The organism is Priestia megaterium (assembly GCF_046599315.1).
In the GTDB taxonomy this organism is placed as follows: Bacteria; Bacillota; Bacilli; order Bacillales; family Bacillaceae_H; genus Priestia; species Priestia megaterium_F.
Genome location: NZ_JBKIKC010000001.1, coordinates 794,482 through 1,255,854, shown reverse-complemented (window position 1 = coordinate 1,255,854; position 461,373 = coordinate 794,482). Strand labels below are relative to the sequence as shown.

The following is a 461,373-nucleotide window of genomic DNA, read 5'->3' as shown; positions in this document are numbered from 1 at the left end:
TCCATTCTTAAAACCGAACGAACGATAAATCTCCAAATTACAGAAGCAATACGTGTTTTTCAACAGTTTTTTGAAAAAAAGCCCGCTGGTTTTTTTATACAGCAAGGAGAATACACTCATCAAGTAGATATGCTGCTGAAATCTCATGAAATTCGCTACACATTTGTGAAGTCAGCAACAGATGAACTAAAAAAGTCGCCTGCTGGCATTATCTTGTTTCCATATCCTAAGCAAGGCAAACAAGTTGAGGAAGGGACAATAAATAAGGCGAGTGCTTTTTTAGATTTGAAAGCAGAGAAATCGCTTGGCTTTCAGCGAATGCAAGCAGCAAGCGGTACATTTCAATATCCTCTAGATTACGTAAGGGATATACCGTTTCACCAAAATGAAACTCTTGCACTCTACGGTGCAACAAAAAGCGCTGAATTTGTCAGTGAAAACAACCAATTGTTTATTTCAAGCGTACAGAAGTCAGAGGCAATGCTAGACGTTATCGATTCTAAAAATCCCCGTATCGTGAATGCCATCTACCGACAGTGGCTCATTTTAAGTAGCAGCGATTGGCTTTATAGATTTGAAGAGTTGAGAGATGAATACAAAAGGCAAGTAAAGCTGTTTGATTTTCTTTGTCACGAAGAAGATTCAATTATGGATAGTGAAAACAGTTTCCTTCTAGAGAGTTCTTTTTTACACCCTATAAAAGAGATAGATCCGGCGGCTTTACCACTAAATCAGTATAAAGGTGGTCTCTCCATTTTAATGCTTGCATGGGAATTCCCTCCGCTAGTTATAGGAGGACTTGCACGCCATGTATTTGATTTATCCAGAGCCTTAGCAAAGGCGGGCCATCACGTTAGTGTATTAACAACGTATGTAGAGGGGCTGCCGGAATATGAGCGCTTATACGATGTTCACGTTTACCGAGTGAAAAGCCTGCAGCCCCATCATCCAGATTTTTTGACATGGGTGAACAGTTTGAATATGGCAATGGCTCTTAGAGGAATGCAGCTAGGCTACAAGCTGTCTTTTGATGTTATTCATGCTCATGACTGGCTTGTTGCATCCGCAGCAAAATGTTTAGCGGATAACACCGATAGACCGTTAATTACAACCATTCACGCGACAGAACACGGGCGAAATAATGGTATTCATAACGATATGCAGCAGAAAATTCACGCACAAGAAGAGGAGCTGATTCAACAGTCAAGCTCAATTATTGTCTGCAGTGATTATATGAAGAAAGAATTAATCAAGTTGTTTCATGTAGAAGAAGATAAAATTGCTGTATTTCCAAATGGAATTGACAAGCAGCTGGTAGTTGATGCAGTCAACGAGCGATTGAAAGAAAGTTTACAAAAGAAATATAATTTTAGAAAGGCCCCTATTATTTTTTCGATTGGACGAATTGTATATGAAAAAGGATTTCAGCTCTTTATTGAAGCAGCGGAAATATTTAAGCAGCAACAAGTAGATGTTCAATTTGTCGTGGCAGGAAAAGGGCCTTTACTTCATGAGTTTCGAAAACAGGTAAGTGAAAAGCAATTAGACCAATACGTGTATTTTATTGGGTACATTACGGATAACGAACGAAACCAGCTTCTTCAAGCTTGTAAAATGGTTGTTTTTCCAAGTCTATATGAACCTTTTGGTATTGTGGCTTTAGAGGGAATGGTAGCTAAGAAACCAACTATCGTTGCCGACACAGGAGGTCTAAGCGATATTATTTCAAATTTCGACACGGGTCTGACTTTTGCTCGAGGAGATACGAACGAATTAATCAACTGTATTGAATTTTTGTTAAAAAATGAAAAAATAGCTGCGAAAATCAGCGAAAGTGGGTATAGAAAAGCAACAACTATGTTTAGCTGGGAAAAAATCGCTATTGATACAAGTAAGCTGTTTCAACATCACATTTGCCAGGATAAAAAAAGAAGGGAGGCAAAAAAGTGAAAGCCATTATACTTGCTGGCGGTAAAGGAACAAGACTGCAGCCCTTGACCTATGCTATCCCAAAGCCTATGCTGCCGCTTTATGATAAGCCTGTGATGGAATATAGTATTGAACTGCTTAAGGAACATGGAATTACAGAGATTGGGATTACGCTGCAGTATAGGCATGAGCAAATCATCGAATATTTCGGAGATGGCTCTCAGTGGGGAGTAACGCTTACCTATTTTATCGAAAAAGAGCCTCTTGGAACAGCGGGTGGAATTAAGCGAGCAGAAGCCTTTATTGAGGAAGATTGTATTATTATTAGTGGAGACGCCTTAACGGAAATTAATCTTCAAGACGTTATTCATTTTCACTATGAACGAAAAAGTGAAATGACCATTGTTACAAAAGAAGTAAACGACGTGCGTGGCTATGGAGTGGTGACGGTAGATGAAGGGCATCGAGTCACAGGATTTGTAGAGAAACCGACCTACGAACAGGCCAATAGCCGATTGATTAATACGGGAGTGTATGTGATCAAAAAATCCGTTCTTGATTACGTGAATTCTTATGGTCCCACAGACTTTAGCTTTGACATTATTCCACTTCTTTTGGAATATAACCATATTGTATGTAGTTTTGTAACGGAGGATTATTGGATTGATATTGGGCAAATCCACCACTATCGTCAAGCACACTATGATTTATGGAGTAAGTGGTTTGGCAATAGGCAAAAAAGTATTGTCTCAGGTGACGCCCTTATAGAAGAAGGGGTGACTATTTACGATCCTGTTTACGTAGGAGAAAATGTTGTGGTTAAAAAAGGTGCTTCAATTGGTCCTTACACGATTATCGGAACCAATAGCCTCATAGAAGCACATGCTGCAATCGATAAAACAATTTTGCTTCAAAATGTAACGGTAGGGGAAGAATCGTTTTTATACAACGCTACGATAGGTCCCTATGTAAATGTTCAAGCAATGACTACGTATGTCCAAGATACAGTAGCTGAAAATCAAGTGCTGCCTCAACTTTCTGTAAAAACAGATGCTTCTATCTTCAAGAACGGTCGGCTGTATGTACATTCATCCATTGATCGAGAAAGGCTATACTATGCTTTATTACTTGTATGCAAACATCACGGTTCGTTCTGTCTAGCAAGCGATGATAAAGGAGCAGCTATTCAGCTTCGTAAAGAATGCTTTTCTTTTTTACGAAGTAAGCATTCAGCTGTGTATGATATAGAAAAAGAAGCTCTCCCAGTGTTTCGATATTATATGATGACTTCACAAACGAGCATTGGTATTTATATCGGTGTTGATACCAAAAACAGCGGATTATTTTTAGAAATATATGATAAGGAAGGGCAATTAGTTAATCAGCTCATTGAAAAAAAGATTGAGAGAACTTACCTTCAAACTAAAAAAACAGATATAAAGGCTTCTGTTCCATGTAAAGAAGCTAATATACGCAATATTCGTGAAGAATATTCTGAGGCTTTAGTAAAATCAATTAATCAGCATGTTTTATTAGCAGATAGTATGCGAATTGGTGTAATTTGTTCGCCGTTTATACAGGAAGTTGTCGAACTATTGTGTAAGCGTCTTCGGGTCCATGTTTTGTTTTTAAACAAAAGGGAGAAAACAGAGGAAATCAAACGAATAATTAAAAAAAATAAGCTGTCTTTTTGTATTCAAATTAAAGAAGATGGAGAAACATTTGCTCTATATGATGAAAAAGGCTGCAGTGTAAATGATTCAGAAATTATGTCGCTTTATATTTATAGCGTATACATGACAAAAAAAGTAGCATTCGTTCCTATTCCTATACACTATTCATCCACCCTAGAAACATTTGCTCAATCTCTCAATCAATCATTTATGAGGACAAAAGCAAAAAAACGTGATTTGCTGAGTCTTTTGGGTCCTATTCAATTTCAGTTAGATGCCATGTATGCTTTATGTCAGTTAATAGAATTAATTATGATGCAACAGCGTAGAATTTCTGAAATGATTCAATATGTCCCGCACGCCTATATGAACTGGCGCTATATTTCATGTCCGCTAGAAATCCAAGACCAAGTAATGAAGAAGTTATTAGAAGAGGCAATTGGTAAACAAGTGTATGTAATTGATGGCTTAAAAATTTACCATGATCCTCATGAATGGACGCTTATTTTGCCAGATGGTCACTTGCCCGTATTAAATATCTATTCAGAGGCGTTAAACACTCAGACTGCAAAGAAGCTGTCGGCATATTTTGTGGAAAAAATACAAGAGTATCAAAGAGTGTAAATAATGGTTTTTATATAAAAGAAAGGAAGTCCACCTCTCATAAAGAGAGCTATGTTTATTTCAAGAAACCTCATCTATATACAAGCGTAGTAGAGAAGGGGCTCAAGGTTCTAAGAAGAAAGAAAAAGTGACGAAATGAAATTAAATGACTTTCTTCAAAAAAACAGACTGGCATTTCTTTTGGAAAAATGATATTATATTAAAGTCTGATTTATGTTTATAATGTTTGGAGGGAAAATAGATGCGCGTAAACGTTACATTAGCTTGCACTGAAACTGGTGACCGTAATTACATTACAACTAAAAACAAGCGTAATAACCCAGATCGTCTTGAGTTAAAAAAATACAGCCCAAGACTTAAAAAAGTTACACTTCATCGTGAAACAAAGTAAGCAGTAGGAGTACAATCCTGCTGTTTTTTTTATAGGGGGAATTAAAATGAAATCTCATCTGCGCAAAGAGATGAAGCGTGTTCTTAATTTAATTTCTGAAGAGCAGCACGAAGCACATTCAACGAGCATAGCAAATGCACTGTATGAAACTTGGTTATGGAAAGAAGCTAGAGTCGTTGCAGTTACGGTTTCAAGAAATAAAGAAGTTAATACGAAAGCTATCATTGAACGTGCTTGGAAAGATGGAAAGAAAGTAGCTGTTCCAAAATGCAACCCCACAACATCTCAAATGATTTTCTACGAGATTACGAATTTTTCACAGCTTGAAACAGTGTACTACGGCTTAGCCGAGCCAATTGTTGAGGAAACTGTTCCTGTCTCAAAATCTTCGATTGATTTACTCTTGGTTCCTGGTGTGGTATATAGTAAAAATGGATATCGAATCGGATATGGAGGCGGCTATTACGATCGTTATTTAACAAACTATACCGGACATAAGCTAAGCCTTGCATTTGATTGTCAAGTCGTTTCAGAGGTTCCATATGAATCTCACGATATTCCCGTTGAGTATATTTTGACAGAGAAGGAGCTTATTTGCTGTGAATCTGTTTGATGTTGTCATGATCATCGTAATATTACTCATGGCAGGAGCAGGCTACATAGCAAAAGCACTGACTGTATCGGGAGCCTGCATGTCTTTTATCGTAGGAGCGAGCGTTTATATCGGTTTTTCGCTTCAAGGATTTTTACTCTTACTCTTATTTTTTAGTACTTCTACATTGTGCAGTAAGTACAAAAAAGAAAAAAAACGTGTATTAGAAGAAAAGTTAGAAAAGCACGACAGACGAGATTATATTCAGGTCCTTGCTAACGGAGGTGTAGCCGCTGCTTGCGGTTTGTTATATGCTGCAACAGCTTTGCCTGTTTGCATATGGATGTTTATGATTAGTATTTCCGCTGCTAACGCCGACACGTGGGCATCTGAAATAGGGTCTCTTAGTAAGAGGCCGCCGTTTTACATTTGGACGTTAAAGAGAGTGGAAGCGGGTACCTCAGGAGCCGTTTCGCTGTTAGGCACAGCAGCGGGAGCAGCGGGAGCTTTTCTTATTGCAATCGCTTGTTATTTTGCTTTTCCATCCATAACGCTCAGTGGTATATTGCTAGTCGGATGCTTTGGTTTTATTGGAAACGCTATAGACACCCTTCTTGGAGCAAGTGTGCAAGTTCGTTTTCGCTGTCAAAGCTGTGGTATTGAAACGGAACGGAAAGATCATTGCAGCAAACCGACGATAAAAGAGAAAGGCATAACTTTTTTTAACAATGATGTTGTGAACCTTGCTTCTATTTTACTTGCTGCATTTACAGGCGGAATCCTTATCATGCTTTTACCTATATAAGAGCATAAAATGTTCGTCATAGGAGCAAAGTAAACGTAAGGAGGCTTGAAAATGAGACATATTGTATTAGTACTTACGCTTTTAGTCGTTGGAACGCTGGGCTACCAAATGAGATACCGTGTTTTAAATTCGCTATTTGGAAATTCGTTTATCCGCAGTCTAGCTGTTCGTTCATTTTTTAATTTGCCGTTTGTTCGGGATCGTTTAATGAAGCAGGTCTTCCGCTGAGAGCGAAAGATACATAAAAAACACCTTACAAGCCTGTAAGGTGTTTTTTTGTAGAAAGAGAAAAAGGGAAAATCGTTGCTTTTTTCCTGGCTTTCTGCCATCTTTACATATAGAGAGTATGAGGAGGTGACTATTTGTCTAGGCAAGATTTTTATTATTTGCAGCTGGCACAGCAATTGCTTGGCCATTCTTCATATGAGTTGATTTCAATGAAAGCTGATGCTTCAGAGTTATGGTTTCAATCTCCGCATCGTAAAGGTAAGTCAATTGTCCGCATAGTCCGCCGAAATTTTAAATCAGCCGTTGAGCAGCAAAAAGATGTATTATATGCATTGCAAAGAGCCGAGAATGTGCGAAAGCAGAGCGGTAAATCAACGCTTACTCTTGACACGATTTACTTTGCTGATTTTGATCCTTTTTATACAGAGCAGTCCTTAGAAAGTGCACAAAGTCCGTCTAAAGTGAATAGCTACGTTGAACAACTAACAGCAGAGAACGCAAGTGCTTATGAACCTCTATTCGAACAGCTGGGTCTTACATTAGAAAGCGCAGACAATTTCTCTTCTGAAGAAGAAGCGCAGCGAATAGAACAGTGGAAAAATGAAATTGTGCTCTTTGTGCGGAAAAAACAAAGCAAAGAACAACAAATAGCCGGGTATGGGAAACCTATTTTTACATATATGTTTTTAGCGCTGCAAATCCTAATGTTTCTATTTCTGGAGTGGAAGAGCAGCACACACGATACGCTTACTCTGATTCAATACGGAGCTAAATACAATCCCTTAATTATGGAAGGTGAATGGTGGCGTTTTTTCACACCTATGATTTTACATATAGGACTTCTGCATTTGCTTATGAATAGTGTAGCCCTGTATTACCTAGGAACGCTTGTGGAGAGGATATATGGCAGTGGGCGTTTTATATTTATTTATATATTTGCGGGGTTTGCAGGATCTCTAGGAAGTTTTATATGGAATACGTCTATTTCGGCAGGGGCCTCAGGTGCCATTTTTGGTTGCTTTGGAGCTTTATTATTTTTAGCAAGAACAAATCCGCGCTTCTTTTTTCGAACAATGGGGTCCAGTTTCATTGTTATCATTGTAATTAACTTGATTTTTGGGTTTGTTGCGCCGAACGTCGATAATGCAGGGCATATTGGTGGTTTGGTTGGCGGATTTTTGGCTGCGAGCATTGTCAGTTTACCGAAACAAAAAAAGCTGTATATTCAAATTCCGGCTTTCATTTGTACGCTGTTATTAGTAGGAAGTCTGCTTTTTTATGGATATCATGAGCGTTCTATTTATCAAGATGAGCCCTACGCACTCCGCATAGCCGCTACGTATCTTCAGCAGAAGGAGTATGAAGAAGCAAAAGACGCCATTAAGCTTTTTATTGAAAAAGGGACAGGAAACAGTAAAATATATTTCGTCAGTGCTAACGCAGAATTTTATCTTGAAAATTATAAAGAAGCTAAACAGCAATTGAAGCAGGCTGTAAAGTATGATTCAACTTTTCATCAGGCGTATTACAATTTAGCTCTGGTGAATATGAAACTGAATGATATTCAAGCGGCCACACAAAACATAGATAAAGCGACTGCGCTTGAACCGCAAAATGAAAAATATGAAAAGCTGAAGCAACAGCTACAAAATAAAATTATGGAATGACGAATTTAATATTTTATACTTTACTATTGTGAGAACGTTTACTAGAATATTAATATGTAGACCTAGCAGTGGGCGTTAAATACGGCCGCTGTTTATGACTGAATGACTGTTGAGTTATCTCAAAATAAATGAATCATATCACCTAGAAAATAGGATAAAGGTGACAGAATGAATACATTATATGATGTACAACAATTATTAAAGTCCTTCGGCATTTTTATATACGTGGGCGATCGTATTGCTGATTTGGAGCTGATGGAAGCAGAAGTGAAGGAGCTATATCAGTCTAATTTGATTGATGTACGTGATTACCAAATGGCAATTCTTTTGCTTCGTCGAGAGTTAAAACAACAAAAAGAGAAAAAGGATGAATGAACATGGATGACAAATGGTTAGTTGGAGTTGATTTAGGCGGTACAACAATAAAAATGGCCTTTATTAATCATTATGGAGAAATCATTCACAAGTGGGAAATTAATACGGATGTGAGCGAGCAAGGCCGTAAAATTCCAACGGATATTGCAAAAGCAATTGATAAAAAGTTAAACGATCTTGGAGAAGTAAAATCAAGGTTAGTGGGAATTGGTATTGGTGCACCGGGCCCTGTCAACTTTGCAAACGGTTCGATTGAAGTAGCTGTCAATTTAGGATGGGAAAAATTCCCTATAAAAGATATCTTGGAAGTAGAAACTTCTCTTCCTGTTGTAGTAGACAATGATGCAAACATTGCAGCGATCGGAGAAATGTGGAAAGGTGCTGGAGACGGAGCGAAAGATTTGCTTTGCGTTACGCTTGGTACAGGTGTTGGCGGCGGTGTTATTGCAAACGGTGAAATTGTACAAGGCGTAAATGGAGCTGCTGGTGAAATTGGGCATATTACTTCTATTCCTGAAGGCGGAGCGCCGTGTAACTGCGGCAAAACCGGCTGTTTAGAAACAATTGCTTCAGCAACTGGAATTGTCCGTTTAACAATGGAAGAATTAACGGAAACGGACAAATCAAGTGAGCTTCGCACAGTGTTAGAGCAAAATGGACAAGTCACATCTAAAGATGTATTTGATGCAGCTCGTTCAAAAGACGAGTTAGCTATGCATGTAGTAGACAAAGTTGCCTTTCATTTAGGTCTAGCACTAGCAAACTCTGCTAATGCATTAAACCCTGAGAAAATCGTTCTAGGCGGTGGTGTGTCTCGTGCAGGCGAGGTATTACTTGCACCGGTAAGAGATTATTTCCAACGTTTTGCATTTCCTCGCGTAGCGCAAGGTGCTGAACTAGCAATTGCTACTTTAGGAAACGATGCGGGAATTATTGGAGGAGCTTGGTTAGTTAAATCTTATTTTGAATAATAAGCAAGAATCTAACTGAGATAAAAAAGCGCTTTGACTAAATGTCAAAGCGCTTTTTTATCATGCATCTTTTCAATCCTTACATATACATAGTGTAAAGGAGTGAAGATTATGCGAGTTGTAGATATCCAAAAGCCATACGATTACATTCGAACAATAAAAGATATACAAACGCTTTTGACTTACTACCCCTATGGTTCTCTTGAATGGATAGGGTGCAGCGTGCTTGGAAAGCCGATTCCTCATATTTTAATTGGAAACGGAGAGCGAAAGGTTCATGTTAACGCGTCTTTTCATGCCAATGAATGGATTACGACGAATGTTCTTCTGCAGTTTATGGAAGATTGCTTAGCTGCTCTTCACTATGATCAGGCGCTATCTGGCCAAGATGCAAGAGCCCTTTTTAATCAAATTACGCTTTCTGCGGTTCCAGTTGTTAACCCAGACGGAGTAGATCTGGTTTTAAAAGGTCCTTCTGTAAGCGAACCCTATGCATCTTTTCTTTCTAAAATAGGAAGAGATTTTCCAGATTTTCAAAGTTGGAAAGCAAATATCCGAGGGGTGGACTTAAACAATCAGTTTCCAGCTTATTGGGAAATTGAAAAAAAACGTAAAGAACCTAAAGCTCCGCATTATCGTGACTTTCCGGGCTATCAATCTCTCTCTGAACCTGAAGCGCAGGCAATGGTCAAACTTGTTGAGCGTCATGATTTTGATTGTGTGATTGCTTTACATACCCAAGGAGAAGAATTTTATTGGGGGTATATGAATGAAGAGCCGAAGGAAGCAGAGGAAATAGCCAGCTATTTCGAAAGGGTAAGCGGTTATAAAGCAGTCAAAACGATCGACAGTCACGCAGGATTTAAGGATTGGTTTATTTTGAAAAAGAAAAAGCTGGGGTTCACGTTAGAACTGGGTAAAGGAATTAATCCGCTGCCTTTATCTCAAATATCGCGCGTATATAATCCAACTAAGGCTATTTTACTTGCAGCTATGAATTATCTATCTACTTAAAAAGCCATGCAAAGCATCTGCTTTGCATGGCTTTTTTAATGATGTACCGCCGGATAGCCGTGATGTATAATTGTCATTACGGTAAACCATCCGAATACACCGAATGTTAATACCGAAAAACCAACGCCTAATATGTTTTTATTTCTAAAAGATGAAATAGCTGCAAATACGCCTAGCAATGTTGTTAGTGCAAAAATAATCATAAGACCCACTCGAAGAAACCTCCTTTAGGTAACTTAAAATTAAAGCGCTATCATTAGCTTATCCCTCTAATTGTAAAACTTTTCTAACCATTTGTCGAGATGAAAACAAATCTTTCTTCCGCTTGTTTTGCTTAAAAAGGTCCTTACTTTCATTTATAAGATGATGTGTGTATGATAATGCATATAACGGAAATAAATTTTACAAGGAGGACACATTATGAACTATCATCGTATACCGCTAGGACCTATTCAAACGAATTGTTACGTGGTTGCTAACGAAAAAAAAGAATGTTTAATTTTTGATCCGGGAGCTCAGGGAAAACAGCTTGTTGAATTTCTAGAAAAACAAACGTATAAACCATTAGCTATTTTGCTGACACACGCTCATTTTGATCACATTGGAGGAGTAAACGAGATGATGAATCACTACTCTATCCCGCTTTATGTACATAAAAACGAAAAAGAATGGCTTCATAATAGCGATTTAAACGGTTCGAAATTTTTTGATTTAGGAGAAATTACAGCTCCAGATGCAACCGATATTATTTCATCGGAAGGAAAATTAACAATCGGTTCATTCCAATTTGAGGTTTATGAAACGCCTGGTCATTCTCCTGGGAGCGTTTCATATTATTTCAAACCGGGTAACTTTGTAGTATCTGGCGACGCGCTTTTTGCAGGCGGCATCGGACGCACGGATTTACCTGGAGGTGACCAAGCTCAGCTGTTAGAAAGCATCGAATCGAAATTGCTGTCTCTTCCAGAAGATACACTTGTACTAAGCGGTCACGGACCTGAAACAACTGTGGGACACGAAATGGATCAAAATCCTTTTCTAAATGGTTTTTAAGAATAAAAAAAGCGATGGAAGCCCATCGCTTTTCTCTTTACTGTCCTGGTGTCATCATAAAAGTTGACCAGTACGTGAACCCCACAAAAAAGATGGTCAAATATGCTCCGAAAACGTAAATGTACATTCTTTCAGACAGCTTTAAATAACTAAGAATTACAAAAAAGCCTGTTTGAGCTAAAAAGAGTAAAGAAGTCTTATGCATGTGACCGAGGTAAAACATTACAGTAAAAATTGCTGTCCAGAACCCCATTACACGGTACATTCGTTCCACGTCCATTTCCTCCTTTATCAAACTTAGTTAGTGTCATGATGAATGTCATTGTTGTATAAGCACTAGGAAGCACTTATGAAACTATATCGATACTTTTCCATTATAATACATCCTTTCTTTCCTGAAAACGCTATCTTTTCCTTGAAATACGACAGAAGAAAAAAAGTTATACAAAACGTGTGCAAAGTTCTATACAATAGTTATACAAAACGTGTACAATGTATATAAACAAACTATAACTAAAAAACGGGAGGGCTTCATATGGAAGAAATTAAATTTTATACGTACCCGAGCTGTACATCTTGTCGTAAAACGAAAAAGTGGTTAGTGAAGGAGGATGTAAATTTTAAAGAGCGTCATTTATTTAGAGAAACACCTACTCATAAAGAAATGCTTGAACTTCTTTCCATGACAACAGAAGGTATAGATGAACTTCTTGCTAAAAGAAGCCAAGAATATAAAAAGTTAAATGTTGATGTAGACAGCATGACCTTATCAGAAGTGGTCAATCTATTAATTGAGCATCCTCGTTTGCTTCGCCGACCAATTTTAACAGATGGTAAAAAGCTTGTAGTAGGTTATAACGAATCCGCTCTTAAAAATTTGGTCAAGAAGAAAACAAGTCTTGCGTCTCTAGTTGTGTAAGCGTACATGAGGAAGAAGCTTAATTTAGTAAATACCGAATAACACGACAGCGTAGTAGTTATATCACGTTGTCTTTTTTTATGCCATCGTTTAGATGTGTACAGAAGTTATACACTATGTACAAGGATTGAAGCGAAGAAAAGAAACGTATGCTAAAAAATTTATAAAAAATGAAAAAAGAAGGAGGGAAATCTCGAAAAAGGTCGAAATTACTGTTTCAAGATGTTTTAACAATCATCTTTATTACAAATAAAGGAGCGATGATCGTTTGACCGAAATTGAACAGTTTGCTACTTACGTTATACGAGATGCATGTGAGTGCCGAAGTTCTGATGTGCATATTGTTCCACGAAAGAAAGACGCTGTGATTCAGCTGCGAATTGACCAGGAGCTTATTTTAAAAAGAGTTATTTCAAAGGAAATGTCTGAACGGCTCATTTCGCATTTTAAATTTTTAGGAGGAATGGATATTGGCGAGCGAAGAAAACCTCAAAACGGTGCCTTGACCACTTCCGTTGATCACTATCAAGTAAATCTGCGTTTATCAACTCTTCCTACTTCTCATGATGAAAGTCTTGTTATTAGGCTTTTACCTCATCAACAATCTACATCTCTCAAACATTTATCTCTTTTTCCTGAACATACTAAAAAACTTATTTCTCTTTTGAAATTCTCTCATGGATTGATTATTTTTACCGGTCCTACAGGTTCGGGTAAAACCACTACTTTATATACTCTTTTACACGAAGTAAAACACCTTTTTAATCGAAATATCATTACACTAGAAGATCCTATTGAAAAACCAAGTGAAACCGTGCTTCAAGTTCAGGTAAATGAACGTGCAGGGATTACGTATACAACTGGTTTAAAAGCCATACTGCGCCATGACCCAGACATTATCATGGTGGGAGAAATAAGGGATAGTGAGACTGCCAAAATTGCTGTGAGAGCAGCGCTTACCGGGCACTTGGTTTTGACAACGATGCATACTAAAGATACAAAAGGCTCTTTGCAAAGGCTGCTTGAGTTTGGCGTTAGCTTTCAAGAAATGGAACAGACTCTTGTAGCAGTAGCCGCGCAGCGCCTTGTAGAAATTCGCTGTCCGCTGTGTCCCGGAAAATGCCACCCTGTGTGTAAAAAAATGAGGCAGTATCGTCAGTCCAGCATATATGAATTGCTTTACGGCAAGGAGCTTAGCGCAGTGATGAGAGAAGTGAAAGGAGAAAATGCGGATTATGATTATAAAACGCTCCGAGATGTTATTTTGAAAGGAATTGCGCTGGGCTATTTATATCCGCATTCGTTAGACGGATGGGGATAAAGACAAACAGACAAAAAAAGTGGTCTCTTGCTCAGCAAGCAAAAATTCTTAAGCAGGTCTCTAAGCTTTTAGAAAAAGGCTACACGCTTTCTCAAGCTCTTTCGTTTTTGACGTTTCAAGTATCTAAAAACGCAAAAACGGATATTGAAAAATGTCTTGAACAGTTAAAGCGAGGAGAATCTTTACACGATGCTTTTGTTAAACTTCAGTTTCACCGTGATATTTTAAGCTATTTATATTTTGCGGAACAGCATGGAAATCTTCAATTTGCTTTAAAAGAAAGCAGCTCAATGATTGAAGAAAAAGTAAGACATCGTAAGAAATTTCAAAAGCTTGTTCAATATCCCGTATTGCTACTCCTGTTTATTATGTCGATTTTATTTGTGTTAAGTACGGTTCTGCTTCCACAGTTTGAAGCTCTATATTTATCTTTTGGCAACAAGCAGTCTTCGTTTATCCTCCTATTTATGCAGACGATGTCGCTCTTTCCCTTTGTGTTACCTGTAGTCATCAGTATGCCCATCCTCCTTTATTTGTTTTATGTGCTTTATATCAAAAATTTGCCTCCAGTAGTCCAAATGCAGCTTTTTATGAGAGTTCCCGTTATCCGAACATTTACAAGACTATTTAACTCGTATTTTTTTTCTGTTCATATGAGCAATTTATTAAACGGTGGTTTATCTATTTATGAATGTTTTGCTCTTTTTCAAAAGCAAGAGCATCATCCATTTTTTCAAGTAGAAGCTTTTGCTTTTACAGATCAACTTTCCTCAGGAATGCGATTAGATCATATCATCTCAGCTAAATCTCATTATGAAAAAGACTTGGCTCAAGTTATTGTGCACGGACAGCAGAACGGTGAGCTTTCTCAAGAGCTGTATGATTACAGTCTATTTATGATGGAAAGAATGGAACAATTTATTTTTCGTATTTTAAAATACGTACAGCCGCTTACATTTTTATTTATCGGAATTGTCATTCTGCTTATGTATATGTCTGTTATGCTTCCGATGTTAGAAGTGATGTCGAGCTTGTAGAAAGGTGAAAGAATATGATTTTAAAAGGTGATAAAGGATTTACCCTTATTGAAATGCTAATTGTTATGCTTGTTGTTACCGTGCTTTTGCTCATCATGATTCCAAATGTATTAAAGCATAATACTGTTATTAACAACAAAGGCTGCTCGGCTCTTGTTAAAACTGTAGAGGCTGAGGTACAAGTATATGAACTTGAAAACGGTGAAACACCAAGCCTCGAAGAGCTTGAGGCAGGAGGTTACTTAAAAGAAGGCACCGTGTGTCCAAATGGTCAAGCTATTCAAATTGACGGTAGCGGAAAGGTTACAGCCAGTGGTTCTTCCTAAGCAAAAAGGATTTACCCTCATTGAAATGCTGATGGTTTTATTTATTGTGCAAGTGATGATGTTTTCCGTTATCGTAACCATTCGTCCTCTTGTGGAATATTACAAGATCACGTTATTTTTGCGACAGCTGCAAAGCGACACGTTTTATGCGCAGCAGACAGCCATGAACCGAGAATCTCCCATTAAAATTAGCTTCGCACCGAAGGGAACAGAATATATTATTTCTGATTCTCGCGCCGTTCTTTATAAGCGTACGTATGACTCTACCATTCATATCACGTTTGGAAGCGGAAATTCCACGATACAATACAACAAAAACGGCAATATTTCTCAAGCAAAGACCATTTTTATTAATAATCAAAAATTTAAATACAAAGTCACTTTTCAGATAGGTAGAGGGCGTTTTTATGTGGACAAGATGTAAGCGTCAAGGGGGCTATACGCTGTTAGAAATGCTTGTTTCATTTAGCATGCTTTTACTTCTAACCGTCACAATTATTCCTTTGTATGTTCAGATGAAAGAAGCAGAAAAAAAGCAATATGTTTCGTATCAAGCTGATGCCATCTTACACGAAGAGCTATTGAAATATAAATATGAAGAAGGATATAAACAGCGGGGAAAAATCGTAAAAGAAAACGTTGCGTTTTATTTGAAATGGAACGGAGAGAGTACTCAAAAGCTTTGTGTAGAATGGATAGATTCCGCTGAGAAAATGAAAAAGAAGTGTGATGTGATGTTAAAGTGAAAAGTGAAAAAGGCTTTACGCTTGTGGAAATGTTAGTCAGTTTTACTCTTTTTTTAATCATTGTTTCGTTTTTGCCCATTATCATTCCTCTAGCTAAGCAAACATATAATCCAGACTTTAGTATGAATGAAATGGAGTGGGAAATTTTTATAAATCAACTTGCTATGGAATATCGAGAAGCAAAAGAAGTGAAAATTCATGCGAGTACTCTTACTTTGAAAATGGAAAATAATCAGATCATCACCTATGAACGATACGAAGACAAGGTAAGAAGAAGGGTGGATGAAAGCGGCCATGAAGTTGTGCTACAGCATATTAAGAGTATTATGTATGAACAGCAAAAGGAAAGGCTGCTGATTCGTTCAACAGACGGTGTTAACAAAGTCAGAGAAGAAACCATTACGACGTTTTTGATGCTTGCTTATGAAACATAACGAGCAAGGATTTATTCTACCGGTTATTTTGGCATTTTGTGCGCTTTTTCTTTTGTTAGTAGCTCAGCAAACCACATATTTTGTGACGAAAAGTTCATTTTATCAAGAAGTAGAACAGAAAAATCATCTGCAGCATCTTTTAGAAAATGCGGTCGTACATGTGAAAAAAGAAATAAAAGAACATAATAAACCTCCATCTGCACCTTTAATATTAGAAACGGGTACCGTTTCGTACGAAGTAGTAAGCGAAGATGAACAAATGATTATCCTTACAATAAGATGCCAAACATTGCAAGGAAGAGCATTGACGGAAATGGCATATATTCAAAAAAAGGATCAAAACATTGTGAAGTGGACGGATTAAGTCTCTTTCTCTCCGGATATAATAGTGCTGAGGAGATGATTATATGAAAACGAATGATTATGTAAAATATATGACTCAGCAATTTGTTCAATATATGGATCAGCCGAAAGAAGAGAGGAAAACGAAAAAGATTCAAAAGAAAGAAGAGCGAGCACCTTTTGCAAACAGATGGTTTGGAATGATTCCGCTGTCGTTTATGCTGTGGTATCGAAAGAAAAAAGAAAGATGAGCATATGATATGCTCATCTTTTTTTCTTAACCCGCTTGTGTTTTGTTAAATTGACGAGACATTGTTTCGGGCGATATGTAGAATAAGCCGCCGTTTATAAATTTAAATAATATAGTTGGTTCGTACAGTTCTTGAAGGGCTGTTTTTTCGGTCATATATATTTCTGGCAGCTCTTCTGCCGTTTCGTAAAAGTGATCGAGAAGTGCTAGGTCTTCATACCATCTCTCCTGCGCTTTTTCCGCCCATTCAGTTGGCTGAGCTTTAACATAGTCAGTTACATATGATGTGAGTCGTGCAATTGCACTTTTCGGTTTAATAAAAGGTGAGAGGGTAAAGCAATAGTCTGAGATTTTAGACGACAAATTTTGATTAATGATTAATTCATGAAATGATTCTACAATTTGTCCGTTGATTAAATTAATACCAAGCGACAAAAGCTCGTCTTTTTTACGATCGCATTTGTACGAGACTTTAATATTTAACGCAAGCCACGGGTGTAAAGGCTGGTTGGTTGGTTGAGCTGATGCAACTTGTTCATACAAGTGAATAAAACCGCCTAACTTTTGAGTAGACGCGAAAATTTGGTGCAGTCTAGGTGAACCAAAATGAATTCGTTCTCCTTGAACAGAATCGTCTTCAAACGTTGGGTCTGTAATGAAAGTGAGCGAAGCGGGATTTGCTTCTCCGCCCGTCTTTTCAATATAATGCCAATAAAATGGACGATTCATCAATTCTTTGTCGAGTTCGATCGTTAATTGAACCGTCAGATAAGACGGCGTTTCCGTGACAATAGAACAATTATTAGCTAGAAAATAACGTTTTAAAAATTGATGAATATCAGTTTGCTGCATGCTGATCCTCCTCGCTGTCTTCATATTGAATAATAGATGTTAAATTCTCCATTTTAATTTTCATTTCTCCTTCACTCCGAGAATGAAATAAAATATCTTGAATATGCTCTTCAATATTTTTTAAATCAAGCTTTGTTAAAATATCGTCCAATTCTCCAACGACTCGTTCAAAAAGATTTATTTTTTCGTACAACAATTTTAAAATATGTTCTTCGACCGTATGTTGAATCGCTAAATTGTAAATATGAACATCATGTTTTTGGCCTAAACGATGTACCCTTCCAATTCGCTGTTCTAGACGCATTGGATTCCATGGTAAATCATAGTTAATGATATGATGACAAAACTGAAGGTTGATTCCTTCTCCGCCCGCTTCAGTCGCAATAAATACCTGCGCGTGACTTTCAAAAAGCTGCTTCATCCAGTCTTTTTTACCTCGCTTAAATCCTCCTCTAAACGGTACAGACGTAATTCCGTGTTGTTTTAAATACCACTGTAAATACAGCTGAGTTGCTCTATACTCAGTGAAAATAATAACTTTGTCATCAATTTTTTGAACGAGTTCCAGTACTTTTTCTGCTTTTGCATTTTGCGGCACTTGCTGAAGTAATTCCATTAATGGAGTAATCATATGTTCCGTTAATGGGCTGTTTTGATCTTCTTGACGTTCCAGCATGTTTTTTAATGTCATATACACAGCTTCACGGCTGCTGCAGGCCTCTCGCTGCAGGGTTAAAATTGAAAAAGCGCTTGAAGAGTGTATCCCGTTTCCTTTGAAAGACGTAATCGCATCGTATAGTTCGCGTTCTTTTGGTGAGAATTCGACAGGAATGGTTTGAACAATTCGCTTCGTCCATTCAATCCCTGTATCATGGCGGCGATTTCGAATCATAACTTTGTTAACAAGTTCTTTTAAGTGTTCATCGTTTTGTAAAGAGCGTTTTTTAGCAGAAAATAGCTCTTCAAAATAGTCTTTATTGCCGAGATGTCCAGGCTTTAAAAGAGAGACTAAGTTAAAAATCTCTTCAATTCGATTTTGAATGGGTGTTGCGGTTAGCAACAGACAAAATTTCTTCTTCAGGCTTTGAACAAATTCATAGTTTTTTGTTTTGTTGTTTTTGAGTTTATGAGCTTCATCAATGATGATGAGGTCGTAATCTTGTTCCAGTACAATTTCTCGGTGAGGGGAACGTTTAGCCGTATCAATAGAAGACACAACAATGTCACACTGATCCCACACGTATGATTTTCTTTGAGGGACTGCAGGAATATAAAATTTTTGATTCAATTCCATCGCCCATTGTGAAACAAGCGAAGCTGGAACTAAAATGAGAACTTTTTTAACAAGTCCACGAATCATATATTCCTTCAAAATTAACCCTGCTTCAATCGTTTTTCCAAGTCCTACTTCATCTGCTAAAATAGCTTTCCCATTCATTGTTTCCACTACTTGTTTGGCCACTTCGAGCTGATGAGGAAGCGGCGTTAAATCAGCTAGGTGTTTTGGACTTTGTAATCCTTCAAATTCTGAGATAAGCGTTTGATCTTCTATTTCGTAGGCAAGTTTATACAAATCCCATGCAGACCAAGGTCCATCTTGCTCCAATTTAGTTGAGAAGGCTGCTTCCCATGTTTCATCAATGTTTAATTTCACTTTCATAATAAAAATGCTCCTTTGTAAAAAATTTTTATTGAACAAATGATAAGAATCAGGTAGGATAAAAATATATTTAGAAAATTTTAAAAAGAAAATAGATTAGCACTTTACAAATGATTGTGTGAATAAAGGTAGATACATCTTTCAGTAGTATGCCCAACTTTACCAACTTTATAGAAGCGAATGACGACACGGGGAGAGACTACTTGAATGTAGCGCCGAAGGAGCAAGCAATAAAATTGTGAATCTCTCAGGCAAAAAGACTCTTGTTTGACGCAGCTCTGGAGAGTGTCTATGCGTTTATAGACCACCCACGAGGCAAACCTATTTGTTTATAGGTAAACTTTCAGGTGAAAAGGACAGAGACTTCCTACTAAATATAGTAGGGAGTTTTCTGTCCTTTTTTGTTTGGCTACATAGTGATCCCCACACTATTTGAAAACTCCCCGTTATGAAAAGTTTCACGTGAAAAAGAGGAGGACATGAATATGACAACAGAATTACACAAAACGCCGCTTTATGATACCTATCAAAAATATGGTGCCAAAACAATTGATTTTGGCGGCTGGGCTCTTCCAGTTCAATTTTCTTCTATTAAAGAAGAGCATGAAGCTGTACGTACAAAGGCAGGTCTTTTTGATGTCTCTCATATGGGAGAAATTCTTGTAACAGGAGCTGATAGCTTAGCTTTTCTTCAGCATACGATGACAAATGACGTTTCTACCCTTGTAGATGGAAAAGCGCAGTATACGGCTATGTGTTATGAAGACGGAGGCACGGTAGATGATTTGCTGATTTACAAAAAAGCAGATCAAGAGTATTTGCTAGTCGTAAATGCTGCTAATATTCAAAAAGACTATGAGTGGTTAGCATCTCACAAACAAGGAGATGTAACGCTCATTAATCAATCTGATGAAATTGCGCAGCTAGCTTTACAAGGTCCTTTAGCAGAAAAAGTTCTACAAACTTTAACGAACGAAAACGTATCTTTGCTAAAGCCATTTACATTTGCTGATGATGTAGAAGTAGCGAATGTAAAAGCCCTTGTTTCACGCACAGGATATACAGGAGAAGATGGGTTTGAAATTTACTGTTCTTCAGCTGACGCCTCTCACTTGTGGACGGCTATTTTAGAAGCAGGCAGTGCTGACGGTGTGTTGCCTTGCGGATTAGGAGCACGCGATACGCTTCGTTTTGAAGCTACTTTGGCTTTATATGGTCAAGAGCTCTCAAAAGATATTACACCAATTGAAGCTCGGATTGGATTTGCGGTAAAAACGAACAAAGAAAGCTTTATTGGAAAAGAAGTGCTAAAAGAACAGCGTGAAAGCGGGGCACCTCGTAAGTTAGTAGGAATCGAAATGATTGATAAAGGTATACCAAGACACGGTTATGAAGTATTTGCAGGTGAAGAGCAAATTGGGTTTGTGACAACAGGTACACAGTCACCTACACTAAAGAAAAACATCGGTTTAGCGTTATTAGCAGCAGAGTATTCAGAGCTTGGTCAAGAAGTGGAAGTGCAGGTTCGAAAAAAACGCTTAAAAGCAAAAGTGGTTTCAACACCTTTTTATAAACGTTCAAAGTAAGCTTTGGGGAGGAATTTAACATGTTACATCGCTATTTACCAATGACAGAACAAGATCAGCAGCAAATGTTAGCAGCAATTGGTGTTTCATCTGTTGATGATTTATTTTCAGATATTCCGCAGCGAGTTCGTTTTCAAGGAGAATACAATATTAAAAAAGCTGCTTCAGAGCCTCAGCTATTAAAAGAATTAAATAATATGGCTGCTAAAAATGCTCATTTAAAAGACTACGCTTCTTTTTTAGGAGCAGGGGTTTATGATCATTACATGCCGGTTATTGTTGATCATGTTATTTCTCGTTCGGAATTTTATACGGCCTATACTCCGTATCAACCAGAAATTTCTCAAGGAGAACTTCAGGCCATCTTTGAATTTCAAACGATGATTTGTGAGTTAACGGGAATGGACGTGGCCAATTCTTCCATGTATGACGGAGGAACTGCTTTAGCAGAAGCCGCTATGCTTAGTGCGGGCCAAACAAAAAAGAAAAAAGTACTTGTCTCGGCGGCTGTTCACCCTGAGTCCAAAGACGTTTTAAAAACGTATGCAAAGGGTCAATACATTGAAGTGGTAGAAATCCCTGCAGCAGACGGAATAACAGATATGATTGCATTAGAAAAAGAGATGGGAAATGACGTAGCAGCTGTTATTGTCCAATATCCCAATTTTTACGGACAAATCGAGCCGCTAAAAGAAATTGAAGAAATTACTCATCAAGAAAAATGTATGTTTGTAGTTTCAAGTAATCCTTTATCGTTAGGCTTGTTGACGCCTCCTGGAGACTTCGGAGCGGATATTGTCATCGGAGATGCACAGCCATTTGGTATTCCAAGTCAATTTGGAGGCCCGCACTGCGGATACTTTGCAACTACGTCTAAGCTTATGCGGAAAATTCCAGGACGATTAGTAGGGCAAACGGTGGATGAAAACGGTAAGCGAGGGTTTGTTTTAACGCTTCAAGCCCGTGAACAGCATATACGCCGTGACAAAGCGACGTCTAACATTTGTTCAAATCAAGCATTAAATGCTTTAGCAGCCTCAGTTGCTATGACAGCTTTAGGTAAGCAAGGTGTTAAAGAAATGGCGCTGCAAAACTTATCAAAAACGCATTATGCATATGAAGCGTTAAAGGCAAAAGGGGTACATGTAGCATTTGAAGGACCATTTTTTAACGAATTAGTTGTCAAGCTTCCTGTTTCGGTGACAGAAGCAAACAATCATTTATTAGCATCAAAAATAATTGGCGGTTATGATCTTAGCCGTGATAACCAAGCGCTTGAAAATCACATGCTGCTTGCTTTTACAGAGCTCCGTACAAAAGAGGAAATTGACCAACTTGTAAATGAATTGGGGGATCTTCATGCTTAATCAAAATCAATCACTTATTTTTGAAAGCAGTAAAGAAGGACGAATCGGCTATTCATTGCTTGAATTAGATGTGCCGCAAGTTAATGCTGAAGAACTGCTTGGAAAAGCGTATGTGCGTGCAGAAGCCCCTGAGCTTCCTGAAGTGTCAGAACTTGATATTATGCGTCATTACACGGCGCTTTCAAAACGAAATCACGGAGTGGATTCAGGGTTTTATCCGCTTGGTTCATGTACGATGAAATATAATCCAAAAGTAAATGAACAAGCAGCACGCATTGCTGGGTTTGCCCACATCCATCCGCTTCAAGATGAGCAAACGGTTCAAGGTGCTCTCGAACTTCTGTATGATTTACAAGAGCATTTAACGGAAATTACAGGAATGGATGAAGTAACACTTCAGCCAGCAGCAGGTGCTCATGGCGAATGGACCGGGCTTATGATGATTCGTGCCTATCACGAAGCAAATGGTGAGACGCAGCGAACGAAAGTAATTGTGCCGGACTCAGCTCACGGAACGAACCCAGCTTCAGCAACGGTTGCGGGATTTGAAACCGTAACGGTAAAATCAAACGAACATGGTTTAGTGGACTTAGAAGATTTACGTCGCGTAGTCGGAGCTAATACAGCCGCTTTAATGTTAACAAACCCAAATACGCTTGGCTTATTTGAAGAAGATATTTTAGAAATGGCTGAAATCGTTCACGCAGCAGGTGGAAAGCTTTATTATGACGGTGCGAATTTAAACGCAGTATTAAGTAAAGCTCGTCCTGGAGATATGGGGTTTGACGTTGTTCACTTAAACCTTCATAAAACGTTTACAGGTCCTCATGGAGGCGGCGGCCCTGGTTCTGGTCCTGTAGGTGTAAAAGCAGATTTAATTCCGTATCTGCCTAAACCAGTGCTTGTAAAAACAGAGCAAGGCTATCACTTTGATTATAACCGTCCTCAGTCAATTGGACGCGTAAAGCCATTTTACGGAAACTTCGGCATCAACGTTCGCGCTTATACGTATATTCGTTCAATGGGTCCAGATGGCTTAAAAGCTGTAACGGAAAATGCCGTGTTAAATGCTAACTATATGATGCGTCGTTTAGCAGAACACTATGACCTGCCATTTGACCGTCACTGTAAGCACGAATTTGTTTTATCAGGAAAACGCCAAAAAAAGCTTGGCGTGCGAACATTGGATATTGCGAAACGATTGCTTGATTTTGGCTATCACCCGCCGACTATCTATTTCCCGCTTATCGTAGAAGAGTGTATGATGATTGAACCAACGGAAACAGAGTCAAAAGAAACGCTAGACGCGTTTATCGATGCGATGATTCAAATTGCCAAAGAAGCAGAAGAGACACCTGAAATCGTACAGGAAGCTCCTCATACAACAGTTGTGAAGCGCCTTGACGAAACGCTCGCAGCGAGAAAGCCAGTCCTTCGTTATCAGAAAGAACAGACTGTTCAAAACGTCTAACAAAAAACCTCGCCTTTTGGGCGAGGTTTTTCTATATACATATCATTATTTTTTCTTTTTCACTTTACCGTTCCACATTTTGAAGCCGCCTTTTAGATCATAGATTTCTTGGACACCATGGCGACGAAGCATTTGTGCTGCACGTCCTGTACGCATCCCGCTTTGACAATAGATGTAGACAGGTTGATCTGGACGAAATTCTTTAATGCGCATACGGAACTGTGAAAGAGGAATATTTCGTGCGCCTAAAATATGTCCGTTCTCAAATTCGTTCGGCTCGCGAATATCAACTAGCTGTGCTTTGCGGTAGCCGCTGCGGAATTCTTCTTCAGTTAACGTTTTCATAATGCGACGTTGGTAAAAGAACATAACGACAGAGTATATGATGATTACTCCAAGTAAAATGAGTACTGCTGTAATTGCTGACATGCTGATTCTTCCTTTCTTCGACAAAATCCATACTCTTATTATATAAGTGAATGAAATTAGAAGTAAAGTGATTTTGCCTTGAATCTAGCGGATCTCTTCCCGAAAATGAAAAAACTACCACATTTGAATTCATAGTTTTATGTTGCTCTTTGCTTTTCCTTAGCCCAAACTTTTGGTAGACTAAAAAACGGATTTATTTTTTATATTACATATAGCTGAGGATGAGGTAGATGAAAGCAAAGTGGAGATTTATTGATTCCAACAACCGTTCGCCTTATTACAATATGGCGTTAGATGAGGCGTTATTAGAATGGCATAGTAAAGGGGAAATTCCACCTACAATTCGTTTTTACGGATGGAATCCTCCAACGCTGTCGATCGGTTATTTTCAAAAAGCTGAAAAAGAAATTAACTTTGATAAAGTAAAAGAATTAGGATTAGGCTTTGTAAGACGTCCAACGGGCGGCAGAGGCGTGCTTCATGATGAAGAGCTTACTTATAGTGTAATTGTATCTGAAGAGTATCCTAACATGCCTAAGACAGTTACAGAAGCATATCGCGTGATTTCTGAAGGTTTACTAGAAGGATTTCGTTCGTTAGGGCTGGAGGCTTATTTTGCTATTCCTCGTTCAGAAGAAGAAAAAAATAGCTTAAAAAATCCTCGTTCATCCGTGTGTTTTGACGCTCCTTCTTGGTATGAACTAGTTGTAGAGGGACGCAAAATTGCGGGAAGTGCCCAAACAAGACAAAAAGGAGTTATTCTACAGCACGGCTCTATCCTGTTAGAGATTGATGAAGATAAATTATTCAGCGTGTTTAATTATCCAAATGATCGCGTTAAAGAAAGAATGCAGCGCGCATTTCGTTCTAAAGCGGTAGCGATCAATGCAATTGCTGGCCGCAAAATCTCTATTGAAGAAGCGAAAGAAGCGTTTTATAAAGGATTTGCTTCAGCTCTTGATATCGATTTAGAACCGTATACACTGTCTGAAGAAGAGGAAGCATATGTAGAAGAGCTAGCGCGCACAAAGTACGGATCGGATGAATGGAACTTTAAGCGCTAAACGGATGTCGATGGAAAATAGATAAAAGTGCAACTTCTTATAAGTTGCACTTTTTATTGGGATTTTTAGAAATGACCCTCGGCTAATAGAATACATAGAGAAGAAAAGTCAAACACTTTTTTTGCAGAAAAAAAAATATTTCACTTGACACCCTTCTATATGTAGATGTTTGGATAAGTGTCAAATACTATATATTGAATTCGTCCAAGCCGTGTGGTAAGTTATTGATAGTTGATTGAAAAACTCTTTTTCCTTTAAAAGGAAAAAGAGTTAATAAATTTATAGATGTTCGATAGGTAAGGAGTTGTGAGAATGACTGTTTTGTTAAATCAAAAAGTGAATATGAATGTTGAAAAGCTCAATTCAGATATTGAACGCTTTCCGCAAGTACATCCGATTACACCAGATATGAAGTTGACTCATAAAGGTGTTTCAAGATTGGTAATGTTAGATCGCTATGCATTTAAAGATACGGAAAAATTAACATTATCAGAAGGAGATTTTGTTGTTCTAACAGTAAAAGAAGATCCAAAATTTCCAGCACGAGGACTTGGCTATGTGGAAAGCATTAATTTTGAGCAAAAGACCGCTGTTGTCAAGGTAGAAGATGAGTTTAGAGGTGCTTTATCGCCTGATGAAGCAGAAAACGGTTTAATTACGCGTTCGCTAGATGTCATTGAAAAACCTCTAGAGATCTTCTACGAGCAAATTGCGAAACGTAATGCAACAGGCTTAGCTTCTGTTGAGAAAACAGAAGAAAAACGCAAAGAGTGGTTTGAAAAGTTTTATCAAGAGCTTGTTCAACTAAACTTTGTACCAGCTGGCCGCGTTCTTTACGGTGCAGGTGCTGATACAGACGTAACGTACTTCAACTGTTACGTAATGCCTTATGTAAAAGATTCACGTGAAGGTATTTCAGAACACCGCAAACAAGTAATGGAAATCATGAGTCGCGGAGGCGGTGTTGGAACGAATGGTTCAACTCTTCGCCCGCGCAACACGTTGGCTCGCGGTGTAAACGGCAAGTCATCTGGTTCGGTTTCATGGTTGGATGATATTGCTAAACTGACGCATCTTGTTGAGCAAGGTGGGTCGCGTCGGGGGGCCCAAATGATCATGCTTGCCGACTGGCATCCTGACATTGTAGAGTTTATTATTTCTAAAATGCAAAACCCTCGCATTTTACGTTTCTTAATTGAAAACACAAATGACGAAATGATTAAAAAACATGCGCAAGATAAATTGAAGTTCACGCCGCTAACAGAGTCTGAAGAAGCGATGTACCAAGGAATCATTAACTATAAACAAATTCCTGGTCTTGGTGGATTCAGTGAAAAAATCATTAAAGATGCAGAAGAAAAGCTGCAAACAGGCGGAACGTACAGCGTTCACAACTCAGAGTTTTTAACAGGAGCAAATATTTCTGTATGCTTAACAAAAGACTTTATGGATGCTGTTGAAAACGACGGTGAATATGAACTTCGCTTCCCAGATGTAGAAAGCTATTCAAAAGAAGAAATGGCTAACTACAACGAAAACTGGCACGAAGTAGGAGATGTGCGCGAATGGGCAAAACAAGGAAACAAAGTTCGTACGTATCGTACTATCCGTGCAAAAGAGCTATGGAACTTAATTAATATTTGTGCAACGTACTCAGCTGAACCAGGCATTTTCTTCTTTGACAATGCTAATGATATGACAAATGCTCAAGCATATGGTCAGCACGTTGTTGCAACCAATCCATGTGGTGAATAGTTTGCCTCATGTAAAACATTGCGGAATAAAGCAGGAACCCTGAGATGGGAATCTGAACCGAAGGCTAAACGTAAAGGTTTAGTCAGGGGCAACGCATAGAAGCTGATCCTGTATAACAGACTATAATGCTTCCACGAGGCCGCAACGTTACATTTTTAAAACTGCAAAAGAGTATTTGAAAGAAATGGCTGAATAATTGTAACGAAAACGTATGCTGAACTTACGTAAATATGAAGCGTAAGAGGTAGAGGATAAAAAGCCTTTACGATAACAAATTTGGAACAACCACTTGCACCATTTTCTGTTTGTAACTTAGCTGCTGTTAACTTAGCGCAAATGGCAGATAAAGAAACGAAGACTGTTAACTTTGAAAAGTTACGTCAAACAGTTGAAACTGGCGTTAGAATGCAAGATAACGTTATTGATGCAACTCCTTATTTCTTAGAAGAAAACCAAAAGCAAGCACTTGGCGAACGTCGCGTTGGTCTTGGTGTAATGGGCCTTCACGATCTTCTTATTTATTGTGAAACAGAGTACGGCTCTGACAAAGGCAATGAGTTAGTAGATAAAGTGTTTGAAACAATCGCAACGACAGCTTACCGCGCGTCTGTAGAGCTTGGAAAAGAAAAAGGAAGCTTCCCGTTCTTAGTGGGCGAAACAGATGCTGAAACAACTTCTTTACGTGAAGCATTCACAAATACAGGCTTCATGAAAAAAATGCCTGAAGATATTCGTGAAAACATTAAAGAACACGGTATCCGAAACTCTCATTTATTAACGGTAGCGCCAACAGGTAGTACTGGAACAATGGTTGGGGTTTCAACTGGTCTTGAACCTTATTTCTCATTCTCATACTTCCGAAGCGGCCGTTTAGGTAAATTCATTGAAGTAAAAGCTGATATCGTTCAAGAGTATTTAGATCAGCATCCAGAAGCAGATCCAAACAACCTTCCTGAATGGTTCATTTCAGCTATGGAACTTGCACCACAAGCTCACGCGGACGTGCAATGTGTGATTCAGCGCTGGATTGACAGCTCAATTAGTAAAACAGTAAATGCTCCTCGCGGATATACAGTAGAGCAAGTTCAAAAAGTGTACGAGCGTCTGTATAAAGGCGGAGCAAAAGGCGGTACGGTGTACGTAGACGGAAGCCGTGATGCACAGGTCTTAACGCTAAAAGCAGAAGAAAATACATTTGATGAAGAAATTGAAGCGCCAAAAGAAGAAACGAAACCGCACGTCGTGTTAGTTGATACAATTAATGAAATTCGCTCGACTGACGTAACAATCGGTTCTGAAGTAGGTAATACTTGTCCGGTTTGCCGTCAAGGAACGGTAGAAGAAATGGGCGGATGCAACACATGCACAAACTGTGGTGCACAGCTGAAATGCGGCCTTTAATGTTGATCATGATTAACTAGTAAAAGCTGGCTCAAACGAGTCAGCTTTTATTATGTATAAAAATGGGGCATAAATAAGAAGTGGAAGCGAACGGTTCTTGTATTTAAATAAGCATTGTAGTATGATTTTAATTGAATGTCTTTTATCAAGTTTTATCTTATGACATCGCTTTATTTACACGTTTTTTTCACATAGATCATCAAACATGAACACGATATCACTATAAGAAACAGACATTTATGACTTATTATTAGCAATACATAATATTAATTGGGGGAGATTTCATGCCTACACCGAGTATGGAAGATTATATTGAACAAATATATATGCTAATTGAAGATAAAGGATACGCTCGAGTGTCTGATATTGCTGATGCATTGGCGGTTCATCCCTCATCTGTAACGAAGATGGTTCAAAAACTAGACAAAGATGAGTACTTAATTTATGAAAAATACCGAGGCCTTGTTTTAACAGCTAAGGGACAGAAGATCGGTAAACGTCTTGTTTATCGCCATGAGCTTTTAGAACAGCTACTGCGCATCATTGGCGTAGATGAGAAAAATATTTATGATGACGTAGAAGGAATTGAACATCACTTAAGCTGGAACTCCATCGACCGAATTGGAGATTTAGTTCAATACTTTGAAGAAAATCATAATCGTATTCAAGATCTTCGCAATGTACAAAAACGAAATGAAGAAGAACAAACATTATAAGAAAGAAGCAGTGCCGCTATTGGTCACTGCTTTTTCTTTTTATCATAACTTGTTGCTGAGTCGACTACAAATGTAGAGTGGGTAGTTTGGAGGAGAGGCTGTGTACGTCGACGGAGTGTTTTCAGGTGGCGGTATTAAAGGGCTTGCACTGATTGGCGCGTTACAAGCTCTAGAAGAAAAAGGCTTTATTTTTCGGCGGTTAGCCGGAACGAGTGCGGGTTCTATTATTTGTGCATTTGTAGCAGCCGGTTATACGAGTGAAGAGATTATTGAAATGATGAATGAAATTGAATTATCTTCTTTTTTGGATCAACGAATGTCCTTTTTACCATCAAGCTTGACGAAATGGCTGTTTTTATATTGGAAAATGGGATTGTATAAAGGAGAAAGGCTTGAAAAGTGGATTGCTGAGAAATTGCGGAGCAGAGGAATTCGTACATTTGCTGATTTGCCTGATCAATCGCTGCGTATTATTGCTTCAGATTTGACCAACAGTACGATGCTTGTTCTTCCAGATGATTTGCCTAAATATCAAATCGACCCTAATCGTTTTTCAGTAGCAAGAGCCGTTCGAATGAGTTGCAGCATTCCATACTTTTTTGAGCCGGTTAAATTAAAGTCTACCCCAAGCAGTTTAATAGTTGACGGGGGCGTGTTAAGCAACTTTCCCATCTTCCTATTTGATGACGATAAAAGTCTTAAAAAACGACCGGTAATCGGTGTGAAGCTGAGCCCGAAAGATGAAGAAAGGGAGCGCAATAAAATCAAAAATGCCGTTGGTTTATTCAGCGCGCTTTTTGAGACGATGAAAGATGCGCACGATGCGAGACATATCTCAAAACGTCACGAAAAAAATATTATCTTTTTACCCGTTAATCAAGTTTTTGCGACAGAATTTATCCTCACAGAAGAACGAAGGGAAGAGCTGATTGCGTTTGGTAAAAAGCGTACAAGGGCATTTTTGAAAAAATGGTGCTATTAAAAAAACAAGGAGGGTTTTCTCCTTGTTTTTTAAAAGAATGCTCTATTTTTCTTTTTTCCTTTTTTACCTTCGATGACGGTCAAGTGTGAGTTGTTTTTCTTTTTCTTTAGCGGTTTCGTTGATTTGGATACCGGGCGCTTATTTGAGCTTCGGTACGTATGCATATCAACTTTGTTGCTTCCTCGCTCTTTTTCTTTTTGACGCAGTTTTGATTGCTTTACTGCGCGCACATAGCCTCTATCTTGACCTTTTGTCTGAGAAGGGCGGAGAATAAACCGATAAACTAAGTAAAACAAAATGATAAACAGAAAAATATAACCTGCTTGACGTAATAAAACAGCTGGATCTGTAATCAACGTAAATGCAAAGCCAATGACTCCTAACCCGATTAGACCATATACAAGTGGTTTCACGAATGGACGTCTCATTTTGTTCACCTCCTAAAATAGTAGAAAAAGAAAGCAAAACGGTGTGGATTAGACAACTTGTTCGTCAGTGGTAGAAGAAAGTTCATTTTCAACGCGTAAAAGTTCTTTGAATGAAGCGATCGCAACTTCAACTTGATCATCTTTTGGTTCTTTGGTTGTTAAAAGCTGAAGCCATAAACCGGGATAACCTAAAAAGCGAAGAAGAGGGACATGACGAACTTTATTGGTTAACTGTAAAACTTCAAATGATAAACCAAGGACAACTGGAATTAATGCAAGGCGATCCACAATTCGTAACCAAAGAGGATCCGTTGGAACTAGTAGGTAGACAAACATTCCTACAACTACGGTAAAGAGGATAAAGCTACTTCCGCAGCGGTAATGAAGTCGAGATTGTGCTTGAACGGCTTCTACCGTAAGTTCAGCATTGTTTTCATATGCATTAATGACCTTGTGTTCTGCTCCATGATATTGAAACACCCGTTTAATAAGTGGCGTTTGTGAAATCACATAAATATAGCCAAGGAGCAATAATAGTTTAAATACTCCTTCAATAAAAACTTGCGCTACACTTGAAGTGAAAACAGGACGTGTCAATTGTGCTAAAAACACAGGAATCAATGTAAATAGTACTTTCCCGAAAAGAAAGGATATTACACCAATAGTTGCAACGCCAAATATTAAAGATAGTTTTGATTCTTTTTTCTCTTTTTGTTGTTCTGCTGCTACTTGAGCATCATCTTCTGGGTTCACATCATAGCGTTCAGAGGAAAAGTTCAAGTGCTGCGTACCGTTTGCACTGGCTTCAACAATAGCAGCAATTCCTCGTAAAAAAGGAATTTTTTTTAAAGCAGTGAGTACGGAATTTGATTTTCTTTTTGAATGAAAATAATCAATAGATTGATCTTTGCGGCGAATGGCCGTCACCATAATGCGTTTGCCACCGAACATGACGCCTTCTATAACGGCTTGACCACCATACGCAGGTTTTTGTAATTTAGACATTTCAGGCACCAACCTAACTTAAACTAGACTTCTTAGTATTTTATATTCTACAGCAAAATCAAATAAACCTCTAGGCGGATGCATGTTATCTAGTTTAGCCAATATTTTTCATCTCCACACCCTTGTTATGAATTTTTTTCCTTTCACTTATAAAATCTGTTTATGAAATCTTGTTCGAAGTAGTTTTAAAATGCCTCTGTAATATGAGGATGCCTTCTTGCGTATAGGAAGAGTAATAAACGTAAAAACTTAGAAATGAGTCGGTAGCAAATGAGAAAAAAGTTCATACTACATCAAGAGGTGATTAATGTGTCAGAACTTAAAGAACAGCATGAAAAAAAGCAGGACAACCACCCTACACATAAACAGGAAATATCTTTTTTATTTAAAGTCATCTTTATTTCCTTTTTTGGAGGGGTTTTCTGGAGCTTTATTGGCTATTTAAATTATCTGTTTAGCTTTAGTGTTATTAATCCAAATATGCTTTTAGATCCGTGGGCGTTAGGTAATTGGAAAGATAAAGGAATAGGTGTTATTGTCAGTATATTTCTTATAGCAGTACTATCTATTGTTGTCGGGTTGTTATACTATGTCCTGCTAAAGAAGTTTAAAACAATTTGGATAGGTTTAGCTTACGGCTTACTATGGTGGGCAATTGTATTCGTTGTTTTGAATCCGCTCTTTCCCAATTTAAAAACAGTTGGAGAGCTTCCAGCTAACACGATTATTTCATCCCTCTGTATTTATATTTTATATGGTGTGTTCATCGGATATTCCATTTCTTTTGAAGCTGCAGAGCTTCAAACAAAAGATGAGTCTACAGATTTTCAAACGGCGAATAAGTAGTGTGAATGTTCCAACGTATGCTAATATATTCTATATAATGATTTAAAAAGAAAAATAAAGTGCAAATAGCTTACACAGCTAAGCTACATAAAGGGTTCGTAGTAGGGGAGAGTGTTGAGTTAAGATGAATAAGATTTTAGTAATAAACGGTCCTAATTTAAATCGGTTAGGCGTACGTGAACCAGCGGTATATGGGACAGATAATCTTCAAAATCTTGAAGAAAAGATTCAGCGAGCAGGAAGAGACCACGGGGTAGAAGTTGAGTGCGTGCAGTCAAATCATGAAGGTGTAATCATCGACTGGATTCATGAAGCAGACGAAAAATTTGATGGAATTATGATTAATCCTGGCGCTTTTACTCACTACAGCTATGCGATTCGAGATGCGATTGCTAGTATATCTGTTCCTGTTATTGAAGTGCATATTTCGAAGGTACATAAGCGCGAAGAGTTTCGCCACCACTCTGTGACGGCACCTGTTACACATGGTCAAATTGTGGGGCTAGGTTTATACGGATACGAACTTGCCCTGCAGGCACTTTTACAATTAAGGGGGAAATAAGATGAAAATAGAAAAACTACGCGAACAGTTTTCAAAGTTGAATGTAGACGGTGTCGTGATTACAAGTGAATACAACAGACGCTACATGACTAATTTTACAGGCTCTGCTGGTGTCGTTATCATTTCTGAAGACAAAGCGGCATTTGTAACAGATTTTCGTTATGTTAAGCAAGCAACTAGTCAAACGGAAGGTTTTGATATTGTTCAGCACAAGGGTCCTATTGTAGAAGAAGTAGCGAATGTAGTGAAAAAATTTGGAATTAAAAAGCTTGGCTTTGAACAGAATTATGTTACATATGGACAGCACCAATTATTTGATAAGCATATCGGTGCGGAACTTGTTCCAATCTCGCACGCAATCGAAAACTTACGCTTGATAAAGAGTGACTCAGAGATTAAGATATTAAAGGAAGCTGCAAAAATAGCAGATGCAGCATATGAACATATTTTAACCTTTGTTCGTCCTGGTTTAACAGAACTTCAAGTATCTAATGAACTGGAGTTCTTTATGAGAAAACAAGGCGCAACATCTTCATCCTTTGATACAATTGTTGCTTCAGGGCATCGTGGAGCTTTACCGCATGGTGTTGCTTCTGACAAAGTAATTGAAAAAGGCGAACTTGTGACGCTTGATTTTGGCGCATACTATAATGGTTACTGTTCAGATATCACACGAACATTTGCTGTCGGTGAAGTAAGTGATAAACTGAAAGAAATTTATAACGTCGTACTGCAAGCACAGCTTAACGGAATGAAAGGCATCAAAGCAGGCATGACGGGTAAGGAAGCAGATGCGCTAACGCGTGATTATATTACAGAACACGGATACGGCCAGTATTTTGGACATTCGACCGGTCACGGCGTAGGGTTAGAAGTACATGAAGGCCCATCACTTTCTGTGAAATCTACAGATGTACTGCAGCCGGGTATGATTGTAACCGTTGAACCAGGTATTTACATACCAGACTTAGGGGGCGTTCGTATTGAAGATGATACGATCGTCACAGCAGAAGGTAATGAGGCATTATCGCACTCATCAAAAGAGTTCATTATTTTATAAAATGTAGGAGGATTTCTTCATGATTTCAGTAAATGATTTTCGTACAGGTTTGACAGTAGAAGTAGACGGAGGTATTTGGCGTGTAATGGATTTCCAACACGTAAAGCCTGGTAAAGGCGCTGCATTCGTCCGCTCAAAACTACGTAACCTTCGTACAGGAGCTGTTCAAGAAAAAACGTTCCGTGCAGGTGAAAAAGTAGCAAAAGCTCAAATTGATAATCGTAAAATGCAATATCTATATGCAAGCGGCGATCAGCACGTATTCATGGACAACCAGTCTTATGAGCAATTAGAGCTTCCGGCTAGTGCAATTGAATATGAACTAAAATTCTTAAAAGAAAATATGGAAGTTGCAATTATGATGTATCAAGGTGAGACGTTAGGTGTTGAACTTCCAAACACAGTTGAGCTTAAAGTAACAGAAACAGAACCTGGTATCAAAGGTGACACAGCTTCTGGTGGTACAAAACCGGCAACTGTTGAAACTGGTTTAACAGTAAACGTTCCGTTCTTCGTAAATGAAGGCGACGTATTAATTATTAATACAACAGACAGCAGCTACGTATCACGCGCGTAATTTGGTAGTGTAAGCAAGCTGTAAACACACAAAAAAGGCCGAGAATCATTCTCGGCCTTTTTTGTGTGTTTTTTTGTGCTAACTCTTCCTTATTTTGCATAGGTTGTACTAAACAATGCAGAGATATAGGAGGGGCTTATGAAGCAGTGGTTAGATCATTTAAACGGTACGGTATTAACGATGGCGTGCCTTCGATTTATTTCTTCATTTATTGAGTTTATTGCCGCTATTTTGATTGTGACAAACAATGATGTGAAAAAAGCGTTAATGATTAATGGGATGTTAGCGCTTGTTGGTCCCATTGTAATGGTGAGCTCTTTCACCATAGGTTTAGTGTCCGTAGCAGATCAATTATCTTTTGGGAAATTAATCATGATTATAGTAGGAGTACTCTTCATTTTAATCGGCGTTTTTAAATAAAAGGTAGGCATAAAATGGTCAAGCTCATAATACATTGAAGTGAGTTCAAATATGAGGGGATGAATATGTTAAACGAAATACTTGCAATTTTTCCGCCTAATTTAAAAAAGACTGTTGAATTTTATGTAACACACCATTCTCATGTACTAGAAGAAATTCGAGTACGTATAGGAAGGCCTGTCGAATTTACAATCAACAATCAGCCTCATTTCGAATCGTATCTTCCAACCGCAGAAGATGCTTTATTCATCTTAAATAAATTAAGTCAGTTTTCAATTTATATGATTGAAGAAGAATTGAAAAAAGGATATGTAACTATTGAAGGCGGACATAGGGTTGGACTAGCTGGAAAAGTTGTAACGGAAAATGGACAGGTTCGTGTGATTCGAGATGTAACATCCTTTAATATACGGATTGCTAAACAAAAGATTGGCATTTCGAATCAGCTTATTCCTTTTTTATACAATCGCTATTGGCAAAGTACGGTCATTATAGGACCTCCGCAAACAGGAAAAACAACCATGATCCGTGATCTAGCCAGAGTAATAAGCACTGGTATAGAGCGCTCTAACATTCCTCCATTCAAAGTAGGGATTGTAGATGAACGCTCAGAAATTGCTGGGGCTGTTAAAGGGGTTCCTCAGCATACGTTCGGATCCAGACTGGATTTATTAGACAGCTGTCCAAAAGCCGAAGGCATGATGATGATGATTCGCTCCATGAGCCCTGATGTGCTGATCGTAGATGAGGTCGGAAGTGAAGAAGATTGTAAAGCCGTACTTGAAGCCGTTAATGCTGGTGTTCGTGTCATTATGACTGTTCATGGCTATGATATTGGTGATTTAATGAAGCGTCCCACTTTGCAAACTTTAATAAAGCTTCACGTATTCAAACGGTATGTTGTGCTATCGAACAGCCGAGGTCCTGGAACACTTCAGGCTATCTACGATGAGCATTATAATTCCATGAAAACGTCCGCTGAAAAATCGCTTATTGAAAATAGTAAAGGGTGATGGTGTATGAAACTGTTTGGTGCCATCTTTATCTTATTTGCTTCAACTTACACAGGATTTGAATTTGCAAAGCAGCTTAGTGCAAGACCTAGGCAGCTCAGGCAATTAAAAACGGCTCTTCGGTCGTTAGAAGCGGAAATTATGTACAGCAATCGGCCTCTTCAAGAAGTTGCACATTTGTTATCTCTACAGCTTCCCAATCCTTTGGCGTCTTTATTTAGTGAGTTTTCAATCAAATTAAAAGAAGGTACCGAAAGTGTCAAGGAAGCTTGGGAAAAGACGTTGGACCAATTTTGGAAACAAACCGCACTTAAAACGGGAGAACTAGAAATTTTAAAGCAATTTGGTGAAACGCTTGGCCAGCATGATCGTTATTCGCAGCAAAAACACATCTTACTGACGCTCAACCATCTCGAACGTGAAGAACAAGATGCAGTTGATAAGCAGAATCGCTATGAAAAAATGGTTAAAAGTTTAGGCTTTCTATCTGGATTGCTACTGGTCATCCTATTGATGTAGCGATGGAGGAGGATTGAATGTGGGAATTGATATGAACACCATTTTTCAGATTGCTGGGATTGGTATCGTCGTAGCTTTTTTAGTCACCGTACTCGAACAGATGGGAAAAAAAGATTACGCGAATTGGGTTACCCTTATCGGCTTTATTTATATTTTATTTATGGTTGCTTCGATTGTAGAGGACTTATTTCAAAAAATTAAATCGGTTTTTTTATTTCAAGGGTAGAGGGGTGATTTGCCATTGAAATGCTTCAGATTGTGGGCTTAGGATTAGTAGCTACATTTTTGGCTCTTATTTTAAAAGAACATAAATCACCTATTGCCTTTTTACTTGTCTTATTCGTGGGATCCGTGATCTTTCTTTTTTTAATTGATCAAATCTACGAGATTATTAAGATGGTCGAGCGGCTGTCGATTAATGCTCACGTTAACATGATTTATGTGGAAACCATTTTGAAAATTATTGGTATTGCTTATATCGCTGAATTTGGTGCTCAAATTACGAAAGATGCAGGGCAAGGTGCCATTGCTTCTAAAATTGAGTTAGGTGGAAAAGTGCTGATTCTCTCCATGGCAATTCCTATTTTAACGGTCATTATTGAAACGATTATTTCAATGCTGCCCAATTAATTTTACTTAATATGAGGTGACGAAATGAAGCGGTGGACGTTTAAAGTGAATATACTCGCTCTTCTTTTGTTCCTCTTTTTTTTCTTTCCAGAAAATGTACAAGCTTCCGAACCCCCGAAGCAGCAAGAACTTGTCAATGAACAAATTGATAAGCTCGGTATCGACGAAGTCAAACAGTTTTGGGACGATATTATTACCCAATACGGCGGCTTTTTACCCGAGAGTCAGAAGGGAAGTTTAGTCGATTTTTTAAAAGGAGAAAAAGAGTTTTCTCTTAAAGAATGGCTAGGAGGTCTTGTGAAGTTTTTATTTCATGAAGTGTTAGCTAACGGAAAGCTCCTTGGTACGCTCATTATGCTAACGGTTTTTAGCGTATTTTTGCAAACGCTCCAAAGTGCGTTTAATCAGCAAACTGTAAGTAAAGTAGCTTATGCGCTTGTATATATGGTTTTGATTATCATTGCTCTTAATAGCTTTCAAATTGCCATCTCTTATGCAACGGGAGCGATTGAGACCATGACCAAATTCATTTTAGCTTTGGTGCCTTTACTGCTTGCCCTAATGGCATCGTCAGGAGGAGTTGTATCGGCCGCTTTTTTTCATCCGATGATTTTGTTTTTAATGAATACAAGCGGTTTGCTAATTCAATACGTAGTGATGCCATTACTTTTCCTTTCAGCACTGCTTAGCATTGTAAGCACAATTTCAGATGAGCATAAAGTTACACAGCTTGCTCAGCTATTGAGAAATATAAGTATTGGGGTGCTTGGGATATTCCTAACCGTTTTTTTAGGGGTACTATCCGTTCAAGGCGCCACGTCAGCTGTTGCTGACGGTATTACGATTCGAACAGCAAAATTTGTCACAGGGAACTTTATACCTGTTGTAGGGCGCGTGTTCACGGATGCGGCGGATACAGTTATCAGTGCCTCGCTTCTATTGAAAAATTCAGTAGGTATTGCCGGAGTAGCAGTCTTGCTGTTAATCGTCGCGTTTCCGGCTATAAAAGTGTTAACGCTCGCTTTTATCTATAAGCTAGCAGCAGCTCTTCTTCAACCCATTGGAGGAGGACCGGTTATTTCCTGCTTGAGCATTATCAGCAAAAGCGTCATCTATATTTTTGCGGCGCTTGCGGTTGTCTCACTTATGTTTTTCTTATGTTTAACGGTCATCATTACAGCGAGCAACGTCACAATGATGGTGAGGTGAAGAAAATGCAGGCATTAACAGCGTGGATTACCAATATTGTTCTTTTTATCTTATTAGCTACCATTATTAATTTACTGTTGCCCAATTCTAGTTTTCAGAAGTATACGAAGCTGGTAGTTGGACTTCTTTTAATGCTGATTATTATTACACCTGTTTTTCAAATTTTTAAAGTGGATGTTAATCAAATGCTGAAATCACTTAGTTTATCATCTATTCGATCCGATCAGCAGGTAGAAAATTCAATCGAAAATCAGAAAAAAGAAATACAAGCTTCACAACGTGCATATATTTTAGAACAAATGGCTGTCCAAATGGAGGCAGATGTAAAAGAGGAGTTGATGGATCAGTATGGTGTAGCAATTGATCGAATTCACATTGAGACAAAAAAGCCGAACGACGAACCTACCGCTGATAATATTAAATCCATTTCAGTTGCCGTAAGTGAAAAAGCATCAAATGATTCCGAGGTTGTTTCAGCTGTGAAAGTTATTTCTATTGATACCTCCACACCGATCGAAACAAACAAACCAACAGAATCCAAGAAAGTATCCAACTATTTAGCAGCAAAATGGGACGTAAAACAAGGCCAAGTTGTTGTGAATATGGAGGAGGGAGACACGAAATGAGTCAAAAGCCAGAAAAAGGTGACCCATCATTTTTTCAGCGGTTCTTTTCATTTAAACAGTCATCAACTACGAAGAAACCTTCAAAGTTAATGTATATAGGTATTTTACTAGCTGCAGGCGTTATCTTTATGGTATTTAGCAACTCACTCACAACATCTATGAATTCAGGCGGGTTACTAAAGAGTGCAAGTAAAGAAACCAGCGCACCACCGGTATCACAGGATGTCCCGGCTTTTAGTTCCAAAAAAACAACAACGATGACAGGGTATGAAGATCAGTATGAGGAAGAATTGAAAGATATTTTAGATCAAGTTCGAGGCGTGAGTAAGGTAAAAGTAATTGTGAACCTAGATGCAACAGAATCCAAAATATATGAAAAAAATAGCGTGACGAAATCGCAAACGACCAATGAAACGGATCGTGAAGGAGGGACTCGTAAAGTTGAAGATTCCTCAACAGATGAACAGCTGGTCATTGTAAGAAGCGGAGAACAAGAAAAGCCGGTTGTAGTCAAAACCGAAAAGCCAAAAGTACGAGGTGTGTTAGTTGTCGCTAAAGGAGCTGATAATATCGAGGTAAAAAAATCTATCATTGAAGCTGTAACAAGAGCGCTCGATATACCGAGTCATAGAGTAGCAGTATTAGCGAAAAAAGGATGAGGGGGAAATGAATATGTTATTAAAAAAGCAAACAGTTTGGTTATTAACAATGTTAAGTTTAGTTGTTGTGTTATCGGTGTACTATATGACAACGCCTGAAAATCCTCAGAGTAATGTTGCGCTAGTAGACAACGAAAAACAAAACGAAAAGCAGGCCGATGACAAGGCACCTGCAGAAGATACAAAACAACAAACAGATGAGAAGTCAGGAACAAAAGAAGATTCAAAAACTGAAGGTTCAGGAGAAGGTGTAAAGAAAGAAACGGCTAAAAATGCAAAAGAATCAGCGGTTGTCTCAAGTACAGATAGCGACGAGCTATTTACGGCGCTTCGCTTGGAATTAAATGATGAAAGAAGTCAACTAAAAGAAGAGTATCAAGAAGTAGCAGCATCAAAAAATGTGACGCCTGCAGAAGTAAGCAAGGCGATGGATAAAATTGATGAGCTATCGAAGCTTGGGGAAAAAGAAGCAACGCTCGAAACATTAATTAAAGCAAAAGGATACAGTGACGCGTTAGTAAGAGCAGACGGAAAGCAAGTGCAAATTACGGTTAAGACAGAAAAACACTCAAAAACAAAAGCAAACCAAATCATTCAGTTAGTGAAAAAAGAAATGGGTCCAAAAGAAGTAGCGGTAGAGTTTCAGCCAACTAAATAAAGGGAATAAAAGAAGTGTAAACAGCCGCAAAATAGGGTTTTTTACACTTCTTTTTTTATGAAATGACTAAAACCTAAGCGAGACGGTAAAAATTTTAACATGGCTTTCTTTTTTTACTTCGGTTATAATAGGTTTCATAATCTTATATTAGTACTAGGTGACAAATGTTTTTATAAGTGTTGTCATCTGTAAAGCTATGTTTCCATTTATAAAACGATAACGCTAAAAAGGTTATTATAGAGTAAGTGGAACTTCTTTTTAATGTTTGCCAAACGAATTGAATGGCTGTAGCCATCTATCGTATTATTAACATTGTAGAGAATTCTATTTTCATGAGGTAGGAGTGTTCAATATGTTAAAAATTCAAGAGATCCGTGAGATCATTAAACTAGTTGATCAATCATCAATCGAGGAGTTCACCTATGAGCACGAAGGCTCCAAAATCAAGATGAAGAAAAAAGACGCAATTGTTTCAAAGCAAGCGCAGCAAGTAGTCGTTTCGGCTCCTGAACAAGCAGCACCTGCACCGCAGGCAGCAGCGGCTCCAGCGCCAGCTCCAGCAGCACAGTCTGCTCAACCAAAAGAAGAACAAGCGGCCCCAGCGGTTGATGAAAGCTTACATAAAATTACATCTCCGATGGTAGGGACGTTCTATGCATCATCATCACCAGAATCGGATGTATACGTAACTCCTGGAGATAAAGTACAAAAAGATTCGGTTGTATGTATTGTAGAAGCAATGAAATTATTTAATGAAATCGAAGCAGAAGTTAAAGGTGAAATCGTTGACGTATTAGTTGAAAATGGACAACTTGTAGAATACGGTCAACCTCTTTTCTTAGTAAAGCCTGAATAAGGAGCGGTAAATATGATTAAAAAGCTATTAATTGCGAATCGAGGAGAAATTGCGGTTCGAATTATTCGAGCATGTAAAGAGTTAGGTGTAGAATCAGTAGCTGTTCATTCTCAAGCTGATCGCGAATCTTTGCATGTACAATTAGCAGACGAAGCGTATTGTATTGGACCAACAGCATCGAAAGACAGCTATTTAAACTTTACAAACATTATGAGCGTTGCCATGCTAACGGGCTGTGACGCCATTCACCCCGGATACGGCTTTTTAGCTGAAAACGCTGATTTTGCAGAGCTATGCAGAGAGTGTAACGTTACATTTGTAGGGCCAAGTCCTGAAGCCATTAACAAAATGGGAACAAAAGACGTAGCGAGAGAAACGATGCGTGAAGCGGGTGTGCCGATTGTTCCTGGTTCAACTGGAATTGTAGAATCAGTGGAAGACGGTATGTCAATTGCCAATGATATTGGTTATCCTGTTATTATTAAAGCAACGGCAGGAGGCGGAGGAAAAGGAATCCGCGTTGCGAAAAATGAACAAGAGCTTATCAAAGGTATTACAATTACGCAGCAAGAAGCTGCTACAGCTTTCGGTAACCCTGGTGTTTACATTGAAAAATTCATTGAGGATTTCCGTCACGTTGAGATTCAAGTGTTGGCTGATTCTCATGGAAATACCGTACATTTAGGAGAGCGTGATTGCTCGATTCAACGCCGTCTTCAAAAATTAATTGAAGAAACACCTTCTCCAGCATTAGATGAAAAAACGCGGGAATTAATGGGTGACGCTGCTGTTAAAGCTGCTCAAGCCGTTGATTACACAGGAGCAGGAACCGTGGAATTCATTTATGATTATCGTGAAAATAAATTTTACTTCATGGAAATGAATACGCGTATCCAAGTAGAACACCCTGTTACAGAGATGGTGACAGGAGTTGACTTAATTAAAGAACAAATCAAAGTTGCAAATGGTGAAACTTTACCGTTTACACAAGAAGAAGTGACATTTAACGGATGGGCAATTGAGTGCAGAATCAATGCAGAAAACCCAGAGAAAAACTTTATGCCATCACCAGGTACGATTCAAATGTACTTGCCGCCAGGTGGCTACGGAGTGCGAGTAGACTCTGCTGCATATCCGGGCTATGCTATCCCTCCTTACTATGATTCAATGGTGGCTAAATTAATTGTTCATGCGCCAACTCGTGAGGAAGCTATTGAACGAATGAAGCGCGCATTAGATGAATTTGTTATCGACGGCGTTGCGACAACTATTCCTTTTCACCAAAAACTATTAAATCATGAAAAATTTGTTGGCGGTGAATTCAACACGAAGTTTCTTGAGCTATATGACGTAATGAATTCTTAGTATAATATAAACTATAGGAGGTGCTGTACATGAATGAAAATCATGTATTAGAAATGGAAGAACACCCAAATTCTCTTGGCAAAGTAGAAATTGCTCCTGAGGTTATTGAAGTCATTGCGGGTATTGCTGCTTCTGAAGTAGAAGGCGTTTCTGCAATGAGAGGAAATTTTGCAGCTGGCGTTGTGGAGAAACTAGGAAAGAAAAACCACGGTAAAGGCGTAAAAGTGGACTTAACAGAAAACGGGATAAAAGTAGACGTATTTTGTATGATGAAGTTTGGTGTGTCTATTCCAAATGTAGCGCAACAAGTACAAGATAACATTCGTCAAGCTCTTAAAAATATGACAGCTATTGATCTCGATGAAGTAAACATTCACATCGTAGGGATTCAGTTTGATACGCAAAAAACTGATATTGAAGAAATTGAATAAAACAAACGTTTACCTAACAGCTGTTGCTAAAATGGAATAACGTATGATTACTTGTTCCTTTTCAACACAAGCTATGGTAAAGTGAAAAAGACTGTCTCGTCATAAAGACGGTCTTTTTCGTGTTCTATAAACTTCGTATAAGAAGAATGAAGTATCGTTTCATAAACTATGCTATTATCTAGGTATACTAGTTGAAGAAGATAAATAAAGGAGCAAAAACAATGAAAAGACATACAGCACGCCAAAAAGCACTACAAGCACTATTTCAGCATGATTTAGGGCAGACCGAGCCAATGGAGGCAATCGGAAATGTTGTACAAAATGAAAAGTCTGATCAATTTTTAGAAAGTCTTGTGCTAGGTGTGGTTGAACATCAGCAAGAAATTGATGAACTTTTACGCAGTCACTTAGAAAAATGGACGTTAGATCGCGTAGCTACAGTGGATCGTGTTATCCTACGTATTGCCGTATACGAAATGAAATATGAAGAAGAAATTCCTACGAGCGTTACGTTAAATGAAGCGATCGAGTTAGCGAAAACGTTTGGCGATGATCAATCAAGCAAGTTTATCAACGGGGTATTGTCTAAAGTGTTAACAACTTTATCTAAATAAAGATTCATCTTGCCAAATCAAGTGACTAAAATGCTTCTCTCCTTTATGTAAAGGGGAGAGGGTGACTGCAAAGGAGGCAAAATGATGAGTGAAGTGCGTTATCTAACCGTTACAGCTCTTACACGATACATTAAGCGCAAGTTTGATGTAGACCCTCACATGCAAGATGTATGGATTAAAGGAGAAATTTCTAACTTTAAACGTCATAGTCGAGGACATATGTATTTCACCTTGAAAGACCAAAATGCTCGCATCGCAGCCGTTATGTTTGCGGGACATAACCGTCAGCTCAATTTTCAGCCTGAAGAAGGGATGAATGTACTCATTCGAGCTGAAATCTCCGTTTATGAGCCAAGTGGGAATTATCAAATGTACGTAAAAGAAATGCAGCCTGACGGCGTTGGAAACTTATACTTGGCCTACGAGCAGCTGAAAAAAAAGCTGGAAAAAGAAGGCTTATTTAATCCTGCTAGGAAACGAAAACTGCCGAAGTATCCAACAACAATAGGTATTATTACATCTCCTACTGGGGCCGCCGTACGTGATATTATTACGACATTAAAGCGTAGGTATAACGCGAATATTATTGTCATGCCTGCTCTTGTTCAAGGAGTGAACGCGGCCCCGTCTATTATTAAAGCAATTGAAGAAGCAAACCGTCGTAAAGAAGCAGACGTATTAATTGTTGGTCGCGGCGGCGGGTCAATTGAAGAGCTTTGGGCTTTTAACGAAGAAAGCGTTGCTCGTGCAATTTTCACTTCTAATATTCCTGTTATCTCTGCGGTTGGACATGAAACTGATTTTACAATTGCAGACTTTGTAGCAGACCTGCGCGCCCCTACTCCAACGGGTGCTGCGGAATTGGCAGTGCCTCATATCAGTGAAATTACAGAAAGATTAACTCAGCGAAATATCCGTCTTCTCCGTTCGATGAAAGAGATGCTGCAGTCTAATAGCCGTAGGCTTGAGCGGTCTCAGAAATCATATGCTTTCCGTTATCCTCAAAAGTTAGTCGAGCAAAAAGAGCAGCAGTTAGATCAATTGATGGAGCGTTTTTATCGTGAAGGTAGAAGGTATATGGAGCAAAAACAAACGAGCTACGAGCAGTTAACAGCCGCTTTGTTGCGCAATCATCCCGAGCATCAGTTAACGAAAGCGGCAGAGCGTCAACAGCAGCTGACAAAAATGCTGACAAAAGAGATGCAGCAGCTACTAAAGCAAAGGCAGCTTTTGTTTGCAACGGCAACGTCAAAATTACATACGCTTAGTCCATTAAAAACAATGGAAAGAGGCTACAGCTTAGTATACGATGAAGAAAAAGAGTTAATTAAATCAACTAAACAAGTATCCAAAGGCGATGTGGTAAACGTTCGTTTGACGGATGGACAATTGAAGTGTGAAGTTTCGAAAATAGAGGAGCGATGAAAAATGGCGACAAATAAAGAGTATACGTTTGAAGAGGCGATGGAGCAGTTAGAAACCATCGTAAACAAGCTAGAAGAAGGCGACGTGCCTTTAGAAGAAGCAATTCAACAATTCCAAGAAGGAATGACTCTTTCAAAATTCTGTCACGATCGTCTTCAGCATATTGAAAAGCAAATGGAAACTATTTTACGCGAAGACGGAACGCTTGAGCCATTCTCCGTACAGGAGGAAGAGTAATGGTGAGTGAAATGAATTTAAAAGAGTATATTTCTTTTACAAAAGATCAAGTAGAAACACGCTTGCCTGGAGTGGTAAAAGCATTACAAGCTCCGGTTAACCTAAAAGAATCCATGCTTTACTCTCTTACAGCAGGAGGAAAGCGACTTCGCCCGGTGCTATTGTTCGCAACGCTACATGCGTTTGGAAAAGAGGAGAGCATGGGATTAGAAACAGCCTGTGCAGTGGAAATGATTCATACATATTCTCTCATTCACGATGATTTACCTAGTATGGATGACGACGACTTGAGAAGAGGAAAACCGACGAATCACAAAGTGTACGGCGAAGCAACGGCTATATTAGCCGGAGATGCTCTTTTAACAAATAGCTTCCAGTTAATTTCTGAAGCGGCACATCCTGAAATTACATCACAGATGAAACTTCAGCTCATTACAGAACTGGTAAAAGCAAGCGGAACAGAAGGTATGATCAGCGGACAGATTGCGGATATGGAAGGTGAAAAAAAGCAGCTCACGATAGATGAGCTTGAATATATTCATCTTCACAAAACTGGGAAGCTGCTAGGCTTTTGTGTAAAAGCAGGAGCTATTCTTGCAAAAGCTACTCCTCTACAGCAAGAATTACTAGAAGAATTCAGTAAACATGTAGGATTAGCGTTTCAAATTCAAGATGATATCTTAGATGTGGAAGGTTCCGAAGAAAAACTAGGAAAGCCAATTGGCAGTGATACAGAAAATGAAAAAACGACATATCCTTCTTTATTAGGTATGGAAGCGGCCAAAGAAAAGTTACAGTATCATGTTGAACAAGCACTTCTCTCTTTACGTCAAGCTCAAATTAAGCACGGATTACTAGAAGAAATTTGTTTATTTATAGCAAAACGTGATAGTTAATGACGATTTCTGTCAGGTTTTTTGAGTGATACAGTAAAATAAGATTGAGTCCCAATAGGGGCTATGCTATAATGATTTTACTACTGTATAAAAGCGTAGTGCATAGGTTTGAAAGACATATACAATACCTTGGTGGCCGTTATCACATTTGTGTTAGCGGCTATTTTTTCACTGTTTTCCTTTGAATATCACTGGTTTACTGATAAAATATCAAAGGTATTGTAAGGAATAAGGAAATACTAAAAATTGACTATATGTATAAAACAATAGACAATGTATTAAGGTAACTTTATAACAAGTACGAAAGTGAGTGATCCACCTTGGATCTTACAACAATAAAAAATCCTGAGTTTTTAAAGAAAATGTCAGTAACACAATTAGAAGAACTAAGTGAAGAGATTCGTCGGTTTTTAATTACAAAACTTTCTGCAACTGGTGGTCATATAGGGCCGAATTTGGGGGTCGTTGAGTTAACGCTTGCACTCCATAAAGTATTTGATAGCCCGAGAGATAAATTTTTATGGGACGTCGGTCATCAGTCGTATGTCCATAAGATTTTAACAGGACGAGCGGGAGAATTTGATACAATCCGCCAATATAAAGGGTTATGCGGTTTTCCAAAGCGTGATGAAAGTGAGCATGATGTATGGGAAACTGGACATAGTTCCACATCGCTTTCAGCCGCAATGGGAATGGCTGCTGCAAGAGATTTGCAAAAAACAAAAGCTCACATCGTTCCTATCATTGGTGACGGGGCTTTGACAGGCGGAATGGCTCTTGAAGCGCTTAACCACATCGGGCACGAACAAACGGATATGACCGTTATTTTAAATGATAATGAAATGTCTATCGCTCCTAACGTCGGAGCTGTACACAGCATTCTAGGCCGTTTGCGCACAGCGGGCAAATACAACTGGGTAAAAGATGAGCTTGAAGTCTTGCTGAAAAAAGTGCCTGCAGTAGGCGGTAAGCTTGCGGCAACGGCAGAGCGTGTAAAAGATGGCTTAAAATACATGGTTGTGTCAGGCATGTTCTTTGAAGATCTTGGCTTTACGTATTTAGGCCCGGTTGACGGCCATAGCTATGATGATTTATTGGAAACGTTACAATATGCAAAGAAAACAAAAGGACCGGTACTGATCCACGTTATTACGAAAAAAGGGAAAGGGTACTTGCCAGCTGAAAGCGATAAAAGCGGAGCATGGCATGGTACGGGCCCTTATAAAATTGAGTCCGGTGATTTTATTAAAGACAAAAATGTTCCAATTGCTTGGAGTAAACTAGTCAGCGATACGGTATTAAAGATGGCTAGGGAAGATGATCGTATCGTAGCAGTAACGCCAGCAATGCCTGTAGGTTCAAAACTTGAAGCGTTTCAAAAAGAGTTTCCGCATCGCATGTTTGATGTTGGGATTGCAGAGCAGCATGCAACAACAATGGCGGCTGGTCTTGCCACTCAAAATATGAAGCCTTTCTTAGCTATTTATTCTACATTTTTACAGCGTGCATACGATCAAGTGGTTCATGATATTTGCCGTCAGAAGCTAAATGTATTTATTGGAATTGATCGCGCTGGACTAGTAGGTGCTGATGGTGAAACACATCAAGGCGTGTTTGATATTGCGTTCTTACGCCATTTGCCTAACCTTGTTATTATGATGCCAAAAGACGAGAATGAAGGTCAGCACATGGTTCACACTGCTTTGACTTATGAAGAAGGTCCTATTGCCATGCGCTATGCTAGAGGAAACGGATTAGGTGTTGAACTAGATTCAGAACTGAAAAACATTCCGATTGGTACATGGGAAGTATTAAAAGAAGGTTCAGATACAACCATTTTAACGTTTGGTACAACGATTTCAATGGCTATGGATGCAGCAGAAGAACTTGGGAAGCAAGGAATCAGCGTAAAAGTGGTGAATGCTCGTTTTATTAAACCGATGGATGAAAAAATGCTTCATGAGATTTTCCAAACAAATAAGCCTGTGATTACGGTGGAAGAAGCGGTACTTCAAGGCGGTTTTGGAAGCGCAGTGTTAGAGTTTGCATCAGAGCACGGCTATTATGATACGCGCGTTGAACGTATGGGGATTCCAGATCGCTTTATCGAGCACGGCAGCGTAACAAAACTTTTAGAAGAAATTGGCTTAACCAAAGAAGAGATTATAAATCGAGTCAAAAAACTCGTAACACCAACACAAAAGAGGCTTGAAGTTAAGTGACAAAAAAAGAACGAGTAGATGTATTATTAGTAGAACGAGGTTTGATTGAAACAAGAGAAAAAGCAAAGCGTACAGTAATGGCTGGGCTTGTTTATGCAAATGAAGTCCGTTTGGATAAGCCGGGAGAGAAAATTGAACGCGATACGCCGCTGACAATTAAAGGTGCAGTAATGCCTTACGTCAGCAGAGGCGGCTTTAAGCTTGAAAAAGCGATTAAAGAATTTAATGTCCATGTAGCTGATAAAATCATGATTGATATTGGTTCTTCTACTGGAGGCTTTACCGATTGTGCGCTACAAAATGGAGCGAAGATGTCCTATGCGCTGGACGTCGGTTATAATCAGCTAGCTTGGAAGCTTCGTCAAGATGAACGAGTAGAAGTAATGGAACGAACAAATTTCCGTTATGTGACGCCGGCTGATTTATCAAGAGGCTTGCCTGAATTCGCATCTATTGACGTATCGTTTATTTCCTTAAGACTTATTCTCCCTGTGTTAAAAACACTTCTTGTTCCACACAGCGATGTTGTTGCGCTCGTCAAGCCGCAATTTGAGGCTGGAAGAGAACAAGTTGGGAAAAAAGGCATTGTACGTGATCCAAAAGTGCATGAAGAAGTCCTTCAAGGCATGGTGGATTTCTCCCTTCGTCAAGGATACGATGTATATAACATGTCGTATTCACCGATAACAGGAGGAGATGGGAATATCGAATTTCTTCTTCATCTGCGCTGGAAAGGCGAGCGTGAACTTGGTGAAAATCAAGCTCCGCTTACTGTAGGTGAAGTGGTCCAAGAAGCACATAAGACGTTAAAAGAGAAAAAATAATAATGGCCAATGTTAAGCACAAAGACTTAGCATTGGCGATTTGATTATGACTCTTTATAGAAAAGGTGCATAATCAAGTTGAACACATTATGATATTTAATTAGTGAAAGACTTAGAAACAACAAAACCAAAAGAAGATTACATATTAATGTGAGGTGCCAACATGAATAAAGGGCAAAGACATATTAAAATTCGTGATATTATCACGAATAACGATATTGAAACACAAGATGAACTGGTAGATATTTTAAAAAACCAAGGTTTTAATGTAACACAGGCAACAATCTCTCGTGATATTAAAGAATTACACTTAGTCAAAGTGCCTTTGATGGACGGTCGATATAAATACAGCTTGCCTGCAGATCAGCGTTTTAATCCTTTGCAAAAGTTAAAGCGCTCTCTTATGGACGCGTTTGTGAAAATTGATTCAGCTGGGCATATGTTAGTGATGAAAACATTACCGGGAAATGCAAATGCGATTGGAGCATTAATTGATCATTTGGACTGGGATGAAATATTAGGAACAATTTGTGGAGACGATACATGTTTGATTATTTGCCGTACTCCTGAAGATACGCAAATTATATCAGACCGATTCTTAGAAATGTTATAAAGGTGAGTGAAGCAGGTTGTTAGCTGAATTATCCATTAAAAACTTTGCGATTATTGATGAACTTTCTGTTTCATTTGAAAAAGGCTTAACGGTATTAACAGGCGAAACAGGAGCGGGAAAATCAATTATTATTGATGCCATTTCATTGTTAGTAGGTGGAAGAGGCTCTTCGGAGTTTGTCCGCCACGGAACAGACAGAGCCGAAATTGAAGGGCTTTTCTTATTCGATGAAGAACAGCATCCAAGTCATGAAAAAGCCAAACAAGTCGGTTTGGAAGTGGAAGATGGAATGATTGTGCTTCGGCGAGATATTACCACCAATGGGAAAAGTATTTGCCGGATCAATGGGAAGCTCGTAACGTTAGCTATCCTACGTGAAGTTGGCCAGACGTTAATTGATATACATGGACAGCATGAACACCAAGATTTGATGAATCAAGATCGTCACTTAACTCTTCTTGATCAATACGGAGGAGAAAAAGTAGAAGAGGCGTTGATGGAGTATCGAGAGGTATTTTCCAGGTATACATCGTTAAAAAAACAGTTAGATCAATTAACTGAAAATGAACAGCAAATGGCACATCGCTTAGATCTCATTCAATTTCAATTAGATGAAATCAAAGCGGCAAACTTGCAGTTGAACGAAGACGAAGAACTAAATGAAGAGCGTTTGAAGATTTCCAACTTTGAAAAGATCTATACGTCACTAAACGATGCGTACAATGCGCTGCACGGTGAACATCAAGGTTTAGACTGGGTAGGCGTAGCAATGAATCATACGGAAGATATTTCTTCACTAGAAAAAAATTATGCTGACATTTCTGAGATAATTTCATCGAGCTTCTATCAGCTAGAAGACGCGTCGTATAAAATTCGTCAGCAGCTTGATTTATTAGAATTTGATCCTAAACGTCTAGACTTTATTGAAGCGCGTTTAAATGAAATTAATCATTTAAAGCGGAAGTATGGTCAAAGCGTAGATGAAATCTTGGAATATGCAGCGCAAATTGAAGATGAAATTGATCGTATTGAAAATCGAGATACGCATGTCAGCAAGATCAAAGAGCAGTTAAACAGCGTAGCGCAGGATTTATTAGTAGAAGCTAACAATGTTTCAGCTATTCGAAAAAAACTTGCTCAAGATTTAACAGACAGCATCCATCATGAGCTTCAAGAACTGTATATGGCTAAAACTGTATTTCAAATTAAATTTTCTGTAGTAAATGCAGGCAAAAATGATGTTGAAGTAAATGGAGAAAGAATAAAATTCACCAAAGATGGTATTGATAACGTAGAGTTTTATATTTCCACTAATCCTGGTGAACCGTTAAAGCCTCTTGCAAAAGTAGCTTCCGGCGGAGAACTTTCAAGAATCATGCTGGCGTTAAAGAGCATTTTTTCTAAGCATCAAGGTGTGACGTCCATTATCTTTGATGAAGTAGATACAGGGGTAAGCGGAAGAGTAGCTCAATCAATAGGTGAAAAAATCCATGCCATTTCCGTTGATTCACAAGTGCTGTGCATATCTCATCTGCCGCAAGTAGCAGCCATGGCAGATACCCATCTATTCATTGCCAAGGAGACAAAAGGTGATCGTACAACGACGTCTGTTCTTCCATTAACTCTTGATGAAAAAGTAAAAGAAATTGGTCGAATGATTGCAGGAGCAGAAATTACAAGCTTAACGAAGGAACATGCCAAAGAGCTTTTAGCTTTAGCGGATAAGATGAAGCACACCATTTAAAAAAACACCTTTTAACACGTAACAGTATGTGTTAAAGGTGTTTTTTATTCAAATTTGAGGAACTGAAAATGTTTCCTTGCACTTCTTTTCATTTTTCTCTGAACTTCTGTTATAAATGCGCTCTAAGAAGGCTAAATTAAATGTGTAGCCATTTAGGCGAGGAAGCGAGGAGAGTGAAAACATGCAAAATCGATACAGACATATAATTGGTGCGATTCTCCTTGTTTCGTTCATTTTTGTAGGGTTTATTCCAGTTGTGCAACAATATATACACATTCCAAAACAAATCGTCTTATTTGAACAGCAAAAAGAAAAAATTAATACGACCTTACCGCTTAGCGTAGAAGCTTCATCTTCTGTTTACGATGTAACAAGTAACAAGGCGAAGCTGACCGTAGCAGGCAAGCAGGTAGGCAAAGAAGAATTGATGCTTCATTTGGCCGGCATTCCTGTAAAGCGGGTAGACGTGCAGGTATTATCAGATTTTAAAGTCATTCCAGGTGGACAATCAATCGGTGTGAAATTAAATTCAAAAGGTGTTCTTGTTGTAGGCTATCATCAAGTAGATACAACAAAAGGTAAAAAATCTCCTGGCGAAATTGCGGGTATTCAAGTTGGAGATATGATAACGAAGATTAATGGTAAAACGATTGAAAAAATGAGTGATATTACACCGTTTATTCAGCAGGCAGGGAAAACGGGTGAACCATTAAATCTGCATATTTTACGAGAAAAAAAGCAGTTTGACACTAAGCTATATCCATTAAAAGATAAACAAGACTATGCTTACAGAATCGGTTTATACATCCGTGATTCAGCTGCAGGAATTGGCACAATGACTTTTTATGATCCAAAATCTAAAAAATACGGGGCTTTAGGCCATGTTATTTCAGATATGGATACAAAAAAGCCAATCGTAGTAGAAGATGGCCAAATTGTCCGTTCAACCGTTACATCTATTGAGAAAGGTTCTAACGGCGTTCCCGGAGAAAAGCTAGCAAGGTTTTCTGAAGATAGACAAATCATTGGAAATATTACACGAAATAGTCCTTTTGGTATTTTTGGAAAATTGTCTTCAACAATGGAAAACGGAATAATAGATAAAGCAATGCCAATTGCCCTATCCCATCAAGTAAAAGAAGGACCAGCTAAAATTCTAACAGTGGTAGATAATGATCAAGTAGAAGAATTTGATATTGAAATCATGAGTACTATACCTCAAAAGTTTCCAGCCACTAAAGGAATGGTTATTAAAATTACAGATCCTAAATTGCTAAAGAAAACAGGTGGAATTGTTCAAGGAATGAGCGGGAGTCCGATTATTCAAAAGGGGAAAGTTGTTGGAGCGGTTACACATGTTTTTGTAAATGATCCTACCTCCGGTTATGGTGTCCACATTGAATGGATGCTTAACGAAGCAGGAATTGATATTTATAAAAATAATCGAAAAAAAGCGAGCTAATGTTGTCATTAGTTCGCTTTTTTTGATAAAAACTATTGTCGTAAATGTAAGAGAAAAACGTCGAAAAACAAAGAAAATAAGAGAAAATCGAATAAATTCCATTTAAAAGACTTTTTTCTAAAAAAATAAAGGAAATAATGTTGCATTGTCGAATTTGTCCTTTAGAATAAAGAATAGAGACACGTAGGAAACGACGTATAACATAAAGGACTGAGGAGGAAGCTGCATTGAAAAAAATTAAAGTATGCTTGGTTGATGATAATCGGGAACTAATTGGTTTGCTTGAAGATTATATTTCAGAGCAAGAAGACATGGAAGTAATCGGAGTAGCTTACAATGGACAAGAGTGTTTATCCATTTTAAAAGATAAAGATCCGGACGTTCTTGTATTAGACATTATTATGCCGCATCTAGATGGATTAGCAGTTTTAGGTCAGTTGAAAGAAATGAAAAAAGAAAATTATCCAAATGTTATTATGCTAACAGCATTTGGACAAGAAGACGTGACGAAAAAAGCGGTGGATTTAGGAGCTGCTTATTTTATTCTAAAGCCGTTTGATATGGAAAACTTAGTAAATCACATTCGTCAAGTTAGCGGACAAACGTCTTCGTTTATGCAACGTTCATCTTCTTCCATGCGTTCGCATCGCGACAGTAAACCAGCAAATTTAGATGCCAGCATTACGAGTATTATTCATGAAATTGGTGTACCTGCTCATATCAAAGGCTATTTATATTTGAGAGAAGCCATTTCAATGGTATATAAGGATATTGAACTGCTTGGATCGATTACAAAAGTGCTGTATCCTGACATTGCAAAAAAATATAATACAACGGCAAGCCGCGTTGAGCGCGCCATTCGTCATGCAATTGAAGTTGCGTGGAGCCGAGGAAATATTGATTCCATTTCTTCATTATTCGGATATACTGTCAGTATGTCAAAAGCGAAGCCGACAAATAGTGAATTTATCGCCATGGTTGCGGATAAATTACGCCTTGAACATAAAGCGAGTTGAAAGGGATAGGACTGCTGGAATTACGGGGTTTTGAGTGAGTTTATACCTTTTGTAATACAGAGTACATGCCGATAAACTTTTGAAAATTACACTAGATATCAAACTGAAAACCAATAAACTTTTTACTGCAGGGCCGATGAATTTTAAGGATTCATTGGTCTTTTTACTTTTCATGAACGTTAAAAAATTTAAAGTGTATGTTATATCAAACAAAAAGCAGCCTTCAGAAAAGGCTGCTTTCTTTAATCCATTAATTTAGCAATCGGTTTTGAAAGGAACAGAACAACAATTCCAAGTACAATTGTCACAGCTCCGATTAAGCTGAAAATATCAAAATAACCTAGTGACTGTGTATAAGATGCAAGAACACCAGCTAGCTTATTAGCAACAGCAGAGCTTGCCATCCATACGCCCATTAAAAGAGAAGCAAGCTTTAATGGAGCCAGTCTACTTACCATGGACAATCCTACTGGCGAAATCATAAGCTCAGCTAGCGTGTGTAGGAAGTAAGTAAAAATCATAAACAGGATATTTACTTTTAAAGCTGGGTCATTACCAGTATACATAACAGCTGGAATTAAAAGTAAGAATCCTAATCCAACCGTTACAAGTCCCATGCCCATTTTTGTTGGTGTTTTAAAATCACCGCGTTTTGAATTTCCTAGCTTGTACCAAACTAGTGACATAATTGGTGCTAAAATCATAATGAATAGTGGATTCAATGATTGGAACCACTCTGTTGGAACCGTGAAACTACCTATTTGACGATCAATTTGATCTTGAGCATATAGTGTTAAAGAACTTCCAGCCTGTTCAAAAGCTGTCCAGAAGGCAATAACAATAAAGGCCAAAATAACGATAGCAACCGTTCTTTTCTTTTCTCGTGCCGTCAGCGTAGCAGTTGATGTTTGAGATGCTGCTGCGTGAACTTTTCCTGTAGGCTCTTTCCCAATATCACCTAAATAGCGATTAGCTAGTAAGTTAAATAAAATTTGTCCAACAACCATTCCAATAGCTGCTGTTAAAAATCCGTATTTGTAACTCATTAACCCAACAACTAATGGTGCAAAAAATGCGCCAAAGTTAATACCCATATAAAAAATGGTAAAAGCACCGTCACGACGAGGATCATTTTCTTCATACAGATCTCCGACTAATGTGGAGATATTCGGTTTGAAAAATCCGTTTCCGATAATTAATAAAGCAAGTCCTATATACAAAGCGGCTACGCTTTGATGAATGAAGATTGAAAAATTCCCAAGTGCCATAATTATACCACCGATAGTGATGGCTAGCCTTCTTCCGAGGAAGCGGTCTGTTAAATATCCGCCAATCATCGGTGTAATATAGACAGCACTAGTGAATGTTCCATATAAGCTCAGTGCAGTTGCTTTATCTACACCGAGTCCACCTTGAGCAGCGGTAGCAGTTAAATAAAGAACCAAAATGGCTCTCATTCCATAATAACTAAATCTTTCCCATGCCTCAGTAGCGAATAATAAGTACAGTCCAGGAGGATGTTTTTTCCTAGACTCATTTGGCTGCTGATTTTCGTGTTGTACAGCTGCTTGCATAATGAAGTCCCCCTAAAAATTTTCTCATACTATCTAATTCTTTTATTTGAATTGATCAAAAAATCAGAATATAAGTACTGGAATAATATAATGTATTTTTATTTTAGTAGAAAAACAATAATTTCGTCAATGAAATTATATGGAAAAATCAAAAAATAATTAAATATACACAAAAAAGTATTAAATTCCTTATTTAAAAGCGTTTTTAAAAATACATTTATATTATTAAATATTCTAATATATGTTGAGGGAGTAGAAAAAATAATGTAATACTATTTTTTTAAAAAGAAAACGAAAAAAAAAGATCTGTTATTCAGATCTTTTTTTATCTTCGCTCGCATTTAATTCAGCAAGTTTCTGCAGCAAAATATGCTGAGGCATATGCATTAATTGCTCGAGGGGGATATTTAATTGTTCTGCTAATTTTACGGCTGTATCCGGTGAAATTTGCAGCGGTCTCATACACAACGACCTCCTTTTGCATATAAAGTAATGAAAGTGAAAAAGTATAAACAGTAAATTCGTGCTTTCACTATTAAGTAATGCTAAAGTTAATAATAAGTGATAATAGAGGAGTTGAGCAAGTATGTTTGTAATTGGTCATCGCGGCGCAGCTGGAACGTTTCCTGAAAATACGATGATTTCCTTCAAAGAAGCAGCGAGAGTTGGAGCACACGGAATTGAAATTGATGTGCATATGACAAAAGATGGAGAACTTGCTGTAATTCATGACGAAAAAGTAGATCGAACGACAAATGGAAAAGGGTATGTAAAAGATTTTACGTATCAAGATTTACAAAAATTAGATGCGAGTTATAAGTTCAAAAAAAAGTACGGAGTATGCAAAATTCCCACGTTAAATGAAGTAATGGAGTGGGCTTCAAGCAAAGGGATTAGTGTAAATATTGAGTTGAAAAACAACATATTTGACTATCCATACTTGGAAATGAAAGTCTTAGATTTAATTTATTTATACAAGATGAAGGATCGAACGATGATTTCATCTTTTAATCATAACAGCCTAGCTCGAATAGGCTCTTTGGATTCTACAATTGAAACAGCCATTTTATATTCTTATCCGATGTATGAGCCATGGGTATATGCGCAGCATCTTGGTGCAAAAGCTCTTCACCCTAATCATCGTACCGTGAATGAAGTAAATGTAGCCGCTTCAAAAGATTATCAAATCCCAGTGCGACCTTACACAGTAAATGATGTGAAATTAGCTGAGCAGCTTCGGAAATATGGATGTGAATCCGTTATTACCGATTATCCGGAAAAAATGGTAAAGCAATTTGGGGGGCGCTTTTCGTAAAAAAACATCGCATTAATGCGATGTTTTTTTATCTTTTTGAAATCTGTTTTGAACTTTGTTTCGCTTGCGGTCTCTATGCAGAATAAAGCCAGCAACAAATCCAAGACCAATTACAAAAAACAAAAGACCGACTGAAAATTGCAAAAATAAAGAAGGGAACGGGGATTGCAGGATGCCAAAAATCATATCTCTCATAAGTTTAATGCCATATCCAGCGAGTATACCAGGAATAAGTAAGATTAGCAGGGCAATAATTCGAACCATAACTTCTCCTTTCGCTTATCTTTTTTTAAAAATGAATGCGTTTACATTATGAAACCGTTATACTTGAATCATAAAAGAACTAAATAAATTGTCAAGAGTGTTTCTTTTTTTATATGATAGGTATATGCAATATTTTGCACGGAATATGTACATATTAAGTAGAAAAGGTGAAAAAAAATGCAAAGTGTATTGATTGTTGGAGGAGGAAAAGGCGGATTAGCTATTCTGAAAATCTTGTTGGAAACCGAATTTATGAAAGTAATTGGTGTGGTAGACATACGAGCTGATGCGCCGGCCGTTTTGCATGCGCAAGAACAAGATATTTCGACGGGAACGAATTGGGAGCCTTATATGACAAAGCAGCTTGATGTCATTATTGAAACAACAGGTAAACAAGGCGTCTTTCAACAATTGCAGACAAGCAAACCAGCTGAGGTACTGGTAGTACCGGGATTGGTTGCTGAAATTATGGCAAATTTGATGGAGGAAAAAGAAGAGTTAATTCAGCGGTTAAAGCAAGAATCGTATAAATATGATCTTATTTTCAACGCCGCTCATGATGCGATGGTCGTAATTGATAGGAATGGATATATTACGCTATTTAATCAAAGTGCTGAGCGTTTGACGAACCTTTCAAACAGAGATGTAAGGGGCAAGCATCTTCATCAAGTTATTCCCAACAGTAAACTTATTGATGTTCTTCACACAAAAACAATTGATCAAAATAGTGAATTTGTGTTAGATAGCGGACGCAAAGTCATTACAACTAGAATACCAATACTCGACGAGAATGGAGAGTTGTTTGGAGCTTTTTCGATTTTTAAAGATATTACAGACGTTGTCGGGTTGGCAGAAGAAGTTACGAACTTAAAAGAAGTACAAACTATGCTTCAAGCCATTATTCACTCTTCCGAAGAAGCTATTTCTGTTGTTGATGAAGAGGGAAGAGGGATTTTAATTAATCCTGCTTATACAAGGATTACAGGTTTGAAAAAGGCGGATATTATTGGTCAGCCTGCGACTGCTGATATTTCTGAAGGAGACAGTATGCACATGAAGGTGCTGCAAACAAGGCGTCCTGTTCGAGGAGTAAGAATGAGGCTTGGTCCGAGTAAAAGAGACGTAGTTGTGAATGTTGCTCCCGTTATTGTTAATGGAAAATTAAAAGGCAGCGTTGGCGTTATTCATGATATGTCTGAAATTCAAGAGCTTACAAATGAACTCAAAAGAGCGCGTCAAATTATCCGAACGCTTGAAGCAAAATATTCATTTGCTGATATCATTGGTCAGTCGGAAGAGTTTCAGTTAGCAATTGAACAAGCAAGGCTTGCTGCTAAAACACCAGCTACTGTTTTACTCAGAGGTGAATCTGGGACAGGTAAAGAGTTGTTTGCACATGCGATTCATAATGCGAGCAGCCGAAAGTTTAATAAATTTGTTCGAATTAACTGCGCTGCGCTTTCTGAGTCTTTGCTTGAAAGTGAACTTTTTGGGTATGAAGAAGGAGCTTTTTCTGGGGCAAAACGAGGCGGGAAACGAGGCGTTTTTGAAGAAGCTAATAACGGTAGCATCTTTTTGGATGAAATCGGAGAGCTCTCAGCTCATATGCAGGCTAAGCTGCTTCGAGTGCTTCAAGAAAAAGAGCTTATTCGGGTTGGGGGAACGACTCCTATTCCAGTGAATGTTCGTGTTATTGCAGCTACGAATGTAAATTTAGAAAAAGGAATGGCGGATGGAAGCATCAGACAGGACTTGTATTATCGGCTAAACAAAATTCCAATTCACATACCTCCTCTTCGGAAGAGAAAAGAAGATATTGAAGCGCTTGTTACACACTTAATTACAAAAATTAATCAGGATTACGGCCGGCATGTTGAAGGAGTAACAGAGCGTGCTTTACAATCATTAAGATCATACGACTGGCCAGGGAACGTCCGGGAGCTTGAAAATATATTAGGCAGAGCTATTATCTATATGCACTATACGGAGACAATGATTGATTCTGTTCATCTACCTTCACTTGAAGGCAAGAGCAAAAAAGAAAAAAATCAGGTGAATGAAGAGATGGTGTTCGAAGGAAAGACCTTAGCACACATGATGGAAAACTATGAAGCGAAACTTATTCAAAAAGTACTGCTTGCAAACGAGTATAACCGAACTAAAACAGCAAAGCACCTTAATATTTCGCTACGCTCTTTATATTATAAGTTGGAAAAGTACAATCTTGCAAATAATAGCATGCAATAAAATGCATGGTGTGCAATTTATTGCGTATAAATAGAGAGAGATTTTTTCTTTTTACTTGCTAATAGAATTAATAAAAAATTTTTTTATGCGTAGAAACGGATATAAGCAGCTATATTATGTAATATATGCAGAGTGTGGCACAAAACTTGCATGTATTCTAGATGACTGCATAAACAGGCAGGTATGCTCTTTGAAATGGGGCAAAAGACAGAATGAAAAAGGAGAGGTCGAACATTCCATGACTCTTGCTACCATCTTATCTCGGGTTGCTAAGCAATCTTCGTTGACTGTTGCTGTTGCTGCGGCCGAAGACTTGGAAACAATTGAGGCAGTGCATGAAGCTGTGTCAAAGGAAGTTTCAAGATTTATTTTGTTTGGCAACGAAACGACAATTAATGAATTATTCAGGCAGTACCGCCCATCCTTACTAACTCACAAGGCTGTGACGGTTGTACATACGGACTCTGTTTTAGAAGCGGCTCAATTAGCTGTGCGTTCAGTTCAGCAAGGTCAAGCGCATATCGTCATGAAAGGAAATTTATCCACATCACTTATTTTAAAAGCTGTGTTAAATAAAGAGCACGGTTTGCGTACAGGAAACGTTTTATCACACGTAGCTGTGTTTGATGTTCCTTACTATGACCGCCCTATTCTTGTAACAGATGCGGCTATGAATATTACGCCGTCTCTTGAAGAGAAAGTTCAAATCATTGAAAATGCGGTGAACGTTGCTCACGCAATTGGGATAGAGGTACCAAAGGTAGCTCCTATTGCAGCGGTTGAAGTTGTGAACCCTTTAATGTCTGCAACAGTAGAGGCTGCACTTCTTACGCAGATGAACCGCAGAGGACAAATCAAGGGCTGCGTTATTGATGGACCATTAGCACTCGATAATGCCATTAATGTAGAGGCAGCCAAGCAAAAAGGTATTCAAAGTGAAGTTGCCGGCCAAGCAGATATATTACTCGTTCCTGCTATTGAAACAGGGAACGTCCTATATAAATCTCTTGTTTATTTTGCTAAAGCAAAAGTTGGAGCTGTTCTAGCGGGGGCTAAAGCTCCAGTCGTCTTAACATCAAGAGCAGATTCAGCAGAAAGTAAATTATACTCACTGGCGCTCGCTATCAGCGTCGCTCAACAGAATTCTTAGGAGGCACTAACAATGAAAATTTTTGACTATATGGAAACATACGATTATGAGCAATTATTATTTTGCCAAGATAAAGATTCAGGCTTAAAAGCCATTATTGCGATTCACGATACAACGATTGGGCCAGCTCTAGGTGGTACGAGAATGTGGACATATGAATCAGAAGAGGCTGCAATTGAAGATGCGCTTCGTCTATCACGCGGAATGACGTATAAAAATGCAGCAGCAGGCTTGAATTTGGGAGGAGGAAAAACGGTTATTATCGGAGATCCTCGCAAAGATAAAAATGAAGCGATGTTCCGTGCATTTGGTCGCTTTATTCAAGGGTTAAATGGTCGATATATTACAGCAGAAGATGTGGGCACAACTGTAGAGGATATGGATATTGTATATGAGGAAACGGATTATGTAACAGGCGTATCTCCTGCTTTTGGTTCATCAGGCAATCCATCACCAGTTACGGCATACGGTGTATACCGAGGAATTAAAGCAGCAGCAAAAGAAGCGTTTGGAACAGATATGCTGGAAGGAAAAGTAGTAGCTGTCCAAGGTGTAGGAAACGTAGCGTATAATTTATGTCGCCACCTTCACGAAGAAGGAGCGAAACTTATTGTAACAGATATTAATAAAGAAGCTGTTCAGCGTGCGGTAGAAGAATTTGGTGCGCAAGCAGTAGACCCGAACGATATTTATGGTGTAGAATGTGATATCTATGCTCCTTGTGCACTCGGAGCAACGATTAACGATGAAACGATCCCTCAAATAAAAGCAAAAGTTATTGCAGGGGCAGCTAATAATCAATTGAAAGAAACGCGTCACGGTGATTTAATTCATGAATTAGGCATCGTATATGCCCCGGACTATGTTATTAACGCAGGAGGCGTTATTAACGTAGCTGATGAGCTAGTTGGGTATAACCGTGAGCGTGCGCTGAAAAAAGTTGAAGGTATTTATGATAATATTGAAAAGGTAGTTGAAATCTCAAAACGAGATGGCATTCCAACCTATCTAGCAGCAGATCGCTTAGCTGAAGAAAGAATTGAAAAGCTGCGTCGTTCACGCAGTCAATTTTTACAAAATGGACAGCATATTTTAAGTAGACGTCATACGCGCTAATGTTTGAGCTGAAGGCTAGGCAAAAGGAATAAATGAGATCCTTTCGACCTAGCCTTCGTTTATGAGAATGAGAAGGTAGGAGGACATGTGTTGGATATGCAGGAATATCGAATGCTGATAATAAATCCGGGTTCAACGTCCACAAAAATTGGTGTATTTCACAACGATAAACCAATTTTTGATCGAACAATCCGCTACGATGCACAGAAAATGAATCAGTTTGACACGATATATGCACAGTATGAGTTCCGTAAAAACTCGATTTTAGAGGCACTTGATGAAGAAGGGATTAATTTATCTAAATTAAGTGCAGTATGTGGAAGAGGGGGCCTTTTACGCCCGATTGAAGGCGGAACATACGAAGTAAATCAAGCGATGCTCAAAGATTTGAAAGACGGTTACGCCGGCCATCATGCTTCAAATTTAGGAGGGATTTTAGCGTTTGAGATTGCGTCTGGATTAAATATTCCGGCGTACATTGTTGATCCGGTTGTGGTAGATGAGCTCAGCGACATCGCCCGAATCTCAGGAACTCCTTTTATGGAAAGAAAAAGTATCTTTCACGCGCTGAATCAAAAATCGGTTGCTCGAAAAGTCGCTAAAGAAATGAATAGCACATATGAACAAATGAACGTTATCGTTACCCATATGGGGGGAGGTATTACCGTTGGAGTTCACAGATGCGGAAAAGTGATTGATGTGAACAATGGTCTGCACGGCGACGGTCCTTTTAGTCCAGAGCGTGCTGGAGGTGTACCGGTTGGTGAATTAGTTCGTCTTTGCTTTTCAGGTCAGTATTACCGTGAGGAAATTATGAAAATGCTTGTGGGAAAAGGTGGGCTTGTTGGGTATTTGGGCACATCTGACGTGCAGAAGGTCGAAGCGTTAGTGAAAAAAGGAAACGAAAAAGCTAAGCTTATCTACGAAGCAATGGCTTATCAAATTTCAAAGGAAATTGGAGCCGCCGGTACGGTTTTACATGGAAAGGTAGATGCCATTATTTTAACGGGAGGCATTGCTTATTCAAAAGAATTTGTTGAGCTGATTATTGATCATGTAAAGTGGATTGCAGATGTCATTGTTTATCCTGGAGAAAATGAGCTTCAAGCGCTAGCTGAAGGGGCTCTCCGAGTGCTTACAGGTGAAGAAGAAGTGAAGGAATATAAAGGCGCTTAATAGCGTTTGAAGAAAGGTGTGAAGCGGTGTGGCAAAAGAATACGATTTGGTCATTCTTGGCGGTGGAACCGGAGGGTACGTAGCAGCTATTCGTGCCTCGCAGTTAGGTCTATCAGTAGCGGTTGTGGAAAAAAATAAGTTAGGAGGCACATGCCTGCACGCGGGATGTATCCCAAGCAAAGCTTTACTAAGAAGTGCAGAAGTCTATCAAACCACTAAAAAAAGCAGTGGGTTTGGCGTAGAAACATCCAATGTGATATTGAATTATGCACGTGTACAAGAACGAAAGTCAGAAATTGTTTCACAGTTACATAATGGTGTCAAACAGTTAATGAAAAAAGGTAAAATTGACGTATATGAAGGAATTGGACGTATTTTAGGGCCTTCTATTTTTTCTCCTATGCCAGGAACTATCTCCGTCGAATTAAAGAGCGGCGAAGAAAACGAAATGCTTATTCCAAAGAATGTAATTGTGGCAACAGGTTCTCGTCCTAGAACATTGCCCGGCTTAACGATTGACGGAGAGAAAGTAATTACTTCAGATGAAGCATTAAAGATGGAAACACTTCCTGCTTCTATTATTATTGTGGGAGGCGGCGTCATTGGAATTGAATGGGCGTCAATGCTTACAGATTTTGATGTGGATGTAACGGTTGTTGAATACAGCGATCGTATCTTACCAACGGAAGATCAAGATATCTCCCGCGAAATGACCAAGCTTTTAAAAGCAAAAGGAGTTACTATTATTACTTCTGCTAAAGTAATGGCTGATACATTATCTATTGATGGGCAGGTGAAAATTTCGGCTCAAGTAGGAGACGGTATACAAGAATATGAAGCGGAAAAGCTGCTTGTATCTGTAGGGCGTCAAGCAAATGTGGAAGGAATCGGTCTTGAGAATACCGATATTGTAGTAGAAAACGGTGTGATTGCCACGAATGATTTTTATCAAACGAAAGAATCTCATATCTACGCAATCGGAGATGTGATTGGTGGACTGCAGCTTGCACATGTAGCTTCTCATGAAGGAATTGTAGCTGTTGAGCATTTACATGGTGAAAAGCCTTTGAAGATTGATTATACAACAATCTCTAAATGCGTATACAGCAGTCCGGAAGCAGCAAGTGTAGGATTAACAGAACAGGAAGCAAAACAGCAAGGATTTCAGCTGAAAGTTGGAAAGTTTCCATTTAAAGCCGTTGGAAAAGCTCTTGTATATGGAGAGGCAGAGGGATTTGTTAAAATTATTGCCAACGCCGCTACAAATGATGTGCTTGGTGTGCATATGATTGGCCCTCACGTGACAGATATGATTTCTGAAGCGGGTCTTGCCAAGGTATTGGATGCTACACCATGGGAAATTGCTCATACCATTCATCCTCACCCTAGCCTTTCAGAAGCGATGGGAGAAGCTTCATTAGCGGTGGATGGAAAAGCGATTCATTTTTGATGATTAAAGGAGGTTTAAACATGACAAAAAACCGTCATGAGTCATTAGGATTAACTGATGAACAAGTACTTGAAATGTATCGCACTATGCTGCTTGCACGAAAAATTGATGAGCGTATGTGGCTATTAAATCGTGCTGGGAAGGTGCCGTTTGTTATTTCATGCCAAGGTCAAGAAGCCGCTCAAGTTGGCGCAGCTTTTGCCTTAAACAGAGAAAATGATTACATATTACCTTATTACCGTGATCTAGGTGTTGTGCTAGCATTTGGAATGACTGCGCGCGATTTAATGCTTTCTGGGTTTGCTAAAGCGGAAGATCCAAACTCAGGAGGTCGTCAAATGCCAGGTCACTTTGGTTATAAAGAAAAGCGAATTGTAACAGGATCTTCCCCAGTTACAACACAGGTGCCTCACGCAGTAGGAATCGCTTTAGCAGGCCGATTAGAGAAAAAAGACTTAGTAACGTTTGTCACGTTTGGAGAAGGATCTTCCAACCAAGGAGATTTCCATGAAGGCGCGAACTTTGCAGGTGTTCATAAGCTTCCTGTTATCTTTATGTGTGAAAATAACAAGTATGCGATCTCTGTTCCGGTTGAAAAGCAGCTAGGCTGCGCAAAGGTATCTGATCGTGCGATTGGGTATGGCATGCCAGGCTACACAATTGATGGAAACGACGTACTCGAAGTATACAGAGTGGTAAAAGAAGCAAGAGATCGTGCATCCAGAGGAGAGGGACCTACTCTTATTGAAACTGTTTCAGAACGTTTGACGGCCCACTCAAGTGACGACGATGATCGTGCATATCGCGGAGCAGAAGAATTGTCTGAAGCTAAAAAGAGTGATCCGCTTGTGTACTTTGCCACTTATTTAAAAGAGGTTAACGTGTTAACCGATGAACGAGAAAAACAAATGCTTGATGATATTATGAGCATCGTTAATGATGCAACAGATTATGCTGAAAACGCTCCTTATGCAGAAGCGGAATCGGCTTTAAAATACGTGTACGGTGAGTAAGGAGGAGAACATATGCCGGTTATTTCATATATTGATGCAGTAACAATGGCCATTCGTGAAGAAATGGAAAGAGATTCCCGCGTGTTTGTACTAGGAGAAGACGTAGGGAAAAAAGGCGGCGTATTTAAAGCAACCAACGGACTGTACGAACAGTTCGGAGAAGAAAGAGTCATTGACACACCTCTTGCAGAGTCTGCCATTGCAGGTGTAGGAATCGGAGCGGCAATGTACGGAATGCGTCCGATTGCTGAAATGCAGTTTGCTGATTTTATTATGCCTGCAGTCAATCAAATTGTGTCAGAAGCAGCAAAAATTCGCTACCGTTCTAATAATGATTGGAATTGTCCAATTACGATTCGTGCTCCTTACGGCGGCGGGGTTCACGGTGCTCTTTATCATTCTCAATCTGTTGAAGCACTATTTGCCAATACGCCAGGATTAAAAATTGTGATGCCTTCTACGCCTTATGACGTAAAAGGATTATTAAAAGCAGCTATTCGTGATGATGATCCAGTCCTTTTCTTTGAGCATAAGCGTGCTTATCGTTTGATTAAAGGAGAAGTGCCTGAAGATGATTATGTACTTCCGATTGGAAAAGCAGATGTAAAGAGAGAAGGAGACGACATCACGGTTATTACATATGGTCTTTGTGTACACTTTGCTCTTCAAGCTGCTGAAAAACTGGAAGCAGACGGTATTTCAGCACACATCTTAGATTTAAGAACGGTCTATCCGCTTGATAAGGAGGCTATTATTGAAGCAGCCTCTAAAACAGGTAAAGTACTGCTTGTAACGGAAGACAACAAAGAAGGCAGTATTATGAGCGAAGTAGCAGCTATTATTGCTGAACATTGCTTATTTGATTTAGATGCGCCGATTCAGCGTCTTGCTGGACCTGATGTTCCAGCTATGCCTTATGCACCAACAATGGAAAAACATTTTATGGTGAATCCAGATAAAGTAGAAAAAGCAATGAGAGAATTAGCTCAATTTTAAAAGGAGTTGTATCAATTGGCTATTGAAAAAATTACGATGCCGCAGCTCGGTGAAAGTGTAACAGAAGGTACGATTAGCAAATGGCTCGTTTCTGTTGGAGATCACGTAAATAAGTATGACCCGTTAGCTGAAGTCATGACGGATAAAGTAAATGCTGAAGTGCCTTCTTCTTTTAGTGGAACAATTAAAGAGTTAATTGCAGGTGAAGACGATACCTTACCCGTGGGAGAAGTGATTTGCTTAATTGAAGTAGAAGGAACTGTACCTCAAAAAGAACAGGAAGCTTCTGATAAGACTGTAGAAGAATCAGCGCCAAAGACAGCGGACAGTCAATCAAATAAAAGCCGATACTCTCCAGCTGTTATGCGCCTGTCACAAGAACATAATATTAATTTAGATACCGTGACAGGAACAGGTGCGGGCGGCCGCATTACGAGAAAAGATATTTTAGCGGTTATCGAAAAAGGTGGAGCTGTTGAAGTAAAAGAAACACCTGCATCAACAGTTCAAACAGAAGCACCTATAGCAGCAGCTGCTCCAAAAACGCAGCAGCCTACGCCGGTTGTTTCTGCAGCAGGAGATCAAGAAATCCCTGTTACAGGCGTGCGCAAAGCTATTGCAGCAAATATGCTCCGCAGCAAGCATGAAATTCCGCATGCATGGACAATGGTTGAAGTCGATGTAACGAACTTAGTTTCTTATCGTGATTCATTAAAGAAAGAGTTCAAACAAAAAGAAGGTTTTAACTTAACGTATTTTGCTTTCTTCGTAAAAGCGGTGGCTCAGGCTTTAAAAGAATTCCCTCAAATGAATTCAATGTGGGCAGGAGACCGTATTGTACAGAAAAAAGATATTAATGTATCCATTGCTGTTGCAACAGACGATGCTTTGTTTGTTCCAGTTATTAAACAAGCTGATGAAAAGACAATCAAAGGCATTGCACGTGAAATTACAGAGCTCGCGCAAAAAGTTCGTACGGGTTCATTGAAGTCTGAAGACATGCAAGGCGGAACGTTTACCGTTAATAACACAGGTTCATTTGGTTCCGTACAATCAATGGGAATCATTAATTACCCGCAAGCGGCTATTTTACAAGTAGAATCTATTGTAAAACGTCCGGTTATTATTGATAACATGATTGCTGTTAGAGATATGGTTAACTTATGTTTATCGCTTGATCACCGCGTGTTAGACGGTTTAGTGTGCGGCAGATTTTTGGCAAGAGTGAAAGATATCTTAGAATCCACGTCTAAAGAGAATACGTCCATATATTAAAAAAAGAGGCTGGGACAAAAGCAGTTTAGCTGAAGGAAGATCCGAACGAGTTAGATTCTTGATAAAGAATCTAACTCGTTCGGATTTTTTCATAGTGATTGTAAACGTAGGTTTCATGCATGTAGTTGTTTCTAGCTGTTGATTGGAGGGCAAGACGAAGACTCCTGCGGGGCAAGCGGAATGGGATACCCCGCAGGAGCGTAAGCGACGATGAGGCTCACCAGCCGCCTGCGGAAAGCGAAGTCTTGCATGGAAATCAACAGCCGTGTAACAAGCGCTCCATACTAGCTCCTTTATCCCATTTGTCCTTCCTTAGATTAGAATGATTTAATTATGTCCCGGCCTCTTTTTATTTTGAAGCAATGATTGAACAATTTGTAAAAGATGTATTAAAATAAAAGAAGAATCATTAAACTTCAAAGTGTAATCATCTAGGTTTAGCAGGCAGCTATTAACTGTAAAGGGGCATGGGAATGAAAACAAATACATTATCATTTCATGAATTTACACGTACACCTAAAGAAGATTGGGCACAGGAAGTTAGCAAAAACGCCGCGCTCCGCCCAAAAGAAACGTTAGAAAACATCTTTTTGAAACCGCTTTATTTTGAAAGTGATACGGCGCATTTAGACTATTTGCAGCAGAATCTGGCGGAAATAGATTGTTTAAGGGGAGCCGGTAAAGAATCATACATATTAGGAGAATGGGAAATCACCCAAAAAATCGACTTACCTTCTATTAAAGAAAGCAATAAACTTCTTTTAAACAGTTTGAGAAATGGACAAAATACGGCTGCTTTTACGTGCAGTGAAGCAATGAGGCAAGGAAAAGATATTCATGAAGCCACTGAAGCTGAAGTAGACTCAGGCGTTTCCATTTCTACTTTAGAGGATGTTGCTCATTTGTTTCAACATGTAGCTCTTGAAGCCGTTCCTTTATTTTTAAATACAGGATGCACATCTGTTCCACTTCTGTCTTTTCTAAAAGCATACTGTGTTGATCATGACTTTGATATGAGACAGTTAACAGGCACGGTTGGAATGGATCCGCTCGGCACACTTGCTGAATACGGAAGAGTTCCACTCTTTACTCGAGATTTATACGATCATTTAGCTTATGCAACGCGTTTGGCTCACAGTAATGCTCCAGAGCTCAAAACGATCATTGTATCAAGCATTCCTTACCATAACAGCGGTGCAAATACCGTTCAAGAACTAGCTTATATGCTTGCCACAGGAGTACAGTATATTGACGAATGCATGAAACGCGGTTTGTCCTTACATCAAGTTTTACCTCACATGACCTTTTCTTTTTCAATTAGCTCACATTTATTTATGGAAATATCAAAACTTCGTGCTTTTCGCATGCTTTGGGCAAATGTGGTTCGTGCTTTTGATGAAACGGTCGTTTCAGTACCGTTTATCCACACGGAAACGTCCCATCTTACACAGTCTAAAGAAGACATGTATACAAATGCATTAAGGAGCACGGTTCAAGCTTTTGCTTCTATTGTAGGAGGAGCGGATAGTCTGCATATTGAACCATATGATTCTGTTACATCCTCATCTTCTCAGTTTGCTCATCGCCTTGCCCGTAATACTCACTTAATTTTGCAGCATGAAACACATATATCAAAAGTAATGGATCCTGCCGGAGGCTCTTGGTACGTTGAAGCTTACACACATGAACTAATGATAAAAGCTTGGGAGTTATTTGGTGATATTGAAGACCGCGGCGGAATGGAAGAAGCTTTAAAACAAGGGCGAGTTCAAGATGAAGTTGAACAAATGAGAGTAAAAAGACAAGAGAATATAGAGTGTCGAATTGAGCGCTTGATCGGAGTCACACACTATGCTCCTAAGCAACAAGCTTCATCGCAAGAGATAAAAAGCACCCCGTTTAAAAAAGAAGAAAGAAAAATGGATAAATACAGTGACCAGCATGCTTCGGAGTCCCCATCAACTCTTTCACTAGACGACTATACAAAGCTGGCTTCTAAAGGGGTGGTAACAGCAGGATGGATGCTAAAGCAAATGTCGAAGCAGTCACGGCCTGAAAAAGTAGTGCCGCTTACTAAGTGGAGAGCAGCAGAGAAGTTTGAACAAATACGGGTGTATACAAAGGGAATGAGCATTGGGATTATGGAGCTCGCCGATTCTAGCAGCCGTAAAAAAGCTGAGATTGCCCGGTCTTTATTTGAAAGCGCAGGGTTTGCGTGTGAAACGATTAAAAACATAGATTCTTATGTCGAGATAGCAGATTGGATGAATGAACAAAAACATGAAGCATATGTAATTTGTGGAAGTGATGAGCTTGTCGAGAAGCTCTTAACAAAGGCGATGACTTATTTTGAGGAAGATTCGGTTTATGTGTATGTAGTGGGTGAAGAACATGTATCACGTAAAACGCAGTGGCAGCAAAAAGGTGTAATGAGCGTCATACACCCTAAGACGAATGTTATTCAATGCGTTAAGAAGTTATTATGTGCTTTGGAGGTAGAGGTTCATGTATAAAAAGCCTTCTTTTTCTAATATTCCATTATCATTTTCAAAGCAGCAAAGAGAAGATGGCGTGGCTCAAAGTTCATTCACTGCTTTTCAAACAAATGAACAAATTGAATTAAAATCAGTGTATTCAAAAGAAGACAGAGATAACCTCGACTTTATTCACTTTGCACCTGGTATCCCTCCGTTTGTAAGAGGGCCGTATGCAACGATGTACGTGAATCGGCCTTGGACAATTAGGCAGTATGCAGGATACTCAACGGCGGAGGAAAGCAATGCCTTTTACCGCCGCAATTTAGCTGCTGGACAGAAAGGGCTGTCCGTTGCATTTGACCTCGCTACCCACCGAGGCTATGACTCTGATCATCCAAGAGTTGTTGGAGACGTAGGGAAAGCAGGCGTGGCGATTGATTCAATGATTGATATGAAGCAGTTGTTTGAAGGGATTCCGCTTGATCAAATGTCTGTGTCGATGACGATGAACGGGGCGGTGCTTCCTGTTTTGGCTTTCTACATCGTAACAGCTGAAGAACAAGGGGTGAAAAAAGAAAAGCTGGCTGGAACAATTCAAAACGATATTTTAAAAGAATATATGGTGCGCAATACGTACATTTATCCTCCTGAGATGTCAATGCGAATCATAGCGGATATCTTTAAATATACAGCAGAATACATGCCGAAATTTAACAGTATCAGCATATCAGGCTATCATATGCAAGAAGCAGGTGCTCCGGCAGACTTAGAGCTTGCTTATACGCTTGCAGACGGACTTGAATATGTGCGAACCGGCTTGAAAGCAGGAATTTCAATTGATGCGTTTGCCCCGAGGGTATCATTTTTCTGGGCAATTGGCATGAACTATTTTATGGAAGTAGCAAAAATGAGAGCAGGGCGGCTGCTGTGGGCAAAACTAATGAAACAGTTTGAGCCGGATAATCCTAAATCTCTAGCTCTTAGAACGCATTCTCAAACGTCCGGATGGAGCCTAACGGAGCAGGACCCATTTAATAATGTCATTAGAACATGTGTCGAAGCTCTGGCTGCAGTATCAGGCCATACGCAGTCGCTTCATACAAACGCGCTCGATGAAGCGATCGCTCTTCCGACTGATTTTTCAGCTAGAATTGCCCGAAATACGCAGCTTTATTTGCAAAACGAAACCGAGATTTGTTCAGTGATTGATCCTTGGGGAGGCTCTTATTATGTGGAATCATTAACCAATGAATTAATGATAAAAGCGTGGAAGCACCTTGAAGAAATAGAGCAGCTGGGCGGAATGACAAAAGCAATAGAAGCAGGTGTACCGAAAATGAAGATAGAAGAAGCCGCTGCGCGCAGACAAGCAAGAATAGACTCGCAAGTAGAAATTATTGTAGGTGTTAATCAGTTCCAGCCGGAACAAGAAGAACCTCTTGATATTCTTGATATTGATAACACAGCAGTTCGAATGAAACAGCTGGAAAAGTTAAAACAAATACGTAGTGAACGTAACGAACAAGCGGTAGTCGAAGCGTTGAAACAGCTGACGAACTGTGCCAAAACAGGCGAAGGAAATCTCCTTGCTTTTGCGGTTGAAGCTGCGAGAGCGAGAGCTACACTAGGCGAAATTTCAGAAGCTATTGAGAAAGTGGCCGGAAGACATCAGGCTACTTCGAAGTCAGTCAGCGGTGTATACAGCGCGGAGTTTGCGCATCGAGATCAAATAGAAGGAGTTCGAAAGCTTACGGCTGAATTTTTAGAGGAAGAAGGAAGACGGCCGAGGATTTTAGTGGCGAAAATGGGGCAAGACGGTCATGACAGAGGGTCGAAAGTAATTGCAACAGCCTTTGCTGACCTGGGATTTGATGTTGATATCGGTCCTTTATTTCAAACGCCTGAAGAAACAGCAAGGCAAGCTGTAGAAAATGACGTACATGTAATTGGCATAAGCTCTTTAGCAGCTGGGCATAAAACGTTGCTGCCCCAGCTTGTTGATGAGTTAAAAAAATTAGAACGCGACGATATTGTTGTCATTGTCGGAGGCGTTATTCCTAAACAAGACTACTCATTTCTTTTAGAGCACGGTGCTTCTGCTATCTTTGGACCTGGAACAGTAATCCCAAAAGCGGCCGTTTCCGTCTTACATGAAATAAAGAAACGGTTAGAAGAATAGTTGGTGAAGGCAATTGGTGAAATTAAAAACGGTAAAAGATTATAAACAAGGGCTGCTTGAAGGAAAAAGAACAGCATTAGCTCAAGCCATTACCTTAATTGAAAGTAAAGCTCCAAAGCATAAAGTAATAGCACAACAGCTGATTAAAGAAATCTATCCTCATACAGGGCGTTCAGTGCGCATTGGTTTTACGGGGGTCCCCGGAGCAGGAAAAAGTACGTTGATTGACAAATTCGGGTCGTATTTATGCAAAAATGGCCATTCTGTTGCGGTTTTGGCAGTCGATCCAAGCAGTACCCTTTCCGGAGGAAGTATTTTAGGAGATAAAACTAGAATGGAGTTGCTTACCAAACAAGAGAACGCTTTTGTCCGACCTTCGCCTTCTCAAGGAACGCTTGGAGGCGTCCACCTTAAAACGAGAGAAGCAATTTTTCTTTGTGAAGCGGCTGGGTATAATATCATATTTGTCGAAACGATGGGTGTTGGCCAAGGTGAAATGATTGTAAAAGAGATGGTAGACTTCTTTGTTCTACTTGCTTTAACTGGAGCGGGAGATGATTTGCAAGGAATTAAAAAAGGGCTGCTTGAATGGGTTAATCTAATTTGTGTAAATAAAGCAGATGGAGAGAACCGTTTGAAAGCAGAAGTTACGGCAAAAGAATACAAAAGCGTAATCGGTTTTCTTCACGGTCATTCAGGAGGATGGAAACCACAGGTAATCACAACTTCTGCTTATGAAGAAGCATCATTTCAACACTTGTGGAAGGTAATTTGTGACTATAGAGAATGGATGAATAAAAATGATCTGTTTTATGCAGTCAGGAAAAAACAAATGAAGGCATGGCTGCAAGCAAGTGTTAATGAATATTTACAAGAATCATTTTATGAACATTCTCTCGTTAAGCAAGCGCTAGTGGATGTTGAAAAACAAATGATGACGGGAGACGTCACAATGGCTGAAGCTCTCGAGCACTTAATTAAAATCTATCAGCAGTCGATGAAGGGAATATAAAAAAGGACCCTGCATTTCATATGGATCCTTCTACACTAGGGAGTTAAGAGTATGGTTTTCTAGGTGTAAAAATAGTATCACCATTTCTTTTCTTGTTTAATCTTGATTACCAAGAAAAAATGAGTCAAAGCAATCGCCTTTTTAGTTTTCGTTTGCTATGATAAAGAATAGATACCAAAAGGGAGGTATGAAAATGAATATCGATTTTAATTTGTTTATGAACGACGTTGTTCGTCAAGCCCGTAAAGAAATTACAGCAGCTGGTTATACAGAATTAACAACGGCTGAAGAGGTAGATGAAACGTTTAAAAAGTCTGGCACAACGCTTGTAATGGTGAATTCAGTTTGCGGTTGTGCAGGGGGGATTGCAAGACCTGCTGCAGCGCACGCTGTACATTATGATAAACGTCCAACAAACTTGGTTACAGTATTTGCAGGGCAAGATAAAGAAGCAACTGCACGTGCACGCGAATACTTTGAAGGTTATCCGCCTTCATCTCCATCTTTCGCATTATTAAAAGATGGAAAAATTATCACAATGGTAGAGCGTCACGAAATTGAAGGCCATGAGCCGATGTCAGTTGTCATGAAGCTGCAGGAAGCATTCGAACAGCATTGTGAAGAAGTGTAATAGAGAAGCCGTTTTGTGCGGCTTCTTTTTTTTGCATTTTTTTACCTATCTATATGCAGGCTTTATGGAGAGTGGAAAATGTTGAGAAAAGGTATTTTCAAATAGTGAAACTTATATTTAAAAAAGATATTGCATATTTATAACGTTGTGTTAAAATACATTTATATGAATATATATTTAAATTTCGACATTTACTTGCAATAGCAAAAAACTTATTTCATAATATTATTAATTTTTAAAAAATAATGTAAGGAATAAACTAGGGGGAACGAAAATGAAATTGAAGAAGTGGTTATCGGTAACGGCAATTGGTCTCTTAACGGCAGGCGTTTTAGCTGCATGTGGAGCGGGAGAAGGAACGTCTAATGGCGGAGCAAGCAGCGACGACAAGGATAAAAAAATATTAGTAATGGGAACATCAGCAGATTACCCACCATTTGAATATATTGATACAGCAAAAGGTGATAGTGAAGCGATTGGATTTGACGTAGATTTAGCAAAAGCAATCGGTAAAAAATTAGGTTATGACGTACAGGTAAAAGATATGGAATTTGGCGGATTAATTCCAGCTTTACAATCTAATAAAGTCGATTTAGTTTTAGCTGGTATGACGCCAACTGAAAAGCGTAAAAAGAACGTGGACTTCTCAGACGTATATTATGAAGCAAAAAATATGATTGTATCGAAGAAAGATGCACCAATTAAAAATGCAGAAGAACTAAAAGGAAAAACAGTCGGTGTACAAACTTCTTCTATTCAAGCAGATGAAGCAAAAGAAATTGAAAAAGAAGTAGACGGAGTAAAAGTAACAACGCGTGACCGTATTCCAGAACTAATTCAAGAAATGAAATCAAATCGTATCGATGCAGCAATCATTGAAGATACAGTAGCTAAAGGGTATGTAGAAAAAGACAAGAACTTGCAAATGTCTGAGACAGGACGCTCAAATTCAAACAAAGGATCAGCAATTGCATTTCCTAAAGACAGCAAGCTAACGGATGACTTTAACCATGAATTAAAGAAAATGAAAGAAAACGGTGAATTAGATAAATTAATCGTTAAGTGGTTTGACGATCAAAAATAAGAATGATAGTTAGAGAGGAATGGAACTAGGCATGAATTTGGATTTTTCGCAAATCGTGCCTTCTATGCCTTATATTTTAAAAGGGATAGGGGTAACGATACAGATAGTCCTAGCTTCAGCAATTTTAGGGTTTGTGCTGGGAGTTATTTTATCTTTATGTAAAATCAGCCGCAATAAACCTCTTCAATGGTTTGCGGATGCATATACTTCCGTATTTCGCGGAACACCGCTTGTACTGCAATTATTATTAATATACTTTGGATTACCTCAGCTGCTCGGGTTTGATATTGCCCCGTTTCCAGCGGCCGTTGCTGCGTTCGGGCTAAACTCCGCAGCATATATATCTGAAATTATTCGTGCTGGTATTTTAGCTGTCGATAAAGGACAGCGTGAAGCAGCATTAGCGTTAGGAATTCCTTATCGCCGCATGATGGGACAAATTATTTTGCCACAGGCACTAAAAAATATTTTACCTGCTTTAATGAATGAGTTCATTACATTAACAAAAGAATCAGCTATTGTCACAGTTATTGGAGCACTAGACATTATGCGCCGTGCTTACATTGTAGGTGGAGAAAAATTTGCCTACCTTGAACCGTTGATTTTTGCAGGATTGATTTATTATGTAATGGTAATGGGCTTAACGCTCCTTGGTAAAGCAGTCGAGAGGAGAATGAGAAAAGGTGATTAACGTTGAAAATTTACACAAATCATTCGGTAAAAATGAAGTTTTAAAAGGTATTTCAACTAAAATTAAGGAAAAAGAAGTCGTTGCTGTTATTGGTCCTTCTGGTTCTGGTAAATCTACTTTTTTACGCTGTATGAACCTGCTTGAAGAACCAACGAGCGGATTAGTTTCCATTAACGGTCAAGTGATTACAGATAAAAAAACAAACATTATGCGCGTGCGCGAGAACGTAGGAATGGTATTTCAGCATTTTCACTTGTTTCCACATATGACCGTGCTTGAAAATTTAACGTATGCTCCGATGACGGTAAAAGGCGTGTCGAGAGAAAAAGCTGTTGCTAAAGGAAAAGAATTACTTCAAAAAGTGGGACTTGCTCAAAAAGCAAACGAGTTTCCAAGCCGCTTATCAGGTGGTCAAAAGCAGCGTGTAGCTATTGCGAGAGCATTGGCAATGGAGCCGGAAGTGATGCTGTTTGATGAGCCAACATCAGCTTTGGATCCAGAGATGGTAAAAGAAGTACTAGACGTAATGAAGTCGTTGACAGAAACAGGAATGACGATGGTCATTGTAACGCATGAAATGGGATTTGCACGAGAAGTAGCGGATCGTGTGCTATTCTTAGACGGCGGTGTACTTGTTGAAGATGCGCCTCCGGCTGAATTTTTCTCAGCGCCTAAAAGCAAGCGTGCTAAAGATTTCTTAGAAAAGATTTTATAATGAAAAAGTGCAGGGAGAGTATGATCTTTTCTGCACTTTTTTTATTGACGTTTATAAGATATAGTCAGATTTAAGGTTGTGTTATTTTTTTATTCGTGTTAATAAGGAATAGAGTATTTTATCACACTAAAAAGAAACTAACATGTAGGAGTCTAGAAAATGAAATTTAAAATTGGGTACCGGACAATTAAAACAGCTGTCGGTACATCACTAGCTATTATTATAGCTCAGTTCTTTCACCTCGAATTTTTTGTGTCAGCTGGAATTATCACTATTTTATGCATTCAAAATTCAAAGAAAAAATCATTGCGAAGTGCAAGCGATCGTTTTATTGCTTGTTCTTTATCCATTTTGTTTTCATTTATATTCTTTGAAGGGATTACTTATCATCCACTTGTGATAGGACTGATGCTGCTTTTATTTATTCCGGTGACGGTTATATTTAAAGTCAACGCAGGGATTGTTACAAGTTCCGTTATTTTGCTTCATATTTACTCCAAAGGCAATATGACATGGGGAATCGTCTTTAATGAACTTGGCTTGATTGTAATTGGAATAGGTGTTGCGCTGCTTGTGAATTTATACATGCCAAGTTTAGATCAAGAGCTTCGTACGTATCAGCGAGAAATTGAAGAAAATTTCCGTTCGATGTTAAAAGAAATTGCCCTGTACCTCAGAACGAATGACAGCAGTTGGGACGGTAAGGAAATTGCGAATACGGTCAAAATTTTAGAGAAAGCAAAAAGCCTTGCGTTTCGCGATGTAGAAAATCATTTTGTGCGTGGGGAAAATTATTATTACCGCTATTTTAAAATTCGTGAAAAACAGCTTGAAATTATTGAACGTACGCTTCCTCTCATTACCGCTATTGATTTGGTGGTGGAACAGCGCTACATGATTGCGGATTTCATTGAAGAGTTAAGTCTATCTATCCACCCGGGTAATACGGCTAAGTTATTTTTAGCCAAACTTCAGCATTTACGAGAAGCATTTGCAGAGATGCCGCTTCCGAATACGCGGGAAGAGTTTGAAGCGCGTGCCGATTTATTACACGTAGTCAAAGAAATTGAACAGTATTTAGTTATTAAACAAACCTTAAAAATAAGTTAAACAGCATGCATGTTGTTCATCTTGCTTACGAACACTAAAAGAGCAAAGAGAAACATCTTTTTTCTTTTACTTAGGACTAACGTAAGGTGGTGGATTACGTGCACGTGTTTGCTTTTATCCTTTTATTACTATCTCCGGTTTGGCCATTAGGAGAAAATCCGTTGCCAAATGATCCTTATATTATTATCAACAAACAAAGCAATGAGCTTGCTTATATTCAAAATAAAGAAATTAAACAAATTATCAAAGTAGCAACAGGAAAAACAGTTAATCTGACGCCAGAAGGAGAGTTTACGGTAACAGTAAAAGCTGTTAATCCTTATTATCGAAAAAGTAACATTGAAGGAGGCGCTCCTCAAAATCCCCTAGGTGTAAGGTGGATTGGGTTTGATGCAAGAGAGACTGACGGACGTATTTATGGCATTCACGGCACAAATCAGCCGGATTCTATCGGTAAATATGTATCGAATGGCTGTATTCGTGTAGAAAATCGTGAAGTAAGCCATTTATATGATCAAGTGCCATTAGGAACAAAAGTATGGATTGTATCTACAGATCAATCTTTCGAAGAGTTAGCTGCTCAAAAAGGCATTCTGAATATACAGCAAAAGACTGGTGACTAGTCACCAGTCTTTTTTTATTATCACACCGTACAATGAAACAGCAATGCATCTATGTTTTTTAGTCATCAGTCCCGATTAAAACCACATGGCAAGTCCCGCTAAAAGCGTAGATATTAACATGACAAGAAGCATTAAAAACACAATGGTCTTTTGGATTTTCTTATTCGACATACAACCAATATCCTCCTACACGTTTTTTTCTTATTTTACATGTCATTTGCTGCTTAGACAAGCAACTTTCTGCAGGTAAGCGAGCAGGAGATTTCTTTTGCTTTCAAGAATATGTGTAAATGAAAACGCTTTTTTAAGAGGTGAGAAAATGATAAAAGGAATTGATCACATAGGAATAGCCGTAAAATCAATTGAAGACATCCTGCCTTTTTATGAAAAGGTATTAGGGCTGTCTCTATTAAAGGTGGAAGAGGTAGAAGAACAAGGAGTAAAGGTTGCTTTTATTCAGTGCGGCAACATAAAAATTGAATTATTAGAGCCGCTTTTTGAGGATAGTGCAGTCGGTACGTTTATCCAAAAGAGGGGTGAGGGTCTTCACCATGTTGCTTTAGGCGTGCGAACGATTGAAGAGAGAATTACAGAGTTAAAGGAAAAGGGTGTACAAATGATCGACGATGTTCCGCGAAAAGGCGCAGGAGGAGCTTCTATTGCGTTTTTGCATCCAAAGTCAGCAAACGGTGTTCTTTATGAGCTCTGTGAAAAAACACTAGAGGAGGAGAAGAAACATGGTTGACATTTATGATAAATTAAATGAACTGTACGATAAACGACGGGAAATCGAGTTAGGCGGAGGAGACGAAAAAATTGAAAAACAGCACCATAAAGGGAAACTAACGGCACGTGAACGAATTGAAATTCTTTTAGACGAACATACATTTGTCGAGTTAAATCCATTCATTGAACATCGGTGTGCTGATTTTAGTATGAATAGTCAAGTAGGTCCAGGGGACGGGGTAGTAACAGGTTACGGCAAGGTAAACGGTCGCTCAGTCTACTTGTTTTCACAAGATTTTACAGTATTCGGAGGCGCTTTAGGTGAAATGCATGCTAAAAAAATAGCGCACGTAATGGATTTAGCGGCTAAAACAGGCGTGCCGTTTATTGGGTTAAATGATTCAGGCGGAGCTCGTATTCAAGAAGGCGTCATGTCTCTTGATGGATACGGTCATATTTTTTATCGAAATGCCATTTATTCTGGTGTTATGCCTCAAATATCTGTTATCATGGGTCCTTGTGCAGGCGGAGCCGTGTACTCACCAGCGATTACGGACTTTGTTTTTATGGTAGAGGAAACAAGTCAAATGTTCATTACTGGACCAAAAGTAATTGAAACCGTAACGGGAGAAAGCATTTCCTCTGAAAATCTTGGAGGAGCAGCTGTTCATAACGAAATTAGCGGCAATGCCCATTTTAGGGGTTCAACAGAACAAGAGGTGCTAGAACAAGTACGAACGCTCTTAAGCTATCTTCCGCAGTCTAGCCAAGAGCAGCCTCCTATAGCCTCAAAGGCAGAGTGCGATCATTATCGTCCGGACTTATTAGATGTTGTCCCGTTTGACGCCGTGCGTCCTTACGATGTGCGTCAAGTCATTCACCAAGTAGTGGACGAGCACTCGTTTTTTGAAGTGCAAAAAGACTTCGCTAGAAATATTGTCATTGGTTTTGCCCGCATAGATGGAAAAGTTGTCGGACTTGTGTGTAACCAGCCTAAAGTAATGGCAGGCAGTTTAGATATTAACTCCTCAGATAAAGCAGCAAGGTTTATTCGATTTTGCGATTCATTTAATATCCCACTTATTACATTTGAAGATGTTACAGGTTTTTTCCCAGGTATCAAGCAGGAACATGGCGGAATTATACGTCATGGTGCTAAAATTTTATATGCATACTCCGAAGCTACCGTTCCGAAAATCACGGTAATCTTGCGAAAGGCTTACGGAGGTGCATACGTAGCTTTAAATAGTAAATCAATTGGAGCCGACCTTGTGTATTCATGGCCGAATGCAGAAATTGCTGTTATGGGTCCTCAAGGTGCTGCAAATATTATCTTTGCAAACGACATTCGAGGTAGCGAAAACCCAGATGAAACAAGACACGAAAAAATTGAACAGTATCGCGAAAAATTTGCTAATCCTTACGTAGCGGCAAGTGCTGGAATGGTGGATGATGTTATTGATCCTCGGGAAACACGAATAAAATTAATACAAGCGCTTGAAATGTTGCACAATAAAAAGGAAGAGCGTCCAGCAAAGAAACATGGTAACATACCATTGTAGGTTATTTTTGGAGGGATTACATATTATGATTAATGAACAACGAATAGTTGATTTATTTATTGAATTAGTACAAGTAGATTCAGAAACAAAACATGAAGAAAAGATTGCTGTTGTACTAAAAGAAAAATTTACTGCATTAGGTGTCGAAGTAGTAGAAGATGATGCTAAAGAAAAAACAGGCCACGGAGCCAACAACTTAATCTGCACACTGCCAGCTACAAAAGAAGGAGTAGATACAATTTACTTTACTTCTCATATGGATACAGTCGTACCCGGAAACGGTATTAAACCATCTATCGAAGATGGCTATATTAAAAGTGACGGCACAACGATTCTTGGTGCGGATGATAAAGCAGGATTAGCAGCAATGCTAGAAGCAATCACGGTACTAAAAGAAGAAAAAATTGCGCACGGAAAAATTGAATTTATTATTACAGTAGGAGAAGAATCCGGCTTAGTGGGTGCTAAAGCCCTTGATTCTAATCTTGTAACGGCAAAATTCGGCTATGCTTTAGATAGTGATGGTAAAGTTGGAGACATTATTGTTGCTGCTCCGACACAGGCAAAAGTAAATGCAACGATTTATGGAAAAACAGCTCATGCAGGTGTAGCTCCTGAACGAGGCGTTTCTGCTATTACGATTGCCTCAAGAGCCATTTCTAAAATGCCGCTTGGACGTATTGATGAAGAGACTACAGCGAATATCGGTCGTTTTGAAGGCGGAACGCAAACGAATATCGTGTGTGACCGCGTTGATATTTTAGCAGAAGCTCGTTCATTAATTCCAGAAAAAATGGAAGCACAAGTAGCGAAAATGAAAGAAGCATTTGAAACAGCGGCACAAGAAATGGGCGGACGTGCAGAAGTTGATATTAAAGTAATGTATCCAGGCTTTAAATTTGGCGATGGAGATCATGTTGTCGAAGTTGCTAAAAAAGCGGTAGCTAATATTAATCGTCCTTCACGCTTGCTTCAAAGCGGAGGCGGAAGCGATGCAAACGTAATTGCAGGCTTTGATATCCCAACAGTCAATTTAGCAGTTGGTTATGAAGACATTCATACAACAAATGAAAAGATTCCCGTAGAAGAACTAGTAAAGACATCTGAACTAGTAGTGTCGATTATTAAAGAAGTAGCAAAATAATAGTTGAAGCCTTGCTTTTATATAAAAGCAAGGCTTTTTACATAGTGAATAGTAAATAGTCTAAATCTTTTAACACAATGTATAATGAAGAAAAGATGGTCGTTTTGTACAATAAAGGTAGTAATACATTTTACCAAAGTAGAAGTTGAAAATAACGTATATAAAAAATATGTAAGCGCTTTCAGTTTGGGTTTTGTCAACAAGTATCCTTGGGAGGTTGATGCAATGCGATCACCGGAAAGTTTGCAGTCTATCATTCAAAACTTTAATGAAGTAGAAAAAGGGTTGTCCAATAGAGAAGCAATCGAAGAATCTAATCGATGTTTGTACTGTTATGATGCACCCTGTATTCAGGCATGCCCTACAGGAATTGACATCCCGACGTTTATTAAAAAAATTGCATCGGGCAATTTAAAAGGGTCTGCCGAAACGATTATGTCTTCTAATCCCGTAGGAGCAAGCTGTTCGAGAGTCTGTCCAACCGATGAACTGTGTGAGGGAGCGTGCGTGCTTAACCATTCAACAAAACCAATTATGATTGGAGATTTGCAGCGCTATGCAACGGATTGGGCTATTCAAAATGAACAGGTGCTATTTGAGAAAGGAAAAGAAAACGGCAAAAAAGTAGCGGTTGTGGGCGGAGGTCCGGCTGGTCTTTCTGCAGCAAGAGAACTGGCGCGATTTGGATACGATGTAACCATTTTTGAAGCAGAAAAACAAGCAGGAGGGTTAAATACATATGGAATCGTGTCGTTTCGTCTTCCTCAAGCGATTTCATTCTGGGAAGTTGAACAAGTAAAAAGCTTAGATGTGAAAATTAAAACGAATGTAAGAATCGGAGAAGATATTCTTCCAAGCGAATTACTGCAGTCATATGATGCGGTTGTATTAGCTATTGGTATGAGTAAGGTGCCTTCTCTACATGTTGAAGGTGAAGAGCTAGACGGTGTATATGATGCGATTGATTTCGTGAAAAAAACGAAGTCAGAAGCGTTATCAACAGAATTTGTGGGTAAACGTGTTGCGGTCATTGGTGCAGGAAATACTGCGATTGATGGTGCTACGTGTTCAGTGCGCTTGGGGGCTGAAAATGTTCAAATTTTATATCGTCGTACACGAGAAGAAATGACGGCTTATGATTTTGAATTTGAATTTGCGAAACAAGATGGTGTTGAATTTCGTTGGTTAACGGCTCCTATACGAATTATTGGAGATGAAAATGGTAAGGTGAGCGGGATTGAATGCGTAAAAATGACGTTAACAGATCCAGATGCAGATGGTCGCAGAAAGCCTGTTCCTGTTGAAGGTTCAACGTTTACGATCCCAGTTGATGCTGTCGTAAAAGCAATTGGTCAAGAACGATACCTATCCTTGATTCAACAATTCCAGCTGCACCATGAAGACGGAGTTGTCTTAATTAATCAAGAGACGTTCCAAACATCAAATCCAAAAGTATTTGCTTGCGGAGACGTCATTTTTGGTAAAGGGCAAGGAGAAGCAATGGTGGTGACAGCTGCTCAGCAAGGAAAACAAACAGCGTTAAATATTCATATGCAGCTAACAAAAGAAACAATGGAAACAGCTTAAATCAGGAGGAGGAGAAATCTATGGCAGATTTAACAACAAATTTAGCAGGTATTCAATCACCAAATCCGTTTTGGCTGGCATCCGCACCGCCAACCAATTCAGGTTATCAAGTGCAGCGTGCATTTGAAGCAGGATGGGGAGGCGCAGTTTGGAAAACGCTTGGTGATCCAATTTTAAATGTTTCCTCTCGATTTGCTGCCGTTGGCTTCAACGGTCAGCGCGTAGCCGGCTTTAATAATATTGAGTTAATCACCGATCGTCCGCTTGAAGTCAATTTGAAGGAAATCTATGAAACAAAAAAGAAGTTTCCTAATCACGCAATTATTGCCTCTCTTATGGTAGAACCTCAGCAAGAAAAATGGCATGAGATTGTCAAAAAAGTAGAAGACGTAGGAGTAGATGGATTAGAGCTGAACTTTGGCTGTCCGCATGGAATGGCAGAACGAGGAATGGGTGCTGCCTCTGGGCAAGTTCCTGATTTAGTTGAAAAACAAACGTATTGGGCTAAAGAAGTTGCCCAGACGCCGGTCATTGTTAAATTAACGCCAAATATCACAGATATCACCGTTACAGCAGAAGCAGCGGTTCGAGGCGGTGCTGACGCTGTTAGTATGATTAACACCATTAATAGTTTAGCAGGAGTAGACATTCATTCATGGAATACGATTCCACACGTAGCAGGAAAAGGCGCCCACGGAGGTTATTGCGGCCCTGCTGTTAAGCCGATTGCCTTAAACATGGTTGCTGAATGTGCAAGAAGCCCGTTCATTAATGTTCCAATATCAGGTATGGGAGGCGTTTCGAACTGGCAAGAAGCCGTTGAATTTATGCTCATGGGTGCTACAGGTGTGCAAGTATGTACAGCTGCTATGCATCACGGATTCCGCATTGTAGAGGATATGATTCAAGGTCTTAACTATTATTTGGATGAAAGAGGAATCGAAAAAGTAAGTGATATTGTAGGAAAAGCTGTTTCAAAGTATTCTGACTGGGGCAACTTGGATCTCAATTATAAAGTAGTGGCTCGCATTGACCCGGATACGTGTATTAACTGCAATAAGTGCCATATTTCTTGTGAAGATACTTCTCACCAATGTATTGATATGCTGAAAGATCCTTCAGGAAAACCTTATTTAAAAGTACGAGAAGAAGATTGTGTAGGCTGTAATCTATGTTCGATTGTATGTCCTGTGGACGGGGCGATATCTATGGTTGAATTACCAAATGAACAGCCTCCAATGACGTGGAATGAACGCCAAGCTGCTTTACAAGCGACGGCTGCGCAGCGATTAGACGTATAAATACAAAGGGGATGAAGAAATGAAGAAAATAGTTAAAAATGGTGTCGTAGTTACAGCAACAGATACGTATAAAGCTGATATTTTAATTGAAAATGGAGTTATTTCGGCAATTGGCTCGGCTTTTGAAGAACAGGGATGCGAAGTGATTGATGCAAAAGGAAACTATGTATTCCCAGGAGGTATCGATCCTCATACTCATTTAGATATGCCGTTTGGAGGCACTGTTACAAAAGATGACTTTGAAACAGGTACAAGAGCAGCAGCTTTTGGAGGTACGACAACTGTTATCGATTTTTGCTTAACCAATAAAGGCGAGCCGCTGCAAAAAGCAATCAGGACATGGCATGAAAAATCAAGAGGAAAAGCAGCTATCGATTATAGCTTTCATCTAATGATTGGAGAAATTACAGAAGATGTATTAAATGAACTTCCTACGATTATTGAAAAAGAAGGAATTACTTCTTTTAAAGTATTCATGGCCTATAAAAATGTTTTTCAAGCAGATGATGCTACCTTATATCAAACGCTAATGCAAGCTAAAAAACTAGGGGCGCTTGTGATGGTACATGCTGAAAATGGAGATGTTATTGAGTATTTAACGGCAAAAGCACTAGAGCAGGGGCAAACCGATCCTATCTATCATGCACTGACTCGTCCTCCAGAAATAGAAGGAGAAGCTACGGGAAGAGCCGCAGTGCTAACGGAGCTGGCCGACTCACAGCTCTATGTTGTTCACGTATCGTGCGCTGAAGCGGTTAAAAAGATTGCTGAAGCAAGGGAAAAAGGTGTAAATATCTGGGGGGAAACGTGTCCGCAGTATTTAACGCTAGACCAAACCTATTTAGAAAAACCGAATTTTGAAGGAGCGAAATATGTATGGTCGCCGCCTTTACGTGAAAAGTGGAACCAAGATGTTTTGTGGAATGCTTTACGTAACGGAGACTTGCAAACGATTGGATCAGATCAGTGCTCGTTCGATTTTAACGGCCAAAAAGATCTAGGAAAAGGCGATTTTACGAAGATTCCAAACGGAGGACCTATTATCGAAGATCGCATGAGCATTTTATTTTCAGAAGGAGTGGTGAAAAAAAGAATTAATATAAATCAGTTTGTGGATATAACATCAACGAAAATTGCTAAGCTGTTCGGACTGTATCCGAAAAAAGGAACGATAGCGGTTGGTGCAGATGCGGATCTGCTTATATTTGACCCTTCTATTGAACGTACGATTTCAGCCAAAACTCATCATATGGCAGTCGACTATAGCGCGTTTGAAGGAATGAAAGTCACAGGTGAGCCGGTTTCAGTACTTTGCCGCGGAGAATTTGTTGTAAAAGATAAGCAGTTTGTTGGTCAAAAAGGCTACGGACAGTATACAAAAAGAGCAAAGTTTAATGAGTTAAACACAGCTAACGAAGCTGAAAAATTAATGTTATAAAAACAGGTGAAGAAATAGATCGGGGGCAGGGAAATGTCAAGTTACCATGAATATATGGCAGAGCGAGAAAAGATTGATTTTTTGCTGCAAAAGGGATTTAAAATAACGGCCGTAACTGAGAATCTAAGCGGGGCATTCGTTACGTTCGAACGTAACGAAAATAACCAAACCGAACAAGAAACGCTTCATATATTAACGGCAGATGCTAGAAAATATTTTTCATCCGTGCTGATTCAGCAAGTATAGAAACGAACCATGTCTAAAAAGACATGGTTTTTCTTTGTTTGCTAGTACCTAGAACTCTTTTGCCGCATTCGTTGACAAAAGTGATCTGTTTCTCTGTTTTTTTGTTTTAGATGTGAAGCAAAATAACTAAATATTATCCATTCACTGTATTACAGTTGTTACATTTCGTTTACATCGAAAGAAAAAAGGTTTAGTTATCTAGTAAATTGTAGTAAATATTATAGTAGAACGTTTTCAAAATAAATCTACTAAATACAAAAAGGGTGTGACACGAATGGATCAAGCTACACAGTGTATGACACAGGAAGAAACAAAAATTATTGATAAATTAAAAATGGAAATGTTAAATGCAGTGTCACTACAAGATTTGCGTTTTTATAAAAAAGAAATTCACCGAATCAAAGAACAAGCGGTTAAACGCCACGGTTTTTTTAATAAATTACAGCAAACGGCTCAGGAGCTGTAACGATTCATCATCGTTACAGCTTTTTTCGTTTCTTTCATTAAATATTTTATTTCTTCTAAATATTTAATATAATGTAAGGAGATATAGCTTTTGTTCTACACATATGCGAAATCCGCGTTAATGATCCAGGAGACATGATGTGAAATTCGCTGGGGGCGGTGTTGACTTGAAATCATATTTAACAGTAACAGAGATTTTAACAAGGAAACATTTTGTAAACTGTGAAGTAATAGCTGGAGAGAAAGGGCTTACTAATTTTGTGAAATGGGTACACGTGATGGAAGTAACGCGCATCAACGAGCTGCTAAAAGGAAACGAGCTCATTTTATCAACAGGGGTAGGTTGGGGAGAAGATCCTCAATCTTGTTTATCATTTCTTCAGCAATTAATTTCTTGTAAGGCATCAGGACTGTGTATTGAACTTGGCACTTATACTTCTAAGATTCCGCAAATTGTGATTGATAAAGCGAACGAATGTGATTTTCCGATTATTTTATTTCATGAGGAAGTTCCGTTCGTTGAAATTACGCAAGATGTCCACTCGCTTTTAATTAATCAGCATTATCAAATGATTTCCGATTTAGAACAGTATTCTCATAGGCTAAATCAGCTGCTGTTAACAGTTAATGACCCTTCCGTCATTTTACAGTGTTTATATGAATCTACAGGGCTTCTTGTCGGCCTTAAAGTTTCAAATGAATTACTTACCTTTGCTCCCGAGATGGACTTGCTAAAACAGCAGCTTCTACTTCATTATATAAGCGGTGAAAATGAGAGCCCGCATTTTATTGAGCAGCCTATTCATTTATTAGGACAAGATTATGCTCAGCTGTATGTTGCTTCTATAAATGAAGCGTTAACAGAACTTGAAGTGCTCACCGTTGACAGAACGGCCACAGCACTTGCTCAGCATTTTTTGAAGGACCTGTATGTCGAAGAGAAAAAAAGAGTGGATGAAACCGAATGGATGACGAAATGGATGAACGGAGAGTTAACTCTTGAACAAATAAAAGATTCTATGCACGAAGTGTGTTCAGACTCTCCTATTCGCGGGGGTGTCGTTGTTTGCTGTAAGTGGCAAAGACGGGAAAAGTTTGATCGAACGTATTTTAAGCTTATCTTGCGAAGCATCTTTGAACAAGAAGGCTTTCACTTATTAGTCTCCGAGCGAAATCGCGAAGTATTATTTATTCTCTTAAACAAACGAATGGTTAGTACATGGAGAGAGAGATTAGAAAATAGCCTTCATCGCTGGATGAATCAATACGAATCAGATGAAAACTCAAAGCGGAACGCCATTAGCTTTATCGGAATTGGTCAATATTGTGAACAGCTTGACTGTATGCATAAAAGCTATGAAACAGCTAAAGAGACAATTTCCATTCAAGAAATGCTGCAAAAACAAACAATTATTCATTTTTATGATGATTTGCATATGTACCGAATTATTTCTCTTTTACACCAGCACGAAGACTTACAGGAAGTGGTATTTGAATATTTGCAGCCCGTTATTACATATGATGAGACATATAATGCAAAGCTCATGGAAACATTAAAAATTTATTTAGCATGCAATGGATCTAAACAAGAGACGGCTAAGCGTTTATATATTGTCCGACAAACGCTGTATCACCGCATTGAAAAATTAGAAAAGCTGTTGGGTGCAGATTTTATGGAGCCGGAAAAACGACTGGCGATTGAGTTTATGATTATGGCATATGAATATTTGTTTATGATGAAAAAGTCTCGCACGGAATTTATAAACGGATAAGTAAGCAGCTGGAAACAGCTGTTTTTTTACGTTGAAGCTGATTTTACTATATGTACATTTTAGTTCAAGCTTTCTACGAGTTCACTGCGCAAAATGTGAAACGAGAATCTAGAGTTGTTTCACATTTTGTCTAATGCAACTGCCATTTATTTATTCAATAATAAAGGTAGATTTGTCATTTCTTATTTTTCGAGGAGGCCAAGCGATATGTCAGTTGTGAATAATGATACGCAGGTGTTAAAAAATTACGTGGGCGGAAAATGGGTGGATACGGCAGGGAAAGAATTTGGAGAGGTGATTAATCCATCGACTGGAGAAGTCATTGCAAAAGTACCGCTTTCTACAAAAGAAGATGTAGCTAATGCGGTGGAAACAGCGCAAAAAACATTTGAAACGTGGCGTAACGTTCCTGCTCCAAAACGAGCAAGATTAATGTTTGCGTTTCAGCATTTACTAGTTAAGCATCATGAAGAGTTAGCTAAATTAGTTGTACAAGAAAACGGTAAGGCTTTTAAAGAAGCTTACGGTGAAGTACAGCGAGGTATTGAATGCGTGGAGTTTGCCGCAGGTGCTCCTACTTTATTAATGGGTGAATCATTAAATAACATAGCGGAAGAAATTGATTCTGAAATGTTCCGCTTTCCACTTGGTGTCGTCGGCGGCATCACACCTTTTAATTTTCCGATGATGGTACCGCTTTGGATGTTCCCTCTTGCAATTGTATGTGGAAATACCTTTGTGTTAAAACCGTCTGAGCGAACGCCGCTTTTAGCAACGCGACTTGCTGAACTTTTTACAGAAGCAGGAGCACCAGATGGATTGTTAAATATTGTGCACGGTGCGCATGACGTCGTTAACGGATTAATTGAACATGAAAAAGTTAAAGCGATTTCATTCGTCGGGTCGCAGCCGGTAGCAAAATATGTTTATGAACAAGCTGCTGCTCAAGGAAAACGAGTTCAAGCTTTATCCGGCGCTAAAAATCATCATGTTGTGATGCCAGACTGCGATATGGATAAAGCGGTATCACATATTATCAGCTCGGCTTATGGAAGTGCTGGTCAGCGATGCATGGCGTGCAGCGCCGTTGTCGTGGTAGGTGAAAAAGGCGATGAATTCGTTTCAAAACTAAAACAAAAAGCAGATGAATTAATTATGGGAAGCGGTTTTGATGATGAAGTGCTTCTAACACCTGTGATTCGAAAAGAGCACCGTGATAAAGTGCTGGATTATATTGAACTCGGCATGAAAGAAGGAGCGGAACTCATTCGTGACGGACGCAAAGAAATGGATGAACATGCAGAAGGTAATTTCTTAGGAGCAACGATTTTTGACCGCGTTACTCCTGATATGACCATTGCTAAAGAAGAGATTTTTGCACCTGTACTTAGCTTGCTTCGCGCTGACACGTTAGACGAAGCACTTCGGTATATGGAAAAATCTCGTTTCGGAAATGGAGCAACGATTTATACAAAAGATGCTAAAGCAGTGCGTCAATTTAGAGAAGAAGCCGATGCTGGTATGCTTGGCATTAACGTAGGAGTACCTGCCACAATGGCATTCTTCCCATTCTCAGGATGGAAAGACTCTTTTTACGGAGATTTGCATGTAAACGGCAAAGACGGTTTGAACTTTTTTACACGTAAAAAGATGGTTACATCACGCTTTGATTTTTAACATATAGATGAATATAGCAAGTGACTTCGGCATCTTGTCGAAGTCTTTTCATACAGAAAAAAATACGCGCTAGCGATTTGGGAGTGGATAAGATGGTACAGGTCAGTCAAAATGAAAAAGATTTGCGTGCAAAAGATGATCAGTATGTATGGCATGGAATGAAACCATATAGCCCGGATGCAACGGTGGTAGCGACAAAAGCAAAAGGTGCTTGGGTTACTGATGAACAAGGAAATCGCTACTTAGATGCAATGGCAGGGCTTTGGTGTGTAAATACCGGATATGGACGGGATGAATTAGCGGTTGCAGCTTATGAGCAGCTAAAAGAATTGGCTTATTTTCCGCTCACGCAATCTCACGTACCTGCTATCAAACTAGCAGAAAAGCTAAATGAAATGCTAGGTGATGACTATGTTATCTTCTTTTCAAATAGCGGATCTGAAGCAAATGAAACGGCTTTTAAAATTGTGCGTCAGTACCATCAGCAAAAAGGAGAGCATTCTCGCTACAAGTTTATTTCGCGTTACCGAGGGTATCACGGAAATTCAATGGGCGCGCTAGCAGCAACTGGCCAAGCTCAGCGTAAATATAAATATGAACCGCTTGCTCCTGGCTTTATTCACGTTGCGCCGCCTGATTCGTACCGAGGGCAAGATGACTACCATGCGCCAAAAGAAGAGCTTCAATCTGTAAAAGATATTGACAATGTTATGACGTGGGAGCTAAGCGAAACCATTGCCGCTGTGATTATGGAGCCAATTATTACAGGAGGAGGAATTCTTTTACCGCCTCAAAATTATATGAAAGGCGTAAAAGAAACGTGTGAAAAACACGGTGCACTTTTGATTGTAGATGAAGTTATTTGTGGCTTTGGACGTACAGGAGAAGCTTTTGGTTTTATGAATTACGATGTAAAACCAGATATCATTACCATGGCAAAAGGGATCACAAGCGCATACCTTCCGCTTTCTGCAACCGCTGTTAAAAAAGAAATTTATGAAGCGTTCAAAGATAGCGATCAGTACGATTATTTTCGCCATGTTAATACATTTGGCGGGAGTCCAGCAGCGTGTGCATTGGCGTTAAAGAATTTAGAAATTATGGAGAGAGAAAATCTTTTTGGTCGTTCTAAACAGCTCGGAGCTTACGTGTTAAGTGAATTGAAGCTGCTTATTGATAGTCACCCATACGTTGGAGACGTAAGAGGCAAAGGGCTTTTAATTGGAATTGAACTTGTAGCTGATAAGCAAACAAAGGAACCGTTAGACGTTAATCTTGTAAATGAAGTGATTGCTAAATGCAAAAGCAAAGGAGTCATTATTGGGAAAAATGGAGCCACGGTAGCGGGCTATAATAATGTTCTTACGCTTTCACCGCCGTTGAATATTGAGGAAAGTGATATTGAGCTGCTGTTAGCTACTATTACGTATGCGCTTGACAGCATCAAATAGGTAAGTTTGCAAAAAGCCTGTATAATATACTTACAGGCTTTTTGTGCGTGTGAAGGAGGAAGTAGAAAATGGAATTGTTATTTTTAGGAACGGGTGCAGGAGTACCGGCAAAACAGAGGAATGTTTCATCCCTTGCGCTTGAACTTTTGCAAGAAAGAGGGGCAGTATGGCTTTTTGATTGCGGAGAAGCAACACAGCATCAAATTTTACATACAACCGTTAAACCGAGGCGAATTGAGAAAATTTTTATTACACACCTTCACGGTGATCATATTTATGGATTACCTGGACTTCTTGGAAGCCGTTCGTTTCAAGGAGGAGAATCACTGCTTACTGTATACGGGCCAAAAGGAATTAAAGAATTTATTGAAGTCACGCTGGCTGTAAGTCAAACACACCTGCAATATCCTTTAGAGATTGTTGAAATAGAAGAGGAAAATGAAAGTGGAACGATTTTTGAAGATGAAACTTTTTCAGTGGAGTTTGGCAAACTTGAACATGGCATTTTATCTTATGGATACCGAATTGTCGAAAAGGATTTGCCAGGATCACTGGACGTTCAGCGTTTAAAAGAAATGAGTATTCCCCCAGGGCCTCATTATCAGGAGTTAAAAGAAGGAAAAGAAGTGGTATTAAAAGATGGGCGCCTTATTAACGGAAAAGAGTTTGTAGGAGAACCTAAAAAAGGTAAGGTCATCACGATTTTAGGAGATACAAGAAGGTGTACGCAAAGTGTCCAGCTTGCTATGCATGCGAATGTGTTAATTCACGAAGCTACTTTTGCAGCGGGAGATGAAGATTTGGCTTACAACTATTTCCATTCTACTGCAAAAGAAGCCGCTGAAATCGCTAAAACAGCATCCGCTCAGCGTCTTATTTTATCCCATATTAGCTCGCGTTACCAAGGAGATGCAGTCAGCCGGTTAGCAGAAGGAGCAAAAGAAATTTTCCCGAATACCGATATAGCAGAAGACTTGAAAAGGTTTACGATTTCATAAAAAAAGACGAGGAGATCCTCGTCTTTTTTTACCATCCGCGTTCGTATTGAACGGGTGCTGAAATTGTTTCATTTAGTTCTTTTGCCGCTGTGCGCGGGAAGTACGGATCGCGTAGAAGTTCGCGCGCAACAAAAATTAAATCAGCGCGTTCGCTTTGCAGAATCTCTTCTGCTTGTCGTCCGGATGTAATTAACCCAACTGCGCCTGTATCAATATTCGCTTGCTGTTTAATTTTATCTGCAAACGGCACTTGATAGCCAGGGTATACGTTGATTGGAGCGTGTACAAGAGCACCGGAACTAACATCAACTAAGTCGACGCCTTGTTCTTTCATCCATTTTGCAAATACAACGTAATCATCTACTGTTAATCCGCCTTCTGTGTAGTCAGAAGCAGAAACGCGGACAAATAAAGGGCCGTCCCAATCTGTTTTCACAGCTTCAATAATTTCCTTTAAGAAACGATAGCGATTTTCTGCGTTGCCGCCGTATTCGTCGCTGCGCTTATTGCTTAGCGGTGATAGGAATTGATGTATTAAATAACCGTGTGCTGCGTGAAGTTCGATAATATCAAACCCAGCTTCTTTTGAGCGTTGAGCGCTTTCTTTAAAGGCAGCAATGTTTCATGAATTTGTTCTGTGGCCATTTCGACCGGCGTTTTGCTTTTATCATCAAAAGCAATAGCAGAAGGAGCATAAATATCGCCTTCAACAGTTGCTTTACGTCCTGCGTGTGCAAGTTGAATAGCCGTTTTTGCACCGTTTTCTTTTAGCTGTGTTACAAGTTTCTTTAATCCATCTCTTTGCTCATCATTCCAAATTCCTAAGTCTTGAGCTGAGATACGCCCTTGTGGCACGACAGCTGAGGCTTCAACCATAATGAGACCTACTTGTCCAACTGCACGAGTTGTGTAATGAACCATATGAAAGTCGGTTACTACTCCGTCTTCTTTTTCGCATGAATACATGCACATTGGTGACATTACAATTCGGTTTTTTAATGTTACATCTTTCACTGTATAAGGTGAAAATAGTTTTGTTGTCATTCGGTTTAACCTCCAATTATTTCGATACTCTAAACAAAAGTTATTATATCACCGCACTGAATTTTCTTTCACATAACCTGCTTAACCATTTTTGGTCATAAAAAAACCTCTTTCTTTTCTTTGAAAGAGGTTAACCTTTACGAACGTTTACTCGCGATTTTTTCGTCAATCGTATCTCCTAAATATTTAGAGCGAATGGTAGCTTGTTCAATACACTGCATCATCGCTTCTTGGAAGTTATGAGAAATAAGCTGTTCGATTCCAGCTTCTGTTGTACCGCCAGGACTCATCACTTCTTTTCGAAGAACAGCTGGCGTTTTAGGTGATTGTTTTAACATTTCGGCAGCACCGATAAGAGTTTGAAGAATTAGTTCATTTGACACGGACGTATCCAATCCTTGTTTTTCAGCTGCTTTTTCCATTGCTTCTACTAGATAATAAACATAAGCTGGGCCGCTTCCGGACAGTCCTGTTACAGCATGAAGCTGCTCTTCTTCTACACTTGTAACCGTACCAATTGTTTCAAATAATGCAGTAGTAATATTCATATGCTCTGCGGTAGCAAACTTGCCGGGTGCAATGGCTGTAGCCGATAATCCAATAGAGGCGGATGTGTTTGGCATAGCTCTTACAACCGCGACTTCTTGGTCAAACAAGGTCACAATTGTGGCAGTCGATACACCTGCTAAAACAGAGAGAACAAGGTGGTACGGACGGATATAGGACTTAATCGTATCAATGCTTTCCGCTACGTCTTTTGGTTTAATAGCAAGGACGACAATATCGCTTTTTTCAATTAACAAGGCATGATTACGCGTAATGTTAATTCCATAGGCATTTCGAAGTTCGTGAAGTCTTTTATCGTTGCTGTGATTCGTTACGGTGATTTGATTAGGGCGAAGCTTGTTATCCGACAGCAGCCCTGAAATCATGGCTTCAGCCATTGATCCTGCTCCGATAAAGGCGATGTTTAGATCCGTTTTCATTAAAAGTTCCTCCAGTCATTTGCTATCCAATGAAAACAGATACTGAGATTTCAGTATCTGTTAAAGGTTTGTGTTTGTGTATCTCTTCTTTATAAAATGCATAGTTATCTAAAGATATGAATAAAACTTCACTACATTTCTGTCATTATGCAATGAAAAAGAGAGGGATGTCAATGTAATTTTCAGAAAACGAACGCAATTGTATAAATAACGGGAAAAATCGTGTAAACTTAAAAGAAAATGCGATGGTAAAGGAGCAAAAATACAGATGAATGAGCAATTATATAAAATTGTGCTGCCTACTCCTTTTGCGGTAGGAGATGTGAATGTTTTTGTTATAAAAGGTCAGACCGTTACGCTAGTCGATGCCGGTATTAAAACAGAGGCAGCGTGGTCTGTATTTAAAGAAAAGCTTAACGACATAGGATTAAAACCAGATGATATTAAGCAAGTTGTCCTAACCCATCACCATCCTGATCACGTAGGAATGCTTGATTTTTTTGATAAAGATATCGCTATAGTCGGACATGAGAAAAATCAGCCTTGGATTTCTAAAAATCCAGATTTTTTTGAGTGGTACGATGCTTTTTTTGAAGAGCACTTTATAAAAGCCGGCGTAGATGAAAGGTTTCGCCCGTATTTAAAACGTTTAAAAGCATCAATGAAGTATTCTTGTCACCGTTCTCTCACAACCTCTGTTCAGGAAGGAGATTACATTCCAGGTCTAGAGAGTTGGAAAGTGCTCGAAGTGCCGGGGCATGCTCAAAGCCATATTGCATTATACAATGAAAAAACATCGGTTATGATTGGAGGAGATTTGCTGTTAAAGCATATTTCATCCAATCCGCTTATTGAACCTCCTATGAAGCCAAGCAGTGAGCGGCCTAAAACGCTTCTTCAATATAACCATTCATTAAGGAGGCTGCTTGACTTAGAGATAAACTGTATCTATACAGGGCATGGAGATGAAGTATTACATGTTCGTGAACTTGTACAAGAGAGGCTACAAAAGCAGAGCGACCGAGCGGATAAAGTGCTTAGTATGATCCAAGAACGCCCTCAAACAGCGTTTGATATTTGCAAACAGCTATTTCCTACTATTTATGAAAAAGAACTAGGACTAACTCTTTCTGAAACAATTGGCCAGCTTGATTTTTTGGAAGATGCAAATAAAATCAGTACACATGAAAAAGGAAGTACCCTTATTTATTCTGTGTGCTCTTAACTTATAAAAAAGGTGTGTTATATTTGAAATCCTCGTTAAAGAACCAACATGTTGTAATTACAGGCGCTTCAGGAGGTCTTGGAGAACATTTAGCTTATGAAGTAGCCAAAAGAGGGGGTGTCCCCGTTTTACTTGCACGTACAGAAGAAAAGTTGCAGCGAGTAGCTGAGCAAATCAATCAAAAGTATGGTATTACCTCTCACATATATAAAGCTGACGTAGCGAATGTAGAGGAAGTCAAAAGAGTTGTTCAGAAAATGATGAGTGAAATTAAGCTTGTTGATGTGCTGATTAATAATGCGGGTTTTGGTGTGTTTGAAGAAGTGAAAGAAGCATCTATTTCGACAATTGCATCCATGTTTCAAGTCAATGTTATTGGATTAATTGCATGTACACAAGAAATTTTAGCTTATATGCTAAAAGAAAACAAAGGACATATTATTAATATCGCTTCTCAAGCAGGCAAGCTGGCAACGCCTAAGTCCAGTGGCTATTCAGCTTCTAAACATGCTGTGCTAGGGTTTACTAACAGCTTGCGAATGGAATTAGCGAAAACAGATATCTATGTAACGGCAGTGAATCCAGGTCCTATTCAAACCAATTTCTTTTCAATAGCAGATCAATCAGGAAACTATGAAAAAAGTGTAGAAAAGTTTATGTTAACACCTCAATATGTAGCTGAAAAAACGGTCAATATTATTGGAAAACCAAAGCGAGAAGTCAACTTGCCTAAGTGGATGAACATAGGTTCGAAGGTGTATCAGCTTGCTCCAGGGCTCGTAGAAAAGTTGGCAGGAGATGCGTTTAATAGAAAATAACCTGTGCTTTAACCACAGGTTACCAATGTTTTTCGGTAATGCTTTCTTTCAGTAAGGCTGAATTTCTATAAAATCTACTGCTCGTCTAAAATTTTTGCAGCGCGCACACAAGAGTCGAACTTTCCTTTATGATTTCCGTCGCAAAAGGGCATCTTTTGCGACATGCCACATCGGCATAGTGAAAATGTCGGCTTTGTTTCAAATTTGTTGCCGTCTGCATCAATTAATTCAACGTCTCCCGTTACACGAAAAGAGCCATTATCCATTACTTTAATTTGTACTTTTGCCATAGAATAACCTCCTTTTTATACACATCTATATGAAGCGCCGGAGTTTAACGAAAGCGAGATGTGTATTATACTCATTATATAAGCAATTTTCGTTTGTTTATACTATTAGTTTAAAAGGAGTTAAAGGAAAATGAATATTACCTTTACTGATAAAGCGATAGCAAAAGTACAAGAAAAGTACGGAAAAGATTCTTCGCCGTATTTAAAATTAAAATACGATACGGATGGATGCGGCTGTGTCGTGAGCGGTGTAACGACGCTATGGATTGTTGATGAAAAAGAGAGCGATGATATAACCATTGAGACAAATTTTGTTCCTGTTCTCGTCGAAAAAACAAAGCAAGTATTTTTAGATGATAATATGACGATTGATTACAATGAAAGTGCATATACGTTTATGCTAAAATGTCCTTCTCAAATTTTAAATCCGCGCATGTCATTTATCGATAAAACAAAAGAAGCGCTTTAAAGCGCTTCTTTTTGTATTTTTTCTAAAAATGCTTCAATAACTTGTTCATATTCCACTGGATTATCAGCATATGAGCGGGCATGAGTGCCTACAGGTGCCAAATACAGCCGCTTTGCTCCCATTTTTTTAGCATGCAGCTGCTCCGTCATTTTAGGAAGAATATAGTCATCTTCTTTACTATGAATAAACAGAACAGGATGTTTGATTTGGTCTACGACTGAAATGGGTGATACATCTTTAAATGAATAGCCTTCTCGCCATTTTAAAATAATATTAGCTGCCGGCATCACAAGCTGTTTGGGTAGGTGGAAATCTTGTTTTAAACGATAGGCAAGAAGTTCTTCCAAGTCAGAAAAAGGGCAATCGACAATATAAAAATCCGCTCCATCTTCCATTCCAGCATACAGAAGAGTGGTCGCAGCTCCCATAGACTCACCGTGAATACCAAGGGAAATAGTTGAACCAAATTGTTCTTTTACCCAGTGAACAATGGATTGAAGGTCCAGTTTTTCATAATAGCCGTAGCTCGTTGTTTTCCCTTCAGACTTGCCGTGACGGCGATGATCATAAAGAACGACGTTCCATCCAAGCTTCAGAAAAAGCCGAGCATATTTCATAGAGTTCAGTGAATGAACTGTAACTCCGTGTGAAAGAATCATAAATCGGTTGTTATCGTATTGTTTGATAACGGTTCCAGCGATGTTATAGCCTAGAGAAGAAGGGAGTACAAATGCTTCTTTAGGAAGAGCGTTATAGACTTTCTCATCATAAAAGCCATCTTCTGTATCGCGGTCAATAATGACTTTGTCGGTCTTTTTACGGATGTACATCATTTGATTTGTAAAAAAGACGCCAAGAGCGGCAAATGCTCCGAGAATACTTCCTATTAATAATAGCCATTTTTTCATGATTAGCGGCTCCTTTTGTTAATATAGCTATTATTCATTATAGCATCGCTCTCATAAAAACCTAATTTTTAACGCTGTGCAAACAAAGAATACTGCTTGCTTTCAATCTGTCTTGAAATGTAAGGAGCAATAAAATCAACCGCTTCGAGCAGCTTTTCTACATTAATAGAAGTCGGGATACCCATTTCATGAAGCATAAAGACAAGATCTTCCGTAGCTACGTTTCCTGTTGCTCCCTTAGCGAATGGACATCCACCTAATCCGCCAGCGGATGAATCGAACCTGTTGATACCAGCTTGCAGAGCGGCGTAGATATTTGCAATGGCTAATCCTCTCGTATCGTGAAAGTGTGCAGCAAGTAACGTGTGGGGAAATCTTTGTTTTAATTTCGAGAAAAGTGAAAAGACATCTTTAGGATTTGCCATGCCAATCGTATCGGCGACGCTTAGCTCATCCACTCCAGCTTCCACAAAGCTTTCGCAAAGAGTCAGCACGTCATGCTCATTTATCTTTCCTTCATATGGACAATAAAAGGAGGTCGAAATGCAAGTTCGAATAAAACATTCTTGTTGTTTGAGCTGTTGAATGAGAGGGAGCAGCGTTTGTACAGCTTCTTTGGTGTTTTTATTAATATTTTTTTGATTAAACGTATCGCTTACGCCAATAAACAGCGCAACGGAGCGACAATTAGCTTGCAGTGCTTTTTCCAAGCCTTTTTGATTCGGCACAAGCACGATGTTCCGGCATGTGTCAGGCTGAAATGTATTTGCAACAGTAGAAGCATCTTTCATTTGAGGAACCCATTTTGGAGAAACAAAGGAAGTAATTTCGATTTCAGATAGTCCAGCTTCTTTTAATTTTTTGATAAAATTAATTTTTTTATCAGTTGGAACAAAATTTTTTTCATTTTGAAGCCCGTCTCGTGGACCAACTTCTATAATTGTTACTTTTTCAGGAAATCCCATAAACCGCTCTCCTTCCGTAATGTAAACGCTTACTAATACTTATTCTAATTCTAAAAAATTAAAATTCAATAAAAATTATAAATTTTTACAAAAAAAGAGGAATTTCGCAAGCGGTGTCGAAAATAATACAGGTGACAGTTAATCACAGTAATCAAACAGTAAGGAGAGGTTTTCGACATGGGTCAAACAGAAGTAGTCATTGTAAGCGCTGTACGTACAGCAATCGGCAGCTTTGGGGGAAGCTTACAAAATGTATCCGCAACAACTTTAGGTGGTACTGTAATTAAAGAAGCTTTAAACAAAGTAGGGGTATCAGCAAACGAAGTAGATGAAGTTATTATGGGAAATGTCCTACAAGCAGGGTTAGGACAAAATCCAGCACGCCAAGCAACTTTAGCAGCAGGTTTACCTGAAACTGTTTCAGCATTAACCATCAATAAAGTATGCGGATCAGGACTAAAAGCAGTACATCTCGCTACACAAGCGATTCTTGCTGGGGATGCTGATGTGATTGTTGCTGGTGGAATGGAAAACATGAGCCAAGCACCATACTTATTAAAAAATGCACGTAATGGGTTTAAAATGGGCGACCAAAAAGTAGTCGACAGCATGATTCAAGATGGATTATGGTGTGCATTTAACGACTACCATATGGGCGTTACAGCTGAAAACCTGTGTGATAAATATGAAATTACTCGCGAAGAACAAGATGCGTTTGCGGCTTCAAGTCAGCAAAAAGCAGAAGCAGCTATTCAATCTGGTCGTTTCGCAGATGAAATTGTGCCAGTAGAAGTGCCTGGAAGAAAAGGTCAAGTAACTATTTTTGAACAAGATGAGTTCCCGCGTGCAGGTACAACGGCTGAAAGTTTAGGAAAGCTACGTCCGGCATTCAAAAAAGACGGTTCTGTAACAGCTGGTAACGCATCTGGTATTAATGACGGTGCAGCTGCGGTAGTAGTAATGAGCCGTAAAAAAGCAGACGAGTTAGGCCTAACACCATTAGTGTCTATTAAAGCTAACGCAACTGCTGGAGTAGACCCAAGCATTATGGGAATCGGTCCTGTAAGCGCAGTGAAAAAGGCGCTAGAAAAAGCTGCTGTTTCATTAGAAGATGTTCAATTAGTAGAAGCAAACGAAGCGTTCGCTGCACAGTCAATCGCTGTGGATCGTGAACTTCAATTTAACCATGATATTTTAAACGTAAATGGTGGAGCAATTGCTCTTGGACATCCTATTGGTGCGAGTGGTACACGTGTCCTTGTTTCACTCATTCATGAAATGCAAAAACGCGACGCAAAACTTGGGTTAGCAACGTTATGTATTGGCGGAGGCCAAGGCGTTGCAACAATTGTTGAACGTCCTTAATTTGATATAGTTTTAACTAACATTAAGGCTATATCACAACGCCACAGATTCCAAACATACTGCTTTGGAACCCGTGGCGTTTTTATTTTCCTCTGAACTTTGTCCACTAATATAACTTTTTTGACAAAAAAATGATTAAATTATAATTTTCAGTTATATATATATTTAAAAAGAAATAAAAATCTTTTATAATAGATTAGAAAGCGTTTTCAAAAATAACGAAGGGGTGGTTATGTATGAAACAAGTACATACGTCGTTTAAAGAAGCGGTGAAGGATATTCACGACGGTGCTACGATTATGGTCGGTGGCTTTGGGTTATGTGGAATTCCAGAAAATTTAATTTTAGCGTTAGTTGAAACAGGGGCAAAAGATTTAACGGTCATTTCAAACAACTGCGGCGTAGACGACTGGGGACTTGGGCTGCTTCTGAAAAACAAACAAATTAAAAAAATGATTGGTTCTTACGTGGGAGAAAATAAAGAGTTTGAAAGACAAGTATTGTCAGGGGAAATTGAAGTAGAATTGCTTCCTCAAGGCACGCTAGCTGAAAAAATCCGTGCCGGCGGAGCAGGCATACCGGCATTTTATACACCAGCCGGAGTGGGCACACCAATTGCTGAAGGGAAAGAAGTTCGTGTGTTTGGTGGAAAAGAATATTTATTAGAAGAAGCGTTAAAAGCTGATTTTAGTTTGGTCAGAGCTTGGAAAGCCGATCATATGGGGAACTTAGTGTATAACAAGACAGCGCGGAATTTTAGCCCAATGATTGCAGCAGCGGGAAAAGTGACGATAGCAGAAGTTGAGGAACTTCATCCAACAGGTTCACTTGATCCAAATATTATCCATACACCGAGTGTATATGTTCAATCGTTAATTATTGGTGAACAAGAAAAACGTATTGAGCGTTTAACCGTTCAAAAATAACAAAAGGGGAGAGATTTTTCATGATTGAAAACGGCGTGAATGTGAGAGAGCGAATTGCAAAACGTGCTGAAAAAGAAATTTTGGACGGATTTTATGTAAACCTTGGAATTGGTATTCCAACGCTTGTGGCTAATCATATCTCAGATAATAAAACGGTGGTACTTCAGTCTGAAAATGGCCTGCTAGGAATCGGGCCATATCCAAAAGAAGGAGAAGTAGACCCTGATTTAATTAATGCAGGCAAAGAAACCGTAACGGCGACAAAAGGGGCTGCTTACTTTGACAGTGCTGAATCATTTGGAATGATTCGCGGAGGGCATATTAATATTGCGATTCTAGGAGGAATGGAAGTCTCAAAAACTGGTGACTTGGCAAACTGGATGATCCCTGGAAAAATGATTAAAGGAATGGGCGGTGCAATGGATTTAGTTCACGGAGCGCAGCGTATTATTGTCATTATGGAACACGTGACAAGAAAAGGTGAGCCTAAAATCTTAAATGAGTGCAGCCTCCCTCTGACAGGTAAAGGGGTAGTAGATCGCATTATTACAGATCGCGCGATTATTGACATTACGGAAGAAGGTTTAAAGCTTGTTGAAGTAGCGAAAGGCTATACGATCGAAGATATTCAACAGTCTACAGAGCCAAATTTAATCATTGATGAACATGTAAAACTAGATGCGTTTTGATTTTTGGTAACAAAAGCAACAATATGATACAATATCTCTCAATTAAAGTAGCGGGGGAATTGTGATGGCTAAAAAAAAGCAAAAACAATCAGCACAAAAACAAAGTGAGCAGCTCAGCATTAAAGATCAGCTAAATGATAGCTTATTAAAACAGCTTCAAGCTAAAAAACAGGCGCTTTCTTTAAAAGAAGAAGAGCGGAAAGAATTAGAGCGTAAAGAAGCCGCTCGAATTCGAAAAGAAAAAGAAAAAAATAAGTCGTTTGAAGAACTGTTAAATGAGAGTGATATGAACTGGTCTGAATTTAAAAAATAAAAGCGCCGATAAAGGCGCTTTTATTTTTTAACGATGAGCCTCATATTGATTTGCTTTAAAGATCGACTGCAGCTTGTTAACTTCAGTAGGCTGAAGCGGGGAAGTCCCGACAGCTTCTACGTTTTCACGAAGCTGGGAAGAAGAGCTTGCTCCTGCTACAACTGAAGCTACTGTAGGATTAGCCAAACAGTATTGAAGTGCAGTTGAATTTAGAGAGTGATTTGGTCGTACGTGACGAAATGCTTCTATGGTTTTTGCTAATTCCATACTGCTATAATCTAAGTAGCCCTTACCTTTGAATGCAGCAAGCTTTTGTTCTCCTTTTTCCGTTAGCAGCCCTTTGGCTACTGGACCTCTAGCTACAACGCTAATGCTGTTATCATGTAAAAGAGGAAGTGCACTTTCTTCAGGACGTCTGTCTAACAAGCTGTATTGCATCATTACACTAACGATAGAAGAGTGTTGTACATATTCTCGAATCACATTCGGGCGTATAGATGAAATGCCATAGTAGCGAATGACGCCTTCTTGTTTTAATTCTTCAAATGCTTCAATCGTTTCTTCAATGTTATCTTCAACGGTTCCTCCATGCAGTTGATATAAATCGATGTAATCCGTTTGAAGCCGGCGCAGGCTTTCTTTTACTTCATTTTTTATGTAAACCTTAGACGGATCCCACGTCCAGCTGTCTTTTGCATCATTCCAGCGATTCCCCACTTTTGTGGCTAAAATAATATCATTTCTGCGTTTTTTTAGGGCTTGTCCCACAAATTCCTCGTTTAAGCCAAAATCATATAAGTCTGCTGTATCAAAATAGTTAATACCATATTCCAGAGCTTCATCAATCATATTGACAGCGTGTTTCTGTTCCGTTCCAAGAGACATGCATCCTAAACCTAATGTACTGACAAGCAAATCTGAAGTACCTAAGCGTCTTTTTTCCATATATGTCACTCCTTATTTTTTCATTGTTTCTATCTATTGTAGCGTTTTGATAGATAGAAACTCAAATAAGAAGATTAAAAAACTGCAGCACAATTAGTGTCTGCAGCTTGCTTGTTGTTTGTAAGAGTGGAAATTTTGAGAGATAGCTTTTGTCCACTCATCAACATACTGAAATTGTTCGCTGTATTCTTTTAACTTTTGTTTGATTTCCCATGCTTTGCCGACCAGAATGATTTGCTTCTCATGAACATAAACTTTCATTTTTTCTACCTCCCAAGATTCGTATGATAGAATATATGTAAGAGTCAAAAAAATAGAACGAGGTGTAAAAAATGGATCATTTAACAGAAAAAATGCTGTCTTCTGAAAAGCTGTTTGGAGGAAGAGTGATTGATTTATACTTAGAAGAAGTAGAGCTTCCAAACGGAAAAACAAGTACGAGAGAAGTAGTTAAGCACCCTGGAGCTGTAGCTGTCATTGCGTTAACAAGCGATCATAAAATGGTTATGGTCAAGCAGTATCGTAGACCGATGGATCGTATTTTAGTTGAAATTCCAGCGGGCAAGCTAGAAAAAGGAGAAGAGCCGATTGTGACGGCAAAACGTGAGTTAGAAGAAGAAACTGGTTATACAACGGATTCACTTAGTCATATTATTTCTTTTTATACATCACCAGGTTTTGCGGATGAGTTGGTTCACCTTTATTTAGCGGAAGATTTAAAAGTGATGACTACCAAAGCGGAATTAGACGAAGATGAATTTGTTGAAGTGATGGAAGTTACTGTAGATGAGGCTCTTACTCTTATTCAAAACAAGGAAATTTATGATGCAAAAACAGCATATGCTGTGCAATACTTACAGTTAAAAAGCGGGTTAGGAGAGTAAGAGAGTTATTTCTTTCACATACGAACGGTAATCTAGCAATTTTGAAGTTTATATTAAAATTTTGTTCACTTCTAACTCTTTTAAAAAATGTAGTGCCAATCGACTGTGAGTCCAAAGCAGATGGACTAGTAAGCTGAATAGAAAAGGAGGCTGGGACAAACGTATTTTAGTCAAAGGAAGATCTGAACGATGAATAGAGACTCTTAATTGAGAATTCAACTCGTTCGGATTTTTTCATGGTGATGGTGAACGTAGATTTCATGCATGTAGTTGCTTCTAGCTGTGGATTGGAGGGCAAGGCGAAGACTCCTATGGGAGAAGCGGAATCAGTGAGAACCCGCAGGAGCGTAAGCGACGAAGAGGCTCATCGGCCGCCCGCGGAAAGCGAAGTCTTGCACGGAAATCAACAGAGGTGTAACAAGCGACCATACTAGCTCATTTATCCTATTTGTTCGTCTTTAGATTGGATTGATTTCGTTATGTCTCAACCTCTTTTTTTATGTGATAGATTTAAAAGATTCTTGGCATAGTTTTTGTACTCTATCATACACTCTATTAAGCGATTAATAGGAGGAAGACGATGAGAAAAAAACAATTGCCATTATCGTATGCAAGACATTTTCAAGAAAACAGTTCCATTTATTTATTTGTGACTGTGCTGTTTTTAATGGGAATCATTTTTGGGGCTATTGTTGTAAATAGTTTGACGCTTGATCAAAAAGAAGACCTGTACTTTTATTTAAACCGGTTTTTCGGACAGGTGAAGAGTGGAGAAGTAGCAAGCAGCGTTGAAATGTTTCAGCAGAGTTTTTTTCACAATGTTAAATACTTGGGACTCATTTGGATATTAGGAATTGCAATTATTGGTTTGCCCGTAGTGTTGATTTTGTTGTTTTTAAAAGGAATGGTGATAGGCTTTACCGTAGGATTTTTAGTCAATCAAATGGGACTTTCCGGTTTTGTACTATCTTTTGTATCTGTTATGCCGCAAAATATCTTTCTCATACCGGCATTTTTGATTCTTTCTGCAGCTTCAGTTGCATTTTCTTTGAAGCTGGTGCGGCAGCAGTTTTTTAAAAAAGCAGCGGAGCCTATTTCCGCATCCTTTTTACGCTATAGCGGCACGATGATTGCAATGATTTGTTTGATTGCCTGTGCAGCTACGGTTGAAGCTTATGTATCACCTACTTTAATGAAAAGTGTAATGGCTCTATTAAATAAGTAAGAATAAGTATTAAATAAAAAGAATTCTTTTTTCTTATTAATAATAACTTTATTTTGACACCCTCGACACATCTGATATAATGGATTAGTGAATGGCGAGGGAGGGAATAATTATGGAAAGTCGAATTGAGCGAATTAAGCAGCAGTTGCACTCAGCTAGCTATAAATTGACACCTCAACGTGAGGCGACTGTAAGAGTACTTCTTGAACATGAAGAGGATCATTTAAGTGCCGAAGATGTATATCTCCTCGTCAAGGAAAAGTCTCCGGAAATTGGATTGGCAACTGTTTATCGTACGTTAGAATTGTTAACTGAACTTAAAATTGTTGATAAAATAAACTTTGGCGATGGCGTTTCTCGCTACGATTTAAGACAAGAAGGAGCCGCACATTTTCATCATCACCTTGTGTGTATGGAATGTGGATCTGTGGACGAAATTCAAGAAGATTTGCTTGAAGACGTTGAAGAAATTGTGGAAAAGCAATGGAATTTTAAAATTAAAGATCACCGCTTGACGTTTCATGGCATTTGCCATCGCTGTCAGGATAAAGAAGACAAGCAGTAAAAGCCTTTTCCATAATGGAGAAGGTTTTTTGTTGTACATAATCATAGAAGGTAATGAAATGACGAGGTTATAAGCTATATGGTTTTATAGAAAGGAAATGACCAGGAGAGAACTCAGCGTATAAAGGGAAGAAACATGTATAAAACCTGTCCCAGTTGGCATATCTTCTAATAGAATTAAAAATTGGAGGAATTGTTTCATGAAATCATGGGTTGAAATGGTATATAATACATGTAAAGTATTTATCTTATTTACCGGGTTTACTCTTTTATTTTATTTTGGAATGATATGGGTATCTCAAGAGTATCAAAATTATAAACGTTACGATGAGCCGTCGGGTTCAGCTGTTAAGGTCATGCAAGCAAGTGTGAACAAAGATCAGACGTGGCTAGAGCGTTTATTTATGTTTTATCAAAACGGGGAGTAGAGGCTATTGAATGATCAAATTCAAGATTTTATTCATTACTTAGTAGTAGAGCGGGGACTGGCGAAAAATACGATTGATTCATATGAACGAGATTTAAAAAAATATGCTCAATATTTGGAGCATGTAGAGCAGCTGAAATCATTTAATGAAGTAACAAGGCTCCACATAGTTAATTTTCTGAAATATTTAAGTGATCAGCAAAAGTCGTCTAAAACGATTGCGAGACATGTGGCTTCAACTAGATCTTTTCATCAATTTTTACTAAGGGAAAAAGCAGCGGATACAGATCCGTCCGTTCATATTGATACTCCGCAGCTTGAGCGTAAGCTGCCAAAAGTGTTAAACGCTGAGGAAGTAGAGGCGCTGTTAAATGTGTTTGATACTTCTACGCCTTTTGGCATACGGGATAAAGCGATGCTTGAATTGCTTTACGCTACTGGAATTCGTGTGTCTGAACTTGTCAACTTGAATATCGATGATGCACATTTGACGATGGGATTTATTCGCTGTATCGGAAAAGGGAACAAAGAAAGAATTGTCCCTATCGGAAGGCTAGCAACAGAGGCTATTGAAGAGTATTTACAGCATAGCCGAAGTATTTTAACAAAGCAAAAGGAGCAGGACAAAGCACTCTTTGTTAATCATCACGGAAGGCGCTTAACAAGACAGGGTTTTTGGAAAATATTAAAAAAGCTAGCTTCTGAAGCAAAAATTGAAAAAGAATTAACTCCTCATACTTTAAGGCATTCGTTTGCTACTCATTTGTTAGAGAACGGCGCAGACTTGAGAGCGGTTCAAGAAATGCTCGGGCACGCGGATATTTCGACCACTCAAATTTATACACATGTCACAAAAGCTCGTTTAAAAGATGTATACAATCAGTTTCATCCGCGAGCATAGGAAGATTCCAATGTCCAATGAGCTCATAGACATTGGTTTTTTTGATTGAAAACACTTTCATTCCTGTGTACAAAAAAATAAAAAGCGTCTATACTAATAGAGAGGTCAGACTTCTGACCAATAAGAGAAGATGGTTAAAATATTTCCAAACGGGAATTTTATAGAGAATAAATGATATTTGGAGGGAATAAAATGGCGCATACATATAAACGCGTATTTTTAATTGTCATGGATTCAGTAGGTATCGGTGAATCACCGGATGCTGAAAAATACAATGATAAAGGTGCTGATACGCTTGGTCATATTGCAGAGCACTGCAACGGTCTTCATATGCCTAATATGGCTAAGCTGGGTCTAAGCAATATCCGTGAAATTAAAGGAATTGACAAAGCCGAAAAACCGTTAGCTTACTATACAAAAATGCAGGAAGCTTCCGCAGGAAAAGATACGATGACAGGACACTGGGAAATCATGGGACTTAATATTGATACGCCTTTTAATGTGTTTCCAGACGGATTTCCAGAAGAACTAATTTCACAATTAGAAGAGAAAACAGGTCGAAAAATTATTGGGAACAAACCGGCGTCTGGTACAGAAATTTTGGATGAGCTAGGAAAACAGCATATGGAAACAGGTGACTTAATCGTGTATACATCAGCGGATTCTGTTTTGCAAATTGCTGCTCATGAAGAAATTGTTCTGATTGATGAATTGTACAAAATTTGTGAGATTGCCCGTGAATTAACGCTCGATGATCCATACATGATTGGACGTGTTATCGCTCGCCCGTTTTTAGGGGAACCAGGTAACTTCACGCGTACATCTAATCGTCATGACTATGCATTAAAGCCTTTTGGCCGCACCGTAATGAATGAATTAAAAGACAACGGCATCGATGTTATTGCTATTGGTAAAATTTCCGATATTTACGACGGGGAAGGGGTAACGAAATCTCTTCGTACCAAATCGAATATGGATGGCATGGATAAGCTGGTTGATACCTTAAACATGGACTTCACAGGCTTAAGCTTCTTAAATTTAGTTGATTTTGATGCTCTTTATGGTCATCGCCGCGATCCGCAAGGATATGGGCAAGCACTTGAAGAATATGATGCACGCTTAGAAGAAGTATTTGATTTATTAAAAGAAGATGATTTATTGATTGTTACAGCGGATCATGGAAATGACCCTGTTCATCATGGGACAGATCATACGCGTGAATACGTGCCGCTTCTTGTATACAGTAAAGGCATGCAAGAAGGAAAAGAACTTTCTATTCGTCAAACTTTTGCCGATATTGGTGCAACGGTAGCAGAAAATTTTGGCGTGGCAATGCCTAAGCATGGAAAAAGTTTTTTAAAAGAGCTGAATTAAGCAGGGGGAATGGAGTATGAAAAAAGAATATATTGAAAAAGCAGCAGCATATATTAAAAATCAATCAGCTGTTACACCAACAATTGGGCTTATTTTAGGTTCCGGTCTAGGTGTATTAGCCGACGAAATTGAAGACGCGGTAAAAATTCCGTACAACGAAATTCCTGAGTTTCCAGTTTCAACAGTTGAAGGTCACGCTGGTCAATTAGTAATCGGCACCATTCATGACGTACCGGTTGTAGCTATGCAAGGACGTTTTCACTTCTATGAAGGATATACGCTTGATAAAGTAACGTTTCCAGTGCGCGTAATGAAAGAAATCGGTGTAGAAACGCTGATTGTAACAAATGCAGCAGGCGGAGTGAACGAATCCTTTCATCCGGGAGACTTAATGATTATTTCTGATCATATTAATAATTTTGGAACAAACCCTTTAATTGGACCTAATGACTCTGACTTTGGAGTAAGGTTCCCGGATATGTCAACAGCTTACTGCAAGGATCTTCGTCAATTAGCGAAGAAAGTAGGAGCTGATTTAAATATCGCCTTGCAAGAAGGCGTATATGTAGGAAATACAGGTCCAACATATGAAACGCCTGCTGAAGTACGCATGCTTCGCATTATTGGGGGAGACGCGGTTGGTATGTCTACAGTACCAGAAGTTATTGTGGCACGCCATGCAGGTATGAAAGTACTGGGTATTTCTTGTATTTCTAATATGGCAGCTGGTATTTTAGATCAGCCGTTAAATCATGAAGAAGTAATTGAAACGACTGAAAAAGTAAAACAGCAGTTTTTATCGCTTGTAAAAGAAGTGGTAAAGCAACTTCCAGTTTATCAAAAATAATAAGAAAATATGACTTCAAGCATCGAGAATTTCTCGATGCTTTTTTTATTTCGTTTAGTATAAATCGATTATACCTTGGAAAAAATAGGTTGTATAAAGAATGGAGGTTTGTGGAGATGAAGCGAACTATTGTAAAGTTACTCGTTGTCATATTTTTATTTCCACTTATGACGCAACCTGCTTTAGCCGCAGAAAAAAAGAGTTCCGAGCTTGCTGATAGTGCTAGGTCAGCTATTTTAATTGAACGGGATACAGGAAAAATTCTATACGAAAAAAATAGTAATCAAGAACTTCCCCCTGCCAGTATGACCAAAATCATGACAATGATTTTAATTATGGAAGCTTTGGACAAAGGGAAAATTACCTTAAAGGATAAAGTGCGAGCAAGCGAATACGCCGCTTCAATGGGAGGCTCACAAATCTTTTTAGAGCCCGGAGAAGAAATGACGGTAAATGATCTGTTAAAAGGGATTGCGATAGGTTCTGGTAACGATGCTTCTATGGCAATGGCTGAACATTTAGCTGGATCAGAAGAAAAATTTGTAGCAAAGATGAACCAAAAAGCGAAAGAGCTTGGTTTGACTCATACAAAATTTCAGAATCCGACAGGTCTGCCAGTAGAAAATCACTATAGTACGGCTCATGATATGGCAATGATGGGCAGAGAGCTACTAAAGTATGAAAAAATTATTAACTATACAAGTAAATATGAAGCTTATTTACGCACGGATACAGACAAGAAGTTTTGGTTAGTGAATACAAACCGTTTAGTGAAGTTTTATCCCGGCGTTGACGGTCTCAAAACAGGATTTACAGGTCAGGCCAAGTATTGCCTAACAGCTACCGCTAAAAAAGGAAATATGCGTGTGTTAGCTGTTGTATTCGGTGCAAACACGCCAAAAGACCGCAATAATCAAGTAACTAAAATGTTAGACTACGCATTCAGTCAATATACAACGAAGCCTTTATACAAAAAAGGAGACGTTATTACCAAGATAGATGTAAATAAGGGAAGCAAAGATCAGGTAACAGCTGTTACGTCTGAGCCTATTTCTGTTTTGTTGAAAAAAGGAAATGCAGCTAAAGGTGTTAAAACAGAAGTAAAAATGAATGGGAAGCTAAGTGCTCCTATTCAAAAAGGCGACAAAGTTGGAACGTTGATCATTAAGAAGGGTAACAAAGTAGTTAGTTCTTCACCGCTTCTTGCCAAAGAAGATATCGATGCTGCTTCTTGGTGGAAGCTATTTAAACGTACATTCTCTATTTTCTCTCAAACATCTTAAACAGCTAAATGTGACGAAATAGAACTAGTTTTGTCGGTGAGAAGGATTCTATTCTGTCGGCAGCGAAAGACTGACTATAAGATTTCCGAGGAGGTTTGTATAGTGAGTCTTTCAATTGAATTGGAATTCAAACAAGATGTCTTGTTGGTTCGATTAACAGGAGAATTAGATCATCATACAGCAGAAGAACTAAGAAGCAAAATCACTGAAGCGATAGAGAAGGAATCCATCAGCCATTTAATTTTAAATCTACAGCATTTATCCTTTATGGACAGCTCTGGCTTAGGAGTTATTCTAGGAAGGTACAAACAGGTTCATAATAACGGCGGGGAAATGGTTGTGTGCGCGATTTCTCCTGCCGTCGAACGTTTATTTAATATGTCAGGGCTATTTAAAATTATTCGTTTTGAACCTAATGAAAAAAACGCGCTTCAAAAATTGGGGGTGGCATAATGAAAAACCAAATGAACCTCCAATTTTCCGCGCTTAGTCAAAATGAATCGTTTGCCCGCGTCACAGTAGCATCATTTATTACGCAGCTAGATCCAACGATGGATGAGTTAACAGAAATTAAAACAGTTGTATCTGAAGCAGTAACAAATGCTATTATTCACGGCTATGAAAGCAATCCTGATGGTGTGGTATATATTTCTGTAACGCTTCATGAAGACGGCGTAGTCGAGCTGATGATTCGTGATGAAGGAATCGGTATCGATAATGTAGATGAAGCAAAGCAGCCTTTATATACAACAAAACCAGACCTTGAACGTTCTGGAATGGGTTTTACCATAATGGAAAACTTTATGGACGAAATTCGAGTGGAATCTACTGTATTAGAAGGTACGACCCTATATTTAAAAAAGCAATTAACAAATAGTAAAGCGCTATGTAATTAAGGAGACTTGCCAATGGATGTGGAGGTCAAAAAAAATAAAAACGAACCGTATTTAAAGGATCATGAAGTTAAAGACCTCATCAAGCGCAGTCAGCAAGGTGATCAAATTGCACGAGATACAATCGTTCAAAAAAATATGCGGCTCGTTTGGTCGGTTGTCCAACGTTTTATTAATCGTGGTTACGAGCCCGATGATTTATTTCAAATTGGATGTATAGGTTTATTAAAGTCTGTTGATAAATTTGACTTATCGTATGATGTTAAATTTTCAACATATGCTGTTCCGATGATTATTGGTGAAATTCAGCGATTTATTCGTGATGATGGAACAGTAAAGGTCAGTCGTTCTCTGAAAGAAATGAGCAATAAAATACGTAAAGCAAAAGACGAGCTTTCCAAATTACTTGGACGCGTCCCTACAGTTGCTGAGGTTGCAGAACATTTGGATCTTACTCCTGAAGAAGTAGTGCTAGCTCAAGAAGCTAATCGTGCTCCTTCGTCTATTCACGAGACCGTCTATGAAAATGATGGAGATCCGATTACCCTTCTTGACCAAATTGCTGATCATACGGAAGCGAAGTGGTTTGATAAAATTGCCTTAAAAGAGGCAATTGAAGAACTTGATGAGCGTGAAAAGCTTATTGTCTACTTGAGGTATTACAAAGATCAAACTCAGTCTGAAGTTGCTGCAAGGCTGGGAATTTCCCAGGTTCAGGTATCGAGACTCGAGAAGAAAATTCTAAAACAAATGAAGCTGCACATGAATGATACGTAATCGTTAAGAAGCAATCCGTTTTACTATTCAAAGAAGAATAGCGAAACGGATTGCTTTTTTTATTTGGTAATTAATGGTCTGCTCAGAAACATGAATTAGAAAATTTAAGAAAATCCATACTACACGTACAGGGAGATAATGAATCGTAAGGTGTGATATGAATGGAAAACGTTCTTTATCTTAAAATGAGGCATCGTATTCAAGTGAAACCTGACGAGGCTGTAAATATTGGACAATTAGCAATGGTTATAGCAGGAGATTCTGTTCAAAAGCAAATTGAAAAGCTAGTTGTATATCAAGTAAGTTTGAGTGATCGAAATATTATCATTGTTGATTTAATGAAGGTGATTGAAAAAGTTGCTTCTCAGTATCCGCATTTAGACATTCAGACGATTGGACCCGCTCAAACGATTGTAGAAGTTGTGTATAACAAAAAGCAATATTCCTTTTTATTTTTTTTAGCTGTTTGGTTTCTTCTCTTCATTGGATCCGCTTTAGCGATTATGAACTTTCATGAAGATGTGAGTATGAGGCAAGTACATCAAAAATTGTTCTATATGCTAACCGGTCTAAGAGATAAGCAGCCTTTGCTGATTCAAGTACCCTACTCTGTTGGTTTAGGTTTGGGAATGATTCTGTTTTTTAACCACGTCTTCAGAAAACGAATTAATGAAGAGCCTAGTCCTCTCGAAGTCGAAATGTTTAATTACCAGCAAGACTTAGATCAATACGTCATTATGAACGAGAACAAAGAAAGTATGAAAAAAATTGATGATCATTAACATTGTGATGACCATTGTGATTGGACTCTCGGGAGGACTGGCAGCAGGTGCTGGATTTGTAGCATTTCTAACGGTACTTGGCATTATTCCGCGTTTGATGCAGTTGACCAAAACCATGAAATATATTCAAGCATATGAATGGGGAGTGGTTGGTGGTGCTGTTACAGGCGGGTGGTGCAGTCTTCATCAATACACGTGGCAGTTTCCGGCGGTGCTTATTATGATTATAGGTCTAACGAGCGGTATTTTTATTGGAATGCTGGCAGCAGCGTTAACAGAAGTGCTTAATGTATTGCCAACGTTAACGAAACGAATAGGAATGGAAGGCAAGCTCATTTTATTGTTGATGGCCATTGTACTGGGCAAAGTATGCGGATCATTATTTCATTGGATATATTTTGTTAATCAATAAGAAAAGGATGTATGTAACATGGCAAATAATCAAAAATTAAAAGATAACTATCAAGAAAGCATAAAACCATTTCAGCCTAAGCCTTCATATTTTGCAAATTGCATAAAAGCCTTTTTGGTAGGGGGAATCATTTGTACATTAGGACAGGCAATTCAGAATTTCTATATTACATTTTTCGACTTTAACGAAAAAAATGCAGGTAATCCTACCGTTGCAACACTTATTTTAATATCTGCGCTCTTAACTGGATTTGGGATATATGATCGTATTGGTCAATTCGCAGGTGCAGGTTCAGCCGTCCCTGTTACGGGTTTTGCCAATTCCATGACGAGTGCAGCGCTCGAACATCGAAGTGAAGGAATTGTTCTGGGAGTTGCGACGAATATGTTCAAGCTAGCTGGAAACGTAATCGTATTTGGAACGGTTTCGGCTTACATTGTAGGAATCATTCGCTACCTTTTTAACACTTATTTGCTATGAAAAGAGGGGGATTATGAGAAAAACTGGAAAGCAAACGTGGGTTTATGAAAATTCTATTTATATTAAGGCCACAGGAACAGCGGTAGGGCCAAAAGAAGCAGATGGACCTTTAGGAGATACATTTGATATTACACATAAAGATTTGCACTGTGAAGAAGACAACTGGGAGCTAGCTGAAAGAAGGCTGATGACGGAATCTATTGATTCCTGCTTGCAAAAAGTAAATTTATCATATGAAGACGTTGATTTATTTTTGGCTGGAGATTTATTAAATCAAAACGTAACGGCTAATTTTGTAGCTAGGCATAATCAAATTCCATTTCTATGTATGTTTGGAGCTTGCTCCACATCCATGGAAACGTTGGCAACAGGAGCAGCGCTTGTGGATGCAGGCTTTGCTAATCGTGTAATTGCCTCAGCGAGCAGTCATAACGCAACGGCTGAACGCCAATTTCGGAATCCTACCGAGTACGGAGGTCAAAAACCAGATACAGCAACGGCAACCATTACGGGAGCAGGAGCAGCGCTTGTTTCGAAAGAAAAAGGTATTGTGCGTCTGACGTCTGCCACGATTGGCCGGGTGATGGATTATGGGATTAAAAACGCAAACGACATGGGTTCTGCTATGGCACCAGCTGCTGCAGATACGATTCAAAGGCATTTGGAAGACTTAAACATCTCTCCAAACGAGTATGATCTTATTTTAACAGGAGATTTATCTGGTGTAGGAAGTCCGATTTTAAAACAGCTGCTAAAAGATGAAGGCTACGATATATCAACCAATCATAATGATTGCGGGTTAATGGTATACCGCCCTGATCAAAATGTATTTGCAGGAGGAAGCGGCTGCGGCTGCTCGGCTATTGTGACGTATGGTCATATTTTAAATGAATTAAAATCCGGAAACTTAAAGAAAGTGTTTATGGTGGCAACAGGAGCTCTTTTAAGTCCAACGATGATTCAGCAAAAAGAGTCAATTCCAACAATTGCTCATGGCGTCGTCTTAGAACATATTGGGGAGGGATGATCAATGGAGTATGTAATAGCTTTTGTTGTCGGAGGAATCATTTGTATTATTGGGCAGCTGCTGCTTGATCTTGCTAAGCTCACTCCGGCGCACGTCATGAGTTCGTTTGTAGTTGCAGGAGCGATTTTAGATGGGTTTGGTATTTATGATAAGTTAATTGAATTTGCTGGCGCCGGAGCGACGGTTCCGATTACAAGCTTTGGTCATTCTTTGTTGCACGGAGCGATGAAGCAAGCAGATGACCATGGATTTATTGGGATTGGAATTGGGATTTTTGAACTTACCTCGGCTGGTATTTCAGCAGCTATTTTATTTGCTTTTATTATCGCGTTAATCTTTAAACCGAAAGGATAAAAGATTATGAAAAAAAGAAGGGTCATTATTGTAACCGATGGCGATGAATATGCACGTAAAGCAATTGAGCATGTAGCTAATTCGGTTGGTGGCAGATGCATTTCGAGATCATCCGGAAACCCTACTGTGTTAACAGGTAGTCAAACGGTAGATTTAATCCTTGAAGCACCATATGATCCCGTCTTTGTGATGTTCGACGATAGCGGTTTCTTAGAGGAAGGACCAGGGGAAATTGCTTTGCTGTACGTAGCAAAGCACCCTCAAGTAGAAGTTCTTGGCGTGATCGCGGTTGCATCGCGTACTCATCAAAGCGAATGGACAAGAGTGGACGTGACCATCGATCGTTTTGGAGAAATATCGCATTACGGTGTGGATAAAAGCGGAATTCAAGAGTTAGAAGTAGGACGAATTAATGGAGATACAGTTTACTGCTTGGACCAGCTCGATATTCCCTTAGTTGTAGGAATAGGGGATATTGGCAAAATGGCCAGGATGGATGATGTTAAACGGGGATGTCCTGTTACAGAAAAAGCAGCAAAACTTATTTTAGAAAGGAGCGGTTCGTTTGGGTAAGCTAGCAGAGCAGAAAACAGCTATTTTTTCAAAAGTGCAAAAAAATGATCAGTGGTTCAAAGAAAATGCTAGTATGAACACAAGTTTTGATGTGGGCGTGCGCAAGCTACTTATTTTAGATCGAGAAGTTCATGTTTACTATGTAACAGGGCTGTGCGATAGTTCATTTATTATTGAGATTACAAAAGTGCTCGTTCAAATTAATGATAATGAAGTTGAACGAGCAAAGCTAAAAGATATTGTGGAAAACCGTCTTATTCATCAGCAAGTAAAGCCTTTAAAGACGCTAGATGATGGAATGGTTTCGGTTTTATCAGGACTACTATTCGTTTTAATTGACGGTGAAGAAGTTGGCTTTGAAGTCGATGTGCGTACATATCCTGGCAGATCGCCTGAAGAAGCGGATACAGAGAAAGTGATTCGCGGAGCAAGAGATGGATACACGGAAAACATCATTATTAATACAGCGTTAACGAGAAGACGAATTCGTGACGGAAGATTTCGCTTTGAAATTATGAAGGTAGGCGAACGATCGAAACTGGACGTAGCGATTGGGTATATAAAAGGGGTAGCTGATCCAGGACTGGTTAAACTTATAAAAGATGAACTGGAAGCTATTGATGTAGATGGTTTGCCTATGGCTGATAAATCGATTGAAGAGTTTTTAGTCAAACAAGGAATTAACCCTTTTCCGATGGTACGCTATACAGAACGCCCGGATACAGCAGCAGCTCATGTACTAGAAGGGCATGTGATTATTATTACCGATACGTCACCGAGCGTTATTATTACACCAACTACGCTGTTTCATCATGTTCAGCATGCAGAAGAATACAGGCAGTCTCCTTCCGTAGGTACGTTTATCCGATGGATACGGTTTTTAGGAATTCTTGCTTCTCTGTTCCTATTACCGCTATGGCTATTATTTGTACTTGAGCCAGACTTGCTGCCGGCAAAATTGCAATTTATTGGGCCAAACGAAGAAACAAATATTCCGACTGTTGTTCAAATTTTCTTAGCTGATTTTGGGGTTGAGTTTCTGAGGATGGCCGCCATTCATACGCCGACGCCCCTTGCCACGGCGATGGGTTTGATTGCCGCAGCGCTTATCGGGCAAATTGCGATTGATGTAGGTCTTTTTGTTCCGGAGGTTATTTTGTATGTAGCTATTGCAGCTATTGGTTCATTTTCAACGCCAAGCTATGAGTTAGCAGTGGCAAATAAAATGCTGCGATTGTTTCTATTAATTTGTGTTGCAGCCTTTCATACTCCAGGGTTTCTTATTGCAACAACGGTTATCATTCTCTACATGGCGCGACTAAAATCATTGAATACGCCTTATTTGTGGCCGTTTCTTCCATTTAATCCGCAGGCTTTATGGCAGATTATCATTCGTACGCCGGTTCCTGGAGCAAATCCGCGACCTAGTATTGTGCATCCGCAGGATAAAGATCGCCAGCCAGCGAAACCTTAAACAAAATATGTGGTTGAAACCTGTATGAAGATGTGATAGATTTGTTTTAAATATGGAAAATAATAAATATTTAGACAGTTAGCAGCGAATTGCCGTTAACTGTCTTTTTTACACTATACACAGGAACGGGGTCTAAACATGTTTTTACACGGAACAAGTCGCATAAATAAACAGGGCCATCTTGAAATTGGTGGCGTTGATACAGTTGAATTAGCATCGAATTTCGGGACACCCCTTTACGTATATGACGTAGCTTTAATTCGGCAGCGTGCTAGAGGATTTAAAGAAACATTTGAAAAGCATGGAGTAAAAGCACAGGTCGCTTACGCAAGCAAAGCTTTTTCGACAATTGCAATGGTTCAAGTCGTTCACGAAGAAGGTCTTTCGTTAGACGTCGTGTCAGGAGGAGAATTGTATACAGCTTTAGCAGCTGATTTTCCTAGAGAACGTATTCATTTTCATGGAAACAACAAAAGCCGGGCAGAACTAGAAATGGCCATCAAAGAAGATGTAGGATGCATTGTAGTTGATAATTTTTATGAAATTACGCTGCTTCAGGAATTAACGGAACAGTATCAGAAAAAGATGCCTATTCTTCTAAGGTTAACACCTGGAATTGAAGCTCATACACACGATTATATCTTGACAGGACAGGAAGACTCTAAGTTTGGATTTGACCTTCAAAACGGCCAAGCAGACGAAGCGGTGCGCCTTGTGCAAAATAGCAAGTGGCTAGAGCTTTTAGGTATTCACTGTCATATAGGATCGCAAATTTTTGAAACAACAGGATTTATTATGGCGACTCAAAAGCTTTTTGCAAAAATGAAAGAATGGAAACAAAGCATAGAGTTTGTTCCACAAGTATTAAATTTAGGCGGCGGCTTTGGTATTCGTTATACGGAAGAAGATCAGCCTATCCCTGTTTCTCAGTATGTGGAAGTTATTATAGAAGAGGTAAAAAAGCAGTCCAAACAGTTAGAAGTAGAAATTCCTGAAATTTGGATTGAGCCTGGCCGCTCTCTTGTAGGAGATGCTGGAACGACCCTATATTCAATCGGTTCTCGTAAACACGTGCCTAATGTACGTGAATATGTAGCGATTGACGGAGGAATGAACGACAATATACGTCCTGCGCTGTATCAAGCGAAATATGAAGCAGTCATTGCCAATCGAATGAACGATGAGAATGATGAGCTTGTATCCATCGCAGGTAAGTGCTGCGAATCAGGGGATATGCTGATGTGGGATGTACACCTTCCAAAAACAAACCCAGATGATTTATTAGCGATGTTTTGTACAGGCGCTTACGGCTATTCTATGGCAAGCCATTATAACCGTTTACCAAAACCAGCTGTAGTGTTTGTAGAAGATGGAGAGGCGCAGCTAGTCGTAAAACGCGAAACATATGAAGATATTGTGAAAAATGACGTAAAATACAAAGTGACGGTAAAAAAGTAACGAGTGATTAACGTAAAAAAGAAGAGCCTCTGAAACAGGAGGCTCTTCTTTTTTATGAGAATAAAGATTTAATAGCATCAATAATATCAACAAAGAATTGTTTTAGTTTATCAAGAAATGATTGGCCTTCTTCTGACTGAAGAAATGTTGTTACTTTTTCTTTTGTTGCAGAAAGTTGGTCTTTCACTTGATTCCAGTCGATGTTCATATCTTTTAAACGATTGAAAAAGTCAACCAATGTATTAAGCTCTGAATCTGTTAATTTAATACCTAGATCATCAGCTACTCGCTGAATTAACGTGCGTAAATCATCCTTTGTTTGAGGATTTTCTTTGGCAATTTCTTCTTTAATCGTTGCCATAAACTGCGCAGCTTTTTCTTTACCGATTTTTTCACCAAGTTCAGATGTTTGGACCATCTCTTCGTTGGCAGCTTTTTTTACTTCTTCTGGGATTTTTTGATCTGTTTGAACTTCATATGCTTTCATTATACCTGTTAACGCAGCTGTACCAGATACTTCAAATGGAGCAGTAATCTGGATTTTTGCATCTTTAACGCCTGCGGTCATCAAAGCATTAATATACATGTCATCCGTAATACCATTAATATTTTGAGTTGATACGCTTAAACCAGAATCTTTTGAGCCAAGGGTAATACTAGAAGACGAAATAGCACGAGATCCAATAGTAGCCTTTGGAATAAAGTCACCTAAATATTCATGCTCTTCTTGGTTTGTCACGGTTACTGTTTGAGCATTGCTTGGTGCATCAAGATCATTTAATACCTGCTGCTTCTGAGAGCTAGTTAAGTCCTGCCCTAATGTGATAATCACATCGCCTGGAGCAGCGTCAGCAAAACTTTTTAAGGGTGCGGTTAGGAATAGAAGAAGACCTAATGTCACCATCATTGCTTTTATCGTTAATTTCAAACCTTTTTCCTCCTTTAATCCCATACTTGCCCTATTATAATACGGGCAGGTCTGAAGTAACAGAGTCAATTCATCATTTTCCCATAAATCAGTCTAGAGACGTAGATGTAGATTTTTAAATGAAATGAAATCTATGTATCTCCATTACTTTATTAGACGGATGATACTATAAAAAGTTTCATCTCACAACTACTATTTTTTAGGTAGATCCCTACGAGAGGAAAGTGAAAAAGTGCATTCATTGAATTCATGAGCTTGTTTGTAGTAGAATAGAGTGAGTTTATAATTGTAAGTGTTCTATCCTAGGTGGCATTTACAACTTTTACGTTTTGCCGCTTTGACAGGGGAAATAGAGCCTATAGCGGTACTAATACATATATTGGAGGTCATTTATATGAAAAAAGCAAGTATTTTAATGGAAAATGGCGAAAAAATTCTAATCGATTTATTTCCGAACGAAGCACCAGGAACAGTAGAGAACTTTGAAAAGTTAGCTAATGAAGGATTCTACAATGGCGTAACGTTCCACCGTGTTATCCCTGGGTTTGTTTCTCAAGGAGGAGACCCAACAGGTACAGGTGCTGGCGGCCCTGGCTATTCAATTAAATGTGAAACAGAAGGAAACCCTCACAAACATGAAGCGGGTTCTCTATCAATGGCGCATGCTGGTAAAGACACAGGCGGCAGTCAATTCTTCCTTGTTCATGAGCCACAGCCTCATTTAAACGGTGTTCACACTGTATTTGGAAAAGTAACAGAAGGACTTGATACAGTACTAAAAATGAAAAATGGCGACGTAATGAAAGAAGTAAAAGTCTGGGAAGAATAAGAGCATACTGCCATAAATGGATATCAACTAATAAAACGTCATAACAACCTTTGACAGGGGGTTACGGCGTTTTTTCTTCGCGCAACAGCTCAAAAAGCGTAATAGATTAGTTTTCTCATACAAGTATGACACATGACAAGCTTTTGTGTAATATTGCTATTTACTTATAAATTTTGTATGATAAAAGCAGTAAAAAACGCAGCGCATTAATTTGTAGGAAAGTTTGAGGACGAGGGAGAATCGTATGCTTATTCGCTATAAACGAAACTATGAAAAAATTGCCATGGGTCTTCTGTCGTTTGTACCTACGGAAAAAGATTTAAAAAAACTTCAACAAACGATGAAAGAATATGAGCAAAACGAACATTGGCAGCTGTATCTTTGGAAGCAAGAAGAAGATATTATTGGGATTGTTGGCATTTCCATACTCGATAAAAGTTTAATTGAGGTTCAACACGTTAGTGTAAACCCTTCACATCGCCAACAGGGCATTGGCAAAAAAATGATTAAAGCTCTTAAAGAAATGTATACGACTGCACAAATTAAACCGAGTGAAATCATTGCTCCGTTTTATGAAAAGTGTCAGGCGGATGAATAAAGAAAAGCGTGATTAAGGGAGGGGTGAAAACTTCCTTTACATCTTAGTTGTCATAAAACAACAGGTAGCTGCTAGCTACCTGTTGTTTTGTTTTGCCAGTAAGTTCGCTTGTCTTTCCGCAATCACATCTGAGCGATCTCGAGTGCTGTGACGATGAACAATCGCATCGTTTTGAAGATTAGAAGCTGATAACCAGACAAGCTGTTTGGCAGTGCTTCTTTGTTTGCAAGCTCTTAGTAATGCCGGATCTTCAATAGGCAAGTTAATACTTTTATATGGCTGATAGGTATCGATTAAAGCTAATTGTTTGCGAAGAAGTTTAAGCAGTAAAGGATAATTAAGTCCAAGCTGTACAATCTCTTCTTTTTCCTTCGTCAAAATTGCCAGTGCCTTTTGCATCGTCTTTTTGGCTCCCACGAAATTTTGGCGTCGATGATGATAGAGTGAAACAGCAATTTGAATAAGGCCCACCCAAATAATACTGCGTTGTCCTCTTTCGTCTTTTTTCCAGTGTTCTTCTAGCAGCTCATGACATTCAAAATAATCCCGGTCGCCATGAAAATGAACTAAATAATCAATGTAGGCTTGTGAATACAATCTTGTTCCCTCCTGGTAAGACTCTATATGTAGTGTATCACAAAAATTAGCTATTCATCAGCGCAGTGCTTTAAAGAGACAAACGTGCTCAAAGTGTGGCGAACACGTTTGTTTTTATTTAATATGTGTGGTTAGAAGCGTAAGCAAGAACAACCAACAATAATTAATAAAATAAACAGTACAATAATTAAAGCGAAACCGCTACCGTATCCACAAGATTTTTCACCCATGCGAGTTCCTCCTTCAGTCATTTCAAAATGTTATTGCCTTGACATCATATGTGTGCTGAAACTTTTTGTATGGGCAAATGACCTATTTTTACGTTAATTTGTATTGGACATGTGTCTATAATCCTCTATACTAATGATAGTAACTTTATGTAAAGCAGCAGAAATGATAAGCAATTGAAAAGTGTTGGTGAGATAAAAGTGGAATACAGTGTAAAAGTAGATGCGTTTGAAGGGCCTTTAGATCTTCTTCTGCATTTAATTAACCGGTTTGAAATTGATATTTACGATATTCCAGTAGCGACAATTACTGAGCAATATATGATGTTTATACATACGATGAATGAGCTTCAGCTAGACGTTGCTAGTGAGTATCTAGTCATGGCAGCAACTTTGCTTCAAATTAAAAGTAAAATGCTTTTGCCTACGTACGAAGAAGATATGGACGAGATTGAAATGGTTGATGAAGAAGATCCGCGTGAGGAATTGATGCAGCGCTTAATTGAATATCGAAAGTTTAAAGAAGCGGCAGTGGAGCTTCAAAAGCTGGAAGAAGACCAAAGTCATGTGTATACAAAACCTCCAAGCCGTGTGCAAATAAATGTAGAAGAACGTACGCAGCCTCAGGACGAAGGGCTGGATATATCTCTGTATGATATGTTAAGTGCTTTTCAAAAGTTGATGAAACGAAAGCAAAACAAAAAGCCTATGCAGACGAAAATAGCAAGACAAGATATTCCGATTGACAAGCGCATGAGCGAAATTGTTAATGAATTAAAAGCCTTTAAAGGGAAAAAGAGTTTTTATCAGCTGTTTCCTTATCAAGAGCGTGACCATATCGTCGTAACGTTTTTAGCTGTGCTGGAACTGATGAAAGAAAATGAAATCATTGTAGAGCAGCAGCACAATTTAGACGAGCTTTATGTATCGTATCGAGAAAGGAAGGAAGAGGAATGACAACGAATAATCTACAGGCTATTATTGAGAGCTTACTTTTTATTTCTGGTGATGAAGGTTTATCAATTAGCCGTTTAGCTGAGATTATAGAAAAGTCTGTTGAAGAAATTCAAGGTGCTTTAAATCGGTTAGAGCAAGAGTGTGAGTTCAGAGGAGTTACACTTGTTGAAATAGGAGGAGCCTACCAGCTTGTCACAAAAAAAGAGTATGCACCATACATTGAGAAGCTAGTAGAAGCTCCCGCTAATCAATCATTATCACAAGCAGCGCTAGAAACATTAGCAATTGTAGCCTATAAGCAACCAATTACAAGAGCTGAAATTGAAGAGATTCGAGGAGTAAAAACAGAAAGACCTCTTCAAACTTTAATTGGAAAAGTACTATTAAAGGAAGTAGGACGAGCAGAAGGCGCAGGGCGGGCTATTCTATACGGAACGACAAAAGAATTTCTAGGCTATTTTGGCCTTAAAAGTATCGAGGAGCTGCCGCCGCTTCCAGAAGATCTATTACAGGAAGGAAACGATCAAGAAGCTGATTTGTTTTTTCAATCGTTTCAAGAAATGAAGTAAAAAAAGTAAAAGGACATAGAGTTTTTCTATGTTCTTTTTTGTATGGACAAATCTTTTCATTCATAACCAAAAAAGACGAGCATAAACTTGTACAAACAGGTAGAGGGACGGGGATGACATGAAAAGAAGCAAAAAAAGTATCATCTATCTATTTATTGTATTGCTATGTCTCAGCGGTTGGCCTTCCATATCATCTGCAGCAGGGAGTATAAGTGCTCATAGTGCTATTTTGATGGAACAGAAGTCAGGGAGAGTGTTATATGCTAAAAATGCAGATCAAGTTAGCCGGATTGCTAGCATCACAAAAATTATGACAGCAATACTGGCGATTGAATCTGGCAAAATAAATAAAACAGTTACCGTTAGCCACAACGCAGTTGGCGTTGAAGGTTCTTCTGTGTATTTAGTTGAAGGTGAAAAAATAAAATTAAAAGATTTAGTGTATGGCTTGATGCTTCGTTCAGGTAATGATGCTGCTGTAGCTATCGCAGAAGCTGTTGGAGGAAGCGAAGATGGGTTTGTTTATTTGATGAATAAAAAAGCAGAAGAAATTGGCATGACAAATACAACATTTCAAAACCCGCATGGATTAGACGATCATGAAAATCATCGCTCAACAGCGCATGATATGGCTCTGCTTATGCGTTATGCAATGAATAACAAAGTTTTTAAAGAGATTTCAGGGACAAAAGTTTATCGAATGAAGCACCCTGAAGAGAAATGGGATCGAGTGTGGAAAAACAAAAATAAACTGCTGACAACACTATATGCATACTGTACTGGTGGAAAAACAGGGTATACAAAATTAGCAAAACGAACGCTTGTGACAACTGCTACAAAAGATGAAATGGATTTAATTGCTGTAACGATTAATGCCCCAGATGATTGGAACGATCACATTTCTATGTATGAAAATGCATTTGATAAATATGATATGACCAGTTTAGCTGCAAAAGGAGAATTGGCCGATATAAAAAATTCTTTCTATAAAGATCAATTGTATATTAAACGAAATGTCGTCTATCCGCTTACAAAGAAAGAACAGAGCTCTGTAGAAGTGAAAACAACGTTAATTAAGCCTAAAAAACAGTGGAAAGAAACAGGGGAAGTTCCAAACGTTGTAGGAAAGCTCGATATTTATAGAAGTGGAGAGACGATTGACAGTGTTCCTATTTATTTCGAAAAGCATGCTGAGCAACAAGAAGGCTTCTTTGATAGAGTGAAGCGATTAATGTTTATTCAGTCTGGAGCAAAAACAGATGGTTAATATTATTTGGATGATGCTGACCATTATCGGAATTGTCTTTGCGATTATAAATGGAAAAATTGGTGATGTAAACAAAGCAATTTTTCAAGGAGCGGGGGAAGCGGTGACCATCAGCATTGGGTTAATCAGCGTGCTGGTCTTCTGGTTAGGCATGATGAATATTGCTCAAAGTGCAGGTCTTCTCGACAAGTTAGCGAAACTATTTCGGCCCATCATTACAAGGCTTTTTCCGGACGTTCCAAAAGACCATCCGGCCTTAGGATACATATTGTCCAATATGATGGCGAATATGTTTGGGCTCGGGAATGCAGCAACTCCTCTTGGCATTAAAGCGATGGAGCAGCTTAAAAAGCTAAACGGCGATAGGGACGAGGCAAGCCGCTCTATGATCACACTTTTAGCACTTAATACAACCAGTTTAACGCTTATACCGACAACCGTTATTGCGATTCGGATTACGTATAACTCGTCTAACCCTACTGAAATTGTGGGTACAACGCTTTTAGCGACTGTTGTAGCTACGATAGGAGCTATCATCATTGATCGCTTCTTTTATTATCGACGCACACGAAAAGGAGGAAAACGAAAATGACTATGCTTAATCAAGTATCATTGATGTTTATTCCCCTTATCGTAGGCTGTATTTTACTTTACGGAACCTATAAAAAAATTCCTACGTATGAAAAGTTTGTAGAGGGAGGAAAAGATGGTTTGCAAATTGCTTTCTCCATCATTCCTTACTTAGTCGGAATGTTGGTGAGCATCTCTATTTTTCGGGCCTCAGGAGCACTTGATTTTTTCTTATCTGTTTTAAAACCGATGCTTCAAGCAGTTGGCGTTCCGGCTGAAATCGTACCTTTAGCGCTTATCAAGCCGATATCTGGAACGGCCGCTCTTGGTATCACGACGGATCTAATTTCTACATACGGCCCTGATTCTTTTATCGGTCGTTTGGCATCGACCATGCAGGGAAGTACGGATACCACGTTTTATATTTTAACGGTTTATTTTGGAGCGGTTGGCATTAAAAAAATGGGAGATGCGTTAAAGGTCGGTTTACTGGCAGATTTGGTCGGGATTATTGCATCTGTGGTTATCGTGATTCTTGTATTTGGCCGGTAAGAAATCGAAAATTCTACCTCTGTGTGGCAAATAGACTTGTGTATTACTTCGTAAACAAGTAAGATGTTACAAGAGGTGAAGTGTTAATGGAACGATTACAAAAAGTGATTGCCCACGCAGGTGTAGCATCAAGACGTAAAGCTGAAGAATTAATTGGCCAAGGCCGAGTGAAAGTAAATGGAAAAGTTGTAAGAGAATTGGGTACAAAAGTAGGCCCTAACGATAAAATTGAAGTAGATGAAGTGCCGGTCGAAAGCGAAGCGCCTGTTTATTTTATGTTATATAAGCCAAGAGGTGTGATTTCAGCCGCTAACGACGACAAGGGCAGAAAAACAGTGGTTGACTTCTTTCCACACGTAGAAGAAAGAATTTATCCGATTGGACGTCTGGACTATGATACATCGGGTTTACTTCTTTTAACAAACGATGGTGAATTTGCCAATCAGCTGATGCACCCGAAATTTGAAGTGGACAAAGTGTACGTGGCTAAAATTAAAGGAATTCCAAGTCGTGAAAAAATCAGGGAGCTACAGCGAGGGGTTATGCTTGAAGATGGGAAAACAGCGCCGGCTCGTGCAAAAGTTCTTTCCATTGATAAAAGCAAGCAGACAGCGATTGTAGAATTGACTATTCACGAAGGGAAAAATCGTCAAGTACGTCGCATGTTTGATGCAATCGGCCATTCTGTATTAAAATTAAAACGTGAGCGCTACGGCTTTTTAGACTTACGCGGATTAAATGCGGGAGAAGCACGTGAGCTTACAGCACATGAAGTCAAACAATTATATTCAATGTCCCAAACAGGTAAGTAATTTTCACTTACCTGTTTTTTTTATGAAAAATGTCGCGAATTAGAAAATCAAGAAAGGTTTTTTGAAAAAATGTCGAACTTGTAGAATAAGAGGAAGACTTCACAGAAACGTCGAAATATTATCGGAAAGCCACTACCAAAAAAATGATATAATGGTAGAAAAAAAGCGTATTGAAAGCGGTTAAAAGGAGTTCGTGCCATGAAAAAAAAGCGCTTGATTATTCGTACAGTTATATTAGCAGTTTTACTGTGCGCGGTTGGATATACCCTTTATGCTCAATTTTTCGCAGATAAACAAAAGGTATCAGTAGGGGATCAGGCACCTGACTTTATATTAAGAGATGTTAATGGAGAAACTCATCAGCTATCAGATTACAAAGGCAAAGGAGTTTTTTTGAATTTTTGGGGAACATGGTGCAAGCCCTGTAAACAAGAGATGCCAGCTATGGAAAAGCAGTATGCAGCATATAAAAAGCAAGGCGTTGAAATTTTAGCTGTTAACGTTGCAGAAACGAATATAGCAGTAGAACAGTTTGCTAAACAGTATGGGCTATCTTTTCCCATTTTGATGGATAAAGATTCACAAGTTTTGGGTGCATACGGAATAGATCCTCTGCCTACTACATTTTTAATTGATAAAAATGGAAAGATTGTAGACAGCTTTATTGGGGGATTGGAGGAATCTAAAATAAAAGAATATATGGAACGAATTAAACCATAGGGAGTGTTGACAATGAAACACGTAAAATGTGAATGTGGACACGTTAACCCGCATGGTACGATTTTGTGTGAAGCCTGTGGTAAGCCGATTGCAGAAGAAACAACTGATAAATTAGTGGATATGCGTTATGAAGGAAGCGCAAGGCGATCGCAAACGTACAATAAAACAGTTATTGATAAAATGTGGAATTTTTTCTCTTCTGTAAAAGTAGGTATTTGGATCATTGTTGTGACGCTTGTTGCGTCTGCAGTCGGAACCATCTATCCTCAAGAAGCTTACATACCTCCCAACGTGACGGCAGATGAGTATTACCAAAAGGAATATGGATGGACAGGAGAGCTTTATTATAAATTAGGTTTTCATCATCTTTACGAATCGTGGTGGTACTTGCTTTTAATTGCTGCTTTAGGAATGTCGTTAGTCATTTGTAGTTTAGATCGAGTAGTGCCTTTGTATCGAGCTCTAAAAAAACAAAGTGTCACAAAACATACGAACTTCTTAAAAAGACAGCGTTTGTATAGCATAACGTCATCGTGGACGGAGCAAGATTATAAACATGTAAAAAGCATGCTTAAAAAAAGAAGGTACTCCATTCGTGAAGAAAACGGCAATCTGCTGGCTGAAAAAGGACGCTTCTCAAGATGGGGCCCATACGTTAATCATATCGGTCTTATTATCTTTTTACTAGGTGCTATGCTTAGATTTGTACCAGGCATGTATATAGATGAAGTTCTTTGGATTCGTGAAGGTGAAACGAAAGTTATTCCTGGAACGAACGGAGAATATTTTTTGAAAAACCATCGTTTTACTGTTGAAACGTATGATAAAAATAGTGAAAGCGCCGTGTTTCAAGAAGCCATTGATCGTGCAGGGAATAATAAAGTGGCCAAAAAATATGAAGCGGATGTTAGTCTGTATAAGCGCGAAGGAAAGCTTATACCAGGAGCAGATCCAACGTTAAAGAAAATAAAAGATTCAGAGATTCGTGTGAATCAGCCACTTAAGTTTGAGGGATATGCTATGTACCAAGTGGACTTCAAATTAAATGAGTTCAGCTCTATGTCTTTCCATTTAACAGATAAAAATGCAAGTAAAAACGTTGGTTCACTTACAGTAGATTTACATAATCCAAAGGAAACATATGATTTAAAAAACGGATATAAAGTTAAGCTTATGAGTTACTTTCCAGATTTTTTCTTTGATGATGAAGGAAATCCAAATACAAAGACAAGAGTGCCTAACAATCCGGCTTTTGTATTTAAAATGATTACGCCTCAGCATAAAAAAGGAGAAGTTGCTTTTGTTGGAATTAGAGAAAACTTGGAGCCGCTAGGAAACAACGATTATAAAATGACGTTTGCTGGTGTGGAAACGAAAAATGTAACGGGATTAACCGTTCGCAGAGACTATACGCTTTGGTTTTTAGGGATTGGCGGAGCCATCTTTATGATTGGTGTGATTCAAGGAATGTATTGGAATCACCGTCGTCTGTGGATTCAAAAAGTCAATAATGAGATATGGTTAGCCGCACATACAAATAAAAACTGGTATGGTCTTAAAAAAGAATTGAATGGTTTATTAGAATCAACCTCTCTTACACAGCTGAAGGATCAAAATGATAAAGAAACGAAATAGGAGGAAAAAGCATGGATTATGCGAGTATAAGTAGTAATTTACTGTATGTGGCGTTTATTGCTTATTTAGTCGCAACCTTTTTTTTCGGAGGAGCTATTCGAGATAAGCGAGCAGCTCAAAAGAAAACAAAGTGGGCAACGTTTGGAATTGCGGTTACCATCATCGGATTTATTGCACAGGTTGGCTACTTCATTGCAAGATGGATTGCATCAGGCCACGCTCCTGTTAGTAATTTATTTGAATTTACCACGTTTTTTGGCATGATGCTTGTTGGCGCATTTATTGTTATTTACTTTATTTATCGTATTAGCATGCTTGGACTTTTTGCATTGCCGGTGGCTCTTTTAATTATTGCTTATGCAAGCATGTTTCCAACTGAAATTACGCCGCTGATACCGGCTCTCCAAACGAATTGGCTGCATATTCACGTAACAACTGCAGCTACGGGTGAAGCCGTGCTTTCTATTAGCTTTGTCGCAGGATTAATTTATTTAATCAAAACCATTGATCAATCCAAGCGAAGCAAAAAAGCATTTTGGCTGGAATTCATCCTGTATACGCTTATTAGTACGCTTGGGTTTGTAGCGGTGACGCTTGCTTTTAACGCGGCTCACTACCAGTCATCATTTAATTGGGTTAATAAAAGTGGAGAACAAGAGCAAGTAGTATATCATATGGTTCCACTAGTGGGCCCTCATCAAAGTGAGTGGACAGAGGGGAACGATATACAGCCGCTTGTTGATATGCCGGCTATTATCAATGCTAAAAAACTGAATACGGTCATTTGGTCGTTAGCCGGTGGTTTTGTAGTATACTGGCTGATTCGTGTCATTTTACGGAAGCGAATTGGAGCCGCACTGCAGCCGCTTGTGAAGCAGGTAAACAGCGACTTGCTTGATGAAGTAAGCTACAGAGCAGTGGCAATTGGATTTCCTATTTTTACACTAGGAGCACTTATTTTCGCTATGATTTGGGCTCAGATGGCTTGGACGCGCTTTTGGGGATGGGATCCTAAAGAGGTGTGGGCCCTGATTACCTTTTTATTTTATGCTGCTTTTCTTCATCTTCGGCTGTCTAAAGGATGGCACGGTGAAAAATCAGCTTGGCTGGCAGTTATCGGGTTTGCCATCATTATGTTCAACTTAGTGGCTGTGAACCTAGTTATTGCAGGTTTACATTCATATGCGTAACCGTTAAAAATATAAAAGAGGCTGGGGAAAAGGTGTTTTAGTTGAAGGAAGATCCGAACGATGAATTGAGATTCTTGATGGAGAATCACATTCGTTCGGATTTTTTCATTGATATGGTGAACGTAGGCTTCATGCATGTAGGTGCTTCTAGCGGTTGATTTGAGGGCAAGGCTCACCTGTTCCGCTTTTCTCGCAGAAGTCTTGCACGGAAATCAACAGCGGTGTAACAAGCGATCCCTACTAGCTCCTTTATTCTATTTGTTCGTCTGTAGATTGGATAGATTTCGTTATGTTTCAACCTCTTTTTTGGGGGGAAAGGAGGTTTTTCGTAAAGGTGTTCACGAATTGTCACATTGTTTGGGTAACATAAGTAGAACTCGTCGGTTTTTTTTTGTACACTAAGACTAGGAGGTTGAAAATACATGCAAAACGAACAAAGATTACTGCTAGTAGACGATGAAGATCGCATTAGACGATTGTTAAAAATGTACTTAGAAAAAGAAGGATACATCATTGAAGAAGCAGCCGATGGGCATGAGGCAATCGAAAAAGCATTACACATAGATTATGATTTGATTGTATTAGATTTAATGATGCCTGGCATAGATGGTATTGAGGTTTGTAAACAAATTCGTGAGAAAAAAGCAACTCCTATTATCATGCTTACAGCTAAAGGAGAAGAAGTAAACCGAGTCCAAGGGTTTGAAGTAGGTACAGATGATTATATCGTCAAGCCGTTTAGCCCACGAGAAGTAGTTCTTCGCGTAAAAGCACTGCTTCGACGTTCTTCTCAGGCAACGTTTATCCAGCCGGAAACGAGCGTGAAAAATCTTATTGTCTTTGATCACTTAACGATTGATAATGATGCACATCGCGTTACAGCCGATGGAAAAGAAGTTAACTTAACTCCGAAAGAATACGAATTATTATGCTACCTTGCAAAAACGCCAGACAAAGTATATGACAGAGAGCAGCTGCTGCGTGAAGTATGGCATTATGATTTCTTTGGAGATCTTCGTACGGTAGATACACACGTCAAGCGTCTGCGCGAAAAGTTAAATCGCGTATCATCACAAGCGGCGAAAATGATTGTAACCGTTTGGGGCGTCGGGTATAAATTTGAGGTTGAAAATAACTGATGTTTTGGAGAAGTGTAGTTGGTAAACTATGGTTTACTATCCTATTGCTCGTTACGCTTGTTTTATTTATTTTGACCATTTTACTGCTTCAGTTTTTTGAAAATTATCATGTTGTAGATGCAGAAAACCGTTTAACCAAAACGGCCGCTAAAATCTCTACTATTGTGCAAGAAACGGACGATGAAAAACTAGGACTATCCATTGCTCGTGAACTTGCAGATCAAGCAAGTGTAGTCATTGTCCAAGACAAAGATTTTTACTGGCATTCCACACATCCTGATAAAGAAAACAAGAAAGCTATTTCTACCATTGTGAAACAAAACGATCAGCTAAATCAAGTGGTTGAAAAAGGTAAAGTAGTACGAGAAAAAATGTACATGACCACAAAGAAAGACACCAGTGATGAGCCTTTAATGTTTGTTGTAGGTGTACCTTTAATGAAGGATAATAAACCAACAGGCGGCGTTTATTTGTATCAATCTCTTTCTGAAATTGAAGAACCCGCTCAATATGCGACTAAGTTCATTTTATTGGCTGCAGGTATTGCTATTATTTTAACTACCATTTTTGCTTTCTTCTTATCTACTCGAATTACAGCGCCTCTTAGAAAAATGAGGCAGGCGGCATTTGAAGTAACGAAAGGGAACTTTGATACAAAAGTACCGATTTTAACTCACGATGAAATTGGAGAGTTAGCGATTGCTTTTAATCAAATGGGCAGGCAGTTAAAATTTAATCTCAATGCACTTAATCAGGAAAAAGAGCAACTTTCAAGTATTCTAAGCAGTATGGCAGACGGCGTTATTACGTTTAGTAGAGACGGATCGATTTTAATTACTAATCCTCCAGCGGAGCATTTTCTTCAGACTTGGTATTACGAGCAGGATGTTAACAATCAGCAGGTGCCTGAGCTTCCAGCAAACGTCGTGCATTTGTTTCAAACGGTGGTAGAAACTGAAACAGAGCGAAGCGCAGAGCTGAAAATCCAAGGGAAAACGTGGGTCATTTTGATGTCACCGCTTTACAATCAAACGAAAATTCGCGGTGCTGTAGCTGTACTACGAGACATGTCTGAAGAGCGTAAACTTGATAAATCTAGAAAAGATTTTATTGCAAACGTTTCGCATGAATTGCGTACACCTATTTCTATGCTTCAAGGTTATAGTGAAGCTATTATTGACGATATTGCAAGTACGGATGAAGAAAAGAAAGAAATTGCACAGGTAATTTATGATGAATCGCTCCGTATGGGCCGGCTTGTAAATGAACTTTTAGATTTGGCGCGAATGGAAGCGGGGCATGTGCAGCTTCACTTAGATTCTGTAGCAATGGTTGAATTTACAGAACGCGTTTTGCGTAAGTTTCAAGGGTTAGCTAAAGAAAAGCATATCACCCTGTCTCTTAATGGAGAAATAGAAGATGAATTTGAAGCGATGATTGATTCAGATCGAATGGAACAAGTGCTGACAAACTTAATTGACAATGCAATTCGCCATACGGATGACTACGGAGAAGTAAGGCTGCATCTTGATAAAAGTCAATCAGAAATCCATCTCTCTGTTCAAGATACAGGAGCAGGCATTCCAAAAGAAGATCTTCCATATGTATTTGAACGATTTTATAAAGCGGATAAAGCCAGAACGAGAGGAAAGTCAGGAACTGGTCTTGGGCTTGCAATTGCCAAAAATATCGTGGAGGCACATCAAGGGATCATTGCAGTTGAAAGTGAATTAAATGAAGGAACAACCTTCTTTATCAAGCTGCCAAAATAAACGTATGCTAAATAACAATTTTTCTTCGGTTAAAATAATAAGCACAGCAAAAAGATGTGATTCGATGAAGAATCATATCTTTTTATTTTTTCTATAAACAAGTCTAAAAGAGAAGGAATTGGCATATAGTATGTTTTGTGTGCAATGATCTACATAGGAGGTTCTTTCTTCATGATTGACGTGTTAAGAAGAATATTGGTTGTATTGGTAATGGGGTTGTGTATAGGTCTTTTATTTTTGGGCGGACAAATGGTAAAAGCGGAGGAGAAGCAGTGGGAGTGGCCTGTTGAAGGGGTCTTGACTGATGTATTTGGTTCTCGTCATGCTAAACACTTTGGAATTGATATAGCAGCACCTGTTGGTACACAGGTGTATGCTGTTGAAAAAGGAGTGGTGAGCCGCTCTTATTATTCAAATACATATGGACAAGTTGTTTTTATCAAACAAACGAATGGATACGAAACGGTTTATGCCCATCTAGAGGAACGTTTTGTTGCAGAAGGAAGTCGCGTAGCTGCAGGTCAAAGCATTGGACGAGTTGGCAATACAGGGCGATCTTCAGGTGCACATTTGCATTTTGAAGTTCATCAAGGAAATTGGAGTCCGGATAAAACCAATGCAGTGAACCCGCTTGCTAAATTAGACAAACACAAACTATCAGCGTACGTAAAAAGTGATTTAGCTGCGACAGTTTTTCAGCAGTTACATTCTTCTCCTAATAACTGTATTCTTATCCATCAAGGAGATACATTATCTGAACTCGCAGTCAAATATGAAGTGGATGTGGAGCAGCTAAAAAAGTGGAATCATTTAGAGAATACGATGTTAAATGCAGGGCAAGTGTTAAAAATAAGTCCATAAAAAAAGAGCCGCTAAGGCTCTTCTTTTGAATATCACAGTTCAATACGCTGTATAGTCACAATCTCGCTTGTTTGTTTTAATGAGGTGATGACAGAATCATCTAAAAGTTTATCAAACGTGAGTATCATAATGGCTTCTCCGCCTTTTTGTTTGCGGCCAACTTGCATGGTAGCAATGTTAATACGTAAATCTCCAAGTACCTTACCTACATTTCCGATGACTCCAGGCTGATCACTGTGACGGATATAGAGAAGATGTCCTTCTGGATAAAAATCAATATCAAACGAATCGATATTAACAATTCGTGGTCCATATCCTGCTATATAGGTACCCGTAATGGTAAACGTACGCTGTTCGCCTGTTACTGTAACTTCAATCATATTGGAATATCCTTGCGTATCTTCCGATGTTTTTTCACCAAACGTAATGCCTCGTTCTTTGGCAATCATAGAGGCATTGACTTCATTAACAGGTGAATCAATACGATGAGTTAAAAATCCTGATAATAAGCTTCGTGTAATATAAGTGGTTTCCAAATCAGTCACTGTACCTCCGTAGGAGATAGAGATATGCTGGACAGGTTCTCGCATGCATTGTGATAAAATAGCTCCCATTTGTTTAGTAAGGCTCGTAAACGGCTGAATTTTTTCAAAAACTTCTTTAGAAAGCGTCGGCAAATTAATGGATGAACTTACAGGATTACCTTCTAGAAACCGAAGGACATCATGTGCCACGTCTTCAGCGACGTTAAGTTGAGCTTCTTTTGTAGAAGCGCCCAAATGGGGAGTGGTAATGACTTGATCAAAATGTAACAAAGGGTTGTCAAGCGGAGGTTCAACTTCAAATACGTCAATAGCTGCACCTTGAACATGACCAATTTCTAAATAATGAACTAAGGCTTTTTCATCAATAATCCCGCCGCGTGCGCAGTTTAATAAAAACACACCCTTCTTGGTTTTTGCCAACGTGTCATGGTTGAGCAATCCTTTTGTTTCTTTTGTAAGTGGAGTGTGGACGGTAATTACATCCGCCACCGCTAGTAATTCATCCAGGGATAATAGTTCTACGCCTAGCTTTTCAGCACGAGAAGAGGTTAAAAAAGGATCGTAAACGTGAACGCTCATATTGAAGGCTTTTGCACGTTTGGCAAGCTCTGAGCCAATTCGCCCAAATCCGATAATGCCTAGGTGTTTGCGATTAAGCTCTGTTCCAACAAATGCTGAGCGGTTCCATTCGCGCCCTTTAACTGATGCATTTCCTTGAGGGATATGTCGAAACAAGCTGGCCATCATAGCAAATGTATGTTCCGCCGTTGAAATGGTATTTCCGTTCGGCGCGTTAATAACGACGACTCCTCGTTTGGTTGAAGCTTCAATATCAATATTATCGACACCTACTCCAGCGCGAGCAACAATTTTTAAATTTGGCATTTTTGCCAGCAAATCTTCTGTAACCGTCGTAGCACTTCGTACTAAAAGTGCATCATACGTATGCAAATCATTCTCAACTTCTTCAACTTTTTTTCGAGTAAGATTCACATGAGGAGCTTCAAGTAGTGGAGCAAGGCCTTCATTGCTAATTGAATCAGCTACTAACACATTATACATTATGTGAACATCTCCCTTGGATTTTACTAACATCAAATATTTGATAATTTATCATGTTAAAAAAATTCTGTCAATTATATTCTTTAAACTTTACAATTAGTTATCAAATGTACAATTATGAATGTAAAATTGAAACTATAAATATGACATAATGCTGTTAGTTATGCGCTTATTTCTTAATATAACATATAACAACAGAAGTGAAGTTTATAAAATACATCAATTTAATAGGAATTAAAAAACTTCTTTATTTACTTTTAATTCGAGATAACATATAATAAATTCATAATTAAATATTGGTCTATCTTCGGGGCAGGGTGAAATTCCCGACCGGCGGTAATAAACAAAATGTTTGGAGCCCGCGAGCTTATATGTAATGCATACGAGCAGATTTGGTGAGATTCCAAAGCCGACAGTACAGTCTGGATGGGAGAAGGTGGAGGTTCAGCGTTCAAAACCTAATGTAATGAACGTTTATTAAATATGCCTGCCATGTCTCCTCTCAACGAATCATTTGTTGGGAGGTTTTTGCGTGGGGATATAAAGTTGAACCTTTCTTCTTTGAAGAGTGGATCACAAAGAAGGAGAGAGGCAAGATGCAACAAAGTAAGAAAACCCAAAATCTGGTTGTATTAGGAATGTTAAGTAGTATTGCTTATATTTTAATGATGATTAACTTTCCGATTCCTGATTACCTCCGTTTTTAACAATTGATTTTAGCGAAATTCCTGCACTAGTAGCAGCACTTGTGTTTGGACCCATGGCTGCTGTTATAGTAGAAGGGATAAAAAATTTATTAAATTATTTAATTCAAGGAAGTGCTACAGGCGTTCCAGTTGGTCAAGTAGCGAACTTTGTGGCTGGTTTACTGTTCGTTCTTCCCGTATCATACATGTTCCGTCGATTTAAAACAGCTAAAGGTTTAACGATAGGTTTGGTTGCGGGTACGGTTGTAATGACGGTGCTCATGGCTGTCTTAAATTATTATGTCTTCTTACCGGCGTATACAATCTTCTTGCAATCGCCAGAGATGTCTAGTGAGCAAGCACGTCAATATATCGTTGCGGGTATTCTGCCGTTTAACTTAATAAAAGGAGCAGCGACAGGAGTTATTTTTGTCTTATTGTTTTCAAAAATGAAGCAATGGATTACGCGTCGCGTTGCTGTTTAATTCAATCGCTCTCCGAAGGAGAGCGATTGTTATATATAAAAAAACCTGCAGCATGTACGACTACAGGTTTACTCACTACTTATTCAAATTTATTAGCATCGCCTTCGAATTTTTCATCCGCTACGCGAATTGAATCCGTTGGGCAGCCTTCCATTGCATCCATCATATCATCTTCTAGATCTTCTGGAATTTCTACTACACCTTGGTTATCATCTAATGTTACAAAGGCAATACCTTCATCATCATAATCATAAATGTCCGGTGCTGCTGCGCCGCATGCGCCGCATGCGATGCAAGTATCTTTATCAACAATTGTATATTTTGGCATAACAAGACCTCCTGTAAAGTGTTCGAAAATTTCTCATTATATAATCTCTTCGCGAATCAAGAGTGAAATTTCTCCTTATTCATTGTAAAATGATTTATAAAACTTTTCAATAGAAAAGTCACTGAGAATGCTTATCAAATCAAGGTTTCTTCACTTATCCAAGCGTTTTAATACATAAAGGAAAGAGCTGAAAAGCCTTTATCTCACATGCTATTGGTCACTTTTGGTACAATGAATGAGAAAGGAAGTTGACACCTTTGAATTATATTCAAGTTAGCATTTTATTTTGTATAAAGCAGTTAAAAGGTGAGCGAACTGCCTATGGTATTTATCATTTATTAACAGGTAAAAAGTCAGCTCAAACGATTCAAGACGGGAAAATTTTTGGAATCTCTTTTCTTTTTCAGTCATTTCTATACTTAGATAAACGATCTTTTGAAAACTGCGTTGCTTATTTGAAAGAACAGCAGTATATTGAAGAAACTGAAAACCAAAAGTATGTGATGACAGATAAGGGACGAGCACGGCTTGAAGATGAACTGACGGCTCGGCCTTTTCATCCAGCTTTAGACGGATGGAAATTTGCAAGCAGTACGCAATTATTTTTAGCAAGAATCACTTTGTTCATTCAGACCTTATCAAACCTACAGTATTTTCAAAAAGGGTTTTTACCCATTTCTAAAAATCCTGAGGTTATTCAATGGGTCAAAACGTATATTATGTCTCAAAAACAAACGCGTCAAGAGTTAGCAACAGAGTTATTCAAAGAGCTCCGAACGTGCTTGAAAGGTTGTAGCGAACGGGATGCGTCACTTTTTGTTTTGCAACTGACTGGATACCAAAGAGTAGGATTTACAAAAAATCAGTTAGCATATCAATATGACCTCGAGGAGCATTATGTTCATATTCAACTCTTAGGGGTTATTCACCATATCATTGAAAAAGTGAGTAAAAATAATGAAAGCTTTCCTGTGCTGTCTTCTTTTTTACAAGATCTATATTTAGAGTTGCCTTTGACGAGTTCAACTTTAAAAACGTATAGCTGGCTTCAACAAGGCAAGACGCTTGAAGAAATTGCTTATATAAGGCGTTTAAAAGAAAGTACGATTGAAGATCATATTGCAGAGTTAGCTCTGTTTGTTCCATCTTTTTCAATCGATGCGTACGTATCGCCTAAGCAGCAGGAGAAAATTATCTCAGCTTTTGAAGGTTTGCGTACAAATAAATTAAAGGTGATAAAGGAAGAAGTAAAAGACGATGTCACCTATTTTCAAATTCGTCTTGTATTAGCAAAACATTTTACCTGATACTAAAAAAAGTGGTGTTTGATGTGAAGATAGAACAACTTTTACAGAAGCAATTTGGCTATAGCCAATTTCGGCTAGGACAAAAAGAGATTATTCAAGATATTCTAACAGGTCATAATGTGTTAGCGGTTCTTCCTACAGGAACAGGAAAATCACTGTGCTATCAGCTCCCAGCTTATTTGTTGAATCGACCGGTGCTTATTGTATCTCCTTTAATTTCACTGATGGAAGATCAAGTTCAACAACTAAAAGCAAACGGAGAAAAGAGAGTTATTGCCTTAAACAGTTTTCTACAACAAGAAGAAAAACGACGAGCGTTAAAAGATTTAGCTTTTTATCGTTTTATTTATGCATCTCCTGAAATTTTGCAAAATGCTGTTGTAGTAGATGCATTAAAGCAGGCAAAGGTAGGCCTTTTCGTTGTGGACGAGGCACACTGTATTTCCCAGTGGGGACATGATTTTCGTTTAGATTATCTCCATTTAGGAGATATATGGAAGGAACTTGGCAGTCCGCTATGTCTAGCATTAACGGGAACTGCGACCAAGGAAGTAGTGGAAGATATTAAGCGCTACTTATCGCTGCCTGCTGTCAAAGAGCACATCTATTCCATGAATCGAAGTAATATTGCGATGGAAGTTGATTTCGTGGCAAGTATTGAAGAGAAAAAAGAGAAGTTACTGATGTACGTTAGTGAACTGCAAAGTCCGGGAATTATCTATTGTTCCAGTCGATCTTGGACAGAAGCATTAACACAGCTTCTAAAGGAAAATGGGATACAGCGAGTGCAGTATTACCACGGCGGAATGGAACCGAATGAAAGAATGCTTGTTCAACAGCAATTTTTAGAAAATCAGCTTGATATCATTTGTTGTACAAGTGCATTCGGAATGGGAGTTAACAAATCGAATGTTCGCTTTGTTATTCATTTTCATACACCTACGCAGCTAGAGGCATACGTACAGGAAATTGGAAGAAGCGGACGCGACCAGCGAAAAAGTATGGCAATCTTGCTTTATGCTGAAGGAGACGATGATTTTGCTCATTCTTTACTTGAAATGGAACTTCCTTCTTCAGATATTATCTTATACTGCTTGTCCTATTTACGAAATCACGATCTGGCCATTCCTTTAAAACAAGTAGAGTCTCATTTTCTTTATACAGTGGGTATTCAAGAAACACATTGGCGATTTATTCGTTATTATTTGTACAGAGAAAATGTAGTGGAAAATGAGCATGTTGAACCTTGGAAAATTCCTGAATCGCTGTATGAAACGATTGTTGCAGCTGTAAATAAACGTCTCCGCAACAAACATGACAAGTACCGTGCGATGAAGGGGTTTATTGAGACAAAAGAATGCCGTCGTCAAGTGCTCCTTGGCTATTTCAATGAGCAGGGAAGATCAGAGCTTGAGAACTGTTGCGATTGCTGTGGCTTGAATTTAGAGACTTATAAAAAAACAAATGATGAGCAAGAGCAGTGGACATTTCAAAGCTGGGAATTAGAATTAGCTCGTTTGCTTCGTCAAGGAGAGATATAATGGCAAAATCACAGCAAGAGCTTATTTCATCCATGACAGATGCAGAGCTGGTTAAAAATTTATATGTAACACAGCTGCTCATCTGCTTCATTGCTTTAGTCATCGGTTTTTTTACATTCGATTCATGGCATTCCTTTTTGCAATTTTTTCAGCTGGATTGGCCTTCTATTTTATTGTACGGAGGAGGAACGGCTCTTTTTGTAGTAATAGGAGATACGCTTCTAATGAAATATGTGCCTGAGCATTTATACGATGACGGAGGGATTAATGAACGTTTATTTGCTAATCGTTCTATTCCTCATCTAGCCCTTATTTGTCTAATAGTTGCATGTTCAGAAGAAGTATTATTTCGAGGAGTTATACAAGTTCAGTTTGGCCTGTTTTGGGCGAGTATCATATTTGCACTCGTTCACATTCGATATTTAAAAAAGTGGTTTCTTTTTATTTCGGTTGTAGTTTTAAGCTTTTTAATAGGGCTACTTTTTTGCTGGACCGAAAATTTATATGTCACTATTTTTACTCATTTTCTCATTGATTTTCTACTGGGTCTGCAGATACGAAAGTCAAAAGGGAAATCAGTGCACCCAGAAGAAATAATGCAGTAAAGATTAAGGAAACAGCCATTATTTTCAGTGCTACTCACATAATCTTTTATGTTCCCTCATATGTTGTACTAGCATATAAGGGGGTGGAATGATGGAAAACAAGGTAATAGACTTTGAAAGCGATGAGCCACTTCAATATATATTAGCGAGCGTTATTAAAAGAAAAGAAGCGGTTAATAAGCTGAGAGCTAAAGAGAAAAAATGGAAGCTTTTATTTTTAGCCAGTGTAACGGCTGTCATTTGCTACTTTTTTTTTCTTTTTCAAAGCGGTTTTTTTCCTACGTTTAGTGAATTTTTTTCATTTTTATTAGGCAATATAGGTCATTTGATGTTTCTATTGCTTACCGTCTCACTTTATTTTTATACTGTACAGCTGCGGAAAAGAGGTGAGAAAGCAGAAAAGACTTTTCAAGATTTACGCTGTGAGATTATCAAAAGAAGCAAAGAGCTATGGGAGACGCCTGAAACATGGGAGCACCGAAAAGAAACGTTCCGCTGGATGCAGTCAACTTATGGAATTAACTTATATCATGAAAATAAATAGAATCGCATGAAAAAGCCTCTTTTTACATAGAAGTTTAGTGAAGGGGGTTTTTTTGTGAGGGATTGGTTTAACTTGTTGGCTGCATGGTTATGCAGTTATTATATCGGTAGTTTAACGGCTGTAGGTTCAAAAGCCTCGTTGACATATTTACTTATCCAAATGATTTTACATCCGTTAGATGTGTTTGGTATTATAATCTTATTTTTTACAGCTCTTTTTTGTCTGTCGGCAGCAGTTCGTAAAGTGTTTCTGCAAAGTCGGTTGTTTTTAAAAGGCTATGAGGTAAAATGGCATGAATATCTTGTTTCATGTCTATGTGTGATAGGGATTGTATCGTTAAGTACAATTGCGCTTTATCAAGTAGTAGGTTTGTTAACAATTGCAACAATTTATGCCCTTTCTTCTTTAACAGAAACACACCGTGTATAAAATGAAAAGAAGGAGAATATATGGTTATTCTTTTAATTATTTTAGTGTTAGGCATAGGCTTGCTGATTTTTATGTTTTCAGAAGCCCATCGTACATATGTAGAAGAACGAACGATTCCTTTGTCAACATTTCCTGAAAATCAACAGCCTTTGCGCCTGTTTTTTATATCAGATATACATAAACGAACAGTTTCGTCGAAGCTGTTGGAAAAAATACCTGATGAAGTAGATTTTGTGATTATAGGCGGTGATTTACTAGAAGGAGGAGTGCCTTTATCTCGTGCTCGTCAAAATATTCAAAAGCTTAAAACGCTGGGGCCCGTCTATTTTGTGTGGGGAAATAATGATTACGAAGTAAGTCAAATGCAATTGAAGCAGATGCTTAAAGACGAGGGAGTCATTGCCCTTAAAAACGAGCATGTTTCTGCAGTTTCTAAACATGGTACTACATGCCATTTTGCGGGAGTAGATGATTTATCAGAAGGTAAGATGAATCTAAAGAGAGCTGTTCCTTCAATTGAACGTGAGCAGCTTACCATTCTTCTAAGCCACAATCCTGATATTATCTATTATATAGACGAGAAATCAAAAATAGATTTAATTTTGAGTGGACATACACACGGAGGACAGATACGCTTATTTAATTTTGGTATGTATGAATTAGGAGGGCTGAAAGAAAAAAAACAGATTCCTCTTTTTGTCAGTAATGGGTATGGTACAACCTCTTTGCCACTCCGTTTACAAGCTCGAGCAGAGACGCATTATATCACTTTAAAAAGGAAAGAATAGCCTTGAACAAACTCTTTACATAGCATATACAAATTTTACACACAGGATAACTTATCCTATAATTCAATTAATAGGTACAGTTCACGAAGAGTAGTTGGAGGTTACGTATGGCTCACGAAGGGAAGTATAATATTAAAGCCATCTCAAATATGGTCGGAATCCAGCCGGGAACTTTGCGCGCATGGGAACGACGTTATCAAATTTTAAATCCTGTCCGCAATGATTCGGGACATCGGTTATATACAGAGGAAGATTTGCGAAAGTTAAAATGGCTCACGGAAAAAGTGAGCGGAGGTTTTACCATTAGTCAAGCGGTTTCGTTATTAGAAACGGAAAGTAGCACAGTGGGAACGTTTGAAGAAGAGGGAGAAGTGGACTCCCCTCAAAAAATTAGAAATGAGCTGTTAACTATGCTTTTATCTTTTGAAGAAGGAAAAGCACAGGATTTAATTAATCATGCTTTTAGCCTGTATTCGGTAGAAAAAGTGGTTATTGATATTTTGGGTTCTCTACTCGTGACAGTTGGCGATATGTGGGAAAAAGGGCAAATTACAAGTGCTCATGAGCATTATACAACTCAATTATTAAAAACGCGTATCAGTATGATCTTTTATTCGCTTCCTTCAAATGGCTTGTTGCCTAAAGCGATTGCTGTATGCGGTCCTAATGAGACACATGAAGGGGGACTTCTAGTTTTTACACTATTTTTACGTCGTAAAGGGTTTGAGGTTATCTATTTAGGAAGCAGCATTGAAGATAAAGATGTTGAATTAATTGTCAAAGAAGTGAACCCAACATTTTTATTTATGTCATGTACAATGATGGGAAATGCTGATAAAACACTAAATTTGACGAATCAAATGATAAAGAAATTCCCGCATCTTAAAGTAGGATTAGGCGGTTATGTATTTGATGGTTTAGATAGTAAAAGAAAAATTGAGGCTCAGCCGTTTATTTTAGGAAATACAAAAGAAGAGTGGAACAGCTGGCTAACAAAAAAATTAGCAGAAATTGATTGAGAATAGCTTGTCTTTCCTATCATAAACCTGTAAACTCGTAAGTAAACATCACGAACCGTTTTCCAAAAAATACATATACTGCATTATCGAACCATGTGGTTATGAGTGCAAGCGGGGAGGGACGCTAATGAGGCTTGAACGATTAAACTATAATAAGCTAAAAGTTTTTTTGACCTACGATGATTTAAAAGAAAGAGGGTTAACAAAAGAAGATCTATGGACAGATACTTTCAAAGTAAAGCAGCTTTTTCGCGAGATGATAGAGCAAGCTTCTCAGGAACTGAACTTTGAACCTACAAATTCTCTTTCGGTAGAAGTTTTTTCACTTCAAGCACAGGGAATGGTTGTATTTGTGACAAAGCAGTATGAGGAAGAAGCCAGCTATGGTGAGCTCGATGAAGACGAGTTTGAGGACTTCATTGAAATGCAGGTCATGCTAGATGAAAGCGAGGACATGTTTTTTGAGTTTGATTCATTTGAAGATGTCATTCAGCTGACCAAACGCATGTCAAACTTTTACGACACGGATAGTGTACTCTATTCATTCGAAAAACGTTTTTACGTGCTGTTGGATTATCACATGCTGTCACCAGCTGAAGTTGGGAATATGATTGCGGTTTTAGCGGAGTATGGAAATCCCTCTACAATTACAAAGCACCGCGTAAATGAATATGGAAAAATGTTAGTAGAAAAGAGAGCTTTGGAGTATATTAACTCTGTCTTTTCTTAACTGTTTAACTGAAATGATTACACCCGTGAAGGATAAAACACTTTTATTAAAATAAGAGTGGCTGCATTTTCAGCTCGTACAAAGTTGTTGAAAGTGCTCTTTATCACCGGGTGTTTTTTATTTTTTTAAGACGATTAAAGCATACTAGAAAAGAGGCAGACTTAAAATATTGTAGCATACCTTATAAAGTCAATGGAAGCGTTTTCTTAGAAGAGCACAAAAAATACTAAAAGTTCGATATTTTCCTTTGCAATGTAAAACTAAGGGTGTATACTATGTCATGAAAGAAGCACCATTCAATTAAAAACGAATAATTTTCGATACATTTTAGGAGGTTTACAGATGGTAGCCGACAAGATGCAAGACAGTAAAAATAGTCAAGAAGAGAAGCATGATGTTTTAAAATCTACACAAACAGTGATACATAAAGCGTTAGAAAAACTAGGCTATCCTGATGAAGTGTATGAACTATTAAAAGAGCCATTACGAATGATGACAGTAAAAATTCCTGTTCGTATGGATGACGGATCAGTTAAGATCTTTACAGGTCACCGAGCGCAGCATAACGATGCAGTTGGTCCTACGAAGGGTGGCATTCGTTTTCACCCAAACGTAACTGAAAAAGAAGTAAAAGCTCTATCTATATGGATGAGTTTAAAATGTGGAATCGTTGACCTTCCTTACGGTGGAGGAAAAGGTGGAATTGTTTGTGATCCTCGAAATATGTCTTTTGGAGAATTAGAACGTTTAAGCCGCGGATATGTTCGTGCGATTAGCCAAATTGTTGGACCAACGAAGGATATTCCAGCGCCGGATGTGTTTACAAATTCACAAATTATGGCTTGGATGATGGATGAATACAGCCGTATTGATGAATTTAACTCACCGGGCTTTATTACTGGAAAGCCTCTTGTCTTAGGTGGTTCGCATGGCCGTGAAACAGCGACTGCAAAAGGAGTAACTATTTGTATTCGTGAAGCAGCGAAAAAAAGAGGCATTGAATTACAAGGTGCACGAGTAGTAGTACAAGGATTTGGAAATGCAGGAAGCTTTTTAGCTAAGTTCATGCACGATGCTGGCGCTAAAATTGTAGGGATATCTGATGCATACGGAGCGCTGCATGATCCTAATGGTCTAGATATTGATTATTTATTAGATCGACGTGATAGCTTTGGCACAGTAACGAAATTATTCAATAATACAATTAGCAACAAAGAGCTGCTTGAACTTGACTGTGACATCCTAGTTCCAGCTGCAATTGAAAATCAAATTACAGAAGAAAATGCTCATAACATTCAAGCGAATATTGTTGTAGAAGCAGCAAATGGACCAACAACCCTTGAAGCAACGCGCATCTTGTCAGAAAGAGGAATTTTATTAGTTCCAGATGTTTTGGCCAGTGCTGGTGGTGTAACAGTATCTTATTTTGAATGGGTGCAGAACAATCAAGGTTATTATTGGACGGAAGAAGAAGTAGAAGAAAAGCTTGAAAAAGTAATGGTTAAATCATTTAATAACATTTATGAAACCTCTACAACTCGAAAAGTCGACATGCGTCTAGCTGCTTATATGGTAGGCGTAAGAAAAATGGCAGAAGGCTCTCGTTTCAGAGGCTGGATTTAAAAACAAAACAGCAGAACAATTGCGTAAATAGAAAAAATCTCCTATCATTAATGAGGAGATTTTTTTGTTTTACACTACGTTAAAATAGAAAAAAGGTGCGTTTACAACTGAAGGAGTGACAGGCATGAAGAAAGAAAAAGTAATTATTGTTGGCGGAGGACCATGTGGCCTTTCAGCAGCTATTGAGCTTCAACATACAGGTATTGATGCTCTTGTAATTGAAAAAGGGAATATTGTAAATGCAATTTATAACTATCCGACACACCAAACGTTTTTTAGTTCCAGTGAAAAGTTAGAAATTGGAGATGTCCCTTTCATTACAGAAAATCGTAAGCCTGTGCGCAACCAAGCTCTTGCTTATTACCGAGAAGTAGTGAAACGCAAGCAGGTTCGGATTCAGCCGTTTGAACGTGTCTTGCAAGTAGACAGACAAGCGGAAAATCAATTTATTATTACAACATCTAAAGAGACGTACGAAGCAGAGAATGTCATTATCGCTACGGGCTATTACGATCATCCTAATTATATGAATGTTCCTGGAGAAGATTTATCAAAGGTATTTCATTATTTTAAAGAAGCTCATCCGTACTTTGATAAAGATGTAGTCGTCATCGGTGGGAAAAACTCTAGCGTCGATGCAGCTCTAGAATTAGTGAAATGTGATGCAAGAGTGACGGTTATTTATCGTGGCTCAGATTATTCCCCTAGCGTAAAACCTTGGATATTGCCTGAATTCGAAGCGCTTGTTAGAAATGGAACGATTCAAATGCACTTTAATGCTCATGTAACAAAGATAACGGATGAAACGGTTACATATGAGCAGGAAGGAAAAGAATATACGATTAGTAACGACTTCGTTTTTGCCATGACTGGCTATCACCCTGATCACTCATTTTTAACAAAAATGGGGGTAGAATTAGATAAGGAAACGGGCCGCCCTTTTTTTAACGAAGAGACAATGGAAACAAACGTAAAAGGGATTTATATCGCTGGGGTGATTGCTGCAGGAAACAATGCTAATGAAATTTTTATTGAAAATGGACGTTTTCATGGAAAATCAATCGCTTCTCATATTATCAGCAAAAACAACGCATAGGCCTCTATGCGTTGTTTAACTAATGATTAAATAGCTGCTGCAGTTCATCATGATTCTTAGTTACTTGTAGAGCAACTAACAGTTTAATGCGTGCTTTAGGGCCATTTAAGCCATTTGAGAAAATAACGCCCATCTCTTTTAACTGCTTGCCACCGCCTTCATATCCATATACATCCTGAGCAATTCCATTAAAACAGCGGGAAACGAGCACGATGGGTATCTTTCGCTTTAAAAGCAATTGAATTCCAGGAAGTGTAAGGGGCGGGAGATTTCCTTGGCCGAGGGCTTCAATTACAATTCCATCAACATTCATTGAAGCTGCTGCATGAAATAACTGATCGTCCATTCCTGCATAAGCTTTTAATAAAATGATTTGTTTATCTATCTGATTGACAGGGTAAAATTCGTGTTCTGTAGGCATGTGGTGAAAAGATATACCGCGTTTTGTGATTAATCCTATTGGACCGTACTGAGGACTTTGAAATGTCGCCACGTTGCTTGTGTGGGTCTTAGTCACATTTTCAGCTGTATGAATTTCATCATTCATCACAACTAAAACGCCTTTTCCTTTTGCACCGTCACTAATAGCTACCCGAACCGCAGATATAAAATTATAAGGACCGTCTGAACCAATCTCATTGCTTGATCTCATAGCTCCAGTTAAGACAATTGGAATATCTGTATGCACTGTTAAATCTAAAAAATAAGCGGTTTCTTCCAGCGTGTCTGTACCGTGGGTTAACACGACTGCATCAATGTTACCCTCATTAATTTTATTACGTATTTTTTTTGAAAGCATAAGCATTTCCTTAGGAGTAATGTGAGGAGAAGGCAGATGAAATGCTTCTTCTACTATTACATTGGCCATGCCTGAAACAGATGATGTTGAGCGGTGAAGCGGATTTTGAATATCTGGTGTTACCGATCCAGTTGCCATGTCTTCTTTCATAGAGATTGTACCGCCTGTGTGAAGAATATAAACAGTTTTCATAGAGAGCTCCTTTCAATTTTTCATATAAGTATGATACATTTTTTGGTATACTTGTTTAAGGTCTTTGTTAGGCTTTGTAAATCGACAGCAAGTTATGTGAGCATTTACATATAAAAATAAGGACATTATAGACGGAGATTTTCATCCTAAAGATAACATGTTACTATTAAAAAAAATAGAGGAGATGAGGCGCTATTTATGTTGGCGATTGTATCTGCAGGCATTGCGCCAGGATTGGCATTGTTAAGTTTTTTTTATTTGAAAGATGAATACGAAACTGAGCCGATTTCAATGGTATTAAAAACATTTATTTTTGGAGCAATGCTTGTTTTGCCAATTATGTTTATTCAATATGTATTTGGTGAGGAACACGTTTTTCAATCACCCTTTCTTGAAGCATTTTTTACGACAAGCTTTTTAGAAGAATTTTTTAAATGGTTCATCTTATATTTCACAATTTACCAGCATGTTGAATTTGATGAGCATTATGATGGAATTGTTTACGGAGCAGCTGTTTCATTAGGTTTTGCTACCGTTGAAAATATTTTATATTTGTTTGCAAATGGTTTAGAATCAGCGCTAGGAAGAGCCTTTTTGCCCGTATCTAGTCATGCTTTATTCGGAGTCATTATGGGGTATTATCTAGGAAAAGCAAAGTTTTCCGAAGGAAAAGAAAAAACGAAGTGGACGCTGTACTCCGTATTCGCGCCGCTCATTTTACATGGAACATATGATTATATCTTAAAAACAATGGATCATTGGGTATTTATTATTATTCCATTTATGATTTATTTATGGTGGCTGGCGTTAAGAAAAGTAAAAAAGGCCAAACAGCCATCGATTGTCTAGGCTCAGCTTGTAAATCTTTTTTGAAAGGTTTGCAAGCTGAGTTTTTTCATTTCGGTAAATTTTGCGCATCTTGTATAAAAAAACAACCTTTACAAAAAATACTCCTATCATCTTATCAGTTACATACGATGTAGGAGGTTTTGTCATGTTATCATTTCGATGTTTTAAAAAGTATGCATGTCTCATATGCATATGTTCATTCATTGCAGCGTCCGTTGTGAGTCCAAAGGCCGCTCACGCGTTTTCAAATCAAGTCATTCAACACGGAGCAGTTGGAGATGACGTTATTGAGCTGCAGTCGAGACTTCAGTATTTAGGTTATTATAACGGGAAAATTGACGGTGTATTTGGATGGAGCACATACTGGGCACTGCGCAATTTTCAATATGAATTTGGGATTAAAAAAATTGACGGTTTAGCAGGTTGGCAAACAAAGATTAAGTTAGCCAATGCAACAAAATACCACGAAAACTATGTGAAAAATCAAATTAGAAAGGGGAATAAATTTACGCATTATGGAGGTCAACCTCTTGATCAGCAGTCTAAAGGAAGCGGTAGTAGCGGTGGAAAAAGCAATGGGAACATGGGACAGCAAAAAGCACCAAGCGGATCTTCTCAAGTAAGAAAGCCCGCCAATCAACCGCAGCGTAATGCTTCTAAAGGAAGTTCTGAACAAGCGAAGGAAAAAGCCCAAAAGCCAACAGCTGTGAACGTACCGAGCGGTTTTTCGCAAAATGATATTCAGCTCATGGCGAATGCTGTGCATGGTGAAGCACGGGGTGAACCATATAATGGCCAAGTAGCCGTAGCAGCTGTTATTTTAAACCGAGTTAACAGTCCGTCATTTCCAAATACAGTCGCTGGAGTTATTTTTGAACCGCGTGCATTTACTGCCGTAGCAGATGGACAAATTTGGCTTGAGCCTAATCCAACATCTAAAAAAGCGGTTATGGATGCTATTAACGGATGGGATCCTACTGGAAATGCTATTTATTACTTTAATCCGGATACAGCAACAAGCGCATGGATTTGGTCGCGTCCTCAAATTAAGCAAATCGGGAAACACATTTTCTGTCGATAAAGAGAGGTGAAGGAAACATGATTCGAACAATCTTAATTGTATTATTAGCTATTGGTGTTGTAGGTGTAGGGTATTGGGGGTACAGTGAACATCAAGAGAAAGACGCTGTGCTGCTTCAAGCGGAGAATACGTATCAACGAGCATTTCATGATTTGTCATATCAACTAGATTTATTAAATGATAAAATTGGCGGCACGCTCGCCATGAGTTCGAGAGATCAGCTCTCGCCTGCGCTTGCAGAAGTATGGCGTTTAACTTCTGAAGCTCATAACAATGTAGGACAACTGCCTTTATCACTTTTACCGTTCAATAAAACAGAAGAGTTTCTTTCAGATGTTGGTGACTTTACGTATAAAGTGGCGGTAAGGGATTTAAGTAAATCACCCTTGACAGATAAAGAGTATAAAACGTTAAACTCTCTTTATGACCAGTCAGGCGAAATTCAAAATGAAATGCGTCAAGTGCAGCATCTAGTTATTGATAATAACTTGCGCTGGATGGATGTTGAGCTAGCGCTGGCCACAAAAGAAAAGCAAGGGGACAATACGATTATTGACGGGTTGAAAACCGTTGAAAAAAGTATGGATTCTTTTGCCGAAACAGATTTAGGCGTTATGAATGCAACGAATGAGCAGGAAAAAAATGCTTTTCATCAATTAAAAGGTAGAGAAGTTAGTGAAGAGGTTGCAAAACAAGTGGCACGTTCGTTTTTGGATTTAAAAGGAAATGAAAAAATTCATGTTGTAAAGAGCGGAAAAGATGCCGATTATGAGGTGTACAGCTTAACCATAACAGATCCAAAGACTAAACAAGAAACGTATATGGACGTTACACAAAAAGGTGGATATCCGCTTTGGGTGCTCGAAGATCGAGATATTAAAAAACAAAATATTAGCTTAAACGACGCTATGAACAAAGCGAATAAGTTTTTAAAAGATCACCGTTTTGAAAGCCTAGTGATGGCTGAAAGCGCTCAATACGATAATATGGGAGTCTTTACATTCGTAGAACAAACGGAAAGTGGAGTCCGGATTTATCCGGATTCAGTCAAAATGAAAATGTCCTTAGAAGATGGATCTGTTATTGGTTTCTCGGCTAAAGACTTTTTATTAAAGCATCGTACAAGAGATATTCCAAAACCTAAAATATCGAAAGAACAAGCGAGAACTAAACTAAATTCTAATGTGAAAGTGATGGAAGACCGCTTAGCAATTATTACGAATGATTTAAACGAAGAAGTACTATGCTATGAGTTTTTAGGAACAATAAAGAATGATACGTATCGAATTTTCATCAATGCCGACACGGGTTTTGAAGAAAAAGTTGAAAAATTGCAAAACTCAGAACCTTTATATAATGAAGTGTAAAGTTAATAAAAACCGGTGTGTATACACACCGGTTTTTATGTGTGACATAAGAATTTTTGATTCTAAATAACTAATTTTTTTACCCAGGCGATAGAAAGTTAAAATCCATCCAAAGAAGAAATTTTTTCCGTATGCCTCTTACAGTGAAGGCCGTGATAAAAAGTGAACAAGAACAGCAGGAAGTAATGGGAATAATGACCAAAAACATCAGTGCCGGTGGAGTTGCGGGCTCATTCCATCATTCACTCCTTTTTAATGAGAAAGATTCGGTTGTTGTATGATTAAGTCTTCCTAATAGTGAGGGAGCTTTGCACCATCTTGAATTAAAAGGAGAAATTGTGCGAATTACCGCCTCGACTTCTTTTAAAGCAGGACAGCTATCTATTAAATTTATTGATATGGATAAACAAACGAAAGAAATGATGATTCGTTATACATTAAAGCGACAGCTCGACCTAAGGAGAAAAGGGCTTCTCTAGCGTATAAAAAAAACTTCTCTTTCCTAAACTGTAAGCAAAGGTATTACTTCTTACAAAAGGAGGAAAAAGATGAATCGGATAGAACGGATATTAATTAAACTAGTGGTTATTCAATTTGTATTTTTGATAATTGCCCAATGTATTTTACTATCTAGCAGTCACAGTACATATTTTTCAAAGGTTATTCAGTATGAGGGAGTTAGCAAAAATAATTTCAATAAAATTATTGAAACATTCGACCAGTAGTCGGACGTATGGTAGAATAACTAGGAAAGAAACATGCAGTGAACACCAGGCAGGAGAAGACCCCCTGCTCTTTTTTTCGTTTATAAGCGCTTCATATAAAATGGCTCATTGTATAAAAGATGAAAGTGGTTTGTTCCTGTTTTGAAATTAAGGGAGGCACTTATGGAAAAACAAATTTCAATCGCGATTGACGGTCCTGCAGCTGCTGGGAAAAGTACAGTGGCAAAGATTATAGCAGAAACCTTATCATATATTTATGTTGATACAGGAGCGATGTATCGTGCTCTAACGTATCAAGCGCAGAAAAAACAGGTAGATTTACAGAATGAAGAAGAGCTATTGCATTTGCTTAACGAAACAGTAATCGATTTAAAACCGTCTGATTCTGGACAGGTAGTAATCTTAAATGGACACAATGTTACAAGTGAAATTCGTTCCGCAGAAGTAACCAACTCTGTATCCATCGTGGCGAAACATCGTGCAGTTCGTGAAGAGATGGTAGCAAGACAGCAGGGGCTTGCTAAAGATGGAGGCGTGGTAATGGATGGACGTGATATCGGTACACACGTGCTTCCTCATGCAGAAGTCAAAATCTTTTTATTAGCATCTGTGGATGAAAGAGCACAAAGACGCCATGACGAAAACATCAAAAAAGGTTTTGAATCAAATTTAGAGCGTTTAAAAGAAGAAATTGCCCGCAGAGACAAGCTGGATTCTGAGCGCGAAGTAGCACCTCTTAAAAAAGCCCAAGATGCAATTGAAATCGATACAACTTCCTTATCGATTGAAGGAGTTGTAGAAAAAATACTTTCTATTACAAAAGAAAGGATTGGATAATTTTGAGCTTTTATACATTTGCACGTGCTATTGTAAAAGGTATTTTAACACCAGTTTATCGTTATGAAGTAATTGGTGCAGAAAATATCCCTTCAGAAGGCGGAGTTTTGCTTTGTTCTAATCATATTGACAATTTAGATCCGCCTACTGTAGGTGTGACATGTCCAAGGCCTATTTCGTTTATGGCAAAAGCAGAGTTGTTTAAAGCACCTTTTCTAAAGACGGTTCTGCCAAAGTTAGAAACATTCCCTGTTAAGCGAGGGATGGCAGATCGTGAAGCCTTGCGCCAAGGGTTAAAGATTTTAAAAGAAGGAAAAGTGCTTGGGTTATTTCCAGAAGGAACAAGAAGCAAAGATGGAAAATTAGGAAAAGGAATGGCTGGAGTAGGCTTTTTTGCTTTGCGTTCAAAAGCAGCTGTTGTGCCTTGTGCCGTCATTGGTCCATATAAGCGTTTCGCAAGGTTAAAAGTAGTGTACGGACTGCCAATTCAGATGGATGAGCTTCGCGAACGAAAGGCATCAGCCGATGAAGTAACCGAAGTTATTATGAAAAGCATTGGTGAATTAATTGAAAAATATCAATAGTTTGTAACCTTATGACTTGACAAAAGATTCTATTTATTAGAAGTTAGTAACAAAGAGAGTTTTTTCTATACAGAGCTATATACAATAATGATGAGCTAAAAGAGTGAAGAACTCTTGCGAGGGAATACATATTGTAGATGGATATTGGAGGAGGAAAAGACGATGACAGAAGATATGAATCAAGTAGAGGTAACGTCATTAGAAGTTGGAGAAACAGTAAAAGGTACTATTACAAAAGTAGAAGAAAAGCAAGTGTATGTAGATGTACCTAACAGCAAACTAGACGGTATTATTCCAATCAGTGAATTAGCGAGCTTACATATTGAAAAAGCAGGCGATGTAATCCAAGAAGGTGCCGAAGTTGAAGCAAAAGTAATTAAAGTGGAAGACGATTTGCTTGTGTTATCTAAACGCGCTGTAGATGCTGAAAAAGCATGGGACGGTTTAGAAGCAAAACTTTCTTCAGGTGAAGTGTTTGAAGCGGTAGTCAAGGAAATTGTTAAAGGCGGATTAGTGGTAGATATCGGTGTAAGAGGGTTCATTCCAGCTTCTCTTGTTGAAACTCATTTCGTTGATGATTTTGCAGAGTATCAAGATCAAACTCTTACAGTAAAAGTAGTGGAACTAGATAAAGAAAAAAATCGCGTAATCCTTTCGCACCGTGCAGTTGTAGAAGAAGAGCTTGTACAACAAAAAGAAAATGTTCTTGAGTCATTAAAAGAGGGTCAGGTTTTAGAAGGAACTGTTCAGCGCTTAACAGACTTTGGTGCGTTTGTAGATGTAGGCGGAGTAGATGGGTTAGTGCATATTTCTCAGCTTTCACATACGCGTGTAGAAAAACCTTCGGACGTAGTAGCTGAGGGAGATAATGTGAAAGTTAAAGTATTGTCTGTTGACAAATCAACGGGTCGTGTTTCATTATCTATTAAAGATACGTTAGAAGGTCCATGGTCCAACATTTCTACGAAGCTTCGCCAAGGTGATGTAGTAGAAGGAACTGTTAAAAGACTTGTATCTTTTGGAGCTTTTGTGGAAGTTCTGCCTGGAGTAGAAGGACTTGTACACATCTCTCAGATTTCACATAAGCATATCGGGACACCGCATGAAGTACTTTCTGAAGGCGAAAAAGTGACGGTAAAAGTACTTGATGTGAATGAACAGGAACGACGTATTTCGTTAAGCATCCGTGATCTTGAGGAAGAAGAACAAGAAGATTACGGGGACTATGAATTACAAGAAGAGTCAAAAGGTTTCCAATTAGGTGATATGATTGGAGATCAATTAAAAAAATTAAGATAAGTAATGGTGATGTTTCGTGAGCAGAGCAAAACGTAAAATTGATCACATTCATCATGCGATTCAAACGGGACAGCATCGGCTGCACGGGCTAGATGATATTCGCTTCGTTCATAATAGCTTACCAAATACAGGTGTGCGCGATGTTCATATTGATACAAAAATTGGCGAACTTTTGTTAAGTTCGCCAATTTTTATAAATGCTATGACTGGTGGAGGGGGACAAGAGACGGAACGGATTAACCGTTCGTTTGCCCAAATTGCTCATCATAGTCAATTAGCAATGGCCGTTGGGTCGCAGATGGCTGCGATTAAAGATAAAAGTGAAGAACAATCATACAGAGTAGTGCGTCAAGAAAACCCTAATGGAATTATTTTTGCCAATCTAGGCAGTGAAGCTACAGTTGAACAAGCTAAAAAAGCGGTTGATATGCTTGAAGCGAATGGACTTCAAATTCATTTAAATGTAATACAAGAGCTGGTCATGCCGGAGGGAGATCGTGATTTTACCAATGCATTACATCGTATTGAACGAATCGTGCGAGAGATAACCGTTCCAGTCATTGTCAAAGAAGTAGGTTTTGGGATGAGCGCTCAAGCAGTTCAACAACTTAAAGATGTTGGCGTTGAAATCGTTGATATTGGTGGGTATGGTGGTACTAATTTTTCGAAAATAGAAAATGAAAGACGAGCAAAACATTTTCATTTCTTTAATGATTGGGGAATTTCTACAGCAGCGTCTTTAGCAGAAGTATCTCAGCAGGTAGAAGGTGTGTCCATTATTGGTTCAGGAGGTATTCAAACCTCTATGGATATTGCTAAGTCTATTGCGTTAGGAGCTTCTGCCACAGGAATGGCAGGATATTTTTTATCTATTTTAATGAAGTCTGGTTTAGAAGCAGTTGTAGAAGAGATAACCGAGCTGCATGAGGAGTTAACGTTCATCATGGTTGCGTTAGGAGCAACTTCTATCGCCGAGCTTCAGCAAATGCCTCTGGTTATTACAGGCGATACTCTTAGCTGGTTGACTCAACGAAATGTATCTATAGAAATATTTAATAACAGATAATAAAAAAGCATGCAGTTGACTGCATGCTTTTTTATTTCTTTAGAGAGTTAATGATCGCGTTTTCATTTGAAAAACAAAAAATGATGTCAAAAGAAATGACAAAAAGCATGAAATCCCAAACGTTTGCCTTTTATAATAGGATAAATAAACGGAAAAATCAGAAGAAGAGGTGGCGTAATGAAAAAGGGACATCCTGTATTTACAATTTTTCTATTCTTTTTAGGCTGGGTTTTCATGTATGCAGATCGTAATATTTTATCTCCGGTTATGGGAGATATCGGTGCACAGTGGGACCTTAATAAAGCAGAACTCGGGTTAATGTCTACCGTATTTTTTGCAGCGTATGTCGCTATGCAGGTTCCAACAGGTTTTTTGGCCGACAGATTTGGCCGCGTTAAGATTTTAGTAGCTGGATATATCTTGTTTGGAGTTGCCACGTTCTTTACGGGACTTACGACTACTTTCGGTATGTTCTTACTCATGCGAGCGCTGACAGGCTTTGGGGAAGGAACGTATTATGGCTCCCAATACGGAATTTCTTCGAGCATCACGTCCCAACGGTACCGAGGTTTAGTGTCTGCGCTCATCAATAGTGGAATGGCTTTTGGTATATCACTTGGTTTTATCGGTTCTACATACATTACATATACGTTAGAAAAAGACTGGCAGTTTACTTTTTACTTATTTGCTGTTTCGACAGTAGTAATTGCCATTTTAATAGCTTTCTTTGTAAAAGATAAGCAGAGGGATCAAGGGGGAAATTCGGCAAATAAAGAAACAAAGCAATCGCTAAAAGTATTATTTACAAAAAATCACATTTTTGTATATGTTTTAATTTTTTGCTCTCTTTACGGATTTTTTGGCATGCTGACGTGGCTTCCTTACTATTTACAGCACTCGCGAGGATTAGAAGGATCGCAAACGGGAATTATAGCCTCTTTAGTACCTTGGGCGTCTATTCCAGGAGCAATATTCTTTGGTTATGTATCTGATCGAATTGCAAATAAAAAAGCATTGATTGTCAGTTTGTCAGTCGCGGGTGCTTTATGTCAATTTTTTATCCCTTATACAGAGAGTTATTCTTGGCTATTAATCGGCTTAATTGTTTACGGTCTGATAGGGAAATTAGCATTAGATCCTATTTTGATTTCGTATATGGCGGATATCACTCCGTCTTCTATGTATTCTAAAGTGTACGGTTTTTTCAACTTTAGCGGCATGCTGTCATCTATCTTTGCACCTTACATTACCGGCTATTTTGCAGATAAACTCGGAAGTATGGAATTCGGATTTTATCTGTCAGGAGCCCTATTATTAGTCGGAGGAGTTCTCTTTTTGTTTACAGGAAAGAAAGAGCGTTCTTATCCTGTTTCACATCCAGTTTTAAAATGAAAAATGCGCTGACTAAGTCAGCGCATTTTTTTATTTATGATCATTCAACTCGCGCGCTTCTTCAGGGCTTTGCAAACTAGTTGCTCCCGGATAATGAAGTCCTTGATCACGGTCAGATTCAACTCGTTTTGATTCCTTTAATTTTTTCTCTTGACGATCTTTTCCCATTCTCGATTCCCTCCTTTTTTCTGATAGGTTGTCCAAAATAATCGGTTCTATTCTAAAACTTCGATTAAGTTTTACAAAATTGACACATACTGATGACAGATAGGGGAGGTGCCATATTCAGTGGACGGAATTTTCTTTTATTGGTTTTCGTGGATGGGATGGGTTATCACAACATTTTTTATGCCCAAAACATCTAGGCGTTGGAAGATAACAGCCATTATATTAATCAGTGTACTCTTAAGCGGAATGGACATGCATATGACTCAGTTTTCGTGTAGCTACACAGCTTTGTTTCTAGTAGGAGTAGCGTGTGTTTATGCTTCAGGCTACAGTAGATTTCAGCAGTTATATTATGTTATTGTATGCGGCATTATAATAATTGCCTATGCTAGTTTTTGTTTACTTGAGCTCTATGATCCTGTATGGATTTTTATTGATCGTAAGTGGATTTTGACTGGACTTATCTTATATATTTGCTTTATGGTGATTAAAGATGCTGAAAAAAGATTCGCAGCGATTATTTTAGGTGTAGTTGGAGGAGATTTTTTATACGCAGTTGTCATTCGAAATATCGCATCTTATGAAGTAGGTTCTCTTCGTACACTCGATGTTTTAGCAACAGCAGTAGGAGCTATGTTTATTTGGGAGATGCTGGTTTATTTCTCTGCTTATTTAGATTTGTACGTGCTAAAGTCCCACAGGCAAAAGCAAAGTACTTACAAATAGAAGAAGAGATTTCGTAAAATTATATTGTTGTTACCGGTGATTTTTGATAAAATTATTTGATTGAAAGAGCAATGCTTATTCAGCGGATAGGCAGTTAATCAGCTCAGTGTAAGATAGGGCTGATAAAAAGCTTGCTTTATCGCTTATGATCGATTAGTAGAGGTCATGCCACGCTGCATGGCCTCGATTTTTGAAAAAGAATGATCTTATTTATTTGTACATGTAGATAGATACCTTTAGTCAATTAAAGACTGGTTGCCGATACATAAAAAAGATCAAGGAAAGGGAAGAATCGTATGCCAAAACCAATTATTGCGATTGTTGGTCGCCCCAACGTAGGAAAATCAACAATTTTCAACCGAATTGTAGGAGAACGAGTATCTATTGTAGAAGATATTCCGGGTGTAACTCGTGATCGTATCTATAGTTCAGGTGAGTGGCTGAATATGGACTTTAACATTATTGATACTGGTGGTATTGATATTGGAGATGAGCCATTTTTAGAACAGATTAGACAGCAGGCAGAAATTGCAATTGATGAAGCGGACGTAATCATTTTTCTAGTGAATGGACGCGATGGAATTACTGCAGCTGATGAAGAAGTGGCGAAAATTTTATACAAATCTAAAAAGCCCGTCGTCTTAGCCGTTAATAAAGTAGATAATCCCGAAATGAGAGAATTAATTTATGATTTCTACGCACTAGGATATGGAGAGCCGTTCCCGATCTCAGGAACGCATGGTTTAGGTTTAGGTGACTTGCTAGACGAGGCAGCTAAGCATTTTCCAAAAGAAAAAGACGAAGATTACGGAGAAGACGTGATTAAATTTTCATTAATTGGTCGTCCTAACGTAGGGAAATCTTCATTAGTTAACGCTCTTCTAGGTGAAGACCGTGTTATTGTCAGTGATCTTGCCGGTACGACACGCGATGCTATTGATACGAAATTTACAAAAGAAGATCAAGAATATGTTGTGATTGATACGGCTGGAATGAGAAAGCGTGGAAAAGTATACGAGAGTACTGAAAAATACAGTGTACTTCGGGCATTAAAGGCAATTGAACGCTCAGATGTTGTCTTAATTGTATTAAATGCTGAAGAGGGTATTATTGAACAGGATAAAAAAATTGCAGGCTATGCGCAAGAAGCTGGAAAAGCTGTTGTAATCGTTGTGAACAAATGGGATACAGTAGAAAAAGATGAAAAAACAATGAAGAAATTTGAAGAAAATATACGTGAGCATTTTCAGTTCTTAACTTACGCTCCAATTGTATTCCTTTCGGCTAAAACGAAAAAACGTACGCATACGCTATTGCCAATGATTGATCTTGCAAGCGAAAGCCATGCTGTCCGTGTAGAAACAAGCATCTTAAATGATGTGATTATGGATGCAGTAGCAATGAATCCTACGCCTACTCACAACGGCAACCGCTTAAAAATCTACTATACAACTCAAGTAGCAATTAAGCCGCCAACTTTTGTTGTGTTTGTAAATGACCCAGAGTTAATGCATTTTTCGTACCAACGTTTCTTAGAAAATAAGCTTCGTGAAGCTTTTGGATTTGAAGGAACTCCAATTAAAATTATTGCAAGACCAAGAAAATAACAGAGGATGTGATCGGCGTGGAAAGAATAGCTGTACTAGGAGCAGGGAGCTGGGGAACTGCATTAGCTTTCGTATTGGCGGAAAATGGACACGATGTTCGCATTTGGGGACATAGACAACAAGTCATTGATCAAATCAACGAGATGCATCAGAATGAAAAATATCTGCCTGGTGTAGAGCTTCCTCATCAGATTAAAGGTTTTACATCATTAGAAAAAGCGATAGAGGATATTGAAACTCTCATTTTAGCTGTTCCAACAAAAGCCATTCGGGAAGTGTTGCAGCAGCTAAAAGCCCTTACCGATGAACTGTTAACAATTGTTCACGTAAGTAAAGGAATTGAACCGGACTCTCTTTTGCGTATATCTCAAATGATTCAACAAGAAATTGAAACAAAAGACATTGTTGTCTTATCAGGTCCAAGTCATGCTGAAGAAGTAAGTAGAAGGCAGCCGACAACCGTGACGTCAGCTTCAACAAATATTCAAGCAGCAGAAAAAGTACAGGATTTATTTAATAATCAACAGTACTTCCGTGTATATACTAATCCTGATGTTATTGGTGTAGAAATTGGAGGAGCATTAAAAAATATTATTGCTCTTGCTGCTGGTATCACGGATGGACTTGGATATGGAGACAATGCGAAGGCGGCTCTTATGACTCGTGGCTTAGCTGAAATCGCTCGTTTAGGTACTGTGCTTGGCGCAAACCCTCTGACTTTCTCAGGTTTAACAGGCATTGGAGACTTGATTGTAACGTGCACAAGCGTTCATTCTCGAAATTGGCGCGCTGGTAATCTTCTTGGAAAAGGCAAAAATCTAGACGAAGTATTAGAAAATATGGGAATGGTTGTAGAAGGTGTGCGTACGACGAAAGCAGCTTACCAGCTATCTCAAAAATATGACGTAAAAATGCCGATTGCTGATGCTTTATACAATGTACTGTTTAATGATGTGAAGGCAAAAGATGCAGTAGACGCGCTTATGTCTCGTACTAAAACACATGAAATGGAAGATTTAGCGAATGTTTTAGGAGAAAAATTAAATTAAGTGCAAAGAAATATGAAAAAATAGGCAATCGGTGATACCCAAAACCATTTACTTGCATAAAATAACATGTAAATAAAGATGAGTAGAACTGTTTGTATGGGAATATTTAGTTGTAGTCGAAGCGAAGAGCCCCCTTCGCTTCGATTTTTTTATGTGAAAAAGCAGGAATTTATCAATTTAATAGGAAAGTAATTACTATAGAACATGAACCGATGGAAGATAAATAAATAGTAAATTTAGAAAGTTCTATCAATATTTGTCTTAACTATAGGTCCCTATGGTATAATAACGGTGAAAAAAGGAGTGGATGCAATTTGTCACCAGGTTTGTTAAAAATGTGGATTTCATTAGGCTCCATTGTATTTATGTTTATTTCGGTATTTTCTATTTACTTTAGTCGTTATAAAATCACGAACCGCGTTGGTAAAGTTGTACTCGCTTTCATTGCCTATTCACTTATGATTGTAGCAGGTCTTATTATGGTAATTGTTGTGTTCAGCGGTCCGACAGATGCTTAATGTACATATGGTAGGGTGAGATAATAAATGAAAAAATTCATGCTGACGTCTATTGTTGGGGTAACTATTTTTATATTATCCGGTTGCTTGTACCCGGCGGAAAGAATGTCTCAAAATCAAGTTCCTTATAAAGACCAAGTTGCCTCCGTGCAAACGGCGGTTGATCAATTTAAACAAGAAAGCGGAGGATTATTGCCGATAAAAACGAAAGATATGGACACGCCTATTTATCAAAAATATCCCATTGATTTTACGAAAATTGTCCCGAGGTATATGCAAGACGCACCCGGAAATTCGTATGAAAGCGGAGGAGTGTTTGCGTACGTGCTTGTGGATGCAGAAACAAAGCCTACAGTTAAATTATTAGACTTGCGGATGGCTGATACGATTCAAGATGTTAATGTACATTTGAATATATACCGTCAAAATCATAAAGGTTACGTGCCGTTTAAAGATGTTATCGCTCCCGGCGTATTCTCTATTAATTATAAAAAACTGAATATGAAAGAACCCCCTGTAGTTACTAGTCCTTATACAGGGAATAGTCTTTCTTTAATTGTTAATGGACAAGGAGAGGTATTTGTGGATTATCGTCCTGATTTGTATGATGCCATTCAAAAGCATAAAAGCTCCTACAAGCCGGGTGAAGATATACGACAGCTTCTTGTGAAAAACAGTGATTTTGTACCAGCTTACTCTCTGCCTTATACGGTTAACGATAAGAATGAACCAATATTTTTAAAAAAATAAGTCATGAACCCCTTCTCCTTGAATAATATTCAGAGAGAAGGGGTTTTCTCTTTCTTGTACACCAATAATGATAATCAGAATGACTAAGTCAGCATGTGCATGAAAAAAATCATAAATTTTTCTATCAAAAGTCATATTTTAATAGGACAACGTCATAACTATATAGTGTCCTAATTTACTCTCGCAATGGATGTCATATTCCATGAACTCATAGATCGGAGGGGATCTTTTGGAAAAGGTGGATGTATTTAAAGATATCGCTGAACGTACAGGAGGCGATATATATTTAGGTGTGGTGGGAGCAGTTCGAACAGGGAAATCTACATTTATTAAAAAATTTATGGAGCTGGTGGTCCTGCCTCACATCGAGAACGAGGCAGAAAGAGCTCGCACACAAGATGAGCTACCACAAAGTGCAGCTGGAAAAACGATTATGACAACTGAGCCGAAATTCGTCCCGAATCAAGCAGTTAATGTTTTGGTAGATGAGGGGCTAGAAGTTAACATACGGTTAGTAGATTGTGTAGGATATACGGTGCCAGGAGCCAAAGGATACGAAGATGAAAACGGACCTCGAATGATCAATACACCTTGGTATGAGGAACCAATTCCATTTCACGAAGCAGCTGAAATTGGAACGAGAAAGGTAATTCAAGAGCACTCAACGATTGGTGTCGTCATTACAACAGATGGCTCAATTGGAGATATACCTCGTCAAGATTACGTGGAAGCAGAAGAGCGCGTCATTAATGAGCTAAAAGAAGTAGGCAAACCATTTATCATGGTTATTAATACCGTACAGCCATATCATCCTGATACAGAAAAGCTTCGTGCAAAGCTTAATGAAAAATACGATATTCCAGTATTAGCCATGAGTGTGGAAAGCATGCGCGATACTGATGTGATGAACGTATTAAGAGAAGCACTATATGAGTTCCCTGTATTAGAAGTCAATGTTAATCTACCAAGCTGGGTAATGGTTTTAAAAGATAAACATTGGCTGCGTGAAAGCTATCAAGAAGCCGTTAAAGAAACGGTAAAAGATATTAAGAGGCTGAGAGACGTTGAACGGGTAGTAGAGCAATTTAGCCAATTTGAGTTTATCGATCAGGCTCGGTTAGCCGGAATTGAGATGGGGCAGGGAATTGCTGAAATTGACTTATACGCTCCAGATGACTTATATGATCAGATTTTGAAAGAAATTGTGGGAGTGGAAATTCGCGGAAGAGATCATTTGCTGCAGTTAATGCAAGACTTTGTGCATGCAAAAACCGAATATGACCAGGTCTCTGATGCACTTCGTATGGTTAAACAAACGGGTTACGGTGTAGCTGCACCGTCGCTTTCAGATATGAGCCTTGATGAACCTGAGATTATTCGCCAAGGATCGCGCTTTGGAGTTCGTTTAAAAGCAGTGGCACCTTCTATTCACATGATTAAAGTAGATGTAGAATCAGAATTTGCGCCGATTATCGGGACAGAGAAGCAAAGCGAAGAATTAGTTCGTTATTTGATGCAAGACTTTGAAGATGATCCGCTTTCGATTTGGAATTCAGATATATTTGGCCGCTCTCTAAGCTCAATTGTAAGAGAAGGGATCCAAGGAAAGCTGTCACTGATGCCTGAAAATGCACGATATAAGTTAAAAGAAACGCTTGAACGCATTATCAACGAAGGATCTGGAGGTTTAATCGCGATTATTTTATAAAAATATAACGTTAGGCTCCTCATAAAGGAGTCTTTTCTTTTTGGATAGATCATACAAAACTTTACATATATTGTGATAAAACGCATGGTTATCCCATTCCTGCGTTATTTTCTGCTTGCTATGACCTGTTCAATATGTTAATCTTTTAACAGAAATCGATCGATCATACTGTTTTCACTACATATACACGGCAGATGAATGAAAAACATTGAATTATTTAGTTCAATCGTTTATGATTAGGCTTGTCGATACATAGGCTATGTATAATATCCATTTGTTTTGTTAAAGAATGAGATATAACGAATTACTAGATTCCTTTTCTAACAGGGTTTTTAGTTATTATATGATCCGATTTTTGGGAGGAGGTGAATGGCATGAACAAGACAGAATTAATTAATGCTGTTGCAGAAGCAAGTGAGCTTTCAAAAAAGGATGCTACAAAAGCAGTTGATGCTGTTTTCGATACAATTTTAGAAGCTTTAAAAGCTGAGGACAAAGTTCAACTTATCGGTTTTGGTAACTTCGAAGTACGTGAACGTGCTGCCCGTAAAGGACGCAACCCACAAACTGGCGAAGAAATCGAAATTCCTGCGAGCAAAGTTCCTGCATTCAAACCAGGTAAAGCTCTTAAAGATGCTGTAAAATAATATCTACATAAAATGGCTTTATTCATAGCCGTTGATGAAGAGCTTTGAAAGGTCGCACATTTGCGACCTTTCTTTTTTGCCTTTGGTATATACATATGCTAGAATTTTTTTCATAAAGTCGTAATGCAACGAATTGGAGGGCAACACCATGTCATCTGTAAATAAACCACAGATCGAACAAGCTGTGAGACTAATTTTAGAAGCGATTGGCGAAGATCCAAACCGAGAAGGATTATTAGATACACCAAAGCGAGTAGCTAAAATGTATGAAGAAGTCTTTTCAGGATTGAATGAAGATCCAAAAGAGCATTTTAAAACAGTTTTTGGAGAAGATCATGAAGAGCTCGTGCTTGTGAAAGATATTCCTTTTTACTCTATGTGTGAACACCATTTAGTGCCTTTTTACGGAAAAGCTCATGTTGCGTATATTCCGAAAGGCGGACGAGTAACTGGTTTAAGTAAGTTGGCAAGAGCGGTAGAAGCTGTTGCGAAGCGTCCTCAGCTGCAAGAGAGAATTACATCTACAGTGGCAGATTCTATTGTAGAAACATTAGAGCCGCACGGGGTAATGGTAGTAGTGGAAGCAGAGCACATGTGTATGACTATGCGAGGCGTTAAAAAGCCTGGTGCTATGACAATCACTTCTGCTGTGCGTGGAGTGTTAGAACACGATGCAAGTGCTAGAGCTGAAGTTTTATCGTTGATTAAATCATAATGTGGATGATGAAGGAGAAGAGAATATGACACAAAAAGGAACGCCAGAGTATATTGTCATTAAAGCGATCGAAGATGGAGTTAACGTAATTGGCTTAACGCGAGGAGCAGATACGCGATTTCATCATTCAGAAAAACTAGATAAAGGCGAAGTAATGATTGCGCAGTTTACTGAGCATACATCTGCAATTAAAATTCGTGGCAAAGCCGTCGTTCAGACTGTTCACGGAGAAATTGAATCCGATACGAAAAAATAAGCAGGGATTTTCCTGCTTTTATTTATATTTAAAATAAATGAATAAGAACAGGAAAAACATGGTGAAACTAAAAGCAATATCTTAAATTACTGTCTAAGAAATGAAGATGGTATGTAGATGAACGGTGTTCAAGCGGATGAGCTGCTAAAGGATTTAAACTATTAAAAAGCTTCAAAAGAATTTAAAGGATATTTTATAATGTAATTATGTTATAATTGACACTATCGATTTGGAGTTAAAAGAACTTTAAACAAATAGTGATGGAAAGGGAGACAAGGATGATGAGCGTAAAAACCATCTATGATATTGTGGCCAACATGAAAGAACAGCTTCATGTTGAATTAAGTCATCCATATGTAAAAAAATTCATTCATCATCCGCGTATTGATGAAAATAGATTACTGTACATGTGTTCGTTCTTAGACACTCTTTCAATGGAAGAAGAAAAAAAGAACAGCTCTGTGCTATCTGTGATGCTCGTTCAAACCGCACTTGATACCCACGATCTAGTCTCCACTCAAAATGTTAGCGGAAATGAAGGGAAGCTGCATGAGCGTCAGCTAGTAGTTTTGGCCGGAGATTATTACAGCGGCCTGTACTATTACTATTTAGCTCAAAGTAGCCAGCTGAATTTAATGAAAGTTATAGCATCTGCTATTAAAGAAATTAATATCGCTAAGATACACATTTATAACAATCGCTCTACTAATCCACACGACGTTATGAATAGTTTTTTAGCAGCAGAATCATCGTTTGTAAGATGCTTATGTGACTATTTTGAACGTGAAGAGTGGAAAGAACTTTTAAAACATGCAGCGTATTTGAACGGGATATTAAAGCAATTAAAGTCATTACAGCATAAAGAACCTACTCTCTTGCTAAACTATTGCAAACAAATTGGTATGAATCAAGAACAAATAAAAGAATACCTTTATTCGTATACTCAACAGTCTGTAGATATTGTTAGAGGATACTTACGAAGTGAATTTGCGATGAATGAGTTTTTAAGAGAGCACTTAGATGAACTTACATCTAGCTTAGAAGTGCTGAAAAATGTCGTAGGAGAAGGATAGAGATATGCAGCAATCAAAAGAACAGCGTGTCCATGGCGTATTTGAAAAAATATACAAAAATTATGATCAGATGAATTCTGTTATTAGTTTTCAGCGCCATAAGGCATGGCGCAAAGATACGATGAAGCGAATGAATGTTCAAAAGGGAACAAAAGCTTTAGATGTTTGTTGCGGAACTGCAGATTGGACGCTAGCCATGGCTGAAGCAGTTGGAGAAACAGGAAAAGCTGTTGGTCTGGATTTTAGTCAAAATATGCTAAAGATTGGTGAAGAGAAAGTAAAAAGCTCACCTTTTTCAAATATTACCTTATTGCACGGCAATGCAATGGAGCTTCCTTTTGAAGATAATTCATTTGACTATGTAACGATTGGATTCGGCCTGCGCAACGTGCCCGATTACCTTCAGGTGTTAAAGGAAATGCAGCGCGTCGTAAAGCCTGGCGGAAAAGTGGTTTGCCTTGAAACGTCTCAGCCCACGATGATTGGTTACCGACAAATGTATTTGCTTTATTTTAAATATATTATGCCCGCGCTTGGAAAGATGGTTGCTAAAAGCTATGAAGAATATTCATGGCTTCAAGAGTCGGCTAGAGACTTTCCAGGTCAAAAGCAGTTAGCAGATATGTTTCGTGAAGCCGGTTTGACAGATGTTGAAGTGAAATCTTACACAGGTGGAGTAGCAGCGATGCATCTAGGGTACAAAAGATAAAAGAGAAAAAGCTTGTCCTACAGTTGCAACAGCCTGTAGGATAAGGAGTAAAGAATGAATATATAATGCAAGGTGAGTCCAATGAAACTAAAAATGATGTACGCTTTTTTGAATACGGATATTACCCTTATTGAGAAAGAACTTGAACAAACTGTTCATACCGATGAACCACTTATTACAGATGCTTCTCTTCACCTTTTACAAGCAGGGGGGAAACGAATTCGCCCTGTATTTGTTTTGTTGGCAGCTAAATTTGGGCACTACAACATTGACCAAATCAAACATGTTGCAGTAGCGCTTGAGCTGATTCATATGGCGTCTCTTGTTCATGATGATGTTATTGATGATGCTGATAAGCGACGCGGAAAACCAACAATTAAGGCAAAATGGGACAATCGTATTGCTATGTATACAGGGGATTACATCTTTGCTCGTGCACTTGAAGTTATGAGTGAGGTTAAAGATGTAGAAGCACATAAAATTTTATCTAATACGATGGTGGAATTAACGCTCGGTGAAATTGAACAGATTAAGGACAAATACAACTTAAACCAGAACTTACGCGTGTATCTGCGTAGAATTAAACGTAAAACGGCACTGCTAATTGCTGCAAGCTGTCAGTTAGGTGCAATTGCAGCGGGAGCTCCTGAAGATATACATAAACGTTTATTTTGGTTTGGATATTACGTAGGAATGTCATTTCAAATTACCGATGACATTTTAGATTTTATCTCATCAGAAGAACAGCTTGGTAAACCAGTTGGCAGCGACTTACTACAAGGAAATATTACGCTGCCAGTTTTGTATGCCATTGAAAATGCGGAGTTTCGAGATAAAGTGGAACAGCTTTTCGAGAGGGAATATGAGCAAGAGCTGATCAATGAAATTATTTCTGATATTAAATCTTCTAACGCCATTGAACGTTCATTTGAGATGAGCGATCGTTATCTGCAAAAAGCGATGAGTATTTTAGAAGAACTGCCGCCAAACAAGGCGAAAAAAACGCTGCATCAAATTGCGAAGTACATTGGAAAACGGAAATTTTGATTTATTTACTTTCATAAGTTGTAAACTGCTCGAAACAGTGTTAATATTTTCATGAGGTGTGATTGCGCTTTCAAAACTTGTTTACATATCATGAACTTCAGGGGTGGAGAGTAAAATGATACAAAAAACGTTTTTAATGGTCAAACCAGATGGGGTACAAAGAAGCATTATTGGTGAGGTTATTTCTCGCTTTGAGAAAAAAGGTTTTCAATTAGTTGGAGCTAAGCTTATGCATATTTCGCAGGAATTAGCTGAAACACACTACGGTGAACATAAAGAGAAACCTTTCTTTGGTGAGTTAGTGAAATTTATCACATCAGGTCCGGTTTTTGCTATGGTATGGGAAGGTGAAAACGTGATTTCAGTATCACGTCAAATGATGGGGAAAACTAATCCTCAAGAAGCGCTTCCTGGAACTATCCGAGGTGATTATGGACTGATTGTCGATAAGAATGTTATTCACGGTTCAGATTCACCAGAGAGTGCGGAGCGTGAAATCAGCTTATTCTTTGAAAGTGAAGAGCTGACTTTCTATAAAAAAGATGCAGACGCTTGGATTTACTAATTTAGATAGCGCAAGGAGACGAATGAATTTTCATTCGTCTTTTTTATTGTGTTTATAAATAGGTTTCTAGGTTATTGATTTAGGATACCTCCCTGTATAAACATTTTCACAATGTATTCCGATATATTAATAAGAAGATAAGCGTATATAAAGATTTTATTTCTTTATACGTCTAACATAAACGTATAGGAATGAGAAAGGAGAGTCAAAAATGATAGATGAATACGATGCGTTTGTAGAGAAAATAAAAATAAAAACAGGCATTGATTTATCGCTATATAAGCAGTCTCAAATGCAACGCCGCCTCACCTCTCTGTATGAAAAAAAGGGCTTTTCTAGTTTTTTTGAATATTATCGAGCCATGAATAGTAACAACGAATTACTCGAGGAGTTTTTAGATCGGATGACAATTAACGTGTCAGAGTTTTATCGAAACTATCAGCGGTGGGGTATATTGGAGCAAAATATCTTACCGACTCTTGTAAAAGGAAAAACAGAGCTGAAAGTGTGGAGTGCTGCCTGTTCAACAGGGGAAGAGCCTTATACGCTAGCAATGGTTTTATCAACATTTTTTCCGCTTTCGCGTATTTCTATATTTGCGACCGATTTAGATGAAAAAGTGATAGAAAAAGCAAAAATAGGCTTTTATGATGAACGTTCACTTCAGGAAGTGCCTGTTTCAATGAAAAATAAGCACTTTCAACAAAGAGGAACCGGGTACTTATTAGATGAAAAAATTAAAAAAACCGTTACCTTTCAAAAGCACAACTTGCTGTCAGACTTGTTTCCGAAAAACGTTGACTTGATTGTTTGTCGAAATGTGCTTATTTATTTTACAGATGAAGCAAAGCATGCTTTATACGAAAAATTTAGCAGAGCTTTGTCACCTGGAGGCATTTTATTTGTAGGAAGCACAGAACAAGTTTTCACCCCGCAAAAGTATGGATTTGAAACGGCTGATACGTTCTTTTATAGAAAAGTCAAGGCCATTTAATCGAAATAAACTGAAGCGATTTCTTAAAAGCTGAGGCAAAACTTTTTGTACATTCTTATGTTATAGTATGGTATAGTCATATTTAAAAATGGAAAAATTCAGAGAAATAATACATATTAAACGGAGGTACAATTATGCGATATTTAACAGCAGGGGAATCACATGGTCCACAGTTGACTACTATTTTAGAGGGTATTCCGGCAGGACTTCCTTTAACAGCCGAAGATATTAATACAGATTTAGCCCGAAGACAAAAAGGGCATGGCCGCGGACGACGTATGCAAATTGAAAAAGATCAAGCGGAAATTTTAAGCGGTGTTCGTCACGGCTATACGCTTGGCTCTCCTATTACGTTAGCGGTGGAGAATAACGACTGGAAACACTGGACAAAAATTATGGGAATTGAGCCAATTTCTGAAGAAGAATCAGAAGAAGTAAAGCGTAAAATTTCGAGACCAAGACCAGGTCATGCTGATTTGAACGGTGCTATTAAGTATGGTCATCGCGATATGAGAAATGTATTAGAACGTTCTTCAGCTCGTGAAACAACCGTAAGGGTAGCGGCAGGTGCTGTAGCTCGTCAAATCCTCGCTCAGTTTGGGATTTCTGTAGCTGGACATGTATTAGAAATTGGAGGCGTACAGGCAAATCCGCCTCAATACAAAAACTTAGAGGAACTTCAAGAAACGACTGAAGCTTCTCCAGTAAGATGCTTTGACTCAGCTGTTGAGAAAGACATGATGCAAGCAATCGATGATGCTAAGAAAAATGGCGATTCTATCGGAGGCGTAGTAGAAGTTATTATTGAAGGCGTGCCAGCAGGCGTAGGCAGCTATGTTCATTACGATCGTAAATTAGATGCGAAGATTGCTGCAGCTGTTATGAGCATTAATGCATTTAAAGGTGTTGAGTTTGGAATTGGATTTGAAGCGGCTCGCAGACCAGGAAGCGAAGTTCATGACGAAATTCTATGGGATGAAGAGAATGGATATACCCGCAAAACAAATAACTTAGGCGGCTTTGAAGGCGGTATGACAACAGGTATGCCAATTATAGTACGCGGTGTAATGAAACCTATTCCAACCCTTTACAAGCCGTTAAAAAGTGTTGATATTGAAACAAAGGAAGCCTTTGAGGCAAGCATCGAACGTTCAGATAGCTGCGCTGTACCGGCAGCAAGCGTCGTAGCAGAAGCTGTTGTAGCCTGGGAATTGGCTGCTGCGCTAGTCGAACAGTTTGGACAAGACCGAATTGATTTAATTGCTGAAAATATTGAGAAAATGCGTGCACATGCGAGGGAGTTTTAATGTTGCAAATTGATATTCAAACTTTATCTAAAACATATCCTCTTTATTTAGGAAATGGATTAATTGAAAAGCTGCCTGCCATTATTGAGAGTGTAAAACCTAATCTGTCGTCCGTGTTAATAATCACTGATTCAGCTGTAGATTCATATTATGGAGAAGCGGTTGTAAAAGCGATTGAGACGAAGTTTAAAGTGGCTAAATATGTAGTGCCAAGCGGTGAACATGCAAAGTCATTTCAACATTACTACGATTGTCAGACATTTGCACTCCAACAGCAGCTCGATCGCAATGCGCTAGTCATTGCTTTTGGGGGTGGGGTAGTTGGTGATTTAGCTGGGTTTGTAGCAGCTACATACATGAGAGGCGTTTCTTTTATTCAAGTGCCAACGACGCTTCTTGCTCACGATAGTGCTGTAGGCGGTAAAGTAGCCATTAATCATGAGCTTGGAAAAAATATGATTGGCGCTTTTTATCAGCCTGAAGCGGTTGTTTATGACATTGATCTTCTTAAAACGCTTCCCAAAAGAGAGTGGCGTTCTGGTTTTGCAGAAGTGATTAAACACGCTTTTATTCATGATGAAGCATTTTATGAATGGCTTCAGCAAAATATACAGTCGTTGACTGATTTACAGGATGAAAAATTAATTTATGCTATTCAAAGCGGTATTTTAGTCAAAGCATCTATTGTGAAAGAAGATGAGACAGAAGCTGGCGTTCGTGCTCATCTGAACTTTGGACATACGCTAGGTCATGCAATCGAAGCAGAGTGCGGCTATGGACAAATCAGTCACGGAGAAGGCGTAGCGATCGGTATGCTGTTTGCCATGAAAGTTAGCAATATACTTGGGAAAAGCCAGTTCCCAGTGGGGGACATTGCGAAATGGTTTAAAAAATTTGGCTACGAGACGTCTGTTCCAAACCATCTTTCAGCTGAAAAGCTGCTCGTGAGAATGAAAGCAGACAAGAAGTCTAAATCAAGCAATGTTCATATGGTACTGCTTGAAAGCATAGGCAAACCTTTTGTTCAACAAGTAGAAGATGAAGTGATTCTTAAGCTGCTGAATGAAGAGCTTAAAGCTTAGTTTAGGCTAAACCCAAGTAGATAGTAGTTGACAAATGAATTTGAAACGTACTACAATTGGTAACAAGTTAGTTTAGAAATTTTAGTTATGAGAAATCATTAGACAGTTTAGTTGAGATTAGGGTAGACGAGAATGAGACAGTTGAGCAGAGTTTAGTTGAGTGAATTTTACCATTCGTATACCCAAAGGCCCATTTTTGATGTGTCTTTGGGTTTGTTTATTATATCCTCTTTTATATAACCTCATCTATTCTCATTCTCCATGAAATGGAGGATTGAAAGATATGACGAACACGTATACTTCTTTTTTAGAAGACTCTACAAAGTATTTAACCATTCCAATTATAAAAAAAATATTTATCGATAGCATGACACCTGTTGATCTTTTTCAACAAGTAAAAGATGAAGCGGTATATTTGCTTGAAAGTAATGATGAATCATCACCATGGTCCAATTATTCTTTTGTTGGCTTGAATCCATTTTTGTATGTAGAAGAAGAGAACGGAACGTATTTAGCAAAAAACAAGCAGCTTCTACCTGCGCTGCAAGGAGACAGCTTTAAAGAGGTATTTCGTAAAATTCAGCAAGAGCTGAAAGTGAAAGTACCGGATCTTGCACTTCCTTTTAAAGGAGGGGCAGTAGGATTTATCAGCTACGATGCAGTCTCGCAAATTGAAAAAGTAAACGTACATGCCAGAAACGATTTGAACATGCCTACTTTTCACTTTATCTATTGTCAAACAATGCTTGCTTATAATCACCAAACAAAAGAGCTTATGGTGATTCACTACATTCAGCTTAAGGAACAAGATAAAGAGCAGCAGAAAAAAGAAAAATATGAAGAGGCTCTAGCAGAGATCAATCGATATGTTGAAAGAATAGCGCAGACTGTGAAAGAAAAGCCAATGATGTTTGAAAGTGAACAGCGCGAAGTTAGCTTTGAAGGCGTTACATCGTCATACCAAAAAGATAAATTTGTGCAAGATGTTGAAAAAATTAAGGAATACATTAAAAGCGGAGATGTTTTTCAAGCCGTATTGTCGCAGAGATTTCAAATTGATACAACAGTAGCTGGATTTGATATTTACAGAGTATTGCGATTAGTTAATCCATCTCCTTATTTATTTTACGTGAAATTAAAAGGAGTGGAATTAATCGGAAGTTCTCCTGAACGGTTGATTCAAATTGAAAACGGCCATTTAGAGATTCACCCAATTGCAGGAACAAGAAGACGGGGCAGGGATGCAGAAGAAGATGCTCGCTTATATGAAGACTTAATTAATGATGAGAAAGAGCGGGCAGAACATTATATGCTCGTAGACTTAGCAAGAAATGACATCGGTCGAGTTGCACAGTATGGAACGGTTCAAACACCGGTATTGATGCAGCAGGTTAACTTTTCGCACGTCATGCACTTGATTTCTAAGGTGACAGGACGCCTTGACGAAAAAGTACATCCCATTGATGCGCTGCTATCTGCATTTCCAGCGGGTACCGTCTCTGGTGCTCCAAAAGTACGGGCGATGCAAATCTTAAATGAAATTGAACCAGTTGCGCGAAATGTATATGCAGGAACCGTAGCATATCTCGGATTTGATGGAAACATTGATTCATGCATTGCAATTCGTACCATTCTTTTGAAGGAGCAAACCGCTTATATCCAGGCTGGAGCAGGTGTGGTTGCTGACTCAAAACCAGAGCTTGAGTGGAAAGAAACTCGCAATAAAGCTAGCGCTTTAATCAAAACAATTCAATTAGCTCAAGACATCTACGATAAAAAGGAGGATGTATATGTTTAAAGAATTGTTAAAAAAGTGTTTGCGCGGTGAGTCACTTTCAGCGGAAGAAGCAGAAAAAATTATGAATGATATTATGAACGGTAAAGTCCCGGCAGCTCAAATTGCTAGCGTACTAACCATCTTAACGTACCGAGGAGAAACAGTAGATGAAATTGTTGGTTTTGTCCGAGGTATGAAAAACAATATGAATGCTATTTCTCTAGAAGAATTAAACGTAGTAGACACATGCGGTACGGGAGGAGACGGGGCCTCTACTTTTAATATCTCGACGGCTAGTGCGATTGTGGCATCTGCTGCTGGAGTAAAGGTTGCGAAACACGGAAATCGTGCCGTGTCCTCTAAAAGCGGGAGTGCAGATGTGTTAGAACATCTGGATATATGGATTCAAGGAAATGAAAAAGAAGTAAAAAATGCGGTTGCTGACCTTAACATGTCGTTTTTATTTGCACCGCTTTATCATCCGGCTATGAAGCACGTTGCTTCTACTCGAAAGGAATTAGGGTTTAGAACCGTTTTTAATGCATTAGGTCCGTTAGCAAACCCTACTAACTGCACAAAGCAAGTAATTGGCGTATATTCCATTGAGCTTGCCCGGAAATTAGCAGAAGCGCTCGTTGTACTGGGTGCTAACCACGTTCTTCTTGTTGCTGGCAGAGATGGTTTGGATGAAATTAGCGCTACAGATGTAACGGATATTGTAGAAGTACGAGGCAGTATCATTACAGAATACACGCTTGCGCCAGAGGATATGAACTTACAAAGAGGGAAACTTGAGGATTTAGTGGTAGAAGATGCGAAATCAAGTGCAGAGCTTATTGAATCCCTATTTCTAAATAAAAGTAATGTAACTGCTAAAAATGCAGTTGTGTTGAACTCTGCTGCAGCTATTTACGTTAGCGGAAACGTCTCTACTTTTGAAGAAGGAGTAGCTGTAGCTTTAAAAACAATTGAATCAGGTGCCGCGTATACACAGTTACAGCGATTAAAATCGAAAAAGGTGGTTGAACATGCTCAATAAAATTATTGAAACAAAAAAAGAAGAGATTCAAAACTTACAGTTACCCGAACAGCAAAATGTTACAAAAAGATCATTTTTAGATGCTTTATCAAACCCGAATCGAGAGCTGGCTCTTATTGCAGAAGTAAAAAAAGCCTCGCCTTCTAAAGGATTAATAAAAGAGAATTTTCAGCCCGTGGAAATTGCTAAAGCCTACGAAGAAGGAAAAGCAGATGCTTTGTCTGTGTTAACGGATCAGCATTATTTTCAAGGACATCGAACGTTTTTAAGCGATATTAAACAGCATGTTTCTATCCCTGTGCTTCGCAAGGATTTTATCATTGATTCCATTCAAGTGGAGGAAAGTGCACGAATCGGTGCCGATGCTATTTTACTCATTGGAGAAGCACTTGAACCATTAAAATTGCAAGAGCTTTATCTTCAAGCTGCTGAAAAAGAGTTAGATTGTTTAGTAGAAGTGCATTCTTTAGAAACGCTCGAACAGCTGTTAGCTGTATTTACGCCGAAGATTATTGGGATTAATAACCGAAACCTTCATACGTTTGAAACCAGCGTGCAGCAGACAAAAGAAATCGCCAAGCACGTTTCGAAGGATCAGCTGTTAGTAAGTGAAAGCGGCATTTACTTATACGATGATGTTTCCTTCGTAAAAGAAGCGGGTGCAAAAGCTATTTTAGTAGGAGAATCGCTTATGAGACAGGATAATCAAACCAAAGCGATTAAACAGCTGTTTGGAGAAAGTGAATATGCTTATTAAGTACTGCGGCATTCGATCAAAACAAGATATAGCTTTAATCGGAAAGTCGGCTGCTACTCACATTGGCTTTATTTTTTATCCTAAAAGTAAACGATATGTACAGCCTGAACGAGTAAATGAATTGGTAACGGATGAAATTAAAAAACAAGTCTCGCTGGTAGGGGTATTTGTGAACACACCTGTAAATCAAATACTTGAAATTGCCTCTGTGACAAATTTGGATGTTATTCAGTGCCACGGGCAAGAAACGGCTGAGGAAGTACGTCGGTTAAAGCAGCATGGATACGAAGTGTGGAAAGCACTTCCGCACAATAAAGAGACGCTGCAGCAAATGTATGTATATGAAGATACTGACGGCTATGTAATTGATAGTAAGGTTAAAGAACAATTTGGAGGAACGGGAGTCGCTTTTGATTGGAGCTTTGTTCCTCAGTATGAATCAGCCGCACAAAATTTAGGTAAAAAATGCTTTATTGCTGGAGGAATCAATGCTCTTAACATTGAGCACTTATTACCCTACAAGCCTGGGGCGATTGATATTTCTGGCGGTATTGAAACAAATGGAACGAAGGACTATATGAAAATTATAGAAATTGAAAGGAAGATCATATTATGACATACAATCATCCTGATGAATTTGGCCGCTTTGGTGAATTTGGCGGAAAATACGTACCTGAAACATTAATGAAACCACTTGAAGAAGTAGAAGCAGCTTTGGATGAAGCAATGAAAGATCCGGCATTTAAAGATGAGTATCTGTCTTTACTTGTAAACTATTCAGGTCGACCAACGGCTTTAACATATGCTAATAATATTACAGACACGCTCGGCGGGGCAAAAATTTATTTAAAACGTGAAGACTTAAACCATACAGGTGCTCACAAAATCAATAATGCCATTGGACAGATTTTACTTGCTAAACGTATGGGTAAAACAAAAATTATTGCTGAAACAGGAGCGGGTCAGCACGGGGTAGCCACAGCTACAGTAGCCGCAAAGTTTGGAATGGAATGTAAAGTATTCATGGGAGAAGAAGATATTGAACGTCAGGCTTTAAACGTTTTTCGCATGAAGCTTCTAGGAGCAGAAGTCATTCCTGCAACTTCTGGAACAAAAACGCTAAAAGATGCAACAAATGAAGCAATTCGCTACTGGGTTCAACATTGTGAAGATCATTTTTACTTAATTGGTTCGGCAATTGGGCCGCACCCTTATCCTAAAATGGTTCGGGATTTCCAAAAAATTATTGGAGAAGAAGCAAAAGAACAATTTATGGCGGTAGAAGGTAAGCTTCCGAATGCTGTCGTGGCATGCGTCGGAGGCGGCAGCAATGCAATCGGCATGTTTTACGATTTTATTAAAGAAGAAAATGTACGCTTGATCGGCGTAGAAGCGGGAGGAAAAGGACTAAATACCGCCCTTCATGCTGCTAAAATGGCTAAAGGCACAAAAGGTGTGATTCACGGAACGCTCACATATTTACTTCAAGATGAAAATGGCCAAATTACAGAGCCTTATTCTATTTCAGCCGGTTTGGATTATCCGGGTATTGGTCCGGAGCATTCGCATCTCTCATCTATTGGACGAGTAGAATATGAAAGTGTAACGGATGATGAGTCAATCGAAGCCCTTCAGCTGCTGGCGAAAACAGAGGGCATCATCCCGGCTATTGAATCCGCCCATGCGTTGGCAAAAGCATTTGAACTGGCTAAAAGCATGACGAAAGAAGAAACGATTTTAATTTGCTTGTCCGGTCGAGGAGATAAGGACGTTCATACATTAGTAAACTTGCTAGAAGGGAAGGAAGAAGAACATGAATACGTTTGAAGCGAGACTACCTAAACATGAAACATTATTTATTCCGTTTATTACGGCAGGAGATCCTCATGAGGATGCAACGGTGGATATTGCGCTGTCTTTGCAAAAGCAAGGCGCTTCTATTTTAGAATTGGGCGTACCATATTCTGATCCTTTAGCAGATGGTCCGATTATTCAAGAAGCGTCTAAAAGAGCTTTGTCTGGCGGTATGTCTATTTCAAAAGCAATTAAGCTTGTATCTGTGATGAGAAAAAAAGGTGTGAAAATACCGGTAATTCTCTTTACCTATTTTAATCCTGTGTTACAATTAGGTTTAGAATCCTTTTTCGCGTTAATGCGAGAAAATGAAATAGATGGAGTGCTAATTCCGGATTTACCGTACGAAGAAAGTGGCCGTATCCGGGAGCTTGCCGCTGAAAATGAAGTTGCGTACATTTCAATGGTTGCTCCTACATCTAAAGAGCGTATTCAAAAAATCGCTGCAGATGCAACAGGCTTTTTATACTGCGTGTCGTCTTTAGGCGTTACAGGGGTTCGTTCTACGTTGCCAGCTGATATCGGCACCTTTTTAGAAGATGTGAAAGTAGTAGCTTCTATACCGGTTGCCGTCGGCTTTGGGATTTCAACAAGCGAACAAGTAGAGGTGTTAAAAGAACATAGCGACGGCATTGTAATTGGAAGTGCAATTGTTAATAAAATTGGCCAGCTTGAAAAAGTTCTTTTAAATAAGGATACACGCCAAGACGGATTAAATCAAATTGAGGAGTATGTTGCATCCATCGTTTCGCCTATACAAAAATGCGAGGTGTAACACGGTGAAGGTAAAAGAACAATTACTAACTTTATCCCCATATAAACCAGGTAAGCCAATTGAAGAAGTGAAGCGTGAATTTAATTTAGATCGCGTTGTAAAACTAGCATCCAATGAAAATCCTTACGGCAGTTCAGCTTTAGTAAAAGAAGCCATTGCTGCAGAAATTGACAATATGGCACTTTATCCAGACGGCTATGCAGCTGAACTGCGTGCAGCAGTAGCAAAACACGTAGGTGTAGAGCAAGATCAGTTGATTTTTGGAAATGGATCTGATGAAGTTATTCAAATTATTTGCCGAGCTTTGCTATCAGCTGATACAAATACCGTCATGCCGACGCCATCATTTCCTCAATATAAGCATAATGCCGTAATTGAAGGCGCAGAAATTCGTGAAGTACCGCTGCGCAGTGGAGACCATGACTTAGATGCTATGCTTCGGGCAATTGATGAAAACACGACAATTGTGTGGGTATGCAGCCCAAATAACCCGACGGGAACATACGTAAAGGGCGATGAGTTAATTTCCTTTATGAAACAAGTTCCTAAGCATACGTTAATTGTTATGGATGAAGCGTATTTTGAGTATGCAGCAGATCAAGCCGACTACCCGAATACGGTAGAGTTTTTGAATGAATATGAAAACTTAATTGTACTTCGCACATTTTCAAAAGCATACGGCTTAGCTTCTTTGCGTATTGGTTACGGTATTGCAAACGAATCATTGCTACAAAAAATTGAACCGGCTCGTGAACCTTTTAATACAAGCCGCATGGCTCAAAAAGCAGCAATCGTTGCTCTTGAAGACCAAGCGTTCATTGAAGAGTGTAAAAAGAAAAATGAAGCAGGTTTGCAGCAATACTATGCTTTCTGTGATAAGAATGGCTTAAACTATTATCCTTCTTTCACTAATTTTGTTCTAATTGATTTTGGTCGCCAAGGCGATGAAGTGTTTCAATTTTTATTGCAGCGCGGATTTATCGTTCGTTCCGGGAATGCATTAGGCTTCCCAACCTCGGTTCGTATTACAGTGGGAACAAAAGAACAAAATGAACAAATCATTGAATTGCTTCAGCAGTTTGTTAACCAAACAACAGCTAAAGCTTAATACCTAATATAGTAAAAGATGAGAGTGTGGTTTCACACTCTCATCTTCATATGTACAATGAGGTGAAGGAAAGTGAAAGAAAATGTTTTTGTTATAGGCCTGGGATTAATTGGAGGATCGCTGGCGCTAAATATAAAAAAGACGCATCACCATCTTGATGTAATAGGTTTTGACATTAATCAAGAGCAGCTGGAGCTTGCCAAAACTCTAGGGGTAATTGACCAAGCGGCTTCTTCTTTGCAACAAGGCGCTGAGCAAGCCGACTATATTGTTATTGCTATTCCCGTTACTCAAGCAGCGGAAGTGCTAAAACAGCTAGAGCATTTTACGCTCAAACAATCTGTCATCGTAACAGACGTAGGAAGTACAAAAGAAGAGGTAGTGAAGACAGCGGAAACTCTGATTGCTAAAGGTATTGAGTTTATCGGTGGCCATCCAATGGCTGGGTCTCATAAAAGCGGAGTAGCTGCTTCTAAAGCCCATTTATTTGAAAATGCAATGTATGTATTAACACCTTCATCTTCTACTTCTTCGGAGGCTTTAGACAGCTTAAAGACATTGCTGAGCGGTACAAAAGCTAAAATTATTGTGATGACACCAAAAGAACATGATAAATTAGCAGGTGTCATTAGCCATTTTCCTCATATTATTGCGGCAAGCCTTGTTCATCAAGCAGAATATTATCAACAGGACAATCAGTTAGTTTCGCAGCTTGCAGCTGGAGGGTTTCGTGATATTACACGTATTGCTTCAAGCAGTCCAGCGATGTGGAGAGACATTTTGCTTCATAACCAAGATGCGCTTCTTTCGATGTTTGACCACTGGCTTGAAGAAATGAACGACGTGCGAAATATGATCGAACGAAAAGACGCGAATGATATCTATACATATTTTTCACAAGCGAAACAATTCAGAGATCAGCTTCCTGTACGAACCAAAGGAGCGATTCCATCCTTTTATGATCTCTATGTGGATGTTCCTGACTATCCGGGTATTATCTCAGAAGTAACGGGTTATTTAGCAGAAGATGAAATCAGTATTACAAACATTCGAATTTTAGAAACACGAGAAGACATATACGGAGTACTACGTTTGAGCTTTCAAACGGAGGAAGATAGAAAGCGGGCAAGAGCGTGTCTCCATCAGCATCAATATCAGACGTTTATTTCTTAATGTACGAAAGGTGTGAATGAAATGAGTGGAAAACAATTAAAAACTAATCTTTCATCTCTTCAAGGAGAAATTTCTATTCCTGGGGATAAGTCGATTTCTCACAGAGCCGTTATGTTCGGAGCGATGGCAAAAGGGAAAACAACGATTAATCATTTTTTAGCAGGTGAAGATTGCTTAAGTACTATTTCGTGTTTTGAAAAGATGGGCGTATCCATTAAAAGAGAAGGCGAATATGTCGAAGTGGAAGGAAAAGGTATCGAAGGATTAAATGAACCTGTCTCCATCCTAGATGTAGGAAATTCAGGAACGACTACTCGCTTAATGTTGGGAATTCTTTCAGGTGTGCCATTTCATACGTCTCTAATTGGAGATGATTCGATTGCCAAGCGTCCAATGAGCCGCGTTACGGTACCTCTGCGCTCGATGGGTGCAAAGATTGATGGGCGCGAACATGGCCAATATACGCCTTTATCCACTCGAGGAGGAGCCTTAAAAGCAATTCATTACCATTCACCTGTAGCAAGTGCACAGGTGAAATCAGCGATTTTACTAGCGGGACTTCATGCAGAAGGCACGACAAAAGTAACCGAGCCTTTTACATCACGTGACCATACGGAGCGTATGCTTCGTGCATTTGGAGTAGACGTAGAGGTAGATGGAACGACTGTAAGTATTGAAGGAGGACAGTCCCTTCGTGGAACGGATGTATACGTACCTGGCGACATTTCTTCAGCTGCGTTCTTTCTTGTTGCAGGAGCTATTGTCCCAAACAGCCGAATTGTTTTGCAAAACGTCGGACTGAATCCTACAAGAACAGGTATTATTGATGTGCTTCAACAAATGGGTGCAAGCCTTACCATTTCCAATGAGCGCATTCAAAATGGAGAGCCAATTGGCGATTTGACGATTGAAACATCTCAGTTGAAAGGGATTGAAATCGGGGGCGATTTAATTCCTCGTTTAATTGATGAAATTCCAGTAATCGCTCTTTTGGCGACTCAGGCGACTGGGAAAACGGTTATTAAAGATGCCGAAGAATTAAAAGTAAAAGAAACCAACCGTATCGATACGGTTGCAACGGAGCTAAGCAAGCTTGGCGCCTCCGTTACTCCAACATTTGATGGACTTATCATCGAAGGCAAGACGGCCTTACAAAGCGGTGAAGTAGACAGCTACGGAGATCATCGAATTGGAATGATGCTTGCGGTGGCAGCAGCTATTGCAACAGGAGATGTAACACTAAAGAGAAGCGAGGCCATTCACGTCTCTTATCCTACTTTCTTTGAAGATCTCGATAAACTGGGCGAATAAGAAAGAAGCTGGGACAAACGCATTTTGGTTGAAGGAAAATCCGAACGATGAATTGATATTCTTGATGAAGAATCAAACTCGTTCGGATTTTTTACTGGGTTGGTGAGCGTAGGTTTCATATACGTAATTGCTTCTAGCTGTGGATTGAAGGGCAAGGTGAAGACTCCTGCGGGAAAAGCGGAATAGGTGAGACCCCGCAGGAGCGTATGCGACGAGGAGGCTCACCGGCCGCCCGCGAAAAGCGAAGCCTTGCTCAGAAATCAACAGCGGTGTAACAGGCGATCCATATTAGCTTATTAATCCAATTTGTTCGTCTTTAGATTGTATTGATGTAGTCATGTCTCACTGTTGTTTTCATCCGAAAAAATGTAAGCGTATTCAAATTGATTTGTTGAACAAACGCTCAAACTATTTTATCATGGTGTATAGAAGCATGTGTTCTTGCTTCGGGTTTGGAAAAATAGAAAATTAATTCGTTTTATTTTTATATAAAAAGTGAATGTAATAATAAAGGAGAATTGTGTGTGAAAGAATTAGACCGCGCGATAGGTTACGTAGAATCCAATGAAATTGAAAAAGGTCTTGCCCTTATTAATGAATTAAAAGATAAAGCTACAGATGATGAAAAATTTTTAATGGCTGAACAGCTTCAGGAGTGGGGATTAGTAAATGATGCGCTGCCTTTAATAGATGAACTCATCATTAAATACCCAGAAGAGGGAGAGCTGTATCTATTAAAAGCTGAAATGCTGATTGATTTAGAAGAAGAGGAAGAAGCGATTCATATTTTAAATCAAATTAGCAGCAAAGATGATAACTACGTGCCAGCTCTGCTTCTTGTAGCTGACTTATATCAAATGCAAGGCCTTAGTGAAGTAAGTGAGCAAAAGTTAATGGAAGCGAAAAAAATGCTTCCAAATGAACCAGTTATTGATTTTGGGCTCGGTGAATTTTACAGCAGTCAAGGAATTTATCAAAAAGCAATTCCTTTTTATCAAACGCTGTTAAAAACAGAAAAAGAATTTAACGGCACGGATCTTCGTCAGCGATTAGCTGAAAGTTTAGCAGGGATTGGCCAGTTTGAAGAAGCGCTGCCTTACTTTGATCAAGCGCTAAAAGATAAGCTTGAGATTAACACACTATTTGAATATGCGATTTCAGCGTATCAAGCAGGTCATTATCAGACCGCTATTGAAAAGTTCACAGAACTAAAGGAGCTAGACCGTGAGTATCATTCTCTTTATTTATACCTAGCGAAATCATATGAACATGAAGAGATGTTAGAAGAGGCTGCGGTCGCTGTCAACGAAGGTATTGCACAGGATGAATTTCAAAAAGAACTATACTTTTTTAAAGGTAAGATTGCATTAAAGCGCGGTCTAGAAGAAGAGGCTGAATCGGCATTCCAACAAGCCATTGCACTAGATCCAGGGTATATTGAAGCCATTTTAACGCTTTCTAAACTTTATATGAGTCAAGAAAGATATGAAGATGTAGTAGAGAATATCGAGCATGCCAAAGAATATAATGAGCATGACCCTCATTTTGAATGGGATTTAGCAAAAGCTCACCAAGAATTAGAAAATTATGAAGAAGCGCTAAAATACTACGAATCTGCATACACTGTTTTTAAAGAAGAGTATGCGTTTTTAGAAGAGTATGGCTACTTCTTATTAGAAGAAGGACAGCGCTCGAAAGCGAAGAAGATTTTCCAAGCACTATTAGCAATAGATCCAACAACTGTTGAAATTCAAGACATATTATTTCAATTAGAAGAATAAATAATAGTTCAGAGGATTTTATTGCTGCCGTGTGGAATAAATAATTGTAAAAGGTGTTTTAACTGAGAGTTTAAACACAGAGGAGGGAAGTGAGAATATGACGACCCCTGTTACTGTCAACGAGAAAAAAGAATTTGTTCGCTGGTTTTTAACGAATTACCAGCTGAAGCGAAGAGAATGTGTATGGATTTTAAATTATTTGATGAGCCATGATCAACTGATGAAACGAGTTCACTTCGTTGAGCAAGCACAGTTTTGTCCTCGCGGGATGGTGATGTCTACGCACTGTGTAGAAGACCCTCCATTTCGTTTTTATAAAGAAAATATCATGACAACCGATGCAGAAAAATCATTTCATGATATTCGTTTGAATCGAGAAGAAGACATTTATATTCAATTGAACTTTCGATCGTTATATTCATCGCCTCAATATGTGGCTGTACTGGAAGAAAATCCGTATATGCCAAAAGCTAATCAAACAAATGAAAAAGACAGAGTATTAGCTGAGCAAATATTGGAAGAATCTATTCAAAAATTTCAACGATCAAAAATTATGGAACTAATTGATAAAGCATTAGATGAAAATGATAAAGAGGAATTTCAGCGCTTAAGTGAATATTTAAATAACCATTATGTACAGTAGATAACTGAGAGATTGGCTAGCTTCTAAGAAAAAAGTCAATCTCTTTTTTTATCTCCTTATTCATTTTGGAAAATAAATAAGACAAGCTTTAGCGAGCTTGCTGAGAGGAGAAGAAAGTTGAAGCTGCAGGCCAAGGAAATGGATGTGTATTTACAATCCAAAAGTTATGTTGATACCGTATTGGTTCCACTCATTCCAATTGATTTTGGAGAAGATTTAAAACTTACTGCATCTATGAGTGAATACACCACTGCCCTTACTGAAGAGTTAGAGAGGCAATTTAAAGGAAGAGTGATTTTAACACCTAGTTTTACATACTTAAAAAAAGATGGAGTAGCTGCTGTTTATGAAACATTACTTCGTTGGAATGAGCATATAAATGAAAATGAAGTAAAACATCTTTTTGTACTTACTAGCGACCGAGACTGGCTGCAGTACGAAAAAGAAATAAGGGCTCACTGCATTTGGATACCTGCTTTGCCGCTTGAGCATATAGATGAGTCGCATAAGTATACGCTCATACATGAACAAGTTCAACAGCTCTTGCCGATTTTTGTAGAGAAATGGAGTATCTAAAAAGACTATAAAATAAGCAATGAAAGCGCAAACAAAATAATGACAAAAAATTTAGAAAAATAAAGGTTATTTCCATGTTTTAGGTTTTTATTGTATTGACCTTCCAGAAATATTAATATATCATGATTATGTCCTAGTTTAATAGAATGGTCCATCATGTGTCCGAAATTCTCTGGACTGAACTTTTTTAAAGGGGGGAAAAGCATGGGTGATCGGGTATCAAGACGACAGTTTTTAAACTATACGCTCACTGGTGTAGGGGGATTCATGGCTGCTGGAATGTTAATGCCAATGGTGCGCTTTGCAGTAGATCCAATTCTGGAAAAAGGAGCAGACCAAGATTTAGTACCAGTCGCACAGGTGAAAGATCTTACGAAAGAGCCAAAACGTGTCGATTTTAAAATCAAGCAAGTTGATGCGTGGCATAAATCAGAAGAACCAAGATCGGCTTGGGTCTATAAAACTGATAAAGGTGATATCGTCGCGCTGTCACCAATTTGTAAGCATTTAGGCTGTACGGTTAACTGGGCTGGTGACAAAAACTATCCACATCGTTTCTACTGCCCTTGTCATGGGGGAATGTATGAAAAAAGCGGTAAAAATGTACCGGGGACACCGCCGATGGGACCGTTAGATGTATACGTTCAAAAAGTAAAAGGCGGTACGTTATATCTAGGAAAAGCCAAACCACAAGGAGGGGCATAGAAGATGTTGAATAAAATCTATGACTGGGTGGATGAACGGCTAGATATTACTCCTTTATGGCGAGATGTGGCCGATCATGAAGTGCCAGAGCACGTAAATCCTGCACATCATTTTTCAGCATTTGTGTATTGTTTTGGTGGATTGACGTTTTTTGTTACCGTTATCCAAATTTTATCAGGCATGTTTTTAACCATGTATTATGTACCAGATATAAAAAATGCATGGGAATCCGTTTATTATCTACAAAATGAAGTCGCTTTCGGACAAATTGTTCGAGGTATGCATCACTGGGGAGCAAGTTTGGTTATCGTCATGATGTTTTTACATACACTTCGTGTTTTCTTCCAAGGAGCATACAAAAAACCCCGCGAGTTAAACTGGATTGTGGGTGTGTTAATTTTCTTTGTTATGTTAGGTTTAGGTTTTACAGGTTATTTGTTGCCGTGGGATATGAAAGCGCTATTTGCAACGAAAGTAGGTTTGCAAATTGCTGAATCCACACCGATTATAGGCCAGCAAGTGAAGACATTACTCTCAGGACATCCAGACATCGTTGGTGCTCAAACACTAACTCGCTTTTTTGCCATTCACGTATTCTTTTTACCCGGAGCCCTACTTGGCTTAATGGGTGCCCACTTTTTAATGATTCGTAAACAAGGAATTTCAGGACCTTTATAAAATTTTATACGCTTTATTCAAGTAGTCAATCACACTAGTCATCATATGCATCAAGCACATACTCCGTTGTTCGTACTTTCACTAGAACAGTGAGAAAAAGGAGGGAGAACATGCATCGTGGTAAAGGGATGAAGTTTGTTGGAGATTCACGTGTTCCTGCAGAACGAAAACCCAATATTCCAAAAGATTATTCTGAATTTCCAGGGAAAACAGAAGCATTCTGGCCAAACTTTTTACTAAAAGAATGGATGGTAGGAGCAGTTTTTTTAATTGGTTATTTATGTTTAACTATCGCTCATCCATCTCCTCTTGAACGTATTGCCGACCCGACTGATACGGGCTACTTGCCTCTTCCTGACTGGTATTTTTTGTTCCTATATCAATTGCTTAAATATTCGTTTGCTTCAGGTCCGTATAATATTATAGGTGCATTTATTATTCCAGGGATTGCATTTGGCGCATTAATGCTTGCTCCGTTTATTGATAGAGGTCCAGAAAGAAGACCAGCTAAGAGGCCGTTTGCAACAGGATTCATGCTTTTGGCTATAGCCGCAGTCTTTTTTCTAACGTGGCAGTCAGCGACACAGGTTGATTGGAAAGCACGTGAAGAGCAGGGGAAAATTAGAGAGGAAGTAGCGATTGATAAAAATTCAGAAGGCTACAAAATCATGCAAGAGCAAACGTGCTTAACCTGTCATGGTGATAACTTACAGGGAGGCCCTGCAGCTCCGGCTTTAACAGGAATTGATTTATCTCCTGAAGAAATTGCTAATATTGCAAAAAATGGTAAAGGTAATATGCCAAAAGGCGTTTTCAAAGGGTCAGATAAAGAATTGAAAACGCTATCGGAATTTGTCGGCAACTTAGGAAAAGAATAAAGAAAACCAGCCAAATGGCTGGTTTTTTTGAATTTATTTAATATGGTATTTTACATCGATGAGATAGATGCTTGCTATTGTCCAAAAACTGTACATAATAAAGAAGAGAGCAAATGTAAAGGAGGCTTTCTAAATGGCTTGGTTGTGGTATACCTTAAAAGATAAACGGTTTTTAACGCTTTTGCTGATTGTGAATATACTAGGAACAGTTTATGGATATATTTGGTACGGAAGTCAATTAGCAGAAACACCTAAGAAGTTTTTATTATTTGTGCCTGATAGTCCAACGGCAAGCTTGTTTTTTGTTATTGTACTTATCGGTCTTTTACTTGGAAAACATTTTTCACTATTTGAAGCTTTAGCAATGATCACACTGTTCAAATATGGGATTTGGGCCGTTGTAATGAATATATTGGTCTATGTATTAACAGGGTACGTTGATTGGATGATGCTCATGTTAATGGCTTCTCATGCAGCAATGGCCTTTCAAGGGCTTTTATACGTACCGTTTTATCGGATTAAATTATGGCATTTAGCCGTTGCCGCCGTATGGACCGTACATAATGATATCATTGATTACGTTTTTTCTATGATGCCAAGGTACAGTATGCTCAATGCGTATATGTCTGAAATTGGGTATTTTACGTTTTGGCTGAGCATTTTATCTATTTTCATTACATACTGGTTCACAGTTCGTGCCTCTTCAAAAAAGCAGCTATAAAAATTTTTTGAAATAGGCGCACCAAACAAGCTCTCTTTTTCTAAGATATAGTAGGCTATATTTAAGTATGAGGTGAGTGACTGTGAAGGAAACCAAACGAGAGCTTCATCCGTCCGTTGTTGAATTTAAACAATTTGTAAAATCACATCCAAAATTAGTGGAACAGGTTCGAAAACAGCAAAAAACGTGGAAAGAGCTTTATGAAGATTGGTACTTATTCGGTGCAGAAGATCCAATGTGGGAGGCATATCGTTCAGAAGAAAGTGTGAAGGCTGAACCAGCTGCTGCAACAGAGGAGAAAAAAGATATTATGGGTACAATTGTATCCTCGCTGAAAAACATGGACTTGAATCAAATGCAAAATCATATCACGAATGTAAATTCAGCTATTTCGAATATCCAACAAGTACTGCAACAATTTCAACCATCTAAGCCATCAGGTGGAGGAGCAGCTTCCGGGCCAGGAAATCCATTCGGCTTTAGGAAAGATTAAACACAATGAGAAAAGACGTATATGAGTATATGCAGTCTCGTCCTAAACTCAATGATTTTGTTCGTGAACAGCCAATGTGGTACCGGCGCTTATCTAGAAATCCTGAAGAATTAGAGAAGTTTGAATTAGAATCCAAACATTACTACAAACAAACGATTCCTCATAAAGTCGAAAAGTTTTCGAATTCGATTCAAATGGCAAACATGATGTTTCATATGTTTCAATCGATGAAAAATCAATGATCTCTGCATACATAGCGATGCAGAGATTTTTGTATGTCATGAGTAAAAACAAAGAGTTTGTAAACACTATGGGGAAACGAATGATAAAGGAATGGTACTATGCGCTTACTATTAACGACGGCATTATGTGTAGTTTCTCTTCTAGGATGCAACCATGATAAACCAAAACCTGAAACTAACATTTCCTCTCAACCCCGTGCAGCTGAAACTCTTGGTGCAATGAAGACAAAACCTTTACTGATGGTACATCAGCATGTGAAAGGACAGAACGTATACGTCGAATGTATTCTAAGCGGTTTTTCATTTTCAACAGAGAGTGGATTCCTTCAAATCACAGTAGATGGAAAACCATTTAAAGAAATGAAGCAAGCAGCCTTTGTTTTAAGTGATCTTCCAAAAGGATCTCATACTGTTACGATTGAACTAATGAAATCTAAAGAAGAAAGTTATCAAGTGAGGAATACCTTTACGATTCAAATTATATAGTTAAAAAGTAGAACTTGTAATAAATCAGTGTAAGCTGTTTTAGCAAGTTCTTTTTCTTTAGATCCAAAACGTGATAAGATAAAAACGGAGGTGCACAGCCATGCTGACAACAATGAGAACTGTTGAATTACTCGATGAGTCTGATCACGTAGCTAACATGGTATTACAATCAGACGTAGCCGAGAACTATCGTCAATGTTTATATAGATTAAAAAAAGATTCACATGCACAGGCATTAATTGCTGAATTTGTGAAAATAAAGGAGCAGTATGAGGATGTTCAGCGATTTGGAAAATATCATCCTGATTATAAAACCATTACAAGACAAGTGCGTGATGTAAAGCGTCAAGTTGATTTGCACGCGACAATCGCTGCTTTCAAAAAAGCAGAAAATGAATTACAAAAGCTGCTTGATGAAATTAGCGTTATCATTGGTCAAGCTGTTTCTGAGCATATTAAAGTACCAACAGGAAATCCATTTTTTGATACGGGAAGCAGCTGCGGCGGTGGCTGCGGATCTGGTGGAAGCTGTGGGTGCAGCGCATAAGCCGTTCACTGTATAAATCGAATGCAATCAGCACAGGAATTTCCGCAGCAGGCCATTTTGCGCTGTGGAACGTAAAATCTATGCTGATAGACATAAGTAAGCTGCTGACTTCTAATAAAGGTCGAGCGCCACGTAGCATTTGTATTGGATGTAGCAAAAATAGATGAAGCTTCTAGAAGCTCATCTATTTTTCTACGCTCAATTGATGTGTTTATATACAAAAAGGGTATATTTGTGATTTTTTTGAAAATGACTTGTTCAATAGCTCTGTGCTCGTTAAAATGAGTAAGAAAGAGCATCCACATATCATCTAAATTCATACATAAAGCACCTACTTCATATAAAAGAATTTATGATAAAGAAAACCAATATAACGTATGCAAAAGGGGAACTAAATATGTTTGTTGAACGTCAAGGAATTGTGGCGTATGTGCATTCTGTTAAGCAAGCAAAAGCATTGCGAAAGTACGGAAATGTACATTACGTATCTAAAGAATTAAAGTATGTTGTCTTATACTGCAACCAAGATGGCATTGAAAAAACAATCCATAAACTTCAGTCTCTACCTTTTGTGAAGAAAGTAGATCCTTCTTATCGACCGTTTTTAAAAACGGAATTCGAAAATTCGAAGCCTGATAAAGCGAAGGAATATGACTATAAGATAGGAATTTAAACAAAAAAGGAATGTGATTTACATTCCTTTTTTTATTTTACTTGCCCTAGCCCACTGATGTGCAGGGAATGGAATGAGATTATTGCATCGGTGGAATAAAGCGGTTCATTCGTAAAATGCCAATAAGATGCTGATAGTATAGCGCTGTTTCTGGAAATGTAGTAGATGGTTTGACATCGAGTACTACAATTTCTTTTTCTGCTTCCTCAGCAGCTTGTTTAAATAACTCAACGCGCTTGCTGTCGTTTTGTTTTAAAATAATTCCTTCTCGGCAAACGTAAAGCGGTTGGAAATTCCCTTCATCTGTTGGATTCAAGACAGCGACGAAAGAAGCTACTTGTCGATCTTCTTTTATTGTTCGCAGCATAATAAGATGAGCAAGACGGTGTTTGTTATTTCTGACAATCTCTAACAGCTCATAAATATCTGAATACCCTTCTCCTAGCTCAATAAAACGCTGAATCATATGTATTTCCCCCTCTATGTATTAAAAAAGCAAACTCACGTAGTTTAATGTATCATTGAATATTTTGAGAGTAAATAAAAAAATCCCTACAACTACTCATTGTAGGGCCCTTCAATAAAGGGGTGTAATCACCTCTATGATTACAATCACCTTAATGAAGGCAAAGGGAGAGGAGAAACCGGAGGAAGAACTTATGGGGAAACGTAAGTCTTCTCCGCGGTTGGCAACAACATCGGTTAGATGATGTTGTTACTAGTCAGTATGTCCGTTTTAAACGTTCATATACCTGTCTTGTGAAATTCACTTTTTAAAACAAAAAAGTTGATAACATGACAGACGAAAAGGGTAAATTTACGTTTAATATCACATATTAAAGAAAGGAAATCTTCTAAAATCTAAAGATCAAAGGATCTTCGTAGGTGGAGAGTCCGCTTATCTAAGGATACAATTGTGAAAACTAATCGTAAAAGCAAGCTGTTGAGTTAGTATATAGAATGTATACAGCATTAAATAAATTAAGGATTTTTGCTAGTCTTTGTAATTCAAAATATGTTAGGATAATGAAGAATAAGGAAGTAAAAGTAAGGTAGTGATAAGGATGAGAATAGTAGCAGGTTCATATAAAGGCCATGCGTTAAAGGCGGTTCCAGGATACTCAACCCGCCCTACAACAGATAAGGTAAAAGAAGCTATTTTTAATATGATTGGACCGTTTTTTGAAGGTGGAATAGCTCTTGATTTATTCGGTGGAAGCGGTGGCTTGGGTATTGAAGCTCTAAGTCGAGGAGTAGATAAAGTCATTTTTGTGGATCGTGATGGCAAAGCTATTCAGACGATTAAAGCAAACTTAGCATCTTGCCGATTAGAAGACCGTGCTGAAGTGTATCGAAACGATGCAGAGCGTGCACTAAAAGCGATAAAGAAAAGGGAGCTGACGGTTGATTTACTTTTGCTTGATCCGCCGTATAAAGCACAAAAGTTGAAAGCGCTTATCGAAACGGTAAGTGAAGAAAACCTCCTAGCTAAAACAGGAATTATTGTAGCGGAGCATTCTCATGATGTACAGTTAGATAATGAGATTGGTTTATTTGAGAAAATAAAAAGTGAAACGTACGGTATCATTGGTGTTTCTATTTATACATACAAAAAAGAAGAATCAGTTGAATAAATCAATGAGCTGATAGGTGTAGAAAGGGGATACGTATGGGCAGTATAGCTGTTTGTCCAGGAAGCTTTGATCCAGTTACAAATGGACATTTTGATATTATTAAACGAGGCGCAAATGTATTTGATACGATTTATGTGGTGGTTTTAAATAACTCTTCAAAAAGTCCTTTATTTACAGGGGAAGAGCGAGTAGCTTTGCTGAAAGAAGTAACAAAATCACTTCCTAACGTTGTAGTGGAGTCGTACAGCGGATTATTAATGGAATATGCAAAAGAAAAGCAGGCAAAGACCATTTTAAGAGGCTTGCGTGCGGTATCAGATTTTGAGTACGAAATGCAAATCACATCTGTAAATCGCGTATTAGATAAAGAAATCGAAACGTTATTTATGATGACAAATAATCAATATTCATTTTTAAGTTCTAGTATTGTAAAAGAAGTAGCTAAATATGGAGGGAATATTTCGGAATTGGTTCCTCCCCCTGTTAGAGAAGCACTTGCGGAAAAATTTGAACAGCTGTCTCAAAAATAAGATAAAAAAGAACGTCACGCTTCCTTTACTGATAAGGAAAAGGTGCACGTTCTTTTTTACTAGGAACGATGAAGAAACGTTCGCTTTGAATATAGATAAATATAGCAGCAAAGCGTAAAAATTGTTAAGAGCGGTCCGTAAGCATTTAGCCACTGCGATAGAATCGTAACGGATTCTAAGTGAGAAAAAACCGGCAGTGTTCCTTCAGATGCTTGAAAAGTAGTAATGGATTCCCGAAGAGGGCCCCATAGGAAGATAGTGAATACCACTGCAAAACAGCCGTGAAAAATTCGCGCAATAAAAAACGGAAAAAATCGAATATCTGTTTCAGCGAGTATGCTGGCCACTTGAGCTTGAACGGAAAAACCGCTGAATCCTAATACAAAGCTAACAATAATAATTTGATGAAACAGCAGCGTATCTGGCGCTTCACTTGCTAGGCGGCTTCCTAGCGTAATTTCAAAAAGCCCTGAAATAAAGGGAAGGCTCAGTTCAGTCCCTATATGACAAAGAGAAAATAAATAAGCTAAACCGCTGCTTAAAATAGCCGTGATATGAGTAACATATAAAAGTTTGTTTAATACAGAAAATAAAATGATAAAGCCACCAATCATTAAGAGAGATTGAACAGCAGACGTAACCGCATCTCCTAGAAGTTTTCCGATAGGACGCTTATCTTTTAATCGTGTTTTATGCATTTCATGAAAAGCTAACGATAAAGAAGGCTTTTGAGTTAATTGTCCTTTAGGTTTTGCAGATCCATAAAACCGCATCACCAGTCCTACACAAATATTCCCTATATAATGAGAAAGAGCTAATATGATACCGACAGCTGGATTGTGAAAAAAACCAACTGCCACGGCTCCAAAAATAAAAATAGGGTTAGATGAGTTAGTAAATGATACTAGTCTTTCAGCTTCAATAGCTGTTAGCTGCTTTTCTTGGCGGAGCCGAGAAGTAATTTTTGCACCTGAAGGAAATCCAGAGGCCATGCCCATTGCTAAAGCAAATCCTCCTACTCCAGGGACTCGGAATAAAGGCCTCATAAACGGCTCTAATAAGATTCCAATGAACTTCACTACGCCAAACCCAATAAGCATTTCTGAAACGATAAAAAAGGGAAGCAAAGAAGGAAACACGACCTTCCACCATGTGTTGAGACCTCTTACTGAACCTTCTAGCGCTTCTTTTGGATATACAATAAGCGCAATAGCGAGAAGTGTTACGCTCGTCCCGAGCATAAGTGTTTTCACCATCGATTTATTCAACGAACGATTCATCTCCTTTTCTAAGCTCACGTCATTTTGATATGAATGAAATGAGGAGTTTTAGGCAAATGTACAAGTTCTTCTATATATCAATATACGAAGCTATGCATCGACTTTATGCCTATGAGTAAGGAGAAAATAAATTCATGCTGAATAAAAGGGCGTCTTGGCACATTTGAAAGTAGAATTCATATACATAAATCAACGCGCTGTTAGGACATTCAAGGAGTGAAAAACGTATAAGCAGTAAGAGAAGAGTAAGAATTTCTTAAAACAACCTTCAGTATAGTATAATGCTTAATAACCACGGTGGGGTGAGTAAAACATATCTTTAGCTTCATACTAAATGAACAAATAGAAAATAAAGAATAGTCCTGCTGAAGACCGGGCAACAATGATAGAGAAGCTCATCAAATGTTTTTACATTTTTAGAAGTCTATAAGGTAAAACGAGGGGGCAGATAAAGTGGAAAGCCCAAAAATAGGAGTTGCGTTAGGCTCAGGCGGAGCTAGAGGTTTTGCACATTTAGGAGTAATTAAAACGCTAACAGAAAATAACATTCCTATTCATTTTTTAGCTGGCAGCAGCATGGGAGCTTTAGTTGGTGCACTATATGCGTCAGGGATTGAATTAGCAACTCTTTATAAAATGGCGCTAACGTTTAAGCGAAAGTATTATTTGGATTTCACCGTACCTAAAATGGGGTTTATTACGGGCAACAGAGTAAAATCGTTGGTTCGCACCTTTACGCAAAATCGAAACATTGAACAGTTATCTATACCGTTTGCCATTGTAGCCACAGATTTGAAAACAGGAGAGAAAGTGGTGTTTAAAAAAGGACCTATCGCTGAAGCGGTGAGAGCGAGCATTTCAATTCCAGGGATCTTTGCTCCTGAAGTAATTGATGGACGATTACTTGTAGACGGCGGGGTGGTGGACCGTATTCCTGTATCGGTTGTAAAAGAAATGGGATCGGATATTGTCATTGGAGTCGATGTATCAAAAGCAAAAGTAAATGCAGAAATCAGCTCCATTTTTGATGTTATTATGCAAAGTTTAGATATTTTGCAAGATGAGCTAGTAGCTCATCGGACCATAGCTTCAGACATTATGATTCGCCCTAATCTCGATACCTTTAGTTCCAGGGCGTTTACAAACATTCAAGAAATGATTTCGATTGGTGAACAAGCAGCACATGAGCAGTTGCCTTCTATTCTACAAGCAATTGATCATTGGAAGGAGAACAAAAAAAGTGAAATCTAGAATTAGAATTTTAGTATATTTGGCTGTTATTGCAGTGGTGGCAATGCTTTGTTTCTATCCGTTGCCGTACTACATTACAAAGCCTGGAATGGCAGAAGAGCTAGCTCCTATTATTAAAGTAGAAGGTGGATACCACGAAAAAGGGACGTTTATGCTTACAACTGTCAGAATGGGCAGAGCAACTCCCCTTTCATATGGTCTTGCGAAAATACAGGACTTTCATGAAATTTTCCCTACAAAGCAAATTCTGCAGCAAGGTGAAAGCGATGAAGATTACTCGACAAGGCAATTACATATGATGGATACGTCAAAAAACGCCGCGATTTCAGTAGCGTATGAAGCAGCTGGAAAGAGCGTTTCCTATCATAATAAAGGCGTATATGTTACATATGTTGTAGAAAACATGTCTGCATATGGAAAACTTCATGTTGGAGATGTAGTGACAAAAGTAGATGAGAAAAAAATTCAAACTGCTGAGGAGTTAATCAACTACGTATCGACTAAAAAAGCAGGAGATTCAGTATCAATTTATGTAAAGAGAGATGGTAAAGAAAGCAAGCATACTCTAAAAGTTAAAGCTTTTCCTGACGAGCCTAAGCGAGTAGGTCTAGGAATTGCCTTAGAAACGAACCAAGAATTAAAAGTTAAGCCCGATATACATATTGATACTGAAAAAATAGGAGGGCCTTCAGCAGGACTGATGTTCTCGCTTGAAATTTATAATCAGCTTGTTAAAGAAGATATGACAAAAGGCCACCGCGTTGCAGGTACAGGGACTATCAATGATAAAGGGGAAGTCGGACCAATCGGAGGGATTTCGCAAAAAATTGTAGCCGCAGATAAAGAAGGAGCGGAGATTTTCTTTGCACCAAATGAAAAAGGGGCTGCGGGCTCTAACTACCGAGAAGCAGTGAAGACGGCTAAAAAAATAAACAGTGATATGAAAATTGTACCCGTAGATTCATTTTCGGATGCCGTAACATATTTAGAAAAGCTGAAACCATAAAAAAATCGTCTCCAAGAGACGATTTTTTTATGGCCAAATGATAGGCGGCTGCGTATATTCTTGTTTCATAAACTGAGAGCGCAGAGGTTCCTGGAATGGCATACTATAAACATTTGTCGCTTTAATATCGGTATTGATTTCTTTTAGTTTACATTGTGATACAGTGGATACAATAGGAAGGGACAGCTTTTTCTTAATTGTTTTTAAATAGGCTTGTCCCGTCTTTGACATCCCTAGTAAGCGTATATAAGGTTCTGCCTGGTGCATCTCACTTTTTGTTGTATTGGTTAAAAGGTGAACGCACATGCGCTGTAAACGAGTTCTCGTATATCGCTTCGTTTTAACATTTGTTAAAAAATCTTCAAATGAAGTAGATGAAGAAATGTAAGCTAGCAGCCGATGTTCAATGCCTTCTTCTATTTCATAAATACGCTGTAAGTCATCAAGTGGAGTAGTTAATAATTTGTATTTCAAAAACGGGAAATAATGCTCCCAATGGTGAAATTGCCCGTATGCTTGCTTGTAAGCTGCTAATTCATTTGCCGTACTAACTGGCATGTGCTTGCTCAGGTCCCCGTGGCTGCGGCTGTCAAAAATAGCTTTACGTATGCTTGTAGCGCTTGAAATAAAAGATGAAGACAGTGAATCATCGTGATAATGTGATTGAATTCGGGTAATTGTATATGGTTTAATAGATGCATGCTGTTTTTTTATGGCAGCTACATAGCTCATTCCAAGCACATTATTTGGCTGAGATAAATCAATAGGAGCCTCCGTGAAAAGCTGTAAAAAAGCATTGGAAGCTGCTTTTGGATAACTGTTTCCTTTTTTCATTTCTTGTTGAATTAAAACGGATAATTCTGTTTCATGAGTTTTGAGCAAATCAGCGGTCCGGGTAAATGAGTCAATATTGCCATTTTCGCTGCCAAAGCATAGGAAGTCAGCGTAAAGTGATTCTAAAATAGAAATAGCGCCACTTGCGAATGTTTCAGCTTTTTGAGTAGAAAAAGCATAAGGTAATTCAATGACTAAGTCTGCCCCAGCGGCTAGAGCCATTCGTGTGCGGGACCATTTTGATACAAGAGCAGGTTCTCCGCGCTGCAAAAAGTGGCCGCTCATCACAGCAATCACACAATCTACTTCAGCTTGTTGTTTCGCTTGCTGCAAATGATAGGCGTGTCCGTTATGAAAAGGATTATATTCGACAATTATTCCAACTGCTTGCATAATGTCTCCTTTTAATTTATTATTTTTAGTCTAGCTCTTTGTTTTAAAAACATTTTTTATGAAAGTAAGAAATTTTTACAAAAAAGCATATTTAAGTACATTATAGTGTAAAGAAAAAATATTGACAAATAATCTTGTGAAAGCTATAATAACCTTTGTTGCCTTGAGGTGATTAACAATGAAATGGACAATACATCAATTGTATCAGTTGCAAAATAAAGGTCTAACATTTGACGAAGTGATTGACGGCAAAGAGTTTAGGAATGCTGACCCTCAAATTCGTAAAATGTCAGATGTAAACGTGAAGGGAAGAGCCGATATTAGCTCTTCGAAAGTAACGTTTCACCTTAAAATTTCAGGAGAAATGACGTTGCCTTGTGCTCGTACATTAGTTGACGTGCCTTATCCGTTTGAAATTAACGCAACTGAAACGTTTTTATTGAATGTGAATGCTGATTATGAAGAAGACGCTGAAGTACGCGTTGTAGAGGGAGAAACGGTTGATTTACAACCTTTGATTCAAGAGTTAATTATTGTTGAAATTCCTCTGCAGGTATTTAGTGAAAATCAGCAAGCGGCAGGAGCAGCTCCACAGTCAGGAAAAGATTGGGAAGTTGTTACCGAAGAAGAACAGCAGGAAAAAGTAGATCCCCGCTTAGCCGTACTCGAAAATTTCTTTAAAGACAAAAAGAAATAAAAATGCGAAGATCCGGCTTTCGGGCCTTCATATGATTTTAAAACTCTTTTAAGGAGGTGGGAATAATGGCTGTACCTTTTAGAAGAACATCTAAAATGAAGAAAAGAACGCGTCGTACGCACTTTAAATTACAAGTTCCTGGTATGGTAGAGTGCCCAAATTGTGGTGAAATGAAACTATCACACCGCGTATGTAAAGCTTGTGGTACTTACAAAGGAAATGACGTAGTAAGCAAATAATTGCTTATTTAAATAAAAGATCCTCTTATAGGGTCTTTTATTTTTTTTGCCTTTTCTTCTTCTCTGACGTTTGGAAGAGAAGGATTTTTCTTATAGAACCAGAACTCTTTTTACATAAACAACTAACTGTTGTATAAGGGTTCATAACTTGTCTATAAGGAGGAAAAAGCATGAAAAAAAGCGAGCTGTTCACTACAAGCCAAGGCATTGCTACGTTTGTAATTAATCGTCCTGAGAAGCGTAATGCCATTGATTATGATGTTATGAATGAATTGCAGCAAGCTGTAGATTACGTGAAACATAATCAGTTAGTAAAAGCTTTTGTAATTACAGGTGCTGGTTCAGACGCATTTTGTAGCGGAGGAGATTTGAGCGTATTTCATGAGCTAAAGACTTCTAAAGAGGCGTCTCAAATGTTAATGAAAATGGGGAAAATTCTTTATGAGATCTTAACACTCCCAAAACCAACAGTTGCCCTTCTGAATGGAACATCGGTTGGGGGAGGGTGTGAGCTTGCGATTGCATGTGACTTCCGTATAAGTGCAACACATAGCCAAATGGGCTTTGTTCAAGGGAATTTAGGAATTACAACAGGTTGGGGAGGCGGAACAATTCTGCTTGAAAAGCTGCGTTATCAAGAAGCGATGGAAATGATCTACAGTGCTCAGCTGTATGGAGTAGAACGAGCCAAGCAAATTGGATTTCTTTCTTATGTTACGTCGTTTAAAGAGCTAACTATGAGGTGTGAGGAGTGGTTAGCGCCTATTACTCATAAATCGACCCAGGTATTGCAAGCTTACAAAGAAGTCGCTATTGAGAAATGGGAGCAAAGCCGGGTGTGGAATCGAATGGAACAAGAAATTCATAGCTGTTCGATTTTGTGGGAGTCCCCTGAGCATGAAGAAGCGGTTCAAAAGGTCATGGTTAAAAAAACATAGTTATGAACTTCATTTTCATAACAATATAGTTAATAAGTGAAAGATGGAAGAATCACTACTTTCCGGTCCAGCTTCAAACTATATGAAAGATTTTCTTGGTTGAGAAGAGGAACAATAGTCTATCTTATCTAGTAGGTGCATATTCATTTAATAAGTACGGATAAGGAGGGATAGAAAAATGACTTCTTCTCGTCAAGATGCATGGACTCATGATGAAGATTTATTACTCGCAGAAATTGTACTGCGTCATATACGTGAAGGTGGCACTCAGCTAGCTGCATTTGAAGAAGTGGGGAAGAAACTTACACGAACATCAGCAGCTTGTGGCTTCCGCTGGAATTCTTTTGTGCGCAAACAATACAAGACTGGTATTGATCTTGCGAAAAAACAGAGAAAAGAATTAAAAGCAAGAACTGTTTCAAAAGATGACGAGCAGCCTGCACGCTTATCATATATGGAAGCAGAGAAACATATTTCGCTTAACGAGGTAATTAAGTATTTAGAAAATGTAGACCAAGGGCAGAAACACTCGTCTGAGCTTCTCGAAGCTAATGAAGAACTGCAGCAAAAGATTGAACGTTTACAAGAGAAAGTAACGATTTTGGAAAAAGAAAAAAAAGCTTTGCAAAACAACTTGTTAATTGTGGAAGATGACTATAAAGCTCTTATCGAAATTATGGAGAGGGCTCGTAAAATGGTTGTATTAAAAGAGGATGAAAAAAGTAGAAAAGTGAAATTTCAAGTGGATAAAAATTTAAATTTAGAAAAAGTTCAAAAGTAAAGCGATAGTTTAAATACTCCCTATCTTCATGTTGATCATATATACCACATAGATATAAAATAAACAGCTGGAAATCAGCTGTTTATTTTTGTTCGCTTACACCGTTTGGTAGCCAAATGAGAGGGTTTTCTCCTAAATCACGATCAATATCATACGTCACAGGTACGAAACCCATTTTTGACCAAAAATCGCTCGATTTTACTCGTGGACTTGTTTTGATAGGTAATTGAAAAGATTTTGCATACTCAACGAGCGTTTGACCTAATCCTTTGCGCTGGAAATCGTTGAGTACTTCAAGTTTCCACACTTCAATATACGTTTGAGGAGGGTCGAAATATTGATCGTACTGTTTGTTTCGCTTATAGAGACTCATGCGAGCTACTAAGCTATTTCCAAAATAAATACCGTAAAACGGAGAATTGATTTCATTATCGGAAATCTTGGCATGTAATTCTTCTAGCATTGAAAGTTCCTGAATGCCATATTCTTTGAATTTCTTGAACTCTTCTAGCGTTTTAAAGTTAATTTTTAAATGTTTCACTTCGTAATTCATCCCATATCCCCCTTGTTATGTCTCCTTGCTAGATGAACGAAATGACTTGTCTCGTTCATCTAATATTATATAACAAAAATACAAAATATTCTGTTTTTGTGATTGGTGAACGAATATTCAATGCGCATAAAGAAAAATTAATTCTTTCGTTTAAATAGGAAGAATACATTACTATAAGCATCACTTTTTTAGAAAGAAAGCGAAAGAGCAGGAGAATTCAAATAGAAAGCGTTTTCAAAAAATGTAGAGGAGTTTTAAAATTATTGTAGAATTATATGGGTGAAAGTAGAAATTTGAGGAAAGGGGAGAGAAATGTGAAAAAAATACTGATTGCAAATCGAGGAGAAATTGCTCTTCGTATTATTCATACATGCAAACAAATGGGCATTGAAACGGTGGCTGTCTATTCCGATGCGGATGCAGAACTTCCTTATGTTCAAGCGGCTACAAAAGCACGTCGAATTGGAGAACCTCCTGTACAAAAATCATATTTAAATGTGGAAGAACTGCTGCGAATTAGTCATGAAGAAAAAGTAGACGCGATTCACCCTGGATATGGTTTTTTATCAGAAAATAGTGCATTTGCTAAAAGAGCGATTGATGAAGGTTTTTGTTTTATCGGTCCTTCTCCCAAAATCATTTCGATGATGGGCGACAAAATTGCTGCCCGTGCTGCGATGAAAGAAGCGGGTGTACCTGTTGTCCCCGGGAGCGAAGGAGATGTGACGTCAGTTGAAGAAGCTTGTAAAGTAGCGGGTGTAATTGGATATCCGGTTATGTTAAAAGCAAGTGGAGGAGGCGGAGGAATTGGGATGGTGCGCTGTGATAACGAAGACGCAGTAAAACAGGTTTATTCCTCCACAAAAGCAAGAGCAAAAGCATATTTTGGTCATGAGGGAATGTTTATTGAAAAGCTTATCACAAACGCAAGACATATCGAAGTACAGGTGTTTGGAGATCAGCACGGTAATGTTGTTCATCTTTTTGAACGAGATTGTTCTGTACAAAGAAGAAATCAAAAAGTGATTGAAGAAGCCCCTGCGCTTTCTTTAAAAGAAAGTACGCGACAAGCTATGCAAAACCAAGCCGTTCAAGCAGCTAAAGCAATCGGCTACTATAACGCGGGTACGGTAGAATTTATCGTGGATGAAGACGAAAATTTTTATTTTCTTGAAATGAACACGCGGCTGCAAGTTGAGCATCCGATCACCGAGCAAATTGCAGAGGTCGATTTAGTTAAGTGGCAAATCTTAGCTGCGCGTGGTGAAAAGCTTCCTCGTGTGCAGGAGGAAATAACAGCAAATAACTACGCTATTGAATTTCGAATTTATGCAGAAGATCCGTTTACTTTTTTACCGGCTCCGGGAAAAATTACAGCTTATCACTTACCGGAGCGAACTTATGCACGAGTAGATAGCGGCTACAGTAATATGAATGCGGTTACACCTTTTTATGATCCGATGATTGCAAAAGTTATCATTACTGGTCGTACGCGTTCAAATGCAATTGAATTAGCTAAATCATATTTTACAGAAGCTGCCGTAGAGGGAATCAAAACAAATATTCCGCTGTTTAAGCAGCTGTTAAATGAAGAGTTATATGAAAAAGGCACCTATAACACATCGTTATTATCAACAGTACTAAATAAAGGAGGAGCACCACAATGAGTGAAATCAAAGCGACAATGGCAGGCATGGTATTTAATGTGTTTGTTCAGCAAGGAGCAAGTGTAGCAAAAGGGGAAGTTGTTGTTGTGTTAGAATCTATGAAAATGGAAATTCCTATCGAAAGCGATCAAGCTGGTATTGCAGAGACTGTCCATATAGCCGTAGGAGATTTTGTTAACGAAGGCGACGTTTTGGTGACTATTTCATAACTCATAAAGGAGAGATATCATGATACATACAGGTGAATCTCAAAAAAAATATGATGAAAATCGTCAAAAAATAGAGCGTGGCAACGCGGAGAAGTACAAAGAGAAACTTGCAAAGCAAAAGAAGCTTTTTGTAAGAGAACGATTAGCCCTTTTATTTGATAACGGGAAATATGAAGAGGACGGCATGTTTGCGAATAATAAGGCCGAAGGGTTGCCAGCAGACGGCGTTATAACCGCAATTGGAAAAGTAAACGGTGAAACAGTTTGTGTAATGGCTAATGATTCTACTGTAAAAGCAGGGTCTTGGGGAGCAAGAACAGTAGAGAAAATTATTCGGATTCAAGAAGTAGCAGAAAAACTACATGTGCCTTTGCTGTATCTAGTGGATTCTGCTGGAGCTCGTATTACAGATCAATTAGATATGTTTCCAAACCGCAGAGGAGCTGGACGGATTTTTCACAACCAAGTAAAACTTTCCGGCGTCATTCCTCAAATTTGTTTGCTCTTCGGACCTTCAGCAGCTGGAGGGGCTTATATTCCCGCATTTTGCGATATTGTTGTAATGGTAGATGGAAATGCCTCTATGTATTTAGGATCACCGCGTATGGCTGAAGCTGTTATTGGTGAAAAGGTTACGCTAGAGGAAATGGGAGGAGCGCATATGCACTGCAGCGTTAGCGGGTGTGGAGATGTATTGGCTTATTCTGAAGAAGAAGCTATTTCATATGCCAAATCTTATTTAACGTATTTTCCGCAAAACTATCAAGAAAAGCCTAAAGTACAAGAATCTAAAGAGCCTAAGCAGACAAAGGAGTTAGTAGAACTAATTCCAGAGAATCAAAATGTTCCGTTTGATATCTATGAAGCAATTGATACCCTTATTGACGAGGGGAGCTTTTTTGAAGTGAAAAAACTGTTTGCCGCTGAATTAGTAACAGGACTTGCACGAATAGATGGAAAAGTAGTAGGGATTGTTGCCAATCAGCCGAAGGTCAAAGGAGGAGTGCTGTTTGTAGATTCAGCAGATAAAGGAGCAAAATTTATTCAACTGTGCGATGCATTCCATATTCCTCTCCTATTTTTAGCCGACGTACCTGGATTTATGATTGGGACTAAAGTAGAAAGAGCAGGTATTATTAGACATGGAGCAAAATTAATTGCAGCGATGAGTTCAGCCACAGTGCCAAAAATTTCTGTAGTCATGCGCAAAGCTTATGGCGCAGGACTTTACGCTATGGCTGGTCCAGCTTTTGAACCGGATTGCTGCATTGCATTGCCTACTGCTCAAATTGCCGTAATGGGTCCTGAAGCTGCGGTAAATGCTGTCTATTCTAATAAAATTAATGAAATTGAGGATCCGAAAGAGCGGTTTATGTTTGTGAAACAGAAGCAGCAGGAGTATAAAGAACATATCGATATCTATACGCTGGCTTCTGAACTTATTATTGACGACATCGTTCCTGCTAACGAACTGCGTCGAACTTTGATTGACCGCTTTCAATTATATGAAACAAAGAACGTAACCTTTAGCCGTCGTAAACATCCGGTGTATCCCGTATAATAGAAAAAAACGGGATCACTATAAATAATCTACAGTAAGCCCGGTGATGTTTAATCACACGGGCTATATGCATAGGTGAAATTTAAAGAATGCATTTAATTACAAGCATATTTTTGCTAAAATGAAATTCAATAATAGAAAGAGGAACAAAAAATACGATGAAAACTATAGGTATTATTGGAGGCGGATCATTAGGTCTGTTGTTTAGTGCGTATTTATCAGATTGTTATGATGTAACCTTGTACACGAAAACACGGACTCAAGCAGAGTGTATTAGCGGAAATGGAATTACCTTACATAGACAAGGAGAACGTCAAACTAAAAAAGTCAGTGCTATCCCTTTGGAAAAGAACGTAAAAGAAGCAGACTTAATCATTGTTACTGTAAAACAGTATCATTTAAAAGAGATTATTCCTTTTCTCAAAACCCTTACTATACATACTCCCCTTTTGTTTATCCAAAACGGTATGAGCCATATTGAAATTCTCAAAAATCTTCCGCAGCGCACTCTCTATTTGGGTACAGTTGAACACGGGGCAATGCGTACAAATATGTGCAGCGTCTATCACACAGGAATAGGAACAACCCGGATTGCTTCGTACAGAGGAGAAATGGAATCAATCTTACCGATTGTAAATTTTCCATGGGTGATGGAATCAGATTGGTATGCGATGTTGGTAAAGAAATTAGTTGTAAATGCACTCATCAATCCTTTGACCGCGTTGTATCACGTGGAAAATGGACAGTTGATTCAAAACAGCTACTTTTATAAAACGATGCGTCTATTGTTTGAAGAGATTGCGGACGTGTTGAAACTGGATTCAACTTTTAATTATTGGGAAAATGCGCTGAGGGTTTGTTCGCACACGAGCACAAATCAATCTTCTATGCTAAAAGATATACAGGAGGGGCGGCAAACAGAAATTGATGCGATTTTAGGTTATATTCAAACACAAGCTGCTGAAAAAAGAACATCGACGCCTATTGTTGACTTTTTATATCGGTCAATAAAAGGAATCGAAGAAGAAAAGGGTGATTAACATGGGAAGTTTTATTGCTGGAGTTTTTGCGACGTTTGTCACTCTGCCGCTCGTCGGTTTTTTTATTCTATACATGCTTTTACGCAAACTGACGAAAAATAAAAGGAAATCTGTCCACATAGCAACATACATTACTACGGTTTTTCTTATTTTGTCCGTGCATTATGCAGCTGTGGAAATTTTCGGGCACTCTTTTTTTTGGCTGATTGCGCTAGTCCTTTTAGTTGTAGCGATGATTATGATGTTTGTACATTGGAAAGTCAAACAAGATTTAGAAATGAAGCTCATTGCGAAAGGGTTCTTTCGGATGAATTTCGTTTTGTTTCTTATTGCACATATTGTGTTAAATATAGGTGGAATCGCTTTTCGTATTTCCTCTCTGTAAAGCATGTTACTAGACGTGAGCAGTTACATTATGGATAATGAAGCTATATGTAGAGAATATAAGTATTAGGAAAAGAAAGGAAGTTCTTTCATGGAGATTACAGACGTCTCTTTAAAGGCGGGAAACAAACTAACGAACGATTACATAAAAGGTGAAAAGCAAGCACTTTCCTTTTTTCATTATAATATACACGAAAAAGACGTATATGAAAAACGTTTAACAGATGTTCAAAAGCAGTCTTACCCAAGAGAAGAACTTGCTAAGTATTTGCTTGATTTTAATAAGCGCTACGGAGCATCTTCTAAGACAATTGAAAATATTGAAAAGTTAAAAGAGCCTAACAGCGTAGTGGTCGTTGGAGGTCAGCAAGCGGGGGTGCTTACGGGACCTTTGTACACAATTCATAAAGTGATTTCGATTGTACTGCTAGCTAAACAACAAGAAGAAGCTTTAAATGTGCCCGTGCTTCCGGTATTCTGGATTGCTGGAGAAGATCATGATTTTGCAGAAATCAATCATGTATACACAGAGAGTAAAAACCAGCTTTTAAAGAAAACGTTAAAGCATTCTTTAAAGAAAAAACAAATGGTTTCCCAAATTGAACTAGATCATGAAGCCTGTAGAAACTGGGTTCGTGATGTTTTTCAAACGTTTAACGAAACGGCACATACAAATCAGGTGTTAAAGTTTGTTTTAGAAGCGTTAGATAAATCACGTACTTATGTTGATTTCTTTGCTCATTTGGTTACCACAATGTTCGCGGAGTCAGGTCTTATTTTAATGGATGCCGCTTCTAAAGAAGTGCGTAGCATTGAATCTTCTTTCTTTGTGACGTTAATTGAACAAAATGAAAAATTATCGTCAGCCGTTATGGAGCAACAAAAAGAGATTCAAGAACACTACGGACGAATGATTGAAGTGGGAGAAGAAACGGCCCACCTTTTCTATTCACATAATGACAATAGAGTACTTTTAGAAAGAGATGCAGAGCAAGAGCAGTTTGTTGGAAAGCAAAACGAACTAGCGCTGACTAAAGAAGAATTGGTTCAAATTGCTAAACAAACGCCTGAGCTTCTTAGTAATAACGTTGTGACTAGACCCCTTATGCAGGAGTACTTACTCCCTACCCTTGCGTTTATTGCAGGTCCCGGAGAAGTAGCATATTGGGCAGAGCTTGAAAAAGCATTCTCTTTATTTAGCTTTAAAATGCCTCCCGTGGTTCCGAGGTTATCCTATGCAATCGTAGAAAGACATATCGGAAAATATATGGATGAACTTCAATTAGATATTTCGAACGTGATTAACGAAGGCGTAGATGAAGAGAGAGAGCACTGGCTTAAGACAGAAGTTCACAACCCATACGAAATGTATTTTGAAAAAGCGAAAGAAGATTTCGAAAAAATTCATAAAACTCTTCGTGAAAATATTCAAAAAGAAGACAAAACATTTGATGAAGTAATGCTTAAAAATCGAGCGATTATTCAAAAGCAGTTTGAAACCATTCAAAAGATTGTCGAATCCAAACAGCTACTTAAGCACGATGTGAAGCATTCAAAGTATGCTCAAATTGAACTTGCTCTTCGTCCCTACAATGCTCCGCAAGAACGCATGTGGAATATTATGTATTATTTAAACGGCTATGGTATGCAATTTGTGTCAGATTTACTAAGTGCTGAAGTCGAATTAAATCACCAGTTAAAAGTCTGTTATGTCTAATAAAATCCTGCTGAAAAGCAGGATTTTTATTTTGGAAAAGAGAACAAGTCTACATGGTGAATATCAACCAATTGAATCCTCATAAGGTATATATTTCTAATTCCATAAAAAAGCTTATATTCCTTACATTTTATTCTACGAATATGTCCTACTTTTAACAAAATGACACTATTTGTGACAAAAAGACAAAATTCTACTTAATTCTTATATAAATAGCTGAAATAATGTTGAACTTTGATATATAATATAAACGTGTATATATATTAAAGAAAAACACCGTTTTTTGCTTTTTGTATACATAACTAAGTAGTTTAGAAAGAAGTAGGTGTCATAATGTTTAATCACACAACTGTTTTGCTTAAAGAAGCAGCGGAAGGCTTAAATATTAAGCCGGATGGAGTATATGTCGACTGCACGCTTGGCGGAGCAGGTCATAGTGAATATATCGTAAAACAGCTATCAGAAAAAGGGAAATTAATTGCGTTTGATCAAGACGATGTCGCTCTTGAAAATGCAAAAGAGAAATTAGCCCCGTATCTAGACAGAGTTATTCTAATTAAAAGTAATTTTCGCTATTTAAAAGAGCAGCTAATGAAACACGGAATTGAAGAAGTAGACGGAGTACTGTTTGACCTCGGCGTCTCGTCTCCTCAGTTGGATACACCAGAGCGAGGGTTCAGCTTTCATCATGATGCTCCGCTTGATATGCGCATGGATCAAAACTCAATGTTTTCTGCGTACAACGTAGTAAATGAATGGCCTTATGAAAAGCTTGTGAAAATCTTTTTCCAATATGGAGAAGAAAAATTTTCAAAACAGATTGCCCGCAAAATTGAAGCATATAGAGAGTCTAAACCAATTGAAACGACGCTAGAGTTGGTCGACCTTATCAAAGATGGTATTCCAGCACCAGCTAGACGAACAGGTGGACATCCGGCAAAACGGATTTTCCAGGCTATTCGAATTGCTGTAAATGATGAGCTTCAAGTATTTGAAGATGCAATTGAACAGGCTATGGATGTGATCAAAAAAGGTGGACGTGTAAGTGTTATTACCTTCCATTCACTTGAAGACCGAATTTGTAAAGTAGCATTTAAAAATGCAAGTACGGTTCCGCAGCTTCCGCATGGACTGCCGGTTATTCCAGAAGAATTTAAACCTAAAATGAAAGTTATTACAAGAAAACCTATTTTACCTTCAGAAGAAGAGATAGAAGAAAATAAGCGAGCGCGTTCTGCAAAGCTTCGAATTGTTGAGAAATTAGTGTAATCAAAGGGTTTAATCAAAGAGGAGGGGACGAGAATGAACAATGTAGCATACAAAGTAAGAGAGCAAGATCAGCAGCAGAAGCAGCAAAAGACGGTACGTCAAGTTGTTCGAAAGACAAAAAGAAAAATCACGGTTGGTGAAAAAATTGTGTATTCTGGATTTGTCGCACTCATGCTATTTGGGTCTGTACAAATCATTTCAAATCAATCTTCGCTTTATGGCATCAGTGAAGAAGTGCAATCACTCGATGGAAAGATTGACAAGCAAGAAGCAAAAAACAATGAGTTAAAATTACAGGTAACAGAGTTAAGTGCATACGATCGTATTTGGACAAAAGCAAAAGAACTTGGACTAAAATTGAATGAAAATAACGTAAAAGTCGTTAACGATTAATTACGATGACTACGCCAAGAAAAAATAGCAATATTAGTACAGGAGCAGCAATATTAATTTTAATATTTGCATTGCTCTTTTTTGTATTAGCCATAAGGTTCTTTTACATCCAAGCGACAGGCAAAGCAGACGGAGAAGCTTTAGCCGAAATTGCACAAAAACAGCATACGCGAACGTCCAAAATTGAAGGACAGCGCGGTACGATTTACGATCGAAACGGAGAAGCAATCGCCCAAGACACGGGTGCTTATACGGTTGTAGCGATTTTAGATAAAAAACAAACAAAAGACAAAGATCATCCGCAGCACGTGGTAGATCCCGAAAAGACGGCTGAAAAGTTAGCTCCATTGTTGAAGATGGATGAGTCTCAACTTGAAAAAATGATGTCTAAAGACGCATTCCAAGTCGAACTTGGTCCCGGAGGTCGTGACATTGATAATGTGCTAAAACAAAAAATTGAGAAACTAAATCTCCCAGGCATCACGTTTTTACGTGATTCGAAGCGTTTCTATCCAAACGGTGTATTCGCCTCAAGTATCTTAGGATATGCTCAAAAAGATGATTCAGGTAAAATCGTAGGGAAAATGGGGATTGAAAAAGTATTTGATAAGCAGCTTTCTGAAGAAGATGGATATGTAAAATACGAAGCTGCTAAAAACGGAATTAAGCTTCCGGACCCAAAAGAGTCGATTGTAGCTCCTAAAAATGGAGACAGCGTCACGCTTACGATTGATGAAAAAATTCAAACGTTTTTAGAGGATGCGATGACAGCTGCTGCTAAAGAATATGAACCAGAAGAGCTAATGGCAACGGTAGTGAATCCGAAAACCGGTGAAATTTTGGCGATGTCAAACCGCCCTTCATTTGATCCAAATATTCGTGATATCACTTCTTATCGTAATCCGTTTGTTGAAAACAGCTATGAACTTGGTTCAACGATGAAAATCTTTACGCTAGCGGCGGCGATTGATGCAGGCGTCTATAACGGTGAAGATCGCTATCAGTCTGGATCATACAAAGTAACGAAAAACAGCGTTCCAATTAACGACCACAATGGCGGAGTCGGCTGGGGAGCTATTACATTTAATGAAGGAATTCAAAGGTCTTCAAATGTAGCGGTCGCAATTTTAGCCAACGAAAAATTAGGCACCGACCGTTTGTATAAATACTTGGACAAGTTTGGCTTTATGGATAAAACGGGAATTGATTTGCCAAACGAAGCCTCCAGCAAATTAGTAACGAAGTACCCGAGAGATCGAGTAACCACTGCGTTTGGACAGGCATCTGCCTTTACGCCTATTCAAGAAATTCAAGCGGCTACTGCGATTGCAAATGACGGGAAAATGATGAAGCCTTATGTGATTAAACAAGTAGTCGATGAAACAAATAAAAAGACAATTAAGAAAACAAAACCTACAGTAGTAGGACACCCTATTTCTAAAAAAGCAGCGAACGAAACGTTAGATATTTTAGAAACCGTTGTTTCTTCTGACGATGGAACAGGAAAACCTTATGCGATTGAAGGATACGATGTCGCTGGAAAGACGGGAACAGCTCAAATTCCTGGTCCTAACGGAGGCTACTTGCATGGACACGGGAAAAACTTTATTTCCTTTATGGGCTTTGCACCTGCTAAAGATCCAAAGCTGCTTGTCTATGTAGCCGTTAAAAATCCAACTCTCACGCCTCAAGAAACAGGTACTGCGCCACTTACAGCCGTATTTAATCCGGTTATGAAAAACAGCCTGCAGTATTTAGGAGTAGAGCCTCAAAAAACAGATGAAGACGGAAAGAAAACGGAAGAAAAGAAAGTGGATTCAGAAATCACGCTTAAATCTTACGTTAATGAATCAGTTGATAGTACTGTTAAAGACTTAAAACAAAAAGGACTTGTTCCTGTTGTAATAGGTAAAGGAGATACGGTAGAAAGCCAATCACCTACCTCTGATACCATTGTTACTGGTCAACGGGTGTTCATTAAGACAAGCGGAAAAGCCACAATGCCTGATTTAACAGGTTTTTCACATCGTGACGTTATTCGTTTTAGTGAGTTTGTCGACGTTCGACCTAGTGCACTTGAAAATGGTTATGTTGTAAGTCAAAGTATTAAAGCAGGGGATCCGCTAAGAGCAGGAACGTACCTGAAAGTAGAACTTGAAACACCTAAAGAATTTTCAAGCACGCTAAATAAGTTAAAAGAAACAGAAAAAAGTGAATCTGATAGTAAAAAAGACGATAAGCAACTTGACTAGAAAATAAGTTCTAGTGAATCCTGTACAAGCATATATTGGAACGAGCCGATTCAGAGGAGGTTCTAATATATGCGGGTATCAGGAGTCACAGTTCGTAAAAGGCTAGCCATTGTTTTGTTTGTCGGTTTTATTGTGTTTTTGATTATTGATACAAGGCTTGGGTATGTACAGTTGCTGACTGGGGATACGCTAACTGAAAAAGCCAAAGACTTATGGAGTAGGAATATTCCTTTTGAACCAGAAAGAGGAAAGATACTAGATCGCAACGATGTAGCACTTGCTACAAATAAAAGTGCGCCGACCGTTTTAGTTATGCCAAGACAAGTTGAAAATCCAGCCGTTACGGCTGAAAAGTTAGCAAAAGTGCTAGGCGCATCAAAGGAAAAAGTATATGAACAAATAACAAAAGCTTCTTCTAGCGTATATTTACGTCCTGAAGGAAGAAAGATTTCACATGCGAAAGCAAATGAAGTGCGAAATTTAAATTTAAAAGGCGTATATATAGCTGAGGATTCTAAGCGGTACTATCCGTTTGGAAGTTATTTGTCGCATGTATTGGGCTTTGCGGGAGTAGATAATCAAGGGTTAACAGGCCTTGAATTATATTATGATAAAGAGCTAAAAGGACAAAAAGGGTCAGTTAAATTGTATTCTGATGCTAAAGGTAAAAAGATGCCTAATATAGCCGATGACTACACGGCACCCGTGGACGGGCTGGATTTGAGGCTGACTATTGATTCACGTGTGCAAACAATCATGGAGCGTGAGTTAGATAATGCTCAGACAGCTTATAATCCAGATGGTATGATCGCCATTGCCATGAATCCTAAAAATGGTGAAATTTTAGGGATGTCCAGTCGTCCGGGCTTTGATCCTACGGATTTTAAAAATGTAAAGCCTGAAGTGTATAATCGCAACCTTCCAATCTGGAGCGTATATGAGCCCGGATCAACGTTTAAGATTATTACATTAGCAGCTGCTCTTGAAGAAAAGAAAGTGGATTTACTAAAAGATCAATTTTACGATGATGGGGCAGCGGAAGTTGGAGGAGCCAAACTTCGCTGCTGGAAAAAAGGCGGACATGGGCAGCAGTCTTTTTTAGAAGTTGTACAGAACTCATGTAACCCTGGCTTTGTGGAGCTTGGGGAGCGTTTGGGGAAAGATAAATTGTTCAAATACATTAAAGAATTTGGTTTTGGTCAAAAAACAGGTATTGATTTACAAGGGGAAGCAAAAGGGATTTTGTTCCCGCTTGATCGTGTAGGACCGGTTGAACAAGCTACAACAGCTTTTGGGCAAGGGGTTGCTGTTACGCCTATTCAACAAGTAGCTGCTGTTTCTGCTGCCGTAAACGGAGGAACGCTTTATGAACCGTATATCGCAAAAGAGTGGGTGGATCCAAATAATGGAAAAGTTGTAAGCAGTCATAAGCCGGTGGCAAAGCGAAAAGTTATTTCCGAGGAAACCTCTAAACAAGTGCGTTTTGCGCTTGAAAGCGTAGTAGCACAAGGAAGCGGGAAAGGAGCTTTTGTGGAAGGGTACCGCGTTGGCGGAAAGACGGGTACAGCGCAGAAAGCTCAAAATGGAAAGTATTTGAAAAATAACCACATCGTTTCTTTTATTGGTGTGGCACCAGCAGATGACCCTGAAATTGTTGTGTATGTTGCAGTTGATAATCCAAAAGGCACCATTCAATTTGGGGGAGTTGTAGCAGCTCCAATTGTAGGTAAAATGATTGAAGACAGTTTGCGTGTGATGGACGTTAAGCCGCGTAAAGGACAAATTGAAAAAGAATTAACGTGGTTAGACACACCAATGATAAAAGTACCAAATGTCGTGGGAATGTCAAAAAAAGAGTTACAAGAACAGCTACTTAATTTAAAATTAGATGTGAGTGGCGAAGGAGATAAAGTGGTCAAGCAGTCTCCTGCAGCCGGAACGAAAGTTAAAGAAGGCGAAACGGTTAGAATTTATATGGGAAAATAAAAATCTATATAAATCATTATTCTTCCTTGCATGATAATCAGCAGGTTTCTCTGCTCGTGAACATGAAATCAACAAATAAGCCTTGGGGGTGTTCCCTCCGGGCTTCTTTTTCTGTAAAATGTAATAGGTTAGGTGCTAGAAAAAGAGGAATGTTGCCATAGCGTCTTATAACAAACGTTTCACTTTACAAACAGAGAGGACATGGTAGGAATGGATTTACGAGAACTACTAACACATTTACATGATTTTGTTCAGCTGCCTGAACAGAATATTGATATTACATCAATTGAAATGGATTCAAGAGAAGTTAAGCCTGGAGCACTGTTTATTTGTATAGATGGCTATACGGTTGATGGTCATAGCTTTGCACAGATGGCTGTGGAAAAAGGTGCAGTAGCAATCTTAGCAGAAAAGCCTGTTGATGTAGAAGTTCCTGTTGTACGCGTGAAGAGTACAAAGCGAGCAATGGCAGTGCTAGCGGATGCTTTCTACAATCAGCCCACACAAAAAATGCATTTAATTGGTGTAACAGGAACAAATGGAAAAACAACGATTACGCATTTAATTGAGCATATCTTTAAATCACAACATAAAAAGACAGGTCTAATTGGAACGATTGAAATTCGTATCGGTGATACGTCGTACGATGTGAAAAACACAACTCCTGAATCGCTGACGCTTCAAAAAACATTTAATCAAATGGTGGAAGAGAATGTGGAAGTAGCGATGATGGAAGTATCATCTCACGCGCTTGACTTAGGGCGCGTACACGGGTGTGATTTTGACGTAGCGGTATTTAGTAACTTAACGCAAGATCACCTAGACTATCATCATACAATGGAAGATTATCGTCGCGCGAAAGGGTTGCTATTTGCACAACTAGGAAATGCTTATAATCATAATCGTCCTAAATTTGCTGTTCTTAATGCCGATGATGCGGCAACTGAGGAATACATTAAGAATACGGCCGCTACAGTGATTACCTATGGTATTGACCGTGAAAGTGATATCCGTGCAACAAATATTCAAATTACAAACAGCGGTACAACGTTCGACTTGACAACACCAATGGAAACGGTTCGCGTAGAAATGAAGCTTATTGGCAAATTCAGCGTCTATAATGTATTAGCCGCTACGGCTGCATGTTTAGTATCAGGTATCCCTCTGTCAGTTATTGTCGAGGAAATAAAAGTGCTAGAAGGCGTATCTGGTCGTTTTGAAGTGGTTGATGCGGAGCAAGATTTTACGGTTATCGTTGATTATGCCCACACGCCGGACAGCTTAGAGAATGTGTTAAAAACTGTAAAAGAATTCGCAAAACGCAATATATATGTTATTGTTGGTTGTGGCGGAGATCGAGATCGTACAAAACGACCAATCATGGCTCGGATTGCAGCTGAGTACAGTTCACAAGCTATTTTGACATCTGATAATCCACGAAGTGAAGATCCATTAGCTATTTTGAAAGATATGGAAGAAGGCTTGGAGACAGATAACTATGTGACAATTGCTGATCGTGCAGAAGCTATTCGCTATGCAGTCGAAGCAGCGCATCCTGATGATGTTATTGTCATTGCTGGAAAAGGGCACGAGACTTATCAAATTATTGGTAAAAAAGTATTTGATTTTGACGATCGAGAAGTAGCACGCAAAATGATTGAGGAGCGAAAGTAGTAATGAAATGGATAGAGAAAAAAATGAGTCGGAATGAGTTGGAAGTTAAGGAGGGAACATCGTGCTAGAACAATCAATTCTATTGACAATCGGCGTAGCCTTTTTGATTACGGTTGTCTTGTCGCCGATTTTTATTCCCTTCTTAAGAAGATTAAAGTTTGGTCAAAGTATTCGTGATGAAGGCCCGAAATCTCACCAGAAAAAATCAGGTACTCCTACAATGGGCGGTATCATGATTTTATTATCTGTTATTGTGGCAACTCTTATTATGGTCAATCAATATGCAGAACTTACATATAAGACGTTTCTATTATTATTTGTCACAATTGGATTTGGTTTATTAGGATTTTTAGATGATTTTATAAAAGTAGTGTTAAAGCGTAACCTCGGATTAACATCTAAACAAAAGTTTTTAGGGCAGGTTGTCATTTCAATTATTTTTTACTTTATTGCAAGACAGTTTGAGTTTTCAACTGAAGTGACGATTCCAGGAATTAAAGACCCAATCGATTTAGGTTGGTTTTATATTGTTTTCCTTATCATCTGGCTTGTTGGTTTTTCAAATGCAGTCAACTTAACGGATGGATTAGACGGACTTGTATCTGGTACAAGTGCGATTGCTTTTGGTGCATTTGCAGTTCTTGCTTGGAATGCAGAGCAGTTTGAACTATCTATTTTCTCAGTTGCTGTAGTGGGAGCTGTGTTAGGATTTTTAGTTTTTAATGCTCATCCTGCAAAAGTATTTATGGGAGATACGGGTTCATTAGCGCTAGGGGGAGCTATCGCTACGGTGGCTATCTTAATGAAAATGGAATTCTTGCTTGTGATTATCGGCGGTGTATTTGTTATTGAAACACTATCGGTTATCATTCAAGTCGCATCTTTCAAAACAACAGGAAAACGTGTGTTTAAAATGAGCCCGCTTCATCATCATTACGAGCTAAGCGGCTGGTCGGAATGGCGCGTAGTTATGACTTTTTGGGCTGTAGGACTATTATTTGCAATGCTTGGAATTTATATTGAGGTGTGGATTTAAATGAAATCAGTCAATACGTATCAAGGTAAACAAGTACTTATTCTAGGATTAGCCAAGAGCGGTTTAGCAGCCGCTCAGCTAGTTAAACAGCTTGGTGCTAAAGTAGTCGTTAATGATCAAAAACCGTATGAAGAAAACGTAGCAGCACAGGAATTAGAAAAAACGGGCATTGAAGTTGTCTGTGGACATCATCCGCTTGAGCTTTTAGATAGAGCGGATGTTATTGTAAAAAACCCTGGAATTCCGTATTCAAATGTTTTATTACAAGAAGCATTAAAACGCAATATTCCAATTTTAACAGAAGTAGAATTAGCTTATGAGATTAGTGAAGCGCCTTTTATCGGAATTACGGGAAGCAATGGGAAGACAACAACAACAACGCTAATTTATAAAATGCTAGAAGAAGATCAAAAGCAGCCGTTGATTGCTGGAAATATTGGAACAGTAGCTTGTGAAGTAGCGCAAAAAGCAACAAAGGACAATGTAATTGTAACGGAGCTTTCTTCTTTTCAACTGATGGGAATTGAAAAATTCCGTCCGAAAATCTCTCTATTATTGAACTTATTTGATGCTCATTTAGACTATCACGGCACAAAAGAGGAATATATCAAAGCAAAAGCAAATCTCTTTAACAATCAAACAAGTGAAGACTTTGCCGTTATTAATGCGGATGATGAGCTAGTGATGAAAGCTAGTGCAGATATTAAAGCCACAAAAGTACCTTTTTCTGTTACAGCTCAAACGACAGAAGGAGCGTATATTAAAAACGAAACGATTTTCTTTAAAGATGAAGAAGTGATGTCGTTAAAAGATGTGGTGCTACCAGGCAAACATAATCAGGAGAACATTTTAGCAGCTGTATCAGTTGTGAAGCTGTACGGCTGTTCAAATGAAGCTATTTACCGTGTGCTTACAACGTTTGCTGGTGTTAAACACCGCGTTCAGTATGTGACGACGATCAACAAACGAAAGTTTTATAATGACTCTAAAGCCACGAATATGCTTGCTACAAAAGTAGCTCTTTCTGCTTTTTCGCAGCCGACGATTCTACTTGCAGGTGGACTCGATCGCGGCAATGAGTTTGATGATTTAAAAGAAGAGTTTAAAAATGTGAAAGCTGTTATTACGTTTGGTGAAACGGCTCCTAAAATTGAACGTGTAGCAAAGGAAGCGGGAATACAAATTGTAAAACGTGTCGATAATGTTAAACAAGCAGTTTTAGAAGCATATGCTTGTTCAGATGAAGAAGATGTTATTTTATTATCTCCTGCTTGTGCAAGCTGGGATCAATTTAAAACTTTTGAAGAACGTGGTGACATCTTTATTGAATCTGTGCATAAACTGAAATAAGGGCTTGTCTAAACACCTAGAAAATACACTAGCCCTAATCTATTTCTTAGAGGTGTGTGACAGTGTCGACAAAAAGGTCTAACCCAGATTTTTTTCTCATAATCGTTACGCTTTCCTTACTAACCATCGGCCTTATCATGGTATACAGTGCAAGTGCGGTATGGGCTACATACAAGTTTGATGATTCTTTTTTCTTTGCTAAACGCCAGCTCTTGTTTGCAGGGCTTGGAGTATGCGCTATGTTTGTCATCATGAATATTGATTATTGGATGTGGCGTACGTGGGCGAAGCCAATTGTGATCGTTTGCTTTGTTATGCTGATACTTGTATTGATTCCGGGAGTAGGGCTAGTACGGAATGGGTCGCAAAGTTGGATAGGAGTTGGAGCGTTTTCGATTCAGCCTTCAGAATTTATGAAGTTTGCTATGATTATATTTTTAGCGAAATATTTATCGGAAAACCAGAAGAAAATTACTTCCTTTAGAAAAGGAATGTTACCGGCGTTACTGTTGGTTTTCTTACCGTTTGGCATTATTATGATGCAGCCCGATCTAGGAACGGGAACGGTGCTTGTTGGAACTTGTTTAGTTATGATTTTTGTATCAGGAGCAAAAGTAAGTCACTTTGCAGGCCTGGGGTTACTTGGTGTTGCCGGTTTTGTAGGGCTCGTTTTATCGGCTCCTTATCGGATTAAACGTATTACGTCATTTTTAAATCCTTGGGAAGATCCGCTTGGAAGCGGATTTCAAATCATTCAATCACTTTATGCAATTGGGCCTGGGGGATTGCTTGGATTAGGGTTAGGGCAAAGTAGACAAAAGTTCTTTTATCTTCCGGAGCCTCAAACTGATTTTATTTTTGCCATTCTAGCAGAAGAGCTCGGGTTTATCGGTGGAACACTTGTTCTTCTTTTGTTTAGCTTATTGCTTTGGAGAGGAATTAAAGTAGCGCTCGGAGCACCTGATCTTTACGGAACGTTTTTAGCCTTGGGAATTATTTCAATGGTGGCCATCCAAGTCATGATTAATATAGGAGTAGTAACAGGTCTTATGCCTGTTACGGGAATTACGCTCCCATTTTTAAGTTATGGAGGGTCATCGCTGACGCTCATGCTGGCAGCAGTTGGAGTTTTGTTAAATGTTAGTAGATATTCTCGCTATTAATTGAAAAAAAATGTATAATGTCAAGTAGGCAATGGTCTACTGAAGTAAACCGTCATCTTAAATCCAAGTGCACGCCGGATTTTGTTGGCGGTTTATTTTCGATTTTTTACAGGTATATGATATTTTTGTATGAAATGTTTTTAAAATGTAATGTTGTGATAACCAATTTTGAGTCCAACTATGGTATGATGTGTAAGGTTAAATATTTTATTTTAGCGATTAGGTGAACCTATGTGCACTTATGAGCGTAGCGTTTTTTTTATAACTGTCAGCATGTGTTTAACTTCTAAATGAAAAACGATAAAAAACAATCAAAAATTACTTTATATAGCAGATGAACGTACATTCTATGGGTGAATGTCATACGATAAATAAAAATGATGAAATTGACAACAGAATAGAGTGCCTTCGTAGAAAATAGGTATCTTACAAGGTGCTTCTGCTTAGTTATGAATCTGTTCTTATTATTCTTATGCATTTTAGAAGTAAGAGCGCATTGACATGAAAGTTTTATAACAGCAAAGAGGGTTTTAGGAGGTTCTTATGGAAGCGTTAGTAAAAGAGTTAGTCGAAGCGAATATTGGAAAGGTTCGTGAAAATGAACCGCTAGCAAAACATACAACAATGAAAATTGGTGGTCCAGCAGATGTGCTTGTAGAACCTGATTCTGTTGATCACTTAAAAGTTACAATGGATATTATCAAAAAACACGGCGTAAAATGGAGAGCGATTGGTAGAGGGTCTAATCTTCTTGTTTCTGATAAAGGAATCGAAGGTGTGGTCATTAAGCTCGGAGCCGGATTAGATGATTTAACAGTAGATGGAGAGACGGTTACTGTAGGCGGGGGATACCCTAGTATCAAACTTGCAACAGTTATTACAAAACAAGGTCTGTCTGGATTGGAGTTTTCAAGCGGAATTCCTGGATCTGTGGGAGGCGCTGTCTATATGAATGCAGGTGCTCATGGCTCTGATATGTCTCACGTAGTTGAAAAAGCGCTGATTTTATTTGAAGATGGCACTCTTGAGTGGCTGACAAATGAAGAGCTTCAATTTTCTTATCGTCATTCAATTTTACAAAAAGATCGTCCTGGAGTATGTGTAGAAGTTATCCTGCGTTTGAAAAAGGGAACGAAAGATGATATTGTGGCGGTCATGCAAAAAAATAAAGACTATCGCCGCGAAACACAGCCTTGGAATTTCCCTTGTGCAGGAAGTATTTTTAGAAATCCGCTTCCTAATTATGCAGGAGACTTAATTGAAAAATCTAACTTAAAAGGTTACTCAGTGGGCGGTGCGCAAATTAGTGAGCAGCATGCGAACTTCATTGTTAATACAGGAGATGCAACGGCTTCAGACGTGCTGAAGTTAATTGCTCACGTCAAGAAAACAATTAAAGAGAAATTCGATATTGATATTCATACAGAAGTTGAGATTATCGGTCGCTAATTACTCAGCCCGTCGCTGTATGGTTATGCGTGAAAAGGTAGCTTTTATGTGTTTATTCTATGCTATAATGGGGATATTCTCATGAAGCAAAGATTGGAAATAAATAGATGGTAATTCCTCGTTTATTTTCTCAAATGGATAAGGGTGAAAAAAATGGAAAAAGGTAAGTTAATTGTTTTAGAAGATCGGGTACCGAAGCTGCAAGAACAGCGAAAGCAAAAAGCAAATAGACGGCTTATTTTGTATTTATCACTCTTTTTCATCCTTATTTTATTTATTGTGTATTCTCAATCTTCTCTGAGCAATGTTTCTAACATTGAAGTACAAGGGAATAAACATGTAAGTGATAAGGATATTATTGAGGCGAGTGGTCTGTCCAAAAAAACCAGCTACTGGAAAGCTGATGCTGATCGAATTCAAGAAAAAGTCGAGAAAAACCCTGAGGTAAAGGAAGCTGTTGTTCACAAAACATTTCCTAATAAAGTCGTAATCGACGTAAAGGAGTATGCAAGAATTGCATATGTAACCTCGGGGAATAAATATTTCCCTGTGAATGAAAATGGAAAAGTTTTAAAAGAAGTAAGCGCTAAGAAAGTGTCATCTGACGCTCCGCTGCTAATTGACTGGAAAGACGGAGACGCTATACAAAGTATGGTTCAAGAATTAGCTAAAACGCCGAAAAGTATAAAAGGAGCTATTTCTGAGATTTACTATGCGCCGACCAAGTCAGAACCTCTTCACATTGAGGTATTTATGAACGATACGCGTGAAGTAAGCGGGAAAATTAGCAACTTCTCTGATAAAATTGTTCATTACCCAGCTATTGCTAGTAAATTGAGTGATGATCAAAAAGGTATTATTGATTTAGAAGAAGGATACGCATTTAAACCTTATAAAAAAAGCAAGCAGTAATTATTTTTTATAAGTGTTAATTAAAGGAAATGGATGAGTTGAGACTGGCAAACTAGCCCTTGTACATTGTATAATCACATGCAAGTATTCTGCATACATATGATTTTCTTCTCCGGTGCTGTGAAATGGAAATGTAATATTTGTTCTAGGTAAGTTTCGCTTTTCTCAGTGTACATCTTAGTGTAGACTTGTAGTTAAATAGCTTTTTTTCAGTGGATTTTAGGCTTAATTCTAAAAAAAAGCCAAAACCAGAACGTTTTGTTCTTTGAAAGAGATAAAGTCTGTGAAAAACTTGAAAAAAATTGATTTTACAAAAGGGAAACAGATGTATTTGTTGAATATTTTCATATAATAAAAAATTAATATTGTTGTTCTTCTTAATTTATTAAGATGACATGTGCAGAAAGAAAAAGGAGGTGCCAAAGAATGAACAGCAATGAAATATACGTTAGTTTAGACATCGGTACATCCAGTGTGAAAGTGATCATCGGAGAGATGAGTAGTGATTCATTGAATATCATTGGTGTAGGGAATGTTAAATCACACGGACTAAAAAAAGGTTCTATCGTTGATATAGATGCAACAGTTCAATCTATTAGAAAAGCAGTAGAACAGGCTGAACGGATGGTAGGCATTACAATTAAAAAGGTTGTAGTGGGCATAAGCGGAAATCATGTATTTTTACAGGATTGTCACGGAGTAGTAGCCGTATCGAGCGAAAATCGTGAAATTACAAATGAAGATATTCATCGAGTAATTGATGCTGCTCAAGTCATGTCTATCCCGCCAGATCGTGAAATCATTGATGTTATTCCAAAGCAATTTATTGTAGATGGCTTAGAAGGTATTAACGATCCTAGAGGTATGATTGGGGTACGTTTGGAAATGGAAGGCACAATTATAACAGGATCTAGAACGGTTTTACATAACTTATTACGCTGTGTAGAAAGAGCTGGTTTAGAAATCAGTGATATTTGTTTACAACCTCTAGCCGCTGGTTCAATTGCATTATCTCGGGATGAAAAAAACTTAGGTGTCGCACTGGTAGATATCGGTGGAGGTTCAACAACTGTTGCGATCTTTGACCAAGGACATTTGAAAGTAACAAATGTACTAGCTGTTGGTGGTGAGCACATTACCAAGGATTTATCGATTGGCCTTCGCACCTCGACTGAAGATGCGGAAAATATTAAGATAAAGCATGGACATGCTTTCTACGATCATGCTTCTGAAGAAGAAGTATTTAGTGTGCCAATCATTGGAAGCGACCAGCATCAGCAGTTTAATCAGCTCGAAATCTCAGATATTATTGAAGCTAGATTAGAAGAGATTTTAGATATGATTACGCAAGAGGTAAATCGCCTAGGGTACAAAGATATTCCAGGAGGATTTGTTTTAACAGGCGGAGTAGTAGCGATGCCTGGTATTCTTGAGCTAGCTCAAGTAATTTTAAAGAATAACGTGCGCATAGCAGTTCCTGATTATATCGGAGTACGTGAGCCGCATTATACAACAGGCGTAGGATTAATAAAATTTGCATACAAAAATGCTAAAATACAAGGCCGGGAAATTGGAGCGCCAGTTGTGGAAGAAGAGCCGATTGAGCAAGAAATGATCAAGCCTAGCCCGAAACCACAGCAGCCGCAACAATCAGCTGAGCAGCCGAAAAAGAAAAATGACCAAAATTTAATGAAGAAGTTTTTTGGATACTTCTTTGATTAACGTTACGGATTGGTAATTTCGAAGAATTAGGAGGAACTATCATGTTGGAGTTTGATACAAGTGTAGACCAATTAGCGACGATTAAAGTAATCGGTGTCGGAGGCGGCGGTAACAACGCGGTTAACCGAATGATTGAACATGGCGTCCAAGGTGTAGAGTTTATTGCAGTTAATACAGATGCGCAAGCATTAAATTTATCAAAAGCTGAAACAAAAATGCAAATCGGCGCTAAATTGACAAGAGGATTAGGTGCAGGTGCTAATCCAGAAGTTGGTAAAAAAGCGGCTGAAGAAAGTAAAGAACAAATCCAAGAAGCACTAAAAGGTGCAGATATGGTTTTCGTAACAGCTGGAATGGGCGGAGGAACTGGAACTGGTGCAGCTCCAGTCATTGCCCAAATTGCTCGTGAACTAGGAGCATTGACGGTGGGCGTTGTTACTCGTCCGTTTACGTTTGAAGGCCGTAAGCGTTCTACTCAAGCGGCAGGCGGTATTGCTTCAATGAAAGAAGCAGTGGATACGCTGATTGTTATTCCAAATGATCGCTTATTAGAAATCGTTGATAAAAACACGCCAATGCTAGAAGCGTTCCGTGAAGCGGATAACGTATTACGACAAGGTGTGCAAGGTATTTCAGATTTAATTGCTGTTCCTGGATTAATTAACTTAGACTTCGCTGACGTGAAAACAATTATGTCTAATAAAGGATCAGCACTTATGGGTATCGGTATTGCCACTGGTGAAAACCGCGCTGCTGAAGCGGCTAAAAAGGCTATTTCAAGTCCACTTCTTGAAACATCTATCGATGGAGCTCAAGGTGTACTAATGAACATTACAGGCGGTACAAACCTAAGCCTTTACGAAGTACAAGAAGCTGCAGATATCGTTGCTTCGGCTTCTGACCAAGAAGTGAACATGATCTTTGGATCTGTTATTAACGAAAACCTAAAAGACGAAATTGTTGTTACGGTTATTGCAACTGGCTTCAGTGATCAAGATTTATCACAGCCAAAACCAGGCCGTCCTTCCTTATCGGCGAATCGTATGCAGCAATCGACGCAGCAACCTGCTCCGCAGCCGAAGCGTGAAGTAAAGCGCGAAGAGCCTGTACAACAAGAATATACGCGTCCATCACAGCCACAGTCTGAAGATGCGCTAGATATTCCAACATTCTTACGAAATCGTAATCGCAGACGCTAATAGAATAAAAAGCTAAGACCTCTGTTTTATACAGAGGTCTTTTTTTTATACAGTGAATCTAGAAAACTCAAAAACAATACAAAAACATTCGACATGATCAATATGATGTCTTCAAAGGGTTTATGTTTTCTTTCTAAAAGTGGTGTGACAAATATCGAATGATTTCCTCAAAAATACTGCTTGTTTCTCGGCATGAACTGACAGACTTTCTAATAGGATGTACTATATACTAATTTTTAACAGAAAAATTCAGAAAGAATGGAGAGGTTATAAACATTGCCAATCTATTTAGATTTAATATGGATGCTGAATTTTGGGTTAGATACAATTTTGCTGATGTTATGTGCAGTTGTGCTTAAACGGAATTACAAGTGGTGGCGGCTTTTGCTTGGCGGCTTTATCGGTTCATTAATTGTCCTGCTTATGTTTACACCTTTTTCTCATCTTATGGTTCACCCTGCTATTAAAATTCTATTCTCTTTTTTTATGGTATTGGTGACGTTTGGTTATAAACGACTGCGCTTTTTCTTTGAGAATTTATTAACGTTTTATTTTGCCACCTTTGTTGTTGGTGGAGGGCTAATGGGCGTTCACTTTTTATTTCAAGATCAGTTTCTTGTTCTTAATCAAATGGTTGATACGAAGTCTCCACAGTTTGGTGATCCTATTAGTTGGATATTTGTTCTTATTGGATTTCCGCTATTATCTTATTTTTCAAAGGCACGAGTTGATGATTTGCGAATGAAAAATATTACATTTGATCAGCTGGTAGATGTAGAAGTTATTTTAAACGGCCAGACGCTGTCGATGAAGGGGCTTATTGATAGCGGAAACCAGCTTGTAGATCCGCTAACCAAAACCCCGGTTATGATTGTGACAGCGGATTCTTTAAAAGAAATATTGCCTGAAGGCTTAATGGAATTAAGTAAAAATATCCAATCCTTTTCACACAGCGAAGATATTGATCAAGACTGGTATTCAAAAGTCCGCTTTGTCCCTTATCGAAGCGTGGGCCAAGCTAATCAGCTGCTGCTTGCTCTAAAGCCAGACATGGTAAGGATGGTGCATCAGTCCAACACGATTGAAGTCACTAAAGTATTAGTAGGTATTAGTCATACAACGCTTTCGGTGGAGAAGCAATATGAATGTATTGTTCATCCGAAGCTTGTTGTTATTGGAGAAGTAAGTTCCGCATCGTAAAAGATGTGAACAAATAAAGGAGGATACAAGATGGCTACATATCGAATTCGGTTTCAATTATGGTGGTACAAATTATTAATTAAACTTAAACTAAAAACAGATGAAGTGTACTATATAGGAGGAAGTGAGGCTCTTCCACCACCTCTTACAAAAGATGAAGAGGAAGTGCTCCTGAAAAAACTTCCATCAGGGGATGAGGCAGCACGTTCACTGTTGATTGAGCGTAATTTACGTCTTGTTGTTTATATTGCACGTAAGTTTGAGAATACAGGAATCAATATTGAGGATTTAATTAGCATCGGAACCATCGGTTTAATTAAAGCAGTAAACACGTTTAACCCTGAAAAGAAAATTAAGCTAGCGACGTACGCCTCTCGCTGTATTGAAAATGAAATTTTAATGTATTTGCGCCGCAACAACAAAATTCGATCTGAAGTTTCATTTGATGAGCCGTTAAATATTGATTGGGATGGAAATGAACTGTTACTATCTGACGTGATGGGAACCGAAGAAGATATCATCACGAAAGATCTGGAAGCGAATGTAGATCGAAAACTTTTGTTGAAAGCATTGCATCAATTAAATGATCGTGAAAAGCAAATTATGGAGCTGCGCTTTGGGCTAGCCGGCGGAGAAGAAAAAACGCAAAAAGATGTCGCTGATATGTTAGGCATTTCTCAGTCCTATATTTCAAGGCTCGAAAAACGAATTATTAAACGGCTGCGAAAAGAATTTAATAAAATGGTTTAAGTAAAAAAGCTGATTGCATAAGGGCTGGGAAGTATCTTATGCAATCAGCTTTTTTAGCGTAGAATTGTCAGAATTGTAAAAGTGCATATTTTTTCCTTCGGAGGAGATACTGAATTCAGAACATCATCTCCTGTTAGGAGGGAAAGAGTTGACAAGAAATAAAGTAGAAATTTGTGGAGTAGATACTTCGAAACTTCCCGTATTAAAAAATGAAGAAATGCGCAAGTTGTTTAAACAAATGCAGGCTGGAGATGGAACAGCGAGAGAAAAGCTAGTAAGCGGAAATTTACGTCTCGTACTCAGCGTGATTCAACGTTTTAACAATCGTGGAGAATTTGTTGATGACTTATTTCAAGTTGGGTGTATTGGATTAATGAAATCCATTGACAATTTTGATTTAAGTCAAAACGTGAAGTTTTCTACATATGCTGTCCCAATGATTATAGGGGAAATTCGCCGCTATTTACGTGACAATAATCCAATCCGTGTTTCTCGTTCCCTTCGTGATATTGCTTATAAAGCTCTTCAAGTTCGTGAAAGGCTTATGAGTGAAACATCCAAGGAACCTACAGCTGAAGAAATTTCAAAAGTCCTAGAAGTGCCGCATGAAGAAATTGTGTTTGCTTTAGATGCCATCCAAGATCCGGTTTCTCTATTTGAACCTATTTACAATGACGGTGGAGACCCAATCTATGTCATGGATCAGCTAAGCGATGAACGCAACCGTGATTCAACTTGGATTGAAGAAATTGCTTTGCAAGAAGGTATGAGAAGATTGAACGAGCGAGAAAAACTAATTTTACGAAAGCGCTTCTTTCAAGGTAAAACACAGATGGAAGTTGCTGAAGAAATTGGTATTTCTCAAGCGCAGGTTTCTCGTTTAGAAAAAGCTGCTATTAAACAGATGAATAAAAATATTCAAAGTTAACAAAAGCTATCTAACAAAGGCAGCTGCTCGCGTTCATACAATTAATACCATTCACTTTATTTGATGTTCAACTTAATAAGCATCGTGTCTATAAAAAAAGACGCGGTGCTTATTTTGTGTGTATCACTGTATAGCCAATGACCCAAAAATGTTTCTATCAGATTTTCTATTGCTTTGAGGGCTTCTAGCTACGAGTTGAGAATGTCCCTTGAAGAAAAAATGTAATTGGTAACAAAATGCCTATAGAAGGAGAATGGCAGAGAAAAAATAAGCTTTTCCTTCATGAAATGAAAATTTGAAAATATATATAGGCTAAGGAGTGAAGTTGGCTATAGGAGGAGAGAGCATGTTAAAGATTTCAGAATTTCAGCTAAAAGATGTAGTGAATGTAGCTGATGGCAAAAAACTTGGAAATGTAGGGGATATTGATATTGACTTAACAACGGGAAAAATACAGGCCGTCATTATCGGAGGCTCTCGTGTATTAGGCTTCTTTGGAAAAGATGATGAAATTGTGATTCCATGGAAAAATATTGTGAAAATTGGTTCTGATGTCATTTTAGTACGTTATAAAGACGCATTTCAGCCTGAAGAGAATTAGTTTTTTTGTCAACAGTACCTAGTAATCTGTGGTACAATATGTGAGAACAAATGAAACAAGGGATGTGTCACATACATGAATCCTGAGCCATTAAAAAAAAGCCATCACGAGTCGTTTATGTGGCTGAGTCCTTGGGTAGAAAAGAATGATATGCTTGTTGCTGGTTTTACCACAAAAAATGGTGGCGTGAGTAAGCCTCCATTTGCTTCTTTTAACCTAGGGCTTCACGTAAACGATAACGTAGAAGATGTTATTACAAATAGAAAAATTTTAGCAGCCGAACTAGACATGTCTTTTGAAAGCTTTGTATGTGCGGAACAAGTACATGAAGCAACTGTTCAAAAAATAACGAAAGCCGACTGTGCAAAAGGACTCTACAAGTATGAAGAGGGCATAGAAGCAACGGATGGCATTTATACAAATGAATCTGATATTTTGTTAGCTTTATGCTATGCAGATTGTGTTCCGCTGTACTTCTATGCGCCTGATCACCATTTAGTTGGTCTTGCTCATGCTGGGTGGAAGGGCACAGTGAAAAATATCGCAGGGAATATGATTCGACGTTGGGTAGAGCAAGAAAATGTTCCGGTTGAAGATATTTATGTGGCGATTGGTCCTTCGATTGAAGATTGCTGTTATGTTGTCGATAACCGCGTCATTACACAAGTAAACGAAGTAGTTGGCCACAATGGATATCAGGAAGTAAGTCCCGGTCAATACGCGCTTAATTTAAAAAAAGTCAATAAGCTGCTGATTCAAAACGCAGGCGTATTGCCGGAACGGATTTTAACATCGTCGTATTGTACAAGCTGTGAAGATCACCTGTTCTTTTCACATCGCCGCGACCAAAGGAAAACAGGACGCATGTTTAACTTCATAGGCTTTAAGGAGGAGTAATTACATAGTGAAAGCTAGCGTAAGTGAAAATCTAGAAGCAGTTCAACAAACAATTGCTGAAGCGTGTAAAAAAGTTAATCGAAATCGAGAAGATGTAGAGCTGATTGCTGTAACAAAATACGTTTCTACAAAACGAGCAGAGGAAGCAGTGAATGCAGGCGTTTTACATCTAGGAGAAAACAGGGATGAAGGTCTTCTAAAAAAGTATGAATCAATCGGTGAGAAAGCGACCTGGCATTTTATCGGGAGTTTACAAACAAGAAAAGTGAAAAATGTGATTGATAAAGTTGACTATATTCATTCACTAGACCGATTATCTTTAGCAAAAGAAATTGATAAACGTGCAGGCCAGCGTATAAAATGTTTTGTACAAGTTAATGTTGCCGAAGAACAATCCAAGCATGGCCTTGCTGTAGAAGACGTAATTCCATTCATTCAATCCCTTGAAGAATTTACAAATATCCAAGTGGTTGGATTAATGACCATGGCTCCTCACACAGATGATGAGTCCACGCTTCGAAGCTGTTTTCAAGGTCTAAAGAAACTGCAGAATCGGATACAAGAACTAAACCTCCCATATGCACCGTGTGTAGAGCTATCAATGGGAATGTCAAACGATTATGCAATTGCAATTGAAGAAGGAGCAACATTCATTCGACTAGGAACCACGTTAGTTGGGAATGAACGTTAAGGAGGTGTAATTCAAGATGAGTATGAAAAATCGCTTTAGAAGTTTTTTTGCTCTTGATGACGATACTGAATATGTAGAAGAACAATACGAACAAGAAGAGTCGGTAGAAGAGCCTGTACAGCAGTCGAGACCAGTGAAAGCTAGTCAGCAGCCAAGTCAGCAGCAAAACGTGATTAGCTTACAAAGCGTTCAAAAGTCATCAAAAATGATGCTTTGTGAACCTCGCGTCTATGCCGAAGCACAAGAAATTACGGATCATTTAAAGAATCGTAAAGTCGTAGTTGTTAATTTACAGCGCATTCAACGAGATCAAGCAGTAAGAATTGTCGACTTTTTAAGTGGTACAGTTTATGCTTTAGGCGGGGACATTCAAAAAATTGGAACCGACATCTTTTTATGTACACCTGATAATGTAGACGTAAGCGGAAGCATTTCAGATATGATGGGAGAACATGATACAACAAACGTAAAGAGGTGGTAGTTTTTGGACATCGTTTTTGGTATTCTCGCACAATTAATTGGGCTTTACTCATGGGCATTAATTATTTACATTTTGATGTCTTGGGTACCCGATGTAAGAGCATCTAAGTTTGGTCAGCTGCTTGGCAGTATTTGTGAGCCTTACTTAGAGCCCTTTCGTAAAATCATTCCGCCTATCGGCATGATTGATATTTCACCTCTTGTCGCAATCTTTGTACTACGATTTGCAGAAAGAGGTGTACTGTCACTTAATAATGTGGTGGGGTTTATTTAAAAAAGGAATCGCTGGATTCCTTTTTTACATACCAATGGTAGGAGTAATAATATGTCTGTTTATGAACATTTTAGGCAAGAGGAACACGGGTTTATTGACCAAGTTCTTCAGTGGAAAGAAGATGTCCTACATCAATACAGCCCAAAGCTAACTGACTTTTTAGATCCAAGAGAGCAGCAAATTGTGACGGCTATTGTCGGGACTGAAGGAGAGGTTCAAGTTTCATTTGATGGTGGACAACCGTTTGCTGAACGCAAGCGTGCGCTGCTTTATCCGGATTACTATGTGCCTGAAAGCGGGGACTTTCAGTTACATATGTACGAGCTGAATTATCCTAAAAAGTTTGTGACGATTGAACATCCTCATGTTCTTGGTTCGGCGATGTCCTTAGGGCTGCGCCGCTCAAAATTTGGCGATATCTTGGTAGCGGGAGACAGTATTCAGCTTGTAGCTGCGGAGGAAATCTCTTCTTATATTGAGATGAATCTAACATCAATTGGAAAAGCAAAAGTTTCGCTTTCGTCCATTCAAAGAGAGCATCTGCATGAGGTAAAAGAAGAGCTGATTGAACACGTTTATACAGTTTCTTCAATGAGGCTTGATGTTTTGCTGTCCACCATTCACAATCTATCAAGACAAAAAATTCAGCCGTTTATTGTAAACGGAGCGGTAAAAGTAAATTTTAAAGTCATCGAACAGCCTTCTTTCGAATGTCATGAAGGTGATATTTTGTCGCTTCGTGGTCATGGCAGAAGTCGCATCGTTTCACTTGAAGGCAAAACCAAAAAAGAAAGATGGCGAATCGTTGTAGGAAAGCAGAAATAAAGAGATTTACTAGCAGGAAATTTTAAAAATATGTCGAATAAACCATTACTAATGATGTAATGAGACAACACGGAGGTGGCCTAGATGCCTTTAACCCCTTTGGATATTCATAACAAAGAGTTTAATCGCGGATTTCGCGGATATGATGAAGATGAAGTAAATGAGTTTCTTGACCAAGTAATTAAAGATTATGAGTTGGTAATGCGTGATAAAAAAGAGTTAGAAGGAAGAGTATCTGAATTAACAGAACGTCTCGGACATTTTACTAACATCGAAGAAACGTTAAATAAATCAATTTTAATTGCTCAAGAAGCAGCGGAAGATGTAAAGCGCAACGCTGAAAAAGAAGCGAAGCTCATTATAAAAGAAGCAGAAAAAAATGCGGACCGTATTATTAATGAAGCACTATCTAAGTCTCGTAAAATTGCGATGGACATTGAGGAGACAAAAAAGCAGTCTAAAGTATTTAGAACTCGTTTCAAAATGTTAATCGAAGCACAGCTTGAAATGTTAAACAGCGACGATTGGGATCAGTTGATGGATTACGAAATGCCAGCGCTAGAAGAAAAAATCGACTAGTCAAGACATCATCTTGACTTCTCACGTTTTGTTGTCATATAATTTGGTAACAGATGAAATTTCATATCAAACAGTACGGAGACAGGGACAGTAGCTTTTTTAGTTTGTCAAAGCGAATCGAGGATGGTGCGAGCTCGATATCAAACAAAAGAGTGAAAATCACCCTAGAGTACCATTGCTGAACTGATGATAGTAAGCAGTGGCGGTTTATTCACGTTACGAATGCAAAGAGGATTTGCATGCAGCAAATCTACTAGGGTGGTACCGCGGGAGACCTTCTCGTCCCTTTTTGGGATGAGAAGGTCTTTTTGTTATGGTGCAAAAAGATATGAAATTTACGTTTTTTTTGGAGGGTAAAACATGGAATATAAAGATACATTATTGATGCCAAAAACTGAATTTCCAATGCGTGGAAATTTACCGAACCGCGAGCCTAAAATGCAAGAACAGTGGGCTGAAATGAATATTTATGAAAAAGTACAAAAACGTACGGAAGGCCGTCCTCTATTTGTTCTGCATGACGGACCTCCATATGCTAATGGCGATATTCACATGGGACATGCACTAAATAAAATCTTAAAAGACTTTATCGTTCGCTACAAGTCGATGTCAGGCTTTTGCGCACCTTATGTACCAGGCTGGGATACACACGGCTTGCCAATTGAAACAGCTTTAACAAAAAATAAAAAAGTAAACCGCAAAGAAATGACGGTAGCTGAATTCCGTAAGCTTTGCGAACAGTATGCTTGGGAACAAGTAAACGGTCAGCGCGAGCAGTTTAAGCGTTTAGGCGTACGCGGAGATTGGGATAATCCATATGTAACGCTTCAGCCACAGTACGAAGCGCAACAAATCAAAGTGTTTGGTGACATGGCGAAAAAAGGCTATATCTACAAAGGGTTAAAACCTGTGTACTGGTCTCCTTCAAGTGAATCTGCTTTAGCAGAAGCGGAAATTGAATACTATGACAAGCGCTCAGCCTCTATTTACGTAGCGTTTAATGTAAAAGATGGCAAAGGCGTGCTTGAACAAGATGAAAAATTTATCATTTGGACGACAACACCATGGACAATGCCAGCTAACCAAGGGATTGCTGTCAATCCTGAGCTTCAGTATAGCGTAGTTGAAGCAGATGGAGCAAAATATGTAGTAGCAACTGAACTGCTTGAAACGGTTGCTAAAGAAATTGAATGGGCTGATTATAAGACACTTCGTACGGTAAAAGGTTCAGAACTTGAGCGCGTGGTAGCTGAACATCCAATCTATAAGCGTGATTCTTTAGTTGTTCTTGGTGATCACGTCACAACAGACGCTGGTACTGGCTGTGTTCATACAGCACCGGGACACGGGGAAGACGACTTTATCGTTGGTCAAAAATACGGATTGGAAGTTCTTTGCCCAGTTGATAGCAAAGGTCATATGACAAATGAAGCACCAGGATTTGAAGGATTATTCTATGATAAAGCAAACAAACCAATTACAGACAAACTAGAAGAAGAAGGCGCGCTGTTAAAATTAAGTTTCATTACCCACTCATACCCACATGACTGGCGTACAAAGAAGCCAACCATTTTCCGCGCAACAGCACAATGGTTTGCGTCTATTAAAGATTTCCGTGAAGATTTATTAAAAGCAGTGCAAAAAACAGAATGGGTGCCTACTTGGGGTGAAACGCGACTTTATAACATGGTGCGTGACCGCGGAGACTGGTGTATTTCTCGTCAACGTGCATGGGGCGTTCCTATTCCGGTATTTTATGCTGAAAATGATGAGCCAATCATTACGGATGAGACAATTGAACATGTATCAAATCTATTTAGAGAACATGGATCAAACGTATGGTTTGAGCGTGAAGCAAAAGACTTGCTTCCAGAAGGCTTTACTCATGAAGGAAGCCCAAATGGCCGCTTTACTAAAGAAACAGACATTATGGACGTATGGTTTGACTCGGGTTCTTCACATCAAGCTGTTCTTGAAGAACGTGAAGACTTACAGCGTCCGGCTGATTTGTATTTAGAAGGTTCTGACCAATATCGAGGCTGGTTCAATTCAAGTCTTTCTACAAGTGTAGCTGTAACAGGTGAAGCACCTTATAAAGCGGTACTTAGCCATGGATTTGCTTTAGATGGCGAAGGTCGCAAGATGAGTAAGTCATTAGGAAATGTTGTAATTCCAGAAAAAGTAATGAAACAACTAGGTGCAGATATTCTACGTCTATGGGTAGCTTCCGTAGATTACCAAGCGGATGTTCGTGTATCTGATAACATCTTAAAACAAGTAGCGGAAGTATATCGTAAGATCCGCAACACCTTCCGCTTCTTACTAGGAAACTTAGCGGACTTTAACCCAACAACTGACGCTGTAGCTGTTGAAAATCTTCGTGAAGTAGACCGCTACATGCTTGTGAAGCTGAACAAATTAATTGATAAAGTGAAAAAATCTTATGATTCATATGAATTCTCAAGCATTTATCACGCGGTGCATAATTTCTGTACAATTGATATGAGTTCATTCTACTTAGACTTTGCAAAAGATGTATTGTACATTGAAGCAGAAAATAATGAAGAGCGTCGCAGCATTCAAACGGTTCTTTATGAAACATTATTATCGTTAACAAAATTAGTGTCTCCAATTCTTTCTCATACGGCAGATGAAGTATGGGTTCACATTCCAAATGTAACGGAAGAAAGCGTGCAGCTAGTTGATATGCCAGAGGTTCAAGAAATTGAAGGAGCGGATCAACTAGTAGAGAAATGGGATGCATTCATGGAGCTTCGCGATGAAGTATTAAAAGCGCTAGAACAAGCTCGTAATGAAAAAGTAATCGGTAAATCTTTAGAGGCTAAATTAACGCTGTATCCAACAGCAGATACGAAAGAGCTGTTAGTGTCTATTTCTGAAAATATAGGTCAACTCTTTATCGTTTCAGATCTTGAAGTAGCAGAAGGTGAAGCACCTGCTGAAGCACAGAAATTCAGCTATGCTTCAATTGTCGTAAGTAAAGCTGAAGGTGAGAAGTGTGAACGCTGCTGGGTTGTATCACCAACAGTTGGTGAAGATCAAGATCACCCAACTTTATGTACACGCTGTGCGGATGTTGTGAAAAATCACTACGTTCAGCAATAATTAACAAAAACACGTCCTTTACGGGCGTGTTTTTTGTTGTACGAAATTCCCAAATACAATGGTATAGAGCATTTAAAGCCTTAGGAAAAACTTGTGTTGTAGATTCGATGGAAAACTCGGTAAACCTAACATCATAAATACTTCATCTTATCAGCACAGGAGGCGTTTGCATGTATGAAAATTATCTTTCCATTGGACAGGAATTAGCTCTTATCAAAGAAGAATTACAAGATCGCCTAGTGAGATATGCTACAGAACAATCTGGTTATATAGATGAAAAGGAACGTTACGTAATAGAAATGATTAAAGCGGATTTAAAAGATGTAGAACACGCGTTAGCGAAGCTTGACGTTGGTGCATTTGGAATTGATGAACTAACTGGTGAAGTGATGTCTATTCATAAATTAAAAGTAATGCCGACGGCCCGCACAAACGAAGATTTATTTGTTTTATGGTGAGAAGCGAGAAAAAAAATGAATTATGTGCTAAAATGCTTTAGTATGGATTCGTTTGATTTTATTGCGGGAGGAAAACATTTGTGTTTTATTATCTTATCGCTTTAGCTGTTATACTTATTGATCAGGTAACAAAATGGATTATTGTAAAAGAAATGTATTATGGGCAAAGCATTACCGTGATTGAAAACTTTCTTTACATTACCTCTCATCGTAACAGAGGAGCCGCGTGGGGGATTTTACAAGGACAGATGTGGTTCTTTTATCTCATTACGGTAGTTGTGGTAGTCGGTTTAATAATTTATATTCAAAAGCTCAAAAAACAAGATAAATGGTTCGGTATTGCGCTAGCATTAATGTTGGGCGGCGCTATTGGAAACTTTATTGATCGAGTGGTCCGTAAAGAAGTAGTTGATTTCGTAAATACATACATCTTTACGTATGATTTTCCGATTTTTAACGTAGCTGATTCGGCACTTGTCGTCGGAGTAATCATCATGTTTATTATGACGCTGTTTGAAGGGAAAATGAAGAAGGAGCACAAAGAATGAATGTAATAGAAACAGTTATAAATGAAGAACAAGCAGGAGAACGTATTGATAAAGTACTTTCAACTGTAAATGCAGAATGGTCACGTTCACAGGTTCAGCAGTGGATCAAAGAAGGTCACGCGAAAGTGAATGATAAAATTGTTAAAGGAAACTATAAATGTAAAACAGGAGACGCTATCGTTATTGAAGTGCCGGAACTAGAAGAGCTTGATGTAGTAGCGGAAGAAATGGATTTAGATATTTATTATGAAGATCAAGATGTGCTTGTTGTCAACAAACCTCGCGGTATGGTTGTACATCCGGCTCCAGGTCATCATAGCGGCACGCTCGTAAACGGCTTAATGGCTCATTGTAAAGACTTATCTGGTATTAACGGCGTTATGCGCCCTGGTATCGTTCATCGTATTGATAAAGATACGTCAGGTTTACTTATGGTCGCAAAAAATGATTTAGCTCATGAATCATTAGTTAGTCAGCTCGTAGCTAAAACAGTGACGCGTCGCTATAAAGCGATCGTTCACGGAGTAATTGCTCATGATCACGGTACGATTGATGCGCCGATTGGACGCGACAAGCAAGATCGTCAAAGCATGACGGTAACTGATGAAAACAGTCGTGATGCAGTGACTCATTTTACTGTATTACAGCGTTTTAAAGATTTTTCACTTGTCGAATGTAAGCTAGAAACGGGACGAACACATCAGATTCGCGTTCATATGAAGTATATTGGCTTTCCGCTTGCGGGGGATCCGAAATACGGACCGAAAAAAACGCTTCCGATTGACGGACAAGCGCTTCATGCAGGTGTATTGGGCTTTATTCACCCTCGTACAAATGAATATATGGAATTTGAAGCACCAGCTCCAAAAGAGTTTAATGATATGCTAGAGCTTATTGAAAAAAGAAGTTGACAACTGTCATAAGTGATGGCATACTTGTAGTAACTTAATAAGAACCTTTAAGAACAGTCCAGAGAGGCTGAGAAGGAAACGGTACAGAAAAGGCATACTTGTAGCCTTTCTGAAGAAATATGTCTAAAACCAAATCCTCTTGCCTCCAGGCAAGAGGATTTTTTATGTCAACAACTTGAGGTGAAAAACAGTGAACGTAAAAGCTACCGTACTTGACGAACAGGCTATTCGCCGTGCTCTAACTCGAATTGCACATGAGATCATTGAAAAGAATAAAGGAATTGAAAATTGTGTGCTAGTCGGTATTAAGACGCGAGGCATTTATATCGCAAAACGTTTAGCAGAGCGAATTGCACAAATTGAAGGAAACACATTGCCAGTCGGAGAACTAGACATCACGCTTTACCGAGATGATTTATCGAAAGTGACAAGCAATGACGAGCCTCTCGTAAAAGGATCAGATATTCCGACAGATATTGCAAATAAGAACGTCATCTTAGTAGACGATGTGTTATATACGGGCCGTACGGTTCGAGCAGCACTTGATGCACTGATTGATATCGGCCGACCTGAACTCATTCAGCTGGCTGTTTTAGTGGATAGAGGCCACCGCGAGCTGCCGATTCGAGCAGACTATGTTGGTAAAAACGTACCGACAGCTAAAAGTGAAAAAATTGCGGTGCATTTAATGGAAGTAGACGAAAAAGACCACGTGTCTATTTACGAAAAATAAATTATATACCCTTTTAAATGGTAGTCCCGTGAGGCTGCAAAAGGGGGATCACTATATAAGGAAAACTATGCTGCGGTATAGCGTCTTCCTTGTATGCTGAAAACCTCTTTGCCTCTGCGTAAAGAGGTTTTTTTAATAGTGATAGGAGGAAAAACATATGAGTCAACAACGAGATTTTGTACTTGATATACATGAAAAACCAAAAGCAGTAAATTGGTTAACATTGAGTCTGCAGCATTTGTTTGCAATGTTTGGATCAACGGTGTTAGTGCCGTTTCTAGTTGGGTTCAGCCCAGCAATTGCTTTGATTTCAAGCGGGGTAGGAACGCTTGCTTTCCTGCTCATTACAAGAGGTCAAATTCCTTCTTATCTTGGTTCATCGTTCGCGTTCATTACGCCAATCATTTTTGCAAAAGCTTCGTTTGGACCTGAAGAAACGATGGTTGGCTGCTTCTTAGCCGGACTTGTTTATGGAATCGTTGCTTTGATTATAAAAGGAACAGGAATTAATTGGATTATGAAGCTGCTTCCTCCGGTTGTAGTAGGACCAGTTATTATGGTTATAGGCTTAGGGCTAGCTAATACAGCAGTAGGTATGGCTATGAACGATGCAAAAGGACATTACAGCTTAACTTACCTGATGGTTGCGCTTGTGACGCTAGCTATAACAGTTGCTTGCTCAATCTTCTTTAAAAACATCATCAGTCTGATTCCGGTACTGATGGGAATTATTGGCGGATACATCTTCGCTTATACACAAGGGCTGGTAGACTTCTCAAAGGTAGTGAAAGCAGAATGGATTGAAGTGCCTCACTTCTACGTACCGTTTGTCACATACACGCCGTCCATTTCATTAGGGATTGTGCTTATCATGGTACCTGTAGCAGTCGTAACCCTTTCAGAACATATCGGACACATTCTCGTCTTAAATAAGATTGTGGATCGAAACTATATTGAAAAGCCAGGGCTGCACAGATCGATTTTAGGAGACGGAGTAGCAACTATGCTTGCCGCGCTGATCGGCGGGCCGCCAAATACAACATACGGTGAGAACATCGGAGTGTTAGCCATTACAAAGGTGCTTAGCGTATTTGTGATAGCAGGAGCAGCAGTCTTCGCGATTTTGTTCGGGTTTGTCGGCAAAATCAACGCTCTTATTTCGAGTATACCAACGCCTGTCATGGGAGGAATTTCGATTCTCTTATTCGGAATCATTGCTTCATCAGGCTTGCGCATGATGGTGGATTCAAAGGTAGACCTTGGATCAAAACGAAACTTAATGATTGCTTCGATTATCTTAGTATTAGGAATCGGAGGAGCACACTTAGATATCTCAGAACATGTAAAGATTGATAGCATGGCGCTGTCTGCGATCATGGGAGTTCTGCTGAATCTAGTTCTGCCGAAAGAGAAGGTAAAAGAAGCAGAAAATGTTCAACAAACGTCAGCACGAAAAATTTCATAGAACGCCTTTTAATTGAAATCCAGAGAGGTTTCTAAGGGTGTGTGAAAAGCGCGTTATAGACGATGCTTGTTTTCTTACACCCTTTCTAAGTTAGAAAGGGTGTTTTTTATAAAGAAATGCGAGGAAAGCAAAAATGGAGGGAATCGATATGAAACATTTAGTGACAGTCTCAACACTAGAAACAAATGAAATTCTAGAGATTTTAGACAGCGCTGAAAACTATCGAACGAATAAACAAGGATGGAAACCGGAAGAGAAAATGTTTGTTGCCAACTTATTTTTTGAAGCAAGCACGCGTACTCGATGCAGCTTTGAAATGGCAGAACAGCAGCTAGGATTAACAACGATTCCGTTTGAAGTAACAACTTCAAGCGTCCAAAAAGGGGAAACGCTTTATGACACGATTGAAACATTAGCTTCAATCGGCGTTCAGTCAGTTGTTATTCGCCACCCGCAAGATCGTTATTACGAAGAACTGCAGAAAAAAGTATCGATTCCCATCATTAATGCAGGGGACGGATGCGGTCAGCATCCAACTCAGTGTTTGCTTGATCTACTGACCATTCGTCAAGAGTTCGGCTCGTTTCAAGGATTAAAAGTCGCAATAGTCGGAGATTTGCGACATAGCCGCGTAGCGAGATCGAATGCTGAAATGCTGACAAAGCTAGGAGCGACCGTATATTTTGCGGGACCTGAAGAGTGGAAAGATGAAGAGAATAGACACGGTACATATCTTGATATCGATGAAGCAATCGAAACGGTCGATGTTGTGATGCTGCTGCGTATTCAATTTGAAAGGCATGAAGAGAACACTTCAGAGCTTGCACAGAACTACCACAGCCGCTTCGGGTTAACCGTTGAACGAGAGCAAAAAATGAAATCACACAGCATTATTCTTCATCCAGCTCCTGTGAACAGAGGAGTCGAAATCGCAGATGAGCTCGTTGAGTGTGAACGTTCAAGAATTTTTAAACAAATGCAAAATGGCGTGTACATTCGAATGGCAGTATTAGCAAGAGCGCTACAACCAATTGAAAGGGGACTTAATAATAATGACAACAATTATCAAAAATGCTACATGGTTAAATGAAGGAAAAATTGAAAAAGTCGAACTGAAAATTGAAAATGGTGCAATTGCTGAAATAGCTTCACACATCGACGTACAGAATGAAGAAGTTATTGATGCAGGCGGGAACTTCTTATCACCGGGTTTAATCGATGTCCACGTTCACTTACGCGAGCCGGGAGGAGAAAAGAAAGAAACGATTGAAACAGGCACTCTAGCAGCGGCAAAGGGCGGTTTTACAGCAATTGCTGCAATGCCAAATACGCGTCCAGTTCCTGATACGGTTGAACAAATGGAGTGGGTAAACAAGCGTATTGAAGAAACAGCACATGTGCGCGTATTGCCGTACGCATCGATTACCACTCGCCAATTAGGGAAAGAACTAACGGACTTTGAAGGCTTAAAAGAAGCGGGAGCATTTGCTTTTACAGATGATGGAGTAGGTGTTCAGTCAACAGGAATGATGCTAGAAGCGATGAAAAAAGCCGCTTCATTAGATAAGGCAATCGTTGCCCACTGTGAAGATAATGATTTAATTAACAAAGGCTGCGTACACGACGGGAAATTCGCAAAAGAACATGGACTAAACGGTATTCCTTCTATCTGCGAAGCCGTTCAAATTGCACGAGATGTCCTGCTTGCTGAAGCAGCAAACTGCCACTACCATGTGTGTCACGTAAGTACAAAAGAATCGATTCGCGCCATTCGTGATGCGAAAAAAGCAGGCATTCGCGTAACTGCAGAAGTAACGCCTCATCATCTACTGCTAAATGAGGAAGACATCCCTGGACTTGATTCGAACTTTAAAATGAATCCGCCGCTTCGAGGGAAAGATGATCAACAGGCATTAATTGAAGCTTTATTAGACGGAACGCTTGATTTTATCGCCACTGATCATGCACCGCACACAGCGGACGAAAAAGCAGAAGGCATGGAGCTTGCGCCATTTGGTATTGTGGGACTTGAAACAGCTTTCCCGCTTCTTTATACAAACTTAGTATTAAAAGAGGTAATAACGCTAGAGCAGCTAGTATCGTATTTAACAAACAAGCCTGCTGAAACGTTCAACCTTCCTTATGGCACGATTGAAGTAGGAAAAAAAGCAGATTTAACCATCATTGATCTTGAAACAGAAAAAGCAATTAATCCAGAAGAATTTGTATCAAAAGGTAAAAACACGCCGTTTGCTAACTGGGTATGCAAAGGTTGGCCGGTAATGACATTAGTAGAAGGTAAACGAGTATGGGAGGATGTTAAAGCATGCAACGTCAACTAATTTTAGAAGATGGAACAGTATTTATCGGAAAAGGATTCGGCAGCGACAAAGAAATGACAGGAGAAGTTGTTTTCAACACGGGAATGACAGGGTATCAAGAAATTCTATCTGATCCATCATACTGTGCACAAATTGTGACATTAACATATCCTTTAATCGGAAATTACGGTATTAACCGCGATGACTTTGAATCGATTGAACCAGCGGTCCACGGTTTGATTGTAAAAGAAATTTGTGATGTTCCTTCAAACTTTAGAAGCGAACTATCAGTAGATGAATTTTTAAAACAAAAAGACATTCCAGGATTAGCTGGAATTGACACGCGAAAATTAACACGAAAAATTCGTCAGCACGGTGCGCTTCGTGGACGCGTGTGTAAGATGGAAGTCAATGTAGAAGAAGTGGTAGCTCAGCTTCAAAATCATAAGCTTCCAACGGATTCCGTTAAAAAGGTATCAACTGTGAAGCCTTATCCAAGCCCAGGTAGAGGTAAAAAAGTGGTACTCGTTGACTTTGGAATGAAACACGGAATTTTACGTGAATTAACAGCTCGTCAATGCGACGTGATTGTGGTTCCTTATAACGTAACTGCGCAAGAAATTCTTCAATTAAATCCAGATGGCATCATGTTAAGCAACGGACCTGGAGATCCAAAAGACGTGCCTGAAGCAATCGAGATGATTCAAGGGGTTTTAGGAAAAGTTCCGCTGTTCGGAATTTGCTTAGGACATCAGCTGTTTGCACTAGCATGCGGAGCAGATACAGAAAAAATGAAATTTGGTCATCGTGGATCCAACCATCCTGTAAAGGATCTCAAAACCAATAAAGTAGCTCTTACATCTCAAAACCACGGTTATACAGTGTGTGAGCCATCTCTTGTCAATACGCCACTAGAAGTTACGCACGTTGCGCTTAACGATGGAACGGTTGAAGGGGTAAAACATAAAGAATATCCGGCATTTACGGTTCAATATCACCCTGAGGCATCACCGGGACCTGAAGATGCAAACGGATTGTTCAACGAATTTATGAATCTTATGAAAAACAATCAGAAAGTAGGTAATTGCTAATGCCAAAACGTCAAGATATTAACACAATTCTCGTAATCGGATCAGGACCAATCGTCATCGGACAGGCGGCAGAGTTTGACTATGCAGGAGCGCAAGCATGTATTGCGTTAAAAGAAGAAGGATACAAAGTTATTCTTGTGAACTCCAATCCCGCAACAATTATGACAGACTCAGAAATGGCAGATAAAGTATACATTGAACCTCTAACGGTTGAATTTGTAAGCTCAATTATTCGTAAAGAACGCCCGGATGCATTACTTCCAACGCTTGGCGGTCAAACGGGACTGAATTTAGCAGTAGAATTACACGAAACTGGTATTTTAGATGAATTTAACGTAGAAATTCTTGGTACAAAATTATCCGCTATTGAACAGGCTGAAGATCGTGAACAGTTCCGTTCATTAATGAATGAACTAAATCAGCCTGTCCCAGCAAGTGAAATTATTCATACGCTAGACGAAGCGTATGCGTTTGTTGAACAAGTAAACTATCCGGTAATCGTACGTCCTGCTTATACGCTTGGCGGTACGGGAGGCGGAATTTGTAACAATGAGCAAGAGTTGATTGAAATTGTAACAAGTGGATTAAAACACAGTCCTGTAACACAGTGCTTACTTGAAAAAAGTATTGCAGGCTTTAAAGAAATTGAATATGAAGTAATGCGCGATGCAAACGACAATGCCATCGTAGTATGTAATATGGAAAACTTTGATCCGGTCGGTATTCATACGGGGGATTCAATTGTTGTGGCGCCAAGCCAAACGCTAAGCGATCGTGAATACCAGCTGCTTAGAAACGCGTCGCTAACAATTATCCGAGCGCTTAAAATCGAAGGCGGATGTAACGTTCAGCTAGCGTTAGACCCAGAAAGCTTCCAGTATTACGTAATTGAAGTAAACCCTCGTGTAAGCCGCTCATCGGCCTTAGCATCAAAAGCAACAGGGTATCCAATTGCAAAATTAGCAGCAAAAATTGCGGTAGGGTTAACATTAGATGAAATGATGAACCCGGTAACTGGTAAGACATACGCATGTTTCGAACCAGCACTAGATTACATCGTATCTAAAATTCCACGCTGGCCGTTTGATAAATTTGAATCAGCTAACCGTAAATTAGGCACACAGATGAAAGCCACGGGTGAAGTAATGGCAATTGGCCGTACATTCGAAGAGTCAATTTTAAAAGCTGTGCGCTCACTAGAGTCAAACGTTCATCACCTAGAGTTAAAAGATGCGCATGAATTCGATGATGTCATTATTGAAAAGCGTATTCGCAAAGCTGGTGACGAGCGATTATTCTACGTCGCAGAGGCTATTCGCCGCGGCGTAACGATTCAGCAAATTCATGAGTGGAGCAAAATCGATCTTTTCTTCTTAGTAAAACTTGAAAAAGTGATTGCTTTTGAAAATGTGTTAAAAGAAGAGATTCATAACGTAGAAGTTTTACAGGAAGCAAAAGAAATGGGATTTGCAGACTGCACGATTGCTAAGCTGTGGAATCAAACAGAGCGGGAAGTATACGATTTCCGTAAACAAAATGGCGTGATGCCAGTATACAAAACAGTAGATACATGTGCAGCAGAATTTGAATCAACAACACCATATTTCTACGGTACGTTTGAAGATGAAAATGAATCGATTGTTACAGATCGTAAAAGCGTTGTGGTGCTAGGCTCAGGTCCAATCCGCATCGGTCAAGGAATTGAATTTGATTATGCAACGGTTCACTCCGTGTGGGCGATTAAAGAAGCTGGATATGAAGCGATTATTGTGAATAACAACCCAGAAACTGTATCGACTGACTTCAGTATTTCAGATAAATTATATTTCGAGCCGCTAACGATTGAAGATGTCATGCATATCATTGATTTAGAAAAACCAGAAGGTGTAGTTGTACAGTTCGGTGGGCAGACCGCAATTAACTTAGCAGACGAGCTAGAAGCAAGAGGCGTAAAGATTTTAGGAACGTCGCTTGAAAGCTTAGATGCAGCAGAAGACCGTAAAAAATTCGAAGCGACGCTAGCACGTTTAGAAGTACCTCAGCCGCTTGGAAAGACGGTTACTTCAGTTGAAGAAGCAGTGGTTGTTGCAGAAGAAATCGGCTATCCGGTGCTAGTACGTCCTTCATACGTACTAGGCGGACGCGCGATGGAAATCGTGTATAAAGAAGAGGAGCTGCTTCACTATATGAAACACGCGGTGAAAGTACACGCTGATCACCCGGTATTAATCGATCGCTACTTAACTGGAAAAGAAATTGAAGTAGATGCAATTTCAGACGGTGAAACAGTGGTCATTCCAGGGATCATGGAACATGTAGAGCGCGCGGGTGTACACTCAGGTGACTCCATCGCTGTATATCCACCACAAACTTTGTCACAAGACGTAAAAGATACAATTATTGATTACACAACGAGAATCGCAAAAGGCTTAAACATTATCGGGCTGCTTAACATTCAGTTCGTCTTATCAAAAGGAGAAGTGTTTGTTCTTGAAGTAAATCCTCGCTCAAGCCGTACGGTACCGTTCTTAAGTAAAATCACGCGTATTCCGATGGCGAATGTGGCAACAAAAGTTATTTTAGGAACAAGTTTGCGAGATCTTGGCTACGAATCAGGCATGCATCCTGAAGAAGAAGGTGTCTACGTAAAAGTGCCGGTCTTCTCATTTGCCAAACTGCGTCGCGTAGATATTACGCTTGGACCTGAAATGAAATCTACTGGAGAAGTAATGGGGCAAGATTCAACGTACGAAAAAGCATTATATAAAGGATTAATTGCTTCAGGAATGTCCATTAAGCCATACGGCTCAGTACTTATGACAGTGGCGGATAAAGATAAAGAAGAGGCAACAGCGTTAGCGAAGCGTTTTGCTAACATTGGGTATCAAGTGATTGCAACGGAAGGGACAGCTTCAACGTTTACAAAAGAAGATATTCGCGTGAAAGTAGTAAATAAAATTCATCATGAAGATCACAATCTTTTAGATGTGATACGAAAAGGAGAAGCGCAGCTTGTCATCAACACGCTAACAAAAGGAAAGCAGCCTGCGCGTGACGGATTTAAAATTCGCCGTGAAGCAGTTGAGAATGGCGTACCTTGCTTAACATCACTTGATACAGCAGAAGCGATTTTACGAGTGCTTGAAACAATCAGCTTCCACACAACGCCAATGAAAAAAGTTCGTCCAACTAAAGAGGTGACAACCGTATGATCAAACATGAAATGATGCAAGTCGTCAGTCAGCGACCGTTAACACACAATGTATATGAATTAACCCTTCAAGGCGAGCTTGTTCGTTTCATGAATGAGCCGGGCAGTTTGTGCATATCCGAGTCAACAATGACTATTTGCCACTGCTTCGCAGACCAATCAGTATTGCTGAAATCGATCAAACGCACGAACAGTTTACGATGATTTACCGTGCAGAAGGGGCGGGCACATCGCTGCTTGCCGAAAAGCAAGCCGGTCAGTCGATTGACGTATTAGGTCCGCTTGGTCATGGTTTTCCATTAGAGGCGATAGAGTCAGGTCAAACAGCTTTATTAGTAGGGGGAGGCATTGGAGTGCCTCCGCTCTATGAGCTTTCAAAAAGACTTCGTGAAAAAGGCGTACAGGTTATTCACGTGCTGGGATTTCAATCAAAAGCAGACGTATTTTATGAACGAGAGTTTTTAGCTTTAGGAGAAACATATATTGCAACGGTAGATGGTTCTTACGGAACAAAAGGTTTTGTTACAACGGTGATTGATGAGCAGCAGTTTTTATATGACGTTATGTTTTCATGCGGTCCAACTCCGATGTTAAAAGCACTAGAAAATAACTATACAAACAAGCCGCTTTACATTTCATTAGAAGAAAGAATGGGCTGTGGAATCGGTGCTTGTTTTGCATGTGTATGCAAGGAAAGTGAAGATTCCACGGCGTATAAAAAAATCTGCAGCGACGGTCCCGTCTTTCAAGCAGGGGAGGTGCTTTTATGAGTATGCTAAAAACGACATTACCAGGATTAGATTTGAAAAATCCAATTATGCCAGCGTCCGGCTGTTTTGGGTTTGGGCGTGAGTATGCTCAGTTTTATTCACTTGATGCACTTGGAGCCATTATGATTAAAGCGACTACTGCTGAAACTCGTTTTGGCAATCCCACTCCTCGCGTAGCGGAAACATCTGCAGGAATGTTAAATGCAATTGGATTACAAAATCCTGGGTTAGAGAAAGTAATGAATGAAGAGCTCGTTTGGCTTCAACAATACGATGTGCCGATCATTGCGAACGTAGCTGGTGCTTCGATTGAAGAATATGTGCACGTAGCAAAAGAAATTTCAACCGTATCAAATGTGAAAGCACTGGAATTAAATATTTCATGCCCCAATGTAAAAGAAGGCGGAATTGCGTTTGGCGTAGATCCTCTCATCGCTGCTCGTTTAACAAAAGCGGTAAAAGATGTTTCAAATGTTCCAGTTTATGTTAAACTATCACCAAACGTATCCAATATTGTAGACATGGCGATGGCTGTTGAAGACGCTGGTGCAGACGGCTTAACGATGATCAATACGCTTTTAGGGATGCGTCTGGATTTAAAAACAGCTCAGCCGGTTTTAGCAAACGGCACTGGTGGACTGTCAGGCCCATCAATTAAACCCGTAGCGATTCGAATGGTACATGAAGTGAGCCAAAAAGTGAACATTCCGATTATTGGTATGGGCGGAGTGACGACTGCTGAAGATGCACTCGAGTTTCTATATGCAGGTGCAAGTGCAGTAGCGGTTGGTACAGCAAACTTTGTCGATCCGTATGTGTGTCCAACTATTATTGACGAACTGCCAAGACTATTAACATCATTAGGATACGAGCATGTTTCAGAGTGTATCGGAAGGAGCTGGAAAAAGCGTGAAACAACCGTTAATCATTGCTCTTGATTTTTCATCAATTAACGATCTACACCAGTTTTTAATGCCTTTTCAACAAGAGTCATTATTTGTGAAAGTAGGCATGGAACTGTTTTATAAAGAAGGGCTATCCATAATTTCTGCATTAAAAGAGCAAAACCACCAAATCTTTTTAGACTTAAAGCTTCATGATATTCCAAATACGGTAAAGCAAGGAATGAAGTCTTTAGCTTCTCTTGAAGTGGACTTGGTTAACGTTCATGCCGCTGGCGGAACGAATATGATGCAAGCAGCCATTGAAGGACTTGACTTAGGAACCGCTGCTGGCAAAAAGCGCCCTGATTGTATTGCGGTTACTCAGCTAACAAGTACATCTGATGAAATGCTAAAAGAGCAGCAGCTCATTACACATTCGATGCAAGAAGTGGTTGTGCATTATGCAACGCTTGCCAAAAAAAGTGGACTAGACGGCGTTGTATGCTCTACTCATGAAGTGCCTTCGATTCGAAAAGCAGCAGGAGAGGACTTTTTGACCGTAACGCCGGGTATTCGTATGGGAACAGATTCGGTAGATGACCAAGTGCGCGTAGCAACTCCTCAGCTAGCGAGAGAATATGGATCGAGTGCCATTGTCGTTGGACGTTCTATTACTAAAGCAAAAGACCCGCTTAAAGCATATTATGAGATGTTACAGCAGTGGAAAGGGGAGCGTATTACGCCATGACAAAACTACGAAAAGAAATTGCAAAACAATTAATTGATATCGAGGCAGTAAGCCTTCAACCAAACGAGCCGTTTACGTGGGCTTCCGGAATTAAGTCACCTATTTATTGTGACAACCGCTTAACGCTTAGCTACCCAAAAGTGCGAAAAGAAATTGCAAAAGGTCTGCAGCATTTAATTAAAACGTATTTTGCCAATGTGGAAGTGATTGCTGGTACAGCTACAGCTGGTATTCCTCATGCAGCATGGGTAAGTGAAGCGTTAGAGCTTCCAATGTGCTATGTGCGAAGCAAAGCAAAAGAACATGGTCAAGGAAATCAAATCGAAGGAAAAGTAACAAAAGGCCAAAAAGTAGTTGTGATTGAAGATTTGATTTCAACTGGCGGAAGCGTGTTTACTGCAGTAGATGCATTAAAAGCGCAAGGGTGTGAAGTGTTAGGAGTTGTGTCTATCTTTACATATGAGCTGGAAAAAGCGCGTCAGCTGTTTAAAGAAAAAGAACTTCAAGTTTATTCGCTAACAGACTACTCTACGCTAGTAGAAGCGGCAAACGAAGCGGGATACATTGAAGAAGAGGCGATGGAAAAGCTATTTAAATGGCGTGAAAATCCTTCAGACCCTTCATGGATGAACTAAACTGAATCTCTAAAAACCCCCTTTCTATATAGAAAGGGGGTTTTATTATGACTGACGCAGCTTCAGTACAAGTTCTTCACTAGGCGTTACGTACACCGTTTGCTGGTTATCGTACGTTACAAAACCAGGTTTGGCACCGCTTGGTTTTTTTACGTGGCGAATTTTTGTATAGTCGACGGGCACGGAGCTTGAATTCTTGGCTTTACTAAAGTAAGCAGCAAGGTGAGCCGCTTCTAAAATCGTTTCCTCTGAAGGCTCTTGACTACGAATAACAACGTGAGAACCCGGTATATCTTTCGTATGAAACCAAACGTCATCACGAGCGGCAAGGCGATTTGTTAAATATTCATTTTGCTTATTGTTTTTTCCAACTAAAATCGTCGTGCCGTCGCTTGAAACGTATTGTTCGAGAGTAGGTGTAGTGTTTTTTTGTTTTTTTGCTTGTTTTTGCTGACGGTTGCGCAAATATCCTTCTTCCACAAGCTCTTCACGAATCTCGGCGATGTCTTTGTGAGTAGCAGTATCCATTTGCTGAATAAGCGATTCAAAATAATGTACTTCTTCGTTTGCTTTTTCAATTTGTTCGATTACAATCGAAACGGAGTTTTTCGCTTTTTGATACTTTGTAAAATAGCTTTGAGCATTTTGAGACGGTGATTTTTGTGGATCTAATGAAATGGTGAGCGTACCGCTATTTTCATCGTAATAATTAATCACATCCACTTTCGCATCTCCTTTTTTGACAAGGTGTAAGTTTGCCGTAAGGAGTTCACCGGCTAGCTGATAATCAGATGCTTTTTCTGCATTTTGCAGCGTTTGCTCAAGTTTTTTTATTTTTTTCTCATTTTTCTTTTTCTCAGTGGAAATAAACTGCACTAAATCATGCGCTTGCTGCTTTACGCGATCTCGCTCTGCTTTCCCGTAGTAGTAGCGATCAAGAAGCTCGCTGATGGTTGCATACGTTTTTTGTGTGCCCTCTAAATGCGTCAATTCTAGTAAATAAAAATAGTCTTTTTGATTAACGGTTGTCAGGGTCGGTGTAAACTGACCTTCTTTGATCAGCGTCATCGTTTCGACGAATGATTTTGGAAGGGTAGAACGATTCGCTAAGCCAGAGCGAAAAACCACTTCATTTGCAATTAAAGGAGAAAGCCCCGAGAAGGTTTGCACTAGCTGGGTGGCTAACTTTCCGCTATTAAAATCAATTTTTTTAATCACAGTTTCTTCGTCCGCTTCAAATGGATGAAGCTTATCTTGGCTAGGAGGCAGTACGTAAGGAGCTCCGGGTAGAAGCGTACGGTGCCTGTTCAAGGCCATTGGAACGTGCTTAATACTGTCGATAATCGTTTGTTTTTCTTTATCTACAAGTACAACATTACTATGTCTTCCCATGATTTCAATAATAAGCTGCTTGTACGTCACGTCGCCAATTTCATTTCGTCCTTTTGTTTCAATGACTAAAATGCGGTCTAATCCAAGCTGATACACTTGTTCAATAATGCTTCCTTCTAAATGTTTGCGAAGAAGCATACAAAACATAGGAGGTTCAGATGGGTTTTCATAGGGCTCGTTTGTAAAATGAACGCGTGAATAGTTAGGGTGAGCTGAAATTAAAAGTTTGCGGTTTTCACCTTTAGCGCGTACTTGTAAAATCAACTCGTTTGGAAACGGCTGATATATTTTTGAAATTCGTCCTGAAACCAAGGTCTCAGATAGTTCTTGTAAAATGCCATATGTAAAAATACCATCAAATGACATAGTGCTCACATCCTTAAGTAATTGAAAATTGTCCTATAGAAAAGTATAGCATTTTTTAGGACGAGTCTGAATAAGCATACGATATAAGATTGTAACAATCTAATAGGTGCATTTACAAATAAAAGGGTGTGAAAAGATGCAATGAAATGGTATGAATTAGGTGGAAAAGCAATAGTAGAAGTAACAAAAACAGACAGGCAGCATGGTCTTACACACAAAGAAGTAAAAGCACGTCAGCAGCAACAAGGGTTTAATGAATTGACTGAAGGAGAGAAAAAACCAGCCATTCTTGTGTTTCTAGAGCAGTTTAAAGATTTCATGGTGCTAGTTTTACTAGCTGCTACGCTTATTTCAGGGCTTTTAGGCGAATACATCGATGCGATTGCTATTATTGCCATCGTGATAATTAATGGATTTTTAGGCTTTTTTCAAGAAAGAAAAGCAGAGAAATCTCTTCATGCATTAAAAGAGCTTTCTGCTCCCCAAGTAGCAGCTATGCGTGAAGGGAAGTGGATTAAGCTACCCTCTAAAGAGCTGGTAGTTGGGGACGTTGTAAAGTTTTCGAGCGGAGACCGTATCGGAGCTGACCTTCGAATCATGGAAGCCAAAAGCCTAGAGATTGAAGAGTCAGCGCTTACGGGAGAGTCTTTGCCTGTTGCCAAGCAAATAAAAGCATTGTCAGGAGAGGAAGTACCGCTTGGAGATCAGGACAACATGGCGTTCATGGGTACGCTTGTGACGCGAGGAAGCGGAACAGGTATTGTTGTTGGAATTGGAATGAAAACAGCAATGGGACAAATTGCTGATTTGCTTCAAAATGCTGAAGCTATGATTACCCCTCTTCAACGGAAGTTAGAGCAATTAGGAAAAATTTTAATCGTTGTAGCTCTTGCACTTACTGTACTAGTTGTTGGAATTGGTGTACTGCAAGGCCATGATCTATACAGTATGTTCTTAGCGGGAGTTTCCTTAGCTGTTGCTGCCATACCCGAAGGTCTGCCTGCCATCGTAACCGTGGCGTTATCTCTTGGTGTACAGCGCATGATTAAGCAAAAATCCATTGTTCGCAAACTTCCTGCCGTTGAGACTCTCGGGTGTGCGTCAGTCATTTGCTCAGACAAAACGGGTACATTAACACAAAATAAAATGACGGTTACTCACCTTTGGTCTGGTGGAATGACGTGGAGGGTATCAGGGACAGGATATGAACCTACGGGCGTATTCTCGCGAGAGGAAAGAGAAGTTGATACACGGAGTGAAAAACCACTTCAGCAGCTTTTAGTGTTCGGTTTGCTTTGTAATCAAACGTCCATTTCAAGAAAAGATAAAGAATATGTCATCGACGGAGATCCTACTGAAGCAGCTTTGCTTGTTGCCGCGATGAAAGCTGGGCTGACAAAAGAAAATATTCAAAAGCAGTTTACGATTATTGAAGAGTTTCCATTTGATTCAACGCGTAAAATGATGAGTGTAGTTATTGAAGATGCATCTCATAAGCGTTATGTCATAACAAAAGGTGCTCCGGATGTGCTACTTATAAACAGCAAAAATATTTTATGGGAAAACAGACAACAAACGCTGTCGGTAACGGTTCATAATGAAGTGAAAGGAGCGATTGATCAATTAGCTAGCCAAGCGCTTCGAACCATTGCTATTGCTTATCGCCCGTTAGGAGATCATGAGAGCGTTCATACAGAGAAAGAAGCGGAAAAAGACCTGACCTTCCTAGGGCTTCAAGGAATGATTGATCCGCCAAGGCCAGAGGTCAAACAAGCGGTCAAAGAATGTCGAGATGCGGGCATCAAAACTGTTATGATTACAGGTGACCACGTCATTACAGCACAGGCGATTGCAAAACAACTTGGCATTTTACCCGAAAATGGTCAAGTCTTAGAAGGAACGGATTTGTCCAAAATGACGGAGGAAGAGCTAGAAGAAGTAGTAGATGATGTTTACGTATATGCGAGAGTATCACCTGAACATAAGCTTAAAATTGTTAAAGCTCTTCAAGCAAAAGATCACATTGTAGCCATGACGGGCGACGGCGTAAATGATGCACCAGCTATTAAAGCAGCAGACATAGGCATTGCGATGGGCATCACAGGAACAGACGTAGCAAAAGAAGCGTCTTCACTCGTTTTGCTTGATGATAACTTTGCTACAATCAAATCAGCGATCAAAGAAGGAAGAAACATCTATGAAAATATTCGCAAGTTTATCCGTTACTTGCTTGCATCAAACGTAGGAGAAATTTTAGTTATGCTCTTTGCGATGATTTTAGCACTTCCGCTTCCGCTAGTTCCAATTCAAATATTATGGGTAAACTTAGTAACGGATGGTTTGCCTGCGATGGCTCTTGGCTTAGACCAGCCAGAAGATAACGTCATGAAACGCCACCCAAGACATCCGCGCGAAGGTATTTTTGCAAGAGGGTTAGGGTGGAAAGTAGTTAGCCGAGGATTTTTAATTGGAGCTGCCACACTCGCTGCGTTTATGATTGTTTACGACAACGACCCAGATCGGTTGCAGTATGCTCAGACAATCGCATTTGCCACGCTTGTCATGGCACAGCTTATTCACGTATTTGACTGTCGAAGTGAAAAATCGATTTTTGATCGCAATCCATTTCAGAACTTATACCTTGTAGGAGCTGTTATTTCATCTATTATTCTTATGCTGGTGGCCATCTACTATCCGCCGCTGCAGCCTATTTTCCATACAATGGCCATTGCACCGCGGGAATGGCTCGTTATTTTAGGACTTGCAAGCCTTCCAACTTTTTTACTTGCCGGTTCACTTTTAGCAAGAAAACCTTCATAAATTGTGCTATACTTTAATGCAGGCTGTCCCAAATGAGAAAACTCATGAAGGCAGCCTTTACAGGTTGAATAGAGAAGAGAGATTTCTTTTTTTTGCTAACACTTTCTTTTATGATACTTTTTATGTAAGATGTACATAGTGGATGTGATGATAATGATAAAAAGTATGACAGGTTTTGGCCGCGGAAAAGCGGAAGTGGAAAATCGATCAGTAACAGTCGAAATGAAGTCTGTTAATCATCGTTTCTGTGAAATCGTTATTCGTATGCCAAGACAATTAATTGAAATTGAAGATAAAATAAAAAAAATCGTTCAAACATACATAAAACGTGGTAGAGTAGAAGTATTTGTTACTATTTCAGGTGAAGAAATGGCGAAAAAGAAACTGCAGACGGATTGGCAGTTGCTTGATGAATATATGGATGCGTTGCAGCAAGTCAAAGAAAAGCATGGGCTATCACAATCTGTTCAAATTCAAGATATTCTACACATGCCTGAAGTGATGACAACTTATGAAGAAGAAGCTGATCAGACGAGTATTCATGGTGCAATCTTTGAGGCGGTTGAAGCTGCCGTGCATCAGTTAGTGGATATGCGAAAACGAGAAGGATCAGAGCTGTATCACGATTTAATGGGATACTTACAGGACATTCAAGACATTCGCGGAAAAATTACACAGCTTGCTCCTGAAGTTGCTGAACAATATCGCGAGCGCATTAAAAGAAAGCTAAGCGACTACTTAGAAGGTACTTTCGATGAGCAGCGAGTGCTGACTGAAGTAGCTATTTTTGCTGAAAAAGCAGATATTAGCGAAGAACTTACGCGAATTCAAAGTCATGTTTCACAATTTATTCAAGCATTAAGTACACCTGATTCAGTAGGACGTAAGCTTGATTTCCTTGTTCAAGAGCTGAATCGTGAAATGAATACAATTGGTGCGAAGGCAAACAATGGTACTATTGCTCAATATGTTATTAGTATGAAAGCACAACTAGAACGTATAAAAGAGCAAGTTCAAAATATTGAATAGCCTTCGTGTAAGATAAAGATTATATTGATATAGCAGGAGGCTTCTTATGAGCGGTAAATTAGTGAACGTTGGATTTGGAAATTTTATTTCTTCTAATCGTATAATCTCTGTCGTTCATCCTGAATCAGCTCCAATCAAACGCATTATTCAAGATGCAAAAGATCGAGGCTCTTTAATAGATGCAACGCAAGGACGTAAAACACGATCTGTTATTGTTATGGATAGCGATCATGTGATTTTAGCTCCTGTACAGCCAGAAACTGTGTCACAGCGACTTATAAACAAAGAAGAATTATTAGAAGGGTAGGTCACTTGAACCGATGATTGAAAGAGGTTTATTAATTGTTCTTTCCGGACCATCAGGTGTTGGAAAAGGAACGGTACGAAAAGCATTATTTGAGCAAGAAGACATTAAATTGCAGTATTCTATTTCTGCAACAACAAGAAAGCCACGCGAAGGTGAAGTAGACGGTGTTGACTATTTCTTCAAGCCACGCGAAGAGTTTGAGCGCATGATTGAAAACAATAAATTATTAGAGTGGGCTGAATACGTAGGTAACTACTACGGTACCCCGGTTGATTATGTGGAACAAACGTTATCTGAAGGGAAAGACGTGTTTCTAGAAATTGAAGTGCAAGGAGCTCTTCAGGTGAAAGAAGCGTTTCCAGAAGGTTTGTTCATCTTCTTGGCTCCGCCGAGTTTATCAGAGCTTAAAAGCCGTATTGTAAACCGCGGTACTGAAACAGAAGACTTAATCAATAACCGTATGCGCGTAGCAAAAGAAGAAATCGAACTTATGGACGCCTACGATTATGTTGTAGAAAATGACAAAGTAGAAAATGCTTGTGCTCGCATCCGTGCTATCGTAACGGCTGAACATTGCCGTCGCGATCGTATTTCTGCGCGCTATAAAAGAATGCTGGAGGTCGAATAAATATGCTTTATCCATCAATTGATTCCCTAATGGAAAAATTAGATTCTAAGTACACGCTTGTAACAGTAGCTGCAAAACGTGCACGTCAATTACAGCTTCACAATGATACGCCGATTGAAAAGCCGGTTTCTTATAAGTTTGTAGGCTGTGCTTTAGAAGAAATTAATGCTGAGCAATTAAGCTATAAGCAAGGTGTAGCAGAAGAAGATTCTAAACATCAGTAAGTGAAAAAATAACAACCTACTTTATAGGTTGTTATTTTTTTGATACTTTTGTCTGTGTTCAAGCAGGATAGTGAATGTCTCACTACAAAAATGGTATAATAATTGAATTGAAAAGCTTTAGATAGTTACCCGAGTAAACAAGCGGATGCTGGTTGAGCGGGATAAATAGATGGGGGCATAATGATGAAGGGAAAACGAATTTTATTATGTGTTAGCGGCGGAATCGCCGTATATAAAGCCGCGGCTTTAACAAGTAAATTAGTACAAGCGGGAGCAGAAGTTAAAGTAATGATGACTGCTTCAGCATGCGAGTTCGTAACGCCACTTACGTTTCAAGCTCTGTCTCGAAACCCAGTTTATACAGATACGTTTGATGAAAAAGATCCATCTGTGATTGCACATATTGATTTAGCAGACTGGCCTGATTTAATTTTAGTGGCTCCTGCTACGGCTAATATGATAGGGAAAATAGCAAATGGTCTTGCGGATGATATGATTTCCACAATGCTGCTGGCTGCTACTGCACCTGTTTGGATTGCGCCTGCAATGAATGTTCATATGTACGATCACCCGGCTGTGAAAAAAAATATGAACACTCTTTCAGCATTTGGTTATTCCTTTGTAGAACCTGGAGAAGGGTATTTGGCATGCGGTTATGTAGGGAAAGGTCGCCTTGAAGAGCCAGAAACAATCGTTTCACTAATCAACTCTTATTTTTCACAAGTATCAGATACACAAAAGATCCTTGAAGGTGTCAATGTATTGATTACAGCAGGACCTACGGTAGAACGCATTGATCCCGTCCGTTTTTTCACCAATCGCTCTACCGGGAAAATGGGCTATGCCCTTGCAGAACAAGCTGCTAAGTTAGGCGCATCGGTAACACTTGTAACGGGACCGACGAATTTAGCATATCCAAAAGGAGTGCAGGTTGTTCAAATTGAAAGTGCGCAGCAGATGCTTGAAGCTGTTATGCAGCGCTATCATAAAGCAGATGTTGTCATTAAATCAGCTGCAGTTGCAGATTACCGACCAAAGCATGTGTTTGATCAAAAAATGAAAAAGCAGCCTGGTGAAGCCATATTAGAGCTAGAGAGAACAACAGATATTTTACGCACGCTTGGAGAGCGAAAAGAACATCAGCTTTTAGTCGGATTTGCTGCAGAAACAGAACAAGTGGATGAATATGCACAAAAGAAACTAGCATCTAAAAACTTGGATATGATTGTAGCTAATAATGTGACAACAGAAGGAGCTGGCTTTGGAACGGACACAAATATTGTAACGCTCTATAAGCGAAGCGGAGAGTCTAAGGAACTCCCGATTCTTTCAAAACACGATGTAGCTAATGAGGTGTTAAAAGAAGTGAAGGAAATGTTAGAAGGACTGAAAAAATGAGTGTAGCTAGTGTAATTGTGGACGTGGCTGCTAAACAAACGGATCGTACTTTTGACTACGCTATTCCTGCCAAATGGAAAGGAATTATTGTTCCAGGTATGCGAGTTGTCGTTCCATTTGGTCCTAGAAAAGTTCAGGGATTTGTGGTGGCTCTTAAAGAAGAGGCCGAAGTCAAGCGGGTTAAACCAATCGCTGACCTGCTTGATTTAACGCCGGTTCTGACTCCTGAATTGTTAGAGCTTGGGCAGTGGCTAACTGAAAAAACGCTTTGTTTTATGATATCAGCTTTTCAAGTCATGCTGCCTGCCGCAATGAAAGCAAAATATGATAAGGAACTTTCACTTCTTTCAAAAGAGGCATACGAACAGCTTCATGAGCAAGTAAAGCCGTTTTTTCAGTCAAGGTCCTCGCTGAAGTGGAGTGAAGTAGAAAAAACAGCCGCTGCTCCTGCTTTTCACCGTGATATTCAAAAAGGTCTAATTGAAGTCGTCTACGTCGTGAAAAATAAAGGAAACAAAAAAACGGCAAAAGGTGTAAAACTTAATCAAAGCCTTGAGCAAATTCAGCAATTTATAAGCGAGTCAAATAAGCAGGCAGAAAAACAAAAACAAGTGCTGTCTTTTATGCTGGATAGAAATGAAGAAGTGGCAATAAAAGAAATAGCGGAAGATTTGCAGATTACCTCTGCTCCTATAAAGACGCTGATTAACAAAGGGCTATTAGCGGAAACGGAAATTGAAATATACCGTGATCCTTATCAAGATCGCTACTTTACGCCATCAAAGCCATTTCAATTGACGGATGAACAAGCTGGGGCAATCGCGCCGATTCTGCAGGACATCGAAGAAAATCTTCACAATGTGTTTTTAATGTACGGAGTAACCGGAAGTGGAAAAACGGAAGTGTATCTCCAATCGATTGATCAAGTGCTAAAAAAAGGGAAAGAAGCGATTATGCTTGTTCCGGAGATTTCACTTACCCCTCAGATGGTCAAGCGATTTAAAGAGCGGTTCGGTTCGAAGGTCGCTGTGCTTCATAGCGGCTTGTCTACTGGAGAAAAATATGATGAATGGCGAAAAATCCAGCGAAAAGAAGTATCGGTTGTGGTAGGGGCCCGCTCTGCTGTATTTGCTCCATTTGAAAATCTAGGCCTTCTTATTATCGATGAAGAACATGAGACGAGTTATAAACAAGAAGAGAACCCCCGTTATCATGCGAGAGATGTCGCCATTTACCGAGGGGAGCATCATCAGTGTCCAGTCATTTTAGGAAGTGCAACGCCAACGCTTGAATCATTTGCAAGAGCGCAAAAAGGTGTGTATAAGCTACTGACGTTAAAGCAAAGAATGAATCAGTCATCAATGCCGTCGGTGGATATTGTCGATATGAGAGAAGAGCTTCGCAGCGGCAACCGTTCTATGTTTTCAACTATGCTATTTGAAAAGATGAAAGACCGTTTGGAAAAAGGAGAGCAAATCGTTTTATTTTTAAATAAAAGAGGCCATTCTTCTTTTGTCATGTGCAGGGACTGCGGTTACGTTCCGACATGTGAGCACTGTGAAATTTCACTGACGTATCACCGCTATCAAAATAAATTAAAATGCCATTACTGCGGGCACGAAGAGCATGTTCAAACTGAGTGCCCGGAATGCCACAGCGAGCATATCCGCTTTTTCGGGTCTGGTACACAAAAAGTGGAAGAAGAATTAACGAAAGTACTGCCTGAGGCTAGGGTAGTTCGAATGGATGTTGATACAACAAGCCGAAAAGGCGCGCATGAAAAACTCCTAAACAAGTTTGCAAGTGGAGAAGCGCAAGTTTTACTAGGGACGCAGATGATTGCTAAAGGGCTTGACTTTCCAAACGTCACGCTTGTAGGAGTGTTAACAGCAGATACGATGCTCAATTTACCTGACTTTCGTGCATCTGAAAAAACGTTTCAGCTTTTAACCCAGGTAAGCGGAAGAGCAGGTCGTCACAAGCTTCCAGGAGAAGTAGTGATCCAAACGTATACACCCGAGCACTACAGTATTCAACTTGCGAGTCAGCACGATTACGATACGTTTTATCAGCAGGAGATGGAAATTCGTAAAATGCATAAATACCCGCCTTTCTTTTACTTGGCGCTTGTAACGGTATCTCATGAAAATATTGCAAAAGTAGTGTCTGTTACAGATAAAATTTCACAGTATCTGCGTCAAAAACTTTCGCCGCAAACAACGATCTTAGGACCTGTCGCATCTCCGATTGCTAAGATAAAAGATAGATATCGCTATCAATGCATGTTAAAATACAAGCTGGAACCAAGCCTGATTCCGTTATTGAAATATATATTAGAACGTTATCAAGCAGAAATGCAGAAGGAGAATTTAACGATCACCATTGATTTGCATCCATATTCAATGATGTAATTAGTCGTTTTGATGACGTTAAAGAAGAAGCTTTTTGGATATAAATAGAAAGAATAAAGGAGGTGCCTATTTGGCTAAGCTTAAGCTTGTTTACCATCCTAATGAAGTACTTGAACAAGAGTGTGAAGTCGTTAAAAACTTTGATAATAAATTAGCGAAATTACTAAACGGCATGTATGATTTAATGCTCGAAGCAGACGGTGTGGGTCTAGCTGCTCCTCAAGTAGGAGTTCTGCAGCAAGTAGCAGTGGTGGACGTTGGCGACCGACACGGTAAAATTGAGTTAATTAATCCGGTAATTATTGAGCAACGAGGCGAACAAATCGGTCCAGAAGGCTGCCTAAGTTTTCCGGGCCTTTTTGGTGACGTGGCTAGAGCTGATTATGTGAAAGTACGCGCGCAAAATCGTAAAGGAAAACCTTATTTTATAGAAGCAAAAGGATTTTTAGCGCGAGCAATTCAACATGAAATTGATCATTTGCAAGGTGTATTGTTCACGGAAAAGGTAACAAAGTATTACGAAGAGGATGAACTAGAAGGGTAGGTTTTACACGATGAAAGTCGTATTTATGGGAACGCCGGATTTTTCAGTGCCGGTTTTACAAACATTACTTAAAGATGGATATGAAGTGGTCGCAGTGGTTACACAGCCGGATCGACCAAAAGGACGCAAGCGCGTATTAACACCTCCTCCAGTAAAAGTTGAGGCGTTAAAGCATGAAATACCTGTACTGCAGCCAGAAAAGATTCGCCTAGAAGAAGAATATCAGCAAGTGTTAGCGTATGAGCCTGACCTAATTGTAACAGCGGCTTTTGGTCAAATTTTACCGAGTCCTATTTTAGAAGCGCCTAAATACGGCTGTATTAACGTGCATGCTTCTCTGTTACCTGAACTGCGCGGAGGCGCGCCGATTCACTATTCAATTCTACAAGGTAAGCCGAAAACTGGTGTTACAATTATGTATATGGTAGAAAAATTAGACGCAGGTGACATCTTAACACAGGTAGAAGTGCCGATTGAAGAACGTGATCACGTTGGCACACTTCATGATAAACTCAGCGCTGCTGGTGCAAAATTGCTTTCAGAAACCATTCCTTCGCTTGTAAAAGGTGAAATTACGCCAGTGAAACAAAATGACGACGAGGCGACATTTGCTTCTAACATTAAACGGGAACAGGAGAAAATTGATTGGACCCGTACAGGAGAAGAAATTTATAACCATATCCGAGGACTTCATCCTTGGCCCGTTGCCTATACAACGGCAGAAGGTCAGGTCATGAAAATTTGGTGGGGAGAAAAAGTATCGGCATCAGGCAAACCAGGTACTGTTTTATCACTTGAAGCAGATGGATTTGTAGTGGCAACTGGAAATGAAATAGCTATTAAAGTGACAGAACTTCAGCCAGCTGGAAAAAAACGTATGGATGCAGCACAGTATTTACGAGGGACATCCGTTGAAGTCGGAGCGGTATTAGGGGATGTCAATGAGTAAGTACAACGTTCGAGACATAGCGTTAGATATTTTACTAGCTATTGAAAAAAATCAAGCATTCAGTAACCTATTGTTAAATAACAGTATGCAAAAACGTGGTATTCAAGGAAAAGATGCAGGCCTGTTAACGGAAATTGTGTATGGAACGATTCAAAGACGTGATACGTTAGATTACGGATTAGCCCCTTTCTTAAAAAATCCCAAAAAGCTTCAGCCTTGGGTGCGAGTGCTGCTTCGTTTATCTCTTTATCAAATGGTATATTTAGACCGAGTACCTGATCGAGCAATCCTTCATGAAGCAGTAGAAATTGCTAAAAAACGCGGCCACAAAGGAATTGCTTCAATGGTAAATGGCGTTTTGCGAAACATTCAGCGAAACGGCACGCCTTCTTTAGATGAAATACAAAATCCTGTAGAGCGTTTGGCGATTGAAACGAGTCATCCATTATGGCTTGTAAAACGCTGGGTGGAACAATATGGATTGGACAAAACACGCGGAATCTGTTTAGCTAATTTAATGGCCCCTAAACAAACAATCCGAGTAAACAGTGCACGCTTTACGCAAAATGAAGTAAAAGAAGCGCTTGAAAACGAAGGTATTATTGTAGAACCAGGCCATTTTGTAGAAGAAGCGTTAGAAGTTCAAAAAGGAAATGCAGCTCATACACAAGCATTTCGTGAAGGAATGTTCACCGTTCAAGATGAAAGCTCTATGTTAGTTGCTCACGCGCTAGGTGTAGAGGAAGAAGAGCTGATTTTAGATAGCTGTGCTGCACCAGGAGGAAAATCGACTCATATTGCAGAGCAGCTTAAAAACAGTGGTAAAGTTATTTCCTTGGACATTCATGATCATAAAGTAAAGCTGATTGCCCAGCAGGCAGAGCGTCTGCACCTGACAAACATTGAGCCGACGGTTCAAGACAGCCGCAAAGCGGGTGAACAATTTGAGAAAGAAATGTTTGACCGTATTTTAGTAGATGCCCCGTGCTCAGGTTTTGGTGTAATGAGACGTAAACCAGATTTGAAATATACAAAGACTGAGCAAGATGTAAAGCAGCTGGCGCGTATTCAACAAGATATTTTAAATGCGGTTGCGCCTTTATTAAAAAAAGGTGGGACCCTTGTATATAGTACATGTACAATTGACCGGGACGAAAATGGTGATGTTGTAGCGGCATTTTTAGCAGACCATGCTGATTTTCAAAAAGACGAAACGCTTGCTGCACGCATGCCGCAAAAACTTAAACGAAACGTAAAACATGGTGAAATTCAATTGCTGCCAGATGAACAAAGCGATGGATTTTATATTGCATGTTTACAGAAGAAGGTGTAAAAATGGAAGAAGTAACTAAAAGAAAAGCAAAAACACAAGAAAAGCCGCAAAAACCATCTATTTATTCATTAGAAATGCATGATCTAGAAAACTGGTTAGTAGAACACGGAGATAAGAAGTTCCGCGCTAAACAAATTTTTGACTGGTTATATGTTAAACGCGTAACGGGCTTTGACGATATGTCAAACTTATCTAAAGGGTTACGTGAGCAACTAAAAGAGAAATTTGTATTAACGACATTAAAAACAGTTGTTCAGCAAACGTCTGGAGATGGCACGATGAAGTTTTTATTCGAACTTCATGACGGTTATACGATCGAAACAGTGCTTATGCGACATGAATACGGAAATTCTGTCTGTGTAACAACTCAAGTTGGATGTCGCATCGGCTGTACGTTCTGTGCATCAACTCTCGGAGGTTTAAAGCGTAATTTAGAAGCTGGAGAAATCGTAGCTCAAGTAGTAAAAGTACAAAAAGCGTTAGATGAACAAGGAGAACGCGTGAGCTCTGTCGTAATTATGGGTATTGGGGAGCCGTTTGATAACTATGATGAGATGATGCGCTTCTTAAAAACAATTAACAGTGATCATGGATTAAATATTGGTGCACGTCATATCACGGTATCGACTAGTGGAATCATCCCAAAAATCTATAAGTTTGCTGATGAACAAATGCAAATCAATTTCGCGATTTCACTTCACGCTCCAAACAATGACATTCGCTCGCGCTTAATGCCGATTAACCGTGCGTATAAACTTCCTGATTTGATGGAAGCCATTAAATATTATACGGATAAAACGGGAAGACGTATTAGCTTTGAGTACGGCCTATTCGGAGGAGTAAACGATCAAGTAGAGCATGCGGAGGAACTAGCGGAATTGATTAAAGATGTTAAGTGTCATGTGAACTTGATTCCAGTAAACTATGTGCCTGAGCGTGATTATGTTCGTACACCACGTGAGCAGATTTTTGCATTTGAACGTACGCTTAAAAAGCGTGGCGTTAACGTGACTATTCGACGTGAGCAAGGTCATGATATCGATGCAGCTTGTGGCCAATTACGTGCGAAGGAGCGTAAAGAAGAGACGAGGTGATTGTATGGCAACTGTCTTCATGACAGACCGAGGGAGAGTTAGACAACACAATGAAGATAACGGAGGGGTATTTTTGAACCAACATAATCAGCTGCTTGCAATTGTGGCTGATGGTATGGGAGGTCATCGAGCTGGCGACGTCGCCAGTGAGATGGCGGTTCAAAAATTGCAAATAGCGTGGAAGGAAGCGGAAAAAGTAACGTCTCCTGATGAGGCGACGCAGTGGATTCGTACGCATGTTTCACAAATTAATCAAGATATTTATCAGTATGCTCAGGAACATGAAGAATGTAAAGGCATGGGCACGACGGTTGTACTTGCTTTATGCGCCGATACGTTTTGTGCGATTGGTAATATAGGAGACAGCAGGTGCTATATTTCGAATGAATATGGATTTCAACAAGTGACAGAAGATCATTCTCTTGTGAATGAACTCGTAAAAAACGGTCAAATCACAAAAGAAGATGCTGAACATCATCCACGAAAAAATATCTTATTAAGAGCACTAGGTACCGAAGAAAATGTTAGCTTAGATGTAAAAACAATTGAAGTGGAAAAAGAAGATCGATTATTATTATGTTCAGATGGACTGACAAATAAGGTAACGGAACAAAAGTTGAACGAAACGTTATCAACAAGTTCATCACTTCACGAAAAAGGTACGAGCCTGATTCAATTAGCAAATGAGCTTGGTGGAGAAGACAATATTACACTTGCAATTGTGGACTTTACATCTGAAAGTGGGTGAGAGTGTTGCTAATAGGTAGACGGCTAAACGACCGTTATAAGGTAATACAGGTAATTGGTGGAGGCGGAATGGCAAACGTCTATTTAGGTCGCGACATGATTTTAGATCGTGATGTGGCAATTAAAGTGCTGCGCTTAGACTTTGCAAGTGACGATGCGTTTATAAAGCGTTTCCATCGAGAAGCACAATCTGCTACGAGTATTGCTCATCCTAATATTGTCAGCATTTATGATGTTGGAGAAGAAGAAGATATTTACTATATCATCATGGAATACGTACCGGGTATGACATTAAAGCAATATATTCTGCAAGAATCACCATTATCTCTTGATAAAGCTATACATATTATGACGCAGATTACATCAGCTATTGCCCATGCTCATCAATACGGAATTATTCATCGGGATATTAAGCCTCAAAATATTTTAATTGATCATGATGATACCATTAAAGTTACTGACTTCGGCATTGCCGTAGCATTAAGTTCTACAACCATTACGCATACCAATTCTGTTTTGGGATCTGTTCATTATTTATCTCCTGAACAGGCAAGGGGAGGGCTTGCGAATAAGCGTTCCGATATTTATTCGCTTGGCATTGTCCTATTTGAATTGCTAACGGGTCGAGTCCCTTTTTCTGGGGAATCGGCTGTGTCAATTGCATTAAAACATTTACAGACAGAAACACCTTCTCCAAAAAGGTGGAATCCCTCTATCCCTCAAAGCGTGGAGAATGTTGTATTAAAAGCAACAACTAAAGATCCATTTTACAGATACAGTTCCGTCGAAGAACTCGAAGCGGATTTACAGTCTGCTGTTCATCCAAATCGTTATAATGAGCAAAGATTTACGGTACCTAATGATGAAGAAGTAACAAAAGCTATTCCAGTTATTAAGGAAGACTTTGTTGAATCTGAAGAAACGCACGTACCTGTGAGAAAACCACCTTACTTAGAGCGAGAAGAAGAAGAGGAAGAAGAATTAAAGCCGAAGAAAAAAAAGAAGAAAAAGAAAAAAGGTAAAAGCAAGCTGATTGTAACGCTTGTTTTAATTTTTTTGCTGCTGGCAGCTGCTAGCGTAGCCGCCGTTACATTTATTCCAGCTTTATTGCTCCCAAAAGACGTCAAGGTTCCTGATTTGCATAATCAAGATTATGAATCAGCAGTAACCGATTTGGTTTCTTTAGGATTTAAAGTGAAGAATCCTAAAGATATATCTGATAATGAGGTGGAAGAAGGCGACGTGGTTAAAACGGTGCCAGAAGCAGGAGACGTCATCAAAGAAGGATCTAATGTCATTATTTATCGAAGTACAGGAAAGAAAAAAGAAGCATTTAACCGATACATTGGAAGAAGCTTTACAGAAGTAAAAAGTCTGTTAGAAAAGCAGCATTATAAAGATATCCAATCAATCGAAGTTGAAAGTACAGAACCAAAAGGCAATATTACAGATCAGACGCCTAAAGAAACAGAACAAGTTGTGCCGGAAGACACAACGGTTACTCTGTGGGTAAGTAAGGGTCCGCCGAAGATTACATTAAAGGATTTCTCAGGCTGGACGGAAAAAAGCGTAAAAGACTATGCATCAGATGAAAATATTGAAGTTGACGTAAAAACAGCGTATTCCGACACTGTTGAAAAAGGTCTTGTGATGTCTCAAAAGCCTGCAGCGGATGAGAGTATCGAGCAAGGTGATAAGCTCACCATTACGGTCTCAATGGGCAAAGAGCCAAAAGCTCCTCAAACGGTGTCAGTGGATGTTACCATTCCGTATAAAGAAGAGACCGACGCGGAAGCAAGCACGGAACAAGGTGACACAACGGAAACAGGCGATGTAACCGAAACAGAAGATGGAAAACCAAAGCCGCAAAAAGTACAAATTTATATCGAAGATGCAGATAACGATATGTCTGTTCCTGCTAAAGAATTAACGATTACTGAAACAACAAAAGAATCGTTCGATGTCTTAGTCAAGGAAAATGAAAAAGCGTCTTATAAAATTGTCCGAGACGGGGAAGTTATTGAAGAAAAAGACGTTGAATATCCAGAGTGATAGGAGTGAGGTTATGCCAGAAGGAAGAATTATTAAATCCCTTAGCGGATTTTATTATGTTCTTCATGATGGACAAGTAACGCAATGTCGAGGACGAGGTGTTTTTCGTAAAAAGAAGGTAACGCCTTTAGTCGGTGACAATGTAGTATTTCAAGCGGAAAATAAGCTTGAAGGATATATACTTGAAATTAAAGAACGTAAAAATGAATTAGTTCGTCCCCCTATTTCAAATGTTGATCAGGCGCTGCTTGTTTTTTCAGCGATTGAACCTGATTTTAGCACAATGCTTCTTGACCGATTTTTAGTGCTAGTGGAATCTAATCATATTGAACCTATTATTTGTATTTCAAAAGTAGATCTTTTATCACAGCAGCAGAAGCAAGAAATCAAGCAATATGCCGAAGAATATCGTAAAATAGGATATGAGGTCATTTTAACGTCGACAGTAACGGAAAAAGGCATGGAACAAATTCAGCCGTTATTTGAAGATCGCGTAACGGTCATTGCCGGACAGTCAGGTGTCGGTAAATCTTCACTGTTAAACGCACTTAAACCAGAGCTTGAGTTAAAAACAAATGATATTTCCATGTCACTTGGAAGAGGGAAGCATACCACACGCCATGTGGAACTTATTTCATTTGGTGAAGGTTTAGTAGCTGACACGCCAGGTTTTAGCTCACTGGAGTTTTTAACATTAGAAGTAGAAGAATTAACCCATTGTTTTCCTGAAATGTCGCGTTTGAGTGAACAGTGTAAATTTCGAGGTTGTTTGCATGTGAAAGAACCAAAATGTGCGGTGAAAGAAGCGTACGAACAAAAAGAAATTCCGAGTTATCGCTACGAACATTACTTGCAATTTATTGAGGAAATTAAGCAAAGAAAGCCGAGGTATTAAAAATGACAAAAATCGCACCTTCCATTTTATCTGCCAATTTTTCAAAGCTTGCTGAAGAAATTCGTGAAGTTGAAGCAGGTGGAGCAGACTACATCCATATAGACGTTATGGATGGCCATTTTGTTCCTAATATTACAATTGGACCGCTTATCGTTGAGGCTGTACGCCCTGTCACAGCACTTCCATTAGATGTGCATTTGATGATTGAAAATCCAGATCAATACGTTCCAATGTTTGCAAAGGCAGGTGCCGATATTTTAACGGTACATGCTGAAGCGTGTACTCATTTGCACCGCACCATTCAATTAATTAAAGAGCATGGCATGAAAGCAGGAGTTGCTTTAAATCCCGCAACGCCGATTGATGTGGTAAAGCATATCTTAGAAGATATCGATCTTATTTTATTAATGACGGTGAACCCAGGCTTTGGAGGACAGACATTTATTCCAAGTGTACTGCCGAAAATTGAGCAAATTTCTCAGCTTATTGAAATTCGTCAGCTTTCTATTGAAGTAGAGGTTGATGGAGGAATTAATGAAGAAACAGCAAGAAAATGTGTGGAAGCAGGAGCAAACGTCTTAGTGGCTGGCTCAGCTATTTATAATCGAGAAGATCGAGCAGGCGCAATTAGTCAAATTCGCACAACTGTTCAAGCTTAAGCAATAAAAGCTGCTGTGTACAACGAGTAGAACTTGTACACGGCAGCTTTTTCTTTTAGGATAAAGAAAACATATTTATTTCGTTTATTTTTAATAGAAAAGGAGCACATACATAATGAAAATTCATATTCTAGCAGGGGGACCAGATGAACATATGCCACTCTTGCGCTCATCAAGTGATGTAAAGTGGGTAGGAGTAGACCGTGGCGTATTTCTTCTTCTTCAACAAGACATTTTGCCGGTGAAAGCATTTGGAGATTTTGATTCCATCACAAATGCTCAGCTGAAGCTGGTGAGAGAAGCATTACAAGATGTTGAATTGTATCCTGCGGAAAAAGATGCAACGGATTTGGAACTTGCTTTTGAGTGGGCGTTAGAGCAAAAACCGGATAGTATTTGTATCTTTGGAGCGACAGGTGGAAGGCTTGATCACATGTTTGGAAGCATTCAGCTTCTGTACAAAGGTTTAAAAAAGAAGGCGAATGTACAAATGGTTGACAATCAAAATAGCATTCAATTGTTTGCACCAGGTACTTATCATGTTGATCGTTTAAATGAGTTTCACTATATTTCGTTTGTTCCTTTTGCAGGTGGTGTAAAAGAGCTTACGCTAGAAGGTTTCAAATATCCGCTCACTAAGCATGAAGTAGAACTCGGCTCAACTTTATGTATTAGCAATGAACTTATTCAACAAAGAGGTACTTTTTCATTTACAAAAGGCATATTAATGATGGTAAGAAGCAATGATAAACGTTGCTTGTGATGAAGTATGGAAAATGAGAGCAGGGAATAGGGCTTTCTTTAAAAGGAGATAAAGTGTGGAGAAGGTTAGGAGGGACAGTATGAAATTCTATACAATCAAACTTCCAAAGTTTTTAGGTGGCATCGTAAAGGTCATGCTCAATTCATTTAAAAAAGATTAAAAAGCAGGAATAATAAAAGAAGCACCATAAAATATGGTGCTTTTTCATTATAAAGATTAAACGCGTTGAACTTTACCAGATTTAAGGGCTCTAGCTGAAACGTACACACGTTTTGGTTTACCGTTCACTAAGATACGTACTTTTTGAACGTTAGCACCCCATTTACGCTTAGTAGCGTTCATTGCGTGAGAACGTGCGTTACCTGAACGAGCTTTTCTACCAGTTACTACACATTTGCGTGCCATGATTTTCCCTCCTAACACCAAAAAAACTACTCAATTCTGTTTTGAGAAATACTATATTAATTTATCACAGCCTTAAAGAGAATGCAATAGTTCTGGAGAAAAGCTTTCAAGAAATTTTCCTTGACATATAAAATGAATCTATGTTCAATAATATAGAGAGTAGAAATAGGTGTAACTTGGGCTATTATTTATTTTAAGACAAGTTGATACCTTATGCTGTCGTGTTTAAAAGGGACAAGCTGGACGTCTCTTTTAAAACGAGATTGATTATAGTAGAATATTTATAACCTATGAAAGTAGAAAGGGGAACGAGTATGTCCATCGAAATGAAAACGAAGTATGGTCAAATTGATATTTCTACAGATGTAATTGCAACAATTGCTGGAGGAGCAGCTGTTGATTGTTACGGGATTGTTGGAATGGCTTCAAAAAATCAGCTTAAAGATGGTCTTACAGAAATTCTTCGCAAAGAAAACTTTACACGAGGTATTGTAGTAAGACAAGAAGAGGATGAGGTACATATTGATATGTACATTATCGTAAGCTATGGAACAAAAATTTCTGAAATTGCTCATAATGTGCAAACAAAAGTAAAATACACGCTGGAACAAACGGTTGGTTTAACGGTTGATTCAGTAAATATTTATGTGCAGGGTGTTCGTGTAACGAACGTTTAATTAAGGAGGAAGATTCGTGTCAATGACAACGTTGGACGGAAAGCGTTTTAGGGAAATGGTGCTTCAAGGAGCTCAGCATCTATCTAACAATGCAGGTTATGTAGATGCGCTGAACGTTTTTCCTGTACCAGATGGTGATACTGGAACAAATATGAACTTATCGATTACGTCTGGTGCTAAAGAAGTGAAAAATAAAGTATCTGATCACATCGGCCAAGTGAGTCAAGCTTTGTCTAAGGGGTTATTAATGGGGGCACGCGGTAATTCAGGAGTTATTTTATCTCAATTATTCCGCGGTTTTGCGAAATCGGTTGAGCAAAAGTCAGCGATTACAACAGTTGAGTTTGCTGAAGCTCTTGAACTTGGCGTAGCAACTGCTTATAAAGCTGTGATGAAACCAATTGAAGGAACCATTCTAACAGTAGCTAAGGATACTGCTAAAAAAGCAGCGGCCATTGCTAAAAAGCAATCTGACATGGTTCTGTTTATGGAAGAAGTACTTAAGGAAGCTAATGCTTCGTTAAATCGCACGCCGGATCTTTTACCTGTGTTAAAAGAAGTAGGCGTAGTGGATAGCGGAGGTCAAGGGCTTGTTTTAATTTATGAAGGATTCTTAGCAGAATTAAAAGGTGAAAAACTTCCGGGTGTACCCATGTCAGCTCCTTCAATGAATGAACTTGTAAATGCTGAACATCATAAGCATGCGCAGAGCCACATGAATACAGAAGATATTGAATTTGGCTATTGTACAGAATTTATGGTAAGACTGGAAGAGAATAAGCCTGCAGCTAAAACTTTTTCTGAAGAAACGTTTCGTCAAGATTTAAGCAAATGGGGCGACTCATTGCTTGTAGTATCTGATGATGAAATCGTGAAAGTTCATATTCACGCCGAGTACCCTGGAGAAGTGTTAAACTATGGGCAGCAATATGGAAGTTTAATTAAAATGAAGATTGAAAATATGAGAGAACAGCACAGCAGCATTGTTTCAGATGAAGAAAAGCCAGCAGTAAAAAAAGCTGAAAAACAGCCGTTTGGCATTGTTACTGTAACCATGGGAAAAGGAATTGCTGAATTGTTCAAAAGCCTTGGAGCAACGGTTGTCATTGAAGGCGGACAAACAATGAATCCGAGTACGGAGGATATTGTCAAAGCGATTGAAGAAACAAATGCTGAACAGGTACTGATTCTACCTAATAATGGGAATATCGTGATGGCTGCTAACCAAGCGGCTGCTGTTGTCGGCAGCCACGTTTCAGTTGTTCCATCTAAAACGGTTCCTCAAGGAATGACAGCGCTGCTATCATTTAATCCTCAGCAAAGCTTAAAAGAAAACGAGGAAGCAATGACGGAAGCTTTACAGCACGTAAAAACAGGACAAGTAACGTATGCAGTTCGCGATACAAATATTGATGGTCTTGAATTAGCTAAAGGCGATTTTATGGGTATTGCTGAAAAGAAAATCGTCGTAAAAGATTCAGAGAAATTAGAAGCGGCGAAAAAGCTATTAACTTATATGATTGATGAAGAAGCGGAAATCCTTACGATTCTTCAAGGAGAGGATGTTTCAGACGATGAAGCTGAAGCACTAACATCGTTTGTAGAAGAAACGTTTGAAGAGATTGAAGTAGAGCTTCATAAGGGAGATCAACCTTTATATTCTTATATTTTTGCAATTGAATAACAAAAAAGCGGTACCCCTACCAAGGGATGCCGCTTTTTTTTGTTATTTTAAGTTTAATACGAACTATTTTGATGTTGAATTTTGTTAATGTTCGCTTTATTAGATGTATTGGTTGAAAAGAACTTGTTTATATGGTAGTTTTGAAAGCTCAGTATGTTAAATGTGAAAGAAAACAGCATGAGAGGAGAGACAGCAATGGATATTTTAAAAGGAACAGGCTTATTGTTATTAGTGTTATTTTTGTTCTGGCTGTTTAGCAATAAGGCGCCTTACGGAATGAAAGCGATGGGGGCGTTGGCAAGCGGAGCGGTAGCAGCATTTCTCGTAGAAGCCTTTCAGTCTTACGTAGGAGGAGATGTACTAGGTATTTCATTTTTAGATGAAGTCGGAAAGGCTGCAGGAGGAATGGGAGGAGTTGCAGCAGCAGCACTAGTTGCTTTAGCGTTAGGAGTATCTCCTGTATATGCTCTTATGATGGGCGTAGTGTGTTCAGGGTTAGGCTTGCTCCCTGGATTTTTTGCCGGATACATCATGGCGTTCGTAGTAAAATTTATTGAGAAAAAGGCACCTGCTGGCCTTGACTTATTAGGAAACATTTTAATTGCAGCACCTTTAACAAGATTAATTGGCAATGCATTTTCACCTATTGTAGATGCAACGCTTTTAAATATTGGTGGGATTATTAAAGATACAGCAAGTATTAGCCCTATTTTAATGGGAATTATTTTGGGAGGGGTTATTACAGTGGTAGCAACGGCTCCGCTTAGTTCAATGGCATTAACGGCTATGCTAGGATTAACGGGATTGCCAATGGCAATTGGAGCCCTCGCTGTATTTGGCTCTTCTTTTATGAATTACGTGCTGTTTGATCGATTAAAATTTGGAGACCGCCGAACCACCATTTCAGTTGCGGTCGAACCTTTAACACAAACGAATATTATTTCAGCAAATCCGATTCCTATTTACATCACAAACTTTTTTGGAGGTGCACTAGCTGGTGTAATCGTAGCGCTTTTTGGATTGGTAAATGATGCTGCAGGCACGGCAACTCCCATCGCAGGACTTGCGGTAATGTTTGGTTTTAATGACCCTATGAAGGTCGCAATTTGTGCAGTACTTTGCGCATTAGCTGGAGCATTAGCCGGATTTATCGGTTCCGTTGTTTTTAAAAACTTTAAAATTAAAACTGGAGAAGATATAGCCTCTGAACAAGAAGCAGCCTAGCTACATAGGTTCTTACTATAAGAGGCACTAAAATGATGTATTTATCCCATTTTTATGGATAAATACATCATTTTCTTTATAGAAATCTCTAGTGAAAAATGAGAATTTTTAAATTTTTTCAGAGTGTGAAACAAAGCTTTCAAAAAGTCGAAAGCTCAAGTAACATATAAGTAATAACAATGTTTAAATAGCGGGGGGAAAATCCTTATGAAATATAAATCTGTCTTTGATATTATTGGTCCGGTAATGATTGGGCCATCTAGCTCACATACAGCTGGTGCAGCGCGTATTGGACGCGTTGCCCGAACACTTTTTGGCAAGCAGCCAACAAAAGTTGTGGTTTCATTATACGGTTCTTTTGCTCAAACGTACAAAGGACACGGAACAGATGTAGCATTGATTGGTGGTATTTTAGATTTTGATACATTCGACCAGCGTATTCCGGAGTCTTTGGACTTAGCTGAAAAAGAAGGAATCGACGTCACATTTGTGGAAGAAGCGGCAATCACAGACCATCCAAATACCGCTCGCATTAAAATGAGCGACGGATTAAAGGAAATTGAAGTTGTTGGAATTTCAATTGGCGGAGGAAAAATTCAAATTACGGAGCTGAATGGATTTGAATTAAATTTATCAGGTATGAATCCAGCTATTCTCGTTGTGCATAATGATCGATTTGGTGCCATTGCGACCGTTACGAATATTTTGATGAAACATTCAATTAATATCGGACATATGGAAGTATCTCGCAAAGAGCGCGGAGAAGTAGCGCTCATGGCAATTGAAATGGATACGAATATTGAAGATGATGTAATTGAAGAGTTAAAAACATTGCCTCACATTATTCAAGTAACAAGAATGGTTGAATAGGGTGGAGTGAATAGGAACGGCCTGCGAGAATAAAAGGGTCGAGTGATTATATATGATTCCAAAGTAAAAATAAGACAGAATGATAGCGGAGGTTACTATGTTTCGAAACGTAGCAGAACTAGTAGAATTAGCAGAAAGTCAAAATGTGAAAATTGCAGAGATTATGATTCAACAGGAAATGAATATTACGGGAGTTACTCGTGAAGAAATCATGGAAAAAATGGACCGGAACTTAACGGTTATGGAAGAAGCGGTTGAACGCGGTTTAAAAGGGGTACAGTCTGTTACAGGTTTAACAGGCGGTGATGCAGTGCTGCTTCAAAACTATATTCAAAGTGGAAAATCTTTATCTGGAAATTTAATTTTAGATGCAGTCAGCAAAGCAGTAGCGACAAATGAAGTAAATGCAGCAATGGGGACAATCTGTGCAACGCCTACTGCTGGATCTGCGGGGGTAGTGCCAGGAACGCTGTTTGCAGTGCAAAATAAGCTAAACCCAACTCGCAAAGAAATGATTGAATTTTTATTTACATCAGGTGCTTTTGGGTTTGTTGTAGCCAATAATGCATCTATTTCGGGAGCAGCAGGCGGATGTCAAGCAGAAGTGGGTTCAGCTTCAGGTATGGCAGCTGCAGCAATTGTTGAAATGGCAGGAGGTACACCTAGTCAGGCAGCTGAAGCAATGGCAATTACGCTCAAAAATATGCTAGGATTAGTATGTGACCCAGTAGCGGGGCTAGTAGAAGTTCCATGTGTGAAACGAAACGCAATGGGAGCGGCGAATGCAATGATTGCAGCAGATATGGCTTTAGCAGGCATTACAAGTCGTATTCCATGTGATGAAGTCATTGATGCTATGTATAAAATTGGTCAAACAATGCCGGTTGCATTACGAGAAACTGCACAAGGAGGCTTAGCGGCAACACCAACAGGTCGCGAGCTTGAAGCGAAGATCTTTGGTATTGCATTAAATAAAAGTGAATGAACTAACAACTATTTCAATTAAAACCATTAAAGGTATCGGAGATGAAACAGCACAAGCATTAGAGGATATGCATATTCACAGTGTGCATGACTTGTTAGAGCATTTTCCGTACCGCTATGAAGATTATGAATTAAAAGATTTGGCTGAAGCAAAGCACGATGAAAAGGTCACCGTAGAAGGTAAAGTTCACAGCGTTCCCTCGCTTACGTATTACGGCAAAAAACGTTCGCGCCTTACGTTTCGGCTGCTGGTAAACCGCTATTTGATTACGGTTACTTGCTTTAATCGCCCTTACTATAAATCAAAATTAGAAATTGATCAAACTGTTACGGTTACGGGAAAATGGGATCAGCACCGGCAAACGATTAATTTGCAAGAGCTTCAATTTTCTCCGTTTGTTAAAAATCAAACGATTGAACCTGTTTACTCAGTCAAAGGCAACTTAACGATCAAAGGGATGCGGAAGTTCGTCTCTCTTGCGTTGAAGGATTATGGCAGTAGCATTCAAGATATGCTCCCGGACTCTATTCGTTCTAGGTACAAATTAGTGACGCGTGAAGAAGCGGTCAGAAGTATTCATTTACCTCGTGATCATGAAGATTTAAAACAAGCAAGACGTCGATTTGTTTATGAAGAATTTCTACTTTTTCAATTAAAAATGCAGGCGCTTAGAAAGCGCGAAAGAGAAGAAACGCCTGGAATGAAGCAAACATTTGATTCAACCGAACTGGTGAACTTCACGAACTTGCTGCCCTTTCCGTTAACAAACGCTCAAAAACGTGTAGTAAACGAGATTACGCTCGATATGAAATCGCCTTATCGTATGAATCGCTTGCTGCAAGGTGATGTAGGTTCAGGCAAAACAGTCGTAGCAGCGGTTGCCTTGTACGCTACCGTTTTAGCAGGACATCAAGGTGCTTTAATGGTACCGACTGAAATTTTGGCTGAACAGCATGCTGAGTCATTAACTGCGATGCTTGAAAAGGTAGGAATCAGTGTAGGCTTGCTAACAGGGTCTGTTAAAGGAAAAGCGAGAAGAGAGCTGCTTCAGCGAGTGAAAGATGGAGATGTTCATGTATTAGTAGGTACACATGCCTTGATTCAAGACGAAGTTGTATATAATAGTCTAGGACTCGTCATCACCGATGAACAGCACCGTTTTGGGGTTGGGCAGCGCCGGGTTTTACGTGAAAAAGGAGAAAGTCCGGATGTACTCTTTATGACGGCGACGCCTATTCCAAGAACCCTTGCTATTACGGTTTTTGGAGAAATGGATGTGTCCATTATTGATGAAATGCCAGCAGGGCGTAAGGTAATCGAAACGTACTGGGTAAAGCATGACATGCTTGAACGCATTTTGCATTTTGTTGAAAAAGAAATACATGACGGCAGACAAGCTTACGTTATTTGTCCGTTGATTGAAGAATCGGAAAAGCTAGATGTTCAAAATGCCATTGATGTGCATGCAACACTCACTCACTATTTTAATGGAAAAGCAAGCGTTGGTCTCATGCACGGAAGATTGTCACCTGATGAAAAAGAAGAAGTGATGAAACAATTTAGCATAAATGATGTGCAAATTTTAGTATCCACAACGGTGGTAGAAGTTGGAGTGAACGTTCCGAATGCAACCGTGATGGTCATTTATGATGCAGAGCGCTTTGGGCTATCTCAGCTTCATCAGCTACGAGGACGCGTAGGGCGAGGAGATGCACAGTCGTACTGTATTCTGCTCGCGGATCCAAAATCAGAAGTTGGAAAAGAGCGAATGACCATTATGACTGAAACAAACGATGGGTTTGTATTATCAGAAAGAGACTTAGAGCTTCGTGGACCTGGCGATTTCTTTGGTAGAAAACAAAGCGGTATGCCTGAGTTTAAAGTAGCCGATATGGTGCACGATTACCGTGCGCTTGAAGTGGCTCGAGAAGACGCTGCTAAACTTGTAAATTCCGACAGCTTTTGGACAGAAGACCAATTTGCACTGCTGAGAATACAATTAGAAGCAACGGGCGTATTAACTGGAGAAAAGTTTGATTAGTAAAAAAGCAATAGGCCGTGGTCTATTGCTTTTTCATTCATAAAGATAAAAAAGCAGCTTGGAATGAAAAAGTTAGCGGCTGTTAGTCATGGATATACATATTATAATGCAAAGAATACATCATGTGAAAAATGTTGCAATTAGAAGGTAATGATTATATACTGCTATTAGTACCTAGTATTAAAAGTTCGGATGGTGGAGAATGAAGCGCAGTAAAAAAGAAAGACAGCAGCTATTAAAAACGACAATTGAAGAAAACCCATTTATTACGGATGAAGAACTAGCAGACCGTTTTTCAGTGAGCGTTCAAACAATTCGATTAGATCGCCTAGAGTTGTCGATTCCTGAACTGCGAGAACGTATTAAGCATGTAGCTTCAAGACAACTAGACGAGGAAGTGCGTTCGCTTCCGATTGAAGAAGTAATTGGAGAAGTTATCGACATTGAACTAGATCAATCAGCCATATCTATTTTTGATGTGAAAACAGAGCATGTGTTTCAGCGTAATCAAATTGCTCGTGGTCACCACCTTTTTGCGCAAGCTAATTCGTTAGCTGTCGCTGTTATTAACAACGAACTAGCGCTCACAGCAGATGCGTCGATCCGTTATCATCGTCCTGTTAAGCTTCATGAACGAGTGATAGCAAAAGCGAAAGTTCTGTCAACTAGTGAAGTGCGAACCACCGTTGAGGTAAACAGCTATGTAGGGCAAGAGCAAGTATTCTCTGGCACTTTTAAAATGTATCGTTCTACAAAGGAGAAATAATAAAAAGGATGAGACGCAACATGAAACTAGCTATTGATGCAATGGGCGGAGATCATGCACCGAAAGCCATTATTGAAGGTGTAGAAAAAGCGACTGCTCAATTTAAAGAATTACATATTACGTTAATTGGAAACGAATCAGAAATTAAAAAGTATTTAACAAATCCTGATCGTATTTCGATTATTCATACAGAAGAAACCATTGATGCCACTGATGAACCAGTACGAGCTGTACGCCGCAAAAAACAAGCATCTATGGTATTAATGGCAAATGAAGTAGCCGAAGGTCGTGCTGATGCTTGTATTTCAGCGGGAAATACAGGAGCGTTAATGACAGCGGGACTTTTTATTATAGGTCGTATTAAAGGCATTGAACGTCCAGCACTTGCTCCGACGCTTCCGACCTTAGATGGAAAAGGCTTTTTAATGCTAGATGTCGGTGCAAACGTTGATGCCAAGCCTGAACATTTGCTTCAGTATGCCGTGATGGGGGCGGTGTATGCGGAAAAAGTACGCGGCATTCAAGCTCCTAGAGTTGGACTGTTGAACATTGGAACCGAGGATAAAAAAGGAAATGACTTAACAAAGCAATCCTTTCAGTTACTAAAAAACGCTGACCTCAATTTTGTAGGCAACGTGGAGTCTCGTGATTTGCTAAACGGCGTAGCGGATGTGGTTGTAACCGATGGTTTTACAGGTAATATGACGCTTAAGAGTATTGAGGGAACGGCGCTTTCTTTGTTTTCTATGATTAAACAAGAATTAACGAGCACGTTAAAAAGCAAGTTAGCCGCAGCGGTGCTAAAGCCTCAGCTGCAGGGTTTAAAAGCGAAAATGGATTACAGTGAATATGGAGGAGCAGGGCTTTTTGGATTGCATGCGCCTGTTATCAAAGCGCACGGTTCGTCGGATGGGAATGCGGTATTTAGCGCGATTAAGCAAGCTGTAAATATGGTGGAAAACAATGTGTCTTCCACTATTCAAAAAGCAATCGAACAAACTGCTAATGAAGAAAAGGAGAGATAAGAAATGGGGAAAATTGCTTTTATTTTTCCAGGCCAAGGTTCACAAACTGTTGGTATGGGAAAAGATTTATATGATGAAGTAGAGGAAGCGAAAAAGCTGATTCATACAGCTGACGAAGCTTTAGAGTTCAGTCTTTCAAACATTATTTTTGAAGGTCCTCAAGAAGAATTGACTTTAACTTATCACGCTCAACCTGCTCTTTTAACAACGAGTACGATGTTGCTTGAGGCATTTAAAAAGAGCGGAATTACACCTGATTTTGTTGCGGGTCATAGTCTAGGAGAATACAGTGCGCTTGTGGCTGCTGAGGTTTTATCTTTTGAAGATGCCGTTGTTGCTGTTTACAAAAGAGGTCGCTATATGGACGAAGCTGTACCAGCAGGTCAAGGTACAATGGCAGCAGTGCTTGGTATGTCAGCGGAAGATCTAGAAGCCGTTACTGCTCAAATTACAAGTGAAGGCGACGCTGTTCAGCTTGCAAATATTAACTGCCCGGGTCAAATTGTTATTTCAGGTACGGTAGACGGCGTAGAAAAAGCAGGAGCTCTTGCTAAAGTAAAAGGTGCGAAACGCGTGATTCCTCTAGTGGTAAGCGGTCCGTTCCACTCTAGCTTAATGAAGCCAGCTGCTGAAAAGCTACGTGATACGCTAGAAACAGTAGACTTTAGCGATGCGAAAGTTCCCGTTATAGCAAACGTAACAGCAAAGCCGGTTACTGACAGTCAAGATATTCAAAACAAGCTAGTGGAACAACTATATTCTCCAGTGAGATGGGAAGAAACAGTTGAGACACTTCTTACAGAAGGTGTAGATACCTTTGTTGAAATTGGACCAGGAAAAGTATTATCAGGTCTTGTTAAAAAAGTAAATCGTCGTGCGGCTGTTTATGCTGTTAATGATCTTACATCATTAAAATCAACGATTGACGCACTAAAAGGGGGAGAATAAGATGTTACAAGGGAAAGTTGCGGTTGTAACAGGCGCCTCCCGCGGAATTGGTCGTGCCGTTGCAATTGAGCTTGGAAAGCTTGGTGCTAAAGTAGTTGTAAACTATTCCGGCAGTGAAGCGAAAGCTCTTGAAGTTGTGGAGGAAATTAAAGGATTAGGAACGGATGCGATTGCTGTACAAGCAAACGTCGCAGAAAGTGAATCTGTACAAGCGATGGTAAAAGAAGCAATCTCTACATTTGGTTCAGTAGACATTTTAGTGAACAACGCGGGCATCACACGTGATAATCTTCTTATGCGTATGAAAGAAGACGAATGGGATGATGTTATTAATACAAACTTAAAAGGTGTATTTTTGTGCACAAAAGCGGTTACTCGTCAAATGATGAAGCAGCGAGCAGGACGCATCATTAACATTTCATCAATCGTCGGCGTCAGCGGTAATGCTGGGCAAGCAAATTATGTAGCAGCAAAATCAGGCGTGATTGGTTTAACAAAAACCACAGCTAAAGAATTAGCAAGCCGCAATATTACAGTGAATGCAGTTGCACCTGGTTTCATTGCAACAGACATGACGGATAAATTGAATGAAGAGGTGCAGGCGGAAATGTTAAAACAAATTCCTCTTGCAAGCTTTGGCCAGCCTGAGGATGTTGCGAACGCAGTTGCGTTTTTAGCATCAGATGCAAGCCGTTATATCACGGGTCAAACGATTCACGTTGACGGCGGAATGGTGATGTAAAAAATGTACTTTGCGAAAAGTGCGATTTGGTGATAAAGTACAAAGGGACATTTACTAGTCGACCAATAAACTTTATTATTCAACCATAGTATTTTAGATGGAAATCATCTATAATGACTTGAGGGGAGGTGAAGAACAATGGCAGAGGTACTAGAACGCGTAACAACAATCATTGTTGATCGTCTTGGTGTAGACAAAAGTGAAGTGAAACTAGAATCTAGTTTCAAAGAAGACTTAGGTGCTGACTCTCTAGACGTAGTTGAATTTGTAATGGAGCTTGAAGAGGAATTCGATATCGAAATTTCTGACGAAGAAGCTGAAAAAATTTCAACTGTAGGAGATGCAGTTAATTACATACAGAGCCAAATTTAATCTGTAGTATATGTATGAAAAGCCCCGTTAAACAGCGGGGCTTTCTCTTCTTTTTAATAATTTCAAAAAAAGACATTTTTTTTGAAAAGGTAGTGTATCTTTTAGGATACCTCGTTTTATAATGAGGTATATTAGGAAAAAACTACGAAACAATTGAAGCAGGTAAGCGGAGGTATTTTATGCCTAAACAATATTCAAATCGAGACCGAAAGATAAACGTGAAATTCAAGCAAAATTTTGCGGAGTTTCAAAAAGAAATTGGTATTCAGTTTACAAATGAAGCGCTTCTCTTTCAAGCATTTACACATTCATCCTATGTGAATGAGCATCGCAGAAGACCGTATGAAGACAACGAACGTCTTGAGTTTTTAGGAGATGCCGTATTAGAGCTAACCGTATCACAGTTTTTATTTAAAAAGTATCCAACAATGAGTGAAGGTGAGTTAACGAAGCTTCGTGCAGCAGTTGTGTGCGAACCGTCGCTTGTTACTTTTGCAAATGAAATGGATTTTGGTAAACTAGTGTTACTTGGAAAAGGTGAAGAGATGACGGGCGGCCGATCTAGACCAGCTTTACTGGCTGATGTGTTTGAAGCATTTATCGGAGCTCTTTATTTAGACCAAGGACTTGATACGGTAGTGACAATTTTAAAAAAAGTTGTCTTTCCAAAAATTAATGAAGGTGCTTTTTCTCATGTGATGGATTTCAAAAGCCAGCTTCAAGAAGTGATTCAACGTGATGGAGTTGGACAATTAGAATACAAAGTTTTGCAAGAAAAAGGTCCAGCGCATAATCGCGAATTTTTATCTCGCGTATCGTTAAATGGTGAAGAGCTCGGTATTGGTGTAGGCCGTTCGAAAAAAGAAGCTGAGCAAAAAGCGGCTCAAGTAGCTATTACGAAAATTAGAGCAAGTCAAACGAAATAAAATGATCCCCCTCTTAACGCATTCGTTATAAAGGGGGATTTGCTATGAAAAGATTACATGTGTGAGGAGGGATTTCTATGTTCCTCAAACGATTAGATATTGCCGGGTTCAAATCGTTTGCAGAAAAAGTATCGATAGATTTTGTGCCAGGTGTAACGGCGGTAGTGGGACCGAATGGAAGCGGAAAAAGTAACATTACAGATGCTGTGCGCTGGGTACTTGGAGAACAGTCAGCCAAATCGCTTCGTGGAGGGAAAATGGAGGACATTATCTTTGCAGGAAGCGAATCGCGCCGTGCGGTAAACGTGGCTGACGTAACGCTTACTTTGGAAAATGATGACCAGTTTCTCCCGCTTGATTATCATGAAGTTAGCATTACGAGGCGTGTGTACCGCTCAGGAGACAGTGAATTTTTTATTAACAATCAGCCGTGCCGTTTGAAAGATATTGTCGATTTATTTATGGACTCAGGGCTTGGAAGAGAAGCTTTTTCGATTATCAGTCAAGGAAAAGTAGAAGAAGTACTAAGCAGTAAATCTGACGAGCGCCGTAAAATTTTTGAAGAAGCAGCGGGTGTATTAAAATACAAAACGCGTAAACGCAAAGCGGAGCTGCGACTTCTTGAAACGCAAGAAAATTTAAATCGAGTGGTAGATATTCTTCATGAAATTGAAGGTCAGTTAGAGCCTTTACAGATTCAATCGTCTATTGCAAAAGATTATTTGCAGAAAAAAGAAGAACTAGAGCAGATTGATGTAGCTGTTACGGTATTTGAAGTTGAAGATCTTCATCAGAAATGGGAAAAATTAAAAGCTGAAATGGCTCAACACGAGCAGCTTGAAGAATCTCTTGCAACGAATATTCGCACGCGTGAAGGAGAAATCCAGACTCTTCGTTTACACATTCAGCAAATAGACGAACAACTAGACTCTTTACATAAAAAACTACTATATGTAAGTGAAGAAGTAGAAAAGCTAGAAGGCAAAAAAGAAGTATTAAAAGAGCGTAAGAAAAATGCTTTTCAAAATAAAGAGCAGCTGGAACGTTTGGTAAAAGAGTATACTCATAAGCATCAAGAATTAAGTAAAGCAAAAGACACCGAAGGAAAAGATCTTGAGCAATCTCAAAAGGAAGTACAAGAGATAGGCCTGAAGCTTACTGAGCAGGAACAGTTGTTCAGACAGTACAGCGAGAATCTAGAAGAAAAACTTGAACAGATGAAAAGTGAGTATTTTGAATTAGCGAACGCTCAAACATCTGCTCGAAATGAAATTTCATTTTTAGAACAGCAAAAAATGCAAACGTTTGAAAAAGAGCAGCGCTTAACAAAATCTAACGAGCAATACGTAGAACAGCGCCTTGAATTAACACAGCGAAAAGAAGCGGCGATTAAAAGACTCGCTCAGTTTCGCCAAGAACTTCAGCAAGCTGTACAAGTGTATAAGCAACAAGTAGAGAAGCTTGAGTCGTTAAGACAAGCCTATCGTAAGCAAGAGTCTACGCTTTATCAAGCTTATCAGTATGTCCAACAGACAAAATCACGAAAAGAAATGCTTGAAGAGATGCAAGAAGACTATGAAGGTTATTTTCACGGCGTAAAAGAAGTGTTAAAAGCACGTGATGAGAAGCTTACAGGTATTAAAGGTGCGATTGCTGAGTTAATCAATGTTCCGAAAGAGTATGAAACAGCGCTTGAAATTGCGCTTGGAGGAGCAGCTCAGCATATCGTCGTTCAAGACGAACAGAGCGCGCGGCAGGCAATTGGCTTTTTGAAACAAAATGGTTACGGAAGAGCAACATTTTTACCACTGACGTCTGTAAAAGACCGCTATATTCCAACTCAAACTATTTCTATGCTAGAAAGTCACGAAGCATATGTAGGAATTGCTTCATCTCTTGTTAGATATGAAGCTACGTATGACCGAGTTATCAAAAATTTACTTGGAACTGTTATTGTTGTTAATGATTTAAAAGGTGCGAATGAACTTGCACGTCTTGTACAGCATCGCTATCGCTTTGTGACCGTTAAAGGAGATGTCGTTAACCCCGGCGGTTCGATGACAGGTGGTTCGATGAAGCAAAAGTCCAATTCTTTGTTAGGTCGTCAGCGAGAAGTGGAAGCTATTACGGTAAAAATAGAAGAGATGGAACAAAAGACGCTTTTGCTTGAGCAAGATGTGAAAGAGAAAAAGTCACAGATTGAAGTGCTTCAACAGGAAATTAATAAACAGCAGGCGTTTGTGGAACGCTTGAAGGACAAAGAGCAGGAATCTGACCGAGAAGTAAAGCAAATTGACATTGAAGAAAAAGCAGTAAATGACCGCTTAACGATGTACGACCATGATATTGCTAGTTTTAGACAAGATCAAACGAGCTTGTCTGCTCGAATTGATGAGCTACATACGAGTTTGCAAGGAAATCAGCAGCAAGCAAATGTATTAGAGAAAAGCATTGAAGAGTTAGCTGCACGCAAGCATACACAGCAAACGTCTAAAGAAACGGTTCAACATGAGCTTACAGAAGTGAAAGTACTTCTTGCAAAAAAAGAGCAGCTTTTGACAAATCAGCAAGAAAAATACGAAAGAGTGTGCTTTGAGCTTGATCAAACTATTCAACGTTTGTCTGAAGCTACAGATGACCTTTCTCTTCTAACAAGTGAAATCACGAGCAACGACTCGGGTGAACTTCAGCTTGAAGAAGCGGCGCATGAGCGAATAAAAGAAAAGACAGAAACGTTAAAATTAATGGATGACTGCAGATCAGAGCGGTTAAAAGCTCAGAATAAACTTGAAGACGAAGAGAGGATTGTAAAAGAGCTGCAGCGTCAGTACAAGCAAATTGCGGATGCTTTAAAAGATGAAGAAGTCAAAATCAATCGAATTGATGTAGAGCTAGACAGCCGTCTGCAGCAGCTGACAGAAGAGTACAAAATTAGCTTTGAAGCAGCAAAAGAAAAGTATCCTTTAACGTTAGATATTCAAGAAGCGAGGAAAAAAATCAAGCTGATTAAGTTGGCAATTGATGAATTAGGAACCGTAAACTTAGGTTCTATTGAACAATATGACCGCGTTTCAGAACGCTATGAATTTTTAAATACGCAGCGAGCGGACCTTGACGAAGCAAAAAATACGCTATATCAAGTTATTGAAGAAATGGATGAGGAGATGAAAAAACGTTTTTCTGATACCTTCTCGCGTATTCGCAATGAATTTGGTACAGTGTTCTCTTCACTATTCGGTGGAGGAAAAGCGGATTTGAAATTAACAGATCCAAAAGATTTATTAAATACAGGAGTGGAAATTGTTGCCCAGCCTCCTGGGAAAAAACTGCAGAATTTAGGGTTGTTGTCAGGTGGCGAGCGATCCTTAACAGCCATTGCTCTTCTATTTTCTATTTTGAAAGTACGTCCAGTTCCGTTTTGTGTGCTAGATGAAGTAGAAGCGGCGCTTGATGAAGCAAACGTTCATCGCTTTGCTACGTATTTACGCAAGTTTAGTAATCAAACACAGTTTATTGTCATTACTCACCGAAAAGGTACAATGGAAGAAGCTGACGTACTGTATGGTGTGACAATGCAAGAATCGGGCGTATCTAAATTAGTCTCTGTTCGTTTAGAAGAATCAAAGCAATATGTTTAACTCATAGAATGAAAGGGTGGTACGAATGAGCTTTTTTAAGAAACTAAAAGAAAAAATTACAATGCAAACGGATTCTGTTACACAAAAATTTAAAGATGGACTATCAAAAACGCGCAATTCTTTTTCAGAACGCGTTAATGATTTAGTATCTCGCTATCGTCAAGTAGACGAAGAGTTTTTCGAGGAATTAGAAGAAATTTTAATTAGTGCTGACGTCGGTGTGGCTACCGTGTTGGATTTAATTGATGACTTAAAGTCGGAAGTGAAACGCCGGAACATCAAGGACCCTCAAGATGTACAGGCTGTCATCTCCGAGAAATTAATTGATATTTATGAATCTGGTGAAGAGCAGCTTGGTGCACTGAATATGCAGCAAAATGATTTAACGGTTATTTTGTTTGTAGGGGTAAACGGCGTTGGAAAAACAACAACTATTGGGAAAATTGCGCATAAATTTAAGCAAGAGGGCAAGAAAGTAGTAATGGCAGCAGGTGATACATTCCGTGCCGGTGCGATTGAGCAGTTAGAAGTATGGGGAGAGCGCGTTGGTGTTGATGTTATTAAGCAATCCGCAGGTTCTGACCCTGCCGCTGTTATGTATGACGCTGTTCAATCAGCCAAGGCTCGAAAAGCAGATGTTTTACTATGTGATACAGCAGGGCGCCTTCAAAACAAAGTGAATTTAATGAAAGAATTAGAAAAAGTAAAGCGTGTTATTGAGCGAGAAATTCCCGGTGCTCCTCATGAAGTACTCCTTGTGCTTGATGCAACGACAGGCCAAAACGCTTTAAGTCAGGCTAAAACATTCTCAGAAGCTACAAACGTGACGGGAATTGTGTTAACGAAATTAGATGGTACAGCTAAAGGCGGAATTGTTCTTGCCATTCGAAACGAACTGAAGCTTCCCGTTAAATTCGTTGGTCTTGGAGAAAAAGTAGACGATCTTCAGCCGTTTGATACTGAGCAATATATCTATGGATTATTTGCCAATGCTGTAGAAGAAGAAGCAGAAAAAGAGGCATAATCTTTAAAGAGGCTGCGACAAAAGTAGTTTAGTTGGTGGAAGATCCGAACGATGAATCAAACTCGTTCGGATTTTTTTATGGTGATGGTGAACGGAGGTTTCATGTATGCAGTGGCTTCTAGCTGTTGATTGGAGAGCAAGGCGAAGACTCTTGAGGGAAAAGCGGAAGGGGGGAGAGCCCGCAGGAGCGTAAGCGACGAGGAGGCTCATCGGCCGCCCGCGAAAAGCGAAGTCTTGCACGAAAATCAACAGCGGTGTAACCAGTGATTCATACGAGTTCATTTACTTTATTTGCTTGTCTTTAGATTGAATTGATGTAGTTATGTCTCAATATATTTTAACGAAGAAAATGACAGGTGTTAAGGAAAAAACTTGACATTCAAACCTAGCCTAGTTAAACTATTAACATGTAAAGGCTTTTCACTTAACAAGGGGGCGGTCAGATGGTTGAAAAGAGCGTGCATATGCTCGAAAAAACAACAAGAATGAATTACTTATTTGACTTCTATCAGGCGCTGTTAACGCCCAAACAAAGAAGTTATATGTCACTTTATTACTTGGATGATTATTCCCTCGGTGAAATAGCGGAAGAATTTGATGTGAGTCGTCAAGCAGTTTATGATAATATAAAACGTACAGAGCAAATGCTTGAACAATATGAGGAAAAGCTATTGTTATTTCAACGGTTTCAAGAGCGTCAATCAATTGTTCAACAACTGAAAGACGAACTTGCAGCTGATTTACACAAGAACAGCAAGCTTTCTTCTCTTCTTGATTCGCTCGAGAAATTAGATTAGGGGGCGGCGTATATGGCATTTGAAGGATTAGCCGACCGTTTGCAAAGCACACTGCAAAAGTTAAAAGGAAAAGGAAAAGTTAACGAAGCTGATGTTAAAGAAATGATGCGTGAAGTTAGACTTGCCCTTTTAGAAGCCGATGTAAACTTTAAAGTAGTAAAAGACTTTGTTAAGCGCGTAAGCGAACGTGCTGTAGGTCAAGACGTTCTTAAGAGCTTAACGCCTGGACAACAAGTTATTAAGGTTGTACAAGAAGAATTAACTGCACTTATGGGCGGAGAGCAAAGTAAAATTGCGGTAGCTCCAAAAGCTCCAACTGTAATTATGATGGTTGGACTTCAAGGTGCAGGTAAAACAACAACAACTGGTAAACTTGCCAATTTATTACGTAAAAAATATAACCGTAATCCATTGCTTGTAGCAGCAGATATTTATCGTCCAGCAGCTATTAAACAGCTTGAAACACTAGGAAAACAGCTTAGCATGCCTGTTTTTTCATTAGGTGATCAAGTAAGTCCTGTGGAGATTGCGAAACAAGCGATTGCTCATGCAAAAGAAGAGCATCACGATTATGTATTAATTGATACAGCGGGACGTTTGCATGTTGATGAAAATCTAATGGAGGAGTTAGAACAGATTAAAGAGCTTTCTAACCCTAATGAAATTTTCCTTGTTGTCGATGCGATGACGGGTCAAGATGCAGTAAACGTTGCGGATAGCTTTAATAAGCAATTAGGATTAACTGGAGTTGTATTAACGAAACTAGACGGCGATACTCGCGGTGGTGCAGCGCTTTCTATTCGTGCAGTAACGGATACACCAATTAAGTTTGTCGGTCTTGGAGAAAAAATGGATGCTATTGAGGCATTCCATCCAGAGCGTATGGCTTCCCGTATCTTAGGTATGGGTGATATGCTGACGCTTATCGAAAAGGCTCAGGCAAATGTAGATGCTGAAAAAGCAAAAGAGCTTGAAGCTAAGCTGCGCACGCAGTCATTTACATTTGATGACTTTTTAGATCAACTTGCTCAAGTGCGTCAAATGGGACCGCTTGATGAGTTAATTGGTATGCTTCCTGGCGCCAATAAAGTAAAGGGGCTCAAAAATCTGCAGGTTGATGAAAAGCAAATTAATCATGTAGAAGCAATTATTCGTTCTATGACGAAAGCGGAAAAAACAAACCCTGAAATCATTAATGCAAGTCGAAGAAAGCGTATTGCAAAAGGAAGCGGACGTTCTGTGCAAGAAGTTAACCGTTTGCTTAAGCAATTTGAAGACATGAAAAAAATGATGAAACAAATGACAAATATGTCAAAAGGCAAGAAAAAGGGTATGAAACTTCCATTCTTTTCATGATAAAATGCTTGATTTGGACTGAAAAACCAAAAGAAATAAAATATTTTTCTAGTGTTAAGAAAAAAACCTTTACAAACATTTTACCTATTTGATATTATATTATCTTGTTGAAACATATTCGGAGGTGCTTTATAAAATGGCAGTAAAAATTCGTTTAAAACGTATGGGAGCTAAAAAATCTCCTTTCTATCGTATCGTAGCAGCAGACTCTCGTTCACCACGTGATGGACGTTACATCGAAGTAGTTGGAACTTACAATCCTGTAGTTCAACCAGCTGAAGTTAAAATCGATGAAGAGCTAGCTCTTAAATGGTTACAAAATGGTGCTAAACCATCTGATACAGTTCGTAACCTTTTCTCTAACGAAGGCATCATGGAAAAATTCCATAATGCTAAATTAGGAAAATAATTTCACTCAAGATGACATCACTAATCGAAACAATTGTAAAGCCGCTTGTTGATTACCCTGCTGATGTTAAAGTGGAAGAACAAGAAGATGAACGTCAAGTGACGTACATCCTTACTGTTCACCAAGAAGATGTCGGCAAAGTAATTGGCAAACAAGGCCGCGTTGCAAAAGCGATTCGAACTGTTGTGAATGCAGCAGCATCACAGCAAGGTAAAAAAGTGTATGTGAAAATTCAAGAGTAATCAAAAAGGGAGAGGGATAACCTCGCCCTTTTTTTATGTTATGATAAGATGAACCTTTTGATCACAGTAAGTCTTTTGCGACCAAGCAGCTATTCAATATGCATGCAAAAAGCACAGAGTCATTATTTTGAGGGCGGAGGGAACGTTTTGAACATTATTCAAAAAGTGGTTGTGAAACAAGTGTTAACTGAAGCAAGCAAGCAAGATCTTGAAAATCGTTTTGTAAACCGTAAGCAGGCGCTTGAAAAGGAAATAGAACAGCTGAAATTTCAGTTAAAGCACATGGAAAAAGCCAATAAAGGTTCATCCTTATTACATAGTCAATTTAAAAAAGAAAGATCCGCTCGCCTTGAAAAAATTGAAGTGTTGAACTTTCAGCTGACGCAATTAGAAAAGCTTCCTTTAGGGAGCGAACTTGTTGAAACTGAACTAGATGCCTTAGTAGAGGTAAAGATCGGTGATGATTGGGGAAAGATAAAAGAAAGTAAAACAATTATTATAAAAGATAGCAAAGTTGTTGAGATTAGATAGAGGTGAAGAAGCATGAAATGGTTTAAGGTTGGAAAAATTGTGAATACCCATGGTGTAAAAGGAGAAGTTCGTGTTGTATCAACTACGGATTTTGCTGATGAGCGCTATGAAAAAGGAAATAAGCTTTATATCTTCAAAGAAAAACAAAGCGAGCCGGTAGAAGTAACTGTAGCAAGCCACCGTAGGCATAAAAATTTTGATTTGCTTACATTCGAAGGCTATCACAATGTAAATGATGTTGAGCAGTACAAAAACTGCGAAGTGAAAATTCCTGAAGAGCAGCTAACAGATTTAGAAGATGGTGAATTCTATTTCCATGAAATTATTGGCTGCACGGTAAAGACAGAAGACGGTGTAGAGGTAGGAAAGGTCAAAGAAATTTTAACACCGGGAGCTAATGATGTGTGGGTCGTTAAAAAAGGTGGAAAAGAAGTTCTTATTCCTTATATCGACGATGTTGTACAATCTATTGACGTAGATGAAAAAGAGATTGTTATTACAGTAATGGAAGGGTTATTGGACTAATGAAAATTGATGTACTCTCGTTATTTCCTTCTATGTTTGATGGTGTTTTTGGTGAATCAATTTTGAAGAAAGCACAGGAAAAAGATGCGGTTGAACTGAATGTGGTTAATTTCCGAGAATATTCTACGAACAAACATCAAAACGTGGATGATTATCCGTACGGCGGAGGTGCTGGAATGGTATTGACTCCGCAGCCTATTTTTGACGCCGTAGAAAAGCTTACTGAAACAGCTAAAAAGCCCCGCATAATTTTGCTTTGTCCCCAAGGTGAACGCTATACGCAGGCAAAAGCAGAAGAACTAGCAGCAGAAGATCATCTAATTTTTATTTGCGGTCATTACGAAGGGTATGATGAAAGAATTCGTGAGCAGTTGGTAACGGATGAAATTTCAATTGGTGACTATGTATTAACCGGAGGAGAGCTTGGGGCAATGGTAGTGATCGATAGTGTTGTTCGCCTGCTTCCTGATGTGCTTGGCAATAATCATTCAGCTGTACAGGACTCACATAGCACGGGTTTACTAGAACACCCGCATTATACGCGTCCTGCTGATTTTAGAGGCTTAACAGTTCCTGAAGTACTTATGTCAGGAAATCATAAAAAAATTGAACAGTGGCGTCAAAAAGAGTCTTTAAAGCGAACATTGCTTCGAAGACCGGATATGCTTGAAAAAATGGAGTTAACCGAAGAGCAAAAGAAACTGTTGTCCCAATTAAAAGAAGAAAATCAGCTTTTATAAATCCGTAAAATTTATGCATAAACCCTGTTGCATACGGTATAAGAGTGTGCTAAGATAGATTTTGTGGCTTGGGCAGATGTCTGGTCACCTATAACGATGTTCCGCTGCAATGATTGAAAAGCATTGTTATGAGCGTCTGTTGGAAGGAGTTGAAACACGCGATGCAAAAATTAATCGAAGAGATTACAAAAGAACAATTAAAAACAGATCTTCCTACGTTCCGTCCTGGTGATACTGTACGTGTACACGTAAATATCGTTGAGGGTACTCGTGAACGTGTTCAGGTATTTGAAGGTGTTGTTATTAAGCGTCGTGGCGGTGGTATCAGCGAAACATTTACAGTACGTAAGATTTCTTACGGTGTAGGTGTAGAGCGTACATTCCCACTTCATACGCCAAAAATTGCAAAAATCGAAGTAATGCGCCGCGGTAAAGTACGCCGTGCGAAACTTTATTACCTACGTGAATTACGTGGTAAAGCTGCGCGTATTAAAGAAATTCGATAATAGTAAAGGGGAGCTTGTTCATACAAGCTCCTTTTTTCAAATGTTTTTTTAGAACGATTCGTTCTCTGACAGTAAAAATAGACGCACAAGTCATCATTTTTTATTCTATTAATTAGGCGTTTCAAACATTATCGTTTAAAATAAAGGTACGACATAAGAGTTGGAGGACTAAAGATGGCTCGAAAGAAAAATGAACTATGGGAATGGATAAAAGCAATCGCCATTGCCGTACTGTTAGCTGTTGTAATTCGCTATTTTTTGTTTGCACCGATTGTAGTAGATGGACTTTCTATGATGCCTACGTTGCATGATCAAAATCGAATGATTGTAAATAAGTTCTCCTATAAAATTGGTGACCCTGATCGCTTTGATATTATTGTTTTTCATGCTACAGAGGAAAAAGATTACATAAAACGTATTATCGGACTACCGGGTGATCATATTGAGTATCGAAACGATACGCTGTATGTGAATGGAAAAGCTTATAAAGAGCCCTATTTAGATCAGTATAAAAAAGAAGTGATTGACGGTAATTTAACCGAAGATTTTAAACTAGAAGACGTAACCGGTAAAAAAACCGTGCCAGAAGGTTATTTGTTCGTGATGGGGGACAATCGACGTTACAGTAAAGATAGCCGTCAGATTGGCTTTGTGAGCATGGACAAGGTGCTTGGGAAAACGAGTGCCGTATACTGGCCAATTAAAGAAGCACGTTTTGCAAAGTAAAAAATAAAAGGTGAGTAAAATATGACAATTCAATGGTTCCCTGGTCATATGGCCAAGGCCAGAAGACAAGTAACTGAAAAGCTAAAATTAATTGATATTGTATACGAACTGGTTGATGCACGCATTCCGCAATCATCGCGAAATCCAATGATTGATGAGATTATCGTGAACAAACCAAGAATCGTATTGCTGAATAAAGTGGACAAAGCTGATCCGCGCGTTACTCAGCAGTGGCTAGATTATTATAAAGAAAAAGGTATTTATGCCTTGGCTATTGATGCACAAGCAGGTAAAGGAATGAAACAAATTGTTTCGTCTTCCAAAGAACTTCTTCAAGAGAAGTTTGACCGTATGCGCGCAAAAGGAGTTAAAAAACCCCGCGCTATTCGAGCAATGATTGTAGGGATTCCTAACGTCGGTAAATCGACGCTGATTAATCGACTTGCCAGCAAAAAAATTGCGAAGACCGGGGATTGTCCAGGTGTGACGCAAGCACAGCAGTGGATTAAGGTAGGAAATGAGCTGGAGCTGCTTGATACACCTGGTATTTTGTGGCCGAAGTTTGAGGATGAAACAGTTGGATATAAGCTTGCGACAACGGGTGCTATTAAAGATACTATTTTAAATATGCAAGATGTCGCTGTTTATGCTCTACGCTTCTTATCTAGTCATTACCCGGAACAGTTAAAGCAGCGTTATGATTTAACTGAAATCCCTGAAGATATTGTAGAGCTGTTTGATGCAATCGGATCGCGCCGCGGCTGTTTAATGGGTGGCGGCATGGTGGATTACGATAAAACAGCTGAGCTTGTTCTTCGAGAAATTCGAACGGATAAAATTGGCACCTTTACTTTTGATGATCCAAATGAAGCTGACCAACAGCTGTAAGCAACACATTGCAAACTGAAACAAAAACGCCTCTGCCTTTTTAGCATGAGGCGTTTTTTATATAAAGGTGCCGTGCGAAAAAGTTGATATAAAGAAGGTGGAGCTAATGAAAAAGAGTATTAAGGAAATAAAAGAGAAACTAAAGCAAGTGAGCAGTCCAGAGGATGCTTTATTTAAGGCATATGCTCAAGATGAACGTAAAGGTGTGCAGCAGGTTATTATTCAAAAACAAAGGCAATTTGAAGCTGCTGAGCGCCTAAAGAAACAGTTTGATGAGATGATGACATATGAAAACGAATTATACAGTCAAGGAGCAACCTATATTGCCGGAGTAGATGAAGTAGGAAGAGGACCGCTAGCAGGACCGGTAGTAGCAGCTGCTGTTATTTTGCCCTCTGATTTTTTTCTCCCTGGTCTGACAGATTCAAAGAAGTTATCAGAGGCAAAGCGAGAAGAGTTTTATGAGAAAATTTGTGAAAAAGCTGTTGCTATTGGTATAGGCATTATAGGTGCAGAGGTAATTGATTCTATTAATATTTATGAAGCAACAAAAAAGGCAATGACTGAAGCAATTGAACTGCTAGCCGTTCAGCCTGATGAACTGCTTATTGATGCGATGAAGCTGCCCGTGCCTATTTCGCAGCAGTCAATCATTAAAGGCGATGCTACAAGTATTTCGATTGCTGCAAGCTCTGTTATTGCAAAAGTGACGCGAGATCGAATGATGAAAGAACTTGCTGAACGCTATCCTGCATACGGATTCGAAAAACATATGGGATATGGAACAAAACAACATTTAGAAGCCATCGAACAATATGGGATTTTGCCAGAACATCGCCGATCTTTTGCCCCGATAAAAAACCAAGTGAAATAGAACATGCTACCCGTGTATATCTCTGCTTTTTAGCGCATGTTTCACGCGCGGGATTTTAGGCTCAAAAAGAATGTAGCCTATTTAAGTGGAGATATTGCATTGGGTAAAGTTCGTGAATGTTTTCCCTCACAGTTTGCTTTAGCTATAAAGGTCAATTTACATGATTAACCACATGTTTAACGTCTGCAGAGTCTCATCAACTTCATAAGGTATGGTTAAGTACTATCTCCATAAAAATATCAATTTTCTTATTATTTCAATATTTTTCACTAGAATAGTAGACAATTAGACAATTATTTTTATACAATGAAAGCGCAGTCTATTTTGTGCAGTATAGTTTTGTGGTTGATTATGTTAGGAGGATGGGAAATGAATATCCATGAGTATCAAGGAAAAGAACTACTCAGAAAATATGGGGTTGCAGTACCAAACGGTCGAGTAGCTTTTACTGTTGAAGAGGCGGTTGAAGCAGCAAAGGAATTAGGTTCACAAGTATCAGTGGTGAAAGCACAAATCCATGCTGGTGGACGCGGTAAAGCGGGCGGTGTCAAAGTAGCAAAAAACTTAGATGAAGTTCGTACATATGCACAAGATATTTTAGGAAAGACCCTCGTAACGCATCAAACAGGCCCTGAAGGAAAAGAAGTTAAGCGCTTGTTAATTGAAGAGGGATGCGATATTAAGAAAGAATACTACATCGGTTTAGTTCTTGATCGTGCAACGTCTCAAGTTGTATTGATGGGTTCTGAAGAAGGTGGAACTGAAATTGAAGAAGTGGCGGAAAAAACGCCTGAAAAAATCTTTAAAGAATATGTAGATCCTGCGATTGGTTTACAAGCATTCCAAGCTCGCAGACTTGCATTTAATATCAATATTCCAAAAGAATTAGTTGGAAAAGCAGTTAAATTTATGACGGGTTTATATACAGTATTTGTTGAAAAAGACTGCTCAATTGCAGAGATTAATCCTCTTGTTGTAACAGGTGACGGAGACGTTATGGCATTGGATGCGAAGTTAAACTTTGATTCGAATGCGCTTTATCGTCAAAAGGATATTCTTGAATATCGTGACCTTGAAGAGGAAGATGCTAAAGAAATCGAAGCATCTAAATACGATTTAAGCTACATTTCACTAGATGGTAATATCGGTTGTATGGTAAACGGTGCAGGTTTAGCGATGGCAACGATGGATATTATTAAGCATTACGGAGGCGACCCTGCTAACTTCCTAGATGTTGGGGGCGGCGCAACTGCTGAAAAAGTAACAGAAGCATTCAAAATTATTTTATCTGACCAAAACGTAAAAGGCATTTTCGTTAATATTTTCGGCGGGATTATGAAATGTGATGTTATTGCAACAGGTGTTGTCGAAGCAACGAAACAAGTTGGATTAAGCCTTCCATTAGTTGTTCGCTTAGAAGGAACAAACGTTGAACTTGGAAAAGAAATTTTACAAAAATCAGGCTTAAATATCACAGCTGCTGAATCTATGGCAGACGGCGCACAAAAAATCGTTTCACTAGTGAAATAGAAAGGCTGGGGGATAGGAATGAGCGTATTTATTAATCAAGATACAAAAGTAATTGTACAAGGAATTACAGGCGGAGTTGGCCTTTTTCATACACAACAAATGTTAGAATATGGAACGAAAATTGTTGGTGGCGTAACGCCAGGTAAAGGCGGTTTAGAAGTGGAAGGTGTACCGGTATTTAATACGGTTGCCGAGGCAAAAGAAAAAACAGGCGCAACGGCTTCTGTTGTATATGTTCCGCCAGCATTCGCAGCTGACTCCATCATTGAAGCAGTTGACGCAGATCTAGATTTAGTTATTTGTATTACAGAAGGTATTCCAGTATTAGATATGGTAAAAGTAAAGCGTTATATGGAAGGAAAACGTACGCGCCTTGTAGGACCTAACTGCCCAGGTGTTATTACACCGGAAGAATGTAAAATTGGAATTATGCCAGGGTACATTCACAAAAAAGGTCATGTAGGTGTAGTTTCGCGTTCTGGTACATTAACATATGAAGCTGTTCATCAACTTTCTGAGGCTGGTATTGGTCAATCAACAGCTGTTGGTATCGGCGGTGACCCAGTGAATGGGACAAACTTTATCGATGTATTAAAAGCATTTAATGAAGATGAAGATACGTATGCCGTGATTATGATTGGAGAAATCGGCGGTACGGCAGAAGAAGAAGCGGCAGAATGGGTAAAAGCAAATATGACAAAACCTGTTGTCGGCTTCATTGGCGGTCAAACAGCACCTCCAGGAAAACGTATGGGCCATGCTGGTGCTATTATTTCAGGTGGTAAAGGGACAGCCTCTGAAAAAATCAAAACAATGAATGAGTGTGGTATCCAAGTAGCTGAAACACCATCTGTTATGGGAGAAACACTTATTAAAGTGTTAAAAGAACAAGGCATTTACGAGCAGTGTAAGACTCATTAATAGAAGACATATAGCCTCCTTTGATCGGGGGCTATTTTGTCCATTTAAAAAGGAGATTGTAGAATGTCTGGTTTACGGGAAAAATTAATTCATTTAGCACATTGTCCATCTGTTAATTGGAAACAAATTTTTACGCTACTTCAACAGAATTCTTCATTACAAAATCTCTACGAGTACTCTCCATCACAGCTTCAAAAACTATTGACTCTCTCGATTGAACGTGCTAATCAAATAAAAAAAGATTTGCAAACTATTCCAATACGAGATATTCTAGATAAATATGACGCTGAGAATATTGAATGTGTTACCATCTTAGATGATGAATATCCTGAGCTTTTGCGCCATATTTATGATCCGCCTTGGGTACTATTTGCAAGAGGAAACGTATCTCTTTTACATGCTCCGGCAAGCTTAAGCGTTGTAGGAACAAGGAAGCCTACTTCATATGGAACTGCAGCTCTGACTCATATTGTTAAGCCGATGCTGCATGAAGAATTTGTCGTTGTAAGTGGACTAGCTCTAGGAATCGACCAGGCTGCTCATGAACTCGCTATTGCTGAAAAAGCTAAAACGATTGCAGTTTTAGGCGGAGGGTTTTATAATATTTACCCAAGAGGAAACCAAAATTTAGCAAGAGAAATTGCGCAGCATCATTTGCTACTTTCTGAATATGCCCCGTTTATGAAGCCAACAAAATGGTTTTTTCCTCGCAGAAACAGAATCATTAGCGGATTAACAGGAGGCACTTTGGTGGTGCAAGCAAAAGAAAGAAGTGGATCTTTTATTACTGCCGACCAGGCGCTTCAACAAGGAAGAGAAGTATTTGCCATACCGGGTTCTATTTTTGAAGAAACATCATGTGGAACGAATAAGTTAATCCAATTAGGGGCAAAACTTGTGCAAAGCGCTGCTGATATTACAGATGAAATGATGTATATAAGATGAATGTTTCAAAGTAGTCATATTCTTGCATGGTATGAAATACTAGTGAGATACGTAGTAAAATCGTATGACTTCTCTTTTGGACATTTGACAAACAAGAACCAAATATTTAATAATAATGAAGATTTTATTCTACCTCTTGAGGAGGAACAAATAGATGTCTGACTACCTAGTAATTGTAGAATCGCCTGCAAAGGCTAAAACAATTGAACGTTATTTAGGAAAGAAATATAAAGTGAAAGCATCGATGGGACATGTTCGCGATTTACCTAAAAGTCAAATGGGAATTGATATTGAACAGGATTACAATCCGAAATATATTACAATTCGCGGGAAAGGCCCGGTTTTAAAAGAGCTAAAAACAGCGGCTAAAAAAGCAAAAAAGATTTACCTAGCAGCCGATCCAGACCGTGAAGGAGAAGCGATTGCATGGCACTTGGCACACAGTTTGGATGTAGATATTACATCGGATTGTCGCGTAGTATTTAACGAGATTACAAAAGAAGCGATTAAAGAATCTTTTAAACATCCACGAGCAATTAATATGGATTTAGTAGATGCTCAACAAGCACGTCGTATTCTCGACAGGCTGGTTGGCTACAACATCAGTCCATTGCTTTGGAAAAAAGTAAAAAAAGGATTAAGTGCTGGAAGAGTTCAATCGATTGCAGTGCGGTTAATTATTGATCGTGAAAAAGAAATTGCAAAGTTTATACCAGAAGAATACTGGACGGTAAAAGCTACTTTTCAAAAAGGGAACGACCAGTTCGAAGGCCAGTTGATCGAATATCAAGGAAAAAAAGTAGAGCTATCGAATGAAAATGATGTAACCAACATTGTTAAACAGTTAGATGGAAATGAATTTTCAATTTCTAAAGTAACAAAACGTGAGCGAAAGCGTAATGCAGCTCCTTCTTTTACCACGTCTTCATTGCAACAAGAGGCAGCGCGGAAACTGAACTTCCGAGCGAAAAAAACAATGATGATTGCACAGCAGTTATATGAAGGAATTGATTTAGGTAAAGAAGGTACAGTAGGTCTTATCACATACATGCGTACCGATTCTACTCGTATTTCAGAAACAGCTCAAACAGAAGCTAGAGATTACATTACTAACGCATATGGAAATCAGTTTGTGGCAACAGAAAAGCGTAAAGAAAAGAAAAATTCGAACGCGCAAGATGCCCACGAAGCGATTCGTCCAACCTCAGCTCTTCGTAAACCAGGAGAGGTAAAAGAGTTCCTATCACGTGATCAGTATCGATTGTATAAGTTAGTATGGGAGCGTTTCGTTGCTAGTCAAATGGCACCTGCTATTATGGATACGATGGCTGTAGATTTGAAAAATGGAGACGTAACATTTAGAGCGAACGGCTCAAAAGTTAAATTTCCAGGCTTTATGAAAGTGTATGTTGAAGGCAATGATGATCAAGTAGAGGAAAAAGAAAATCTTCTTCCAGACTTAGAAGAAGGAGAAGTAGCTTATTCTAAGGACATTGATGAAAAGCAGCACTTCACACAGCCGCCGCCAAGATACACAGAGGCTCGTTTAGTCAAGACATTAGAAGAGCTAGGCATTGGCCGACCATCTACATATGCTCCAACACTTGACACCATTCAAAAGCGCGGGTACGTAGCACTCGATAACAAGCGTTTTGTTCCAACGGAACTTGGAGAAATTGTACTAGAGCTTGTATTGGAGTTTTTTCCGGAAATTTTAGATGTAGAGTTTACAGCTAAAATGGAAAATGATTTGGATGAAGTGGAAGATGGTAATGTTCAATGGGTGCGTGTTATTGACGAATTTTACAGTGATTTTGAAAAACGCTTAGAACATGCTGAAAAAGAAATGCGCGAAGTGGAGATTAAAGATGAACCGGCCGGAGAAGACTGTGAAGAATGCGGTTCACCTATGGTATACAAAATGGGGCGCTACGGAAAATTTATGGCATGCTCTAATTTTCCTGATTGTCGCAACACGAAGCCAATTGTAAAAGAAATTGGTGTGAAGTGTCCGAAATGTGAAGAAGGAAATATCGTGGAGCGAAAATCGAAGAAAAAGCGTACATTTTATGGTTGTGATCGATTCCCGAGCTGTGATTTCGTATCTTGGGATAAGCCGATTGCAAGAAAATGTCCAAAATGTGAAAATCTGCTTGTAGAGAAGAAACAGAAAAAAGGAACTCAAGTCGTCTGTACAAGTTGTGATTATAAAGAGGAAGCTCAGCAGTAAAAGAGAATGGGATGAATTCCCACACTTTAAATTTAAAAATAGCAGTTATATAAGATGCGGCGACATTGCTTCATGTGCTAAAATGGAAACGTTATTAGCGACATTGAGTAATGTCGCATTTTCTTTGTCCCGTTAAAAAAGGAAAAGACAAGCGAATAAATAAGGAAAATGATAGAAAAGATAGAAACGAAGTTGGAGGATTTACAATGAATGAACAAGTAATTAATGTTATCGGAGCAGGACTTGCTGGAAGTGAAGCCGCTTGGCAAATCGCAAAGCGTGGTTTGAAAGTCCGCCTTTATGAGATGAGACCAGTGAAGCAAACACCTGCGCATCATACGGACAAATTTGCTGAATTAGTATGTAGTAATTCACTGCGTGCGAATACATTAACAAATGCAGTGGGTGTTTTAAAAGAAGAAATGCGATTATTAGACTCTGTTATTATTCGTTCAGCAGACGAGTGCGCAGTTCCAGCAGGTGGAGCACTAGCTGTTGACCGTCACGAATTTGCCGCACGTGTAACAGAAAGCGTTAAAAACCATCCGAATGTAACGGTTGTTAATGAAGAGATTACAGAAATTCCACAAGGGCCAACTGTTATTGCAACAGGTCCGTTAACCTCAAAAGATTTATCGGAAAAGCTGCGTGCGTTAACAAGTGAAGATTATTTATATTTTTACGATGCGGCTGCGCCTATTATTGAAAAAGACAGTATTGATATGGATAAAGTATATCTTAAATCTCGCTATGACAAAGGAGAAGCTGCCTATTTAAATTGTCCAATGACAAAAGAAGAATTCCAACGTTTTCATGAAGCATTAATCAATGCAGAGACGGTTCCTTTAAAAGAATTTGAGAAAGAAATTTATTTTGAAGGATGTATGCCAATTGAAGTTATGGCTTCACGTGGAGAAAAAACGATGCTCTTTGGACCAATGAAACCAGTTGGGTTAGAAGATCCAAAAACAGGAAAGCGACCTTATGCAGTAGTTCAGCTTCGTCAAGATGATGCGGCAGGTACACTTTATAATATAGTAGGTTTTCAAACACATTTAAAATGGGGAGCACAAAAAGAAGTATTAAGCTTAATCCCAGGTTTAGAAAATGCAGAGGTAGTACGCTACGGAGTTATGCATAGAAATACGTTTATTAATTCTCCTAAATTATTAAAACCTACGTATCAGTATCGTGAGCGTGATGACTTATTCTTTGCTGGACAAATGACGGGAGTAGAAGGATATGTAGAATCAGCAGCGAGCGGATTAATGGCAGGAATGAATGCAGCTCGACTTGTGCTTGGTGAAGAATTGGTTGTATTACCGCAGGAAACGGCAATTGGCAGTATGGCTCACTATATCACACATACAAACGCTAAAAACTTCCAGCCGATGAATGCCAACTTTGGCTTATTCAAAGAATTGGAAGTGCGAATCAAAAACAAACAAGAACGAAATGAAACGCTTGCTAAAAGAGCATTGGAAACTATTCAGAATTTTACAACAAAATAATCAAAATTGTTTGCAAGGGCTACTTAATTGTGATAATATTTAGTAGCCCTTGTGAGGTGATAACATTGGAATTTGTTAAAGATGTATTAAATTCCTTTCTAGAATATTTACAAATTGAGAAAAACTATTCAAAATATACAGTTGACTGCTATGAAAAAGACATAGGTATCTTCATGTCTTTTATGCAAGAAGAGCAAATACAAAACCTACAAAGTGTTACATATGCTGATGCAAGGCTGTTTTTAACACGCCTATATGAAAAGCAGTATTCAAAAAGATCGATGTCGCGCAAAATTTCTTGTTTGAGAACGTTTTATCGTTACTTAAATAGAGAAGAATTAGTAGAAGATAATCCATTTGCGCTCGTTACCCTTCCTAAAAAGGAAGAGAGAAACCCTCGCTTCCTGTATGAAGAGGAGATTGTGAAATTATTTCAAATGAATGACTTAACAACTCCATTAGGACAGCGTAATCAGTCTCTATTAGAATTGCTGTATGCTACCGGAATACGAGTGAGTGAATGTGCATCTATTAAGCTTAGCGATATAAATTTTTCACTTCAAACTTTGCTCGTATATGGAAAAGGGAAAAAACAACGGTACGTGCCATTTGGCTGTTATGCCAAGGACGCTCTTAGAGTATATATAGATAATGGAAGAAAACTTCTTTTAAGAAAGACTCCTTCCGATACTCATTCACTCTTTTTAAATTATAAGGGAACGCCGTTGACGGACCGAGGCATACGCTTAGTCATTGATCAGTTAGTAAAGAAGACCGCTGAGAATATACATATTAGTCCACACGTTTTGCGACATACTTTTGCGACTCATATGTTAAATGAAGGGGCAGATTTACGTACAGTTCAAGAAATGCTGGGTCATGAACATTTATCAACCACTCAAATATACACACATGTGACGAAGGATCGTTTAAAGGCAGTTTATATGAATCACCATCCTCGCGCATAAAAGGAGGAGTTAATTTGTCTACTTTCCATGCTACTACAATTTTTGCGGTTCAGCATAACGGTCAATGTGCCATGTCTGGGGACGGACAAGTAACGTTCGGGAATGCTGTTGTGATGAAACATACCGCTCGAAAAGTGAGACGTCTATTTCAAGGGCAAGTTCTTGCCGGCTTTGCAGGTTCAGTAGCTGATGCATTCACTCTTTTTGAATTATTTGAAGCGAAGCTTGAAGAGTATAACGGAAATCTTCAGCGTGCGGCCGTCGAGCTTGCTAAACAATGGAGAAGTGATAAAGTATTGCGAAAGTTAGAAGCAATGCTTATTGTTATGAACAAAGATAACTTACTGTTAGTATCCGGAACGGGTGAAGTTATTGAACCGGACGACGGCATTTTAGCAATTGGATCAGGCGGAAATTATGCTTTATCAGCAGGACGTGCATTAAAACAACACGCAGGCGAACATTTAACAGCTAAAGAAATTGCAAAAGCGGCTTTAGATGTAGCAAGTGAGATATGTGTTTATACAAATGATCATATTATTGTAGAAGAACTGTAGGAAAGGGGATTTTTTATGAATTCTCATTTAACACCTCGACAAATTGTAGAAAAGCTCGATCAGTATATTATTGGTCAAACGAAAGCAAAGAAAGCGGTCGCTGTTGCGCTGCGAAATCGCTATCGACGCGGTCTGCTAGACGAATCTTTACGTGATGAAGTTGTGCCAAAAAACATTTTAATGATTGGTCCTACAGGTGTGGGTAAAACCGAGATTGCACGCCGCTTAGCTAAGCTTGTCGGTGCACCTTTTATTAAGGTTGAGGCAACAAAATTTACGGAAGTTGGATATGTAGGACGCGATGTAGAGTCAATGGTTCGTGATTTAGTGGAAACGTCAGTTCGACTTGTGAAAGAAGAAAAGATGAACGGCGTGCGTGATCGTGCAGAAGAGAATGCAAACAAGCGCATAGTAGAGCTTCTTGTTCCAAGCAAAAAGAAGCAGCAATCGTTTAAAAATCCGTTTGAAATGATTTTTTCAAATGGTACACAGTCAAGCGATACGGATTCTGATCAAGATGAGGAAACGAATATTGCAACGAAGCGCAAACAGATTGCTCATCAGCTTGCTTTAGGAGAGCTTGAAAATCATTATGTCACAATTGAAGTAGAAGAGCAACAGCCTTCTATGTTTGATATGTTACAAGGTTCGGGTATGGAACAAATGGGCATGAACATGCAGGATGCCTTAAGTAATTTTATGCCTAAAAAACAAAAGAAGCGTAAACTCATTGTTAAAGAAGCACGAAAAGTATTAACAAATGAAGAAGCGCAAAAATTAATTGATATGGATGAAGTAACGCAGGAAGCTGTGAATCGTGCAGAACAGTATGGAATTATTTTTATTGACGAAATTGATAAAATTGCTCAGAAAAGTGGGAATTCATCTTCAGCTGATGTTTCACGCGAGGGTGTGCAGCGCGACATTTTACCAATTGTAGAAGGATCAACGATTGTTACAAAATATGGCGCAGTCAAAACGGATCATGTTTTATTTGTAGCAGCTGGTGCTTTTCATGTATCAAAACCTTCAGATTTAATTCCTGAATTACAAGGCCGATTCCCAATTCGTGTTGAGTTAACGAAGCTAACCGTTGAAGATTTTATAAACATTTTAGTAGAACCAGATAATGCGTTATTAAAGCAATATGCGGCATTATTGGAAACTGAAGGTATACAAATTGAATTTTCTGACGATGCTATACGTAAGATTGCAGAAATTGCATATCAGGTAAACCAAGATACAGATAATATTGGTGCAAGAAGGCTTCATACAATCTTAGAACGTTTGCTAGAGGATTTATCGTTTGAAGCACCAGAAGTAACATTAGAGAAAATCGTGATTACTCCGCAGTACGTGGAAGAAAAATTAGAAAAAATCGCTAAAAACAAAGATTTGAGTCAATTTATTTTATAGAACTGAAATCGCAGGAGGAAGAGTAATAATGGATTTATTAGGAAAAACTAGAAAAATTAATGCAATGCTACAAAAAGCAGCTGGTAAACCAGTAAACTTTAAAGAAATGGCTGAAACGCTTTGCGAAGTGATTGAATCAAACGTATTCGTAGTAAGCCGTCGTGGTAAATTACTAGGGATTGCTGTTAAACAGCAAATTGAGAATGCGCGCATGAAAGATATGTTAGAAGCACGTCAATTCCCAGAAGAATATACTCAAAGCCTATTTAACATTCAAGAAACATCTTCTAACTTGAACATTGAAAGTCAATATACAGCTTTCCCTGTTGAAAATAAAGACTTATTTGATGCAGGATTAACAACAATCGTTCCAATTATCGGAGGTGGAGAGCGTCTAGGTACACTTGTACTATCTCGTTTAGACCGTCAGTTCGAAGACGATGATTTAATCCTTGCAGAATACGGTGCAACGGTAGTAGGTATGGAAATCCTTCGTGAAAAAGCAGAAGAAATCGAAGAAGAAGCACGTAGCAAAGCTGTTGTACAAATGGCAATTAGCTCATTATCATACAGTGAGTTAGAAGCTATTGAGCACATCTTCGAAGAGTTAAACGGAAATGAAGGACTATTAGTAGCAAGTAAAATTGCTGACCGCGTCGGAATTACACGTTCAGTAATCGTAAATGCGCTACGTAAATTGGAAAGTGCTGGCGTTATCGAATCACGTTCTTTAGGAATGAAAGGAACTTACATTAAAGTTCTTAATAACAAATTCTTAGTAGAACTTGAGAAATTAAAATCTAACTAAGTTTAAGAACCAAAAAGCACATGGGCAAAGCCTATGTGCTTTTTTTGTATGGTCTTAGTATCCAGAGAGTTAAGGAGGTTCGTTCACTATTTTTGTAAAACTTTAACGAATCTCATATAAAAATCTAATAATTATAGTATATAATCTTTAAAATAGTAAAAAGATACTAGTCGATTACAAATCGTTACTTTTATTACATATTGTTCAGGTCTTATGACATGTATTTTGGTTTCGAATTAAAAAAATAGAGCTAAAGTATAGCATTGATGTTAAAATATGCTTGGAAAACGAATGAAAATTTTGGTTTATAGTCCAAAAGTTCTTAAAAAAGGATAGACATTGCATGCAGTTTTTTTTACAATAAGTTCTATGGTACTAAAGTCGAAATTTGTCTCATTTTTGAGGAAAATAGAATAGATAAGCAGGTGTAAGAATTGGGATTGTTTTCAACTACTTTTCAAACAATTGAAAATGGAATTAGCTATGCATCACAAAAACAGCAGACGATTGCACAAAATATCGCAAATGTTGATACTCCAAATTATAAATCGAAAACAGTTTCGCGCACGAGTGAGTTTCGAGATGTATTACATAACGAATTAGAAGCGTATCGGACTGATTCAAAACATATTCCATTTTCAGGTTCGTCTCAGCGAGTGATTACTCAGCAAGGAGACACTTCCTATCAAGCAAATGGAAACAATGTGGATATGGATAAAGAAATGGCGAATATGGCAGAAAATCAAATTTACTATGAAGCACTGGTAGATCGTTTAAATGGAAAATTTAATTCTCTTCAAACAGTCATTAGAGGAGGTAAATAAATTTGACTATTTTTCAAAATATGAATATTACATCTTCAGCTTTAACTGCCAATCGCTTAAGAATGGACGTTGTTTCATCTAATATGGCGAATGCTGAAACAACAAGAGGAACGTACGTTAATGGTGAGTGGCAGCCTTATAAAAGAAAAATGGTTGTCATGCAGTCTGATCGTTCGCCTTCTTTTTCGTCTCTCTTACATTCCGAAATAAATAAAAATCAAAACAATGGTGTAAAAGTCACAGACATCGTGGAAGATAATACTCCTTTTAATTTAGTATACAACCCGACGCATCCAGATGCGAATGACCAAGGATACGTGCAGATGCCGAACGTAGACCCTTTAAAGGAAATGACAGATTTGATTAGTGCTACTCGATCCTATGAAGCAAATGTGACGGTCTTTAATACAAACAAAAGTCTATTAACAAAGGCGTTAGAAATTGGGAAATAAAGGAGTGGTAAAATGATTAATGGTATCAGCAATCAAGTAGCAATAGCAAAAACAGCAGCTTCTACTAGCACTGGACAAACAACTCAACAGTTTTCAACTTTTTTAAAAGACTCGATCAATGAATTAAACAATACTCAACGTGCTTCGGATATAGCGACTGAAAAGCTTGCTAAAGGAGAAAACGTCGAACTCCAAGATGTAATGATTACTGCTCAGAAAGCAAGTATTACGATGCAAACGGCTCTTGAAATACGCAATAAAGCTGTTGAAGCCTATCAGGAAATGATGAGAATGCAAATGTAATTGAGCGGTTATTAAAGGAAATGAAAATAGTAATAACCGGAGGAATACCATGAATGAAAGAATAGCTCTTTATCGAGATAAGATGAAAGTCTTTTGGAATAACCGCAAAAAAGGACAGAAAATAGCCCTTATCACTGCCCCTCTTGTGGTTATTCTAGCCATTAGTTTAGCATCTATTTTCTTAAACAAGGATAAATTTGTCCCTCTTTATAGCAATCTATCAGCTCAAGAAACAGGACAAATCAAAGCAGAACTTGATGCTAGAAGTGTTCCTTCAGAAATCTCTGATAACGGAACAACCATTTCAGTACCTGAACAAAGCGTTGACTCGCTAAAAGTCGATTTAGCTGCACAAGGAATTCCTGACAGCGGGAGTATCGACTATTCGTTTTTTGGGAAAAATGCGAGCTTTGGTATGACAGACAATGAATTTGATGTGTTAAAACTTGATGCGATGCAAACTGAACTGGCTAACTTGATGAAAAATATTCAAGGAGTTAACGACGCAAAAGTGATGATTACTCTTCCAAATGAAAGCATATGGGCGAATGAAAAGCAGGGAGAAGCATCTGCATCGATTGTGCTTAATACAAAGGCTGGTTATAAATTTGACGATCAGCAAATTAAATCTCTTTATCATTTAGTATCAAAAAGTGTGCCCAACCTTCCTACAGATAATATCGTCATTATGAACCAATATTTTGAGTACTTTGATTTAAAAGGAAATGAAACGAATTCAGTTTCTAACTCATTTGCTTCGCAGAACGAAGCTAAAAAAGAAGTTGAGCGAGATATTCAGCGTCAAGTACAGCAAATGCTAGGAAGACTGGTCGGTCAAGACAAAGTGATGGTCTCCGTTACGGCAGATCTTGATTTTACGCAGGAAAATCGCGAAGAAAAACTAGTAGAGCCTGTCGATAAAGATAATATGCAAGGAATTGCCGTTAGTGCTGAAAAAATTAATGAAACATTTTCTGGAAAAAACACTCAAGATGGAGGCGTTGCTGGAACAGGGCAAGAAGATACAACAAATTACTCGTCTAGCACAACAAGTGGAGACGGAGACTATGAAAAAAATGAAGACCGAATTAATTATGAAGTAAATCGAATTCATAAAGAAATTGTCGAAAGTCCATACAAAATTCAAGATCTTGGGATTCAAGTAATGATAGATCCATCCAATGCAAAAGGGAAATCACAAGTTTCTGATACGCTGGAGTCAGACGTTCAAAAAATGTTAGGGACGATTGTCCGCACTTCTATTTCAAAAGATGCAAATACGAAAGCTCTTTCGGATAACGCGGTCAGTGATAAGATTACCGTTTCTGTTCAGCCGTTTAATGGACAAGGTACAACTGACAACACAGCAAGGTCTATTCCGGCGTGGATGTACATAATCGGGGGAGTGCTGCTGCTTATTATTGTAGTTCTTATTGTGCTGTTAGTTAGGAAAAGACGTCAAAACTTAGATGAAGACGGATATGATGAAGAGTACGATGAAACATTTGAAGCGTATGAAGTAGCACAAAAAGCCCCTGTTTTAAATGCCGAACAGGAAACGAAAAGCAATCTTGAAACGTTAGCGAAGCAAGACCCGGAAGAATTTACAAAACTGCTTCGAACATGGATTAGTGAAGAATAGGAGGGAAGCTAATGGTAAAGACTATGCAAAAAAATGAGTTAACAGGAAAGCAAAAAGCAGCCATTTTGTTGATTTCTCTCGGTCCGGATGTATCAGCTTCTATCTATAAACATCTCAGTGAAGATGAAATTGAGCAATTAACGCTTGAAATTTCTTCGGTGAGAAAAGTGGAACCTTCTCTAAAAGAGGCCGTGCTTCATGAGTTTGAACAAATAACGCTTGCTCAAAACTACCTTGAAAAAGGAGGGGTAAGCTACGCGAAACAGGTATTAGAAAAAGCACTTGGACCAGAGCAGGCTATGATGATTATCAATCGATTAACCTCTTCTCTGCAAGTTCGTCCATTTGACTTTGCCAGAAAAGCTGATCCTATGCAGCTGTTGAATTTTATTCAGCATGAGCACCCTCAGACGATTGCCCTTATTTTATCTTACTTAGAGTCTGCGCAGGCAGGACAAATCTTATCATCACTGCCTCAAGAAAGACAGGCGGATATTGCAAGGCGGATTGCAACCATGGGAAGTACGTCTCCGGAAGTCATTAATGAAGTGGAGCAGATTTTAGAGAGAAAGCTTTCTGCTACTGTTACTCAAGACTATACACAAACAGGTGGTTTAGAAGCGGTAGTTGAAGTGTTAAATGGAGTAGACCGAGCGACTGAAAAAATCATTATTGATACACTTGAAATTCAAGATCCAGCGCTAGCAGAGGAAATTAAACAGCGAATGTTTGTATTCGAGGATATCGTAACGCTCGATAACCGTTCTATTCAGCGTGTGATACGAGATGTAGAAAATGATGATTTATTGCTGAGTTTAAAAGTAGCAAGTGAAGAAGTGAAATCTATTATTTTTAAAAATATGTCTAGCCGTATGGTAGAAACGTTTAAAGAAGAAATGGAATTTATGGGTCCTGTGCGTTTAAAAGATGTAGAGGAAGCTCAGTCACGTATCGTTGCAGCAATTAGACGTTTAGAAGATGCTGGTGAAATCGTACTAGCTCGGGGTGGAGGAGACGATATTATTGTCTAATATCATTAAATCAACTTATACGAACAAACTTTCAGACGAAAATGCTAAGCACATTCAAGTCATTCCCTTTGGTCTTCCGATACAAGATGAGCCAACAGAAGAACATCTTCAGCAAGAAAATGCACAGCACGTTATTGAGCAAGCGCACAGCGAAGCTGAAACGATAAAGGCTGAGGCAGACGCTTACCGCAAACAAGCTCAAAATGAAGTTGAACGTTTGAAAAAGCAGTGGGAAGAAGAGAAGGTGCTGCTGTATCAACAAGAACAAAAGCGAGGCTATGAAGAAGGATACGAAGAAGGACTGCTTCGAGGAAAAAAAGAGTACGAACATGTATTAGCGATGTCGCGAAACATTGTGGATGAAACGAAGAACCAGTACTACGAATATATAAATCAATCTGAAGAAGTCATTTTTGAATTAGGTTTCACTCTAGCGGAAACGATTTTAAATGAACAGCTTCAGAGGGATGAATCATTTTTATCACTTGTTGCGAGGTCTTTAAAAGAAGTTAGAGAACATAAAGAAATCCAGCTTTTTGTTTCTCCGAAAAAATATGCATACGTATGTGAACATAAACGCGAACTGTTCGATTTATTAAACGGAGAAGCTGGGTTGTTTATTTACGCAGATGAAAATCTTCAGGAAATGGATTGTGTCATTGACTCCTCGTATGGGCGTCTTGTTGCTTCTTTTGATAGTCAGTTAACGGAGATAAAGAAAAAATTAAAAGAACGCTTGTTAGAGGAGAGTAAACATGAAAGTAGCACAACTCATTCATAAAATTCCGCGCACTTCTTCTTTTAAACGGTATGGGAAAGTCAGTCGAGTAGTAGGAATGATGATTGAATCTAAAGGACCCAGAACGTCAATAGGAGATGTTTGCTTCATTCATCTTAGTGAAAGAGGAGATAAAATTCGTGCAGAAGTTGTTGGTTTTAACGGCGAGCATGTTGTCTTAATGCCTTATACATCTGTTCGATATATCGGACCTGGCTGCCTAGTAGAAACAACAGAAAAACCTTTGCAGGTAAGCGTAGGGAAAGAGCTAATAGGGCAAGTGCTTGATTCGTTAGGTAACCCTTTAGATGGGTCTGCACTTTCCTATTATCTTCCTTCTGTTTTAACGGATCAAGACCCACCTAATCCCTTAGAGCGCCCTCCTATTGAACAGCCGATTGAAGTAGGGGTACGAGCGATTGACAGTTTGCTGACAGTAGGTCAAGGACAGCGTATAGGTATTTTTGCAGGAAGCGGTGTTGGGAAAAGTACGCTGCTTGGAATGATTGCTCGCAATACAAAAGCAGATATCAATATCATAGCTCTTGTAGGCGAGCGAGGAAGAGAAGTCAGAGAGTTCATTGAAAGAGACTTGGGAGAAGACGGATTAAAGCGCTCCGTTGTGATAGTTGCTACCTCGGATCAGCCGGCTCTGCTTCGAATGAAAGCAGCATATACAGCTACTTCTATTGCTGAATACTTTCGGAATGAGGGCCTGAGCGTCATGATGATGATGGATTCCGTTACCCGTGTAGCGATGGCTCAGCGAGAAATTGGATTAGCTATAGGTGAACCTCCAACTACTAAAGGTTATACGCCCTCTGTTTTTGCTAGCTTGCCAAGGCTGCTTGAACGTACAGGAACTAATCAACATGGATCTATTACTGCTTTTTACACGGTATTAGTAGACGGTGATGACATGAATGAACCTATTTCTGATACGGTACGGGGCATTATAGATGGACATATTGTACTAGATCGGGAACTGGCTAATAAAGGCCAATATCCGGCCATCAATGTCTTAAAAAGCGTTAGTCGGGTGATGAGTCATATCGTAAGTGAACGACACAAAGAAGCAGCTGAAAAACTGCGTTCATTAATGGCTACCTACGCTAATTCTGAAGACTTAATTAACATTGGTGCTTATAAAAGAGGATCTTCTGCTCACATTGATGAGGCGATTCACTATCATCCTGTCATTGATGCATTTTTAAAGCAAAAAACGAACGAACATCCATCATTTGAAGCAAGCGTAACAAAGCTTCGGGAACTGTTTGTGAGAGGTGAGTAAACATGGCATATGAATTTAGATTATCTAAAATAATGATAATCAAGTCAAATGAAAAAGATGAACTGCTATCTCAATATAATCAGTCCTTACAGCAGTTTGAAACAGTAGGTGAAAAGCTTTATAAAAAATTAAAAGAAAAAGAAAAGCTGATTGAACAGCATACGAGCAAAATGAAGCAAGGACTGTCCATTTTAGAAATTACATCATTTCAGCAGTTTTTAACAAGTGCCGAACGAGTGATTGAAAGGCTGCAACAAGAGGTTATGTTTGCAAGGCAGCAAATGAACTTAAAGAAACTGAAGTTAGAAGAAAAGAACATAGAAGTAAAGAAGTATGAAAGATTAAAAAAGAGAGACTATGATTCTTATATAACAGCGGAAAAGCAGTTAGAAGCGAAGCAAATGGATGAGCTGTCGCTACAGCAGTACATGCTGCATAGAAATTAGGTGAAAAAACATGGCTAATCAAAAAGAATTAATAGAAGAGTACGAGGAAGAAAAGTCCTATAGTAAAAGCCAAGTGTTTTTATTTTTAATCTTTATTCCAGCAGTGTTCCTCATCTTGGTGGCTTATATTGTCCTGACACTTTTAGGCGTTAATGTAAATGATAAAATTTCTGCTGTTACACATGCCATTCCTTTTGTATCAAGTGAGCAGGCGCAAAACAACGAAAATATTCAAGAAAGCAATGAAGAAACACAAAAGCAGGTTGAGAGTCTTCAAAAGAAGCTGAGCGCTAAAGAAAAGCAAATTGCAGCTTATGAAAAAAAGATTAGTACAAAAGATCGCCAAATGGATGAGCTAAAAATTGAAATACGCGATATGGAAGAAAAAGCCGATGATGAAGCGAAAAAACAAAAGAACAATCAGCTGGCGAAAAAAGATGTCATTGCTACCTATGAGAACATGTCTCCTAAAAATGCAGCGCTCATTTTTGCCGAATTAAAAGAAGACAAAGCAGTCGCAATGCTTAAGCAGTTCAAAGCAAGTACAAGAACGGCAATCTTAGAAAAGATGGACCCGAAAGTAGCTGCACGCTATACGACATTGTTAACAGATCAGATCGATGAATAAAAGCAGAGGTGAAAACTGTGGAAATTTCACTACGTCCAGCAGCTGCATTAAAGGGAAACTTCGATGAAAAAACAGCTGTTATTCAGACTCAAGGTTTCTTTGAAGAAATCGTTCAGCAGCTTCAGCAGTTAGATGCGCAGCCTTCAACAACCGAGGAGAAACTATCAGATGAAACAGCGGTAGCTCAAGACCTCTTGCAGGCGGTCGGGTTAATTGCGATTCAGTTAAGTGAAGCAGAAGATAAAGAAGTTGAACCGTCTGTCTTATACAAACATCTAGCCGAAATGATTAATAGGATTCCAAGTAGTCCAGATTTTGAACAGCCGCTTCGAAGGCTACGGCACGTTTTAACAGAAATGCAGCAGGAACCTATTTCATCTAAAACAGACAGTCAAGAACAATATTTGTCGTCTATTTCTACCTTGTTGACCATTTTTAAAAATACGTCGTCTGCGTTTCAAACAGAGTTTGCTCAGCTGATGGAAGAACTAAAAAAACCGCAGCTGCAGTCAGTGACGCTTTCGAATTTGCAGCTTGAAGGTTTACAGAAAGCTACTGCTGAAAAAATAGAGAAAATTCATAAACAACCAAGTGTATTAACCGATACCTTACATGAAAAGCGCTCAGCTGGTTTCTTTGCTGTTCTTCATTCATCTCCGAAAAGTTCTGTAAGAGATATGAACGCTGTTCAAAAAGAAGAAAGAGTGCCGCTTTTTAATCAGCTACCATGGAAAAAAGATGTGGTTTTACGCAGCGAAAGTATGGATACAGATAGCTCCCAAAAAAATAGCAAAGGTTCTTTGGGAAAAAGCATAACCACGGTGGTATCAGAAAATTATCCATCATCTTTGATATCTAGAGAAATATTGAAAGTGCCGCAACTTTTTATTGATTTAGGGCAAGTAAATTCAGACCATCAACAGTCTAGTAAGCTGGTAAACGAGTTGCAAAAAATATGGAGTCAAGCTTCGTTCAGTGCTGAAGAAGGACCATCTGAGCTTTCTATTAAGTTATTTCCAAAGCAGCTAGGGACGATTTCAATTGAAGTGCTTCAACAAGACAATGAAACAATTGCCCAAGTAGTTGTATCGTCAGCGAAAACAAAAGAGCTGTTAGCCGCCAACCTTTTCAGTTTACGGCAAGCCCTTGCGTCTCAGCATGTATCTGGTGATAAAGTGGATGTGGCTATTGTTCATGCAGCTCCAGAAAGTTCTATAAGAGATACGAACGCTTTTCATAAAGCGGAAAAAGTACCGCTTTTCAATCAACTTCCATGGAAAAAAGATGTGGTTCTACATAACGAAAGTATGGATATAAATAGCTCCCAAAAGAATAGTGAAAGTTCGTTTGGTACAAACATACGCGGGGCGACAGCAGAGAATAATTCATCAACCTTTGGAACCGGAGAAATGTCTAAGATCCAGCAGTTCTCTATTTATCTAGGACAAGCAAAATCAGACTATCAACAGTCTAGCAATCTGTTAAACGAGCTACAAAAAATATGGAGTAAAGCTTCTTTTAGTACTGAAGAGGGAACGTCAAAACTTCTTATCAAGTTATTTCCAAAACAGCTAGGGGCAATTTCAATTGAAATGCTTCAGCAAGACAATGAAATGGTTGCGCGGATTGTCGTATCAACAGCGAAAACAAAGGAACTGTTAGACTCTAACCTTTCGACTTTAAGGCACGGTCTCGCGTCTCAGCATGTATCGATTGATAAAATCGATGTGCTACTTTCAGAACAAGCGATGGCGTATAACAATGAAAATGAACAGCAAAAAGAAAGACAGGAAAAAGAGGCATTTAAAAAAGAAAAGCAAGATCAAGATTCACAACAGTTAGAAGAAGGAGCTTCGTTTCTATCTTCTTTTGAAGCAGCGCTCATTAACTACAACGTATAGGTGATAACAATGACAAATGAAATTACGTCTGACTTGTATCTAAGTAATAGGGAAACGCAGGTAAAGCAGACGGGGAACAGCTCGCTTGGCAAAGATGATTTTTTAAAGCTTTTGATTGCTCAGCTTCAAAATCAAGATCCAATGAATCCAATGCAAGACAAAGACTTTATTGCGCAAATGGCTCAGTTTTCATCTCTTGAACAAATGACGAATATGAGCACAGCGCTCAATACGTTTTTAACGCAGTCTCAGGCTTCTCCTATTTTAAAAGGAAGTGAATTAATTGGAAAAACCGCTGCATGGTTAGATGAAGAAGGAAATAAAAAGCAAGGAGTCATTTCAACAGCATCCGTCAAAAATAATGAGATATCGTTTACTATCAATGATGAAAATCATACGGTACTTTCCCTAAACGATATCTTAGAAGTAAGTAGTTAACCAACCAAATTTAAGGAGTGATTTTATGTTACGTTCGATGTATTCAGGAATCAGCGGCATGAAAAATTTTCAAACCAAATTAGATGTCCTAGGAAATAATATCGCCAACGTTAATACATACGGCTACAAAAAAGGACGTACAACGTTTCAAGATTTAGTGAGTCAGCAAGTAGCGGGGGCAACGGCACCGGCGGGAAACCGTGGAGGAGTCAATGCTAAACAAGTAGGATTAGGCTCACAAATTGGTACCATCGATACAGTTCAAACGTCAGGAAGCATTCAGTCAACGGGGCGCCCGCTAGATTTAGCTATTTCTGGAGACGGGTATTTTGTTGTAAATGATGGAACAACAGACTATTACACAAGAGCGGGGAATTTCTATTTAGATAAAGATGGTTATCTAGTGACAGGTGATGGACTATTTGTACAGGCCACTAATGGAAAAATTAGAATTGATCCAACTACAGCTAAAAGCTACAGCATTGGGGCAAATGGAACCGTTAATATTGTGGGTCTAAACGGAAATATGCTTCCAAATCCTCAGACTATCAAACTTGCAAAGTTCGCTAATAATGAAGGCCTTCAAAAAGCAGGAGGAAATTTGTTTGTTAATACTCCAAATGCTGGATTGGTTGGAACTCCTGCAAACATTACTCCTGGAAACAGCGGTACAGGAACTTTAATTTCAAGCGCCCTTGAAATGTCCAACGTTGATTTATCGGAAGAATTCACGGATATGATTGTTGCACAGCGCGGATTTCAAGCGAACACAAGAATTATTACAACATCCGATGAAATACTGCAAGAGTTAGTGAATCTAAAACGATAGGCGGGAGGAAGGAGTAAGTATTACTCCGGTTGATTATGATCACTTTAACAAGGCTAAACGGCAAAACATTTACATTAAATGCGCTCTATATCGAGCAGATTGAGGCATTTCCTGATACGACCATTACGCTAACAAATAACAAAAAGCTAGTGGTAAAGGATTCAGTTGAAGAAGTGAATGCGAAAGTGACGAGCTATTATCAGCAAATTAACGTATTAGGGCTGCAGCAAACGACGGAGGAATAAAGTGTGTTTAAAAATAAGCTAATTAGTAAGATGATTATTATTCTGCTTTCTTTTACGTTAATAGGAAGCGTTGCCGTTATCGTGACGTTAAAGTATACAGAGCAGGCAAGTACTGAAAAAGGTCCATCTATCGACGATGTGATTAAAGCTTCTGTAGATGTAACGGATATTAAAACAAATTTAAAAAGCAATAACTACATCAGCATCTCCTTTAAAATTCAAATGGATAGTAAAAAAGCGGCGGCAGAGCTTCAAAAAAGAGACTTTCAAGTAAGAGATATTATAATCAAAAGACTCTCAGATATGAGCGCGCAAGACTTTGAAGGAACACAAGGACTCAGTGCGTTAGAAACAGATATTGCAAAGCAAATTGATCAGTTAATGGAAAACGGACATGTTGTTAAAATTTATACAACGTCTAAAGTGTTGCAGTAAAGAAAAAGGGAGGGAAGCTAGTGGCTGGGGATGTATTGTCACAAAATGAAATTGATGCCCTATTATCCGCGTTATCGACCGGAGAGATGGATGCGGATGAGCTAAAAAAGGAAAATAAAAAACAGCGCATTCGTACATATGATTTTAAACGCGCGCTGCGTTTTTCAAAAGATCAGATTCGAAGTTTGACGCGAATTCATGAAAATTATGCTCGCATGCTAATCAATGTCTTTTCGGCGCAGCTTCGTAATGTTGTACAAGTGTCTGTTGTATCGGTGGACCAAATTCCGTATGAGGAGTTTATCCGCTCTGTTCCTAAAGTAACCATCTTAAATGTGATAGCCGTCCCTCCTTTAGAAGGGCATATCATTATGGAAGTCAATCCAAACATTGCCTATGCGATGATTGACCGTTTGCTTGGAGGGCAAGGCGAGAGCGGTGAAAAAATTAGTAACTTAACGGAAATTGAAACAAGCTTGGTTCGAAATTTGTTAGATAAAACGTTAGATAGTATGAGAGAAGCTTGGAGTTCCATTGCGGAAATTGAACCTGAAACATCAGAGTTTGAAGTGAATCCTCAGTTTTTGCAGGTGATTTCACCAAATGAAATTGTCATTGTCATTTCATTAAACGTTCAAATTGGAGATGAGACGGGTATGATCAATCTATGCATTCCCCACGTTACGCTTGAGCCTATTGTGTCTAAACTGTCCGTTCATTACTGGATGCAATCTTCGAAAAAAGAGCCGAATGTAGAAGAGAGTGAGCAGCTAAAGAAACAAATTAATGATGCGGAATTGCAGGTGGTAGCTGAGCTAGGGAAAACGGATATTTCAATTGAAGATTTCCTAGCATTAGATGCAGGAGATGTCATTCGACTGCAAACAAGTGTTCATGATCCGTTAACTATTTACGTCGGAGACCGACCTAAATTTATTGCACAGCCTGGAAAAGTCAGTCGAAAAGCAGCTGTGCAAATTCTAGATGATGTTAAAAGGAGGAACTAAAGGAATGAACGATGACATGCTTTCGCAAGATGAAATTGATGCGTTGTTAAAAGGAACTTCTTCACTGGACGGGTTTTCAGAGACGAATAAGTCAAGTCAAGTAGACAATTATTTTACCGAAATGGAAAAAGACGCACTTGGCGAAATTGGAAACATTTCGTTTGGCAGTTCAGCAACAGCGCTTTCGGCTTTATTGAATCAGAAAGTTGATATTACAACGCCATTTGTATCGCTCGTACATAAAGATGAGCTGAGGGATGAGTTTCCAAATCCGCATGTCGCTGTGCAAGTTCAGTATACGGAAGGCTTTTCTGGTACGAACTTGTTAGTCATTAAACATGAAGATGCAGCTGTTATTTCAGATTTTATGCTTGGTGGAACGGGAGAGAATCCGACGGAAATCATGGATGAAATTAAGCTGAGTGCAGTGCAGGAAGCGATGAATCAAATGATGGGTTCTGCAGCAACGTCTATGTCTACGGTATTTCAAAAGAAAATTGATATCTCTCCGCCGAGCTTAGATATTTTAAATATTCAAAAGGGGGAAGGCACAGGGCTGATTCCGCAAGATGACGTCTTTGTAAAAATCTCTTTTAATTTAAAGGTGGGCACATTAATCGATTCAAATATTATGCAGCTTCTATCTATATCTTTTGCCAAAAGTTTGGTTGAAGAGCTCTTAGTTCCAAGCGCAGAAGATACGGCAGCATTTATTGAAAAAGAATCAGATTTTAACGAAAAGCAAACAGAACCGCCAGCAGCTGAATACATACAGCCTGAAGAAACACAGCAGGCAGAACCTGGTCATATACCAGTTGATGTGCAGCCCGCATCTTTTTCAGAGTTTGAGCATGTGTCTTCGACTCAAGCGGATTCGCGAAATTTAGAAATGCTGCTTGATATACCGCTTCAAGTTACCGTGGAGCTTGGAAGGACTAAGCGGACGGTCCAAGAGATTTTAGCGCTGTCTTCTGGTGCAATCATTGAACTTGATAAACTAGCAGGAGAACCAGTAGATATCTTGATTAATAGCAAATTAATAGCAAAAGGTGAAGTGGTTGTCATTGACGAGAATTTTGGTGTTCGAGTAACCGATATTATTAGCCAAAGAGACCGTATTCAAAAACTAAAATAATAATTTTTAGGAGGAGTAGAAATGGGAAAGCGAATTTTAATTGTAGATGATGCTGCATTCATGCGCATGATGATCAAAGATATTTTAACGAAAAATGGATATGAAGTAGTAGCGGAAGCGGCAGATGGCCAGCAGGCTGTGGAGTTATTTAAAGAACACGAACCAGATCTTGTCACAATGGATATTACGATGCCTGAAATGGATGGAATTACGGCCTTAAAAGAAATTAAAAGCATAAAAAATGATGCTCAGGTGATTATGTGTTCAGCTATGGGACAGCAGGCAATGGTCATTGATGCTATTCAAGCAGGGGCAAAAGATTTTATCGTTAAGCCGTTTCAAGCAGATCGTGTATTAGAGGCAATTTCAAAAGCGATTGGATAAACAACAGATTGGCGGGACTTTCCCGCTAATCTTACACTATGTTGAAGTAAGAGGTGGCAGGCATTGCTGCGAAAATTCATAATTGCTGCGCTTTTGGCAAGCGTATTAGCAGGATCAAATCAAATTGTCTATGCAGAAAGTGGATCTGCATCCGTAAAAGAATGTTTGGAAAAAAGGGAGAAGTGTTCAGAAAGTGCGAGTGCTAATTCAAGAGAAAAAGCTGAACTTCAGGGGACACCTAAGCTTTCATCTGGAGATATTGTGAAGATGATATTCGCGTTTTTACTTGTAATTGGGCTGCTTTTTGCGCTTTTAAAATTTGTAAATAAAAAAGGACGGCTGCTGCAAAAAAATAAAGTAGTACAAAACTTGGGCGGCACAAATGTTGGAAGCGGCAAGTCTGTACAAGTAGTCAAAGTTGGAAATCAGCTTTTTGTCATTGGAGTCGGCGAAAATGTGCAGCTTCTCTCAGAAATTACAGGACAGGAGAAACAGCAGCTGCTCACGCAGTATGAAGAACAGCATACAACCGAGGGCGATTACAAAGTCGTACTACCGTCATTTTTAGAAAAATTGACTTCTAAAAATGAAGAGAAATCTAGTCATTCTTTTCAGCAGCTTTTTCAGCGAGAAATGAATGAAATGAAAATAAAAAGGCAAAACGTACTGAAAGAGTTGGAAAGGAATAAAAAGAACGATGAATGAAGTAATGAATCTCTTTAACTCAAGCAGTCCTACAAATATTTCAACGTCCGTCCAGCTTTTGTTGCTCCTGACGGTGTTTTCAGTGGCTCCTGGAATTTTAATCATGATGACCTGCTTTACACGAATTGTCATTGTGCTTTCATTTGTACGTACATCGCTCGGGACACAGCAAATGCCTCCGAATCAAGTATTAGTTGGTCTATCGCTGTTTTTAACATTTTTTATTATGGCACCAACTTTTTCTCAGGTAAATGAACAGGCGCTTCAGCCGCTTTTAAAAGAGAAAATTACGTTGAATCAAGCCTATGAAAAAGCAGCTGAACCGATGAAAGAATTTATGAGTGCTCATACAAGACAAAAAGATTTAGCTCTTTTTTTAGAATATGCGGATATGGATAAACCATCATCTGTTCAAGATATTCCCTTAACTGCGCTCGTTCCAGCCTATGCGATTAGTGAGCTAAAGACAGCATTTCAAATAGGATTTATGATTTTTATTCCTTTTCTCATTATCGATATGATTATAGCAAGCGTGCTGATGTCTATGGGGATGATGATGCTTCCTCCCGTTATGATTTCCCTTCCGTTTAAAATTTTACTGTTTGTGCTGGTTGACGGCTGGAATTTAGTTATTAAATCATTATTAATAAGTTTTCAATAGGTGATAGACAATGAATGGAGAATTTGTCATTTCGTTAGCAGAAAAAGGCGTGTATACCATCTTAATTGTATCTGGTCCTTTATTGCTGCTGGCCCTTGTAGTTGGGCTCATTATTAGTATTTTTCAAGCGACTACCCAAATCCAAGAGCAAACTCTTGCTTTTGTTCCTAAGATTGTAGCGGTCTTAGTAGGGATTGTATTTTTTGGTCCGTGGATGTTATCAAAAATGATTTCATTTACATATGAAATTTTTTCAAATCTGTATCGGTACGTAGGATAGCCATGAGTCAGTTGATCTTATCCTATCCCGCATTTTTACTGGTGCTAGTGCGAGTAACGTCTTTTTTTATCACTGTCCCGCTATTTTCATACAAAACCATTCCCGCGGTTCATAAGGTAGGTTTATCTGCCGCACTATCCATCATTATTGCTACAACGATTGATTTACCCGTGGTGTCGTTAGATGCACAGTTTGTACTTTTAGTATTAAAAGAATGTGCTGTTGGTTTGTTTATTGGTTTGACTGCGTATGTATTTATTATGGCCATTCAAATTGCTGGAGGTCTTATCGATTTTCAAATTGGATTTGTCATTGCCAACGTAATAGATCCACAGACAGGTATGCAAAGCCCAATACTAGGTCAATATTTATATGTATTTTCTCTTCTATTCTTATTATCGACCAATGGACATCATTTATTAATAGACGGCATTTATAATAGTTATTTAATTATTCCGTTAGACAAAGTAATTTTCCCTGTGGGAAGTCAAGCATTTGCTACACACGTCATGACTGTTTTTTCATCGATGTTTTTAGTAGCTGTTCAAATGTCTTTACCTTTGGTTGGTTCATTATTTTTAGTAGATATCGCGCTTGGAATCGTCGCGAGAACTGTACCGCAGTTAAATATTTTCGTAGTGGGATTTCCGGTAAAAATCATCGTCGCCTTTATTTTGCTTATTGTAGTGATGGGAAGCATGTTTCATATGATGCAAATTATATTTGAACAAATGATAGAAGCAATGCGCTCAATGATTCGCATATTAGGAGGGGTGTAGCTTTGTTTTTAGTAAAAGTCGATTTGCAATTTTTTGCAGGAGAAAAAACGGAAAAAGCTACACCTAAAAAAAGGCAAGACTCTAGAAAAAAAGGACAAGTAGCTAAAAGTCAAGACGTTACAATTGCCCTCATCCTTTTAATGGTTTTTCTTTATTTTTTGTTTGGAGCTAAACAATTTTTACAGCAAATGATGAAGTTGTTAAGAGAAGGTTTTCAAACGTATATGCTTAATGAAGTGACGGCAGAACGCGTATTTGCGATGTTTAAGCATCTTCTTCCTTCAATAGCTCTTGCAGCAGGCCCTGTCATGCTCGCAGCTTTTGTTGCTGCGCTCGGAGCGAATTATATGCAGGTTGGCATTCTTTTTTCCACGGAGTCTCTTCAGCCTAAGTTAGAAAAGATTAACCCTATTAGCGGAGCCAAACGAATTTTTGCCATGAGAGCGCTGGTAGAACTAATCAAGTCAACGCTGAAAATCATGTGTATCGGAGCCGTCACGCTTTTTATTTTATGGATTCACATAGAAGACGTATTAAATTTATCTCAAAAAAGTATAGGGGACTCGCTGGTTGTTCTGTCTAAGCTTGTTTTTCAAATGGGACTTGCCGCCTCGCTTATGCTTTTATTTTTATCGCTGCTTGATTATTTGTACCAAAAATTTGATTTCGAAAAAAATATTCGAATGTCAAAGCAAGATATCAAAGATGAGCATAAAAACGTTGAAGGAGATCCTTTAATCAAATCAAAGATAAAGCAAAAGCAAAGGGAGATGGCAATGTCCCGCATGATGCAAGAAGTTCCAAAAGCAGATGTCGTCATTACAAATCCTACTCATTATGCTATTGCTCTAAAATATGATGAAGAAAAAATGGATGCTCCCTATGTTGTAGCCAGCGGAGTAGATTTTATTGCTCAAAAGATTAAAGGAATTGCCAAAAGTCACGAAATTATCATGGTAGAAAACCGCCCGCTGGCAAGAGCGCTTTTTGATCAAACCAAAGTAGGGGATGCGGTACCAGAAGAATTTTTTAAAGCGGTCGCTGAAATATTAGCTTACGTATACCGCATTCAAAATAAAATGTAACGTTACGCTATTGTAAGGAGAGAAAAAAATAATGTCTGCAAGAGAACTGCCAGTTGTTATAGGTGTTGTACTCATTATCGTCATGCTTGTTATTCCGTTGCCTTCATGGTTATTAAGCATTTTAATCATGATTAACATTTCTCTTGCGTTGCTTGTACTGCTCGTTTCCATGAATATGAAAGAACCTTTAGAGCTCTCAGTGTTTCCGTCTTTACTACTGGTTCTTACGTTGTTTCGATTAGGGTTGAACGTGTCGACGACGCGTTCAATTTTAGGAACAGGAGAAGCAGGCGGAGTGGTTGAAACATTTGGACACTTCGTTATCGGAGGAAACCCGTTAGTGGGCTTTGTCGTCTTCATTATCTTAATTATCATTCAGTTTATCGTTATTACAAAAGGAGCGGAGCGTGTCTCTGAAGTAGCCGCACGTTTTACATTGGATGCGATGCCCGGTAAACAAATGAGCATTGATGCAGATTTAAATGCAGGTATGATATCAGAAAAACAAGCGATTGACCGCCGTGAAAAAATTCAGCGTGAAGCAGATTTTTATGGAGCAATGGATGGAGCTAGTAAATTCGTTAAAGGTGATGCCATTGCAGGGATTGTCATTACTCTTATTAATATCTTATTTGGAATTATTATCGGCATGCTGCAAATGGGAATGTCCATCACTGAAGCATCCCAAACCTTTACTCTGTTGACAGTAGGAGATGGATTAGTGAGTCAAATTCCAGCTCTCATGATTTCAACAGCGACAGGAATTATCGTCACCAGAGCTGCTTCAACAGGCAATTTGAGCGAAGATATTACACGGCAGTTGTTTGCTTTTCCCGTTATGCTTTATGTAACTGGAGGAACGATTGCGGCTCTTGGGTTAATTACGCCAATTAATGATGTCATTACAATGCCTATCGCTATTTTGCTAGGAGCGGGAGGCTATTATTTGTCCCGGGCTAAGCATCAGACAGTTCGTGAAGAAATGGCGTCTACTGAAGAAGAACTGGAAGACAATGAAATGAAAAGTCCGGAGAGTGTGGTCAATCTATTAAGCGTTGATCCAATTGAATTTGAGTTTGGTTATGCATTAATTCCGCTTGCTGATACGAATCAAGGAGGCGATTTGCTTGATCGAATTGTCATGATTAGGCGTCAGCTGGCACTTGAGCTAGGATTAGTAATTCCGGTTGTTCGCATCAGAGATAACATCCAGCTTCAGCCTAACGAGTATTGTCTTAAAATAAAGGGCAATGAAGCGGCAAGAGGAGAGCTGTTGCTTGATCATTATTTAGCAATCAGTCCGGGAATGGATGATGATTTGATTGAAGGAATTGATACGTTGGAACCAGCTTTTAAAATGCCTGCAAAATGGATTAGCGAGTCCGTGAAGGAGCAGGCTGAGGTGTTCGGGTATACCGTTGTTGACCCACCGTCGGTTGTGTCTACCCATATAACAGAAGTCATAAAATCGTATGCCCATGAGCTGATTGGAAGGCAGGAGACAAAACAGCTAATCGATCATACAAAAGAAACATATCCTATTTTAATTGAAGAAGTTACGCCTAACCCGCTTTCTGTTGGAGATATTCAACGAGTGCTGGCAAAACTTTTAAAAGAAAGCGTCTCAATTCGAAATTTACCTATTATTTTTGAAGTGCTGGCTGACTACGGAAAAATGACGTCAGACACTGATTTGTTAACTGAATATGTTCGGCAAGGTCTCGCAAGACAAATTACCAGTCAATATACGGTGCAAGAAGGTTTGCTTCGAGTTCTTACGCTTTCAGGAAAAGTGGAAAAAACGATGGCTGAAGCCGTTCAACAAACGGAGCACGGCAATTATTTATCACTGGACCCTAACGTTTCACAAGCTATTGTAGAAAGTATAGCCAAGCAAACAGAAACGCTTTCTTTTCACGAACAGTCTCCGGTTGTGTTATGTTCTCCCGCGGTGAGGATGTACGTCCGTCAAATCACTGAGCGGTACTTTCCTCATATGGCGGTTTTATCATATAACGAGCTAGAAGCAAGTGTTGAAGTTCAAAGTGTTGGAGTGGTGGATATCTGATGAAAGTAAAAAAATACGTAGTAGGATCTATGTCTCAAGCAATGAAAGCCATTCGTTCAGATTTAGGTGAAGAAGCTGTTATTTTACATTCAAAACAAATTCAAACAGGAGGGTTTCTTGGCTTATTTACTAAGACAAAAATGGAGGTATTGGCAGCTGTCGATTCAGTAGAAAAACGGAACGTAAAGAAGAACTCAGCGCCGCCAGAACCCAGTATGGAAGCTGATTCATCTTTTATGAAGCAACAGCTCAGTGAGCTAAATGCTCTTATCTCACAAATGAGTCAAATGCAAAAGGTTTCTTTAGGTTCATACCCAAAACCAGTGGAGAATGTGCTTGCTTATTTACGTTTGCAAGAAATAGATGAAGCTATTTTAGAAAACTTGGAGCCTCCTCTGCTAGAGTACTATTACTTGCATCGGCCTAACTCAAACCAACTCATGAAGTGGACTCAGAGCTGGTTTGTTAATCAGTTTAAAGCAAGCGAATGGAGCGGTTCTTTCAAAAAATATGTAAGCGTAGTAGGGCCAACCGGTGTCGGAAAAACAACCACACTTGCTAAATTGGCCGCAAAGTGTGTCCTTGAACACAATCAAAAAATAGCATTTATCACAACCGATACATATAGAATTTCAGCGATTGAGCAGCTCAAGACATACGCTTCTATCTTGAATGTTCCTTTAACGGTTTGTTACAACGGGGTGGATTTTAAAAAAGCCTTGGTAGAAACGGAAGCGTACGATGTGATTTTTATCGATACAGCAGGCCGTAACTTTTTAGAACAGCAATATGTAAGTGATTTAAAGGAAATGATTACATTTCAAGAAGATTTGCAAACGTTTCTTGTTTTGGCTCTAACGTCAAAAGTATCAGATATGAAGGCTATATATGAACGTTTTGCTAGTCTGCCTGTTAATCAATTGATTTTTACGAAGAGAGATGAAACAACGCAGAAAGGCTCACTTTTAAATATGTTGTATCATTATGGCCAACAAGCTGCTTTTACAACAAACGGGCAGGGTGTACCAGAAGATGTTTCGCTTTTTAAAATAGAAGAGTTTATCGACGATGTATTTGGAGATTGGAAAGATGAATGATCAAGCAGCGGTTTTGAGAGAAAAAGTGTTGAAAAAGCATCAAAACTCCTTAAGAGATTGTAAAACAATAGCCGTGTTAAGTGGAAAAGGGGGAGTTGGAAAATCAAATCTATCATTAAATTTATCTCTGGCACTAATGAAGGAAAAGCAAAAAGTTCTTCTTTTTGACATGGATGTAGGAATGGGAAATATTGATATTTTGATTGGGCAAACTGCTTCATATACGATGGTTGATTTGCTAGAAAAGAGACTTTCTATCCGGCAAATTATTAAAAAAGGCCCTCAAGATTTAGCTTACGTGGCCGGTGGGACAGGGATTTCCTTCGTATTTGAATGGTCTCCATCAGACCTCGGCTATTTAATACAAGAATTGAGTTCTTTAACAAGTCAGTATGATTATATGATTTTTGACATGGGAGCGGGTATGTCAGAGAGTGTGCTTAAGTTTTTAAAAGCCGTAGATGAACTGATTGTGGTTACAACACCCGAACCTACATCTATAACAGATGCGTACGCTGCTATTAAACTATCAGTTTCATATTCTGTGTCAGCACCGATTCGTCTTATTGTTAACAAAACGCTTTCTGACAAAGAAGGAAATGACACGTATAAACGATTTAACCAAGCTGTTCAGCAGTTTTTGAACGTACCTATTTCTTTATTAGGTATTGTGCCAAACGATCAAGCTGTCCAAAAGGCGGTCAATCGCCAAATGCCTTTTTTGCTTCAAAACCCAAAATCTAAAGCTAGTATATCACTAGCAGAAATGGTGAATATTCTTATTCCTCAAGACGATAGGACAGCGGCTAAAACACAGGGAATATTTATTCGGCGCCTCAAACGATTTTTTCTTGAAAGGTAGGAAATTAGAGTGAATGAAATAAAGGTGCTCATTGTAGATGATTCAGCATTTATGCGAAAGCTGATCAGAGATTTTTTAACACGTGATAGTCGTTTTCGCGTTGTGGGTACAGCACGTAACGGTGAAGAAGGGTTAAAAAAAGCGCTCGAGCTATCGCCGGACATTGTGACACTTGATATCGAAATGCCCAAAATAAATGGCTTAGATATGTTAAAACAGCTCATGCGTGTGAAGCCCCTTCCTGTTGTCATGTTATCCAGTACAACAGTAGAAGGAGCTGAAAATACGCTGACCGCTATGCAGTACGGAGCAGTTGATTTTGTCGCTAAGCCTTCAGGAGCTATTTCTCTGGACTTACATAAAGTGAAAAATGAGCTTATCTCTAAATTACTGCTTGCTAGTAAAGCCAACATATCTTCAAGCAGTTATCAGCGCGTGCAAAAAAGCAGTATATATGACCTCCCCACACAAGCGAAAGTCAACAAGCTTATTTGTATTGGCACTTCTACTGGAGGACCGCGTGCGCTGCAAGAAGTATTATCAACTGTTTCAAAAGACATAAACGCACCCATCTTTATTGTGCAGCATATGCCTCCAAATTTTACAAAATCGTTAGCAGCTAGACTCAATCAGCTAGCTAATATTGAAGTGAAAGAAGCAAAAGACAATGAAATCATTTGTTCAGGATGTGCTTATATTGCTCCCGGAGGTTTTCATATGACGGTTGTAGAGAAAAAGGGACAGCTCAGCATTTCTCTAGACACTTCTTCACCTGTAAAAGGACATCGCCCTTCAGTGGATCGTTTGTTTCAGTCGATTAGTAAAATTTCAGGTTATCAAAAACTTGCCATTGTGCTGACAGGGATGGGGGCCGATGGAACAGAAGGTGTGATTGACTTAAAGAAAAATAAAGATGTGCTTGTACTGGCTGAATCTGAAGAAACAGCTGTTATTTATGGGATGCCCAAATCAGCCGTTTCTACAAAGCTTGTTGATTACATTGAACCGCTGCGAAACGTTGGAAACTTTATTTCCCGCTACGCACAGAAATAGGAGGGAAAGTTACGATGGATATGAATCAATATCTAGAAGTGTTTATTGAAGAAAGCAAAGAACATCTCCAAAACGTTAATGACCAGCTCATACGTTTTGAAAAAAATACCGAGGATCTTAGCTATGTAAACGAAATTTTTCGATCTGCTCATACATTAAAAGGCATGTCTGCGACGATGGGATTTGATGATTTAGCACAATTAACTCACAAAATGGAGAACGTGTTAGATGCCGTTCGAAATCGCCAACTCGACGCTCACACGGAAGTTGTTGATGCTTTATTTGAATCAGTCGATGCGCTAGAAATAATGGTTCAATCTATTTCTGAAGGTGGCGATGGTGAGCTTGATGTCAAATTACTTGTTCAAAAGCTGAAGCATATTGTAGCAGAGGAACCCGTAGCAGAGCATGCAGCTTCTTCTATGGAGTACGATGAATTTGTACAAACGTTGCTCAGTCAAACAGTAGACCAAGGAGTGAATGCATTTGAAATAACCGTACAACTCGAAAGCACCTGCTTGTTAAAAGCTGCACGTGCGTATATGGTATTTGATGTGTTAGAGCAAGCGGGAGACGTAATTAAGTCAGCACCAAGTGTTCAAGATATCGAACAAGAAAAATTTGAATCATCTTTTATCGTTGTATTAGTAACAAATGAATCGCAGGAAACTCTGCACGCAAGCATTATGGAAGTCTCTGAAGTAGAAAGCGTGAAAATTGCTGCAGTTCCCGTAAAAGAGGAAACAAAAATGGAGGAGCCGGTTTCACAAGAATTAGCAGCCGCTATACAGGAAGGTACTGAGTCGGCACCTTCTAAATCGTCTGTCGAAGAGAAAAAACAGCCCTTAAGTAATAAAACAATTCGAGTCAGTATTGACCGTTTGGACAGTCTTATGAACTTGTTTGAAGAACTTGTTATTGACAGAGGCCGGTTAGAACAAATATCAAAAGAATTAAATAATAGCGAGTTAGACGAAACGGTAGAACGGATGTCTCGTATTTCTGGAGATTTACAAACAATTATCTTAAATATGCGTATGGTACCTGTGGAAACCGTTTTTAATCGCTTTCCCCGTATGGTGAGACAGCTTTCAAAAGATTTAGGGAAACAAATTGAACTTCAAATTGTCGGAGCTGACACAGAACTGGACCGGACCGTCATTGATGAAATTGGAGATCCGCTTGTTCACTTATTAAGAAATGCTGTTGACCATGGAATTGAAATACCTCAAGCGCGCTTAAAGAACGGAAAAAATCAAACGGGAACGATTCGCCTTAAAGCTTATCATAGCGGAAATCATGTCTTTATTGATTTAGAAGATGACGGGGCTGGCATTAATCGTGAAAAGGTACTGCAAAAAGCGTTAAATCGAGGAGTTGTTGATAGAAAAACAGCTGACACGCTGACAGACAAACAGGTATACGAACTCATTTTCGCTTCGGGCTTTTCGACCGCTGAGCAAATTTCAGATGTTTCCGGACGAGGAGTAGGTTTAGATGTCGTGAAAAACACAATTGAATCACTAGGCGGTTCTGTAACGATTGATTCTAGCGAAGGATACGGCTCTCGTTTTTCTATTCAGCTGCCGCTCACTTTATCTATCATTTCTGCTTTACTCGTGCAAATGAGTGAAGAGCGCTATGCCTTGCCGCTTTCTTCGATTATTGAAACAGCTATTGTTCAGCCCGAAGATATCATGCATGTACACGGTCAAAAGGTTATTGACTTCCGAGGAGCCATTATTCCTCTTATTAATTTAAAAGAACTATTCAACGTGCCTAGTTCAGTACAAGGCGATCATTATTCAGTAGTTATTGTTAAAAAAGGAGAAAAGACCGCCGGGCTAATTGTTGATTCTTTTATCGGTCAGCAGGAAATTGTTTTAAAATCTTTAGGTCAATATCTGCCGGGCGTATTTGCTATTTCAGGAGCCACGATTTTGGGCGATGGACAAGTAGCGCTTATTATTGATTGCAACGCTTTGATTAAATAACAAATGCTGTAAAAAGAAAGGACGAAAGGCATGAAAATTATTGTGTTTCAATTGGGAGAAGAGGAGTACGGAATTTCAGTAGAAGAAGTGCAATCGATTGAAAAGATTCAGCATATAACACGCGTTCCTGGAGTAAAAGAATACGTAAAAGGTGTTATTAATCTTCGTGGTGTCATTATACCGATTATTGATTTGCGCGCTCGTTTTAAATTACAAGAACAGCTTACCCATGAGCTGACACGTATTATTATGATTCGTCTTAATGATATAGAAGCTGGTTTGATTGTTGATGCGGCAAATGACGTAGTCGATATTGATGAAAAAACGATTGCTTCAGTACCTGACACAGTTGACGGAACAGCTGCAGAATACTTGAACGGAGTCGTGAAAGTAGATAGCCGTTTAATTGTTCTTCTAAATTTACCTAAAGTGCTCTCTTTAGAAGATCATCTCCAGTGAGCCAAACGAATAATGGATACCACGATGAAGTGTCTAGGAGTTGAAGGATCGTGAGAGATGATAAACAAGTAATTAAGGTAGGAATTGCCGAGATGAATGTTGCGCATACACCCGCAGTGCTCCGTACAGCGGGTTTAGGATCATGTGTAGGAGTGGTAGTTTATGACTCCGTTCACTCAGTAGCTGGGCTCGCTCATGTGATGCTTCCAGATTCAAGCGGGGCTAAATGGCCTTTTAATAGAGCTAAATATGCAGATACAGCCATTTTTGATTTGATAAATATGTTGATTAGACAAGGTGCACATAGAAATTTATTAAAAGCAAAAATAGCAGGAGGCGCGCAGATGTTTCAATTTGAACCAAGAAATGATGTGATGCGAATTGGCCTTCGAAATGTTCAAGCAGTGGAGATAGAGCTGCATAGAAACAGTGTAGAAATTGCAGCAAAGGCTACAGGAGGACATAACGGACGTACAATTGAATTTGATCCTCAAACGGCTATTTTAAAGGTTCGTACAATTAACGAAGGGATAAAAACGATATAAAGCGTGCCCTGACCGTTTACTAGTGTTATAAAAAGGAGTTGAAAGACCCTTGAAAAGTATACAAGAAGTTGAAGAACATAAAATTTGGCGGGAATGGATAGAAATAAGAGACTCACATGCGGGAAATATGCTTGTTAAAAAGTATATGCCGCTTGTTAACTATCACGTTCAGCGGATTAGTGTAGGGCTCCCGAAAAATATTCATAAAGAAGAGCTGCGGAGTTTAGGGTTAATGGGTCTTTACGATGCTTTGAAAAAATTTGATTACGGTAGAGACTTAAAATTTGATACGTATGCGTCTTTTCGAATTCGAGGGGCGATAATAGACGGGCTTCGTAAAGAAGATTGGTTATCAAGAAGCGCAAGGGAAAAGACGAAAAGGATTGAGCAAGCAACGGAAGCACTTGAACAAAGATACTTGCGCAAAGTTGCACCAAGTGAAGTTGCAAAAGAAGTAGGCATGACAGAAGCAGACGTTGTTCATACAATGAATGAAGGGTTCTTAGCTAACGTTTTATCAATGGAAGAACAGCCAAAAGAGTATGAAGATGGAGAGCAAAAATATACGATTAGAGATGAAAAAACGCTCTCTCCGGAAGAGGAGCTCATTAATCACGAACGATATCAAGAGCTCGCTGAAGTTATCGAGCAGCTGAATGAAAAAGAGCAGCTGGTTGTTTCATTATTCTATAAAGAAGAGTTGACTTTTACTGAAATCGCACAGCTGTTAGGACTGTCTACTTCACGTATTTCACAAATTCATTCTAAAGCGCTGTTTAAAATGCGGACGAGTTTAAGCAAAATAATTTAACAAAGAGGTAAAAAGATGGGTTTTTTACTCACAGTTAGTTTTTTAATTCATGGTCTATCACTATTTTGTATTATTCTTTTATATATGCAAGTGACAAAAGTGAAAAGGATTGAACGTTTGCAAGAGCAAAATATAAATAAAATGGAAGCTGTGATGGGTTCATATCTTGCTGAATTTCAGGAGCAAAACGAACAGTTTTTACGGCAACTTCAACATCGGTCCACTTCCCTTTCTTCAGAAACGAAAAAAAACAGCGAAAAATTACCTTTGTTAGACGAAGAAAACGGGCCTGTTCAAAGAGTGAATCTAAAAAGTGAGCCTTCCGAGTCGCTGCATGAACTTCTCTCTATAGAAGAAAGTCAGAAACATAGAAGCACATCTTTTCATGAGTTAACTACAGACCAGATTCAAGATTTGTCAGGTGAGGAGATGAAAGAATTTTCCGTTTATTTAAAGAAAAAAGGTTTAACAATTGAAGAAATTGCAAAACATTTACACAGAGGGAAAACTGAAATTGAATTATTATTGAAATTTCATCAATAAACTTAATGAAACGCTTGCTTGTGAAAAAGGAGTGTGCTATATTTGTTTTTGGTGTTATTACACACGCTTATTGATTCGGTTGATGGTGCTACTTTTTGTAGTTTTGGCTGAAGATGAAATGAGCGGAGGAGACTTAAAACCATTAGGAGGAAAAACACATGTCAGTAATTTCAATGAAACAATTACTAGAAGCTGGTGTACATTTCGGTCACCAAACTCGCCGTTGGAACCCAAAGATGAAGAAATACATCTTCACTGAGCGTAACGGCATCTACATTATCGATCTTCAAAAAACAGTTAAGAAAGTAGAAGAAGCGTACAAATTCGTTAAAGAATTAGCTGCAGACGGCGGTACTGTTTTATTCGTAGGTACGAAAAAACAAGCTCAAGATTCTGTTAAAGAAGAAGCAGCTCGCGCTGGTATGTACTTTGTTAACCAACGTTGGTTAGGTGGTACATTAACTAACTTCTCTACTATCCAAAAACGTATTAAACGTTTAAAAGATATCGAAAAAATGCAAGAAGACGGTACTTTCGAAGTACTACCTAAGAAAGAAGTAGTTCAACTTAAAAAAGAGTTAGAGCGTCTTGAAAAATTCTTAGGCGGCATTAAAGATATGAAACAACTTCCAGATGCATTATTCATCATTGACCCTCGTAAAGAGCGTATTGCAGTAGCGGAAGCTAAAAAATTACACATTCCAATCGTTGGTATCGTAGACACTAACTGTGATCCAGACGAAATTGATTATGTAATCCCTGCAAACGATGATGCAATCCGTGCTGTTAAACTTTTAACTTCTAAAGTTGCTGATGCTATTCTAGAAGCTAAACAAGGTGAAGAAACAGCAGTTGAAACTGAAACAACTACTGCTTAATTCCGTGAAAGGTGATAAGAGGGAATAGCCTTTTATCACCTTTTTTTGAAAAGATTTAACCCATTTATATACATTAATTACATACCCAAACAAGGAGGCTACACATTATGGCAATTACTGCTCAAATGGTAAAAGAATTACGTGAAAAAACTGGCGCTGGTATGATGGATTGTAAAAAAGCGTTAACTGAAACTAACGGTGACATGGAGCAAGCAATCGATTTCTTACGTGAAAAAGGTATTGCAAAAGCTGCTAAAAAATCAGACCGTATTGCTGCTGAAGGTTTAACTTACATCGAAACTCAAGGTAACGAAGCTGTTATCTTAGAAGTTAACTCTGAAACTGATTTCGTTGCGAAAAACGAAGGTTTCCAAAAATTAACAAAAGAATTAGCTGCTCACATCTTAGCTAACAAACCAGCTGACGCTGCTGAAGCTGCTACTCAAAAAATGGAAAACGGTGCAACTGTTGAGGAACACATCAACTCTGCAATCGCTACAATCGGAGAAAAATTATCTCTACGTCGTTTCGCTGTAGTAACAAAAACTGACGCTGATGCATTCGGAGCTTATCTACATGCTGGCGGACGTATCGGTGTGTTAACAGTATTAGCTGGTACAACTGAAGAAGCTGTTGCAAAAGACGTTGCTATGCACATCGCTGCAATCAACCCTAAATACATCTCTCGTGACCAAGTTTCTGCTGAAGAAACTGAGCGTGAGCGCGAAGTATTAACTCAACAAGCATTAAACGAAGGCAAACCAGAAAAAATCGTTGCAAAAATGGTTGAAGGTCGCCTTGGCAAATTCTTCGAAGATATTTGCTTACTAGATCAAACGTTTGTTAAAAATCCTGATCAAAAAGTACGTCAGTTCGTTGAGAGCAAAGGCGCTACTGTTCAAAGCTTCGTTCGTTTTGAAGTAGGAGAAGGTATTGAGAAACGTCAAGACAACTTTGCTGAAGAAGTAATGAACCAAGTTAAAAAGTAAGGGTTTGACCGTATAGGGAACACTGTGTGTTCCCTTTTTTACAAAAGAGATCTCACCGTTAACGATGGAGGTAAGCATGAGTCAAGCAAAATATAATCGTATCGTATTAAAGTTAAGTGGAGAAGCATTAGCTGGTGAAGATGGTTTTGGTATTAACCCATCCATCATCAAATCTGTTGCTGAACAAGTAAAAGCCGTTTATGAATTAGGTGTTGAAATTGCTGTAGTCGTTGGTGGTGGAAACATTTGGCGTGGTAAGATTGGTAGTGAAATGGGTATGGATCGTGCAGCTGCCGATTATATGGGAATGCTAGCAACAGTCATGAACTCGCTGGCTCTTCAAGATAGCTTAGAGAACATCGGTGTGCAAACACGTGTTCAGACTTCTATCGAGATGAGACAAGTAGCAGAGCCTTATATTAGAAGAAAAGCTGTTCGTCATCTTGAGAAAAAACGCGTTGTTATTTTCGCTGCGGGTACAGGAAACCCTTATTTCTCTACAGATACAACAGCAGCTTTGCGTGCAGCTGAAATCGAAGCTGACGTTATCTTAATGGCTAAAAACAACGTAGATGGCGTTTATAATGCAGATCCTAAGCTTGTACCTGATGCTGTAAAATACGAAACATTAACGTATATTGATGTTTTAAAAGATGGACTAGCTGTTATGGATTCTACAGCTTCTTCATTATGTATGGACAACGATATTCCGCTAATTGTTTTTTCAATTACGGAAGAAGGCAATATTAAACGTGCCGTTACAGGCGAAAACATTGGAACAATTGTAAAGGGGAAATAAACATGCCAAAACAAGTGTTGCAAAACGCAAAAGAAAGAATGGAAAAAGCAATTCAATCATTTAGCCGCGAGCTAGCATCAATTCGTGCTGGACGTGCAAGCGCGTCACTTCTTGACCGCGTAACTGTAGAATACTACGGTGCCCCGACACCGATTAACCAATTGGCGCAGGTAAGCGTACCAGAAGCTCGTATGCTTGTTATTCAGCCTTATGATAAATCACAAATTGGTGAAGTTGAAAAAGCTATTTTAAAATCTGATTTAGGATTAACACCTACAAGCGATGGCAACATCATCCGTCTATCGATTCCTGCTTTAACGGAAGAACGCCGTCGTGAGTTAGTAAAAATGGTGAAAAAATATGCTGAAGAAGCAAAAGTTGCGGTTCGTAATGTGCGCCGTGATGCAAACGATGATTTCAAAAAGTTAGAGAAAAAAGGTGAAATTACTGAAGACGATTTACGCGGCTACAGTGATGACATTCAAAAGCTAACGGATGATCATATCGTAAAAGTGGATAAAGTGGCGAAAGATAAAGAAGAAGAAATTATGGCAGTTTAAGTCATTTCAAGGTAAAATATATTGTAAAAGACCCTCTATTGTTTACAGGGGGTTTTTTTGTTAATAATGTGTAGTGAGAAAAAACTCACATAAGCCACGCGTTTATGTGAGAGCGTACAACGGGGGACCTTTGCATGTTAAGAAAATTTCAAGCATGGAAGAAAAGTCAAGATTTAAACACACTGTCTTTGTCAGAACGAAAAGATCAAGTGAAACAGCACCCTGTTCCTGAACATATTGCAATCATTATGGATGGGAACGGTCGTTGGGCGCAAAAACGAGCTCTTCCTCGCATGATGGGCCATCACGAAGGAATGAAGGTAGTGCGTCATGTGACCAGACTGGCCAATGAATTAGGTGTTAAAGTATTAACTTTATATGCATTTTCCACTGAAAATTGGAAGCGCCCCAAAACTGAAGTTGAGTTTTTAATGAAACTGCCAGAGGAATTTTTAGCAACCTTTCTGCCTGAGCTAATTGAAAAAAATGTGCAAGTTCGTATTATGGGGGATAAAAGTGAGCTCCCTGCCCATACGATTCGAGCCGTGGATAACGCAATTGAGAAAACAAAGCATAACACGGGGCTGATTTTAAACTTTGCGCTAAATTACGGTAGCCGTCACGAAATCATGGGCGCTATTCAGTCATTGGTAGATGATGTAGAACAGGGAAAAGTAGCTTCCTCTTCTATTTCAGAAAATTTATTTTCTTCCTATTTAATGAGCAAAAGCCTTCCAGATCCGGATTTGCTTATTCGTACAAGTGGCGAGCTTCGCTTAAGTAATTTTATGCTTTGGCAACTAGCTTACACAGAGTTTTGGTTTACAGAAGTATTATGGCCAGATTTTAAAGAAAATCATTTAATCGAAGCAGTCGAGGCGTTCCAAAAGCGCGGTCGCCGCTTTGGTGGTGTATAAGAAGGTGTGGAAAACAAGATGAAACAGCGCATTATCACCGCGATTGTAGCACTTGCGGTATTTGTGCCGATTGTTTTAATTGGAGGGTTACCTTTTACCCTTATCATGTATGTAATCGGAACAGTTGGTGTAATTGAGCTTTTAAAAATGAAACATTTGAAAGCAATGTCTTTTCCAAGTATCATTAGTTTATTGCTAACGTGGGTGTTTTTACTGCCAAATGGAAGAGATGTTGCATTTCATTTCTTAAGTGAACATAAGATAGAAGTAGCGCTTGCTGCTGTCCTTCTTCTACTAATGTACACGGTTGTAGTTAAAAATAAATTTACCTTTGATGACGTTGGATTTATTTTATTAACGACAGTATACGTTGGCTTTGGCTTTCATTATTTTATCGAGGTCCGTCAAGAGTTCGGGTTAGCTTATTTGTTCTTTGCTTTCCTTATTATCTGGGCGACGGATTCCGGCGCTTATTTTATTGGACGAGCAATGGGGAAACGAAAGCTGTGGCCGGAAATCAGTCCTAATAAAACAATTGAAGGTTTTGTTGGTGGCGTCGTATGCGCTATTGTAGTAGCCGTTGTATTTAAGCTGTTAGCAAATATTGATCAAACCATGATTGAACTACTTGTAATTGGTATTATCGTATCGTTATTTGGACAGATGGGTGATCTTGTACAATCAGCGTTCAAACGTCACTATGGCGTAAAAGATTCAGGGAAGATTTTACCGGGACATGGTGGGATTTTAGACCGTTTTGACAGTTTAATATTCATCATGCCAATTTTAGCTTTTTTATTATCTCTATAAAAAAGATGTCTTTGTTTTAATAGGAGTGAATATACTTGAAGAAAATTTCCTTGTTAGGAGCTACAGGTTCAATCGGTACCCAAACCGTTGATATTGTTCGAGCGCATCCTGAGTATTTCGAGCTCTCAGCAATCTCTGTAGGCCGAAATATTAACGAAGCAAGAAAGATTATTCAGCAGTGTAAGCCTGCTCTTGTTTCCGTAATGAAGAAAGAGGATTGTCTGTCGCTGCAAGCAGAATTCCCTTCTATTCGATTTGTGTATGGAGAAGAGGGGCTTGTGGAAGTGGCAACTCATCCGTCTACGGAAGTGTTAGTAAACGCTGTTCTTGGAAGTGTAGGGTTGACTCCTACGCTAGAAGCAATCAAAATGAGAAAAACAATTGCTATTGCAAACAAGGAGACGCTTGTTACTGCTGGCCACCTGGTCATGGAAGCAGCCAAGGAATATGGCGCTGATATCTTACCAGTAGACAGCGAACACTCAGCTATTTTTCAAAGTTTGCAAGGGCAAGACCAAAAAGCAATAGACCGTTTAATTCTAACGGCTTCTGGAGGGAGCTTTCGAGATAAGACGAGAGCAGAACTACAGGGAGTAACGGTTGAAGATGCGTTAAATCATCCAAACTGGTCAATGGGAGCTAAAATTACGATTGATTCAGCAACGATGATGAATAAGGGACTAGAAGTGATTGAAGCACATTGGCTTTTTGATCTTCCCTATGAGAAAATTGATGTATTGTTACATAAGGAAAGCATCATTCATTCTATGGTAGAGTATGCTGATACAAGCGTTATTGCTCAGCTTGGAACACCTGATATGCGCGTACCCATTCAATACGCGTTAACGTATCCAAAACGTATGTCTTTGCCTAACACCAATCGTTTAAGTTTGGCGGATATTGGCCAGCTTCATTTCGCTAAAATGGATGAAGAGCGTTTTCGCTGTTTAGCTTTTGCGTTTGAGGCTGGCAAAGCAGGTGGAACACTTCCGACGGTTTTAAATGCAGCCAATGAAGAAGCTGTTCAAGCCTTTCTAGATGGTTACATTACATTTTTACAAATTGAAGATGTGATTGAAAAAGCAATGAATGAACATACTGTAATACAGAAACCTTGTTTATCTACTATTAAAGAAGTAGATTTAGAAGCAAGAGAGTTTGTTAGATCCGCCATCTCTCGATAATGTGCGTGCGAGAGAAGCCATCCGCTTATTTCCGGTGGGTGGAGGTTTGACTCTATTACATGAAGGGGGTAATACCCATTGAACACAGTCATTGCGTTTGTCGTCATTTTTGGAGCTCTTGTATTCTTTCATGAGCTTGGTCATTTAGTTTTTGCAAAGCGTGCAGGCATCTTATGCCGTGAGTTTGCCATTGGGTTTGGTCCCAAAATCTTTTCATTTAAACGAGATGAAACAGTTTATACCATTCGCTTGCTGCCCTTAGGTGGGTTTGTTCGAATGGCTGGAGAAGACCCGGAAATGATCGAAGTTAAGCCTGGTCAAATGGTGGGCCTCATGTTTGATAAGGAAGGCAAAGTAAATAAAGTCATTATTAATAACAAGGAACAGCACCCAAATGCAAAAGTTATTGAAGTAGAGCAAGCAGACTTAGAGCATAATCTATTTATTTCAGGTTATGAAGAAGGTGAAGATGAACGTCTGCAAAAATTCGAGGTAGCAGAAGAATCCTACTTTGTTATGGACGGAGAAGAAATTCAAATTGCACCTTACAGCCGTCAGTTTGCTTCAAAAACTCTTGGTCAGCGTGCGCTAGCCATTTTCGCTGGTCCATTAATGAACTTTATATTAGCTTTTGTTATTTTTATCGTTCTTGGGATTTCTCAAGGATATGTTGTTGACAAACCCGTGATGGGCAAATTAACATCAGATGGAGTAGCCGTTGATGCGGGACTCAAACAAGGAGACAAAGTTCAAGCTATTGATGGACAAAGTGTTTCAACATGGGATGATGTAGTAAAAGTAATTCAAAAACATCCTGAACAGCAAATTACATTCACGGTTCAGCGTGGTGACAAAACGCTAGATATTCCGATTACACCTGAAAGTCGCAAAGTTGGGGAACAGACAATTGGATTAATTGGTGTATATGCACCGGTTGAAAAGTCATTCATTGGTTCGATCACGCACGGAGCTACTGAAACATATACGTGGATGAAAGAAATCTTAACGGGTCTAGGAAAGCTTGTAACAGGACAGTTCAAACTGGATATGCTTTCTGGTCCTGTAGGTATTTACGCAGCAACCGATCAAGTAGCACAGTCAGGCATTTATTACTTAATGAAATGGGCAGCCGTTTTAAGTATTAACCTAGGGATTGTCAATTTGCTTCCACTTCCTGCTTTGGATGGGGGACGACTATTATTCTTCGCTGTAGAAGGAATTCGAGGTAAGCCAATTGATCGTCAAAAAGAAGGTATTGTTCACTTTATCGGTTTTGCTTTATTAATGCTGCTGATGCTCGTTGTAACGTGGAATGATATTCAAAAGTTCTTTTTATAAGACATACGCTCAGCGAGGGATATTCCCTCGCTGATTATATGAAAATGGCGGCATGGTACGCCTAAAAAAATAAGATAGAGAAGTAAGCAAAGAGGTGCGAGGTTATGAGACAAAGTTCTACATTGATTCCTACATTAAGAGAAGTGCCAGCTGATGCGGATATAAAAAGCCATCAGCTTCTATTGCGCGCAGGTTTTATGCGCCAAAACGCAAGCGGCGTGTACAGCTTTTTACCGCTTGGTAAGCGTGTATTGCAAAAAGTTGAACAAATTGTTCGTGAAGAAATGGACCGTGCAGGTTCTGTCGAATTATTGATGCCTGCTTTACAACAAGCCGAATTGTGGCAAGAGTCTGGCCGCTGGTATTCATATGGTCCTGAGTTAATGCGTATGAAAGATCGCCACGGCCGTGAATTTGCTTTGGGAGCAACACACGAAGAAGTTATCACAAGCTTGCTGCGTGACGAAGTGAAGTCATACAAACGTTTACCGCTAAATTTATATCAAATTCAAACGAAATTCCGCGACGAAAAGCGTCCACGCTTTGGATTATTACGCGGTCGTGAATTTATTATGAAAGATGCATATTCGTTCCATGCTTCTCAAGAAAGCTTAGACGAAGTATATGACAAAATGTTTGCTGCCTACAGCCGCATCTTTGGACGCTGCGGATTAAATTTCCGTGCCGTTATCGCTGATTCAGGTGCAATGGGCGGAAAAGATACGCATGAATTTATGGTTCTTTCTGAAATTGGGGAAGATACAATTGCTTATTCAGATACATCTTCTTATGCAGCAAATGTTGAAATGGCACCAGTTGTAAATACGTATGAAAAATCAACTGAAGCCGAAAAAGGATTAACAAAAGTGGAAACACCAAATCAGCATAGCATTGAAGACGTAGCTGCTTTCTTAAATGTTGAAGCGACTTCTTGTATCAAATCCCTTTTATTTAAAGTAGATGATCGTTTTGTACTTGTACTTGTTCGCGGGGATCACGAAGTAAACGATATTAAAGTGAAAAACTATTTTGAAGCTTCCGTTGTTGAATTGGCAACTCCAGAAGAAACAAAAGAAGTATTAAAATGTGCAGTTGGTTCAGTAGGACCAATTGGAGTAAGTGATTCAGTAGAAGTCGTAGCTGATCATGCTGTAAAAGCAATCGTTAACGGTGTATGCGGAGCAAATGAAGAAGGTTATCACTATACAAATGTGAATGAACGTGACTTTAATGCAACTTATGGGGATTTCCGCTTTATCCAAGAAGGAGATCAGTCACCAGATGGACAAGGTGTCATTAAGTTCGCTAAAGGTATTGAAGTAGGACATGTATTTAAGCTAGGAACTCGCTACAGTGAAGCGATGGGAGCAACGTATCTAGATGAGAACGGACGCAGCCAGCCAATGATTATGGGCTGCTATGGTATCGGTGTTTCTCGTACAGTTGCTGCGATTGCAGAACAATTTAACGATGAAAATGGTCTTCTATGGCCAGAAGCTGTTACGCCTTATCAAGTTCACGTTATTCCAGTTAACGTGAAAAACGATGAACAGCGTGAACTAGGTGAGAAATTATATAATGAGTTATTAGATAGTCGCTTTGAAGTGCTTTTAGATGATCGCCAAGAGCGTGCAGGAGTGAAATTTGCAGACTCAGATTTAATTGGTCTTCCTGTTCGAGTAACAGTTGGTAAGCGTGCATCTGAAGGAATCGTAGAAGTAAAAGTACGTAAAACTGGAGAGTCATTAGAAGTGTCAGTTGACAATCTTGTTTCGACAGTGAAAGAACTGCTAGCGAAGTAATGAAGCAGCGGGGATTTGTATCCCTGCTGTTTTTATGTTTATAAACAGAACATATGACAGAATAGAAGTCATTTATGTTAAAATAGATTGCACTCATTTATAAAAGGAGGCAGAAAACTTGGAAGCACAAACGCTAGGAAAAAAAGAGCGTTTTAAGTTGCTGCTGCAACAGTTAGAGCTGACGAGTGATCAAATTGTTCCTTACTTTGAAAACGCAGCGATTGAAAAGCTCGTCATTCAGAAAGAACAAAAAAAATGGCATTTCCATTTTTCTTTAGAAGGGTTATTACCTTTTGAGATTTATGAGTTATTCCATGCTCGCATGTCTTCAGCTTTTTCTCATATTGCGAGTGTTTCTTTTTCCATTCAAACCGTTAATAAAGAATGTACGGAAGAGCACGTACAATCATATTGGAAGCATTGTATTGGAGAAATGCAGGGCATATCTCCGCTTTTACAGTCGCTTTTGCAAGATCAAATGCCGAGATTGAACGGTGCCAAATTGATTGTGAACGCACGACATGATGCAGAAGGAACGGCTTTACGTAAAAAGTATAGTCAGTTAATTGCTGATCAGTATGCGTCCTACGGGTTTCCGAACCTTCAGCTAGTGACGGAAGTTGTACATTCAGAAGAAGCATTTCAGCAGTTTGTAGAGCAACGAAAACAAGAAGATACAGAAAAAGTATTACAAGCCATCACAGAAATGCAAAATAAAGAAAATGAAAAAAGTGATGGACCAGACCTACCAAAAGGTCCGCTTACAATTGGATATACAATTAAAGACGAGACGGTTCGCATAGACTCCATTGTGGATGAAGAAAAGCGAATTGCCGTTGAAGGATATGTATTTGATGTAGAAACTAGAGAATTACGAAGCGGGCGCACGCTTCTTATTTTTAAAGTGACAGATTATACAAACTCTATTATGGTTAAGATGTTTTCGCGTGACAAAGAAGATATTCCTTTACTTCAAGCGATTAAAAAAGGAATGTGGGTAAAGGTTCGCGGAAGTGTACAAAACGATACATTTGTCCGTGATCTAGTTATGATTGGAAATGATGTTAACGAGATTACCGGTCCCGCTAGACAGGATACAGCGCCTGAAGATGAAAAGCGTGTGGAACTTCACTTGCATACGCCAATGAGCCAAATGGATGCCGTTTCATCTGTTGGAGCCTTAGTAGGGCAAGCCAAAAAATGGGGACATCCTGCTGTAGCGATAACCGATCACGCGGTTGCACAGTCGTTCCCTGAAGCATATGGAGCCGGTAAAAAGAACGGTATTAAAGTGCTGTACGGGGTCGAAGTCAATTTAGTAGACGACGGCGTGCCGATTGCCTATAATCCGCAGCCTGTTGATTTAACAGAAGCAACTTACGTCGTATTTGACGTTGAAACAACTGGTTTGTCAGCCGTATATGATACCATTATTGAGCTTGCTGCCGTGAAGATGAAAGAAGGCGAAATCATCGATCGATTTGAACGGTTTGCAAACCCTCATCATCCTCTGTCTGCAACAACAATTGAGCTGACGGGTATTACAGATGATATGGTCCAAAATGCGCCTGAAGTCTCAGAAGTGCTTCGTGATTTTCATGAGTGGATGGGAGACAGTGTTTTAGTCGCTCATAACGCAAGTTTTGATATGGGATTTTTAAATATGGGACTGCAGAAAATCGGATTGGAAAAAGCAGCTAACGGCGTTATTGATACGCTTGAACTCGGAAGATTTTTGTATCCGCATATGAAAAACCATCGTTTAAATACTCTTGCTAAAAAATTCGATATTGAACTTGTGCAGCATCACCGCGCGATTTATGATGCGGAAACAACCGGCTATTTGTTAAATAAAATGCTGAAAGATGCATTTGAACGCGAAATTACGATGCACGATCGCTTAAATGATTACATGGGAGAAGGGAATGCATATCAGCGAGCCCGCCCTTATCATGCGACGCTTTTAGCACAAAACGACGTTGGATTAAAAAACCTATTTAAACTCGTTTCGATTTCTCATTTAAATTACTTTTATCGTGTTCCGCGAATTCCAAGATCTCAGCTCGACAAATATCGAGAAGGCATCTTAATTGGAACCGCATGTGACCGAGGCGAAGTATTCGAAGGCATGATGCAAAAAGGAATTGATGAAGTAGAAGGAGCAGCTGAATTTTATGATTACATCGAAGTACAGCCTCCTGACAACTACAAGCACTTAATTGAACTAGATTTAGTGCGAGATGAGAAAGCTCTAAAAGACATTATCAGCAATATTGTGAAGCTTGGTGAAAAGATTGGAAAGCCGGTTGTAGCAACAGGGAATGTTCACTACCTCAATCCGGAAGACAAAATTTACCGAAAAATTTTAATCGGTTCACAAGGCGGAGCTAATCCATTAAACCGTCATCAGCTGCCAGATGTTCACTTTAGATCCACAGATGAGATGCTGAATTGTTTTTCATTTTTAGATGAAGACAAAGCGAAAGAAATTGTTGTTCATAATACGCAAAAAATAGCGGATATGATTGATGATATTAAACCAATTAAAGATGATTTATATACACCGAAAATTGAAGGTGCAGACGAAGAAATGCGTGAAATGAGCTATGCGATGGCACGCAGCATCTATGGTGAAGAGCTGCCTGAAGTAGTAGAAGCTCGTCTAGAGAAAGAGCTAAAAAGTATTATCGGACATGGGTTTGCCGTTATTTACTTGATCTCGCATAAACTCGTTAAAAAATCACTAAATGACGGTTACTTAGTTGGTTCCCGTGGTTCCGTAGGGTCTTCATTTGTTGCGACGATGACGGAAATTACAGAAGTAAATCCACTGCCGCCACATTATGTGTGCCCAAAGTGTAAGAAATCTGAGTTTTTCAATGACGGATCCGTCGGTTCTGGATTCGATTTACCGGACAAAAACTGTGACGTTTGTGATGTGCCGTATATTAAAGACGGACATGATATTCCGTTTGAAACGTTCTTAGGATTCAAAGGAGATAAAGTTCCCGACATCGATTTGAACTTCTCCGGAGAATATCAGCCGCGCGCTCACAATTACACAAAAGTACTGTTTGGAGAAGATAATGTATACCGTGCAGGAACAATCGGTACAGTAGCGGAAAAAACGGCTTATGGCTACGTAAAGGGCTATGCCGGTGACCGTGATTTACATTTACGAAACGCGGAAGTGGATCGTTTAGTAGCAGGATGTACGGGTGTAAAACGTACAACGGGTCAGCATCCAGGAGGAATTATTGTTGTACCAGACTATATGGATATCTTCGATTTTTCACCGATCCAGTTTCCAGCCGACGATCGTAATTCTGAATGGAGAACAACTCATTTTGACTTCCATTCAATTCATGATAATTTATTAAAGCTTGATATACTGGGACACGATGATCCGACCGTGATTCGTATGCTTCAAGATTTAAGTGGAATTGATCCAAAAACGATTCCGACGGATGATCCTGAAGTTATGAAAATTTTTAGCGGGACCGAATCACTTGGCGTAACAGAAGAGCAAATTATGTGTAAAACAGGAACGCTTGGCATACCTGAATTTGGAACACGCTTTGTGCGTCAAATGTTAGAAGATACAAAGCCAACGACGTTTTCAGAGCTTGTCCAAATCTCGGGACTGTCGCACGGAACGGACGTATGGCTTGGTAATGCGCAAGAGCTAATTCGCAACGACATATGTAACTTAAGTGAAGTAATCGGCTGTCGTGATGATATTATGGTTTATTTAATTTATCAAGGTCTTGAACCTTCACTTGCCTTTAAAATTATGGAGTCAGTGCGTAAAGGGAAAGGACTAACACCTGAATTTGAAGAAGAAATGATCAAAAATGGTGTTCCGGATTGGTATATTGATTCTTGTAAAAAGATTAAGTATATGTTCCCTAAAGCCCATGCGGCTGCTTATGTATTGATGGCCGTGCGTATTGCTTATTTTAAAGTGCATCACGCTCTCCTTTATTACGCAGCATATTTTACGGTTCGTGCAGATGACTTTGATATTGATACGATGATCAAAGGTTCAACTGCCATTCGAGCGAAGATGGAAGAAATCAATGCCAAAGGCCTGGACGCATCTCCTAAAGAGAAAAACTTATTAACGGTGCTTGAGCTTTCTTTAGAAATGTGCGAACGAGGCTATTCATTTAAAAAGGTAGATTTATATAAATCAAGTGCAGATGAATTTTTAATTGACGGCACGTCTTTAGTGCCACCGTTTAATGCTATTCCCGGTCTTGGTACCAATGCAGCGCTGAACATTGTAAAAGCTCGTGAAACAGGAGAGTTTTTATCAAAAGAAGACTTGCAGCAGCGAGGCAAAGTATCAAAGACGATTTTAGAGTATCTAGACAACCATGGATGCCTTGAATCATTACCTGATCAGAACCAGCTTTCTCTTTTCTAACATTTGCATAAAATAAGCGGTTATGATATAGTAATTGTGGAAATGCTAAGGATACGGACGAGAAAGAGTGGGGAAACCCGCTCTTTCTTATTGATATGAACTTGCTGACATAGTAAGTAGTATGAAGAACGAATCGGCTTCTAGCATGATTCGTTTTTTCTGTAGATTTTTCAATCGTCATGACTAATTTATTATGTGACGTTTAAAATCCTGCAATACAAATGACAACATTTCCACTCTAGTAGGTTAGACCTCTTATAGAGTGCAAAATAAAAACAGCAAATAAACCACTCTTTTTTGATATAAGAGACATAAAAAACGCGTAACCTAAACATACCATGCAATGTCTCGAAGGGAGGATTAGAATGAGTAAAAATGTAAAGCAAACAGTAGAAGAAATGGTTTCCCCTATCTTAGAGGAAATGAATTTAGAGCTTGTGGAGATTGAATACGTAAAAGAAGGAAAAGATTGGTTTTTACGTGTGTTTATCGACTCTGATACCGGCGTGGACATCGAAGACTGCGGAGCAGTAAGCGAAAAATTAAGCGAGAAAATGGATGCAGTAGATCCAATTCCTCACAATTACTTTTTAGAAGTATCATCGCCTGGTGCGGAACGCCCATTAAAGAAAGATAAAGATTTTGAACGTGCAATTGGTAAGCATGTATACATAAAAACATATGAACCAATTGAAGGTGCAAAAGAATTTGAAGGCGAATTACAATCATTTGACGGAGAAACTGTCACATTATCTATTCGTATCAAAACACGCACAAAAACGGTGGTTTTACCATATGACAAAGTCGCTTTTGCTCGATTAGCGATTGTATTTTAATGTATAGCGGCCAATATTAAAGGGGGATTATCCAACAATGAGCAGTGAGTTATTTGATGCCTTAGTCATTCTTGAAAAAGAGAAAGGCATTAGCAAAGATGTAATTATTGAAGCAATTGAAGCAGCGCTAATTTCTGCTTACAAACGCAACTTTAACCAAGCGCAAAACGTACGCGTTGATTTAAATTTAGAAAGAGGTTCAATGCGCGTTTTTGCCCGCAAAGATGTAGTTGATGAAGTGTATGATCCACGTCTAGAAATTTCGGTTGAAGAAGCACAAACAATCAACCCTAACTTCCAGCTAGACGATGTTGTTGAAATTGAAGTAACGCCAAAAGACTTTGGACGCATCGCGGCTCAAACAGCAAAACAAGTTGTTACACAGCGTGTTCGTGAGGCAGAACGCGGCGTTATTTACTCTGAATTCAGCGATCGCGAAGAAGATATTATGACAGGTATTGTTCAGCGTCAAGATTCTCGCTTCATTTATGTGAGCCTTGGTAAAATTGAAGCATTGCTTCCTCAAAGCGAGCAAATGCCAAATGAGCAGTATAAACCTCATGATCGTATTAAAGTGTATATTACGAAAGTAGAAAAAACAACAAAAGGCCCACAAATCTATGTTTCACGTACGCACCCAGGTCTTTTAAAACGTCTTTTCGAAAAAGAAGTACCGGAAATCTATGATGGTACAGTTGAATTAAAATCAGTAGCTCGCGAAGCTGGAGACCGTTCAAAGATCTCCGTTCACTCTGAGTATGCTGAAGTAGATCCAGTCGGTTCTTGTGTTGGACCAAAGGGTCAACGCGTACAGGCTGTTGTGAATGAACTAAAAGGCGAAAAAATTGACATCGTTCGCTGGTCAAATGACCCAGTTGAATTTGTTGCCAATGCTCTAAGTCCATCTAAGGTAGTAGATGTGATTGTAGATGAAAATGAAAAAGCAACGACTGTTATCGTTCCTGACTATCAGCTGTCACTCGCAATTGGTAAACGTGGACAAAATGCACGTCTAGCTGCTAAGCTGACAGGCTGGAAAATCGATATTAAAAGTCAATCAGAAGCTGAGCAAGAAGGTATGGTTGTAAACAGCAGCGATGATATGCTAGTAAGTCAACATGCATTTGATTCAGATGAAGATATGGAATAAGAGGTGAGCCAAGGTGAACAATCGTAAAAAAGTCCCGATGCGAAAATGTGTGGCCACTGGAGAAATGAAGCCTAAAAAAGAGCTAGTACGCGTTGTACGCTCAAAAGAAGGCGACGTTTCAGTAGATGTAACGGGTAAAAAGTCCGGGCGCGGAGCTTATGTAAGCAAGGATAAAGAAGCAATCTTGTTGGCGAAAAAGAAAAATGTGCTTTCGACACATTTAGGCGCGTCAATAGATGAAGCGGTTTATGAAGAGTTGCTAGCGCTTGTAGAAAAGGAGAAACAGTCACGCTAATGAATGAACAATGGATCTCCTTTTTAGGGCTTGCAAACCGTGCACGCAAATTGATTTCTGGAGAAGAACTTGTGGTTAGAGAAGTTCGGAAACAAAAAGCAAAGTTAGTACTTTTAGCAAGCGATGCGTCTGAAAACACAAAGAAAAAAGTAACGGATAAATGTTCTTACTATAACGTTTCGGTTAGAATGGTTCCCAATCGCTACACCCTAGGTCAAGCGATTGGGAAAGATGCTCGCGTTGTAGTAGCCGTTATGGACGAGGGGTTTGCTAAAAAGCTAGCAACGATGCTCGGTTAATTTTATGGGGGTGAAAGTATTGAATAAAAATACAAAATCAACAGCTAATAAAGGAAACAATAAAGGCAACAAAAAGCCACAGGCACAAAAGTCACAGGCACCAAAAGGTAGACCAGCTCCAGCAGCTGCAAAAGAGTTACCGGAAAAAGTAACATTTGTTGGAAGCTTAACGGTTTCTGAGTTAGCAAAAGAATTAGGCAAAGAGCCTTCTGAAATTATTAAAAAACTATTTATGCTTGGTGTAATGGCAACAATTAACCAAGAGTTAGATAAAGATTCTATTGAACTAATTGCCGGAGAATACGGTGTAGAAGTTGAAGAAGAAGTAGTGGTAGATGATACTGATTTTGAATCATTAGAAATCATTGATGACGAAAAAGATCTTCAAGTGCGTCCTCCAGTTGTTACAATCATGGGTCACGTTGACCACGGTAAAACAACGCTTCTTGACTCTATCCGTAACACAAAAGTAACGGCTGCAGAAGCAGGCGGTATCACACAGCATATCGGTGCTTATCAAGTTGTGGTTGACGAAAAGAAAATTACGTTCCTTGATACACCAGGACATGCTGCATTTACAACAATGCGTGCTCGCGGTGCGCAAGTAACAGATATTACAATCCTTGTAGTTGCAGCAGACGATGGTGTAATGCCTCAAACAATTGAAGCCATTAACCATGCAAAAGCGGCTGAAGTGCCAATTATTGTTGCGGTTAACAAAATGGATAAAGAAGCAGCAAATCCAGATCGCGTTATGCAAGAATTAATGGAGCACGGACTTGTAGCTGAAGAGTGGGGTGGAGATACAATCTTCTGTAAGCTTTCAGCCATCTCAGGTGAAGGTATCGATCAATTGCTTGAAATGATTTTACTTGTAAGTGAAGTAGAAGAGTTAAAAGCAAATCCTAACCGTCGTGCAGCAGGTACAGTTGTAGAAGCACAGTTAGATAAAGGCCGTGGGTCTGTAGCGACGCTTCTTGTTCAAACTGGTACATTACGCGTAGGTGATCCAATCGTAGTCGGAAATACGTTTGGTCGCGTTCGCGCAATGGTAAATGATATCGGCCGCCGTGTGAAGGAAGTAGGACCATCTACTCCGGTTGAGATTACTGGTTTAAACGAAGTTCCATTAGCTGGAGATCGTTTCTTAGTGTTTGAAGATGAAAAAACGGCTCGTCAAATCGGTGAAGCCCGCGCTCAAAAGCAGCTTGAACAACAGCGTGGTGAAAAATCTCGCGTAAGCTTAGATGATTTATTTGAAAAGATTAAACAAGGTGAAATGAAAGACTTGAACCTTATCGTAAAAGCAGACGTACAAGGTTCTGTAGAAGCATTGGCTGCTGCTCTTCAAAAGATTGATGTAGAAGGTGTAAATGTTCGTATTATTCATACGGGTGTAGGTGCAATTACAGAATCTGATATCATTCTTGCAACTGCTTCTAACGCAATTGTTATCGGCTTTAACGTGCGTCCAGATGCTGGAGCAAAACGTACAGCTGACGCTGAAAACGTAGATATTCGTCTTCACCGCATTATCTATAAAGTAATTGAAGAAATTGAATCTGCGATGAAAGGAATGCTTGATCCTGAGTTTGCTGAAAAAATCATCGGTCAAGTAGAAGTCCGTCAAACATTCAAAGTATCGAAAGTTGGTACAATCGCAGGAAGTTACGTAACAGACGGTAAAATTACACGTAACAGTGGAATTCGTTTAATCCGTGATGGAATTGTTATCTTTGAAGGTGAAGTAGATGTGCTAAAACGCTTTAAAGACGATGCAAAAGAAGTCGCTCAAGGATATGAGTGTGGTATTACAATTAAAAACTTCAATGATATTAAAGAAGGAGATATTATTGAAGCATATGTAATGGAGCAAATTGATCCTAAATGATTGGACTAGTGGAGTGTGAATGCTTAATTTACGATGCTGCTTCTCTTAAAGAAAAACGTGCCGTGCTTCAGCGCATTTTGATGCGCTTGAAGCAGCGGTTTAACGTATCGGTTTCAGAAACTGATTTTCAAGATGTGTGGCAGCGAACAAAAATTAGCATTGTCGCAGTCTCATCTAGCCGTGTCACAACGGAACAAGAACTTCAAAAAGCGTTAAGCTTAATTGACTCTTTTCCAGAGATTGAACGTACCATTACAACTTTTGATTGGTTATAAAAGGGGTGACACAGATGAATATAAGAGCAACTAGAGTCGGAGAACAAATGAAAAAAGAGATGGGTGAGATTTTAAATCGTAAAATCAAGGACCCACGCATCGGTTTTGTGACTGTAACAGATGTTCAAGTAACGGGCGATTTACAGCAAGCGAAAGTTTATATCTCTGTTTTAGGAGATGCTGAACAGCGTGAGAATACGTTAAAAGGCCTTGCGAAAGCAAAAGGGTTTATCCGCTCAGAAATCGGTCAGCGTATTCGCTTACGTAAAACACCTGAAATTACGTTTGAGTTTGATGAATCAATTGATTATGGTAATCGAATTGAATCATTGCTTCATGAAATTAAAAAAGAAAGCGATGACCATCAAGAGAACGAATAAGATCAGTGAATGTAGAAACAAAAAAGGGTGTCTCAAAAGTGGTTTTTACTTCTGAGACACCCTTTTTTAAATGAAAAGGAGATGAAGGACGAGTGGACGGTGTTTTAGTTTTACATAAACCAGCTGGCCTGACTTCGCACGACTGTGTGTTTAAAGTCCGAAAGCTGCTTCGTACTAAAAAAGTAGGGCATACAGGCACATTAGACCCAGACGTTACAGGGGTATTGCCTATTTGTATCGGTAGAGCTACCAAAATTGTGGAATATCTAACAGGAGCTATTAAAACCTATGAAGGAGAAGTTACACTCGGATTTTCTACGACAACAGAAGATTCTTCCGGAGAGCTTGTAGAGGAAAAGAAAGTGGTGGATTCTTTTTCACGTGCTCAAATTGAAGAAGTGCTGTCTTCGATGACAGGAGAACTTCAGCAAGTGCCTCCAATGTACTCAGCGGTAAAGGTCAAAGGTAAAAAATTATATGAATATGCAAGACAAGGAATCGAAGTAGAGCGCCCTGTTAGAAACATTCATATTTATAACTTTGAACTGCTGGATGATCGAGACCTATTTGAAGGAGAACAAGTTTCCTTCAAATTCCGCGTAACGTGCAGTAAAGGCACTTATGTGCGAACGCTTGCTGTGATGATTGGAGAAGCTCTTGGCTATCCATCTCATATGTCTTATTTGCAGCGAACGGGTTCAGGGCAGTTTTCACTAAAAGATTGTGTAACATTTGAAGATATTGAACGAGCGGTAGAAGAAGAAACAATTAATGAGAAACTACATTCGATCGAAGAAGCCCTTAATCATTTGCCGAAACTTCAAATTAGTGATACATTAGCAGAGAAAGTGAAAAACGGCGCGGTATTGCCGTGTACGGAAGATGAAGAGTTAAAAAAAGAATCATTCTTTTTAATGATAAATTCTGCAGGCAAGTGCTTAGCAATTTATGCTCAGCACCCAACGAAAAAACATTTAATGAAGCCGGTTAAAGTGTTGGCAATCGACTAGACCGGTTAGGGAAAAGGTGAACTGTGTTTTGGAAACGATTGAAATTCGACATCCACACCACTTTCAACGAGAAGCTGTTCAACAGTCAGTGTTAGCGCTTGGTTATTTTGATGGTGTGCATTTAGGGCATCAGCAAGTGATAAATTCAGCAAAACAGTTAGCCGATGAAAAAGGCATAGCTAGTGCTGTTATGACGTTTACTCCTCACCCTTCTGTGGTGCTCGGGCGCAATGTACAGCACATTGATATGATTACACCACTTCAAGAAAAAAAGAAACTCATTGAGGAAATGGGAATTGACTTTTTATATATCGTTCATTTTGATAAACAGTTTGCAGCACTATTGCCTCAAGAGTTTGTTGATCAGTATATTATTGGACTGAACGTGCAGCATGTGGTGGCTGGATTTGACTATACGTATGGAAAGTTAGGTAAAGGAACAATGGAAATACTACCATTTCATTCTCGATCAAAATTCACTCAAACAACAATTGATAAGTTAACAAATGGTGAAGAAAAAATTAGTTCAACGCTCATTCGCGAAAGTTTAGCAAATGGAGATATGCACCGAGTAAAAGAGCTGCTCGGGCGCTATTATGAAGTATCAGGTACAGTAACTCATGGAGAAAAGCGAGGCAGGCAAATAGGTTTTCCGACTGCTAACATCGCTTTAGACGATGAGTATTTGCTTCCGCGCATCGGCGTTTATGCTGTTGAGCTTCAGCTGCACGGCAAGTGGTATGCGGGAGTATGCAACGTGGGTTATAAGCCGACTTTTCATGATAATTTAGAAAAGCCAACCATCGAAGTCCACTTACTATCATTTGATGAGCAAATCTACGATCAGCACGTAACGGTAAAATGGCACCGAATGATTCGTTCAGAAAAAAAGTTCAATGGCATCGAAGAGCTTGTCGGTCAGATTTCAAAGGACAAGGAAGAAGCCATTGCTTATTTTGAAGGAATTCAAAAAAATTAGAAATAAAAAAATATATATAAATAGCTGCTACGACTTGCTTTTTATTCTAATAAGTAGTAACATAACAATTGTATGTAAAACAACCATTGCTTGGCATTGCGATTCACCAACGTTTTGCTCGGTAACTGGGGTTTAATAATAAGGAGGTGAATAGGATGGCTATCACACAAGAGCGTAAAAATGAAATCATTAGTGAGTACAAAACTCATGCGAACGACACTGGTTCTCCAGAAGTTCAAATCGCTGTCCTAACAGAGCAAATTAACAATCTAAACGGTCACTTACGTACTCATAAAAAGGATCACCATTCACGTCGTGGTCTTTTAAAAATGGTAGGTCGACGTCGTAACTTACTTAACTACCTACGTAACAAAGACGTTACTCGTTATCGTGAGTTAATCAATAAACTTGGTTTACGTCGATAATAAGAAGAAAGCGGGAGCATTCCCGCTTTTTTAGTATGTACATTTAAGAAATATTAAAGATGCTACATAATGTGAAAAAAGCTATTGTTTTTGGATATTTCGTTTATAATAAAACTATCACATTTGATTACATACATATTTTATATGTAGAGAGGGGTACTCGTCGATATGGAACAAGAAAAACGAGTGTTCTCTGTAGATCTAGCTGGACGAAAGCTAGAAGTTGAAGTTGGCCAGTTGGCAAAACAAGCAAATGGCGCAGCATTAATCCGCTATGGAGACACAGTTGTATTAAGTACAGCAACGGCTTCAAAAGAGCCTAAAAATGTAGATTTCTTCCCGTTAACAGTAAACTATGAAGAGCGTTTATATGCAGTGGGTAAAATCCCAGGCGGATTCATTAAGCGTGAAGGCAGACCAAGTGAAAAAGCAATCTTGGCTAGCCGTTTAATCGACCGTCCGATTCGCCCTTTATTCGCGGATGGTTTTCGAAATGAAGTTCAAGTTGTCAGCGTAGTAATGAGCGTAGACCAAAACTGTTCTTCAGAAATCGCGGCAATGTTCGGTTCTTCATTAGCATTATCAGTATCTGATATTCCATTTGAAGGTCCTATTGCAGGTGTAATCGTAGGCCGTGTAAACAACGAATTTGTTGTAAATCCAACGGTAGATGAGCTTGAAAAAAGTGATATTCATCTAACGGTTGCTGGTACAAAAGATGCGATTAACATGGTTGAAGCAGGTGCTGATGAAGTACCGGAAGAAGTAATGTTAGAAGCAATTATGTTTGGACACGAGCAAATTAAAAAATTAATTGCGTTCCAAGAAGAAATTGTAGCAGCAGTAGGCAAAGAAAAAGTAGAAGTTGAGCTTTACACTGTTGATGCTGACCTTGAGCATCAAGTTCGCGAAATTGCAGAAGGTGACATGAACCGTGCCGTTCAAGTTCAAGAAAAGCATGCGCGTGAAGATGCAATCAAAGAAGTGAAAAGCGCAGTAACTGCAAAATTTGAAGAGCAAGATGTAGAAGAAGACGTACTAAATCAAGTGAATGAAATTTTATCGAAGCTTGTAAAAAGTGAAGTGCGTCGTTTAATTACAGAAGAAAAAGTGCGTCCTGATGGCCGTAGCATTGACGAAATTCGTCCCCTTTCTTCTGAAACAGACTTGCTTCCTCGTACACACGGATCTGGGTTATTTACGCGTGGACAAACTCAAGCGCTTAGTATCTGTACATTAGGCGCACTTGGGGATGTACAAATTTTAGATGGTTTAAGTGTAGAGGAATCTAAACGCTTCATGCATCATTATAACTTCCCATCATTTAGTGTTGGTGAGACTAGACCGATGCGCGGACCGGGTCGTCGTGAAATTGGACATGGTGCGCTAGGCGAGCGTGCTCTTGAGCCAGTTATTCCAAATGAAAAAGATTTCCCTTATACAATTCGTCTTGTATCTGAAGTATTAGAGTCAAACGGCTCTACTTCACAAGCAAGTATTTGTGCAAGTACGCTTGCAATGATGGATGCAGGGGTTCCAATTAAAGCACCTGTAGCAGGAATTGCGATGGGTCTAATCAAATCAGGTGAACACTATTCGATTCTAACGGATATTCAAGGAATGGAAGATCACCTAGGAGATATGGACTTTAAAGTAGCAGGTACGGAAAATGGCGTAACTGCGCTTCAAATGGATATTAAAATTGACGGGTTATCTCGTGAAATTTTAGACGAAGCCCTTCAACAAGCGAAAAAAGGCCGTATGCAGATCTTAAATCATATGATGTCAACGATTGCTACGCCACGTCAAGAGCTTTCACAATATGCGCCTAAAATTCTTACAATGGCTATTAACCCTGATAAAATTCGTGATGTTATTGGACCAAGCGGTAAGCAAATCAATAAAATCATCGAAGAAACAGGCGTTAAAATTGATATCGAACAAGATGGTACAATCTTCATTTCGTCTATTGATCAGCCTATGAATGAAAAAGCGAAGAAAATCATTGAAGATCTTGTACGCGAAGTTGAAGTCGGTCAAATGTACTTAGGAAAAGTAAAACGAATTGAAAAATTCGGTGCATTTGTAGAAATCTTCAGCGGAAAAGACGGGCTTGTTCACATTTCAGAGCTTGCAGAAGAGCGTATTGGAAAAGTGGAAGACGTTGTATCGATTGGCGACGAGATTTTAGTTAAAGTTATGGAAATTGATAAACAAGGACGCGTTAACTTGTCTCGCAAAGCGATTTTAAAAGAACAAAAAGAAAAAGAAGAAAAAGCAAAAGAAACAAAATAATCTTCTTTTACTACTATATAGATATTGTGAAATCGTCCATACATGAAGAAAAACCATGTGTAGGGCGATTTTATCGTTTGTAGATGTTTGTTCTACCTTGTCCTCTTTATACATATTTTAAATGGTAAAGGGGGAAGGATAAGTGAAGAGAACCATTATGCAATTTACAGCATTTCTATTTTTACTGGCAATTACATATAAATCTATTTATAATCCTTTTGCTGAAGCATATATAGAAGCACTTAAATCCGATGTACAACTTGTATCAGCTCAGCATGATGCGTTATATCAAAAGATTGAAGAAAAAGCAAAAGATTATGAAAAGCCAGCTGCAAATGCACGAATTGATCCCGTTTGGAAACGGGTTCCTGGCTATAATGGCATAAAAGTTGATCTTGCTGCTTCTTATAAAAATATGAAACCTACGGGTGAATTTGATGAAAAAAAATTAGTGTACAAACAGGTTAGACCAAAGGTTCACTTGGAGGATTTGCCACAGGAACCTATCTACCGTGGACACGCTGAAAAGCCTATGGTATCGTTTACAGTGAACGTAGCATGGGGGAACGAGTATTTGCCTAAAATGTTAGAAGTGCTGAAAAAACACCATGCTAAAGCAACCTTCTTTTTAGAAGGAAAATGGGTTAAAAATAACCCAGACATGGCAAAAATGATTGTAGACGCAGGGCATGAAGTAGGAAACCACTCTTATTCTCATCCTGATATGGCCACGTTATCGGCTAGTCAAATCAATCAGCAGCTTGAAAAAACGAATGATATTATTACATCTACTACGGGACAAAAAGTAAAATGGTTTGCTCCTCCGAGCGGAAGTTTTCGCCCCGAAGTAGTAACGCTTGCTTCTCAGTTAAAAATGAGTACAATTATGTGGACAGTTGACACGATCGATTGGCAAAAGCCAAGTCCAGAAGTGTTAATTAATCGAGTAATGAAGAAGATTCATCCAGGGGCTATTGTACTAATGCATCCGACTGAATCAACGGCTGAATCGCTTGACCAATTGTTAACAGATATTGAACGCAAAGGCCTGAAAGTCAGCGATGTGTCAACGATGCTAGATGAAGAAAGAATGGTGAAAATACCTTCTTCTACTAAGAAGTAAGTGAGATAAGCAAAAGGGAGGCACTAGCTTGATAAAACGATATACGTGCAAAAATGGTGTAAGAATTGTATTAGAAAATATCCCAACTGTTCGATCTGTGGCCATTGGGGTGTGGATCGGAACAGGTTCTCGAAGTGAACATCCTGAAATCAATGGTGTATCACATTTTCTTGAACATATGTTTTTTAAAGGAACAAAAACAAGATCTGCTCGTGAAATTGCAGAAAGCTTCGACCGCATTGGGGGACAAGTAAATGCATTCACTTCTAAAGAATACACGTGCTACTATGCAAAGGTATTAGATGAACACGCAGATCAAGCGCTAGACGTGCTGGCGGATATGTTCTTTAATTCTTCATTTGATGAAGAGGAATTAGCTCGTGAAAAAAATGTCGTATATGAGGAAATTAAGATGTATGAAGATACACCTGATGATATCGTACACGATTTATTAGGAAAAGCTGTATATGGCAATCATCCATTAGGCTATCCGATTTTAGGAACGGAAGATACGTTAAAAACATTTAACGGGGATTCACTTCGTCAGTATATGGAGCAAATGTATATCCCTGAAAACATCGTTATTTCAGTAGCTGGAAACATTGATGAGAGTTTTATTCAACAGGTGGAAAACTATTTTGGTACATATACGTCAAGTCATTCCGCTCATCAATATGTTCAGCCAGGGTTCCATACAAATCATATTGCGCGCAAAAAAGAGACAGAACAAGCTCATCTTTGCCTTGGCTTTAAAGGCTTGCCGATTGGCGGAGAAGATGTATATAGCTTGATTGTATTAAATAACGTACTTGGTGGAAGCATGAGTAGTCGTTTGTTCCAAGAAGTTCGCGAACAGCGCGGCTTGGCTTACTCGGTTTTCTCTTACCATTCTTCGTATCGAGACAGCGGTCTGGTAACGATTTATGGCGGAACGGGAAGCCATCAGCTCGACGTATTGTATGATACGGTCCAAGAAACGCTTTATGAGCTAAAAGATAAAGGTATTACAGATAAAGAACTTGCGAACAGCAAAGAGCAGCTGAAAGGAAACTTAATGCTGAGTCTTGAAAGCACAAATAGCCGTATGAGCAGAAATGGCAAAAATGAGTTAATGCTAGGCTATCACCGTTCATTAGATGAGATTTTAGATCTTGTTAATGCCGTGACTAAAGATAGTGTAAATGGTCTTGCACGAGATATTTTCAAAGACGAATTTGCTCTTTCATTAATAAGCCCGAGCGGAGATTTACCTAAGGGTTTTAAAGGAAATTAAACAGTAAAAGTAAGGTTGGCTAAAATAATTGAGCCAGCCTTATTTTTTTATCATTTTTTGTATAGTTGTTCAATAAATTAGATGAAAGGAGGGATTCCATGAGATTAAGTGAACTGAGTGGAAAAGAAATTGTAGACGTTAAGCGAGCTGAGCGTTTAGGGATTTTAGGGCAAACAGATCTTGAAATTAATGAGCATACAGGACAAATCAACGCGCTTATTATTCCGTCTGTAAAGTGGTTTGGGTTTCGAAAACAAGGAGATGAAGTGCGAGTGCCGTGGCGGAATATTGAAAAAATTGGTACAGATATGGTGATTGTAAATGTCCAGCAGCTAGAAGACATAAATAATGAGTCAACAAAATAAGAAACGAGATGCTTCCTGCATCTCGTTTCTTTTATTTTCAGGGATAAAGATTCACCGATTCCTGTGTGTTTACATAGTATGTTGAAGAAAAGCAATAGGCATTCTAGGGCGTAATAATAGCACTTTACATCTCGATGGTTTAAGCGAAGGATACATCTATTTAATGTTAAAGAAGGTGAAAATGAAACATGTTAACGGATTTGCACATAGCTGTAATCGGCGGTGATGCTAGACAGCTTGAAGTCATTCGAAAATTAATTCAATTAGATGCAAAAACCTCTCTTATTGGTTTTGATCAGCTAGATCATGGTTTTACAGGTGCGACAAAATATCAGATAGAGGAGCTGGATTTTTCAGATGTTGACGCCATCATCCTTCCAGTGCCTGGAACAAATCACGAAGGGCAAGTAGATACTATTTTTTCAAATGAAAAAGTAGTGTTAACTGAAGAAGTACTTAAAAAAACGCCTGAGCACTGCATTATTTATTCTGGTATTAGCAATGGGTATTTAAACGAATTAGTCAAAACAACAAATCGTAAACTCGTCCAGCTATTTGAGCGTGATGATGTAGCGATTTATAACTCTATTCCTACTGTTGAAGGTACCATCATGCTTGTTATTCAACATACGGATTTTACTATTCACGGTTCAAACATTTCTGTTCTCGGTTTAGGAAGAGTAGGGATGAGTGTGGCGAGGTCCTTTGCTGCGCTCGGTGCCAATGTAAAAGTAGGAGCTAGAAAATCTGAACATTTAGCACGTATTGCCGAAATGGGCTTGCAACCTTTTTATCTTTCTGAACTTGATAAAGAAATTGCTGATAGTGATATATGTATTAACACAATTCCATATCCCATTTTAACGGCTAAGACATTATCTAATGTCCCAACCCACGCGCTCATTATTGATTTAGCTTCAAAGCCTGGAGGAACTGATTTCCGCTATGCAGAAAAGCGGGGAATTAAAGCTATTTTAGCACCTGGTCTTCCAGGGATTGTGGCCCCAAAAACAGCAGGCCAGATTGTAGCTAATGTATTGGTAAATTTATTAAAAGACGCTGCGGATGCGAGAGAGGAGAATAAATAATGTCATTAAAAGGTAAAAGAATAGGATTCGGTTTGACTGGATCTCACTGTACGTATGATGCGGTCATGCCAGAAATTGAAAAGCTTGTTAACTTGGGAGCAGAAGTATTGCCGGTTGTTTCTTACACTGTACAATCTACAAATACTCGTTTTGGAGATGGAGAAGACTGGGTGAAAAAAATTGAGGAATTAACAGGCCATGCCGTCATCAATACGATTGTAAAAGCAGAGCCTTTAGGACCAAAAATTCCTCTTGATTGTATGGTAGTCGCTCCAATCACTGGAAATACGATGAGTAAGTTTGCGAATGCAATGACTGAATCTCCGGTACTGATGGCAGCTAAAGCCACGCTTCGTAATAATAAGCCAGTTGTACTGGGAATTTCGACTAATGACGCACTAGGGCTAAATGGTGTAAACTTAATGAGGCTAATGGCGACTAAAAATATTTATTTTATTCCATTTGGCCAAGACGACCCGGTGCTTAAGCCAAATTCAATGGTAGCGCGTATGACGATGTTATCAGATACGGTGTACGCAGCGCTTGAAAATAAACAGATTCAGCCTGTTATTGTCGAAAGGTTCCGCGACGGTCAAGAGTCATAGGACATATATGCCTCTTGCTGTTGGATGAATCTATCAATACTGCGGCTGTAAGAGAACTCTCAATCTCAAAGAAGAGAAGATTTAAAAAATCTTCTCTTCTTTGACGCAATGAAGCATAATAATATGTTAAAATAGTCAGTATATGCAGATAAATGTTGAGTAGTTGAAAATTGTTGGAGGCGGTATTAAAATGACAAGAGAATTACATGTAGCAGTAGTAGGAGCAACAGGTGCAGTAGGACAACAAATGATTAAAACCCTACAGGAGCGTAATTTTCCAGTTGGTAAATTAACGTTATTATCTTCAGCTCGTTCAGCTGGTAAAAAAGTGTTGTTTAACGGAGAAGAAGTTGTTGTGCAAGAAGCAACTCCCGATAGCTTTGAAGGTGTAGATATTGCTTTATTCAGTGCAGGAGGCAGCATTTCAAAAGTACTTGCACCAGAGGCAGTAAAACGCGGAGCAATCGTCGTAGACAACACAAGCGCTTATCGAATGGATGAAAATGTCCCGTTAGTTGTGCCGGAAGTGAACGAAGAAGCATTACGCGCACATAACGGAATTATTGCTAATCCAAACTGCTCTACAATTCAAATGGTAGCAGCATTACAGCCATTACGCGAAACATACGGTTTATCTAAAGTGCTAGTATCAACGTATCAAGCCGTTTCTGGAGCAGGCGCTGCTGCAATTAATGAATTAAAAGAACAAGCTAAAGCTATTTTAGAAGAAAAAGAGTTTACACCGGAAATTTTACCGGTTGGTGGAGATAAAAAACATTATCAAATTGCTTTTAATGCCATTCCGCAAATTGATAAATTTCAAGATAACGGTTTTACATTTGAAGAAATGAAAATGATCAATGAAACCAAGAAAATTATGAGCATGCCTGAATTGCCAGTAGCTGCTACTTGTGTTCGTCTACCGGTTGTAACAGGTCATTCAGAGTCAGTGTACATTGAAATTGAAAAAGACGGTGTAACGGTAGCTGATGTGAAAAATTTATTGGCTGATGCACCTGGTATCGTATTGCAAGATGATCCAGAAAATCAAGTATATCCAATGCCAGCAGATTGTGTAGGTAAACGAGATGTGTTTGTCGGCCGTATTCGTAAAGATTTAGATCGCGATAACGGTTTCCATATGTGGATCGTTTCTGATAACTTGTTAAAAGGTGCAGCTTGGAATTCTGTACAAATTGCAGAATCACTTATTAAGCTTGGCTTAGTAAAATAAGCGCAACCAGAGTGTCTCGGAATATGATGAGGTGTAAGTATGAAAATAATCGTCCAAAAATTTGGAGGAACTTCCGTTCGTAACGAAGAAGGAAGAGCGAGAGCAATCTATCATTTAAAAAATGCGTTAAGTGAGGGTTACAAAGTAGTCGTTGTTGTATCAGCAATGGGACGAAAAGGTGAACCGTATGCAACGGATACATTGCTATCACTTGTTGATGGAAATAAAGCGTCTCTTAACAAGCGTGAGCTTGATATGCTTATGGCATGCGGAGAATTAATTTCATCGGTTGTATTTACGAATTTATTAAACGAAAACGGTATTAAAGCTACAGCACTAAACGGCGCACAGGCCGGATTTGTGACGAATAATGACTTTACTAATGCCAAAATACTAGAGATGAAATGCGATCGTTTGTTGAAAGAACTAGAAGAATATGATGTTGTTGTTGTAACAGGCTTCCAAGGGGCAACCACTGAAGGCGATACAACGACGCTTGGACGCGGAGGTAGCGATACATCTGCTTCAGCTTTAGGCGCGGCACTGATGGCTGATTACATTGACATTTTCACGGATGTAGAAGGTGTGATGACGGCTGATCCGCGTATTGTAGAAGATGCAAGACCGCTATCGGTTGTCACATATAACGAAATATGCAACATGGCTTATCAAGGTGCAAAAGTGGTTCACCCACGTGCTGTAGAGATTGCCATGCAAGCAAAAGTGCCGATGCGCGTCCGTTCCACATATGCTGATTCAGAAGGTACGCTCGTTACCTCTCAAGGTGAAGCACAGCAGCGTGGAAGCGATGTGCAAGAGCGCCTTGTAACAGGCATCGCACACGTTTCAAACGTCACTCAAATTAAAGTGTTTAGTAAAGAAGGCCATTATGATACGCAAGCAGAAGTATTCAAAGCGATGGCACAAGAAAAAATCAACGTAGATTTTATCAATATTTCACCGAAGGGTGTTGTATATACAGTAACGGATGAAGCGACTGACAAAGCGATTGATGTGCTTCATGCGCTAGGGTATGACCCGGCTGTTATCCGCAACTGTGCCAAAGTGTCAACGGTTGGAGCAGGAATTGCAGGTGTGCCTGGTGTCACATCTAAAATTGTTACAGCCCTTTCTGGCGAAGGTATTCAGATTTTACAATCTGCTGACAGCCACACGACGATTTGGGTGCTTGTCAAAGAAGAGGATTTAAAGAAAGCTGTTAATGCTCTTCACGGTGCCTTTGACTTGTCAAAAGCACCGCAAAAAAGATAAACTACATGTTCCGTTAGCTCTAAGCTAACGGTTCATTATATGAATAGGGATAATGCAATTTCAAGGAGTGAAAACATGATTGATTTTGGGAAAGTCGCAACAGCGATGGTAACGCCTTTTGATCATAAAGGAAATATTGATTTTGAAAAAACAACGCAGCTTATTAACTATTTAATCAGCAATGGTTCGGATGCGTTAGTTATTGCAGGAACAACGGGTGAATCTCCTACGCTTTCAACAGAAGAAAAGCTGGCACTGTTCCGCCACTCAGTAAAAGTAGTAGATGGCCGTGTACCGGTTATTGCAGGTACAGGAAGCAACAATACGTACGCCTCAATTGAATTAACAAAAAAAGCGGAAGAAATCGGCGTAGATGCGATTATGATTGTAGCACCTTATTATAACAAGCCAAATCAGGAAGGTCTGTATCAGCACTTTAAAACAATTGCTGAAAGTACAGAGCTGCCTGTTATGTTATACAACATTCCAGGGCGATCTGTGATTAATATGTCTGTTGATACAATCGTACGCTTGGCTGAACTTCCAAATGTTGTAGCGTTAAAAGATGCAAGCGGAGATCTTGACGCGATGACAGCTATTATCGCACAAACAAGCGATGATTTTGCTTTATACAGCGGTGATGATGGTTTGACATTACCGGTATTAGCAATTGGAGGAACCGGCATTATTTCTGTCGCTTCTCATGTTATTGGAAATGAAATGCAAGAGATGGTTAAGTTGTATGAGTCAGGAAAACCGAAAGAAGCAGCAAAACTTCATCAGCGTATTGTACCTGTTATGAAATCTCTTTTTGCCGCTCCAAGTCCAACGCCTGTTAAAACAGCTTTACAGCTAAAGGGGTTAGACGTAGGATCAGTGCGATTACCTTTAGTTCCGTTAACGGAAGAAGAACGTCAAACGTTAGTCAGCACATTAAATACGCTATAAGCATGTTTCCTATCGAACGTCTCTTCATTGACCGTATATACGAGTCAATGAAGAGACGTTTTTTGCTTATAGGGTAATAGAAGAGCGGATGAAGGAAATAGACGAATGAAATTTCTTGTATTCCAATTCTTACTTCAGTTATAATGTAAGCAAATGAAATTGTACGGGTGAAAGTAAGTAGGAGGAGCTTATGGTATTAGAAAAGACAGAAAATATTAAAATTTCAGCCTTGGGTGGAGTCGGAGAACTTGGAAAAAACATGTATGTGGTGGAAATCACTGAAAACATATATGTGTTAGATGCAGGATCAAAGTTTCCGGGAGGGGAAATGTTAGGAATTGATATTGTGATTCCGGACATTACGTATTTAGTAGAAAATCAGCAGAACGTAAAAGGCATATTTGTTACTCATGGACATGAAGAGCAAATTGGCGCTATTCCCTTTATACTTCAAAAATTAGACGTGCCTGTATATGGTACAGAATTAACGCTAGCACTTATCAAAGAAAAGTTAAAAGAGTATGGAATTAAAAAATATGCAGCTTTACATCCTATCACTTCGTCAACGATTTTATCATTTGAAGGAGTGGATATTTCATTTTTTAGAACACAGCACAGTATCCAAGATTCAGTTGGCATTTGTTTACAAACAAATCAAGGTGCAATTGTGTATACGGGGGATTTTAAGTTTGATCAAAATTCAGTCAGCATTCAAAGCGCTGACATTGGAAAAATGGCTGCTATTGGGGAAAAAGGCGTCCTGTGTTTGCTTTCAGACAGTACAAACGCGGACAAACCTGGCTATACAGTTTCTGAAGCAGTCATCGGACAAAATATTACCGAGGCTTTTTATAATAGCAAAGGTCGAATCATTGTTGCTGCATACAGTTCTAATCTGCACCGTATTCAGCAAATTATTCATGCTGCATATCAACACGGACGCAAAGTGATTGTTATGGAAAAAAGCATGCTGAAAATCATTGATATTGCAGCAGCACTTGGACATTTGCAGCTGCCTGAAGATTTAATTGTGCCTGTGCAGAAGCTAAAAGATCTTCCACAGCAAGAAACAGTTATTTTAACAACAGGCCATCACGGAGAGCCAATTTTAGGCCTTACTCGAATGGCTAAACAGTCTCATAAATTTATTCAAATCAAACAAGATGATACGGTCTTGCTGGCTGCTACGCCTATGGCGTCTCATGAAACGACCTTCTCAAAGACAATTGACGTGATCTTTCGTTTGGGAGCAAGCGTAGTGTTTGCACAGAAAAAAGTGCAGGCTTCCGGACACGGCAGTCAAGAAGAATTAAAATTCATGATTAACTTAACAAAACCGAAATATGTCATGCCTGTAAATGGAGAATATCGAAAACAAAAAGCTTATGCAAAGTTGGCCGGTCAATTAGGAATACCAGAAGATCACATTTGTTTGCTTGAAAAAGGCGAGCGAGTTGAATTTAAGAATGCTCGTATGTACCCTAGCGGTTCTATTCAAGCAGGGAATACGTTAATTGATGGACTAGGCGTCGGTGATATTGGAAATATCGTTCTTAGAGATCGGAGACTGCTGTCACAGGATGGAATCTTAACGGTAGTAGTTACGATTAATAAACGTCAAAAAACAGTAGTAGCAGGGCCAGAAATCATTTCTCGAGGATTCGTCTATGTAAGAGAATCAGAAAAACTTTTAGAAGAAGCAACAAAGATTGTTCAGCAAATTTTAGAAAAGTGTATGGAAGACAAAGTGATTGAATGGTCTTCATTGAAATTAAAAATGAGAGAAAGTTTGAATCAATTTTTATATGAAAAAACCCGTCGTAAACCGATGATTTTACCGATTATTATGGAAATCTAATGTTAAGCCTTCCCGTTGGGAAGGCTTTTTATTTGCAGCTGATGCGGATGTAATAACTGTGAGAAGCTCATACTACTACTATCAATAAGTGAAAGGAGCTAGAATATGTTTGAAAATAACGAAAGAATACATTCTGATGAAGCGCCTCAGCAGCCTGATAAAAATGAAGAAAGCAAGGGCGGAATATTAGATAAAATTCAACAATTAGGACAGACCAATGTGGCTCAGCTTCCTCAGGATTCTAATATTCACTGTTTAACGATTGTAGGACAAATTGAAGGGCACATGCAGCTGCCTCCTCAAAACAAAACGACAAAATACGAGCATGTCATCCCGCAAATTGTGGCGATCGAACAAAATCCAAAAATTGAAGGATTGCTTATTATTTTGAATACGGTAGGTGGAGATGTAGAAGCTGGTCTTGCTATTGCTGAAATGATTGCTTCGTTATCAAAGCCTTCTGTGTCCATTGTATTAGGAGGGGGACATTCAATTGGTGTTCCGATTGCGGTTTCAACCGATTATTCATATATTGCCGGTACAGCGACTATGACCATTCATCCTATTCGCTTAACAGGTCTTGTTATCGGTGTGCCGCAAACATTCGAATACTTAGATAAAATGCAAGAGCGTGTTATTAACTTTGTGACAGAACACTCTCATATTTCAGAAGAAAAGTTTAAAGAACTTATGTTTTCAAAAGGGAACTTAACGCGTGATATCGGAACAAATGTAGTTGGCGGAGATGCTGTTTCATACGGGTTAATTAATGAAGTAGGCGGAGTTGCTCAAGCGATTAAAAAATTAAACGAACTGATTGAGCAAGGACGTCAGAATGAGGAGCAGCTGCTGCAATGATTTTGTATACAATGATGCCGCAAGAACTGATTTTTCAGCAGTCTTATCATCAAGAACAGTCTCAGCCAAAACTTATTAACCATAATGGAATCCCGGTTATTGTTGAAGAAAATGACCAAAAGCAACAGCAAATTGTGAGGGTTTTAAGCACGAATCCTCAAGATTATTTGAACGAAAATTATTATCCTGGTCAAATTTTGTCGTAAGGATTTCAGTATAATTATGGTGAATATGGTATAATGAATATAACGAAGAAGGCAGCCGCTGTATTGGCTGCTTTTTTATTCAACTGATAAAGGAAACAAAATCAACATAGGGTTTTGGACGTTGATTGGAGTGGAAAAATGGCAAAGAAAAAACGAAGAGGTCAAATAAAAAAGGATGAATGGAAACGCATATTACGCTTTGAGCTCATTGGCTTATTTTTATTAGCGTTAACGTTAATTGCCATGGCAGGACTCGGTGCTGTAGGACAGGCTCTTGTGCTAGTGGTCCGCTTATTTATTGGCGAGTGGTATATGCTGTGTTTAATTGGAATGGTTGTCCTATCTGTTTATATTATTTGGAAAAGAGAAATGCCGCCTTTAGTGACACGGCAGCTTATCGGTACATATCTCATTATTTTATCTATTTTACTTTTTAGTCATGTGACGTTATTCGAAAATTTATCGAAAAATGGAACGTTTACAGACCCATCTGTCATTATGAATACGTGGGATTTGTATATGCTCGAAGCGACGGGCCAATCGAATCACAGTGATTTAGGCGGAGGTATGATTGGGGCCATTATGTTTGCCATGTTCTACTATCTATTTGATAGCTTAGGAACAGAACTTATCGCTGCCTTGCTTATTGTGATTGGGGTACTACTCATTACCGGACGTTCGCTTCACGAAACGGTATTAAAACTTCTGTCTCCTCTAGTGAATTTTTTAACAACAGAGCTAAAAGAAGGCTGGCAAGATATTCAGACGTGGAAACATAAGAAGAAAAAAGCCCCTAAAACAACCAAAAAGAGACGTCAAGAAAAAACGGTTCAAGAACCTGAAGCAAGCGTGGAAATAGAAGTAGAAGCACCTTTGCCTCCAATTATTGAACACTTTGATTATGGAGAAGAAGAGTCTAGTCAGTCTCCTGCAGCTCCTGTAGCTCCCATGCCGCCGGTTACAGAATCGAAGCATGTAGCTGCTGCACCGCAACAGCCAAGGCCGCAAAAGGAACAAGAGGAAGAAAGAGCTCCTATGATTACATTTACTGAAACAGAAAATAAAGAGTATGAGCTTCCTCCTATCAAGTTATTAACGATGCCAAAGAAAAGTAACCAGGCAAAAGAGCATAAAAACATTTATAAAAATGCCGAAAAACTTGAAAAAACATTTCAAAGTTTCGGCGTAAAAGCAAAAGTGGCAAAGGTTCACCTTGGACCAGCTGTTACAAAGTATGAAGTATACCCTGATGTAGGAGTAAAAGTAAGTAAGATTGTCAATTTAAGTGATGATCTAGCACTTGCATTAGCTGCTAAAGATATTCGGATTGAAGCGCCAATTCCTGGGAAATCAGCAGTAGGAATTGAAGTGCCGAACGAAGAAGTAGCGATGGTTTCACTTAGAGAAGTACTTGAAGCAACTGAAAATAACCGACCAGATAAAAAGCTATTAGTTGGTTTAGGACGAGATATTTCAGGGGAAGCTGTGCTTGCAGAGCTTAATAAAATGCCGCATATGCTTGTAGCAGGAGCAACAGGAAGCGGAAAAAGTGTGTGTATCAACGGTATTATCATTAGTATTTTAATGAGAACAAAGCCTCATGAAGTAAAATTAATGATGATCGACCCTAAAATGGTTGAGTTGAATATGTACAATGGTATTCCTCATTTATTGGCTCCTGTTGTAACAGATCCGAAAAAAGCTTCTCAAGCATTAAAGAAAGTTGTAAGTGAAATGGAGCGACGGTACGAGCTGTTTTCACACAGCGGAACGAGAAACATTGAAGGATATAACGATTTAGTAAAGCGTATGAATGATGATGGAAACGCGGATGCAAAACAGCCGACTCTTCCTTATATTGTGGTGATTGTCGATGAGTTGGCTGACTTGATGATGGTTGCTTCATCTGACGTCGAAGATTCAATCACACGTCTTGCTCAAATGGCTCGTGCTGCAGGCATCCATTTGATTATTGCTACACAAAGACCATCAGTAGATGTTATTACCGGAGTTATTAAAGCAAACATTCCTTCCCGAATCGCTTTCAGTGTATCTTCACAAACTGACTCTCGTACGATCTTAGATATGGGAGGGGCAGAGAAGCTTCTAGGAAGAGGAGATATGCTGTTCATGCCTGTCGGAGCTTCAAAACCTGTGCGAGTGCAAGGTGCCTTTTTATCAGATGAAGAAGTAGAAGAGATTGTTGATTTTGTTATTGCACAACAAAAAGCACAGTATCAAGAAGAAATGATTCCAACAGATGCCCCTGAACAAGTCGATGATTTTGCAGATGAGCTATACGACGAAGCGGTTCAGCTTGTAGCAGAAATGCAAACAGCTTCTGTCTCTATGCTGCAGCGACGCTTTCGAATTGGCTATAACCGGGCTGCACGCTTAATCGATGCGATGGAAGAGCGTGGAGTGGTTGGACCGTATGAAGGAAGTAAGCCGCGCTCGGTGCTGATTTCTCAGCAAAATGAAGATGTTGGATCTTAATAATTTTGATAAAAAAGATGACTTGCACATATGCAAGTCATCTTTTTTATGAAACGAGAGAGAGGAAGAATGGTATTATACAAAAATATGTCATGCTAAATAAATGAAATAAAAACGAATATTTAAAAAATAAACGGCTAAAATGTTTGGTTTTTATCTATTATTAGAAGAAAAGCAGGTTGTTAGATATGCTGACATTAAAAAATAACAAAAATTCACTTTTTTAAAAAAATATTAAAAATTTTAACGAAAAATTAATATAACCTATTTATTTATCTGTCGAAAAATGATATATTATTTTCGATTAAGTAGTCAAACATCAGAGGTCTGATGACTTTTTAATATGGAGGAAGAGTAATGTCTATACGTGCGGATAACCGGCACTTGTATTTACAAGTGATTGATGAAATTAAACAAAATATAGAAAAAGGAATTTTTAAAGAAAAGGAAAGACTCCCTTCAGAGTTTGATTTATCAAAGCAGCTAGGGGTTAGCCGCGCAACGCTACGTGAGGCGCTTCGCATATTAGAAGAAGAGAATATTATTGTTCGCAGACACGGCGTGGGAACATTTGTCAACACGAAGCCTACTTTTTTGTCAGGGATTGAGCAATTAAATAGTATAACACATATGATTGAACAAGCCGGTATGAAGGCAGGAACAATCTTTTTATCTTCTCAAATACAAGATCTGTCTGAAAATGATTTAACACGTTTTGCTTGCGAGGAAGATGAACAGATTTTATTTGTTGAACGGGTAAGAACGGCAAATGGAGAGCCGGTTGTATACTGTATGGACAAGGTTCCTCAGAAAATATTGCCTGAAAATTTCGAATATAAACAAGAGTCTTTGTTAGAAATTCTTGAAAAGCAAGCAGGAAAGCATATCTCATACGCAGTGGCAAACATTGAGCCTCTAGGCTATCATGAAAAAGTTTCTCCCATTTTACAATGCGAGCCTGAAACTGCGTTGCTTGTGCTGAAACAAATGCATTATGACCAATATGATGAACCCATTTTATATTCCATCAATTATTTCAAAGCAGATCAATTTAGTTTCCAAGTACTGCGTAAACGCGTCTAGTTTTTTTTGTGATTAAATGTCAGAAAATTTACAACTGTTTAACATTGTCCTTTTAAGGAGGTGTCAATTGTAGGTCACAAGGACGAAATAGAAAATTTGCTTTATACTTTTAAAACTATTCAGGGGGTTAAAACATGTTAAAACGTAAAACGGGACTTGCATTATCACTAGTATTGGCTGCAGGAACACTTTTGAGCGCGTGTGGATCAGACGACGCAGGTAAGAGCGGCGGAGATAAAAAAGCGGCGGATTTTAAAGTGGGGATGGTAACAGATACGGGTGGGGTAGATGATAAATCGTTTAACCAATCTGCTTGGGAAGGTATTACAAAGTTTGGGAAAGATAACGGACTTGATGAAGGGACTGGATATAAGTACTTACAGTCTACAAAAGCATCTGAATACGAGAGTAATCTTTCTAAATTTGCTGAAAGTGGCTACAACCTAACGTACGGAATTGGCTTTTTATTAAAAGAAGATATTAAAAAAGCAGCTAAACAGTATCCAGATGCTAACTTTGCACTAGTAGACGATACGCTAAAGTCAGAGAACTTAGATAACGTGGCAAGCATTCTATTTAAAGAAGAACAAGGCTCTTTCTTAGTAGGTGTAGTGGCAGCTAAACAAACGAAAACGAACAAAATCGGATTTATCGGAGGTGTTGAATCTCCATTAATCAAAAAGTTTGAAAATGGATTTAAAGCAGGTGTTAAATCTGTAAACCCAGATGCTGAAGTTATCTCTCAATATGCAGAAAGCTTTAACTCTCCAGAAAAAGGGTCAGCTATCGCTTCTACCATTTACAGCAAAGGCGCTGATATTATTTACCAAGCGGCTGGCGGTACTGGAAACGGCGTATTTACAGAAGCTAAAAACCGTTCAAAAGGCGGTAAAGACAAAAAGGTTTGGGTAATTGGAGTTGATCGCGATCAGCATGAAGAAGGTATGCCTGAAAACGTAACGTTGACTTCGATGGTTAAACGTGTTGACTTGGCTGTAGAAGATGTTGCAAAAAAAGCAATGGACGACAAATTCCCGGATGGTAAAGAAGTTGTGTTTGGCTTAAAAGAAGACGGAATAGGGATTGCTCCATCCCAAGATAATGTAAGCAAAGATGCGTTAAAAGCAGTTGATGAGTATAAGCAAAAAATTCTAGACGGTGACATTACAGTGCCTCAAACGGATAAGGAATTTAAAGAGTTTGAAAAAACGCTTAAAAAATAAGCTAATATCTGTTAAGCAATGAATATATGAGTATAAAAGGCTAGTGAAAACTAGCCTTTTTCATAGCCAAAAAACGGAAGACAGAAGTGTGTAGCACGCAGAAATAGGGAGTGAAAGCAGTGGAATACGTTATTGAAATGCTAGATATTCGCAAAGAGTTTCCTGGTATTGTTGCTAATGACAATATTACACTCCAAGTGATAAAGGGAGAAATTCATGCTTTGTTAGGAGAAAATGGAGCGGGTAAATCAACGCTGATGAACGTCTTATTTGGACTTTATCAGCCTGAAAAAGGACAGATTCGCGTAAACGGCCAAGAAGTGAAAATCACTGATCCTAACGTAGCGAATGACTTAGGAATTGGTATGGTTCATCAACATTTTATGCTTGTTCAAAACTTTACAGTAACAGAAAATATTATTCTTGGAATCGAACCGACGCGAACGGGTAAAATCAATATTAAAAAAGCAGCTCAAGATATTCAAGAACTTTCAAATCAATATGGATTATCAGTAGATCCATATGCAAGGATTCAAGACATCTCAGTTGGCATGCAGCAGCGAGTGGAAATCTTAAAGACGCTATACAGAGGAGCCGATATTCTTATCTTTGATGAACCTACTGCTGCGTTAACTCCTCAGGAAATTACTGAATTAATTCAAATTATGAAAAAACTCATTCATGAAGGAAAGTCAATTATTTTAATTACGCACAAATTAAAGGAAATTATGTCTGTATGTGACCGCTGTACAATTATTCGAAAAGGTGTCGGGATTGGCACTGTAGATGTGCAAGAGACCAATCCTGATGAACTTGCTGCTTTGATGGTAGGAAGAGAAGTGCATTTTAAAACTGAAAAGAAAACAGCGACTCCAAAAGAAGCTGTGTTAACAATAAAAGAATTAGTAGTAGAAGACAGCCGAGGAGTAGAGGCTGTAAGTTCACTAGACCTAAGCGTTCGAGCAGGCGAAATTGTAGGCATCGCGGGTGTAGATGGAAATGGTCAAACAGAGCTGATTGAGGCAATTACAGGTCTAAGAAAAATAAAGTCGGGCTCAATCACATTAAAAAATCAAGAACTGTCTACGTTATCAACTCGTAAAATTACGGAGTCAGGAGTAGGACATATTCCGCAGGATCGTCATAAGCACGGGCTAGTATTAGATTATACGATTGGTGAAAATATTGGTCTTCAAACGTATTATCAAAAGCCGATGTCTAAATCAGGTATTTTGAATTATAAAGAGATGTACAAAAAAGCAAAAGAGTTAATTGCAGAATATGATGTGCGAACGCCTAGTGAATATACGCAAGCGCGATCGCTATCGGGTGGAAATCAGCAAAAGGCTATTATTGCTCGTGAAGTAGACCGCAGTCCGGAACTATTAATTGCAGCTCAGCCAACGAGGGGGTTGGATGTAGGTGCAATCGAATTTATTCATAAAAAATTGATTGAAGAACGAGATAAAGGACGAGCGGTGCTGCTTGTTTCGCTAGAGCTAGATGAAGTGATAAATCTAAGCGATCGCATTGCGGTTATTTATGAAGGGAAAATAGTCGACATCGTAAATCCAAAAGAAACGAATGAACAAGAGTTAGGCTTATTAATGGCCGGCGGTACGCGTGAGAAAGCGGGTGGAACAGCATGAATAAACTTGTGAAAAATGAGCGTGTAATGATGATTTTGATTCCTGTTATATCGGCCATATTAGGGCTTATTGCGGGAGCGGTTATTATGCTACTAGGCGGCTATGACCCAATGCTTGGCTATCAATCTCTTTTTGACGGGATGTTTGGAACACCAAAAGCGATTGGAGAAACTATTCGCGCCATGACGCCTCTTGCTCTTGCCGGTATCGCGGTTGCATTTGCTTATAAAACCGGTCTCTTTAACATTGGAGTAGAAGGACAGCTTTTAGTTGGCTGGTTGGCTTCAGTATGGGTTGGGTATGCGTTTGATTTACCAGCAGTTATTCATATTCCTTTAGCCGTACTAGCAGCAGCTGTAGCCGGAGCCGTTTGGGCGTTTATTCCAGGCTTTTTAAAAGCAAAGTTTCATGTTCATGAAGTAATTGTGTCCATTATGATGAACTACATTGCTCTTTACACCACGAGCAGCTTAATCCGTACGTATTTATATGCGGGGAATGAAAAATCGTATGATATTAAAGAATCGGCATCTTTAGCATCTAGCTTTTTAGCGCAGTTAACCAATAACTCTCGCCTTCATTACGGAATTCTTATTACCATCGCAGCAGCCGTCGTGATGTGGTTTATTTTAAATAAAACAGCTAAGGGCTTTGAGCTGAGAGCTGTTGGTTTTAATCAACATGCGTCACAGTATGCAGGAATGAATGTAGGTCGAAATATTGTATTGTCCATGGCTATTTCAGGAGCGTTTGCCGGGCTTGCGGGGGCGATGGAAGGGCTGGGAACATTTCAGTATATGGGTACATTCACAGCTTTTACAGGTACGGGATTTGACGGTATCGCCGTAGCTCTTTTAGGAGCTAACAGCGCGATTGGTATTTTATTAGCTTCATTCTTTTTCGGAGGAATGCAAACCGCTGCTCCTCAAATGAACTTTATGACAGGCGTACCGTCTGAATTAATTCAAATTGTCATTGCGCTTATTATCTTTTTTGTTGCATCTAGTTATTTAATTCGCTGGGTGCTTGGCCGTGCAGGCAAGGGGGGAACAAAATGAACTTCTTAGAGGTGTTAGCCATTATTATTCCAGCGGCGCTTTATTCAGCTGCACCGCTTATCTTTACTGCGCTCGGAGGGATATTCAGTGAACGTTCCGGTGTCGTAAACATCGGGCTAGAAGGGCTGATGATGTTTGGAGCATTCACAGGTATTGTTTCAACCCTTTTACTTCAGGATTCATTAGGTGCTTGGGCCCCGTGGGTAGCGATATTAATTGCGGCTGTTGTTTGCGCTGTGTTCTCGCTGATTCATGCTGTTGCAAGCATTACATTAAAAGCAGATCAAACTGTAAGTGGTGTAGCGCTGAATTTTCTAGCTGCGGGTCTTTCAATCTTCTTAATTAAAAAGATTTTTGGAAAAGGGCAAACAGATTTTATCCAATTTCGTATCGATAAAGTATCGATTCCAGGTTTGTCAGACGTTCCAATAATCGGTGAAATTTTGTTTTCGAATGTTCCTGTTACGTCTTATATCGCAATTGCGTTAGCTTTTGTTGTATGGTACATCATTTATAAAACGCCGTTTGGACTGCGTCTTCGTTCAGTTGGTGAACACCCAATGGCAGCGGACACGATGGGGATTAAAGTCGTGAGAATGCGTTACGTTGGCGTTATGATTTCCGGTATGTTCGCTGGAATCGGCGGAGCGGTCTATGCCACGTCTATCGCTACAAATTTTGCAGCTGGAACGATCGCTGGACAAGGCTTCCTGGCTATTGCGGCTATGATTTTTGGAAAGTGGCATCCTATTGGTGCTTTAGGTGCAGCAATGTTTTTCGGATTAGCACAGTCTTTGAGCATCACGGGAGCTCAGATTCCACTTGTTCAAGATATTCCATCCGTCCTTTTAACCATTGCCCCGTACGTATTAACGATCTTAGCACTTACTGGTTTTGTAGGACGTGCTGAGGCTCCTAAAGCACTGGGCGTTCCTTATGAAAAAGGCCGGCGTTAATAAATCCTTTATACGAGGTCTAACAATGACTAAAGTTGGATAAATATAGAAGGTGGGGACAAAGAGATGGTATTCTTTTCTCCGCCTTTTTTCATTGAGAGAAAGAATATGAAAAGAAATTAGGAAGCAAACGGCAAGTTACTTGAAAATGTTTCCTTGAATTCGATATAGTGGTTACAAGACTAAAATTAGCGTTAAAGATTCAAAATAGAAGTATTGTCTAGTTAATACATCAAAATTTAAAAGGAGGTTTATATATGAAATTATTGACTGAACAAAAACATGAACTAGAAGGATTGACTGTTCACACCATTCAAACAGCTAAGTACAAAACAAACACGTTCATTTTAAAACTAAATGCCCCTTTAGATAAGAAAACGGTGACAATGCGTGCCCTTTTACCTTATGTGCTTCAAAGCGCTACCGAGTCGCTGCCGTCTACGACAAAGCTTCGTACATATTTAGATGAGCTATATGGTGCTACTTTACAAGTAGACTTAACAAAAAAAGGTGATAACCACGATATTACGATTCGCATTGATATTGCGAATGAAAAATATTTGAAAGATTCAACTCCGCTTTTGCAAAAAGCGTTAGCGCTTCTTGGCGATATTTTATTAAAGCCAGCAGTTGAAGGAAATGCCTTTTTAACCGATATTATGACAAAAGAAAAGCGTTCGCTTCGTCAGCGAATTCAAGCCGTATTTGATGATAAAATGCGCTATGCTAATTTAAGGTTAGTCGAAGAAATGTGTAAAGAAGAACCTTATTCTTTGCATGTAAACGGTCAAATTGATGACGTGGAAGAAATTACAGGTGAAAGTTTGTATACTTATTATAAGCAGGTATTAAAAGAAGACGCCATCCACCTTTATGCAATTGGTGATTTGCAAGTCGAAGAGGTTTTACAAACAGTCAAAGAAACATTTACTTTACCAAAGCGTGAGCAAAAAGACATTGAAGATTCTATTACGTCTAAAGATATCTCAAAAGTAAATGAAGTGGTGGAAAAACAAGAAGTAAAACAAGGAAAATTAAATATTGGCTACCGCACAAATGTTGTATATGGAGATAGACAGTATTTTGCTCTGCAAGTATTTAACGGTATATTCGGAGGTTTCTCACACTCTAAGCTATTTATCAACGTGCGTGAAAAAGCAAGCTTAGCTTATTATGCCGCTTCGAGGGTAGAAAGTCATAAGGGATTACTAATGGTCATGTCTGGTATTGATGCTAAAAATTACGGTCAAGCCGTTACCATTATTAAAGAACAAATGCAGGAAATGAAGCAAGGGTCGTTTACAGACGGCGAAATTGCTCAAACAAAAGCGGTCATTCACAATCAGCTGCTTGAAACGGTGGATACTCCGCGAGGGCTAGTAGAGGTCATGTATCATAATGAATTAACAGGCAAAGACATTTCAATTGACGAATATTTAAAGCATATTGATGCCGTATCTAAGCAGGAAATTATTAAAGTGGCTGAGAAAATTGAAATGGATACAATTTATTTCTTAACAGGAACGGGCGGTGAAGAAAATGGAGAAAATTGAATTTTCGCAGCTTCAGGAACAGCTATATCATGAAAAAATGGATAATGGGCTGCAAGTATACATTTTGCCAAAGCCAGAGTTTAACAAAACGTTTGCTACCTTTACAACGAACTACGGATCGATTGATAATCAATTTGTGCCACTAAACGAAAATGAAATGACAAAAGTTCCAGATGGAATCGCACACTTTTTAGAGCATAAATTATTTGAAAAAGAAGACGGAGATGTCTTTCAGCAGTTTAGTAAACAAGGTGCTTCGGCCAATGCGTTTACTTCTTTTACCCGCACAGCCTACTTATTCAGCTGTACGTCAAATTTTGAAGAAAACCTTGAAACATTAGTGGACTTTGTACAAGAGCCGTATTTCTCAGAAAAAACGGTAGAGAAAGAAAAAGGCATTATCGGTCAAGAAATTACGATGTATGACGATAATCCGGACTGGCGCTTATATTTTGGTACCATTCAAAATATGTACAAAAACCATCCTGTCAAAATTGACATTGCCGGCACGATCGAATCGATTTCACATATTAATAAAGATTTGCTGTACACATGCTATGAAACGTTCTATCATCCAAGCAACATGCTGTTGTTCATTGTAGGTCCTGTTGATGCGGAAAAAGTGATGAAGCAAGTTCGAGACAACCAGCAGAAAAAAGATTATAAAGAAATCTCGGACATACAGCGTCATTTTGACGAAGAGCCTGAAACGGTGGATCAAGAAAAACAAGTATTAAAAATGCCGGTGCAGTCTTCTAAATGTATGGTGGGTTTAAAAGCAAAAAATCCGCAGCGTTCAGGCGGAGAAATGCTTAAATATGAGTTAGCAATGAACATTATCTTGGATTACGCATTTGGAAAAAGCTCTTCGTACTATGAGGAATTATACGCAGACGGACTCATTGATGAAACGTTTGCTTATGATTATACGGAGGAAAGAGGATTTGGTTTTGCTCTTATCGGAGGAGATACGGACCAACCGGAACAGCTTTATGATCGAGTTAAACAAATTTTACTTGAAATGAAAACAAAATCGCTGACAGAAGAGGAACTTGAGCGTATCCGTAAAAAGAAAATCGGTGGATTTTTACGTTCATTAAACTCACCTGAGTTTATCGCTAATCAGTTTACACGCTATGCATTTAATGATATGAATTTATTTGATATCGTTGAAACGCTAGAAAAGCTGAAGGTGAACGAAATAAAAGATGTGCTAAACGAAATTATCGATGAAAAGAACTTTACGGTTTGTGAAGTAGTACCTAAATAAAGATGATTGCTGCCAAAAAAGCTGATGTTCATCAGCTTTTTTGCATGTAAAGGAGAGAAGGCTATGGAGAAATTTGCCCTTGTGACAGGTGCAAGCGGAGGGATTGGCACAGCCATTGCTAAAAAGTTGGCTGAGGATGGATATTCACTTATTTTGCACTATCATCAACAAAGAGACAAAATAGAGGCGCTTGCACATGAGCTGGCTGAAAGGGTAAAAACCGTTTTTACGGTACAGGCGGATTTATCATGTAAAGAGGGAGTGGAGAAGTTTTTAAACGAAATTATTGTTCCTGTAGACGTTATTATTCATAACAGCGGACGAAGTGTTAGCGGGTTAATGACAGATACTCCGGCAAAAGAAACCGAAGAAATGATCTATCTTCACGTCACGGCTCCCTTTCTCATTACAAAAGCTTTATTGCCTAAAATGATTAGCGCTAAGAGTGGAGAAATTATCATGATTTCTTCCATTTGGGGACTTACAGGAGCTTCGTTTGAAGTTCTTTATTCAATGGTAAAAGGTGCACAAAATACGTTTGTAAAAGCTTTGGCAAAAGAGGTTGCACTAAGTGGAATTCGAGTTAATGGAGTTGCGCCTGGAGCGATTGAAACGGATATGATGGCCAGCTATTCAAAAGAAGAAATTGAAGAGCTGGCTGAAGATATCCCTTTAGGAAGGATGGGGAATCCAAAAGAAGTGGCAGATGCGGTGTCATATTTAATATCTTCACATGCTTCGTACATAACGGGACAAATATTATCAGTTAATGGAGGCTGGTACACATAAAGTGTGCATAAAATTAAAAACAAGGTACAAACTATGATATGAATAAACCTTAAGGAGGGCTACTCATGTCAGTACTAGAAAACTGGGATAGCTGGAAAGATTTTTTAGGCGATCGTTTACATCACGCGCAAAACGAAGGAATGCAAGAAGAAGTTATTAATGATCTTGCTTATCAAATTGGCGGATATTTAGCAAACCAAGTTGATGCAAAAAATGATCAAGAGCGAATTTTAGCAGACCTTTGGAGCGTTGCTTCTAAAGAAGAGCAGCATGCGATTGCGAGCAGTATGGTGAAATTAGTTCAAAATAACGGATCAGTAAAATAAGTTATCGTTTCTAAAAAGGAGCTAATTCACTACGCGTGAAAGCTCCTTTTTTCTTAGAATCAAATAGTATTGATAAATAAGCGCTTACATACATAACAAATGTAGAACTACTTGTCTTTAGGGTTTATAATATAATGGAAATCATTTATAGTTAAACTAGGTAAAAAAAAGGGGGTACCTCTCGAAGGCCAGCCAAGAAATGGGAGGGGTTTGATGGAGAAAATTGAGTGGTATTTAGAATATCAAATACAAAAAAATCGTCCAGGTCTTTTAGGTGATATTTCATCGCTTCTTGGAATGTTGTCAATTAATATTGTCACAATCAATGGAGTGGACGATATTCGCCGTGGATTATTGCTGCGCTGTGATTCGCATGAGCAAATAGACAGGCTTGAATCTATTTTGAAAACAATGGATAATATCATTGTGACAAAAATGAGACCACCTAAATTGCGTGATAAGTTAGCAGTCCGTCACGGCCGCTACATTCAGCGGGACGCAGATGATAAAAAGACGTTCCGTTTCGTAAGAGACGAATTAGGTTTGCTCGTGGATTTTATGGCCGAGCTGTTTAAACAAGACGGTCATAAGCTTATCGGCATTCGAGGTATGCCGCGAGTAGGTAAAACCGAATCCATTGTAGCAGCTAGCGTATGTGCGAACAAAAGGTGGCTTTTTGTGTCTTCTACACTTTTAAAACAAACGATTCGCAGTCAGCTTATTGCTGATGAATACAACGCTGATAATATTTTTATTATTGACGGGATTGTATCGACAAAACGAGCAAATGAAAAGCACTGGCAGCTTGTTCGAGAAGTAATGAATGTACCCGCGACAAAGATTGTGGAGCATCCGGATGTATTTGTTCAAAATACCGAGTATTCGTTAGATGATTTTGCCTACATTATTGAAATAAGAAACGACCCCAATGAGAAAATTACATATGAAATAATGGAAGGTCCTCAAATGTTTCAAGACGGTGGATTATCGATGTTTGATTTTTAGCATAATTGGTAGGTGTTAGCATTGACAGAGTTAGGACAAAGGTTAAGACAAGAACGAGAAAGCAAAGGATTGTCGTTAGAAGATTTACAGAAACTAACGAAAATTCAAAAACGCTATTTACTTGGCATTGAAGAAGGCAATTATGAGGTTATGCCAGGGAAATTTTACGTGCGAGCGTTTATTAAGCAATACTGCGAAGCGATTGGTTTGGATACAGATGCTATTTTTGAAGAATACAAATCAGACATTCCTTCAACTCAAACAGAAGACATCCCGCAGCAGCTTTCGCGCGTTCGCAGCCGCAAAGAAATTCCTCAGCATACAAAAGGAGTTTCAAAAGCATATGACTATCTTCCGACTGTCCTAGTGGTGGCAGGAGTTGTAGTTGTAGGGATTATTATCTGGGTAATTGCTCAAAATATCGTTTCGGATCAAAACAAGGAGCAGGCTACCCAAGAAGCTCCAAGTAGTGAAGTTCAGCAGTCTAATACGCAGGAAGAAACGAATGATAAGACTGCTAAAAATGACAACAGCAAGTCAGAAGATGACCAAAGCGCTGCTGATAAGAAAGAAAAAGAAAAAGCTGAAAAAGAAAAAGCCGCAAAAGAAAAAGCTGAAAAAGAAAAGAAAGACAGCGGTAAACAAGAATACAAAGAAGTTCAAAAAACAGGAAGAAGTGCGACGTATGCTCTTTCTGGTACAGATGCATTTAATTTAGAAGTAACGTCTACTCAAGCAGATACTTGGTTAGATGTGAAAAACGGAAAAGGAAATGCTTTCTTTAGTTCCATTCTAAAAAAAGGTGAAACAAAAGAATTTGATTTGACGAAAGAAACTGAAGCGCGTGTCAACATTGGTTATTCACCTGGAGTAGAGCTGAAAGTAAATGGAAAAGCGGTTGACTTGCCGTTTGATTCATCTAAGCAAGTTCGACAAGTTGTAACGATTCAATATCAGCCGGCAGAAGCACAGTAAACAGCCTATTTTAAAAAGTGGACAGGGTGTAAATAAAGATAATATGTGAATTAATCACTCATTCACGCTATAATAAAACCAAAGCCGTGCAAACAACTTCGTTTGCACGCTTTCAGTTTGTAACAGTAATTGGAGGCAGAAGAAGTGAATTTACCAAACAAGATTACCATTTCGCGAATTTTTCTAATTCCCGTGTTCCTCATTTTTATGATGGCGCCGCTACCATTTGGCACAGTGGAGGCAGCAGGAAAAGAGATTCCGATAGCTCACCTATTAGGAGCAGCATTATTTATTATTGCATCTACAACTGACTGGATCGATGGATACTATGCACGAAAGTACGATTTAGTCACGAACTTGGGTAAGTTTTTAGATCCATTAGCAGACAAGCTGTTAGTGTCAGCTGCGCTTGTAGCTATTGTTGACTTAGATTTAATTGCAGGTGCAGGTTGGGCTGCTATCATCATTATTAGCCGTGAATTTGCTATTACAGGTTTAAGACTTGTATTAGCAGGGGAAGGAGAAGTTGTAGCAGCAAATATGTTAGGTAAAATTAAAACATGGACTCAAATTTTAGCTATTTCAGCTATTCTGTTGTACAACTTACCTTTTGAATGGATTTCAATTCCATTTGCTAGCGTAATGCTTTGGATCTCAGTGATTTTTACCATTATTTCAGGCTGGGACTACTTTGCTAAAAACAAACAGGCTTTTGTTAATTCAAAATAAGTAAGATGGAGATGATATGATGAACGCTGAAATTATTGGAGTCGGCTCTGAGCTTCTGCTTGGACAAATCGCCAACACAAACGCTCAGTATTTATCGAAAAAATTAGCCGAGCTTGGAATTAATGTCTACTATCATACGGTAGTAGGAGATAATGCACAGCGCTTGAAAGAAGTGATTGCTACAGCTCAAACGCGTGCAGATTTAATTATTTTCACAGGCGGGCTTGGCCCTACAAAAGACGATTTAACAAAAGAAACGATTGCGAGTGTGCTAGGAGTAGAGCTGACAACAAATGCGGAAGCGCTTGAAAGCATTGAAGCCTATTTCAAACAATCAAATCGTATCATGACGCCTAACAATAAAAAACAAGCAATTGTACTAGAAGGTTCAACAGTGCTCCCTAACGATTACGGAATGGCTCCAGGTATGGGGCTTACCGTAGAAGGAAAACACTACATGCTATTCCCTGGACCTCCCAAAGAGCTCTATCCAATGTATGAATCTTACGGCCAAGAATTTTTAGCTCAAAAGCTTGAATTAAAAGAAAGTATTGAATCACGTGTTCTTCGCTTTTTCGGAATAGGCGAATCACAGCTTGAAACAGAGATTGAAGATTTGCTTGATGCGCAAACAAACCCGACGATTGCGCCTCTAGCAGCAGATGGAGAAGTGACGCTCCGCTTAACTGCCAAGCATGCTGATGCTGCTGAAGCACAGCGCATGTTAGACGAAGTGGAAAACACCATTTCAGAGCGCGTAGGCGAGTATTTATATGGATACGAAACAACTTCTTTACATAATGAGCTGGTGAAAGAATTAACGGCGCAAGGGTTGACGATAGCTTCAGCTGAAAGTTTAACAGGGGGATTATTCAGCGAACGTTTAACAACTGTTTCAGGTGCTGGAGAAGTTTTGAAAGGCAGCATAGTCGCCTATCATTATGAAATCAAGCAAGATGTTCTCGGAGTGAGCGAACAAACGCTAAATGAGCACGGAGCCGTTAGCGAGCAGTGCGCGGCTGAAATGGCACAGCGTATTCAACAGTTATATAAAACCGATATTGGCATCGGCTTTACAGGTGTGGCTGGACCAGCCAAACAGGAAGGACAGCCTGTAGGGACAGTGTATATAGGAGTGGTTTATCAAGACCAAACTCCTCAAGTTTACAAATTACAACTATCTGGAAGCCGCCAGGGGATTCGTTCTCGAACGGTCAATTACGGATGTCACTACGTATTAAAGCTGATCAAAAAATAAAGAAAAAAGGCTGTTTAGTTTTACCAAAACAGCCTTTTTTTATTTTGTAAAAAAACGAACATTTATTCGCTTTTTGCTTGTCAAACGACTCAAAAACTAGTATAGTAAGTTATAGAAAGTTGTTAATTCGACATTGCTACTACATCGTAGTAAGTTTGCAGTTTATAGATGATTTCAAAGAGATAGAGGAGGAAATTGAGTGAACGATCGTCAAGCAGCCCTTGATATGGCTTTAAAACAAATTGAAAAGCAATTTGGTAAAGGTTCAATTATGAAATTAGGTGAACAAACGGAAAAAAGAATTTCTACGATTCCAAGTGGTTCATTAGCATTAGATGTAGCTTTAGGTGTGGGTGGATATCCACGTGGACGTATTGTAGAAGTATATGGTCCGGAAAGTTCAGGTAAAACAACGGTTGCTCTTCATGCGATTGCAGAAGTTCAACAGCAGGGCGGACAGGCTGCATTTATCGATGCAGAGCACGCATTAGATCCTGTATATGCTCAAAAATTAGGTGTTAATATCGATGAGCTATTACTATCTCAGCCTGATACAGGAGAACAAGCTTTAGAAATCGCTGAAGCTTTAGTTCGAAGCGGCGCAGTAGATATTATTGTTATTGACTCAGTAGCAGCGTTAGTGCCAAAAGCGGAAATTGAAGGAGAAATGGGAGACTCTCACGTAGGTCTACAAGCTCGTTTAATGTCTCAAGCATTACGTAAGCTATCTGGAGCTATTAACAAGTCTAAAACAATTGCTATCTTTATTAACCAAATTCGTGAAAAAGTCGGCGTTATGTTTGGTAACCCTGAAACAACTCCTGGTGGACGTGCGCTTAAATTCTATTCTTCAGTACGTCTAGAAGTGCGTCGTGCAGAGCAGTTAAAGCAAGGAAACGATATTGTAGGTAACAAAACAAGAATTAAAGTTGTGAAAAACAAAGTAGCCCCGCCTTTCCGTGCCGCTGAAGTAGATATTATGTACGGAGAAGGTATTTCAAAAGAAGGTGAAATTTTAGATATCGCTTCTGAACTAGATATTGTTCAAAAAAGTGGATCTTGGTATTCATATAATGACGAGCGCCTAGGTCAAGGTCGTGAAAATGCAAAGCAATTCTTAAAAGAAAATACTGATATTCGTCAGGAAATTGCGGGACAAGTGCGTGAACATCATGGTTTAGACCAAGATGGAGAGGCAGCTCCTGAGGATGACGATCAAAGTGAATTAAACATTTAATTGACTGAGAGATAAAAAAAACTCCTCTATTTCAAAGAAGGGGTCTTTTTTTTGTAAAAATTGTTAATGCTAGAAAAGTAACATACGAAATTTCAATATATACTGTAGAGGCAGGCTTGACAATAAAAATGCACAGATTTACAATTAAGATGTATATTTTCCCTTTTTAAAACATTTTAGCGTTTAAAAGCCTTTGTGTGTATATTGAAAGGTGAATACGATGTACATGCCGACATGAAATTTAAAACTTACAAGTTTATAGCAAGGGGAGGTGAAATGATGGATACTAATACAATCATCTTCGCTTTGCTTGGCCTAATCGTCGGTGCAGTTGTTGGCTTTTTTGTTTGTAAATCGATTGCTGAAGCTAAAATTGCGGGAGCAAAGTCTAGTGCAGAACAAATTATTGATGAAGGAACCCGCGAGGCGGAAGCTTTGAAAAAAGAAGCTTTACTAGAAGCGAAGGATGAAATCCATCAGCTTCGTACAGAGGCAGAACAAGATATTCGTGATCGTCGAGCAGAACTTCAAAAACAAGAAAATCGATTAATGCAAAAAGAGGAAAATCTTGATCGTAAAGACGAATCACTTGATAAACGTGAAGCGTTACTTGAAAAGAAAGATGATTCTCTTACTGTTAAACAACAGCATATTGAAGAGATGGAAAGCAAAGTTGAAGAAGTAGTACGTGCCCAGCAAACAGAGCTAGAGCGCATTTCAAGCTTAACAAGAGAAGATGCAAGAGCGATTATTTTAGATCGTGTTGAAAATGAACTTTCCCACGACATTGCAATAATGGTAAAAGAAACAGAAAACCGTGCAAAAGAAGATGCCGATAAAAAGGCAAAAGAAATTCTTTCACTTGCTATTCAGCGTTGCGCAGCAGATCATGTTGCGGAAACGACTGTCTCAGTTGTTAACTTGCCAAATGACGAAATGAAAGGCCGAATTATCGGTCGAGAAGGTCGAAACATCCGTACACTTGAAACTTTGACAGGAATTGATCTTATTATTGATGATACGCCAGAAGCAGTTATTTTATCAGGATTTGACCCAATTCGTCGTGAAACAGCAAGAATTGCACTTGATAAACTCGTTCAAGATGGTCGTATCCATCCTGCACGTATTGAAGAAATGGTTGAAAAATCTCGCCGTGAAGTAGACGAATATATTCGTGAAGTTGGTGAACAAACGACATTTGAAGTCGGTGTTCACGGGTTGCACCCAGACTTGATGAAAATTCTTGGTCGCTTAAAATTTAGAACAAGCTATGGTCAGAATGTGCTGAAACATTCGATGGAAGTAGCGCATTTATCAGGACTTATGGCTGCTGAATTAGGTGAAGATGAAACGTTAGCCAAACGAGCAGGATTACTACATGATATTGGTAAAGCCATTGACCATGAAGTAGAAGGAAGCCATGTAGAAATCGGTGTTGAATTAGCTACAAAATATAAAGAACATCCGGTTGTTATTAATGCGATTGCTTCTCACCATGGAGATACAGAACCAACATCCATCATTGCTGTACTAGTTGCGGCAGCGGATGCATTATCTGCTGCAAGACCAGGTGCTCGTAGTGAGACGTTAGAAAACTACATTCGTCGTCTTGAAAAGTTAGAAGAAATTTCAGAGTCTTATGAAGGCGTTGAAAAATCATTTGCGATTCAAGCAGGACGTGAAGTTCGTATTATGGTAAAACCAGATACGATTGGTGATCTAGAAGCGCATCGACTTGCTCGGGATATTCGAAAACGAATTGAAGATGAGCTGGATTACCCTGGCCACATCAAAGTAACCGTTATTCGAGAAACAAGAGCGGTAGAGTATGCAAAATAAAAATGAAGTGGCGTCTCGCCACTTTATTTTTTTTCGTAGATATGAAGATGTAGATTAAGAATGAAGTATAGGAGCTTTTACATGAGAATTTTATTTATTGGAGACGTAGTTGGTTCTCCAGGCCGTGAAATGGTTGAAGAATATTTACCGAGATTAAAAAGAAAATACTCTCCGGGACTTACTATTGTGAATGGAGAAAATGCAGCTTCAGGAAAAGGTATTACTGAAAAGATTTATCGTCAGTTCTTACAAGCAGGGGCTAACATTATTACTCTTGGTAATCATGCCTGGGACAAACGCGATATTTTTGATTTTATTGATGATGCAAAAAATCTTGTTCGTCCAGCTAATTTTCCAGAAGGTACGCCAGGCAAAGGAATTACGTATTTTACGTACAATCAGCTTGAGGTAGCTGTGATCAATTTACAAGGTCGCACGTTTATGGCTCCGCTTGATTGTCCGTTTAAAAAAGCAGATGAACTAATTGAGGAAGCACGTCAGCGCACTTCGCTTATTTTTATTGATTTTCATGCTGAAACAACAAGTGAAAAGCAAGCGATTAGTTGGTATGTAGACGGTCGTATCAGCGCTGTTGTCGGCACTCATACGCACGTTCAAACAGCTGATAATCGTATATTGCCAAAAGGGACAGCTTACATTTCTGACGTAGGAATGACGGGGCCTTATGACGGCATTTTAGGAATGGAGCGAGAAGCTGTTATCAAACGTTTTTTAACGTCTCTTCCTGTTCGATTTGAAGTTCCAAAAGAAGGAAGAACGCAGCTTAGTGGAATCGTTATTGATATTGATCAAAAGACGGGGAAAGCAACAAAAACAGAGCGAATTTTAATTAATGAAGACCACCCATTTTTTGAATAAAGGGAAAAAGCCAATGTGTCGAAAGACGATACATTGGCTTTTTTATTTTGTCAAAAACATAAAAAGAAAAAAGAAAAGTGTAGAAATATAAGTTTTTGAATATTTAGGAAAAACAAGCAGGAATACGTTTGGCATATCGTGAATATAGTAACATTGAAATCAATTAAGTCATTGGTCTAATGATCTCTCATCATACATTGTAAAGAATAAGGAGGAGCTAGATATGGAAATATTAAAAGTTTCAGCAAAGTCTAATCCAAATTCAGTTGCTGGTGCCTTAGCAGGCGTACTGCGCGAACGCGGCGCAGCAGAAATTCAAGCCATAGGGGCCGGGGCGCTTAATCAAGCAGTAAAAGCTGTAGCAATCGCAAGAGGGTTCGTTGCACCAAGTGGGGTTGATTTAATCTGCATCCCAGCTTTTACAGATATTCAAATTGATGGAGAAGAGCGAACAGCCATTAAATTAATTGTAGAGCCGCGATAATTATAAAAACCACGGACCTGTAAAGCATAGAAGCCAAACAGGTCCTTTTTGTATAGATCAAAAGGGGTGTTTGTTGTGATATTTGATGCTCATTGTGATGTATTAATGAAGCTCTGGTTAAATAAACGTTTATCTTTTACATATGATTCAGCGCTGCACGTCACGTTAGAAGGAATAAAGAAAGTAAAAGGGAAAGTTCAGCTATTCGCTATTTACATTCCAGAAGCTGTTCCGGCAGCTCAGCGCTTTGATGTGGCGTTAGAAATGATCCAGCTGTTTCATAGTCATATTTTATCTCTTCCAGGTATGAAATGGGTACGTTCAAAAAGCGATATAGACAGCTTGCAAAAAGGTGAAATAGGCGCAATGCTGACGCTTGAAGGATGCGATGCCATTGATACAAGTCTAGTTCGCTTAAAGACCCTTTTTTTACTAGGTGTACGTTCAGTAGGGTTGACATGGAATTACAGCAATGCCCTGTGTGACGGTATTTTAGAACCTCGAGGTGCGGGATTATCTTCCTTTGGAAGAGAAGTTGTTGAATTGAACAATAAACATAAAGTGTGGACGGATGTATCTCATTTATCGGTAAGAGGTTTTTGGGATGTGATTGAGCTAGCGCAATATGTAGTGGCTACTCACTCTAATTCACACGTATTGTGTTCACATCCTCGAAATTTGAGAGACGATCAAATTCATGCTTTAATAAAGCGAAATGGCGTGATTGGCATTACGTTTGTCCCTGAATTTTTAACGAGTTCTGATAAAGCACAGATAGCAGATGTAATCCGGCATCTTGATTACATGTGTGAAAGAGGAGGCGAATACTCAGTCGGTTTTGGCTCTGACTTTGACGGAATTGACAAAACAGTTCATCGTTTAGGAAGATATGAACAGTATATGAATTTAATCGAAGAGCTGCTTAAGCATTACTCTGAAGAGCAGGTAAAACGCTTTCTGTTTCAAAATTTTGCGGATTGCGTCTGCAACTAAAAAAGAGCTTTTTCTTCTGGGAAAAGCTCTTTTTTATGGCGGCTATTTATATACTACGTGCATTATGTGAAGAGAGAAAATATCATTAAAAAACTTCATCTTATTCATTAAATATAAATATAATTAAAACGATTGAGAATTCAATGGAAAGGGTTGCATTTTTCTGGCAATCGGAATAAAATTGAAAACGGATTACGGAGCTGTTCAAGCAGAAACGTATTCTGCACAGTAGCAAGGTGCTGTGTGAGTTTTGCGAGCAATCTCGGTTCGTGAAATGCAGAAGCAAATGAAATCGTTTGCTAATTTACTTTTTTCAGTTTTTATCAATAAAATAGATTTGTATACTAAGAGCAATTAAAGGAGTGGCATTGATTTATGGTACAGCAACTTTCGTGGAAAGTTGGCGGGCAGCAGGGTGAGGGAATCGAAAGTACGGGAGAAATCTTCTCAACCGCTTTAAATCGATTAGGTTATTACCTATACGGCTATCGTCATTTTTCTTCTCGTATCAAAGGTGGACATACAAATAACAAGATTCGCGTGAGTACAACTCAGGTTCGATCCGTGTCAGATGATTTAGATATTTTAGTTGCGTTCGATCAGGAAACAATTGATGTAAACGTCCATGAGCTTCGCGTAGGAGGCGTTGTGATTGCAGACGCGAAATTCAACCCAAGCCTGCCCGAAACTTGTACAACTGCTACATTATATGCTGTTCCGTTTACGGAAATTGCAACTGAACTAGGAACGTCGTTAATGAAAAACATGGTGGCTGTAGGTGCTTCAAGTGCTGTGCTTCATATTGATACAGAAGTATTTGAAGAAGTAGTACTTGAAATCTTCGGTAAAAAAGGACAAAAAGTTGTACAAAAAAATATGGAAGCTATTAAAAAAGGGGCAGATTACATTCGCGAACAGCTAGGCGAACAATTAGAAACAATGAAATTAGACCCAGCGGATGGTCAAAAACGCATGTTTATGATTGGAAACGATGCGATTGCGTTAGGCGCTTTAGCTGGCGGCGCTCGCTTTATGCCTGCGTATCCAATTACCCCTGCTTCAGAAATCATGGAATACTTAATTAAAAAGCTTCCTCAATTTGGTGGAACAGTGATTCAAACAGAAGATGAAATCGCGGCATGTACGATGGCTATCGGAGCTAACTATGCGGGCGTACGCGCGCTTACAGCCTCAGCTGGTCCTGGTTTATCATTAATGATGGAATCGATTGGTTTAGCGGGTATTACTGAGCAGCCTGTTGTTATTATAGACACGCAGCGCGGCGGCCCAAGTACAGGTCTTCCAACTAAGCAAGAACAGTCTGATTTAATGGCAATGATTTACGGTACGCACGGTGAAATTCCGAAGATCGTCATGGCGCCAAGTACGGTTGAAGAAGCATTCTACGATACGATTGAAGCGTTTAACTTGGCAGAAGAGTACCAGTGTCCAGTTATTATGCTAACGGATTTACAGCTTTCACTTGGAAAGCAAACCGTAGAACCGCTTGATTATAATCGCGTTGAAATACGCCGCGGTAAGCTTCAGCAAGGCGAGTTAGAAGAGCTAGAAGAAAAGCAATACTACAAGCGCTACCGCGTAACAGAAGACGGCGTATCCCCACGTGTTATTCCAGGAATGAAGCATGGTATTCATCACGTAACAGGGGTAGAACATGATGAGACAGGAAAGCCATCTGAATCTCCGGTTAATCGTGATGATCAAATGAATAAGCGTCTTCGTAAAACAAAAGGAATTCGTTTTAATACGCCAATTCATGTCCACTCTCATGAAAAAGAGTCTGATATTTTATTTGTTGGATTTAATTCGACGCGAGGAGTCATTGAAGAGGCAATGGAGCGTTTGGAACAGGACGGTATAAAAGTAAATCACGCTCATATTCGTTTGATTCATCCTTTCCCAGCTGACGAACTGCTTCCTTACGTGCAAGGAGCTAAAAAGGTAGTAGTCGTTGAAAACAATGCTACTGGACAGCTTGCTAGTATTTTAAAAATGAATATTGCAAGTCATGATAAAATTCAAAGCGTATTGAAGTATGATGGAAATCCGTTCCTTCCTCAAGAAGTGTACGCAAAAAGTAAGGAGATGTTTGTGTTAAATGGCAACGTTTAAAGATTTTCGTAACAGTGTAAAACCTAACTGGTGTCCGGGGTGTGGAGACTTCTCCGTGCAAGCAGCCATTCAACGAGCATCTGCTAACGTGGGTTTAGAACCTCATGAGCTTGCCGTTATTTCAGGCATTGGGTGTTCTGGACGTATCTCTGGTTATATTAATTCATATGGCTTTCACGGTATCCACGGACGTGCACTTCCAATCGCTCAAGGTGTAAAAATGGCTAATCGCGACTTAACCGTTATCGCATCTGGCGGTGATGGAGATGGCTTTGCTATCGGTATGGGACATACGGTACATGCAATTCGCCGAAACATTGATGTAACGTATATCGTAATGGATAACCAAATCTATGGTTTAACAAAAGGACAAACATCTCCTCGTAGTGAAGTAGGATTCAAGACGAAAAGTACGCCTGAAGGATCAATTGAGTCGTCTTTATCTGTAATGGAGCTTGCGTTAACTTCTGGAGCAACGTTTGTAGCTCAAAGTTTTTCAACGAATTTAAAAGAGTTAACAAGCCTAATTGAACAAGGGATTCAGCATAAAGGCTTCTCTTTGATTAACGTATTTAGCCCGTGTGTAACGTATAATAAAGTGAACACATATGATTGGTTTAAAGAAAATCTAACTAGTCTTAGCACAATTGAAGGTTATGATGCGAACAATCGTATGCAAGCTATGCAGACTTTAATGGAGCATAACGGCTTAGTAACGGGACTTATTTATCAAAATTCGCATCAGCCGTCGTATCAGCAGCTTGTTCACGGTTATAGTGAAGAGCCGCTGTCAAAAGCAGACTTAGGTATGACTCAGGAAAGATTTGACGAGCTAGTGGCTGAGTTTATGTAAAAAGAGCCTGGACAAAAGTATTTTCGTTGAAGGAAGATCCGAACGATGAATTGAGATTCTTGATGAAGAATCCAACTCGTTCGGATTTTTTTATGGTGATGGTGAACGTAGGCTTCATGTATGTAGTGGCTTCTAGCTGTTGATTGGAGAGCGAGGGGAAGACCTCTGCGAGAGAAGCGGAATAGGTGAAACCCCCCAGGAGCGTGAGCGACGAGGAGGCTCAGGCTGCCTGCGGAAAGCGAAGTCTTGCACGGAAATCAACAGCGGTGGAACAAGCGATTTATATGAGCTGCTTTATCCCATTTGTTCGTCTCTAAAATGAATTAATTTAGTTATGTTTCAATCTCTTTTTATGATTTGATAAATGTTTCGGAAGTCGAACGAATTTTTAATGAAACAGGTATAGAAAATGGGTATATGATTGTGTTCGCTACTCGAAAGTTATATACTATGTTAATGTGATGAGTTTTATGCATGAGCATAGGCCTGTCACATTTTTTTGCGATTTACAGGTGCAACGTGACAATTGTCGCGGCGAAAGGAGATTTTTTTATGAACGAAAAACAACGTTTAGAAAGCAATCAAGTTAATCCAGCGGACAAAAAATCCGAAAAGGATTACAGCAAATATTTTCAAACAGTATACATGCCGCCTTCTTTAAAAGATGCGAAAAAACGTGGAAAAGAAGAAGTTTCCTATCATAATGATTTTGCAATCGATGAACAGTTTCATGGAATGGGACAGGGACGTAAGTTTTATATCCGTACGTACGGCTGTCAAATGAATGAGCACGATACAGAAGTAATGGCTGGTATTTTTCTAGGTCTTGGCTACGAGCCAACTGACTCTGTTGAAGATGCTCATGTTATTTTATTGAATACGTGTGCGATCCGCGAAAATGCGGAAAATAAAGTATTTGGTGAATTAGGACACTTAAAGGCCTTAAAGCGTGAGCGCCCTGAATTATTAATCGGCGTCTGCGGATGTATGTCTCAAGAAGAATCAGTTGTAAATAAAATTTTACAAAAACATCAGCACGTGGATATGATTTTTGGTACACATAATATTCACCGTCTGCCTCATATTTTAAACGAAGCATACTTAGCAAAAGAAATGGTGATTGAAGTATGGTCTAAAGAAGGGGATGTTATTGAAAATCTTCCAAGAGCACGCAAAGGCAGCGTTAAAGCATGGGTTAATATCATGTACGGCTGTGACAAGTTCTGTACGTACTGTATCGTTCCGTATACGCGAGGAAAAGAACGAAGCCGCCGTCCAGAAGACATTATCCAAGAAGTACGTCATTTAGCTGCTCAAGGCTACAAAGAAATTACGCTTTTAGGCCAAAACGTTAATGCATACGGCAAAGATTTTGAAGACATGACGTACGGCTTAGGCGACTTAATGGATGAAATCCGTAAAATTGATGTTGCTCGTATCCGTTTTACAACGAGTCATCCTCGTGACTTTGATGACCGTTTAATTGAAGTTCTTGCTAAAGGCGGAAACCTTGTCGACCATATTCACCTGCCTGTACAATCAGGAAGCAGCGACATCTTAAAAATTATGGCACGAAAATATTCTCGTGAACATTATTTAGAGCTCGTTCGTAAAATTAAAGAAGCTATTCCAACGGCATCATTAACAACTGATATTATTGTTGGTTTCCCAAATGAAACGGATGAGCAGTTTGAAGAAACAATGTCGCTATATCGTGAGGTTGAATTTGATAGTGCTTATACGTTTATTTATTCACCTCGTGAAGGTACGCCGGCTGCTAAGATGCAAGACAACGTACCAATGGAAGTGAAAAAAGAGCGTCTTCAGCGTTTAAATGCTCTTGTAAATGAAATTTCTGCAAAGAAATTGAAGGAATATGAAGGTAAAGTTGTCGAAGTATTAGTAGAGGGTGAAAGTAAAAATAATCCGGAAGTATTAGCAGGCTATACGGAAAAAAGTAAGCTTGTAAACTTCAAAGCACCTAAGTCAGTGATTGGTCAACTTGTAAAAGTAAAAGTTACAAAAGCTAAAACATGGACATTAAACGGGGAAATGGTAGAAGAAACAGCAGAGGTGAAGTAATATGGCACAGTATAATAAGAGCGACGTAATTGAACGTGCTCAAGAGCTGGCAAAAATGATTGCTGAAACGGAAGAAGTAGATTTCTTCAAGCGTGCTGAAGCTCAGCTTAACGAAAACCAAAAAGTGCGTGAAACCATTGCAAGCATTAAAAGTTTGCAAAAACAAGCTGTTAATTTCCAACACTACGGTAAAACAGAAGCGTTAAAACAAGTAGAGGCAAAAATTGATCGTTTACAGGAAGAACTGGATGAACTGCCAATTATTCAGCAGTTTCAAGAGTCTCAAATGAACGTGAATGATTTGCTTCAGCTTGTCGCTAGCACTATTTCAAACACAGTAACGGATGAAATTATTGTGTCAACAGATGGTGATTTACTGCGCGGTGAAACAGGTTCGCAAGTGCGAAACAGCCCTGGATCTAGCTGCTCATAAGGAAAAAATGCCTCGGCAATTTGCCGAGGCATTTTTTTGGGCATCATGTGGCGTGAAAATTGGGCAGATTTTCTCTCTAATAATTGTCACGTTTTTCTCTATCCTTGCATACAATGGAACATAGGTTTTTTATGCCTTAAACCTAGTTTCTTAAAAATAATGTGCAAACAAGTGAATGAGCCTGCATAGGATGAAATGAAGATAGTTTGAGGAGGGTATGCTCACATGTCACAACACTATAGAGAAATTATTACAAAAGCAGTCGTAGGTAAAGGTCGCAAGTTTACACAATCGTCTCATACGCTTGCACCGAAAAATCGACCGACAAGCATCTTAGGGTGCTGGGTGATTAACCATGAGTACAAAGCAAAGAAAAGCGGCAGCAATGTAGAAGTTGACGGCAGATATGATATTAATATTTGGTATTCGTACAATAACAATACAAAAACCGAAGTTTGGACGGAAACCGTATCATACAAAGATAATATTAAACTGCGCTATAAAGACGAAGATTCTATTGGAGATGATTACGAAGTAATTGTTCGTGTGCTGCAGCAGCCAAATTGTCTAGAGTGCACAATTTCACCAAACGGTAATAAAACGATTGTTCAAGTAGAGAGAGAATTATTAGCAGAAGTGATTGGTGAAACGAAGGTTTGTGTTGCAGTAAATCCAAAAGGCTGCGATGATGAAGACGAGTTTGATTTAGATGTAGATGACGATGAATTTGAAGATTTAGATCCTGATTTTATATTAGGAGACGATGAGTAACTAGGAAGAAGTTCTTCCTAGTTTTTTTATTTTTGTTATTTTAAGAAAATTCTTATAAAATCAAAAAAATATATTGCTTTTTGTCGAATGCGCAGTGTATAGTAAATTTAAAGAAATTAATGCATTAATTTTCAGAAAATTTAGTTATATCAGATAAGTATTTTGGGGGTTTACTATGAGCGTATTTCGTAAAAAATCGATTGAAGCACTAATTGGTGAAACCAATTCTAAAGGTGTTAAATTAAAAAAGGATTTAGGCGCTTTTGATTTAACGATGTTAGGAATTGGGGCAATTATCGGAACCGGCATTTTTGTATTAACAGGTGTAGCAGCAGCCGAGCATGCCGGCCCAGCTTTAGTTATTTCCTTCATTATGTCAGGACTTGCGTGTGTGTTTGCAGCTCTTTGTTATGCAGAGTTTGCTTCAACAGTTCCCGTTTCAGGAAGTGCATACACTTACAGTTATGCAACATTTGGTGAATTAATCGCTTGGATTTTAGGATGGGACCTTATCTTAGAATATGGTCTTGCCTCATCTGCTGTAGCCAGCGGATGGTCGGGTTATTTCCAAGGGTTGTTAGCCGGGTTTGGCATACATTTTCCAAAAGCTTTAACAAGTGCATACAATCCTGCAAATGGCACGTATATTGATGTACCAGCAATTATGATCGTTTTCTTAATTACCTTGCTTTTAACACAAGGAGTAAAAAAATCTTCACGTTTTAATGCTGTCATGGTTATTATCAAACTCGCTGTCGTGCTTCTATTTATTGTAGTAGGAGTCAGCTATGTTAAGCCGGAAAACTGGACGCCGTTTATGCCGTTTGGTTTCTCAGGAGTAGCAACAGGAGCAGCAACTGTATTCTTCGCTTATATTGGGTTTGATGCTGTGGCAACAGCGGCCGAGGAAGTACGTAAGCCTCAGCGAGATATGCCAATCGGAATAATCGCATCTCTGGCAATTTGTACAATCCTTTATATCGTCGTATCGCTTATCTTAACAGGAATCGTACCTTATACAGAATTAAATGTTAAAAACCCTGTAGCATTTGCTTTAAGCTACATTAACCAAGACTGGGTAGCAGGATTTATTTCATTGGGTGCAATTGTTGGTATTACAACAGTATTACTCGTTATGATGTATGGACAAACTCGTTTATTTTATGCAATTAGTCGCGATGGTCTATTGCCAAAGCCTTTTTCAAAAATCAATGAGAAAAAACAAACGCCGGTAGTGAATACGTGGATTACATGTTTACTAGTATCCATCTTCTCTGGTTTGGTACCATTAGGAAGATTAGCAGAGTTAACAAATATCGGTACTCTTTTTGCTTTCATGACAGTATCAATTGGAATTTTATATTTACGTAAATCAAAACAAACTGCAAAATCGACTGGCTTCCGCGTACCTTTCGTGCCGGTGATTCCAATTTTAGCTTTTGTGTTCTGTTTATACTTAGCACTTCAGCTTCCACGGTTAACATGGATTAGTTTCGTAATTTGGCTTGTACTAGGACTAGCGGTTTACTTCTTATATGGACGTAAACATAGTCATTTGAACAGCGGTAAATAATGGAAAGCTTTGGACAAGCTTCTTTCTTTGTCCGAAGCTTTTTTATTTATGTGACGAAAAGAAATTGATGATTGTTCTATTTGAATAAATTAAGTTTAAGAAAGACTTATGTTATAATACGTGTAGCAAAAATGCACAACTAGATGTGGTATGGAGGAATAGTATGGCAACGTATACGCCGATGATACAGCAATATTTGAGAATTAAGGCAGAGTATGAAGATGCCTTTTTATTTTTTAGATTAGGTGATTTTTACGAAATGTTCTTTGAAGATGCCACTACGGCTTCTCAAGAACTTGAAATAACATTAACAAGCCGAGATGGAGGAGGACAAGAGCGCATTCCGATGTGCGGCGTTCCGTATCACTCTGCTCCTACGTATATCGAGCGATTAATTGAAAAGGGATTTAAAGTAGCTATTTGTGAGCAAGTAGAAGACCCTAAGCATGCAAAAGGTGTTGTAAAGCGAGAAGTGGTACAGGTGATTTCACCCGGAACACTGATGAACGAACGCGGACTGCATGAAAAGGAAAATAACTATATTTGTTCTGTTTCTGAGTTCGAAGATCAAACGTTTGGTCTTGCTCTTTCTGATTTGTCTACAGGAGAAAACAGCGTAACGCTTGTCAGCTCCTTTCACGATATAGTCTCAGAAATTTATGCAAAGGAAGCAAAAGAAGTAGTCGTAAGCTCAGAGTTTTCTGCTGAATTCTTACAAACATTAAAAGAGCGCATGACGATTACCATTTCTTATGAGAATAGTACAGAGCAAGTAGAAGGACTAGATTATTTAGTGGAGTCGCTTCAGCAGCAAAAGCTTGTTACAACGTTTACGCGTATTCTTCAGTATTTAACTCGTACGCAAAAGCGTTCGCTCGAACACTTACAGCCTGTGCAGTTTTATCAAATCAATGAATATATGAAAATCGATTTGTTCTCTAAGCGAAATTTAGAGTTAACTGAAACGATTCGTTCAAAAGGAAAGAAAGGCTCGCTTCTATGGTTATTAGACCAGACCGTCACGGCAATGGGTGGACGTTTGTTAAAAAATTGGATTGACCGCCCGCTTTTAAAACAAACAGATATTAATAATCGTTTGAACATGGTAGATGTCTTAATGAAACAGTTTTTTGAGCGGGAAGAACTGCGTGAGTTACTAAAAGATGTTTATGATCTAGAACGCTTAGCTGGACGAGTAGCTTTTGGTAACGTAAATGCTCGTGATTTAATTCAATTAAAGAAATCCTTACAAAACGTGCCTCATATTCAAGAGGTTGTGAACCGTTTGAATCATCCTTATGCAACAAAGCTTGTTGAAGACATTGATCCTTGTGAGCGGTTGGCTAACCTTCTGGAAAGAGGATTAAAAGAGCACCCTCCTTTGTCAATTAAAGAAGGAGATATTATTAAAGACGGCTATCATGAACAGCTTGATCAATACCGGGATGCAAGCCGCAACGGAAAAACGTGGATTGCATCGCTTGAACAGCAAGAGCGCGAAAAAACAGGAATTCGCTCACTGAAAATTGGTTATAATCGCGTGTTTGGCTATTATATAGAAGTAACGCGGGCCAATCTGCATCTTCTGCCTGAAGGAATGTATGAACGCAAACAGACGTTAACCAATGCAGAACGTTTTATTACGCCTGAGCTGAAAGAAAAAGAAGCGCTAATTTTAGAAGCGGAAGAGAAAATTGTAGAGCTGGAATATGAATTATTTTTACAAATTCGTGAAGAAGTTAAAGCGTATATTCCAAGGCTTCAAGAACTCGCTAAAAAAGTAAGTGAGCTTGATGTACTGCAGTGCTTTGCCAAAATCAGTGAAGAACGTCATTACACGAAGCCTATTTTTTCAAGTGGAGATATTTCGATTCAAAATGGGCGCCATCCCGTGGTAGAAAAAGTAATGAATTCACAGGAATATGTTCCAAACGACTGTCAAATGACGGATGATAGTTCAATCTTACTGATTACAGGGCCAAACATGTCTGGTAAAAGCACGTACATGCGTCAGGTCGCTTTAACGGCGATATTAGCTCAAATTGGCTGCTTTGTGCCGGCAGATGAAGCAGTTCTACCTATCTTTGATCAAGTGTTTACACGTATCGGAGCAGCCGATGATTTAATTTCAGGTCAAAGTACGTTTATGGTGGAGATGCTAGAAACGAAAAACGCAGTGACAAATGCCACTCAGTCGAGTCTGATTCTATTAGATGAAATTGGGCGTGGTACGTCTACGTATGACGGAATGGCACTTGCTCAAGCCATTATTGAATACGTTCATGAACATATTGGCTGTAAGACGCTGTTTTCAACCCATTATCATGAATTAACCGTACTCGATGAGTCGCTTCCTGCGCTTAAAAATGTGCATGTAAGTGCGGTTGAAAAAAATGGGAAAGTTGTCTTCTTACACAAAATCAAAGATGGTGCCGCGGATAAAAGTTATGGTATCCACGTAGCCGAGCTAGCAGAACTTCCAGATCCGCTTTTAGAGCGAGCTCGCGTCATCTTACAAGATTTAGAACAGCCTTCTGAACGTGAACCTGTACGTCAGACTCTAGAAAGAGAAGATATGACACAACAAGTTCCACAAGCTGATGTGTCCCTTGTTCAAGCAGAACGTGCAGGTAGTAAAAAAGCCGATGAAGCCAATCAGCTTTCTTTCTTTGAAATAGAAGAGAAAAAAGAAAAGCCTGCGCTTTCGAAGCGGGAAAAAGCCATTATAGATCGTTTAAAAGAGCTGGATATTTTAGAAATGACGCCTTTAGACGCAATGAATGCGATGTATGAACTGCAAAAATCATTAAAGAAGAAATAGATTGAGAGGAGTGAGTCTGTGGGGAAAATTGTGCAGCTTTCAGACGAACTTTCAAATAAAATTGCTGCCGGAGAGGTTGTTGAACGGCCTGCTTCGGTAGTGAAAGAACTAGTCGAAAATGCTATTGATGCAAACAGTACAGTTATTGAAATTGAACTAGAAGAAGCGGGTCTTTCCAAAATTCGTATTTTAGATAATGGAGACGGCATTGCTTCTGAAGACTGTTTGACCGCTTTTAAAAGACATGCTACAAGCAAAATCAAAACAGAACAAGACTTATTTCGAATTCGAACGTTAGGATTTCGCGGCGAAGCTTTGCCAAGTATTGCTTCGGTGTCAATGCTCGAACTCAAAACGAGTACGGGAGAAGAAGCCGGAACTCATCTTAAACTTAGAGGTGGAGAAATCGTTCATCACGAATTAACATCAAGCCGAAAAGGTACCGAACTTGTTATTGAAAATTTATTTTTTAACACACCCGCACGTTTAAAATATATGAAGACGGTAAATACGGAACTTGGTAACGTAACGGACGTAGTCAATCGTCTTGCAATGTCTCATCCTGAGGTTTCAATTCGGCTGATGCATCAAGGAAGACAGCTTCTGTATACAAACGGAAGCGGAGATGTGCGTCAAGTGCTTGCAGCTATTTATGGAATGGCAGTGGCCAAAAAAATGATTCCGATTAACGTTCAGTCTCTTGATTATGAAGTGAATGGTTACGTCGCTCTTCCTGAGATCACAAGAGCTTCTCGTAACTACATGTCGACCATTATTAACGGTCGGTTTGTTAAAAATTATGGGTTGTTAAAAGCAGTACAGCAGGGCTATCATACCCTTTTACCCATCGGCCGTTTTCCGATTGTGTTTTTAACAATTACAATGGACCCGTTATTAGTGGACGTGAATGTTCATCCAGCGAAACTAGAAGTACGCTTAAGTAAAGAAGCGGAACTGTTTGAGCTTATTGAACAAGGAGTAAAAGCAGCTTTTAAAAAGCAGCAGTTAATTCCAGATGCTGTAGTGCCAACTAAGTCAAAAGCAGCAGTTCAGCCAACTGAGCAGCAGACTTTTACATTTGATCATCAGTCTAAACCGTCTGGCTATCAGCTGTCTGATACGGTTCATGAGCCTAGCTTTAAGGAGGTTCCAGCTCCTGTAGATGAGATTATTCCGCCTATTAAAACAGAGGTCATACGTCAAGATGTAGAACCTAAACCGACGTTTCAAGAAATAGAACCGCATGAAGAATATGTAGAAAAAAACGCGCCTATTCTCGAACCAAAACGTTCACCTGAAGAGCAGCCAGAACCTCGTGTTCCCGCAATGTACCCAATTGGCCAAATGCACGGGACGTACATTTTGGCACAAAATGAAAAAGGATTATTTATTATTGATCAGCACGCGGCGCAGGAACGAATTAAGTACGAATATTTTAAGCGAAAGCTTGGAGAAGTAGATTCAGAAGTTCAAGAACTGCTTATGCCACTTACGCTAGAGTTCTCGGGAAACGAAGCTTTAATTTTAGAAGAGTACAAAGACATGCTTGCTGAAGTAGGGGTCTTTTTGGAACCGTTTGGACAAAACTCCTATATAGTTCGTTCTCACCCGCAGTGGTTTCCAAAAGGAGAGGAACAGGAAACCATTGAAGAAATGATTCAGCAGATCTTTACTATGAAACGAGTCAATATCGAAAAGTTAAGAGAAGAAGCGGCTATTATGATGAGCTGTAAAGGATCGATTAAAGCGAATCATCATTTGCGAAACGATGAAATTTTTGCTTTACTTGAGACGTTGAGAAAAACAACAGATCCATTTACGTGTCCCCACGGACGACCAATTATTATTCATCATTCGACGTATGAAATGGAAAAAATGTTTAAGCGAGTGATGTAGACAGTGCGGCTAGCTGCAGCTAGCCGTTTTGTTGAATAAATCATGGCCATTTGGATAAAATGGAATGATGTGAATGTCTATAGATGAAAGTAGTGTTGATATGACGGGAGAGAAACCAAAACTTATTGTCATTATTGGACCAACTGCGGTTGGTAAAACAAAGTTGAGCATTGAACTGGCCAAACAGCTAGACGGAGAAATTATTTCAGGTGATTCGATGCAAATTTATAAAGGGATGGATATCGGAACAGCAAAGGTGTCCGAAGAAGAAATGCAGGGTATTCCTCATTACCTGATCGATATTAAGAATCCGGATGAATCGTTTTCTGTGGCAGAATTTCAAGAGATTGTGAGAAAACAAATCGCTGATATTCATGCTAGAGGGAAAGTCCCGATGATTGTTGGAGGAACGGGTCTTTATATTCAATCCGTTATTTATGATTATCAATTCACAGAAACCCCTAGCGATGAAAAAGTTCGTGAACGAATGGAATTGTTCATTAAAGCCCACGGCATTGATCCTCTTTATGAAAAACTAAAAGAGGTTGATCCAGACAGTGCGGCTGCTATCCATAAAAATAACCATCGCCGTGTCATTCGAGCACTTGAAGTTTATGAGGTAACCGGCAAGAAATTCAGTGACTATACAAAAGAACAGTCGCAAGAGTTATTATATGACGTAACTATTATTGGACTTACAATGGATAGAGACGTATTATATGAGAGAATTAATTATCGAGTGGATATGATGATGGAGGCTGGTCTGCTTGATGAAGTCAAATCATTGTACGAAAGTGGTCTTCATGATGTACAATCAATTCAAGCTATCGGCTACAAAGAGCTGTATGCTTATTTTGAAGGACGCTGCACGCTCGAAGAAGCGGTTGAACAGTTGAAACAAAACTCACGCAGATATGCAAAGCGTCAGTTGACTTGGTTTCGAAATAAAATGCCTGTAAAATGGATAGAGATGGAAGTTGACAAATTTCCCGAAAAGTTTGCTGAAATTTTTACATATATTGCAGGAAAGCTGAAGAAAGAAGCGAATTAAGTAAACAGATAGAGAAACGAGGAGGCCGAATAATGAAACAATCAGTTAATATTCAAGATCAATTTTTAAATCAATTACGTAAAGAAAATATCTATGTAACAGTATTTCTTTTAAATGGTTTTCAATTAAGAGGACTAATTAAAGGATTTGATAATTTTACTGTGTTAATTGAATCTGAAGGAAAGCAGCAGTTGATTTATAAACATGCTATTTCGACATTTGTACCAAATAAAAATATTACAGTAGAACTTGAATAGATAGTAAAGAAAGCATCCGCATATTCGGATGCTTTTTTTATGCAAATAAAGGCTTAAAAAAGTTTCTTAACATTGTTTTTACTTATCGAACATAAACCTTATAATAGACGATTATTTCTTCGGTAATGAGAGATCGTTGTCTTCGTATCGTTCATCGCATGCAGCTATGCGATACAGAGAAGTGGGATGAAACGAGAGGTGAACATGGTGGAACAGCCGATAACTCTTAAAAATAATGGGCAAATTAATATCATTTTAAATAATGAAACAAAAAAGGAAAAATCGTATACGACATCAATTCCGCGTCCTGCCAAAAAAGCTGTGATAAATCATGAGCCGCTTCGGGAAATTGAACGAGAAATGAGCGGACTGGTTGGAATGGAAGAATTGAAAAAAATGATAAAAGAAATATATGCGTGGTTATATATTAATAAAAAAAGAGAGGAACAGGGCTTAAAAGCTGGAAAGCAGGCGCTGCATATGATGTTTAAAGGAAATCCGGGAACAGGAAAAACGACGGTAGCTCGCCTGCTAGGTAAATTATTTTTAAATATGAATATTTTGTCTAAAGGACATTTAATTGAAGCAGAGCGAGCAGATTTAGTTGGAGAATACATTGGCCATACCGCTCAGAAAACGAGGGATCTCGTAAAAAAAGCGCTTGGAGGTATTTTATTTATTGATGAGGCTTATTCGCTTGCAAGAGGGGGAGAAAAAGATTTTGGAAAAGAAGCGATTGATACATTGGTCAAACATATGGAAGATTCAAATGATAAGTTTGTGTTGATTTTAGCTGGCTATCCAAGAGAGATGGAAAATTTTCTAAGCCTTAATCCGGGACTGCGCTCTAGGTTTCCATTTATTTTTGATTTTCCCGATTATGATGTAAATGAACTGATGGATATTGCTGGTCACATGATGAATGATAGGCAGTATCAGTTCAGTACAGAAGCCTACAAAAAATTAAAAGATCATTTTATGGATGTAAAGTACAATCAGACGCCTAGGGATTTTAGTAACGGTAGATATGTGAGGAACATTATCGAACGTTCCATACGTACTCAGTCCATGAGGCTTTTAGAAGAAGAAAGCTATGAGCGCAACGAGCTTCTAACTTTAACGTCAAGCGATATTCAGCTGTAAAAAAGCCTTTCATCTTTATGATGAAAGGCTTTTTTCTACATATTTGGTTGTCGAATCGTTTTGATCGGTAAGCGCCATTTATAAATATATGAACACATTCGAAGACCTACAAGTAAGATGAACAACGTATAAAGCTCTAAAGGCGTATTTGTAATATGTAGCCCTACGCTGAATCCTGCGATAATCGCCCATACCGCATAAATTTCATCTTTAAGAACAGTAGGCTTTCGGCGTGCTAACAAATCTCGGATAATACCGCCGCCGCTTCCTGTTAAGACAGCAGCTACAATAACTGCACTAAGCGGATGGTTCATATGAGTGGCATAAAGCGCTCCTTGAATCGCAAATGCGGCAAGGCCAATGGCGTCCGAAAAGTTTCCCCATCGCTTCCAATGCTTTAAGATATTGTTTGGAAATAAAAAAGTGGCAGTGATAGATAATAAAGCAATTTGAAAAAAGAGTCCTTGCTCCCATAGAGCAGACACAGGTACACCAATAAGTAGGTTTCGGATGGCTCCTCCGCCAAAAGCCGTTACGATTCCCAGTATATAAACGCCTAAAATGTCATATTCCTCTTCCATCGCAATAAAAGCTCCGCTGATTGCAAAGGCAATCGTTCCAATAATGCTAAGTACGTCCCAAGTCATGATGCTATCCCCTTTATTCTGTTTTCACCAAGTAGCAACTATTATTTTAAAATCAGGCAGCCTGATTCAAATTTTGATAAGTAAATCAATTCAAATTGTATACAGAATTTCGTGATATTTCAATGTTTTTTTAATCATCGTTTTATAGATTTAAAAAAGGGTGTTAAACTAATAAAAGACAATGTATTCTGTCTCTTTTGCAAAGATGGAGAAATAGACATTTTTTTGATATGATATGAATGATTTGTCAATTTAATAGTAAGGGAAGGAAAAATCTTTGACAGCAGAAATGAATACTGAACTTGAACGCGTAATTTTAGTCGGATGTCAGCTTCATGACGATGACGAACGTTTTGAATATTCAATGGATGAGCTAGCATCTTTAACTGAGACTGCCAAAGGCAAAGTGCTGGTAAGGTTAGCACAAAAGCGCGATCGCATTCATCCAGCTACCTATATTGGAAAAGGAAAAGTGGAAGAGCTTGTGGCTCTTGAAGAAGAGCTAGAGCCTGATTTAATTGTGTTTAATGATGAATTGTCACCGAGTCAAATCCGCAATTTATCGGCAGGGTTATCTGCGCGTATTATTGACCGCACGCAGCTGATATTGGATATTTTCGCACAGCGTGCTCAAACGCGAGAAGGAAAAATGCAGGTGGAACTTGCTCAATTAAATTATCTGCTACCTAGGTTAGTAGGACAAGGTACCGCTTTGTCGCGTCTTGGAGGTGGAATCGGGACAAGAGGTCCTGGTGAAACAAAACTTGAAAGTGACCGCAGACATATTCGCCGTAAAATTGATGAAATTAAGCGTCAATTAAAGACAGTGGTAAGTCACCGGGAACGTTATCGAGAAAGACGTAAGCGTAATCATGTATATCAAATTGCGATTGTGGGCTATACGAACGCTGGTAAATCCACGATCTTTAACCGCTTAACAGAAGCGGGTATTTTTGAAGAAAATCAGCTGTTTGCGACTCTTGATCCAACGACAAGGCAGTATACGCTTCCTTCGGGATTAACGGCTTTATTAACTGATACGGTTGGATTTATTCAAGACCTCCCTACAACGTTAGTAGCCGCGTTTCGTTCGACACTTGAAGAAGTGACCGAAGCTGATCTTGTTCTGCACGTGGTAGATTCATCTAATCCAGATTACAGCAACCATGAAAGAACAGTGCATCGCTTACTAGAAGAGCTGAACGTAACGGACATTCCGATGCTGACAGTTTACAATAAGGAAGATATGCAACATGAACTATTTGTCCCATCCGCTTCGGCATCGTTATCAATGAGTGCTTTTAAATCGACTGATTTAGTGAAGCTTGGGGAAAGAATTCAAGAAGAAATGAAAAAAGAAATGGCATTTTTTCATGTGCTGCTGCCCTCGTATGAAGGGAAACTGCTGGCTGAACTAAAAACGGTCTCTATTCTTGAGTCGTTAAAGTTCAATGAAGAAACTGAGAAGTATCACTGCAAAGGGTATATTGCCAAAGAGCACCCCCTTTACAAAAAGCTACAAACGCTTGAAGAAAGTTGAGGAACAAAGAAATGATGTTTGATCAGTTAAAAAACGGGGCACGCATTCGAGAACTTGCTGCAAAAGTAGAAAAACAAATTAAGCCCGTGCATGAGAAAATTGACGAGCGCATTGAAGCAAATCAATTTCGGGTGCTGCAAAGCTTTCAGCGAAATCGAGTGAGTGATTCACATTTTAATCCGACAACGGGGTATGGATATGACGATCTAGGCCGCGATACGTTGGAGAAAGTATATGCGGACGTTTTTGGGACGGAAGCTTGTCTAGTGCGTCCGCAAATTATTTCAGGTACGCACGCAATCGGCATTTCGTTGTTTGGTGTACTGCGTCCTGGAGATGAATTATTATATATAACTGGAAAGCCTTATGACACGCTTGAAGAAATCGTTGGTATACGAGGAAGCGGTGTAGGTTCTTTAAAAGAATATAATATTAGCTATAAATCCGTAGATTTAACAGCGCAGGGTCAAGTAGATTTTGAAGAAGTGAAAGCGTCTATTCATGAGCACACCAAAATGATAGGTATTCAGCGTTCAAAAGGTTATGGCATTCGTCCTTCTTTTACAGTAGCGCAAATAAAAGAAATGATTTCTTTTGTAAAGAGCATTAAGCCTGACGTTATTGTATTTGTTGATAACTGCTACGGTGAATTTGTAGAAACAATTGAGCCAACGCACGTGGGAGCAGATTTAATGGCGGGATCGCTCATTAAGAACCCTGGCGGAGGTCTTGCTAAAATCGGTGGTTATATTGCAGGACGTAAAGATCTAGTGGAGGCTTGCTCGTACCGAATGACAACCCCTGGAATCGGCGCGGAAGCTGGAGCGACGCTATATAGCCTGCAAGAAATGTATCAAGGTTTCTTTTTGGCACCGCACGTAGTTGGTCAAGCATTAAAAGGAGCAGTTTTCTCATCCGCTATGTTTGAAGAGTTAGGGATGCAAAGTGAGCCGAAGTGGAACAGTGAACGAACAGATTTAATTCAATCCGTTCAGTTCGATAACCGCGATAAAATGGTTGCTTTTTGTCAGGCTATTCAATTTGCTTCGCCGATTAATTCACACGTAACGGCCTATCCTGCTTATATGCCAGGGTATGAAGATGATGTGATTATGGCAGCTGGAACGTTTATACAAGGAGCAAGCCTCGAGCTTACGGCAGATGGCCCTATCAGGCCCCCTTATGTTGCTTACGTGCAAGGCGGATTAACATATGCTCACGTAAAAGTAGCAATATGCATGGCGGTAGATCAATTGCTAACGAAAGAACTTTTATAAGATGTAAGATAGAAAGGTTATTTTCTCCCCATTAAGAAAGAAAAATAGGCTGTAAAAATAAACTGAGTGCTATTTATTTGTATAGAAAAAATGTTCAGAAAAATTTATGTTAGAATTACTAACATTAGGTTGACAGGTGAACTAACATAGCATACAATGTAAATAGTTAATCCAAAGGAGGAACTGAAATGAGTGACAACATTCGAAGAAATACGCCACTTTTCCCAATTGGAATTGTGATGCAGTTAACTGAGTTGTCGGCTCGCCAAATTCGCTACTATGAAGAACATGAATTAGTTGCACCAGTAAGAACAGAGGGAAATCGACGACTATTCTCATTTAACGATGTTGATAAGCTGCTTGAAATCCGCGATCTGATTGAACAAGGTGTAAACTTAGCAGGTGTGAAACAGCTGTTTCATCTTCAAAAGGAGCAAAAAGGGCATAAGCAAGAAGAAAAAGTTGTGGCAGAAACATCAAAGCCAGAATTAACGGACGATGAATTGCGAAAAATGCTTCGTGCAGAACTTATGCAAGCAGGCCGTTTTAATCGAGCAACTTTAAATCAAGGAGATATGTCCAGGTTCTTTCATTAATAAAGTTATCAATGTTTATACCGTTCGTATATGAGGGGTATAGATTATAAATATTATATAGAGATTTAGGGGAGGATCACACGATGGCAAAGTACACAAAAGAAGATATTTTCCGCAAAGTTCAAGAAGAGAATGTAAAATATATTCGTCTTCAGTTCACTGACATTTTAGGAACAATTAAAAACGTTGAAATTCCAGTAAGTCAATTAGAAAAAGCGTTAGACAACAAAATGATGTTTGACGGTTCTTCTATTGAAGGTTTTGTACGTATTGAAGAATCAGATATGTACCTATTCCCGGACATTGATACATTTGTTATTTTCCCTTGGACATCTGAAAAAGGTAAAGTAGCACGCTTTATTTGTGACATTTACAATGCAGATAGAACTCCGTTTGATGGCGATCCACGTAATAACTTAAAACGTGTGTTAAAAGAGATGGAAGAGTTAGGATTTACTGATTTTAACCTTGGACCTGAGCCAGAGTTCTTCTTATTCAAATTAGACGAAAAAGGCGAACCTACATTAGAACTAAATGATAAAGGTGGCTACTTCGACTTAGCACCAACTGATCTTGGTGAAAACTGCCGTCGTGACATCGTACTAGAGCTTGAAGAAATGGGCTTTGAAATTGAAGCATCTCACCATGAGGTAGCTCCTGGACAACATGAGATTGACTTCAAATATGCTTCTGCATTAAAAGCTTGTGATGATATCCAAACGTTCAAACTTGTTGTAAAAACAATTGCACGTAAACATGGCTTACATGCTACATTTATGCCAAAACCATTATTTGGTGTGAACGGTTCAGGCATGCACTGTAACGTTTCATTATTTAAAGATGGTCAAAACGCATTTTATGATGAAAACGGTAATTTAGAGCTAAGTGATACTGCTCGTCAATTTATCGCAGGTATTATCAAGCACGCACACAGCTTTACAGCAGTAACAAATCCTACTGTAAACTCTTATAAGCGTCTAGTTCCTGGATATGAGGCTCCTTGTTATGTTGCATGGTCTGCTCGCAATCGTAGCCCATTAATCCGTATCCCAGCTTCTCGCGGCGTAGGAACTCGTGTTGAGGTACGTAGCGTAGACCCAGCTGCTAACCCATATTTAGCAATGGCTGTTCTATTAAAAGCTGGTTTAGATGGAATCAAGAACAACCTTGAAGCTCCAAAACCTATCGACCGTAATATCTATGTAATGACAAAAGAAGAGCGTGTTGAAGAAGGTATCGTAGATTTACCTGCAACATTAGCTCAAGCTTTAGATAGCTTCCAAGCAAACGAAGTTATGGTTTCTGCATTAGGTGAACACTTAGCAGAGCACTTCGTTGAAGCGAAAGAAATCGAGTGGGATATGTTCCGTACACAAGTTCATCCTTGGGAACGTGACCAATACATGAGCCAATATTAATAAGCAAATCCCTTGATACCATTGGTATCAAGGGATTTTTTTATTTTGGTCATAAGTCTTAAAAAATTCTTGTTTAAAATTCATGACCAAAATTTGATCAAAAAAATTCTAGTTATCTAAAATGCGAGAAATATGTTCTTCAAACGAAGAAATTGAGTCCTGATTAATTTTTTTGCTAATATGCGAATACACATCAGAAGTAATTGAGATACTTCCGTGACCTAGTCGTTCTTGAATGTATTTCATACTTGCTCCCGATTCAAGCATTAGCACTGCGTGGGTATGTCGCAAGGAATGGATACTCAATTTAGGTAAATTTGCTTTTTTAAGGATACGAGAAAATGAATTGAATAAAGTAGATTTTGGTAAAAAATTTCCATCTCTTCTACAAAACACTAAATTTAAGTCATGCTTATATGCTTCACCTAGAATTTTCTTATCATCGTCTTGCAGTTGCTAATGATGAATTTGAAGAGGAAAAACGTAAGCTAGAGGCTGAATTAAAAGCACTCCATGAAGAATTGAAAGCCGGAAAGGAGTGACTACATAATAGCGTTTCTAAAAAAAACGGTTGATCAGCGTTGTAACTATTTAGTAACCGAGCTCACACGCTCTGGATATTTCAAAAATCCCTCTAGAAAGCAGCTATAAGAATTAACGTTAAGTGAACTTGAAGAAATCTATAAATCTCAAAAACAAGAATAATATGAAACGAGGAAAGAAAGAGATAAATTTAATTATCTCTTCCCATCAATTTAATTCGCTTCTCTAGAAAAAATGATTTCAAAATATGCGGCAGTACCATACGAAGCAATTCCAGGAGCAAATATCTGAACTAATTCCCATCCATCCTTTGCAGCCTCATGAATAATCTCATGGTAATCCTCTTTAGGATCACGCGAGAAGGATTTTAGTTCAATTTTTTCAAAACGATATTCTTTCATATTCTAGATCCCCCTTTTCTAATAACTACGGTTAAAATTGGGAAATGTTTCAAAAGATGATGAATTTGGCTCTTTTAATTGGAGGGAAAAACGTGAAATACAAGGAAGCACAGGCTAAGTTGCAAAAAGTATTTGATCATCAACAAACAGTTAGTGTTCCAAAGTTAAAGCGACTGTTCCAATCATTAAATATATCGGTGAAGAAGTCATTAGGGAATTCAAACAGAGAAGTATCGTATCTGAAAGGTGAAATATCTAAATTAGAAAAGGAAAATAAGCGATTAAGAGAGGGGGGAGGAAACCCTGCGATAACCATTATGTATGAGGAAATGGTTTGCAAGGTAAGAGATCATTAGAAGACAAAAGGTTTCGACATCCCCTTTGTTATAAGTTGGTAATTGTAATGTATATTAAACCTACTACAATATATAAAACCATGAAACTTATAAAACATCCAAATGATCGTTTATTCTTAGTTCGTCTATTCATTATGTTACTCCTTGTGCTATGTACTAAAGACTACATTATATACAAATATATGAAATTATTGCAAAAAAATTAAAGGATTATCTTATTGATCCATTAAAGTAATATATTTGAATTTTATAATAAGAAAAAGATTATCGCGGTAGCTCATTTTGAATAGAATGAGGTAAATCATCAGCATTAAGAAAACAGCTATTGAGGAGGATATAACAATGGAAATCATGGTTGGTCAAAATTATAAAATTACATCGGATGCACTTAACATCATCTTAAACAAAAGATATTTTAAAAAAGATAAGGAAGGCGATGTCACAACAGATGATGCATTTAAGCAAGTTGGTTATTATAACAATCTTCATTCAGCGCTTAACGCTCTCATAGAGAAAGAAATCAAGGGTAGTGATGCAATTAGTCTTGACGAGTTGAAAAAACATGTAGAAGACGTGAAAGAGCAGATATTTATTGCTTTGAAGTCGATTCAGCCAATTAAATAAAAAGATAGCTCTTATTGAAAAAAAGAGCTACCCATAAAATAAATTATTGTTTTTTGAGATTATTAAAATAATTTTCTATTTCCTGTAAAGATGGGACTGTTTTGTAATAAAAAGTGTTATCTTCATACGTTAGTTCAAATTCAGGCCAAGGAATAGCCTCATATACTTCACACATGGAATTTCTAGAACCGGCTAATTTAAATTTAGCTCTATCAGGGTGGGTGACAGCTATATAAGCTAGTCCACTTTTACGACTTAAAGTTTGGAAAACAGAATATTTCCCTTGAGTTCCTAAGGTAGCTAAGTTAGCAGGATAGTAGACAACGTCATTACAAGGTGTGGGTAAAGCAATTAAGTCTTTAACTGAAGCAGATGGAGTTAAACCTTCCGTTACTATTACCATTATCATCACCTCTTCTATATTAGATAGACTAATTATTACTCAAAATGGTGAGTTTTACAAACTAAATAATTAATTTGTAAGGATTTTAATGAGAAAAGAACAGAGCTTCTCTCGGCACCGCTAAGAATGAGGCAGAGAAATATTGACCATAATGAAGAGTGATTTAGTTATTTAGGAGATGAAAAGATGATCTATATTTATAACTGTTACGGAGGCACACATTCATCAGCATTGGCAGCTGCTTACCATCTAAAAAAGCTACCTCTTGATAGAGAACCAACTGATAAAGAAATTTTAAACATTGATGTTTTTAATAAATTGACTCCTAAAGATATGGGGAAGTTAATTTTTCATGGATATGATGAAGACAAAAATGAAGTATACACATTAGGAAGAGGGTCTTCAAAAGTAGTGGTTCCTGCTATGTATGACTTAGCCGATCTGCTAAATAAAAAAGGAGAGTTACAAACAAAAATACTTTTCTCCAATACGTCTCCCACCGTACCTTTAGCTATGACACTAGGAGGTCTCTTTTCAAGAAGGTTAAAAATTAATGTGATCGGTGTTCCTTTACTGATAGTAGGTGCTATACAGGCACATAAAGACATTATTAAATTAGTTGAACAAACAAAGAATTCTGCAAAAGTTACTGCTTCAAAAATAGAAATTTTAGATAATGGTTTCAGCAAATAATAAAAAATGTTTTGGTAATAAAAAAGGCAAAAACTATTTAGCTTTTTGCCTCATGAAAATATTACTAAAAAGGAAGTGGTATTCAAAAATTAGGCTATCGCAAAATAAGTATATGAAAAATTCAAATTAGTTGCCCCTTTATCACTTAAAGATTTCTCTTAATCAATTTAATAGAAGGGAAGAATTTAATGTAACAGTTTAGTGGAAATAAAAAAAGAAGAAATAAAAAAGATGCCCTGCCGAGAGCATCTTGTCATGGGAAAAGGTCTTCTATAAACCTTATGGTGATTGTCCCCATTTAGAACATAAAAAAGCGCCCAGCTAAGAGCGTCAAGGTTTCAAGTGATGAAACAACGGGTCTATAAAGGATATTAGCAATATGTACAGCTTAGAACATAAAAAACAGACGCTCAATCAAGAGCATCCGAAGGTGAATTACATGGATTACTAATATATTGTGAATATAAAATTTTTAGAATATAAAAAGATGCCCATTTAAGAGCATCCTTAAAGGAAAAAACAATATAGTAGAAGGTAATTTTATTATATTTTATTTTTTTTAAAAAGACCAAGATTTCTCTTGATCACCCTACTTATATTTTAACACAGGAGGGATCCAAAGGTGGGAAACCAATTATCATTTATGCTTCCTGAAATAGACAGAAAAGAGACGCAACAAGCAGTAGAAGATGCTTTAGAAAAATATAGATTACTTAAGTATTTATCTTTTGAAGAAAGAGAAGCGTCCATCACTGCTAGTCTTGAAATTCGTTATCATGGTCCGACTAATCAAACTAGTGACCAAACAGGTTCCATTGTAGCTTATAATGTGGACCAGGAAAAGCTGAGAAAGGATTTCTGCTTTCGTGTGGAAAGAGCTGTGAGTCGTTTACCTAAGATGGAAAGGTTCTTAATCGAAGAAAGATACATGTCCTTAGAAACGGAATATTTAACAGATTACAACGTGTACAGTTTTAAGTTTCAACCACCTATTTCTGAAAAAACATACTCAAAGATTAGATGGAAGGCTTTTTATAAACTAGCTCTCAATCTAAGCTTAGTTGTTCTCAAAAATTCATAACAGGAAAAATAATCCAAAAACTTTCCTAAAATAAATCGAAAAAAACTCGAAAATAAGTCGTGGTACTTGTTTTAATACATGATAAATTTATATTATCAAGAAAATATCAAAGAGAGAGCGTTCCTGAGTCATAGGAGCGCTTTTGTTATGTCTGAATGTTATATATTTAAACTTATTTAAAATGTCATATGAGTGAATTTGAGAGTTCAAAATTCATTAAGAAGGTGATTGCGATTAAAAATAAAAATCATCTTAACACAGACCAATTAAGACACCTAGAAAAGATGGGTAAGCGTAAAGAAAAGGTTAACTGGAAGGATATCATGGGAACGAACAGGCAGACATTGAAACGTGGCCGTGGTGGTGCTATGAAGAGGAATTAATTCTTAAGTACAGTTAGCAGCTATGCCTGATTTAGATAGAACAGTTCTAGATATTCAACTGGCAAGTTTTATATTAAAAAGAAAAAGCCTAAAGTATAGGAAATTTCACATTGGAGCATGCTATGAGTGGTCGGCTATCCCTTTGTCGACGAATCGTTTTCTCCTTTCAAGTTTAAGTAGGTAAAAAGCGCCCTCCTTTACGGGTGCCTTTTTCTATAAAAACGTGTATAAAATGCAAGAAAAGATAAATAATACTTATGAGCTGATCTATTCCCATCCACTCAAACTATCATCTGTCACACTTTTGATATTTCTTTTGCGAAATAGCACCTTCCCCTGTGAGGTGCTATTTTGTTTTGAAAAAATATGTTAATTTCCCTCTCTTATCCGATATAATTAGGACAGGGGGTGATTCTAGTGAAAATCTTGGTGAAGTTTAAAGACGGTATGGTAATAGAAGTACCGATTCAAGAGGAATCAGACTTTCTTGGACAAGGTAATCTGCTTGAATTAATCCAAAAAGGCAAAGAACTAAATAGCCCTATTCAATTTGGTGATTTAGAACGAAGATATAGCGATTTGTACTCTTACGAAATTATTTTGTGAAAAAAGAGCATCCTTTCGAGGGTGCTTTTTATGTTAAGTAAGGTATAAAATACTAAGAAAAGCAAAGACTATGAATGGTCGCTTTTGCTGACTACCAATTACTTTCATCTTCAAGTTTTACGTGGATAGCGCCTCTTCTGTGAGGTGCTATTTTATTTTGGAAAATCATTAATTGGCAAGATACTTAAACATACAATACACACTAATAAGAAAGCTATCACACCTTAATGAAAGTTCTTATTTACAAGTTATATCAAAATTTTTGAAACAAAGTAGGTGATTACGTGTTCTACTCTAATTTCTACACTCCTTTTTCCTTTACTTTCTATCTTTACTTCATGCCTTCTTTTGGACGTCCTACTGGATATATACTGAATTCTAGTGGTGAAGTTGACAGTTGGGGGGGAATTATCCATTGGGGCACCCTGCTAAGGCTCCAAAATTTGGGGTTGGGGGACAGACGCCTATTTCAGGACCTGCCATACCTTTCAGTTTCAGGGGTTACTATTAAAATAATTAACAGAAGGATACTAATTTATTAGTGTCTTTTTTTTTATCTATTTTGTCTATGTAATATATTCTTGTTGAAATATATTCCAAATAAAAACCTTAAAAGTATTCTTAGTATATACAAAAGAGACATGGGCTGGTGCATAGCTAATGTCTTTTTTGATACTAGACGGCTTAAAGTGTTTATTTAAATCAGCTGTATAAGTATTAAACTTTTAGAATTTTATTATTTTTTCAGACATAGGTATATGTCTATGCTTTATTACTGATTCTACATAGTCTAGACTATAACCTATTTGAAGGAGAGATAATATGAATAACATAAGACAAAGCTTTGATAGGCATGGAGGCATGGGAGGATCTCTGGGAGGATCTCCTGGTATGGGAGGATCTCCTGGTATGGGAGGATCTCCTGGTATGGGAGGAGCTCCTGGTATGGGTGGATTCCCTGGTATGGGTGGATTCCCTGGTATGGGAGGAGCTCCTGGTATGGGAGGAGCTCCTGGTATGGGTGGATTCCCTGGTATGGGAGGATTCCCTGGTATGGGAGGAGCTCCTGGTATGGGAGGAGCTCCTGGTATGGGTGGATTCCCTGGTATGGGTGGATTCCCTGGTATGGGTGGATTCCTTGGTATGGGTGGATCTCCTGGTATGGGTGGATTCCCTGGTATGGGTGGATTCCCTGGTATGGGTGGATTCCCTGGTATGGGTGGATTCCCTGGTATGGGTGGATCTCCTGGCATGGGTGGATCTCCTGGTATGGGTGGATTCCCTGGTATGGGTGGATCTCCTGGCATGGGTGGATCTCCTGGTATGGGTGGATTCCCTGGTATGGGCTAGGAGCTATAGTTGTTCCACAATAACTAAAAATAAAAGCGAACTCTCTTATTTCTATTAAGGGGGTGCGTTTTTATTATGAGAATAGTAATTTTGTTTTTATGAGTACTAACTATTTAAAACAGCCTATAAAAGCATACTTTTCAGAGCGGTTTATCTCTGTCTAAAACTTATGACTTTCTGAACGATATAAATTAAAGGATACTGATTCGTCGGTGTCTTTTTTATTCTGAATCAAAAATTTAAGTAAAACAATTATAAATAAAATTACTTAAATTGTTCATAATAAAGATACAAGCACTCGTGCTGGTGCGCTTGTACAAAAGTCACTTTCACATCATCGTGAAGTAGTAAATGCTCGTTTTAATGAGTAAACAAAAAACATCTACTACCATAAATATGATATCTATGTATGGTTGCGTGGATATCCTCCTTTCGAGCTGGAATGGATTTAGTATGTGCAGTAGATAAGTTTTTAAGCATCTTCGGGTGCTTTTTTTACTGCGATTTTTTACAGGGAATAATATACAGGTTTGACTTTAGTTGACTTTGTTAAGTTGATTTAAGTTGAACCTATTTTTGTGGAGGTGAACTATTCATGCCTATTCAGTTATTGAAAGATACTCATGCTAAGTTAAAAGCTTCTCGTGTGAAAAGGAAATATCGATGTAAGTTTAAGCCACATGGAATTAAAGCAGCTGATTGTCCAAAGCTTAATGATTCGATTGAGAAGTTCATTGGCCATAATCCTAAAGCATGTCCGGTTGAAGCATTAACATATGTGATAAGTATTAAAGATGAAGCTAAGAGGAAACATGCAGCATACTTCTTATTTGGTTCAACCCTTGAACATATCGAAGAGAAAAGCATTATTAGTTATTGTGATGAGTGTAAGGATGATAAGCAATGAACTTCTATAAGACTACAAGGTGGGAAAGCAAACGTGAGAAGATATTAAGACGTGATCAATACTTATGCCAAGAGTATAAACGATATGGTAAACGAATACCTGCAAACACCGTACAACATATGCATCCATTCAGAGAAAGACCAGACTTACGATTAACTAACTGGAATCTAATTAGCTTTTGCACAAAGTGTCACGGCAAGATGCACAATCGAGAAACTGATGAATTAACACCTTTGGGTGAACAATGGAGAGAAAAAGCTGTGCCCCCCACTTAAGTCAATTTAAAAATGATGCTTGGGGAACGGGAGGGGGAACCTTTTCCAATAGAGCCGTATTTTTAGAAAAAGGGGGTAACTGATAATGGCCTTGACATTGGAAGAAAAAGCTATTCGAAAAATCGTCAAAAAGACAGTAGAAAAAATGAAAGCTGTTGGCACATATCGCCCTCAGTTTGATTCGGCTATTCGTACATATTCGGAAATGAAATATGAAATGGATATCCTAACACAACATTTTTATGCTACTGGTTTTAAACGAACAGAGGAATATACAAATAAAGCTGGAGCAACAAATATCCGAAAGACTGCTGAATATCTTGCCCTAGAAAAATTACGTGATGATGTTGATAAACGTGAAAATAATTTAGGACTTACACCTGCTGGCTTGAAAAAGATTAATGACGAAATGAAAAATGGCCCAAAAAAGAAAGTTAGTGCCCTGGCAGCGGCCTTGAGTAGTTTAGAATGAAGCAGTTTAAAAATTATGAGTTAGTCATGGAATATGCAAACAGCATCATTGAAGGAAGAAAACTTGCTAATAAGGAACAGATCCAAGGCTGCCAAAGGTTCTTAAGGGATCTTGAAAATCCTAAATATGATTTTAATCCTAAAGATGCGGAGTTTGTTATTGGCATTATTGAAAAGACGTTCGTTCATGCTCAAGGTGAAATGCTCGATGGAACACCTTTAAGGGGCACGCCTTTTTTACTGGAAGCATTTCATAAATACCAGGTTTATAATCTTTTAGGGTTTTACCATAAAGGAACATCCGTGAGGCGCTTTAAAGAAGCGTTTATTTATATTCCGCGGAAAAATATTAAAACAAGTTTTGCAGCTTCTCTTGCCTGGGCTTTAGGTTTACTTAATCGAAAGAGTGGAAGTAAAGTCTACATTGTTGCAGCTGCATTAAAACAGTCATTAGAGAGTTTCAACTTCATCAACTTCAACCTCGGACAAATGGGGGAAAAAGAAAATTTTCGTGTTATTGATAATAACCAAGAACATTCTATTTCCGGTGATTTAGGAGACGGTTCTTTATATATTCAAGCACTGGCAGCTAATCCAGATAAGCAGGACTCTTTAAACTGTAATATTGCTATTGCCGATGAGCTTCATGCTTATAAAACGCCAAAACAATATAACATCATCAAAGAAGCTATGAAAGCTTATACCAACAAACTTATGATTGGTATTACAACAGCCGGTGATGATATGACAAGCTTCTGCTATCAGCGTCTACAGTACTGCAAAAAAATACTGGATGGCACTGTTAAGGATGAGGCTTATTTTGTGTTTATTGCAAAAGCTGATGAAGATGAAAAAGGGAATGTGGATTATACAAACCCTCTTGAACACCAAAAGGCTAATCCAGCTTATGGGGTGTCAATTCGTCCTGATGATATTATGAATGATGCACTTCAGGCACAGAATGATCCGCAACAGCGAAAAGATTTTCTAGCAAAGTCCCTTAATATTTATACGTCAGCTATGAAAGCTTACTTTAACCTTGATGAATTTAAAGCTTCAGACCGTAAATATAATTGGTCTCTTACTGATTTATTGAAATTGAATATTAATTGGTATGGGGCGCAGATTTATCGAAAATGCATGATTTAACGGCAGCTGCTTTGTATGGACATTACAAAGGTGTGGATATTGCTATCGTTCATGCGTGGTTCCCTATTGTAGCTGCAACAGCAAAAGCAGAAGAAGATAATATCCCGTTATTTGGTTGGAAAGATGACGGTTGGTTAGATATGTGTAATACAGCTACTGTTAACCATTCAGATATAGTTAATTGGTTTGTGAAAATGAAAAAGATGGGATTCAAAATAAAACAAGTTGGTTTTGACCGTAAATTTTCACGCGAATTCTTTGTAGAAATGAAGAAGAAAGGCTTTAAGATGTTTGATCAGCCACAATATTTCTATAAAAAATCTGAAGGTTTTAGACGTATTGAGAAAAAGGCTAAGGATGAAAAGTTTTATTATTTACATTCTCAGGCTTTTGAGTATTGCGTTCAAAACGTAGCAGCTGTTGAAAAAACGGATGATATGATCCAGTACGAAAAAGTAATGAATGAACACCGGATTGATATTTTCGATGCTGCTGTATTTGCTTCTATTCGTATGCTAGAAAATATTGAACGGTCTAATGATGTAAGTCAATGGTTGAAAGGAGGGAAATAAAATGGCTTTTTGGAATCGTAGAAAAAGCAAAGTACGCTCAGATACAAAATCGCCTGTCGGTTTATTTATGGCTGGCGAAGATACATCGATTCTTGTTCCGGGCTATACAAGGTTATCTGATAATCCAGAAGTAAAGATGGCGATTCATAAAATTGCCGAACTAATCAGCTCTATGACTATTCATCTTATGAAAAATACAGATGATGGAGATATAAGAGTACGTAATGAATTATCATGAAAGATTGATATTAACCCTTATAACCTTATGACGCGAAAAGATTGGATCTATAATCTTGTCTATACCATGTTTTTAGATGGACGAGGTAACAGCGTTATTTATCCGAAAATATCAAATGGATTAATTGAGGATCTAGTACCCTTAAAGCCTTCAGGTGTAAGCTTCGTGGAAACGAAAGATGCTTATCAAGTTTTATATCAAGGCGAGGCTTATGATTCTGATGAAGTTTTACATTTTACGATTAATCCAGATCCTGAAACTCCATATCTAGGACAAGGGTTCCAAGTCGTTTTAAAGGACATTGTAAACAATTTAAAGCAAGCGTCAAAAACGAAAAATAGCTTTATGTCCGATAAATGGAAACCTTCTATTATCGTAGCGGTTGATGCTATGACTGAAGAGTTAGCTAGTGAAGCTGGAAGAGATGAGATTTTAAAGAAGTACATTTCTGAAACTGGCGGAGGAAAGCCCTGGGTTATTCCTGCTGATCTAGTAAAAGTGGAACAAGTAAAGCCATTATCGTTAAATGATTTAGCTATTAACGATGCAATACAAATCGATAAGCGAACAGTAGCAGGTATCTTTGGAGCACCTGCTTTTCTTGTGGGTATCGGCAATTTTAATAAAGACGAATATAACAATTTTATTAATTCTACTTTGCTGCCCATTGCAAAAGGCATTGAGCAGGAACTTACACGAAAGCTTCTTTATGCACCTGATTTATATTTCAAGTTTAACCCACGTTCACTATACGCCTATGATCTAAAAGAATTAGCGCAGGTTGGCGGTGATATGTATGTGCGCGGCATAATGCCAGGTAATGAAGCAAGGGACTGGCTTGGATTATCTCCACTGGAAGGACTAAATGAGCGTGTTATTTTAGAGAACTATATTCCAGCGGGAATGATTGGGGATCAAAAGAAACTGAAGGGTGGTGATGGAGGTGAGTAGAGATAATCGACAAACTAGAAGCTTATTAGCTGAATTAAAGACCAGGGTAGAACCTGAAACAGAGGATATGTTTATTGAAGGTTATTTTGCTGTTTTTAATCAAGCAACCGAATTATGGCCAGGAGCTTTTGAAGAACTTGCGCCAGGTGCTTTTAATCAAACTCTGTCTAATGATATTCGCGCATTGATCAACCATGAAACCACACTTGTTCTTGGAAGAAACAAATCAGGAACGCTTGAGCTTAAAGTCGATTCACGCGGGCTTTGGGGCAAAGTGAAAATTAACCCTAATTTGGTATGATAAAGACGCCAAACGTTATCGGAGAGAAGATACAGGGCAGTTTACTCGTGATCCGAATCGTGTGGATAAGGTGGAGCAGAAGCCGGTTGAGTCGGTTAAAGCAAGGGAAGAAGGTCTAGGAGTAGAGGAAACTAAGGGGCAGTTGACTACGGGTAATAGGGATGCTGAAGTGCCACCAGCCTTTAGACAAACTGAATTTGCTAGTTCGTATGAAGCAAGACTTAAACAGACACCTGCACCGATTAATCCAAAGGTTGAATTTGAAGGAATCAGAGGAGAATCTTTATGTACGCTTAAACAACCACCAGATTCCAAATTAAAACGTATATTGGATGAGGCTGGTATTGAAGGAATCCAATATAAAAATGGAGTTCCTGATTTTTCACCAGTATCAAAAGCACAAGTTGAAATCAACTATATGCTTGGAGGAAAAGCTAGGGTATATAATTTTGCTCAAGCGGATCAAAAATTAGCAGATCAGCTTAATAATTCATCTGAACTAGCTCGGAAATTTGGAATGGAACCTGGTGGGATTACTGCTAAAGACATAGACAAGTATCGTACAAAGAATAAATTAACATGGCATGAAGTAAATGATGTCAAGATAATACAACTTGTACCAACAGAGATAAACAAAAAATTTGGGCATCTTGGTGGGGTAGGAGAGATAAACGCAGGGGCGTTTGAACCTAAAGGATTTGCTAAGAAATAAAAAGGAGAATTAAAATGAAAATAAATGATCCGGTTTTTGGTAAAATCGAATATGATTTTGTGTGGTCTAAGGATACTACCATTAATTTTTTGGGAAATGAAGTCGAAATAGCATTGATGGTGAAAGGTGATGAGACTGGTCAGTTTGATGAAGAACAATATGTAGCATACACCTCACTTATGCAAAATTGGGAACACCTACAACAAAGTTTTTTGCAACCAATTTTAGACTATTACAAACAAGAGCGACATGAATTAGGTTATGATATTGAGGTAAATGAAAATTATCCATTAGTTGAAACAACTGATCAAATACTAGAAATGATAAGTTTAGATGGAATTGTTGTTCCATATGCAGATATTTTTGAGGGTCGAGATATTGGAATTACATTTAATTGTACATGGGATATAGAAAACGGATTAGGGCTGCGTCTATTAAATGAAAAAGTAGATGAAGTAGGCTATCAAGATGTTGCAATCTAAGCAGAACTATTTGCTAGGAATATGCATAAAATAAAAGAGTATAAATGATTGGTTTATTTTAGAAATTAATGAAAAAAACAGTGGAGATAGATACTAGAAATCTCTGCTGTTTTTTTATATACAAATAGAAAATTAATATTGAAGGTTATTTTTATTGTACATGCTACTTAATTGATCTGAAAATGTATATTAGATTAGTATAAAATGGGAAACTATCAGCATGAGTTATGCAAAAATAATATTTGTTCCATTTAATACTATTCAAACAAAAGATGTGGATGGTATATTCAAGTATCTGACGCCTCAAAAGCCTGTAAATGTATCAAAAGCTCTCTAAAAAGTCTTGGTCAAAATAAAGCTTGTCCATAAGGTTATTTACAATACCGTTAATAGGGGCTTTTTTATTAAATTTCCTTAAAGCCTAATATTTTAACATTGTCACTTACTGTCCCCTCTTTTTTAGCTGCTTCCATTTCGGCTTCCTTCACAAGTTCTTCTTCGTGTGCTAATAATTCACCTTTAAGCATAACACTTCCTTGAGAGCTAACTCCATTGACTATTTTTGCGTAATCTACACGGACGTATGCCATATTCATCCCTCCAGCCTTTAATATATAAAACTACTATTTCCCGCTCTTTTGCGAAATACCTTCTTTTATCTGTTTTTTAATGTCAATGTCTACATAACTGTATTTTTGGCAATATAAATAAGGCAATAAGAATGTGAGGGATCCATAATGGAAAAATTAGAAGATAAGTACGCGAATATTGATTTGAACAAAATTTATGAATACAAAGACTGACCAGATAAAATTGCTGGCCGGTGTGACAACTGCGGCAGTGTTAAATTCAAAAGCAGCGTAGGTGGGGGCAAGTTTTTACGCGAATGTACGAGTTGTGGAATGAAGAAGAATATTTAATAAAAAAGCTACGAAATTTTTTTCTGTTTGAAGAGTATTTCCTATTTTTATTGAATCGGGATATTCACCCAAGAAAGTATATGGGTAAATGCATATGCTTTATTTGAATAAAAAATAAATGGAGGTTACTCTAAATGAATTCAGAAGTACAACTTTTACCCGAAGTAAATCCTCAAGAAATTTATGCAAGTGATGCAGATGAAAGAATTAGACCATTTGGGGGATTTGGCAGACCTTTTGGAGGTTTCGGCAGACCGTTTGGCTTTGGACGTCCATTCGGTTTCGGCAGACCGTTTTTCGGCAGACCGTTTTTCGGCAGACCGTTTTTTGGTAGACCCTTTTTCGGTGCACCATTTCTTACGGGATTAGCAGCTGGCTCATTACTTTATCCATATAGCTATGGTTACGGCTATCCATACTATTATGATCCATACTATTACGATCCGTATTATTCATATACAACTTATTATTATTAATTATTGTTGCTCTGTATATAAGATACAGAGCAAATCTACATAATAGGTATTTACATTTTTTAAGTTGTGAAATGAAGAAGAATATCTAAAAAAATAAACCCCCTACTCATTTGAGTGGGGGCTCTTTTTCATCCTCATTTTCTCTTTCGAATAAATCGTACACAGTACAATCTAACGATTTAGCTAACAATATAGCCTTATCAACTGTTAGGGGATATCTTCCTTGTCTCCGAGTTAAAAATTCTTTTGCTGAAATATCTAATTATTTCACGAGTTATTTTTTAAGCACACTATATCTCAAAAAACTCTTATCAGCATAAAAAATGACAAGTTTCTTCATTAATATAATTTATTATTAGTGTTGACCAAAATTCGGACCAAAATTTGACCAAAAAATATGTGAAAATAGGCGAAATGAGACGATATCTTAAGACTGGGTAACTCGGCAAAAAGTTGCTTTTATAAGGATTTTGAACATCAATGAAAATAAAAAATAAGAAAGTACTTGTTCCGTACACAAGTTCATCCTTGGGAACGTGACCAATACATGAGCCAATATTAATTTTTAAAAGGCTGAGAGAACGTTTATACGTTCTCTCGGCCTTTTTTATTCTTCAAAATGAATGACACTCTGCATACGTAAATTGAATATATAGCTTTTTTATAGTAAGTATAGCTGCCTGTCGTACAATTTACGGGAGGGTTTTTATTGTTTTGTTATACCCAGTAAAGAATTTATCTATATAAATCAAAAAGGATGAGCTTTTTGCCTCATTGAATCTATAAGTAAAAGTAGTGTATAACAGATAGAGAGATTGTTTATGTGTTCACTCTGCACTGTATTTCAGTATGACTTCAGAGAATTTTCAGCCAATCGTAGTATCGTTAGAAAATACTGTTGGAGAGGGATGTAATAAAAATGCAAGAAGGAAATTTCTTTAAAGGTTTAGTAATAGGGATACTGATAAGCATTCCTATTTGGATCATTTTAATTGCCATAGGTGTACAGATTTTTAAATAGCTACAAGCTTTTTTTATAATAAAATAGACAATACTTTCCTCTTGATGTATAATTTAATTGAAAATGATAATTATTATCATTATATCAACGAATCAACACTCTGCATATAGCTGTCACTCCTTGAGAGCTATTCCTATTCAGTATTCTGTTTATCAAGCAGAATAACCCGCTGCCATTGAGCAGCGGGTCTTTTTTTACTGATTTTTCACCGAGTAGGCTAGTATACGTAGCATTTTTTGCCTTCGTGCATATGTTAACAATAAGGAGGGACAAGTAATATGAAAAAAATCTATCTTGATGCAGGACATGGTGGGGCAGATGCGGGAGCCGTTGGCGCAAACGGACTGTATGAAAAAAACTTAGTTTTAAAAATTCAACAATATTTAATAAGCTATTTAAATAGCACTTACACTGGTTTTACGATTAAAACTACTCGTACTACAGATACTTTTTTATCGTTATCTCAGCGCGCTTCTCAAGCTAATTCATGGGGAGCAGATGCGTTTATGTCTATTCACGTAAATGCTGGTGGAGGAACAGGATACGAAGATTATGTTTATAGAAGCGCTAGCAATGCTAGTAAAACGTTTCAATCGATTGTACACGGCCAAGTACAGCCAACGCTGCTGTCATATAATCATCCGAATCGCGGTCGAAAATCAGCCAATTACGCGGTGCTTCGTTTAACAAGTATGCCCGCAGTACTCACTGAAATTGCATTTATTGATAACAGCGCAGACGCAGCACTTCTTCAAAATGAAGCTTTTTTAAAAAGAATGGGTGAATCGTATGCAAAAGGAATTGCTGTCTATTTAAATTTACCTCGTCGTTCAGTTCCAACACCATCACCAAATCCTTCGCCTTCTGAACCGGGTACAAAAACGTATACGATCAAGCAAGGAGATACGCTATATAGTATTGCACAGAAGTACGGTATAACAGTACAGGCGCTTCAAGAAGCGAATACAGGGTTGTCTGATCCGTTAACATTACAAGTGGGGAAAACGATTATTATTCCTTCAGGGACTTCACCAACTCCATCACCACCACCAACTCCACCTTCTGAACAATATCCACTTCCAAATGGAATTTTAAAACAAGGTGATTCTGGAGAAGCTGTGAAACAGCTTCAAAGAGCATTAAACGCGATTAATTTTAAAGTAGGGTCAGTAGACGGAATATATGGAGTTCAAACAAAAGATGCAGTAAGACGTTTTCAGCTTGTATATCTCCCTTATGATGTAGATGGCATTTATGGTCCTCAAACAAAAAACAAGCTAGCAGCCGTTCTAAAAGCAAAAAGTTAAGATGAAAAGGTCTTCTGTAAGCAGGCAGAAGGCCTTTTGTTTTCCCGTAAAAAGCGTCTTAAGCACTATTTTCTACTTTACGCAAAATAATGCTTTACAAACCATTTGTACGGGAGTATATTATCTAAGAACAAAGGATAGTTATGAAAGAAACATGTTATCAATCATACCCTTTAACCGAAAATTATATTGACCTGTTATCGCTTAATTCGTCAGAAGTGGGGGACCCAAATTTGTGCATTGTCACTTGGGGTGAATCCTTTTTAAAAGGTAGGGCTACTCTCATAGCCCGAATCCGACAGCTAACCCCATAAGCGTTTTGGAGAGGAGGTTTAAGCTGTGTAAAAACGCTGAGAACCCTTAGTGTTTTTTTTGTGCGCTTTTTTAATATAAAAAAGGTATTTTTTAGTAATGATATCACTTATTGGTAAACTTGTAACGGAGCTTAGCAACGAATAGTAATGCAGCTAAGCAATTATCGGAGGGAAATTACGTGAACTATTCAGTTCTCAAAAGATTATTGATTGGAAAGCCACTTAAAACAAAAGAGTTAGGTGATCAAAAGCTAAGTAAGCTTAAAGCACTGGCTATTCTATCATCAGATGCCTTATCTTCAGTGGCTTATGGAACGGAACAGATTTTGATTGTACTTGCAACCGTGGGCGTCCTTGCCTATTGGTATTCAATTCCAATCGCAATTGGGGTATTGGTACTGCTGACGGCTTTGATTCTTTCGTACCGTCAAATTATTTATGCCTATCCTCAAGGTGGAGGAGCTTATATTGTTTCTAAAACCAATTTAGGAGAAAATCCTGGGCTAATTGCAGGGGGGTCGTTATTAGTAGATTATATCTTAACAGTTGCTGTAAGCGTCTCAGCAGGAACAGATGCTTTAACGTCCGCTTTTCCGACGTTACATCATTACAATGTAGTAATTGCCTGTTTGCTGGTTATTTTTATTACGGTCTTAAATTTACGAGGCGTAACGGAATCTGCTTCTGTATTAGCTTATCCGGTTTATTTATTTGTTATTGCTCTTATTTTATTAATAGCGGTAGGCTTCTTTAAAATAGCGACAGGTCAAGTTTCACCTGAGCTTCATACATCCCTTGGTACAGTGGTTCCAGGTATTAGTTTGTTTTTGTTATTAAAGGCTTTTTCGTCAGGCTGTTCGGCATTGACGGGTGTAGAAGCCATTTCAAATGCGGTGCCGAATTTTAAAGAGCCAGGTGCCAAAAATGCTGTTCATACATTAATGCTGATGGGCGGTATTCTAGCCGTTTTATTTTCTGGAATCACGTTTTTAGCTTATTGGCTTGGAATTTCTCCAAAAGCAGATGAAACCGTTGTATCACAAATTGCATCGAGTGTATTTGGACGAAATGGATTTTATTATTTTATTCAAGGTACAACAGCTTTAATTCTAGTACTAGCGGCGAATACAGGCTTTTCCGCTTTCCCTTTGCTAGCTGTAAACTTATCGTCTGATAAATACATGCCGAGAATGTTTCAAATTCGTGGTGATAGATTAGGCTATTCAAATGGGATTGTGACGCTTGGAATTGCTTCTATTATCTTAATTGTAGCTTTTAAAGGAGCGACGGAACAATTAATTCCTCTTTATGCAGTTGGGGTGTTCATTCCATTTACTCTTTCTCAAACAGGAATGATTGTCAAATGGCTTAGAGAAAAGCCGGCTGGCTGGCAAGGAAAGCTAACCATTAACTTAATTGGTGCGCTTATTACATTAACTGTATTAATTATTTTGTTTACAACAAAGTTTTCCCAAGTGTGGTCCGTGTTAGTTTTCTTACCGGTTATCGTCTATATTTTTCATCGCATTCATACGCATTATGAAGCGGTAGGAGAGCAACTTCGTATTAAGCAAGGAGAAAAGATTGGAAAGCTTGAAGGGAGCGTGGTCATTGTTCCTGTAGCAGGAATGACAAAAGTAGTAGAAAATTCATTAAATTATGCAAAAACGATTGGTGACACCGTTATTGCGGTACACGTGGCTTTTGATCGGGAAAGCGAAAAAAGAATGGAAGAGAAGTGGGAAAAGTGGCAGCCTGATATTCGCATTGTTACGTTTCATTCTCAATATCGCAGCCTAGTCCGGCCGCTGTTTCGATTTATTGATATGGCCGAGGAAAAAGCTCGGGAAAATAATATGGCTATCACGGTCGTTATTCCACAATTTATTACGAAAAAAAGCTGGCAAAATATCCTTCACAATCAGTCCAGCTTGCTGTTAAAAGCACATTTGCTTTACCGAAAAAATGTAATTGTTACAACTGTACCATACCGTTTTAAAAAATAATGAAACATGACTAAAAACCTCCAACCTGTACGTTGGAGGTTTTTAATTTTTAAATTCACATACACTAAACGTAATAGAATCTCATCAAAGACGCAAACGGAGGGATTGCATGAGTGAATTGATTAAACTGTTGCGAAAAGGAAATAAATCGGCCATGATGGCCGCTGTAGTTAATACCATCATCTCCATTATTAAAGGAATTGCTTTCGGATTAACAGGAAATGTAGCGATGTTTGCTGAAACGATGCACAGCTTAGGCGATGCAGCTAATCAGTTTTTTGTCTTTATAGGTTCGGCATTAAGTAAAAAAGCGCCGACCAAACGATTTCCAAACGGCTTCGGTCGATTGGTTAATCTCGTTCTATTAGGGGCGGTTCTTGTAGTAGGAATTATGGCGTTTGAAACGATTAAAGAAGGATATCATCATATTCTTCATCCGACCAAGTCTTCGGGCTTTATTTTAAATATTGCAGTACTTGGCATCGCGGTATTGCTTGAGATGTTTGTTCTATTTAAGGCAATGAAAGAAATTTTGCACGATGTTGGGATGAATCCCGCAGAGGTTAATGTCTTTGCGCAAAGCTTTGTTCATTTAAAGAAAGCAAAGCCAGCAACTAAGCTTGTTTTTATGGAAGATCTTGTGGCTACTGGAGGAGGCGTGTTGGCACTAATTGCGGTTTTTATTTCTCGGTTTACACCTTTTCATCAAGCTGAAGGAATTGCTTCTATTTTAATTGGTCTTATGATGTTTTTTGTAGTAGGACGAGTATTTTTAGATAACGCTGCCGGAGCGCTTGGCGAAGCTGATAAAGAAATGGAAATAAAAATTGGTGCGATTGTGATGCAAGATGTTCAAGTGCGTGATATCCAAACGTTAATGGTGATGAAAGAAGGAGAAGAGCTTCACGTTGAATTAAAAGTAGAAATTGATCCTTCTTTAACAGTAGCAGAAGCTGATGATATTAAAGATCGTCTAGAAAATCGTATTTTACAGGAAAAAGGAATAACGGATGTCATTATTGAATTTGATGAAGATGATGGAATTCCTGACTGGGTGCCAAGCGACTTACAGCTTCAAAAAGAATAAAAACAAGGAAGAAAACATTTGTTTTCTTCTTTGTTTTTTAGCTATGTACTTTTTGGTACAAACAGCTTTTATGTTTTAAATCGATCTTTCAGCAAATTCCATAGTGAACTCACTCCGAGACTAATGCTAATCAGAATTCCGGATAGAGCTACTATTAAAGCGATATATTCAAAGATAGAAAAGTGTTGCATACTCTCCCAATTAATGTTTCCCTTTAGTTTGCTAATAACTAAATTCATTCCGTAAATACCAGAAAGAACGGTATAAATCGTTAAAATTAATAATAAGTAATTGTGACGCTTGGTCGCGATTTTTTCCTGATTTTGATATAAAGTGCCAAGGGTTTCTTTGACTTCTTGGTAAAGAGAATTAATGTGAAAGATTTTTTTAAAGAGCTCAGAAAATTCTTGACCCTCTGTGCGAGAACTGATTTCTAAAAATAAATATTTACCTGAAAACACCGTAATAGAGCGGATTAGTCGTTCAATTCCTTCTGAATCTTTATGAAACGTGAGCTGAGAATACTCATAGGATAGCTTTAACAACACGATTTTATAGAAAAAATGTAAAAATAAATTATAGTAATGCTGGCCAAATAGATGATTCATTAAAAGTTGGTCTGTTTTAGAGTCCGTCGATTTAGAAATACACGAAAACACATGGTCTGTTATGACGTAATAGGTTTCGGGAGCCCATCGTGCATACACGTGTTTAGAATTATACGTTTTAATATATTCATGATTGTGTGCTGAGATAAACGGATTCCCATCAGGTGTATAGCTATTCAGCTGTCCAGTACGAAATAAAGTGGTGCAATTGATGTCTTGCTCTTGGTTTACCGTTACATAACTTAATACAAACATGCGTTCATCAATAAAATAAGGAAGGCTCCCGACGTGCTTTTCACGGGAGGCTTCTTTTTTGATATGTTCGTTCAAAAATGGAGCAAGCTGTGAAAAAATATAATCTTGTACTTTGCTATAGCGATGATGCTCATAGGTAATAGTGGACTCGGACTCTTCAGCAAGCTTCGGTTCTAATACTCGAAAATGATTCATGAATTCTAAAATATCATCATAGGTGTAATCATTATGGCTCATCTCAGTACGAATGGTCATAACCCCAATTTCAAAAGGACATAAAAAAACATCCACAGATAGCACGTTGCTAGACACAGTGGTTGAATAAGTGTGTAACGTAATGGTATGATCTATTTTTTTTGAAAATCGAAGCAGGCCTTCTTTTTCGCACGAGTCAGGGAATAGAATGCATTCAATGTAAGGAAGAAAATATTGATCTAAGCTATCATGAGATACGTAATATTGTTCTCCATAGTATTCCTTTTCTAAATGTTTGTTTTGAATGGAAAAAAACTCGAACAAATTTGCATCCAGTGCATGAACAAGCTGCTCTTTATTTTTTCGATCAAAGGAAAAAGGAAAAAGAAACATGTTCATTGCTTTGGTAGGTACAATAGTTTGAAATGATTCTATTTTCCTTGATGTATTGGTCATAAACTACATCCTTCTTATAGTCGGTTGTATTTACTTGCATTTATAATATGCCAATTTTTTTAGAAAACAAACGTAAAAAACCAACTAACATCATGATTAGTTGGTTTTACATACAGTATGTGATTAGTATTAGTGAATCGTGCGATATACACCAGTTACTTTTCCTAAAATCGTTACGTGGCGAAGAATAATAGGCGCCATCGTTGAATTTTCAGGCTGTAAACGTACGAAATTTTCTTCTTTAAAGAAACGTTTTACCGTTGCTTCATTGTCTTCGGTCATAGCGACCACGATATCTCCGTTGTTAGCTGTTTGCTGCTGACGTACGATTACCATATCGCCATCTAGAATACCTGCTTCAATCATACTTTCTCCCATAATTTCAAGCATAAATACATGATCGTCTGGAGAAACGAATTTATCTGGAAGAGGGAAATATTCTTCCACATTTTCAACGGCTGTGATGGGAAGACCTGCTGTTACTTTACCGATAACAGGAACATTAATGACGTTACTTTTAGGGATATTTACTTCGTCTAGTTGAAGGACTTCAATTGCTCTTGGTTTTGTTGGATCTCTGCGAATTAACCCTTTGCTTTCTAAACGAGCTAAATGCCCATGTACAGTGGAGCTAGAGGCTAATCCTACTGCTTCTCCGATCTCGCGAACAGAAGGCGGATAGCCTTTTAATTTTACTTCATGCTTAATAAAATCTAGTATGTCTTGTTGACGTTTTGATAGCTTCATATTTTTCACCTCGATTTTAGCTATTCTTTAGGTGAATTATACCACGTGATGTGTCAATATACAAACATAAGTTCGAAGAATTCCATTGACAGAAACAAACGTTCTCAATAAAATAAGAACATATATTCTGATAGGGGGATCATAATATGCAACAATTCTTACATTCTATGAAACATTACGCTATTTTTTTTGCAGTTATCGCTGCACTTACATATGTATTGACGCTGGTTTTAGGAGCGGATAAAGTAGATTTAGACAGATATTCAACGGTTACTATTACAAAAGGAGATACGCTTTGGGAACTGTCAAATAAGTATCATAATCACCATCATTTGACAAACAATGAATTTGTCAAATGGGTTGAAGACGTCAATGATTTAAATTCAGATACTGTCCAGTCGTTATCTCCAGGAGATAAATTATATATTCCTGTTTTAAAAAAAGAGTTACATAATCAAGTGGCAATTGAACAATAGTGTGTAACGGCCGTTCCTGAATATTGTTAGAAGACGAAAAGGTCGTGATAAAAGTGAACGCGATTATTTATTGCCGTGTTAGTACGGATAAAAAAAACCAAGAAACATCTTTACAGCGCCAACAAGAAGAATTAAAAAAGCTTGCTGATCTACACCATCTGCACGTAAAAAAAGTCGTAATGGAAAAAGCAAGCGGATATGATGTAGATAGAGAGGGTATTTTGGATGTTCTTCATACAATGAAAGAAGAGAAAATATCTGTACTGCTCATCCAAGATGAAACGCGATTGGGTAGAGGCAACGCCCGAATTGCGCTGCTTCATGCTTTTCAAAAAGAAAACGCCACAATCTATACGATTAGTCATCAAGGTCAGCTTCAGCTTTCAGAATCCGATTCGATGGTATTAGATATTATTAGCTTAGTGGAAGAGCATCAGCGGAAATTACATAATGCTAAAATTAAAAGAGGAATGAAAAGAGCCGTAGAAAACGGTTATCGCCCGCAGCAAAACTTAAAAAATCGAGGAGTTAACTCCGGAAGAGAAAAAAAAGAGGCACCGATTGAAGAAATTGTACGCCTACGTCATAATGGCTTAACCTTTGCTGAAATTTCAGTTACCTTAAAAGGTTTTGGTTATAATATTTCAAAAGCCACGGTACATCGTCGCTATCAAGAGTATACAGAGAGTGCTCAAACTCTTGATAAAACGAAAGAGATTTAGTAAGATGACTACATGTTGCCGGAACTGTTCGGTAATTTTAATTATTGATTATAAGGAGATAGGTCTTATATGCTATCAAAAGATAAACTTGCTCGTATTAATGCTCTTTCGAAAAAGGCAAAGGCTGAAGGTCTGACAGAATCTGAAGCGGAAGAACAGCAAGAGCTACGTCAGGAATATTTAAAAGTTTTCCGACAGTCTATGACAAACCACCTTCATACGATTAAAGTAGTGGATGAAGAAGGTAAAGATGTTACGCCTAAAAAATTAAAAGAGAGTAAAAAGAAGCGTCTTCATTAAGATGTTTTAGTAAAACTAGAGGGAGTGTTCCCTCTAGTTTTTTGTATATTTTTAATAAGGTGCACAAAAACTGTAAAAGTGGAAAAATTTTTGGTTCAAGTATTGTACAAATAAGCAAATCATTAGTATGATAACATATGTACATAGTTTTGAAAGGAATGAAGAGTATGACACAACGTATTGAAGATCTTTCGATTGCAACAATTCGTACTTTATCAATCGATGCGATTGAAAAGGCAAATTCAGGTCACCCAGGTATGCCAATGGGAGCTGCTCCAATGGCATATACATTGTGGACAAAATTTATGAACATCAACCCAAAGAATCCAAACTGGTTCAACCGTGATCGCTTTGTATTATCAGCAGGACACGGATCAGCACTATTATACAGCTTGCTTCATTTAGCTGGATATGACTTATCAATTGAAGACCTTAAAAACTTCCGTCAATGGGGAAGTAAAACACCAGGTCATCCGGAGTTCGGTCATACAGCAGGTGTTGATGCAACAACTGGCCCACTAGGACAAGGTATTGCAATGGCTGTTGGTAAAGCAATGGCAGAACGTCATTTAGCTGAAACATACAACAAAGAAGGTTTAGAAATTGTAGACCACTTTACGTATGGTATCTGTGGTGACGGAGACTTAATGGAAGGTGTATCAGCTGAAGCAGCTTCATTAGCGGCACACTTAAAATTAGGACGCTTAGTTGTTTTATACGATTCAAATGATATTTCTTTAGACGGAGATTTAGATCGCTCGTTCTCTGAGAACGTAGAAGATCGTTTCAAAGCTTACGGGTGGCAAGTAATCCGCGTTGAAGATGGTAATGACTTGACAGCGATTGCAAATGCAATCGAAGAAGCAAAAGGCGATTTAACACGCCCAACGCTAATTGAAGTAAAAACAACAATCGGATTTGGGTCTCCAAACCACGCAGGTACTTCTGGCGTGCACGGTTCTCCATTAGGTGCCGATGAAACAAAATTAACAAAAGAAGCTTATGCATGGACATTTGAAGAAGATTTCTATGTGCCAGAAGAAGTGTATGCTCACTTCAAAGCTACAATTGCTGAAGATGGCCAAAAGAAAGAAAATGAATGGAACGATGTATTTGCACAATATAAAGAAAAATATCCTGAACTAGGTCGTCAATTTGAACTAGCAGTAGAAGGAAAGTTACCGGAAGGTTGGGAAGAAACGCTTCCAGTATACGAAACAGGTTCAAGCTTAGCTAGCCGTGCTTCTTCTGGAGAAGTATTAAACGCAGTAGCACAAGCTGTACCTCAATTCTTCGGCGGTTCAGCTGACTTAGCTGGCTCAAATAAAACAATGATTAAAGGTTCAGAAGACTTCACTGCAGCTGATTACAGCGGACGTAATATTTGGTTCGGTGTACGTGAATTTGCAATGGGAGCTGCATTAAATGGTATGGCTCTACACGGTGGTGTAAAAGTATTCGGAGGAACATTCTTTGTATTCTCTGATTATCTTCGCCCAGCAATTCGCTTAGCAGCTTTAATGAAGCTTCCTGTAACATATGTATTTACACATGACAGTATCGCAGTTGGAGAAGACGGCCCAACACATGAGCCAATTGAACAATTACCTTCACTTCGTGCGATGCCAGGTCTTTCAGTGGTTCGTCCTGCAGATGCAAATGAAACAGCTGCAGCATGGCGCTTGGCATTAGAGTCAACTGACCGCCCAACGGCGCTTGTATTGACTCGACAAAACTTGCCAACGCTTGAAGGTACAAAAGAAAATGCATACGAAGGCGTGTCTAAAGGTGCTTATGTTGTATCTAAAGCTGGTAAAGACCAAGCGGATGCATTATTACTTGCAACGGGCTCTGAAGTAAGTTTAGCAGTAGAAGCACAAAAAGCATTAGCTGCTGAAGGCATTGACGTATCTGTCGTAAGTATGCCTGCATGGGATCGTTTTGAAGAGCAATCTGCTGAGTATAAAGAAAGTGTTATTCCTAAATCAGTGAAAAAGCGTTTAGGTATTGAAATGGCTTCTACACTTGGATGGGAGCGCTATGTTGGAGACGAAGGTCAAGTTCTTGGTATTAATCACTTCGGTGCATCTGCTCCTGGTGAAACAATCATGAAAGAATTTGGTTTTACAGTTGAAAATGTAGTAGCAAAAGTGAAAAGCTTGCTTAATGCATAATTTTTTCATAAGAAAGAGCAGACTCTTGCGGTCTGCTCTTTTTTTCGACAAAAAAACAAAGAAATTTTTTCATCGATAGACAAGCATTGCGTACACCATTCGGTATAATGGTGCAAAAAAGAACGAGCCGAAAGGGAGGATGAACTGTGAGAACGTACGAAGTATATTTAATGGAGGAAGAAGTTGCATCATCCTATTTTCGAAGAGAAAAGCTTATTTATCAGCTGCTGATTGAATATAGAATGAAACGTCACTTGCAGGAGACGCATTTGCAAAAACAAGTTCATTACATTACTCGCCAACTGCCCATTTCATTTATTCAACGAGAACTGCTTCAGGCGTTTTCTCATTATCCTCATTTTTTTACTCATCAAGAGACGTTTGTGCTGGAATATCCTCATAAAAAAAGTCGAGCATCTATAAAATTAACGAATCGCTGTATAACAATTGAAGGGGATGGCAATGTTGATGCTGAGACAGCTTTTTTTGAAGTGTTACGCAAGCTAGATCCTTGTTTTTTAGCAGTGAATTATGGAACGGATGAATACGGCTGGCTGAGGCCTGTGAAAACAAGAAAATTTGTGTAATTATTTAAGGAAATTGGAACGGAAATATTGTATAATAGCGTATGGTCTAGTACACTGTAAGTTAGACAACATGAAGGAGGAAGTAATACCATGGGAATGTATATTCTAGTTGGTGTTCTAGCATTAATTGTTGGGATAGCGCTAGGATTTTTCATTGCTCGTAAATATATGATGAGCTATCTGAAGAAAAATCCACCAATTAATGAACAAATGTTAAAAATGATGATGATGCAAATGGGCATGAAACCATCGCAGAAAAAAATTAACCAAATGATGAAAGCAATGAACGGCCAAATTAAATAATGGTTAATTGGACAGACACTCTCTATTCAGAAGGGTGTCTTTTGTTTTATGATAGATATAAGAAAATAGTTGTAGGGCTAGGGGGATACGATGAAAATTTTTCGAGAACTATGGTGGTTTTTTAAACAGGAAAAAAAGTCTTACATAACAGGGATTGCATTGCTCATTATTGTAGCAGCATTAGAACTTCTCCCGCCTAAAATTATCGGTTTAACGGTAGATGGAATTAAAGAAGGGACGCTGAATGGAGAGCGCTTAATGCAGATGGTTGGCATTTTGCTAGGAGCTGCTGTTGTGGCTTATTTCATAAGATACATATGGCGTATTATGATATTTGGTTCATCTGTTAAATTAGCCAAGCAGCTAAGAAATAACCTTTACGCTCATTTTACTAAGATGAATCAGGCCTTTTATCAGCGAAGGCGAATTGGGGATTTGATGGCGCATACAACAAATGATATTCAAGCTATTCAACAAACTGCAGGTTCCGGCGTTTTGACACTGGTTGATTCGATTGTCACAGGGGGCCTTGTTCTATGCACAATGGCGCTCACAATCAGCTGGAAATTAACGCTTATTTGTCTTATTCCTATGCCACTTATGGCCATTTTAACAAGTTATTATGGTACATTGCTTCACGCGCGGTTTCATCACGCACAAGCATCATTTTCTACTTTAAATGATAAGGTTCAAGAAAGCATTAGCGGAATTAAAGTGATTAAGACGTTTGGGGAAGAAGCAGCTGATATCGAAGAATTTCGCGTTAAGTCTGCAGATGTTGTTCAAAAGAACATGAAAGTAGCACGAGTGGATGCATTGTTTGATCCGACCATTTCGATTATTGTAGCACTTTCTTTTTTACTTGCTCTTATCTTTGGCAGCAAGATGGTAATTAGTGAAGAGTTAACAATCGGGCAGCTTGTTACCTTTACAACCTATTTGGGTCTTCTCATTTGGCCGATGCTGGCATTTGGCTGGCTATTCAACATTGTGGAACGAGGAAGAGCATCTTATGACAGAATATTTTCTTTATTAAAAGAAGAAAATTCGATTGAAGAAGCAGTGCATCCTAGTGTTGAAACACCAACAGGAAATATTGAAGCTTTTATTCATAGGTTTTCGTATGATAAAGACGATGAATACACGTTAAAAGAAATTTATTTTACACTTTCTCGCGGTCAAACGCTAGGTATTGTCGGAAAGACAGGTGCTGGGAAAACTACTCTTTTAAAGCTGTTGCTTCGTGAATTTGAAGTAAGCGACGGAGCTGTGTTATGGGGAGGAACAGACATTAAAGACTATGCTTTTGATTCATTATACAAAAGCATTGGATATGTTCCTCAAGATCACTTTTTGTTTTCGACTACAGTCGCTGATAATATCGCGTTTGGAAAAGGAGAGGCAAGCAATCAAGAAATTAAAGAAGCAGCTAAGGTTGCAAATGTACATAGAGATATCCTCGATTTTACAGATGGATACCAAACAATAGTAGGTGAAAAAGGCGTTTCGTTATCTGGGGGACAAAAACAGCGCATCTCGATTGCAAGGGCTCTTCTATTAAATCCTGAGCTTTTAATTTTAGACGATTCGCTATCAGCAGTAGATGGGAAAACAGAAGCGAGTATTTTACAAGCGTTAAAGCAAAAACGTCAAAATCGAACAACGATTATCACAGCGCATCGACTGAGCTCGGTTACTCATGCAGACCTGATTCTTGTACTTGATAAAGGGAAAATTATTCAGCGTGGAACTCATGATGAACTGCTTAGCATAAGCGGGTGGTACCAAGATATGTACGATAGACAGCAGCTTGAACGTGCAGTAGAAGAAGGGGAGACAAAAAATGAAAATTGAGCATTCTTCGGTACATAAACGTCTGTTTCGCTATACAATTCCGCATAAAAAATCATTTTTTTTAGCATTCACACTATTATTAATTGCTACGGCTGCTGATTTATTAGGCCCCATTTTGATTAAAATTTTTATTGATGATTATTTAACTCCTAAGTACTTGCCTCTTCAACCGCTCGTGTTACTTGCAAGCAGTTATTTGCTTTTACAGCTTTTAAAAATTGTCGTTCAATACTTTCAGCTTCTGCAGTTTCAGAAAATTGCGCTTCAAATTATTCAACAGATTCGAATTGATGTTTTTTCTCATGTTCATCGTCTGGCGCTTCGTTTTTTTGATAACACGCCAACAGGAAGCCTGGTATCTCGAATTACAAATGACACAGAAGCCATGAAAGAAATGTTTGTGGAAGTCATCGCCGTTTTTATTCAAAATGGGGTATTTTTGATTGGTATTTTTATAGCCATGTTTATGCTAGATGTGAAGCTAGCTTTTTACTGTTTAGTTCTTCTTCCATTTATTTGGGGACTTATGAAGCTTTATCAGCATTACAGTGCTATTTACTACGGACAGCTCCGAGAAAAGCTAAGTCAGTTAAATGCCAAGCTTCATGAGTCTTTGCAAGGCATGTCTATTATTCGGTTATTTCGTCAAGAGAAGCGGCTTAGCTCGGAATTTGAAGAAATTAATGATGAACATTATAAAGCGGGCATGCGCAATATTAAGTTGGATGGTTTGCTGCTAAGGCCGGCCGTCGAAATTCTTTACATTTTAGCTATTATCCTTGTGCTCAGTTATTTTGGTGTTTCCGTAGCTGACAGCCCTGTTCAAATTGGTGTTCTTTACGCGTTTATTAACTACTTGGATCGTTTTTTTGAACCTGTTAATGAAATGATGCAGCGTCTTTCTATGTATCAGCAAGCAATGGTATCAGCCTCTCGGGTATTTGACTTGATGGATGAAGAAGAAAAAAATCCAGTTATGACAGGTGAACAAAAGCAGGGGGTTCAAAAAGGAACGGTAGAATTCCGAAACGTAACGTTCTCTTATGACGGTGTTCGAGATGTGCTTTCTGATATATCATTTACGGTAAACGAAGGAGAAACTGTGGCTTTAGTAGGACATACTGGAAGCGGGAAAAGCTCCATCATTAATTTGTTAATGCGCTTCTATGAACAGCAAAAAGGAGACATTTTGATAGATAATAAACCGCTATCGTCTTTTTCAAATAAACAGCTTCGAGATGAGGTAGGACTAGTGCTGCAAGATGCCTTTTTGTTTGCAGATACCGTGAAGCGAAATATTACGCTGCATGAAGATCATTTTTCTGATGAACAAGTAAAAGCAGCTGCGGAATTTGTGCAAGCCCACGCATTTATCGAAGGTCTCCCTAATAAGTATAATGAAGTGCTAGTAGAAAGAGGTTCAACTTTATCAAGCGGCCAGCGTCAGCTCTTAGCATTTGCACGAACGGTCATTCGAAATCCTAAAATCCTTATTCTGGATGAAGCAACAGCGCACATTGATACAGAAACAGAAGAGGCGATTCAAGAAGTGTTGAGAGAGGTGGGAAAAGGCCGCACAACAATTGCTATTGCCCATCGTTTATCGACTATTCAACACGCCGACTGTATTTTAGTATTGCATAAAGGGAAAATCGTTGAAAAAGGGACCCATGCTGAACTGCTAAACAAAGGCGGTTTGTACTATAATATGTATCAGCTTCAGCACGCCGAAAAAGAGAAGAATTTCAACAAAGAAACAGGAGTAAAATAGATTTATACAGAATTGATAGAGTGAAGGCGAAAAAAGAAACAACCTTCATGAAGAGGTTGTTTCTGGCGTTTGAGTAGGGAATTCATTGTAAACGTTTAATAAATGATCTAATTCTTGACTATGTTTAATAGCAGGTGGAGAATTTAATCCACTTACTCGGACTATGCGGATGAGTTCTTCTCGTTTCTTTTCAATCGCTAATAGAATATCTTTTTTGGCCAATGCTATGTATCCCTTCTAACAAGTCGTTTACCTAATTATACAAGATAATGGTACTATTTGAAAGAAGTGAGATGAGACAATTTGGTTACAAAATGGTAACGAAAAAGAACAAAAAGAACAAAAAAGGGAAGTGGAAAATGTGGGAGATGTAAATCTGTTTTTGGCATTTGGCGCGGGGTTTTTATCGTTTATTTCCCCCTGCTGTTTGCCTTTGTATCCAGCTTTTTTATCGTACATAACGGGAGTATCAGTCAGCGAGTTAAAGGAAGGGGCTAAGTCACATCAGCGCAAAGCTTTTATTCACACAGCTTTTTTTCTGCTTGGGTTTTCTATTATATTCATTATGATTGGCTTTACTACGTCATTTATTGGTCAGTGGTTTTTTAACTATAAAGATTTAATCCGACAGATTGGAGCTATTCTCATTATTTTCTTTGGTCTAGTTGTACTAGGGATTTTTAAGCCTCGAATTCTTATGCAGGAACACAAGCTTAGATTCGCAAATAAGCCTGCTGGTCTCTTTGGCTCTTCTTTTATTGGCATGGCTTTTGCAGCGGGGTGGACTCCTTGCACTGGACCTATTTTAGTTTCGGTCATGGCACTTGCAGCCACAAATCCAAGCTCTGGTCTTTTGTATATGATAACTTATTCACTGGGGTTTTCTATTCCGTTCTTTATTATGACGTTTTTTATTGGAAAAATGAACTGGTTAAAAAAACATATGAATTCCATGATGAAAGTTGGCGGATATGCGATGATTGGCATGGGATTTATTTTGTATTTTGACTGGATGACAAAAATTATTATTTATACAACGAGCGTATTTGGAGGCTTTACTGGCTTCTAAAAACACAGAAAGTTACAAAAAAGAATCTGGGAATTCCCAGATTCTTTTTTGTTTTTTTAAGGTGAAATGTTCACTTTAGCTCTTAGTAAATAAGCAAGAATATAATTCAAAAAAATATATAGAAAAAATTTATTTTTACTATATCTTCTACAAATACGGAGTGATACAATGAAATCGTCATATTTTTAATTGTTAAAAAGAGGTGTATAAATTGAAAGATATTTTGTTAATCTTGCTTTTGCAACTGATCTATGTACCGATTTTGACGCTGCGCACAATTTTTTTAGTCAAAGGTATGAGTACGTATGCCTCGGTTTTTGGATTTGTTGAAGCATTAATTTATGTATTCGGCTTATCCCTTGTATTTTCAGGAGATCAAAGCACGCTTGCTATGGTTGTATACGCAGTTGGATTTGGAGTAGGAATTATACTTGGAAGTTATATCGAATCTAGACTTGCTATCGGATATACAACATTCCTAGTTAACCTTATGACCAAAAATGAAGAGTTAATTAACCGCCTTCGACAAGAAGGTTTTGGTGTTACTGTTTACCAAGGCGAAGGAAGAGACAGTGCACGCTATAGATTGGATATTTTAACAAAACGAAGTAGAGAAGAAGAATTATTAGCATTCATTGAAGAATATGAGCCTCGTGCTTTCATTATCTCATACGAGCCGCGTAAATTTAAAGGCGGGTTCTTACTAAAAGCAATGAAAAAGCAGAAACAAAAGCAAAAAGTAAAAGCGAACATTACCTCTACTAAATAAAAACAGAAGAGATACTCTTCTGTTTTTTTGTTGCACTTTTACTTCTGATGTTTTTTGGATTATAATATAAGTAAACACTAAACTATAGTAAAGGAAGGATTTCATTGGTTATTGCTTCAACACTTGTCGCAATTTTTATGGCTTCTTTCATATTAGTTATTCGAATGAAAGCTGCTGATAAACCAACGAATGCAAAAAAAATTATACTTCCGCCTTTTTTTATGAGTACGGGAGCATTAATGTTTATCTTTCCAATGTTTCGAGTAACGGGTGCAGAACTGCTTGAGGCGTTAATAGCAGGCATGATTTTCTCAATCCTTTTAATTAAAACGTCTAAATTTGAAATTCGTGACGATCATATTTACTTGAAGCGTTCAAAAGCTTTTGCATTCATTATTATTGGTTTGCTTATTATTCGAATTGCAATGAAAATATATTTAAGTTCTTCAATTGATGTTGGCCAGCTTGGCGGTATGTTCTGGATTCTAGCATTTGGTATGATTGTACCTTGGCGTATTGCTATGTACACATCCTATAAAAAGCTCGAACGAAAGCTGCACAATGATCGCCTTGAGAATACAACTATATTAAATTAAAAAAGGTGGCTACATGGCCACCTTTTTTAAATTTAAAATAAATGCTGATAAGGAACAGCATCTATTTTTTGCTTTTTTAATGTTTTTAATAAAAATTTATGATCACGTTTAGGGGTAGCTAAGATGTATCCACGTACGATTAAGTCTTCTGTAATAGAGGCTGCTTGCTCTTCAAGTGCGAGTTCCCCAATTTTTCCTGCAATTTTTTGTTTGGCTACATCGCGAAATAGTTCAGGCACTGGTTCAACCAGAACATTTAATAGCTGCTTTTGGTCTCTTGACCAAAGATGGATAGTCTTTGAAAGATAGTGATCTTGCCAATCAAGTTCAGACATGCCATCCTCTTTTGGTAAGCGCTTTAAAAATTTCCTGAACATAAAAAATCCGCCGATAGCAAACATGCTCATTAAAAAGACAATCCAAAATAAAATCCCCCATAAAAACCAGCCCTCTAGCATATTTTTCACTCCTTTATAAAGAGGTTAACCCTCGCGTAGTGATAACATTACTATATTTATACATTTATTATAAAAGCCTTGTTCCTTCTATGGCAATATAAAATTCCTGTGTTTTGTACGAGGGGAGAGTCGTTTTTGACTCATTTATAAGTTTATATAGACTTGATGACGAGTGGTTTATCGTTAGAATTATCTAAAAATGCTTATTTTTCAGCTTTTTAAAAGTTGGCATGTTTTTTGCATATAAACTAATTGAAGAATTATTTAATATGAGAGGAAGATAAAAAATGAGTCAAACTTTTAGCAAAGTAACAACAAATTTACCGGGAGAAAATGCAAAGCAATTATTAGATAGAAGACACCGTGCCATTCCGAAAGGTGTAAGTTATGGCATTCCGACATTTGCTGATACGGCTGAAGGGGCGATTGTTAAAGATGTCGATGGCAACACATTTATTGATTTCGTGGGCGCAATTGGAACAATCAATGTAGGACACAGTCATCCAAAAGTAAAAGAAGCACTTCACAAGCAAGTAGACCGTTTTATTCACACAGGATTTAATGTAATGATGTATGAATCATATGTAGAGCTTGCTGAAAGATTAGCAGCAATTGCACCTGGTGAATTTGAAAAGAAAGTATTACTTTTAAATAGCGGAGCAGAAGCTGTAGAAAACGCAGTGAAAATTGCTCGTAAATATACAAAGCGTCAAGGAATCATTTCATTTAACCGCGGTTTCCATGGCCGTACATTAATGACAATGACGATGACAAGTAAAGTAAAACCATATAAATATGAATTTGGACCGTTTGCTCCTGAAGTATACAAAGCTCCATATCCTTACGAGTATCGCCGTCCACAAGGATTATCCGTTGAAGCATATGAAGAGTTTATGATTACAGAATTCAAAAACTTCTTAAGTACAGAGGTAGCACCGGAAACGATTGCAGCTGTGGTAATGGAACCTATTCAAGGTGAAGGTGGTTTCATTGTTCCAGGTAAACGTTTTGTGCAAGAAGTATATCAATTATGTAAAGAGCACGGAATTTTATTTGTATCAGATGAAATTCAAGCTGGTTTTGCACGTACAGGCCGTTATTTCGGTATTGAACATTTTGATGTTGAGCCGGATTTAATTACGGTATCTAAATCACTAGGAGCTGGCGTTCCGATCAGCGGTGTCATTGGTCGTGCTGAAGTTATGGATGAATCTAATCCTGGTGAGCTTGGCGGAACGTATTGTGGAAGCCCTCTTGGATGTGAAGCGGCTTTAGCTGTACTTGATATCATTGAAGAAGAGAAGCTAAATGAACGCGGTGAGTACCTTGGAAAAGTGGTAACATCACGATTTGAAAAATTGGCAGAAAAATATGACTGTATTGGTGATATTCGCGGATTAGGAGCGATGTGTGCCATTGAGCTTGTGAAAGATCATGAAACAAAAGAAGCGGATAAAGAGCTTACACAGCGTATCGTAAAAGAAGCAAACAAGCGTGGATTATTATTACTTAGCGCAGGAGTATTTGGAAACGTTCTTCGTATCTTAATGCCAATTGTTATTACGGATGATCAGCTAGAAGAAGGCTTAGCTATTTTTGAAGCAGCACTAGAAGCAAGCGTACAGCAAACTGTTGAAGTGTAAACGAATTTGAGACATGAGTGAAGAGAGAGCTCTTCACTCATTCTTCATGAATCACAAAAAATGGGTATGTTTGGACACTCTATTTATAGATTTTTCATTTTCTGATAAAATAAAATAATAATTATTTTTTGACGAAAAGGTGATTCAAATGACCATTCATAAAAAGCAAATTCAGCAAATTAACGACGAACTTTACGATATATTTGAGTCATCATTTGATGAAATCTTTGTAACTGATGCAAACGGCTATGTGTTAGTTGTCAATTCAGAGTGTGAAAAAAATTATGCTCTGAAAGTGGAAGATTTTATTGGAAAGCACGTAAAAGAACTTCAGGAAATGGGTATTTTTTATCCTTCGGCCACGTTAAAAGTAATCGAATCTAATCAAGCGATTGAATTGGTTCAAAAAACAAACTCAGGCCGGTATCTTCATGTGCGGACAAGGCCTGTATTTACAAATGAAGGACACTTAAAAAGCGTTATTAGCTATTCTCGAGATCTTACAGACTTAATGGAATTAAAACGAAAAGTAGAAGAGATGGAAGAACAGCTTGAAAACTATAAAAAAGAGTTAAACGAAGCCGTAGATTTAGAAGGCATTGTGACAAAAAGTGAAGCAATGAAAAAAGTTTTTTCAACCATTCAACGAGTTGCTTCTGTAAACACAACCGTTCTTCTACTTGGAGAAACAGGGGTAGGAAAAAGTAGAGTAGCGAAACTGCTTCATCAGCTTAGTACAAGAAAGCAGCAGCCGTATCATGAACTTAACTGTGCAGCGCTTCCTGAACAGCTTATTGAATCAGAGCTATTTGGCTACGAAGGTGGTACGTTCACTGGAGCATTTCGAGAAGGGAAAAAAGGTATCATTGAGCTTTCAAACGAGGGTACGCTTTTTTTAGACGAGATTGGCGAACTTTCTCTTTCCGCACAGAGTAAATTGCTTCACGTGTTGCAAGACCGTACAATTCGTCCCGTGGGTTCAACAAGAGCAGTATCAATAGATGTTCGGATTATTGCTGCTACGAATCAAAATCTAGAGCAAATGGTCGAAGAAGGAAAGTTTCGACGTGATTTGTACTATCGACTGAACGTGGTACCAATTACTATTCCTCCTTTACGAGAGCGAAAAGAAGATATTTTGCCGCTTGTCTATCAGTTTCTTCACCATTTTAATACGGTATATGAACGTAATGTACGCTTATCACCAAAGGCGTTAGATGCGTTTTTAGGACAAGAATGGAAAGGAAACGTTCGTGAAGTGGAAAATATCATTGAGCGTCTGGTTGTTACAGGGGAAGAAATGATTACACTTAAAGATCTACCTTTTGCAAAAGAATTTGCTATTGATTCACCTGTGCATACGCTTCCTGAAATGATTGAACATGTGGAAAAAGAGATGGTCATAAAGGCGTTTCAACAGCATAGGTCATCTTACAAAGTAGCGGAACAGCTTGGTATTAGCCAATCACAAGCCAGTCGTAAAATTCGAAAGTACGTTTCGGACAGCACCGAACAGTGAGTAGATAAATTTAAGCAGGGAGTGAAGAAATATGAAGCAAGCAAACTTATATATTAACGGAGAATTAGTTTCAACAAATGATACATACGAAGTGGTAAATCCAGCCACAAATGAAGTCGTAGCTACTGTCGCAAAAGGCGGAGAAAAAGAAGCGAAGCTAGCAGCAGATGCTGCCTATGAAGCGTTTCAAACATGGTCTAAAAAAACAGCGGAAGAGCGCGGTAAATTATTATTTAAATGGCATCAGCTGATCGAAGAACATACGGATGAACTGGCTGAAATAATGACAGTCGAGCAAGGTAAACCTCTTAAAGAAGCAAAAGGTGAAATTGGCTACGCCAATGGATTCGTTTCATGGTACGCAGAAGAAGGAAAACGCATTTACGGAGAGACAATTCCAGCTTCTTCTCCTAATAAACGATTATTTGCTCACAAGCAGCCTGTAGGAGTCATGGCAGCTATTACACCGTGGAACTTCCCAGCAGCCATGATTACGCGCAAAGTAGCTCCAGCTTTAGCAGCTGGATGTACAGCAGTTATCAAACCGGCAGAACAAACACCACTAACGGCTCTTCGTCTAGCAGAGCTGGCACAAGAAGCAGGTATCCCAAAAGGCGTAATTAATGTAGTGACGGGAGATGCAAAAGCAATTGGAGAAGCGTGGCTTCAAGATGGACGTGTACGTAAACTATCGTTTACGGGCTCTACAGAAGTAGGTAAACTGCTAATGCGCGGAGCAGCTGATACGGTTAAAAAAGTGTCTTTAGAATTAGGAGGACACGCTCCGTTTATCGTAACAGCAAATGCTGATTTAGATAAAGCAGTAACAAATGCAATTGCTTCTAAATTCCGTAACGCTGGTCAAACATGCGTATGTACAAACCGTATCTACGTGCAAGAGTCTATTGCTAAACCATTTGCAGAACAGTTTGCAGCGGCTGTTAGTCAGCTGAAAGTGGGGAATGGTTTAGAGGAAGGCACGGATATTGGACCTTTAATCGATGAAAAAGCATTAGAAAAAGTAAAGCGCCATTTAGCTGATGTTGTAGAAAAAGGCGGGAACGTCTTAACGGGAGGATCTGTACGTGAAGAGGGAAGCGGACTGTTTGTTGAACCTACGGTGGTAGATGGTGCAACGGATGATATGCTTTGTATGTACGAGGAAACATTCGGACCAATTGCTCCAATTGCGACGTATCAAACAGAAGAAGAAGTTATTCGCCGTGCAAATAACTCGCCGTACGGATTAGCAGCCTATGTGTTCACTGAAAATATTTCAGAAGCTATTCGTATTGCTGAAGCACTAGAATATGGTATTGTAGGACTAAATGATGGGCTACCTTCTACACCACAAGCGCCGTTTGGCGGATTTAAAGAAAGTGGACTTGGGCGTGAAGGCGGACATTATGGAATTGAAGAATATTTAGAAGTAAAATATATTTCCTTAGGATTTTAATAAAAAGTGATTTCGCTTTCCTGCGAAATCACTTTTTTAGTAATAGTATATGTGTGGAATTTGTGTATGAATCGATTGGAAATTCATAAACGAAAAACAAAATTCCTCAAGAGTACAGCATTCAAGATCCTGACAATCGTGAGAATTAAAAAAATCTTCAAGTATAGCTGGCTCGACGTCTTTAAATAACCAGTGGCATTCAACATCTTCAAAATTGCTGCGATAAACCTCACTCAGCCCATAAAAATCGAACACATCTTCCAGCTGCTTTTGTTGCATAATCATCCCTCCTCTTCCTAGTATAAGAAAAAGAAAGAGATATTAAACAAGCTGTCATACTACTTTGTTTTTTTTATAAAATCTCGTATAGTTAATAGTAATGACAAGCAAAGGAGTTTCGGTATGTTTACATATATCACGTTATTTGGTTTTCTTGGATTCGCTGTGTATTCGAGTACGTGGATTTATTCTATTGTAAAAAAAGATGGAAGAGCAAAGAAAAATGGGAAGGGTACTCTCATTAGTTTTCTTGTGATGCTTATCGGGTTAGTCGGTCTGCAGCTTATGTAATCATAGATTATTTTGACATTTTTACCACCTTCACTTATAGTTAACGTTGGGCGAACATATGTATGATTCTGGTCACAGTGCTTGCCTTAAGCTGAAAACGAAAGAAGGTGGCAAATTTGAGATATCACACACATATTGCAACATCGATTGCTGCCGGTGCCGGTGTGGCTATAACAGGAGACGCTTTGTTTACATTTCCTTATGTTGTAGGCATTGCGATTGGGGCACTGCTTCCTGATATTGATGAACCAAATTCATATATTGGTAGAAGGTCTCTTGGCCTTGCAAAAGTAATTAAATCTATTTTTGGACACCGGGGTATTACGCATTCTATTCTTGCAAGCGGACTTATTTTTTATTTACATACGATGTATGACAATGATTTTACATTAGGAATAGCCTATGGATACGCTTTTCATATTCTTGGAGATTTCTTTTCTAAACGAGGGGTACCTTTTTTCTCACCTCTTAGCAAGAAGAAGTTTAAGCCTCCTTTAACATATGAAACAGGCAGTGGAGCAGAGACTCTCATCTTTTACTTGGCAGTGATAGGAAGTTTTTATATGCTCTATAAGTACCAGCTGTACACTCAGCTGTTTTAAAGGAAGAAGCCACCTGATTTGTTCAGGTGGCTTCTTTCACGCTTCTACTACGTAAAGTTCAGTCGTTTTCATAGGAAGAGTAATAGTAATACTTGTGCCGTCATTTTTTTTACTAGATACATGAAAAAAACCTTTATGTTCGTTAATAATTTTATTGCAAATTGTTAGTCCAAGGCCTATTCCTCGTTCTTTTGTCGTATAAAAAGGCTCTCCTATATGTAGGATACGCTTTGAGTCAATTCCACACCCACTATCTTTTATCACAATGCGGAGCGTTTCTCTAGCTGATTTTTCAATCGATACAACCAGATTGCCGCCGCTTTCCATAGAGTCAATGGCATTTTGTATAATATGAATAAATGCTTGGGTTAGCTGTGTTTTTTGCCCACTAATGAGCAGAGAATGTTCTTTTGGATAATGGCGAATGATGTGGATGTTTTTGACTCCAGTAACAGATTGAAATTGCTTTAATACCTCATCAAGCAAGTCTGTAATAACAAGGTTTTCTGTATATACGTACTCTTGTTTAGCTAAACTCATAAACTCTGCAATGATATGTTCAATTTGTGAGAGTTCATGCTGAATGAGATCTCGATAAATCAATGTTTTTTTCGGCTGCTGTGTCTCACAGAACAGTTGAACAAACCCTTTAATGGTTGTCAAAGGATTTCTAACCTCGTGTGCGATACTTGCAGCCAGGTGACCAATGACAGAGAGTTTTTCTGAATTCTGCATCTTTTTCTCTGCCTGTCTTTTTTCTGTTACGTCTCGTGAGACAAATACAAACCCTTCGATTTCTCCGGTAGATGTGGTAATCGGAGCGCCTTTACATTCTAATAAAACGATGGTACCGTTTACATGGAGCTTCCGGTATTCAAATGTGGAGGCGCCGTTTGTTTTACCCATGTTAGCTAAGACAGTGTAGATTATGTGCTTGTCTTCGGGATATGCATTGATAAGCACATGTTGTCCAATAAGCTCATCAGGAGAAACACCTAACGTTTTAGCGTAAGAAGGAGAGGCGTATTCCTAAATGCCATCTTCAGTAATGGCACATACTAAATCATGGGTATGAGATAGAATAATTTGATGCTTTAGTTCATTTTCATCTGTAATGATTCGATCTTTTGATTGATAAAAAAGTTGATCTTCTTGTTTGGCAAAGGTGTGCCGAACTTGTGTGCCGCACATTCTGCAAAAATTATAATCTTCCTTATAGTTATAAGAAGGACAAACGGGCATCGAATCACTCCAATCAGCTCTATGCAATGAGAGAGTTCCCAAGCATATATAATCATTATTATATATTCAAATTATAGGTAAAAATAAGAAAAATCAAATGTGCTATTGAGGGGGAATTGGGCTTGAAAACCCTATAAATAGATTTCAAATACATGTTTTTAGTTGCAAATAGATTAGAACTGGAATTTTTACACATTTAAAAAATCAAGCAAATCAAATAAGACGCCTCTTATTTGATTTGCTTATAATGCTCTAGCGCTCGCTCTCTAGCGCCTTATAATCGATAATTGAGGTAGGGTATGTTTGGTCAAGCGTAACGTTTGCTTTCTCTAATACATCTGCTGGAGCCTTCCAAGGTTTATGAATATAAGAAGAAGGAAGATCTTTAAGCTCTGGAATCCACTTTTTAATATATGCTCCTTCTTTATCAAATTCATAATGAAGCAGCTTATTCTTGAAAAACGTTTTGAAGGTATCAATAGCGCCTTTTTCCGTAGCTTCCCACGTAGATTTAATTGTTTCATCCCACGGTATGCTTGGAAGCAAATTAAGATCTGAGACCGAAAGAGATTCAATCGGTTTAGAGAAGGCCTGGACGAAATTAACTTTTTTTACAGTAGAAGATACGGAATGTTTTTGAAAAGCTTTATAGTAAGCTGTGAATACTTTATAAGGATCTCCATTTTCTTTTGTGATTTTCCAAGGTTCATGAAGGATAAATCCTTGGAATGTGCGAATATTTATTTGGTGCTCTGAAAAAAAAGCTTGTAGCTCTTTATCTCTTTTTAGCGCATGTGGCTCATAGCGTCTGTTCCAGTAAATATCTTGCGCATTCGTTTCATGGAGTAATTTTTGTAAAACATCTTTAGGATTTCCTTTTTGTACAACCAGCGTTCCTTCTATCTTTTCAATAGAGTTTTTGAAGTTATTCAGCGCATGGTGAAGCCATCATTTACTTGCACTTCCCATTGATCTTTCTTCATAGTCGTCATGTATATAAACAGGTACAACTATTCCTTCTTTAGCTGCTTGAAATAGAGCTGGGTTATCAACCAGTCGAAAATCTTTTCGAATCCATACGATAATGGTTTTATTCATCATGTGCCACCTTTCTATCTGCAATTTGCCTCGATTATAGCTTTTTTCTTATACGTTCTACAATTTTGAATGTGTAGAAAGCCTATTTTCTTGTGGACGAATTTCAGAATGATTGTAAAAAGAATAACGTAAACAGAGTAAGAGAATGGGAAGGAGCCCTTAAAAATGAGAAATTCGTATGGAATGAAACAAACCGGACAACCGATGTCCAATCCATATATGCAAGCAGCACCTAAACCTGCTAAAATGCCGCCAATGCCTTCTGTAAAAGAAATGCAGGCAATGCCGATGCAAGAAGGCGCAGGTCAAATGCCAATGTACGGAGAAGTGCCACCGATGAAAGATGGAATGCCATCAATGCACGGAGGAATGAGTCAAATGCCGATGCAAGGCGGAATGCCACCGATGAAAGATGGAATGCCATCAATGCACGGAGGAATGAGTCAAATGCCGATGTACGGAGAGCTACCGCCAATGCATGGAGGAATGGACCAAATGCCGATGCAAGGTGGAATGCCGCCAATGCACGGAGGAATGGGCCAGATGCCGATGCAAGGCGGAATGCCGCCAATGCACGGAGGAATGGGCCAGATGCCGATGCAAGGCGGAATGCCGCCAATGCACGGAGGAATGGGCCAAATGCCGATGCAAGGCGGAATGTCGCCAATGCACGGAGGAATGGGCCAAATGCCGATGCAAGGCGGAATGCCGCCAATGCACGGAGGAATGGGCCAGATGCCGATGCAAGGCGGAATGCCGCCAATGTACGGAGGAATGGGCCAGATGCCAATGCATGACTGCGGATGCCGCGATTTCTCAGCACCCGTTGGTCATCAGCAGCCTCATTCTTTAAATGAGTGGATGATCATGCAGCAAACGAATCCAGGCTCTTTTTAATAAATCCTTTACCCTAGATAAAAGGGATGTATTATTAAATTTTTAGTATAAATATAGAATTTTATTAATTGAAACGTCATGAGAAAAAGAATAGTTCTTACTCTTTTTCCATGACATTCATTTTTTTGAAAATATTAATCACATCTTTTGGGTGTTTTTTTACATAAGAGAGTTTGATAGAGTTTTTTAAGTGTAAATACAGGGAAAAGAAGGCAAAAGCTCTATATTAAAGGGGAAAGGGTGTTTTTAGAATGATATTAGAAGTCACAGCTGCAACCTTACATGATGCTAAAGTTGCCCAGGAACATGGTGCCGACCGTATAAGCCTTGTAACTGGGATTGGTGAAGGCGGCTTAACCCCCAGCTATGGTTTGATGAAAAAAGTGAAAGAAACGATACATATTCCAATCTTTGTGATGATCCGCCCACATAATCAGTCTTTTCAATATGACGAAGATGACTTGCAAACAATGATTGAAGATATTCACTATGCTAGAGAAATTGGCATTGATGGAATTGAAATTGGCTGTTTAACAGAAGAAAAAATCATCGATGAGCAAGCTTTAAAGCGTCTGCTGAATGCTGCAGGAGAAATGAGTATAACGTTTCATTTAGCGTTTGATGAAATCAGTGATCAAGAAAAGGCGCTCGAAACGCTTTTAAGCTACAAGCAAATTCAGCGTGTCATGACTTCAGGAGCGGACAAAAGTGCGTTAAACGGTATTCCTCATATTAAAAAACTGTTAAGAAGAATGAAAGATAAAGATATTATTTTAATCGGGACCAAAGGGCTTAAGCCTGAAAATCTTCAAGCGTTTTTATCAGTCACGCCCGTGACAGAAATTCGTATTGGTTCAGGGGTCCGAGTGAATTGTCAATATACAAAACCGCTTGACCCAAGGAGTGTAAAAGCTGCAAAAGAAACGATGAATAAGCAAAAGTAACACAAGTGCTACAAGAAATTGTAGCACTTTTTTATTTGGAAAAAGAAAGGGACTTATTACATAGTTTTCCCAAATTGGAAAACATCATAAAAACCCTTTAATCCTTGATACATAAGAGAATGTTGAGTTTTTCCGAATCTAGAGTGAAATAGGAATAATTTCATATTTTCAGAATAATTATTGACAGTGATAATCATTATCATTTATTGTTGTAATTGTTAATGAAAATCATTATCAATTGAATAAACAGGAGGATATGATATGTCAACGTCAACGAAACAACTTACATCAAACGAAATGCTGCTTGCTATGCAAAATGAACGTGAATCCAATGCAAGGTCTTACCCTAGACGCCTTCCTATTGCGATTAAGCAAGCAAAAGGCGCCGTGATCACGGATATGGATGGAAAAGAGTATATTGATTGTTTAGCAGGAGCCGGCACACTTGCTCTTGGTCATAATCACCACGTAGTCCATGAAGCAATTCAAGACGTTTTAGCGAAATCTATTCCTTTACATACATTAGATTTAACAACGCCTGTGAAAGAAGCTTTTATCGATGAAGTATTCGCCAGTTTGCCAGAACAATTTGCAAACAAAGCGAAAATACAGTTTTGCGGTCCAACTGGAGGAGACGCGATTGAAGCGGCTTTGAAGCTTGTGAAAACAGCAACAGGTAACCGAACGATTTTATCCTTTCAAGGGGGATATCACGGCTCCACGCATGGAACGTTAAGCATCAGCGGTACAACGAGTCCCAAAAAGCACATTCATGCGCTAGTACCGGACACACATTTTTTACCCTATCCATATGATTACCGCTGCCCGTTTGGCGTAGGTGCTGAAGGTCACACTTACATTAGTACATATATTGAAAATATGCTGGATGATCCTGAAAGCGGAATTGTTACTCCGGCGGGTGTTGTAGTAGAAATTGTACAAGGAGAAGGAGGCTCTGTTCCAGCGCCGATTCCATGGTTAAAAGAGCTTCGCAGAATCACAAAAGAACGAAACATTCCGCTTATTGTAGATGAAGTTCAAACTGGAATTGGACGAACAGGAAAGCTGTATGCTTTTGAGCACGCTGATATCGAACCGGATGTATTAGTGCTATCTAAAGCAATTGGAGGAAGCCTTCCTTTATCAGTTGTGCTGTATGATAAAAGGCTTGATCAATGGGAAGCTGGTGCACATATCGGTACATTTAGAGGAAATCAGCTTGCGATGGCTACAGGACGAGCCACTCTGCAATTCATAAAGCAAGAAAACTTACCTGCACATGCTCACGAGTTGGGAGCTTATATTCAAAGTCAGCTAAGACATATTCAAAAGCAAGTATTATCGATTGGAGATGTACGCGGAAGAGGTTTGATGCTGGGCGTCGAAATTGTAGACGCAACAAAGCCGGCTAATAAAATCGGCAGTCACCCTGCAAACGGTGAGTTAGCTAAACTGATTCAAAAAGAATGTTTTGACAGAGGTGTCATTTTAGAAGTCGGTGGAAGGCATGGTGCTGTTATTCGTTTGCTTCCTCCATTAATTTTAACGAAACAACAAACGGATGAAGTATTAACGAGATTTGAAGAAGCGATAAAAGCAGCAGAAAAAAAGTGGGTGAATAAATAGAATGGCGCCGTTTGAAAAGTGGTTTTTATCATCATCAAAAGAAAGCCTCAAAAATTATGAAGTGATGATAGGCGGAATGACTGAGATGATTAAACGTCACTATGGTAAATTACAAACGCCTTATACTCATATCAACGTCAATGATCTAACGAACTTAGTCAATCGTTCTGTCTATTTTAGTGAGCACGAGCAGCCGCTAGAAGATTTGTTTGATGACGTACAAGCGTTAGTGATGGATCATTCACTTCATATTTCTCATCCCGGGGCAATGGCGCACTTGCATTGTCCTCCGGTTATACCGGCTCTTGCTGCGGAAGTGATGATTTCTGCTTTGAATCAATCTATGGACTCGTGGGATCAAAGTCCGGCAGCTACGTATATAGAAAATCAAGTGATTAATGAGTTAACAAAACAAATTGGTTATTCAAGTTCCTCTTCAGGCGTTTTTACAAGCGGAGGGACGCAGTCGAATTATATGGGACTTCTGCTTGCTCGTAACGAATATTGCCATTCTGAATTTTCAATTGATGTCAGTGAAGAAGGTTTACCTTTTGAAGCCAAAAAACTGCGAGTTTTTTGCTCGGAAAAAGCCCATTTTACGGTGCAGCAATCTGCAGCTCAGCTTGGACTAGGCATGAATGCAGTGGTGAGCGTAAAGTGCAATGAGCGATACGAGATGGATATAGAAAATTTAGAAGAAGCGATACGGAAAGTAAAAGAACAGGGAAACCTTCCTTTTGCTATTGTAGCAACGGCAGGTACGACAGATTTTGGAAGCGTAGATCCTCTTCGTGAAATAAGTAAGCTAGCTAAAAAAGAAGGGCTTTGGCTGCATGCTGATGCTGCTTATGGAGGAGCGTTGCTATTTTCACATAAATACCGTGAACGTTTAAAAGCGCTTGAGCGAGCGGATTCTATTACGATGGATTTTCATAAGTGGTTTTATCAGCCGGTAAGCTGCGGGGCATTTTTGCTGAAGAATCAAGATATGTTTAAACACATTCAGCTTCATGCAGATTATTTAAATCCTGAAGAAGATGAGCATGTACATTTAGTAGATCGCAGCATTCAAACAACAAAACGATTTGACGCCTTGAAGCTATGGCTGACTTTCCGTGCAGTAGGCACAAATGAATACGGGAAAATGGTTGACCACACCGTTGAAACTGCTCAGCAGACAGCTGGATATTTACAAAAACAAAGGAATATCGCGGTGTTAAATGACCCTTATATGAACGCGGTTGTCTTTCGTTATGTGCCAGAGGTTTTATATGCGGATCATCAAAAACAGCTGCACTATGAAAATAACTTGAATCAACGTATTCAGGAGCAATTATATGAACAAGGTACTTTTATCATGGCAAAAACAAAGCATAAAGCCCAGGCTTATTTAAAACTAACTATGTTAAATCCTATGATTACATTTGATTCTGTTGCCACTCATTTAGAGGAAGTCGTTGCTTTAGGAAAACAGTTGGAGAAAAAGGAGGAGCAATTACGTGAACGCTCAGTTATCGGCTAATTTTATTACGATGCAAAACATTATTAATTGCTATATTCGAGAAACAGGTAAGGGAGTATGGGAGTCCGTTTCAGAAATGAAAAGTGAGGAAACGCTCGTTCTTAGACTAAAAAAACAGCCGGTAACTCTTTACTTTCCAGTAAAGTACCGCTCAGCCACTGGACGTCACTTGTTCTTCTCGAACTTTTATTATCGTATTCAGCAAGAGAAGCTTGAAGAGTTAGATATCGTCACTCTTTTGGCTCTTCTCTTAAAGGAAGTAACGGATCAGTTATTACAAGTGAATGAGCTAATTGTCCGTGTGCTATTAAGCTATGAAAATATGAAATTATTCATTGAAAAAAGACAGGAAGAGTTAGAGACGTGCTATAAATGGGACAAAACGTTCTTAGAATCTGAGCAGTCTTTGCTTATTGGACACCAGCTGCATCCAACACCTAAAAGCCGCCAAGGGATATTACCTGAAGAAGAAGAGGTGTTTGGACCTGAAGTAAACGGTAAATTTCAGCTTCATTATTTTAGAGCGCATGAATCTCTTGTTGTAGAACAGTCCGCTGGGAGTCAAACGGCTTCACTGCTTATTAAAGAGCAGCTGAAAAAAGATAAGGCAGTTTCTGAAGAATTCATACAGTCTTATTGCCAAGCGGACGGTTATTCACTTATACCTATGCATCCGCTGCAAGCTCGTTATCTTTTAGGAAAAGAAGAAGTGTGCGAATGGATTCAAAAAGGCAGGCTTGCTTACCTTGGTCCACACGGTCAGCCGTTTTATCCGACTTCGTCTGTTCGAACCGTATATAGTAAAGATGCAGATGTGATGTACAAATTTTCTATTCCAGTGAAGATTACTAATTCACTGAGGGTGAATAAACGAAAAGAATTAAGCAGAGGTGTAGAAGTTAGCCGTTTATTACAAGAGGGGTTGCAGGCGGAGCTTCACGAAAATCATCCGGCTTTTCAAGTGATTGAAGACCCTGCTTACATCACGGTTGGAGAAAAGGAACTTGGGTTTGAAGTAATGATCCGAAGCAATCCTTTTCAAGGTGAGCAAGGGGACCGTACAACACTTCTAGCGAGTTTATGTCAGGATCATGTATTCGGAAAGAAATCTCAAATAGAAAATATTATTAATCACATTGCTGCAAATGAAAATAGCACGAATGAAGACGTAAGCAAGCGCTGGTTTAAACGCTATTTAGACGTCTCTTTTCATCCTATGATGTGGCTTTACACTCAAAAAGGAATTGCGCTGGAAGCTCATCAGCAAAATTCTGTTATTAAACTTGATAAAAGCGGATATCCATCAGTGTTTTACTACCGTGACAACCAAGGCTATTACTTTATGAAATCAAAGGAACAAGAGCTTCGTAAGCTGCTTCCTTCCTTAAACGTAGAAAGCGATACAGTATGCGATGATGTTATAGCAGAAGAAAGATTTCGTTATTACGTATTTTTCAACCATATTTTAGGGTTAGTTAATGCTTTTGGTACGGCTGGTTTGGTTCAAGAATCAGACTTGCTATTGATTTTGCGACAAGAGATAGAGATGTACAAAGAAAAAGATCATACAGGGCTTGTTTCATCGATGTTAGAAGAGAAAGTGCTGCCTTGCAAAGCCAATTTCTTAACGCGCGTTCATGATATGGATGAGCTGATAGGGTCTCTTGAAACACAGTCTGTCTATGTAAATGTTGAGAATCCTCTATGTAAATTTGCAGGTGTACGTGTATGAAATCAGCCTTACAAACGCAGTATCCATTTATGATTAAGCAAAAGGAGCAGAGCATTACCTTTCGCTCTGTTTCTTTTGCAAAAGATTTCGAACGGCTGTATAAGTGGATGCATGAACCGCATGTTATTCCATATTGGAATTTAAATATTTCAAAGCAGGCGTACGAGCAGCATTTAAAAACATTTCTAGCTGATTCTCATCAAAAGCTTCTAATTGGAGAAATTGACGGTGTCCCTATGAGCTACTGGGAATCTTATATGGTTGAAGGTGATATTATCAGTAACTATTACCCTTATGAAAAAGGGGACCAAGGGATTCATTTGCTAATTGGAGAACCTGCTTTTTTAGGAAAAGGCTATATTTATCCGCTGCTTCTTAGTTTGCTAAAGCACAAGTTTAACGTAGCAGACACTGCTAAAGTAATAGCGGAGCCAGATGTACGAAATGAAAAAATGATCGCAGTATTTAAAAAATGCGGGTTTCAATTTATGAAAGAAGTGTCATTGCCTGATAAAACAGGTGTACTGCTGAAATGTGAAAGAGAAGTATTTGAAAGAAGGTGGAGCCAATGGAACAACGGGACATTTTAGACGTAATTGGAGTAGGAGTTGGTCCATTTAATTTAGGATTAGCGGCCTTAATTGATAAAACAGATTGTACATATAAATGTTTTGAACAAAAAGATGAATTTAACTGGCATCCAGGAATGCTTTTGGAAGGGACAACTCTTCAAGTGCCGTTTATGGCAGATGTGGTCACGATGGTAGATCCGAAGAGTCCGTACACGTTCTTAAATTATTTGCATGAACATGAGCGCTTGTATCAGTTTTATTTTTTTGAGAAGTTTCATATTCCGAGAAATGAATACAATCATTATTGCCGCTGGGTAGCCAGCCAGCTGAGTGGTCTTGAATTTAACAGCACAGTAAAAGAAGTGAAAATGCATGAAGACGCTAAACCCTTCTATGAAGTAACGGTTGAAAAAGAAGGGAAGCTTCATACACATTATAGTTACCATCTTGTAACTGGAGTAGGTACACAGCCCGTAGTGCCAAGAGACTTTCAAACAGTCGCCAGCGATACGTTCTACCACTCTGCTCATTATAAAATGAAGCGTGAGCAAACGCTGCAGGCTAAAAGTATAACCGTAATTGGCTCTGGTCAAAGCGCAGCTGAAATTGTCTATGATTTACTTCAACAGCAGTCTGAATTTGATTACAAGCTGAATTGGTATACACGCTCAAAAGGATTTTATCCGATGGAATATTCAAAGCTTGGCCTTGAACATTTTTCACCTGATTATACCCGCTATTTTTACCGATTGCCCGAAGAGAAAAAAGAGATTGCTTTACGAAATCAAGCTCTTCTCTATAAAGGAATAAGCTTTGAAACAATCGGGGACATTTATGATCTGATTTATGAACGAACAATTGGAGGAAAAGAAGTGCCCCTAACGATGCGCGCACTTACGGAGCTTGCAGGAGTTGAAAGGATAAACGATACACATCTTCTTACTCTTCACCAATACGAGCAAGACACGTTCGAAAAGGAAGAAAGTGAAATTGTCATTATGGCTACAGGCTATGATGCAAACGAGCCTGCTTTTATTGAAGGGATAAAAGAACATTTGCTGTTTGATGAAAAAGGACAGCTGAAAATTAGCGAATCCTATCAAGTTGAGATGAAGAAAAAAGGAGCCCCGCTATTTGTTCAAAACGGAGAGCTTCATACACACGGAGTTGGAGCACCGGACTTAGGTTTAGGCGCTTATCGAAATGCAGTCTTAATTAATCAAATTGCAGGTGGAAATGTGTACAAAATATACGGAAATACTGTCTTCCAAAAGTTTGGATTTTAAGAGATGATTTCTGCGCGCTTTGTTTTTATCTGTTTGTTTATGACCATGACATCAGAGGTGTTATTATCACCATTTTATCCACAGTATTTTACAGACGCTTTTCATGTAGATGGAGTCGCGATGACGTCTTTCTTCATTATTTGCTGCCGGATTGTGGTCATTGTCCTGACACCTTTATGGGGAATGCTGCTTAAAAAGTGGAAAGTAAAACACGTAATTGTAACGTCACTGCTGATGACAGCCTTAATTAAAATTATTCTGAGCGGAGTTTCTACTTTTTATGGATTTTTAGCTGCTTCATTAGTACTGCTTGTGTTTCAAAGCAGTATATATCTGTTGTATCCATATTTAGTAGGCGGCATGAAAAATGGACAGAAAAAGGCAAGTGCTGCAACAACCTATGTATTTATTGTTCACGGCCATTATTGTTGCTAGCTTGTTCGGAAGTACAATTATTGCATGGGAAATGCCGCTTAAAGTATATCGATACTTTGCTTTAGCTGATATGGTATTGGCCGTATGGCTCCTAAAAAGAAAAGCATCACCTTTAAAAACAGAGAAAACACCGACACCCCTTCAAAGCATAAACGAACCTATCTTTTTTTATTTGCTGGCTATTTTCTTTTTTCACCTTGGACACAATGTAATTCGCCCTTATTTTACATTGTTTACAAGTGAAACATATAGCATGAGCAGTCAAGGCAGTGCTCTATTATATGTGGCGCCGAGCATCATGGCTATTGTCTTAAAGCTTACGGTACCTACAAAACTATTTAATGGCAAAGTTATACCGCTTTTTTATAGTGTAACGGGTGCTAGTGTTTTGCTGCTATGTTTGCAAGCATATGCCGGTCATCTCAGCGTGTTTATTATAAGCCGAATTTTATATGGAGCAGGGTTTTATCTCAGCACGGTTATACTCGATATCTATTTATTCCAAAAAAGCAAAGAAGAAGCGGCGTACTACTACAGCTGGCTTATTGCTGTTCAAAATATTGCCCTGCTGAGTGCACCGCTTTTAGCATTAGAAATCAGCAAAGTAAATTTAGCGTTTCCTTTAGTAGCGGGAGCCGCTGCTCTGCTAGCTGCTAACGCTGTGATGCCGCTGCGTAATAAAACAATTCCTATTCTAAGACAAGTAAAGGAGAATGAAGGATGAAGATTAAAGAAACGAAGATTTCAGTATTTAATAAGCAATCATGGGGAAAAGCAAATCGGCAGCTTTTAGCTAAAATGCTGCAGGAATTTATGTATGAAAATATTATTGTACCGAAGCAACTGCAAAAGCAGGATGCGCTTGCTACGTATCAATGGGAAGACCACCGAGGCGTTACGTATACATATCAAGCGAAACAGCGATTGTTTGATAGTTTTTCCGTACTGCCAGAAAGTATTAAGGTGACATCTAAAACGTCAAACCCTACATTTTCCGAAGCCTTGCAGCTATTAGTTAGCTTATCTGAGAATAAAGGAATGTCTAGTTCAACTGCAGGTCATTTAGCAAAAGAATATTTTCATACGTTAGTAGCAGATTTGCATTTGCAAAATCGAAAATCAGCGGATGAATTAGCAGGTATGGATTATGCAGAGCTAGAAGGTGAGATGACGGGACACCCTTGGATTACGTACAACAAAGGGCGCATAGGGTTTGGCTATGATGACTATCTTCGGTTTGCACCTGAGCAAAAACAAGAAATTCAGCTTTCATGGATTGCTGTAGCGAAGCAAATTGCTTCATTTCATTCATTAGATACCCTTGGCTTTAATGATGTCATGAAGCAGGAGCTAAGCGGTGAGACGCTAGCTGCATTTGAAAAAGAGTTAACAAGCCAAGAACTTTCGGCAGCGGACTATTATTATATTCCTGTTCATGAATGGCAGTGGCTGAACGTGATTGTTCCTTTATTCGCTGAATACATTGCAAATGATTTAATCGTTCCTTTAGGAGAAGGTAAGGATCAGTACTTGCCTCAGCAGTCGATTCGTACATTTGTGAATACAACAAATCGAAATAAATATCATGTAAAGCTTCCGATGAGTATATTAAATACCCTTGTATACAGAGGGCTTCCAAGTGAGCGGACGGTAATTGCTCCTCAAGTAACTCAGCACATTAAAGGCATACGAGATCGTGATGCGTTTTTAAAAGATACGTGCAAAGTAGGGCTTTTAGGTGAAGTGGCTACGTTAAACGTAACTCAGCCAACGTTTGCTTCTATTAAAAGTGTGCCTTATCAGTATTTAGAAATGCTGGGAGTGGTTTGGCGTGAAAGCATCTATCAAGAGTTAGAAGAAGGAGAGCATGCGATTACGCTAGCTGCGCTGTTACATGTTGACAGTGAAGGGAAAGCTTTAGTTTCCTCATATATAGAAAAGTCGGGCTTAACCCCTAACGAGTGGATTGATGCGTTAACCAGCGCTGTTTTGCCGCCTCTTCTTCATTACTTGTATCAATACGGTACTGTATTTTCCCCGCACGGTCAAAATACGGTATTAGTGCTTAAACATAACAAGCCGGTGCGAATTATTATGAAAGATTTTGTAGACGATGTGAATATTAGCGATCAGCCGTTTGAAGAATTGCAGCAGCTATCTCTTGAATTGAAAGAAGTGTTGCGAAGCGAAGAGCCAGAAGGGTTGACTCAGTTTATTTTAACAGGGCTATTTATTTGTCACTTCCGTTATTTATCAATCATTTTAGAAGAGCATGAAGGCGTAGAAGAAGCGGACTTTTGGAAAAGTGTACGAGAAGAAATTTTACATTATCAAGCATCATTTCCACATTTGAAAAAGCGATTTGAATTATTTGATTTATTACGTCCAACCATTACGAAGTTAACGTTAAATCGAAATCGAATGTTTGATTACGGATACGAAGATGACGGAGATCGTCCTCATGCAAGCGAATACGGTACGGTACGGAATGCCTTGCATGAAGTTAGTGAAAAAGCTGTTCAATAATAAGGGAAAGTCGCTGGTATTGTGCTAGCGGCTTTTCCATGTGTGAATCCAAAGCATTAAGAGTAGTGGATGAGCTGCAGCACTTTAGGAAACACTCATTTTAGGTGTGTAGAATGCAAAGGTAATTGAATGAACGATTTGATTGGAATGAATATTGGAACAACAAGTAAAGCCGAAGCCAACGTTTCGGTTTTCTTTTGTCAAAGCTTTATTTCAATGTCGCATCGCTACAAGGATAATGGTACAATTGTCTGTATATTTAAAAAAAGAGAGGGAATTACATGAAATCGCATATTCAAAAACATTTAACTTCATATAAAGAGAAATATAAAAATCGCGGTCGGCTGCTAATTAGCTGTCCGGACCAGCCGGGTATTGTATCGGCCGTATCTACGTTTTTACATGAACACGGTGCAAATATTGTAGAATCAAGTCAACATTCAACGAACCATCAAGGGGGGATGTTTTTTATCCGTTTCGAATTTGAATGTGAAGATTTATTAGCTAAAGAAGTAAAACTAGAAGAAAGCTTCAAAAAGATTGCCGATACATTTTCAATGAACTGGCAGTTTACATATGCTCACAATTTGAAAAAAACAGCTATTTTTGTCTCCAAAGAGCCTCATTGTCTGCTAGAGCTGCTGTGGGCATGGGAAAGCGGAGACTTAATGACAGATATTGCTGTCGTTGTGAGCAATCACGAAGATGCACGCGAAGTGGTTGAATCATTCGGTATTCCGTTTAAGCATATACCAGCGACAAAAGACATTCGTCAAGAAGCTGAAGCGAAACAGCTGCAAGTGTTAAAAGATTATAATATTGACGTAATTATCTTGGCGCGTTATATGCAAATTTTAACGCCGACGTTTGTGGCTGAAAACCCATATCGCATCATTAATATTCACCATTCATTTTTACCGGCATTCATTGGAGCACGTCCATATGAACGTGCATATCAACGAGGTGTAAAATTAATTGGTGCAACTTCTCACTATGTAACGGACGACTTGGATGAAGGACCAATTATTGAGCAAGATATTGAACGCGTGAACCACCGGGATGATGCGGATGACCTCAAGAAAAAAGGTCGTTTAATTGAACGTACGGTGCTTGCACGTGCTGTAAAATGGCACTTAGAAGACCGCATTTTAGTTCATGAAAACCGCACAATTGTATTTAATTAACAAAAATGAGGCTGAGACAAACGTAGTTAGTTGAAGGAAGATCCGAACGATGAATTGAGATTCTTGATAAAGAATCAACCTCGTTCGGATTTTTTCATGGTGATGGTGAACGTAGATTTCATGTATGTAGTTGCTTCTACCTGTGGATTGGAGGGCAAGGCGAAGACTCCTGTGGGAAAAGCGGAATCGGTGAGACCCCGCAGGAGCGTACGCGACGAGGAGGCTCATCGGCTGCCCGCGGAAAGCGAAGTCTTGCACGGAAATCAACAGCGTTGTAACAAGCGATCCGTACTAGCTCACTTATCCCATTTGTTCGTCTTTAAATTAAATTGATTTCGTTATGTCTCATCCTCGTTTTTTGGGGGTAAATCGCGTATCTAGATGATAAAGAACTTTTCTACGTACGCTGAGATTTAGTTGTTTACTTAGCTCGTGAACACTTATACAATAGAAAAGGACTTTTTAATAAAGGAAGTGTCGGAAGTGAAACAATATCTTGAACTTTGCGAGCATGTGTTAGCAAATGGAACGAAAAAAGAAGATCGGACAGGAACGGGTACAATTAGCACATTTGGCTATCAAATGCGTTTTAATTTACAAGAAGGTTTCCCGGTATTAACGACAAAAAAACTTCATTTGAAATCAATTATTCATGAACTGCTTTGGTTTTTACAAGGAGATACAAACGTTAAGTATTTACAAGATAACGGCGTGCGCATTTGGAATGAATGGGCGGATGAAAACGGCGAGCTTGGCCCTGTATATGGTCATCAGTGGCGTTCATGGCCAACGCCGGACGGAGAAAAAATTGATCAAATTACAAATGTTGTCAATCAAATTAAAAACAATCCTGATTCTCGCCGTCTAATGGTAAGCGCCTGGAATGTATCAGATGTAGACAATATGGCTTTGCCGCCGTGTCACTGCTTATTTCAATTTTATGTAGCGGACGGCAAATTGTCTTGTCAATTGTATCAGCGTTCGGCAGATATTTTCCTAGGGGTGCCGTTTAATATTGCTTCATATGCGCTGCTTACAATGATGGTGGCACAAGTGTGTGATTTAGAACCAGGTGATTTTGTTCATACGTTTGGCGATGCGCATATTTATAGCAACCACATTGAACAAGTAA

467 protein-coding genes, 11 pseudogenes, 3 riboswitches and 1 other annotated feature (2 of these 482 cut by a window edge) are annotated in these 461,373 nt (G+C 38.8%); of the genes and pseudogenes, 431 read left to right on the top strand and 47 right to left on the bottom strand.

Annotated features, from left to right (window positions below):
• The 10 genes from ACLHDF_RS06850 to ACLHDF_RS06805 all read left to right on the top strand — a co-directional run.
• Positions 1-1,950, top strand: the 3' portion of a protein-coding gene (locus ACLHDF_RS06850) for a glycosyltransferase (protein ID WP_413918153.1). Its footprint begins 369 nt before the window's first position; the window shows 1,950 of its 2,319 coding nt (coding positions 370-2,319); its start codon lies off the left edge, out of view; it ends in the stop codon at positions 1,948-1,950.
• Positions 1,947-4,226, top strand: a complete 2,280-nt coding sequence (locus ACLHDF_RS06845; RefSeq protein WP_413918152.1) for a sugar phosphate nucleotidyltransferase — start codon at positions 1,947-1,949, stop codon at positions 4,224-4,226. The genes ACLHDF_RS06850 and ACLHDF_RS06845 overlap by 4 nt, the downstream gene beginning before the upstream one ends.
• A gap of 241 nt (positions 4,227-4,467) precedes the next feature.
• Positions 4,468-4,617: a 50S ribosomal protein L33 gene (rpmG, locus tag ACLHDF_RS06840; RefSeq protein ID WP_013059189.1), complete on the top strand. Its 150-nt coding sequence runs from the start codon at positions 4,468-4,470 to the stop codon at positions 4,615-4,617.
• A gap of 46 nt (positions 4,618-4,663) precedes the next feature.
• The gene (locus tag ACLHDF_RS06835; protein ID WP_413918151.1) at positions 4,664-5,230 is read left to right on the top strand and encodes a 5-formyltetrahydrofolate cyclo-ligase; all 567 of its coding nucleotides are present in this window, start codon (positions 4,664-4,666) and stop codon (positions 5,228-5,230) included.
• Positions 5,217-6,014, top strand: a complete 798-nt coding sequence (locus ACLHDF_RS06830) for a DUF92 domain-containing protein (protein WP_413918150.1) — start codon at positions 5,217-5,219, stop codon at positions 6,012-6,014. The genes ACLHDF_RS06835 and ACLHDF_RS06830 overlap by 14 nt, the downstream gene beginning before the upstream one ends.
• A gap of 51 nt (positions 6,015-6,065) precedes the next feature.
• Positions 6,066-6,242 carry a hypothetical protein gene (locus tag ACLHDF_RS06825; RefSeq protein ID WP_013059186.1) on the top strand — a complete coding sequence of 59 codons (177 nt, stop codon included), beginning with the start codon at positions 6,066-6,068 and terminating at the stop codon, positions 6,240-6,242.
• Between the two features lie 134 nt (positions 6,243-6,376).
• Positions 6,377-7,909 (top strand): rhomboid family intramembrane serine protease, encoded by a 1,533-nt coding sequence (locus ACLHDF_RS06820; RefSeq protein ID WP_413918149.1) that lies wholly within the window; start codon positions 6,377-6,379, stop codon positions 7,907-7,909.
• Positions 7,910-8,077: 168 nt separating this feature from the next.
• Positions 8,078-8,284, top strand: a complete 207-nt coding sequence (locus ACLHDF_RS06815; RefSeq protein ID WP_013059184.1) for a YqgQ family protein — start codon at positions 8,078-8,080, stop codon at positions 8,282-8,284.
• A gap of 2 nt (positions 8,285-8,286) precedes the next feature.
• Positions 8,287-9,255 carry an ROK family glucokinase gene (locus ACLHDF_RS06810; protein WP_413918148.1) on the top strand — a complete coding sequence of 323 codons (969 nt, stop codon included), beginning with the start codon at positions 8,287-8,289 and terminating at the stop codon, positions 9,253-9,255.
• Positions 9,256-9,366: 111 nt separating this feature from the next.
• Positions 9,367-10,269: a M14 family metallocarboxypeptidase gene (locus tag ACLHDF_RS06805; protein ID WP_413918147.1), complete on the top strand. Its 903-nt coding sequence runs from the start codon at positions 9,367-9,369 to the stop codon at positions 10,267-10,269.
• Positions 10,270-10,304: 35 nt separating this feature from the next.
• On the opposite strand, the gene ACLHDF_RS06800 is transcribed toward ACLHDF_RS06805, so the two are convergent.
• Positions 10,305-10,481 carry a DUF2759 domain-containing protein gene (locus tag ACLHDF_RS06800; RefSeq protein ID WP_413918146.1) on the bottom strand — a complete coding sequence of 59 codons (177 nt, stop codon included), beginning with the start codon at positions 10,479-10,481 and terminating at the stop codon, positions 10,305-10,307.
• A 208-nt stretch (positions 10,482-10,689) separates the two neighbouring features.
• Here ACLHDF_RS06800 and ACLHDF_RS06795 point away from each other — a divergent pair, with 208 nt between their 5' ends.
• Positions 10,690-11,322 (top strand): MBL fold metallo-hydrolase, encoded by a 633-nt coding sequence (locus tag ACLHDF_RS06795; RefSeq protein WP_413918145.1) that lies wholly within the window; start codon positions 10,690-10,692, stop codon positions 11,320-11,322.
• A gap of 37 nt (positions 11,323-11,359) precedes the next feature.
• Here the strand turns inward: ACLHDF_RS06795 and ACLHDF_RS06790 are convergent, their stop codons facing one another.
• Positions 11,360-11,596, bottom strand: coding sequence for a DUF2626 domain-containing protein (locus tag ACLHDF_RS06790; protein ID WP_071270640.1), 237 nt, complete (start codon positions 11,594-11,596; stop codon positions 11,360-11,362).
• Between the two features lie 261 nt (positions 11,597-11,857).
• Here ACLHDF_RS06790 and ACLHDF_RS06785 point away from each other — a divergent pair, with 261 nt between their 5' ends.
• From ACLHDF_RS06785 to ACLHDF_RS06745, 9 genes are all read left to right on the top strand, one after another.
• Positions 11,858-12,241 carry a Spx/MgsR family RNA polymerase-binding regulatory protein gene (locus ACLHDF_RS06785; protein ID WP_413918144.1) on the top strand — a complete coding sequence of 128 codons (384 nt, stop codon included), beginning with the start codon at positions 11,858-11,860 and terminating at the stop codon, positions 12,239-12,241.
• A gap of 268 nt (positions 12,242-12,509) precedes the next feature.
• Complete coding sequence (gene comGA, locus ACLHDF_RS06780) at positions 12,510-13,562, top strand: competence type IV pilus ATPase ComGA (RefSeq protein ID WP_413918143.1); 1,053 nt, start codon at positions 12,510-12,512, stop codon at positions 13,560-13,562.
• Entirely contained in the window at positions 13,553-14,599 is a 1,047-nt protein-coding gene (gene comGB / locus ACLHDF_RS06775) for a competence type IV pilus assembly protein ComGB (protein WP_413918142.1), read from the top strand. Before comGA ends, comGB begins: the two co-directional genes overlap by 10 nt.
• 14 nt (positions 14,600-14,613) lie before the next feature.
• Complete coding sequence (comGC, locus tag ACLHDF_RS06770) at positions 14,614-14,925, top strand: competence type IV pilus major pilin ComGC (protein ID WP_413918141.1); 312 nt, start codon at positions 14,614-14,616, stop codon at positions 14,923-14,925.
• Positions 14,867-15,349, top strand: coding sequence for a competence type IV pilus minor pilin ComGD (comGD, locus tag ACLHDF_RS06765; RefSeq protein WP_413918140.1), 483 nt, complete (start codon positions 14,867-14,869; stop codon positions 15,347-15,349). Before comGC ends, comGD begins: the two co-directional genes overlap by 59 nt.
• Positions 15,333-15,671 carry a prepilin-type N-terminal cleavage/methylation domain-containing protein gene (locus tag ACLHDF_RS06760; RefSeq protein WP_413918139.1) on the top strand — a complete coding sequence of 113 codons (339 nt, stop codon included), beginning with the start codon at positions 15,333-15,335 and terminating at the stop codon, positions 15,669-15,671. Before comGD ends, ACLHDF_RS06760 begins: the two co-directional genes overlap by 17 nt.
• Complete coding sequence (gene comGF / locus ACLHDF_RS06755) at positions 15,668-16,105, top strand: competence type IV pilus minor pilin ComGF (protein WP_413918138.1); 438 nt, start codon at positions 15,668-15,670, stop codon at positions 16,103-16,105. The genes ACLHDF_RS06760 and comGF overlap by 4 nt, the downstream gene beginning before the upstream one ends.
• Positions 16,095-16,469: a competence type IV pilus minor pilin ComGG gene (gene comGG / locus ACLHDF_RS06750; protein WP_413918137.1), complete on the top strand. Its 375-nt coding sequence runs from the start codon at positions 16,095-16,097 to the stop codon at positions 16,467-16,469. The genes comGF and comGG overlap by 11 nt, the downstream gene beginning before the upstream one ends.
• Positions 16,470-16,512: 43 nt before the next feature.
• On the top strand, positions 16,513-16,698 hold the full coding sequence (locus ACLHDF_RS06745; protein ID WP_013059170.1) for a YqzE family protein: 186 nt from the start codon (positions 16,513-16,515) through the stop codon (positions 16,696-16,698).
• A 26-nt stretch (positions 16,699-16,724) separates the two neighbouring features.
• On the opposite strand, the gene ACLHDF_RS06740 is transcribed toward ACLHDF_RS06745, so the two are convergent.
• Both ACLHDF_RS06740 and ACLHDF_RS06735 read right to left on the bottom strand, forming a co-directional pair.
• Positions 16,725-17,549, bottom strand: a complete 825-nt coding sequence (locus ACLHDF_RS06740; RefSeq protein WP_413918136.1) for a YqhG family protein — start codon at positions 17,547-17,549, stop codon at positions 16,725-16,727.
• Complete coding sequence (locus ACLHDF_RS06735) at positions 17,536-19,209, bottom strand: DEAD/DEAH box helicase (protein WP_413918135.1); 1,674 nt, start codon at positions 19,207-19,209, stop codon at positions 17,536-17,538. The genes ACLHDF_RS06740 and ACLHDF_RS06735 overlap by 14 nt, the downstream gene beginning before the upstream one ends.
• A 180-nt stretch (positions 19,210-19,389) precedes the next feature.
• Positions 19,390-19,482: riboswitch (glycine riboswitch) on the top strand.
• Positions 19,483-19,694: 212 nt separating this feature from the next.
• Between ACLHDF_RS06735 and gcvT the strand changes: the two genes are divergently transcribed.
• The 3 genes from gcvT to gcvPB are packed head-to-tail and all read left to right on the top strand — an operon-like array spanning position 19,695 to position 23,633.
• Positions 19,695-20,795, top strand: a complete 1,101-nt coding sequence (gene gcvT, locus ACLHDF_RS06730) for a glycine cleavage system aminomethyltransferase GcvT (RefSeq protein ID WP_413918134.1) — start codon at positions 19,695-19,697, stop codon at positions 20,793-20,795.
• A 20-nt stretch (positions 20,796-20,815) separates the two neighbouring features.
• Positions 20,816-22,162 carry an aminomethyl-transferring glycine dehydrogenase subunit GcvPA gene (gcvPA, locus tag ACLHDF_RS06725; protein ID WP_413918133.1) on the top strand — a complete coding sequence of 449 codons (1,347 nt, stop codon included), beginning with the start codon at positions 20,816-20,818 and terminating at the stop codon, positions 22,160-22,162.
• Positions 22,155-23,633 (top strand): aminomethyl-transferring glycine dehydrogenase subunit GcvPB, encoded by a 1,479-nt coding sequence (gcvPB, locus tag ACLHDF_RS06720; RefSeq protein ID WP_413918132.1) that lies wholly within the window; start codon positions 22,155-22,157, stop codon positions 23,631-23,633. The genes gcvPA and gcvPB overlap by 8 nt, the downstream gene beginning before the upstream one ends.
• Before the next feature lie 45 nt (positions 23,634-23,678).
• On the opposite strand, the gene ACLHDF_RS06715 is transcribed toward gcvPB, so the two are convergent.
• Entirely contained in the window at positions 23,679-24,062 is a 384-nt protein-coding gene (locus tag ACLHDF_RS06715) for a rhodanese-like domain-containing protein (RefSeq protein ID WP_129704752.1), read from the bottom strand.
• A gap of 230 nt (positions 24,063-24,292) precedes the next feature.
• On the opposite strand from ACLHDF_RS06715, the gene ACLHDF_RS06710 reads away from it, so the two are divergent.
• From ACLHDF_RS06710 to ACLHDF_RS06690, 5 genes and pseudogenes are all read left to right on the top strand, one after another.
• Positions 24,293-25,126 (top strand): biotin/lipoate A/B protein ligase family protein, encoded by an 834-nt coding sequence (locus tag ACLHDF_RS06710; RefSeq protein ID WP_013085005.1) that lies wholly within the window; start codon positions 24,293-24,295, stop codon positions 25,124-25,126.
• Between the two features lie 312 nt (positions 25,127-25,438).
• Positions 25,439-26,875: pseudogene (locus tag ACLHDF_RS06705) on the top strand (vitamin B12-dependent ribonucleotide reductase); the annotation flags it as partial.
• A gap of 285 nt (positions 26,876-27,160) precedes the next feature.
• A pseudogene (locus ACLHDF_RS06700) lies at positions 27,161-28,282 on the top strand (hypothetical protein); the annotation flags it as partial.
• 284 nt (positions 28,283-28,566) lie between these two features.
• Positions 28,567-28,998 (top strand): transcriptional regulator MntR, encoded by a 432-nt coding sequence (mntR, locus tag ACLHDF_RS06695; RefSeq protein ID WP_251391360.1) that lies wholly within the window; start codon positions 28,567-28,569, stop codon positions 28,996-28,998.
• 100 nt (positions 28,999-29,098) lie between these two features.
• A complete protein-coding gene (locus tag ACLHDF_RS06690; protein WP_413918131.1) occupies positions 29,099-29,980 on the top strand; it encodes a patatin-like phospholipase family protein in 882 nt (293 codons plus the stop codon).
• A gap of 29 nt (positions 29,981-30,009) precedes the next feature.
• Here ACLHDF_RS06690 and ACLHDF_RS06685 read toward each other — a convergent pair whose 3' ends face one another.
• Positions 30,010-30,408, bottom strand: a complete 399-nt coding sequence (locus tag ACLHDF_RS06685; RefSeq protein WP_013059160.1) for an SA1362 family protein — start codon at positions 30,406-30,408, stop codon at positions 30,010-30,012.
• Between the two features lie 48 nt (positions 30,409-30,456).
• Positions 30,457-31,413, bottom strand: coding sequence for a DUF1385 domain-containing protein (locus ACLHDF_RS06680; RefSeq protein WP_413918130.1), 957 nt, complete (start codon positions 31,411-31,413; stop codon positions 30,457-30,459).
• Positions 31,414-31,722: 309 nt separating this feature from the next.
• Here ACLHDF_RS06680 and ACLHDF_RS06675 point away from each other — a divergent pair, with 309 nt between their 5' ends.
• The 26 genes from ACLHDF_RS06675 to spo0A all read left to right on the top strand — a co-directional run bounded on the left by ACLHDF_RS06675 (position 31,723) and on the right by spo0A (position 53,897).
• Positions 31,723-32,259, top strand: coding sequence for a YqhR family membrane protein (locus tag ACLHDF_RS06675; RefSeq protein ID WP_413918129.1), 537 nt, complete (start codon positions 31,723-31,725; stop codon positions 32,257-32,259).
• 124 nt (positions 32,260-32,383) lie between these two features.
• A complete protein-coding gene (aroQ, locus tag ACLHDF_RS06670) occupies positions 32,384-32,821 on the top strand; it encodes a type II 3-dehydroquinate dehydratase (protein WP_413918128.1) in 438 nt (145 codons plus the stop codon).
• A 1-nt stretch (position 32,822) separates the two neighbouring features.
• Positions 32,823-33,881, top strand: coding sequence for a M24 family metallopeptidase (locus tag ACLHDF_RS06665; protein WP_413918127.1), 1,059 nt, complete (start codon positions 32,823-32,825; stop codon positions 33,879-33,881).
• A 19-nt stretch (positions 33,882-33,900) separates the two neighbouring features.
• The gene (gene efp, locus ACLHDF_RS06660; RefSeq protein WP_413918126.1) at positions 33,901-34,458 is read left to right on the top strand and encodes an elongation factor P; all 558 of its coding nucleotides are present in this window, start codon (positions 33,901-33,903) and stop codon (positions 34,456-34,458) included.
• Positions 34,459-34,596: 138 nt separating this feature from the next.
• Positions 34,597-34,878 carry a YqhV family protein gene (locus ACLHDF_RS06655; RefSeq protein WP_413918125.1) on the top strand — a complete coding sequence of 94 codons (282 nt, stop codon included), beginning with the start codon at positions 34,597-34,599 and terminating at the stop codon, positions 34,876-34,878.
• 65 nt (positions 34,879-34,943) lie between these two features.
• A complete protein-coding gene (gene spoIIIAA / locus ACLHDF_RS06650; protein ID WP_413918124.1) occupies positions 34,944-35,891 on the top strand; it encodes a stage III sporulation protein AA in 948 nt (315 codons plus the stop codon).
• A gap of 6 nt (positions 35,892-35,897) precedes the next feature.
• Entirely contained in the window at positions 35,898-36,410 is a 513-nt protein-coding gene (gene spoIIIAB / locus ACLHDF_RS06645; RefSeq protein WP_413918123.1) for a stage III sporulation protein SpoIIIAB, read from the top strand.
• A 19-nt stretch (positions 36,411-36,429) separates the two neighbouring features.
• Positions 36,430-36,636 carry a stage III sporulation protein AC gene (gene spoIIIAC, locus ACLHDF_RS06640; protein ID WP_013059151.1) on the top strand — a complete coding sequence of 69 codons (207 nt, stop codon included), beginning with the start codon at positions 36,430-36,432 and terminating at the stop codon, positions 36,634-36,636.
• A 20-nt stretch (positions 36,637-36,656) separates the two neighbouring features.
• Complete coding sequence (spoIIIAD, locus tag ACLHDF_RS06635) at positions 36,657-37,040, top strand: stage III sporulation protein AD (RefSeq protein ID WP_413918122.1); 384 nt, start codon at positions 36,657-36,659, stop codon at positions 37,038-37,040.
• 24 nt (positions 37,041-37,064) lie between these two features.
• A complete protein-coding gene (gene spoIIIAE, locus ACLHDF_RS06630) occupies positions 37,065-38,249 on the top strand; it encodes a stage III sporulation protein AE (protein ID WP_013059149.1) in 1,185 nt (394 codons plus the stop codon).
• A gap of 5 nt (positions 38,250-38,254) precedes the next feature.
• Positions 38,255-38,875, top strand: coding sequence for a stage III sporulation protein AF (gene spoIIIAF / locus ACLHDF_RS06625; protein WP_413918121.1), 621 nt, complete (start codon positions 38,255-38,257; stop codon positions 38,873-38,875).
• A complete protein-coding gene (gene spoIIIAG / locus ACLHDF_RS06620; RefSeq protein ID WP_413918120.1) occupies positions 38,872-39,534 on the top strand; it encodes a stage III sporulation protein AG in 663 nt (220 codons plus the stop codon). The genes spoIIIAF and spoIIIAG overlap by 4 nt, the downstream gene beginning before the upstream one ends.
• 13 nt (positions 39,535-39,547) lie before the next feature.
• Positions 39,548-40,192 carry a SpoIIIAH-like family protein gene (locus tag ACLHDF_RS06615; protein ID WP_413918277.1) on the top strand — a complete coding sequence of 215 codons (645 nt, stop codon included), beginning with the start codon at positions 39,548-39,550 and terminating at the stop codon, positions 40,190-40,192.
• A gap of 352 nt (positions 40,193-40,544) precedes the next feature.
• Entirely contained in the window at positions 40,545-41,048 is a 504-nt protein-coding gene (accB, locus tag ACLHDF_RS06610; protein WP_243555965.1) for an acetyl-CoA carboxylase biotin carboxyl carrier protein, read from the top strand.
• A 12-nt stretch (positions 41,049-41,060) separates the two neighbouring features.
• Positions 41,061-42,413 (top strand): acetyl-CoA carboxylase biotin carboxylase subunit, encoded by a 1,353-nt coding sequence (gene accC / locus ACLHDF_RS06605; protein WP_413918119.1) that lies wholly within the window; start codon positions 41,061-41,063, stop codon positions 42,411-42,413.
• Positions 42,414-42,442: 29 nt separating this feature from the next.
• Entirely contained in the window at positions 42,443-42,844 is a 402-nt protein-coding gene (locus tag ACLHDF_RS06600) for an Asp23/Gls24 family envelope stress response protein (protein ID WP_413918118.1), read from the top strand.
• 221 nt (positions 42,845-43,065) lie between these two features.
• On the top strand, positions 43,066-43,458 hold the full coding sequence (gene nusB, locus ACLHDF_RS06595) for a transcription antitermination factor NusB (protein ID WP_413918117.1): 393 nt from the start codon (positions 43,066-43,068) through the stop codon (positions 43,456-43,458).
• Between the two features lie 84 nt (positions 43,459-43,542).
• Positions 43,543-44,883, top strand: a complete 1,341-nt coding sequence (xseA, locus tag ACLHDF_RS06590; RefSeq protein ID WP_413918116.1) for an exodeoxyribonuclease VII large subunit — start codon at positions 43,543-43,545, stop codon at positions 44,881-44,883.
• A gap of 3 nt (positions 44,884-44,886) precedes the next feature.
• Positions 44,887-45,120, top strand: a complete 234-nt coding sequence (locus tag ACLHDF_RS06585; RefSeq protein WP_013059140.1) for an exodeoxyribonuclease VII small subunit — start codon at positions 44,887-44,889, stop codon at positions 45,118-45,120.
• Complete coding sequence (locus ACLHDF_RS06580) at positions 45,120-46,016, top strand: polyprenyl synthetase family protein (RefSeq protein WP_413918115.1); 897 nt, start codon at positions 45,120-45,122, stop codon at positions 46,014-46,016. The genes ACLHDF_RS06585 and ACLHDF_RS06580 overlap by 1 nt, the downstream gene beginning before the upstream one ends.
• A gap of 320 nt (positions 46,017-46,336) precedes the next feature.
• Positions 46,337-48,238, top strand: a complete 1,902-nt coding sequence (gene dxs, locus ACLHDF_RS06575; protein WP_413918114.1) for a 1-deoxy-D-xylulose-5-phosphate synthase — start codon at positions 46,337-46,339, stop codon at positions 48,236-48,238.
• A complete protein-coding gene (locus ACLHDF_RS06570; RefSeq protein ID WP_413918113.1) occupies positions 48,235-49,062 on the top strand; it encodes a TlyA family RNA methyltransferase in 828 nt (275 codons plus the stop codon). Before dxs ends, ACLHDF_RS06570 begins: the two co-directional genes overlap by 4 nt.
• Before the next feature lie 163 nt (positions 49,063-49,225).
• Positions 49,226-49,675, top strand: coding sequence for a transcriptional regulator AhrC/ArgR (gene ahrC, locus ACLHDF_RS06565; RefSeq protein WP_013059136.1), 450 nt, complete (start codon positions 49,226-49,228; stop codon positions 49,673-49,675).
• Positions 49,676-49,691: 16 nt separating this feature from the next.
• The gene (recN, locus tag ACLHDF_RS06560; protein WP_413918112.1) at positions 49,692-51,419 is read left to right on the top strand and encodes a DNA repair protein RecN; all 1,728 of its coding nucleotides are present in this window, start codon (positions 49,692-49,694) and stop codon (positions 51,417-51,419) included.
• A gap of 181 nt (positions 51,420-51,600) precedes the next feature.
• Positions 51,601-52,881 carry a SpoIVB peptidase gene (spoIVB, locus tag ACLHDF_RS06555; protein ID WP_413918111.1) on the top strand — a complete coding sequence of 427 codons (1,281 nt, stop codon included), beginning with the start codon at positions 51,601-51,603 and terminating at the stop codon, positions 52,879-52,881.
• Positions 52,882-53,108: 227 nt separating this feature from the next.
• Positions 53,109-53,897: a sporulation transcription factor Spo0A gene (gene spo0A, locus ACLHDF_RS06550; RefSeq protein ID WP_013084985.1), complete on the top strand. Its 789-nt coding sequence runs from the start codon at positions 53,109-53,111 to the stop codon at positions 53,895-53,897.
• Positions 53,898-54,139: 242 nt separating this feature from the next.
• Here spo0A and ACLHDF_RS06545 read toward each other — a convergent pair whose 3' ends face one another.
• Both ACLHDF_RS06545 and ACLHDF_RS06540 read right to left on the bottom strand, forming a co-directional pair.
• Entirely contained in the window at positions 54,140-55,471 is a 1,332-nt protein-coding gene (locus ACLHDF_RS06545; protein WP_413918110.1) for a peptide MFS transporter, read from the bottom strand.
• Positions 55,472-55,780: 309 nt separating this feature from the next.
• A complete protein-coding gene (locus ACLHDF_RS06540) occupies positions 55,781-55,933 on the bottom strand; it encodes a YycC family protein (RefSeq protein WP_413918109.1) in 153 nt (50 codons plus the stop codon).
• 124 nt (positions 55,934-56,057) lie between these two features.
• Here ACLHDF_RS06540 and ACLHDF_RS06535 point away from each other — a divergent pair, with 124 nt between their 5' ends.
• On the top strand, positions 56,058-56,786 hold the full coding sequence (locus ACLHDF_RS06535; RefSeq protein ID WP_413918108.1) for a glycerophosphodiester phosphodiesterase: 729 nt from the start codon (positions 56,058-56,060) through the stop codon (positions 56,784-56,786).
• A 12-nt stretch (positions 56,787-56,798) separates the two neighbouring features.
• Here ACLHDF_RS06535 and ACLHDF_RS06530 read toward each other — a convergent pair whose 3' ends face one another.
• On the bottom strand, positions 56,799-57,050 hold the full coding sequence (locus tag ACLHDF_RS06530; RefSeq protein WP_413918107.1) for a DUF2627 domain-containing protein: 252 nt from the start codon (positions 57,048-57,050) through the stop codon (positions 56,799-56,801).
• A 177-nt stretch (positions 57,051-57,227) separates the two neighbouring features.
• On the opposite strand from ACLHDF_RS06530, the gene ACLHDF_RS06525 reads away from it, so the two are divergent.
• The 18 genes and pseudogenes from ACLHDF_RS06525 (at position 57,228) to ACLHDF_RS06440 (ending at position 77,995) form a co-directional block, all read left to right on the top strand.
• A complete protein-coding gene (locus ACLHDF_RS06525) occupies positions 57,228-59,297 on the top strand; it encodes a sigma 54-interacting transcriptional regulator (RefSeq protein WP_413918106.1) in 2,070 nt (689 codons plus the stop codon).
• A gap of 190 nt (positions 59,298-59,487) precedes the next feature.
• Positions 59,488-60,447: a phosphate butyryltransferase gene (gene yqiS, locus ACLHDF_RS06520; protein WP_413918105.1), complete on the top strand. Its 960-nt coding sequence runs from the start codon at positions 59,488-59,490 to the stop codon at positions 60,445-60,447.
• A 12-nt stretch (positions 60,448-60,459) separates the two neighbouring features.
• Positions 60,460-61,563 (top strand): branched-chain amino acid dehydrogenase, encoded by a 1,104-nt coding sequence (gene bcd, locus ACLHDF_RS06515; protein ID WP_013059125.1) that lies wholly within the window; start codon positions 60,460-60,462, stop codon positions 61,561-61,563.
• Positions 61,564-61,659: 96 nt separating this feature from the next.
• Complete coding sequence (buk, locus tag ACLHDF_RS06510; RefSeq protein ID WP_413918276.1) at positions 61,660-62,739, top strand: butyrate kinase; 1,080 nt, start codon at positions 61,660-61,662, stop codon at positions 62,737-62,739.
• Between the two features lie 28 nt (positions 62,740-62,767).
• Positions 62,768-64,189, top strand: coding sequence for a dihydrolipoyl dehydrogenase (lpdA, locus tag ACLHDF_RS06505; RefSeq protein ID WP_413918104.1), 1,422 nt, complete (start codon positions 62,768-62,770; stop codon positions 64,187-64,189).
• A 20-nt stretch (positions 64,190-64,209) separates the two neighbouring features.
• Positions 64,210-65,202: a thiamine pyrophosphate-dependent dehydrogenase E1 component subunit alpha gene (locus ACLHDF_RS06500; protein ID WP_413918103.1), complete on the top strand. Its 993-nt coding sequence runs from the start codon at positions 64,210-64,212 to the stop codon at positions 65,200-65,202.
• Between the two features lie 12 nt (positions 65,203-65,214).
• Positions 65,215-66,198 (top strand): alpha-ketoacid dehydrogenase subunit beta, encoded by a 984-nt coding sequence (locus ACLHDF_RS06495; RefSeq protein WP_413918102.1) that lies wholly within the window; start codon positions 65,215-65,217, stop codon positions 66,196-66,198.
• A gap of 15 nt (positions 66,199-66,213) precedes the next feature.
• A pseudogene (locus tag ACLHDF_RS06490) lies at positions 66,214-66,649 on the top strand (biotin/lipoyl-containing protein); the annotation flags it as partial.
• Positions 66,628-67,473, top strand: coding sequence for a dihydrolipoamide acetyltransferase family protein (locus ACLHDF_RS06485; protein ID WP_413918275.1), 846 nt, complete (start codon positions 66,628-66,630; stop codon positions 67,471-67,473). The pseudogene ACLHDF_RS06490 and the gene ACLHDF_RS06485, both read left to right, overlap by 22 nt.
• Before the next feature lie 473 nt (positions 67,474-67,946).
• Entirely contained in the window at positions 67,947-69,986 is a 2,040-nt protein-coding gene (locus ACLHDF_RS06480; RefSeq protein ID WP_413918101.1) for an acyl-CoA mutase large subunit family protein, read from the top strand.
• A complete protein-coding gene (scpA, locus tag ACLHDF_RS06475) occupies positions 69,979-72,129 on the top strand; it encodes a methylmalonyl-CoA mutase (protein ID WP_413918100.1) in 2,151 nt (716 codons plus the stop codon). Before ACLHDF_RS06480 ends, scpA begins: the two co-directional genes overlap by 8 nt.
• A gap of 16 nt (positions 72,130-72,145) precedes the next feature.
• Positions 72,146-73,141, top strand: a complete 996-nt coding sequence (gene meaB / locus ACLHDF_RS06470) for a methylmalonyl Co-A mutase-associated GTPase MeaB (RefSeq protein WP_413918099.1) — start codon at positions 72,146-72,148, stop codon at positions 73,139-73,141.
• A gap of 193 nt (positions 73,142-73,334) precedes the next feature.
• The gene (locus tag ACLHDF_RS06465; protein WP_413918098.1) at positions 73,335-73,772 is read left to right on the top strand and encodes a BrxA/BrxB family bacilliredoxin; all 438 of its coding nucleotides are present in this window, start codon (positions 73,335-73,337) and stop codon (positions 73,770-73,772) included.
• Between the two features lie 280 nt (positions 73,773-74,052).
• Positions 74,053-74,856 carry a transporter substrate-binding domain-containing protein gene (locus ACLHDF_RS06460; protein ID WP_413918274.1) on the top strand — a complete coding sequence of 268 codons (804 nt, stop codon included), beginning with the start codon at positions 74,053-74,055 and terminating at the stop codon, positions 74,854-74,856.
• Positions 74,857-74,887: 31 nt separating this feature from the next.
• On the top strand, positions 74,888-75,547 hold the full coding sequence (locus ACLHDF_RS06455) for an amino acid ABC transporter permease (RefSeq protein ID WP_013059114.1): 660 nt from the start codon (positions 74,888-74,890) through the stop codon (positions 75,545-75,547).
• Positions 75,540-76,262: an amino acid ABC transporter ATP-binding protein gene (locus ACLHDF_RS06450; protein ID WP_413918097.1), complete on the top strand. Its 723-nt coding sequence runs from the start codon at positions 75,540-75,542 to the stop codon at positions 76,260-76,262. The genes ACLHDF_RS06455 and ACLHDF_RS06450 overlap by 8 nt, the downstream gene beginning before the upstream one ends.
• 159 nt (positions 76,263-76,421) lie before the next feature.
• Positions 76,422-77,372: an aromatic acid exporter family protein gene (locus ACLHDF_RS06445; protein ID WP_413918096.1), complete on the top strand. Its 951-nt coding sequence runs from the start codon at positions 76,422-76,424 to the stop codon at positions 77,370-77,372.
• Between the two features lie 98 nt (positions 77,373-77,470).
• Positions 77,471-77,995, top strand: coding sequence for a L,D-transpeptidase (locus ACLHDF_RS06440; RefSeq protein WP_413918095.1), 525 nt, complete (start codon positions 77,471-77,473; stop codon positions 77,993-77,995).
• 75 nt (positions 77,996-78,070) lie between these two features.
• Here the strand turns inward: ACLHDF_RS06440 and prli42 are convergent, their stop codons facing one another.
• Positions 78,071-78,166, bottom strand: coding sequence for a stressosome-associated protein Prli42 (prli42, locus tag ACLHDF_RS06435; RefSeq protein ID WP_149917156.1), 96 nt, complete (start codon positions 78,164-78,166; stop codon positions 78,071-78,073).
• A gap of 148 nt (positions 78,167-78,314) precedes the next feature.
• Here prli42 and mce point away from each other — a divergent pair, with 148 nt between their 5' ends.
• The 12 genes from mce to rnz all read left to right on the top strand — a co-directional run bounded on the left by mce (position 78,315) and on the right by rnz (position 92,362).
• Positions 78,315-78,740, top strand: a complete 426-nt coding sequence (gene mce / locus ACLHDF_RS06430; RefSeq protein ID WP_413918094.1) for a methylmalonyl-CoA epimerase — start codon at positions 78,315-78,317, stop codon at positions 78,738-78,740.
• Positions 78,733-80,283 carry an acyl-CoA carboxylase subunit beta gene (locus ACLHDF_RS06425; protein ID WP_413918093.1) on the top strand — a complete coding sequence of 517 codons (1,551 nt, stop codon included), beginning with the start codon at positions 78,733-78,735 and terminating at the stop codon, positions 80,281-80,283. The genes mce and ACLHDF_RS06425 overlap by 8 nt, the downstream gene beginning before the upstream one ends.
• A 25-nt stretch (positions 80,284-80,308) precedes the next feature.
• Complete coding sequence (locus ACLHDF_RS06420; protein WP_413918092.1) at positions 80,309-81,427, top strand: tripeptidase T; 1,119 nt, start codon at positions 80,309-80,311, stop codon at positions 81,425-81,427.
• A gap of 225 nt (positions 81,428-81,652) precedes the next feature.
• Positions 81,653-83,014, top strand: coding sequence for an NAD(P)-dependent oxidoreductase (locus tag ACLHDF_RS06415; RefSeq protein ID WP_413918091.1), 1,362 nt, complete (start codon positions 81,653-81,655; stop codon positions 83,012-83,014).
• Positions 83,015-83,034: 20 nt separating this feature from the next.
• Complete coding sequence (gene preA / locus ACLHDF_RS06410; RefSeq protein ID WP_028411570.1) at positions 83,035-84,315, top strand: NAD-dependent dihydropyrimidine dehydrogenase subunit PreA; 1,281 nt, start codon at positions 83,035-83,037, stop codon at positions 84,313-84,315.
• Positions 84,316-84,334: 19 nt separating this feature from the next.
• On the top strand, positions 84,335-85,753 hold the full coding sequence (hydA, locus tag ACLHDF_RS06405; protein ID WP_413918090.1) for a dihydropyrimidinase: 1,419 nt from the start codon (positions 84,335-84,337) through the stop codon (positions 85,751-85,753).
• A 33-nt stretch (positions 85,754-85,786) separates the two neighbouring features.
• On the top strand, positions 85,787-85,999 hold the full coding sequence (locus ACLHDF_RS06400; RefSeq protein WP_028410682.1) for a hypothetical protein: 213 nt from the start codon (positions 85,787-85,789) through the stop codon (positions 85,997-85,999).
• A gap of 274 nt (positions 86,000-86,273) precedes the next feature.
• Positions 86,274-86,465, top strand: a complete 192-nt coding sequence (locus tag ACLHDF_RS06395; protein ID WP_413918089.1) for a hypothetical protein — start codon at positions 86,274-86,276, stop codon at positions 86,463-86,465.
• Between the two features lie 139 nt (positions 86,466-86,604).
• The gene (locus ACLHDF_RS06390; protein WP_413918088.1) at positions 86,605-88,236 is read left to right on the top strand and encodes a PucR family transcriptional regulator; all 1,632 of its coding nucleotides are present in this window, start codon (positions 86,605-86,607) and stop codon (positions 88,234-88,236) included.
• Positions 88,237-88,443: 207 nt separating this feature from the next.
• Positions 88,444-89,913, top strand: a complete 1,470-nt coding sequence (locus ACLHDF_RS06385) for a CoA-acylating methylmalonate-semialdehyde dehydrogenase (protein WP_394512798.1) — start codon at positions 88,444-88,446, stop codon at positions 89,911-89,913.
• 92 nt (positions 89,914-90,005) lie between these two features.
• Positions 90,006-91,364 carry an aspartate aminotransferase family protein gene (locus tag ACLHDF_RS06380; protein ID WP_413918087.1) on the top strand — a complete coding sequence of 453 codons (1,359 nt, stop codon included), beginning with the start codon at positions 90,006-90,008 and terminating at the stop codon, positions 91,362-91,364.
• Between the two features lie 68 nt (positions 91,365-91,432).
• Entirely contained in the window at positions 91,433-92,362 is a 930-nt protein-coding gene (gene rnz, locus ACLHDF_RS06375; protein ID WP_413918086.1) for a ribonuclease Z, read from the top strand.
• Positions 92,363-92,390: 28 nt separating this feature from the next.
• On the opposite strand, the pseudogene namA reads toward rnz, so the two are convergent.
• Positions 92,391-93,406: pseudogene (namA, locus tag ACLHDF_RS06370) on the bottom strand (NADPH dehydrogenase NamA).
• 137 nt (positions 93,407-93,543) lie between these two features.
• Entirely contained in the window at positions 93,544-94,392 is an 849-nt protein-coding gene (proI, locus tag ACLHDF_RS06365; protein ID WP_413918085.1) for a pyrroline-5-carboxylate reductase ProI, read from the bottom strand.
• Positions 94,393-94,660: 268 nt separating this feature from the next.
• Here proI and ACLHDF_RS06360 point away from each other — a divergent pair, with 268 nt between their 5' ends.
• Both ACLHDF_RS06360 and ACLHDF_RS06355 read left to right on the top strand, forming a co-directional pair.
• Positions 94,661-95,617 carry an MBL fold metallo-hydrolase gene (locus ACLHDF_RS06360; protein ID WP_413918084.1) on the top strand — a complete coding sequence of 319 codons (957 nt, stop codon included), beginning with the start codon at positions 94,661-94,663 and terminating at the stop codon, positions 95,615-95,617.
• Between the two features lie 23 nt (positions 95,618-95,640).
• A complete protein-coding gene (locus ACLHDF_RS06355; RefSeq protein WP_413918083.1) occupies positions 95,641-96,435 on the top strand; it encodes an SDR family NAD(P)-dependent oxidoreductase in 795 nt (264 codons plus the stop codon).
• 74 nt (positions 96,436-96,509) lie between these two features.
• On the opposite strand, the gene ACLHDF_RS06350 is transcribed toward ACLHDF_RS06355, so the two are convergent.
• Positions 96,510-96,725, bottom strand: a complete 216-nt coding sequence (locus ACLHDF_RS06350) for a CDGSH iron-sulfur domain-containing protein (RefSeq protein WP_413918082.1) — start codon at positions 96,723-96,725, stop codon at positions 96,510-96,512.
• A 130-nt stretch (positions 96,726-96,855) separates the two neighbouring features.
• On the opposite strand from ACLHDF_RS06350, the gene ACLHDF_RS06345 reads away from it, so the two are divergent.
• The gene (locus ACLHDF_RS06345) at positions 96,856-97,194 is read left to right on the top strand and encodes an iron-sulfur cluster biosynthesis family protein (RefSeq protein ID WP_413918081.1); all 339 of its coding nucleotides are present in this window, start codon (positions 96,856-96,858) and stop codon (positions 97,192-97,194) included.
• Here ACLHDF_RS06345 and ACLHDF_RS06340 read toward each other — a convergent pair.
• Positions 97,191-98,102, bottom strand: a complete 912-nt coding sequence (locus ACLHDF_RS06340) for an alpha/beta hydrolase (protein ID WP_413918080.1) — start codon at positions 98,100-98,102, stop codon at positions 97,191-97,193. The genes ACLHDF_RS06345 and ACLHDF_RS06340 overlap by 4 nt on opposite strands.
• Before the next feature lie 68 nt (positions 98,103-98,170).
• Positions 98,171-99,067 carry a hydroxymethylglutaryl-CoA lyase gene (locus ACLHDF_RS06335; RefSeq protein ID WP_413918079.1) on the bottom strand — a complete coding sequence of 299 codons (897 nt, stop codon included), beginning with the start codon at positions 99,065-99,067 and terminating at the stop codon, positions 98,171-98,173.
• A 177-nt stretch (positions 99,068-99,244) separates the two neighbouring features.
• On the opposite strand from ACLHDF_RS06335, the gene ACLHDF_RS06330 reads away from it, so the two are divergent.
• From ACLHDF_RS06330 to ACLHDF_RS06315, 4 genes are all read left to right on the top strand, one after another.
• Positions 99,245-100,432: an acetyl-CoA C-acetyltransferase gene (locus tag ACLHDF_RS06330; protein ID WP_413918078.1), complete on the top strand. Its 1,188-nt coding sequence runs from the start codon at positions 99,245-99,247 to the stop codon at positions 100,430-100,432.
• 236 nt (positions 100,433-100,668) lie between these two features.
• Complete coding sequence (locus ACLHDF_RS06325; RefSeq protein ID WP_413918077.1) at positions 100,669-101,358, top strand: CoA transferase subunit A; 690 nt, start codon at positions 100,669-100,671, stop codon at positions 101,356-101,358.
• Between the two features lie 20 nt (positions 101,359-101,378).
• Positions 101,379-102,047, top strand: a complete 669-nt coding sequence (locus tag ACLHDF_RS06320; RefSeq protein ID WP_413918076.1) for a CoA transferase subunit B — start codon at positions 101,379-101,381, stop codon at positions 102,045-102,047.
• Positions 102,048-102,111: 64 nt separating this feature from the next.
• Positions 102,112-102,360, top strand: coding sequence for a YqkE family protein (locus tag ACLHDF_RS06315; RefSeq protein ID WP_413918075.1), 249 nt, complete (start codon positions 102,112-102,114; stop codon positions 102,358-102,360).
• 27 nt (positions 102,361-102,387) lie between these two features.
• On the opposite strand, the gene ACLHDF_RS06310 is transcribed toward ACLHDF_RS06315, so the two are convergent.
• Positions 102,388-103,305 carry an aldo/keto reductase gene (locus tag ACLHDF_RS06310; protein WP_413918074.1) on the bottom strand — a complete coding sequence of 306 codons (918 nt, stop codon included), beginning with the start codon at positions 103,303-103,305 and terminating at the stop codon, positions 102,388-102,390.
• A gap of 93 nt (positions 103,306-103,398) precedes the next feature.
• Complete coding sequence (gene mciZ, locus ACLHDF_RS06305; protein ID WP_413918073.1) at positions 103,399-103,566, bottom strand: Z-ring formation inhibitor MciZ; 168 nt, start codon at positions 103,564-103,566, stop codon at positions 103,399-103,401.
• A 71-nt stretch (positions 103,567-103,637) separates the two neighbouring features.
• Between mciZ and ACLHDF_RS06300 the strand changes: the two genes are divergently transcribed.
• The 19 genes from ACLHDF_RS06300 to lysA all read left to right on the top strand — a co-directional run bounded on the left by ACLHDF_RS06300 (position 103,638) and on the right by lysA (position 119,040).
• Entirely contained in the window at positions 103,638-104,189 is a 552-nt protein-coding gene (locus ACLHDF_RS06300; RefSeq protein ID WP_013059084.1) for an NUDIX hydrolase, read from the top strand.
• A gap of 580 nt (positions 104,190-104,769) precedes the next feature.
• Positions 104,770-105,414 carry a stage II sporulation protein M gene (gene spoIIM / locus ACLHDF_RS06295; protein WP_413918072.1) on the top strand — a complete coding sequence of 215 codons (645 nt, stop codon included), beginning with the start codon at positions 104,770-104,772 and terminating at the stop codon, positions 105,412-105,414.
• Positions 105,415-105,526: 112 nt separating this feature from the next.
• Positions 105,527-105,979, top strand: coding sequence for a Fur family transcriptional regulator (locus tag ACLHDF_RS06290; RefSeq protein ID WP_013059082.1), 453 nt, complete (start codon positions 105,527-105,529; stop codon positions 105,977-105,979).
• A gap of 199 nt (positions 105,980-106,178) precedes the next feature.
• Complete coding sequence (locus tag ACLHDF_RS06285) at positions 106,179-106,406, top strand: YqzK family protein (RefSeq protein ID WP_251391268.1); 228 nt, start codon at positions 106,179-106,181, stop codon at positions 106,404-106,406.
• Between the two features lie 6 nt (positions 106,407-106,412).
• Positions 106,413-107,306, top strand: a complete 894-nt coding sequence (gene xerD / locus ACLHDF_RS06280; RefSeq protein WP_098804401.1) for a site-specific tyrosine recombinase XerD — start codon at positions 106,413-106,415, stop codon at positions 107,304-107,306.
• A gap of 192 nt (positions 107,307-107,498) precedes the next feature.
• Complete coding sequence (gene deoB / locus ACLHDF_RS06275) at positions 107,499-108,680, top strand: phosphopentomutase (RefSeq protein ID WP_413918071.1); 1,182 nt, start codon at positions 107,499-107,501, stop codon at positions 108,678-108,680.
• 16 nt (positions 108,681-108,696) lie between these two features.
• A complete protein-coding gene (locus tag ACLHDF_RS06270) occupies positions 108,697-109,527 on the top strand; it encodes a purine-nucleoside phosphorylase (protein WP_413918070.1) in 831 nt (276 codons plus the stop codon).
• 116 nt (positions 109,528-109,643) lie between these two features.
• Positions 109,644-110,810, top strand: a complete 1,167-nt coding sequence (locus tag ACLHDF_RS06265) for a D-alanyl-D-alanine carboxypeptidase family protein (protein ID WP_413918069.1) — start codon at positions 109,644-109,646, stop codon at positions 110,808-110,810.
• 102 nt (positions 110,811-110,912) lie between these two features.
• Entirely contained in the window at positions 110,913-111,263 is a 351-nt protein-coding gene (gene spoIIAA / locus ACLHDF_RS06260) for an anti-sigma F factor antagonist (protein ID WP_413918068.1), read from the top strand.
• Positions 111,263-111,706 (top strand): anti-sigma F factor, encoded by a 444-nt coding sequence (spoIIAB, locus tag ACLHDF_RS06255; RefSeq protein WP_413918067.1) that lies wholly within the window; start codon positions 111,263-111,265, stop codon positions 111,704-111,706. The genes spoIIAA and spoIIAB overlap by 1 nt, the downstream gene beginning before the upstream one ends.
• A 12-nt stretch (positions 111,707-111,718) precedes the next feature.
• On the top strand, positions 111,719-112,480 hold the full coding sequence (gene sigF / locus ACLHDF_RS06250; RefSeq protein ID WP_013059074.1) for an RNA polymerase sporulation sigma factor SigF: 762 nt from the start codon (positions 111,719-111,721) through the stop codon (positions 112,478-112,480).
• Positions 112,481-112,641: 161 nt separating this feature from the next.
• Positions 112,642-113,262 (top strand): stage V sporulation protein AA, encoded by a 621-nt coding sequence (locus tag ACLHDF_RS06245; RefSeq protein ID WP_413918066.1) that lies wholly within the window; start codon positions 112,642-112,644, stop codon positions 113,260-113,262.
• Complete coding sequence (locus tag ACLHDF_RS06240) at positions 113,252-113,674, top strand: stage V sporulation protein AB (protein WP_413918065.1); 423 nt, start codon at positions 113,252-113,254, stop codon at positions 113,672-113,674. Before ACLHDF_RS06245 ends, ACLHDF_RS06240 begins: the two co-directional genes overlap by 11 nt.
• 18 nt (positions 113,675-113,692) lie before the next feature.
• A complete protein-coding gene (spoVAC, locus tag ACLHDF_RS06235) occupies positions 113,693-114,154 on the top strand; it encodes a stage V sporulation protein AC (RefSeq protein ID WP_413918064.1) in 462 nt (153 codons plus the stop codon).
• Between the two features lie 13 nt (positions 114,155-114,167).
• Positions 114,168-115,181 carry a stage V sporulation protein AD gene (spoVAD, locus tag ACLHDF_RS06230; RefSeq protein WP_413918063.1) on the top strand — a complete coding sequence of 338 codons (1,014 nt, stop codon included), beginning with the start codon at positions 114,168-114,170 and terminating at the stop codon, positions 115,179-115,181.
• 3 nt (positions 115,182-115,184) lie between these two features.
• On the top strand, positions 115,185-115,535 hold the full coding sequence (gene spoVAE, locus ACLHDF_RS06225) for a stage V sporulation protein AE (protein ID WP_413918062.1): 351 nt from the start codon (positions 115,185-115,187) through the stop codon (positions 115,533-115,535).
• Positions 115,536-115,541: 6 nt separating this feature from the next.
• Positions 115,542-116,108: a stage V sporulation protein AE gene (locus ACLHDF_RS06220; RefSeq protein WP_413918061.1), complete on the top strand. Its 567-nt coding sequence runs from the start codon at positions 115,542-115,544 to the stop codon at positions 116,106-116,108.
• Entirely contained in the window at positions 116,101-117,582 is a 1,482-nt protein-coding gene (locus tag ACLHDF_RS06215; RefSeq protein ID WP_413918060.1) for a spore germination protein, read from the top strand. Before ACLHDF_RS06220 ends, ACLHDF_RS06215 begins: the two co-directional genes overlap by 8 nt.
• A gap of 138 nt (positions 117,583-117,720) precedes the next feature.
• A complete protein-coding gene (lysA, locus tag ACLHDF_RS06210; protein WP_413918059.1) occupies positions 117,721-119,040 on the top strand; it encodes a diaminopimelate decarboxylase in 1,320 nt (439 codons plus the stop codon).
• Positions 119,041-119,092: 52 nt separating this feature from the next.
• On the opposite strand, the gene ACLHDF_RS06205 is transcribed toward lysA, so the two are convergent.
• A complete protein-coding gene (locus tag ACLHDF_RS06205) occupies positions 119,093-119,968 on the bottom strand; it encodes a DUF1002 domain-containing protein (RefSeq protein ID WP_014458307.1) in 876 nt (291 codons plus the stop codon).
• A 394-nt stretch (positions 119,969-120,362) separates the two neighbouring features.
• Here ACLHDF_RS06205 and ACLHDF_RS06200 point away from each other — a divergent pair, with 394 nt between their 5' ends.
• Positions 120,363-120,797 carry a peptidylprolyl isomerase gene (locus ACLHDF_RS06200; RefSeq protein WP_013059064.1) on the top strand — a complete coding sequence of 145 codons (435 nt, stop codon included), beginning with the start codon at positions 120,363-120,365 and terminating at the stop codon, positions 120,795-120,797.
• Positions 120,798-121,041: 244 nt separating this feature from the next.
• Positions 121,042-121,395, top strand: coding sequence for a GNAT family N-acetyltransferase (locus tag ACLHDF_RS06195; protein ID WP_271989562.1), 354 nt, complete (start codon positions 121,042-121,044; stop codon positions 121,393-121,395).
• Between the two features lie 75 nt (positions 121,396-121,470).
• On the opposite strand, the gene ACLHDF_RS06190 is transcribed toward ACLHDF_RS06195, so the two are convergent.
• Positions 121,471-121,992, bottom strand: a complete 522-nt coding sequence (locus tag ACLHDF_RS06190; RefSeq protein ID WP_413918058.1) for a DUF309 domain-containing protein — start codon at positions 121,990-121,992, stop codon at positions 121,471-121,473.
• A gap of 131 nt (positions 121,993-122,123) precedes the next feature.
• Positions 122,124-122,222 (bottom strand): YjcZ family sporulation protein, encoded by a 99-nt coding sequence (locus ACLHDF_RS06185; RefSeq protein ID WP_328243918.1) that lies wholly within the window; start codon positions 122,220-122,222, stop codon positions 122,124-122,126.
• Positions 122,223-122,420: 198 nt separating this feature from the next.
• Between ACLHDF_RS06185 and ACLHDF_RS06180 the strand changes: the two genes are divergently transcribed.
• From ACLHDF_RS06180 to ACLHDF_RS06125, 12 genes are all read left to right on the top strand, one after another.
• Complete coding sequence (locus ACLHDF_RS06180; RefSeq protein ID WP_413918057.1) at positions 122,421-123,176, top strand: segregation/condensation protein A; 756 nt, start codon at positions 122,421-122,423, stop codon at positions 123,174-123,176.
• Positions 123,173-123,745, top strand: coding sequence for an SMC-Scp complex subunit ScpB (gene scpB, locus ACLHDF_RS06175; RefSeq protein ID WP_413918056.1), 573 nt, complete (start codon positions 123,173-123,175; stop codon positions 123,743-123,745). The genes ACLHDF_RS06180 and scpB overlap by 4 nt, the downstream gene beginning before the upstream one ends.
• Before the next feature lie 118 nt (positions 123,746-123,863).
• On the top strand, positions 123,864-125,012 hold the full coding sequence (locus ACLHDF_RS06170; RefSeq protein ID WP_413918055.1) for a D-alanyl-D-alanine carboxypeptidase family protein: 1,149 nt from the start codon (positions 123,864-123,866) through the stop codon (positions 125,010-125,012).
• On the top strand, positions 125,005-125,604 hold the full coding sequence (locus ACLHDF_RS06165; RefSeq protein WP_413918054.1) for a nucleoside recognition domain-containing protein: 600 nt from the start codon (positions 125,005-125,007) through the stop codon (positions 125,602-125,604). The genes ACLHDF_RS06170 and ACLHDF_RS06165 overlap by 8 nt, the downstream gene beginning before the upstream one ends.
• A complete protein-coding gene (locus ACLHDF_RS06160) occupies positions 125,601-126,134 on the top strand; it encodes a spore maturation protein (RefSeq protein ID WP_013084923.1) in 534 nt (177 codons plus the stop codon). Before ACLHDF_RS06165 ends, ACLHDF_RS06160 begins: the two co-directional genes overlap by 4 nt.
• 86 nt (positions 126,135-126,220) lie before the next feature.
• Positions 126,221-126,946 (top strand): pseudouridine synthase, encoded by a 726-nt coding sequence (locus tag ACLHDF_RS06155; protein WP_413918053.1) that lies wholly within the window; start codon positions 126,221-126,223, stop codon positions 126,944-126,946.
• A 198-nt stretch (positions 126,947-127,144) separates the two neighbouring features.
• The gene (gene resA, locus ACLHDF_RS06150) at positions 127,145-127,666 is read left to right on the top strand and encodes a thiol-disulfide oxidoreductase ResA (protein WP_413918052.1); all 522 of its coding nucleotides are present in this window, start codon (positions 127,145-127,147) and stop codon (positions 127,664-127,666) included.
• Positions 127,667-127,678: 12 nt separating this feature from the next.
• Positions 127,679-129,301 (top strand): cytochrome c biogenesis protein ResB, encoded by a 1,623-nt coding sequence (locus tag ACLHDF_RS06145; RefSeq protein ID WP_413918051.1) that lies wholly within the window; start codon positions 127,679-127,681, stop codon positions 129,299-129,301.
• A gap of 11 nt (positions 129,302-129,312) precedes the next feature.
• Positions 129,313-130,491 (top strand): c-type cytochrome biogenesis protein CcsB, encoded by a 1,179-nt coding sequence (ccsB, locus tag ACLHDF_RS06140; protein ID WP_413918050.1) that lies wholly within the window; start codon positions 129,313-129,315, stop codon positions 130,489-130,491.
• A 422-nt stretch (positions 130,492-130,913) separates the two neighbouring features.
• A complete protein-coding gene (locus ACLHDF_RS06135) occupies positions 130,914-131,630 on the top strand; it encodes a response regulator transcription factor (protein ID WP_013059051.1) in 717 nt (238 codons plus the stop codon).
• On the top strand, positions 131,630-133,402 hold the full coding sequence (locus ACLHDF_RS06130) for an ATP-binding protein (protein ID WP_413918049.1): 1,773 nt from the start codon (positions 131,630-131,632) through the stop codon (positions 133,400-133,402). Before ACLHDF_RS06135 ends, ACLHDF_RS06130 begins: the two co-directional genes overlap by 1 nt.
• Positions 133,403-133,573: 171 nt before the next feature.
• Positions 133,574-134,263, top strand: a complete 690-nt coding sequence (locus ACLHDF_RS06125) for a peptidoglycan DD-metalloendopeptidase family protein (protein WP_413918048.1) — start codon at positions 133,574-133,576, stop codon at positions 134,261-134,263.
• Between the two features lie 32 nt (positions 134,264-134,295).
• Here the strand turns inward: ACLHDF_RS06125 and serA are convergent, their stop codons facing one another.
• Complete coding sequence (serA, locus tag ACLHDF_RS06120) at positions 134,296-135,870, bottom strand: phosphoglycerate dehydrogenase (protein WP_413918047.1); 1,575 nt, start codon at positions 135,868-135,870, stop codon at positions 134,296-134,298.
• Between the two features lie 299 nt (positions 135,871-136,169).
• Positions 136,170-136,312: riboswitch (FMN riboswitch) on the top strand.
• A gap of 154 nt (positions 136,313-136,466) precedes the next feature.
• Here serA and ACLHDF_RS06115 point away from each other — a divergent pair.
• Positions 136,467-137,041 (top strand): annotated as a pseudogene (locus tag ACLHDF_RS06115) (ECF transporter S component).
• 79 nt (positions 137,042-137,120) lie between these two features.
• Here the strand turns inward: ACLHDF_RS06115 and ACLHDF_RS06110 are convergent.
• On the bottom strand, positions 137,121-137,369 hold the full coding sequence (locus ACLHDF_RS06110) for a ferredoxin (RefSeq protein WP_013059046.1): 249 nt from the start codon (positions 137,367-137,369) through the stop codon (positions 137,121-137,123).
• Between the two features lie 257 nt (positions 137,370-137,626).
• Here ACLHDF_RS06110 and ACLHDF_RS06105 point away from each other — a divergent pair, with 257 nt between their 5' ends.
• The 10 genes from ACLHDF_RS06105 (at position 137,627) to ACLHDF_RS06060 (ending at position 147,051) form a co-directional block, all read left to right on the top strand.
• On the top strand, positions 137,627-138,676 hold the full coding sequence (locus ACLHDF_RS06105; protein ID WP_413918046.1) for a helix-turn-helix domain-containing protein: 1,050 nt from the start codon (positions 137,627-137,629) through the stop codon (positions 138,674-138,676).
• A 23-nt stretch (positions 138,677-138,699) separates the two neighbouring features.
• A complete protein-coding gene (locus tag ACLHDF_RS06100; RefSeq protein WP_413918045.1) occupies positions 138,700-140,217 on the top strand; it encodes a RecQ family ATP-dependent DNA helicase in 1,518 nt (505 codons plus the stop codon).
• Entirely contained in the window at positions 140,217-140,822 is a 606-nt protein-coding gene (locus tag ACLHDF_RS06095; protein ID WP_413918044.1) for a lysostaphin resistance A-like protein, read from the top strand. The genes ACLHDF_RS06100 and ACLHDF_RS06095 overlap by 1 nt, the downstream gene beginning before the upstream one ends.
• A gap of 91 nt (positions 140,823-140,913) precedes the next feature.
• Complete coding sequence (locus ACLHDF_RS06090; protein WP_413918043.1) at positions 140,914-141,366, top strand: DUF2663 family protein; 453 nt, start codon at positions 140,914-140,916, stop codon at positions 141,364-141,366.
• 54 nt (positions 141,367-141,420) lie between these two features.
• A complete protein-coding gene (locus ACLHDF_RS06085) occupies positions 141,421-141,795 on the top strand; it encodes a hypothetical protein (RefSeq protein WP_413918042.1) in 375 nt (124 codons plus the stop codon).
• A gap of 20 nt (positions 141,796-141,815) precedes the next feature.
• Complete coding sequence (locus tag ACLHDF_RS06080; protein WP_413918041.1) at positions 141,816-142,583, top strand: metallophosphoesterase; 768 nt, start codon at positions 141,816-141,818, stop codon at positions 142,581-142,583.
• 107 nt (positions 142,584-142,690) lie between these two features.
• Complete coding sequence (locus ACLHDF_RS06075; RefSeq protein ID WP_413918040.1) at positions 142,691-143,602, top strand: MerR family transcriptional regulator; 912 nt, start codon at positions 142,691-142,693, stop codon at positions 143,600-143,602.
• 127 nt (positions 143,603-143,729) lie between these two features.
• Complete coding sequence (locus ACLHDF_RS06070; RefSeq protein WP_413918039.1) at positions 143,730-144,332, top strand: genetic competence negative regulator; 603 nt, start codon at positions 143,730-143,732, stop codon at positions 144,330-144,332.
• 357 nt (positions 144,333-144,689) lie between these two features.
• Positions 144,690-145,955 carry a Glu/Leu/Phe/Val family dehydrogenase gene (locus ACLHDF_RS06065; RefSeq protein ID WP_413918273.1) on the top strand — a complete coding sequence of 422 codons (1,266 nt, stop codon included), beginning with the start codon at positions 144,690-144,692 and terminating at the stop codon, positions 145,953-145,955.
• Between the two features lie 124 nt (positions 145,956-146,079).
• The gene (locus tag ACLHDF_RS06060) at positions 146,080-147,051 is read left to right on the top strand and encodes a YpdA family putative bacillithiol disulfide reductase (RefSeq protein WP_413918038.1); all 972 of its coding nucleotides are present in this window, start codon (positions 146,080-146,082) and stop codon (positions 147,049-147,051) included.
• Between the two features lie 19 nt (positions 147,052-147,070).
• On the opposite strand, the gene ACLHDF_RS06055 is transcribed toward ACLHDF_RS06060, so the two are convergent.
• Positions 147,071-148,042 carry an asparaginase gene (locus tag ACLHDF_RS06055; RefSeq protein WP_413918037.1) on the bottom strand — a complete coding sequence of 324 codons (972 nt, stop codon included), beginning with the start codon at positions 148,040-148,042 and terminating at the stop codon, positions 147,071-147,073.
• A gap of 198 nt (positions 148,043-148,240) precedes the next feature.
• Here ACLHDF_RS06055 and prsW point away from each other — a divergent pair, with 198 nt between their 5' ends.
• The 11 genes from prsW (at position 148,241) to ACLHDF_RS06000 (ending at position 157,242) form a co-directional block, all read left to right on the top strand.
• Entirely contained in the window at positions 148,241-148,891 is a 651-nt protein-coding gene (prsW, locus tag ACLHDF_RS06050) for a glutamic-type intramembrane protease PrsW (protein WP_116073497.1), read from the top strand.
• 145 nt (positions 148,892-149,036) lie between these two features.
• Positions 149,037-149,972 (top strand): spore cortex-lytic enzyme, encoded by a 936-nt coding sequence (sleB, locus tag ACLHDF_RS06045; RefSeq protein ID WP_413918036.1) that lies wholly within the window; start codon positions 149,037-149,039, stop codon positions 149,970-149,972.
• Between the two features lie 17 nt (positions 149,973-149,989).
• Positions 149,990-151,339, top strand: a complete 1,350-nt coding sequence (gene ypeB / locus ACLHDF_RS06040; RefSeq protein WP_413918035.1) for a germination protein YpeB — start codon at positions 149,990-149,992, stop codon at positions 151,337-151,339.
• Positions 151,340-151,446: 107 nt separating this feature from the next.
• The gene (locus ACLHDF_RS06035; protein WP_413918272.1) at positions 151,447-151,620 is read left to right on the top strand and encodes a PilZ domain-containing protein; all 174 of its coding nucleotides are present in this window, start codon (positions 151,447-151,449) and stop codon (positions 151,618-151,620) included.
• Between the two features lie 27 nt (positions 151,621-151,647).
• Entirely contained in the window at positions 151,648-151,818 is a 171-nt protein-coding gene (locus tag ACLHDF_RS06030; RefSeq protein WP_413918034.1) for a hypothetical protein, read from the top strand.
• 69 nt (positions 151,819-151,887) lie between these two features.
• Complete coding sequence (locus tag ACLHDF_RS06025; protein WP_013059030.1) at positions 151,888-152,064, top strand: YpfB family protein; 177 nt, start codon at positions 151,888-151,890, stop codon at positions 152,062-152,064.
• A 162-nt stretch (positions 152,065-152,226) separates the two neighbouring features.
• Positions 152,227-152,901 (top strand): (d)CMP kinase, encoded by a 675-nt coding sequence (gene cmk, locus ACLHDF_RS06020; protein ID WP_413918033.1) that lies wholly within the window; start codon positions 152,227-152,229, stop codon positions 152,899-152,901.
• On the top strand, positions 152,898-153,485 hold the full coding sequence (locus ACLHDF_RS06015) for a lysophospholipid acyltransferase family protein (RefSeq protein ID WP_413918271.1): 588 nt from the start codon (positions 152,898-152,900) through the stop codon (positions 153,483-153,485). Before cmk ends, ACLHDF_RS06015 begins: the two co-directional genes overlap by 4 nt.
• A gap of 162 nt (positions 153,486-153,647) precedes the next feature.
• Positions 153,648-154,784 (top strand): 30S ribosomal protein S1, encoded by a 1,137-nt coding sequence (gene rpsA / locus ACLHDF_RS06010; RefSeq protein ID WP_413918032.1) that lies wholly within the window; start codon positions 153,648-153,650, stop codon positions 154,782-154,784.
• A 16-nt stretch (positions 154,785-154,800) separates the two neighbouring features.
• Positions 154,801-155,850 carry a type 2 isopentenyl-diphosphate Delta-isomerase gene (gene fni, locus ACLHDF_RS06005; protein WP_413918031.1) on the top strand — a complete coding sequence of 350 codons (1,050 nt, stop codon included), beginning with the start codon at positions 154,801-154,803 and terminating at the stop codon, positions 155,848-155,850.
• 177 nt (positions 155,851-156,027) lie between these two features.
• Entirely contained in the window at positions 156,028-157,242 is a 1,215-nt protein-coding gene (locus tag ACLHDF_RS06000) for an MFS transporter (RefSeq protein WP_413918030.1), read from the top strand.
• Between the two features lie 30 nt (positions 157,243-157,272).
• Here the strand turns inward: ACLHDF_RS06000 and ACLHDF_RS05995 are convergent, their stop codons facing one another.
• Positions 157,273-157,410: a YpzI family protein gene (locus ACLHDF_RS05995; protein WP_016765475.1), complete on the bottom strand. Its 138-nt coding sequence runs from the start codon at positions 157,408-157,410 to the stop codon at positions 157,273-157,275.
• 120 nt (positions 157,411-157,530) lie between these two features.
• Between ACLHDF_RS05995 and ACLHDF_RS05990 the strand changes: the two genes are divergently transcribed.
• The 36 genes from ACLHDF_RS05990 to ACLHDF_RS05815 all read left to right on the top strand — a co-directional run bounded on the left by ACLHDF_RS05990 (position 157,531) and on the right by ACLHDF_RS05815 (position 189,707).
• On the top strand, positions 157,531-158,136 hold the full coding sequence (locus tag ACLHDF_RS05990; RefSeq protein ID WP_413918029.1) for a hypothetical protein: 606 nt from the start codon (positions 157,531-157,533) through the stop codon (positions 158,134-158,136).
• Between the two features lie 296 nt (positions 158,137-158,432).
• Positions 158,433-159,743, top strand: a complete 1,311-nt coding sequence (der, locus tag ACLHDF_RS05985) for a ribosome biogenesis GTPase Der (RefSeq protein ID WP_413918028.1) — start codon at positions 158,433-158,435, stop codon at positions 159,741-159,743.
• 17 nt (positions 159,744-159,760) lie between these two features.
• Entirely contained in the window at positions 159,761-160,792 is a 1,032-nt protein-coding gene (locus ACLHDF_RS05980) for an NAD(P)H-dependent glycerol-3-phosphate dehydrogenase (protein ID WP_413918027.1), read from the top strand.
• Positions 160,793-161,106: 314 nt separating this feature from the next.
• Positions 161,107-161,310 (top strand): DUF2768 domain-containing protein, encoded by a 204-nt coding sequence (locus ACLHDF_RS05975; protein WP_413918026.1) that lies wholly within the window; start codon positions 161,107-161,109, stop codon positions 161,308-161,310.
• A gap of 27 nt (positions 161,311-161,337) precedes the next feature.
• Positions 161,338-162,060 carry a hypothetical protein gene (locus ACLHDF_RS05970; RefSeq protein ID WP_413918025.1) on the top strand — a complete coding sequence of 241 codons (723 nt, stop codon included), beginning with the start codon at positions 161,338-161,340 and terminating at the stop codon, positions 162,058-162,060.
• Between the two features lie 229 nt (positions 162,061-162,289).
• The gene (spoIVA, locus tag ACLHDF_RS05965; RefSeq protein ID WP_258303876.1) at positions 162,290-163,768 is read left to right on the top strand and encodes a stage IV sporulation protein A; all 1,479 of its coding nucleotides are present in this window, start codon (positions 162,290-162,292) and stop codon (positions 163,766-163,768) included.
• Between the two features lie 374 nt (positions 163,769-164,142).
• Positions 164,143-164,415 (top strand): HU family DNA-binding protein, encoded by a 273-nt coding sequence (locus tag ACLHDF_RS05960; RefSeq protein WP_013059016.1) that lies wholly within the window; start codon positions 164,143-164,145, stop codon positions 164,413-164,415.
• A gap of 148 nt (positions 164,416-164,563) precedes the next feature.
• Positions 164,564-165,130: a GTP cyclohydrolase I FolE gene (gene folE / locus ACLHDF_RS05955; RefSeq protein ID WP_413918024.1), complete on the top strand. Its 567-nt coding sequence runs from the start codon at positions 164,564-164,566 to the stop codon at positions 165,128-165,130.
• 25 nt (positions 165,131-165,155) lie between these two features.
• Positions 165,156-165,386 (top strand): trp RNA-binding attenuation protein MtrB, encoded by a 231-nt coding sequence (gene mtrB / locus ACLHDF_RS05950; protein WP_413918023.1) that lies wholly within the window; start codon positions 165,156-165,158, stop codon positions 165,384-165,386.
• 281 nt (positions 165,387-165,667) lie between these two features.
• Positions 165,668-166,459, top strand: coding sequence for a heptaprenyl diphosphate synthase component 1 (locus ACLHDF_RS05945; protein ID WP_413918022.1), 792 nt, complete (start codon positions 165,668-165,670; stop codon positions 166,457-166,459).
• A gap of 4 nt (positions 166,460-166,463) precedes the next feature.
• The gene (locus ACLHDF_RS05940) at positions 166,464-167,168 is read left to right on the top strand and encodes a demethylmenaquinone methyltransferase (RefSeq protein WP_413918021.1); all 705 of its coding nucleotides are present in this window, start codon (positions 166,464-166,466) and stop codon (positions 167,166-167,168) included.
• Positions 167,169-167,249: 81 nt separating this feature from the next.
• Complete coding sequence (gene hepT / locus ACLHDF_RS05935; RefSeq protein ID WP_413918020.1) at positions 167,250-168,215, top strand: heptaprenyl diphosphate synthase component II; 966 nt, start codon at positions 167,250-167,252, stop codon at positions 168,213-168,215.
• Positions 168,216-168,330: 115 nt separating this feature from the next.
• On the top strand, positions 168,331-168,780 hold the full coding sequence (gene ndk, locus ACLHDF_RS05930; protein ID WP_413918019.1) for a nucleoside-diphosphate kinase: 450 nt from the start codon (positions 168,331-168,333) through the stop codon (positions 168,778-168,780).
• 211 nt (positions 168,781-168,991) lie between these two features.
• Positions 168,992-169,774 carry a CheR family methyltransferase gene (locus ACLHDF_RS05925; RefSeq protein ID WP_413918018.1) on the top strand — a complete coding sequence of 261 codons (783 nt, stop codon included), beginning with the start codon at positions 168,992-168,994 and terminating at the stop codon, positions 169,772-169,774.
• 134 nt (positions 169,775-169,908) lie between these two features.
• Positions 169,909-171,081, top strand: coding sequence for a chorismate synthase (aroC, locus tag ACLHDF_RS05920; RefSeq protein WP_413918017.1), 1,173 nt, complete (start codon positions 169,909-169,911; stop codon positions 171,079-171,081).
• Positions 171,081-172,163, top strand: a complete 1,083-nt coding sequence (gene aroB, locus ACLHDF_RS05915) for a 3-dehydroquinate synthase (protein ID WP_413918016.1) — start codon at positions 171,081-171,083, stop codon at positions 172,161-172,163. Before aroC ends, aroB begins: the two co-directional genes overlap by 1 nt.
• Positions 172,164-172,446: 283 nt before the next feature.
• A complete protein-coding gene (gene trpE, locus ACLHDF_RS05910; RefSeq protein ID WP_413918015.1) occupies positions 172,447-173,961 on the top strand; it encodes an anthranilate synthase component I in 1,515 nt (504 codons plus the stop codon).
• Entirely contained in the window at positions 173,954-174,979 is a 1,026-nt protein-coding gene (gene trpD / locus ACLHDF_RS05905) for an anthranilate phosphoribosyltransferase (protein WP_413918014.1), read from the top strand. The genes trpE and trpD overlap by 8 nt, the downstream gene beginning before the upstream one ends.
• A complete protein-coding gene (trpC, locus tag ACLHDF_RS05900; protein WP_413918013.1) occupies positions 174,969-175,736 on the top strand; it encodes an indole-3-glycerol phosphate synthase TrpC in 768 nt (255 codons plus the stop codon). The genes trpD and trpC overlap by 11 nt, the downstream gene beginning before the upstream one ends.
• Positions 175,726-176,352: a phosphoribosylanthranilate isomerase gene (locus tag ACLHDF_RS05895; protein ID WP_413918012.1), complete on the top strand. Its 627-nt coding sequence runs from the start codon at positions 175,726-175,728 to the stop codon at positions 176,350-176,352. Before trpC ends, ACLHDF_RS05895 begins: the two co-directional genes overlap by 11 nt.
• On the top strand, positions 176,349-177,563 hold the full coding sequence (gene trpB, locus ACLHDF_RS05890) for a tryptophan synthase subunit beta (RefSeq protein WP_413918011.1): 1,215 nt from the start codon (positions 176,349-176,351) through the stop codon (positions 177,561-177,563). The genes ACLHDF_RS05895 and trpB overlap by 4 nt, the downstream gene beginning before the upstream one ends.
• The gene (gene trpA, locus ACLHDF_RS05885) at positions 177,550-178,365 is read left to right on the top strand and encodes a tryptophan synthase subunit alpha (RefSeq protein ID WP_413918010.1); all 816 of its coding nucleotides are present in this window, start codon (positions 177,550-177,552) and stop codon (positions 178,363-178,365) included. The genes trpB and trpA overlap by 14 nt, the downstream gene beginning before the upstream one ends.
• A 4-nt stretch (positions 178,366-178,369) precedes the next feature.
• Positions 178,370-179,473: a histidinol-phosphate transaminase gene (gene hisC / locus ACLHDF_RS05880; RefSeq protein ID WP_413918009.1), complete on the top strand. Its 1,104-nt coding sequence runs from the start codon at positions 178,370-178,372 to the stop codon at positions 179,471-179,473.
• Positions 179,474-179,545: 72 nt separating this feature from the next.
• Complete coding sequence (locus ACLHDF_RS05875; RefSeq protein ID WP_413918008.1) at positions 179,546-180,646, top strand: prephenate dehydrogenase; 1,101 nt, start codon at positions 179,546-179,548, stop codon at positions 180,644-180,646.
• Between the two features lie 21 nt (positions 180,647-180,667).
• Entirely contained in the window at positions 180,668-181,957 is a 1,290-nt protein-coding gene (gene aroA, locus ACLHDF_RS05870) for a 3-phosphoshikimate 1-carboxyvinyltransferase (RefSeq protein ID WP_413918007.1), read from the top strand.
• A gap of 524 nt (positions 181,958-182,481) precedes the next feature.
• Positions 182,482-183,738 carry a tetratricopeptide repeat protein gene (locus ACLHDF_RS05865; RefSeq protein WP_413918006.1) on the top strand — a complete coding sequence of 419 codons (1,257 nt, stop codon included), beginning with the start codon at positions 182,482-182,484 and terminating at the stop codon, positions 183,736-183,738.
• Positions 183,739-183,835: 97 nt separating this feature from the next.
• A complete protein-coding gene (locus ACLHDF_RS05860; protein WP_413918005.1) occupies positions 183,836-184,381 on the top strand; it encodes a ReoY family proteolytic degradation factor in 546 nt (181 codons plus the stop codon).
• A gap of 117 nt (positions 184,382-184,498) precedes the next feature.
• Positions 184,499-184,957: a YpiF family protein gene (locus tag ACLHDF_RS05855; protein WP_413918004.1), complete on the top strand. Its 459-nt coding sequence runs from the start codon at positions 184,499-184,501 to the stop codon at positions 184,955-184,957.
• A 204-nt stretch (positions 184,958-185,161) separates the two neighbouring features.
• The gene (locus ACLHDF_RS05850) at positions 185,162-185,662 is read left to right on the top strand and encodes a ubiquinol-cytochrome c reductase iron-sulfur subunit (RefSeq protein WP_413918003.1); all 501 of its coding nucleotides are present in this window, start codon (positions 185,162-185,164) and stop codon (positions 185,660-185,662) included.
• Between the two features lie 3 nt (positions 185,663-185,665).
• Positions 185,666-186,340, top strand: a complete 675-nt coding sequence (gene qcrB, locus ACLHDF_RS05845; protein WP_013058992.1) for a menaquinol-cytochrome c reductase cytochrome b subunit — start codon at positions 185,666-185,668, stop codon at positions 186,338-186,340.
• Between the two features lie 110 nt (positions 186,341-186,450).
• Positions 186,451-187,218: a menaquinol-cytochrome c reductase cytochrome b/c subunit gene (locus tag ACLHDF_RS05840; RefSeq protein ID WP_013058991.1), complete on the top strand. Its 768-nt coding sequence runs from the start codon at positions 186,451-186,453 to the stop codon at positions 187,216-187,218.
• Positions 187,219-187,351: 133 nt separating this feature from the next.
• On the top strand, positions 187,352-187,939 hold the full coding sequence (locus ACLHDF_RS05835; protein WP_413918002.1) for a DUF1405 domain-containing protein: 588 nt from the start codon (positions 187,352-187,354) through the stop codon (positions 187,937-187,939).
• A gap of 82 nt (positions 187,940-188,021) precedes the next feature.
• Positions 188,022-188,432, top strand: coding sequence for a YlbD family protein (locus ACLHDF_RS05830; protein ID WP_413918001.1), 411 nt, complete (start codon positions 188,022-188,024; stop codon positions 188,430-188,432).
• 5 nt (positions 188,433-188,437) lie between these two features.
• Positions 188,438-188,674 (top strand): YlbE-like family protein, encoded by a 237-nt coding sequence (locus ACLHDF_RS05825; protein ID WP_413918000.1) that lies wholly within the window; start codon positions 188,438-188,440, stop codon positions 188,672-188,674.
• A 99-nt stretch (positions 188,675-188,773) separates the two neighbouring features.
• Positions 188,774-189,160 (top strand): hypothetical protein, encoded by a 387-nt coding sequence (locus ACLHDF_RS05820; protein WP_413917999.1) that lies wholly within the window; start codon positions 188,774-188,776, stop codon positions 189,158-189,160.
• A 100-nt stretch (positions 189,161-189,260) separates the two neighbouring features.
• The gene (locus tag ACLHDF_RS05815; protein WP_413917998.1) at positions 189,261-189,707 is read left to right on the top strand and encodes a YlbF family regulator; all 447 of its coding nucleotides are present in this window, start codon (positions 189,261-189,263) and stop codon (positions 189,705-189,707) included.
• 5 nt (positions 189,708-189,712) lie between these two features.
• Here ACLHDF_RS05815 and ACLHDF_RS05810 read toward each other — a convergent pair whose 3' ends face one another.
• On the bottom strand, positions 189,713-190,027 hold the full coding sequence (locus ACLHDF_RS05810; protein ID WP_413917997.1) for a hypothetical protein: 315 nt from the start codon (positions 190,025-190,027) through the stop codon (positions 189,713-189,715).
• Between the two features lie 77 nt (positions 190,028-190,104).
• Between ACLHDF_RS05810 and ACLHDF_RS05805 the strand changes: the two genes are divergently transcribed.
• A complete protein-coding gene (locus tag ACLHDF_RS05805; protein ID WP_013058985.1) occupies positions 190,105-190,380 on the top strand; it encodes a YlbG family protein in 276 nt (91 codons plus the stop codon).
• A gap of 79 nt (positions 190,381-190,459) precedes the next feature.
• On the opposite strand, the gene ACLHDF_RS05800 is transcribed toward ACLHDF_RS05805, so the two are convergent.
• The gene (locus ACLHDF_RS05800) at positions 190,460-190,846 is read right to left on the bottom strand and encodes a methylthioribose kinase (protein ID WP_413917996.1); all 387 of its coding nucleotides are present in this window, start codon (positions 190,844-190,846) and stop codon (positions 190,460-190,462) included.
• Between the two features lie 592 nt (positions 190,847-191,438).
• Between ACLHDF_RS05800 and rsmD the strand changes: the two genes are divergently transcribed.
• On the top strand, positions 191,439-192,014 hold the full coding sequence (gene rsmD, locus ACLHDF_RS05795; protein WP_413918270.1) for a 16S rRNA (guanine(966)-N(2))-methyltransferase RsmD: 576 nt from the start codon (positions 191,439-191,441) through the stop codon (positions 192,012-192,014).
• Positions 192,015-192,049: 35 nt separating this feature from the next.
• On the top strand, positions 192,050-192,544 hold the full coding sequence (gene coaD, locus ACLHDF_RS05790) for a pantetheine-phosphate adenylyltransferase (protein ID WP_013058982.1): 495 nt from the start codon (positions 192,050-192,052) through the stop codon (positions 192,542-192,544).
• 59 nt (positions 192,545-192,603) lie between these two features.
• Here the strand turns inward: coaD and ylbJ are convergent, their stop codons facing one another.
• Entirely contained in the window at positions 192,604-193,812 is a 1,209-nt protein-coding gene (gene ylbJ / locus ACLHDF_RS05785) for a sporulation integral membrane protein YlbJ (RefSeq protein WP_413917995.1), read from the bottom strand.
• Between the two features lie 465 nt (positions 193,813-194,277).
• On the opposite strand from ylbJ, the gene ACLHDF_RS05780 reads away from it, so the two are divergent.
• Positions 194,278-195,075 (top strand): patatin-like phospholipase family protein, encoded by a 798-nt coding sequence (locus ACLHDF_RS05780; RefSeq protein ID WP_413917994.1) that lies wholly within the window; start codon positions 194,278-194,280, stop codon positions 195,073-195,075.
• The gene (locus ACLHDF_RS05775) at positions 195,065-196,081 is read left to right on the top strand and encodes a SepM family pheromone-processing serine protease (RefSeq protein WP_413917993.1); all 1,017 of its coding nucleotides are present in this window, start codon (positions 195,065-195,067) and stop codon (positions 196,079-196,081) included. Before ACLHDF_RS05780 ends, ACLHDF_RS05775 begins: the two co-directional genes overlap by 11 nt.
• A gap of 27 nt (positions 196,082-196,108) precedes the next feature.
• Here ACLHDF_RS05775 and ACLHDF_RS05770 read toward each other — a convergent pair whose 3' ends face one another.
• Positions 196,109-197,308 carry a nucleotidyltransferase gene (locus tag ACLHDF_RS05770; RefSeq protein WP_413917992.1) on the bottom strand — a complete coding sequence of 400 codons (1,200 nt, stop codon included), beginning with the start codon at positions 197,306-197,308 and terminating at the stop codon, positions 196,109-196,111.
• Between the two features lie 178 nt (positions 197,309-197,486).
• Here ACLHDF_RS05770 and ACLHDF_RS05765 point away from each other — a divergent pair, with 178 nt between their 5' ends.
• The 4 genes from ACLHDF_RS05765 to ACLHDF_RS05750 all read left to right on the top strand — a co-directional run bounded on the left by ACLHDF_RS05765 (position 197,487) and on the right by ACLHDF_RS05750 (position 199,963).
• Positions 197,487-198,005 carry a YceD family protein gene (locus ACLHDF_RS05765; RefSeq protein WP_413917991.1) on the top strand — a complete coding sequence of 173 codons (519 nt, stop codon included), beginning with the start codon at positions 197,487-197,489 and terminating at the stop codon, positions 198,003-198,005.
• Positions 198,006-198,070: 65 nt separating this feature from the next.
• A complete protein-coding gene (gene rpmF / locus ACLHDF_RS05760; RefSeq protein WP_013058976.1) occupies positions 198,071-198,244 on the top strand; it encodes a 50S ribosomal protein L32 in 174 nt (57 codons plus the stop codon).
• Between the two features lie 170 nt (positions 198,245-198,414).
• Positions 198,415-199,182 carry an enoyl-CoA hydratase/isomerase family protein gene (locus tag ACLHDF_RS05755; RefSeq protein WP_413917990.1) on the top strand — a complete coding sequence of 256 codons (768 nt, stop codon included), beginning with the start codon at positions 198,415-198,417 and terminating at the stop codon, positions 199,180-199,182.
• A 178-nt stretch (positions 199,183-199,360) separates the two neighbouring features.
• On the top strand, positions 199,361-199,963 hold the full coding sequence (locus tag ACLHDF_RS05750; RefSeq protein WP_028411482.1) for an RsfA family transcriptional regulator: 603 nt from the start codon (positions 199,361-199,363) through the stop codon (positions 199,961-199,963).
• Between the two features lie 82 nt (positions 199,964-200,045).
• Here ACLHDF_RS05750 and ACLHDF_RS05745 read toward each other — a convergent pair whose 3' ends face one another.
• The gene (locus ACLHDF_RS05745) at positions 200,046-200,516 is read right to left on the bottom strand and encodes an N-acetyltransferase (RefSeq protein WP_413917989.1); all 471 of its coding nucleotides are present in this window, start codon (positions 200,514-200,516) and stop codon (positions 200,046-200,048) included.
• Between the two features lie 314 nt (positions 200,517-200,830).
• On the opposite strand from ACLHDF_RS05745, the gene ACLHDF_RS05740 reads away from it, so the two are divergent.
• From ACLHDF_RS05740 to pyrE, 42 genes and pseudogenes are all read left to right on the top strand, one after another.
• Complete coding sequence (locus ACLHDF_RS05740) at positions 200,831-202,183, top strand: acetyl/propionyl/methylcrotonyl-CoA carboxylase subunit alpha (protein WP_413917988.1); 1,353 nt, start codon at positions 200,831-200,833, stop codon at positions 202,181-202,183.
• The gene (locus tag ACLHDF_RS05735; RefSeq protein ID WP_013058971.1) at positions 202,180-202,392 is read left to right on the top strand and encodes a biotin/lipoyl-containing protein; all 213 of its coding nucleotides are present in this window, start codon (positions 202,180-202,182) and stop codon (positions 202,390-202,392) included. The genes ACLHDF_RS05740 and ACLHDF_RS05735 overlap by 4 nt, the downstream gene beginning before the upstream one ends.
• Positions 202,393-202,411: 19 nt before the next feature.
• Positions 202,412-203,953 (top strand): acyl-CoA carboxylase subunit beta, encoded by a 1,542-nt coding sequence (locus ACLHDF_RS05730; RefSeq protein ID WP_413917987.1) that lies wholly within the window; start codon positions 202,412-202,414, stop codon positions 203,951-203,953.
• A 158-nt stretch (positions 203,954-204,111) separates the two neighbouring features.
• Positions 204,112-204,993 (top strand): 2-dehydropantoate 2-reductase, encoded by an 882-nt coding sequence (locus ACLHDF_RS05725; protein WP_413917986.1) that lies wholly within the window; start codon positions 204,112-204,114, stop codon positions 204,991-204,993.
• Between the two features lies 1 nt (position 204,994).
• Positions 204,995-205,378, top strand: a complete 384-nt coding sequence (locus tag ACLHDF_RS05720) for a DUF3397 domain-containing protein (RefSeq protein ID WP_413917985.1) — start codon at positions 204,995-204,997, stop codon at positions 205,376-205,378.
• A 90-nt stretch (positions 205,379-205,468) separates the two neighbouring features.
• Positions 205,469-207,094 carry a bacillithiol biosynthesis cysteine-adding enzyme BshC gene (gene bshC / locus ACLHDF_RS05715; RefSeq protein WP_413917984.1) on the top strand — a complete coding sequence of 542 codons (1,626 nt, stop codon included), beginning with the start codon at positions 205,469-205,471 and terminating at the stop codon, positions 207,092-207,094.
• A 333-nt stretch (positions 207,095-207,427) separates the two neighbouring features.
• A complete protein-coding gene (gene rsmH, locus ACLHDF_RS05710; RefSeq protein WP_413917983.1) occupies positions 207,428-208,363 on the top strand; it encodes a 16S rRNA (cytosine(1402)-N(4))-methyltransferase RsmH in 936 nt (311 codons plus the stop codon).
• A gap of 33 nt (positions 208,364-208,396) precedes the next feature.
• Complete coding sequence (gene ftsL, locus ACLHDF_RS05705) at positions 208,397-208,756, top strand: cell division protein FtsL (RefSeq protein WP_413917982.1); 360 nt, start codon at positions 208,397-208,399, stop codon at positions 208,754-208,756.
• A gap of 5 nt (positions 208,757-208,761) precedes the next feature.
• Complete coding sequence (locus ACLHDF_RS05700; protein WP_413917981.1) at positions 208,762-211,008, top strand: penicillin-binding protein; 2,247 nt, start codon at positions 208,762-208,764, stop codon at positions 211,006-211,008.
• Positions 211,009-211,077: 69 nt separating this feature from the next.
• On the top strand, positions 211,078-212,994 hold the full coding sequence (locus ACLHDF_RS05695) for a stage V sporulation protein D (RefSeq protein ID WP_413917980.1): 1,917 nt from the start codon (positions 211,078-211,080) through the stop codon (positions 212,992-212,994).
• Between the two features lie 210 nt (positions 212,995-213,204).
• Positions 213,205-214,668, top strand: coding sequence for a UDP-N-acetylmuramoyl-L-alanyl-D-glutamate--2,6-diaminopimelate ligase (locus tag ACLHDF_RS05690; protein WP_413917979.1), 1,464 nt, complete (start codon positions 213,205-213,207; stop codon positions 214,666-214,668).
• 61 nt (positions 214,669-214,729) lie between these two features.
• Positions 214,730-215,704: a phospho-N-acetylmuramoyl-pentapeptide-transferase gene (gene mraY, locus ACLHDF_RS05685; RefSeq protein WP_413917978.1), complete on the top strand. Its 975-nt coding sequence runs from the start codon at positions 214,730-214,732 to the stop codon at positions 215,702-215,704.
• Positions 215,705-217,054 (top strand): UDP-N-acetylmuramoyl-L-alanine--D-glutamate ligase, encoded by a 1,350-nt coding sequence (murD, locus tag ACLHDF_RS05680; protein WP_413917977.1) that lies wholly within the window; start codon positions 215,705-215,707, stop codon positions 217,052-217,054. It abuts the gene before it with no gap.
• A 62-nt stretch (positions 217,055-217,116) separates the two neighbouring features.
• Complete coding sequence (gene spoVE / locus ACLHDF_RS05675; RefSeq protein ID WP_413917976.1) at positions 217,117-218,217, top strand: stage V sporulation protein E; 1,101 nt, start codon at positions 217,117-217,119, stop codon at positions 218,215-218,217.
• Between the two features lie 543 nt (positions 218,218-218,760).
• Positions 218,761-219,666 (top strand): UDP-N-acetylmuramate dehydrogenase, encoded by a 906-nt coding sequence (gene murB, locus ACLHDF_RS05670; protein ID WP_413917975.1) that lies wholly within the window; start codon positions 218,761-218,763, stop codon positions 219,664-219,666.
• A gap of 153 nt (positions 219,667-219,819) precedes the next feature.
• Positions 219,820-220,578 carry a cell division protein FtsQ/DivIB gene (locus ACLHDF_RS05665; protein ID WP_413917974.1) on the top strand — a complete coding sequence of 253 codons (759 nt, stop codon included), beginning with the start codon at positions 219,820-219,822 and terminating at the stop codon, positions 220,576-220,578.
• A 426-nt stretch (positions 220,579-221,004) separates the two neighbouring features.
• Positions 221,005-222,300, top strand: a complete 1,296-nt coding sequence (gene ftsA, locus ACLHDF_RS05660; protein ID WP_413917973.1) for a cell division protein FtsA — start codon at positions 221,005-221,007, stop codon at positions 222,298-222,300.
• Between the two features lie 41 nt (positions 222,301-222,341).
• Positions 222,342-223,499, top strand: coding sequence for a cell division protein FtsZ (gene ftsZ / locus ACLHDF_RS05655; protein WP_013058955.1), 1,158 nt, complete (start codon positions 222,342-222,344; stop codon positions 223,497-223,499).
• A 276-nt stretch (positions 223,500-223,775) separates the two neighbouring features.
• The gene (gene spoIIGA, locus ACLHDF_RS05650; RefSeq protein WP_413917972.1) at positions 223,776-224,699 is read left to right on the top strand and encodes a sigma-E processing peptidase SpoIIGA; all 924 of its coding nucleotides are present in this window, start codon (positions 223,776-223,778) and stop codon (positions 224,697-224,699) included.
• 30 nt (positions 224,700-224,729) lie between these two features.
• Positions 224,730-225,449 (top strand): RNA polymerase sporulation sigma factor SigE, encoded by a 720-nt coding sequence (gene sigE, locus ACLHDF_RS05645; protein WP_013058953.1) that lies wholly within the window; start codon positions 224,730-224,732, stop codon positions 225,447-225,449.
• Positions 225,450-225,597: 148 nt separating this feature from the next.
• Entirely contained in the window at positions 225,598-226,377 is a 780-nt protein-coding gene (gene sigG / locus ACLHDF_RS05640) for an RNA polymerase sporulation sigma factor SigG (protein WP_013058952.1), read from the top strand.
• A gap of 346 nt (positions 226,378-226,723) precedes the next feature.
• Positions 226,724-226,978, top strand: coding sequence for a YlmC/YmxH family sporulation protein (locus ACLHDF_RS05635; RefSeq protein WP_013058951.1), 255 nt, complete (start codon positions 226,724-226,726; stop codon positions 226,976-226,978).
• Between the two features lie 75 nt (positions 226,979-227,053).
• Positions 227,054-227,875, top strand: coding sequence for a peptidoglycan editing factor PgeF (gene pgeF / locus ACLHDF_RS05630; protein WP_413917971.1), 822 nt, complete (start codon positions 227,054-227,056; stop codon positions 227,873-227,875).
• A gap of 7 nt (positions 227,876-227,882) precedes the next feature.
• Positions 227,883-228,566 (top strand): YggS family pyridoxal phosphate-dependent enzyme, encoded by a 684-nt coding sequence (locus ACLHDF_RS05625; RefSeq protein WP_413917970.1) that lies wholly within the window; start codon positions 227,883-227,885, stop codon positions 228,564-228,566.
• 16 nt (positions 228,567-228,582) lie between these two features.
• Positions 228,583-229,047 carry a cell division protein SepF gene (gene sepF / locus ACLHDF_RS05620; protein WP_413917969.1) on the top strand — a complete coding sequence of 155 codons (465 nt, stop codon included), beginning with the start codon at positions 228,583-228,585 and terminating at the stop codon, positions 229,045-229,047.
• A 3-nt stretch (positions 229,048-229,050) separates the two neighbouring features.
• A complete protein-coding gene (locus tag ACLHDF_RS05615; protein ID WP_413917968.1) occupies positions 229,051-229,320 on the top strand; it encodes a YggT family protein in 270 nt (89 codons plus the stop codon).
• Between the two features lie 51 nt (positions 229,321-229,371).
• Positions 229,372-230,145, top strand: a complete 774-nt coding sequence (locus tag ACLHDF_RS05610) for an RNA-binding protein (RefSeq protein WP_413917967.1) — start codon at positions 229,372-229,374, stop codon at positions 230,143-230,145.
• A gap of 84 nt (positions 230,146-230,229) precedes the next feature.
• Entirely contained in the window at positions 230,230-230,724 is a 495-nt protein-coding gene (locus ACLHDF_RS05605) for a DivIVA domain-containing protein (protein WP_413917966.1), read from the top strand.
• Positions 230,725-230,793: 69 nt separating this feature from the next.
• Positions 230,794-231,014, top strand: a binding site (T-box leader).
• A 70-nt stretch (positions 231,015-231,084) separates the two neighbouring features.
• The gene (ileS, locus tag ACLHDF_RS05600; protein WP_413917965.1) at positions 231,085-233,850 is read left to right on the top strand and encodes an isoleucine--tRNA ligase; all 2,766 of its coding nucleotides are present in this window, start codon (positions 231,085-231,087) and stop codon (positions 233,848-233,850) included.
• 170 nt (positions 233,851-234,020) lie between these two features.
• Positions 234,021-234,308, top strand: a complete 288-nt coding sequence (locus tag ACLHDF_RS05595; RefSeq protein ID WP_013058943.1) for a conjugal transfer protein TraR — start codon at positions 234,021-234,023, stop codon at positions 234,306-234,308.
• A gap of 80 nt (positions 234,309-234,388) precedes the next feature.
• Positions 234,389-234,856: a signal peptidase II gene (gene lspA / locus ACLHDF_RS05590; RefSeq protein WP_387536194.1), complete on the top strand. Its 468-nt coding sequence runs from the start codon at positions 234,389-234,391 to the stop codon at positions 234,854-234,856.
• A complete protein-coding gene (locus ACLHDF_RS05585; RefSeq protein WP_413917964.1) occupies positions 234,853-235,767 on the top strand; it encodes an RluA family pseudouridine synthase in 915 nt (304 codons plus the stop codon). The genes lspA and ACLHDF_RS05585 overlap by 4 nt, the downstream gene beginning before the upstream one ends.
• A 190-nt stretch (positions 235,768-235,957) precedes the next feature.
• The gene (gene pyrR, locus ACLHDF_RS05580; RefSeq protein ID WP_013058940.1) at positions 235,958-236,500 is read left to right on the top strand and encodes a bifunctional pyr operon transcriptional regulator/uracil phosphoribosyltransferase PyrR; all 543 of its coding nucleotides are present in this window, start codon (positions 235,958-235,960) and stop codon (positions 236,498-236,500) included.
• 157 nt (positions 236,501-236,657) lie between these two features.
• A complete protein-coding gene (locus ACLHDF_RS05575) occupies positions 236,658-237,965 on the top strand; it encodes a uracil-xanthine permease family protein (RefSeq protein WP_413917963.1) in 1,308 nt (435 codons plus the stop codon).
• Between the two features lie 148 nt (positions 237,966-238,113).
• On the top strand, positions 238,114-239,055 hold the full coding sequence (locus ACLHDF_RS05570) for an aspartate carbamoyltransferase catalytic subunit (RefSeq protein ID WP_413917962.1): 942 nt from the start codon (positions 238,114-238,116) through the stop codon (positions 239,053-239,055).
• Positions 239,018-240,307 carry a dihydroorotase gene (locus ACLHDF_RS05565; RefSeq protein ID WP_413917961.1) on the top strand — a complete coding sequence of 430 codons (1,290 nt, stop codon included), beginning with the start codon at positions 239,018-239,020 and terminating at the stop codon, positions 240,305-240,307. Before ACLHDF_RS05570 ends, ACLHDF_RS05565 begins: the two co-directional genes overlap by 38 nt.
• A complete protein-coding gene (locus ACLHDF_RS05560) occupies positions 240,292-241,377 on the top strand; it encodes a carbamoyl phosphate synthase small subunit (RefSeq protein ID WP_413917960.1) in 1,086 nt (361 codons plus the stop codon). Before ACLHDF_RS05565 ends, ACLHDF_RS05560 begins: the two co-directional genes overlap by 16 nt.
• The gene (carB, locus tag ACLHDF_RS05555; RefSeq protein ID WP_413917959.1) at positions 241,377-244,589 is read left to right on the top strand and encodes a carbamoyl-phosphate synthase large subunit; all 3,213 of its coding nucleotides are present in this window, start codon (positions 241,377-241,379) and stop codon (positions 244,587-244,589) included. Before ACLHDF_RS05560 ends, carB begins: the two co-directional genes overlap by 1 nt.
• A pseudogene (locus tag ACLHDF_RS05550) lies at positions 244,586-245,358 on the top strand (dihydroorotate dehydrogenase electron transfer subunit). Before carB ends, ACLHDF_RS05550 begins: the two are co-directional and overlap by 4 nt.
• Positions 245,355-246,296, top strand: coding sequence for a dihydroorotate dehydrogenase (locus ACLHDF_RS05545; protein WP_413917958.1), 942 nt, complete (start codon positions 245,355-245,357; stop codon positions 246,294-246,296). The pseudogene ACLHDF_RS05550 and the gene ACLHDF_RS05545 overlap by 4 nt, the downstream one beginning before the upstream one ends.
• Positions 246,268-246,990, top strand: coding sequence for an orotidine-5'-phosphate decarboxylase (pyrF, locus tag ACLHDF_RS05540; protein WP_413917957.1), 723 nt, complete (start codon positions 246,268-246,270; stop codon positions 246,988-246,990). Before ACLHDF_RS05545 ends, pyrF begins: the two co-directional genes overlap by 29 nt.
• On the top strand, positions 246,987-247,625 hold the full coding sequence (gene pyrE, locus ACLHDF_RS05535) for an orotate phosphoribosyltransferase (RefSeq protein ID WP_413917956.1): 639 nt from the start codon (positions 246,987-246,989) through the stop codon (positions 247,623-247,625). The genes pyrF and pyrE overlap by 4 nt, the downstream gene beginning before the upstream one ends.
• 45 nt (positions 247,626-247,670) lie before the next feature.
• On the opposite strand, the gene ACLHDF_RS05530 is transcribed toward pyrE, so the two are convergent.
• On the bottom strand, positions 247,671-249,383 hold the full coding sequence (locus ACLHDF_RS05530; protein ID WP_413917955.1) for an NFACT family protein: 1,713 nt from the start codon (positions 249,381-249,383) through the stop codon (positions 247,671-247,673).
• 141 nt (positions 249,384-249,524) lie between these two features.
• Here ACLHDF_RS05530 and ACLHDF_RS05525 point away from each other — a divergent pair, with 141 nt between their 5' ends.
• The 17 genes from ACLHDF_RS05525 (at position 249,525) to spoVM (ending at position 267,396) form a co-directional block, all read left to right on the top strand.
• Positions 249,525-252,203 (top strand): cation-translocating P-type ATPase, encoded by a 2,679-nt coding sequence (locus ACLHDF_RS05525; RefSeq protein WP_413917954.1) that lies wholly within the window; start codon positions 249,525-249,527, stop codon positions 252,201-252,203.
• A 153-nt stretch (positions 252,204-252,356) separates the two neighbouring features.
• Positions 252,357-253,232, top strand: a complete 876-nt coding sequence (locus ACLHDF_RS05520; protein ID WP_413917953.1) for a YicC/YloC family endoribonuclease — start codon at positions 252,357-252,359, stop codon at positions 253,230-253,232.
• 46 nt (positions 253,233-253,278) lie between these two features.
• A complete protein-coding gene (locus tag ACLHDF_RS05515) occupies positions 253,279-253,539 on the top strand; it encodes a DUF370 domain-containing protein (RefSeq protein ID WP_013084831.1) in 261 nt (86 codons plus the stop codon).
• A gap of 13 nt (positions 253,540-253,552) precedes the next feature.
• Positions 253,553-254,167 (top strand): guanylate kinase, encoded by a 615-nt coding sequence (gene gmk / locus ACLHDF_RS05510; protein ID WP_251391067.1) that lies wholly within the window; start codon positions 253,553-253,555, stop codon positions 254,165-254,167.
• Positions 254,168-254,169: 2 nt separating this feature from the next.
• A complete protein-coding gene (gene rpoZ / locus ACLHDF_RS05505) occupies positions 254,170-254,391 on the top strand; it encodes a DNA-directed RNA polymerase subunit omega (RefSeq protein WP_013058926.1) in 222 nt (73 codons plus the stop codon).
• 180 nt (positions 254,392-254,571) lie between these two features.
• Positions 254,572-255,789, top strand: coding sequence for a bifunctional phosphopantothenoylcysteine decarboxylase/phosphopantothenate--cysteine ligase CoaBC (gene coaBC, locus ACLHDF_RS05500; RefSeq protein ID WP_413917952.1), 1,218 nt, complete (start codon positions 254,572-254,574; stop codon positions 255,787-255,789).
• Complete coding sequence (priA, locus tag ACLHDF_RS05495) at positions 255,786-258,200, top strand: primosomal protein N' (protein WP_413917951.1); 2,415 nt, start codon at positions 255,786-255,788, stop codon at positions 258,198-258,200. The genes coaBC and priA overlap by 4 nt, the downstream gene beginning before the upstream one ends.
• Before the next feature lie 70 nt (positions 258,201-258,270).
• On the top strand, positions 258,271-258,744 hold the full coding sequence (gene def / locus ACLHDF_RS05490) for a peptide deformylase (RefSeq protein ID WP_413917950.1): 474 nt from the start codon (positions 258,271-258,273) through the stop codon (positions 258,742-258,744).
• Between the two features lie 10 nt (positions 258,745-258,754).
• Positions 258,755-259,693 (top strand): methionyl-tRNA formyltransferase, encoded by a 939-nt coding sequence (gene fmt / locus ACLHDF_RS05485; RefSeq protein WP_413917949.1) that lies wholly within the window; start codon positions 258,755-258,757, stop codon positions 259,691-259,693.
• Positions 259,686-261,026 (top strand): 16S rRNA (cytosine(967)-C(5))-methyltransferase RsmB, encoded by a 1,341-nt coding sequence (gene rsmB / locus ACLHDF_RS05480; RefSeq protein WP_413917948.1) that lies wholly within the window; start codon positions 259,686-259,688, stop codon positions 261,024-261,026. Before fmt ends, rsmB begins: the two co-directional genes overlap by 8 nt.
• Positions 261,027-261,028: 2 nt before the next feature.
• Positions 261,029-262,120, top strand: coding sequence for a 23S rRNA (adenine(2503)-C(2))-methyltransferase RlmN (gene rlmN / locus ACLHDF_RS05475; RefSeq protein ID WP_413917947.1), 1,092 nt, complete (start codon positions 261,029-261,031; stop codon positions 262,118-262,120).
• Positions 262,121-262,124: 4 nt separating this feature from the next.
• A complete protein-coding gene (locus ACLHDF_RS05470; protein WP_413917946.1) occupies positions 262,125-262,868 on the top strand; it encodes a Stp1/IreP family PP2C-type Ser/Thr phosphatase in 744 nt (247 codons plus the stop codon).
• Positions 262,869-262,873: 5 nt separating this feature from the next.
• A complete protein-coding gene (gene pknB / locus ACLHDF_RS05465) occupies positions 262,874-264,919 on the top strand; it encodes a Stk1 family PASTA domain-containing Ser/Thr kinase (RefSeq protein WP_413918269.1) in 2,046 nt (681 codons plus the stop codon).
• A 13-nt stretch (positions 264,920-264,932) separates the two neighbouring features.
• Entirely contained in the window at positions 264,933-265,814 is an 882-nt protein-coding gene (gene rsgA, locus ACLHDF_RS05460; protein ID WP_413917945.1) for a ribosome small subunit-dependent GTPase A, read from the top strand.
• Between the two features lie 2 nt (positions 265,815-265,816).
• Positions 265,817-266,473: a ribulose-phosphate 3-epimerase gene (gene rpe, locus ACLHDF_RS05455; protein ID WP_413917944.1), complete on the top strand. Its 657-nt coding sequence runs from the start codon at positions 265,817-265,819 to the stop codon at positions 266,471-266,473.
• Positions 266,474-266,588: 115 nt separating this feature from the next.
• Positions 266,589-267,236 (top strand): thiamine diphosphokinase, encoded by a 648-nt coding sequence (locus tag ACLHDF_RS05450; protein ID WP_413917943.1) that lies wholly within the window; start codon positions 266,589-266,591, stop codon positions 267,234-267,236.
• Between the two features lie 79 nt (positions 267,237-267,315).
• Positions 267,316-267,396, top strand: coding sequence for a stage V sporulation protein SpoVM (spoVM, locus tag ACLHDF_RS05445; RefSeq protein WP_016765421.1), 81 nt, complete (start codon positions 267,316-267,318; stop codon positions 267,394-267,396).
• 56 nt (positions 267,397-267,452) lie between these two features.
• On the opposite strand, the gene rpmB is transcribed toward spoVM, so the two are convergent.
• Positions 267,453-267,641 (bottom strand): 50S ribosomal protein L28, encoded by a 189-nt coding sequence (gene rpmB, locus ACLHDF_RS05440; RefSeq protein ID WP_013058914.1) that lies wholly within the window; start codon positions 267,639-267,641, stop codon positions 267,453-267,455.
• A gap of 314 nt (positions 267,642-267,955) precedes the next feature.
• Here rpmB and ACLHDF_RS05435 point away from each other — a divergent pair, with 314 nt between their 5' ends.
• From ACLHDF_RS05435 to spoVK, 127 genes are all read left to right on the top strand, one after another.
• The gene (locus ACLHDF_RS05435) at positions 267,956-268,318 is read left to right on the top strand and encodes an Asp23/Gls24 family envelope stress response protein (RefSeq protein ID WP_413917942.1); all 363 of its coding nucleotides are present in this window, start codon (positions 267,956-267,958) and stop codon (positions 268,316-268,318) included.
• Positions 268,319-268,334: 16 nt separating this feature from the next.
• The gene (locus tag ACLHDF_RS05430; protein WP_413917941.1) at positions 268,335-270,002 is read left to right on the top strand and encodes a DAK2 domain-containing protein; all 1,668 of its coding nucleotides are present in this window, start codon (positions 268,335-268,337) and stop codon (positions 270,000-270,002) included.
• Between the two features lie 195 nt (positions 270,003-270,197).
• Positions 270,198-271,226 carry a PTS sugar transporter subunit IIC gene (locus tag ACLHDF_RS05425; RefSeq protein ID WP_413917940.1) on the top strand — a complete coding sequence of 343 codons (1,029 nt, stop codon included), beginning with the start codon at positions 270,198-270,200 and terminating at the stop codon, positions 271,224-271,226.
• 207 nt (positions 271,227-271,433) lie between these two features.
• Positions 271,434-272,096 carry an L-serine ammonia-lyase, iron-sulfur-dependent subunit beta gene (sdaAB, locus tag ACLHDF_RS05420; protein ID WP_413917939.1) on the top strand — a complete coding sequence of 221 codons (663 nt, stop codon included), beginning with the start codon at positions 271,434-271,436 and terminating at the stop codon, positions 272,094-272,096.
• Positions 272,097-272,193: 97 nt separating this feature from the next.
• A complete protein-coding gene (gene sdaAA, locus ACLHDF_RS05415) occupies positions 272,194-273,081 on the top strand; it encodes an L-serine ammonia-lyase, iron-sulfur-dependent, subunit alpha (protein WP_413917938.1) in 888 nt (295 codons plus the stop codon).
• Positions 273,074-275,122 (top strand): ATP-dependent DNA helicase RecG, encoded by a 2,049-nt coding sequence (gene recG, locus ACLHDF_RS05410; protein ID WP_413917937.1) that lies wholly within the window; start codon positions 273,074-273,076, stop codon positions 275,120-275,122. Before sdaAA ends, recG begins: the two co-directional genes overlap by 8 nt.
• A 202-nt stretch (positions 275,123-275,324) precedes the next feature.
• The gene (gene fapR, locus ACLHDF_RS05405; protein WP_413917936.1) at positions 275,325-275,888 is read left to right on the top strand and encodes a transcription factor FapR; all 564 of its coding nucleotides are present in this window, start codon (positions 275,325-275,327) and stop codon (positions 275,886-275,888) included.
• A gap of 20 nt (positions 275,889-275,908) precedes the next feature.
• The gene (plsX, locus tag ACLHDF_RS05400; RefSeq protein WP_413917935.1) at positions 275,909-276,913 is read left to right on the top strand and encodes a phosphate acyltransferase PlsX; all 1,005 of its coding nucleotides are present in this window, start codon (positions 275,909-275,911) and stop codon (positions 276,911-276,913) included.
• Positions 276,914-276,916: 3 nt separating this feature from the next.
• Positions 276,917-277,861, top strand: a complete 945-nt coding sequence (gene fabD, locus ACLHDF_RS05395) for an ACP S-malonyltransferase (RefSeq protein ID WP_413917934.1) — start codon at positions 276,917-276,919, stop codon at positions 277,859-277,861.
• A 1-nt stretch (position 277,862) separates the two neighbouring features.
• A complete protein-coding gene (fabG, locus tag ACLHDF_RS05390) occupies positions 277,863-278,603 on the top strand; it encodes a 3-oxoacyl-[acyl-carrier-protein] reductase (RefSeq protein ID WP_413917933.1) in 741 nt (246 codons plus the stop codon).
• Positions 278,604-278,741: 138 nt separating this feature from the next.
• A complete protein-coding gene (gene acpP / locus ACLHDF_RS05385; protein WP_013058905.1) occupies positions 278,742-278,975 on the top strand; it encodes an acyl carrier protein in 234 nt (77 codons plus the stop codon).
• Between the two features lie 179 nt (positions 278,976-279,154).
• Complete coding sequence (gene rnc / locus ACLHDF_RS05380; protein ID WP_413917932.1) at positions 279,155-279,901, top strand: ribonuclease III; 747 nt, start codon at positions 279,155-279,157, stop codon at positions 279,899-279,901.
• 77 nt (positions 279,902-279,978) lie between these two features.
• The gene (smc, locus tag ACLHDF_RS05375; RefSeq protein WP_413917931.1) at positions 279,979-283,539 is read left to right on the top strand and encodes a chromosome segregation protein SMC; all 3,561 of its coding nucleotides are present in this window, start codon (positions 279,979-279,981) and stop codon (positions 283,537-283,539) included.
• 25 nt (positions 283,540-283,564) lie between these two features.
• Positions 283,565-284,563 carry a signal recognition particle-docking protein FtsY gene (gene ftsY / locus ACLHDF_RS05370; RefSeq protein ID WP_413917930.1) on the top strand — a complete coding sequence of 333 codons (999 nt, stop codon included), beginning with the start codon at positions 283,565-283,567 and terminating at the stop codon, positions 284,561-284,563.
• 464 nt (positions 284,564-285,027) lie between these two features.
• On the top strand, positions 285,028-285,360 hold the full coding sequence (locus ACLHDF_RS05365) for a putative DNA-binding protein (protein WP_025750337.1): 333 nt from the start codon (positions 285,028-285,030) through the stop codon (positions 285,358-285,360).
• 12 nt (positions 285,361-285,372) lie between these two features.
• Entirely contained in the window at positions 285,373-286,716 is a 1,344-nt protein-coding gene (gene ffh, locus ACLHDF_RS05360; RefSeq protein ID WP_413917929.1) for a signal recognition particle protein, read from the top strand.
• Between the two features lie 136 nt (positions 286,717-286,852).
• Positions 286,853-287,125 carry a 30S ribosomal protein S16 gene (gene rpsP, locus ACLHDF_RS05355; protein ID WP_013058899.1) on the top strand — a complete coding sequence of 91 codons (273 nt, stop codon included), beginning with the start codon at positions 286,853-286,855 and terminating at the stop codon, positions 287,123-287,125.
• 11 nt (positions 287,126-287,136) lie between these two features.
• Positions 287,137-287,367 (top strand): KH domain-containing protein, encoded by a 231-nt coding sequence (locus tag ACLHDF_RS05350; protein WP_013058898.1) that lies wholly within the window; start codon positions 287,137-287,139, stop codon positions 287,365-287,367.
• A gap of 147 nt (positions 287,368-287,514) precedes the next feature.
• The gene (locus ACLHDF_RS05345) at positions 287,515-287,898 is read left to right on the top strand and encodes a YlqD family protein (RefSeq protein WP_413917928.1); all 384 of its coding nucleotides are present in this window, start codon (positions 287,515-287,517) and stop codon (positions 287,896-287,898) included.
• A gap of 12 nt (positions 287,899-287,910) precedes the next feature.
• Complete coding sequence (gene rimM / locus ACLHDF_RS05340; RefSeq protein WP_413917927.1) at positions 287,911-288,423, top strand: ribosome maturation factor RimM; 513 nt, start codon at positions 287,911-287,913, stop codon at positions 288,421-288,423.
• A complete protein-coding gene (gene trmD, locus ACLHDF_RS05335) occupies positions 288,423-289,163 on the top strand; it encodes a tRNA (guanosine(37)-N1)-methyltransferase TrmD (RefSeq protein WP_413917926.1) in 741 nt (246 codons plus the stop codon). The genes rimM and trmD overlap by 1 nt, the downstream gene beginning before the upstream one ends.
• A gap of 161 nt (positions 289,164-289,324) precedes the next feature.
• Positions 289,325-289,669 (top strand): 50S ribosomal protein L19, encoded by a 345-nt coding sequence (gene rplS, locus ACLHDF_RS05330; RefSeq protein WP_013084808.1) that lies wholly within the window; start codon positions 289,325-289,327, stop codon positions 289,667-289,669.
• Positions 289,670-289,843: 174 nt separating this feature from the next.
• Entirely contained in the window at positions 289,844-290,395 is a 552-nt protein-coding gene (gene lepB / locus ACLHDF_RS05325; RefSeq protein ID WP_014458421.1) for a signal peptidase I, read from the top strand.
• Between the two features lie 21 nt (positions 290,396-290,416).
• Positions 290,417-291,283 carry a ribosome biogenesis GTPase YlqF gene (gene ylqF / locus ACLHDF_RS05320; protein ID WP_413917925.1) on the top strand — a complete coding sequence of 289 codons (867 nt, stop codon included), beginning with the start codon at positions 290,417-290,419 and terminating at the stop codon, positions 291,281-291,283.
• A gap of 106 nt (positions 291,284-291,389) precedes the next feature.
• On the top strand, positions 291,390-292,157 hold the full coding sequence (locus tag ACLHDF_RS05315) for a ribonuclease HII (RefSeq protein WP_413917924.1): 768 nt from the start codon (positions 291,390-291,392) through the stop codon (positions 292,155-292,157).
• A gap of 369 nt (positions 292,158-292,526) precedes the next feature.
• Positions 292,527-293,687, top strand: a complete 1,161-nt coding sequence (gene sucC, locus ACLHDF_RS05310; RefSeq protein WP_251391036.1) for an ADP-forming succinate--CoA ligase subunit beta — start codon at positions 292,527-292,529, stop codon at positions 293,685-293,687.
• Between the two features lie 18 nt (positions 293,688-293,705).
• Positions 293,706-294,608, top strand: coding sequence for a succinate--CoA ligase subunit alpha (gene sucD, locus ACLHDF_RS05305; protein ID WP_013058889.1), 903 nt, complete (start codon positions 293,706-293,708; stop codon positions 294,606-294,608).
• A 63-nt stretch (positions 294,609-294,671) separates the two neighbouring features.
• Positions 294,672-295,553 carry a DNA-processing protein DprA gene (gene dprA, locus ACLHDF_RS05300; RefSeq protein ID WP_413917923.1) on the top strand — a complete coding sequence of 294 codons (882 nt, stop codon included), beginning with the start codon at positions 294,672-294,674 and terminating at the stop codon, positions 295,551-295,553.
• Positions 295,554-295,707: 154 nt separating this feature from the next.
• Positions 295,708-297,783, top strand: coding sequence for a type I DNA topoisomerase (gene topA / locus ACLHDF_RS05295; RefSeq protein WP_413917922.1), 2,076 nt, complete (start codon positions 295,708-295,710; stop codon positions 297,781-297,783).
• A gap of 206 nt (positions 297,784-297,989) precedes the next feature.
• A complete protein-coding gene (gene trmFO, locus ACLHDF_RS05290) occupies positions 297,990-299,294 on the top strand; it encodes an FADH(2)-oxidizing methylenetetrahydrofolate--tRNA-(uracil(54)-C(5))-methyltransferase TrmFO (RefSeq protein WP_014458426.1) in 1,305 nt (434 codons plus the stop codon).
• Positions 299,295-299,359: 65 nt separating this feature from the next.
• Positions 299,360-300,262 (top strand): tyrosine recombinase XerC, encoded by a 903-nt coding sequence (gene xerC, locus ACLHDF_RS05285; RefSeq protein WP_413917921.1) that lies wholly within the window; start codon positions 299,360-299,362, stop codon positions 300,260-300,262.
• 14 nt (positions 300,263-300,276) lie between these two features.
• Positions 300,277-300,819, top strand: a complete 543-nt coding sequence (gene hslV / locus ACLHDF_RS05280; RefSeq protein WP_413917920.1) for an ATP-dependent protease subunit HslV — start codon at positions 300,277-300,279, stop codon at positions 300,817-300,819.
• A gap of 15 nt (positions 300,820-300,834) precedes the next feature.
• Positions 300,835-302,235, top strand: a complete 1,401-nt coding sequence (gene hslU, locus ACLHDF_RS05275) for an HslU--HslV peptidase ATPase subunit (protein WP_413917919.1) — start codon at positions 300,835-300,837, stop codon at positions 302,233-302,235.
• Positions 302,236-302,263: 28 nt separating this feature from the next.
• On the top strand, positions 302,264-303,043 hold the full coding sequence (gene codY, locus ACLHDF_RS05270) for a GTP-sensing pleiotropic transcriptional regulator CodY (protein WP_013058882.1): 780 nt from the start codon (positions 302,264-302,266) through the stop codon (positions 303,041-303,043).
• Positions 303,044-303,477: 434 nt separating this feature from the next.
• A complete protein-coding gene (flgB, locus tag ACLHDF_RS05265; RefSeq protein WP_413917918.1) occupies positions 303,478-303,867 on the top strand; it encodes a flagellar basal body rod protein FlgB in 390 nt (129 codons plus the stop codon).
• Between the two features lie 2 nt (positions 303,868-303,869).
• On the top strand, positions 303,870-304,319 hold the full coding sequence (gene flgC / locus ACLHDF_RS05260; protein ID WP_413917917.1) for a flagellar basal body rod protein FlgC: 450 nt from the start codon (positions 303,870-303,872) through the stop codon (positions 304,317-304,319).
• A gap of 12 nt (positions 304,320-304,331) precedes the next feature.
• The gene (fliE, locus tag ACLHDF_RS05255) at positions 304,332-304,622 is read left to right on the top strand and encodes a flagellar hook-basal body complex protein FliE (protein ID WP_413917916.1); all 291 of its coding nucleotides are present in this window, start codon (positions 304,332-304,334) and stop codon (positions 304,620-304,622) included.
• Between the two features lie 49 nt (positions 304,623-304,671).
• Positions 304,672-306,264 (top strand): flagellar basal-body MS-ring/collar protein FliF, encoded by a 1,593-nt coding sequence (gene fliF, locus ACLHDF_RS05250; protein WP_413917915.1) that lies wholly within the window; start codon positions 304,672-304,674, stop codon positions 306,262-306,264.
• Between the two features lie 11 nt (positions 306,265-306,275).
• Entirely contained in the window at positions 306,276-307,295 is a 1,020-nt protein-coding gene (fliG, locus tag ACLHDF_RS05245) for a flagellar motor switch protein FliG (protein WP_413917914.1), read from the top strand.
• On the top strand, positions 307,288-308,076 hold the full coding sequence (gene fliH / locus ACLHDF_RS05240; protein ID WP_413917913.1) for a flagellar assembly protein FliH: 789 nt from the start codon (positions 307,288-307,290) through the stop codon (positions 308,074-308,076). Before fliG ends, fliH begins: the two co-directional genes overlap by 8 nt.
• Positions 308,051-309,364 carry a flagellar protein export ATPase FliI gene (gene fliI / locus ACLHDF_RS05235; protein WP_413917912.1) on the top strand — a complete coding sequence of 438 codons (1,314 nt, stop codon included), beginning with the start codon at positions 308,051-308,053 and terminating at the stop codon, positions 309,362-309,364. The genes fliH and fliI overlap by 26 nt, the downstream gene beginning before the upstream one ends.
• Positions 309,365-309,366: 2 nt before the next feature.
• Entirely contained in the window at positions 309,367-309,810 is a 444-nt protein-coding gene (fliJ, locus tag ACLHDF_RS05230) for a flagellar export protein FliJ (RefSeq protein ID WP_413917911.1), read from the top strand.
• Between the two features lie 10 nt (positions 309,811-309,820).
• A complete protein-coding gene (locus ACLHDF_RS05225) occupies positions 309,821-310,438 on the top strand; it encodes a MotE family protein (RefSeq protein ID WP_413917910.1) in 618 nt (205 codons plus the stop codon).
• 17 nt (positions 310,439-310,455) lie between these two features.
• Positions 310,456-312,339, top strand: coding sequence for a flagellar hook-length control protein FliK (locus ACLHDF_RS05220; protein WP_413917909.1), 1,884 nt, complete (start codon positions 310,456-310,458; stop codon positions 312,337-312,339).
• 9 nt (positions 312,340-312,348) lie between these two features.
• The gene (flgD, locus tag ACLHDF_RS05215; protein WP_413917908.1) at positions 312,349-312,777 is read left to right on the top strand and encodes a flagellar hook assembly protein FlgD; all 429 of its coding nucleotides are present in this window, start codon (positions 312,349-312,351) and stop codon (positions 312,775-312,777) included.
• Between the two features lie 25 nt (positions 312,778-312,802).
• Positions 312,803-313,606, top strand: coding sequence for a flagellar basal body rod protein FlgG (gene flgG, locus ACLHDF_RS05210; RefSeq protein WP_413917907.1), 804 nt, complete (start codon positions 312,803-312,805; stop codon positions 313,604-313,606).
• Between the two features lie 35 nt (positions 313,607-313,641).
• Positions 313,642-313,851 carry a flagellar FlbD family protein gene (locus tag ACLHDF_RS05205; RefSeq protein ID WP_413918268.1) on the top strand — a complete coding sequence of 70 codons (210 nt, stop codon included), beginning with the start codon at positions 313,642-313,644 and terminating at the stop codon, positions 313,849-313,851.
• Between the two features lie 3 nt (positions 313,852-313,854).
• Positions 313,855-314,286 carry a flagellar basal body-associated protein FliL gene (gene fliL, locus ACLHDF_RS05200; RefSeq protein ID WP_413917906.1) on the top strand — a complete coding sequence of 144 codons (432 nt, stop codon included), beginning with the start codon at positions 313,855-313,857 and terminating at the stop codon, positions 314,284-314,286.
• Positions 314,287-314,306: 20 nt separating this feature from the next.
• Positions 314,307-315,293, top strand: coding sequence for a flagellar motor switch protein FliM (gene fliM / locus ACLHDF_RS05195; protein ID WP_413917905.1), 987 nt, complete (start codon positions 314,307-314,309; stop codon positions 315,291-315,293).
• Positions 315,294-315,297: 4 nt separating this feature from the next.
• The gene (fliY, locus tag ACLHDF_RS05190; RefSeq protein ID WP_413917904.1) at positions 315,298-316,428 is read left to right on the top strand and encodes a flagellar motor switch phosphatase FliY; all 1,131 of its coding nucleotides are present in this window, start codon (positions 315,298-315,300) and stop codon (positions 316,426-316,428) included.
• A gap of 21 nt (positions 316,429-316,449) precedes the next feature.
• Entirely contained in the window at positions 316,450-316,812 is a 363-nt protein-coding gene (locus ACLHDF_RS05185) for a response regulator (protein ID WP_413917903.1), read from the top strand.
• Between the two features lie 63 nt (positions 316,813-316,875).
• Positions 316,876-317,517 carry a flagellar biosynthetic protein FliO gene (locus tag ACLHDF_RS05180; protein ID WP_413917902.1) on the top strand — a complete coding sequence of 214 codons (642 nt, stop codon included), beginning with the start codon at positions 316,876-316,878 and terminating at the stop codon, positions 317,515-317,517.
• Positions 317,510-318,178 carry a flagellar type III secretion system pore protein FliP gene (fliP, locus tag ACLHDF_RS05175; protein ID WP_413917901.1) on the top strand — a complete coding sequence of 223 codons (669 nt, stop codon included), beginning with the start codon at positions 317,510-317,512 and terminating at the stop codon, positions 318,176-318,178. Before ACLHDF_RS05180 ends, fliP begins: the two co-directional genes overlap by 8 nt.
• 10 nt (positions 318,179-318,188) lie before the next feature.
• A complete protein-coding gene (fliQ, locus tag ACLHDF_RS05170; RefSeq protein WP_016765390.1) occupies positions 318,189-318,458 on the top strand; it encodes a flagellar biosynthesis protein FliQ in 270 nt (89 codons plus the stop codon).
• A gap of 2 nt (positions 318,459-318,460) precedes the next feature.
• Entirely contained in the window at positions 318,461-319,237 is a 777-nt protein-coding gene (gene fliR, locus ACLHDF_RS05165; protein WP_413917900.1) for a flagellar biosynthetic protein FliR, read from the top strand.
• A gap of 2 nt (positions 319,238-319,239) precedes the next feature.
• On the top strand, positions 319,240-320,322 hold the full coding sequence (flhB, locus tag ACLHDF_RS05160) for a flagellar biosynthesis protein FlhB (RefSeq protein WP_413917899.1): 1,083 nt from the start codon (positions 319,240-319,242) through the stop codon (positions 320,320-320,322).
• A 31-nt stretch (positions 320,323-320,353) separates the two neighbouring features.
• Complete coding sequence (gene flhA / locus ACLHDF_RS05155) at positions 320,354-322,390, top strand: flagellar biosynthesis protein FlhA (RefSeq protein ID WP_413917898.1); 2,037 nt, start codon at positions 320,354-320,356, stop codon at positions 322,388-322,390.
• On the top strand, positions 322,390-323,487 hold the full coding sequence (gene flhF, locus ACLHDF_RS05150) for a flagellar biosynthesis protein FlhF (RefSeq protein ID WP_413917897.1): 1,098 nt from the start codon (positions 322,390-322,392) through the stop codon (positions 323,485-323,487). The genes flhA and flhF overlap by 1 nt, the downstream gene beginning before the upstream one ends.
• Complete coding sequence (locus ACLHDF_RS05145) at positions 323,480-324,349, top strand: MinD/ParA family protein (RefSeq protein WP_413917896.1); 870 nt, start codon at positions 323,480-323,482, stop codon at positions 324,347-324,349. The genes flhF and ACLHDF_RS05145 overlap by 8 nt, the downstream gene beginning before the upstream one ends.
• 9 nt (positions 324,350-324,358) lie before the next feature.
• A complete protein-coding gene (locus tag ACLHDF_RS05140) occupies positions 324,359-325,402 on the top strand; it encodes a protein-glutamate methylesterase/protein-glutamine glutaminase (RefSeq protein ID WP_413917895.1) in 1,044 nt (347 codons plus the stop codon).
• Positions 325,403-325,416: 14 nt separating this feature from the next.
• Positions 325,417-327,396, top strand: a complete 1,980-nt coding sequence (locus ACLHDF_RS05135; protein WP_413917894.1) for a chemotaxis protein CheW — start codon at positions 325,417-325,419, stop codon at positions 327,394-327,396.
• 30 nt (positions 327,397-327,426) lie between these two features.
• Entirely contained in the window at positions 327,427-327,855 is a 429-nt protein-coding gene (locus ACLHDF_RS05130) for a chemotaxis protein CheW (RefSeq protein WP_413917893.1), read from the top strand.
• A gap of 50 nt (positions 327,856-327,905) precedes the next feature.
• Complete coding sequence (locus ACLHDF_RS05125) at positions 327,906-328,400, top strand: chemotaxis protein CheD (protein ID WP_413917892.1); 495 nt, start codon at positions 327,906-327,908, stop codon at positions 328,398-328,400.
• A 49-nt stretch (positions 328,401-328,449) separates the two neighbouring features.
• Positions 328,450-329,211: a FliA/WhiG family RNA polymerase sigma factor gene (locus ACLHDF_RS05120; RefSeq protein ID WP_413917891.1), complete on the top strand. Its 762-nt coding sequence runs from the start codon at positions 328,450-328,452 to the stop codon at positions 329,209-329,211.
• A 15-nt stretch (positions 329,212-329,226) separates the two neighbouring features.
• Entirely contained in the window at positions 329,227-329,754 is a 528-nt protein-coding gene (locus ACLHDF_RS05115) for a hypothetical protein (protein ID WP_413917890.1), read from the top strand.
• A 158-nt stretch (positions 329,755-329,912) separates the two neighbouring features.
• Complete coding sequence (gene rpsB / locus ACLHDF_RS05110) at positions 329,913-330,632, top strand: 30S ribosomal protein S2 (protein ID WP_013058850.1); 720 nt, start codon at positions 329,913-329,915, stop codon at positions 330,630-330,632.
• A 107-nt stretch (positions 330,633-330,739) separates the two neighbouring features.
• A complete protein-coding gene (tsf, locus tag ACLHDF_RS05105) occupies positions 330,740-331,621 on the top strand; it encodes a translation elongation factor Ts (protein ID WP_413917889.1) in 882 nt (293 codons plus the stop codon).
• A gap of 76 nt (positions 331,622-331,697) precedes the next feature.
• Positions 331,698-332,420 (top strand): UMP kinase, encoded by a 723-nt coding sequence (gene pyrH, locus ACLHDF_RS05100; protein WP_028411409.1) that lies wholly within the window; start codon positions 331,698-331,700, stop codon positions 332,418-332,420.
• A 2-nt stretch (positions 332,421-332,422) separates the two neighbouring features.
• Positions 332,423-332,980, top strand: a complete 558-nt coding sequence (gene frr / locus ACLHDF_RS05095; RefSeq protein ID WP_413917888.1) for a ribosome recycling factor — start codon at positions 332,423-332,425, stop codon at positions 332,978-332,980.
• 134 nt (positions 332,981-333,114) lie between these two features.
• Positions 333,115-333,897, top strand: a complete 783-nt coding sequence (locus ACLHDF_RS05090; protein WP_413917887.1) for an isoprenyl transferase — start codon at positions 333,115-333,117, stop codon at positions 333,895-333,897.
• A gap of 18 nt (positions 333,898-333,915) precedes the next feature.
• Entirely contained in the window at positions 333,916-334,707 is a 792-nt protein-coding gene (locus tag ACLHDF_RS05085; RefSeq protein ID WP_413917886.1) for a phosphatidate cytidylyltransferase, read from the top strand.
• A gap of 35 nt (positions 334,708-334,742) precedes the next feature.
• Entirely contained in the window at positions 334,743-335,891 is a 1,149-nt protein-coding gene (dxr, locus tag ACLHDF_RS05080) for a 1-deoxy-D-xylulose-5-phosphate reductoisomerase (RefSeq protein WP_413917885.1), read from the top strand.
• Positions 335,892-335,969: 78 nt separating this feature from the next.
• Complete coding sequence (gene rseP, locus ACLHDF_RS05075; protein WP_413917884.1) at positions 335,970-337,229, top strand: RIP metalloprotease RseP; 1,260 nt, start codon at positions 335,970-335,972, stop codon at positions 337,227-337,229.
• A 104-nt stretch (positions 337,230-337,333) separates the two neighbouring features.
• On the top strand, positions 337,334-339,031 hold the full coding sequence (locus ACLHDF_RS05070; protein ID WP_413917883.1) for a proline--tRNA ligase: 1,698 nt from the start codon (positions 337,334-337,336) through the stop codon (positions 339,029-339,031).
• Positions 339,032-339,149: 118 nt separating this feature from the next.
• Positions 339,150-343,460: a PolC-type DNA polymerase III gene (locus tag ACLHDF_RS05065; RefSeq protein ID WP_413917882.1), complete on the top strand. Its 4,311-nt coding sequence runs from the start codon at positions 339,150-339,152 to the stop codon at positions 343,458-343,460.
• Positions 343,461-343,825: 365 nt separating this feature from the next.
• Positions 343,826-344,296, top strand: coding sequence for a ribosome maturation factor RimP (gene rimP, locus ACLHDF_RS05060; protein WP_013084764.1), 471 nt, complete (start codon positions 343,826-343,828; stop codon positions 344,294-344,296).
• Positions 344,297-344,333: 37 nt separating this feature from the next.
• Complete coding sequence (gene nusA, locus ACLHDF_RS05055) at positions 344,334-345,446, top strand: transcription termination factor NusA (RefSeq protein WP_251390983.1); 1,113 nt, start codon at positions 344,334-344,336, stop codon at positions 345,444-345,446.
• Positions 345,447-345,459: 13 nt separating this feature from the next.
• The gene (gene rnpM / locus ACLHDF_RS05050; protein WP_013058838.1) at positions 345,460-345,741 is read left to right on the top strand and encodes an RNase P modulator RnpM; all 282 of its coding nucleotides are present in this window, start codon (positions 345,460-345,462) and stop codon (positions 345,739-345,741) included.
• Positions 345,741-346,040: a YlxQ family RNA-binding protein gene (locus ACLHDF_RS05045; RefSeq protein WP_168761242.1), complete on the top strand. Its 300-nt coding sequence runs from the start codon at positions 345,741-345,743 to the stop codon at positions 346,038-346,040. Before rnpM ends, ACLHDF_RS05045 begins: the two co-directional genes overlap by 1 nt.
• 19 nt (positions 346,041-346,059) lie before the next feature.
• Positions 346,060-347,931: a translation initiation factor IF-2 gene (gene infB / locus ACLHDF_RS05040; protein ID WP_413917881.1), complete on the top strand. Its 1,872-nt coding sequence runs from the start codon at positions 346,060-346,062 to the stop codon at positions 347,929-347,931.
• Complete coding sequence (locus ACLHDF_RS05035; protein ID WP_013058835.1) at positions 347,928-348,206, top strand: DUF503 domain-containing protein; 279 nt, start codon at positions 347,928-347,930, stop codon at positions 348,204-348,206. Before infB ends, ACLHDF_RS05035 begins: the two co-directional genes overlap by 4 nt.
• A 14-nt stretch (positions 348,207-348,220) precedes the next feature.
• A complete protein-coding gene (gene rbfA / locus ACLHDF_RS05030; RefSeq protein WP_195782014.1) occupies positions 348,221-348,586 on the top strand; it encodes a 30S ribosome-binding factor RbfA in 366 nt (121 codons plus the stop codon).
• A 92-nt stretch (positions 348,587-348,678) separates the two neighbouring features.
• Complete coding sequence (gene truB, locus ACLHDF_RS05025; protein WP_413917880.1) at positions 348,679-349,596, top strand: tRNA pseudouridine(55) synthase TruB; 918 nt, start codon at positions 348,679-348,681, stop codon at positions 349,594-349,596.
• Between the two features lie 28 nt (positions 349,597-349,624).
• A complete protein-coding gene (gene ribF / locus ACLHDF_RS05020) occupies positions 349,625-350,575 on the top strand; it encodes a bifunctional riboflavin kinase/FAD synthetase (RefSeq protein ID WP_413917879.1) in 951 nt (316 codons plus the stop codon).
• 155 nt (positions 350,576-350,730) lie between these two features.
• Positions 350,731-351,000, top strand: coding sequence for a 30S ribosomal protein S15 (gene rpsO / locus ACLHDF_RS05015; RefSeq protein WP_013058831.1), 270 nt, complete (start codon positions 350,731-350,733; stop codon positions 350,998-351,000).
• Between the two features lie 168 nt (positions 351,001-351,168).
• A complete protein-coding gene (pnp, locus tag ACLHDF_RS05010; RefSeq protein WP_413917878.1) occupies positions 351,169-353,295 on the top strand; it encodes a polyribonucleotide nucleotidyltransferase in 2,127 nt (708 codons plus the stop codon).
• A 142-nt stretch (positions 353,296-353,437) separates the two neighbouring features.
• On the top strand, positions 353,438-354,418 hold the full coding sequence (locus tag ACLHDF_RS05005) for a polysaccharide deacetylase family protein (protein WP_413917877.1): 981 nt from the start codon (positions 353,438-353,440) through the stop codon (positions 354,416-354,418).
• Between the two features lie 28 nt (positions 354,419-354,446).
• The gene (locus tag ACLHDF_RS05000; RefSeq protein WP_413917876.1) at positions 354,447-355,691 is read left to right on the top strand and encodes a M16 family metallopeptidase; all 1,245 of its coding nucleotides are present in this window, start codon (positions 354,447-354,449) and stop codon (positions 355,689-355,691) included.
• A 98-nt stretch (positions 355,692-355,789) separates the two neighbouring features.
• Positions 355,790-356,056 (top strand): YlmC/YmxH family sporulation protein, encoded by a 267-nt coding sequence (locus tag ACLHDF_RS04995; RefSeq protein ID WP_413917875.1) that lies wholly within the window; start codon positions 355,790-355,792, stop codon positions 356,054-356,056.
• Between the two features lie 188 nt (positions 356,057-356,244).
• Positions 356,245-357,144, top strand: coding sequence for a dipicolinic acid synthetase subunit A (dpaA, locus tag ACLHDF_RS04990; RefSeq protein ID WP_413917874.1), 900 nt, complete (start codon positions 356,245-356,247; stop codon positions 357,142-357,144).
• Positions 357,144-357,749 (top strand): dipicolinate synthase subunit B, encoded by a 606-nt coding sequence (locus tag ACLHDF_RS04985; RefSeq protein ID WP_034649246.1) that lies wholly within the window; start codon positions 357,144-357,146, stop codon positions 357,747-357,749. Before dpaA ends, ACLHDF_RS04985 begins: the two co-directional genes overlap by 1 nt.
• A gap of 190 nt (positions 357,750-357,939) precedes the next feature.
• A complete protein-coding gene (asd, locus tag ACLHDF_RS04980; protein WP_413917873.1) occupies positions 357,940-358,983 on the top strand; it encodes an aspartate-semialdehyde dehydrogenase in 1,044 nt (347 codons plus the stop codon).
• A 39-nt stretch (positions 358,984-359,022) separates the two neighbouring features.
• Positions 359,023-360,255, top strand: a complete 1,233-nt coding sequence (dapG, locus tag ACLHDF_RS04975) for an aspartate kinase (protein ID WP_413917872.1) — start codon at positions 359,023-359,025, stop codon at positions 360,253-360,255.
• Positions 360,256-360,330: 75 nt separating this feature from the next.
• On the top strand, positions 360,331-361,203 hold the full coding sequence (dapA, locus tag ACLHDF_RS04970; protein WP_413917871.1) for a 4-hydroxy-tetrahydrodipicolinate synthase: 873 nt from the start codon (positions 360,331-360,333) through the stop codon (positions 361,201-361,203).
• 190 nt (positions 361,204-361,393) lie between these two features.
• The gene (locus tag ACLHDF_RS04965; protein ID WP_413917870.1) at positions 361,394-363,061 is read left to right on the top strand and encodes a ribonuclease J; all 1,668 of its coding nucleotides are present in this window, start codon (positions 361,394-361,396) and stop codon (positions 363,059-363,061) included.
• 105 nt (positions 363,062-363,166) lie between these two features.
• Entirely contained in the window at positions 363,167-363,919 is a 753-nt protein-coding gene (locus tag ACLHDF_RS04960; protein ID WP_413917869.1) for a ClpP family protease, read from the top strand.
• The gene (locus tag ACLHDF_RS04955; protein ID WP_413917868.1) at positions 363,916-364,125 is read left to right on the top strand and encodes a YlzJ-like family protein; all 210 of its coding nucleotides are present in this window, start codon (positions 363,916-363,918) and stop codon (positions 364,123-364,125) included. Before ACLHDF_RS04960 ends, ACLHDF_RS04955 begins: the two co-directional genes overlap by 4 nt.
• 138 nt (positions 364,126-364,263) lie before the next feature.
• Complete coding sequence (locus ACLHDF_RS04950) at positions 364,264-366,621, top strand: DNA translocase FtsK (protein WP_413917867.1); 2,358 nt, start codon at positions 364,264-364,266, stop codon at positions 366,619-366,621.
• 357 nt (positions 366,622-366,978) lie between these two features.
• Entirely contained in the window at positions 366,979-367,704 is a 726-nt protein-coding gene (locus tag ACLHDF_RS04945; protein WP_413917866.1) for a GntR family transcriptional regulator, read from the top strand.
• 134 nt (positions 367,705-367,838) lie between these two features.
• Positions 367,839-368,927 carry a BMP family lipoprotein gene (locus tag ACLHDF_RS04940; RefSeq protein WP_413917865.1) on the top strand — a complete coding sequence of 363 codons (1,089 nt, stop codon included), beginning with the start codon at positions 367,839-367,841 and terminating at the stop codon, positions 368,925-368,927.
• A 119-nt stretch (positions 368,928-369,046) separates the two neighbouring features.
• Positions 369,047-370,576, top strand: coding sequence for an ABC transporter ATP-binding protein (locus ACLHDF_RS04935; RefSeq protein WP_413917864.1), 1,530 nt, complete (start codon positions 369,047-369,049; stop codon positions 370,574-370,576).
• Complete coding sequence (locus ACLHDF_RS04930; protein ID WP_413917863.1) at positions 370,573-371,634, top strand: ABC transporter permease; 1,062 nt, start codon at positions 370,573-370,575, stop codon at positions 371,632-371,634. The genes ACLHDF_RS04935 and ACLHDF_RS04930 overlap by 4 nt, the downstream gene beginning before the upstream one ends.
• Positions 371,631-372,590, top strand: coding sequence for an ABC transporter permease (locus ACLHDF_RS04925; protein ID WP_413917862.1), 960 nt, complete (start codon positions 371,631-371,633; stop codon positions 372,588-372,590). The genes ACLHDF_RS04930 and ACLHDF_RS04925 overlap by 4 nt, the downstream gene beginning before the upstream one ends.
• Positions 372,591-372,847: 257 nt before the next feature.
• The gene (gene yfmF / locus ACLHDF_RS04920; protein ID WP_413917861.1) at positions 372,848-374,143 is read left to right on the top strand and encodes an EF-P 5-aminopentanol modification-associated protein YfmF; all 1,296 of its coding nucleotides are present in this window, start codon (positions 372,848-372,850) and stop codon (positions 374,141-374,143) included.
• Positions 374,130-375,413 (top strand): EF-P 5-aminopentanol modification-associated protein YfmH, encoded by a 1,284-nt coding sequence (gene yfmH, locus ACLHDF_RS04915; RefSeq protein ID WP_025750276.1) that lies wholly within the window; start codon positions 374,130-374,132, stop codon positions 375,411-375,413. Before yfmF ends, yfmH begins: the two co-directional genes overlap by 14 nt.
• Positions 375,414-375,476: 63 nt before the next feature.
• Positions 375,477-376,202 (top strand): elongation factor P 5-aminopentanone reductase, encoded by a 726-nt coding sequence (ymfI, locus tag ACLHDF_RS04910; RefSeq protein WP_413917860.1) that lies wholly within the window; start codon positions 375,477-375,479, stop codon positions 376,200-376,202.
• Positions 376,203-376,267: 65 nt separating this feature from the next.
• Positions 376,268-376,528 (top strand): DUF3243 domain-containing protein, encoded by a 261-nt coding sequence (locus ACLHDF_RS04905; RefSeq protein WP_413917859.1) that lies wholly within the window; start codon positions 376,268-376,270, stop codon positions 376,526-376,528.
• A 213-nt stretch (positions 376,529-376,741) separates the two neighbouring features.
• Complete coding sequence (locus tag ACLHDF_RS04900) at positions 376,742-377,533, top strand: DUF3388 domain-containing protein (RefSeq protein ID WP_013058808.1); 792 nt, start codon at positions 376,742-376,744, stop codon at positions 377,531-377,533.
• Positions 377,534-377,545: 12 nt separating this feature from the next.
• The gene (locus ACLHDF_RS04895) at positions 377,546-378,508 is read left to right on the top strand and encodes a helix-turn-helix domain-containing protein (RefSeq protein WP_413917858.1); all 963 of its coding nucleotides are present in this window, start codon (positions 377,546-377,548) and stop codon (positions 378,506-378,508) included.
• 144 nt (positions 378,509-378,652) lie between these two features.
• Complete coding sequence (gene pgsA / locus ACLHDF_RS04890) at positions 378,653-379,237, top strand: CDP-diacylglycerol--glycerol-3-phosphate 3-phosphatidyltransferase (RefSeq protein WP_413917857.1); 585 nt, start codon at positions 378,653-378,655, stop codon at positions 379,235-379,237.
• Positions 379,238-379,253: 16 nt separating this feature from the next.
• Complete coding sequence (locus ACLHDF_RS04885) at positions 379,254-380,495, top strand: competence/damage-inducible protein A (RefSeq protein ID WP_413917856.1); 1,242 nt, start codon at positions 379,254-379,256, stop codon at positions 380,493-380,495.
• Positions 380,496-380,694: 199 nt separating this feature from the next.
• On the top strand, positions 380,695-381,732 hold the full coding sequence (recA, locus tag ACLHDF_RS04880; protein ID WP_413917855.1) for a recombinase RecA: 1,038 nt from the start codon (positions 380,695-380,697) through the stop codon (positions 381,730-381,732).
• Between the two features lie 279 nt (positions 381,733-382,011).
• Entirely contained in the window at positions 382,012-383,571 is a 1,560-nt protein-coding gene (rny, locus tag ACLHDF_RS04875; RefSeq protein ID WP_013058803.1) for a ribonuclease Y, read from the top strand.
• 81 nt (positions 383,572-383,652) lie between these two features.
• A complete protein-coding gene (locus ACLHDF_RS04870) occupies positions 383,653-384,450 on the top strand; it encodes a TIGR00282 family metallophosphoesterase (RefSeq protein ID WP_413917854.1) in 798 nt (265 codons plus the stop codon).
• Positions 384,451-384,673: 223 nt separating this feature from the next.
• Positions 384,674-384,934, top strand: a complete 261-nt coding sequence (spoVS, locus tag ACLHDF_RS04865) for a stage V sporulation protein SpoVS (protein ID WP_003181955.1) — start codon at positions 384,674-384,676, stop codon at positions 384,932-384,934.
• A gap of 75 nt (positions 384,935-385,009) precedes the next feature.
• The gene (locus ACLHDF_RS04860) at positions 385,010-385,927 is read left to right on the top strand and encodes a dipeptidase (RefSeq protein ID WP_413917853.1); all 918 of its coding nucleotides are present in this window, start codon (positions 385,010-385,012) and stop codon (positions 385,925-385,927) included.
• 375 nt (positions 385,928-386,302) lie between these two features.
• A complete protein-coding gene (locus ACLHDF_RS04855; RefSeq protein WP_413917852.1) occupies positions 386,303-388,060 on the top strand; it encodes a 2-oxoacid:acceptor oxidoreductase subunit alpha in 1,758 nt (585 codons plus the stop codon).
• A complete protein-coding gene (locus tag ACLHDF_RS04850; protein WP_413917851.1) occupies positions 388,047-388,913 on the top strand; it encodes a 2-oxoacid:ferredoxin oxidoreductase subunit beta in 867 nt (288 codons plus the stop codon). Before ACLHDF_RS04855 ends, ACLHDF_RS04850 begins: the two co-directional genes overlap by 14 nt.
• Before the next feature lie 552 nt (positions 388,914-389,465).
• Positions 389,466-390,995: a tRNA (N6-isopentenyl adenosine(37)-C2)-methylthiotransferase MiaB gene (gene miaB, locus ACLHDF_RS04845; protein WP_025601388.1), complete on the top strand. Its 1,530-nt coding sequence runs from the start codon at positions 389,466-389,468 to the stop codon at positions 390,993-390,995.
• Between the two features lies 1 nt (position 390,996).
• The gene (locus tag ACLHDF_RS04840; protein ID WP_251390924.1) at positions 390,997-391,428 is read left to right on the top strand and encodes a RicAFT regulatory complex protein RicA family protein; all 432 of its coding nucleotides are present in this window, start codon (positions 390,997-390,999) and stop codon (positions 391,426-391,428) included.
• A gap of 225 nt (positions 391,429-391,653) precedes the next feature.
• Positions 391,654-392,199, top strand: coding sequence for an outer spore coat protein CotE (locus ACLHDF_RS04835; protein WP_013058796.1), 546 nt, complete (start codon positions 391,654-391,656; stop codon positions 392,197-392,199).
• A gap of 175 nt (positions 392,200-392,374) precedes the next feature.
• Positions 392,375-393,772 carry an amino acid permease gene (locus tag ACLHDF_RS04830; protein WP_413917850.1) on the top strand — a complete coding sequence of 466 codons (1,398 nt, stop codon included), beginning with the start codon at positions 392,375-392,377 and terminating at the stop codon, positions 393,770-393,772.
• A 163-nt stretch (positions 393,773-393,935) separates the two neighbouring features.
• Complete coding sequence (gene mutS / locus ACLHDF_RS04825) at positions 393,936-396,593, top strand: DNA mismatch repair protein MutS (RefSeq protein ID WP_413917849.1); 2,658 nt, start codon at positions 393,936-393,938, stop codon at positions 396,591-396,593.
• A gap of 18 nt (positions 396,594-396,611) precedes the next feature.
• The gene (gene mutL / locus ACLHDF_RS04820) at positions 396,612-398,489 is read left to right on the top strand and encodes a DNA mismatch repair endonuclease MutL (RefSeq protein WP_413917848.1); all 1,878 of its coding nucleotides are present in this window, start codon (positions 396,612-396,614) and stop codon (positions 398,487-398,489) included.
• Positions 398,490-398,589: 100 nt separating this feature from the next.
• Positions 398,590-399,540 carry a tRNA (adenosine(37)-N6)-dimethylallyltransferase MiaA gene (gene miaA, locus ACLHDF_RS04815; protein ID WP_413918267.1) on the top strand — a complete coding sequence of 317 codons (951 nt, stop codon included), beginning with the start codon at positions 398,590-398,592 and terminating at the stop codon, positions 399,538-399,540.
• A 32-nt stretch (positions 399,541-399,572) separates the two neighbouring features.
• A complete protein-coding gene (gene hfq / locus ACLHDF_RS04810; protein ID WP_013058791.1) occupies positions 399,573-399,797 on the top strand; it encodes an RNA chaperone Hfq in 225 nt (74 codons plus the stop codon).
• Positions 399,798-399,983: 186 nt separating this feature from the next.
• Positions 399,984-400,940 carry a stage V sporulation protein K gene (gene spoVK / locus ACLHDF_RS04805; protein WP_013058790.1) on the top strand — a complete coding sequence of 319 codons (957 nt, stop codon included), beginning with the start codon at positions 399,984-399,986 and terminating at the stop codon, positions 400,938-400,940.
• A 35-nt stretch (positions 400,941-400,975) separates the two neighbouring features.
• Here spoVK and ACLHDF_RS04800 read toward each other — a convergent pair whose 3' ends face one another.
• Positions 400,976-401,587, bottom strand: a complete 612-nt coding sequence (locus tag ACLHDF_RS04800) for a trimeric intracellular cation channel family protein (protein ID WP_413917847.1) — start codon at positions 401,585-401,587, stop codon at positions 400,976-400,978.
• 277 nt (positions 401,588-401,864) lie between these two features.
• Here ACLHDF_RS04800 and hflX point away from each other — a divergent pair, with 277 nt between their 5' ends.
• The 4 genes from hflX to glnA all read left to right on the top strand — a co-directional run bounded on the left by hflX (position 401,865) and on the right by glnA (position 406,418).
• Positions 401,865-403,127 carry a GTPase HflX gene (gene hflX / locus ACLHDF_RS04795; RefSeq protein ID WP_413917846.1) on the top strand — a complete coding sequence of 421 codons (1,263 nt, stop codon included), beginning with the start codon at positions 401,865-401,867 and terminating at the stop codon, positions 403,125-403,127.
• A gap of 14 nt (positions 403,128-403,141) precedes the next feature.
• Complete coding sequence (locus ACLHDF_RS04790; protein ID WP_413917845.1) at positions 403,142-404,404, top strand: aminotransferase class I/II-fold pyridoxal phosphate-dependent enzyme; 1,263 nt, start codon at positions 403,142-403,144, stop codon at positions 404,402-404,404.
• Between the two features lie 188 nt (positions 404,405-404,592).
• On the top strand, positions 404,593-405,000 hold the full coding sequence (locus ACLHDF_RS04785) for a MerR family transcriptional regulator (protein WP_251390911.1): 408 nt from the start codon (positions 404,593-404,595) through the stop codon (positions 404,998-405,000).
• An 83-nt stretch (positions 405,001-405,083) separates the two neighbouring features.
• Positions 405,084-406,418, top strand: coding sequence for a type I glutamate--ammonia ligase (gene glnA / locus ACLHDF_RS04780; protein ID WP_413917844.1), 1,335 nt, complete (start codon positions 405,084-405,086; stop codon positions 406,416-406,418).
• Between the two features lie 108 nt (positions 406,419-406,526).
• Here glnA and ACLHDF_RS04775 read toward each other — a convergent pair.
• Together ACLHDF_RS04775 and ACLHDF_RS04770 are read right to left on the bottom strand one after the other, a co-directional pair.
• Positions 406,527-406,838 (bottom strand): annotated as a pseudogene (locus ACLHDF_RS04775) (tyrosine-type recombinase/integrase); the annotation flags it as partial.
• A gap of 335 nt (positions 406,839-407,173) precedes the next feature.
• A complete protein-coding gene (locus tag ACLHDF_RS04770) occupies positions 407,174-407,362 on the bottom strand; it encodes a DUF4177 domain-containing protein (RefSeq protein ID WP_413917843.1) in 189 nt (62 codons plus the stop codon).
• 92 nt (positions 407,363-407,454) lie between these two features.
• Here ACLHDF_RS04770 and ACLHDF_RS04765 point away from each other — a divergent pair, with 92 nt between their 5' ends.
• Both ACLHDF_RS04765 and ACLHDF_RS04760 read left to right on the top strand, forming a co-directional pair.
• Complete coding sequence (locus ACLHDF_RS04765; protein WP_413917842.1) at positions 407,455-407,718, top strand: hypothetical protein; 264 nt, start codon at positions 407,455-407,457, stop codon at positions 407,716-407,718.
• A 342-nt stretch (positions 407,719-408,060) separates the two neighbouring features.
• On the top strand, positions 408,061-408,342 hold the full coding sequence (locus ACLHDF_RS04760; RefSeq protein ID WP_413917841.1) for a hypothetical protein: 282 nt from the start codon (positions 408,061-408,063) through the stop codon (positions 408,340-408,342).
• 43 nt (positions 408,343-408,385) lie between these two features.
• Here ACLHDF_RS04760 and ACLHDF_RS04755 read toward each other — a convergent pair whose 3' ends face one another.
• Positions 408,386-408,745: a hypothetical protein gene (locus ACLHDF_RS04755; protein WP_413917840.1), complete on the bottom strand. Its 360-nt coding sequence runs from the start codon at positions 408,743-408,745 to the stop codon at positions 408,386-408,388.
• Positions 408,746-408,931: 186 nt separating this feature from the next.
• Here ACLHDF_RS04755 and ACLHDF_RS04750 point away from each other — a divergent pair, with 186 nt between their 5' ends.
• From ACLHDF_RS04750 to ACLHDF_RS04685, 14 genes and pseudogenes are all read left to right on the top strand, one after another.
• The gene (locus ACLHDF_RS04750) at positions 408,932-409,438 is read left to right on the top strand and encodes a DUF3189 family protein (protein WP_413917839.1); all 507 of its coding nucleotides are present in this window, start codon (positions 408,932-408,934) and stop codon (positions 409,436-409,438) included.
• Between the two features lie 643 nt (positions 409,439-410,081).
• On the top strand, positions 410,082-410,519 hold the full coding sequence (locus tag ACLHDF_RS04745; RefSeq protein WP_413918266.1) for an ArpU family phage packaging/lysis transcriptional regulator: 438 nt from the start codon (positions 410,082-410,084) through the stop codon (positions 410,517-410,519).
• A 284-nt stretch (positions 410,520-410,803) separates the two neighbouring features.
• Entirely contained in the window at positions 410,804-410,902 is a 99-nt protein-coding gene (locus tag ACLHDF_RS04740) for a hypothetical protein (protein WP_413918265.1), read from the top strand.
• A gap of 417 nt (positions 410,903-411,319) precedes the next feature.
• Positions 411,320-411,508, top strand: a complete 189-nt coding sequence (locus ACLHDF_RS04735) for a hypothetical protein (protein ID WP_413917838.1) — start codon at positions 411,320-411,322, stop codon at positions 411,506-411,508.
• 822 nt (positions 411,509-412,330) lie between these two features.
• Positions 412,331-412,858 carry a hypothetical protein gene (locus ACLHDF_RS04730; protein WP_413917837.1) on the top strand — a complete coding sequence of 176 codons (528 nt, stop codon included), beginning with the start codon at positions 412,331-412,333 and terminating at the stop codon, positions 412,856-412,858.
• Positions 412,859-413,453: 595 nt separating this feature from the next.
• Positions 413,454-413,765 (top strand): hypothetical protein, encoded by a 312-nt coding sequence (locus ACLHDF_RS04725; protein ID WP_303532236.1) that lies wholly within the window; start codon positions 413,454-413,456, stop codon positions 413,763-413,765.
• On the top strand, positions 413,762-414,040 hold the full coding sequence (locus ACLHDF_RS04720) for an HNH endonuclease (RefSeq protein WP_413917836.1): 279 nt from the start codon (positions 413,762-413,764) through the stop codon (positions 414,038-414,040). Before ACLHDF_RS04725 ends, ACLHDF_RS04720 begins: the two co-directional genes overlap by 4 nt.
• An 85-nt stretch (positions 414,041-414,125) precedes the next feature.
• Positions 414,126-414,512 (top strand): P27 family phage terminase small subunit, encoded by a 387-nt coding sequence (locus tag ACLHDF_RS04715; RefSeq protein ID WP_413917835.1) that lies wholly within the window; start codon positions 414,126-414,128, stop codon positions 414,510-414,512.
• A pseudogene (locus ACLHDF_RS04710) lies at positions 414,509-416,232 on the top strand (terminase large subunit). The gene ACLHDF_RS04715 and the pseudogene ACLHDF_RS04710 overlap by 4 nt, the downstream one beginning before the upstream one ends.
• A gap of 1 nt (position 416,233) precedes the next feature.
• Positions 416,234-416,470, top strand: coding sequence for a hypothetical protein (locus ACLHDF_RS04705; protein WP_413917834.1), 237 nt, complete (start codon positions 416,234-416,236; stop codon positions 416,468-416,470).
• A gap of 3 nt (positions 416,471-416,473) precedes the next feature.
• The gene (locus tag ACLHDF_RS04700; protein ID WP_413918264.1) at positions 416,474-417,421 is read left to right on the top strand and encodes a phage portal protein; all 948 of its coding nucleotides are present in this window, start codon (positions 416,474-416,476) and stop codon (positions 417,419-417,421) included.
• Positions 417,414-417,722, top strand: a complete 309-nt coding sequence (locus tag ACLHDF_RS04695) for an HK97 family phage prohead protease (RefSeq protein WP_413917833.1) — start codon at positions 417,414-417,416, stop codon at positions 417,720-417,722. Before ACLHDF_RS04700 ends, ACLHDF_RS04695 begins: the two co-directional genes overlap by 8 nt.
• Positions 417,723-417,864: 142 nt before the next feature.
• Positions 417,865-418,434, top strand: a complete 570-nt coding sequence (locus ACLHDF_RS04690; RefSeq protein ID WP_413918263.1) for an HNH endonuclease — start codon at positions 417,865-417,867, stop codon at positions 418,432-418,434.
• Positions 418,435-418,448: 14 nt separating this feature from the next.
• The gene (locus ACLHDF_RS04685; protein WP_413917832.1) at positions 418,449-418,916 is read left to right on the top strand and encodes a DUF6985 domain-containing protein; all 468 of its coding nucleotides are present in this window, start codon (positions 418,449-418,451) and stop codon (positions 418,914-418,916) included.
• Between the two features lie 404 nt (positions 418,917-419,320).
• Here the strand turns inward: ACLHDF_RS04685 and ACLHDF_RS04680 are convergent, their stop codons facing one another.
• Complete coding sequence (locus ACLHDF_RS04680; protein WP_413917831.1) at positions 419,321-419,506, bottom strand: hypothetical protein; 186 nt, start codon at positions 419,504-419,506, stop codon at positions 419,321-419,323.
• Between the two features lie 147 nt (positions 419,507-419,653).
• On the opposite strand from ACLHDF_RS04680, the pseudogene ACLHDF_RS04675 reads away from it, so the two are divergent.
• The 5 genes and pseudogenes from ACLHDF_RS04675 to ACLHDF_RS04655 all read left to right on the top strand — a co-directional run bounded on the left by ACLHDF_RS04675 (position 419,654) and on the right by ACLHDF_RS04655 (position 426,047).
• Positions 419,654-419,836, top strand: a pseudogene (locus ACLHDF_RS04675) (hypothetical protein).
• A 134-nt stretch (positions 419,837-419,970) separates the two neighbouring features.
• Complete coding sequence (locus tag ACLHDF_RS04670; protein ID WP_413917830.1) at positions 419,971-420,312, top strand: hypothetical protein; 342 nt, start codon at positions 419,971-419,973, stop codon at positions 420,310-420,312.
• A 1,299-nt stretch (positions 420,313-421,611) separates the two neighbouring features.
• A complete protein-coding gene (locus tag ACLHDF_RS04665) occupies positions 421,612-422,640 on the top strand; it encodes an N-acetylmuramoyl-L-alanine amidase (RefSeq protein ID WP_413917829.1) in 1,029 nt (342 codons plus the stop codon).
• Positions 422,641-422,831: 191 nt separating this feature from the next.
• Positions 422,832-422,972: riboswitch (cyclic di-AMP (ydaO/yuaA leader) on the top strand.
• Between the two features lie 161 nt (positions 422,973-423,133).
• The gene (locus tag ACLHDF_RS04660) at positions 423,134-424,960 is read left to right on the top strand and encodes an APC family permease (protein WP_413917828.1); all 1,827 of its coding nucleotides are present in this window, start codon (positions 423,134-423,136) and stop codon (positions 424,958-424,960) included.
• A 109-nt stretch (positions 424,961-425,069) separates the two neighbouring features.
• On the top strand, positions 425,070-426,047 hold the full coding sequence (locus ACLHDF_RS04655) for a cation diffusion facilitator family transporter (protein WP_413917827.1): 978 nt from the start codon (positions 425,070-425,072) through the stop codon (positions 426,045-426,047).
• Positions 426,048-426,115: 68 nt separating this feature from the next.
• On the opposite strand, the gene ACLHDF_RS04650 is transcribed toward ACLHDF_RS04655, so the two are convergent.
• Positions 426,116-427,561, bottom strand: a complete 1,446-nt coding sequence (locus ACLHDF_RS04650) for a hypothetical protein (protein WP_413917826.1) — start codon at positions 427,559-427,561, stop codon at positions 426,116-426,118.
• A gap of 129 nt (positions 427,562-427,690) precedes the next feature.
• Entirely contained in the window at positions 427,691-428,308 is a 618-nt protein-coding gene (gene lexA, locus ACLHDF_RS04645; RefSeq protein ID WP_013058778.1) for a transcriptional repressor LexA, read from the bottom strand.
• A 146-nt stretch (positions 428,309-428,454) separates the two neighbouring features.
• Between lexA and yneA the strand changes: the two genes are divergently transcribed.
• The 8 genes from yneA to ACLHDF_RS04605 all read left to right on the top strand — a co-directional run bounded on the left by yneA (position 428,455) and on the right by ACLHDF_RS04605 (position 436,495).
• A complete protein-coding gene (gene yneA / locus ACLHDF_RS04640; RefSeq protein ID WP_413917825.1) occupies positions 428,455-428,784 on the top strand; it encodes a cell division suppressor protein YneA in 330 nt (109 codons plus the stop codon).
• Positions 428,785-428,837: 53 nt separating this feature from the next.
• Positions 428,838-429,506: a recombinase family protein gene (locus ACLHDF_RS04635; RefSeq protein ID WP_413918262.1), complete on the top strand. Its 669-nt coding sequence runs from the start codon at positions 428,838-428,840 to the stop codon at positions 429,504-429,506.
• Between the two features lie 69 nt (positions 429,507-429,575).
• On the top strand, positions 429,576-429,806 hold the full coding sequence (locus ACLHDF_RS04630; protein ID WP_413917824.1) for a DUF896 domain-containing protein: 231 nt from the start codon (positions 429,576-429,578) through the stop codon (positions 429,804-429,806).
• A gap of 167 nt (positions 429,807-429,973) precedes the next feature.
• Entirely contained in the window at positions 429,974-431,980 is a 2,007-nt protein-coding gene (gene tkt / locus ACLHDF_RS04625; RefSeq protein ID WP_413917823.1) for a transketolase, read from the top strand.
• A gap of 146 nt (positions 431,981-432,126) precedes the next feature.
• A complete protein-coding gene (gene sirA, locus ACLHDF_RS04620; protein WP_013084721.1) occupies positions 432,127-432,567 on the top strand; it encodes a sporulation inhibitor of replication protein SirA in 441 nt (146 codons plus the stop codon).
• A gap of 90 nt (positions 432,568-432,657) precedes the next feature.
• A complete protein-coding gene (locus ACLHDF_RS04615; RefSeq protein WP_013058772.1) occupies positions 432,658-432,870 on the top strand; it encodes a YneF family protein in 213 nt (70 codons plus the stop codon).
• 90 nt (positions 432,871-432,960) lie between these two features.
• A complete protein-coding gene (locus ACLHDF_RS04610) occupies positions 432,961-434,724 on the top strand; it encodes an ABC transporter transmembrane domain-containing protein (protein WP_413917822.1) in 1,764 nt (587 codons plus the stop codon).
• Positions 434,714-436,495: an ABC transporter ATP-binding protein gene (locus ACLHDF_RS04605; protein WP_413917821.1), complete on the top strand. Its 1,782-nt coding sequence runs from the start codon at positions 434,714-434,716 to the stop codon at positions 436,493-436,495. Before ACLHDF_RS04610 ends, ACLHDF_RS04605 begins: the two co-directional genes overlap by 11 nt.
• Positions 436,496-436,540: 45 nt before the next feature.
• On the opposite strand, the gene ACLHDF_RS04600 is transcribed toward ACLHDF_RS04605, so the two are convergent.
• Positions 436,541-436,717 (bottom strand): Spo0E family sporulation regulatory protein-aspartic acid phosphatase, encoded by a 177-nt coding sequence (locus ACLHDF_RS04600; RefSeq protein WP_413917820.1) that lies wholly within the window; start codon positions 436,715-436,717, stop codon positions 436,541-436,543.
• A 139-nt stretch (positions 436,718-436,856) separates the two neighbouring features.
• Between ACLHDF_RS04600 and ACLHDF_RS04595 the strand changes: the two genes are divergently transcribed.
• The 3 genes from ACLHDF_RS04595 (at position 436,857) to ACLHDF_RS04585 (ending at position 438,929) form a co-directional block, all read left to right on the top strand.
• A complete protein-coding gene (locus ACLHDF_RS04595) occupies positions 436,857-437,564 on the top strand; it encodes a cytochrome c biogenesis CcdA family protein (protein WP_413917819.1) in 708 nt (235 codons plus the stop codon).
• Between the two features lie 211 nt (positions 437,565-437,775).
• Positions 437,776-438,333, top strand: coding sequence for a DUF2179 domain-containing protein (locus ACLHDF_RS04590; protein WP_413917818.1), 558 nt, complete (start codon positions 437,776-437,778; stop codon positions 438,331-438,333).
• A gap of 104 nt (positions 438,334-438,437) precedes the next feature.
• Positions 438,438-438,929, top strand: a complete 492-nt coding sequence (locus tag ACLHDF_RS04585; protein WP_413917817.1) for a CcdC family protein — start codon at positions 438,438-438,440, stop codon at positions 438,927-438,929.
• A 32-nt stretch (positions 438,930-438,961) separates the two neighbouring features.
• Here the strand turns inward: ACLHDF_RS04585 and ACLHDF_RS04580 are convergent, their stop codons facing one another.
• Positions 438,962-439,387, bottom strand: a complete 426-nt coding sequence (locus ACLHDF_RS04580) for a DUF2621 domain-containing protein (protein ID WP_413917816.1) — start codon at positions 439,385-439,387, stop codon at positions 438,962-438,964.
• Positions 439,388-439,674: 287 nt separating this feature from the next.
• Here ACLHDF_RS04580 and gabT point away from each other — a divergent pair, with 287 nt between their 5' ends.
• The 3 genes from gabT (at position 439,675) to ACLHDF_RS04565 (ending at position 444,005) form a co-directional block, all read left to right on the top strand.
• Complete coding sequence (gene gabT / locus ACLHDF_RS04575; RefSeq protein WP_413917815.1) at positions 439,675-441,030, top strand: 4-aminobutyrate--2-oxoglutarate transaminase; 1,356 nt, start codon at positions 439,675-439,677, stop codon at positions 441,028-441,030.
• Positions 441,031-441,178: 148 nt separating this feature from the next.
• The gene (locus tag ACLHDF_RS04570; RefSeq protein ID WP_413917814.1) at positions 441,179-442,549 is read left to right on the top strand and encodes a sigma-54 interaction domain-containing protein; all 1,371 of its coding nucleotides are present in this window, start codon (positions 441,179-441,181) and stop codon (positions 442,547-442,549) included.
• Between the two features lie 31 nt (positions 442,550-442,580).
• Entirely contained in the window at positions 442,581-444,005 is a 1,425-nt protein-coding gene (locus ACLHDF_RS04565; RefSeq protein WP_413917813.1) for an NAD-dependent succinate-semialdehyde dehydrogenase, read from the top strand.
• Positions 444,006-444,041: 36 nt separating this feature from the next.
• Here ACLHDF_RS04565 and ACLHDF_RS04560 read toward each other — a convergent pair whose 3' ends face one another.
• A complete protein-coding gene (locus tag ACLHDF_RS04560; RefSeq protein WP_413917812.1) occupies positions 444,042-444,290 on the bottom strand; it encodes a hypothetical protein in 249 nt (82 codons plus the stop codon).
• 117 nt (positions 444,291-444,407) lie between these two features.
• Here ACLHDF_RS04560 and ACLHDF_RS04555 point away from each other — a divergent pair, with 117 nt between their 5' ends.
• Together ACLHDF_RS04555 and ACLHDF_RS04550 are read left to right on the top strand one after the other, a co-directional pair.
• Positions 444,408-444,575: a hypothetical protein gene (locus tag ACLHDF_RS04555; protein WP_413917811.1), complete on the top strand. Its 168-nt coding sequence runs from the start codon at positions 444,408-444,410 to the stop codon at positions 444,573-444,575.
• A gap of 116 nt (positions 444,576-444,691) precedes the next feature.
• Positions 444,692-445,177 (top strand): metal-dependent hydrolase, encoded by a 486-nt coding sequence (locus ACLHDF_RS04550; protein WP_413917810.1) that lies wholly within the window; start codon positions 444,692-444,694, stop codon positions 445,175-445,177.
• A 36-nt stretch (positions 445,178-445,213) separates the two neighbouring features.
• Here ACLHDF_RS04550 and ACLHDF_RS04545 read toward each other — a convergent pair whose 3' ends face one another.
• The 5 genes and pseudogenes from ACLHDF_RS04545 to ACLHDF_RS04525 form a co-directional block, all read right to left on the bottom strand.
• Positions 445,214-445,912 carry an ATP-binding protein gene (locus ACLHDF_RS04545; protein WP_413918261.1) on the bottom strand — a complete coding sequence of 233 codons (699 nt, stop codon included), beginning with the start codon at positions 445,910-445,912 and terminating at the stop codon, positions 445,214-445,216.
• A 12-nt stretch (positions 445,913-445,924) separates the two neighbouring features.
• Positions 445,925-446,194 (bottom strand): annotated as a pseudogene (locus tag ACLHDF_RS04540) (PAS domain S-box protein); the annotation flags it as partial.
• Between the two features lie 12 nt (positions 446,195-446,206).
• Positions 446,207-446,446: a hypothetical protein gene (locus tag ACLHDF_RS04535; protein ID WP_413917809.1), complete on the bottom strand. Its 240-nt coding sequence runs from the start codon at positions 446,444-446,446 to the stop codon at positions 446,207-446,209.
• Positions 446,447-446,671: 225 nt separating this feature from the next.
• Positions 446,672-446,965, bottom strand: a complete 294-nt coding sequence (locus tag ACLHDF_RS04530) for an FAD-binding domain-containing protein (RefSeq protein WP_413918260.1) — start codon at positions 446,963-446,965, stop codon at positions 446,672-446,674.
• Between the two features lie 144 nt (positions 446,966-447,109).
• Positions 447,110-447,517 (bottom strand): annotated as a pseudogene (locus ACLHDF_RS04525) (deoxyribodipyrimidine photo-lyase); the annotation flags it as partial.
• 165 nt (positions 447,518-447,682) lie between these two features.
• Between ACLHDF_RS04525 and ACLHDF_RS04520 the strand changes: the two are divergent.
• The 12 genes from ACLHDF_RS04520 to ACLHDF_RS04465 all read left to right on the top strand — a co-directional run.
• Entirely contained in the window at positions 447,683-448,414 is a 732-nt protein-coding gene (locus ACLHDF_RS04520) for a hypothetical protein (protein WP_413917808.1), read from the top strand.
• 251 nt (positions 448,415-448,665) lie between these two features.
• Positions 448,666-449,358, top strand: a complete 693-nt coding sequence (locus ACLHDF_RS04515; RefSeq protein ID WP_413917807.1) for a copper homeostasis protein CutC — start codon at positions 448,666-448,668, stop codon at positions 449,356-449,358.
• Between the two features lie 261 nt (positions 449,359-449,619).
• Complete coding sequence (locus ACLHDF_RS04510; RefSeq protein ID WP_413917806.1) at positions 449,620-450,984, top strand: aspartate aminotransferase family protein; 1,365 nt, start codon at positions 449,620-449,622, stop codon at positions 450,982-450,984.
• A gap of 1 nt (position 450,985) precedes the next feature.
• On the top strand, positions 450,986-452,506 hold the full coding sequence (locus ACLHDF_RS04505) for a pyridoxal phosphate-dependent decarboxylase family protein (protein WP_413917805.1): 1,521 nt from the start codon (positions 450,986-450,988) through the stop codon (positions 452,504-452,506).
• On the top strand, positions 452,484-454,238 hold the full coding sequence (locus tag ACLHDF_RS04500; protein ID WP_413917804.1) for an IucA/IucC family protein: 1,755 nt from the start codon (positions 452,484-452,486) through the stop codon (positions 454,236-454,238). Before ACLHDF_RS04505 ends, ACLHDF_RS04500 begins: the two co-directional genes overlap by 23 nt.
• Positions 454,235-454,828, top strand: a complete 594-nt coding sequence (locus ACLHDF_RS04495) for a GNAT family N-acetyltransferase (protein ID WP_413917803.1) — start codon at positions 454,235-454,237, stop codon at positions 454,826-454,828. Before ACLHDF_RS04500 ends, ACLHDF_RS04495 begins: the two co-directional genes overlap by 4 nt.
• Positions 454,807-456,096, top strand: coding sequence for a lysine N(6)-hydroxylase/L-ornithine N(5)-oxygenase family protein (locus tag ACLHDF_RS04490; RefSeq protein WP_413917802.1), 1,290 nt, complete (start codon positions 454,807-454,809; stop codon positions 456,094-456,096). The genes ACLHDF_RS04495 and ACLHDF_RS04490 overlap by 22 nt, the downstream gene beginning before the upstream one ends.
• 3 nt (positions 456,097-456,099) lie before the next feature.
• On the top strand, positions 456,100-456,531 hold the full coding sequence (locus ACLHDF_RS04485; protein ID WP_413917801.1) for an MFS transporter: 432 nt from the start codon (positions 456,100-456,102) through the stop codon (positions 456,529-456,531).
• On the top strand, positions 456,464-457,255 hold the full coding sequence (locus tag ACLHDF_RS04480; protein WP_413917800.1) for a hypothetical protein: 792 nt from the start codon (positions 456,464-456,466) through the stop codon (positions 457,253-457,255). Before ACLHDF_RS04485 ends, ACLHDF_RS04480 begins: the two co-directional genes overlap by 68 nt.
• On the top strand, positions 457,252-459,057 hold the full coding sequence (locus tag ACLHDF_RS04475) for an IucA/IucC family protein (protein WP_413917799.1): 1,806 nt from the start codon (positions 457,252-457,254) through the stop codon (positions 459,055-459,057). Before ACLHDF_RS04480 ends, ACLHDF_RS04475 begins: the two co-directional genes overlap by 4 nt.
• 281 nt (positions 459,058-459,338) lie before the next feature.
• Positions 459,339-460,241 (top strand): formyltetrahydrofolate deformylase, encoded by a 903-nt coding sequence (purU, locus tag ACLHDF_RS04470; protein WP_413917798.1) that lies wholly within the window; start codon positions 459,339-459,341, stop codon positions 460,239-460,241.
• A 483-nt stretch (positions 460,242-460,724) separates the two neighbouring features.
• Positions 460,725-461,373: the 5' portion of a thymidylate synthase gene (locus ACLHDF_RS04465; RefSeq protein WP_413917797.1), read on the top strand. 146 nt of this gene lie beyond the right edge of the window; only the first 649 of its 795 coding nucleotides appear in the window; the start codon lies at positions 460,725-460,727; the stop codon falls past the right edge of the window.

What these genes read in the sequence shown, in the direction of transcription:
- ACLHDF_RS05530 (WP_413917955.1), bottom strand. Translation starts at nt 249,383, where the DNA reads ATGTCATTTGATGGTATTTTTACATATGGCATTTTACAAGAACTATCT.
- ACLHDF_RS06200 (WP_013059064.1), top strand. Translation starts at nt 120,363, where the DNA reads ATGAAAAAAGCAAGTATTTTAATGGAAAATGGCGAAAAAATTCTAATC.
- spoIIAB (WP_413918067.1), top strand. Translation starts at nt 111,263, where the DNA reads ATGAAAAACCAAATGAACCTCCAATTTTCCGCGCTTAGTCAAAATGAA.
- rpe (WP_413917944.1), top strand. Translation starts at nt 265,817, where the DNA reads ATGACAAAAATCGCACCTTCCATTTTATCTGCCAATTTTTCAAAGCTT.
- ACLHDF_RS05515 (WP_013084831.1), top strand. Translation starts at nt 253,279, where the DNA reads ATGAGCGGTAAATTAGTGAACGTTGGATTTGGAAATTTTATTTCTTCT.
- ACLHDF_RS04605 (WP_413917821.1), top strand. Translation starts at nt 434,714, where the DNA reads ATGAAAATTGAGCATTCTTCGGTACATAAACGTCTGTTTCGCTATACA.
- ACLHDF_RS06835 (WP_413918151.1), top strand. Translation starts at nt 4,664, where the DNA reads ATGAAATCTCATCTGCGCAAAGAGATGAAGCGTGTTCTTAATTTAATT.
- ACLHDF_RS04610 (WP_413917822.1), top strand. Translation starts at nt 432,961, where the DNA reads ATGAAAATTTTTCGAGAACTATGGTGGTTTTTTAAACAGGAAAAAAAG.
- rpsO (WP_013058831.1), top strand. Translation starts at nt 350,731, where the DNA reads ATGGCTATCACACAAGAGCGTAAAAATGAAATCATTAGTGAGTACAAA.
- aroA (WP_413918007.1), top strand. Translation starts at nt 180,668, where the DNA reads ATGAGTGGAAAACAATTAAAAACTAATCTTTCATCTCTTCAAGGAGAA.
- ACLHDF_RS06125 (WP_413918048.1), top strand. Translation starts at nt 133,574, where the DNA reads ATGATTGACGTGTTAAGAAGAATATTGGTTGTATTGGTAATGGGGTTG.
- ACLHDF_RS04940 (WP_413917865.1), top strand. Translation starts at nt 367,839, where the DNA reads ATGTTAAAACGTAAAACGGGACTTGCATTATCACTAGTATTGGCTGCA.
- ftsY (WP_413917930.1), top strand. Translation starts at nt 283,565, where the DNA reads ATGAGCTTTTTTAAGAAACTAAAAGAAAAAATTACAATGCAAACGGAT.
- ACLHDF_RS05570 (WP_413917962.1), top strand. Translation starts at nt 238,114, where the DNA reads ATGAAACATTTAGTGACAGTCTCAACACTAGAAACAAATGAAATTCTA.
- ACLHDF_RS06465 (WP_413918098.1), top strand. Translation starts at nt 73,335, where the DNA reads ATGAATATCGATTTTAATTTGTTTATGAACGACGTTGTTCGTCAAGCC.
- codY (WP_013058882.1), top strand. Translation starts at nt 302,264, where the DNA reads ATGGATTTATTAGGAAAAACTAGAAAAATTAATGCAATGCTACAAAAA.
- ACLHDF_RS06265 (WP_413918069.1), top strand. Translation starts at nt 109,644, where the DNA reads ATGAAGCGAACTATTGTAAAGTTACTCGTTGTCATATTTTTATTTCCA.
- ACLHDF_RS06335 (WP_413918079.1), bottom strand. Translation starts at nt 99,067, where the DNA reads ATGGGATTTCCTGAAAAAGTAACAATTATAGAAGTTGGTCCACGAGAC.
- ACLHDF_RS04945 (WP_413917866.1), top strand. Translation starts at nt 366,979, where the DNA reads ATGTCTATACGTGCGGATAACCGGCACTTGTATTTACAAGTGATTGAT.
- ACLHDF_RS06325 (WP_413918077.1), top strand. Translation starts at nt 100,669, where the DNA reads ATGAAACAAGTACATACGTCGTTTAAAGAAGCGGTGAAGGATATTCAC.
- frr (WP_413917888.1), top strand. Translation starts at nt 332,423, where the DNA reads ATGCCAAAACAAGTGTTGCAAAACGCAAAAGAAAGAATGGAAAAAGCA.
- rimM (WP_413917927.1), top strand. Translation starts at nt 287,911, where the DNA reads ATGAAATGGTTTAAGGTTGGAAAAATTGTGAATACCCATGGTGTAAAA.
- mce (WP_413918094.1), top strand. Translation starts at nt 78,315, where the DNA reads ATGATAAAAGGAATTGATCACATAGGAATAGCCGTAAAATCAATTGAA.
- hfq (WP_013058791.1), top strand. Translation starts at nt 399,573, where the DNA reads ATGAAACAATCAGTTAATATTCAAGATCAATTTTTAAATCAATTACGT.
- ACLHDF_RS04950 (WP_413917867.1), top strand. Translation starts at nt 364,264, where the DNA reads ATGGCAAAGAAAAAACGAAGAGGTCAAATAAAAAAGGATGAATGGAAA.
- ACLHDF_RS04725 (WP_303532236.1), top strand. Translation starts at nt 413,454, where the DNA reads ATGCCTATTCAGTTATTGAAAGATACTCATGCTAAGTTAAAAGCTTCT.
- ACLHDF_RS06740 (WP_413918136.1), bottom strand. Translation starts at nt 17,549, where the DNA reads ATGCAGCAAACTGATATTCATCAATTTTTAAAACGTTATTTTCTAGCT.
- ACLHDF_RS04870 (WP_413917854.1), top strand. Translation starts at nt 383,653, where the DNA reads ATGAGAATTTTATTTATTGGAGACGTAGTTGGTTCTCCAGGCCGTGAA.
- ACLHDF_RS04680 (WP_413917831.1), bottom strand. Translation starts at nt 419,506, where the DNA reads ATGGCATACGTCCGTGTAGATTACGCAAAAATAGTCAATGGAGTTAGC.
- ACLHDF_RS06680 (WP_413918130.1), bottom strand. Translation starts at nt 31,413, where the DNA reads ATGTCTAAATTACAAAAACCTGCGTATGGTGGTCAAGCCGTTATAGAA.
- ACLHDF_RS05940 (WP_413918021.1), top strand. Translation starts at nt 166,464, where the DNA reads ATGCAGCAATCAAAAGAACAGCGTGTCCATGGCGTATTTGAAAAAATA.
- ACLHDF_RS04985 (WP_034649246.1), top strand. Translation starts at nt 357,144, where the DNA reads ATGTCATTAAAAGGTAAAAGAATAGGATTCGGTTTGACTGGATCTCAC.
- ACLHDF_RS06735 (WP_413918135.1), bottom strand. Translation starts at nt 19,209, where the DNA reads ATGAAAGTGAAATTAAACATTGATGAAACATGGGAAGCAGCCTTCTCA.
- sdaAB (WP_413917939.1), top strand. Translation starts at nt 271,434, where the DNA reads ATGAAATATAAATCTGTCTTTGATATTATTGGTCCGGTAATGATTGGG.
- ACLHDF_RS05525 (WP_413917954.1), top strand. Translation starts at nt 249,525, where the DNA reads ATGAAATGGTATGAATTAGGTGGAAAAGCAATAGTAGAAGTAACAAAA.
- ACLHDF_RS04885 (WP_413917856.1), top strand. Translation starts at nt 379,254, where the DNA reads ATGATGAACGCTGAAATTATTGGAGTCGGCTCTGAGCTTCTGCTTGGA.
- trpA (WP_413918010.1), top strand. Translation starts at nt 177,550, where the DNA reads ATGAATACGTTTGAAGCGAGACTACCTAAACATGAAACATTATTTATT.
- ACLHDF_RS05765 (WP_413917991.1), top strand. Translation starts at nt 197,487, where the DNA reads ATGAAATGGACAATACATCAATTGTATCAGTTGCAAAATAAAGGTCTA.
- deoB (WP_413918071.1), top strand. Translation starts at nt 107,499, where the DNA reads ATGGCGCATACATATAAACGCGTATTTTTAATTGTCATGGATTCAGTA.
- ACLHDF_RS05560 (WP_413917960.1), top strand. Translation starts at nt 240,292, where the DNA reads ATGCAACGTCAACTAATTTTAGAAGATGGAACAGTATTTATCGGAAAA.
- ACLHDF_RS06145 (WP_413918051.1), top strand. Translation starts at nt 127,679, where the DNA reads ATGAAACACGTAAAATGTGAATGTGGACACGTTAACCCGCATGGTACG.
- ACLHDF_RS06090 (WP_413918043.1), top strand. Translation starts at nt 140,914, where the DNA reads ATGGAAAACAAGGTAATAGACTTTGAAAGCGATGAGCCACTTCAATAT.
- ACLHDF_RS05860 (WP_413918005.1), top strand. Translation starts at nt 183,836, where the DNA reads ATGACGACCCCTGTTACTGTCAACGAGAAAAAAGAATTTGTTCGCTGG.
- ACLHDF_RS05750 (WP_028411482.1), top strand. Translation starts at nt 199,361, where the DNA reads ATGACTTCTTCTCGTCAAGATGCATGGACTCATGATGAAGATTTATTA.
- ACLHDF_RS04630 (WP_413917824.1), top strand. Translation starts at nt 429,576, where the DNA reads ATGCTATCAAAAGATAAACTTGCTCGTATTAATGCTCTTTCGAAAAAG.
- ACLHDF_RS05610 (WP_413917967.1), top strand. Translation starts at nt 229,372, where the DNA reads ATGTCTGTTTATGAACATTTTAGGCAAGAGGAACACGGGTTTATTGAC.
- ACLHDF_RS04790 (WP_413917845.1), top strand. Translation starts at nt 403,142, where the DNA reads ATGTTTGATCAGTTAAAAAACGGGGCACGCATTCGAGAACTTGCTGCA.
- ACLHDF_RS04485 (WP_413917801.1), top strand. Translation starts at nt 456,100, where the DNA reads ATGATTTCTGCGCGCTTTGTTTTTATCTGTTTGTTTATGACCATGACA.
- ACLHDF_RS05470 (WP_413917946.1), top strand. Translation starts at nt 262,125, where the DNA reads ATGGCAACTGTCTTCATGACAGACCGAGGGAGAGTTAGACAACACAAT.
- ACLHDF_RS05815 (WP_413917998.1), top strand. Translation starts at nt 189,261, where the DNA reads ATGCTGACAACAATGAGAACTGTTGAATTACTCGATGAGTCTGATCAC.
- ACLHDF_RS04960 (WP_413917869.1), top strand. Translation starts at nt 363,167, where the DNA reads ATGTTTGAAAATAACGAAAGAATACATTCTGATGAAGCGCCTCAGCAG.
- ACLHDF_RS04755 (WP_413917840.1), bottom strand. Translation starts at nt 408,745, where the DNA reads ATGGTAATAGTAACGGAAGGTTTAACTCCATCTGCTTCAGTTAAAGAC.
- rimP (WP_013084764.1), top strand. Translation starts at nt 343,826, where the DNA reads ATGAGTAAAAATGTAAAGCAAACAGTAGAAGAAATGGTTTCCCCTATC.
- ACLHDF_RS04730 (WP_413917837.1), top strand. Translation starts at nt 412,331, where the DNA reads ATGAATAACATAAGACAAAGCTTTGATAGGCATGGAGGCATGGGAGGA.
- ACLHDF_RS04905 (WP_413917859.1), top strand. Translation starts at nt 376,268, where the DNA reads ATGTCAGTACTAGAAAACTGGGATAGCTGGAAAGATTTTTTAGGCGAT.
- ACLHDF_RS05035 (WP_013058835.1), top strand. Translation starts at nt 347,928, where the DNA reads ATGATTGGACTAGTGGAGTGTGAATGCTTAATTTACGATGCTGCTTCT.
- ACLHDF_RS04925 (WP_413917862.1), top strand. Translation starts at nt 371,631, where the DNA reads ATGAACTTCTTAGAGGTGTTAGCCATTATTATTCCAGCGGCGCTTTAT.
- spoVAD (WP_413918063.1), top strand. Translation starts at nt 114,168, where the DNA reads ATGAGAAAAACTGGAAAGCAAACGTGGGTTTATGAAAATTCTATTTAT.
- ACLHDF_RS06340 (WP_413918080.1), bottom strand. Translation starts at nt 98,102, where the DNA reads ATGAAAAAATGGCTATTATTAATAGGAAGTATTCTCGGAGCATTTGCC.
- accB (WP_243555965.1), top strand. Translation starts at nt 40,545, where the DNA reads ATGTTAAAAATTCAAGAGATCCGTGAGATCATTAAACTAGTTGATCAA.
- ACLHDF_RS04580 (WP_413917816.1), bottom strand. Translation starts at nt 439,387, where the DNA reads ATGCTAGAGGGCTGGTTTTTATGGGGGATTTTATTTTGGATTGTCTTT.
- ACLHDF_RS06315 (WP_413918075.1), top strand. Translation starts at nt 102,112, where the DNA reads ATGGCTAAAAAAAAGCAAAAACAATCAGCACAAAAACAAAGTGAGCAG.
- ACLHDF_RS06070 (WP_413918039.1), top strand. Translation starts at nt 143,730, where the DNA reads ATGAGGCTTGAACGATTAAACTATAATAAGCTAAAAGTTTTTTTGACC.
- flhA (WP_413917898.1), top strand. Translation starts at nt 320,354, where the DNA reads ATGTCTGCAAGAGAACTGCCAGTTGTTATAGGTGTTGTACTCATTATC.
- ACLHDF_RS06320 (WP_413918076.1), top strand. Translation starts at nt 101,379, where the DNA reads ATGATTGAAAACGGCGTGAATGTGAGAGAGCGAATTGCAAAACGTGCT.
- ACLHDF_RS05185 (WP_413917903.1), top strand. Translation starts at nt 316,450, where the DNA reads ATGGGAAAGCGAATTTTAATTGTAGATGATGCTGCATTCATGCGCATG.
- ahrC (WP_013059136.1), top strand. Translation starts at nt 49,226, where the DNA reads ATGAATAAAGGGCAAAGACATATTAAAATTCGTGATATTATCACGAAT.
- ACLHDF_RS04740 (WP_413918265.1), top strand. Translation starts at nt 410,804, where the DNA reads ATGGGTAAGCGTAAAGAAAAGGTTAACTGGAAGGATATCATGGGAACG.
- fabD (WP_413917934.1), top strand. Translation starts at nt 276,917, where the DNA reads ATGGGGAAAATTGCTTTTATTTTTCCAGGCCAAGGTTCACAAACTGTT.
- rpsB (WP_013058850.1), top strand. Translation starts at nt 329,913, where the DNA reads ATGTCAGTAATTTCAATGAAACAATTACTAGAAGCTGGTGTACATTTC.
- resA (WP_413918052.1), top strand. Translation starts at nt 127,145, where the DNA reads ATGAAAAAAAAGCGCTTGATTATTCGTACAGTTATATTAGCAGTTTTA.
- ACLHDF_RS05835 (WP_413918002.1), top strand. Translation starts at nt 187,352, where the DNA reads ATGGCTTGGTTGTGGTATACCTTAAAAGATAAACGGTTTTTAACGCTT.
- efp (WP_413918126.1), top strand. Translation starts at nt 33,901, where the DNA reads ATGATTTCAGTAAATGATTTTCGTACAGGTTTGACAGTAGAAGTAGAC.
- ACLHDF_RS06245 (WP_413918066.1), top strand. Translation starts at nt 112,642, where the DNA reads ATGGAAAACGTTCTTTATCTTAAAATGAGGCATCGTATTCAAGTGAAA.
- ACLHDF_RS05435 (WP_413917942.1), top strand. Translation starts at nt 267,956, where the DNA reads ATGTCCATCGAAATGAAAACGAAGTATGGTCAAATTGATATTTCTACA.
- sucC (WP_251391036.1), top strand. Translation starts at nt 292,527, where the DNA reads ATGAATATCCATGAGTATCAAGGAAAAGAACTACTCAGAAAATATGGG.
- ACLHDF_RS06360 (WP_413918084.1), top strand. Translation starts at nt 94,661, where the DNA reads ATGAATGAGCAATTATATAAAATTGTGCTGCCTACTCCTTTTGCGGTA.
- ACLHDF_RS06345 (WP_413918081.1), top strand. Translation starts at nt 96,856, where the DNA reads ATGAATATTACCTTTACTGATAAAGCGATAGCAAAAGTACAAGAAAAG.
- ACLHDF_RS05450 (WP_413917943.1), top strand. Translation starts at nt 266,589, where the DNA reads ATGAAAATTCATATTCTAGCAGGGGGACCAGATGAACATATGCCACTC.
- tsf (WP_413917889.1), top strand. Translation starts at nt 330,740, where the DNA reads ATGGCAATTACTGCTCAAATGGTAAAAGAATTACGTGAAAAAACTGGC.
- ACLHDF_RS05725 (WP_413917986.1), top strand. Translation starts at nt 204,112, where the DNA reads ATGAAAACTATAGGTATTATTGGAGGCGGATCATTAGGTCTGTTGTTT.
- flhF (WP_413917897.1), top strand. Translation starts at nt 322,390, where the DNA reads ATGAAAGTAAAAAAATACGTAGTAGGATCTATGTCTCAAGCAATGAAA.
- ACLHDF_RS05085 (WP_413917886.1), top strand. Translation starts at nt 333,916, where the DNA reads ATGAAACAGCGCATTATCACCGCGATTGTAGCACTTGCGGTATTTGTG.
- fliR (WP_413917900.1), top strand. Translation starts at nt 318,461, where the DNA reads ATGAGTCAGTTGATCTTATCCTATCCCGCATTTTTACTGGTGCTAGTG.
- dpaA (WP_413917874.1), top strand. Translation starts at nt 356,245, where the DNA reads ATGTTAACGGATTTGCACATAGCTGTAATCGGCGGTGATGCTAGACAG.
- ACLHDF_RS04785 (WP_251390911.1), top strand. Translation starts at nt 404,593, where the DNA reads ATGAGTGACAACATTCGAAGAAATACGCCACTTTTCCCAATTGGAATT.
- ACLHDF_RS04770 (WP_413917843.1), bottom strand. Translation starts at nt 407,362, where the DNA reads ATGAAAGAATATCGTTTTGAAAAAATTGAACTAAAATCCTTCTCGCGT.
- ACLHDF_RS06580 (WP_413918115.1), top strand. Translation starts at nt 45,120, where the DNA reads ATGGTGAGTGAAATGAATTTAAAAGAGTATATTTCTTTTACAAAAGAT.
- ACLHDF_RS06455 (WP_013059114.1), top strand. Translation starts at nt 74,888, where the DNA reads ATGAATTTGGATTTTTCGCAAATCGTGCCTTCTATGCCTTATATTTTA.
- murD (WP_413917977.1), top strand. Translation starts at nt 215,705, where the DNA reads ATGAAATCAGTCAATACGTATCAAGGTAAACAAGTACTTATTCTAGGA.
- ACLHDF_RS06495 (WP_413918102.1), top strand. Translation starts at nt 65,215, where the DNA reads ATGCCGGTTATTTCATATATTGATGCAGTAACAATGGCCATTCGTGAA.
- ACLHDF_RS04565 (WP_413917813.1), top strand. Translation starts at nt 442,581, where the DNA reads ATGAAGCAAGCAAACTTATATATTAACGGAGAATTAGTTTCAACAAAT.
- ACLHDF_RS06585 (WP_013059140.1), top strand. Translation starts at nt 44,887, where the DNA reads ATGGCGACAAATAAAGAGTATACGTTTGAAGAGGCGATGGAGCAGTTA.
- accC (WP_413918119.1), top strand. Translation starts at nt 41,061, where the DNA reads ATGATTAAAAAGCTATTAATTGCGAATCGAGGAGAAATTGCGGTTCGA.
- ACLHDF_RS04685 (WP_413917832.1), top strand. Translation starts at nt 418,449, where the DNA reads ATGAAAATAAATGATCCGGTTTTTGGTAAAATCGAATATGATTTTGTG.
- ACLHDF_RS05850 (WP_413918003.1), top strand. Translation starts at nt 185,162, where the DNA reads ATGGGTGATCGGGTATCAAGACGACAGTTTTTAAACTATACGCTCACT.
- buk (WP_413918276.1), top strand. Translation starts at nt 61,660, where the DNA reads ATGCAGGAATATCGAATGCTGATAATAAATCCGGGTTCAACGTCCACA.
- scpA (WP_413918100.1), top strand. Translation starts at nt 69,979, where the DNA reads ATGTATAAAAAGCCTTCTTTTTCTAATATTCCATTATCATTTTCAAAG.
- ACLHDF_RS04715 (WP_413917835.1), top strand. Translation starts at nt 414,126, where the DNA reads ATGGCCTTGACATTGGAAGAAAAAGCTATTCGAAAAATCGTCAAAAAG.
- ACLHDF_RS05425 (WP_413917940.1), top strand. Translation starts at nt 270,198, where the DNA reads ATGGATATTTTAAAAGGAACAGGCTTATTGTTATTAGTGTTATTTTTG.
- ACLHDF_RS06400 (WP_028410682.1), top strand. Translation starts at nt 85,787, where the DNA reads ATGTCAAGTTACCATGAATATATGGCAGAGCGAGAAAAGATTGATTTT.
- spoIIIAE (WP_013059149.1), top strand. Translation starts at nt 37,065, where the DNA reads ATGAAGCGGTGGACGTTTAAAGTGAATATACTCGCTCTTCTTTTGTTC.
- ACLHDF_RS05575 (WP_413917963.1), top strand. Translation starts at nt 236,658, where the DNA reads ATGAGTCAACAACGAGATTTTGTACTTGATATACATGAAAAACCAAAA.
- coaD (WP_013058982.1), top strand. Translation starts at nt 192,050, where the DNA reads ATGGGCAGTATAGCTGTTTGTCCAGGAAGCTTTGATCCAGTTACAAAT.
- qcrB (WP_013058992.1), top strand. Translation starts at nt 185,666, where the DNA reads ATGTTGAATAAAATCTATGACTGGGTGGATGAACGGCTAGATATTACT.
- rsgA (WP_413917945.1), top strand. Translation starts at nt 264,933, where the DNA reads ATGCCAGAAGGAAGAATTATTAAATCCCTTAGCGGATTTTATTATGTT.
- pnp (WP_413917878.1), top strand. Translation starts at nt 351,169, where the DNA reads ATGGAACAAGAAAAACGAGTGTTCTCTGTAGATCTAGCTGGACGAAAG.
- spoIIIAF (WP_413918121.1), top strand. Translation starts at nt 38,255, where the DNA reads ATGCAGGCATTAACAGCGTGGATTACCAATATTGTTCTTTTTATCTTA.
- mciZ (WP_413918073.1), bottom strand. Translation starts at nt 103,566, where the DNA reads ATGAAAGTTTATGTTCATGAGAAGCAAATCATTCTGGTCGGCAAAGCA.
- ACLHDF_RS05805 (WP_013058985.1), top strand. Translation starts at nt 190,105, where the DNA reads ATGTTTGTTGAACGTCAAGGAATTGTGGCGTATGTGCATTCTGTTAAG.
- murB (WP_413917975.1), top strand. Translation starts at nt 218,761, where the DNA reads ATGGAAGCGTTAGTAAAAGAGTTAGTCGAAGCGAATATTGGAAAGGTT.
- ACLHDF_RS04615 (WP_013058772.1), top strand. Translation starts at nt 432,658, where the DNA reads ATGGGAATGTATATTCTAGTTGGTGTTCTAGCATTAATTGTTGGGATA.
- ACLHDF_RS06420 (WP_413918092.1), top strand. Translation starts at nt 80,309, where the DNA reads ATGATTAATGAACAACGAATAGTTGATTTATTTATTGAATTAGTACAA.
- ACLHDF_RS05690 (WP_413917979.1), top strand. Translation starts at nt 213,205, where the DNA reads ATGGATTTACGAGAACTACTAACACATTTACATGATTTTGTTCAGCTG.
- ACLHDF_RS05135 (WP_413917894.1), top strand. Translation starts at nt 325,417, where the DNA reads ATGGATATGAATCAATATCTAGAAGTGTTTATTGAAGAAAGCAAAGAA.
- comGD (WP_413918140.1), top strand. Translation starts at nt 14,867, where the DNA reads ATGGTCAAGCTATTCAAATTGACGGTAGCGGAAAGGTTACAGCCAGTG.
- fliY (WP_413917904.1), top strand. Translation starts at nt 315,298, where the DNA reads ATGAACGATGACATGCTTTCGCAAGATGAAATTGATGCGTTGTTAAAA.
- ACLHDF_RS06270 (WP_413918070.1), top strand. Translation starts at nt 108,697, where the DNA reads ATGAAAAAAGAATATATTGAAAAAGCAGCAGCATATATTAAAAATCAA.
- ACLHDF_RS05810 (WP_413917997.1), bottom strand. Translation starts at nt 190,027, where the DNA reads ATGAATTTAGATGATATGTGGATGCTCTTTCTTACTCATTTTAACGAG.
- ACLHDF_RS06130 (WP_413918049.1), top strand. Translation starts at nt 131,630, where the DNA reads ATGTTTTGGAGAAGTGTAGTTGGTAAACTATGGTTTACTATCCTATTG.
- rpmB (WP_013058914.1), bottom strand. Translation starts at nt 267,641, where the DNA reads ATGGCACGCAAATGTGTAGTAACTGGTAGAAAAGCTCGTTCAGGTAAC.
- bshC (WP_413917984.1), top strand. Translation starts at nt 205,469, where the DNA reads ATGGAGATTACAGACGTCTCTTTAAAGGCGGGAAACAAACTAACGAAC.
- gmk (WP_251391067.1), top strand. Translation starts at nt 253,553, where the DNA reads ATGATTGAAAGAGGTTTATTAATTGTTCTTTCCGGACCATCAGGTGTT.
- fapR (WP_413917936.1), top strand. Translation starts at nt 275,325, where the DNA reads ATGAAGCGCAGTAAAAAAGAAAGACAGCAGCTATTAAAAACGACAATT.
- mutS (WP_413917849.1), top strand. Translation starts at nt 393,936, where the DNA reads ATGGCAACGTATACGCCGATGATACAGCAATATTTGAGAATTAAGGCA.
- ACLHDF_RS04475 (WP_413917799.1), top strand. Translation starts at nt 457,252, where the DNA reads ATGAAGATTAAAGAAACGAAGATTTCAGTATTTAATAAGCAATCATGG.
- spoIIIAD (WP_413918122.1), top strand. Translation starts at nt 36,657, where the DNA reads ATGCTTCAGATTGTGGGCTTAGGATTAGTAGCTACATTTTTGGCTCTT.
- sucD (WP_013058889.1), top strand. Translation starts at nt 293,706, where the DNA reads ATGAGCGTATTTATTAATCAAGATACAAAAGTAATTGTACAAGGAATT.
- ffh (WP_413917929.1), top strand. Translation starts at nt 285,373, where the DNA reads ATGGCATTTGAAGGATTAGCCGACCGTTTGCAAAGCACACTGCAAAAG.
- ypeB (WP_413918035.1), top strand. Translation starts at nt 149,990, where the DNA reads ATGATTCGAACAATCTTAATTGTATTATTAGCTATTGGTGTTGTAGGT.
- miaB (WP_025601388.1), top strand. Translation starts at nt 389,466, where the DNA reads ATGAACGAAAAACAACGTTTAGAAAGCAATCAAGTTAATCCAGCGGAC.
- ACLHDF_RS06825 (WP_013059186.1), top strand. Translation starts at nt 6,066, where the DNA reads ATGAGACATATTGTATTAGTACTTACGCTTTTAGTCGTTGGAACGCTG.
- ACLHDF_RS06795 (WP_413918145.1), top strand. Translation starts at nt 10,690, where the DNA reads ATGAACTATCATCGTATACCGCTAGGACCTATTCAAACGAATTGTTAC.
- ACLHDF_RS06480 (WP_413918101.1), top strand. Translation starts at nt 67,947, where the DNA reads ATGAAAACAAATACATTATCATTTCATGAATTTACACGTACACCTAAA.
- ACLHDF_RS04830 (WP_413917850.1), top strand. Translation starts at nt 392,375, where the DNA reads ATGAGCGTATTTCGTAAAAAATCGATTGAAGCACTAATTGGTGAAACC.
- fliQ (WP_016765390.1), top strand. Translation starts at nt 318,189, where the DNA reads ATGAATGGAGAATTTGTCATTTCGTTAGCAGAAAAAGGCGTGTATACC.
- ACLHDF_RS05585 (WP_413917964.1), top strand. Translation starts at nt 234,853, where the DNA reads ATGAATGTAATAGAAACAGTTATAAATGAAGAACAAGCAGGAGAACGT.
- ACLHDF_RS06170 (WP_413918055.1), top strand. Translation starts at nt 123,864, where the DNA reads ATGAAAAGAAGCAAAAAAAGTATCATCTATCTATTTATTGTATTGCTA.
- ACLHDF_RS04560 (WP_413917812.1), bottom strand. Translation starts at nt 444,290, where the DNA reads ATGATTATGCAACAAAAGCAGCTGGAAGATGTGTTCGATTTTTATGGG.
- ACLHDF_RS06300 (WP_013059084.1), top strand. Translation starts at nt 103,638, where the DNA reads ATGGATCATTTAACAGAAAAAATGCTGTCTTCTGAAAAGCTGTTTGGA.
- yfmF (WP_413917861.1), top strand. Translation starts at nt 372,848, where the DNA reads ATGAAATTATTGACTGAACAAAAACATGAACTAGAAGGATTGACTGTT.
- spoIIIAG (WP_413918120.1), top strand. Translation starts at nt 38,872, where the DNA reads ATGAGTCAAAAGCCAGAAAAAGGTGACCCATCATTTTTTCAGCGGTTC.
- rplS (WP_013084808.1), top strand. Translation starts at nt 289,325, where the DNA reads ATGCAAAAATTAATCGAAGAGATTACAAAAGAACAATTAAAAACAGAT.
- ACLHDF_RS04480 (WP_413917800.1), top strand. Translation starts at nt 456,464, where the DNA reads ATGGACAGAAAAAGGCAAGTGCTGCAACAACCTATGTATTTATTGTTC.
- ACLHDF_RS04520 (WP_413917808.1), top strand. Translation starts at nt 447,683, where the DNA reads ATGAGAAATTCGTATGGAATGAAACAAACCGGACAACCGATGTCCAAT.
- ACLHDF_RS04655 (WP_413917827.1), top strand. Translation starts at nt 425,070, where the DNA reads ATGAGTGAATTGATTAAACTGTTGCGAAAAGGAAATAAATCGGCCATG.
- comGG (WP_413918137.1), top strand. Translation starts at nt 16,095, where the DNA reads ATGAAACATAACGAGCAAGGATTTATTCTACCGGTTATTTTGGCATTT.
- rpoZ (WP_013058926.1), top strand. Translation starts at nt 254,170, where the DNA reads ATGCTTTATCCATCAATTGATTCCCTAATGGAAAAATTAGATTCTAAG.
- ACLHDF_RS06055 (WP_413918037.1), bottom strand. Translation starts at nt 148,042, where the DNA reads ATGAAAACTGTTTATATTCTTCACACAGGCGGTACAATCTCTATGAAA.
- ACLHDF_RS05365 (WP_025750337.1), top strand. Translation starts at nt 285,028, where the DNA reads ATGCTCGAAAAAACAACAAGAATGAATTACTTATTTGACTTCTATCAG.
- ACLHDF_RS05605 (WP_413917966.1), top strand. Translation starts at nt 230,230, where the DNA reads ATGCCTTTAACCCCTTTGGATATTCATAACAAAGAGTTTAATCGCGGA.
- ACLHDF_RS06785 (WP_413918144.1), top strand. Translation starts at nt 11,858, where the DNA reads ATGGAAGAAATTAAATTTTATACGTACCCGAGCTGTACATCTTGTCGT.
- trpE (WP_413918015.1), top strand. Translation starts at nt 172,447, where the DNA reads ATGACGAACACGTATACTTCTTTTTTAGAAGACTCTACAAAGTATTTA.
- ACLHDF_RS06000 (WP_413918030.1), top strand. Translation starts at nt 156,028, where the DNA reads ATGAAAAAGGGACATCCTGTATTTACAATTTTTCTATTCTTTTTAGGC.
- preA (WP_028411570.1), top strand. Translation starts at nt 83,035, where the DNA reads ATGGCAGATTTAACAACAAATTTAGCAGGTATTCAATCACCAAATCCG.
- ACLHDF_RS06655 (WP_413918125.1), top strand. Translation starts at nt 34,597, where the DNA reads ATGAAGCAGTGGTTAGATCATTTAAACGGTACGGTATTAACGATGGCG.
- sigE (WP_013058953.1), top strand. Translation starts at nt 224,730, where the DNA reads ATGGCTACATATCGAATTCGGTTTCAATTATGGTGGTACAAATTATTA.
- dprA (WP_413917923.1), top strand. Translation starts at nt 294,672, where the DNA reads ATGTCTGGTTTACGGGAAAAATTAATTCATTTAGCACATTGTCCATCT.
- ACLHDF_RS04505 (WP_413917805.1), top strand. Translation starts at nt 450,986, where the DNA reads ATGGCGCCGTTTGAAAAGTGGTTTTTATCATCATCAAAAGAAAGCCTC.
- comGB (WP_413918142.1), top strand. Translation starts at nt 13,553, where the DNA reads ATGGGGATAAAGACAAACAGACAAAAAAAGTGGTCTCTTGCTCAGCAA.
- rnz (WP_413918086.1), top strand. Translation starts at nt 91,433, where the DNA reads ATGGAATTGTTATTTTTAGGAACGGGTGCAGGAGTACCGGCAAAACAG.
- gcvT (WP_413918134.1), top strand. Translation starts at nt 19,695, where the DNA reads ATGACAACAGAATTACACAAAACGCCGCTTTATGATACCTATCAAAAA.
- serA (WP_413918047.1), bottom strand. Translation starts at nt 135,870, where the DNA reads ATGTATAATGTGTTAGTAGCTGATTCAATTAGCAATGAAGGCCTTGCT.
- ACLHDF_RS04750 (WP_413917839.1), top strand. Translation starts at nt 408,932, where the DNA reads ATGATCTATATTTATAACTGTTACGGAGGCACACATTCATCAGCATTG.
- ACLHDF_RS04760 (WP_413917841.1), top strand. Translation starts at nt 408,061, where the DNA reads ATGGAAATCATGGTTGGTCAAAATTATAAAATTACATCGGATGCACTT.
- ACLHDF_RS06310 (WP_413918074.1), bottom strand. Translation starts at nt 103,305, where the DNA reads ATGGAAAAAAGACGCTTAGGTACTTCAGATTTGCTTGTCAGTACATTA.
- ACLHDF_RS06745 (WP_013059170.1), top strand. Translation starts at nt 16,513, where the DNA reads ATGAAAACGAATGATTATGTAAAATATATGACTCAGCAATTTGTTCAA.
- dapG (WP_413917872.1), top strand. Translation starts at nt 359,023, where the DNA reads ATGAAAATAATCGTCCAAAAATTTGGAGGAACTTCCGTTCGTAACGAA.
- priA (WP_413917951.1), top strand. Translation starts at nt 255,786, where the DNA reads ATGAGTGTAGCTAGTGTAATTGTGGACGTGGCTGCTAAACAAACGGAT.
- ACLHDF_RS04800 (WP_413917847.1), bottom strand. Translation starts at nt 401,587, where the DNA reads ATGACTTGGGACGTACTTAGCATTATTGGAACGATTGCCTTTGCAATC.
- ACLHDF_RS05090 (WP_413917887.1), top strand. Translation starts at nt 333,115, where the DNA reads ATGTTAAGAAAATTTCAAGCATGGAAGAAAAGTCAAGATTTAAACACA.
- ACLHDF_RS05770 (WP_413917992.1), bottom strand. Translation starts at nt 197,308, where the DNA reads ATGCAAGCAGTTGGAATAATTGTCGAATATAATCCTTTTCATAACGGA.
- asd (WP_413917873.1), top strand. Translation starts at nt 357,940, where the DNA reads ATGACAAGAGAATTACATGTAGCAGTAGTAGGAGCAACAGGTGCAGTA.
- ccsB (WP_413918050.1), top strand. Translation starts at nt 129,313, where the DNA reads ATGGATTATGCGAGTATAAGTAGTAATTTACTGTATGTGGCGTTTATT.
- ACLHDF_RS05800 (WP_413917996.1), bottom strand. Translation starts at nt 190,846, where the DNA reads ATGATTCAGCGTTTTATTGAGCTAGGAGAAGGGTATTCAGATATTTAT.
- ACLHDF_RS06500 (WP_413918103.1), top strand. Translation starts at nt 64,210, where the DNA reads ATGACAAAAAACCGTCATGAGTCATTAGGATTAACTGATGAACAAGTA.
- ACLHDF_RS04515 (WP_413917807.1), top strand. Translation starts at nt 448,666, where the DNA reads ATGATATTAGAAGTCACAGCTGCAACCTTACATGATGCTAAAGTTGCC.
- ACLHDF_RS05720 (WP_413917985.1), top strand. Translation starts at nt 204,995, where the DNA reads ATGGGAAGTTTTATTGCTGGAGTTTTTGCGACGTTTGTCACTCTGCCG.
- trmD (WP_413917926.1), top strand. Translation starts at nt 288,423, where the DNA reads ATGAAAATTGATGTACTCTCGTTATTTCCTTCTATGTTTGATGGTGTT.
- ACLHDF_RS05970 (WP_413918025.1), top strand. Translation starts at nt 161,338, where the DNA reads ATGAAAAAATTCATGCTGACGTCTATTGTTGGGGTAACTATTTTTATA.
- ACLHDF_RS05225 (WP_413917910.1), top strand. Translation starts at nt 309,821, where the DNA reads ATGGCTAATCAAAAAGAATTAATAGAAGAGTACGAGGAAGAAAAGTCC.
- aroB (WP_413918016.1), top strand. Translation starts at nt 171,081, where the DNA reads ATGTTGCAAATTGATATTCAAACTTTATCTAAAACATATCCTCTTTAT.
- trpD (WP_413918014.1), top strand. Translation starts at nt 173,954, where the DNA reads ATGTTTAAAGAATTGTTAAAAAAGTGTTTGCGCGGTGAGTCACTTTCA.
- ACLHDF_RS06160 (WP_013084923.1), top strand. Translation starts at nt 125,601, where the DNA reads ATGACTATGCTTAATCAAGTATCATTGATGTTTATTCCCCTTATCGTA.
- fliE (WP_413917916.1), top strand. Translation starts at nt 304,332, where the DNA reads ATGATTAATGGTATCAGCAATCAAGTAGCAATAGCAAAAACAGCAGCT.
- ACLHDF_RS06685 (WP_013059160.1), bottom strand. Translation starts at nt 30,408, where the DNA reads ATGAGACGTCCATTCGTGAAACCACTTGTATATGGTCTAATCGGGTTA.
- ACLHDF_RS06155 (WP_413918053.1), top strand. Translation starts at nt 126,221, where the DNA reads ATGGAACGATTACAAAAAGTGATTGCCCACGCAGGTGTAGCATCAAGA.
- rsmB (WP_413917948.1), top strand. Translation starts at nt 259,686, where the DNA reads ATGAGTAAGTACAACGTTCGAGACATAGCGTTAGATATTTTACTAGCT.
- ACLHDF_RS05665 (WP_413917974.1), top strand. Translation starts at nt 219,820, where the DNA reads ATGGAAAAAGGTAAGTTAATTGTTTTAGAAGATCGGGTACCGAAGCTG.
- ACLHDF_RS04995 (WP_413917875.1), top strand. Translation starts at nt 355,790, where the DNA reads ATGAGATTAAGTGAACTGAGTGGAAAAGAAATTGTAGACGTTAAGCGA.
- hydA (WP_413918090.1), top strand. Translation starts at nt 84,335, where the DNA reads ATGAAGAAAATAGTTAAAAATGGTGTCGTAGTTACAGCAACAGATACG.
- mntR (WP_251391360.1), top strand. Translation starts at nt 28,567, where the DNA reads ATGCCTACACCGAGTATGGAAGATTATATTGAACAAATATATATGCTA.
- flgD (WP_413917908.1), top strand. Translation starts at nt 312,349, where the DNA reads ATGACAAATGAAATTACGTCTGACTTGTATCTAAGTAATAGGGAAACG.
- proI (WP_413918085.1), bottom strand. Translation starts at nt 94,392, where the DNA reads ATGAAAACGGATCTAAACATCGCCTTTATCGGAGCAGGATCAATGGCT.
- aroC (WP_413918017.1), top strand. Translation starts at nt 169,909, where the DNA reads ATGCGATATTTAACAGCAGGGGAATCACATGGTCCACAGTTGACTACT.
- rbfA (WP_195782014.1), top strand. Translation starts at nt 348,221, where the DNA reads ATGAATATAAGAGCAACTAGAGTCGGAGAACAAATGAAAAAAGAGATG.
- ACLHDF_RS06240 (WP_413918065.1), top strand. Translation starts at nt 113,252, where the DNA reads ATGATCATTAACATTGTGATGACCATTGTGATTGGACTCTCGGGAGGA.
- ACLHDF_RS05840 (WP_013058991.1), top strand. Translation starts at nt 186,451, where the DNA reads ATGCATCGTGGTAAAGGGATGAAGTTTGTTGGAGATTCACGTGTTCCT.
- ymfI (WP_413917860.1), top strand. Translation starts at nt 375,477, where the DNA reads ATGGAGAAATTTGCCCTTGTGACAGGTGCAAGCGGAGGGATTGGCACA.
- ftsA (WP_413917973.1), top strand. Translation starts at nt 221,005, where the DNA reads ATGAACAGCAATGAAATATACGTTAGTTTAGACATCGGTACATCCAGT.
- pyrE (WP_413917956.1), top strand. Translation starts at nt 246,987, where the DNA reads ATGACAAAACTACGAAAAGAAATTGCAAAACAATTAATTGATATCGAG.
- ACLHDF_RS05635 (WP_013058951.1), top strand. Translation starts at nt 226,724, where the DNA reads ATGTTAAAGATTTCAGAATTTCAGCTAAAAGATGTAGTGAATGTAGCT.
- lysA (WP_413918059.1), top strand. Translation starts at nt 117,721, where the DNA reads ATGTTTTTACACGGAACAAGTCGCATAAATAAACAGGGCCATCTTGAA.
- ACLHDF_RS05735 (WP_013058971.1), top strand. Translation starts at nt 202,180, where the DNA reads ATGAGTGAAATCAAAGCGACAATGGCAGGCATGGTATTTAATGTGTTT.
- sepF (WP_413917969.1), top strand. Translation starts at nt 228,583, where the DNA reads ATGAGTATGAAAAATCGCTTTAGAAGTTTTTTTGCTCTTGATGACGAT.
- yneA (WP_413917825.1), top strand. Translation starts at nt 428,455, where the DNA reads ATGCAACAATTCTTACATTCTATGAAACATTACGCTATTTTTTTTGCA.
- tkt (WP_413917823.1), top strand. Translation starts at nt 429,974, where the DNA reads ATGACACAACGTATTGAAGATCTTTCGATTGCAACAATTCGTACTTTA.
- topA (WP_413917922.1), top strand. Translation starts at nt 295,708, where the DNA reads ATGTCTGACTACCTAGTAATTGTAGAATCGCCTGCAAAGGCTAAAACA.
- spoVAE (WP_413918062.1), top strand. Translation starts at nt 115,185, where the DNA reads ATGGAGTATGTAATAGCTTTTGTTGTCGGAGGAATCATTTGTATTATT.
- ACLHDF_RS05350 (WP_013058898.1), top strand. Translation starts at nt 287,137, where the DNA reads ATGACATCACTAATCGAAACAATTGTAAAGCCGCTTGTTGATTACCCT.
- ACLHDF_RS06425 (WP_413918093.1), top strand. Translation starts at nt 78,733, where the DNA reads ATGGTTGACATTTATGATAAATTAAATGAACTGTACGATAAACGACGG.
- ACLHDF_RS06290 (WP_013059082.1), top strand. Translation starts at nt 105,527, where the DNA reads ATGGAAAGTCGAATTGAGCGAATTAAGCAGCAGTTGCACTCAGCTAGC.
- ACLHDF_RS05130 (WP_413917893.1), top strand. Translation starts at nt 327,427, where the DNA reads ATGAAAATTATTGTGTTTCAATTGGGAGAAGAGGAGTACGGAATTTCA.
- ACLHDF_RS05730 (WP_413917987.1), top strand. Translation starts at nt 202,412, where the DNA reads ATGATACATACAGGTGAATCTCAAAAAAAATATGATGAAAATCGTCAA.
- trpB (WP_413918011.1), top strand. Translation starts at nt 176,349, where the DNA reads ATGACATACAATCATCCTGATGAATTTGGCCGCTTTGGTGAATTTGGC.
- ACLHDF_RS05315 (WP_413917924.1), top strand. Translation starts at nt 291,390, where the DNA reads ATGAAAAAGAGTATTAAGGAAATAAAAGAGAAACTAAAGCAAGTGAGC.
- rpmF (WP_013058976.1), top strand. Translation starts at nt 198,071, where the DNA reads ATGGCTGTACCTTTTAGAAGAACATCTAAAATGAAGAAAAGAACGCGT.
- fliG (WP_413917914.1), top strand. Translation starts at nt 306,276, where the DNA reads ATGGTAAAGACTATGCAAAAAAATGAGTTAACAGGAAAGCAAAAAGCA.
- ACLHDF_RS06530 (WP_413918107.1), bottom strand. Translation starts at nt 57,050, where the DNA reads ATGGTTCGAATTATTGCCCTGCTAATCTTACTTATTCCTGGTATACTC.
- spoIVB (WP_413918111.1), top strand. Translation starts at nt 51,601, where the DNA reads ATGCAAAATCGATACAGACATATAATTGGTGCGATTCTCCTTGTTTCG.
- ACLHDF_RS06285 (WP_251391268.1), top strand. Translation starts at nt 106,179, where the DNA reads ATGAAATCATGGGTTGAAATGGTATATAATACATGTAAAGTATTTATC.
- fliF (WP_413917915.1), top strand. Translation starts at nt 304,672, where the DNA reads ATGAATGAAAGAATAGCTCTTTATCGAGATAAGATGAAAGTCTTTTGG.
- ACLHDF_RS06330 (WP_413918078.1), top strand. Translation starts at nt 99,245, where the DNA reads ATGGGTCAAACAGAAGTAGTCATTGTAAGCGCTGTACGTACAGCAATC.
- coaBC (WP_413917952.1), top strand. Translation starts at nt 254,572, where the DNA reads ATGATGAAGGGAAAACGAATTTTATTATGTGTTAGCGGCGGAATCGCC.
- lepB (WP_014458421.1), top strand. Translation starts at nt 289,844, where the DNA reads ATGGCTCGAAAGAAAAATGAACTATGGGAATGGATAAAAGCAATCGCC.
- rlmN (WP_413917947.1), top strand. Translation starts at nt 261,029, where the DNA reads ATGGAAGAAGTAACTAAAAGAAAAGCAAAAACACAAGAAAAGCCGCAA.
- sleB (WP_413918036.1), top strand. Translation starts at nt 149,037, where the DNA reads ATGTTATCATTTCGATGTTTTAAAAAGTATGCATGTCTCATATGCATA.
- rny (WP_013058803.1), top strand. Translation starts at nt 382,012, where the DNA reads ATGGATACTAATACAATCATCTTCGCTTTGCTTGGCCTAATCGTCGGT.
- spoVM (WP_016765421.1), top strand. Translation starts at nt 267,316, where the DNA reads ATGAAATTCTATACAATCAAACTTCCAAAGTTTTTAGGTGGCATCGTA.
- acpP (WP_013058905.1), top strand. Translation starts at nt 278,742, where the DNA reads ATGGCAGAGGTACTAGAACGCGTAACAACAATCATTGTTGATCGTCTT.
- rpsP (WP_013058899.1), top strand. Translation starts at nt 286,853, where the DNA reads ATGGCAGTAAAAATTCGTTTAAAACGTATGGGAGCTAAAAAATCTCCT.
- ACLHDF_RS06710 (WP_013085005.1), top strand. Translation starts at nt 24,293, where the DNA reads ATGAAAGCAAAGTGGAGATTTATTGATTCCAACAACCGTTCGCCTTAT.
- ACLHDF_RS06075 (WP_413918040.1), top strand. Translation starts at nt 142,691, where the DNA reads ATGGCTCACGAAGGGAAGTATAATATTAAAGCCATCTCAAATATGGTC.
- ACLHDF_RS06060 (WP_413918038.1), top strand. Translation starts at nt 146,080, where the DNA reads ATGAAGAAAGAAAAAGTAATTATTGTTGGCGGAGGACCATGTGGCCTT.
- ACLHDF_RS04745 (WP_413918266.1), top strand. Translation starts at nt 410,082, where the DNA reads ATGCTTCCTGAAATAGACAGAAAAGAGACGCAACAAGCAGTAGAAGAT.
- spoIIIAB (WP_413918123.1), top strand. Translation starts at nt 35,898, where the DNA reads ATGAAACTGTTTGGTGCCATCTTTATCTTATTTGCTTCAACTTACACA.
- prsW (WP_116073497.1), top strand. Translation starts at nt 148,241, where the DNA reads ATGTTGGCGATTGTATCTGCAGGCATTGCGCCAGGATTGGCATTGTTA.
- purU (WP_413917798.1), top strand. Translation starts at nt 459,339, where the DNA reads ATGAAATCGCATATTCAAAAACATTTAACTTCATATAAAGAGAAATAT.
- rnc (WP_413917932.1), top strand. Translation starts at nt 279,155, where the DNA reads ATGCCTAAACAATATTCAAATCGAGACCGAAAGATAAACGTGAAATTC.
- ACLHDF_RS06810 (WP_413918148.1), top strand. Translation starts at nt 8,287, where the DNA reads ATGGATGACAAATGGTTAGTTGGAGTTGATTTAGGCGGTACAACAATA.
- ACLHDF_RS06065 (WP_413918273.1), top strand. Translation starts at nt 144,690, where the DNA reads ATGCAAGACAGTAAAAATAGTCAAGAAGAGAAGCATGATGTTTTAAAA.
- ndk (WP_413918019.1), top strand. Translation starts at nt 168,331, where the DNA reads ATGATACAAAAAACGTTTTTAATGGTCAAACCAGATGGGGTACAAAGA.
- ACLHDF_RS05745 (WP_413917989.1), bottom strand. Translation starts at nt 200,516, where the DNA reads ATGAATTACGAAGTGAAACATTTAAAAATTAACTTTAAAACGCTAGAA.
- fliP (WP_413917901.1), top strand. Translation starts at nt 317,510, where the DNA reads ATGAATGAAGTAATGAATCTCTTTAACTCAAGCAGTCCTACAAATATT.
- ACLHDF_RS06445 (WP_413918096.1), top strand. Translation starts at nt 76,422, where the DNA reads ATGAAATTTAAAATTGGGTACCGGACAATTAAAACAGCTGTCGGTACA.
- ACLHDF_RS04965 (WP_413917870.1), top strand. Translation starts at nt 361,394, where the DNA reads ATGGTATTAGAAAAGACAGAAAATATTAAAATTTCAGCCTTGGGTGGA.
- ACLHDF_RS05520 (WP_413917953.1), top strand. Translation starts at nt 252,357, where the DNA reads ATGATAAAAAGTATGACAGGTTTTGGCCGCGGAAAAGCGGAAGTGGAA.
- fabG (WP_413917933.1), top strand. Translation starts at nt 277,863, where the DNA reads ATGTTACAAGGGAAAGTTGCGGTTGTAACAGGCGCCTCCCGCGGAATT.
- ACLHDF_RS05895 (WP_413918012.1), top strand. Translation starts at nt 175,726, where the DNA reads ATGCTTATTAAGTACTGCGGCATTCGATCAAAACAAGATATAGCTTTA.
- ACLHDF_RS04510 (WP_413917806.1), top strand. Translation starts at nt 449,620, where the DNA reads ATGTCAACGTCAACGAAACAACTTACATCAAACGAAATGCTGCTTGCT.
- ACLHDF_RS04495 (WP_413917803.1), top strand. Translation starts at nt 454,235, where the DNA reads ATGAAATCAGCCTTACAAACGCAGTATCCATTTATGATTAAGCAAAAG.
- fliJ (WP_413917911.1), top strand. Translation starts at nt 309,367, where the DNA reads ATGGCATATGAATTTAGATTATCTAAAATAATGATAATCAAGTCAAAT.
- ACLHDF_RS06350 (WP_413918082.1), bottom strand. Translation starts at nt 96,725, where the DNA reads ATGGCAAAAGTACAAATTAAAGTAATGGATAATGGCTCTTTTCGTGTA.
- nusA (WP_251390983.1), top strand. Translation starts at nt 344,334, where the DNA reads ATGAGCAGTGAGTTATTTGATGCCTTAGTCATTCTTGAAAAAGAGAAA.
- trpC (WP_413918013.1), top strand. Translation starts at nt 174,969, where the DNA reads ATGCTCAATAAAATTATTGAAACAAAAAAAGAAGAGATTCAAAACTTA.
- ACLHDF_RS05700 (WP_413917981.1), top strand. Translation starts at nt 208,762, where the DNA reads ATGACTACGCCAAGAAAAAATAGCAATATTAGTACAGGAGCAGCAATA.
- ACLHDF_RS04855 (WP_413917852.1), top strand. Translation starts at nt 386,303, where the DNA reads ATGGTACAGCAACTTTCGTGGAAAGTTGGCGGGCAGCAGGGTGAGGGA.
- ACLHDF_RS05820 (WP_413917999.1), top strand. Translation starts at nt 188,774, where the DNA reads ATGCGCTTACTATTAACGACGGCATTATGTGTAGTTTCTCTTCTAGGA.
- ftsZ (WP_013058955.1), top strand. Translation starts at nt 222,342, where the DNA reads ATGTTGGAGTTTGATACAAGTGTAGACCAATTAGCGACGATTAAAGTA.
- ACLHDF_RS04955 (WP_413917868.1), top strand. Translation starts at nt 363,916, where the DNA reads ATGATTTTGTATACAATGATGCCGCAAGAACTGATTTTTCAGCAGTCT.
- rpmG (WP_013059189.1), top strand. Translation starts at nt 4,468, where the DNA reads ATGCGCGTAAACGTTACATTAGCTTGCACTGAAACTGGTGACCGTAAT.
- ACLHDF_RS05205 (WP_413918268.1), top strand. Translation starts at nt 313,642, where the DNA reads ATGATCACTTTAACAAGGCTAAACGGCAAAACATTTACATTAAATGCG.
- ACLHDF_RS04705 (WP_413917834.1), top strand. Translation starts at nt 416,234, where the DNA reads ATGGCTTTTTGGAATCGTAGAAAAAGCAAAGTACGCTCAGATACAAAA.
- ACLHDF_RS05995 (WP_016765475.1), bottom strand. Translation starts at nt 157,410, where the DNA reads ATGGGAAAAGATCGTCAAGAGAAAAAATTAAAGGAATCAAAACGAGTT.
- comGC (WP_413918141.1), top strand. Translation starts at nt 14,614, where the DNA reads ATGATTTTAAAAGGTGATAAAGGATTTACCCTTATTGAAATGCTAATT.
- pgeF (WP_413917971.1), top strand. Translation starts at nt 227,054, where the DNA reads ATGAATCCTGAGCCATTAAAAAAAAGCCATCACGAGTCGTTTATGTGG.
- plsX (WP_413917935.1), top strand. Translation starts at nt 275,909, where the DNA reads ATGAAACTAGCTATTGATGCAATGGGCGGAGATCATGCACCGAAAGCC.
- spoVK (WP_013058790.1), top strand. Translation starts at nt 399,984, where the DNA reads ATGAAACGAGAGGTGAACATGGTGGAACAGCCGATAACTCTTAAAAAT.
- spoIIIAA (WP_413918124.1), top strand. Translation starts at nt 34,944, where the DNA reads ATGTTAAACGAAATACTTGCAATTTTTCCGCCTAATTTAAAAAAGACT.
- ACLHDF_RS06110 (WP_013059046.1), bottom strand. Translation starts at nt 137,369, where the DNA reads ATGCCAAAATATACAATTGTTGATAAAGATACTTGCATCGCATGCGGC.
- sigF (WP_013059074.1), top strand. Translation starts at nt 111,719, where the DNA reads ATGGATGTGGAGGTCAAAAAAAATAAAAACGAACCGTATTTAAAGGAT.
- ACLHDF_RS06815 (WP_013059184.1), top strand. Translation starts at nt 8,078, where the DNA reads ATGAATACATTATATGATGTACAACAATTATTAAAGTCCTTCGGCATT.
- ACLHDF_RS04490 (WP_413917802.1), top strand. Translation starts at nt 454,807, where the DNA reads ATGGAACAACGGGACATTTTAGACGTAATTGGAGTAGGAGTTGGTCCA.
- ACLHDF_RS05565 (WP_413917961.1), top strand. Translation starts at nt 239,018, where the DNA reads ATGACAACAATTATCAAAAATGCTACATGGTTAAATGAAGGAAAAATT.
- trmFO (WP_014458426.1), top strand. Translation starts at nt 297,990, where the DNA reads ATGAATGAACAAGTAATTAATGTTATCGGAGCAGGACTTGCTGGAAGT.
- mtrB (WP_413918023.1), top strand. Translation starts at nt 165,156, where the DNA reads ATGACACAAAAAGGAACGCCAGAGTATATTGTCATTAAAGCGATCGAA.
- flgG (WP_413917907.1), top strand. Translation starts at nt 312,803, where the DNA reads ATGTTACGTTCGATGTATTCAGGAATCAGCGGCATGAAAAATTTTCAA.
- ACLHDF_RS06760 (WP_413918139.1), top strand. Translation starts at nt 15,333, where the DNA reads ATGTGGACAAGATGTAAGCGTCAAGGGGGCTATACGCTGTTAGAAATG.
- ACLHDF_RS06535 (WP_413918108.1), top strand. Translation starts at nt 56,058, where the DNA reads ATGTTTGTAATTGGTCATCGCGGCGCAGCTGGAACGTTTCCTGAAAAT.
- ACLHDF_RS06195 (WP_271989562.1), top strand. Translation starts at nt 121,042, where the DNA reads ATGCTTATTCGCTATAAACGAAACTATGAAAAAATTGCCATGGGTCTT.
- ACLHDF_RS06165 (WP_413918054.1), top strand. Translation starts at nt 125,005, where the DNA reads ATGGTTAATATTATTTGGATGATGCTGACCATTATCGGAATTGTCTTT.
- spoVAC (WP_413918064.1), top strand. Translation starts at nt 113,693, where the DNA reads ATGGCAAATAATCAAAAATTAAAAGATAACTATCAAGAAAGCATAAAA.
- smc (WP_413917931.1), top strand. Translation starts at nt 279,979, where the DNA reads ATGTTCCTCAAACGATTAGATATTGCCGGGTTCAAATCGTTTGCAGAA.
- ACLHDF_RS06805 (WP_413918147.1), top strand. Translation starts at nt 9,367, where the DNA reads ATGCGAGTTGTAGATATCCAAAAGCCATACGATTACATTCGAACAATA.
- ftsL (WP_413917982.1), top strand. Translation starts at nt 208,397, where the DNA reads ATGAACAATGTAGCATACAAAGTAAGAGAGCAAGATCAGCAGCAGAAG.
- ACLHDF_RS05945 (WP_413918022.1), top strand. Translation starts at nt 165,668, where the DNA reads ATGAGCGTAAAAACCATCTATGATATTGTGGCCAACATGAAAGAACAG.
- dapA (WP_413917871.1), top strand. Translation starts at nt 360,331, where the DNA reads ATGATTGATTTTGGGAAAGTCGCAACAGCGATGGTAACGCCTTTTGAT.
- ACLHDF_RS06380 (WP_413918087.1), top strand. Translation starts at nt 90,006, where the DNA reads ATGGTACAGGTCAGTCAAAATGAAAAAGATTTGCGTGCAAAAGATGAT.
- ACLHDF_RS05145 (WP_413917896.1), top strand. Translation starts at nt 323,480, where the DNA reads ATGAATGATCAAGCAGCGGTTTTGAGAGAAAAAGTGTTGAAAAAGCAT.
- ACLHDF_RS04840 (WP_251390924.1), top strand. Translation starts at nt 390,997, where the DNA reads ATGGCACAGTATAATAAGAGCGACGTAATTGAACGTGCTCAAGAGCTG.
- fliI (WP_413917912.1), top strand. Translation starts at nt 308,051, where the DNA reads ATGAAAGTAGCACAACTCATTCATAAAATTCCGCGCACTTCTTCTTTT.
- ACLHDF_RS04650 (WP_413917826.1), bottom strand. Translation starts at nt 427,561, where the DNA reads ATGACCAATACATCAAGGAAAATAGAATCATTTCAAACTATTGTACCT.
- ACLHDF_RS04900 (WP_013058808.1), top strand. Translation starts at nt 376,742, where the DNA reads ATGGAGAAAATTGAGTGGTATTTAGAATATCAAATACAAAAAAATCGT.
- yfmH (WP_025750276.1), top strand. Translation starts at nt 374,130, where the DNA reads ATGGAGAAAATTGAATTTTCGCAGCTTCAGGAACAGCTATATCATGAA.
- ACLHDF_RS04545 (WP_413918261.1), bottom strand. Translation starts at nt 445,912, where the DNA reads ATGCAGAATTCAGAAAAACTCTCTGTCATTGGTCACCTGGCTGCAAGT.
- ACLHDF_RS04570 (WP_413917814.1), top strand. Translation starts at nt 441,179, where the DNA reads ATGACCATTCATAAAAAGCAAATTCAGCAAATTAACGACGAACTTTAC.
- hepT (WP_413918020.1), top strand. Translation starts at nt 167,250, where the DNA reads ATGAAACTAAAAATGATGTACGCTTTTTTGAATACGGATATTACCCTT.
- lexA (WP_013058778.1), bottom strand. Translation starts at nt 428,308, where the DNA reads ATGAAGCTATCAAAACGTCAACAAGACATACTAGATTTTATTAAGCAT.
- ACLHDF_RS06185 (WP_328243918.1), bottom strand. Translation starts at nt 122,222, where the DNA reads ATGGGTGAAAAATCTTGTGGATACGGTAGCGGTTTCGCTTTAATTATT.
- prli42 (WP_149917156.1), bottom strand. Translation starts at nt 78,166, where the DNA reads ATGTCGAATAAGAAAATCCAAAAGACCATTGTGTTTTTAATGCTTCTT.
- rsmH (WP_413917983.1), top strand. Translation starts at nt 207,428, where the DNA reads ATGTTTAATCACACAACTGTTTTGCTTAAAGAAGCAGCGGAAGGCTTA.
- ACLHDF_RS06665 (WP_413918127.1), top strand. Translation starts at nt 32,823, where the DNA reads ATGAAAATAGAAAAACTACGCGAACAGTTTTCAAAGTTGAATGTAGAC.
- ACLHDF_RS04720 (WP_413917836.1), top strand. Translation starts at nt 413,762, where the DNA reads ATGAACTTCTATAAGACTACAAGGTGGGAAAGCAAACGTGAGAAGATA.
- ACLHDF_RS06220 (WP_413918061.1), top strand. Translation starts at nt 115,542, where the DNA reads ATGAAAAAAAGAAGGGTCATTATTGTAACCGATGGCGATGAATATGCA.
- ACLHDF_RS05825 (WP_413918000.1), top strand. Translation starts at nt 188,438, where the DNA reads ATGAGAAAAGACGTATATGAGTATATGCAGTCTCGTCCTAAACTCAAT.
- ACLHDF_RS04555 (WP_413917811.1), top strand. Translation starts at nt 444,408, where the DNA reads ATGTTTACATATATCACGTTATTTGGTTTTCTTGGATTCGCTGTGTAT.
- ACLHDF_RS04850 (WP_413917851.1), top strand. Translation starts at nt 388,047, where the DNA reads ATGGCAACGTTTAAAGATTTTCGTAACAGTGTAAAACCTAACTGGTGT.
- ACLHDF_RS05045 (WP_168761242.1), top strand. Translation starts at nt 345,741, where the DNA reads ATGAATGAACAATGGATCTCCTTTTTAGGGCTTGCAAACCGTGCACGC.
- ACLHDF_RS04835 (WP_013058796.1), top strand. Translation starts at nt 391,654, where the DNA reads ATGTCACAACACTATAGAGAAATTATTACAAAAGCAGTCGTAGGTAAA.
- aroQ (WP_413918128.1), top strand. Translation starts at nt 32,384, where the DNA reads ATGAATAAGATTTTAGTAATAAACGGTCCTAATTTAAATCGGTTAGGC.
- scpB (WP_413918056.1), top strand. Translation starts at nt 123,173, where the DNA reads ATGACAACGAATAATCTACAGGCTATTATTGAGAGCTTACTTTTTATT.
- ACLHDF_RS04930 (WP_413917863.1), top strand. Translation starts at nt 370,573, where the DNA reads ATGAATAAACTTGTGAAAAATGAGCGTGTAATGATGATTTTGATTCCT.
- ylqF (WP_413917925.1), top strand. Translation starts at nt 290,417, where the DNA reads ATGACAATTCAATGGTTCCCTGGTCATATGGCCAAGGCCAGAAGACAA.
- ACLHDF_RS06415 (WP_413918091.1), top strand. Translation starts at nt 81,653, where the DNA reads ATGCGATCACCGGAAAGTTTGCAGTCTATCATTCAAAACTTTAATGAA.
- spoIIM (WP_413918072.1), top strand. Translation starts at nt 104,770, where the DNA reads ATGAGAAAAAAACAATTGCCATTATCGTATGCAAGACATTTTCAAGAA.
- miaA (WP_413918267.1), top strand. Translation starts at nt 398,590, where the DNA reads ATGACGGGAGAGAAACCAAAACTTATTGTCATTATTGGACCAACTGCG.
- ACLHDF_RS06600 (WP_413918118.1), top strand. Translation starts at nt 42,443, where the DNA reads ATGAATGAAAATCATGTATTAGAAATGGAAGAACACCCAAATTCTCTT.
- folE (WP_413918024.1), top strand. Translation starts at nt 164,564, where the DNA reads ATGTCATCTGTAAATAAACCACAGATCGAACAAGCTGTGAGACTAATT.
- nusB (WP_413918117.1), top strand. Translation starts at nt 43,066, where the DNA reads ATGAAAAGACATACAGCACGCCAAAAAGCACTACAAGCACTATTTCAG.
- xseA (WP_413918116.1), top strand. Translation starts at nt 43,543, where the DNA reads ATGAGTGAAGTGCGTTATCTAACCGTTACAGCTCTTACACGATACATT.
- ACLHDF_RS05545 (WP_413917958.1), top strand. Translation starts at nt 245,355, where the DNA reads ATGAGTATGCTAAAAACGACATTACCAGGATTAGATTTGAAAAATCCA.
- ACLHDF_RS06715 (WP_129704752.1), bottom strand. Translation starts at nt 24,062, where the DNA reads ATGTCAGCAATTACAGCAGTACTCATTTTACTTGGAGTAATCATCATA.
- spoVS (WP_003181955.1), top strand. Translation starts at nt 384,674, where the DNA reads ATGGAAATATTAAAAGTTTCAGCAAAGTCTAATCCAAATTCAGTTGCT.
- glnA (WP_413917844.1), top strand. Translation starts at nt 405,084, where the DNA reads ATGGCAAAGTACACAAAAGAAGATATTTTCCGCAAAGTTCAAGAAGAG.
- bcd (WP_013059125.1), top strand. Translation starts at nt 60,460, where the DNA reads ATGAAAATTTTTGACTATATGGAAACATACGATTATGAGCAATTATTA.
- ACLHDF_RS06525 (WP_413918106.1), top strand. Translation starts at nt 57,228, where the DNA reads ATGCAAAGTGTATTGATTGTTGGAGGAGGAAAAGGCGGATTAGCTATT.
- ACLHDF_RS05755 (WP_413917990.1), top strand. Translation starts at nt 198,415, where the DNA reads ATGAAAAAAAGCGAGCTGTTCACTACAAGCCAAGGCATTGCTACGTTT.
- cmk (WP_413918033.1), top strand. Translation starts at nt 152,227, where the DNA reads ATGGAAAAACAAATTTCAATCGCGATTGACGGTCCTGCAGCTGCTGGG.
- ACLHDF_RS04670 (WP_413917830.1), top strand. Translation starts at nt 419,971, where the DNA reads ATGAATTCAGAAGTACAACTTTTACCCGAAGTAAATCCTCAAGAAATT.
- rpsA (WP_413918032.1), top strand. Translation starts at nt 153,648, where the DNA reads ATGACAGAAGATATGAATCAAGTAGAGGTAACGTCATTAGAAGTTGGA.
- ileS (WP_413917965.1), top strand. Translation starts at nt 231,085, where the DNA reads ATGGAATATAAAGATACATTATTGATGCCAAAAACTGAATTTCCAATG.
- gcvPA (WP_413918133.1), top strand. Translation starts at nt 20,816, where the DNA reads ATGTTACATCGCTATTTACCAATGACAGAACAAGATCAGCAGCAAATG.
- ACLHDF_RS06385 (WP_394512798.1), top strand. Translation starts at nt 88,444, where the DNA reads ATGTCAGTTGTGAATAATGATACGCAGGTGTTAAAAAATTACGTGGGC.
- gcvPB (WP_413918132.1), top strand. Translation starts at nt 22,155, where the DNA reads ATGCTTAATCAAAATCAATCACTTATTTTTGAAAGCAGTAAAGAAGGA.
- ACLHDF_RS04665 (WP_413917829.1), top strand. Translation starts at nt 421,612, where the DNA reads ATGAAAAAAATCTATCTTGATGCAGGACATGGTGGGGCAGATGCGGGA.
- gabT (WP_413917815.1), top strand. Translation starts at nt 439,675, where the DNA reads ATGAGTCAAACTTTTAGCAAAGTAACAACAAATTTACCGGGAGAAAAT.
- hslU (WP_413917919.1), top strand. Translation starts at nt 300,835, where the DNA reads ATGAATTCTCATTTAACACCTCGACAAATTGTAGAAAAGCTCGATCAG.
- ACLHDF_RS05925 (WP_413918018.1), top strand. Translation starts at nt 168,992, where the DNA reads ATGATAGATGAATACGATGCGTTTGTAGAGAAAATAAAAATAAAAACA.
- ACLHDF_RS06545 (WP_413918110.1), bottom strand. Translation starts at nt 55,471, where the DNA reads ATGCAAGCAGCTGTACAACACGAAAATCAGCAGCCAAATGAGTCTAGG.
- der (WP_413918028.1), top strand. Translation starts at nt 158,433, where the DNA reads ATGCCAAAACCAATTATTGCGATTGTTGGTCGCCCCAACGTAGGAAAA.
- ACLHDF_RS06395 (WP_413918089.1), top strand. Translation starts at nt 86,274, where the DNA reads ATGGATCAAGCTACACAGTGTATGACACAGGAAGAAACAAAAATTATT.
- ACLHDF_RS05960 (WP_013059016.1), top strand. Translation starts at nt 164,143, where the DNA reads ATGAACAAGACAGAATTAATTAATGCTGTTGCAGAAGCAAGTGAGCTT.
- ACLHDF_RS06540 (WP_413918109.1), bottom strand. Translation starts at nt 55,933, where the DNA reads ATGAGACCGCTGCAAATTTCACCGGATACAGCCGTAAAATTAGCAGAA.
- ACLHDF_RS06080 (WP_413918041.1), top strand. Translation starts at nt 141,816, where the DNA reads ATGGTTATTCTTTTAATTATTTTAGTGTTAGGCATAGGCTTGCTGATT.
- ACLHDF_RS05595 (WP_013058943.1), top strand. Translation starts at nt 234,021, where the DNA reads ATGTATGAAAATTATCTTTCCATTGGACAGGAATTAGCTCTTATCAAA.
- pyrH (WP_028411409.1), top strand. Translation starts at nt 331,698, where the DNA reads ATGAGTCAAGCAAAATATAATCGTATCGTATTAAAGTTAAGTGGAGAA.
- ACLHDF_RS05115 (WP_413917890.1), top strand. Translation starts at nt 329,227, where the DNA reads ATGGGTTTTTTACTCACAGTTAGTTTTTTAATTCATGGTCTATCACTA.
- carB (WP_413917959.1), top strand. Translation starts at nt 241,377, where the DNA reads ATGCCAAAACGTCAAGATATTAACACAATTCTCGTAATCGGATCAGGA.
- fmt (WP_413917949.1), top strand. Translation starts at nt 258,755, where the DNA reads ATGAAAGTCGTATTTATGGGAACGCCGGATTTTTCAGTGCCGGTTTTA.
- ACLHDF_RS06025 (WP_013059030.1), top strand. Translation starts at nt 151,888, where the DNA reads ATGAATCGGATAGAACGGATATTAATTAAACTAGTGGTTATTCAATTT.
- ACLHDF_RS05695 (WP_413917980.1), top strand. Translation starts at nt 211,078, where the DNA reads ATGCGGGTATCAGGAGTCACAGTTCGTAAAAGGCTAGCCATTGTTTTG.
- ACLHDF_RS06615 (WP_413918277.1), top strand. Translation starts at nt 39,548, where the DNA reads ATGTTATTAAAAAAGCAAACAGTTTGGTTATTAACAATGTTAAGTTTA.
- sdaAA (WP_413917938.1), top strand. Translation starts at nt 272,194, where the DNA reads ATGTTTCGAAACGTAGCAGAACTAGTAGAATTAGCAGAAAGTCAAAAT.
- ACLHDF_RS06095 (WP_413918044.1), top strand. Translation starts at nt 140,217, where the DNA reads ATGGCAAAATCACAGCAAGAGCTTATTTCATCCATGACAGATGCAGAG.
- ACLHDF_RS06135 (WP_013059051.1), top strand. Translation starts at nt 130,914, where the DNA reads ATGCAAAACGAACAAAGATTACTGCTAGTAGACGATGAAGATCGCATT.
- ACLHDF_RS05070 (WP_413917883.1), top strand. Translation starts at nt 337,334, where the DNA reads ATGAGACAAAGTTCTACATTGATTCCTACATTAAGAGAAGTGCCAGCT.